The organism is Arsenophonus endosymbiont of Crataerina pallida, from assembly GCF_964020125.1.
In the GTDB taxonomy this organism is placed as follows: Bacteria; Pseudomonadota; Gammaproteobacteria; order Enterobacterales; family Enterobacteriaceae; genus Arsenophonus; species Arsenophonus nilaparvatae.
Map to the genome: position 1 here is coordinate 2,679,108 of NZ_OZ026540.1, position 461,373 is coordinate 3,140,480.

Below are 461,373 nucleotides of genomic sequence, written 5' to 3' on the forward strand. Positions count from 1 at the left end.
TCAACATTACCAACTCTTTATGGTGAAAAAATAGTTTTAAGGATATTAAATACTAAAAACCATTATTCTTTAGAACAACTAGGTATAAAAAATAATTTTCTTGTCATTTTAAAACAAAAACTTTCTCTGCCACAAGGAATGATTCTTGTCACTGGGCCAACTGGAAGTGGTAAAACAGTAACGCTTTATAGCTGTCTTGAATATCTTAATCACAATGAATTAAATATTTCAACGATTGAGGATCCAGTAGAGATACCAATAAAAGGGATTAATCAAATACCTGTAAGCGAAAAAATAGGATTAGATTTTTCAACCATCTTAAGAGCATTACTTCGCCAAGATCCTGATATTATTATGGTAGGCGAAATCCGCGATCAAAAAACAGCCGAAATTGCTATAAAAGCTGCCCAAACCGGCCATTTAGTATTATCAACCCTCCATACAAATTCAACGAAAAGTACACTAGAACGACTAGAAAATTTAAGCATATCACCACATTTGATAAATTCTTGTGTGAAATTAATTATTGCTCAGAGACTGGTTAGAAAACTATGTCCTAGCTGTAAACGTCATGAGGAAAATCCTGTTACTATTCAATATGATAATATTGAAACTGTAATTACAACCTGGCGGGCGGTTGGATGTGACCATTGTTTCGGTGGATATTTAGGTCGAACCGCAATTTATGAGTTTTTAGAGCTTAAGGAAGAAACTCTTGCTACGCAATTTTATCAGCTACCAATAAAAACAGAAAAAATACCTTTCGTTAGTTTATTTGCTTCTGGATTACTTCTAGTCAAAGCCGGCATAACAACACTAAAAGAATTGTATGAAGTAACAGGACAGGAGATAATTCAGTGAATTTTATCTATATATATCGAGCAATTAATACTCAGGGAATATTAATAGAAAATTATAAAATATCTCATTCTAAACAAGAGGTTTTTAAATATATTCTTAGAAGCAATTTAATACCTATTTCAATTAAAATCAGAGAAATTGCGCTATATACCACAAAAATTCTTAGCTATCGCTTGCATTTTATGTATCAACTTAGTGTATTACTTAAATCCAATATTTCTTTAATTCAAAGTCTAAATATTATTCAAAAAGAATGTAATATGTCCGTTTGGAAATGTATATTAACAGAAATCATTAAACGTATTAATCAAGGGGAAACATTCTCTTCGGCATTAAAACATTATCCTAAACTTTTTCCAGAAATAATTTATCGATTAGTAGAAATAGGAGAACAAACCAATAGCCTGGAAAAAAATTGCCAACTTATTTACCAACAACAAATATTAAAACAAAAAATAGCTAAAGCACTACAGTATCCATGCATTATTTTAATTATCGCTTCAGTCGTGGTTTCGCTAATGTTATTTTTCGTTTTACCTGAATTTAAAGCAATATACCAAACATTTGATGCTCAACTTCCAATAGCGACTAGGTTGCTTATTACCATTTCTGATAAAATTGCTGACAATGCTCTGTATATCGTTGTTACCTTAGCTTGCATTTGTTTAGGATATTTTACATATAGAAAACATACGCCAAATTTAATTAAACAAGAACAAAAGGTTATCTTACATTTGCCATTACTCAATAAGCTTATTGGTTGGCAACAACTTTACTATTTTTTTCAAACACTACATATTACCCAAAAATCAGGATTAACATTATTAGAAGGATTCGAATATGTATTAAAAACACTAAAACATCCCGTTTATCATGATGCCATCCATTCTATATATCAAAAAATTCAACGAGGTATTTCTTTTAGCGACAGTATAAAAAGAGAAAAACTATTCCCATATCTATGCTTGCAATTTATTACAGCCGGAGAATTATCTGGCAATTTAGTATTATTTTTAGAAAAACTAGCTAATTGGTATCAAGATAACCTAATAAACTATGTTAATAAAAAGATAAAATTAATTGAACCAATGCTAATACTATTACTCGCAGTTGTAATTACTGGATTATTATTCACTATGTATTTGCCGATTTTTAATTTAGGTAATATTATTTCTTAAGTAATCAATGTAACAATAAAATAAAAAATATTATTATGTTAAAAGCCGTTATAATAAACATAAAAAAATTATCAGACCTTTGCCTGGAATTTACCATTTAAATTTATTGAAAGAGAGGATGCATGAGCTATATTGTTGCTCTCACAGGCGGGATAGGAAGCGGCAAAAGTACCGTTTCAGATAAATTTGCATCCTTAGGAGTACCAATTGTTGATGCAGACATCATTTCAAGACAAATAGTTATGCCTAATACTTATGCTTTTAACATGATAAAACAACATTTTGGTTCAACTATTCTCAATAACGATGGCTCTTTAAATCGCGCCAAGTTAAGAAAAAAAATATTTAGCGATCCAAGAGAAAAAAACTGGTTAAATAATTTGCTTCATCCATTAATACATCAAGAAACACAACGCCAGCTAACTTTACTTAATTCCCCTTATGTAGTTTGGGTTGTCCCATTATTAATTGAAAATAATCTAGAGCACCTTGCCAACCGCGTGCTAGTCATTGACGTAACACCTGAAGAACAAATAGCTCGTATAATGAAACGTGATAGAATTAGCCAACAAGAAGCAAAAAATATTTTATCTAACCAAGTTAGCCGAACAAGGCGTTTAGAAAAAGCTGATGATATAATTAATAATCACGATAATAACTTAACACTTGATGAAACTTTAGCGAAATTACATCAGAAATATTTGCAATTAGCTATGAATGCTTCTCAGGAAACACACAATGAGTAATACTATTTCTACCATTATTTATGAACATCCATTAAATGAGAAAATGCGCTCTTGGCTGCGCATGGAATGTTTGCTTCAGCAACTCATTGACTTGAAAAACATCAACTCATTAGCTAGTGGATTAGCTTTTTTTCGTACCGTTTCTGAATTAATCGAAGTATTAGATCGCAGCGATATACGTGCAGACATTATTAAAGAATTAGATAAACAAAAAAACAAACTTAATCAATGGTGCAGTGATCCCCATGCAGATAAAACTCTGATTAAAAATCTTCTAAAAGAACTGCAAGAAAATCTCACTTCATTAAGAGAAGCACCACGCATTGGTCAACACTTACGGCAAGATAAAGTTATTAGTATTGCTCGCCAGCGGTTAAGTATACCCGGAGGTTGTTGTAGTTTTGATTTACCAGCCTTACATTTATGGTTAAATACGCCTAAAAAAGAGATAGAAACTAGAATTAACTTTTGGATTGACGGCATCCTTCCGTTACGTTCCGCTTTAAATATGCTATTAAATTTGATCCGCAAGTCCAATACATTCACCAGTCAAAAAAGTTATAATGGCTTCTATCAAGGTAGTGTAGAAAATGCGGATCTGATCCGAATAAAGTTACCGATAAATCTATCTCTATATCCTCAGATTTCTGGACATAAAACACGTTTTGCTATCCGATTCTTACATGAAGACAGTGAAAATGGTATTGTACCTGATGAATTACCATTTAAATTAGCCTGTTGTTAGGAGTCATTATGCCAGATAAGCTCACGGTAAAATGTCCGACTTGCCATAAAATTGTTATTTGGCAAGAGAGTAGCCCTTATCGCCCTTTTTGTAGCAAACGATGTCGATTAATCGATCTTGGTGAATGGGCTGGTGAGGAAAAAAGGATCTCAAGTCAACGAAATATTTCCGAAATAGATGATTGGAGTGAAATATCCGATGATCATGACATTAAAAAATAAGCTTAAAGTCAAAAATGCTATAAATTTCACCTGTACCATTATATAACCCTTAGGTAAGATAATTTCAAAACTTAGTCATATTAACTTATCTGTGGGATAGGCAACTCAAATCACGTTGTTGATTAGCATATCAACAATTACTCGGTTAGCAGGTGGAAATTCTTCAGCTACCAGTGATTTTTGCAAAAGCCAACGTGAAGATTGGCCTTCTTTTCCATAAGGCTGGCAATCCCACTGCTCTACCAGAAAAAAATGTAATGTTATTCTACGATCAGGAAATTCATGTTCAACAACCTGCAACAATTGACTGTTAATAACATCTATCCCAATTTCTTCTTTAAGTTCACGCAACAATGCTTCTACTGGTGTTTCGCCTATTTCTAATTTACCACCAGGAAATTCCCAAAAACCGCCCATATGTGAATTAGCTGCCCGTTGGGTAATAAAAATTTCTTGTTTCGTATTTCTAATAATACCAACAGCAATATGTAATTGTTTTTTTTCCATAAAAATAATTTAATTACTTTTGAAGTTTACAGTAAAAGAGCGGATATATTCTCCGCTCCTGTTTTTAATTGTTTTAGCAACTGAGCTTTAACCTAAGCTACCATGACAATGCTTATATTTTTTACCTGAGCCACATAGACAAGGTTCATTACGACCAATTTTATGGCCTTGGGCCGCCATTTGAGCTTCTGTTTTTGACATCAATGCTTCATTTTCAATTTCATGGCTCAGGTGCTGCTTTTTCATAAGACGTTCTGCCTCTTCACGTCTTTGCTGATCAAGTATAGCTACTTCCTCTGGTAATCGAACTTCTACTTTGCTTAATGTGCTAATTACTTCATATTTCAGAGTTTCTAGCATATTGGCAAACATACCAAATGACTCGCGCTTATATTCCTGTTTTGGATCTCTTTGTGCGTAGCCTCGTAAATGAATACCCTGGCGCAAATAATCCATTGCAGCCAAATGCTCTTTCCATAATGTATCAAGAGTTTGTAACATGATGCCCTTCTCAAAATTACGCATCATCTCACTACCTACAATTGTCTCTTTTTCCTTATAAGCTGCAACCGTTTTTTCTAGAATACGTGCACGCAAAGTTTCTTCATGTAATTCGGGTTCTTTATCCAACCACTCTTGAACAGGTAATTCTAAACTAAAATCGTTGCTTAATCGCTTTTGTAAACCATCAATATCCCACATTTCTTCCAAAGATTGGGGAGGGATATAAGCATCAATAGTTGCGGTTATAACATCTTCACGAATACTGTCAATTGTTTCACTAACATCACCACCATCTAATAAATCATTGCGCTGTGAATAGATAGCTCGACGCTGATCGTTAGCAACATCATCATATTCCAAAAGTTGTTTTCGAATATCAAAGTTACGGCTTTCAACCTTACGTTGTGCATTAGCAATTGCTTTCGTTACCCAAGGATGTTCAATCGCTTCACCAGGTTTCATACCCAATTTACGCATCATTCCTGCCACTCGATCAGAGGCAAAGATACGCATCAAAGAATCTTCCATTGAAAGATAAAAACGGGATGAACCGGGATCACCTTGGCGTCCAGAACGCCCACGTAATTGGTTATCAATACGACGGGATTCATGGCGTTCTGTACCAATGATATGTAAACCACCAGCAGCAATTACCGCTTCATGCCGCTCTTGCCATGCTGTCTTTATTTTATCAATTTGCTCCTGACTAGCGTCCTCTAGTTTATTGATTTCTGCTTGCCAGCTGCCTCCTAATACAATATCTGTACCTCGCCCCGCCATATTAGTTGCAATAGTCACTGAACCTGCCTGCCCTGCTTCAGCAATAATATCTGCTTCCATTGCATGGAACTTAGCATTTAAAACATTGTGCGCAATTTTAGCTTTAGTTAGTTCCTGAGAAATTAGCTCTGATTTTTCGATTGAAATAGTACCTACTAATACCGGTTGGCCTCGGCTAGTACATTCACGAATATCATCAATAATGGCAGCAAATTTGTCCGCTTCAGTCATATAAACTAAATCAGGTAAATCATTACGGATCATCGGACAATTAGTTGGAATAACAATTGTGTCCAATTTATAAATAGATCTAAATTCGAAAGCTTCTGTATCAGCAGTACCGGTCATACCGGCGAGTTTTTCGTATAGCCGAAAATAATTTTGGAAGGTAATTGATGCCAATGTTTGATTCTCATTTTGTATTTCAACACCTTCTTTTGCCTCAACGGCTTGATGCAATCCATCTGACCAACGGCGTCCTTCCATTGTCCGTCCAGTATGTTCATCAACAATAATAATCTGACCGTCTTTAACAATATAATCTACGTCCCGACTGAAAAGTGCATGAGCACGTAGGGCAGCCATGACATGGTGCATAAGCATAATATTAGCTGGAGAATATAATGACTCACCCTCTTCCATTAAATTCGCTTTCGCTAATAATTGCTCAATTAATTCTAATCCACGTTCTGTCAATGTAACTTGACGTGATTTTTCATCAACAGAAAAATGACCTTCTCCTTGAAAAGTGTCTGAATCTTCTTTTTCTTGCTGCTTAAGATTAGGGATTAGTTTATCCACTTTTTTGTATAGATCTGAACTATCTTCTGCCGGTCCTGAAATAATCAATGGGGTACGAGCTTCATCAATTAAAATAGAATCAACCTCATCGACTAATGCATAATGGAGTTTACGCTGCACACGCTCTTCCGGACTAAAGGCCATGTTGTCACGCAGATAATCAAAACCATATTCATTATTAGTCCCATAGGTAATATCTGCGGCATAGGCTTCACGCTTCAATGTAGCAGGCATACCGGGTAAATTAATACCGACTGTCATACCAAGAAATTCAAACAATAGCCGATTATTTTCTGCATCACGCTTAGCTAAATAGTCGTTTACAGTAACAATATGGACACCCTTACCCGTTAAAGCATTTAAATATGCAGGTAATGTAGATGTTAATGTCTTTCCTTCACCAGTACGCATCTCTGCAATACAGCGCTCATTGAGTACCATCCCCCCTAGCAACTGAACATCAAAATGCCGCATATTAAATACCCGTTTACTGGCTTCGCGAACGGTGGCAAACGCCTCTGGGATTAAATCATCTAATGTTGCACCTGATTTAAGGCGCTGGCGAAATTCATCAGTCTTGGCTTTAAGTTCTTGGTCGGAAAATTTTTCAAATTCAGGCTCTAACTGATTAATAATATCAACAAATTTACCTAAACGACGTAAAGTACGATCATTACGACTACCAAAAATTTTTGTTAGTAACTTAGTTAACATAAATATTTTTTCTCAATTAAGGCAGTGTTCTTGTTAGAATCCGCCTATATTATCTATTTTCAACCAATATAATTAATATATTCAGTTGAACAATGGTTGCTATAAGAATCAACGAAAAGTCTATGAAATTTGTGTTAAGGCCCAGCTCGAATACCCTGACCCCAAGCAACCCATAGCGCAGTTTGGTAGGTAATGTGGTAAGAAGATTGTGTTAATAAATAGCTAAAATTTTGCTCATTTGGATGAAAAACACTCAAATTAATCATAGAGTAAAGAGTGTCAAGCATATTATAAAGCGAAATTGGTTTGTTGTGCGCACTTAAGTTGGCATCCAGCTGCTTTTGTGTCTCTCGGGCTGAAAAAACAAAAGTCAGCTGACGGATCATATTACGTAAAGCATGCTGATGCCAATAATTTGCGCCACAATTATAAAAAATACGATATTTACTGGCAGCTATTAGATGATCTAATGCTAAATTTTGCTGATAATGCGGTAATAACTGGCTAGTATGTGACATATTTTCAGTCACTTTTGCCAAAGTTGTAGGTATACCAATACTAGCCGTTACAATACCTAATAACAGGTGCGGCCAAAAATATCGTTTACCAAAATGTCGACAAAGATCTAATATATTCATTAAATATCATATAATATAAGAGTTGGAGTAAAAAATGCGCGATAGTTATCCCCAATCTTTAAATATTTTGTTAAAAGAGAGCAACCTTGAGTCCAATACTTTACAAACCATTCAACAGCGCGCGCAGGCATTAATTAAACTCAATAATACTGTTATCAGCCTACTACCTATCGAGCTAAAGGCTTGGTGTCGAGTCGCTAATTATCGTCAACATATTCTTATTCTAGAAGTTACAAATGCTAGCCGAAAAGTACGACTAAACTATGAACTTCCTACGCTACTCTCAACATTACGTAACACTATTTTACCATCTTTATCTTCAATCAACATAATGATTAATCCATCATTATCATCTAAAAATTCAAAAAATTGCTTATCATTTCAGCAAATAGCTATAAAACCATCAAAACAGATAATAAGTCAGCTAAGCAAAGAAAGTGCAAAGACAATTCGTAACCTAGCAAAAAGAAGTCCAAAAAAACTAAAGGAAAAATTAGAGCGGCTAGCTGCATTGGCCAGAGAGAATACCAAAGCAACTAGCAATAAAGATTAGTGTTGAGTAAAAAGCATCAACGAAAGTAACGTAAGAGAGAGAATAATCCACTGATGTACCATAGTTAGAATATCCTGCTTAAAATAATATATCTCAGATTATTATTGTCGAAGGTGTTTTAAATGCGACTGGCATTTCAGATTCATCTTCGAACGTCACCATATCCCAAGCAGATTCCGTCGCTAAAACAGCCTGTAATAATTTGTTATTCAATGCATGGCCTGATTTATACGCGGTAAAAGCACCAATGATATTATGACCACACATAAATAAATCACCAATAGCATCTAGCGTTTTATGACGCACAAATTCATCTTCAAAACGCAAGCCATCTTCATTTAATACGCGATAATCATCAACAACAATCGCACAATCAAAGCTACCGCCCAAACATAACCCTTTAGATTGTAAATACTCAATATCACGCATGAAGCCAAACGTACGCGCACGGCTAATATATCTAACAAAAGATTTTGCCGAAAAATCTAGTTTATAACGTTGAGTACTACTATTAATAGCAGGATGATTGAAATCGATAGTGAAATCTAAGCTAAATCCGTTATAAGGTGCTAGCTCAGCCCATTTATCACCATCTGTAACTCGGACACTCTCTTTAATACGAAGAAATTTCTTGGCGCTGTTTAACTCTTCAATGCCTGCATCTAACAATAAAAATACAAAAGGCGCAGCACTTCCATCCATTATTGGAATTTCTGGTGCATCTACCTCAATGATAATATTGTCAATTCCTAGCCCTGCCAATGCAGCATTCAGATGTTCTACCGTTGAAATACGTACATCATCTTCATTGACCAAGCAGGTACATAGCATAGTATCACGTACCGATTTTGCCTCAGCCGGGAAATCAACCGGTGGATTTAAATCTGTACGGCGGTAGATGACCCCGGTATTGGCCGGTGCTGGACGCAATGCTAAAGTGACTTTCTTGCCAGTATGTAAACCGACGCCCGTCGCTTGAACAATACGTTTTAGTGTCCTTTGTTTGATCATCATTTTCTCTCACATCGTTAACAGTCTTGCTAATCCTCACTCCAGGATTAGCAAGATATTTTAGCACAAAAAGCAGAGAAACCAATCAATTGTTAACTAATCAGCCTGTTTTCTTAAAAAAGCTGGAATATCAAGATAGTCCGGCTCTTTATTTGATTGCATATTTTGCTCATTCACCACTTTAGCAGCAGATTTTTCCTCTGTTAACGGCGTCATAGCCGGCATTGAGCCTTGCATCTGCTGATAACGCTGTTCTAGCGATGATTTTTGGGCTGTTTTGTTAGTAACCAATGTGATTTCTGGCCGCTTATCCATACCAATTCCTGTAGCAACCACGGTCACCCGTAACTCATCATTCATTTCAGGATCCAGTGAAGTACCGATAACAACTGTTGCATTATCAGAGGCAAATGCACGAATGGTATTACCCACTGTTTCAAATTCATCAAGCCGTAAATCAAAACCTGCGGTAATATTAACTAATACACCACGAGCGCCCGATAAATCGATATCTTCCAACAAGGGGCTGGAAATTGCCATTTCTGCCGCTTCTTCAGCTCGATCTTCACCTCGTGCTACGCCTGATCCCATCATAGCATAACCCATTTCAGACATGACGGTACGAACATCTGCAAAATCGACATTCATTAAACCTGGACGAGTAATAAGCTCAGCAATGCCTTGAACCGCGCCTTTCAACACATCATTGGCGGCACCGAATGCATCTAGCAAAGAAATACCGCGTCCAAGCACTTTTAATAATTTATCATTCGGAATGGTAATCAAGGAATCAACATGCTTAGACAGTTCTGAGATCCCTGTTTCAGCAAATGCCATGCGTTTTTTACCTTCAAAGTTGAAAGGTTTAGTCACAACCGCTACCGTCAGTATACCAAGCTCTTTAGCAACTTCGGCTACAACAGGGGCTGCGCCGGTGCCCGTACCACCACCCATACCAGCAGCAATAAAGACCATATCTGCCCCATCAAACGCATTGCGCAAGGCTTCACGATCTTCTTCAGCGGCATTACGACCAACTTCAGGATTCGCTCCTGCTCCCAAGCCTTTAGTAATACCATTGCCGATCTGAATAGTTTGTCCTACTGCTGTTTTACGTAATACCTGAGCATCTGTATTAACAGCAAAGAATTCAACACCTTCGATGCGTTCACGCACCATGTGTTCAACGGCATTGCCACCGCCACCGCCAACGCCGATGACTTTAATCACCGCGTCATTGGTTAATTCCATTGGTTCAAACATAATCTCTCTCCGTTTTGTACCTTATATAGAAGCGAAGATTTGCTTCTTACAAAATTAAAATTCTTTTCTCAGCCAATTAGTGATTTTATGAAACCAACTACTCACTGATGTACGCTTATCCATTTCGGCTTCATTCCCAAGATGAGTCTGTTTGCCGTAATGCAGGAGCCCGACAGCTGTGGAGTAATAAGGCTCCTGTGCATAGTCCGTTAAACCAGTTATATTTAATGGCTTACCGATGCGTACCTGAGTATGGAATACTCTTTGGGCACATTTGACTAGACCATCAATTTGAGCACCGCCTCCTGTTAAGACAATACCCGCTGCCAGATGATGTTTAACACCTTGCTGACGTAATTGTTCTTGCAATTTCAAAATCTCGTCATTTACTAAGTTTAGCAACTCTGTGTAACGTGGCTCGATAACTTCAGCTAATGTTTGACGTTGTAAACTTCTTGGCGGCCGCCCACCTACACTTGGTACCTCAACATTTTCGTCTTTACTAACAATAGTACCTAATGCGCATCCATGGCGAACTTTTATTGTTTCTGCATCACTAGGGGGAGTACCAAATGCATAAGCAATATCACTTGTCACGACATTACCAGCATAGGGTATAACCTTGGTATGGCGCAGTGCACCGCCAGTATAAACGGCTATGTCCATAGTTCCTCCGCCAATATCGACGACACATACCCCCAATTCACGTTCATCTTCCGTTAAAACGGAATAACTTGACGCTAAACCGGCAAAAATTAATTGATCTACTTTTAAACCACAACGTTCAACTGCTTTGACAATATTTTTGGCCATATCATTATGGCAAGTAATTAGATGTACCTTAGCTTGCATACGTACACCTGAAAGTCCTACTGGATTTTTAATTCCTTCTTGATAATCAATCGCATATTCTTGTGGTATAACGTGTAAAATTCTATGCTCATCACTGACCCGGACAGATTTAGCAGTATGAACTACGCTATCTACGTCATCTTGAGTAACTTCATCCTCAGAAATAGGCACCATACCTATTTCATTTTGGCAACTAACGTGCTTGCCAGAAAGCGCCAGATAAACCGATGATATTTGGCAATCCGCCATCAATTCTGCTTGATCAATAGCTCGCTGCACACATTTAACGACTGATTCCAAATCATTAACACCGCCTTTATCCATCCCTCGAGATGGACAATTGCCGACACCAATAATATTTACCATCCCATCAGGCAGAATTTCACCAACCAGCGCAGAAACCTTGGAAGTTCCAATTTCAAGACCAACTACTAATTTTCTGTCCGTCGTTTTAATCATCGTTAATTTGCCTGTATCTGATCAATCAGCAGTCTCAAACTATTTCAATTCAGTGTGTAACAGGTTCGGCTAAAAGTGGTAACCAACCTACCGCAGCACCGCTACCATATCGCAAATCTATATATCCAATACGTTTATCTGTCACTTGTTTTAATAGTGGATAAAGCTCAACAAAACGGTTTAATCTTTCTTTAATATCCTGTTTACCGATATTTAATCGAATATCATTCGCTAAAACTAATTGCCACGCGCGTCGTGCAGTCATTGATACTGACTTAATGCTAAAATTATGTGGCGCTAGTTGCTGTTGCATAACACGATACATCGCTAATACTTCTTGCTGGCTGCCTTGTGGACCATATAGCATTAGGAAATTACCTTTAACATTTAGTAACGCTGGTAAGCTAAAAACAGAGCCTTCAGCATTAATAAAAAAGGTATCATTCCATTTGGCATAAGGCTTATATTCCACTAAATGAATTTTTAGTTCATCCGGCCATTGTTTACGTACCGTAACTTGCCTTATCCATGGCATAGTTTTTATTTGATTCTGGATCGCATTCACATCAATAGTCATAAATGTACCCGGCATACCTAGTGCCAATATTGCTTTTCTAACATTATCATCACGGGTGTAATGGCGTTCTCCAGTGATCACCAGCTTGGAAATAGGCAATCGATTAACGTCTTTCATCCAATTTAATACCATCCACCCACTCCATATAATAGTACCCAATACTATCAAGAAGAAGATAATGCCTGCCAAATAAGAACCATTACTTCGGCCGCCATCGTTGTGACGCTCTTTAGGCTCTTTATTATGAACGTTCAATGATGCCTGCGGCATATTACTTAGCCAATTCCAAAATCTTTTTAACTAACTGTGAAAAACTCATTCCTGCTTGTTTCGCAGCCATGGGTACTAAACTATGACCGGTCATTCCCGGTGAGGTATTAATTTCTAATAAATAAAAAATACCATTGTTATCCCTCATGACATCAACGCGTCCCCAACCAATACAACCAACCGCCTTATAAGCCGCTAACGCTAATTCATTCAATTGTTGTTCTTCTTCAGTTTTCAACCCACTAGGACAAAAATATTGTGTTTCATTAGAGAGATATTTGGCATCATAATCATAAAAAACGCCTACCGGTTGAATACGAATCGAAGGTAGTACCTGCTCCCCTACAATTGCCACGGTATATTCAGGCCCATTTAGCCATTTCTCAATCAGCACATCTTTGTCATAACGAAAAGCAAACTCGAGCGCTATTCTTAATTCAGGCAAAGTGGTTACTTTACTCATACCAACGCTTGAACCTTCAAGACTTGGCTTCACAATAAGCGGTAAGCCCAAATGATAAACAGACTCAAAAAGCATTTCATCTGACATCATTGCTAACTGTTGTTTCTCCAGTGCTATATAGGGTGCAATCGGTAAACCTATCCCCGTCCATAACTGTTTAGTACGTAGCTTGTCCATCGAAAGTGATGAAGCTAAAACACCACCACCGGTATAGGGTAAACCTAAAAATTCTAAAACCCCTTGCACCGCGCCATCTTCACCACCGCGTCCATGTAAAGCAATAAAAACTCTATTATAACCAGCTTCTTTTAATTTGATGACAGCAAAATCTTTAATATCAACTGGATAGGCATCTATTCCAGCATCACGCAAGCCATTTACTACCGCCTCACCAGATTGCAGTGACACCTCTCTTTCGGCTGAATTTCCGCCTAAAAGCACGGCAACTTTATCAGCCATGATCCTTTCCCTCATTTGTTAACATTGGCCGTAAATCTGTGTCAGCCAAATTACGTGCTATCTTGCCGATATTACCAGCTCCCTGTATAAGTATCAGGTCGTTATCTTCGATAATTTGTGCTAATGTTTCGCTAATTTGCTCATGTTCAGCGACAAAAATAGGATCCAATTTGCCTCGATTGCGAATTGTCCGACATAATGAGCGACTATCTGCACCAGGAATAGGCTCCTCTCCTGCCGGATAGACATCTAGCATTATCAATACATCAACCTGCTCTAAAATATTGGCAAAATCATCATATAAATCACGCGTGCGAGTATATCTGTGAGGTTGAAAAACCATCACGATACGTTTATCTGGCCATCCTTCTTTTGCTGCTTTAATAGTAGCATTAACTTCTGTTGGATGGTGACCATAATCATCCACCAGCATAACGCTACCTTTTTTGCCATTAACTTCAGCTAAAGGGAAATTACCTAAGAAATCAAAACGTCGACCCGTGCCTTGAAATTTTTCTAGCGCAGTTAAGATAGCACTATCATCAATTCCTTCTTCCGTCGCTACCGCAATAGCCGCAGTTGCATTTAATGCATTATGACGACCTGGTGCATTCAAGATAAACGCTAAATCAGTTCGGTTTTCTCGCGCTACAGTAAAGAAACCTTGATTGCCTCGTTGCTCATAGGATTTAATGCGCACATCTGCGTCATCACTAAAACCATAAGTGGTAATATAACGACCTATTTGCGGTAGCAGCGAACGCACCACAGGATCATCGATACATAATATTGCTCGACCATAAAATGGCAGATTATGTAAGAAACTAATGAAAGTCTGTTTTAATTTCTCAAAATCACCATCATAAGTCTCCATGTGATCTGCTTCTATATTTGTTATAACAGCAACTAATGGTTGTAAATGTAAGAAAGAAGCGTCACTCTCATCGGCTTCTGCAATTAAATAGCGGCTAGTCCCTAGACGTGCATGAACTCCTGCTGCTTTCACTAACCCGCCATTGATAAAAGTTGGATCTAACCCTGCTTGCGCATAGATGCTGGCAATCATTGCGGTAGTCGTTGTTTTGCCATGGGTTCCTGCGATAGCAATTCCATGACGAAAACGCATTAATTCAGCCAACATTTCAGCGCGTCGAATGACCGGAATACGAGCTTCGCGTGCTGCAATAATTTCTGGATTATCGGCAGCGATTGCCGTAGATACGACAACAACGCAAGCATTTGCAACATTCTCTGGTCGGTGATTAAAATAAATTTTTGCGCCAAGCTCTATTAATTGCTCAGTAACCGTATTAGGTAACAAATCAGAACCACTAATTTCATAACCTTCGTTAGCCAATACTTCAGCAATACCGCCCATGCCAGCACCGCCAATGCCAACAAAATGGATATGCCTAACCCGATGCATTTCAGGCACTGTTGCTCTTAATTTGGCTAATTGTTGTGTATTCACTTTACTCTCTTCACTATTTCTATCGCTGATTTCAACATTCTGCAATGTAAAATCGGTTTCATTTAGCAACTTCAATTAAGGTTGCCGCCACACGTTTAGTTGCGTCAGTAATCGATGTCGCTCGTGCTTTTTTTGCCATATCCAATAACTGCGGACGCGACCATTGATTTAATAGATTCACCAACGCATCCGTTGAAAATTGCGGCTGCTCAACAATTTTCGCTGCTCCAGCCTTCTCTAACGGTAACGCATTCCAGTACTGTTGCCGATCTTTATGCTGAAAAGGAACAAAAATTGCTGGTAAGCCGGCAGCAGCAACTTCACTTACCGTTAAAGCACCTGCTCGACAGATGATGATATCAGCCCAAGCATAAGCCTCAGCCATATCATCAATAAATTCAGTTACTTTATAATTATCTGATTTACCACATAACTTTTTATATAAAGTTTCCGTCATTTGCTGAGCACCTTTGCCCGCTTGATGCCAAATAGTCACTTTTCCATCTAGTTGAGCGGCTACTTCGGGTAATGTTTGGTTTAAAATTCTTGCCCCTTGACTACCCCCTATCACTAAAATTCGAATAGCGCCATCACGATCAATTAAACGTTCTTCAGGTTCAGGTAAGGCTAATACCGTCTCACGAACTGGGTTTCCGACTACCGTAGCATTAGGGAATGCACTTGGAAATGCTTGTAAAACACGTTTAGCAATTTTAGCTAACCACAGATTGGTTAAACCCGCTACCCCATTTTGCTCATGCAGTACAATTGGAATATTAGATAACCAGGCAGCAATACCGCCCGGGCCAGAAACATATCCTCCCATGCCTAATACGACATCAGGTTGATAACGCTGCATAATCACTTTTGCCTGCTTTATTGCTTTAATAATTTTAAACGGAGCTACCAGCAATGCTTTGATACCTTTACCACGTAAACCGGAAATGTTTATAAATTCAATCTCAATGCCATGCTTAGGAACTAAATCTGCCTCCATCCGGTCAGCAGTTCCTAACCAACGAACATCCCAACCTTGTAGCTTTAAATAATTAGCCACTGCCAGTCCGGGAAAAACATGTCCTCCAGTACCGCCTGCCATCACCAGGAGGCGTTTTGGTTGGCTCATTTCGTTCTCCTTACAAATGCTTGTGCTCTCTTAAGGCGTGTTTCAAAATCGATACGTAACAAGATAGCAATGGCAATAAACATAATTAATAAGCTAGAGCCACCATAGCTAATTAACGGTAGTGTCAACCCTTTAGTTGGTAACATTCCGGCTGCAGCGCCAACATTAACCAACGCTTGGAAAGTGAACCAGATACCGATTGAACAAGCTAGATAACCGGAAAAATGTTGCTTTGCATCTAATGCCCGTTTGCCAATCATCATGCTGCGAAAAGCAACGAAAAATAACATTAAAAGCATTAACACAACACCGATATAACCAAGTTCTTCCGCTAAAACTGAGAAAATAAAATCAGTATGTGCTTCAGGCAAATATTCTAATTTTTGGATAGAATTACCTAAACCTTGGCCCCATAATTCACCACGCCCAAACGCCATCAAAGATTGTGTTAATTGATAGCCACTGCCAAAAGGATCCGCCCATGGATTGAGAAAAGAGGTTATTCGACGCAAACGATAAGGCTCAAAATAGATCAAGCCAATAACACCTACCGCACAAATAACAATACCGATAATAAACGGCGCTAATCTAGCACCTGCAAGGAATAGCAGTGCTAAAGTTGTCACAACCAGCACAATTACTGTACCTAAATCAGGTTGTAATAGCAGTAAAATAGCCATTAATATTAAAATGCACATCGGTTTGATAAAGCCCAAAAACCGCGTTCGCACCTCATCGGTTTTTCTGACTAAATAACTGGATACATAGCAAAACAAGGCTAATTTTGCGATCTCAGCCGGCTGTATACGGACAATACCGGTATTAATCCAACGAGAAGCTCCATTAACTGAGCTTCCGGCAACCAATACCACTAATAACAATATTAGGGAGGTTATCAATAATAAAAAATTATATTTTTCCCACCACACCATTGGAATATTTAAGACTAATAAAGCTAAACCAAATGATAAAATAAGATAGATAACATCGCGTTTAGCAAAGAAAAAAGGATCTTGCGTTAAACGCTGCCCAACTGGCATCGATGCTGATGTCACCATAATAAAACCAATTATAGCCAGACCTAATGTAAGCCAAACCAAAGTACGATCATAAAGGATCGTATCCAGAACATCGTTATCCGGCTCACCATTAGCCCAATTTTTTAGTCGTTTGAAGTTAAATATCATTCTTAACCTAACTCCTTTGCTAATTGGCTAAACCTATCACCTCGATGTTCAAAGTTACGAAATTGGTCGAAGCTAGCACAAGCAGGTGAAAGAAGTACCATATCACCGGCTTTCAATTCTGGTGCGATGGCGCGCAGACATTGCTCCATTGTATCTAGTAACAAACTATTCGGTTTTAATTGTGCCAATTGATAACCATCACGGCCAAAACAGCACAATTTAATGTTTTTTGCTGAGATATAGGGTTTTAAAGGTGAAAAATCTGCTGACTTTCCCTCCCCACCCAATAATAAATAAAGCGTTCCAGCTACTTGTAAACCTTTTAAAGCTGCTTCTGTGCTGACAACATTCGTTGCTTTAGAATCATTAACCCATTGAATACCTTGATTCTGATGAACTAATTGGCAACGATGAGGCAAGCCTGCATATTGAGTTAATGCCGTTAAACTTGCTTTTCTTGGAATCTTCACCGCATCCGCTAAAGCCAGGGCAGCCGCGCCATTAAGATAGTTATGCTGCCCAACTAACCGTATTTCAGCGGTATCAATAATCGGTTGCCCTTTTATTTGTAGTTCTTGGCAACGTGTATTTAATTGATAATCCCCACTATTAATGCCAAAACTGATACAACGTGCATCACGGCCCAATAGTGGCCAAGTTTGTGGTTCTTGTTCATTAATAATACAAACTTTAGCGCCAGCATAAATTCGTAACTTAGCCGCGCGGTACTGTTCAACACCTGTCGGATACCGATCCATATGATCTTCTGTCACATTTAATATGGTTGCTACCGCAGCCTTTAAACTTGATGTTGTTTCAAGCTGAAAACTAGAAAGCTCTAATACATACAAATCATAATCTTTTGCTAATAATGTCAGCACCGGCGTTCTAATATTGCCACCAACTGCCACTTGCCAATTAGCTGCTTTTGCCATTTCACCAACTAATGCTGTAACCGTACTCTTACCATTAGAACCGGTGATAGCAACTATCGGTTTATCTATTTCACGACAAAAAAGTTCAATATCACCAATAATTTCAATACCTTTATCTGCGGCTTTTTTTAATTCTGGAGTAGCAAGCGAAATACCGGGGCTTGCAACGATCAAATCAGCCGCCATCAACCATTCACTATTCCAACTACCACAGTGGCAGGCGACTTCCGCCGGCAATTTATCCTTACCTGACGGTGTTATTCTGGTATCAATTACGCGTGGCACAACCTGGCGAGAGAGAAAAAAGTCGATACAAGATAGACCTGTCTGGCCTAACCCGATGATGACAACTTTTTTGCCCTGATAATTAGCCATTATTAACGTACCTTTAATGTTACCAATCCAATCAATACCAGCATTAATGAGATGATCCAAAAACGCACAATGACTCGAGGTTCAGGCCATCCTTTTAATTCGTAATGATGGTGGATCGGCGCCATCCGAAAAATGCGTTGACCACGCAGTTTAAATGATCCAACTTGTAAAATTACCGATAAGGTTTCAACAACAAACACACCACCCATAATCAGTAATAAAAATTCTTGCCGTAATAAAACCGCAATCGTTCCCAATGCACCGCCTAATGCCAATGAGCCAACATCGCCCATGAAAACTTGCGCAGGATAGGTGTTAAACCATAAAAATCCCAAACCGGCACCAACAATTGCCGTACAAACCACGACTAATTCACCTGCGTGGCTGATATAAGGAATTTTTAAATAGTTGGCAAAATTGAAATTACCCGTTGCCCAAGCCACTAATGCAAAACCTGCCGAAATAAAAACGGTTGGCATAATCGCTAAACCGTCTAGTCCATCAGTTAAATTAACTGCATTACTTGTGCCAACAATGACAAAATAAGTCAGTAAAATATAAAACAGACCAAGTTGTGGCATGACATCTTTAAAAAATGGTACAACCAATTGAGTGACTGCCGTATCTTTACCTGTGCTATATAGAGCAAATGCTACTCCCAAAGCCAATACGGATTGCCAGAAATATTTCCACCGAGCAATCAACCCTCTAGAGTTTTTACGTACCACTTTACGATAATCATCAATAAAGCCAATAACACCATATCCCAATAAAACGGCTAATACGCACCAAACATATGGATTATTTAACCGCGCCCATAGCATGACTGAAATCACAATAGAAGATAAAATCAACACACCGCCCATGGTAGGTGTGCCACGTTTGCAAAAATGCGATTCGGGACCTTCATCACGCACAATCTGACCTATTTGTAATTTTTGCAAATAGGAAATCAAATGGGGCCCCATCCATAGCGCAATCACCAAAGCCGTTAACAAACTGGTAATAGCCCGAAATGTCAAATAGGAGAAAAGATTAAAGCCAGAAAAATATTTAACTAAATATTCGGCTAACCAGACTAACATAAAAAGCACTCCTGTAAGGCGTGTACAACTTCTTCCATTGCTGTACTCCGCGAACCTTTAACTAAAACTGATACCGTTTCGTGTTCTTTTATTAATGGGAGCAGTTTTGCAATTAACTCTTTTTTAGAAGCAAAATGCTCACCGCAACCACTCTGTTGACTAATAAAGATACTTTGTTGACCAATACTTAATACTCGGTCAAGCTTCATTTGCTGAGTCGCCAAGCCGACTGCTTGATGCCATTTTTCGGTCTGATCGCCTAATTCACCCATATCACCGACCACCAAAATACGGTATCCAGGCATTTGAGATAAAACATCAGCAGCAGCAATCATAGAGCCGGTATTGGCATTGTAGGTGTCATCTAAAATAAGTTTACCGGGCGCTAAATGAATTGGGTATAAACGACCTGATACCGGCTGAACAGCTGCCAATCCAAGCCTTATTTGCTCAAGCGTCGCACCAACAGACATAACTAAAGCACTAGCAGCTAATGCATTAGCAACATTATGTTTACCGGCTAAGGGTAATAATATTGAGACAATACCGATTGGTGTATGCAACTCAAATTCGCTACCTATTGATTTCGTGGTAATATTTTCCGCATAAAAATCAGCCTGTTGCTGTTTCTCTATAGAAAAACGCCAAATGGTTCGTTGTTGTTTAAAATAAGATTGCCAATTTTTCCAATCATGGCTAGCCAAATTAATAACTGCCGTTCCTGTTTCCGCTAATCCCTGAAAAATCTCTCCCTTTGCCTTAGCAACACCCGCTAATGAACCAAAACCTTCAAGATGAGCAGCAAATAAATTATTAACCAATACACTATCCGGTCTAACCATATTAGTGGTATAGGCAATTTCACCGATATGATTGGCTCCCATTTCAATCACTGCATACTGGTGCTCTGCCGTCAATCGAAATAACGTTAACGGCACACCAATATCATTATTGAAATTACCTGCAGTAAAAAGTGTTGTACCACATTGTGATAGAATGGCGGCCACCATCTCTTTAACCGAAGTTTTGCCAGAAGAGCCCGTTAGCCCTATAACCTTAGCTTTGCTTTGTGATCGAACCCAAGCGGCTAACTTCCCCATAGCTAAACGCGTATCTTTAACAATAATTTGTGGACAGTGAATAGTTAACGGCCGCTCAACTAATAATGCCGTAGCACCAGCTGCAATAGCCTCTTTAGCAAAATGGTAACCATCAAAATGTTCACCCTTTAAAGCAATAAATAAACCATTAATGGGTTGCTGGCGGCTATTGGTTGTTACCGTATCCAGCCATAAACTCGCTGCCTGCTGATCATTTATTTGCTGTAAAGCACCTTGTGTTACAGTAGCCAATTGCTTCAATGAAATAGGGATCATGCCATCACCTCCAATAGCCGGGCTACCGTCAAGCGATCGGAATAATCGAGCCGACGATCACCAATAATTTGATAATCTTCATGACCTTTACCGGCAATTAATATGACATCATCAGTATCGGCCTGCATAATCGCACTAGTGACCGCTTCCACTCGCCCGACAATCGGTATTGCCCGACCAGCATCAAGAAAACCGCTTAAAATATCATCGATTATGGCTTTTGGCTCTTCACTACGTGGATTATCATCGGTTACTACCACAATATCAGCATACTGTTCAGCCACACTGCCCATTAATGCACGTTTACCCTTGTCTCTATCACCACCACAACCAAATACACACCAAAGTTTGCCACGACAATGGAGACGGAGCGCAATTAATGCTTTTTCGAGTGCATCCGGAGTATGAGCATAATCGACAACAACCGTTGGCCGGCCTGGTGAGGTGAAGACTTCCATTCGTCCACAGACCGGTTGTATGGCATGTGATGATTTTATCACCGTATCAAATGGGTAACCGATCATTAAAAGTGTCGCCATGGCTAACATGACATTATTAACATTAAAAGCCCCCATTAGTGGGCTTTCTAGCGAACTTTTTCCCCAAGTCGAATTAAAATGAATAGTCGCCCCACGATCATGATAATCAACTTGCTCCACTAGCACCCAAGCACCCTGCCAATCGGTAGGTATGCGATCCTCCATCGAAACTGCACATGCTTGTGGTAATCTTGCAAGCCACTGCAAACCGGTATCATCATCTACATTGATAATCTGTTTATCAGATTTATGGCTTGAAAATAATAACCATTTTGCCGCTGCATAATTTTGCATATCACCATGATAATCAAGGTGATCACGACTTAAATTAGTAAACACAGCAGCGGTAAAAGGAATAGCAGCAACCCGACCTTGCACTAAGCCATGGGAAGAAACTTCCATCGCCACTAAGGTTGCCTGCTCGTCAACCAACAACTGCAATTCAGCCTGAACATCAACCGCCGAGCCGGTGGTATTTTCACTAGGTACAATTTGTCCTAATATTCCGTTACCAACCGTGCCCATTATGGCACTGACTTCGCCCAGCCCTTTAGCCCACTGAGCAATTAGCTGAGTAGTGGTTGTTTTACCATTTGTTCCTGTTACACCAATTAATCGCAATTTTGCAGCTGGATGTTGATAAAATTCTCCCGCTAACAGTGATAATTGATTATTCAGATCATTAATATAAATGACAGGGACGCCATGCATATATCGAATCGTTCCAGCTTCTATCTCGCCTTGTGCTTCAGCAATAATTGCGGCGACACCTTGCGCTATCGCTTGAGAAATATATTGTCGTCCATCTGTTTGATGGCCCTTAATTGCTAAAAATAGGTCTCCTGCCGCTACCTTACGGCTATCAAGCGTCATTTCTCGTAACACCTTATCTGGCGCGTTAACACCCAGTGGTGCAAGTAAATCGCGTAGATTACGATCTGCCACCTGTATCCTCTTTTATCTTGTTAATTACTAATTCATTATCATCTGAGGTCAATGCATCAGGCTCTATATTCATTAAACGTAAAACGCCGCCCATAATGGCTCCAAATACGGGCGCAGAAACAGCACCACCGTAATATTTCCCCGCAGTAGGCTCATTGATAATCACAACCAGGGCATAACGAGGGTTACTTGCCGGTGCTACGCCAGCCGTATAAGCAATATATTGATTAATATAATGGCCATCATTACCAACTTTTTTTGCTGTACCTGTCTTAATTGCTATTCGATAACCCTTCACTGCGGCTCGAACACCACCGCCACCAGGCAATGCAACACTTTCCATCATGCGAACCACCGTCCGCATAATCGCCTCAGGGAAAATACGAGCTCCAGATACCGGCGGATCAACTTTTGTAATTGATAGCGGGCGATAAATACCAAAACTACCAATTGTTGCATAAACTCTCGCTAACTGTAATGGTGTTACCATTAGCCCATAACCAAAAGAAAAGGTGGCCCTTTCAAATTCAGACCACCGCATTTTTTTATTAGGAAAGATGCCACTACTTTCTCCAATTAATCCTAAATTTGTTGGTTTACCCAAACCGAAACGAGCATAAACGTCTACCAGTTCATCGGCAGGCATCTCTAACGCTAACTTTGAAACACCAACATTACTTGATTTTTGTAAAATACCTGTAATCGATAACTCACTATACCTTGCTACATCTTTAATTTCATGACCACTAATTATATAGGGTTGAGTATTTAACACACTATTGGCTTTGACAATTCCATTATTCAATGCACTAACGATTACCATCGGTTTAACTGTTGATCCAGGTTCAAATACATCGGTGATCGCGCGGTTACGCATCACTTGAGTTGGAGTACCAGCAAGATTATTCGGGTTATAGGAGGGGCTGTTAGCCATCGCCAATACTTCACCCGTATGAACATCGACTAAAATAGCAGTACCCGACTCGGCTTTATTCTCCATTACACTGCGTGTTAATTCACGATAAACCAATGACTGTATGCGTTCGTCAATACTTAATACCAAGTCGTGGGCAACCTGACTATCAATGGAAGAAACATCTTCGATAACTCGCCCATAACGATCTTTACGCACTATCCTTTCGCCTGTAGCCCCAGTTAATAGATAGTTAAAGCTTTTTTCAATTCCTTCAATTCCCTGTCCATCAATATCTGTTACCCCAATTAAATGCGCGGCTACTGGACCAGATGGATAATAGCGGCGAGACTCTTTACGCAAATAAATACCCGCTATTTTTAATTTGCTAATATATTCACCAACAGATGGATTCACTTGGCGCGCTAAATAGGCAAACCGACTGTTAGGGTTAAGACTAATTTTATGGTTCACTTGCTCGAGCGGGAGCCTTAGCTCATCCGCTAATGCTTGCCAACGTTCATCATTGGTTAATCCACCATTTTCGTAAATTATTTTCGGATCAGCCCAAATAGCATAAACCGGAACACTTACTGCTAGCTGACGCCCCTTACGATCACTTATCATGCCCCGTGCAGCCGTCACTTTCTGAACGCGAAGCGAACGCATATCACCTTCTTTAACAAGCTCTTCCGGGTTAATAACTTGTAGATAAGTAACACGAATAATGAGACCAATTAATGCCAATCCTAGGCCCGCACACAATAGCAAGAAACGCCAGCTAACATAGCTAACTTTTTCTTCGTACCGCCTTCTATACTTCACTGAGCGCGCAGGCTTCATGTTGTTTACCTATTGACTAAAACTATTTTGCAATCACAATATGTTCTTGTGTCGGATCTACATGGACCATTTGTAGCTTTTCAACCGAAAGGCGTTCAACTCGACTATGATTTCCTAATGAGTTTTCTTCCAAAATCAAATTGCGCCATTCTATATCTAAAGATTCTTTTTCTTCTGTCATCAAATCCTTTTGTGCTGTTAATAATCGTGTTTGATGACTGACTGTGACAATTGAAATCGCTGATATGATAATCACTATCAATAGAATCAACGGGACAGCTCCGTGCCGAAAAATATCGTAACCAATGATCCTAATTAAGCTATATTTTTCCGCAGTCATTATCATTCCAACATTTCAGCAAAACGTACAACTGAGCTTCTTGCTCGTGGATTTTCGATAACTTCTCTTGCTGTCGGTTTCATTTTGCCTAACACTTTCAATATCGGGCTACCAATTGCTTTTAATTGCACATCGGTTAATGGTAATCCGACCGGGACTTTTGGTCCTCTGCTATGCTCGCGGATAAAACGCTTAACCAATCTATCTTCCAATGAATGAAAACTAATAATCGACAACCGTCCCTGCGGTGCCAATACCTTCAATGAACCCTCTAATGCTTTTGCTATTTCTTCCAATTCACTATTGATATAAATACGAATTGCCTGGAACGATCGCGTTGCTGGATGCTTATGTTTCTCTTTAAACGGACTAACTTGTGCTATCAATTCTGCAAGTTGTTTTGTCCGTGTTAATGGCTCTTCCGCTGAATGATGGTTACGAGCCACAATCGCTTTTGCAATTCTTTTTGCAAATCGTTCTTCACCATAAGTTTTCAATACCCAGGCTATATCCGATTCTTCCGCCTTCATCAGCCATTCAGCGGCAGATTGACCTGTCGTCGGATCCATTCGCATATCTAATGGTCCATCACGCATAAAAGAAAAGCCTCGCTCTGGATCATCTAATTGCGGTGATGAAACACCTAAATCAAGCAGTACGCCATCAATCTTGCCAACTAATTCCTCTTCTGCAACAAATGTCTGTAACTGAGAAAAAGAACCATGTTTAATTAAAAATCTGTCATCAGTGATCATTTTTTCAGCGGCGGCCACTGCATGCGGATCTCTATCTATCGCGATCAGGCGCCCTTCACTGCCTAACAGGGAGAGAATTAATTGCGAGTGCCCTCCCCGGCCAAAAGTACCGTCAACATAAATGCCATTTGCTTTTATATTCAATCCATTGACTGCTTCATCAAGAAGCACACTGATGTGTTTAAACCGACTGTCTGCCATATTAAAGAGATAGATCCTGTAACCGCGTTGATAATGGTTCATTTGTGCTGTGTTGAGCCTCAATATCCGTTTGTACTTGCTGATACCAAGTCTGCTCATCCCACAACTCAAATTTATTAATTTGACCAACCAGCATAACTGCCTTTTTAAGCCCGGCATGTTGCCGCAAAGTATTGGCGAGCAAAAGACGACCTGCACTATCCATCTGACATTCACTGGCATGCCCAAGTAATAAACGCTGAACACGACGTTCAGCCGGATTCATAGTAGAAAGTTGTGATAGTTTTTTTTCAATAATTTCCCATTCAGGTAATGTATAAAGTAATAGGCATGGCTGATGAAGGTCGATAGTAAAAACCATCTGCCCTTCAGACTCCTCGTTCAGCATACCGCGATAACGCGTAGGCACGGTTAATCGCCCTTTGCTGTCGAGATTGACGAGTGTTGCGCCACGAAACATATCTCTTCAACCCTTATATTACAAAAATCACCACATTACACCACAATTTCCCACTTACTATAGAGTTTACGAAGGGTATGAAAATCTTGTCAAGCAACAGCACGGTGCTTTAGTTTTATTTACAGAATAATGTTGGAAGATGATTGGGTGGGTTTTCTGACGAGTAAAAAATTAAAAACAATTAACATTATGATAAAATTGAATAAATTAATTTTTATACTTATATTCACTGCCGAAACTTATTTATTTCGCAAAAAATGAAATAAAAACTAAAATACACAACCAATGCTTCATTTTAAATCAACCTTCAGATAACACTTTATCCATACAAATAACAATTAATCAAACTTCCCAAAAATTATTTGTAGTAAAATTTTAAAAATTATATTATTTATCAGTATATTGCACATACTGATAAATATATAGTAATTTTTTATATCGCTTATCGTACAAAGTCTATACTTTGAATAGAAAAATATTCTAATCAGTCCGTGACTATTTTATGTGTGAATCTTATTATTCGAAACAATTTTATTAGGAATTATCCGAATTATTACTATTTATTGTTATTAGTTTATTAATTTTTAAAAAATACGCCATTTTAATAGCGCATTTTTTAAATTTGATTAAATAATTTTTAACTTAAGTTAAATTTTACGGCTTAAGCTACCTCTTCTACATAGGTCACGCTGGATACGTGTTACACCAATGCTTGGCTTATTATTTTCACTTAAACTGGCTAATACCAGTTCTATTACTTTATCAGCAATAGCTTGGTGACGTTGAACAACCGATAATACTGGACAAGTAAAAAATCTAACAATTCATTATCACCAAAAGTTGCAATCACAATATCATTTGCTAATTGCCCATTACGCTTTAACATCACGTCCATTACTCCTTGTAACAGAGAAAATGATGTTGTAAAAAACGCTTCCGGCATTTCATTATAATTTAACCACTGCGCAAAAATTTCTTCAGCAGCATGACGTTCATAACTACTCGCATATAAATAAGTGACAGAATGTGAATTATTTTGCCAAGATTCTCTAAATCCCTGTCCACGTAATAAGCTAACAGAAAGCTCTGGCAGCGCACCTAAATAGAGAACTTTTTTAACCGAAAATTTGTGTAATTCAGTTGCTAACATTTTGGCATCTTGTAAATCATCACCAACAACACTAATAAAATGCTGTTGTTCTAATGCGCGATCTAAAGCAATAATAGGTAATGAACGGTTAGTCCAGCGCTGATAAAAGGGATGTTCCGGGGATAAAGCGGTAGAAACAATGATTGCATCCACCTGACGCTTTAGTAAGTGCTCAATACACCGAGTTTCGTTATCTGGTTGATCCTCAGAGCAGGCAATAAGTAACTGATACCCACATTGACGTGCCTTACGCTCAAGATAATTTGCAATCCGTGTATAACTGGTATTTTCTAAATCTGGGATCACCAAACCAATTGAATGGGTACGGTCAGCTCGAAGACCTGCAGCAACCGCATTTGGATAATAGTTATGTTCCTTAACAACAGACATCACTCTTTCAACAGTCTTATCACTGACTCGATACTGTTTAGCTTTACCATTGATAACATAACTGGCGGTTGTGCGAGAAACTCCGGCTAGACGGGCAATTTCATCCAATTTCACGTTGATGACCCCTTTTACAAACAGGAAAAGTCTCAAAAGCTTGAGACAATAAATGTTGCTCCATTTTAACTTGCTGAAGAGATATTTTCACCGCAAAATTTTCCATTTTTAGTTCACCATGAAAACCCTATTAGAATTTAGTCTTGGTACATGGATTCAATTTCACGCTGATATCGTTGTGCGATGATCATACGCCTTAATTTTAATGTGGGGGTTAATTCACCATTTTCCATAGAAAAACCAATAGGTAACAGAGTAAAACGTTTTACTTGATGAAAACTGGCAAAATTCTTTTGCATTTCTTTAAGGCGTGAATCAAATAGTTCAACAATACGACTATTACGTAGTAGCTCCAATCGACAGCAATATTTCAAATTAATTGAATGGGCATACTCTTCCAGTGAATCAAAACAAGGCACGATCAGTGCGGAAACAAATTTACGCGCATCAGCGATTACTGCAATATGTTCAATAAAACGATCTTGACCTAATGCCCTTTCAATCAATTGAGGAGCAATATATTTACCATTAGAGGTTTTCATTAAATCCTTTAACCGTTCGGTAATGAACAAGTTTCCGGCTGCATCAAGCTTACCGCTATCTCCTGTTTTGAACCAACCATCTTGGGTGAAGGCCTGTGCTGTTTCATAAAGTAGCCCCTCATTACAATAGGCCCTTTAACCTGGATCTCATTTTCCTGACCAATACGCACCTGAATATCAGATAGCGGTGTACCAATCGAACCTAAGCAATAATTATTCTCTTCCCAACAAGAAATTGTTGCGCAAGTTTCTGTCATACCATAACCATATTTGATATTGATACCGACAGCCAAAAAGAAACTAATAACTTTATCATCAAGATGAGCGCCAGCGGCAGGTAAAAAACGTAACCGACCACCTAAAATCATTTTTAATTTAGTTAATACCCATTTATCCGCATTACTATAAAAAAAACGGTGCAACCAATTGCCTTTTTTTCCTTGTTGAGCCAGTGCTACATGACGTTTACCTTGACTAAGCGCCCAATTGAAAAGCTGTCTACGAAGCCAAGACGCTTTGGCAACTTTCTGATTTATGGCAGCATAAACTTTTTCATAAAAACGGGGCACCGCGCACATCACCGTGGGTTTTACTGCAACCATAGCTTCTCTAACACTTTGAGCATCTGTTAAATGACATTTTGTGCGCCAATATGCATAACATAGAAACTCCAAGCTCGCTCAAAAACATGAGAAAGTGGTAAAAAACAGAGTGAAATATCTGACTCAGTTAATGTTAAGCGTTTATCATGTAAATAAAGTTGAGCCGCCATATTGGCATAATCAAGCATCACACCTTTCGGCTCACCGGTGGTACCTGAAGTATAAATTAATGTAAATAAATCACTTAATTGATGTTGTGCAATCCGCTGTTTCAATTCTGCCAAAAATAGGGTTGAAGATTTCGCTATTAATGCAGATAGAGGGTAAGCTTTTGGGCAATCAGAAATATCAATATCTTCATTAAAAACAATAATATCAGTCAATTTAGGGCAAAATTCAAATAGCGACTTAGCTATATCATATTGAACCTGATCACCGACAAATAGAATGCGAATATTAGCATCATTTAAGATATAAGTAGCCTGAGTGACACTACTGGTTGAATAGAGAGGCACTGTCACTGCCCGAAGTTGTAAAATGGCCAAATCAGTTAAAGACCAATTCATACCATTATCGGCAAAAATAGCGACATTTTCTTGTACGTTCACGCCTAATTCAAGTAATGCTAAAGAAATAGATTTTGTTTTTTGTCCAATTTCTTGCCATGTTAATTGTCTTTGATGAGCTGCTGACCATTCTCTAAAAGCAACTCTTTTAGCCAAAGTTGGCGAATTAATCTTTTGTTGAAACTGGTTAACTAAATGATAAGAATGCAAATTCTCAATAGTCAAAATATCTTCCCTTAATGAACTTTTATTTACCAAATATAATTATTTAATGACAACAGGTTATATATGCTAAAGTTATAAAAAATAATTTCAGCGTACAGCTGTTAGCTAATAGCGGCATTATACATAATTGCTGGATAAAAAAAGAGGCTTTAATGAAATTAAAAAACACGTTCACGCCAAATCCACACTAACGTATCAATGACTTGGCATAAAAGTGCTTTTATAAAAGAAAATATTTTATATATCAATTTGATAATTGTAATGGGATGATTTACAAACTATCTTTAATTCAAACATTATTATCTATTCCTGTCGACTTATTTGCAGAATATACGAAAAAATATTCTATTTATTAGTTACTCAGTTGTCCTAATTGCGTTTTCATCCACTTATGCCCTTTGTCACGAGTTGTGGATTCATGCCAGATCAAATAACAGGGACGCGCTGTTTTTTCCCAGGGTAATTCAACTGATCTTAAATTTAACTGATTTGAATAATATTCAACAAGCCATTTTGGTGCAATAGCAACAAAATGAGTTTGAGAAACAATATTTAATACGCTATTTAAATCTGTTCCTTGGTAAATAATAGAATGAAAAAGATCGCTATTATGATAATAGGGTTTACTAAAAGAGCCCATATTATCCATGGAGACAACAGCATGTTTTTCACGCTGTAATATATCATCAGAAATTGTATTTTTAATATTGGGGTGATTATTAGAGACAGCTAAAACTAATTCATCATTAAATAATGGATGGTGATGATATTCAGGTTTATCAAATTCGTTATAGCTAATAACAAATTCTGTTTCCTGATATTTTAATTGATGGGCAATATTATCATCAAGATAGGATTGAATAATTACGTCAATGTTTGGTGCATTCTCTTTAACTCGAGCAACAATACTAGCTGCCAAACGAATATCTAGCGGGCTACATATTGATAATTTAAATACTCTTTCACTCTGTTCTGGCTCGAATCCTGCACCTGGTAATTCATTATGCACGAGTTGTAATGCTTGTCTAACTGGACCAAATAGTTGCTTAGCACGTGAAGTTGGCTGAATACCTCGGCCATAACGAACAAAAAGCTCATCATTGAACATCACTTTCAGACGCGATACAGCATTACTGACAGCAGGCTGTGACATACCTAAAATTTGCGCTGCACGGGTCACATTCTGCATCTGGATAACTACATCAAAAACCGTTAATAAATTTAAATCAACATTTCGCAAATGAATATCGCTTGGCTCTTTTTTCGTTGCTGAAACTGTGTTGTAGTCAGTCATTATTTTACTCCACTTGATATATATGTATGTTCAATGAATAAAAATAAAAGATTAACCCAATTAATTATTAACTTAGGTATATTGTTTTATTATTAAATTCATTAAAATAAATTAAGCGAACCATTTAATTTTTTAAATGATTTTAGCTTCCATGTCTTAACATTAACTGATCAGTTTAAAAATCATTTCACCAAAACCCTAATTATAGAATTATTACTCTTCAACATTCACATAATCAATGAATAATAAAATTAAATATCCATCTATTAATCCTTCAATTAGATGATAAAACAAAGCATGGTAGAATTCATAATAAAATTATTCAATTCTTATTATTCATAACAAATTATCAGATTCATCACAGAATAAATTATTGCTTATTCAATATTTCCTTTACTCATTTTTATAACAAACACTTCCTAATATATTTTTATTAAACTAATTTTATACTTCACAATTAAGAAACATTAACAAAATAAATTAAAGATAACTGAATTAATTTTTAACGAAATTTTATCAGTTTTTTGAATTAAATGAATAGATAAAAATAGTATTAAAAATATAAAATTTAGCCATATATCCTAGTAAAAACATTTGCTATACTAACAAAATAAATTTTTATTTAATGTTGACATAATGATAAAGATCAGGTAATTATTAAGGTAATATTTTTGATATTAATAAGGTCAATGTTTTATGTATCTTTTTATTCACCTACTAAGCCTACTACTTCTCGCATTTTCTGTGCGCGGTATGCTTATGGGTGAACGAAGTTATTAATATCCACCCGCAATAAAAAAACCGCGCAGATGCGCGGTTTTTTTATGCCCACAATCTAACTAAATAGCACTTTCTATAAATTTACTAATAAAAGAACCGATAACAAGCAAGAACACAATAAAGGAACAAACAGTATGAGCAATAATATCATTATCTTTGATACAACATTACGTGATGGCGAACAAGCTTTACAAGCAAGTTTAAGCGCCAAAGAAAAATTACAAATTGCTTATGCTTTGGAACGTTTAGGCGTCGATATTATTGAAGCCGGCTTTCCAGTCTCCTCACAGGGAGATTTTAAATCTGTGCAAACCATCGCCAAAGAAATTAAAAATAGCCGTATATGTGGTTTGGCACGCTGTATTGATAGCGACATTGATATCGCCGCTGAAGCATTAAAAGTTGCCAATAGTTTCAGGTTACACCTTTTTTTAGCAACCTCGTCATTACACATCAAACATAAATTAAAACGTTCATTTAACGATATTTTAGCCCTCGCTAGCCACTCTATTAAGCATGCCAGACGTTATACTGATGACATAGAATTTTCCTGTGAAGATGCTGGGCGCACTGATCCCGATAATTTATGCCGGATCGTGGAAACAGCAATCAGTGCCGGTGCAACAACGATTAATATCCCTGATACTGTCGGTTACACTATCCCTTTTCAATTTGGCAATATTATTAAAGATCTTTTTAATCGGGTACCAAACATCGATAAAGCCATTATTTCGGTCCACTGTCATAATGATTTAGGTATGGCAGTAGCCAATTCTATTACTGCAATTCAAGCCGGTGCTCGACAAGTAGAAGGAACGATTAATGGTTTAGGAGAACGCGCTGGCAACTGTGCCTTAGAAGAAATTATTATGGCAATTAAAGTGCGCCAAAAAATGTTGGCCGTCACAACAAATATTAATCATCAAGAAATTTACCGTACCAGCCAATTAGTCAGCAAGTTATGTAATGCCCCTATCCCTGCTAATAAAGCGATCGTTGGCAGTAATGCTTTCTCACATTCTTCAGGTATCCATCAAGATGGTGTACTAAAGAATCGAGAAACTTATGAAATTATGACACCAGCATCCATTGGCTTAAGGGAAACTCAATTAAATCTGACTTCTCGTTCTGGCCGAGCGGCGGTAAGGCACCGAATGACAGAGATGGGATATCAAGATACAGATTACAATTTAGAACGTTTGTATGAAGCATTTTTGCACTTAGCTGATAAAAAAGGTCAGATCTTCGACTATGACCTGGAAGCTTTAGCTTTTATAAATCAACAACAACAAGAGCCTGAATTTTTCCGCTTAGCCTATTTCAGTATCCAATCTGGCTCAAATCTACTAGCCACAGCCACGATAAAAATAATATGTGGCGATAAGGAAAAATCTGATGCAGCAACAGGCAATGGTCCGGTGGATGCGATTTATCAGGCCATTAATAAAATAGCAAAATATCCAATTAAACTCATTTCCTACCAGTTATCCGCTAAAGGTCATGGCAATGAAGCTTTAGGTCAAGTTGATATCGTTGCAGAATGCTTTGGCCGACGTTTTCATGGTATCGGCCTGGAAACCGATATTGTCGAATCGTCTGCTATGGCAATGATCAATGTGTTAAATAACATTTGGCGCGCAGAATTAGTGAAAAAACAAAAAAATCACAGCAATACAGAGGTAGTTCAATAATATGGCTAGTAATTATAATATTGCTGTCTTACCAGGTGATGGTATTGGCCCTGAAATTATGGCACAAGCCTTAAAGGTGTTAGCTGCTATTGGCCAACAGTTTAATTTGACCATCGTAACGCATGAATATGATGTCGGCGGAATTGCTATTGATCTCCATGGTCAGCCATTACCAGCTGCAACACTTTCAGGTTGCCAACAAGCGGATGCGATACTCTTTGGTTCAGTTGGTGGCCCGCAATGGGAACACCTGCCGCCTGCTAGTCAGCCTGAGCGTGGCGCATTATTACCCTTACGCAAACATTTTCAGTTATTTAGTAACCTACGACCCGCTCGTCTATATCCTAGTTTAAATAACTTCTGTCCATTACGGGCGGATATTGCCGCAAAAGGTTTTGATATTCTTTGTGTGCGTGAATTAACCGGTGGGATCTATTTTGGTCAACCTAAAGGACGTGTTGGGTCTGGTATTGATGAAAAAGCCTTTGATACCGAGATTTATCATCGTTTTGAAATAGAACGCATTGCGCATATCGCTTTTCAGGCAGCACGTAAACGAAGCTATAAAGTAACATCAATAGACAAAGCTAATGTATTGCAAAGTTCGATTTTATGGCGAGAAGTTGTCAATGATATTGCCAAAATTTATCCCGATGTCGAAATCAATCATATGTATATCGATAATGCCACTATGCAGCTCATCAAAGATCCTGCTCAATTTGATGTTCTGCTCTGCTCTAATATTTTTGGCGATATTATTTCCGATGAATGTGCAATGATTACCGGTTCAATGGGGCTGTTACCTTCCTCCAGTTTAAATCAACAAAATTTTGGCTTATACGAACCGGCTGGCGGCTCAGCACCGGATATCGCTGGTAAAAATATTGCTAATCCAATTGCGCAAATCTTATCTGTAGCGCTATTGATGCGTTATAGCCTGCACCAACCACATATTGCTGATGCGATAGAAAATGCCGTCAATAAAACCTTATTGCAAGGTTATCGAACTCAGGATTTGGCATTAGATAAGCAATTTGTCAGTACCGATGAAATGGGCAGTATTATTGCCAGTCATATTATGCAAGAGGTTTAGATTATGGCGAGAACTTTATATCAAAAATTGTACGATACACACATTGTCCATGAAACGGAAAATGAAACACCATTAATTTATATCGATCGCCATTTACTGCATGAAGTCACTTCGCCTCAAGCATTTGATGGATTGAGAGCACATAACCGCTCGGTCAGACAACCCAATAAAACTTTTGCTACCATGGATCACAATGTCTCTACTCAGACTAAAGACATTAATGCTAGTGGTGAGATGGCTCGCATTCAAATGCAAACCTTGATAAAAAATTGTCAACAATTTGCTATTACTCTTTACGATTTAAAACACCCTTTCCAAGGTATTGTCCACGTCATGGGGCCAGAACAAGGCATAACTTTACCTGGCATGACTATCGTATGCGGTGATTCCCACACCGCAACCCATGGTGCATTTGGCGCATTAGCTTTTGGTATTGGCACATCCGAAGTTGAGCATGTCTTGGCCACGCAAACCTTAAAACAAGCTCGAGCTAAAACCATGAAAATTGAGGTCATTGGTAAACTAGCTAATGGCATCACAGCAAAAGATATGGTACTGGCGATGATTGGCAAAATCGGTAGTGCCGGTGGCACCAGTTATGTTATTGAATTTTGCGGCGAAGCAATTGAAAACTTAACTATGGAAGGCCGAATGACTGTCTGCAATATGGCAATTGAAATGGGTGCTAAGGCGGGTATTATTGCGCCTGATGAAACCACTTTTAATTATATTAAAGGCCGACAATTTGCACCAAGCACAGAACAGTGGCAACAAGCCGTTAGTTATTGGAAAACGCTGAAGACTGATCCCGGTGCTCATTATGATGCTATCAAAACTATCTATGCTGATGAAATCGCCCCTCAGGTTACCTGGGGAACTAACCCAGGGCAAGTAATTGCGATCGATAGCCCCATACCGTCACCAGATCAATTGCGCGATCCCACTGAATATGCTTCTACAGAGAAAGCATTAAATTATATGGACTTACAAGCTGGGAGCAAATTGACCGACATTAAGATTGATAAGGTATTTATCGGTTCTTGCACTAATTCGCGTATTGAAGATTTGCGTTCTGCTGCCGCTATCGCGAAAGGCAAAAAAGTGGCCCCTAATGTACAAGCAATTGTTGTTCCTGGTTCAGAGCCAGTAAAAGCACAAGCTGAGCACGAAGGTTTAGACAAAATATTTATCGATGCGGGTTTTGAATGGCGTTTACCGGGTTGCTCTATGTGCTTATCAATGAATAACGATCGCCTTGCTCCTGGCGAACGTTGTGCCTCCACCAGCAACCGTAATTTTGAAGGACGGCAAGGCCGTGGCGGTCGAACTCATTTAGTCAGCCCAGCAATGGCAGCCGCGGCGGCTATTTACGGCCATTTTGTCGATGTACGTAAGATCGATAATAATCAAATAAAACAGGAATTGGCAAAATGAAAAAGTTTATCCAACACACCGGCTTAGTGGCTGCTTTAGATGTTGCCAATATTGATACTGATGTGATTATTCCAAAACAATTTTTACAAAAAGTCACTCGAATCGGTTTTGGTCAACACCTTTTCCACGATTGGTGTTTCCTGGACGATAACGGGCAACAACCTAATCCGGATTTTGTCCTTAATAAACCACGTTACCAAGGTGCCACTATTTTATTAGTCCGTGAAAATTTCGGTTGTGGATCATCGCGCGAACATGCGCCGTGGGCATTAACAGATTATGGCTTTTGCGCCGTTATTGCGCCATGTTTTGCCGATATTTTCTATAACAATGCCTTTAACAACCAATTATTACCAATTAAATTAAATGAAGCAGAAATTAACCAGTTATTTAACTATGTTGAACAAGATGAGGGTTGTCAATTCACCATTGATTTGACGACCCAAACAGTCATTACTGGGGATAAAACTTATTTGTTTAGTATTGATTATTTTCATCGTTATTGCTTGATGAATGGATTAGATAATATTGGATTGACTTTACAATATGAAAAGTTCATTACCCGTTATGAAGAGCAGCAACCACTATTTTTGCGATAACAGTTCAAATAACAGGCACTGCCTCACTATGTAGGCAAAGCCTGATTATTTTTCTTTTTATTTAAATTAATTAAAATGTTAGAAAAGGTGATGACATTCTATTTAATTAGATGCCTAAATCTTATATTGCGTTTTATTTACTGAAAAATAATTTAATATATCTATTAATAATGAAAAATTATCCACATGTAGGGCTATATTTATTAATTTATTCACCTTTTCTGTGGATATCCATGTGAAAAAAGCTAGAGTAAACAGGGTATAATTTCATAAGTTTTTCAATCGATAGATTTCGAAATAAAAAATTAATAGTTTTTTTTCATAGAGATAAATCGATTTAATCAATTAAACATAACTCAAAGCAGAACAGATAGCTGACCATCAAAACAGGATGAACAAAGATCCAGCAATATCCATTTTATCCACAGGATACGCTGTTTTGTTAAACAAGCTAACAGCTCTTTTTAACATAAACCATCCTGTCAAGACTGTAAATTAAACCAGTAAAGGCTTTTTATTAGAGTTATCCAGTAAAATTGTGGATAACTATAGCTGAGATCCTGTTTATTACCGATTCGATTAAATTAATAACAGAAAAAAAATATATCGACCATGGATAAAATGATTTAATTATCAATGGATTGTTCTTATTTACTCGATCTATGTTAAAATTTTCACTGTGTGTACAAATTTCACTGGCTATTTTTTATACAGGCATGATTTATGCAATTTTCTCCCCTGCCCCCTGATGATGAACAAAGTTTACTGAGTAAAGCCAAAAGCCTAGCGGGTTATACCATGGCTGAACTGGCTTATCAGGCAGGTATCGCAGTCCCCCACGACCTTAGATTTGCTAAAGGTTGGGTAGGTCAGTTATTAGAATATTGTTTAGGCGCAAATGCTGGTAGCAAAGCAGAACAAGATTTTGCTCATCTTGGTATTGAACTTAAAACCATCCCTATTAACCGCTATGGTGAGCCATTAGAAACAACCTTCGTTTGTGTGGCAGCTTTAACCGGTAATAGTGGAGTAACCTGGCTTTCAAGTCATGTACGTCATAAGCTATCACGGGTTTTATGGATACCCATTGAAGGTGAGCGCCAAATCCCATTAGCTAAGCGAAGAGTTGCTTCACCCTTATTGTGGAGTCCCAATCCCATTGAAGAGCAGCTGCTTAAAACAGATTGGGAAGAGTTAATGGATATGATCGTATTAGGTCAGGTTGAAAACATCACCGCACGCCATGGCCAGGTACTACAAATCCGCCCTAAAGCTGCAAATAATAAGGCTTTGACAGAAGGGATAGGTAGACACGGCCAGCCAATAATGACGCTACCGCGTGGATTTTATCTGAAGAAAAATTTTACTGCTCCAATACTGGCCCGCCATTTTGATTTACCAACGCATAAATAACAACTTAACCCAGCTATCTGCCGAGTGTGGTCTTTATAATGACAATTTACGATAATAATGCTCAACTCGTTGACGAGCCTCTTCATAGGATGCGCGACGAATATTATGCGTTTCTTGCCAACGTACATTGAGCGGTACATGGTAACCTTCATTTTTAGCGGCTTGAATAAATTCAGCCAGTGCCTCCGCTGAATCCAGTACCGTTATTTTGGCATATTTTTCGATCGCTTTAGGCAAAAATAGTGTCACCGGAAAATTGTCTGCCAATTCCGATGACTCATTATTCACATTTGTACCATGATGAATAAGTTTATGCTGTTCATCGCGATCCAAAGCACGATGAATATCATCGGCTAATTTCAGCAAACGATGGTTTGCGGTACCTAATTTGGTATCATTACGTTCACTCGGTATCACAGTATCAAGTGTGCCATAATCACCAATATGAGGAGCTACCAATAATAAATCATAATCAGGCACAAATGGTTCGGGTATTTTCGGTTCACTCAACACATAAATCGGTTTCCCGGCTATTTCTATTCGATAGTGGTTATTACTATTAGATTGATAAAATAGCGTCAAATTGATATTCCTGCCCAGTTGACGAGCGCGCTAACAAAATCATACCATTACCACGTGAGCGAGATAATTCAAGACAGCCTAACTCGATCAATTCGTTGATCCTATCGCGAGTTATCGTCAAAGGCACACTAATCGCTTCGCCATTTTGTATATTTTTACTGATCAAGGCATTGTATTTTTGCACCTGTCCTGACTGTCCAACAAGCTTACTAAAATTTTGATCAACACAAATAAATCCGGCTTGTGGACCCCAATCGGCAGTTTTCCCTTTAATTATAAGCGGCTTAGTGGGATAACCGGCTTCAATTAAAGAGGTCGCAAATGGACTAATGGGGCGAATACCATAAATTAGATTTTTTTGAATCGCATAGTTAGAAAGGGTTTTTAAATGCGTTGCTGGAATACCACTTTTTGGTTGGTTTTTCTGACAACTAGTGGAAGGAGCAGGTTGTTCCGCCATTTGTCTAGGATAGGCAGCATTTAAGATTAAGTTATTAGATATACGATGCATTTATACTTTATTCCTGCCATTTAAAAAGTGATATTTTACCTATTTTGTTGCATAAAAAACAGTCAGATAACTTACTTTAATAAGTAAAAAATAAATTCAGATTGATTGCATGTCTTAACTAATATTCATTCAATTTGATGGATAATTAGTTGACTTAAGCGCAAATAAAAATGTGCCATAAATGGCACATTTTGGTTGCAAAATTATATAGATTAGTTAACGCTTTTTGCTAGCCTGAATATAAAGCATATCCAGTGCGATGGTAGCCGCCGCTAAGGCTGTAATTTGTGACTGATCATAAGCCGGAGCAACTTCCACAATATCCATGCCAACAATGTTCAATGGTTGTAAAGCTCGCAACAACTTTAAGGCACGATCACTGGTTAACCCTCCGACAACCGGCGTTCCTGTACCGGGCGCAAAGGCAGGATCCAGACAATCAATGTCAAAGGTCAAATAAACCGGTAATTCACCCACTGTCGACCTTATCTGAGCAATAATATCTTCCAGCGGTGCGTCATTCACATAAGCTGCATCCAACACTGTAAAGCCATTGTGCTTATCATATTCGGTCCGAATACCAATCTGAATTGAGTGTGTGGCATCAATTAATCCTTCATTTGGCGCATGGTAAAACATGGTACCATGATCAAATTGACTGCCATTACTATAAGTATCGGTATGAGCGTCAAAATGAACCAACGCCATGGGGCCAAAATGCTTTGCGTGTGCACGCAGTAAAGGTAACGTGACAAAGTGATCACCACCAAAGGTTAAACATCTTTTGCCGGATGCCAATAACTTTTCGATATGTGCCTGCAACTTATCGCTCATACCCTGTGCATCACCAAAAGCAAATACCAGATCTCCGCAATCAACTACTTTTAACTGATCGTTGAGATCAAACTGCCATGGCCAACGTTTACCCTCCCATGCCAGGTTTGCTGATACCTGTCGAATAGCAGCCGGCCCATGACGGCTGCCCGCCCGACCTGATGTCGCCATATCAAAGGGAACACCGGTGATCACCCATTGTGCATCACTATCATAAGGTGAAAAATGGAGTGGAAAACGCATGAAACCAAAGGCATTAGAAACCAAAGAGTTATCTTCTTGATTATTTAATGTATTATTGATCATATAATTTATCTCAAACTGTTTATTAGTGAATAACTTTCACTATTAAGGCTACTGCGCTTCTGCCTGGCATCCTCCCTGTCTTAAAGGACGAGATTGACGATGCACCGGTTAAGATTTATTCCCTTATCGCTCAATAACCTTGGCTAACTTATATTGACTCACCTTCTAAATAGGTATAACCATATAATCCTGTTTCAAATTCAGCCAGAAACTGCTCCTTTAAACTTTTCGTCAAATCTTTACTATTGACTTGATCACGAAAAAGCGTCAATAACATGTTAGGATCAAGCTTGACGTAATGGAGCATATCCGCCACCGAATCTCCCTCTTCACTTTGTAAATACCTGACTTCACCTGAATTATCAATATAGACGTCAATCGCTGCTGTATCGCCAAACAAATTATGCATATTGCCTAATATTTCTTGATAAGCACCGACCATAAAAAAGCCTATCATTGGCGGCTCTTCCGGATCATAATTAGGCATCGGCATAGTAGCAGCGATACCATCACCATCGATATAGTGATCAATAATACCATCCGAATCACAGGTAATATCTAATAAAACCGCCCGCCGTTCTAATGGCGCATTTAATCCTTGAATCGGTAATACTGGAAAAAGTTGGTCAATACCCCAGGCATCCGGCATAGATTGAAATAACGAAAAGTTAACATATAACTTATCAGCCATTCGCTCTTGTAACTCATCGATAATAGGACGATGAGCTCGATTACTGGGATCTAAATCCTGCTGAATACGACGACAAATATTAAGATAAAGCTCTTCAGCCCAAGCACGCTCTGTCAAATTTAACATGCCATGGGCATATTGGGTATGCACATCATATAACGAAAGTTGACTATCATGCAGCCATTCACGTAATGAACGGCTATTTCCCTGTTGCATTTCATTCCATGTCTCCCACAGGGAAATCAGCGATAATTCGGTATCTTTCGGTGGTGGCGTGATCTTAGTAAATTCATTACGTTCAACACCAATTATATTGGAAACTAATACGGTATGATGCGCGGTTAACGCTCGACCAGATTCAGTGATCACCGTTGGATGCTCTAACCCATGTTCATCACAAGCTTCACCTATCGCCCAGATAACATTATTGGCGTATTCATTTAAACCATAGTTGACAGAACAATCCGATTGCGACCGAGTCCCCTCATAATCAACCCCAAGACCACCACCAACATCAAAACACTCAATTTTGACACCTAATTTATGTAACTCAACATAAAAACGAGCTGCCTCTCTAGCGCCTGTGGCAATATCGCGAATATTAGATATCTGAGAACCTAAATGGAAATGTAATAATTGCAAACTTTTCAGACGCCCTTCACTTCTTAATGTATCAATCAACTGCAAAACCTGAGCCGCGGCCAAACCAAATTTTGATTTCTCACCACCACTCGCTTGCCATTTACCCGAACCTTGTGACGCCAAACGCGCTCGTACTCCCAAACGAGGAATAACATCTAACCTTTTAGCTTCATCCAAAACTAGGGCAATTTCAGTCATTTTTTCAATCACTAAGTAGACTTTATGGCCAAGCTTTTCGCCGATCAACGCTAAACGAATATATTCCCGATCTTTATAGCCATTACAAACAATCACTGATTTCGTCATACCTGCATGCGCTAATACAGCCATTAATTCTGCTTTGGAGCCGGCTTCTAAACCTAAAGGTTCTCCTGATCTCGCTAAAGTTTCAATCACTCGCCGCTGCTGATTTACCTTAATTGGGTAGACAAGAAAGTAATCACCTTGATAGCCATAATCACGACGCGCCCGTTCAAATGCAGCATTAATTGACCGCAGTCGATGTTGTAAAATTTGCGGAAAACAAAACAGGGCCGGCAAACGTAGATGTTGCTGTTCTTCCTGTACTTGTTCAACTAAGGCGGCTAAATCAATTTTCGCGTCTGGTTGGTCAAGATTAGGACACACAGTAATATTACCTTGTTCATTAACCTGGTAATAGCCGCCTCCCCAATATGTAATATTATAAGTTTGTTGCATTTTACGCGCGATATTGTTATTCATACTTATCTCCTGAAATGGAGTATGAGCTTCACTTTTTCCCCAACATATCCTATCTAATGAGATAATATTCTGTGCAAATTTTAAAATTTCAGGAAACAGCAATAACTCTTATTTTATTAAAAAAGGATTGATGGCAACTCAGCAATCATTCTGTTATTTAATAGTTGCAAAACAACTTATCAATGAATGATTTTAGTCTGTCTCGAGTACGACCTATAATTTCGACTAGAAGCCATAATATAGAGAAAGGAAATAGAAGCGGCTACACAGACATTAAGCTGTGATGATTGGTAATTTGCTATTTGCTGATAATGGAACATTACCCATTCACCTCAAAACATGGTTATAACATTCAGCCTCAGAACGTAACCATTTTAAATTGAGAAGTAGTATCAATACCGATACTACCGCATAACGCCTGATGAGAAAAAAGGTTCATCAGTTATCGCGCTGTTTATACCTTTATTATAAGAAAAATGCAAAATCAAATTGAATAAAACATCAACATATTTATCTATATCTAGCAAATCAGATTTTTGCCATCAACAAAGATAAAAAACAGCTAGCAATAGCGCAAAATTAACATTAGAATAGACGTCTGGATGGTAATACATCTGATTCAGTTTCTCCGAATTTTTAAGGTAATAAAACATCTATGACCACACTTCTTTTCACTTCTGAATCAGTGTCAGAAGGTCATCCTGATAAAATTGCAGATCAAATTTCAGACGCAGTTCTTGATGCAATTCTTGAGCAGGATCCAAAAGCACGCGTTGCATGTGAAACCTATGTAAAAACAGGTATGGTAATGGTTGGCGGTGAAATTACGACCAGCGCCTGGGTAGATATTGAAGAAATTACGCGGCGCACGATACACGAAATTGGCTATACCAGCTCCGATATGGGTTTTGATGCCAATTCCTGTGCTGTTATCAGTGCAATTGGCAAACAATCTCCTGATATTAATCAAGGAGTCGATCGTGCAAATCCTTTAGAACAAGGCGCAGGCGATCAAGGAATCATGTTTGGTTACGCTAATAACGAAACCGATGTTCTTATGCCAGCACCAATTACTTATGCTCACCGCTTAGTCGAACGCCAAGCCGAAGTGCGAAAAAATGGTACTTTGCCCTGGTTACGTCCAGATGCTAAAAGCCAAATCACTTTCCAATATGAAAATAATAAAATAGTGGGCATTGATACTATTGTCTTATCTACTCAGCATTCTGAAGAAATTAGCCAAGACACCTTATCAGAAGCGGTAATGGAAGAAATTATTAAGCCAGTATTACCGACAGAATGGTTACAGCAAAATACTAACTATTTTATTAATCCAACAGGTCGTTTTGTTATAGGCGGTCCAATGGGTGATTGTGGTTTAACTGGCCGTAAAATTATTGTCGATACTTACGGTGGCATGGCTCGCCATGGTGGCGGGGCTTTTTCTGGCAAAGATCCGTCTAAAGTCGATCGTTCTGCTGCCTATGCAGCGCGCTACGTAGCAAAGAATATTGTTGCCGCGGGACTTGCTGATCGCTGTGAAATTCAAATTTCTTATGCGATTGGTATCGCTGAACCGACATCCATCATGATCGAAACTTTCGGTACTGAAAAAATAGCCAATGAAACGCTGGTTCATTTAGTGCATGAAATCTTTGACTTACGTCCTTATGGTCTAGTCAAAATGCTCAATTTATTACAGCCTATTTACCGTCAAACTGCAGCGTATGGACATTTTGGCCGCTCTCAATTCCCATGGGAAAAAACAGATAAAGTTGCTGAACTTCGCGCAGCCGTCGGTTTTAACTAACTAATCGTCGATTTTATCTTGTTAAAACAGCAAAGGGACAGTTAGATAACTTTCCCTTTTGTTATTTTAGAACTATGCAAAAATAGCAATTAGTTATTAAACTTTTTTAACGATTATTTAAAAAATACTATAATAAATTAATTACTTTTGTTCTAAGCTCACGCTTAGCCCATTTAACTATATTAATAGTATGAAATCACATCGAGTACCTATCGCTTTACAACAGATTGTCATGCGAGTATTGCGCAACAAACTGGCTACAGCGAGTACCAAATTGGGAAAAACCTTTACAGAACCGTTGATTAATTACCGACAACGAGGAACCATCGCTGGTAGTGCTCACCTGGAGGCGTGGGAAATACGTCTTAACCCCATTTTACTGATTGAAAATGGTGAAATTTTTATCAATCAAGTTATTCCACATGAGTTAGCCCATTTATTGGTATATCACTGTTTTGGCAAAACAGCTCCTCATGGTAAAGAATGGAAATGGATGATGGCAATAATCCTTGATGCTCCACCACAGAGAACACATCAGTTTGCATTAACCTCAATTCATAAGCAGACTTTTCATTACCATTACCATTACCATTACCATTACCATTACCATTACCATTACCATTGCAAGTGCGACCTATCCCATCAATTAACCCTGCGGCGGCACAACAAAATCCAACTCGGGAAAAGGGAGTATATTTGCAAAAAATGTGGTCAATATCTTGTTTGGCAAAATCAATAGGAGAGCGAATCACTCTCCTTTGTTGATCAAGCTAAATCAGTCATAATCATCTTAGCAATTTCAAAGTAAATAATTAATCCTGTGCCATCAATAAAAGTTGCAATAAAGGGAGCAGAAACAATCGCAGGATCAATATTCAATCGTTTCAGTACCATTGGAATAATCGAAGAAACAATCGCACTCCACACAGTAATTGCCATCATAGTCAAACCGACAACCAGGGTAACTTGATAGCCTACGTCCAAGATCCAGGCACGAAATATGCCAACACAACCTATCGTTAGTGCCACTAAAAATGATGTAGATATCTCTTTTTTAAGCACAGCACCTAAATTACGTAAACTGACTTCCCCTAATGCCATTGCTCGCACTAAAGTAGAAGTTATCTGAGTACCACTATTACCGCCGGTGCCAATTAATAAAGGAATAAAGAAAGCTAATGAAATGGCAGATTCCAACTGATCAGAAAAAGCTTTCAATACTGTGCCTGTATAAGCTTCAGCCACAAATAGCATCAATAATCAAACAACACGTTTACGCCATAATGTTATTGGGCTGGTTGACATATAAGGCACTTCTAAAGGTAGCGTGGCGCCTTGTAGATGTGCATCTTGGGTATTCTCATCCTCAATTAATTCAGTGATGTCTTGAGCACGTAATACCCCTTTTAGTTTAGAAAACTCCACAACCGGAATAGAATCAACATCACAATGATTGAGAAGAGCAAACACTTCTTCTCGTGATTGATCTGGTGAAACAGAAAAAAAATCACATTGCATAATATCTGATACAAATAATTCATCTGATGAGGTTAATAATGTTTTCATTAATAACAAACCATTCAGATATTTATTTTTATCAATTACATAAAGATAAGTCGGGATTCGATCGCCGGTAATTATATTAGCCAGATTATTTTTAATAGCAGCAACAGAATCATTCATAGAAACTGCAATATAAGATTGGCTCATATATGCACTAACTTTCACTTCATCAAATTTATTATGATGTTGCTCATTGAAATTTTCTGTAGGACTATTGGCCGGACACACCACATTGGGAGCCGTTTTTTGTAGGGATGTTAACTTCATTTTCGAAACCCTATCACTGTTATAAACTGCAAACAGTTCTCAATATAAGGGCAAAACTAGATGCGAGAATATTAAGCTATCTCAACGTCTCAGTTTTAGCACTATACAACGTATCCTGAAAATAGCAGGAAGTTACATGGGGATACACCTTGACTCGATATATCCTGTCCTGATCTTGGGCGTCTCTCGACGTCGTCAGATCAGCAACCTATGTTTGTATAGGAGCCTCGCCTAACGAGATACTGCACCGTGCTTAATATTAAAAAATAATATTAACTCGGGCGGATTATAATGAAGATAAATAGCTTTTCCAATTATAGCATTACATATGGTTTAGCTTTTGTTTAAGTTGATAAATAATAAAATCAATCGGCAGAGTTAATAAACAAAAATAATATTTAAAATCGTAAGTTATTTAATTAAAAAAGCAAATTTTCATCAAATGCCAGACGATCTATTTTTATCGTTTTTGCTTCATTAATAACTTGCTCTGCTATTTTACCGTCTAACGTTCGGCAAATCCGTTTTTCCAATGCCCGAGCGGCAGCTATTTCACCAAGTTGACGATACTCATCAAAATTAATGCTATTAAACATAGTAATATCAATAGCTTCATCAAATTGTTGCTGTTTTTCAAAAGAGAGAGAATCTCGTACTTCGGCAATAGAAGAACGTAATAATTGTTTATTTTCGCCATTTAGTTTTAATTGTTGATCACAGCCCAATAACAAAAAATTGATGAAGAAAATTAATAGATTAAATCTCATATATAACGCCCTTCTCTCTGTTTTAATTATCAGCATAGCAAAATCAAAACCAATAAACTTAAATATGATGAAAATTTAAATAGAATAATTGTAAAAAAAATTTTCATACTGCTGGTAAAAAATTAACAGCCATACTTGATTGCTTATCAATTGTTACCGAATAAAATAAACTTTAATTATAATCAAGTGACTTTATTCATCAACTAGTCATAAATTAAAAATAATTTTCTTAATATAATGTTACTTTTCAACATAATTGAAAGAGCCAATATTGGCTCTTTCAGTATTACTTTTATTTTATGGTAATTTAACACCTTCAAGAGAAATAATAAGTTCAGCTTGTTGCGATTTTGGCCCAAGATCTTTTTTAAAGTTAAAATCTTTCAATTTAATTTTTCCCGTTGCCTCAAAGCCAACACGATAGCCACCCCATGGATCGTCACCTTTACCCATTAAGATAGCATTAAGGACTATAGGTTTTGTTACACCATTTAACGTCAGCTGCCCTTCGATATGATAAGCCCCCTTGACTTGACTGACCTTAGTTGAAATAAAAGTTGCCTCTGGATATTTTTTTACATTAAAAAAATCTGCACTGCGCAAATGCTTATCACGTTCAGCATGATTAGTATCAATACTTGCAGTATTAATTACCACCTTAACCTGATCATTTTGTGGATTCTTTTCATCAAACGTAAAATTACCGGCAAAATTCTTAAAACTACCATAAACCCAACTGTAACCTAAGTGTTGAATGCGAAACTGGACAAAAGCGTGTTGACCTTCATTATCAATTTTATAATTAGCAGCTATTGCTGAATTAACGCTCGATAGCAAAATTGTGGTTACTAAAGCCAAAAAAAATTTTTTCAACATAACTATCTCCAACAAGTTATTTTCTTGAATGAATTCCAAGCATGCGTTTTAAGGTCACATCACCATCAATAAGATGATGTTTTAATGCTGCAATCGCATGAAGAATAGAAAGAATAATAAGTGTCCAAGCCAAATAAAGATGTATAACACCTGCATTATCCGCCTGCATTATCCGCCTACATTCCCTCATCTGACCATATTGCCGGGATGTCAAAATAACCAAATATTGAAATAGGCTGACCATCGGCAGTAGAAATTAAATAACCACTAAATAATATGCCAAATAAAAGTAAATAAAGGGAAAATTGGACAAGAGTAGAATTTATTTTTACTAAATTGCTATAACTATCTAATGGCTTAGGTGGCGGTGAAATAAATCGCCATAGAACACGAAATACCATCAGCAAAAATAAAACAAAACCGATGCTCTTATGAATTTCTGGCGCTTTGTGATACCAAGCGTCATAATAATTTAAAGATACCATCCAAAGCCCCAACGCAAACATTCCATAAACAGTAAGCGCAACCAACCAGTGAATTAAAATTGATATATGCCCAAACTGGGTTGAGGTATTCTTCCAAAGCATATCAATATTCCTTTCGTTAAAGATTTAGAATAATAATAGTCAATTTTGATGCAATATTAATAATAAATGAATTTTTGTGTGATTAATTGCCAAACAAGAAGAAATAATTTGTTATAGATCATCAAAAAAAATTATTATGTTACTCTGTGAAATAATTTCATCATTGAGATCAAAACAAAAATAACATTTGAAAATAAATCTTTATAATATATTTTATTTTACTATTTTCTTTGCAAAAGAGATCTGTTTAATCGTGATTATTCGCATTTTATCAGAGTAAAATTTTATTGGTAAAATATAATTTAATAGTATTAACTACATTGTTACCAATAGTAACAGCATATAAATTACCGTAGTTGGTTAAAAATATTACATTATTGTTCAATATTAAAGTCAATAACCTTTAAAAAATTAACATTAGATTAACTTAGTTATCTAAAATAAGTAACTATGTTAGCTCGGGTAATAGTAATAAAAATGAATGATCTAAATTAGAAAATAGTATCCTCTATAATAGAGGATACTAAGAAACGAAGGGTAAATAATAGGCACACAAAACTAATTATTAATTTTTCTCTATGATAGCACTTGCTCTTACGTAATTTTGTCCTCCCGCAGAAGTTATTTTCACAATAGTGGAATCTTTCTCTTTTGCTTTATTCTCTAAATTTTCAATGGCCTCATTAAGACTAATTGCTGAGGCAGTAATAACTTCTTGAGCGAAAACACCAAATGAAACTACAGAAAGAAAAACCACTATTATGAGATTTTTCATTTTCATCATAAACTATCTCCTAAAATTAACATTTGAGACTAATTTAGAACCAAAATACAACAAAAATAAATACGATATATTTATAAAACATGCACTACGAAATTTTTTAAAATAATTATTTATCTGGTGGAATTAATTATTTATAAAAATCGATCAAATAAATAACCTATTAATTTTATCTAAAAAGAATATTAGAGATATAAAAAATAAAGTCAATTTTAAATTATAATTAAAGTTTCATTATTGATACTTTATAGCAAAATATTGTCCAACAAATAATGTAAAAAATAGAAATATATTTTATTGTAAAGAAAAGAAAACAAAATAAAAAAACATTGAAAAAATAACTTTCATATTTATCCTTTCGTCAATTTATACATAATAAACTTTATTTTAATTCCAAATAAAAAATTATTATAATCCAAACAGAGCATATAAAATAATTTATTAAAAATAGCAGGAAATATATATAAAATGGCAATATTATTTAATGGAAAAGATAATTTATCACCATATTAACAATTCATTTTTATTGTTTATTTACTTAACAAATTACACTAATTAGCTATAATTTTTGCGACTGATCATAAATATATATATTTTTATTGTCTTTATATGAAACAAAAACATAAAATATTTACAACAAATTAAATTACTTAAAATCAACAAAAACAAAACAAGAGAAGAGGATGAGTAGCATGAAAATAAGGCGTATTGCATTGTTAATGTTAGTATTTCCCGTAACTAATATTGCCAACGCAGCTGAAATATATAATCAAGATGGAAATAAGCTAGATCTTTACGGAAAAATTGATGTGAGAAATCATATTGGTAAAGGTAAAAGTGGCGGAGATGATTCAAGAGTTCGGGTTGGAATTAAAGGCAGCACCGAAATTTCCGATAACCTTACTGGATTTGGTCAATTTGAATGGGAAACAATGGTTAATAAAACAGAGGATAACCATATCGATAAAAATCGATTAGCCTACGTTGGAATTAATCATAAATATTTAGGTTCTATTGATTACGGCCATAATTATGGCGTGCTATATCATATTGACGGCTGGATTGATGTCCTGCCTATATTTTGGGATGATGGCATATCAATGCCGGATAATTATATGAACGGTAGAAATAGAAATTTACTTACCTATCGCAACAATAATTTATTTGGCTATATTGATGGATTAAACATTGCATTACAATATCAAGGAAAAAATACGGATAATAATAAATCAGGTGTAAGTACAGCCAAGCAAAATAACGGTGACGGCTACGGTCTATCAGTGATTTATAATACTGATTTTGGACTAAGTTTTGGCGGCAGTTATAGAAATTCACATAATGTCAATAATGACACGGTTAATTACTATGCCAATGGCAAACGCGCAGAAACTTGGAGTATTGGTGCAAAATATAATGCCAATAACGTCTATCTGGCATCAACTTATATTGAAACACGTAATACGACACCTTTTGGCTCGACAAATACCAACATTGCACCTAAAACAGAAACTTTTGAAATTGTCGTTCAATATACATTTGATTATGGATTGAAACCATCATTAGCTTATATTCAGGCTCAAGGGAAAGGTCTTGGAGAATATGGAAATAATTACTTAAATAAATTCATATCACTAGGCTCATTCTACTATTTTAATAAAAATTTTGCTGCACTGTTAGATTATAAAATTAATTTATTAAATAAGAATAAATTTACTGAAAATTACGGCATTAGCACTGATAACGTTTTAGGTATAGGCTTAGTCTATTATTTTTAATTATATTTAATATATGATCCCAGATAAAAAAATAACTAGCCCTAAGCTTATCTAGTAGCAGTTTGATTTTATAAAACAAAAAAGTTAATCAATTGTTATCAACACTAGTCACTATCAACAAAGACTCTTTAATTTATTAATATAACCAGATACAAAAATAGAGGCCGCTCTTATAGCCAGCCTCTATTTTAATTGATATCTATTATGACAAATTTAATTTACTTTAGGCATAATTTTGTTAGGTGCTTTTTTTGCTCCAGATTTAATATGAGCAGCTTTCTTCGCTTTTACTTTACCTGCATGAGATATTTGTTTGGTTTTGACTTGTTGCTGTCCAACATTGGTTTGACTAGTTGTATTCATTGGAGTAGAAGCAGCCATACTACCAAATGAAATTAATGCTATCGATAAAAGTGCATATTTTACAAATTTCATTATAACTACCTTCAAGTTGATTTAGATACGTTATCATTATAATAAATTAAAAATAAATTACTGTTATGAATATTTATTTTATCCATAAAATTTATTAGCAGTGTTAGTTAATATTTAGAAGATGTAGGCTTTGAAAAAAACTGTAAATATAAGAAAACATAGAAACCATTTTTAGGGGAAATCTAGTCAAAATTGATAATTATCATTATATAATAAAAATGCTTTTTTAATAACCAATCTACTAAATGACAACCTGGTATTAAGCAAATTGAATACAGCCAATCTATCTCTATTGATTATAAAAAAACCCCACTCAATGAATATTCAATTGTTAGGGGCTTAATTTATAAAATATAATTACGTTATATCAAACCGTTAATGATTGGTAACCATTAACGACTCTAACTCCTATATTTTTCAACCAATGCACGAGCAATAGCTTCTGTTTCAGCATCTGCATTACCACTTATATCAGCTGGTCGAAAGTGAAGCTGAAATGCACTAATGGTTCTGCGTGTTTCCTCATCAAGTTCACCTGATTGTGGAATTTTATCATAACCATATTTCTGCAAATATTTTTGAACAACTGACACACTAGCCGGCGCATAAGCTGATCGCCCTGCCAGATATTTCTTAACCGTCATTTCATCCGGCCAAGCTCCAATACCAAGCTCAGCTAAACGTTTCCACGGGAAAAGTTTACCTGGGTCATACTTTCTCAATGGAGCAATATCACTATGGGCTAAGACATTATCGGGAGTTATATTATATCGTTTTATGATATCTTTAGCTAAAACAATGATAGCGGAAATTTGCTGTTCATTAAAAGGATACCAAACCTTATCGCCAAGCATATCTTCAGTAAACCCTTTATTGACTATTTCGACGCCAATAGAGCTATCATTAAGATTAAGCCTCCCGTTCCAATTACTTAATCCTGCATGCCATGCTCTTTTATCCTCCGGAACAAAGTTATATATAACGGGTTTATCATTTTTTATTTTCGGAATTGACGGAATAAGATAATGGGCACTTACTTTAGCTTGAGTTAAAATTTGCAATGAGCGAGCATCATTTACTGCAGTATAATGAAATATTAAAAATTTCACTCGATCATCTTGGCTTATCGATGAAAAAGATTTATCGATATAATAATTGCCTCTATCAACGATAGGGGTTTTAGACGAACAACCCACTATCATTAGCACCAATAACATCATAAACAACTTTCGCATATCATCTCCATATAAGTGTTTGATACCTACCCTTACAAAAGTATTACTTGTCATACACTCTACTTCATGCACCTAAATAATTTAGGTCAAAACTTTTGGCTATACGCTTAGTTTTCATTACCAGCTAATTTGTATCTCCATTTTTATAATTTAAAAGAATAAACTATTTATAATGTCTCATCTCATTTACATAATTTATTTTTTTTATTATCACAATAAATAATAGCAATAATCTTAATCAACAAAGCGTTGCAACATCACAATTATATATAATCAATAATAAATTCACAATTGATTGTAATTGTTAATTTTTTTAATGGATTGTAGCTTTATTAATTCAATATTTTTGTGGTTAATCGATATTTTGACCGTAATTTTATAAAATTATTAATTAATAGTAGAACAGCAGCTTTCATCAATTATTTACAATTTTAAGTCAACCACATTATCAAATAGTAAGAGATAGCTCTTAAAAAACATTTTTGCAACAGTATCTATTGAAAAAGAATTTAGTATAAATTTTATACTTGATTATCATACCCATATCATTTCAAGTCATACAGTTTTTGATAAATAATAACTATCGCTATTTTATTAAAAAATCGTTCTAAAAAAGTAATAAAGAGGCTATTGAGTTAGTTTAATTAACATTTATATTCATTTTTATGCTTTGTTATATAACTGTCATTTTTTATACTCATCAGACCGATGCTGGCGTTCATGGCCTAATTAACAATAGTGGGAATTTTTTCTTTATAAAATTAGCTAGTTGGTAGGTTTAATATGTTGGTGTTAGCAATAAAAGTGAGCTCTAACTTAATTTTCTTTTAATAACCAATGATTATTTTCATTAAATAATCCATACTAACAAAAATAAAAAAAATATAACAAGATTAATAATATTTAATTATATTAAGCTATAAGCTTTATCAAAGACCGAATCATTATAGGGCTGTTGACCATTTTCATAAAATATTATAGCTTTTACTAAACTAATTAATGTTGCTTTATCTTTTATATTAACAACTGCCTTAGGTGATAAATTCATACTATTGAATACGCTTTTAATATATGAATTAGTGTTATTTTCATTGTTTGGTGCCCATCGACTAATTAAATCAGATATATTTTTTAAACCATACTTTTGTTGATATGTTTCAAGTAATAACATTATTGCACGAATACCATATTCAGGTGATTCAAATCGACAAAATCGTTTTTCAATTGCAGGATCATAAGGTACTGCCCCCTGCCATTTATTAATAGGATTATAGTCAATATTTCCTGGATTATTATTACGCAGACCACGTTGAATGGCCATAATTTATTTACTCCATATTTATTTTAAATAATATTAACATTGAGTTAAGAATATCTTTAAATTTATTCTCAAATAAACAACACTAAGAAACAAAACTAATAAATTAACAAATTTAAATTTTTTTAAAAAATATTATTTGTATATTAAGCATGCTCCATACGCTAGCTACTAAAAAATATATTTATAACTATTCACTGCTTATTTAATATAAGCTGTTAAAAAATCCCATGATGAGACCAACAAAAATTTCCATTCGATTATCATAAAATTTAATTCAATGATAAAAACAAAAAATAGAAAATTTTATAATTTATTTATAAAAATATAGATATTTTATATCTGATAATTATATTAATGAATAAGCACTAATTTGTTAAATTGTCATCCAATTTGAGCAAAACCTTACAAACTATTTGACTATTATATATCTGATATATTCACATCTATAACTTGATAAAAAGCTGACCCCGTATCAGCTATTGTCCATATACCTAAAATAATTTGATAACCACTTCGTTTCGGTACATCACATTCAATATTCATCTCATCAACAGTTAATTTCTTTCCATCATTAGATCGTAAACAAAATGGTTTTGATTCAAATGAATCACGCGTCAATGGTGCATCTGGATCCCAGTCCTGCTTGGTAATATAAAACTCCCAACTTACCGTATGATTTGGCTGAGTTAAAAACCATTCAAATATATTTTTACCTACTTTAATATTATTTTTATGCCAGCGATCGCTATTTTGCTGATCTAATTGACTAAACCAAAAATTATCACCGCTAGCTATTCTACCATCTTTAGCACCCTGCTTTGGAAAACCACTCGCGCCTTCAATCGACATTGGGTCGTTACTAGCACTACCACAATCATCATTCTGTTCTATCCAGCATAAAACCGACCGACTTTTAGGTGTATAAATAAATCCATGCATTGATTCACGATTAGAACTTACACTTGAAAATGCAGTTACAACAATTAATATAAATAGCATTAATAAGAAATTATTTTTCATCTTATAAATCCCTTAATTAATCATATGATTTAAACAAAGTATCTGTCAGAAAAATATTTCATTAACAAAATAAATATAAGTAATTAGAAGACAATTGGGATTATTAAATTAATAGCGACACTTAATCAAGTAAAATAAAATTATTTTTTTATTGAGACATTTTTTATTTTCATATAACAGATTAATTTATAACTAATTAATATTATACAAATTTTAATTTAAAAAATTTTCACTTAAAAACAATCAAATATCATTAAAAACGATCACTTTTAGATTAAAAATTAATTTCTTAATTGATTAAGGTTAATATTTTTTACTTATTGATATAATTTAAATAAAAAAGCTTCTTATATAAAAAACAATTTAATACAACAACAAGTGAACAAAATTTTATCCTGAAAATTCTAAATATTTAGGGAAATATATCATTCAGTATTGTTGCTTTAATAATTGAACAGTTAATATTATCGGTAAATATCATTAACTGTGCATTGAAATACTCTTTTCAATGCACAATAGATAAGAAAAATATTTATAATTTATTTAATTTTCTCTAGGTATACGAGGCTCCGGTAGTTCTGACCAATCAGGCTTTTCACCTGACATGATAGCCCTTCGTTGACTATCTGTTTTCACTACACCAACGCCCATTTGAGACTCTTCTCGCTTCTTTTTATAATACTGTTGTTTATAATCATCTGAGCTGACACAACCTGCCAATAAAAAAAAAGGAATTATTGCAAAAAAATAATTTTTCATTGTCATATTCTCCTTAGTACAAAAATAAAGTTTAATATAAAAGTTTTTCTCTGAATATCATTTATATCTGAACCATAAGAGAAATAATTAGAAAAATTATTTTTTGCTAAGTTAAATTAAACTTCATTTAACAGTTTGTTACGAGCAATCAGTGTGGCAAAATTCAATTTTATGCGATTACCAAATTTATCAGTTTTATGTAAATGTCCTGGATCTTCATTGTATTTAATGATTTCCCATTCTTTATAATAAGTTATTAATTCATTAGGTGCTAACAGACTATCAAAAGGTAAAATTTCATAAGGCGTATTATCTGTTTCGACTGCACAAACAATTAAATTGTAACCACCTACATTAGTATGATTTTGAATATCCTCAATAATCTTAGCGATTTTATTTCTCTGTAAAAACATTAATACTACAGTTGAAATAATCATATCGTAATTTTCTGTTAAAGCATGATCATTAATGTCATAGATTGCTGTTTTTATCTGCTTAATATCAGCTGATTTTTTTTACCATTTCAATGGCATTAATATGTTGAGGATTGATATCCATTGCTGTCACAGCATAACCTTGTAATGCCAAAAAAAAGCTATTACGGCCCCGGCCTGATCCCAAATCTAATACTTTACATGGTTTAGTAATTTGGGAAAGAGCACAAACTTCTGAATGCGGAAGTGTAAGACCATTTTTTTTATAAAAAAATGCATCTTCAGTGCAATAAAAAGAGAGTTGACACTCAATATCATCACTAGCAGATGCTATTTTATGCCACATTTGCGGCTGAATTTGAATTGGTTGATTGTTTACATCAAAATGATACTGCTGTTCATTACCATTATCACCAAATATCACAAACTGTAAGCTGCCCCGAAATATTGTCAATTGGGCCCATGTACCTTCTTTAGTATTATGACGTTCCATTAAAGCTAGAGGGATAGTACTTTTATGCCAAATAGCAAATTGCTTGTAACAGATAAGCTTATTCATAATCATCTCTTGATAAGTTGCATTTTAAATGCATTTTAATTTTTTTTCTGTGTTGGTAAATTATGCCGACTAATAAAATTGAAAAAATTTATTCTTAATTATTTTGCTAAGCAATCAGTTTGCTACCCTCTTTCTTATAGAAAAATGCCAAACAGGAAGCTAATTATTATCATAAAATCAATTTGTTAGTAGAATGCAAAAGAAACGGCTACCATTGGTAGCCGCTTTAGATGATATGACATTAATAGATAAACTTTACAACTAAGTAAGTTTAAATTTTAATCAAATGCAGGATTATGCCGTAACATAATGATGGATAAATTAAAAATCATAACTGACTGACACCTTCAAAGTACGGGGTGTGCCCTGAAAAATATAGCGGCCATAATCTTCAACACCAGCCCAATACTTTTCATTAGTTAAGTTATCAATTCCAACACGCCAAACCATTTCATTTTGATTATGATTAACGCGCATATTATAGCGCATGGCTAAATCCAAAGTGGTATAGCTATCAAGTTTTCTGCTATTTTCTAGGTTGACATATTGGGAACCAGAATGATTTACTCGCATTATGGCAGTTAAACCATCAACTGATTGAATATCATATTCAGCGCCGATGACCATGTAAAAACGTGGTACGCCAATCGCATCATTGCCATCATTGGCTCTATCTTTTGCCTTCGTTAACACTGGAGCTAACCAAGTTGCACTAGTATTCAATCGCAAGCCTAATACCGGTTCACCAAATACGTTTAATTCAATACCGCGATTACGCTGTTCACCTGTAAGGCTATAACGTTTTGTGACACTATCCATAAGTGCAGAAGGTTTTTTAATTTCAAATAATGCTAATGTACCGCCAATGCGACCAAAATCCGTTTTTATACCTACCTCATTTTGTTGGGAATGAGCAATACCAGTACTTTGACCATAGTTTGATGCGTCCTTTGGTGCTACACTTCCCGGTTGCAAGGCTTCAGTATGATTGGCATATAAAGCAATCTGCTGCCATGGTTTATAAACTACTCCATAAATAGTTGCTTAATAAATATTATATTTATGAATATCAATAAATTATAAAATTATAGCTCATTTAATATACATATTTACACGCGAAAACAAGCGATTTCACTCACTATAAATCAATTATTTACAGCTCATAGTGAATTCCAATTTTACCTAATTCTGACTGAAATCTCGGTTCAAATTCATCCTCTTTTTTAATTCCAAAATAACCTTAACCATTCGTTTCATTACGGAGAAATATTTTTATGTCTAAATTAGTCGTTATCGAAAATACCGTTGTCCGTCAAGATGCTTTCGGGCGCTATTGCCTGAATGATCTGCATAAAGCTGCTGGTGATCTTAAAAAAGACAGTCCTGCATATTGGCTTGCTAATAAACAAACTCAAGAATTAATTGAACAATTTTTGAACGAGGACGGAATTCCGGTATCAGTCATTCGAGGAGGCGTAGAGCAAGGAACATACGTTGCTAAAGAACTAGTTTACGCGTACGCCATGTGGATTAGTGCTGCTTTCCATCTCAAAGTTATTCGCACGTTCGATGAAGTTATTGCTACACCTACACAACCGCTAACCGATAAAGTTAAGGCTGGATTAGCAATGCTGGCATTCTACAAACAAGAATTGCGTATTGCCCCTTCTGGGCTACTTGGCGCAATGAAAAAACTGCAATCTTCCCTTGGGATGCCGGATATACTACCTGCTTACGCTGTTGATGCACCAGAAGGCAGCTTGACAATGTCAAGCGAAGTGACACATTCTTTTACGGAACTTTTACTACTGCATGGCAAGCCCTATAGCCCTCAATCTGGCTTCAAACGGTTACAACTTCTGGGGATTGTTGAACGTAAAGCACGTCCAAGTAGCAAACATCCTGACAAGGAAAAATTATTCTGGTCATTGACAGAGAAAGGATTGCAGTTTGGTAAAAATCTGACTGACCCAAATAACCCACGTCAAACGCAACCTCACTTCTACGATAACCAGTTTCCCAGATTGTTAGGTGTCATGATGAATGGAATTGCAGCAGCATAATAAAACATTGACGAAAGAAGAAATCATGCGCTATAGTTTATCTGCATCTGAAAAATCAGATGTCGAGATTGACCTCTCGCCAGATACAACCGCGACATGTACACGCCGCAAGCGTGTTTTTTAATGTCGTAATCTAGCCTTAATTCAATGGTGGGCTGGATGGGGGAGCTGAAAGGCTCGCCGATTGGTTGTATTCGGTAAGGTCAACCTCGTTCAGTTCACCACCCAAGATTGACCTCAACGGTGGTGATAAGCATAAATACAACCACTATTGGAGGTCTTATGACCAAATTAATAGTTAATCCTTTTGCATTCGAAAATCATCAAGTCCGTATAGTAATCAAAAATAATGAGCCGTGGTTTGTTGCTCAAGATATATGTAATGTACTGAAAATCGTTAACAGCCGAGACGCTTTAAGTAAGTTAGATAACGATGAAAAGGATGTAGGTTTAACCGACACCCTCGGCGGACAGCAAAGTATGAACATAATATCAGAATCAGGCATGTGTACTTTAGTACTACGTTGCCGTGATGCAGTCAAACAAGGAACGCTCCCTCATCGTTTTCGCAAATGGGTTACAAATGAAGTTCTCCCATCTATCCGTAAAACAGGCAAATATGAGCACCCTCAATACCAACCAGAAGCTCACGAAAAGTTCACCACTAAAGACACTCAGAATCTCGCCCGTATCATTGCCCTCATGACGCAAAATTTTCGTTTCAAAGATGCATGGAATAATGCTATCTGGTATGCATTAAGGGAAGTCACCGGCATTCCTTCACCTTATCCTATGGAAGTCCGGCTAGTCCCTTCTATCGCTACAGAATGTGAGCGTATCTGGCAGGTAACGGAAGCGCTTCAAGATAAAATAGCCGACGCAGAAAAAACAGCCATTAAACGAATTATTCGCAAACGTGAAAATGCAGATAAAGTTATTGCTGAGATAGAAACTTTGTTATTTCAAGCTGCACAGGATAACCAGCTAATGCTAAATGGTGCCCTTTCAAACTGGCATAAAGCGGAATTGACCCATTTTCTCCAACGCTGCTAATATGATGCCCCTATGATGGGGCTATTCTTTTGAGGCTTGTTGCTGATTCCAGATTGAATCAACTGGCATCTCTACCCTCACATCTAGCCATGTTGAGGGTGGAATATCAACTCGTTCACCGTCAGCATAATAAACTGGTTTGCCATCAATAATTTCTTTAATTCTAACGTTCTGAAAATCTTCTGGTAAATGCGAGTGCTGTCTGTGAAATGTCTGAATTTCAATGCTGCCTTCGGCTAAAACTTTATCTTTAACGTAAATAAGTTCTAATCCGTTAATATCTTTAGGTATTGATACGCCACCATTTATGCCCCATGCACCGTCTGCGTTATAGCCCAGGATGCCAGAAATTAAATATTTTCCTGTATCGAGTCGTTGAACCGTTGCGCCTTCTGACTCCTCATTCGTTTCAAAATTTCCATTAGCGTAAATTTTTATGATGGGCGATGCTTTTTTGAAAAAACCATTTGAATCTGCTCTCATTTTTGGAATGTCTGACAATAAAGCTATTGTCCCATTTTTTTGTGGAAGCAGTATCGTTGTTTTAGTTCCTACATCATGAATCTGAGTTCTTTTTGAGCTTCTGACGTAAGCAAACTCAGCTCCGCTAGAGCCATTTGTGCCGCCAAGATTGAAGATTGTATCTCCAGTAGCTGATTCAACGTTTAGTCTGCCAGATTTCAACGTTTCAGTTGAATCTTTTTTCGCAAAAGCATCTACCAATGCTTTCTGACTCATTACTTTGTCAGTAGCGCTACCGACTTCCTGAGCTACATTGTTTTTATCAAATTTATCTGCTACTGATTCACTTATCTCTTCAACAATATTCGCATCTGCTTTACCTCTAAGTGATTCTTTTACCTCTTCAACACTATTGGTATCTGCTTTGCCTTCGACTAATTCCTGTAATGCCTTAATCGACTCTAACTTAACAGTTTTACCACTGGGTAGCGTAAGCTCAACGACACCATTATCCCCCATCCAGGTATCCATGTTTTGCAAAAAATAGAGGATGTAAGTGTTAGCAGCGACAAGCGCTCTTGCCGCATCAGAATTATTATTGAGTTCAGTGAGATTAATGGTGTAAGTTGTGTCGGTAGCTGAGAATGTAGCTTCTTCAGAAAGTACTAATTCCGTGTCACTGTTAACGGCTTTAATCATGTAAGGATAATTTATATCCCCGTTTTTAACTAGCATTAACATGCCGGGTGATACTAATGGATTATTGCTATTCCATTTCGTGCCAGCGCCTTTGACAATAGTTGAACCTAACACGGTTGTAATTGTGCCTGTGTTGTATATCATAATTTTTCTCTAGAAATAAAGATCGAAGTCAATAACGTATGAGGGAGTGCTATAAGTGATATCATCAATGGCTGATGTATCCACAAATACCCACTCCAAATTTCTGCCAGGCTGAATTGTTATTTTATTTCCTTGAAAACGATAACCGCCCGCTTTGCAATATGTCCAATTTTGATAAATGCGATCTATCATTTCTGCACATTCATTTGCTTGTAACATCGGCCTGGCAAATGGGGCTGTTACACCCTGTTGAGTCAGGGTGATATTAGCACCTACCAGAAAAGGTAAATAATTAGCAACTGTCTTGAACGTTAAAATTATGGAGAAACGTGATGGTACGACTCATTCCATTCTTCGTTCTTTCTGAGCATCGCGTTCAGGATAGTCAGCAGCTTGCGCATACAGGCGACCAGCGCCACTTTTTTGGCTTTTCCCGCTGCAAGCAGACGCATGTAAAAGGCTTTTATCACCGGATTAAAGCGAGTTGCTACAAGCGCGGCCATATAAAGTGCTGTTCGGACTCCGTCCCTTCCGCCAAATATGGTTCGCCGACCACGCATGGTACCCGAGTCCCGGTTTATGGGGGCAACGCCTACAAGCGCGCTAATAGCTCGCCTCGAGAGGCTGCCCAGTTCGGGAAGCTCCGCCAACAACGCAGCAACTGTCATGGTACCAACCCCTTTAATGCTGCTCAGCCTAGCGGCCAGATCCTTAAAGTGGTTCCTTATGTGGTTGTTCATATCCTCATCGATTCTGGCAAGTTCATCTTCCAGCGCCTTGATGATGATGTTGATGCTTTTTCTATTCTGTGGATGTGCGGTATACAGCCTATTACGTTCTGCCACCAACATTGTAATCAACTGGCGTCTGCGTACGACCATCGCAGCAAGAACCTGACGTTCTGCATTTGGCAGAGTCCGGATAAAGAGCTCTCGCTCCGGATGTCGATTAATAACCTCTGCCATTTGTGCAAGCACTTTGGCATCAATACGGTCAGTTTTTGCCAGATAGCCCATAGCGCGGGCAAAGTCTCGGGATTGTCTGGGATTAATCACAGTGACGTCAAAGCCTTCAGCCTGGAGCGAGCAGGCCACAGTAGCTTCAAGCCCGCCAGTTGCCTCCATCAGAACCAACACCACCGAATGCTTTCTCAATTCGGCGATAATGGCATCAAAACCGTCAGAGTCATTACTGACCGTAAACTGTGCAATATCACAGCTGGCTGCTATGTCCAGCGTTGCTTTAGAAACATCAATACCCACACAAAGTGGATTTGGCTGACTCATGATTACCCATCCTTGCAAATGCGTTATGGAGTACGGACAACTGTTCGGGTTTCAGATGAGTGGCTCAGTGTATGCGCCGGTCGCTAATTAACGGGCTTAAAACCCTAGGAGGAATCGGGCTGCATGCACCTTGCCAAATCTAATCGTAACTATTTTAAACCGTTTTCAAGATACAAGGCAGCATAAGCTCAAGATGCATATCATTGGCCAGCATAGCATGTCCGCTTTCGCTATGCTGACTATCGACAACCCAGCCATTACTCCCGACATATGTATGCTCCGAAGGTAATAAGGGAGCGCGGTCACTGCTTTGTCCCCACCATACAGGTGGTGTGGCGTCCGGCGCGACAGGTGGTGCAGGTGGAGTACCGGTTAATGGGGTATCCCATTCGCTCGTATCTGGCATAAGAAACGCCAGTTGTTCTGTCTGGGTGTGTCTGGCAAACCAGCCACGCGCATAAAGACGCGGAGCCTGATTTTACTGAAGCGCGGATGACAACGCATACAAAACGAGTAAGGTATCTTCATCCCTCCAGTCAGCGGGAGTTGTCAGTAATGCAAGATATTCAAAATGGCGGCCCGCTAATGAAGCTAGCCCGGCGTTAACTCCCCGACTGTATTGAGTGAGAATTTTCTTTTCTGAGACAGGGAGTGTGGTCAGAGTGTCGCGTGCTTATGTGCGAAATTGCCATAGCCGGTTTTGCTGGTCCGTTTTTAGCGCAAGAACCCCTAACAATTCAGCCAGTTCACCTGCGGCCAGACGACGCATTAAATCCATTTGTGGAAATCGATCCTGTGCGTGAATAAAACCTAGAGCGTAGCTGACATCTTCCCGGGTTTTACCGGTAATACCTGGTATACCGAGCTCTGCATCCCGGGTGATAGTGACCTTACCGTTTAGCAGTGGTTGTTTCAGTATACCATCCAGATTGGGTAAACTAGGCTTACATAGTGCCTGTAGCCAGGCGGGCATATCTGATTTATTATCAGAAAGGAATTCAGCTCCTGAGATAAGACCACTCAGAATTTCGGTACTAATGAGTTCTTTAATCATGTGTTCAAAATACATTCCCGGACCAAGTCCTTATTCGTACCCCTAAATAACACCTTGTCCTTTCAGTATTTTCCTGTTGTTGATTAAGGTAATTTATCTTTCCGGTATATATATTTTCAGTTTGTTTATCTTCCTCTATATTGCTTATCAAAAATTACATTTTGAATTTTTATTAAATTACAGGGCATTAACCATATGTGCGAAAATGTAGGGAATAAGTTTGATATCATGGCAAAAAAGAGAAGAAACTAACACAGTCATCAGTAGTAAAATATCTGATATTGAGTTTAGCTATCTTTTACTTTTGGCAAATGAATAGCCTGATTTTGTTTTATTTAATGTGAAGATTGTTCGAACTAAATTAAATGAAACAAAATTTTTTGTGATAGAGGAGGTATATATCCTGGAGGGAAAAGAATGAAACTCTCAATTAATAAAGATATTGATATTTGCTTAAACATTCTGATGCTTTCATATATGAAACATGGTAATGATTTTTGGGTTATAAAAGATAAAGAATCAAGGTTTGTTTATGCTAATAAGGCTACCATTCATTATAGTAATTTCTCTAAAGGTCTTTATATATAAGCTCTTTTAATAGTCAATGCTCCGTATCTGATTAGAATTTGAAGCTGTTATACAAGTAAACGATAAAAACGTAATGCAAAATCAAAAAACAATTCAAGTTTTCCATATTATTTTTTTAGATTATTTATTTGTTTAAAATATTATAAAAGCCGATTAATCGCCTTTTTACTGATATAAAGATAAAAAACTTTTCATTTTTCATTGAAGAAATTTATTCAACAGTAAACAATTAGGCATATTGTCGCCCTTAAATTGGAAAAAATTTTTAACAGATATTACTTATTATTTTTCTAGATTGGCCTAACTCAATCGCTTTTTTCACTGCTAACTTATACACTACATGCAAAATAAATATTTTGTTTTAATTTTATGATATATAAATTATTTATTTAAAATAACTTAATTTTTATCTCTGATGAATAGATTCTAAATAGAATCAAATTGATCAGTTTGTTGCCGAAAAACGCACCGATGGTGAACCTAATTCCACCTCTAATCGTACTGTTATTGCCATGGAGATGTTAAAAATTGGTTGTCTTGTTATGCAGAAAAGAAGGGATAATAAAGACAATGTAGAGCCGAAAATTACATTAGACGATAAGTTAGCGCTTATTGCTAAATCGGTTTTAAAAATCGAGTTTATGGAAAATCTTTTGTTTTATGCAACCAAGAAGGATCAAGAAAAAGCGGCGCAATATATGTCAGATGAAAATTACCAAAAGTTCCTGAAAGAGATGGTATATAAACTTAGTTATTTTTTTGAAAAAAAATAAAACTACGGATTTTACTATATTAGGAAAAGTTGATAGGGATCGTAGAAACGCATAAATTGAATTCAGTATACTTGATAAATTCTATTCACAGTAGCCACCTTTTATCAAGCGATAGCATAAAGGAATATTGTTTGTTTTTATAGTGCAGGTTTTGAATGATAAATGCATATCTCCTTACAAAAAATAAGGTAAATAGCAAAGACTTTTTATCAACTTCAATTTAAAATCAACTCAGTTTATTTTGGAGTATGGTAAAATTATAAATCGCAGACGTAGTACCCAGGAAACCACTTCGGTTCTTGCCGTTTCCTATCTAAATTGCCCGGCAAAGACCTATAAAAACGACCATGGTCAACGTTGTTTAGGCCGTAGTGTTTTTGAGCATTGCCTGATTGTGGGTAAAGTGGCTCGTGCTTTAATCAACAGATTCCCTCCCGCTTTACAACAGAGTTTGTTCCCACCGGGTAGTGCGCTATTGGCGGCAGTTCATGATATAGGTAAAGTTAGCCCCACTTTTTTTTTAAAGTTATTACGCTCAATTGTAGATAACAATTCTACCTGGTTGTCTGATTTGGCTGAATTTGCTGGCCTTGATGAAAGGTGTTGGGGTGGTCATGCCGGAGTCAGTAAAATAGCGTTACAGGCTATCTGCAATAACCCTGTTATCGGCAAAATTGCCGGGCAGCATCATGGTATTAATCCTAATACTGACGGATATCAGGAGGATTCAGAGGTATTAGGTGGTAAGACATGGCAAGAGCAACGGCATCAATTAGTGTTGGCACTTCAGTCGGCGTTAAATGAAACGTTTCCGCAGATCCGCGATCATCAGCGGGTAGTACTGGCAGGGTTAACCACTGTAGCGGATTGGATCGGCTCTGGCAGTTTTTTTGAAAATCCTTCAGAGCCATGGCAGCCATGTATTGACAGAGCGTTAGACAATGCCGGGTTTATCACGCCTACATTACGTAATGGATTAGCTTTTGGTGATATTTTTCAAAACCATCAAGGCACACCTTATCAACCAAACCAGACCCAGCTTACCTTGTATCAAAATTGCTCAGGTAAAGGTATTTATATCCTGGAAGCACCGATGGGGTTAGGTAAGACAGAAGCGGCACTTTATGCCGCTTACCAGGTGCTAGAACGAGGAGAAGCATGCGGAATTTATTTTGCCTTACCCACGCAACTGGCCTCCAACAAAATTTATGACCGTTTTAGACACTTTTTAGAAACTATTCTCACTGAAGACAGTCCTCATCGTCAGTCACTGTTGTTACATGGTAATGCTTGGCTCAGTGATCAAGAGTTGGGTGAGGAGGGGCGACCTGGCCATAGTTGGTTTCACAGTAGTAAACGCGGTTTACTGGCGCCATTCGCAGTAGGCACACTTGATCAGGCGCTAATGGCGGCAATGAATGTGCGGCATGGTTTTGTGCGCGCCTTTGGTTTGGCTGGTAAGGTGGTGATCCTGGATGAAGTACATAGCTATGATGTCTATACCAGTACGATCCTTAATGCGTTGATTACCCAGCTACGAAGTCTAGATTGTACCGTGATCATTCTCAGTGCAACTCTGACTAGTTCCCGGCGTACAGAGTTAATTGGGCAATCTACTGCTACCGAGGCGTATCCTCTGATCACCGCTTGGCCGGGGAGCAGCACGCAACCATTGCAAGAATACCCCGTGGCGATCAGCCAACAGCAGCAAGTCAATATTGAGATTATGCCAATGGCGCATCAGTCAGTTCTGGAAGAGGTATTAGCGCGGGCTGAATTGGGTGAGCAGGTGCTATGGATTGAGAATACCGTTGCTGAAGCGCAAGAGCGTTATTTTGAATTTGCCGCGCGTACCCAGGAGTTAGGCATTGCCTGTGGTTTACTGCATTCGCGTTTCACCTACATGCATCGACAAAATAATGAACAACATTGGGTGCACCACTATGGAAAAAGTGGTTGGGATGAGCGAATTAAGCATGGCCGTATTCTGATCGGTACTCAAGTATTAGAACAGTCATTGGATATTGATGCTGACTTGTTGGTTATTCGTTTTGCCCCTAGCGATATGTTGCTCCAGCGATTATGGCGACATCAAGCGACACCGCGTCCAGCCGGAGCACGTTGGCAAGCCTGGATTCTCGCTCCAGAATGTCAAGCTGCAGAAGCAAACCCGCTATAGCGAACAGGAAACGGCACAACTGCTGTTACTTCGACAGTTTTCTTATAATCCCGAGAGCAAAACAACCTGTTTATGTTTTTTGGATGGTAGCATTATGCAATTGCCTTGCCAGCAACACCACTTATCAAAATCTCAATGGCGACAATTAGCCGCAAAAATGATGCAACATATCGTCACTTGCCCTCGTCGTCAGTTGCCTCGCACACCCTCGAGAGACTGGTGCCAAAAGATGGGATTAGGCAATGTTCTCTATCTTGGCAGTAAGGAGTGGGATGAGGTTGGAGTCGCTGTAGCGCTAGTTAGCCAAACTGATGAACTTAAAGCGGTCGATGGCGGAGCCCTCCTCAGTAGCCAATACAGCTATGTCTATCGGGACGACATTGGATTACGCATAAATAAAATCACGGAGTGAAGCCTTGGAAAATCGTTTTAACCTTATTGATGAAGCATGGCTGCCGGTTGCCGATGTTGGCAGGGTCAGTCTGCGCGATATTTTTACGCACCCGGAATATCGGGCATTGGGGGGGCAATCCTGTTCAGAAAATAGCTATTCTGAAGTTATTACAAGCAATTGCTCAGGCTGCGGCAACGCCAGAGGATGAAACGCAGTGGCAGCAGTTGGGCTGGCAAAAGATGGCTGCCCAGGTTTGTGATTATCTGGATCAATGGCATGACCGTTTTTATCTTTATGGCCCGAGTCCCTTTTTGCAGATGCCTACAATTGCTAAAGCAGCCCTTAAATCCTTTGGGGTGACGCTACCTGATGTCGCCACTGGCAACACCACTATTCTCACTCAATCACAGTCAGAAAAAATATTAGATGATGCCGATAAGGCATTGTTACTATTGGTGCAGATGGGTTTTGCGCTGGCTGGCAAAAAAACCGATAACAAGGTGGTATTAAGTGAGGGATATCGAGGAAAAACCAAAGAGAATGGCAAAGGTGTGAGTAGTAAACCTGGGCCCGCCGTTGCCCATATGGGATTACTTCACAATTTCTGTTTTGGTACTTCGTTACTCAAAACCATCAGGTTAAATCTATTTACTCAAGTTGAGATTGCAGGGTTAACTATTTACCCTAATGGCCTCGGTACGGCACCATGGCAGCAGATGCCACAAGGTGAAGATTGTGCCATTGCGAAACAATTGAAAGGCTCATTGATGGGGAGACTGATACCCCTTTGTCGCTTTTGTCTGCTTGTTGATGAAGGACTGCATTACTCGGATGGTATTGTTCACGCCAGTCATAAAGAAGGCATGTTTGATCCCTCTATTGCCATCGATTTCAGTGGTAAAGAGGTCAAAGTACGTTGGGCCAACCCTGAAAAGCGGCCTTGGCGTGAGCTGACGGGTTTGCTCAATTTTATTGGTCAGCAAGAGTCTCCTTTTGACTGTGTTCAATTACGGCTCACTATAAGTAAAGCCCTGCGCCAAAGGGAAGACGTTGCTATTTGGTCGGGAGGATTGCGAGTCAGTAGTAATGCTGGAGAACAGTATGTCTCTGGTTTTGATGATATGGTGGAATCCCTTTGTTGGCTTGATCCAGGTGTTTTAGGACAAATATGGTTTGAACAATTGAAAATAGAGATGAGTGAGTTGGATAAAGTGGCCAAAATGCTGTACGGCTGTGTAATGAGTTACTGCAAAGAATTGTCAATCGATGGCGGTAATTATGCGAAGAGAGCGACGCATCTCTTTTGGCAACTCTGTGAACGACAAGCTCAACAACTTCTTGATAACTGTGATAAGCCGGATATCCGTTATCAACTGCGGCGTCAATTTGCTAGCTATAGCGAACAGGTGTTTGACCAGATTTGCCCCCATCAGACTGCGCGCCAATTGGATGCCTGGGCAAAAGCGAAACCCTATTTAGCAATCTATTTAAAACAGGATAAGGCATGAAAACACAAAATCCTAATCGCAGTAGCGCCTTTGTTAATTACCTATTCCAGCATTGTCAACAGGATAAGGGCTTTGCCGCCCGTATGCGTAGGGGAGATAATCCCGCTACGGAATACCAGTGCTGGGAAACGCTCGCAGCCTTCGGTGTGAAGCTTGAATATGCTAACAATCGGCTACCTTTTGCCTTGATTGCTGCAGCAGTGGCGCGCAGTGAGCAAACAGTGAATGGAGAACTAAAGATCGGTCAAGCGATTGCTTGCGCCTTTAAAGAAGGTAATCAGAGTGAGCAAGCTAAGGCACGTCTGCGGCGCTTGCTGGCTTGTGAGGATACTGAAGAGACTTGTCGTATTTTGCGCCCTCTACTTAGTTTGATCCAAAGTCGTGTCAAGCAATCGTTAGATTATGCGGCACTGTTAGAAGATTTATGCTGGTTTCATGAGAATTCAAATAGTAAAAAAGCGCGTTGGGCACAGCAATTCTACCACAATCCTGACGAAAAAAATCAGGGGGAAGCATGACAAGCTATGTGAGTGTACTGCGCCTGGATAGAGCTGCAATTAAAGCATTGAAAATTACTGATCTCTACTCTTTACATCGGGTAGTATATGGGTTGTTTGAAGATGTTCGCAGCTCAGAAGCCAAACAAAGCAGCGTATCAAGTGGTATTCAATGGGTGGATAAAGGGGGCGATCATAAATATCGCCAATTATTGATATTATCGGATCGCTTACCGCAGAGCATCAATCATGCCATTATTGAAACCAAACTATACCACCGAATTTTCTATTACATCAACATTACCGTTTTACTATCACTGTGTCGCCTACTCGCCGTAGTAATCAGAGCAGAAAAATATTGCCAATTAAAGGACGAGAAGCTGTCGCTGCTTGGTTTATTGAGCGTGCGGCCAAAAATTGGGGTTTTAGCGTTGACCCGATTCATTTACAAGTCGCAGCTATTAATGTGCAGCAATTTCAGGATAAGGCTCAGCGTCTAATTACGCTGCAACAAGCCACTTTGAGCGGCAACCTGTCCGTTATCGATCAGGATTGTTTTCATGCCAGTTTTAGCAAAGAGTTGGGGCGAGGCCGCAGTTTCGGCTGTGGGCTATTGCAGATCGTTCCCGTTATCGACCCTCTATTATTTTAGCCAAAAGGAATCAGCACCATGCAATCATTGAAAAATATTCGTATTGAATACCACATTCTGCAATCTTTCCCGGTTCCTGTTTGAATCGCGATGATGTCGGTGCGCCAAAAACGGCGGTAGTCGGAGGGGTGACGCGCGCCAGGGTTAGTTCCCAATGTTGGAAGCGCCAGATTCGTTTAGCACTACAAGATTTTGGTATCAAACTGGGAATGCGAACCAAAAAAGTGGCAGAGCTATTAATGTCAGAATGTGTGGCAATCGGAGCCAGTGCCGAGCAGGCGGCGAGTTGTAGCGATAAAATAGCGAAAGTACTGGCAGATGATACTTTGCTGTTTATTAGTGCAACAGAAGCGTCCGCCTTTGCTGAGTATGCTAAAAATTTGCATTTTGATGCAGATAAAATCAATGAAAAAGAATTAGCTAAAGTCGCTAAAAAAACTCTCACTCCAGCAATCGATGCGTTAGATATTGCGCTGTTTGGCCGCATGGTTGCCAAAGCTGCTGATATGAATATTGAGGCTGCTGCCAGTTTTAGCCACGCCATTTCGACACATAAAGTGGCTAATGAAGTTGAGTTCTTCACAGCCCTTGATGATAGGCAAACTGAACCTGGCTCAGCGCATATGGGGAGCTTAGAATTCAATTCGGCCACTTATTATCGTTATATCAGTTTGGATTTGGGACAATTAGCACAAACTCTAGGTGGAGCGGATATGACAGCAGATAGCGAACAAATTAAGCAAGCAATTGATGCATTCACTAAAGCGTTATTTGTTGCGGTGCCCTCTGCTCGTCAAACCACCCAATCAGCTGCCAGCCCCTGGGAATTTGCCAAAGTATTGGTACGCCGAGGGCAACGTTTGCAGGTGCCTTTTGAAACGCCAGTTAAAGCTAACCACGCTGGTTTTTTGGCACCCAGTATTAATGAGTTAAAACGTTATTTGACCAACAAAGAAGCGCTTGCCGGTAGCTTGTTTGGTAAGTTGGGTGACTACGAATGGGGCGAAGACGAAACATTTAATATTGATGATTTGATCGTGAAATTACACAGCCATGTGGAGTAAGTTATGAGCCATCCTTATCTATTGCTTTGGCTTGAAGGGCCGTTGCAGAGTTGGGGGCATGATTCCCGTTTTGGCAGACGAGATAGTTTACCTTTTCCGACCAAATCAGGAGTAATGGGGATTATCTGTGCTGCCCTAGGCGCGGCTGGCCCTCAGGAGCCATTGCTGGATATGCAGGTGCTTGGTTTTTCCAGACAGGATAAAAATGGCACCGTCGCGTTGCGCGAACCTTTGTTGTGTGATTTTCATATGGTAGGTAGTGGCTATGATGATAAAGATCCTTGGCAGAGTTTGCTGATCCCAAAAAAGAGCGATGGTAAGAAAGCGGTAGGGGGCGGGACAAAAATTACCTACCGCTATTACTTGCAGGATCGCGCTTTTGCTGGCGGTGCCAGCAGATTTGTTAGCAACCTTAGTCGAAGCTTTACAATATCCAACGTGGGATCTGGCATTGGGGCGCAAAAACTGTGTGCCAACCGAATTTATCTTTCAAGGACAATTTTCCAATTTATTGGATGCTGAACAAGCGGCAGAGAAAATGGCCAGTGAAAAACAACGGCTACGTGATCTCAAGCTAGTATCAGGGGTAGCCGATGGTGGTGAAGTATTAACGCTTAATGATATCCCCGTAGCCTTCGGTGAGCAAAAGCGCTACCGCGATCGGCAAGTGACCCTCTTTAGTGAGGGCTAGCAAGTGGTTGCAAGTAAACGTTTATTTGTAAAAATAACCAGAGAGTCTTTACCCTATGTTAAGGATAAATATCCTTTTATCTACCTAGAACGGGGGCGTTTGGAGGTTGATGACAGTAGCTTAAAATGGTTGGATGCGGAAGGCAACATAGTACGTTTGCCCGTGGCAATGCTCAATACCATCCTGCTAGGGCCAGGTACAACGTTGACGCATGAAGCAGTTAAGACAGCGGCTGCAGCCAACTGTGGTATTTGCTGGGTTGGCGAAGATAGTTTGTTATTTTATGCCGCAGGCTTTCAACCCACGGCGAACAGCCGCAATATGCGTCAGCAAGCGATGATTTCGTGTAATAAAAAAGCCGCATTGGAAGTGGCTCGGCGCATGTTCGCTTACCGTTTTCCCGATGCTGATTTAAAAGGCAAATCGCTTAAAGAAATGATGGGGATGGAGGGTGCCAGAGTGAGGGCGCTTTATCAGCAAAAAGCGCAGCAATATGGTGTGGGCTGGAAAGGAAGGCAATTTGTCCCAGGAAAGATGGAGTTAAGCGACACCGTCAATCAAATACTAACCTCTACCAATGCAGCCTTATATGGTATTTTGTGCTCTGCCGTCCATGCGATAGGCTATTCTCCGCATTTGGGTTTTATCCATTCTGGTAGCCCCTTACCTTTTATCTATGATTTAGCCGATCTCTATAAGGAAACTCTTTGTATTGATTTGGCATTTGCACTGACTAGAGAGATGGAGGGGCGTTACAATAAAGAGTTGGTATCTACCAGATTTAGAGAACGGGTTATTGATATGGATCTGTTGGCTAAGATCGGCAAAGACATTCCGGTGTTATTGGGAGATATCAATGCTGATTGTACTAGCAAATGATTTACCGCCTGCGGTACGTGGTAGAATGAAACTCTGGTTTATCGAACCCAAACCGAATGTGTTTGTTTCAGGGCTGAAAGACTCCGTAGCCAATTTTGTCGTGGATTATCTCTATCAACATTGTTCTCCAGCTGCAGGGGTAGTAATTTTTAAGAGTATCAAACAGGCTCCTGGCTATGAGATCCGCACGATTGGCTCACCAACTAAAAATTTAATCGAGTTGTCTGGACTTCAATTAATTATTGAAAAAACACATTCTAGTGAATAGCCGTAACTACAACATATAGATTTAATGCCTTGTTCTTTTACAATATATTGGGTCTTCCCCACGTTCGTGGGGGTGCTTCCTATCAGAGATCTCTTCATCAAAAAGATTGCTGTCTTCCCCACGTTCGTGGGGGTGCTTCCAGCAAAGTAAACCACAAAGCGCCAATGAAATTGTCTTCCCCACGTTCGTGGGGGTGCTTCTCAGTCGGCGTTTGCTCTTGCATGCGGAACGACGTCTTCCCCACGCCAGTGGGCGTGTTTCCGACTCAAACGATTTGGATATAAAAGCGATATGGTCTTCCCTATGTTAGTGGGGGGTGTTTCTTTATCGACAGAAAATCTATTATGAAATTCACTGGATTAACAGAGCCTGAATTAAGAAACCTATTTAAAGATTAAAGATCTATCACAAAGGAATTATGGTGATATTTTTATCTAATATTGGGCGACTGATATTAATTAGATTGCTATGTAAAATGTTAAACAAATCTTATTAATAGAAATTCACAGGTTGAACAAAAATTGAATTGAATGCTTATTCAAAAGATAGGGCGCGAGAAATTAAGCCTACATGCGACAAAACACCCCTTGTTCATCGAAAAAGCTATTTTTGTAAATCAATTCCGATTAGTATGACAATAAATTACATTAACAGTGATGTGGTAGAAATGGTTTTTGGTAAACTTCTTTGCAAGAAATTTCCCCTTACCGTTAGTCAAGGGGAAAAATTCATTTTACCAAAAGCGATACTGAGCAGGGATTTTTAGCTAACAATGTCTATCAGTCTAAGTCAGAGATCTCAAAATCATTAAGGAATTTTAATAAAATAATATCATCATCACTTACAATAGGAAAAAATTTAATGCCTAAAACTTTTTTTTCGAATACAGAAAAAAATAATTACATCAAGCAGCATCTGGATAAACAATTAGCGAAATATGACAAGGTAAACTACGTCTACGCTGTGATGAATAAAAAAAACACAGATGACATGATGATGATTAGTGATTTATCTGATGATCTTGTTAATAACTATCTTAATAAAAAAACTCAAGACATTGATCCGGTCATTATTAAGGCATTAAATCAGGTTTCGCCTTTTTCTTGGGATGAAAATATTAAAATCAATTCGATATGGCCAGTTAAAAAAGTCTTTGAACCAATCAAAACACTTAATATTATCGGGCATGCTTTTGTTTTGCATGATCACCTAAATAACTTAGTGATACTATCTCTCTATATAGATAAATTTTTAATAAAGGATATTAATTTTTTTATTAATAGTAATAAAGATGAGCTTCAAGGACTTTTGATTCATACCCACGAAATGTTAATTTCACTATATAAGAATGAAAATACAACCGAAAAGATTATATTTTCACCCCGTGAATCAGAAGTACTATACTGGTGCAGTATTGGAAAAACCTATTCAGAAATAGGCACCATACTTAATATAAGTACTTATACTGTAAAATTTCATATTGGAAATGTTGTAAAAAAGCTTGGAGTTATTAATGCCAAACATGCCATCAGCTTAAGTGTAAAACTTAATCTTATTTCTCGTCCACCTGAGGATAACGCATAATCGGATATAATTTAGGGAAACCATCAATACTTATCGGCGAACCAGCATCAATATACCCCCATCGTCTAATTAAGGTTCGTGTACTAAACCTTGTGCATTCAGCGTAACAGGGTAAGTTTTCTTTATCGAGAATAGTATTCAATTCGCTGAATAAATCATCAACTAAGCTTTTACCTCTGAACGAAGGTTTTACCGCAAGAAGAGATATATAGTAATGACGAAAGGCATGTGGATGATATTGCTCAAGTCCGTCTATAAACGCTACGGCTTTCGAATAGTCTGCTCCACACACTTTGCGTAACTGGTTATCAATTTGAGTGAGTTCTTCTTTTGGCATTGGCATAGATTCAGGCCGGAAATAGACCAAAGCGCCAGCATCATTTTCTGTAAGAAGTATGCCGCCATATCTGCTTGCAAGGTTAACGTATATACGAAAAAAATTCCGTAATACATCAATAAGACTATCACGGTCACGACCTGGAAATATAAGCTTGTGTACCGGTTCTTCAGAAAAGGCCGTCGCTAGAATATCATTGACGTTTTCTAAATCAGTATTTTTTGCGTGTCTACATTTCATTATTGTTCCTCATCATTAAAATATAATAAAAAGCAATCTTATCTTATTATTTTTTAAATAATAATGAGATTAAAAAAGAACAATAATGAAAGTAAAAAAGGAAAAATTATTTTAAATAAAATAGAAATGTTAATATATCATAATAGATGATAAGATAATTCAGTTGAGTTAAATATATTTAACTTAAATCAATGTGCATATATCAATAAAAACTATTTTGGCGTTGGGGAATAATTTTTCTATTAATTTATTTTATGTTTAATTTTTTATTTTCTTTTTGATTAACATTTAAATTTATTTTTATAAATGGATTTAAAACACCGTCAAAAAAACGGTGTTAAATTCAATTTTTATTTTATTGTAGTGACGATAAATTTTTTGCGCATAGGGTAGAGATTTTTAATTGCGAACCCCCAGCGCTCAAAACGATTGGTACAGTTACAGCGTCTCATTTTGCCACCATTTGAGATCCCAGTGCGTTTAATCAACTTGTAAGTTGATATCTTAGTCATGTCAAATTCAAGTTTTCGATATTATTTTTTTAGATTATTTATTTGTTTGAAATATTATGAAATAGTTCATGCATTAACAATGTTTACCGATGATGAAAACAGCCAGAATATTAGAGGGCCTATTGTCGAGTATACCAATATTATTCTTAAAGAAATGGGGAGATAACAAACTGGCAAGGTTTAGCTATCAATGACTGATTTCTGCGGGAGAGCTTGTGTTTTTACCTTTTGTCATTTAACGCATTAATAATGAGATTATATTGCGTTATTAATGGGTCATGTTTAATTAAATTATATGAATAGAAAACTGTCAGTTTAAATTTTAGCTCTTATCTCACGTTAATAATGAAAAATTAATAAAAGGAAATTATTCTCATTAAAAAATAAATAATTAAAATTGCTGGATATATAAAAAATATATTTCCTTGGTTTATATAATTATAACTATTGATTCTATGTTATTGCTCTGCAAGCTCACATTCATGATCCTGAATCCGTTCAGCAGATACTCCTTTGGAGTTTGTTCCTATCCCTGCTAAAATAATGAAGGTGTCTGAATTTCTATTAATCAACCCAACTCCTGTATATTCTAATTTGCCTTGTTCTTTTTTAACTTTCTCTGCTACAGATTTAAATAGATTGCTATTCATTAATTCATTTAGACTTATTTTTCTGTAATAAAAAGAATAAGGTGGTATTGTTATCTGTTTTTTAGACCAGTTTGTATTTATTTCTCTTTCTGGTATTTTTGATATGATTTTATTTGCAGAATTAGATAAGCATGATATATGAATATGAAGCTGGTCCTGACTACGAGCATTTTTGGCGTTTAATGTTAATGAAATAAAACGTTCCTTAATCGGCTTACCAAGTCGCTCTGTCAAAAATGTTTTTGCCAGCCATGCGTTATAAAGGTAATTTGGTGAATTGTTTTTTTGTAATTTATCATCCTCAATACCCGTTACTTTGTCAGTTGGTAATAAAAGATATTGATATTGATATTTATCATTATCAACTTTGTATATCGCAATTTTTTCATTGATATCAACCAGGCTGCATGGTTGATAAGTGTCTTTATTAATGTATCCCGGTACACAATTTTCATTTATTTTATGCCATAAAAAATTTCTGTCAGCATGTGCTGTATTTTCAGTATGTATTAATACAACCAGTGAAAAGAATAAACATTTTGAATAATTCATTTTTTAAATAATCCTTTATTTAAAATAAAACTTATTTATAGTTATACCCGTATCTAAATTATATAACTTAAATAGTGGTGGGGAAACAATGGAAAAGTAAATTTTCTGTTACAATAATAGTGAGAAGTTAAGAATGGTGCTGAATATTAATCGCTAAAACATAAAAGGGGTTTAGCGGATTGATTTATTGTTCCTGTAGTGGAAACTGATGTTTATATAACATAAACAAGATTTTCATTTCTTATAATAAAATTTCCCTGTCTGGTAAATTTTAATTCCCAGAATTGCTTTATTTGATTCTAACTTAAATTAATTATCCGAAATAAGAATAGATCGGTTAGGTTCTATATTAATATCCCTTTGACACCCCCCTTGCCCTATAGGGCCGGAAGGATGTTAATCTATAAAGGTCACATAATAGATTTGTTGGGTTAAATATTGATAAAAGCAGTGATAATGCAAAATTAAGTGCATTATCATAATAAAGATAAAGTTGATTTTTATTAAGGCATAAAGCGGTAGCCAATTCCAGTTTCAGTCAGTAGGTGTACTGGTTGAGTTGGATCGTCTTCCAATTTTTGCCTTAAATGTCCCATATAAATACGTAAGTAATGATTATGTTCAACATAGTTAGGACCCCATATTTGTCGCAGCAGATGACGTTGAGTTAACACTTTGCCGCTATTAGCGATAAATTCACTGAGCAAACGAAACTCAATTGGAGTAAGGTGGAGTTCTTGCTGATTTTTCGTTACTCGTCGATTGATTAAATCAACACTAATATCACCAAATCGAAATATTGGGTCTAACTGATTTTTACGTGCATAGCGGCGTAGGGCAACTCTCACTCTGGCCAGTAGTTCACTGATGCCAAATGGCTTGGTTAAATAATCATCTGCACCGGCATCCAGCGCCATCACTTTATCTGTTTCATCTGCCCGTGCCGACAATACTAATACTGGAATATGGCTCCATTGGCGTAAGTCACGGATCAAATCAATACCGTCACCATCAGGTAAGCCAAGATCGAGGATCAACAAATCCGGCTTGCGGGTCGCTGACTCGATAAGTCCTCGCTGATAGGTTTCTGCTTCATATACACGAAAATTTTCACCTTCTAATGCCAGTTTGACAAATCGTCGTATCTCTTTTTCGTCTTCAATGATTAAAATATTGTGCTGGATCACTCTGTTTCAATTCCCTCTTCTATAGTAGGAACTTCTTTTAAAGGTAAAACAAAGTGGAAAGTTGCTCCACTTTTTTTGTTATTCTCCGCCCAAATTTCGCCATTGTGCAGCTCAATAATCGCTTGGCAAATGGCCAGGCCTAAACCCACACCAGGAATGGAAGATTCTTTTTTAGCCCGAGAAAATTTATCAAAAATAAATTCTTCCTGTCCTTCCGGTATGCCGATACCTTTATCCCAAATTTCAATATGGACATATTTACCTTGAGGATAGGCATCAATGCCAATAGGAGAGTTTTCAGCTGAGTATTTAATTGCGTTTTCCAGTAAATTAATGATCACACGTTCGAGTAAATTGGCATCGCAATAAAGTAATAGCTCAGCAGGAACATTAATTTTAGTTGGATGGCTTTTTAATGCATATTCGAGAGAACGTAATGCGCTACCGATAATTTCTTGTAATGATTCCCAGGCAAGAGTTGGTATAATGCCACCGGACTGGATCCGCGCCATATCTAGCAGATTATTGACTAATCTTGAGGTACTTAGGATTTGCTGACGTATTTGGTTAACCTTTTCGGTATGAGGTGAATGTTCAGCACTTAATTCCAACATCAATATTTCTGTTTGGCCAAATATTACCGTGAGTGGGGTCCGCAAATCATGAGAAAGTGCTGCCAATAAAGAGTTTCTCAGTTGTTCGCGTTCAGCATCCAGTTTGGCAGATTCTGCTTGTCTAGCAAGTTGTAATCGTTCAAATGCATTGGCAATCAAGCCAGTAAAAGTTTGTAGCAGTCGTTGCTGTTCCGGGATCAGTAATTGACGCAAATTTTGTGGTTCGATAGCTAATATGGCTAAAGTTTCTTTTGAAGTCGCAATCGGTTGTAATTGATAAGGCACGCTAGGTAATGTATCTGTTCCGGCACCCGCTGGTTGATTTTTATCAAAGCTCCATAATGCAATTGCTTGATCAATTTGTACTTGACCATAGTCAGCCAGTTTAAGCGGAACCAGTTGTTGATGATCATTGGGTAGCAACAGACTGACTTTTGCTTTAAAGGCATTGGAAAGGAAATGATAACCTGTTTTTGCAATATCAATTTCATTCAGAGCTCGGCTTAGCTCTTTGGTCATTTCATAAAGATGGCGAGTCCGTTGTTCACGATAACGAGCGACTTTAGCTTGATAGCGCATACCAGCAGCGAGATTACCTACTAAAAGACCAACAACCAGCATGACAATGAAGGTTATCAAATATTGCATATCAAAAACAACAAAGGAAAAATGGGGCTGGACAATAAACAGATCAAAACCGATAACATTAATAAATGCAGCAAAGATAGAAGGATTTCGGCCATACAGCAGAGCGATAATAACAACCGCTAATACATATACAGTGACAACATTAGCTTGATCGAAATTAAGCAAAAAGCGATTAGAAAATAGGGTGATGGTAATACATAACAGAGCGGCGAACAGATAACCCTGGATATTTCCTCGCCATTTGTCACTTAGCGGCCGGCGTTCAGTCTCCTTTTCCCATGAGGTACTTTCATCCAGTGCAATGATAATCAGATCTAAATCAGGCCCTAACTTGCCTAAGCGTTCAGCAAAATCAGGGCGAATTTTACAGTTTAGCAGTCTCCACGTTTTATTTTGCTTACGACCAATAATAATTTTACCTAAGTTATGCTCGCGAGCATAATCTAAAATAGCTTTTTCTTCATTTGCATCAGCTAGGGTTGAGGTTTCTGCGCCTAAATCTTGCGCCAATTTTAGTGCTTTGAGAATAGCGCGTCGTTTCTCCTCAGCTATGGCATGTAATTTAGGGGTTTCTACATACACGGCATGCCAACTACAACCCAGCTTAGCGGCTAGTCTGGCTGCCGATCTAACCAATTTTTCATTTCCTATGTTGTGACCAATGCAAACTAATAAATTATCGTGAGTATGCCAAACTTGAGAGTAACCTTGGGTATCGCGGTACTCACGCATTTGATTATCGACACGATCGACGGTACGTCTTAGTGATAACTCTCTTAGGGCAATTAAGTTGCCTTTACGAAAGAAATGTTCAATTGCTCGTTCGGCTTGCCCGGCAATATAGACTTTTCCTTCATTCAGCTGTTGGCGCAGGTCGTCAGGTGGTAAATCGACTAAAACAATTTCACTGGCTTGGTCAAAAATATGATCAGGTACCGTTTCACGCACGCGAATACCGGTAATACTGCCGACAATATCGTTTAAACTCTCTAAGTGTTGTACGTTGATGGTGGTTAAAACATCAATACCGGCATCTAATAACTCTTCAACGTCTTGCCAGCGTTTAGGATGACGACTGCCATGCGGGTTACTAAAAGCTAATTCATCCATTAAAATAATGGCCGGGTGACGTGCTAAAGCACCGTCAATATCAAAGGTATTAATTTTACGTCCGTGGTAGCGGATCCGTTTTACTGGCAGTTGTGGCAAACCTTCCAATAACGCAGCAGTTTCTGATCGATTGTGCGTTTCTACCACACCAATGACAACATCAAGCCCTTGAGAGCGAAGCCGTTGGGCTTCTTGTAGCATTGCATAGGTTTTTCCTACTCCAGCGTAGGCGCCGAAGAAGATCTTTAAGTTGCCGCGAATTTTTTCATTGGCAATACTCAATAAATCTTCAGGGGTAGGGCGTTTCGGTTCCTGGCTCTCCATCTATCAACCTTATTGTATTTTTGCATTCTCAGATCGTTCAAGCACATCAAGAGCTATATTAAGTTTAAGCACATTAACGACAGGTTCACCTAAGAAACTAAAGAAAGGTCGTTCGGTGTTATCGGCAATTAAGTGTCTAATTTTATGTAAAGCGAGTCGGCGTACTTTAGCAACTCTAGCTGCTTGATAATATGCTGCACTTGGTGAAATATGAGGATCTAATCCACTGGCTGAAGCCGTTATCAGATCGACAGGAACGGCCACGTTATTTTGATTATTGAAAATTTTAATTTGTTGAGCACGAACAGCAAACTGTTTTTGCAATTCGGGATTATTGACCGCCAAGTTACTGCCACTCGAGGCTAATCCATTATAAGGGCTATCAGGCGTTGCTGACGGCCGCCCATGAAAATATTTAACATCAGTAATCGATTGGCCAATCAGTGCCGAACCAATAGTACGGTTATTCTTTTCAATCAATGAGCCTTTAGCTTGATAATTAAAGAAAGCATTTGATAAACCAGTGATAAATAATGGATAAACAATTCCGGTTGTGATAGTTAGAAAAATGAATAACACAAATGAAGAACGTAACACATTCATATTCAATACCTTATTAGGACATAAACAGGCTAAGCAGTAGATCAATCAGCTTGATACCAATAAATGGTATAACTAAACCACTTAATCCATAAATTACGGCGTAGTAATGCTATTGCACTCATCGGATGGTAACTAACACCTTTTAGCGCTAATGGGATCAGGGCAACAATAATTAATGCATTAAAAATAACTGCTGACAGGATCGCTGAAGAAGGCGAGTGTAATTGCATGATATTTAATATATTAAGCTGAGGATAGGTCACTGAAAAAGCGGTAGGAATAATGGCAAAATATTTGGCAATATCATTAGCAATACTAAAGGTTGAAAGAGAGCCTCTGGTCATCAACATTTGCTTACCAACATGAACGACTTCGATAAGCTTAGTTGGATTTGAGTCAAGATCGACCATATTACCGGCTTCTTTTGCTGCTTGAGTGCCAGAATTCATGGCAACAGCAACGTCAGCTTGTGCCAGTGCTGGCGCATCATTAGTACCATCACCTGTCATAGCAACCAGGCTCCCATCTGCCTGATATTGGCGGATCAATGCCAGTTTAGCTTCAGGGGTTGCCTCGGCCAGAAAATCATCAACCCGGCCTCAGCGGCAATGGCTGCAGCCGTCAAATGGTTATCACCGGTGATCATCACGGTTTTAATTCCCATCCGGCGCATTTCAGCAAAACGTTCTTTGATGCCTCCTTTTATAATATCTTTTAAGGCGACAACACCAAGAATTTGTTGATTCTCAACAACAACTAATGGTGTTTCCCCTTTACGGGCAACTTCTTCGACTAATTTTTCTGTTTCAGCTGGGACTCTGGCATGACTGGTTTCCAAATAACGACGAATAGAATCGGCTGAGCCTTTTCTGATCACTCGATCACCCACATTTACGCCACTCATACGTGTCATGGCAGAAAAGGGAACAAAAGTGGCATTTAATGCCTGTAGATCACGTTCACGTAAATTAAACAATTGCTTAGCTAAGATAACAATGCTACGTCCCTCTGGTGTCTCATCAGCCAGTGACGATAGTTGGGCAGCATCAGCCAGTTGTTGCTCTGAAACACCTTTAATGGGTAAGAATTTAGACGCTTGGCGATTACCTAAGGTAATAGTACCTGTTTTATCGAGCAATAAGACATCGACATCACCGGCAGCTTCTACAGCGCGTCCACTGGTTGCGATCACATTGGCGGCTAACATTCGGCTCATACCGGCAACGCCAATTGAAGAGAGTAATCCGCCGATCGTAGTCGGGATCAAACAAACTAATAACGCAATCAGTACCACAATAGAAATTGGGCTACCGCTACCATTGATTTCAGCGCTAAATAAACTGAAAGGATAGAGGGTTGAACAGATTAATAGAAAAATAATCGTCAATGCAGTTAATAGTATGATTAAGGCGATTTCATTAGGTGTTTTGCGTCGTTGAGCACCTTCAACCATCGAGATCATGCGATCAAGAAAAGTTTCACCAGGATTGACCGTACATTGGATAATTAACCAATCAGATAGTACCCGCGTTCCTCCCGTTACTGAAGAAAAATCACCGCCAGACTCCCTAATAACAGGGGCTGATTCACCGGTAATGGCACTCTCATCAACGGAAGCACCGCCTTCAAGTACTTCACCATCGCAAGGAATAATTTCGCCCGCTTCAACCAGTACGATATCGCCTTTTCTTATTTGATCAGAGTTAATTTTCTCTTTTGCTGCCTGATAATTGGCACTGGCTAAACGAGTAGTAATGCTTTGTTTTTTGACACCTTTAAGGCTAGCTGCTTGCGCTTTACTACGCCCTTCAGCCAATGCTTCGGCAAAATTAGCAAATAGAACGGTGAACCATAACCAAACCGCAATTATGCCGGTAAATAGCGTACTGTTGTCAACTGAAGGTGTGAATAATTGATAAAACCAAATTAATGTCGTTAATATACTACCGATATAAACGATAAACATAACTGGATTGCGCCACTGAATTTGTGGCGCACATTTTTTTATAGCGTCAAATGATGCTTGGTGGATCAATTTACTATCAAACAATAAGCTGATATTTTTGTTCATTTATATTCCCTTATTGGACGGAATGCCAAAGTTGTAAATGTTCAGCAATTGGCCCAAGTGCCAGGGCAGGCACAAAAGTGAGTGCGCCAATAACGAAAACAGTTAGTATTAACAAGCCAATAAAGAGTGGGCCATGAGTGGGTAATGTGGCAAAGCTCTCAGGCTGGCGCTTTTTCCTTACCATAATACCCGCAATAGCCATTACTGCAGTAATTAAGCCAAAACGACCGACAAACATAACAATACTCAACGTAATATTATAAAATAGGTTATTGCTATTTAATCCTGCAAAAGCGCTACCATTATTATTCGCAGCTGAGGAAAACGCATAAAGAACTTCACTAAAGCCGTGAGCGCCAGGATTTAAAATAGCACTGCGTCCTGCTTCGGTAAAAAGTGCCAGTGTTGTTCCTAGCAATGTTAAAGCGGGGGTGATTAAAATAGCGATAGCGGTTAATTTCATTTCCTGAATTTCGATTTTTCCCCCCAGATATTCAGGCGCTCGACCTATCATTAAACCAGCCAGGAAAACGGCTAGCATAACAAATAGTAGCATGCCATATAACCCGGAACCTACGCCACCAAATACCACCTCACCAAGTTGGATAAGCCACATTGGTATCATCCCGCCCAATGCAGTAAAAGAATCATGCATGGCGTTTACTGCACCGCAGGAGGTTGCTGTTGTGATGACAGCATAGAGTGCCGAATTTAAAATCCCAAAGCGACTTTCTTTACCTTCCAGATTAATATTACTGTTAGCACCTGAAAGCATCAATTGTGGGTTACCTTGCATTTCTGCGTAAACAACGATAGCGATAGCAAGAGTGAAAATGATCCCCATTGTCCAAATTAATGTTGTACCTTGCCGACTATCACCGACCACGTGGCCAAATGCAAAACAGAGTGCAGTGGGAATTAAAAGAATGGCAATCATTTGGCTAAAATTGGTTAACGCGGTAGGATTTTCGAAAGGGTGTGCTGAATTGGTGGCAAAAAATCCACCGCCATTAGTACCTAATAATTTGATTGCTTCCTGCGAAGCGACGGGTCCCATTGGGATAATTTGGTTTTGGTTTTGTAATGTTTCTACCACTAGATACGGCGAAAAATTTTGTAACACACCTTGGCTGACAAAAAATAAGGCAAAAATAATCGCCAGTGGTAGTAAAAGATAGAGTGTAATACGAGCAATATCTATCCAGGCATTGCCCAGCGTTTTTACCCCTTGGCGGGCAAAGGCGCGGATCAGCGCAAAAGCTACTGCAATACCGGTAGCAGCAGATAAGAAATTCTGTACCGTTAATCCCGTCATTTGACTAAAATAACTTAAGGTGTGTTCTCCACTATAGGCTTGCCAATTAGTATTGGTGATAAAACTAATTGCGGTATTAAGTGCAAGATCCCAATTTAGATTGACAAACTTTTGTGGATTGAGCGGTAGATTGTATTGATTGATTAATAGCAGAAAGAGAAATACTCCACCAATAACGTTAAACAGCAGTAGTGCAGTAACGTATTGTCGCCAATTCATTTCATGTATTTCACCGCCGGGTTTGCGCAACCGACAGCAACTCCATAAGCCGGATTCTATTTTGAAAACCCAGATCGGTAAATCACTTTCAATCAATAAAGCGATATAATTTCCTACAAATTTAGCGATAACAAGCAGGAGAATTAAAAAACAGGCAATTAATAAAGCACTACTTACCATTTAAAAATCCTCCGCATGAATAAGCGCATAAATCAAATAGAGAAATAATATTCCAATTAGAATGATCCCTGTGATAGAAAAGATGGACACAGTTTGTCTCCTCATGATTTTAATGTACTGAGCTTAAGTCTTTCAATGCAAAGAATCTGATAAAAAGTCTACTCATAGTGTAAAAATAGTATAAAAATACCAATATAATAGTTTGTCTGTTATTACTGTTATCGCTATTTTTTATTACAATAAATAAACCACAGTTAATATAATGTTTATTTATTGTAATAATGGCTGCTTTTTTATTGTTTAATAAGCAAATAAATTACGATATAAAGAAAAGTGCTGATAAAAACAGCAAAAAAGTGGTCTGATGAGTAGTAATGCTGGTTTTTATCAGATAAAATTTTCATTCATTACATAATATATCTCAATTGTTTATATCAATTGATAACTTTATAAGCAACTGTCTTGAACGTTAAAATTATGGAGAAACGTGATGGTACGACTCATTCCATTCTTCGTTCTTTCTGAGCATCGCGTTCAGGATAGTCAGCAGCTTGCGCATACAGGCGACCAGCGCCACTTTTTTGGCTTTTCCCGCTGCAAGCAGACGCATGTAAAAGGCTTTTATCACCGGATTAAAGCGAGTTGCTACAAGCGCGGCCATATAAAGTGCTGTTCGGACTCCGTCCCTTCCGCCAAATATGGTTCGCCGACCACGCATGGTACCCGAGTCCCGGTTTATGGGGGCAACGCCTACAAGCGCGCTAATAGCTCGCCTCGAGAGGCTGCCCAGTTCGGGAAGCTTCGCCAACAACGCAGCAACTGTCATGGTACCAACCCCTTTAATGCTGCTCAGCCTAGCGGCCAGATCCTTAAAGTGGTTCCTTATGTGGTTGTTCATATCCTCATCGATTCTGGCAAGTTCATCTTCCAGCGCCTTGATGATGATGTTGATGCTTTTTCTATTCTGTGGATGTGCGGTATACAGCCTATTACGTTCTGCCACCAACATTGTAATCAACTGGCGTCTGCGTACGACCATCGCAGCAAGAACCTGACGTTCTGCATTTGGCAGAGTCCGGATAAAGCGCTCTCGCTCCGGATGTCGATTAATAACCTCTGCCATTTGTGCAAGCACTTTGGCATCAATACGGTCAGTTTTTGCCAGATAGCCCATAGCGCGGGCAAAGTCTCGGGATTGTCTGGGATTAATCACAGTGACGTCAAAGCCTTCAGCCTGGAGCGAGCAGGCCACAGTAGCTTCAAGCCCGCCAGTTGCCTCCATCAGAACCAACACCACCGAATGCTTTCTCAATTCGGCGATAATGGCATCAAAACCGTCAGAGTCATTACTGACCGTAAACTGTGCAATATCACAGCTGGCTGCTATGTCCAGCGTTGCTTTAGAAACATCAATACCCACACAAAGTGGATTTGGCTGACTCATGATTACCCATCCTTGCAAATGCGTTATGGAGTACGGACAACTGTTCGGGTTTCAGATGAGTGGCTCAGTGTATGCGCCGGTCGCTAATTAACGGGCTTAAAACCCTAGGAGGAATCGGGCTGCATGCACCTTGCCAAATCTAATCGTAACTATTTTAAACCGTTTTCAAGATACAAGGAGGATCTTTATGTCTGAGTATCGTCAATACCCTTGGCATCAAGTTCTCTTGCGTCGTGTTGGTGTTGTATTATTAGGCATTGTGGCTTTTCCTATCATGATTTTTCGACATGATCGTAGTCGCTTTTATAGTTACCTACACCGCATGTGGCTAAAGACTAGTGATAAACCCGTTTGGTTGGCCAGCGCTGAAGATACCGAATCGATGAAGTAATTAATTGATTAAAAAAATAAAACGTCCTATTACTGGTTGTGATAGGGCGTTTTTGTTTTAAGCCGTTGTGAAACATATTTTTAAGTTTAATATTTAATAAAATAAATCAGTTTTACAAATAGGATAGTAAGTAATGCATAATATTGAATTAGAACAACTAATCAATACGCACTTGAATATTTATGAATATCAAGACTATGCGCCCAATGGTCTTCAGGTGGAAGGGCGCTCAGAGGTAAAAAAAATCGTGACCGGTGTGACTGCATCGCAAGCGTTACTTGATGAAGCGGTAAAATTAGCTGCAGATGCGATTATTGTTCATCATGGTTATTTTTGGAAAAATGAAGCCGCCGTTATTCTTAATATGAAGCGTAATCGATTAAAAACATTGCTTTGCAATGATATTAACCTTTATGGTTATCATTTGCCCCTTGATGCCCATCCCATTTTGGGAAATAACGCGCAGTTGGGGAATATCATGGGGGTTCGGTTTGAAAAGCTTATTTCGCCTTTATTGCCAATGGGTAGTTTTGCTCAACCGATAACGGCTGATGATTTAATGTCGCGTTTAACCAATAAGTTAGCTCGTCAACCCTTGTATTGTGGTGATAATGGTCCAAAAGAGATCAGTACCATTGCCTGGTGTACAGGGGGTGGACAAAATTTTATTCAACAAGCAGCCGAGGCAGGTGTTGATGCTTTTGTGACAGGTGAAGTTTCTGAGCAAACGATCCATATTGCCAGAGAAATGGGGATCCATTTTTATGCCGCAGGTCATCATGCAACGGAGCGATTTGGCGTTAAAATGTTAGGTGAATGGCTGCAAAAAGATTATGGATTTGAGGTGACTTTTATCGATATAGCCAATCCTGCCTAATTTTTGTAAAGATAAACACCAAGCCAGCTAAAAAGTATTAAAACCAAGGGTTATCACTAAATTGTGTCTTGTATTCTATATGATGATTGTTTATGCAAAATAAAATAGTAAGACACAGTTTATTTATCAATAATAATTAACTATTTTTTGGTTAAATCGCTATGAAAATCTCTTTGTTTATAGCCGGTATATAATTGACGGGGACGTGCTATTTTTAATTCTTCATCATGCATTTCGTTCCAGTGAGCAATCCAACCAATTGTACGAGCAATAGCAAAAATAACCGTAAACATGGTTGTTGGGATCCCTATTGCTTTTAAAATGATGCCAGAATAGAAATCCACATTGGGATAAAGTTTTTTCTCAATAAAATAGGGGTCATTTAGGGCTATATGTTCTAACTGCTTGGCGACTTCTAATATATTATCATTTAATTTAAGTTCTTTAAGTACTTCATCGCAGGTCTGTTTCATCACAGTTGCGCGGGGATCATAATTTTTATAAACCCGATGGCCAAATCCCATTAAACGGAAGGGATCATCTTTGTCTTTTGCCCGTTTGATAAATTTAGGAATATTTTCGACAGTTTGAATCTCTTCTAGCATGCGTAAACAGGCTTCATTGGCACCACCGTGAGCCGGCCCCCAAAGAGAGGCGATTCCCGCAGCAATACAAGCAAATGGATTAGCGCCAGAAGAACCAGCAGTTCTTACTGTTGAAGTTGATGCATTTTGTTCATGATCAGCATGCAGAATAAAAATGCGATCCATGGCCCGTTCTATGATTGGATTAACCTGATATTTTTCACAAGGTGTAGCAAACATCATATGAAGGAAATTCGCAGAATAAGAGAGGGAATTTTGTGGGTAAATAAAAGGTTGACCAATAGAGTATTTATAACACATTGCTGCAACGGTAGGCATTTTTGATAGTAACCTAAATGCCGCTATTTCACGATGACGCGGATTATTAACATCCAATGAGTCGTGATAGAAAGCCGCTAGTGCGCCGGTTACACCACAAAGGATTGCCATTGGATGAGAATCACGACGGAAACCTTGCAAAAGCCGAGTAATTTGATCGTGGATCATTGTATGTTCGGTGACAATTTTTTTAAAGTTGTCATAGTCGTTTTGTGAAGGTTTTTCACCGTAAAGTAGTATATAACAAACTTCTAAATAAGTAGAATTGGTAGCCAATTGATCAATAGGATATCCGCGGTGCAAAAGAATACCTTTATCTCCATCTATATAGGTAATTTTAGACTCGCAGGATGCGGTTGAGGTAAAGCCAGGATCGTAGGTAAAATAACCTTTGGAGCCTAATCCTCGGACATCAATTACATCGATCCCAAGTGTAGGGTTTAGTACTTCAAGCTCAATTTTTTCTGCATCTTTATCGACTAATTCTATAGTCTTTTTTTCTTTGCCTGCCATTACGGGTCTCCTCAGCGCTAAAACGCAATTTCCGACAACCATGAAAGCATGATAAAACGCTTAGAAATTGCATGATATTTCATTTATTAAAAGGCTTGAATCATGTTTTTAACGAAGTTTTTATCTAATAAAATTTTTTATTAACAATTCATAATCTATTCTGTTCCTTATATATTTTAAATTATACCAACAATAACATTAGGTTTTTTATGGATAACAATCTAGCATGTTTATTTTACATAATTTCTTCTTTTGTGTGGCGATAATCACTAATTAATTCAACTTAATCATATGTAAGATAAATGTTTGTTTCTTGTCAAATTACATTATCAATTTAATGACCGATGTTTAAATCGTGATCACACTCACTGTTCAAGCTAAATCTCTCCAAACATAATGTGTTGTAATTGTAATGGGCATGTGAAGGTCATATACTGCAAATGAGGTCTCCGGATTACCTTGTGGTAGGAGTACCCAGCGTTAATGAGTAACAACTTTTGCTAATATGTTAGGGATTAATTTATAAGCTGAGTTGTGCTTTGTTATCACGATCGCTGTTTGATTTCTGCTCCAGGTCCGGAGGTAGGAAAACAATAAAGAGCTGTGTGGGCATAAATTGTGAAAAAACAAAGACCTATCAATCTTCAATTGCAGACAATTCATTTTCCGATTACTGCAATAGCTTCGATTTTACATCGTGTCTCTGGCGTTATTACCTTTATTGCAGTCGGTATTTTGTTATGGCTGCTGGGATTATCGCTTTCTTCACTGGAAGGTTTTCAATATGCTACTGAAATTATGGGTAGCTTTTTTATAAAATTCATTATTTGGGGTGTCTTGACTGCACTAATATATCATATTTGTGGCGGTATTCGTCATATGCTAATGGATTTTGATTTTATCGATGAGAGTTTGTCTGTGGGACGTATTTCAGCGATAGTTGCGTTTATTATCACCGCTATTTTGTCGATCTTAGCGGGGGTTTTTGTATGGTAGTTAATGCATCAACATTAGGCCGCACTGGCACACAAGATTGGCTACTACTTCGTGCGTCAGCCATTATTATTGCCCTTTATACGTTTTATATTGTTAGTTTTATAGTCACAACTGATTTAAATTATACTGTTTGGCGGACTTTTTTTGCTTTTCCAATAACAAAAATTTTTACTATTTTAACGCTCATTTCCATATTAATACATGCCCGGATAGGTTTATGGCAAGTATTAACCGATTATGTTAAGTCAATCGCCTTGCGATTATCATTACAACTATTTTTTATTGTTATATTAATGACTTATTTGATTTATGGAACAATAGTAGTGTGGGGAGCGTAAATGAAATTACCTGTAAGAGAGTTTGATGCCGTTGTTATTGGTGCTGGTGGCGCTGGGATGCGAGCTGCGTTGCAAATTTCTCAGTTAGGTTTGTCATGTGCATTAATTTCTAAAGTTTTCCCGACACGTTCACACACCGTATCTGCTCAGGGCGGGATCACCGTTGCGTTAGGTAATACGCATGAAGATGATTGGCAATGGCATATGTATGATACTGTCAAGGGCTCTGATTATATAGGTGATCAAAATGCCATCGAATACATGTGCAAAACCGGACCTGAGGCCATACTAGAACTTGAGCATATGGGGTTACCATTTTCACGTTTAGACGACGGTCGTATTTATCAACGTCCATTTGGTGGCCAGTCAAAAAATTTTGGTGGTGAGCAAGCCGCTCGCACCGCGGCAGCAGCAGATAGAACTGGCCATGCCCTTTTGCATACTCTTTATCAACAGAATTTAAAAAACCATACCACGATTTTCTCCGAATGGTATTCACTTGACTTAGTTAAAAATCAGAATGGTGACATAGTCGGTTGTACCGCATTATGTATGGAATCCGGTGAGGTCGTTTACTTTAAAGCTAAAGCTACTATTCTTGCGACAGGTGGAGCGGGAAGAATTTATCAATCAACAACTAATGCCCATATTAATACCGGTGACGGTGTTGGCATGGCCGTCAGGGCAGGTGTGCCATTGCAGGATATGGAAATGTGGCAATTTCATCCAACTGGAATTGCTGGTGCGGGTGTATTAGTGACAGAGGGATGTCGGGGAGAGGGCGGCTATTTACTTGATAAAGATGGCGAACGCTTTATGGAGCGTTATGCGCCTAATGCAAAAGATTTGGCTGGCCGCGATGTTGTTGCTCGCTCAATTATGATAGAGATCCGTGAAGGAAGGGGATGTGATGGCCCCTGGGGACCACATGTTAAATTAAAACTGGATCATTTAGGTAAAGAAGTGTTGGAATCACGATTACCCGGTATTCTCGAATTATCCAGGACTTTTGCTCATGTTGATCCGGTTAAAGAACCGATTCCTGTTATCCCTACTTGTCATTATATGATGGGTGGGATCCCAACTAAAGTAACCGGACAGGCATTGATGTTTAATGAAAAAGGTGAAGATGTTGTGATCCCGGGATTATTTGCTGTTGGTGAAATAGCTTGTGTTTCCGTTCATGGAGCAAACCGTTTGGGCGGAAATTCATTGCTTGATTTGGTGGTATTCGGACGTTCTGCCGGTTTACATCTGAAAGAATCTTTACTGGAACAAGGCTCAATGCGGGATGCCAGTGAATCTGATATTGATGCGGCCTTAACGCGTTTAAATCGCTGGGATAATACACAAAGCGGTGAAGATCCGGTAGAAATTCGCAAAGCATTACAAGCCTGTATGCAACATAATTTTTCCGTTTTTCGTGAAGGCGATGCGATGGCTAAGGGCTTAGAAGAATTAAAGGTAATTCGTGAACGTTTGAAAAATGCCCGTTTGGATGATACTTCACGCGAATTTAATACCCAACGCATTGAATGTTTAGAGCTGGATAATTTGGTAGAAACAGCGTTTGCAACGGCAGAAGCGGCAAATTTTCGTACTGAAAGTCGGGGAGCACATAGTCGTTTTGACCACCCTGATCGTGATGATACAAATTGGTTATGTCATACGCTATATTTACCACAGTCTGGAACTATGACTCGCCGAGCAGTCAATATGCAACCTGAGTTACGTGATCCCTTCCCACCTAAAATACGTACTTATTAATGCGTGGCGTTAATAGTGTTGCGGAGAAAGTAGATTATGAAAATTGAATTTTCCATTTATCGTTACAATCCAGACGTCGATAATATGCCACGTATGCAAGACTACAGTTTGGAGATCGCTAAAGGGCGTGACATGATGTTGCTGGATGCTTTAATCCAACTAAAAGAAAAAGATCCTACTTTAGCATTTCGTCGTTCTTGTCGTGAAGGCGTTTGTGGTTCTGATGGATTAAATATGAATGGTAAAAATGGCTTGGCCTGTATTACTCCACTGTCAGCTTTGTGTCGTGATAAAAAAAAGGTTGTTGTGCGCCCATTGCCAGGCTTACCGGTTGTTCGAGATTTAATTGTGGATATGGCTCAATTTTATACTCAATATGAAAAAATTCGGCCTTACCTTATCAATGATGGCAAGAATTCACCAGCTCGTGAGTATTTACAGACTCCTGTACAACGAGAAAAATTGGATGGCTTATATGAGTGTATTCTTTGTGCTTGCTGTTCAACCTCATGTCCATCTTTTTGGTGGAATCCGGATAAATTTATTGGTCCTGCCGGTTTATTAGCTGCTTATCGTTTTTTAATCGATAGTCGGGATACCGAAACCGATAACAGATTAGATAATTTAAATGACGCTTTTAGTGTATTTCGCTGTCATAGCATTATGAATTGTGTCAGTGTTTGTCCAAAAGGTTTAAATCCAACTAAAGCTATTGGGCACATTAAATCGATGTTATTAAAGCGTAGTGCATAGTTTTGGCAAAAATTCCCGTAATCGAAATGTTACGGGAAATAAAAAATGGAAAACTATTATTTAAAATTGATATTTATTTTATGTGGTAAATTACAGAAGGAACCTTTAAAAACCGGTTGCGGTTTTTAAAGGTTCTTATAAATAAGGGGAATTTAATTAAGCGCTCCTTTATTAATAATCGTGCATAGAACACGTTCAAAGAATCTTTATTGAAACCGTCTATATAAAAAGCGGTATTGTTAACTACGACGAAAACTAAAGCCTATAAGCTTAAGGGATCACAATGCACAACGGCGTAATGAAGGACTGGCTAGATTCAAGTTTTCTAGCTGGTGCAAATCAGTCTTATATCGAACAGCTTTATGAAGACTATTTAATTGACCCTAATTCCGTTAATGCAGACTGGCGAGACTTTTTTAATAAACTACCAGGTGCAAGCTCCAACGGTGAATACTCCCATTCTCAAACACGTGAATATTTTCGTTCATTGGCGAAAGATTCTACACGTTATCAAACTTCGGTTAGTGATCCGTCTTTGGATGCGAAGCAAGTTAAAGTCCTCCAATTAATAAACGCCTTTCGTTTTAGAGGACATCAAAATGCAAATCTTGATCCATTAGAGCTTTGGAAACAAGAAACTGTACCTGATTTAGATCCTGCATTTCATGGTTTAACCGATGCTGATTTTGAAAAAACGTTTAATGTTGGTTCTTTTGCTATTGGCCAGGAAGCAATGAAATTAAGTGAGCTGTATACTGCACTGAAGCGTATTTATTGCGCTTCAATTGGTGCCGAATACATGCATATTACTATTACTGAAGAAAAACGTTGGATCCAACAGCGCCTAGAACTGGCAACGCCGGTTAGTCAACAATTTAGCAAACAAGAAAAGATCCGCTTCTTATCAGAATTAACTTCAGCTGAAGGATTAGAGCGCTATCTTGGGGCAAAATTTCCTGGTGCAAAACGTTTTTCTCTTGAAGGGGGTGATTCGCTCATTCCCATGTTAAAAGATTTGATCCGTTATGCAGGTCAACAGGATACGCGTGAAGTCGTATTGGGAATGGCGCACCGTGGGCGATTAAATGTTTTAGTTAACATTTTAGGTAAGCAACCAAAAGAGCTGTTTGATGAGTTTGCAGGTAAGCATAAAGATCATTTAGGTACTGGTGATGTTAAATATCATCAGGGCTTTTCTTCTGATTTTAAAACAGAAGGTGCTTTGGTTCATTTAGCCTTGGCTTTTAATCCATCACATTTAGAAATAGTTAGTCCAGTAGTCATCGGTTCTGTCCGTGCTCGTCGTGATCGTTTAGATGAAGGTCGTAGTAATATGGTACTGCCCATTACTATCCATGGTGATGCAGCGGTAACAGGCCAGGGAGTTGTTCAGGAAATGCTGAACATGTCTCAGGCTCGTGGTTATGAGGTTGGCGGTACAGTGCGGATCGTGGTTAATAATCAGATAGGTTTTACCACATCCAATCCTAAAGATGCACGTTCAACACAATATTGCACTGATATCATGAAAATGGTGCAAGCACCTATTTTTCATGTTAATGCCGATGATCCAGAAGCGGTTGCTTTTGTTACTCGATTGGCACTAGATTTTCGCAATAAATTTAAACGCGATGTGGTCATTGATTTAGTTTGCTATCGTCGCCATGGTCATAATGAGGCGGATGAGCCGAGTGCTACCCAACCAATTATGTATCAAAAAATTAAAAAACATGCGACACCGCGTAAAATTTATGCGGATAAATTGATAGCGGAAAAGACAGTTACTAGCGACGAAGTAACAGAAATGGTTAATCTTTACCGTGATAAGTTAGATCACGGTGATTGTGTCGTTGATGAATGGCGTCCAATGGGAACTGACTATTCGGTCTGGAAACCCTATTTAAATCATGAATGGAATGATGCTTACCCTGCTAAAGTTAAAAAGAAACGACTACAAGACTTAGCTAAACGTTTAAGTACTATTCCGGCAGAGATTGTCATGCAGCCTCGGGTTGAAAAAATTTACAGTGATCGCCTGGCAATGGCGAACGGTAAAAAATTGCTCGATTGGGGAGCAGCAGAAACTTTGGCTTATGCAACATTAGTTGATGAAGGGATACAAGTTCGTTTATCAGGTGAAGATGCCGGCCGAGGTACTTTTTTTCATCGTCATGCTGTTATTCATAATCAAACTAATGGTTCAGTTTACGTCCCGCTGGCTAATATACGTGAAAATCAAGGAATATTTGACGTCTGGGATTCCGTTTTGTCTGAAGAAGCGGTACTTGCTTTTGAATATGGTTATGCATCAGCCGAGCCACGGGTTTTGACTATTTGGGAAGCTCAGTTTGGTGATTTTGCTAATGTGGCGCAAGTAGTTATCGATCAGTTTATTAGTTCTGGTGAACAGAAATGGGGGCGATTGTGTGGATTGGTGATGCTGTTACCCCATGGTTATGAAGGACAAGGTCCAGAGCACTCCTCAGCCCGTTTAGAGCGTTATTTACAATTATGTGCGGAACAAAATATGCAAGTCTGTGTTCCGTCTACTCCAGCTCAGGTCTACCATATGCTCCGTCGTCAGATATTTCGTAATATGCGACGTCCATTGATTGTTATGTCACCCAAATCATTACTGCGTCATCCTCTTGCGGTTTCTAGTTTGGAAGAGTTAGCAAATGGTGAATTCCAGCCGATAATTAATGAAATTGATCCCATAGATGCGAAAAAGGTCAAACGTGTCGTTTTATGTTCAGGTAAAGTTTATTATGATCTACTTGAACAACGTCGTGAAAACAAACAAAAAAATATCGCTATCGTTCGTATTGAACAATTATACCCATTTCCCCATAAAGATTTAGAAACTACGCTCAAGCCTTATGCGCATGTTCGCGATTTTGTCTGGTGTCAAGAGGAACCTCTCAATCAGGGGGCATGGTACTGTAGTCAGCATAATATTCGGGAAGCAATTCCAAAAGGTTCATTATTAAGTTATGCGGGACGCCCCGCATCTGCTTCACCAGCCGTAGGCTACGCGTCTGTTCATCAAGAACAGCAAAAAGCATTGGTTGATGATGCACTAAAAATAAATAAATTAAAGGATAGAAAATGAGTAACATAGAAATTCTTGTTCCTGATCTTCCTGAATCTGTTGCAGATGCTACAGTTGCAACTTGGCACAAGAAACCAGGTGATCGGGTAGAGCGTGATGAAGTGTTAGTGGAAATTGAAACGGATAAAGTTGTACTTGAAGTACCAGCAGCAGATTCAGGTATTCTGGAATCAATTTTAGAAGAAGAGGGAGCTACTGTTTTATCAAAACAGCTATTGGGTCGCATACATCTTAGTGATAGTACCGGGATTCCGGCTGAGGTAAAAGAGACTACTGAGTCAGCACCAGCGAAACGCCAGACTGCTAGCCTTGAGGAAGAGAGTCATAGTGCACTAACACCGGCTGTCCGTCGTTTAATTGCAGAACATGATTTAAACCCGAGCAATATCAAAGGTAGCGGCGTAGGTGGGCGTATAACGCGTGATGATGTTGAGAAATATATTAAAAACCAATCAACAGCAAGCGAAAATAGATCGATTAAGCAACAGAATGACGCATCTACAACGCCATCATCAACTTCTTCTCATCGAAGTGAAAAACGGGTACCAATGACGCGTTTGCGTAAGCGTATAGCAGAGCGTTTACTGGAGGCAAAAAATAATACTGCCATGTTGACTACCTTTAATGAAGTTAACATGAAGCCTGTTTTTGATTTGCGTAAACATTATGGTGAAAGCTTTGAAAAGCGGCATGGTGTGCGTTTGGGTTTTATGTCTTTCTATGTGAAAGCAGTTGTTGAAGCCTTAAAGCGTTATCCTGAAGTGAACGCATCGATTGATGGTTCAGATGTGCTTTATCATAGTTATTTTGATATTAGTATTGCTGTTTCCACACCTAGAGGTTTAGTTACACCAGTATTACGTGATGCAGATGCGCTTAGCATGGCAGAAATTGAAAAGCGTATTAAAGAGTTGGCAGTTAAGGGGCGTGACGGCAAATTAACGGTTGAAGAATTGACCGGTGGAAACTTCACTATTACTAACGGTGGTGTTTTTGGCTCTTTAATGTCAACTCCGATCATTAATCCGCCGCAAAGTGCAATTTTAGGTATGCACGCAATCAAAGATCGGCCGATGGTAGTTGATGGTAAAATCGAAATCTTGCCAATGATGTATTTAGCACTTTCTTATGATCACTGTTTAATTGATGGACGTGAGTCTGTTAGCTTCTTGGTGACAATAAAGGACATGTTGGAAGATCCGGCTCGTTTATTGTTAGACGTCTAGATAACCAATTTAGAGTGAAGTTATTTACTCAGTCTGGAGCAAAGCTTGGTTAATTTTTTATTGACCAATGTTTAAATAAAAATATATAGAGAATTGTTAACTCTCTGTCAGGCTAAATTATGGATAGTGCATCATGAACTTACACGAATATCAGGCAAAACAACTGCTTGCGCATTATGGTTTGCCAGTACCGACAGGTTATGCTTGTAAAACAGCAAAAGAGGCAGAAGAAGCAACAACAAAATTGGGTAATAGTCCTTGGGTTGTAAAGTGTCAGGTACATGCTGGTGGTCGAGGCAAAGCGGGTGGCGTAAAAGTTGTTAATAATCGCGACGAAATCCGGTTATTTGCTGAAAAGTGGTTAGGAAAACGATTAGTGACTTACCAAACCGATTCCCATGGACAGCCCGTTAATCAAATTTTGGTAGAAGAAGCAACGGATATTGATAAAGAGCTTTATTTAGGTGCGGTGATAGATCGCGCCTCTCGTCGAATTGTCTTTATGGCATCGACTGAAGGTGGGGTCGAAATTGAAAAAGTTGCAGCAGAGACACCAGAACTTATTCATAAGGCTATTATTGATCCATTAACCGGCCCTATGCCTTATCAAGGACGCGAGCTTGCTTTTAAGCTAGGTTTGAGCGGCAAACAAGTCCAGCAGTTTACCCAAATATTTATCGGATTAGCGACAATTTTTCTCGAGCGTGATCTGGCTTTAATCGAGATTAATCCTCTCGTGATAACTAAGCAAGGGGATTTAATCTGTCTGGATGGCAAGCTTAGTGTGGATAGCAATGCACTATATCGCCAAGTAGAATTAAAGGAGATGTGTGATATTTCTCAGGAAGATCCCCGTGAAGCCCATGCGTCGGAGTGGGAATTAAACTATGTTGCTTTAGATGGCAATATTGGTTGTATGGTTAATGGTGCCGGTTTAGCTATGGGAACCATGGACATTGTGAAGTTACATGGCGGTGCTCCAGCTAATTTTCTTGATGTGGGTGGTGGGGCAACTAAAGAACGTGTAGCAGAAGCATTTAAAATTATCTTATCTGATGAAAATGTTAAAGCTGTTTTGGTCAATATTTTTGGTGGTATTGTTCGCTGCGATTTGATTGCTGATGGTATTATTGGAGCAGTTAAAGAAATTGGGGTAACAGTCCCGGTCATTGTTCGTCTTGAAGGCAATAATGCTGAGCTTGGTGCGCAAAAGTTAGCGGATAGTGGCCTAAAAATTACTGCTGCAACCAGCTTGACCGATGCGGCAGAAAAAGCAGTAGCAGCAGCGGAGGCGAAATAAGTAATGTCTATTTTAATTGATAAAAATACTAAAGTTATCTGCCAGGGATTTACAGGTAGCCAAGGAACTTTTCATTCAGAGCAGGCAATTGCTTATGGGACAAAAATGGTCGGTGGTGTAACGCCAGGTAAAGGTGGAACAACACATTTAGGATTACCTGTTTTCAATACAGTCCGTGAAGCTGTACAAGCAACAGGTGCAACCGCATCGGTTATTTATGTTCCTGCTCCATTTTGTAAAGATTCGATTCTTGAAGCTATCAATAGTGGTATCAAACTGATTATTGCCATTACCGAAGGGATCCCCACGTTAGATATGCTAACGGTGAAAGCAAAGCTAGATGAAACTGGGGTAAAAATGATAGGACCGAACTGTCCAGGTATTATTACCCCGGGTGAATGTAAGATTGGTATCCAACCTGGACATATTCATAAATCGGGTAAAGTAGGTATTGTATCGCGCTCTGGTACATTAACTTATGAAGCCGTTAAGCAGACAACTGATGCAGGATTAGGACAATCTACTTGTGTTGGTATTGGTGGTGATCCTATTCCGGGTTCAAATTTTATTGATATATTGAAACTATTCCAGGCAGATCCCCAAACTGAAGCTATCGTTATGATTGGTGAAATTGGTGGTACAGCGGAGGAAGAAGCGGCCACTTATATTAAACAACATATAACAAAACCGGTCGTTGCTTATATTGCCGGCGTAACAGCACCAAAAGGTAAGCGTATGGGGCATGCTGGCGCCATCATTGCTGGTGGCAAAGGTACTGCGGATGAAAAGTTTGCTGCATTAGAAGCAGCAGGTGTAAAAACTGTCCGTAGCTTAGCTGAGATTGGTGAAGCTGTTAAGCAATTAGTGACTAGTAAATAACTTGATTTCGACTATGATTAGTAAAAGCCACTCATAGATAGTGGCTTTTTTTATGTTTAGGCCGTGAGTAATGCTGGTAAACTTGATTTTTTCGATATTAAAAGTGGCATTATGTGGATTAAAAATATCCTATTGATGGTTTTTTTAATAGCGTTTTGGCGAGTTTTCCCAAGTCAACAACAAGTACATGGTTAAAATGAATTATTGCCTATTTTCTTGGCATGAACAAAACAATAAACAGCTATTTAATATATTGATGACTTTAATAAAAATTGATTTAAATCAAACAATAAAATAGGTTTTATTTATTTTTTCGATGAAATTGATCGTTGATCAAATTTAGTCAGTATTTAAATGTAGCGGTATGTTGATTTAATCGCAAAATTTCAATCTTAATCGTATTAAATCTATTTATTATAAGTGTATATAAGCGTACTATTATTAAGATGTTTGTTGTATTTTGATAAATTTTTTATCGTTATTTTAAGATGTATAAAGCTGGTAGTTATGAGGCTTTCATCTTTTGCATTATGAAAGTCAGGTCGCCGCAAGTCGGTGTCTTCCTGCTAGGAGCAAGGAGTCAAGATGTTTGATATTGTCGAACTGTCCCGGTTACAGTTTGCCTTAACTGCAATGTATCATTTCCTGTTTGTACCATTAACACTTGGTATGTCGTTTTTACTAGCGATAATGGAAACGGTGTATGTCATTTCAGGTAAACAGATATATAAAGATATGACAAAATTCTGGGGTAAGTTATTTGCTATTAACTTTGCCTTAGGTGTTGCAACAGGTTTGACCATGGAATTCCAATTCGGGACTAACTGGTCATATTATTCACATTATGTTGGTGATATTTTTGGTGCGCCATTGGCAATTGAAGGATTAATGGCGTTCTTCCTGGAGTCAACATTTGTTGGTTTATTTCTTTTTGGCTGGGATCGTTTAAGTAAAACCCAACATTTAGCTAGCACATGGCTGGTTGCGTTAGGTTCTAATTTCTCTGCGCTGTGGATCTTAGTTGCTAATGGTTGGATGCAAAACCCGATTGCGTCTGATTTTAACTTTGAAAGCATGCGGATGGAAATGCTCAGTTTTTCAGAATTAGTTTTAAATCCCGTGGCACAAGTTAAATTTGTTCATACCGTTGCCGCTGGCTATTGTACAGGTGCCATGTTCGTCTTAGGCATCAGTGCTTATTACTTACTTAGAGGCCGTGATCGACCTTTTGCTAAACGCTCTTTCGCAATAGCGGCAAGCTTTGGTATTGCTTCAGTACTATCTGTTATTGTTTTGGGTGATGAATCTGGCTATGAAATGGGTGATGTTCAGAAGACCAAGTTAGCCGCCATTGAAGCTGAATGGGAAACCCAACCGCCGCCGGCTTCATTTAATCTTATTGCTGTGCCAAATAGCGAAAAAATGAAAAATGAATTCGCAGTAGAAATTCCATGGTTAATGGGAATTATCACTACCCGTTCTATTGATACCCCGGTTTTGGGTTTAAAAGATTTAATGACGCAACATGAAGTTCGTATCCGCAATGGTATGAATGCCTATGCTCTGTTAAAAAAATTACAAGCTGGTGATAATGATCCTGCTATACGAAAAGCATTTGATGCGAATAAAAAAGATCTTGGTTATGGATTGTTGTTAAAGCGCTATACACCTAATGTTATTGATGCCAGCGAAGAACATATTAAAGCGGCCGCTAAAGATAGTATTCCTAAAGTCGGGCCTCTATTCTGGGCATTTCGCATTATGGTGGCTTGCGGTTTCTTAATGTTACTTATTTTTGCTTTATCATTCTGGTCTGTTATTCGTAACCGCATTGGTGAGAAAAAATGGCTTTTACGTTTAGCCATGTTTGGTATTCCATTACCATGGATTGCCGTTGAAGCAGGTTGGTTTGTTGCTGAATATGGTCGTCAACCGTGGGCAATTGGTGAAATTTTACCGACAGCGGTTGCACATTCATCATTAAGTAGTGCAGATCTACTTTTCTCGATGGGGCTAATATGTGGTCTGTATACTTTGTTCTTGGTTATTGAATTGTTCCTAATGTTCAAATTTGCACGTAAAGGGCCGAGTAGTCTTAAAACAGGTCGTTATCATTATGAGCAACAAAATATTTCAGCCCAAGACGCTTAGTAAACAGGAGTCCATTCATGTTTGATTATGAAGTTCTAAGATTTATATGGTGGCTACTGATTGGTGTGTTGCTGATCGGTTTTGCCGTGACCGATGGTTTTGATATGGGTGTTGGTATCTTATTGCCATTTATGGGAAAAACTGATACTGAGCGTCGGATCATGATCAATTCAATCGCACCTCATTGGGATGGTAATCAGGTTTGGTTAGTAACTGCTGGTGGTGCACTATTTGCGGCTTGGCCGATGGTTTACGCTGCGGCATTCTCAGGTTTTTATGTTGCCATGATATTAGTCTTGGCTGCACTATTTTTCAGACCGGTAGGTTTTGATTATCGTTCTAAGCTTGAAAATTCCAAATGGCGCAATATGTGGGATCGTGGCATATTTATTGGTAGCTTTGTTCCTCCTTTGATCATTGGTGTTGCTTTTGGTAATTTACTACAGGGCGTTCCTTTTACAGTTAATGACCTATTGTATTTGAATTATACCGGGACTTTCTTTGGTTTACTCAATCCTTATGGCTTATTAGCAGGCATTATTTCTATTATGATGATAATCACCCAAGGCGCGACTTATCTCCAAATGCGCACGCTAGGTGAATTACATCTACGTTCACGTAATATCACTTATATCACCGCCTTTTTCACCTTAATTACTTTTGCTGGAGCTGGTTTTTGGTTGATATATGGAATTGATGGTTATGCGATTAAAAGTACAATCGATACCTACGCTGTTTCTAATCCGTTACATAAAGAAGTAGCAAAAGAAGCAGGGGCATGGTTGGTTAATTTTAATAATAATCCAGGACTATGGACATTACCGGCACTTGGCTTATTTTTTCCAATACTGACTATCCTATTTACCAAGCTTGATAAAGCAGGATGGGCATTTTTATTTTCATCACTGACAATTGCTTGTATTATTTTAACTTTCGGTATTAGTATGTTCCCATTCATTATGCCTTCAAATATACAGCCTAATGCCAGTTTGACGATTTGGGATGCCACGTCGAGCTTATTTACATTGCAAGTGATGACAGTTGTTGCCATCATTTTTGTGCCAATTATATTGGCGTATACTACCTGGTGTTATTACAAAATGTTTGGTCGAATTGACAAAACGCATATTGAAAATAACAAACATTCATTATATTAAGGAGCGAATGGCATGTGGTATTTTGCTTGGATTTTAGGAACGCTTCTTGCCTGTAGTTTCGCTGTCATTGCAGCTCTGGCTATCGAACAGGTTGAGGCTAATGCTGCTAACAAAGCTAAACATACTGGTGAATGATAATGGTAGATAAAATCTACTCATCAATGCATAAGGGTCCGTTTCGGATCCTTATTCTCTTTATGGCATTTGCCATGGCTTTTTGTGTGATCTGGGATCCAACCTTATTTGCCTCAAATACCAGTTCTCTTGCTATATGGCAGGGGTTATTGCTTATTTGGGCAACATGTAGTGGGATAATTTTTGGTATTGGGTTTTTACCTAAAAATGCGTTTTGGCGTTATCTTTTTCATCCTTTACCTGCTGTTTTGATCCTAGCTTGTGGACTATTTTATTTCTTTCGTATTAGTTTCATTTCATAAGATAAGTTTATATTTCACTATTTTTTTGTAACTTTATTTATAAATCATTCCAATAGATGATTCACTTAAGTATAGTGACGGGTAATTTATTGATAGCAAGGGGAGTAAAAATATGCTGTTTTGCTGGCCTATCCGTATTTATTATGAGGATACTGATGCGGGAGGTGTAGTTTATCATGCTCGTTATGCGCATTTTTTTGAACGTGCGAGAACGGAAATGTTGCGAGAAAAAGGATTTGAACAGCAGAAATTACGAAAAGAAAATTTAGCTTTTGTCGTACGTAAAATGACAATTGACTATTTACACCCCGCTAAATTGGATGATTTATTGACCGTTGAAACCGCAATTAGCTATGTTCAACTTACATCATTGGCTTTTTTTCAACGGTTAATTAATCAGCAAGGGAAAGAAATTTGCACAGCAGAAATAGTTATTGTTTCAATTGATACATTTAAAATGAAGCCAACTAGGCTTCCTGAGTCTATTGTCGCGGAGTTTAAGCAGTGACTGACATGAATATCTTAGATTTATTCTTAAAAGCGAGTTTTTTGGTTCAACTTATCATGTTGATTCTAATAGGATTCTCTATTGCTTCTTGGGCAATTATTATTCAACGAAGCAAAATTTTAAATGCCGCAACCCGAGAAACGGAAGCTTTTGAGGATCGTTTTTGGTCTGGTATTGAGCTATCGCGTCTCTATAAAGAATGTCAGGATCGGCGTGATGCATTAACGGGAGCAGAACAGATTTTCTATTCTGGATTTAAAGAGTTTGCTCGTTTACGTCAAGCCAATCTTCATACACCAGAAGCGGTGATGAATGGTGCTTCTAGAGCTATGCGAATATCGATGAATCGTGAGTTAGAATCATTAGAGACGCATATTCCCTTTTTAGGTACTGTAGGATCAATGAGCCCCTATATTGGATTATTTGGTACCGTTTGGGGAATTATGCATGCTTTCATTGCATTAGGCTCGGTTAAACAGGCAACATTACAAATGGTCGCCCCGGGTATTGCTGAAGCGTTAATTGCAACGGCAATCGGCTTGTTTGCGGCCATTCCAGCTGTGATGGCATATAACCGACTAAACCAGCGGGTCAATAAATTGGATCAAAGTTATGACAATTTTATGGAAGAATTTTTAGCCATCCTGCATCGTCAAGCTTTTGCTTCTGAAAAGCAATAAATGCGGAGAACAGAAAGATGGCACGGACTCGACATAGGCGTGAACTGAAATCTGAAATTAACATCGTTCCTTTATTGGATGTACTGTTAGTATTGTTATTGATTTTTATGGCAACGGCGCCGATTATCTCGCAAAGTGTGAAAGTGGAATTACCCGATGCGACTCAATCAAAAATTGTGTCAGGTAGTGATAATCCACCGATTATTCTTGAAGTCTCTGGAGTAGGGCAATACAGTGTCATTATTGATGGCCATCGAGAAGAGCTTTTACCGCCAGAACAGATTGCAGCAATAACAAAAGCCGCATTGGCAAAAAATCCGCAGGCCATTTTTTTAATTGGTGGCGCTAAAGATGTACTATACGAAGAAGTTATTAAAGCGCTGAATATACTTCATCAAGCTGGCATCAAATCGGTTGGTTTTATGACTCAGCCTATTTGATGTAATTGCATAATTACTTGTTTGGAAATCTGTTGTGAGAAAGACAAAAGAGCAAAAAAATAAATTGAGTCGCTCTGTGGTACTCTCTATTATATTCCACGTTTTGTTATTTGGTTTTATTATTTTGGGTTCATTGGATGAAATTATTAAGCTTGGTGGCGGTGGTCAAGGCGGTGAAGTGGTTGATGCGATCATGGTTGATCCCGGCGTAGTAATAGAACAGTATAACCAGCTGCAACGGCAGCAAAATAGTGCCAAACAAGCCGATGCTGAGCGAAAAAAACGTATTCAACAGCAAGAAGAAGAACTCCGAAAACAGCAGGAAGAAGAACAAAAACGCTTAAAAATGGTTGAAGAGGAGCGTATAAAAATAGCAAGAGAAGCCGAGCAGCAACGCAAGCAAGCAGAAGAAGCGGCGCAGAAAGCCAAGGAGCAACAGAAAATTGCTGAAGAAGCGGCGGCTAAAGCTAAAGCAGAACAAGAACGGCTAATAAAAGAGCAGGCAGAGGCGAAAGCTGAAGCTCAAGCTAAAAAAGAAGCTGAAATAGCTAGGGCTAAAGCACAAGCAGAGGCAAAAGAAAAAGCCGCTAAGGCGCTGGCAGCTAAGAAAAAAGCAGATGCGGCTAAACAGGCTGCTACGGTTGACTCTCTGCTTGGTGGATTAACTGCCCAACAACCAACTCAGCAAACGGGAGGTGCAGCAGCAGCGGGTCAAGGAGGAAATAGAAAAAGCGGGGCATCCAGTTCGGATGTGGCTAATTATGCAGGTAAGATCAAAGCCGCAATTGAAAGCAAATTTTATGATGCTGATATTTATCGCGGTAAAACATGCGAATTAAGCATAAAACTCGCTCCTGACGGCATGTTAATTAGTATTGCAGCTAAAAGTAATACAGCAAATGATCAACCACTCTGTGACGCAGCGATACGTGCAGCCAAAACAGCGACAATGCCTAAACCGCCTAGTCGTAGTATTTATGATGCATTTAATGAACAGGGAAGTACTTTAGTATTCAAGCCTTAGTTAATGAATGTTATGAATAGTATAAGGCTAGGAAAATTAACAAAAGTTTTTCAGTTATCTGGTTTTGTGCATTCACCTTTGTTAATATTCAAATTAATTATTACGGACGTGGATACGTGATAAGGGAGAAAAAATGAAGCAGGCATTTAAATTATTATTAGGTTTTCTAATATTATGGGCGGCATGTGCTCAGGCAGAAATTCGGATTGAAATTACCCAAGGTATCAATACTGCACAGCCTATTGCTATTGTGCCTTTTAAATGGACTGGAACTGGTACTTTACCCGATGATGTAGGACAAATTGTTGCTGCAGATTTACGCAATAGCGGTAAATTTAATCCTATTGATCCCAGTCATATGCCTCAACAACCAACTACCGCATCGGAAGTCACACCGAATGTTTGGACGGCATTAGGTATTAATGCAGTTGTTGTTGGTCAGGTACAACCGGCTGCTGATGGTCAGTACATTATTAGTTATCAACTGGTTGATGTGGTGAATTCTCCTGGCGCAGTATTGACGCAAAACCAATTAAAAGTGGCAGCCAAATGGCTACGCTATGCGGCACATACTATTAGTGATGAAGTCTTAGCTAAATTAACCGGTATTCGAGGTGCATTTCGTACACGTATCGCTTACGTGGTTAAAACTAATGGTGGAAAGTTTCCTTATGAATTAAGGGTCTCAGATTATGATGGTTATAATCAATTTACTGTCCACCGCTCGCCTGAACCGCTGATGTCGCCAGCTTGGTCGGCTGATGGTGAAAAATTAGCTTATGTAACCTTTGAAAGTGGTAGTTCAGCATTAGTTATGCAAACGTTAGCGACAGGCGAAGTCCGCCAGATTGCTGCTTTCCTGCGTCATAATGGTGCTCCTACCTTCTCCCCCGATGGAAGCAAGCTTGCTTTTGCCCTGTCAAAGAGCGGAAGTTTAAATCTTTATGTAATGGACTTGGCCAGTGGTCAAACTCGCCAAATAACAGATGGTCGTAGTAACAATACTGAACCTAGTTGGATGCCAGACAGCCAAACGCTGATTTATACTTCTGATCAAGCAGGGCGTCCACAAATATACAAACTAAATATTAATGGTGGTGTGCCAGAGCGTATTACTTGGGAAGGCAACCAAAACCAGGATCCAAGCGTCAGCCCTGATGGTAAATTTATGGTAATGGTCAACTCGAGTAATGGTAAACAGCACATTGCTAAACAGGATCTGGCAACGGGTAACGTTGAATATTTGACGGATACGTTTCTGGATGAAACGCCGAGTATCGCACCTAATGGTACTATGGTAATTTATAGTGCCTCACAAGGATTAGGTACTGTATTACACCTGGTGTCAACGGATGGGCGTTTCAAAGCGCGTCTACCGGCGACTGATGGAAAGGTTAAATTTCCTGCCTGGTCGCCGTATTTGTGATGCATAATAATAAGTATGGCAATAATAATTAAAGGATCGAACAAGATGCAATTGAATAAAGTGCTTAAAGGGCTAATGTTAGCGTTACCTATGATAGCCGTTGCAGCATGTAGCTCAAAAAAAGGCAATGACAAAACGGGTGCTGAAAACAATGTAGCAGATAGCAATGCTAGCTTGACAGCTGAGCAACTTGCTAGTCAGCAAATGCAAGAATTGCAAAGTAACAACATTGTTTACTTTGGTTTTGATAAGTATGATGTTACCCCAGAATATGCACAGCTGTTAGATCAACATGCAACTTTCCTACGCGGTAACCCTTCAGTTAAGATTACTGTGGAAGGGCATACTGATGAAAAGGGTACACCAGAGTATAATATTGCACTTGGTGAGCGCCGTGCTAATGCTGTGAAAATATATTTGCAGAGTAAAGGCGTAAACGGTGAGCAAATTGCTATCGTATCTTATGGTAAGGAAAAATCGGCTATACAAGGTAATGACGAATCGGCATATGCCAAAAATCGTCGTGCGATACTTGTGTATTAAGAGTATTATATGAACAGTAACTTCAGACATCTTTATTTGAGTCTGTCGTTATTGGTTGGCGTAGCGGCTCCAGTAGTCGCTACCGCCCAAGCGCCAATCATTAATGTCGGCTCAGGTTCTACAAGTGATCGTCTAATGCAAATTGAGACAGCGGTCAATTCTCAAGGGCAGTTATTATATAAAATTCAGCAGCAGTTATCGGATGCTCAGCGGGACATTGATACATTGCGTGGTCAAATTCAGGAAAACCAATATCAATTAAGTCAAGTTATTGAGCGGCAAAAAGATCTCTATACGCAGTTGGATTCATTGACGACTGGTGCAAATAAAGTCAAGGCAAGTATCGACAGTAGTAATAATGCTGTTGTCACGGCTAAACCAGCGAATGAAAAAGCTGAGTATGATGCAGCCGTTGCACTTGCAATAAAGAGCAAATCTAAACTGCAGATTGCGCAGGCAATTAGTTCTTTTCAGCATTTTATCAAAACTTACCCTAAATCTAATTATCAGCCTAATGCGAATTATTGGCTTGGACAATTAAATTATAATCAGGGAAACAAAGATGATGCGGCTTTTTATTTTGCTACCGTTGTTAAAAATTACCCTAATTCAGCCAAAGGGGCAGAATCTCTTTATAAAGTAGGGTTACTGATGCAAGAAAAAGGGCAAAATGATAAAGCACGTGTTGTTTATCAACAGGTGATTAAAGCATATCCTAGTAGCCCTAGTGCGAAATTGGCAGAAAAGAAATTAGCGTCACTCTAATGAATAACCCCGAAGTATTTATTGCTATCTATTTCGGGGATAATTGTATGATTAATAAACATTTAAATGCTTTCGGTAAAAAAAACATTGCACCCTTAGCAAAAATAAGTAATATACTCCGCCATCACCTCAGGTAACTTCAGATGGGTCGTTAGCTCAGTCGGTAGAGCAGTTGACTTTTAATCAATTGGTCACAGGTTCGAATCCTGTACGACCCACCATCTAACAATATCTTGTTACTTTCCAAAGAAACAGAAATAACACATAGCACTGTGAGTACAGGATGAGAAGCTGTGTAGGTTCGAGCCGAGCGAAGCGAGACAGCGTTGTGCGAAGTACAACGACCCGAAGGGCGAGGCCGTAGGCCGAGTTATCCTGTACGACCCACCATCTAATAATATCTTGTTACTTTCCAAAGAAACGGAAATAACACATAGCACTGTGAGTACAGGATGAGAAGCTGTGTAGGTTCGAGCCGAGCGAAGCGAGACAGCGTTGTGCGAAGCACAACGACCCGAAGGGCGAGGCCGTAGGCCGAGTTATCCTGTACGACCCACCATCGAAAGATATTCGGACTATTTCTGTCAAAAGCTAATTTCATGTTATCTGTTTTATTTTACTGTACATACAGAATATAGATGAAAAATAGTATTCATTTTTAATACAACCAAATGGATAAATAGGTTATTGAGAACAATTTGATAGTAAAAATTAAGCGACAAAATTTTAAATATTAATTATCTTGTTTAGTGTACGAAACAAAATTAGCAAATAAATAGTTTTTTGGCTAAAAACTATCGTTTAAAACATTAAATACTAAACATAAGAGTGCAAAATGCCTAATTTTATCGATTTCAATTTAGCTAGCTACCCATTTCCTGTTAAATCAGCGCCTTTGACGGATAATGAAAAAAAACATTGTAAACGGTCTATTAAGCTATTGTTGGAAAAAAGAAATGCGGTTATAGTCGCGCATTATTATACCGATCCTGATGTTCAAGCTCTGACCGAAGAAACTGGTGGGTGTGTAGCAGATTCACTGGAAATGGCACGTTTTGGCTCACGACATTCTGCATCGACTTTAATTGTCGCTGGCGTTAGATTTATGGGTGAAACGGCTAAGATCTTAAATCCTGAAAAGACAATATTAATGCCTACATTGAAAGCGGAGTGCTCATTAGACTTAGGTTGTCCTGCAAAGCCGTTTGCTGAATTTTGTGATCAACACCCAGAGCGAACGGTGGTTGTTTATGCTAATACTTCTGCGGCGGTTAAGGCTAGAGCTGACTGGGTTGTAACTTCCAGTATTGCAGTTGAATTAATTGACTATTTAGATAGTCAAGGGCAAAAAATTATCTGGGCGCCGGATCGTCATTTAGGTAATTATGTACAAAGAAAAACCGGGGCAGATATGCTTTGCTGGCAAGCTGCTTGTATTGTACATGATGAATTCAAAATTCAAGCCTTGCAGAAAATGAAAATGTTGTATCCTAATGCGGCAATATTAGCGCATCCAGAATCCCCTGCAGCGGTTGTTGATTTAGCGGATGCAGTTGGCTCAACCGGTCAATTGATTCAAGCTGCACAAAACTTGCCTAATCAGCAAATAATTGTGGCAACGGATAAAAGTATTTTTTATAAAATGCAGCAAGCATGTCCAGAGAAATCATTTTATATTGCACCAACGGCAGGTGAAGGTGCGTCCTGCCGGACTTGTGCACATTGTCCTTGGATGGCAATGAATAGCTTAAAAACTATAGAACAAGGACTAAAAAAAGAGGGTGAATTACATGAAATATCGATTAATGATGAATTAAGAGAGAGCATTGAAACCTTTGGAGCGGATGTTGTCGTTTGCTGCTAACATTAAGTAGCTGAATTATAAGTGTTAATAGGGTAATAGGAATGGAGTTTTTCAATACTAGTAATACTATGGTACATATTGCTCTTGGCAGCAATGGTTATAATTTATCTTATATTGAAGCCGTGGCAACAGTAGCTGGATTTTTATGTATTTGGCTTGCCAGTCAGGAAAAAATTATCAATTATCTTTTTGGTCTGATAAACGTTACATTATTTGCGGTTATCTTTTTTCAAATACAATTGTATGCAAGCCTGTTGTTACAAATTTTCTTTTTCGCAGCGAATACCTATGGTTGGTACGCTTGGAGTCGAGTAGATGCTTATCATGAAGCAAGTCTTAAGATCCGCTGGATGAGTTTTTCAAAAGTAGTGGTAACGCTATTTATCGCCATTATTTTAACGCTGCTATTAAGTTTTAACATTGATAAAGTGTTTATTTTTCTTGCCCACGTTACTTGGGACATTGCTCATTTATTAGGTTTTTATCTTGAACCTGTACAAATAGAACCCAATGCATTTCCTTTTTGGGATTCAACAATGATGGTATTATCAATTATTGCGATGATATTAATGACACGAAAGTATGCTGAAAGCTGGTTACTGTGGATCATTATCAATGTTATTAGTGTTGTTATTTTCTACTTACAAGGTATTTTAGCAATGTCATTTGAATATTTGATGCTACTTGGAATTTCAATCAATGGTTTTCGCCTTTGGAGTCGGTCAGCTAAAGAAAATGGTTCAATATTTTTAGCAGGTTAATAGTTATTTACATTGGCATAACAGTATGATTTTAAAAAAATTAACAATCTTTATATCATATTATATATTGCCATTAAATATTTATAATATAAGTATGAGTATATATTTACACTTTTATCACTAGAGGTTAAATTGAGTTCATCTTTTATTTTTAGAGAATATACTGGCTAAAGAGCTATACATTGAGTAGAAAAGATGACTTATAAGAATGATGACGTCAGAATTAAACAGATTAAAGAGTTATTACCTCCAGTTGCCTTATTAGAAAAGTTTCCGGCAACAGATAAAGCCGCTTTGACAGTTCAAACAGCTCGTGAATCAATACATCAAATTTTAACTGGTAAGGATGATAGACTTTTGGTCGTTATTGGCCCATGTTCAATTCATGACCCTAAAGCAGCCATTGAATATGCCCAAAAACTAAAAAAATTCATGATGAATTGAAGAATGAGTTAGAAATTGTTATGCGTGTTTATTTTGAAAAACCGCGTACTACTGTTGGCTGGAAAGGTTTAATTAATGATCCTTTTATGGATAACAGTTTTGATATTAATCAAGGATTGCGTATTGCACGTAATTTATTGGTAACTATTAATGATTTAGCTTTACCAACTGCCGGTGAATTTCTTGATATGATCACTCCGCAATATGTTGCAGATCTTACTAGTTGGGGAGCAATTGGTGCACGCACTACTGAATCTCAGGTACATCGTGAATTAGCATCTGGTCTTTCTTGCCCGGTAGGTTTTAAAAATGGTACCGACGGAACAATAAAAGTGGCTATTGATGCAATTAATGCTGCTAAAGCTGCTCACTGTTTTTTATCGGTTACCAAATGGGGGCATTCAGCAATTGTAAATACTACCGGTAATGACGATTGCCATATTATTTTGCGCGGCGGTAAAAAGCCTAACTATAGTGAATCAGATATACAAGACGTTAAAGAGAGTTTGCAAAAATCAGGCTTATCAGCCCAAATTATGATTGATTTTAGTCATGCAAATTGTTGTAAACAGTATAAAAAGCAGCTTGAAGTGGCTGAAAATGTTGCTAATCAAATACGTCAAGGTGAAAAAGCAATCATTGGGGTGATGGTTGAAAGTCATCTTTTAGAGGGAAATCAAGATATAACTACCGATAAACCGCTTGCGTATGGTAAAAGTGTGACAGACGCTTGTATTGGTTGGCAAGATAGTGAAAAATTATTATATCGTTTAGCAGACGCGGTTCGGATCCGTCGTGAAAAGAGTAACTAATTAATGCTTAATAAGGCCACAAAGTGGCCTTATACTTATAAAGTTTAATTTGATTATTTTGCTTTACCTTGATTAGCAACCGCGGCTGCTTTAGCGGCTATTTCAGCTTGATCACCAAGATAGTAATGCTTAATAGGTTGCATATTTTCATCAAATTCATAGACCAATGGAACGGCGGTTGGAATATTAAGTTCAAGGATCTCGTCTTCACTCATCTTGTCCAGATGTTTGACTAATGCTCGTAATGAGTTACCGTGAGCAGCAATAATGACTTTTTCACCTTTAGCAACTCTTGGTTTAATCACCTCTTCCCAATAGGGGACAACACGTTCAATTGTGGTAGCGAGACTTTCAGTGACAGGGAGCTCTGAGGGGTTCAAATTTGCATAACGAGGATCATTACCGGGGTAACGAGGGTCATCTTTGGTTAATTCTGGTGGTGTAATTTCAAAACCACGGCGCCATAGTTTAACTTGATCGTCACCATATTTTGCTGCAGTTTCTGCTTTATCTAAACCTTGCAGAGCACCATAATGACGTTCATTGAGCCGCCAATTTTTTTCGACGGTTAGCCACTGTTGATCTATTTGGTCTAGAATATTCCACAAGGTGTGAATAGCGCGTTTTAAAACGGATGTATAAGCATAATCAAAAACAAAACCTTCTTTTTTTAATAGCTGGCCTGCATTTGTTGCTTCTTCGCGGCCCTTATCGGAAAGTTCAACATCAGTCCAACCAGTGAATCGGTTTTCTTTATTCCATTCGCTTTCGCCGTGTCTTACTAGAACCAGCTTAGTTACTGCCATAGTTTAAACTCCTATTAGTACATTCATTAAAATCGATCTGAATTATTATATTATCCCTGCAACTGAATACCAATACAATTGATGGTAGTTTTTAAATTGCTGGGTAAGATCTATACTGATTTAACCTGTCTGTCATTAGATTAGCGGCTTAACACCGCAATTAAGTTATAATAATTATTATTTTTCGTTAAAATAAAATTTTTGGTAAAATAAGTAAAATATATGTTAATTATTTATATAATTAATTAATAAAAAAGATGAACGTAAATAAATCAATTATTTAATTTCGTGGTTTATATATAAATATAGATGTAAATAAATTATTAATAATAGATTCTAGGGATAATATATAACTATTTTTAAATTATGTGGGTATATTTATATTTGTAACAATAGATAAAAAAATGGAGCCATTTGGCTCCAATTTTCCTTTTATAAGAGAAACTTCTCCGTTAGTTTCAGGCACAAAATAGAATAAGCAATTAGTATAATAAAAAATACCAATTGATATGTTATATTTCCATATATTAAGTATGTTTCCAAATCAATTAAATCGAATATTCGTTTAACAATTATTAAAGTTTAGAGTGTAAATCTTTATATTCAATATCTGCTAGCTGTAGAGAATATTCAAAGTCAATTTGTTATTAAGTTGTTTTTATTTGGTTGTATTTATAATGAGTTATTTTGCAATATCATTTAATTTTATTTTCTATATTAGTTTTAAAGCAAATAATATGTAATTTTATAATCTCTGTATAGTTAAACTATAATTAAATATGTATCTAAATGTTTTCATTTTTTATATCTCATTGATTTTTATTAATTTAACTCATTGGAAAAAACGATCATAAGTTGATAATTGATAGCTAGCATCTATTAATATTTGATTTATGATCGATTAAAACGATTTGCCGTTTTAATATTTATATATATCATTTTACTCACTACAAGCTTAACTTATAGAATTTATTCTTTTTTTTGTTTTAGTTCATACTTTAATCTAATCATCTATATGATGAGAATACTTGTTGTTGGAACTTTTAAATAATTTGTATTTGAATATAATTTAACCACTGTCATATTATTTATAAATATAGTTTATCTATGGCTAATAGTTATTCGATATTTTACTTTATTAAAAGTGAGCATTTTTACTTAACTTTATTATTAATAAAATTTTAAGGATTCACTTTTATATGTCGAAACGATTATCTTTTTTTATTAAAAAACTAGTACTACTTTTTTCTGTCATTTTTATGATGTTGTGTAGTACTGAATTATTAGTTTGGATCACTCGAAATGGCTCCTTAATGGAGCTTGTTAATTAGCTACGTAATTGAATAAAGGCTTTGTTATGAATGTTAATTTCCAAAAGTGCGCTTTAGTATTTGGTGCTATGTTTTTATTAAATGCTTGTTCTGTACCTGTGTCAAAAAAGATGAATAAAAAAGTCAATGATAAAACAGCGAGTCAAACTAATAATAGTACCGCTATTGTCAATAACCAGAGTAGTATTCCTGTGCGAAATTATATAGAAAAGAAAGGAATGTTATTTGATGGTATTACTATTGCCTCGTCAAATAATGAATGTGTTGATCGCTTTAATTTTTTAAAAGAAGCGAATAGTGGTAAATACCAACAATATTCTAATGATTATAATAAAATCAGCAGAGATTATACGTTTTTAAATGTTAATAAAAATATTATGGATAAAGATTCAAAAGAATTATTATCTATGACGTTGAGCACTAAATTAGATACTTTATGCTCGAAAGTTCAATTCTCTGGTTTTCAAAGCGTAAAAGAAAAAGTTAAAGCATTATCAAGTATTTAAATATTATTCATATCTTACCACCTTTAATTGATTGAAGGTGGTTTTTTGCTATGTGTGTACATGTGAGAGTAAATTAATTATGACACCATTTTCATCCAAGGGAAGGAAAATAATCGCGTGGTGCCTGCTTTTAATACAACTATTTTCTTCCTTCTTTTTTTCTTCAATATCAATAGCTAGTGCAGTTGAAAATGCTGAGATGGCAGATACTATCTCAGGTATTCAATCCTTAATGAATGATGCAAACGCGAGTAATAATATCGTTACTGAAGATAATACTGCATCGTCATCTCAGGGGGAAACTTCTCTATTTCCTTCTGAACGTTTAAGTTCAGGGCATTATCCGTTAGAAATGCCACCAAGTCTTGAAACTAAAGGCAATAGTGCCAATACGATTAATACTATTTTACCTAATTTAGGTGGAACGGAAACACCACCTGAAGACAACACAGATCAAACTTTAGCTTCAATTGCCAGCCAGGTTGGTAATATTTTAGCAAATAGAAATGCAGTTGATGCTTCAATCGGTTATGCAAAAAATATTGGCGAAGGTTTGGTTAACCAGCGACTTAATGATTGGTTAAATCAGTACGGTACTGCCCGTATTTCTATCGGTACTGATAGAAAATTTTCGGGTGATTTTTTATTACCTGTTATTGATAGCATAAATAGTCTGCTTTTTACCCAATTGGGATTAAGAACCAATAAAGACAGAAATACTTTAAATTTAGGTTTAGGTTATCGCCAATATTGGGGCGATTGGATGTATGGCATTAATACCTTCTATGATTATGATTATAGCGGTGGCAATGCCCGATTAGGTCTTGGCGGCGAAGCTTGGACTGATTATTTAAAATTGGCCGCCAATGGTTATTTTGGCTTAACTGACTGGCACCAATCGAAAATAGCGGTAATGGATGATTATGATGAGCGTCCGGCAACGGGCTTTGATGTTCGCGCCGAAGCCTATTTACCGACTTACCCTAAACTGGGTGGTAGTATTAAATATGAAAAATATTTTGGCAAAGGTGTCCATCTTGGTACCGGTGTCGATCCAGATAAATTAAAAGACGATCCTTACGCCTTGACATTAGGCATAAATTACACGCCAATACCATTAATCACCTTGAAAGGAGAGCATGCGGCCGGTGATCGTAATGACACTATGGTTGGCATGGATATTATTTATCGCTTTGGCGTACCATTATCGCAACAGTTAGATCCTGATGCTGTTGATGTTATGCGTAGTTTGGTTGGCAATAAGTATGATTTTGTCGATCGAAATTATGATATTGTTATGCAATATCGGAAACAGGAATTAATTAATATTTCGTTACCAGTCGAAATGAGAGCGGAAGCAAAAGAAACGATTATTATTCCTGCCACTGTTAATAAAACCAAATATGGTTTGAAAAAATCAACTGGACAGTCTCGCCTAGTTTTATTGCCAATGGTGGCAGTTATCAGGTTATTTTACCGACTCAACTAGAAATTATCTTACCGGCTTATGTTTATAAAACACAAAAGAATACCGCGCAAGAATATCAAATCAGTGCGGTGGGGATAGATAATAATGACAATGAATCAAACAGAGCGACGACCACAATACGGGTAAAACCTTCCAGAAATGTGGTTAATGATTTGATTGTCGAGCCTAATTCCGTTTTACCGGCTAATGATCGCGATCATTTTACCACCACCGCGGTGATCACCAATGAACATGGACAGCCTTTGAGTCATCAAGTAATTACTTTCCACGTTGATGGCTTAAAACAACCGGATGGCAAATTGGGGGCAACATTGTCTAATGGTTCCCAGAGTGCTACCAATGGGGATGGGATAACAGCAACCACCGATAGCCAAGGAAAAGCGGTAATTTATATAACCAGTAAAGTAGCTGGAGAAGGCAAGATCACTGCAACGATGGAAAACGGCAATTATAAAAATGGGCGGCTCAAATTTAGCGCTGATCGAAATTCAGCTCAGATTGCCAAGTTAAATGTTACTAAGGATAAAGCATTAGCTGATGGTAAAGAGAAGAATATGCTATATGCATTGGTGACTGATCAAAATGGTAACGCGGTAGAGAATATAGCGGTTAATCTTACAGCAACCGATGGCGCAGTCATTGAAAATGGAACAACGGCAAATACTAACCAGCGCGGAGAACTGATCTTTGGTGTTACCAGTACCAAAGCGGGTAGCAGCTAAGTTACTGCCGAAATTAATGGTAGTCAAAAAACCCAGTCGGTTGCTTTTGTCACCGGTCACCCGAGCGCAGAAAAATCATTATTGACAGTACAACCTGCAACGATTGTTGCCAATGGTAAAACCGCCGCTAACTTGAAACATGAACTGAAAGATGCGCAAGGCAATCCTATTTCTGGTGATAAAGTGGACTTTACCACGAGTTTGACCAATAGTCAGATCAAAAATACTAAAGAGGTAGGCAATGGGGTTTATACCGCTGAACTGACAGGTATTACTGCCGGAGAAAGAGCACCGTTGGTGTTAAAATTAATGGTTCAGTACTGAAAAATAAAACTGCAAAAGTGGTATTAACTGCGGATAGTGACAACCCAAGCCCCACTAAATCTAAACTGGAAGCCAAACCGGATAAGATTATGGCTGATGGTAAAGCTGTTTCAACATTGAAACTGACGCTGCAAGATGTCAATGGTAATTTAATACCACGTTAGCTAACAGTAGTGCAACTCCAGTAACGGAAAGCGGACCTGGTATATATACTGCTCCACTAACCGGAACTAAAGCCGGTAAGACTGAAATTAGTGTTGAAGTCGCAGGTAAGCTACTGACAGTGAGTCCGGTAATAGTAATTTTAACCGCTGATAGTGGTAATGTGAGTGGTGAGAAATCTAAATTAACCGCTGCTCCTAGTACTGTTGTTGCTAATGGTGTCGAGACTTCCACTCTGACTTTGGTGCTAAAAGATATTAATGATAACTTACTTGGCGGTCAGCAAGTTAATTTTACTAGTAATTTAGCGAAAAGTCAGACAAGTGGAACAAAAGAGACCAGCGAAGGTGTTTATGCGCAACGCTGACGGGTACTCAGGCTGGAGAAGCAGTAATTGGTGTTGAGGTTAATGGTAATGTACTAAATATGACCGTGGTGACGAAAGTCACTTTGATCGCAGATAGTACTAAACCTGGAGCGGATAAATCTAAACTTGAAGCTACTCCTAACCGCATTGTGGCTAATGGAACGGAATCTTCGGTCATAAAACTTACCTTAAAGGATATTAATGGTAATGCGATTGTTGGCCATAAAGATCAGGTGAAATTTACTACTAGTCTGACAAATAGCAAAGTTGGTGACACCGTAGAGGAAAGTAATGGCGTTTATGCGGCTAAACTAACAGGGACGACGGCAGGTGAAAGTAAGATTGGTGTTGCAGTCAATGGTGCTGTATTAAGTGTCAGCCCAGTTCTGGTTACATTGACCGCTGATAGTAGCAAACCTGGCGCTGATAAATCCACACTGGAAGCTAATCCTACTCGTATTGTGGCCGATGGATCGGCATTCTCAACAGTAAAACTAATCTTACAGGATGTTAATGGTAATGCCATTTCTGGTCTGAAAGATAAAGTGAAATTTAGTACCACCCTGACAAATAGCAAAATTGGTGACACCGTAGAGGAAAATAATGGCGTTTACACCGCAAGACTGTCAGGAACAACGGCGGGAGAAACTACCCTTGGTGTTGAAGTTAACGGTCAACCATTAATTGTCAGTCAAGTGGTCAAAGTCACTTTGAGTGCCGATGATAGTAAACCGAGTGCCGATAAGTCTATATTAGCGGCCAACCCTAGCAGTATCGTTGCTGATGGTAAAATATCTTCAACAATAACGTTGGAATTGAAGGACGTTAACGGTAACCCACTTGCCGAGCAAGGTGTAGAGTTTATCCCTAGTCTACCGGGTAGCGAGATCGGCAAGGTGACTGAAAAGGATAATGGAATTTATGAAGCATCTTTAGTTGGAACTAAAGCCGGACAAGCTACGATTAGTGTTGGTGTTAATGGTAAACCACTGGTTGGTAAGACCGCTACCGTGACCTTAACCGCCGATAATAGCAAACCCAGTAAGGATAAATCTAAATTAGAAGCCGATCCGATAGAAATTGTTGCTGACGGTCAAGCTAGCTCGACGATAAAATTGACCTTGCTGGATGTCAATGATAACCCGCTGGCAGGCCAAAAAGTTAAGTTCAATGTAGCTTGAAAAATAGTCATGCAAGTGATCAGGTTAAGGATGAAGGTAACGGTATTTATACTGCTACATTAACCGGTACCACTGCTGGTGAAACGTCTATTGAAGTCATAGTTAATGGGGCAGTATTGCAGATTAAAAATAGTGCTAAAGTAACCTTAACTGCCGATAAAAAGCACCCCAGTAAGGATAAATCTAAATTAGAAGCCGATCCGACAACCATTGTTGCTGACGGTAATACTAGCTCAACAATAAAATTGACCTTGCTGGATGTGAATGATAATCCGCTGGCAGGCCAAAAAGTTAAGTTCAATAGTAGCTTGAAAAATAGTCATGTGAGTGATGAGGTTAAGGATGAGGGTAACGGTATTTATACTGCCACATTGACTGGTACCACCGCTGGTGAAACGTCTATTGAAGTTACAGTTAATGAAGTTGTGTTGCCAGTTAAAGATGCGGCTAAAGTAACCTTAACTGCCGATAGCAGTAATCCAAGTTTAGACAAATCCAAGCTAACTACCGAGCCTATTACTATTGTCGCAGATGGTAAAGATAGCGCGACCTTGAAGCTAACCTTAATCGATATTAAAGATAATCCAATTACCGGTTATCCGGATAAAGTCGTCTTTAGTACCGAACCAGCAGACAGTAAAATTAAGCTAGAAGCAGTCACCGAGCAGGATCCGGGGGTTTATAGCGCAAAACTGACTGGCACCCAAGCGGGAGACATCAGCATAACGGCTAAATTCAATGGATTGGAGTTAAAACTTGCGCCGGTAACAGTAACTTTAAAGGCAGATAGCAAAAATCCTAGCGTAGATAAATCCAAACTCGTCGCCGAGCCTACCACTATTGTTGCTGATGATAAACAGACTTCAACCTTAAAGTTAACATTGATGGATGCTAATGATAATCCGATTGAAGGCCAAGTAGTGAAATTTGAGCCCAGTCTGGCGAACAGTCAATTCGATGAAGTTAAAGAGAATGATAAAGGAGTTTATACTGCTAAATTGAAAGGAAAAACGGCCGGTGTCAATACCATTAAGGTGAAGGTTAATGACAAGGAATTCGCTATCAAAACTAATGTTACTTTAATCGCTGATAGTAACACCGTGGTATTAAAACAGGTGACATTGGATGGTGATAATACCAGTAAAGTGGCTAATGGTAACGATAACTTTACCTTTACCGCTGTGGTTAAGGATGCCAACGATAATCCGGTGCCGGAGATTACCTTAAAATGGCAGTACAATGCCGGTAATAAGGTTACCTTATCGGATAAAGGTGAGAGTAAAACTGACTCTGAAGGTAAAGCTAAAATCACCTTGACCAGTACTACAAATACCGTTACTGAGGTACAGGTTTCGGCTAAAACAGGCGATGATGAAGCGGTTGATGCAAATAAAAAAGTCAATTTTCTTCGTAAGTTTAACTTAAACGGCGTCGTTGCAGATGCGACAACCAATAAACCAATTGAAGGGGCAGAAGTTGGACTCTATACCTCCGATAGTGATTCAAAACCTAAATATAAGGTGACAAGCTGAACAGGTGGAAAATTTTCTATCTCTGATGTGCTTGACCAACGTTATACCCTGAAAAGCAAGGCGAATAAATATATTGATTATAAACTTGACATTACCAATCCAGAACAGCAGTTACAGAGAATTCTTCTGATACCTGAGTTGGGTAATGATTATGCGCGTATTGTTTTATCTTGGGGTGCGAAAACTGATGATTTGGACGCTCATTTATAGGGTGATACAGATAAAGGTAAACGATTCCATGTAAGTTATAGTAGTAAAAACGCACCTGATGGCAGTGCAATGCTAGATATTGATGTGAGAAATGGCTTTGGCCCTGAAACGATTACCATTAAACGGTTAAACCCAGGGCGTTATCGTTTTGCAGTTAAGAACTTTAGCACAAAGCCGGAAATTACTACGTCGAATGCTAAGGTGGTTGTTGCTCAAAAAGATAAAAGTGGTGGCACCAGAGTTAGCGAATATGATATACCAACATCAGGTACTGGTTTATGGTGGGAGGTATTTGAAATGGATGGTAATACGGAGATATCCGGCCGGTCAATACAATTTCTGACACTGAACCAAACTAACGGTAATTAAATAAACCAATTAACAAAAACTGAATGCATAGTGAATATGCATTCAGGATTGATAAATAATAGAGTGGAGAAAATAAAGTAAAAAAATTTAATCGTTAATGAGTAGCTTTAATTATTTTCAACTTGCTATATCAAGCGCTAAAAATAAAATTGTTACTCTAATTAGCAAACAAAATTAAACTTATTTCGACTTAAATAATAGTTATAGGACGTAGTTAACCTGCCAGGGATGGCAACCCATATTTTAAAGCTATGGTGATTAATATGAGAGGTAGATCGCTTTATTAATCGTTAGATAAAAAAGTTGTTTACTTCTTTTATCAGTTAATTTACCATTCGCAATTTCGTGTAGATCAAAAAAAATAATATTTTTAGGATTCAATGACATGACGTACAGTAAAAAAAATCTGTTTAGTGTATTATTGGCTATTATGATGTTGACAGGATGTGCGGGTTTCGCTAAAAAAAATAGCGATATCGATAGTCAGACAGCTGCAGTTGAATCTCCAGTCGACAAATCTGGAATATTATTTAATGGTATTATTATTTTCTCAACAAATAATCAATGTATTGATCATTTAAATCTACTTAAAAAAACTGAACCGGTTAAATATTAAAAATATATTAAAGATTACGTCATGATTATGGATGATATTAAATATTGGAATATCAATAAAAATATTATGGATAGTGATTCAAAAAATCTGTTAGCGATGGCGATCAATACCAAACTTGATTTATTATGTGCAAAGGTAAAATATAATAATTTTGTTAGCACTAAAAAGAAAATACAGAAGTTAGTTGATTCCTATCAAAAGTAGTAAATCTTCTATTATATGCATGATATCCATATTAATTTTTTATATTTTATCATATAAAAAGTTTAATTATTTACTAGTTTAATTAAGCTTTTTATATCTTAAAATAAATTTTATCAAATTAATCTGATGCTATGGTAGGTAATTATTGTAGTGTTGCGATGATAATCTGGCTAGCGGCAAAAATCGCTGTCACTTTACTGCCAATTTTTATCTTCTGTTCTGCTATTTCTTGATTTGACATGATTGAGCAAAGTAATAATCCATCCTCTAGTTTCACCTTAAGCTCACTATCTTTATCATCTTTTTCAATATCAGATACCGTGCCAATTATTATATTATCGGCTGCTGGAGTTGTTGTTTGTTGTGGCAGCAATTTTATTGCCGGCGCTTTGATCAAAATTAAAACTTCCTTGCCAGCAGTTAAGTGTAATCGTTTGCTACTTTGCTTGGTTAATGATGCATTGATAATGGTGTTACTATTAGTTAACTGAATTTTGCTGAATTGAGTGGTTATCATACTCAATTAAAGTACCAAAAAATTGATTACGCGCGCTGGTTTGTAATGAAAAACGTGAAATTGCCGCCAGTAAGCTATCGATCGGTAAATTTTCATCATTTAACACATGATAGGCTTGTTGCTGGATCTGTTTTAATAATCCATAGAGTTGCAATAACCGTTCGCCATAGGGTGTTAAAGTGGTACCACCGCCACCTTTGCCGCCAGTTGCACAGGCAAGTAGCGCTTTATCGGCTATTTGGTTCATTTCGTTTATTGCATGCCAGGCGCTTTTATAACTCATGCCCGCCAATTGTGCTGCTTGCTTGATCGAACCAGAAGATTTTATATATAGAAGTAAGTTGATCCGCCGTGCGTCAGCAAATAGCCGATCATGACGTTTTAAAGTTAAGAAAATATCCATAAAAACAACCTTATTAGCCTAAACACGGTTAATTAATTTATTGTGTTATTGCTCTTTGTTATATCAAATAGTGAGAATAGAATGAAGGCTTGTTGATTGTTTCTAAGAAATATCTGCTGATAGAGAATTAATATTGTTAAAATATAGTAATATCTGTCACTAACCGTATTATTGGTGTAAAAAATGAAAATATCTAGTGCTAGCCTTCAAAAGAGAAAATAAATAGAATAATCTAACTTATAAGGTTACTATTTAGTTATGTTCATATTTTACGTAATTGAATAGATCATTATTTTGCTGAGGCTCTCAATGCTAGAAATTTTAAAAAGTATGCTTTTTGCACTGTGTATGGTGCCTATCGTGATGGGCGGCATTATGTTATTAATTTATGGCATTGGCGAGCTTTTTAACATATTGTCGAAGGCACAGTTCCGTCATTCAAAGAAACAACATTAATTCGTTTATCTTCTCTTGATAGTTAGCCAACACTTTTTGGCATTGCCTGAAAAAGCGTTTTATGCTTTTTCAGGCGCTTTATTATTTATTTTTAATCTGAAATGACATATTTAATTTAGACATAACAAATGCCTCAATTATCTCACCGTTCTCTATTCTTTGCTGTTTATTATTTGATCGGCAATAAGCTTAATACTCTATTTAATGTCGTACAGATGCCAAAATATTAAATAAAATAATCCTTTTAAGTTTAAAAGTATAAATAAACTATAAAACTGTAAATTGACCAAGTGATTGATAAAGCGATTTTTATTGCTAACTGTGAAAAAATAGCTTGGTTGTCATTAGATATCACGATAAGTTTATTTGTTTTATTTTATTTAGCTTAAGGATAATTACTATGCCGCCATCAACTTTTTGCATTCCTACTATTAATAAAATTGGCCGGGGGTGTTTAGTCGATGTGGTAAATTTAATGAAGGATTATGGTTATCAGCAAGTGCTTATTGTGACTGATCCTTTTTTAATGAAAAGTGGTTTGGTTGAAAAAGTCACCAGAGTTTTTTTACATAATAAGATTAAAAGTCATCTTTTTACTGATGCTAAATTGGTGTCATCGTTAGAGATCGTAAAGCAGTCGATCGATTGTTATCAACATGAGCAGATTGATTGTATTGTTTCAATTGGTGAAGGGGCTGCCTATGATTATGCTAAGGCAATGATTTATTTACAATCTCATCACGCCATTTTTATTAGTGATAATATTAAAAAACCATGGCCTTTAATTACAGTCAATACAACTTCCGCCTCAAATATCGATAATTTTAATCCATTGCTTGATCAAACTAAAAATGAATTGATCAATTTGGCTATTGCCGGATCACGTATTACCCCATTACTTTCAGTGACTGAGCCAGAGTTAATGCTAGGTTTATCAAGTGAATTTATTGCTGCATTAGGTATGAACTCTTTAACCTATGCAATTGAGGCTTATGTTTCAACAGCAGCTAATCCTGTTACCGATGCATGTGCTCTAAGTGCGATAAAAATATTGAGTAATGCTTTACGTCGAGCGGTTAATTATTCATTAGATCTACAGGCGCACGAAAGTATTGCTTATGCGCAGTTTCTGGCCGGGATGGCTTTTAATAATGCTTCACAGGGATATGTACAAACCTTAGCCTGGCAAGTGAGCCATTTTTATCATCAACCGTTAACAATTTGCAATGCCGTTTTGTTGCCTCAAGTGCAAGCTTTTAATCTAAAGGTAGTAGCAAAAAAGTTAAAAAATATTGCTGGGGCAATGGGTATTCGGGTTGCTCATATGACCGATCAACGTGGTGCAGAAGCTTGTATTGCTGAAATAAGGCGGCTAAATTGTGATCTTGGTCTGCCTTCGGAACTGAGAAGATTGAATGTTCAGGATAGTGATTTAGCTAAATTAGCTCAAGCTGCATTAAAAAGTGCCACCGGTATCACTAACCCTGTTCAGGCTAATATGACTGATTTGATCACTATTTATCAATTAGCAATGTAGTCTTCATTTTATAACTAATTATTGTTAGAGAATTGTGATCTTTGAATTATATTAATAAGTAGGTAAGTATAATGTAACTACTGAGTTGATCGGAGGTGGTGAGATTTATGAAGAAGGTCGCTATCATTGGTTTAGGCTGGTTAGGATTACCCTTGGCACTTGAGTTAATGCGGTCAGGAATGGCAGTGGTTGGTAGTAAAACCACGTCAGATGGTGTAAATGCAGCAAGAATGTCAGGTATTGATTGTTACCAGCTTCGGTTTACGCCAGATATTGAATGTGAGGCCGAAGATCTTGAACAGTTAATGAATGCTACGGATGTGCTGGTTATTATGTTACCGGTCAATAAAACCGCAGAAGGTGGTATTGGTTATTTGAAAGCGGTACAACTTTTAGTTGATACTGCGCTTTCCTACGCTATACCACGTATTATTTTTACCAGTTCAACATCAGTATATGGTGCACAAAGTGGAACTTTAAATGAAGATGCTAAGCTATATCCTAATACCGAGGAAGGCAAAACGCTGGTTGAGGTAGAAAATTGGTTACACCAATTGCCAAATATATCGGTAGATATTCTTAGGTTAGCAGGTTTGGTGGGTGAGGCTCGACATGCAGGACGGTTTTTAGCTGGTAAAACAGCCTTAACTGGCGGAAATGAGCCGGTTAATCTTATTCATCAAGATGATATCATTACTGCGATAAAATTATTAATATTACGGCCAGAGGGTGGCAATATTTATAATTTATGCGCACCTGAACATCCGGTTAGATCATCTTATTATACTGCGGCGTCGCAACGGGTAGCTTTACAACCGCCAGAGTTTATTGCTGAATCAACGCCTATTATAGGCAAAATCATTGATGGTAGCCGTATTTGTAAGGAGCTTGGTTTTGAATATAATTACCCTGATCCTGGCAATATGCCAATGAGTTTATAATTAGTGAATTGATTGTAAGATATATTTGCAGCTAGGCCGTTTGTAAAATTGTCGGTTAGCGCCAAAAATTAGTCATTAAAGGCTTTTGGACTGATTTATTTGTGCCATCGGCGGACAACTATTGCCTGAAAATTATCGGCTTTTCTGCTTGTGGCGAATAATTATATTATCTTAATTCTATCAACTGAAACAGTTGACAATCTATTTTTTCTACCTCAATTTGTGTAGTAGATCAAAGATAGCGATATTCTTTATGTTTTTTAGCTAACTTTAATCATTATAAGCTCTTTATAGTAGCATACTTGATATATTTTAATCAGAAAGCGCGGGAGATCGATAATGAAAAAGAGCTTGATGAAAATAATTAATCGTTTGACAACTGGATTAGGTCTATTATTTATTTTTGTTTCCTCGATGAATGTTCATGCCGATGGATCGCAGGTTACACCGCAACTTGATGTAAAAGCTTATGTACTGATGGATTACCATTGTGGTAAAGTTTTAACAGCCAATAATCCAGATGAACGTTTAGATCCAGCTAGTTTAACAAAAATTATGACCAGTTATGTAGTGGGTCAAGCGATTAAAGCGGGTAAAATTAGCGTTAATGATCTTGTCACCGTAGGAGAAGATGCTTGGGCAACCGGTAATCCTGTTTTACGAGTCTCTTCTTTAATGTTTTTAAAACCCGGCGATAGGGTTTCAGTGCTGGATTTAAATCGTGGTATTGTCATTCAATCTGGTAATGATGCTTGTATTGCATTGGCGGATTATGTTGCGGGCTGTCAAACTGTTTTTGTTGATCTCATGAACCAGTATGTTACCTCATTAGGCTTAAAAAATACTCATTTTAAGACCGCACACGGCTTAGATTCAGAAGGCCAATTTAGTACTGCCCACGATATGGCGGCATTGACTAAAGCATTAATTAGAGATGTGCCGGATGAGTATTTATTACACAGCGAAAAAGTGTTTACCTACAATAAAATTAAGTAATACAATCGCAATCGTTTATTGTGGAGCAAAAGCTTGCAGGTGGATGGGGTCAAGACCGGACATACCAGTGGGGCGGGGTATAATCTTATCACTTCGCCAACGAATGGCCCAATGCGATTGATTGCTGTTGTGTTGGGGGCATCGAGTGATCGCATTCGTTTTACCGAAAGTGAAAAGCTGCTAAATTGGGGATTTCGTTTTTTTACAACCGTTGTTCCTATAACGGCAGATAAGCCATTTACTACTGAAAAGGTATGGTATGGTAACCAGTCTACGGTGTTATTGGGAACTGAAAAAGATGCAGTAATCACTATCCCGAAAGGAAGAGAACAAGACCTAAAAGCGACCTATAGTCTGAACTCAGATTATCTCAAAGCTCCATTAAGCAAAAATCAGGTGGTTGGGACAATTAATTTCTTTTTAAACGATCAATTGATTGATAAACGCCCACTCGTAGTGAAACAAGCAATAGAGCAGGGCGGTTTTTTCAGTCGATTATGGGACTATATTGTTGTCACTATTTCCAGTTGGTGGCATGCATTATTTGGTTAGTTAAACCGTTAGATTATAAAAAAAGACCTGTGGGTCTTTTTTTATATAATTAATTTTAATAAAAATAAATAGTTATTAAATTAAATTAGCTTTATATTTAATTAATATTTAAAAGTTATTTTAATATAATATTATTTATTCATTATAAATTTATTTTTTATTTACAGACAAACTTCATTGCGAGATTAAATTAATTAACTCATAATTGTTTTTGGTATAATAAAGTAATTAATAATTTAGTTATTTTAATTTTGCCAATTAATTATTTCGGATTATCTCAAAAATATTCCGCATTCCCTATTGTTAATTAAATAAAATCTTGTGATGGAGTTTGTGTAATGGATACTGGTAGATTCAAAGTCAGAAATTATAAATTAAAAGGAGAGATGAAAAATAAAATAAAGGAAAAAATAAAATTCGGTCCTTCTGTAACGGTAAATGATAATGGAGCTGTTGTAACAGTTAGAGCGATTAACAATATTAGTATAGTAGTAGCAGATGGTGGTAAATCACAGATTGGCAATATCACCTCGGGTAAAGAAAACCACATTACGGCAACAGCAAAACAGCATGGTAATGCAGAGATAGGCGAAGTCATTGCCAATGAAAAAAACACTATCAAACAAATAGCTAAAGAGGTTGGCACTTCATCAATCGGCGATGTTAAAGCGGGTAAAGAAAACCACATTACGGCAATAGCAAAACAGCATGGTAATGCAGAGATAGGCGATGTTACTGCCTGTGAAAAGAATACTATTAGACAAACGGCTAAAGAGAGCGGTCGCTCAATTATTAAGGATGTTACCGCGAATAAAGAGAATGATATTACGGTAACAGCAGTACAGTATGGTATTAGCGAGACAGGCGATGTTACTGCCAATGAAAAAAACACCATCAAACAAACGGCTAAAGAGAGTGGTCGCTCAATTATTAAGGATGTTACCGCGAATAAAGAGAATGATATTACGGTAACAGCAGTACAGTATGGTATTAGCGAGACAGGCGATGTTACTGCCAATGAAAAAAACACCATCAAACAAATGGCTAAAGAGAGTGGTCGTTCAATCATTAAGGATGTTACCGCGGGTAAAGAGAATGATATTACGGTAATAGCAGTACAGTATGGTAGTGTAGGGATCGGTGATGTTACAGCAGGTCACAATATTAATATAACGGGAGCGTTATCATGTGAAACACCGGCAGTGGAAAAACCGTGTGTGTATCCAGAGCAAGTGCTGACGGAGGAAAGCTCAACAAAGGATAGTCCAACAAAGAAAAGTCCAACAGAGGAAAGCCCAACAGAGGAAAGTCCAACAGAGGAAAGTTCAACAGAGGAAAGTCCAACAGAGGAAAGTCCAACAGAGGAAAGTTCAACAGAGGAAAGTTCAACAGAGGAAAGTTCAACAGAGGAAAGTTCAACAGAGGAAAGTTCAACAGAGGAAAGCCCGACTGTGAAAACGCCATCGGTGGAAGAACCGTGTGTATGTCCAGAGAAAACCAAGGAAAACCTAACAACGCAATCACAGATAGATCTAGCCCCAAGATTGGGAGTGCAAACTCGTAAATCTGCTACTGATAACAATCTGATTAATATAAATTATAATCAAATAAATATAATTAATATCGATAGTTATAGTAGCTTTTCTATTGAAGGAAATATATTTGATATTAATATGCGAGAGGAAAGATTGGGGCAAATAATGTCAGAATTTAAAAATAAAGAATCGACTGCTTATAATATCTGTGCTCCAGTGCCTATCAGCAATCAATGCCCAAGCATATATGTGCCGCAAGTTGTTTGACATGTATACTAATATAATAGTGAATAAAATAATTTATTAACATTGAATAAGCCAGTTGTTAAAATTGGCTTATTATTTAATTGTTGTAATAGTTTAATCGCAATAAGTAATTTTAATCGCTAACCCACCTTGTGAAGTTTCACGATATTTGGCATTCATATCTTTGCCGGTTTCATACATGGTTTCAATCACTTTATCCAGACAAACGCGCGGATCACTGACCCGACGTAAAGCCATCCGGGCAGCATTAACCGCCTGAACTGCTGCAATCGCATTACGCTCAATACAGGGAACCTGGACTTGACCGCCAACCGGATCACAAGTAAGCCCAAGATGATGTTCCATGCCGATTTCTGCTGCGATACAGACTTGGGCAGGGCTACTCCCATTAATTCGGTTAGCGCAGCTGCGGCCATAGAACATGCCACACCAACTTCACCTTGACAGCCAACTTCAGCACCAGAAATTGAAGCATTCATTTTATAAAGGGTGCCGATAACGCCAGCAACCAAAAAGAAGCGGGTATATGAATTTTCGTTAACACTCGTCCACCGGCTGCATTTTCTTCATTGACTGCCAAGGCGAACATATTGATCCAATCAACAACCGCCATCGGATCCGTCGTCGTATTATCGGAGGTGACTAGCATTCTTCTCAATGCTGCTGCACGGCGTGGTACCCGAAGTGGGCCTGGTAATAGACCTTCGGTATTAACACCGCGTTCGATAGCTTGCTGCATAACCTGCCAAACGGCATCGAAATGCGTTTGGATTTCTTCTTTGCTACGCAGCGCCAATTCATTTTGCATTACCAGTGCAGAAAGTGAAAGGCCGGTATCTTTACAGTGCCGTTGTAGATCAGCTGCTGACTGGTATGGATAAGGCACTTTAACCGGCGATCCACTTTCTTGACCAAGATGCTGTTCATTAACGATAAAACCACCGCCAATAGAATAATAGGTATTACTATACAGTTTATCTTCAGCTGCGAAAGCGGTAATTACCATACCATTTTCATGCAGTGGCAGATTGGTGGTATGAAAATTCATACCACCTTGTGTAGGAAAATCCACTACATGTTGTCCATTGGCAAGTGATAAGCGCTGAGTTTGTTCAACATTTTTAACAAAAGTGGAGATAGAATCGATAGCTACCGTATCGGGTAGATTACCGGCTAATCCCATAATAATGGCAATATCAGTGGCATGTCCTTTACCGGTTAAAGATAATAAACCATAAACATCAACGCTAATACGCTTTACAGAAGTCAGAATCTCTTTTTCAATTAGATCATCAACAAATTGTTTCCCGGCTTTCATTGGTCCGACAGTATGAGAACTGGATGGGCCAATGCCAATTTTAAAAATATCAAAGACACTACTCATATTTTATTCGCCTCCTTGTTAAAGGCGCTAATTTTTAGTAATAAGCTGGCCGAAGAGTTGAAGTTAATATTGCGGCCTTACGATATTTGGGAAAGCTAATTCATTTATTCCAATAAATGAAAGCCATCCCAAAATCATTAAACGTTAAAGAAATAATTTATATACTGCAGCTGAAATAGCGATAATACCGACAATGACTACAAAAATATTACTAATATGACCAGAATACTTACGCATAGCGGGTATTCTGCTAATTGCGTACATTGGCATCATGAATAATAAAATTGCAATAACAGGTCCACCTAAACTTTCGATAATGCTCAGAATACTTGGATTTAAAGTAGCAACTAACCAGGTAGTGACTAACATAAAAATCGCAGTTGCTTTATTTAGTTTTTGGATATTGATTGTTTTACCTTTTGCCCGATAAGCACGTTCAACCAAACCATTAAAACCTTCACGTGCACCGAGATAATGTCCCAGGAACGATTTTATAATTGCGACGAAGGCAATTAGTGAAGCGGCAAATTTAATAAAAGGTTTATCGAAATAGCCAGATAAATAGTCGAGGATACTGATGTTTGCCGCTTTTGCTTTTACCAAATTAGCAGGAGATAAAGTAAATACACAGCTAAAAACGAAAAACATTACGGTTATAACCATTAAAATATGTGCTGAAGCTAAAATTCGAGAAGCTTTTTGATCAGCATGCTCGCCATATTCTTTACGATTGGCAACGGCAAATGCAGAAATAATAGGTGAATGGTTAAATGCAAAGACCATAACAGGAATAGTTAACCAAATCGTAACCAACATACTCTGGTTATTTTCGGTACTATCCATATTAATATTGGAGAATGAAAGTGTTTCTAATGCAGCGCCATGCCAGTGAGGGATCATATAGAGTGAAAATATCACCAAAACCGCAATAAACGGAAATACTAGCATACTCATTATTTTGACTATATATTTCTCACCCAGGCTAACAATAGCCATGATACCACCGACAAGAATAAGTGCTAATAGCCAGCGTGGTGGAGCATTAAAACCGAGGAGTTCAACGATAAAATTCTCGACATTATTGGTAATTGATACGCCATATACCAATAAGATAGGATAAATAGCAAAAAAATAGAGTAGTGTGATCCAATTACCGGAAGAACGGCCAAAATGTTCTTCTACAACCTCAGTAATATCGCCATTAGGTTTTGAGCCGGATAATACAAAACGGGTTAAACCGCGATGGGAAAAAAAGGCCATTGGAAATGCGAGTAACGTCATTAGAATGACGGGTAATAGGCCACTCATACCTGCGTTAATGGGTAAAAAGAGTACACCAGCACCGATCGCGGTGCCGTATAAACCTAACATCCAAACTGTATCATTTTTACGCCAAACTTTTACGTCCTGGTGTGCATATGAGGAAGTGATGGAATCAACTCGAGTTGTATCCATGGTAATCTCCAAAATATAAAACGAGAAACAAAAAATAGTAAATTTTTAATGTATGAAAACCGGTCAATATAATTATGATTGCAGGTATATTTATACAATATTCTTTATCTACATTAACAAAATATATAGTTAAAATTTATGTAAATAAAGTAACTGATTATTCTAGTAAAGGTTAATTGCGATACTATACCACATTATGGTTTAGTGTCATTATCACAATACTGTTTAGAATCAATTTTATTTGTTTTTTTATATGTCAAAATTATATTTTAGTTTTTCAGACGCAAATCTTATTATTTATCGGTATAAAGTTCCGTGATCAGCATCCCAAAAGTATAATCATCCATGGTTTGTTGTTAATGAGCGTAAGTTTTTTTTGTTTATATTTTGTTAAATTTAGCTATTCTTAGTTAATATTTACTTAAAAGTTGTTTTAATAAATATGATTAATCATTCAGTTAATAAGCTCAATTTTTGATAAAAATATTTTTATTAATTTTCATAATGTATATAAATAAACGGGCAATTTACTGATAATATTTGCCGCTTTCACTTAGTTATAATCATTAATTAATTTATTGTTGGTTATTGGCTGTTTTCATTTTAAACATCATATTATTGTTTTTTTACTTTTGTACGAAAAATAGTTTATTTTTATTAACTTGCCGTTTAGATTTCATAGTGAAATGATTTCATTCTAAGATATAACCGTTATAAATTAATAGCCTAAATTTAAATGATAAATGGCATAAATATTAAATCTAGCAATGTTTAATTCTATTTTAGTAAAATCAGATAATGTTATTTTATTTAGGTAACGCTTATCATAAATAATTATCTGCTTATTTAACTTATTAAAAATGTTGAGTGATAAAATAGCCTCGTTAAAATTGGTAAATTATTGAATTAACAGAGGCTATTTATGTGTATATTTAAATTATCTTAGTATTCAACCTCTAATCCAACCTTTTTTAATTAAAGGCGAAAATAAGATTTGATAAGCTTTTATTATATATGGTAGTAATTTATCGCCACCAATTTTCCAGATTGTTTGACTAATTCCACAAGCTATAATCGCAACCAAAAATGCGCCTGCCATATCTAAAGGCCAATGTACACCGAGAAAAATTCTAGCCCACGCAATTGTGAACGCCGGTATAAATAATAACAGCCCAATCCAATTTCTTAACCAGAATAAAAAGCCAAAAGCGAAGGTAAAAGCAATAGTAGCATGATTACTGGGAAATGATGGTGTTGGGGCATGAGCAAGAAAATGTTGGCCTATCCCCAACATAAAAGGTCGTTCTTGTGGGAAAATTACGCCAATAAAACCGGAAATAGCTAAACCGATAATAACTGCGAGAGCGGTTTTACAGACAAACACTCTTTGGCGAACTAGATTTTTCGATGATCCCCAAAGCCAGCAGGCAATGGTAATTAAGGGAAATATAAGAATGAGTCGTTTAGCCAAAAAAATTGCCAGTGTTAATGTACCAATGGATGTAATTGGGGTGGCATTAATAAAACTAAACAAACTTAAGTTAATATCGTTTAGCAAGGTAGAGCCCTCATTGAATATGTATCCTGATTATTTATATTAGATAGCCAAGGGTAAAATGTCTTTTACATAGGGTAAAGTAAGTTTGGTAATATTTTTATAAAACTTATTCATTTATCAAAAGAATTCGATGCTCAGGGCGTGGGCGTCCGGTTTTTTGATGACGGGACAAGCAGCTGATGGTGAAATGGGAAAAATAGTCGGCACCACTCTCTGTACCGTGGCTCAGGTTTAACAACGGAGAATACTGGCGCGCACGAATCAAGATAGACAGGAGGGGAAGTTTAAAAGTATCGTTTTGGCCGCAGGCGTACCATCGATAGCAACATTGTGTTGGCCCTTCATCAGAAAGGCACTGGCCAACAGAAATTGCCCGTCAGCTCAATGTTGCCTGATCTACGGTTTATAAAATTGTGAAATACGAAAAGGCCGCTAAAGCGGCCCACATTTACATAATAACAATATGATAGTAAAAGATTTTATATATCATATAGCCCTTGCAAGTGATACCCTTTTTGTATGCGCTTAGTCGGAGATTAGCATTGCGAAGACCATTTTACGAATTTGGCATTATAGACAGATTCATCGTCGCTGACGAAGGTGGCTTCTCCCGCTTTTGGGCTGTCTTTCAATATTCCCAGTAGCTCAGCCTGCACCAGCCGCTCATCAAACTCTTTGCCTTTTTCATCGAACGCTTTGTAGCAGCCGACATCACCGGTTAATTCAATTGGCTGATCAATTACACTATATACAACAACATTAAACGTTTTTTCATACTTCGGCTGTCCTTCAACCACCACCGTACCTTCTGAGGAGGGAATAGCTTGGATGATCAGTTTATTATGTAAATCTTTTGCTGCTATGGAAGAAAATGAGAGTAGAACAAGTGAAGAAAGAAGGACCTTACATACCGTTTTCATTGACAACCTCCTTTATGAACATGAACAATTAGTCATTTATTCGGCAGCCAGATTACGGGGTAAATAAGAGTAAAACAAGCGAAGAAAGAAGAACTGTAGCTACGTTTTTCATTAACTTCCTTCTTCATGAACAACTAGTCATTTATTTGGTAATCAGATTTGAGGTAAAACTTAAATCCTGACTTAATGGATATTATTTAATGCTTACTGCGCGGTTATATTTTTTTTACCTAATTTGCGGCAATTTGTATCCATATTGGTAATCACGGTGGTGAACGTCAAATTATTGTAACCTTGCAAGGTCGATTAGATAGTATGAATAAAAAACCGATAGTTTAAATAGGACATACTTTAAACTATCGGATTCCTCAATAATTTGGGGACATTCAAAGAAAAGCAGTGGCATAAGTTAAGACTATTTATTATTCATAAAGTTCTTAAAGAAGAAAAAAAAGCATTTTTTGATCAAAAATGCTTTTGTGATTTGTGCCTGAAACTTAACATATAAAATTAAAATAGAAAATAATTTTAATAAAATCAGTTAACTAAGATAGTAGATGTTTTTTTGCATAGGCTTCAAAGTCTGTACAACCACCGATATGTTGCTCATCAATAAAAATTTGCGGAACAGTCTCAACAGGTTTACCCGCTTTTTTAGCTAAATCAGCTTTAGTGATCCCCTCCGCTTGTATGTCAACATAATTATAATCAAAATCATCACGTTCATGTTTTAATTTTTCTGCTAATTCTTTTGCGCGGACGCAATAGGGGCAACCAGAGCGACCAAAAATGACAGTAAACATCATATCTCCTTCAACTAAATTTTATTTATTATCTACAGTTCAATTACTATGCCTATAGTTAGCATCAAAAAAAAGCACAATTTATTTTTATTGCTATTTGAAATATTAACAATTACCTAATATAACAGAATAGTGTTTTTTAACAGGAAACATAGATTGTTATGAACAAAAAAAATTATCCGCTATGCGTTCTTTCGGTGATATGCCTAAATTTGTGATAATACTCGAAGTTATTGGTTTATTATTGTTATTGGTCTATTTAGTGATAAATAACTATATTGAATTAGCTGCTTTATTTATGAAAAAAGGTGTTTTGCTTGCTATGATTATGCTAGCAATTGGTTGTATGATACCGGCCATCGTTCATATCGTTTGGCGGGCACTGCCTAAGCTTAGTTTTTTCGGCATTGACCAACAAAAAAATAGTTCGGAACATCACCAACGCAAGCTAAGAGCTAAGCAGTGTAATCATCGCAAGATGGATTAAATTGTGAGTAGGAATGGCTCGTTAAATATGATTTAACATGATAAAATATGGTCTGTTTTTGGTTTAAGATGATAGATAGCGAATTTTCTTAGGTAGAATTGTTAGTATTTGTGTAAAATAAGGTTAATTAATGGATTCGATTTGTTTCCCTGACATAGCTAAATTGCGAGAGTGGCTTGTTCAACTCAAAACTTCATATTTTGAATGTGATAATTGCCAGGCATTGCATTTGCCACATATGCAAAATATTGATGGTATTTTCGATGCTAAAGTTGATATTGTTGAAAACATATTAGTTTTCTCTGTTTTGGCTGAACTCAAACCGACATCGATTATTACCCTATTAGCAAATTTAAGCCAAATTAATGCCAGCTCATTAACGGCGAAAGCATTTATGGAAATTAATGATGAAAATTTGCCTAAACTAGTGGTTAGTCAATCTTTTTCGTTATTGGCTGGCATGACTTGTAATCAATTCTCCAGTTTCCTTCAGCAAGCAGAAGAGCAGATGGCGGCTATTATTTTTGAAGTTTATAACAATGATCTACTGTATAGCGGTCAAGAAGATATTGACGATGAAGAGCTATCAGAGCGACCTTTACCTGCCCGCTTTCTGCTACATTAAGTTATAAAAATAGATGCAATTGGCATCTGCCATTCATGTGGATGGATAATGGATTATCTATTTTACATTTATGAAGATTAAAAGAATAACAATAAATCTCAGACTATTTATTACTTTAAAAGGTCTGGCTATTTTGCTAGATTCTTTTTATTCCTGTTAACCGCTTCGTTTGCACCTTATCTACCAAATAATATTCGAATAATAACCGCTTTCTAAAAGGAATTAGAATATGATCAGTTCATCGCAATCTGCTAGTGTCAATAATATTGAATCTTCCGTTGCTTCCAGTCCTGATTTTGATCCGATAAAAGTAGAAATCGATAAAAAAATCGACAATAAATTTGTAATGGTTTTTAGTGGATTTTCTGGCATGGGATATGAAAACACAGAAAAATTACAAGACTATATAACAAAAGAGATAAAACAAAATATTGATGAGCATGGGATTCATAATTTACTTATTGTTGCCGGCGCGACTCCTGAAGGTATTGGCTGTGTCTATGATATTGCTAAAAATTTAGGGGTAAGCACTTTCGGCATTGTTTCACAACAAGCTTCAACAAATAGCCTATCAAAAAATTGTGAGAGTGTTATGCAAATAAAGGATCCAGATAACAGCTGGAAAGTTTTGGATGATTCTGGTGATTCTTATATGGTATACGCTGCAAGTAAAAATGGATGTTTTTTAGCGTTTGGTGGTGGCAGTGTTACTCTAAGTGAATTAGAAGAAGCGGCTGGCAAAGGTATTGAAACAAAAATTTTTCCTGAGTTTTTACCAGATCCAATTAATTTAGATGGTAAATTAGCGCAAGGAAAAACAATGGCTGAAATATGTCCAATACAAACAAAATATACAAAAGAGATATAGTATAAAAATAATCTCTCCAGCTGATTTACATAAACGAATAAGGCAATATATTTAGACCGCCATTTATTCTTAATAGCTAGGGTAGTTTGCTATCTTACAAAATGGAGTGATTATTTTAATTGTAAAAACTCTCAGTCTCTTGATGGTTATATTGCATTAAACAAAAAAACGTTTATCAAGTGGTGTTCAGTGTTATTGATATCTTACATATTATAGATTTTAGACGTTAAAGATTAGCACACATTGAACACATCAAGTCTTTGCGTAATTAGTTAAAAAATTACCATAAATATAGTTTTCTTTATTAGAAGGCTAGATTTATTTGGTCAAATTTTTTCAAAAGATAAAGTGTATTGTTCAAGCCAACGCATTAATAAAGTTAAAATGCCATTCACGCATAAATAGATAATTCCCGCTGCAATAAAAACATCGACATTATAAGTTTGGCCAAAAATTTGTTGGCTGTATCCCATAATTTCTAATAGCGTTATGGTACTTGCTAGTGAAGTGCTTTTAAAGATAAGGATCACCTCATTAGAATAGGATGAAAATGCACGTTTAAGCGCGTAAGGCAAAATAATTCTTAGGGTTTGGTAATTTGACATACCTAACGCCTGACAAGATTGCCAGCTAGCTTTAGGAATTGCTTTTACTGCACCATGAAATAATAAGGTGGAATAGGCGGCGCTATTAAGCGCTAACGCTAACAGGGCACAAACCCATGGAGTAGAAATCAATGCCCATAATGCAGGGTACTCTTTTAGTGCGGGAAATTGACCGGGTCCATAGTAAATCAGAAAAAATTGAACCAGCAAAGGAGTGCCGGTAAATAGCGTAATATAGCCTTGAATAATAGCTGAAAAAATCGCTGTTTTTAACGATAAAATAATAGTCAAAAATAGTGCTAACAAAAAGGCAATCAGTAACGCGCATAATGTTAATGATAGACTGGTTGGTAAGCCTGGCAGCAATGACATGATTAAATCGATCATTTTGCGACTCCCCGTTCAAACTGAGTTGTGCGTAATTCAATGCGCCGTAAAATAAATTGACTTACCAGGGTGATAACCAGGTAGATTAATGCCACAATTAAGTACCAAGTAAAAGGTTCCTGAGTACGATTGACAATCGTTTTGGTTTGCAACATCAAGTCATTTACGCTAATCAGTGAAACCAATGCAGTATCTTTTAGCAATACCAGCCATTGATTGCCTAAGCCAGGTAATGCATGACGCCACATTTGGGGCATAATAAGCCGTAGGAAAGCAATATTTCGATTGAGACCCAATGCATGAGCTGATTCCCATTGGCCGGATGGTATCGCTTTAAGGGCGCCTCTTAAGGTTTGCGATGCATAGGCGGCATAGAGTAGAGCAAGAGCAACAACACCACAGAAAAAAGGGATAAAATCGAATTCACTATTTTGTGGGAAGAACCAGTCGGGATCGACTTGCCAGGTTGTTTGCCAGAAAATAAAATTAATATTAATGCCGTCACCTAACAACATAATAAATTGTAATGTGCCATAGTAAACGAACAGCACAACTAATAATTCAGGTAATCCGCGAATTAAAGTCACCCAGCAAGAACCGAGCAAGGCTACAGGCCGCCAGCGAGCAGATTCCCAAGCAGTAAATACCAGGGCTAATAATAGCCCTAGTATCAAAGCGATACCAGCAAGAGTAATCGTCAAACCGGCGGCATTTATTAGAAACAACAGATTATTCATCACGATAATCGACTATTTTTGCAACCATTTTTGATAGATAGCATCATAGGTGCCATCTTGTTTTAATTGTGCCATCGCTTTATTTAATTTATCTAGCAGCGCTTTGTTTCCTTTGCGTACCGCAATACCCAGACCCACACCAAAATAATTAGCATCTGTTATTTTTTCACCCACGGCGACAAGGTTTTCGTTACCTTTTGTTTTTAACCATTCCGTTGTAACAGCGGTATCTCCAAACACAGCATCTATACGGCCATTTTGTAAATCGAGGATAGCAGTTTGGTAATTATCATACGGGATAGCTTGCATCTCTTTATGCTGTTGGATGATATATTTTTGATGGGTGGTTCCATTTTGCACGCCAATTTTTTTACCTTTTAATAATGATATTTTATTAATTTTATTTTTTACTGCGATAAATGTTGCTGAGTTATTATAATAACTATCAGTAAAATCAACTTGTTTTTGCCGTTCTGGGGTAATATCAATTCCAGCCATCAAAGCATCAAATCGACGCATTTTCAAACTGGGGATTAAGCTATCAAAAGATTGATGAGTAAATGTACAGTTGGCATTGAGTTTTTTACATATGGCATTGGCCAGATCAATATCAAAACCGACAATGTTATTATTGGCATCAATTGATTCGAATGGGGCATATGTTGCTTCAGTTGCAAAGCGTATCGTCTCTTTTGGTGAGGCTAGTACTGATATGGATAGGCTGCATAAGATAATAGCTAACAGTGATTTTTTCATTACGTTATTCTCAATGAGATGAATGGGATAGATAATTTTCCAAGCCTTGAGTTTGTGGTCTAGTGAAACGATCAATATCGCCTTGCTCCACAATTACCCCTTTTTCCATATAAACTATCTTGCTCGCTGTTTTACGGGCAAAATCAATTTCATGAGTCACTATCAGTTGGGTGATGCCCGTTTTTGATAATTCCTGTATAATATTAACCACTTGGCTTGTAATTTCAGGATCGAGAGCGGCTGTTGGTTCATCAAATAACAGTATTTCAGGCTCCATCATTAATGCTCTGGCAATTGCCACTCGCTGTTGCTGACCTCCAGAAAGATGCAATGGGAAACGATTAGCACATTCGGTTAACCGTAAACGATGCAATAAATTTGCTGCTTTTTCTTTAGCTGCTGCCTTAGTTAAACCTAATACTAAACAAGGCGCTTCAATCAGATTTTCCATTACGGTCAAATGTGACCATAAGTTATATTGTTGAAATACCATCCCCACTTTTTGTCTTAACGCTCTGATTTCATTTTTTTTGGTTTGGCGTGAAAAATCAAAATGGTACCCAGCGATGTTCAGTTGGCCTGAACGGGGCATCTCTAGTAAATTGAAGACACGTAATAATGAGCTTTTGCCAGCACCGCTTGGGCCAAGTAATACCATCGTTTCACCCGTTTCACATGTCAAATTGATATTGTGTAGGGCTTGCTCTTCACCATAAAAGCAATTAATTTGTTTTAATTGAATACTCATGCTAAAAATCTGAATAAATAAACAAGTTAAACAATGATAATCTTAATGGAATAGTTATGCAATATGTAATTTCTTCAAATAGACTAATATTGATATTTTATAAGGCATTTTGGCTTTATTAAGATGATTTTTATTGTTCTTTATGCATTATTAATGCAATTTTATTGATTTTTTTAGCCATGCCCTTAAATATAAAACGATGAATTGGGCTCATGATTAGCCAATACATTAGTCCTGAAAAACCGGCAGCATGCCACCATGCTCTGACATCTAACGTTCGATATTTGCCATAATCCTTGATGGTAAAAGTTAAACGCCCTAGTCCCGGTGCTTTCATACCAAATAATAGAGTTAATTGATGTCCGGGTTTGATATTAATCACTTTCCAGCTATCGATCATGTCGCCTAAATATAATTCCTCACGTATGGGGCGGCCATATTTTACTTTGTTGAGCATTAAATCATAAATCAAGGCGCGTAATTGCCATAAAATATTGGCGTAGAAATATCCTCTTTTGCCACCAATTTGTTGCACGATTTGCCAAATAGTCCGGCTAGTAGCGCGGGTTGTTAGCGTAAAACCGGCATCTTTCAGATAATAACTATATTTGTCACACCATTTTGTTTTTAGGATTGGATCTGAGCCCCAATCCGCTTTATTAATGGCATTAGGCGAGTGAATAAACGCTTGTTTGATTGCTTCATCAACGCTAAGCAATTTTTGCGGAATAAGCTGTTTTAACGCTTGATCATTAGCTGGCAGATTGTGCTGTAGCCCTTGAATTAAACTTTTGGTAATAGAGGGAGAGACTGACGTTATTAGGCTAATGAATTGAATGGAAATTAATCTCATTGGGATAGGTAGAGGGATAAGCGGTCGATGCTTACCGCTTATCTGCATAAAGCGCTTGAAGAGTGTTTGATAATCAATATATTCCGGCCCACCAGCATCAAGTATACGATGCTCATTAGTTGGATGGGCTATCAATTGCGTCAGATAGTACAGCATGTTTTCTAAAGCAATAGGGCAAGATTTTGACCTTACCCAACGTGGGTGAGTGAGAATGAATAAGTTGTAAGTCATATCCCGAATTATTTCATAAGGCGCGGAGCCCGCACCAATAATAATTGGTGCCCGAATTTCTGTCAGCGGAATTTTACTTTCACGTAAAATTTCTCCGGTCAGTTTACGTGCCATCAGATGTTGTGAATGACAGCAATGGTTTTGTAGTGCGCTTAAATAGATAACTTGTTTTACTTGAGAGTGCTTGAGTACATTTTTAACATTAAGAGCAGCCAGGCATTCTTGTTCAATAAGATTATTATTAGCTGCCATACTGTGAACAAGAAAGTAAACGATATCAATATTTGTCATAATATCGTTTAAGGTTTTGGCTGCGAGTAGATCAACATAGCAACATTGAGTATTTGGCCAATTTTGTGCTCTAGCGCAATCAAGTTGACGTGTTGCTGCGGTGATCATATGTCCTTGTTTGATTAACGCTGGGATCAGATTTTGACCAATATAACCGTTAGCACCAAGTACTAAAATCCGTTTTTTACCCATATTTGGTTACCTATTTAGCACCAGCGTGGTTGGCAGAAAATTTAGTTGTCTATTAGGTGAAGAAGGCAATCAGTAATGGCGTCAATAGACTTAGTACAAAACCGTGGACAATGGCAGCAGGTACAATAGACACCCCTCCGCTACGTTGTAATATGGGTAGCGTAAAATCCATCGATGTTGAGCCACAAATCCCCAATGCAGTAGAACGAAATTGATTGATAATAATTGGAATAAGCATAATAGCCGCTAATTCACGCATTAGATCGTTAAAGAAAGCGGTACTACCAATGACTGGCCCGTAAGCGTCGGTAAGCAGTATACCGGTTAGCGAATACCAACCGTATCCGGCAGCAATCGCTAAACCTACTTTAGTAGGTAGCCCTAATAAAAATGCCGCCAAAATACCACCAAGTAGCGCGCTGGTGGTAACAATTACCGCAATCGCTGCGCCTCTGAAATTGATTAAAATTTGCCGAAGATACATCCCACTATTACGAAGATGGCAACCCACCAATAATAATAAACAGATAAGGGTAATTTCAGTACCATGTTTGGCATAGGATAAAAATGGCCACTTTGTTAATCCTAACAGGAAACCTAGTATTAACACGCCACACAGTGGTAGTGAACTTAAAATCATTTTTAATCGAGAGAGTGGTTTATTGGTTTCCCGTTTCGCAATTTTCCACGGAAAAAGTTTATCCAATAATAATAAAGCAATCAGGTTAGCGGCAAAGGTGCAGCAAAAGAAAACCATGGTATAGATAAAAATTGCAGTAAGATGAGTACTAATATTATCTAATAACGCCAAAGTGATGCCCATTAAAAATAAAATAATGTAAACCATCACACCTAATAGGCGATGAGTAAGCGCTAAAATCTTCTTATTCTTGAAGCGAAATAGATAACCTAGTGTTAACGGTAAAAGAATGATAAGTAGTCCTGAATACATAGTCCATCCTTATTACAATTAACGCTTTTATGGCGATGATTTTGTGGAAATAATGTGAAAAAGATAGGCAAAATATTGATAAATATTTTATAACAGACTCAAACTAGGCGCAATATCATAGAATAATATTTAAACGTAATTCATTTGCTCACAGGATAATCCAGTAACTATTGCTGATAGGCATAAAAAGAGGTTAACCATGTATTTGCAACAAGTGGAGATTTCTGGTTTTCGCGGCATCAATCGGCTTTCATTGACCTTAGATCATAATACTGTGTTAATTGGTGAAAATACCTGGGGTAAGTCAAGTTTGTTAGATGCGCTGACTATTTTATTATCACCTAAGCAGCCGTTATATCAATTTAGCCAACATGATTTCCATTACTTGGTAGATACAGATGAACAAGTCAATAATCTACAAATTATTTTAGTTTTTTGTGAAAACCAGTCAAATAGTCACAACGCTAGTCGATTTAAGTCCTTATCTGCATTATGGATTGAAGGAAATGATAAATATAAACGTATTTATTATCGTGTGAGTGCTGAACGACAAAATAATATTGTAGCTACCGAAAGATGTTTTTTAGATAAGGACGGCAATAAGCTGGCTTTAAATGATAATAGCAAATATATCCAGCAGATTATTCGACTATATCCCGTACTACGTCTAAGAGATGCCCGCTTTTTACGCCCTACAGCGGCTGAATCTTATGATGCTGACTATAAAAAACCCTCTGTTAAATTTGCCAGCCAATTACAACAATTGACCCAGGCATTAATAAAAGCATCACCAAAATTGTCTTATGAAGAGATTGAAGATGGCTTTGTGGCAATGCAACAGTTGCTCGGTTATTATTTTGCCGAACAAAATATGCGCTTATTTAATCGACCACATCAGTCAAATATTGCCTATCACTCACCTAATAGAAGAGGCTGGCGGGTGCTGGAGGATATCAATCGTATAGTCGGTAAACCGGAACAGCATTCTATTCGGTTAATTATTTGGCAACTTTTTTCATCATTTTTACAATTACAGGGCGATTTTCAACTAAATAGCGATGCTCGGCCTATTCTGATTATCGAAGATCCAGAAACTCGTTTACATCCTATTATGCTTTCGGTTGCTTGGCGACTATTAAATCTTTTTTCATTGCAGCGTATTAATTCAACTAATTCAGGCGAATTGCTTTCACAAGTTCCACTGGAAAATATATGCCGCTTAGTACGTAATTCAAATCGAGTGGTTGCTTATCGGTTAAAGGCGAACAGGTTATCACTGGAGGATATGCGTCGTCTTTCATTTCACATACGCATTAATCGCCCATCAGCACTATTTGCACGCTGCTGGTTATTGGTTAAAGGTGAGACCGAAATCTGGTTAATGAATGAATTAGCACGCCAATGTAATTATCATTTTGAGTCAGAAGGTGTTAAAGTGATTGAGTTTGCGCAATGCGGTCTTAAGCCATTATTAAAGTTTGCTAATAGTATGGAGATCGAGTGGCATACTTTGGTTGATGGCGATAATGCAGGGAAACAGTATGCTGATTCAGCAATTGCTTATGCTGAAAGAATCAATGATACTCCTCGAGATAGACTAACTATATTACCTGCGTCAGATATGGAGCATTTTCTTTACCGTGAAGGTTTCAGCGATATTTATCATCAGATTGCCGCTATTCCTGATAATGGTAAAATATCACCGCGTCGTGTCATTATTAAAGCAATTCATCGAACTTCTAAACCTGATTTAGCAATTGAAGTCGCCAATAGAGCGGCAGAAAAAGGCGTTAATTCAATTCCTTCTTTGCTGCGCCATATGTTTTCACGTGTTGCATGGCTAGCCAGAGGGCAATCTTAGTAAACAGGTAAGCAATAAAAATATTGTAGCATTTGTCTGCTGGTTTTAGTCGAGGCAGCAGTGGCTCTTATACGGTTTTTAACCTATTCCATATTAAAAAAAGGTATTTTTAGTATGAAATTTCTTCCCAATCAAAAAAAGCGTTTATTAATTTTTCTGATGTTGATATTAATTATTATCATCACCGCTGTGATGCTTTATATAATCAATTTACCCAAAAAAATAAATTATCAGACTGTACCCGTTATCAGAGGAAATATCGAAAAACTTGTACTTGCCACGGGTAAGCTGGACGCGTTGAGTAAGGTAGATGTTGGCGCCCAGGTTAGTGGCCAGTTACAGACCCTTTATGTAAAAGAGGGGGATATGGTAAAAAAAGGGGATTTGTTAGCGGTAATCGATTCGCAAAAGGTGCAAAATGTTGTTAAAGAATCAGAGGAGACGCTGCGTGAACATCAAGCTAATTTAGCCTTAGCGCGGGCTGAATTGAAGTTAGCAGAAATGACTTATCAGCGCTATGTCGATTTGGCAAAGCATCAGGCTATTTCGCGGCAGGAGTTTGATCGAGTTAAAACTGATGTTGAGGTTAAAAAAGCGCGGGTAAAAATTTATATTGCCCAAATTAATCGTAATCAAGCCTCGTTAAATACAGCTAAAACTAATTTGAAATATACCCATCTTACTGCGCCATTAAGTGGGATTGTCACTAACATTAAAACGTTGCAGGGACAAACGGTAATCGCTTCTCAAGAAGCGCCAACTATCATGACATTAGCCGATTTGGATACAATGTTAGTAAAAGCACAAGTTTCTGAAGCCGACATTATTAATCTTAAATCGGGGCAAAAAGCTTCTTTTACTATTCTTGGCGCACCGGATAAAACTTTTGCTGGAGTTTTGAAAGATATTTTACCTACGCCGGAAGAAGTTAATGATGCAATTTTTTATTATGCACGCTTTGAAGTACCCAATCCGCATCATATTTTAAAACTACAAATGACTGCACAAATTAAAATTCAACTTGCATTACATAAAAATGTATTGCTTTTACCACTATCTGCCTTGAGAGAAAATATTGCTAATAATCAATATATTGTTGTACTACTACAAAATGGGCAACAAGTGGAAAGGAGAGTCGAAGTTGCTACCCAAAATTATATTGATGCAGAAATTGTTTCCGGTCTTGCTGAAGGTGACTTAGTAATTACTAACTCTGAGATAGCAAAAGGATGAAGGAATGAGTGCATTACTTGAATTGAGTAATATCGGTCATAATTATCGAACAGGTGAACAACAGGTAAAGGTACTAGAAAATATTTCTTTGACCATAAACGCAGGGGAAATGGTAGCGATTGTTGGCGTTTCAGGCTCTGGCAAATCAACTTTAATGAATATTCTTGGTTGCTTAGATAAACCAAGTTATGGTGAATACTATCTGGCTGGGCAAAATATAGCTCAACTGGATGACGAGCAGCTTTCTGTTTTACGCCGCGAATATTTTGGCTTTATATTCCAACGTTATCATTTGTTACCTTATTTGACTGCCGAACAGAATGTTGAAATTCCGGCTATTTATGCCGGTACATGCCAGCAAGAGCGCCGTAAACGAGCAATTGGATTATTAGCGCGCCTTGGTTTGAGTGACCGAATTAAATATTATCCGACGCAATTATCTGGCGGCCAACAGCAGAGGGTCAGCATTGCTCGGGCATTGATCAATGGTGGGCAAATTATTTTAGCTGATGAGCCAACGGGGGCATTGGATAGCCATTCTGGTGATGAAGTTATTGCTATTCTTAAACAGCTATGCCAACAGGGATATACTGTTATTCTGGTTACCCATAATATGCAGATCGCAGCGCAGGCAGAGCGGATAATTGAAATTAAAAATGGCGAAATTATCCATCATTCCGTGCAACGCGAGCCAACAAAAATATTACCGCCGATTTTCTCTGCTAAAAAGCAGCAAATTTCAATAACGCAACGACTTAATCAGTTTAGAGAAGCGTTACTAATGGCATGGAGAGCAATATTAATTAACAAAATGCGCACATTACTCATTATGCTTGGCATTATTATTGATATTGCCTCGGTCGTTAGTATTCTTGTTATTGGTAATGCGGCCAAAAGGTCGGTATTAGCCGATATTCAGTCAATTGCGACAAATACTATCACAGTCTTTCCTGGTAAAGGATTTAGTGACGTCAGCCCAGAAGATAGACGGGCGCTGACCATAAGCGATGTGGATGCGCTACAAAAGCAGCCATATGTTTTTGCTATATCAGGTAAAATGAGTACTGATGTTCGCTTACGTTATGGCAATCGGAATTCAGCAGCCAGTGCATTTGGCGTTGGAGAGTCATATTTTGATGTTTATGCCATGTCAATGAGCGAAGGTATAATTTTGACTAGCGATATGGTTAAGCACCATGGACAGGTGATTGTTATTGATCAAAATACCAAGGATATGTTTTTTCCTAAGCAGAAACAGGTTGTTGGTGAAATAATATTAGTCGGTAATATGCCTGTTACTATTGTTGGGGTGGCAGCTGAGCAGAAGTCAGTTTATGGTAATAGCAATATGCTACAGATCTGGATGCCTTATACTACGATGAGTAGTCGTCTGATGAATCGCTCTTATTTTGATAATCTTTATATTAGGATCAAACAGGGGTATAGCTCGTTAGAAGCAGAACAACAATTGACGCGATTGTTAACGGTATTGCATGGTAAAAAGGATATTTTTACCTATAACTTCGATACATTGATTAAAACGATAGAAAAAACGACCAATACGCTACAGTTATTTTTAACATTAGTGGCGGTTATTTCCTTGCTAGTCGGTGGTATCGGTGTGATGAATATCATGCTGGTTTCAGTAACCGAACGGACGAAAGAAATTGGTATTCGCATAGCAATCGGTGCGCGAAATAGCGATATTATGCAACAATTTTTGATAGAAGCAATTTTTATTTGTTTGTTTGGTGGTTTTTTAGGGATCTTACTCTCTTATATCGTGGCGCTTATTGCGCGCTTACTATTACCGGATTGGCAGTTTGCTTTTAGCCTAATGCCACTGCTTGGCGCTTTAGTTTGCTCAACCATCATTGGCCTCATTTTTGGTTTTTTACCTGCCCGCAATGCGGCAAAGTTGAAACCGGTAGATGCTTTGGCAAGGGAATGAGTAATAAATATTTATATGCTCCCAAAAGAAGCTTGGGAGCAATAATTAAAATAGCAAATGATTAAAGGCAATGAAAACCAACCTATCCATTTTCTACAGGAATAATAAGGCTGGCATGGTTACCCTTAGGCCCTTTAGTTGAACTAAAATTGACCTTTTGTCCAGCTTTCAATGTACGGTACCCTTCCATCTGGATACTGGAATAGTGTGCGAAGATATCTTCGCCACCATTTTCGGGGCAGATGAAGCCAAAACCTTTAGCATTATTAAACCACTTAACTGTACCTGTCTCCATACATCATCCTTCATAATGGGGTTTTATCAAACAAGTGCCTGTGAACAGCTCATTTCATATTGCAGCTAACTAAAAATTGCTTGTTCATAAAATATACTGTATTAAAAAGATATATGGCGTCAAGTGTACTCTATTCGTAGAAACTGGTTCAGTTGCTAAAATTTGATTTAGATAACGCTATAGGTCACTGTTTTTTTTATTATTTACTTTTTTAAGGATGATTGGTCACAAATGGGATCAAAGTGATAAACTAAGAATAATTAAGAAAAATGTATAATTAAAATATTTAACTGGATTTTTACATAATGAGTGAGTGCCAATCAGATTATCAGACGGATGTCAGGCTCAAGGAACAAGTGGAACATGCTTTACAGCCACCTTCAATGTATAAGGTGATTTTGAATAATGATGATTTCACACCAATGGATTTTGTAATACAAGTGTTAAAAAAATACTTTTCTTTTGATGAAGAGCAAGCCACACAAATCATGTTGGATGTTCATTTTCACGGGAAAGGGATCTGTGGGGTTTATACTGCTGAGGTTGCAGAAACAAAGGCCGCGCAAGTTAATATTTATGCAAGAGAACATGAATATCCATTACTTTGCACGATAGAAGAAGTCTGATTAGACTAATTTATAGGGAGGTGATTATGCTTAACCAAGAACTTGAACTTAGTCTTAATGTAGCTTTTGCCAAGGCAAGAGATAGCAGGCATGAATTTATGACGGTTGAGCATCTATTGCTGGCGTTACTCAGTAATACATCGGCCAGGGAAGCCTTAGAAGCTTGCAAAGTTGGCCTTGTGGTATTGCGACAGGAATTGGAGCATTTTATTTCACAAACAACGCCATTATTGCCTGAGGATGATAGTCGGGATACTCAACCTACGTTAAGTTTTCAGCGAGTATTGCAGCGTGCAGTGTTTCATGTGCAGTCATCTGGGCGTAATGAAGTTACTGGTGCTAATGTGCTGGTTGCTATATTTAGCGAACAAGAGTCTCAAGCTGCCTATTTATTGCGTAAACACGATGTAAGTCGGCTTGATGTTGTTAATTTTATTTCTCATGGCATGGTCAAAGGTAGTGAGGCTGATAATAGCCATTCCGATTCTATTAATGCCGCTTATCAGAATGAAGAAGCTATTGGCGTTGAAGAACGGGTGGATAGCTTTACTACCAACCTTAACCAATTATCAAAAGCCGGCAAAGTTGACCCTTTAATTGGGCGTCAGCTGGAACTGGAGAGAACGATCCAGGTTCTTTGTCGGCGGCGAAAGAATAATCCGCTATTAGTGGGTGAATCTGGGGTAGGTAAAACAGCGATTGCGGAAGGGCTAGCATGGCGTATCATACAAAATGATATCCCGGAAGTAATGAAAGATTGCACTATTTATGCCCTGGATATCGGTTCACTACTGGCGGGTACTAAGTATCGTGGTGATTTCGAAAAGCGCTTTAAAGCATTATTAAATGTGTTAGAAAAAGATGAAAAAAGTATTCTCTTTATTGATGAAGTCCATACGATTATTGGTGCTGGTGCGGCATCTGGCGGACAAGTTGATGCGGCTAATCTGATTAAGCCATTACTATCGAGTGGCCGGATCCGGGTGATGGGTTCAACTACCTACCAAGAATTTAGTCATATATTTGAGAAAGATCGTGCGCTGGCAAGACGATTCCAAAAAATTGATATCGTCGAACCTTCTGCTGACGAAACGGTACAGATTATTAATGGATTACGAGCTAAGTATGAAGCTCACCATAATGTTCGTTATAGTCCCAAAGCGATTAAAGCAGCGGTTGATTTATCAGTAAAATATATTACAGATCGCCATTTACCGGATAAAGCAATCGATGTTATTGATGAAGCGGGTGCAAGAACGCGTTTGATGCCACAAAACCGACGTAAAAAAACAATTGGGGTACAGGAGATAGAATCAGTTGTTTCCCTCATTGCCCGGATTCCTGAAAAAACAGTTTCTTCTAGCGATAAAGAGCGATTGAAAAATTTAGATAATAGATTGAAATTGCTAGTATTTGGCCAAGAGCAAGCTATTCAAACCCTCAGCGAAGCGATTAAAATGAATCGAGCGGGGTTAGGTAGTAGCCACAGACCTATTGGTGCATTTTTATTTGCTGGGCCAACGGGTGTCGGTAAGACAGAAGTCACTGTGCAACTGGCAAAGGCATTAGATATTAAATTGTTGCGTTTTGACATGTCAGAATATATGGAACGTCATACAGTTAGTCGGCTAATTGGTGCCCCACCAGGATATGTAGGCTTTGATCAAGGTGGTTTATTGACAGATGCGGTTATAAAACATCCTTATTCGGTCGTTTTATTAGATGAAATAGAAAAGGCACATTCTGATATATTCAATCTTTTATTACAAGTAATGGATAATGGTACTTTAACCGATAATAATGGCCGTAAGGCTGATTTTCGTAATGTTGTCTTGGTGATGACCACTAATGCGGGTGTGCAAGAAACACAACGTAAATCGATTGGTTTTACTGAGCAGGATAATAGTACCGATGCATTATCAGAGATAAAACGAATTTTCGCGCCTGAGTTTCGTAATCGATTGGATGACATAATTTGGTTTAATGGTTTAACACCAGAAATTATTGCCCAAGTTGTTGATAAGTTTATTGTTGAGTTACAAGCGCAACTTGATGAAAAAGGTGTGTCAATTGAAATCAGTGATGCGGCACGTCAATGGCTTTGTGCTAAAGGCTATGATAAGGCGATGGGAGCCAGGCCGATGGCAAGAGTGATCCAGGATAATCTAAAGAAACCTTTAGCGAATGAACTTTTATTTGGGCAGTTGAGTCACGGTGGTGCTGTTAAGATCGATCTGAGTAAGAAGACGCAAAAATTAACTTATCATTTTGAAGGTATGCATAAAACTAAACCAGAGAATGCAATAATTTAATTACAGATGGTTTATAACCATAGACGATATTCCAATCGTCTATGGCAAGAGCCTGAGAGAAGAGGCGATCAACGGCTACGAAAGATGATTCTGCCTTTACTCAGATCATAAGGTGTTAACTCGACAGTCACTTTGTCGCCCGTCAGAATACGGATATAATTTTTACGCATTTTGCCAGAAATATGCGCAGTAACTACGCGTCCATTTTCTAGTTCAACACGGAACATGGTATTGGGCAGAGTATCTAGTACTGTACCTTGCATTTCAATATTGTCTTCTTTGGCCATCTAATCCTCTGAGTTAATCACCAAGTTTTTTACGGGCAAGATAATGCCGAAAAACCCTCCTTATGTAAAGGAGTGTCGAGTTTAAAGTCACTTTTTCTTTTTATCAAGATACGAAAATTACAGCATTAAAGCTTAATAGTACAAAAATATACAACAAGTATACGGTTTGAACAACGCGAACGATAAAAAAATAAAATGTAATAATATCATAGCAAACCATCTAACTTAGTTTGCAATAGGATGAATGATTCTGTCACTTATATCTTCAAATTGATGCTAAATCAGCTATCTATTGCCTTTGTTTAGGTAGAAAAATATTTTCCAGTTAATCATTCAAAATGATTAATTTCTGCTGCACTGGGTAAATTTATGGTTTGCTTTAGCCAACATGCTTTATCGATAGGTTGATCGCGATATTGATAGAGATAATTTAAAAACTATACTCGAGGGATCTCTTTCACACCTAAAGAGGCGGTATATGCATTAATTATTTGACAATCAAACAGTTTTCCACCGAAACGCAGGAAATGGTGATAAAAAGCAATAAGTGCATATTTAGAACCGTCACTAACACGGCTAAACATCGATTCACCACAAAAAATTTTACCAACATTAAAGCCATATAGTCCACCAATTAATTTTGTGTTGTACCAAACTTCAACGGAATCAGCAACGCCCAGTTGATGCAAAGCAGTATAGGCTTCTATTATTTGGTGGGTGATCCAGGTTCCTTCTTGCCGTTGTGCGCAGGCGGCAATAACCTGTTCAAAGTCATGATTTAGCGTAATGGCATAAGCGGTTTTTCTCATTCTTTTTTTAGTTGTTCGGCTAATGTGTATTTCTGCTGGCAAGAGAACTGCACGTGGATCTGGCGACCACCATAATGGAATTTCCGTTGGATTAAACCAAGGGAAAATCCCTTCATAATAGGCAGATTGTAATCTACCAACAGCCAGATCACCGCCGATGGCTAGTAAACCATTGGGTTCATGTAGAGCATATTCGGGTGCTGGAAAGATATAAGATCCATCATCAAGCTGAAACATATAACCGTCCTATTAACTAATTTTGTAATTATGTTAGTACTATTTGAGCTTGATAATATTGAAAATAGCGCCCTTTCAATTGTAATAATTCTGCATGGGTCGCTTGCTCAATAATTTTTCCATCATCCATCACATATATTTGATCCATTTTTTCCAGACCCTGTAAGCGATGTGTAATAACTAACAAGGTTTTGTCCTGGCAGTGCTGTTGCAACTGAATTAGTATCTGTTTTTCAGTTTTTACATCTAGTCCTTCAGTCGGCTCATCTAATAAAATTATTGGCGCATCATAAAGTAGTGCTCTTGCGATACCTAATCGCCGTTGTTCGCCACCTGAAAGTTGTCGGCCACCTTCACCGATCCAACTATCGAGCCCTTGATTTTTAATCAGGCTGTCTAAACCGACTTGTTTTATTACTTTTGTCAGTAAGGTATCACTTGCATCATCTTTCGCTATTAGCAGATTATTACGTAAAGTATCACTAAAAATATGTGTTCGCTGTGGAATTACCGCCATTAATTTACGTAATGTTTTCTCATTATAGTGATTAATTGGGTGGCCATTTATCAAGATCTGGCCTGAGCTGACATCCCATGCACGGGTTAATAATTGTAACAGCGTAGATTTACCACAACCTGTTTTACCTAGTAGCGCAACATGTTCACCTGCATTGAGTGTTAAAGAGATATTTTTTAATGTCGGTTGCGGTTGTTGGGGATAACTGAAGTGCACTTTTTGCAATTTAATGTCAACCTGATTATTCGTCGTTATATCTGAAGCGGGAAATGTCACAGCCGGCTTCTGATTAATTAACTCCATTAAGCGATTTGCTGAAGTAACCACTTGTCCTAAATATTGAAATGCAACCGCCACCGGCCCTAGAACTTCAAACGCAGCTAAGGTACAAAAGACGAACATAGCAATAAGCGCACCAGGTTTATGCTGTTCACCAACACCAGTTGCTGCCATCCACATTAATAGGGTTGCGGTAAGGCCGGAGATAAAAATCATAATAGATTGTGATAGCGCGGTTAAGTTAGATTGCTGTTGTTGGCGTTTTAGCCAGTTGGTTTCTAGATCGGTCAATACTTGCCGAAAACGAGGTAATGCCCCAAAAACAGTTAGTTCCGCTTGTGCCTGAATAATATTGATTAAACAAGCGCGATATTGGCTGCGAAATATAGTGAGATCGTGTCCAATAGATTTTCCCGCCTGATAAAAAAACCAGGGTAAGGTAATCAGCAAACACAGCATAATTGTGCCCAGAGTAAGGGCAAGAAATGAGTCTAATGTGCTTAATGCCAAAGTGAGTAAAATAGTAATAACCAAAGCAGCAAAAATGGGAGAAAGCACCCGTAGATATAAATGATCAAGGCTTTCGACATCAGCTACCAGACGATTAAGAATATCTCCTTGGCAATAGTGTGCGATACCGCCAGGTGAAAGCGGGAATAGTTTTTGAAATGTAAATATCCTTAAATGTGCTAAGACACGAAAAGTTGCATCATGGTTAACCAACCGTTCGGCGTAACGGCTGGCAGTACGGATAATTGCTGAGCCGCGAACGCCTGCTGCGGGTAGCATATAATTAAAGGTATACAGTCCGGCAGCGCCTGCAAGTGCCGTTCCGGCTAAAAACCAACCTGATAGAGTCAGTAGACTAATACTCGCCAGTACCGCAATAATGGTTAATATAATGCCAAGATTAAGTAGTAACCAATGACGACGATATAGCGCAAGAAAAGGGAGTAGTACACGCATATTATATCTCCTCTGCGCGATAAGTTAGCAGGCGGCTAAAAGCTCCTTTAGTCTGGCTTAGCTTGCTGTATGTGCCTTGTTCAATAATTAAACCATTTTCCATCACCCATATTTGATCATATGCGGCAGCTTCTGCTAATAAATGTGTAACCAGCAAGGTTGTTTGTTTAGTCGAGGCCGCATTAAGTGCTGTCATCACCCGTTGCTCACTTTGCATATCAAGACTTGCTGCTGGTTCATCCAATAAAAGCAAATGACAGGGGTTTAATAACGCGCGGGCGACAGCAATTCGTTGTGCTTGTCCAACGGATAAGCGAGCGCCATTTTCGCCAATTTGGGTATCAACCCCCGCGGGTAGATGCTTAATAAACTCGGTTACATAAGCATTTTCCATTGCAATATTGACTGCGGCTGCAGAAGCTTCGGCTGAATAGAGACGTATATTGTCAATGATGGTTTGTGCGGGTAAATGGGGATTTTGGCCAACCCAGCTAAGTTGTTTGCGCCAATCAGCCATATCGAGATCCCTAAGTTCGATTCCATTAACCGTTAGCGATCCACGATAGGGTAGAAAACCCAGTAATGCATTTAATAATGAGCTTTTGCCAGCTCCGCTTTGGCCGACTAACGCGATGCGTTGATTTGGCAATAGGGTGAAATTTAACGGGCCAGCCAGGCGTACATTGTCATGAGAAAAAATTTCTAGTTGCTGTGCTGTAATAGTTAATGGTTGAGCCGGTGTCATTAGCTGATTGTTCTGCGATAGTGGCGATGGTTGTTCTATGCTGGCTAATAATGTAAATAGAGATTCTGCTACGCCTACTGCTTGTGCTTTATCATGGTAATAAGTGCCTAAATCACGTAGTGGCTGAAAAAATTCCGGGGCTAGTATCAAAGCTAAAAAACCAGCAAAAAGGGTAACCGGTATGCCATAATTACCAAAATGCAATTCGCCTAAATAAGAGAAACCAAAATAAACCGCGACAATGGCGATGGAGATTGACGCGAAGAATTCTAACACTGCCGAAGAGAGAAATGCCATCCGTAAGACTTCCATGGTTCTTTTACGAAACTCTTCGGTTGCTTGTTCAATATCTTTTATTTCTTTGTTGGCACGGAAAAAAAGTCGTAAGGTATCCAGTCCACGTAAACGATCGAGAAATCTGCCGCTTAATCGGGCTAAAGCAACAAAATTTCGTCGATTAACATCAGCGGCTCCCATCCCAACTAATATCATAAATAAGGGGATTAAAGGTGCGGTGATAAATAAAATTAAGCCAGCGGCCCAGTTAAGCGGGAAAATTGCAATCAGAATGATAATCGGGATCATAGCGGCTAAATACATTTGAGGTAAATAGCGAGCGTAATAATCCTGTATGTCCTCAATTTGTTCTAAGATGATAGTAGCCCAACTACCTGTGGGTTTATTTTTAACCCAAATAGGTCCTAATTGGTTAAGTTTATTTAGTACCATGCTACGGATCTGCTGGCGAACAATTTTGCCACAAACAAATCCAACACTTTCTCGTATAAAATTAATTATTGCTCTTACAATAAATACACAAATGAGTAATGAAAATTGAACAAGTAGTTGTTCTCTCGGTACATTGTCTATAATTAATGTTTGTAAAATGGTGGCTAAAAGCCAGGCTTGGGTAACGAGAAGTAGGCCACTAATAATTCCCAGTAACATGGATAAGCGTAGCCAGTGTTTTGCTGGTGCTGATTGTTGTTTCAACCATTTGACCAGTTCAGTTTGTTTTTGTTTATCCATAGTGATGATTTTATATACCGGCGTTAAGTTAATTATTACAACGGGTTGATGTTAATTTTATCTAATATCAACTTTAGAGGTATGTTACAGCTAAAAAGGCGCTATTTCGACAGCGCCTGCTAAAGAACTTTATTAAATTATTATAATTTGTAACATTTATTTGCGGTATAACGCATCTAAATAACGTTCGGCGTCAAGGGCGGCCATACAACCAGTACCTGCTGAGATAATCGCTTGACGATAGATATGATCCATAACATCACCGGCAGCGAAAACACCTTCAACTGAGGTTTGGGTCGCATTGCCTTTAGTCCCAGATTGCACTTGAATATAGCCATTTTCTAACACTAACTGATCGGCAAAGATACTTGTATTGGGCGTATGGCCAATAGCGATAAATACGCCAGTCACGGAAAGCATTTCTATGTTGTCATTTTGGGTTGAACGTAAATTGATTCCAGTGACACCACTATTGTCACCTAATACTTCATCGAGAGTAAAATTGGTATGTAATACAATATTGCCAGTTTTTACTTTTTCCATCATCCGCTGAATAAGGATTTTTTCGGCTCGAAATGTTTCACGTCGATGAATAACATGGACTTCGGAAGCGATATTTGATAGGTAAAGAGCTTCTTCAATAGCGGTATTTCCGCCCCCCACAACGGCAACTTTTTGTTTGCGATAGAAAAAACCATCACAGGTGGCACAGGCTGAAACACCACGACCTTTAAAGGCTTCTTCAGAAGGTAAACCCAGATAGCGAGCTGAGGCGCCGGTAGCGATAATAAGTGCATCGCAGCTATATATTCCGTTATCGCCAGTCAGTTGGAACGGCCGTTGCTGCAGATCAACCTTATGAATGTGATCATTAATAATGTTTTCTTCTGCCGTAAATTTTTTAGTATGTTGCAGCATGCGTTCCATCAACACCGGCCCCATTAATTCGGAATGATCCCCAGGCCAATTTTCAACTTCAGTGGTTGTGGTTAATTGTCCGCCTGGTTGAACGCCGGTGATTAATACCGGACTTAAGTTTGCTCGGGCGGCATAAATTGCTGCTGTATAGCCAGCTGGGCCAGATCCTAGAATAACAACTTTACTATGATTGGTGGTGTTCATAGATGCTCCATTTTTTAAGAATATTTATTCAATGTGGCGATTGTAGGAGATTAGAAAAATTAAAAAAAGTAAATTGAATTAAAAGATGATAAGGAATAGTCATTTTTATTAGCTTGTCTTTAACATTTTATTAAGGCAGCAAGTCATGAAAAAAGATTATTTTTCGTGAAATAACGTTTTAAATTGAGAATTTTCCTTATGTCTTATTGACAATTAGTTAATAATACATTCGTTTCCATATGATGTTCTGATTTTTATTCATAATCTTTGACAATCGGTTGTGTATTTGAGAAAACATCTTGTAGGATTAATTACCTCATTTGATTAATTGAAATTGAACATCATTTAAACAAATAGATAAATATCCTACTTTTCATTATCAAATTGAAAACTAACCAGATGATTTATCTACAAGATGAATTATACTACTAAATACTAATGGTCAGGCGGAGTTTAACCTTATTGCATCTTTTCCAATTCAATCATAAGAAAAGAAAATAGGGAATGTAATGGGTATAAAAAAATAGATAAAAGAGAGATAACGAAATGATTGATAACAAAAAGCGTCCAAGAAAAGATCTTGATCGTATAGATAGGAACATACTGAATGAATTACAAAAGGATGGTCGTATTTCTAATGTAGAGCTTTCTAAGAGAGTAGGGTTATCACCAACACCTTGTTTGGAACGCGTGCGCCGGTTGGAACGTCAAGGTTTTATTTCAGGTTATACTGCTTTATTAAATCCACACTATCTCGATGCATCTTTGTTGGTTTTTGTTGAGATTACCTTGAACCGTGGTGCTGCGGATGTTTTTGAACAGTTTAATACCGTTGTGCAAAAACTGGAGGGAATTCAGGAATGTCATTTAGTCTCTGGGGATTTTGATTATTTACTTAAAACACGTGTTCCTGATATGTCTGCTTATCGTAAATTGTTAGGAGAGACTTTACTTCGTCTTCCAGGTGTCAATGACACCCGTACTTATGTAGTAATGGAAGAGGTAAAACAGAGTAATTGTTTGGTCATTAAGACACGCTAATCAAATAGATGCAAAACTGGAAAAAGTTAGGTACACTCCTGTTTATGCATACAGTTTCAACGCTGAGCATTACTCAGCGTTGTTCCTTTCAATCAACAGGAAAAACCTGGAGTGTTAGTTTTGGGCCAGGAATATACAGAAGACAAAAATATTAAGTTAAAAAAGATCAGTAATGGCAAGATACTGACAGAGATTATTTTACTTATAATTACTATCTGGGCGATTTTTTTAGTGGTGGCCCTGATAAGTTTTCATCCCTCCGATCCTAGCTGGTCGCAGACCACCTGGAATGAACCGATTAAAAATTTAGCTGGTGGTATTGGTGCTTGGTCAGCGGATATTCTTTTCTCTGTTTTTGGCATTTTAGCCTATGCTATACCATTAGTTATGTTGTTAGGATGTTGGAATGTATTTAAAGATATTGATAACCAGAATTGTCTGGATTTTTTTGTCCTTTCCTTACGCCTGATCGGTGGGTTGGCGCTAATAATTACATCGTGTGCTCTTGCATCACTTAATATTGATGATTTACCTAATTTTTCCTCTGGCGGAATTATTGGTAGTGTTTTTAGTAATGCCATCTTGCCTTGGTTTAATATTTTAGGAACAACCTTAGCGTTACTTTGTATATGGGCAGTTAGTTTCACCTTATTTACCGGTTGGTCATGGTTGACGATTGCGGAAAAGATTGGCGCACTAGTTTTAGCAACCATATCACTAATCACTAATCGTACTCGTAGAAATAACAAGCGTCAGACAACAGAAGCTTATGTTTCACCTCATCCGGCTAAATTGTACGATGGCACCAATGTAGATTATATCGATCCCGATGATGTACTTTTTTCAGCTTCGCCAATTAGTCAGCTAGCGAAAGAGGAATTGAGCAATAATAAAAACCATGAATTGCATGGTGAAAAGGCATTCACTCTGATGCCTGATGAAACTGAAGTTGGTTTTGATATTCAATCAGCAACACTGGACAAATATGATGAAGATATCTTTAGCAAACCTTCAGATATACCTATTCCAATGGATGATGATGTTAATCTAAATAAATCGATAGATGCTAATACCGTTACTCAAGTTAGCGAGCAAGATAAAACCGCAAATTTAAGTGAAACATTAATATCATCGGTAACAAAAATAGATGCCGAGGTTGACCCTAGTACTGTTTTCACGCCAGTAAAATCGCAAATTAAAAAGGGAATTGGCCCAGAATTTCCACGTCCTAATCCTGTTCGTTTACCAACGCGACGTGAACTTTACGGCAATCGTCTAACGACACAAAAAGAGCAGGAATTGGCTGCTGATCAAAACGCTTATCAAAATTCAGTAACGCAACCGGATGGTGCTGAGTTTAGTATTGATGATTGGAATGAAGATAAATTACGTGAACAGTTTTTGCAGCAGCAAAATAAACGTTATGACACTGATATAACTAACAATCTTAATCCGCCAACAGATAGAATCGATGACAAAGACAAACCGATTACATCAGATGAGGCAGAATTAAATACATCAGTTGAAAGCCAGCCGCATATAGAGCATAAATGGCCATTGGCAGAAGATAGAGAGGTATCGCAGGAGCAACTAGCAAAAGAGGTCAGCGAAATACCGCTATCTACTAAGGATAAAAAACAAAACGTCGAACAAACATTACCCGAGCAGGGAAGTCTTTTTCATCCTTTTCTGGTACGTAGTGATCAACCATTACCAAAACCCACGACACCGATGCCATCATTAGACCTACTTGCCAGTCCACCCACCCAAAATGAGCCGGTTGATATGTTTGCACTGGAGCAAACATCCCGTTTAATTGAAGCGCGTTTAAGCGATTATCGGGTAAAAGCGGAAGTCGTTGGTTTTTCTCCAGGGCCGGTTATTACCCGCTTTGAATTGGAGTTAGCTCCTGGCGTGAAGGCGGCACGTATTTCTAATTTATCAAGGGACTTAGCCCGTTCCTTATCAGCAACCGCGGTACGTATTGTTGAGGTGATACCGGGTAAACCTTATGTAGGATTAGAATTACCCAATAGAAAGCGTCAGACGGTTTATCTACGCGAAGTGCTTGATTGTGATAAATTTCGGCGCAACCCTTCACCATTAACCATTGTGTTAGGTAAAGATATTGAAGGTGAACCGGTTATCGCCGATTTAGAAAAAATGCCCCATTTGTTGGTTGCCGGTACCACTGGTTCGGGTAAATCGGTTGGGGTTAACGCCATGATCCTCAGTATTTTGTATAAAGCAAAGCCTGAGGATGTTCGTTTTATCATGATCGATCCTAAGATGTTGGAACTCTCCATTTATGAGGGCATTCCTCATTTGCTGACCGAAGTTGTCACCGACATGAAAGATGCAGCTAATGCACTGCGTTGGTGTGTTAATGAAATGGAACGTCGCTATAAGCTAATGTCTGCTTTAGGGGTAAGAAATTTAGTGGGCTATAACGATAAAATCAATGCTGCTGAACGTATGGGGCGCCCGATACCTGATCCATTTTGGAAGCCAGGTGATAGCATGGATAGTAGTCACCCGGTACTAAAAAAAGAGCCTTATATTGTTGTTATGGTTGATGAATTTGCCGATCTCATGATGACCGCGGGCAAGAAAGTTGAAGAGCTAATTGCGCGTTTGGCACAAAAAGCGCGGGCAGCCGGTATTCACCTTGTTTTGGCGACGCAAAGGCCATCGGTTGATATTATTACCGGTTTAATTAAGGCGAATATACCGACTCGGATTGCGTTTACTGTATCAAGCAAGATAGATTCTCGCACCATCCTTGATCAAGGTGGCGCTGAATCTTTATTAGGCATGGGCGATATGCTTTACTTACCGCCTAACTCCTCTATTCCAATTCGTGTCCATGGCGCGTTTGTTCGCGATCAGGAAGTGCATGATGTGGTTAAAGATTGGAAAGCTAGAGGTAAGCCCGAGTATATTGATAACATTACTAAGGCTAGCGATGAGGGTGAGAGTGGTAATGGTTATGATGGTGATGAAGAGCTTGATCCACTATTTGATCAAGCGGTTGAATTTGTGACGGAAAAGCAACGCGTCTCAATATCTGGCGTTCAACGACAATTCCGCATTGGTTATAATCGTGCCGCGAGGATTGTTGAACAGATGGAAGCGCAAGGGATCGTTAGTGAACCAGGCCACAATGGTAATCGCGAAGTCTTAACACCACCACCGACAGGACATTGATTTAACATATTATCTTAAAACCAATAAATATGTTGGATAGAAAGGTCATTACTTAATGAAAAAATTGATAATGCTAGGCTTGTTAGCGATAACTTTTCATATTAGCCAGGTATGGGCAGATGCCGCTTCTGAACTGCAAATTCGCCTAAATAAAATAAATAGTTTTCATGCCAATTTTACACAAAAGGTGACCAGTGCTGATGGTGATTTAATTCAGCAAGGTGAAGGCCAGCTATGGATCAAACGGCCAAATTTATTTAACTGGCATATGGTAGCACCAGATGAAAGTTGGTTAGTTTCTGATGGTACTAATCTTTGGTTTTATAATCCTTTTGTTGAGCAAGTTACGGTAACTTTATTGAGTCAGGCAACGACGGATACACCGTTTATGTTGATAACCCGTAATGATCCGCAGGATTGGAAACGTTATCAGATTAGTCAAAATGATAATGATTTTCTGCTAACAGCTACCCAAAATAAGGGAAATTTGAAACATTTTTCCATTACTGTTCAGCCTGATGGCACTATTCAACAATTTACGGCGGTAGAGCAAGATGGCCAGATGAGTTCATATCAGCTCAAAGGCCAGCAAAATAGCCATGTTGATGACAACAAATTTAAATTTGATCCACCACAAGGTGTAACTGTTGATGATCAAAGGTCAAGGAGGTGAGGTGACTAATTTGCCACTTGATTTTTCATCTAATGAATTTCAACCATTGGCCGCAAAAATGCGGCCAATCAACTTAAAGCAATATATTGGCCAGCTCCATTTATTAGCTAAGGACAAGCCACTCGCGCGTGCTATTGGTGCAGGCCAACTGCATTCCATGATTTTGTGGGGGCCGCCAGGTACCGGAAAAACGACCCTGGCTGAAATTATCGGTCACTATGCGGATGCCGCCATTGAAAAGATCTCAGCTGTAACCTCAGGTATCAAAGAGATCCGCGAGGCGATTGAAATTGCTCGCCAAAATCGGCAATTAGGGCGAAGAACGATTTTATTTGTTGATGAAGTTCATCGCTTCAATAAAAGTCAACAAGATGCCTTTTTACCTCATATAGAAGATGGTACGGTAACGTTTATTGGCGCCACAACAGAAAATCCTTCTTTTGAGCTCAACTCAGCCTTACTTTCACGCACGCGGGTTTATCTACTGAAACTGCTTTCTAATGAAGAAATTGTCATGGTTTTGCAGCAGGCAATGGAGGATAGAGAACGTGGTTATGGTGGCCAAAAAATTATTTTGCCCGATGACACCCGTGACATGATAGCCCAATTAGCCAATGGTGATGCCAGACGAGCATTAAATTTACTGGAAATGATGGTCGATATGGCTGAGAACAATGATAAAGATCAGCGAATATTAGCCGTAAATTTACTAAAAGAAGTTAGTGGTGAAAGAAGCGTTCGTTTTGATAATAAAGGCGATCGTTATTATGATCTCATTTCCGCACTACATAAATCTGTCCGTGGCTCTGCCCCCGATGCAGCGCTTTATTGGTATGCCCGAATTATCACTGCTGGCGGTGACCCCTTATATGTTGCTCGTCGCCTGCTGGCTATTGCCTCTGAAGATATAGGCAATGCTGATCCGAGAGCAATGCAAGTTGCGATAGCGGCGTGGGATTGTTTCACCCGTGTTGGCCCAGCGGAAGGAGAGCGAGCCATTGCCCAAGCAATTGTCTATTTAGCTTGTGCTGCTAAAAGTAATGCCGTTTATAAGGCTTTTCAGGCCGCCATAACAGACGCAAAGCAACAGCCAGATTATGATGTCCCCCCTCATTTACGTAATGCACCGACTAAGTTAATGAAAGATATGGGCTTAGGTCAAGAATATCGCTATGCTCACGATGAGCTCAATGCTTATGCTGCTGGTGAAAATTACTTTCCCGCCGAGATGCAAGAAACACGTTATTATTTTCCATCAAATCGTGGTTTAGAAGGAAAAATTGGCGAAAAATTATCCTGGCTGGCTGAATTGGATCAAAATAGCTTAACAAAACGCTATCGTTAAAAATCTCAATGGGGTAATGTAGCCAGATCAGGCTAAAAAAGTGTTAAGTGTCAGAGAAGACTGGCAGGTTGTTTTTATTTTTAAACCATAATAATTTTACAGGTTAAGCATGCTCGATCCAAATTTACTGCGTAATGAGCTAGACGTAGTTGCTGAAAAACTGGCTCGTAGGGGATTTATTCTCGATGTAGATATGTTGCGTAAACTAGAGCAAGAACGCAAAGATTTACAAATTAAAACAGAAAGCTTGCAGGCAGAACGAAATTCCCGCTCGAAGACCATCGGTGCAGCAAAAGCGCGCGGTGAAGATGTTGAAGCTTTACGTAAGCAAGTTAACCAGTTAGGTGAAGAGCTGGATAGTGCTAAAAGTAAACTAACGCAAATACAGGATGACATTCGTAATATTGCTTTAAGTTTACCCAACTTACCTGATGACAGTGTACCAGACGGCAACGATGAAACCGACAATGTCGAAATAAGTCGTTGGGGTGAGCCGCGTCAATATGATTTTACCATTAAGGATCATGTGGCATTAGGTGAATTAACTGATGGTTTGGATTTTTCGGCTGCGGTAAAAATTACTGGTTCCCGTTTTGTGGTCATGAAAGGCCAAATTGCGCGCTTGCATCGGGCATTGGCGCAATTCATGTTAGATTTACATACCGAACAACATGGTTATACGGAAACTTATGTTCCCTATTTAGTTAATCATGCCACCCTTTATGGCACCGGCCAGCTACCCAAATTCAGTGAAGATCTTTTTCATACCAAACCATTGGAAGAACAGGCATCAAATCAGCAATATGCGTTGATCCCAACCGCTGAAGTGCCGGTGACTAATCTAGTTCGGGATGAAATTTTAGCGGCAGAAAGTTTACCTCTCCGCCTGACAGCGCATACTCCCTGTTTTCGTTCTGAAGCAGGCTCTTATGGCCGCGATACGCGCGGCCTGATCCGTATGCACCAATTTGATAAAGTTGAATTAGTGCAGATAGTAGAGCCAGAAAAATCGATGGTAGCACTGGAAGAATTAACCGGCCATGCAGAAAAAGTATTGCAATTGTTAAAATTGCCTTACCGTAAAATTGTTTTATGTACTGGCGATATGGGTTTTGCAGCTTGTAAAACCTACGATCTGGAAGTCTGGCTACCGGCCCAAAATACCTACCGCGAAATCTCTTCTTGTTCAAATACCTGGGACTTCCAGGCACGTCGTATGCAAGCGCGTTTCCGTCATAAAGAGGATAAAAAACCACAGTTGGTGCATACCTTAAATGGCTCTGGTTTGGCTGTTGGTCGTACCTTGGTGGCGGTAATGGAAAATTATCAGCAAGCTGATGGACGGATTGAAGTGCCTGAAGTTTTACGTCCTTACATGAAGGGGTTAGAGTATATTGGCTAACGCAATGAGCGATGTTATTCAAATAACAACGCCTGTGATCAACAAATAAACTTGTCGGTAATATTCAGCGAATATCAGCCAAATGAAGTCAGACATAATATAAAGCTACTATTTAAAAGTAGCTTTATTTATTACTGCAGACCGGCCATGACAAAAGTGCTGAGTAGATATCATATTTTAATCTTGCTGGTGAATTTTCTATTTATTTCCTGTGCCAAAGAAGATAATTTTTTCTTGCTAATCGCTTAAATTAAGTTTATTGCTGTTTATGCTTTAGTTAATTAAAAAATATCAATTGAATATGTTTAAGAAATACGTTTCCCTTACTACTGAGTTAACCTAACACTCAAAAACCAAGGAGGCAGTATGGACACAGCATCATTTAAAAGTACCCCCCACCATCTTAGTACAAGATAATCGTGGGCTGGCCATCAGACAAATTCAATATAATCGTCATCCAGATACACCTGAGAATACCGAGACGTTAATCACACGATATCAAAATAATGCGCTGGGTTTTTTGGCTCGCAGCATAGATCCCCGTTTATATCAACAGCAGCAAACTGATAATACCGTTAAACCAAATTTCAGCTACATAACATCGCTTAGTGGTGAAGTATTGTCGGTAGAGAGTGTTGATGCAGGAATGACGGTGACAATGAAAGATATTGCTCAAAGACCCCATTTTGCGGTTAATGCCACCTCATACCGCTGTCACTGGCAGTATGAAGGTAATGACTCGCTTGGGCGATTGTTGTCGATCATCGAACAACAGCCAGGTAAAGAGTCTCAGATCAGCGAACGTTTTATCTGGGCTGGTAATAGCCAGGCAGAGAAAAGACTAAATTTAGTCGGTGCCTGTATTCGTCACTATGATACGGCGGGACTTGAACAAATCAATAGCATCGCCTTAAGCGGTGCCATGTTATCCACTGCACGTCGTTTACTACAAGATAACCTGGTTGCTAACTGGCAGGGACAGGATGAATCTGACTGGGATGCGCAGTTAACGGCAGCGATTTATACTAACCAGTATACCCGTGATGCGACTGGTGCGATATTGACGAGTACCGATGCGATCGGTAATCGCCAGCGGCAGGCCTATGATGTGGCTGGTATGTTAATGAGTAGCTGGCTGACACTAAAATCAGGCCATGAGCAGGTCATTGTCAAATCGTTAACCTATGCCGCCAATGGGCAAAAATTACGTGAAGAGCACGGCAATGGGATAGTGACTAGCTATGGTATGAGCCAGAAACGCAGCGGCTAGTTAATATCAAAACGGAACGACCGGTTGGCCATATGGCAGGCGCCAAGATACTGCAAGATCTGCGTTATGACTATGATCCGGTAGGTAATGTGTTACGTATTACCAATGATGCTGAGGCGACCCGTTTCTGGCGTAATCAGAAAATTGTGCCGGAAAATCACTATCGCTATGATAGTCTCTACCAGTTGGTGCAAGCTACCGGCCGAGAAATGGCCAATATTGGTCAACAAACTACGCAGTTACCGCCAGCATCTCCCATTGATAGTAATACCTTCGCCAATTATAGCCGAACCTACACTTACGATAGTGGTGGTAATTTATCGCAAGATGCAAAATTACCCATTCGTAAGTTATTGATGAAACTGGATGACAGCAAGCAAATTACTGCGATGCGTTTTTTCAATAAACGTGCAGGGGAAGAGCGTTATTTTACTGCTTCGGTCTCTTTCCAGCGCGTGCCCAATACGGCGATCAATGAAGTTGAAAACGTGGTAGCGCGTTTCTCACTTAAATCTGATATGCAAATCTATACAGCATAGTAAGGATGCAGTATGGCGAAATTTACCCTGATACCCAAGCCAACGTTTAAAGCCAATGTCCTCATTCCGGTGGCAGGCAAAAAAGAGCCAGAGGTAGTGACCTTCACCTTTAATCACAAAGCCATGAGTGAACTGGAAACCATGCGTGAAATGCCGATTGATGAATTCTACCAGCAGATTATTGCTGACTGGGCAATTGAAGAGCCTTATCACGCTGATAATTTAAAGCTGTTATTTGACAACTATCCCTCAGCTGCCAGCGCCATTAGTACAACGTATTATAGCGAACTATTAGGCCAACGCGAAAAAAACTCCTAGCGGTCGTTGAGGCCATGTATGACGGCATGACCGAGACCGATATCCGCAACTTTGAAGCCGCCTTTGGTTTTACGCCGGAAGACAGCGAGGTCGAAGTCTGGCCAGATGTCTGGGAGGCTTATCTTACTTTTAATGCGCTTCGTACTCAGTGGCGAATGGGGGTGAATGGGCCAACAGGGCTGGATTACAGCGTGTTATCCCACGTCATCGATTTTTTGGGTATTAACCAGGATAAAGCCGCTTTATTTAATGATATACGGGTGATGGAAGCTAAAGCCTTAGCGATGATGCACCAATAAGGTGGGTATTTTTTATCACAGGCTTAGAGTAGGAAAGATATCAATTTTTATTATCATACAATTTGATTAATGTATTGAATATCATTTTCTTAACTTCTTCAGCTTGAGAATCTGCTAGTTTTTCGATATCGGTTTTGTAATCTTGTACGGTAACTGATTTATCAAGGGCATCTATGACTATCTGCATCAATTCTGCATTATACGCCATAGTGCCCCGACCAGTAACAATAATTATACCGTCAATATTACCATATTACCGTATCTGATCGCACTAATCGGGCGGTATTAAGTAGCTTAACCGAAGATCCGACTATGGTAGACAGGCTATTTACCCCGGGTGGGCAGCAGCAACAATTATTATCGGGACAAGCGCTTACCTGGACGCCGCGTGGAGAGTTACTAACGGTAACATTAGCCGTCCATAATGACCAACCCGCGGATCTGGAATGGTATCGTTACGATGCCAATAGTCAACGACTGGTTAAAACCAGCGTCAGACAGCAGAGTAATACCGAGCAGACACAGCAAGTGATTTACTTGACAGGTGCTGAACTGCGTACCACAACCAATGGTAATGGCGTGCAAGAGCTGCTGGAGATAACAACCATGGGTGAGGCAGGGCGTGCGCAAGTACGGGCGCTGCACTGGACAACAGGTAAGCCAACGGAGATCAACAATGATCAGCTGCGCTACAGTTATGATGATCAGCTAGGCAGCAGTCGGCTAGAGGTGGATGAAAACGGGCTACTGATAAGTCAGGAGGAGTATTATCCCTATGGCGGCACCTCGGTATTACTGGCCGTCAGTCAGTTAGAAGTCAATTATAAAACTATCCGCTATTCAGGCAAAGAACTGGATGCCAGCGGGCTCTATTATTACGGTTATCGCTACTACCAGCCCTGGGTGGGGCGTTGGCTGAGTGCTGATCCGGCCGGCACGGTTGATGGGCTAAATCTCTATCGATTCTGTAGAAATAATCCAGTCACCTTAGTTGATGAAAAAGGAATGGCTCCATCTTTGAAAAAAGATGTGGCTAAGAGTGTCAGTAAGGCAATAAAAACCATAGATAAAACACAAAAAGTATTAAAGGAAAATAAAGAAGCGGTTGAACAGGTGATGACTACTTTCTTTGGTAATACTTCAAGTGAGCTTAAAGAGAGATGGAGTAAAGATTTAACAAGTATGCAGGATTTTATGAAAGCTTTTAATGTGGATAAAAATTTTGTTACCTTGTCCGATGGAGAAGGAGCACCGATAGCTTCAGTAGATCTTTTGAAACGTCAATCATATTGGAGATATTGGGGGGCGATAAAAAAAGTTCAGCGCGATGCCGAGTTTTTGGATAAAAAGCAAGTCAAGAAGTTACTTGCTGAGAAAGAAGTATCCTATAAGGACGAGAAGAAAACGCCATATTTGGAATCAAATGCTAAAATGTGGTACCAAACTCAGCAAAGAGTCGGTGATGATTTTATGACTCAGATAATAATCCACGAATTCTCCCACGCCGCACTTTATACCGAAGATTTTGTTTATGGAGCGAATTTCCCTGAAGTAAATCCGTTGCCACTATATAGCTTACCGGTGGGTAAGGTACCAGAGAAATATCAACTTCTGACATATAAAAGCCGAGGCGGAAATATGGGAGAGGCGGCTGATTTTCAAAGATTAGCTTATGCAAATGCAGATTCTTTTGCTTTTGCCACCACGCTTTTAGCCTATTCAGCGTCTAAAGACAGTAAACGGAGAGAGCAATTTGAACGCTTTGTTATCAATCGGCCGGCATTAGCAGATTAATCCTAACGCTATTTTTAATATTAGGGCTTTTTTCTGTACATACCACCGTGAAAAAAGCCCGATTTATTAAAACTGAAAAATTAAATCACAAAATTTTTTATCGCCCATCGAATAAATTAATAAACCACTTTATAGCCATAACCTTGCAAAATATGTTTTATTCGCTCCATGGTTTCCGTTGATGGTGGTCTGATATCGCTCAGCTGGTACTCTTCCCCCATCGCTAGCCATTTATGTTTGCCTAATTCATGGTAGGGTAACAGCTCTATTTTTTCGATATTGGGCATATCACGGGTAAATTGGCCTAGTAAGTGGGCGGATAGGTCATCATCTGACCAACTGGGTACCACTACATAACGGATCCAGGTTTTCTGTCCACGTTTCGCCAGATAGCGGGCAAATTCTAAGGTGCGATGATTGGAAACGCCAACTAGATTTTTATGAATGCTATCGTCCAGTTGTTTTAGATCTAACATCACTAAATCGGTGACATCCAGTAACTCATCGATCACTTTATCATAACGGCGGACAAAACCATTAGTATCAAGACAAGTATGAATGCCTTGTTGCTGACAAGCGCGAAACCAGTCTCGAACAAATTCAGCCTGCAAAATGGCTTCACCGCCGGAAGCGGTCACGCCGCCACCGGAAGCATTCATAAAATGGCGATAGCTAACCACTTCTTTCATCAATTCTTCGACGGTAATTTCTTTACCACCGTGGGTATCCCAGGTATCTCGGTTATGGCAGTACAGACAACGCATCAGGCATCCCTGAAAAAAAACGATAAATCGAATACCCGGGCCATCTACCGTACCACAAGATTCAAAAGAGTGAATACGCCCAACTAGCGACATAACATCTCCAAAATTGATGGGAGTTAAAAAGCCCCATTTTAAGCGGGGCTTTTATACACTACTATTTTAGTCCAACGGAAAATTGTTACATAGTTTCCGTAAATGTACGGGTAATAACATCTTGCTGCTGTTCTTTGGTCAAAGAATTGAAACGCACTGCATAACCTGAAACACGAATAGTTAGCTGAGGATATTTCTCTGGATTTTCCATCGCATCTAATAGCATTTCACGATTCATGACATTAACGTTTAGATGTTGGCCACCTTCAATATTGGCTTCATGGTGGAAATAACCATCCATCAGTCCGGCCAGATTGGTTTTACGTACCTCATCATCTTTACCTAATGCGTTAGGCACAATAGAAAAAGTATAAGAGATCCCGTCTTTGGCATAAGCAAAGGGTAATTTTGCCACCGAAGTCAGAGAGGCTACGGCTCCTTTCTGATCACGGCCATGCATTGGGTTAGCGCCTGGGCCAAAAGGTGCACCAGCACGGCGGCCATCAGGAATATTACCAGTTTTTTTACCATAGACCACATTGGAGGTAATGGTTAGAATTGATTGCGTTGGCACAGCATTGCGGTAAGTCCGTAATTGCTGGATCTTCTTCATGAAGCGTTCGACTAAATCGCAAGCAATATCGTCGACCCGATTATCATTATTACCAAATTGTGGATATTCACCGGTAATATTAAAATCAATCGCAACACCATCTTCATCACGGACAGGCGAAACTTTGGCATATTTAATCGCTGATAATGAGTCAGCGGCAACGGAAAGACCCGCAATACCACACGCCATGGTACGATAAACATCGCGATCATGTAGTGCCATCAAGGCTGCTTCGTAGCTATATTTATCATGCATATAGTGAATGACATTCAACGCAGTTACATATTGCGTGGCTAGCCAATCCATGAAGTGATCCATTCTGTCCATTACTACATCAAAATTGAGTACATCATCGGTAATGGCAGGCATTTTAGGCCCAACTTGCAATTTAGATTTTTCATCGATACCACCATTAATGGTATATAGCAATGTTTTGGCTAAGTTTGCGCGCGCGCCGAAAAATTGCATCTGTTTACCGACGATCATCGGACTGACATAGCAGGCAATCGCATAGTCATCATTGTCAAAGTCTGGTCGCATCAAATCATCGTTTTCATACTGAATTGATGAAGTATCAATAGACACTTTGGCGGCAAATTTTTTGAAATTCAGTGGCAGCTTTTCTGACCAAAGAATTGTCATATTGGGTTCCGGAGAAGGGCCCATCGTATATAGCGTATTGAGGAAACGATAAGTATTTTTCGACACTAAGGTACGTCCATCGACGCCCATACCAGCCAGTGACTCGGTTGCCCAAATAGGATCACCGGAGAATAGCTCGTCATATTCAGGGGTACGTAGAAAACGCACCATACGCAGTTTCATGACTAAGTGGTCGATAAGTTTCTGTGCTTGTTGCTCGGTTAAGAGACCAGCTTTTAGATCGCGTTCAATATAAATATCAAGGAAAGTAGAAACACGGCCGAAAGACATAGCGGCGCCATTTTGCGATTTAACCGCCGCCAGATAGGCAAAATAGGTCCATTGAACCGCTTCTTTCGCATTGGTTGCCGGGCCTGAAATATCATAGCCATATTTTGCTGCCATCTCTTTCATTTGACCTAACGCACGGTGTTGCTCGGCAATCTCTTCACGTAACTGAATGGTCATTTCCAGTTCTTCACCCTGCTCTAGCTTACTTTGCAGAGAGTTGAACTGAGCTAGTTTGTCATCACGTAAAAAATCAATACCGTAAAGTGCTACCCGACGATAGTCACCGATTATCCGGCCACGACCATAGGCATCTGGCAGTCCGGTCAAAATACCTGATTTACGGCATTTCATAATATCGGGTGTATAAACATCGAATACCCCTTGATTATGGGTCTTACGGTATTCGGTAAAGATTTTTTTCAACGCTGGATCCAGTTCACGATCGTAGGCTTTACATGAACCTTCGACCATTTTGATGCCACCAAAGGGGATCAATGCGCGCTTAAGTGGCGCGTCGGTTTGTAGACCTACAATCTGCTCTAACTCTTTTTCAATATAACCGGCATCATGGGAAGTAATAGTGGCAGCAATAGCAGTATTAAAATCGACAGGGGCATGAGTACGATTTTCGATCTTGATTCCTTGCATCACTTTTTCCCACAAGGTATCAGTCGCTTTGGTTGCACCGGCTAAAAATGATTCATCACCTTCATAAGGAGTATAATTGCTTTGGATGAAATCACGCACATCAACGTCTTTTTGCCAGTTCCCCTGATTAAATCCTTGCCATGCAGCAGAGAATTTTTCATTTAACTTGGACATCATATTTTTACCTTTATTTTTAAATAATAAAATGCTGACAACCGGTACGCGATCGATCAATGTTGACATCCATCACGTAAATATATTAACCAATATGTCATACCGACTAACAAAGCGCCGCCGATGATATTACCAATAGTGACAGGTATAAGATTTTCTGTAATAAAATTGGCCACAGTTAAATGAGAAAACTGGCTTTCATTTACTCCGGTCATCAGCCAAAAATCCGGTGATGCAAAATTTTTGATCACGATGCCTAACGGGATCATAAACATGTTGGCAATGCTATTTTCAAAACCACTGGCAACAAACATGCCTATTGGTAAAATTAATACAAAAATTTTATCTAGCAAGCTACGACCTGAATAACTCATCCAGACACCCAAGCAAACCATCAAGTTGGCTAAAATACCTAAACAAAGCGCTTCGAGAAAAGCGTGATCAAGTTTATGATTTGCAGTTTGTAAAACATTAAGTCCCCATTGGCCATTAGCCACCATGTACTGTCCGGCAAACCAGATTAATGCAACGAATAACAGCGCACCAACAAGATTACCAATGTAGACATGAAACCAATTAACAAACATCTGTTTCCAAGAGACTTTGCCGGTTGCTTTTGCCACAATGGTTAACACGGTAGAAGTAAAAAGATCAGCCCCACAGACAACCACCAGCATCAGTCCTAACGAAAAACATAGACCGCCAGCAAGTTTAGCCAGTCCGAAAGGAACAGTTGCAATACCCGTGGTGACAGTAATATAAAAAACGAAAGCAATGGAAATAAATATACCTGCGGTAATAGCAGATAAATAAGTAATTTGAGGATGCTTATTAACTTTATATACCCCGGTATTATCGGCAAGTTGCGCCATTGCAGCCGGTGATAATAAATTGGACAAGTTGTTAGCTTTCATAACCAACATGCTCTTATGAAGTTAAGGAATTATGGCGTCAGCAATATTAACAAAGGGGACATCAGATAAATTTGATATAGATCATTATTATTTGGTTAACAAATAGCAATAAAACCAAAAAATTAAGATAACTATTTGATTTATAATTGAAAGTTTTTTTAATTTTTATAAAAAAATTTTATAAAAACGATTGAGAAATAAATAATCAGGTTAAATTATCGTTGAAAGCGGTTTTTTGTCCAATAAAGATTAACCTGATATTTATTGTTAGATTTGACTAATCAGTTAAAGTAAGCCTGTTTAGCGGTTTGCAGTTTATGATAAACATTGAGTAACACTTGATGCGCCGGCAGGGTTTGTAACTCAGCATCAATTGACCATAAGCCATAAAAACAATTTTCACCGGCAATAGCCTTCGATGCGGCCGTAACAACATGTTGACCATACATTTTGTTGAAAGCTTCATCGTATTGAAAAGGCTGACGTTCAGCTTCTTGAGTTAATTGCAGTAATGTTTGTAGACAGCGATAATAATTGGCTCGTTCGGCAGTAAATAGCGAAGAGTTGAACTCTAGCGTCCATTCAACCCATAGTAGCACTTGAACAAAATCACCACCTGCCAGTGCTAGCATCAATTTTAATTCACCGATCCGTAAGTGGCTCCAGCCATTACCGCTACCAACGGCAATACCTAATAATTCACGGACACGAGTAAAATCATCAAAACCTTCATCATCCAGCCGCCCTAACAACCGCAGATAATCATCTTTTTGCCACTGACTATCAGGCAGTGACATAATGGTATCACGTAAATCTATCGCCATCGCGTTATTGGCAATCTGCAGATCGTCGACTGGATAAATATCTGATATTCCCGGAACAATAATACGGCAGACATAAACATCTAAATGCTGATAATCGGCAATATAAACTTCAGCATTCATATGATTGAAAATCGCCATCAAAGTAGCAAATTCTGAGTTTGTGGTGCCTTTAAAGTTCCAATCGACAAAGGAATAATCGGCATCACGTTTAAATAGATCCCAACTAATTAAACCGCTTGAATCTATAAAATGGGTTTCCAGATTAGTATGCTCTGCAACTTCATCATCATCAAATGTTGGCATATTAAATACATCCAAATCTTTTAAACTGCGGCCTTGCAGTAATTCGGTAACTGTACGTTCAAGTGCGATACCAAAATCAGGATGGGCACCAAAAGAAGCGAAACAAGTGCCATTACTCGGATTAAAAAGTACCACACAGATAACCGGGTATTTACCACCGAGAGAAGCATCAAAACAGAAAATAGGAAAACCTTCCTCTTCTAATTTAGCAACTGCCTGAACAACGCCAGGATAGCGCTCCATGACATGCTCAGGAATAACAGGCAAACTGATTCGCTCGGCAATAATACGGTTTTTAATATGACGCTCAAAGATCTCTGACAATGCCTGCACCCGCGCTTCATCTTGCGTATTACCGGCTGACATGCCATTTGACACATACAGATTACCAATAATATTCATTGGAATATAAACCGTTTGTTGATCGGATTGGCGGATAAAAGGTAACATACAAATCCCGCGGGCCTTATTACTTGATTGTAAATCAATCAGCATACTAGCGGACAGATTATTATCAGGATCGTAGAAAGCACGTAATTTTGCATCCAACATTCCTTCAGGTAAGTGATCGTCCGATGTTAGAGCAAACCACTTTTCATTGGGATAGTGGACAAAATTACCATTTGCAATTTTAGCGCCTAGATAAAAATCAGCGAAAAAGTAATTGGTTGCCAAACATTCAAAATATTCCCCCAGTGCAGAGGCCAAGGCGGCTTTTTTACTAGCGCCTTTACCGTTAGTAAAACACATAGGGCAGTCTCTATCACGGATATGGACTGACCAGACATTCGGCACTGGATTTAACCAAGAGGCCTCTTCAATATGAAAACCGAGTTTTTTAAGTTGTTGCTGAAACGTGGTAATAGAATCTTCTAATGCGGCATCTTTGCCAGGAATAAAGGTTTGGCTCATAAATTGGTTACTTATTCGTTTTTGATAACTAAAAGCAGATAATACGGCATTTTTGTTTGCTTCTCTATTCGATAGGCCACAGTAGCAAAATGCAATATTGAAATTAATAGCTATTTTTGCTGAAAATAACAGAAATATATTTTGAATTTTATATAATTTACCAAATTTTTAAAATGGTATTTTATTATGAAGAAGTTAAATATTTCTTTGTTAGTTGGTGCTATGTTGTTAACTAACAGTGCTGCTTCTGCCTTACCAACCATTACGGTACTAGCCACTGGAGGTACGATAGCTGGTTGCGATGATTCAGCGACTCAATCCCAATATACAGCCGGTAAAGTGAGTATTGATGCATTAATTAATGCGGTACCTGAAATAAAGAAAATTGCGCATCTTAATGGCGAACAAATTGTTAATATCGGTTCGCAAGATATGAATGATCAGGTATGGTTAACTTTAGCGAAGAAAATTAATGCCGATTGTGACAAAACAGCTGGTTTTATCATTACTCATGGTACTGACACGCTAGAGGAAACCGCTTATTTTTTAGATTTAACCACCCACTGTCATAAACCAATTGTAATGGTTGGTGCGATGAAGCCTGCCACAGCATTAGGTGCTGATGGGCCGTTAAATCTCTATAACGCCGTTATTGTTGCCACTGATAAAAGAGGCGGGCAAACGAGGTGTCTTATTAGCCATGGACGATAAAGTTATTAGTGGTCGTAATGTGGTTAAAATGAATACCAACTTTGTTGAAGCATTTGAAGCTGTTAATGCTGGCGCTGAAGGTTTTATCTACAATGGCAAAGTGCACTATTTAAACGCGGCTCAACCCAGAGCGCAGAGCGCAATTTTTGATATTAGTCAGTTAGATAAATTACCTAAAGTTGGCATTGTTTATAATTATTCAAATGCATCGGCACTACCAGCCAAATCATTGATCTATCATGGCTATCAAGGCATTGTTAGTGCTGGTGTGGGTAACGGTAATATGTATAACAAAATTTTTAATGTATTGGCCGATGCAGTAAAACAAGGCATAGGGGTTGTTCGCGCTAGTCGTGTGCCAACAGGTTTTACAACTCGCGATGCAGAAGTGGATGATAGTAAATATGGATTTGTTGCTGCAGAACGTTTGAATCCACAGAAGGCTAGGGTTTTACTACAGTTAGCCTTGACTCAAACCCATGATCCAATAAAAATTCAAGCGATGTTTGATAAGTATTAATTGGTTATCAGAAAAATGCTGTTTGCCGGCCAGTTGTTTTATTTATAGCTGTTCAGTGGTAATGTTAAAACCTAACCAGAGATTAAATAAAAGTAAAAGCTTAATTAGGTCAATAAGGGTGGGTGATGAGTCAGGTATATAATTTTAGCGCTGGTCCGGCCATGTTACCGGTAGAAGTTTTACATCGTGCACAACAAGAACTTTGTAATTGGAACGGTATGGGTGTTTCGGTGATGGAAATAAGCCATCGCAGTGAAGCTTTTATGGAGATAGTTAAAGAAGCGGAACAAAATCTACGTCAATTACTCAAAATACCCGATAATTATAAAATCCTTTTTTGTCACGGTGGTGCCAGAGGTCAATTTGCCGCCTTGCCACTAAATTTATTTCAACCTGATGAAACCGTTGACTATATTGTTGGTGGCTATTGGGCAAAGTCTGCTGCGCAAGAGGCAGCAAAATATTGTGCTGTCAATGAGATTGATATTCGGCTGGAAAAATCAGCTTATTTAAGCGTGCAACCGATGGATAAATGGTCATTAACGACCAGTGCCAAATACCTTCATTATTGCCCGAATGAAACGATTGATGGTATAGCTATCCACACACCACCTGATTTTTCGGCCGATAAAATTGTTATTGCTGATTACTCCTCAGCTATCTTATCACGGCCAATTGATGTCAGCCGTTTTGGTGTTATTTATGCTGGTGCGCAAAAAAATATTGGGCCAGCAGGTATCACATTGGTTATCATTCGGGAAGATTTGTTAGGTAGGGCGAGAAAGGCAACCCCTTCTATCCTTGATTACACCATATTGGCTAAAAATGACTCAATGTACAATACGCCACCAACTTTTGCCTGGTATCTATCGGGTATGGTGTTTAAATGGTTAAAACAGCAGGGTGGTTTGCAAGAAATAGAAAAACGCAATCAACAAAAAGCCCGCTTACTGTATGATGTTATTGATAATAGCCAGTTTTATATTAATCGAATCGATCCAGTTAATCGTTCGGTCATGAATATTCCATTCCAAATGGTAAAACCTAGCTTAGATGATGAATTTATCAAAGCGGCAGAGCGGCAAGGGCTACTGTTCCTGAAAGGGCATAAAGCAGCAGGTGGCATGCGTGCTTCAATTTATAATGCTATGCCGCTGGCTGGTGTACAGAAGCTAGTTGATTTTATGATTGATTTTGAACATCAGAATAAATAAATTAAATAATCCTTTATGGTTAGATTGGTAGTGATATCGTCTAACCCTATCAAATGAATATAAATGTGATTTAAATAATTTATCCAACTTCGTTATTGGAGAGTCTACTATTAATGCAAGCCCTGACAATACAACCCATTTCTTACGTTGAAGGTACTATCAATCTTCCTGGCTCGAAAAGTATTTCTAACCGGGTATTATTGTTAGCTGCATTAGCGCAAGGCCAAACCGTTTTAACTAATCTTCTTGCTAGTGATGATATTCGTCATATGCTTAATGCTTTGACAGCATTGGGTGTCGAATATCAATTATCCCAGGATCTCACCACGTGTATTGTAAAAGGTGGCGGGCATTATTTTAGCCATAAAAAAGGTTTAGAAATTTTTCTCGGTAATGCCGGCACGGCTATGCGCCCATTAACTGCGGTCTTAGCATTGGCGGACAATGATATTGTCTTAACCGGCGAGCCCAGAATGAAAGAGCGACCTATTGGCCATCTCATTGATGCGCTACAGCAAGGTGGGGCAAATATTGATTATCTTGAGCAACCTGGTTATCCGCCTATAAGGATAAAAGGTGGCTTTCGCGGTGGGAATATCACAGTAGATGGACGCGTATCTAGCCAATTTTTAACAGCTCTTTTAATGGCCACACCTTTAGCGCCTAATGATACGACTATTCAGATAAAAGGAGAGCTGGTTTCTAAACCCTATATTGACATTACTCTGGCACTGATGCGTGATTTTGGCGTTGAAGTAGACAATCAACACTATTGTCGATTTCATATTAAAGCCGGACAACATTATATTTCACCAGGGGATTATCTTGTTGAGGGCGATGCCTCTTCTGCCTCTTATTTTTTAGCTGCGGCAGCAATTAAAGGTGGTACCGTTAGGGTAACAGGTATTGGCAAAGATAGCTTGCAAGGCGATACCCAATTCGCTGCTGTACTAGAAAAAATGCGTGCCAAAATACGTTGGGGTAAAGGTTATATCGAATGTCAACGAGGTGAGTTAATTGGTATTGATATGGATATGAATGCGATCCCCGATGCGGCGATGACGGTTGCGACTCTGGCGCTCTTTGCTCGTGGTGAAACTATTATTCGTAATATCCATAACTGGCGGGTAAAAGAAACTGACAGATTAACGGCGATGGCGACTGAATTAACAAAAGTTGGCGCAAAAGTGGAAGAAGGTCGTGATTATATACGTATTTTACCGCCTAAATTATTACAGCATGCTGAAATAGCAACTTATAATGATCATCGTATGGCGATGTGCTTTTCACTTGTCGCGTTGTCAGATACGCCGGTTACCATTTTGGATCCAAATTGTACCGCTAAGACTTTTCCAGACTACTTTAATCAACTAGAAAAATTAAGTTATCGATACTAGTGTATACCTAAAAATTAGTACAATACTGAACGACGAGTATTATGCCTGTAACGCTAAATTTGCTCTAAATATCTCTTTGTTTTCCTAAATAGAATGAATTGAGTATAATAGGGTACTTATTAGCCTGATAGAAAGTAGTTGCTAAATTGCATTTCTATCACAAAGGAGGAGTATAATGGTGGTTTTACCCCCCGTTATCACAGTTGATGGTCCAAGTGGCGCAGGTAAAGGTACATTATGTCAGGCATTGGCAAATAAACTGGGCTGGCAGTTACTTGATTCCGGCGCCATTTACCGTGTTCTGGCTTTAGCAGCATTACATCATCATGTTGATATTAAGTCTGAAGAAGCATTAGTTCCATTAGCGGCTAATCTTGATGTCCGTTTTGAACCAAGAGAAAACGAATTAGCTGTTATGCTTGAGGGGGAGGATGTCAGTAATGCAATTCGTAGCGAAGTTGTTGGTAATACGGCATCTCTTAGCGCAACTTTTCCTCGCGTTAGAGAAGCATTATTGCGTCGGCAAAGAGCATTTCGCACTAAACCGGGTTTGATTGCTGACGGTCGTGACATGGGAACGGTGGTTTTCCCAGACGCACCGGTAAAGATTTTTCTTGATGCCACACCTGAAGAGCGCGCTCGTAGACGAATGCAACAGTTGCAGGAAAAGGGCTTTGATGTTAAATTAAGCGATCTTTTAACTGATATTAAAGAGCGTGATTATCGTGATCGTAATAGGTTAATTGCGCCATTGGTACCCGCAAAAGATGCGTTGATCCTGGATTCTACAAAGTTATCAATTGAAGGGGTCATCGAGCAAGTACTTGCTTATGTGAAAAAAAAGCAAATATTATCTATATAATATGCTCAATATTGACATATAATAAGTTAATACACCTATTTGGTGTAGCTGAATTTGTGTTCAGTTAAGTAAAGCTTTGTAACAAGGAGTGTTGCGAGGTATGTGAAATAACCCCATTTGGCAGGATGTTGAATGGCAGTTAAAATTTTTGAAGATCTTACTATGACAGAATCTTTTGCTCAACTCTTTGAAGAATCTTTACAGAGTATCGAAACCCGTCCAGGGGCTATTGTTCGTGGTGTTGTTGTTGCTATCGACAAAGATGTCGTGTTAGTTGATGCCGGTCTGAAATCAGAATCAGCGATTCCAGTAGAACAATTTAAAAATGTGCAAGGTGAGCTAGAAATTCAGGTTGGTGATGAAATCGATGTTGCTTTAGATGCAGTAGAAGATGGTTTCGGTGAAACTATCCTGTCTCGCGAAAAAGCGAAACGTCATGAAGCTTGGTTGATGCTAGAAAAAGCCTATGAAGATGCCGAAACAGTTATGGGCATCATCAATGGCAAAGTGAAAGGTGGTTTCACAGTAGAATTAAAAGGAATTCGTGCATTTTTACCCGGTTCATTGGTTGATGTTCGCCCAGTTCGTGACACAACTCACCTGGAAGGTAAAGAGCTTGAGTTCAAAGTTATCAAACTGGATCAGAAACGCAATAACGTTGTTGTTTCGCGTCGTGCTGTGATTGAGTCTGAAAGCAGTGCAGAACGTGATCAGTTACTGGAAAACTTGCAGGAAGGCATGGAAGTTAAGGGTATTGTTAAGAACTTAACTGACTATGGTACATTCGTTGATCTGGGCGGTGTTGATGGCTTATTACACATTACTGACATGGCTTGGAAACGTGTTAAACACCCAAGTGAAATTGTGAATGTTGGTGATGAAATCAATGTTAAAGTATTGAAGTTTGATCGTGATCGTACACGTGTTTCTTTAGGCCTGAAGCAGCTTGGAGAAGATCCATGGGTAGCTATTGCTAAGCGTTATCCAGAAGGCACTAAGTTGACAGGGCGAGTCACTAATCTTACTGATTATGGCTGCTTTGTTGAAATTGAGGAAGGTGTTGAAGGTTTAGTACACGTTTCCGAAATGGATTGGACTAATAAAAATATCCATCCATCTAAAGTTGTTAATGTGGGTGATGTTGTTGAAGTTATGGTTCTGGATATTGACGAAGAGCGTCGTCGTATCTCATTAGGTTTGAAACAGTGTAAACCAAATCCATGGCAGCAATTTGCAGAAACGCACAATAAGAATGATCGGGTAGAAGGTAAAATAAAATCTATTACTGATTTTGGTATCTTCATCGGTTTAGAAGGTGGTATTGATGGTTTAGTTCATCTGTCTGATATTTCTTGGAATGTTGCAGGTGAAGAAGCGGTTCGTGAATACAAAAAAGGCGATGAAATCGCTGCAGTTGTATTGCAAGTTGACGCTGAACGTGAACGTATTTCTTTGGGTATTAAACAGTTAGCGGAAGATCCATTTAATAACTATCTGTCTGCTCATAAGAAAGGTGTCATCGTTACCGGTAAAGTAGTGGCTGTTGATGCGAAAGGAGCAACGATTGAGTTGGCTGCTGGTGTTGAAGGTCACTTACGTGCATCTGAAGCTTCACGTGATCGCGTGGAAGATACTACTCAAGTATTAAACGTTGGCGATACAGTTGAAGCTAAATATACTGGTGTTGATCGCAAAAACCGTATCATTACCTTATCTGTTCGTGCAAAAGATGAAGCAGATGAAAAAGATGCCATTGCTTCTGTGAACAAACAGGAAGATACCAATTTTGCCAATAATGCGATGGCAGAAGCGTTCAAAGCAGCGAAAGGCGAATAATTAAGTTAAATACATAGGGCAACATTTTGTTGCCCCGTAACGGTAGTTTAGGGGAGGTACTATGACCAGGTCTGAATTAATTGAAAGACTTATTAACCAATTAGCTCATATACCAGCAAAACTTATTGAAGAAGCTGTGAAAGAAATGCTTGATCATATGGCAATAACACTTGCTAAGGGAGAGCGTATTGAGATTCGCGGATTCGGCAGTTTTTCTCTTCATTACCGTGCACCGCGCATCGGCCGTAATCCGAAAACGGGTGATAAAGTTGATTTGAAAGGAAAACATGTTCCTCACTTCAAGCCGGGTAAAGAATTACGTGATCGCGTTAATATTTATGCATAAATATTAACAAATTTAATTTATTTATTCTCTTAAAATGGTGTCTTAATTAAGGCGCCATTTTTTATTGCTGCGCTCAGGTCAATTTTTCCAATACAATTTTTTGAATTATTAAAATCTCTCTTTATTGTTATAAGACATTTAATTATTAAAAAATAATAATAAAATTTTATAATCAAAAATAAATTTTCTTAACTTAACATTAGTTGATAATAATCTCGCAAAAAAATGAAAATAGTAGAAAAGGGATAAATATTATTTTGACCTTTTATATAAAATCTCATTTATCCTTTTGAAAAAATTCAATATTAATACTAATTTTCGTAATATAGATCTGGCCAAGGAAGAGCTATATGAAAAAAATGTCAGCTCATATAAATAGGCTGCAGATAAATATTAATTCAGCGTCAGTGGCTGTAATATTGGGATTATTACCTTTACTTTTTTTATCTCAATTACCAAATAAATCATTACAATTATGGTTGTTTGTTATATTTTGTTTATTGTGGTTTATTCCATTTTATTTAACAAAATTTATTTCTGTTTTAGCTATAAGTTTTTTGTGGGGATGTTGGCAGGGATATTATTTATTAGAAAAAATGAAATTATTAAGTCAGCAAGAACAACGTCATGTAGCCATTATTGAAGATAGTTTAGTTAATAGGGATAATAATATTCGAATAAAAGTAAGGTTGTTAATCAATAATAAAGAATCATTTCCGATATTGTATGCTTATCTTCAGTTTAAGCCTAATGCTCTGACCAAAAATAATTTTTTTTGTGCCGGACAAAAACTCATTTTTTCTGGTCGGTTAAAGCCCGTTCATAGTTTATTAAATGAAGGCGGATTTGATTTACAACGTTATGCCATAAGTCAACGCTTGCTAGGTACGTTTAATGTTCAAAACTTTACTATATTGAATAAACACTGTTCTTTAAGGCAAAAGGTAATTGCAGCGTCGGTTAATGTTATCAGTAAATATCATAATCAGGCGGTGATTTATGCTTTAACGTTTGGGGAACGTGGATTATTAGAACCCGTATTAAGGCAACAATTGCAACGAACCGGTATTGCGCATTTGATGGCTATCTCAGGTTTACATATTGGCATGGCTTATTTTTTTGGTTTTTGGCTATATCGTTTGATTCAGTTTTTATTACCCATTTGTTTTATCGAGCTTCGTATACCGATGTTAGTGGGTTGGTGCTTTGCTTTAGGTTATGTTTGGTTATCTGGTTGGGCGATACCTGCACTGCGGGCTATATTTGCCTTATCGTTATGGCTTTATATTCGGCAACAAAATTTTGTTTGTTTTCCCTGGCAATGGGCATTATGGAGTATTACTTTAATTTTAGTGTTTGAACCTCTTGCGATACTTTCTGATAGCTTTTGGCTTTCGAGTTTTGCGGTTGCGGCATTAATATTTTGGTTTTCGTTTGTCAAATTGAGTGTACAGTTTCAACACAGTTGGCTTAATTGGATAGTTAAATTGGTTCATTTGCAATTAGGTATGCTGATTCTATTAATTCCTATTCAATTGATTTTATTTCAAGGAGTTAATATTACTAGTATTTTTGCTAATTTATGGGCTGTGCCAATTATTTCATTTATAACCATACCGTTAATTATGGTTTCATATATTTGTATTTTTTGGTACGCAGGACAAAATTTATTATTTGGTATAATCGATAAAAGCATTAGTTTAGCATTATGGCCCCTGACTCATATTGAGCGATACTGGCTTGATACTGGCCATCTTCCAATTATCATAACTGGGCTTAGTTGGCTTATTATTTTATGTTGGCAGTTTAGTTGGTTTGTGCAGTATAAGTTGCTGATAATATTGTTAATTTATTGGTCAATCACGACCATGAAACAAAGCGATTTGGTTCTTTGGCGATTGATTATGTTAGATGTGGGGCATGGATTAGCAATTATTATTGAGCGACAGGGAAAAGTGTTAATTTATGACACCGGTATTTCATGGAAGAAAAACAGTATTGCTAATAGTACAATTTTGCCTTATTTACGATATCATCGTTTAACACCTGAAGGCGTTATACTTAGTCATAATCATATCGATCACACTGGTGGGGTAGCGAGTTTATTATTAACCTATCCTGGATTAAAGATCAGAAGTCACTTTGATAAAAAAAATCATTTTCCATGCCATCGAGGTATTTATTGGCAATGGCAGAAATTACATTTTGAAGTATTATGGCCAATAGTTGATCAAAAAAGATCATATAATAATGAATCGTGTGTAATAAAAATTAGTGATGGCTATCATTCGGTTATTCTATCTGGCGATATTGAAAAAACAGCGGAGAAAGAACTCGTGCGTCTAGCAATAGCAAATTTGCCGGCTAATTTATTACAAGTTCCTCATCATGGTAGTAATACTTCGTCGACGATGGCGTTTATTCAAGCAATTAAACCGCAATATGCACTTACTTCTGTTGCACGTTATAGCCGTTTTTACCTTCTGATAAAGTACGCCAACGATATGAGAATATAGGGGCAAATTGGCTGAGTACAGCGGAATCAGGGCAAATTATAGCGCAGTTCTATTTTGATAAAATTGAAATAATGCGTTATAGACAGGAAGTTTATCCTCGCTGGTATCATCAGCAGTTTGGTATTTAGAGATTTCTCAAGTAAAATAAACGGCTTATTTTTATGGGTATTTAATAAGACAATGATAATGAATGATAAAGATCTTTCTACATGGCAAACATTTCGCCGACTATGGCCTATGATTTTGCCATTTAAACTGGGATTAAGTGTAGCTGCTGTTGCGTTAATTATTAACGCTGCCGGCGATGCATTCATGATCTCCTTATTAAAACCTTTGCTTGATGAAGGTTTCGGTAAAGCTGATAACAGCACATTAAAATGGTTACCCATTGCCATATTGGGGCTAATGCTGATAAGAGGGATATCGAGTTTTATCTCCAATTATTGTATTGCCTGGGTTTCTGGTAAAGTTGTAATGAATATGCGTAGGAGTTTGTTTGGCCATATGATGGGGATGCCGGTTTCTTTTTTTGATCAGCAGTCGACAGGAACTTTACTTTCTCGCATAACATATGATTCTGAGCAAGTCGCTTCATCTTCCTCTAGCGCTTTAATCACTATTGTTCGAGAAAGCGCTTACATTATCGGTCTGTTTGGGCTGATGTTTTATTACAGTTGGCATCTTTCACTAATATTAATTGTTATTGCTCCTATTGTTGCGTTAACCATTCGCTTGGTTTCTAAACACTTTAGGAATATTAGTAAAAGTATGCAAACTGGCATGGGACAAGTAACTGCTAGTGCGGAACAGATGTTAAAAGGCCATAAGGAAGTTTTGATTTTTGGTGGGCAAAAAGTTGAAACTGAGCGTTTTAGCAAAGTGAGTAATCATATGCGTCGGCAAACGATGAAAATGGTGACGGCATCTTCTATCTCTGATCCTATTATCCAACTGATAGCCTCTCTAGCATTAGCATTCACGCTTTATATCGCGAGTTTTCCTGAAGTTATGCAAACATTGACAGCAGGCACTATCGGTGTGGTTTTTTCATCCATGTTTGCATTAATGCGCCCATTAAAGTCATTAACAAATGTTAATGCACAATTTCAAAGAGGTATGGCCGCATGCCAGACATTGTTTACCATTTTAGATATGGAGCAGGAAAAAGACGAGGGTAAATTAACCTTAAAAAAAGCGAAAGGTGAAATAGAGTTTAAACATGTTACCTTTAAGTATGCAACAAAAGAGCATCCTGCATTACATGATATCTGTTTTAAAATACCGGCAGGAAAATCCATTGCCTTAGTCGGACGATCAGGTTCAGGAAAATCGACTATTGCGAATCTAATTACCCGCTTTTATGAGGTTAATGAAGGTCAAATACTGCTTGATGATCATGATTTACGTGAATACACTTTAAGCTCTCTACGCAGTCAAGTCGCACTCGTTTCTCAACATATCTATCTTTTTAACGATACTATTGCCAATAATATTGCTTACGCAACCGATGGTCGTTTCAGTCGAAAAGCGATCGAAAAAGCCGCTAAGATGGCTTATGCAATGGACTTTATTCAAAAACTGGATAATGGACTAGATACCGTTATTGGTGAAAATGGTGTAATGCTTTCTGGTGGGCAGCGGCAACGAATTGCGATTGCGCGTGCTTTATTACATAACTCATCTATATTAATTCTTGATGAAGCTACATCTGCACTTGATACTGAGTCAGAGAGAGCGATTCAGGCAGCATTGGACGAATTACAGAAAAATCGGACTTCGATTATTATTGCCCATCGTCTTTCGACAATAGAAAATGCAGATGAAATTTTAGTTATTCAGGATGGTAAAATTATTGAACGAGGTACCCATCAAACTCTTCTTAAGTGCGATGGGGCATATGCTCAACTTTATAGCATGCAATTTAAACAATGATTGATAAAATATGGTTAGGTGGTTCGTGGCTATATCTTTTGCTACTACCGTTGTCGATATTATATGGCATGATTATTGGATTAAGACGCCTTGGCTATCATTTGGCAATTTTCTCTAGTTGGAAAGCGCCGATACCTATTATCGTTGTAGGTAATTTGACTGTCGGCGGTAATGGTAAAACGCCGGTTGTTATTTGGTTAGTTGAGCAGCTTTTATCACGGGGTTATCGTGTTGGTGTTGTATCCCGTGGATATGGCGGTAAAGCAACTTCTTATCCGCTATTAGTTAATGAAAGTATATCAATAAAAGAAACCGGCGATGAACCTGCGTTAATTTATCGACGAACTGGTGTGCCAGTGGCAGTTGCCCCTAAACGAGTAGACGCAGTTAAGATGCTACTAAAGCAACAAAAACTGGATGTTATTATTGCTGATGATGGTCTTCAGCATTACGCACTACAAAGGGATTTTGAGATCGTTGTTATCGACGGTATCCGTCGTTTTGGCAATGGTTGGTTGCTGCCTGCTGGTCCATTACGAGAATGTCAATATCGTTTGAATACCGTTAATGCTGTTATTACTAATGGTGGTATCGCTAAGTATGGGGAGATTGCCATGCAGTTAACAGGCGATATTGCTATCAATATGTTGACCGGTGAAAAACGCTCAGTCTGTGAGTTGGAGCAAGTTGTTGCCATTGCAGGAATTGGGCACCCAGCACGTTTTTTTTCAAGTCTTGAACAAAAAGGAGTGCCATTAATTGCAACACACGCTTTCGCTGATCACCAGTGTTATGAGTTTTCTAAACTAACAACCTTAGTGACTGAACATCAAACATTATTAATGACTGAAAAGGACGCAGTGAAATGTTTTCATTTTGCTCAATTAAATTGGTGGTATCTGCCAGTAAATGCCCAACTTGCACAGCCTGGTGCAGGGAAAACCCTTTCCGCCATTAGTGAATTGGTCAAGTCTGGTAAAAATGCTTGAAATAATAACATTATCATGTTATCTATAAGTGGAATCTAGTTAGGAATGTAGTGACTTCATTTCAATTATACCACGCCAGCTATTATTTCATTAATAAAAAATCCTTTAATTTTATTTAGTATCAAATCTGATTGATAAACTCTAGTAATGAATAATTTGGCATGTGTTATGTTGTTTGATGTTTAAACAGATCCTAAATAGCAACAGACACTACTGAGTTGGTGTTTTTTTAATATAATAATACTACTCTGACATTAAGGGTATTTGGTGAAAGAAAAAATGGGGTTTCTATCGAAAGCTTAATAAAAGAGTAGGGAGCACTAGGAGAAAATGAAATTTTGTCACCTAGTGAACAAAAGGAGTTTTATTATGACATTACAATTACAAATGGGTCGCGTAAAATGGTTTGATGTAAAAGAAGGCTATGGATTTATCTCCCCAGTGAATGGTGGTCAAGATATCTATGTTAATCGTCAAGCTATTGCGAACACTAAAAATAAATGGCTTAAAGAAGGCCAGTGTGTTGAATTTTCAGTTACGCGTAACGCTTATGGCATTGCTGCCGCTGATGTTATCGCTTATGAATTTTAACCTAATGTTAGCTGCCAATTTGTCAGATTACTGACAAATACACATTAAAGCAGATATTAAAGTTAACGGTGATGCATGCTTATGCTATTCTGGTTTCATCTTAAATTACGTTTTTGATGAGGAATATATGGATCACCGTCTACTTGATATCATTGCTTGTCCTATTTGTCATGGCAAACTAGTCTATGATAAACAAAATTTAGAGCTTATCTGTAAATTTGATCATCTTGCTTATCCTGTGCGTAATAACATACCGGTATTATTAAAAGAAGAAGCTCGTGAGTTGCCTTTAGATGAAGAAAAGTAACATGTTTACAGTCATTATTCCGGCGCGTTTTGCTTCTAATCGCTTACCGGGCAAGCCGTTAGCTGATATTCATGGCAAACCTATGATTATTAGAGTAATGGAAAGAGCGCTAATGTCAGATGCGACGCGAGTTATTGTGGCGACTGATCATCAGGCCGTATTTGATGTGGTGCAAGCGGCCAATGGAGAGGTTTGCATGACCGACGTTGACCACCAATCAGGCACTGAAAGATTAGCAGAAGTTATTGAAAAATATAAATTCTCTGACGATGAAATTATTATCAATGTACAAGGTGACGAACCTTTAATCCCACCAGAAATAATTAATCAATTAGCTAGTAATCTGATGCTAAATAACGTCGGCATGGCAACATTAGCGGCACCGATAAACGATCCACAGGAAGTATTTGATCCGGCTATTGTAAAAGTTGTGACGGATAAACAGAGCAATGCCTTATATTTTTCCAGAGCGGCTATTCCCTGGGAACGTGATCGCTTTGCCGTTAGCAAAATGGAAATTGGCCAGCATTTTTTGCGTCATATCGGTATTTATGCTTATCGGGCCGGTTTTATTCGTCGTTATATCCAATGGTCGATAAGTCCGTTAGAGACGATAGAAATGCTTGAGCAGCTACGTGTACTGTGGTACGGCGAAAAAATTCATGTAGCCCTGGCAGTTAAAACACTAGGGCCTGGGGTTGATAATCAGCAGGATCTCGATGCTGTTCGGAAAGCATTTTTCCTTAGTTAAAATTATTCTGATGTCACCAATTATAAAAAGCTATCTATTCCACTACATTGGAACTGAGCATTAGAGGTTGGGTATTGTCAATTTTTATTGACTGCCATATTGAGCCAATAAATTCATACCAAGCGCGTTCTGAGTGGGAAAAAAAGTAAATCGATGGGAAAAATTTTTCCCAGGGTTGTAATGGTGAGGTAATGGCAAGTTGATTGGCGGGTGCTGTAATGGGATGCATATTTCTAGCTATAAAGAAACGTTCAGCGCGTGCCATATGGTTAGCTGAAGTCACCAATAGAAAAGGTTGCTGGCCAACGATTTTTTCTACTTCGAAGGCTTCTTCTTGGGTATCTCTGGGGGTGCTTAAGGTAATTATGGCTGTTTCTGGTACCCCTAACGATAGTGCGACTTTTGCTGCCACTTCAGCATTACTGATTAAATTGTTACCGCGCCCGCCAGTAAAAATTAATTTAGCCCTTGGATATTGAGAATAAAGGCGAATTCCTTCCGTCACTCTAGCCAGGCTATTATTAATAAGGTTAGCACTTGGCGGCCAATCAGGGTTGTAAGTAAATCCCCCTCCAAGTACAACGATATATTGGATGTTTTCTTCTTTAGGATGCAAAAGTTCATAGCGTTTGTTAAACACACCTTCTGACGATAGTAGTAATTTATCAGCGACAGGTTGTAGACTTAGTAACAAAATAGTTAACCAACTAAAAGAGACTAAACATTTGCCACTTTTTTGCCAATGAGTGAACCAAAGTAGTAATAATCCGATAAAGCTAATTAAAATAAGGAGAGGTAATGGCATTAAAAGCGCACTAATGTATTTTTTTAATGTAAACAGCATGTTTCAATCCTAGTTAATCAATTTATCGAGTATAGTATAATTTAATCATATAGATAATAGTTAATAAATTGTTAATATGAAAATCATTTTCAATGAAAATATTATTGTTTTTTATTAACAATATTTAGGTTGAATAGATATTTTTATCGTCAATGGCGATTAAGTTTTATAATAGTGGTTATCGGGGTATTTTTTCATGGTAGATCGCAATTTTGATGATATTGCAGATAAGTTTACACAAAATATTTATGGTACAACCAAGGGAAAAATACGCGAAGCTGTTATTTGGCAGGATCTTAACTCTTTGCTTGATTTATTACCCAATAAGCCGTTAAAAATATTAGACGCGGGTGGGGGAGAAGGTTTTTTTGCAAGCAAGCTAGCTGCGATGGGGCATCAAGTTATTGTTTGTGACATTTCGGCAACAATGCTTGAACGCGCCAAATTATTGGCTAAAGAAAAAAAAGTAATCCATAACATGCAATTCATTCACTCTTCCGTTCAAAATATTACGCAATATTTAACAGAAATGGGAGCAGTTGATTTAGTATTGTTTCATGCAGTTATTGAATGGATCATTGAACAAAAATCTGCAATAAAAACTCTAGCAGATATAATTAACCCGGGTGGCGCATTTTCTATCATGTTTTATAATGCGAATGGGTTGGTGATGAGAAATGCTGTATTAGGTAACTTCCATTTAGCGACACCTAATATTCAGCGACGCCGCAAACGTTCACTTACCCCTCTAAATCCGTTATTACCAGAAACAGTATATCAATGGCTGGCAGAATTTGATTTTAGAATAGTTGGTAAAACAGGTGTACGGGTTTTTCATGATTATCTACAAAGCCGTCAGTTACAAAATAAAGATTTTCCGGCGTTGCTTGCTTTGGAGCAGCGTTATTGTCGACAACAACCCTATATTGATCTGGGGCGCTATATTCATGTTATGGCATGCAAGTCTATGTGAAAGGATGAATTATGGGTGAATTTTCCCAGACTGTTCCGGAATTGGTATCCTGGTCGCGGAAAAATGATTTTTCAATCTCATTACCTGCTGAGCGTCTAGCCTTTTTATTGGCTGTTGCTGTTCTTAATAGTGAGCGGCTCGATGGCGAAATGAGTGAAGGTGAATTAATTGATGCTTTTCGTGAAGTCAGTAAAGGATTCGAGCAGACCGCAGAAACGGTTACTGCCAGAGCTAATAATGCCATTAATGATATGGTAAGGCAGAAATTATTTAATCGTTTTTCAAGTGAAATCATTGAAAACAATGCAATTTACCGTTTAACGCCACTTGGTATAGGCATCAGTGATTATTATATTCGCCAGCGGGAATTTTCTTCCCTACGTTTATCTATGCAACTTTCGATAGTAGCTGGTGAATTAAGTCGAGCAGCAAATGCCTCAGAAGAAGGGGGAGATGAATTTCATTGGCATCGCCATGTCTTTGCACCATTAAAATATTCGGTGGCAGAAATTTTTGACAGTATTGATATGTCACAGCGTGTGATGGATGAACAGCAAAATAGTGTAAAGGAAGACATCTCCGCATTACTCAGTCAGGATTGGCAGGCAGCGATTGCCAATTGTGAACAACTTTTAACGGAAACTTCCAGCACATTACGTGAATTACAAGATACGCTAGAAGCGGCTGGTGATAAATTACAGACTAATTTGTTACGTATCCAAGAGGCCAATATGAATGGAGGTGGTTCAGAATTGGTTGATAAGCTAGTATTTGATCTACAAAGTAAGCTTGATCGAATTATTAGCTGGGGGCAACAATCTATCGATCTCTGGATTGGCTATGATCGCCATGTGCACAAATTTATTCGTACTGCCATCGATATGGATAAAAATAGAATATTTTCGCAACGCCTGCGCCTCTCGGTGCAAAATTATTTTACCGATCCTTGGGCATTAACGGTAGCCAATGCCGAACGATTGTTTGATGTGCGTGATGAAGATCTGGTATTGAGTAATGAAGAAGTGACGGGTGAATTGCCAGCTGAACTGGAATATGAAGAATTTAATGAGATTAATGAACAACTGATTGAGATAATGGAGCAGGCATTGGCTGGTTATAAGAAAGATCAGCATCCATTGGATATTGGTTTAATATTACGTGATTACTTGACTAAATATCCACAGAAACGGCATTTTGATGTTGCGCGTATTATTGTCGATCAGGCAGTTAAGTTAGGTATAGCAGAAGCGGATTTCTCAGGTATCCATCCTGAATGGTTAGCGATTAATGATTACGGAGCCAAGGTACAGGCACATGTCATCGACAAATATTGAACAATTTATGCCAGTAAAATTGGCACAAGCTTTAGTCAGCTCCCTTTTCCCTGAATTGGATAGCCAGCTTCGAGCCGGGCGTCATATTGGCATTGATGATCTGGATAATCATGCCTTTTTGATGGATTTTGAACAGGAATTAACGGCTTTTTATGCTCGCTATAATGTTGAGCTGATCCGTGCGCCGGAAGGTTTTTTCTATTTACGGCCACGTTCGACCACATTAATTCCTCGCTCAGTTTTATCTGAATTAGATATGATGGTTGGCAAAATTCTTTGTTATCTTTATTTAAGCCCGGAAAGACTTTCGAATCAGGGTATTTTTACTGCGCAGGAACTGTTTGAAGAACTATTGTCACTAGCGGATGAAAGTAAGCTACTTAAGTTTGTTAATCAGCGCTCAACAGGGACGGATTTGGATAAACAAAAATTACAAGAAAAGCTACGCACTTCGCTTAATCGCCTACGCCGATTAGGCATGGTTCATTTTTTACAAAATGACAGTCACCGTTTTATGATCACCGAATCTGTCTTTCGTTTTGGTGCTGATGTGCGTAGTGGTGATGATCCACAGCAAGCCCAATTACGGATGATCCGTGATGGTGAAGCTATGTCGTTAAAAGATAACTTATTGTTAACAGATAACGAAAATAATGATAATGACAAAGATGAAGCGGAGGATGAATAGCTATGTTAGAACGAGGCAAGTTTCGCTCACTCACGCTCATCAACTGGAACGGCTTTTTTGCCAGAACCTTTGATTTGGATGAGTTAGTAACGACGTTATCTGGTGGCAATGGTGCCGGCAAATCGACCACCATGGCAGCATTTATTACTGCTATGATCCCTGATTTAACCTTGTTGCATTTTCGTAACACCACCGAAGCGGGTGCAACCTCGGCATCGCGCGATAAAGGGCTGCATGGAAAATTACGCCCAGGGGTTTGTTATTCGATTTTGGACGTCATTAATTCTCGCCATCAGCGTATTTTAGTGGGGGTTCGCTTACAACAAATTGCGGGACGTGATAAAAAAGTTGATATAAAACCTTTCATAATCGAAAGGTTACCAACGGCAATTTTACCGACTCATATTTTGACTGAGCAAGTAGAAGAACGTCAAGCGCGGGTAATTAGTTTAAATGATTTAAAAGATCAAATGGATGCGATTGAAGGTGTACAGTTTAAACAATTTAATTCAATCACTGATTACCACGCCCAGCTATTTGAGCTGGGTATTATTCCAAAACGATTGAGATCATCGAGTGACAGGAGCAAATTTTATCGCTTAATTGAAGCTTCTTTATATGGTGGAATTTCCAGCGCTATTACGCGTTCATTACGTGATTATCTGTTGCCGGAAAATAGTGGTGTTCGCAAAGCCTTTCAGGATATGGAAGCGGCTTTGCGTGAAAATAGGTTAACTCTTGAAGCGATCCGCGTCACTCAATCTGATCGTGACTTATTTAGACGTTTAATCAATGAAGCAACGGATTACGTTTCAGCTGATTATATGCGGCATGCTAATGAACGCCGGGTTCATCTAGATAGTGCACTTGCTGTTCGAGCGGAATTATTTGACGGCCGTAAACAACTGATAGCTGCCCAGACCCGTCATGTTGAAATGGTACGTGAACTGGATGAACAAAATGGTTCTTCATTAGATTTAGAAGCTGATTTTCAGGCAGCAAGTGACCATCTGGGGTTAGTGCAAGCCGCGGTACGTCAGCAGGAAAAAATTGATCGCTATCAGACCGACATTGAAGAGATAACTTATCGTCTAGAAGAGCAGAGTGAAGTTGTTGAGCAAGCATTAGAGCAACAAAGTGAGCTTGAAGCCAAAGTTGAGGCGGCTGAATTAGAAGTTGATGAGATAAAAAGTCAACTGGCTGATTATCAACAAGCGTTAGATGTTCAGCAAACGCGTGCAATTCAATATCAAAAAGCCCAGCAAGCGTTGGAAAGGGCAAAGAAAATTTGCCAATTACCTAAACTAACGCCAGATAATGTTGAGCAATTTTTAACTAGTTTTGAGCAAAAAGAGCAACAGAATACCGAAAAATTACTTGCTCTGGAGCAGAAAATCAGTGTTATTGATGCGGCGACTAACCAATTTGACCAAGCTTATAGCTTAGTTAACGATATCGGCGGTGAGGTAAAACGGGATAAGGCTTATCAAAAAGCACGTGAATTATTGCGCGACTGGGCTTCACAACAACATCTTGCCCAACGCATTAAGCCGCTACAGATGCAATTAGCTGAGCTGGAGCAAAAACTTAATAGTCAGCAAGATGCCCAACGCATTTTAGCCGAGTTTTGTCAATATTCTGAACAGCAATATCAGCCAGATGAGTTAACGACACTACTGGAAGAATTAGAAGCTCAGCAAGAGGAGCTGAGTATTTCTGTTAGTGAAAGTAGTGAGCATCGCATGTTAATGCGTCAAGAGCTTGAGCAGATCAAACAAAAAATTCAAACCCTAACCAAAAAAGCACCTACTTGGCTGGCAGCACAAGATGCCCTTAATCAATTAACTGTGCAGGCTAATGATAATTTTAGCCATAGTCATGAAATTACCGAGCATCTACAGCAATTGTTGGAACAAGAACGTGAAATCACCGTTGAACGTGATGAAGTCGCCAGTCAAAAGCGTGAATTGGAGCAACAAATAGCTCATCTTAGTCAACCGAGCGGCGCTGACGATAACCGCTTACTTGGCCTAGCTGAACGGCTTGGTGGTGTTTTGTTATCTGAAATTTATGATGACATTACTATTGATGATGCGCCTTATTTTTCAGCGCTCTATGGTCCAGCAAGACATGGTATTATTATTCCTGAGCTAGCAAAAATTCACTCACAGCTTGGTGAATTGATAGCCGAATGTCCTGATGATGTCTATTTTATTGAAGGCGATCCGCAATCTTTTGATGATAGCGTGTTTAATGCAGAAGAATTTGACCAGGCAGTATTAGTACGATCGTCAGAGCGTCAATGGCGTTTTTCTCGTTACCCTGAAGTCCCCCTATTTGGTCGGGCAGCGCGTGAAAATCAGCTGGAGATGTTGAGCCAAGAGAGAGATACCCTAGCTGAGCGTTATGCGACTCTCTCATTTGATATGCAAAAATTACAACGCGCTCATCATGCATTTAGTGGTTTTATTGGTAAACATCTGGCGGTGGTTTTTGACGCCGATCCAGAGGCTGAAATTCGTTCTTTAAATCAACGTAAAAAAGAGCTTGAGCGCCAATTAGCTCAATTTGAAGCACAAACACAACAACAAAAACAGCAATATACTGCGACCAAAGAACGTTTGTCGAGTTTAAACCGATTGTTGCCAAAAGTTAATTTGCTAATGGATGAAACGCTAGTCTCTCGGATTGAAGAAATCCGTGAAGCATTGGCAGAGGCAGAAGAAGCGGGGCACTTTTTGCATAAGCATGCAAAATCGTTAGCAAAATTAGAGCCAATAGCCAACGTCCTACAAAGTGATCCTGAGCAGCATGAGCAATTACGTCATGAATATGAACAGGTCAAACAGTTGCAACAACAATCTAAACAGCAATCTTTTGCTTTAATTGAAGTTGCTCAACGTCGTGCTCATTTTAGTTATCACGACTCGACGGAGATGCTGTCAGAAAATACCGATTTAAATAATAAACTCCGCAAGCGTCTGGAACAGGCTGAAAAAGAGCGTAGTCAGGCACGTGAACAGTTAAGGCAACAACAAACTAAAACGGCGCAATTTAACCAACTATTAGCTTCACTGCGTAGCTCTTATAAAACTAAGCAGGATATGCTAAGAGAATTAGAAGCTGAAATAAAAGCAATTGGCGTTCAAGCAGATAGCAATGCTGAAAAACGGGCACGCGAACGCCGAGACCAACTTTATGAAGCTGTAAATGCTAATCGCTCGCGCATTAACCAATTGGAAAAACAGATCGCATTTTGTGAAGCTGAAATGGACAATTGGCAGAAAAAATTACGTAAATTAGAGCGGGATTATTACCAACTTCGCGAGCAGGTGGTATCCGGTAAATCTGGTTGGTGTGCTGTAATGCATATGGTCAGAGAAAGCGGTGTCGAGCGTCGTTTACATCGGCGTGAATTAGCTTATATGGATGGCGATAGTTTACGTTCGATGTCAGATAAAGCGCTAGGTGCACTTAGACAAGCGGTAGCGGATAATGAACATTTACGCGATGTATTACGTGCCTCTGAAGATCTTAAACGACCAGAGCGCAAAGTAGCGTTCTTTATTGCGGTTTATCAACATTTACGTGAACGTATTCGACAAGACATTATTTGTACTGATGATCCGGTTGATGCCATTGAACAAATGGAAATTGAATTAGCGCGTTTGACAGAAGAATTGACGGCCCGTGAACAAAAATTGGCCATTAGTGCAAAGAGTGTGGCAAATATTATCCGTAAAACGATCCATCGTGAGCAAAATCGCATCCGCCTGCTTAACCAAGGGCTACAGTCCGTTGCTTTTGGACAGGTAAAAGGGGTTCGGCTTAATGTTAATATTCGACAAAGTCATGAATTACTGCTTGATGTGTTATCAGAAGAGCACGAACATCATCAGGATCTGTTTAAAAATAAAAGTCTGACATTCTCTGAAGCGATGGCAAAGCTTTATCAACGTTTAAACCCTCAGCTAGATATTGGCCAGCGCCTGCCCCAAACAATTGGTGAAGAATTGCTCGATTATCGTAATTATCTAGAACTGGATGTTGAAGTTAATCGTGGTTCGGATGGGTGGCTCAAAGCTGAAAGTGGCGCGCTGTCGACGGGAGAAGCAATTGGTACAGGCATGTCAATTTTGGTGATGGTGGTACAGAGTTGGGAAGAAGAGTCACAACGATTACGAGGTAAAGATATTTTACCTTGTAGGTTCTTATTCCTGGATGAAGCGGCTCGATTGGATGCTAAATCGATTGCAACATTATTTGAACTTTGTGAACGATTAAAAATGCAATTAATTATTGCTGCGCCTGAAAATATCAGTCCGGAAAAAGGGACGACTTATAAGCTGGTACGTAAGGTATTTGGCCAACAGGAGCATGTTCATGTCGTTGGTTTGAAAGGTTTTGGACAAGAAGATAAACAGTTAAAAATATCTTCTGCTGTCACTTAATTTCAAGTAGTAAAAATTTATTTTTATATTTTAACAACCGCTATTTCTTGATAGCGGTTTTTTTATTACAGCTATGTTTTAAAAGTAAATTAAGTATTGCAATTGAAAATAAAGTGATCGAAGATTATATTTTAAATAGTAGGTTAGTAATTTAATTTTTAATAAGTATTAAATCTAAAATTTATGGGATTTTATTTTAAATGAAAATTTATTTTATCAGTGCAGGTTATAAATTAATTTATAAATATGATTATTTTTAAATAAAAAATTATTTAAATTTGTATCAAATAAACCACAACAGATTAGTTAATTTTAACCTTCTAAAGATAAATTTTTTACTCTGGTATTAAAACAATAAAAATGAATTATAAAGGTGGTATTATGGCGAATAAACGAGTCAACACTCTGCGTGCTTCATTGATAGGCTGTGTAATATTGACAGTAACACCAGTGTGTGCACAGCTCGCGCAAATAAACACAACCACAAATATCCAAGTTCCTTTAACCAATTTGGTTTCTGAGCAGAAAAATGTAACTGCTGAAGAGATACAAAAAAGTCGTCAGCAGCTGCAAGGCTTCTTATCACCAGGTACTAATTTAGTATATACCGACAGATTAGCTAAGCTCTATGCTGAAAATAATATGCAACCATTGTGGGATGATGAAACAGCGGTATTAGAATTTAAGCAGCAGTTAGCAGAATTAGCGTTGGCCGGTTTTCAGCCTCAGTTTGGTAAATGGCTATCCCTATTAGTAAAAAATAAACAACTCAATCAGATGGAACGAGATATTATTTTGTCAGATGCTATGTTGGGTTATTTATATTTTATATGTAATGTAAAATTTAATGGTAAAGATTGGTTATATCAAAAAACGCCTTATCAACTTCGTGAGCCGACGGTTGGGGCCGTTTCTCAGTGGCAAACTGCGGTTAATTCTAAACAATTAGCCAGTTGGCTGAAAACATTAGCGCCACAACACGCCTCGTACCTACCGATGAGAACGAAGATGTTGGCTTATTTATCAGATCAACAAATATGGCCTAAAATAAATACGGCTAGTCTATTAAAGCCAGGCCAAGCAAGCAATGATCTGGTTTCCTTAAGTGAAATTTTGACTCGCAATGGATTGTTATCGCAGGATCCACTTACCGATCAAAATAGACGTCGTTATGATGGATTATTAGTTGATGCGGTTAAACAATTTCAGCGAATGTATGGACTAGAACCGGATGGTATTATTGGTAACGCAACATTAAAATGGTTAAATACTTCACCTACCGATCGGGCTGGTTTATTGGCGATTAATATCCAACGCTTAAGAATTATTCCCAATGAAAGCGGTTCTGGTATGTTAGTTAATATTCCGGCTTATACATTACATTTTTACTCAAATAATCAATTAATTATAGATTCTAAAGTGATTGTTGGGCGTCCTGATCGTAAAACCCCGATAATGAGTAGTGAACTTAATAGTGTTGTGATTAATCCACCCTGGAATGTTCCTGTTAGCATGGTGTGTAAAGATATCTTGCCTCAAGCCAGAAGAGATCCGGGTTATTTTGCTCGCCGAGGCTTTACGGTTTTATCCGGTTGGGAGCGTGATGCCTATCCTATTGATCCTTACTCAATTAACTGGAATGCCATCTCATCTTCATCCTTCCCCTATCGTGTACGCCAGGCACCAGGGCCATCCAATGCCCTTGGCCGTTATAAATTCAACATGCCAAGCTCTGATGCAATTTACTTACATGATACCCCTAACCATAGTTTGTTTAATCGGCAAAATCGTTCAATTAGCTCCGGTTGTGTGCGAGTAAATAAGGCATCAGTGTTAGCATCAATTTTACTGGCGCGAGCTAGTTGGGATCAACAGCGTATTGACGGTGCGCTTCAGCTAGGTGACACTCGTTATATTAATATTCCAGGCGGGATACCCATTTATCTTTATTACCAAACCGCCTGGGTTGATAACAAAAATGTTGCCAATTTTCGGGATGATATTTATGGCTATGACAATGTCATTTATGGGGCGATGAATTATTTAAATGAAATAAGAGCCACGCTTAACTAATGGATAAAAATGATATAAAAGGGGGCAAAAGCCTCTTTTATATTAAATTTCAATCATGTGTTATTTTCTAATTTATTTAGTATAGATGCATAAATATCGTTTTTAGCGATAAATTATGCTTTTTGCAAAATAACTGACTAAACTCAGGCGTTAACAAAATTTTGATTGATAATGGGGTTATTTTGTGCGTAATAAGTATAAATATTGAGCGATTTGATATAGTTATTGCAAAAATAGATTATAATAATGTTATATTTAATCATAATTAACATGTATTAAATGTGATATTATATAAAGTTACATTTATGTTTTTTACATAATTATACAAAAGTAGTAGAATAAATTCGGTATAATTATTGTACACGTTGGTTATTTTTTATTTTTATTTGAGTTAAGTGGCTATGGACAATATTGATCAAAATCGACGAAAATGGTTAGGTTATGGAGCGATAACATTGGGTTTTAGCTTATTACCTAGGCATGCCTTTGCGGCATTAACAACCCCGCGACCCAAAATTCTTCGCTTTGAAAATCTTCATACCGGTGAGTTTCTTAAGACTGAGTTTTTTGATGGTCGTCGTTATAATAACGCTGAATTGACCCGCTTGAATCACTTATTCCGTGATCATCGTAATAATAAAATTAAAATTATTGATCCGAAATTATTTGATCAGATTTATTTGTTGCAAGTACTAATGGGAACCAATAAACCTGTTCAACTAGTTTCTGGCTATCGCTCAGTCGAAACCAATAATGCACTTCGACGTAAAAGTAGTGGGGTTGCTAAAAACAGCTATCATACCCATGGCCGAGCAATGGATTTTCATATCCAAGGGGTCGAACTTAACCATATTCGCAAAGCAGCATTAAAAATGCGAGCAGGCGGAGTAGGCTATTATCCTAATAGTAATTTTGTCCATATTGATACAGGACCGGTCAGAAAATGGTGTCACCTAGCTGAAGCGCACCGTCAATACGCTGTTGATCCCAACTAGCTCGCGCCAGTAAAATTGATGCTAACACTGATGCCTTATTTACTCGCACACAACCGGAGCTAATTGAACGATTTTGCCGATTAAACAAACTATGGTTAGGGGTAGTAAGCTATTAGATTATTAAATAAATTTTTATTTAAATAATGGACTTACTACCATATGAAATTTGATATTATTCCTGTAACCGATTTTAAGCAGAATTGTACGCTAATTTGGGATGAAAAGAGCTTGGATGCCGTTATTGTTGATCCGGGTGGTGAAGTAGCAAAATTAATTGCAGAAATTACAAAGCGTTCATTAAATTTACAGTATATCTTATTAACCCATGGTCATTTTGATCATGTTGGTGGCTGTGCTGAGTTAGCAGCGCATTTCTCGGTGCCAATTTATGGTCCGCAAAAAGAAGATGAGTTTTTGATCAAGGGATTGGCAATTCAAAGCCAAATGTTTGGTGTTGCGCAATGTCCGGACTTTACGCCAGATCGCTACTTGCAAGAGGGTGATGAAATTACTTTTGCTGACATTAAACTGGCTGTTCTACATTGCCCAGGCCATACGCCTGGACATATTATCTTTGTTAATCATGCAGATAAGCTAATTTCTATGGGAGATGTACTTTTCCAGGGTGGTGTTGGCCGCACTGATTTCCCTAAAGGTGATCATGCAACATTAATCCACTCAATAAAAACAAAAATTTTGCCCCTTGGTGGTGATTATCAATTTATTCCTGGCCATGGGCCAATGTCTAATTTGGCGGCTGAACGGCAATTTAATCCCTTCTTACAAGGCTAGTTTTATTCAGTTACCACAATTTCGCCGTTAGGCTTTTAATAATGAAAACCGATTAGGGTATTGGCCTAATCGGTAACTATCTGAATTAACAGTCTGTTTCTTTATAATACGTCAATGATAGCTTTGCATAAAGGAACCATATTCTCTAACGTTAAGCCAGCGACGTTAATACGACCTGAACTAATTGCATAGATAGCATGTTTTTCACGTAGCTGAGTTACTTGTTCTTCATTAAGACCACTAAAAGAGAACATACCGTTTTGTTTACTAATAAAACTAAAATCTTGCTTAACGCCTTTTTCTTGTAATGTATTGACAAATAGCTGTCGCATACGTTGGATGCGCTGCCGCATGGTTGTCAGCTCTTCGATCCACTCTTTCTTTAATAATTCATCGGATAAAATCGTGGTAACAATGGCTGCACCGTGGGCTGGGGGATTAGAATAGTTTGCTCGGATAATCGATTTTATTTGACTAAACGCTCGCTCTGCTTGATCACTATTATTGGCAACAATTGTACAGGCACCAACTCGTTCATTATATAAGCCAAAATTTTTCGAGTAGGAACTGGCAATAATGATTTCAGGGTTTTTGTTGGTAAAAATACGTAAACCTTGCGCATCTTCGTCCAGGCCTTTAGCAAAACCTTGGTAGGCAAAATCAAAAACCGGTAATAAGTTTTTTTCAGCTGCCAGAGTAGACAAAATTTCCCATTGTTCTGGTGTTGGGTCGATACCGGTCGGGTTATGACAGCAACCATGTAGCAATAATACATCACCTGGTTTTGCATCTTCTAAGCTACTTAACATGCCAGCAAAATCCAGATTATGCTTTTCAGCATCATAGTAATTGTAATGACAACATGTCAGGCCAGCCGCTTTAAATACATTCTGGTGATTTGGCCAGGTTGGTTGGCTGATCCAGACGCGTTGGGCAGAGGTTTGTTTAGCAATAAATTCAGCAGCAATACGCAATGCACCGGTGCCGCCTGGCGCCTGTGAAGTGCGGGCACGATTTTCGGCGATTATTGGATGGTTGTTGCCAAACAGTAAGGTTTGAGTAACGGTGGCAAATTCGGCTATCCCGCTGATAGCAAGATAATTTTTAGTCACTTCGTTGTCTAACAGATATTTTTCTGCTTTTTTGACGGAAGAAAGAATGCGGGTTTTCCCTGACTCATCTTTGTAAACACCAATACCTAAATTGATTTTTTGTTTACGCGGATCAGCATTAAAACTCTCTGCTAAACCTAAAATAGGATCCGCAGGAGCAGCAATAATATTTTTCAACATATTTATAATTCCAATGACTCAATTGTGATTTGGTGATCGAGGGATCTCAGGTTAACGCGATGAAAATGATTTGCCAACACTCTGAGGTAAAAATAAGGCAAACTTGTGATATTAGATTCGGTTGATATTGTTTTGCCGGTAACAATATTTTACCAATTAACATAAATTGATAAAAAAACAGCGCTAAAGCGCTGTTTTTCGAATTTACGTTTTCACTTTTACTGTTAAATCACCGCTAAGCGATAATTAGAACTGGTAAACTAAACCTAAACCAACCAGGTTGTCTCTGCCAATACCATATTTATCAGCAAAGCCATTGTTGCCATTGATTAGGTTAATTTTGTAATCAACAACTGCTGTCAGATTTTTGTTGAAATAGTAGAAAGCACCTAGAGAAACGTATTTCACTAAATCTTGCTTCTGCGAGTAGGCAGGATCAGTTAAATCTTTACCTTTAGACTGTACATAAGCAATAGATGGTTTCAGACCGATTTCGTCAAACAGATACTGACCAACCAATTCAAAGTTTTCAGTTTTGTTAGCGACGCGCGTCATGTCGTTACCGTTTACTGTTCTACCAAAACGGGTCATATTACGGGTTTCGCCGTACATCGCTGCCAGATACAGGTTGTTGGCATCATATTTGATACCAGCGTTCCAGCCTTCCGCACTATTACCGCCAGCTTCACTAATGGGTTTCTGAGCGCCAGTCAGACCACGATTAGATTTAGCATAACCAGCACCCAGTGCAACGCCCCAGCCTATATCGTAGTTAGCCGCTAAACCGAAACCGTCACCATTATTCTTCAGGAATTTATCGTTACCTGATTTATTGCTGTCAGTATTTTTGCCTTGGTACTGTAGGGCGAAGTTCAAGCCATCGACCAGACCAAAGAAATCAGTACTACGGTAAGTTAACAGGTTACGGTTACGGCCAGTCAAGTAGCTGTCAGCCTGAGACATAGAGTCTGCACCATAAAGAGGCAAAACGTCAGTCCAAGCGTTGACATCATACAGAACGCCATAGTTGCGACCATAGTCGAATGAACCAAAGTCAGCAATTTTCAAACCGGCATAAGCTAGACAGTTTGTGTTTTCGTTCTCAGCTTCACTTCTGTTGGTTTTAGTTTCCCATTCGAAATGACCAAAACCAGTTAGCTGATCAGAGATTTGAGTATCACCTTTTATACCAAGACGAACACGCGAATCATCGCCTTCATCGCCACCACTACTTTTGCCAAAGAAGTGACGAACGTCAACTTTACCGTATAGATCCAGCTTGTTGCCGTCTTTGTTATAGATTTCAGCTGCGTTTGCTGTACCAGCTAACAACGCCGGGATAACTATTGCAAGAATATTGTGCTTCATCATTATTACCCTCATTGGTGTTATTCGGACACCTGCCACTGCCAAAAATAAATTCCCAACCATTGGGAACTATCTTTAAGAGTTTAGTGTCGTCTCGTTTCTGCGTCCAGTGTTCCATTGGTAAATATTTTTATCTACCCTGAAAATGATACAAAAATACAATATTTGTAACAAAAGGAAATGTGTGTTTCAAAATATAAATAAAAGGGAACTTTTTGCTATTTATCATAATTAAAAATAAAAAGGCCAGCGATATACTGGCCAGTTATCATTATAATATTTATTCGTTTTTTAAGATTAAATATTTAAAAGCTTGCGTTACGTGGAGTACGAGGAAATGGAATGGTTTCGCGAATATTTTGTACGCCAGTGACATAAGCGACCAGGCGTTCAAATCCGAGTCCAAATCCGGCGTGGGGCACGGTACCATAACGACGCAGATCGCGATACCAGCTGTAATCTTGTTGGTTAAGTCCCATTTCTTCCATCCGGGCATCCAATTTATCTAATCGCTCTTCACGCTGAGAGCCACCAATAATTTCGCCAATACCTGGCGCTAATACATCCATGGCAGCAACAGTTTTATTGTCATCATTCAGACGCATATAAAAAGCTTTGATATCTTTTGGATAATTTTTGACCACCACGGGTGCTTTGAAATGTTGCTCAGCTAAATAACGTTCATGCTCAGAAGAGAGATCAATACCCCAAGCCACTGGATTTTCGAAGGATTGACCCGACTGTTCTAACACTTTAATAGCATCGCTATAGTCAACTTGAGCAAAATCCGAAGCAACAAATTTTTCCAACCGGTTGATGACGTCTTTATCGATCCGTTCGGCAAAGAAGGTTAAGTCATCATTGCGTTCTTGCAAAACCGCTTTGAAGACATATTTTAATATTTTCTCGGCCAGGCTGGCGATATCGTCCAAGTTGGCAAAAGCGACTTCAGGCTCAACCATCCAGAATTCAGCCAAATGGCGGCTGGTGTTAGAGTTTTCTGCGCGAAACGTTGGGCCAAAGGTATAAATTTTGCTTAATGCACAGGCATAAGCTTCGCCATTTAGCTGACCGGATACGGTTAGAAATGCTTCCCGACCAAAAAAGTCTTTATCAAAATTAATATCCCCTTTTTCTGTACGCGGAATATTCTGTAAATCTAATGTTGAGACGCGGAACATTTCACCGGCACCTTCGGTATCGGAGGCGGTGATAATGGGGGTTGAGACCCAAAGATAGCCTTCTTCATGAAAGAAACGATGAATAGCTTGGGCTAGCGTATTGCGAACACGGGCAACGGCGCCGATAAGATTGGTGCGTGGACGCAGATGTGCCACTTCACGTAAATATTCGACACTATGACGCTTGGCAGCCATTGGATAACTATCAGGATTTTCCACCATACCGACAACAACAACCTGAGTGGCAGATAATTCAAAATTTTGCCCTTGACCTTCTGATGACTTCACGATCCCGGTTACTTCAACCGAGCAACCGGTGGTCAGATGTAAAACTTCGGTTTCATAATTATCTAGTTCATTATTTACAATAGCCTGTAATGGATTAAAGCAGGAACCGTCATAGACGGCGAGGAACGAGAAACCGGCTTTTGAATCTCTCCTTGTACGTACCCAGCCACGAACGGTTACTTCTTCGCCTACCGCTACACGGCCTTGTAGTACTTCGACTACAGGCGCTATGTTCATAAAATACTCTCTTTTGATATTTAGTTGTTTAAAGTTGGTCCCGATTGGGGAAGGCCTTATGTTACTTGTCCTCGCGTAAGAAACAAGTAAAAATAGCAAGTTTAAAATGGGAATAACCAGATGAAAAGGCCTTTGTAATAAGAATTTAATTTATCCTGCTGCAACAATCGATAAAATAACTTGCCATAATAGTCAGTTAGGTTTGTTATCAATCCGCTTCGTTGTACTTGGGATATCAAAAGCTTTCTTTAAGCGAACGATAAATTCATCGTCATCACAGATGGTTTTTCCTGGGCTATCAGACAATTTTGCGACGGGTTTACCATTACATTCAACCAATTTAATCACAATATTAAGCGGTTTAACCTGAGGGATATTGCAGGTTAAACGGGTTCCAATACCAAAAATAAGATTAATACGTTTATAAAAACGTTTATAAAGAATCAATGCTTTTTGTAAATCAAGGTTATCTGAAAAAACCAGCGTTTTACTCATCGGATCGATAACCAGCTTTTTATAATGACTAATTGCTTTTTCACCCCATTCTAACGGATCACCCGAGTCATGCCGTAATCCTTGATAACGATTGGCAAAGGTGATATCGAAGTCGCGCAGGAAAGCATCCATCGTAATACAGTCTGTTAGTGCAATGCCTAATTGATTGGGATACTCATCCAGCCAACTTTGCAGCGCCACGCGCTGGCTATTAGCGAGATCAGCACTAATTTGCTGGTGAGCTTGAAACCACTCATGGGCTTGGGTGCCAACAGGTTTAAGCTGGAGTTGTTGGGCCAGCTTATAATTACTTGTACCGGTAAAATAAGGGAAATGGTTTTTGAGTTCATTGACAATAGCGTATTGCACCGCATGAGAAAAACGTCGGCGAGTACCAAAATCCATTAATTTGAAATTAGCTAAATCAATATTTTGTGTTTTTGCGTCTTGATAAAAATGCTTAATCAATTTATGTAACTGTTCAATGGCATCTTCGGTTGTTACATTGGGCGAGCGATCGCGGTGAACCAGTTCGCTGATTAAGGCTAATAGAGGTACTTCCCAAAGAATAACCTCACGCCATGGACCACTGATTCTTAGCGCTAACTGATTTTCTTGTGTGGTATAAACATTAACCTGCGTGGGATTGAAGCGAAAATTCTTTAACCAATCGAGATAATCAGCTTTAAAAAAAGGCAGTCCACGCAGATAGCGGTATTCAGTTGGCGTTAATGCAATATTTGCCATTAAATCTATTTGTTGGCGTACAGCCTGAGCATAGTTACCAAGTCGTTCATCACTACGGCAACGAAATTCTGCTACAACCGATACTTGGTTATAGTGATGAAAGACGGCTTGTTGCATATGCAGTTTATAAGCATCAGTATCTAGCAGTGATGTAATGATAGGTGGTGCATCTAAATTCATAATGCGTTAGCTATCCTCGCGGAAGCATTACTCTCGACTTAAAGATAAAATATGCCAGAGTATACCTGTTGATGTTAGTAAGAGTGAAGGCCGTTCCATATATATTTCTGGCGTAGTTATAAAAAATTCTAATCATCTATTTGATATTATCAAATTATTTTTATATCGGCAGAGTTTTTGCAGCAATAAATAACATGTTAATAAAAGACCAAACGGATTGAATATTAATCATAGGTATGATTTATGATCAAAAGAAAGATGTTTTAAGATATCATTATTGCCAAATAATTGACCATATTGAAACATAACAATAATTGATACAGGTAAAAATTTACTATGACGCAACAGCGACAAGAGAAATATCGTCAGGATTACCAGGCGCCTGATTACACCATTACCGATATTGAATTGGATTTTGTACTTGATCCTGCAACCACCATTGTCACTGCCATTAGCCGAGTAAAACGATTAAATTCACAGGCTAATGTGTTGATACTCGATGGCGAAAACCTGATTTTGCACACTATTCATATTGATGATAAACCGTGGACAGCCTATCGTGAAGAGGCAGGAAAACTGATTATTGAATCAGTGCCTGATACTTTTGTTCTTAAGGTAGTTAATGAAATAAATCCGCTAAAAAATACTGCATTAGAAGGGCTTTATGTGTCAGCTGATGTTCTTTGCACTCAGTGTGAGGCAGAAGGTTTCCGTCATATTACCTATTATTTAGATAGGCCAGATGTATTAGCACGTTTTACAACTTGTATTACCGCCGATAAATCGCGCTATCCTTATTTGCTCTCCAATGGTAATCAGATTGACAAAGGAGAAACAAACGATGACCGTCATTGGGTAAAATGGCAAGATCCTTTCCCTAAGCCAAGTTATCTTTTCGCCCTGGTAGCAGGTGATTTTGATGTTCTTTATGATAATTATGTTAGCCAAAGTGGCCATAATGTTACGTTAGCACTTTTTGTCGATAAGGGTAACCTTGATCGGGCTGACTGGGCAATGGTCTCTTTGAAAAATGCCATGCGTTGGGATGAAACACGTTTTGGCTACGAATATGATTTAGATATCTATATGATAGTGGCCGTTGATTTCTTTAATATGGGAGCGATGGAAAATAAAGGACTCAATATTTTCAATGCCAAATATGTGTTGGCCAAAACAGAAACGGCAACGGATAAGGATTATCTGAATATTGAAGCGGTGATTGGTCATGAATATTTTCATAATTGGACGGGTAATCGTATTACTTGCCGAGATTGGTTTCAATTAAGCCTGAAGGAAGGGTTAACCGTTTTTCGCGATCAAGAATTTAGTTCTGATTTGGGTTCTCGTTCGGTAAATCGGATTGAAAATGTCAGGCTGATGCGCGCGCATCAATTTGCAGAAGATGCCAGTCCGATGGCGCATCCTATTCGTCCGGAAAAAGTAATAGAAATGAACAACTTCTACACTTTAACCGTTTATGAAAAAGGGGCGGAAGTTATTCGGATGTTGCACACGCTGTTAGGCGAAGAACAGTTTCAGGCGGGTATGAAACTCTATACCGCCCGCCATGATGGTAGTGCCGCAACCTGTGATGATTTCGTGCAAGCGATGCAAGACGCCTCTAATATTGATTTGACTCTCTTTCGTCGTTGGTATAGCCAATCGGGTACACCTTTAGTGACGGTCAGAGATGAATATTTAGCGGAAAAACAGCAATATTTATTGCATATTAGTCAAATCACAGCACCAACGGCAGATCAAGCAGAAAAATTACCATTACATATACCGCTAGATATTGAGCTGTATGATACGCAAGGTAATGTAATTCCATTACAGCATAGTGGTCGTGCTGTGCATTCCGTGCTTAATGTGGTTAAGGCTGAGCAAACTTTTGTTTTTGATCAGGTTAATTCGCCGCCAATACCTTCATTACTGCGTGAATTTTCCGCGCCGGTGAAATTGGATTATTCATACACTGATGAGCAATTAGCATTATTGATGCAATATGCCAGTAATGATTTTGCTCGTTGGGATGCTGCGCAATCACTACTATCAATTTATATTAAAGAGAATGTCGTACGCCAACAGCAGCGGGAAGATTTAATATTGCCGCAGCATATTATTGACGCATTCAAATCTGTTTTACTTGATGAAGCCTGTGATCCGGCTTTAAAAGCGCAGCTATTTACTTTACCTTCAGAAAATGAAGTCGCTGAGTGGTTTGCTATCATCGATCCGATAGCTATCCATAATGTTATTAACTTTATTATCCAAAAATTTGCCACTGAAATGGCGGCTGAATTTGTTGCCGTTTATCATGCCAATAAAATGACTGAGTATCGAATCGATCATGGGGATATTGCCAAACGTTCTTTGCGAAATAGATGCTTATTTTATCTGGCTTTTGGCCATGATAAGCAACAAGCGGATAAGTATGTCACCGAGCAATATTATCAGGCTAATAATATGACTGACACGATGGCTGCTTTGAGTGCTGCGGTGGCGGCCCAATTACCGAGTTGTCAACAGCTGATGGCAGAGTTTGAACAGCGTTGGCGTCATGATGGTTTGATAATGGATAAATGGTTTATGCTACAAGCCACCAGTCCAGCTAAAAATGTTTTGTCAACAGTACGTACTTTATTTACTCATCCGACATTTAGTATGGAGAATCCCAATCGAGTACGTGCCCTGATTGGAACTTTTGTTGTGCAGAATCCGACAGCGTTTCATGCTGAGGATGGTACTGGCTATCAGTTTTTAGTGGAAATGTTAATTATTTTAAATAGCAGCAATCCGCAGGTTGCTTCTCGTTTGATCGAGCCGTTGATTCGTCTAAGACGCTATGATGAAACACGTCAAAATCTGATGTATCAGGCGTTAACACAGTTAAAACAGTTAGATAATCTTTCCGCTGATCTATTTGAAAAAATTACTAAGGCGTTGAAAAACCAATAGCATTTTATTTTTCACTAGGTTACCAGCGTTTTCCTTCATAAAAACGATTACTTAAATAAGATATCCCTTTTTTTATAAGATTATATGGGGGGGATATCTATCAGTTTGCTTTTACCTATTATTTTTAAAAACATAAATGATAAAAAGCAGTGTCATATTAGGCATATTTAAATTATCATGATCATCTGTACATACCATTGAGATTTGCTGATAAATTTAGCAATAGACTGTTTTTCTAGAATAAAAAACGGCAAATGGTTTCTACGACTAAATAATTTACATTATCTATCAAAAAAAGGTACAGCTAATGTTTTATCCCCTTATCCGAAAGGCGCTATTTCGCTTAAATCCAGAGCAAGCTCATGAAATTACCTTCCGGCAGCTTAAATATATCATGCATTCGCCGCTTAAGTTTTTGATCCGGCAGTCGGTCAATTTTAAGCCAACGACTTGTATGGGATTGACATTTAAGAATCCATTGGGATTAGCGGCCGGTCTTGATAAAGATGGTGAATGTATTGATGCTTTTGGCGCGATGGGATTTGGTTTCGTAGAAATAGGGACGGTCACACCTCGCCCACAACCTGGTAATGAAAAACCTCGTCTGTTCCGCCTGGTTGAAGCTGAAGGGCTTATCAACCGCATGGGATTTAATAATCTAGGTGTTGATAATCTGGTTGAGAATGTTAAAAAAGCGAAGTACGACGGTATTATTGGGATTAACATTGGCAAAAATAAAGATACACCGATCGAACAGGGTAAAGACGATTATTTAATTTGCATGGAAAAAATTTATTCATATGCAGGTTATATTGCTGTCAATATTTCTTCACCTAATACTCCAGATTTAAGATTGTTACAATATGGTGAAGCATTGGATGATTTATTGCAGTCAATTAAAAATAAACAACACTTATTAGCACAACAATACCAAAAGTATGTTCCTGTGGTGGTAAAAATTGCGCCTGATTTAACCGAAAAAGAGATTATTCAAATTAGCGATAGCTTAATTCGCCACCAGATTGATGGCGTTGTGGCCACAAATACAACTTTAGATCGGAATTTAGTGAAAGGATTAAGGTATTCAGAAGAAGCTGGTGGATTGAGCGGCCGACCTGTGCAATTGAAAAGCACTGAAATTGTGCGGTTGCTAACCAAGGAGTTAAAAGGACAGTTGCCAATCATGGCTGCTGGTGGAATTGATTCTTTGGTTGCAGCAAGAGAAAAATTGGCAGCAGGGGCATCATTGTTACAAGTTTATTCTGGATTTATTTATCACGGTCCTAAATTAATTAAAAATATTGTTAATTATATTTAATCTTAATTTAGGATTATAAAAAATTGACTGCTTTTTTATATATTAATATTTATTTTGTAATCTGATAATTTATTAAATTCAGGATTTTCTTTGAATATCTTTACGTAAAAACTCGAAATTATTTCTATTATTTATTTTATAGAAGTACTTTTTATCTTAATTTTAATTAGTATGGATTTTAAGCTTGTAAATAGTGTGATCAGATTGAGGGGTGATAAATGAAAATAAAACCAATAATCAGTGGCGCTGGTATTACGATAATGAACATGAAAGGATGATGTTAGATTTGGCTAATGGAATGTTATTTCGTTCATGTTTTCCAGCAAAAATGTTGGTGGCATCTGCTTATGGAGAAATGACTTTTAATATTGATGATGCGGGGTTATATCATTGTATTGAAGAACAGCTGCAAAAATTATCACTTTCTGATGAGCATAGTGCGGAATTAATTTTAAATGCATTAGTTGCTTTTCGTTTTTTAAAGCCGCAGATGCCTAGAAGCTGGTATTTTTTGCCAGTAAATTGCCACGATGATTTGGTGTTGGGGGATGTTGTTCAGGTTCATATTGAAGATAGTGGACAGAAAGCATTGTTTTTAGTGGCAGAAGCAGGAAAATATGCCAGCTTATGTTTATTAATTGAGCCTAGATTAGTTTTGAAAGATCGGGTAATGAGATTTTGTGATCCGATTAAGATTATGAATAATCGCTTAATTATTTATCAACCACCAGCCAATAGTTTAATATATGAAAGAGCTGTTTCATAAAAAAATAACCTGAATTAATCAATATTCAAGGTTTATATAATAACTAATTTGTGCAGCATCTTTAAACCAACAGTAATATCCATCATTCATTGATGACGAATGATGGATAAGAATTAGCTTAATAGTAATTTAATATTTGTTTTGGGAATGCAACTACAACTCAGGATCACGCCATCTTCTTTGATTGCTGTTTTTGTCAATGGGATCACTTCACCTGCTATTAGTTTCATTTTACAACAACCACAAATGCCCGCTCGGCAAGAGTAGGGAATTTTTAAGCCATGCTTTTCTAATTGTTCCAAGATAACAATTTGGTTATTGGCTAAATATTCTGTGCCATTAACATCGATTAATAATGTGGTTTCTTTTTCTGCATTAATTATCTGCGGCTTAGTTGATTTTACCGTTTTATATTGTTTAGGTTGTTTTTTAGTTAAAATTTTCACCGTATCGCCAACGCGGATCAGACCGCTATTTTTGGCGATGGCATTTTGGCCAAAATCAATTTCTCCATGCTCATCAGTGCGGAAACTTTGTAGTGTTGTTAACGGTTCTCCAGTCGGGTGCTGTGAGCCATCATCAATATTTACTGTCGTCAAAATGCAGCGGCTACAAGGTTTGACAAGCTCGAAAACAACCTCACCGATTTGTATTGTATGCCAGCTATCTTCAGCAAAAGCCTCGGCACCAGTTATGATCAAATTGCCTCTAAATTGTTCTAACTTAATATCAGATGGGCATTGTTTTTGAAGCGCTTTAAATGAGGCTCGATTAATAACAAGATAAGGATGGCCATCAGCAAATGAGAGAGGGATAGCTGGAAATTTTTTTATTCGGCGGCTTGGTATTTTACCTAACCATCTTAATTGAACAGCAGAATTAAAATATTGCGACAGCCATTGATTAATCTTCGCTGGTGCGGCAAACGCGGTAAAATGATTGCCCCACACTTCAGTTGGTAAGGGATGGTTAATAAAGTCTTTATATAAAATAGTTACTGTTTGCTTATCAGGTGCCTGTATTTGAATGCCATTTTCAAGTATTATTGGCTTAAATAACAGCATTTGTGGATATTGCCGCGCAGTAATAAACCCACCTTGATCATTGGTAACCATAAAATAGCGATCGAAAACCAGGCCACTATTTTCTGCATAAGCTTGTGACAAACAAATGCCTTTCATTGATTTAACTGGATGGATATAAAGACGAGATAACCGGATCATTCTTAACTCCTGTTTAAGCGCGATAATTTTGCTAGTAACTTTATGATATGTGCGCAGGGTTAGCTATAATGTGCAGCAATTTTTTATTCAGGTGACAACGATATGAGAGCTCTGTTTGCTACTACGGCATTTGGACTGGAAGAATTACTTAAAAGTGAACTGGAAGCATTAGGAGCAAAATATTGTCATATTGCTCAGGGTGGCGTGCATTTTCAAGTTGACGAACGTGGCATGTATTTGAGTCTGTTATGGAGTCGTTTAGCATCGAGGATTTTATTACCCTTAGCTAGCTGCCAGGTTTTTAATGATATGGATCTCTACCTTGCAGCACAGACAATTGATTGGCCGGATTTGTTTACCGTTAATGATACTTTTGCCGTTTATTTTAATGGAACTAACCAAGTTATCCGCAATAGCCAATATGGAGCTTTACGGGTGAAAGACGCTATTGTGGATAGCTTTACGCGTAAAATGAATAAACGGCCCAACATTGCCAAACAGCAACCCGATATACGGGTTAATGTCCATTTATATAAAGATAACGCCACCATATCGTTGGATTTAAGCGGTGATCCGCTCCATATCCGTGGATATCGTAGTTTAGCAGGGCAAGCGCCTGTCAAAGAGAATTTAGCGGCTGCCATTGTTTTACGCTCAGGTTGGCAGCCTGGTTTGCCAATGGTCGATCCTATGTGTGGTTCCGGCACATTATTAATTGAAGCTGCAATGATGGCTTGTGATCGTGCACCTGGTTTAGCGCGTCAATTTTGGGGATTTCAATGCTGGTCGGGTTATAATCCAACGCTTTGGGCTGCTGTAATTGCTGAAGCGGAAAAACGGTTTCAGACGGGGATCGAGCAAGCGACTGCGCTTTTCTATGGCTTAGATATTGATCGCCACATTTTGGAAATAGCCAAGAAGAATGCTAAACAAGCCGGTGTTCACTCTTTAATAAATTTCCAACCTGGTGATGCGGCTAAATTGGAGAATCCATTTACATTTGCTCAACGGGGGTTTATCACTAGCAATCCACCCTATGGTGAGCGTTTGGAAAGTGAACCTGCTTTAATCGCGCTTTACAGTCTCTTAGGCCGAGTATTAAAAAATCAGTTTCCAGGCTGGCGTTTATCGCTATTTAGTGGTTCGCCAGAACTATTAGCTTGCTTAGGGCTGCGAGCCGAACGTGAGTTTAAAGCCAAAAATGGACCGTTAAATTGCATTCAGAAAAATTATCTGTTATCCGCTAAAACGGTTGGCAGCCATAGCATGGTTGGCGAAGATTTTGCTAACAGGCTGAAAAAAAATGAGAAAAAACTTAATAAATGGGCCAAACAACAGGGGATTGATTGTTATCGCATTTATGATGCTGACTTACCTGAATATAATGTTGCAGTTGATCGTTATGGCGAACATATTGTTATTCAAGAGTATGCACCGCCCAAGAGTATAGATAGCCATAAAGCTAAACAACGTCTGTTTGATGTGATCAGTGCAACCATGCAGGTATTGGCATTAACTTCCAGCCAATTGGTGTTAAAAACACGCCAGCGCCAAGCCGGTAAGCAACAATATGAGAAATTATCCCAGCAGGGTAAGTTTTTATTAGTACATGAGTATAATGCCCAATTATGGGTAAATTTGACCGATTATTTGGATACAGGATTGTTTTTAGATCATCGTTTGGTGCGTAAAATGTTAGCGAATATGAGTAAAGGAAAAGATTTCTTGAATCTGTTTGCTTACACGGCGTCGGCGTCGGTACATGCGGGTCTCGGTGGTGCTCGTTCAACCACTAGTGTTGATATGTCGCGTACCTATTTAGAATGGGCAGAAAAAAATTTACAGACCAATAAATTAACCGGTCAGCAGCATCGGCTTATTCAGGCTGATTGTTTAGCTTGGTTAGCGCAGACGACAGAAAAATTTGATTTGATTTTCATTGATCCCCCCACTTTCTCCAATTCAAAACGAATGAATGCCACCTTTGATGTGCAACGTGATCATATCAACTTGATGATGCAGATTAAGCGCTTGCTGCGTCCCGGCGCTACAGTGGTATTTTCTAATAATAAGCGTGGTTTTAAAATGGATATGTCAGGCATTACTCAATTAGGATTAACTGCCAAGGAAATCACTCAGCAAACCATTTCACTTGATTTTACACGTAATCGCCAGATCCATAACTGCTGGTTGATTGGTCATGCAGATAAGGAAAAGTAATTTATGTCATTAATTAATATGTCAGCTGCCTATCTGGCTTTTAGTGATGCGCCGTTATTAGATAATACAGAGTTGCATATTGAAGATAATGAAAGGGTTTGTTTGGTTGGCCGTAATGGTGCCGGCAAATCAACCCTAATGCGTGTATTGACCAAAGAACAACCGCTTGATGATGGTCAGGTCGTTTATCAGCAGGATCTGCAGGTTGCTCGTTTACAGCAAGATCCACCGCGTGATATCGGTGGTACTGTTTTTGATTTTGTCGCTGAAGGTGCTAAAGAGCAGGCAAATTATATTAAATCTTTTCATAAAATAGCAAAAATGGTCGAACAAGATCCCTGTGAAAAGAATCTTAATAAGTTAGCTGAATTGCAGGAGGTATTAGATCGCGATAATTTGTGGTTACTCGATACACAAATTAATGATGTGATTAAGCAATTGCAGCTGCCAGCTGACAGTCCGTTATCTGCATTGTCCGGCGGTTGGTTACGCAAGGCTGCATTGGCGCGTGCTTTAGTCTGTGGGCCACGGGTTCTTTTTCTTGATGAACCGACCAACCATTTAGATATTGATACCATCTTATGGTTAGAAAATTTTCTAAAAGATTTTCAGGGTAGTATCGTGTTTGTCTCTCATGATCGCTCTTTTATTCGCCATATGGCAAATCGCATCATTGATCTTGATCGGGGTAAATTAGCCTCCTGGCCGGGCGATTATGACGATTATCTGATCAATAAAGAAGAAGCATTACGGGTAGAAGAGCAGCAGAATGCTGGGTTTGATCGTAAATTGGCACAGGAAGAAGTTTGGATCCGCCAGGGAATAAAAGCCCGGCGTACTCGTAATGAAGGCAGAGTGAGAGCATTAAAATCCTTACGGCTAGCACGTTCTGAGCGACGCGAGGTAATGGGGACGGCGAAGATGCAGGTTTCCGATGCAAGTCGTTCAGGCAAGCTAGTGTTTGAGCTTGAAAATGTTAATTATCGCATTGGCAATAAAGTATTAATTGATAATTTTAGTGTCCAAGTGCAACGTGGCGATAAAATAGCCTTAATCGGGCCTAATGGCTGTGGCAAGACAACATTGCTCAAGTTGATGTTAGGACAACTTGAGGCGGATAGCGGTAATATTTACCGCGGTACCAAACTTGAGATTGCTTATTTTGATCAACATAGAATGACGCTAGATCCGGATAAAACGGTGATGGATAATTTAGCTGAAGGTAAACAGGAAGTAATGGTTAATGGACAGCCGCGTCATGTGCTTGGTTATTTACAAGATTTCTTGTTTCATCCTAAACGGGCCATGACACCGGTGCGAGCCCTTTCAGGTGGAGAGAAAAATCGATTATTATTGGCACGTTTGTTTTTAAAACCCAGTAATTTGTTGATCCTTGATGAACCGACTAATGATTTAGATATTGAAACACTTGAACTATTGGAAGAGCTCGTTGATAGTTATAAAGGGACAGTATTATTGCTTAGCCATGATCGTCAATTCGTTGATAATACCGTAACTGAGTGCTGGATGTTTGAAGATCATGGTAAAGTTGAGCGGTATGTGGGGGGTTTATATGACGCCTCTTCGCAGCGTATACAAAAAATTTCTTTATCGCATGCTACTGTTAGTAAAGCCAATATTGCGGCAGTGGAAACAGCTAAAGAGCAGCCAAAACGAAAAAGTAATAAAATTAGTTATCATTTATTAAGAGAACTAGAACAATTACCGCTGCAGTTAGAAGCGTTAGAAGCTGAAATTGCCATCTTGCAATCTCAAGTTAGTGCGCCGGAATTTTTTAATCAGCCCCATAGCGTTACTGAATCAGTATTAAAAGCATTAGCTGAGAAAGAAGCAGAAATGGAAATGACATTTGAGCGTTGGCAAGAATTAGAATCACTTAAAGATAGCCAATAATTTGGCATTATGACTGTATAGAGGAGAGAAAAGTTGTGCTCTCATAATCATCTTAATGAAAGTTGTCATAATAAGATACTCTGCCCGCAATGTGATTTATTGGTAGCATTACCGGTTTTAGAACAAGGCACTAAAGCCAGCTGTCCACGCTGTCATACTGTTTTATCTGCTAAGTGGAAGTATCCAGCTAATCAACCAACTGCAATAGCGATTAGCGCATTAGTGATGTTGCTTATTGCCTGTTTATTTCCTTACGTAAAAATGAGTGTCATGGGCATTGAAAGTCAAATTTCACTGTTTAATATTGCTCATCCCATGTTTGATGTAAATTATGCTAGTCTTGGCTGGTTTTTTCTCCTTTTTGTCGTGGTAATACCCGCTTTTTGTATGGTTGCCATTATTTTATTATGTCAACGAGTTAATCTCCCGCTTTGGTTAAAAATAAATCTTGCCAGGACGTTATTTCAAATGAAAACCTGGTGCATGGTAGAAATTTTTCTAGCTGGTGTGCTGGTTAGTTTTGTAAAACTAATGGCCTATGGTGAAATTACTTTGGGTATCAGTTTTGTTCCTTATTGTTTTTTTTGTTTGTTGCAGGTCAGGGCATTTCAATGTTTAGATAGACATTGGTTATGGCAGCAAATAGGTGAAGTGCCAAAGCTTGAGATCCCACTGCAAGAAGGCAAAAGTGGTATTAGTCAAAACGTCAGATCCTGTCATATTTGTATGGCCATTTTGCCAGCTGAACGTAAATACTGTCCTCGTTGCCATACCAAAGGCTATGTTAGGCGACCTAATAGTTTACAAAATACCATGGCATTATTGCTCTCCTCATTAGTCCTTTATATTCCAGCAAACGTTTTGCCTGTTATGATCACCAATACATTAGGTAGTAGACTAGACTCTACTATTATGTCCGGTGTTATTTTGTTATGGGGTGATGGTTCGTATCCGGTCGCCATTATTATTTTTATTGCTAGCATTATGGTACCTAGCTTAAAAATAGTGGCAGTAGGCTGGTTATGTTTTGATGCTAAAGGTTATGGCAATCGGGATCCGGCGAGGATGCATTTTATTTATGAACTTGTTGAATGGGTTGGACGTTGGTCAATGATTGATGTTTTTGTGATTGCAGTATTATCGTCATTGGTGCAAATGGGACGATTAATGAGCGTTTCACCGGCACTTGGGGTGATTTTATTTGCTGCTGTTGTGATTTTAACCATGTTTGCGGCAATGACTTTTGATCCGCGTTTAACTTGGGATCGTTGTAATGTTGTATCGCAGAGTAGAATTCGGTTAGAAAAGGGGTTGCAAGGTGGCTAATAAAAATAACACTGACGCGCAAGCAAAGATCAGTAAACTAAAAAGCTGGTCACCGATTTGGATCATTCCAATTATCACCATCTTTATTGGTGCCTGGATCCTAATTTACCATTTTAGCCATTTAGGTCCTGAAGTGACATTGATTACCTATAATGCCGAAGGTGTTGAAGCGGGAAAAACCAAACTTAAAAGTCGTAGTGTTGACATAGGCTTGGTGGAAAAAGTTTCTCTTGATAACAACTTTAAGCGTGTAATTATTAAAGCACGTTTAAATGATGGCATGAGGGATTTGTTAAAGAAAGATACCGCATTCTGGATCGTTAAACCGGCTATTGGCAAAGAGGGAATAACCGGTTTAGGCACGCTATTTTCTGGCGTATTTATTGAAGTACAACCTGGTAATAGTGAACAGCATGCTGAGAAATTTGATTTATTAGGTTCGCCGCCATTAGCTTCACCTGATGCTAAAGGTATTCGAGTGATTTTGACTAGTGATCAGGCTGGTAGATTAAATACTGGCGCCCCAGTGCTATTCCATGGTTATCGAGTCGGTTCGGTAGAAGCGAGTTCGTTTGATATTAAAAGCCGCAATATGCATTATCAACTCTTTATTAATGCCCCTTATGATGGGCTAGTAACGGAAAATGTTCGTTTTTGGCGGGATAGTGGTATTGCTTTTGATCTATCGGCACAAGGTGTTCGCTTAGAGATGGGCTCTTTAACCACACTATTTAGTGGTGGGGTTAGTTTTGATGTTGTAGAGGGTTGGCAACCAGGTAAGAGGGTGGAAGATAAAAGCCTATTTAGACTCTATGAAGATCAAAGAAGTATTCAGAACTCTTTATATACTGTACACAAAGATTTTATTTTGTTTTTCTCTGATTCAGTTCGCGGATTACAACCTGGCGCACCAGTTGAATTTAGAGGAATTCGCTTAGGAACCGTGATGGAGGTTCCGTTTGATTCTGAGAAATTACGGCAAAAATTGGATAATGAATTCCGTATTCCGGTTTTAATTCATATTGAGCCTGGTCGTGTTAGTACCGATATTGATCTAGAAAAAGAGTTTGCCGCAGCATTAAGACAAGGATTAAGAGCAGCTTTAAAATCGGCTAACCTAATTACCGGAGCATTGTATGTCGATTTGGATTTCTATCCAGAAAAAGGCCAATGGAAAGGGCCATTAAAAGTTGCTGATTACGATATTATTCCAACGGTTAGTGCTGGATTATCACAGATCCAACAAAAAGTGGTTGAGGCATTAGATAAAATCAATCGTCTGCCGATTGAGCCTATGATAAGTCAAGCCACAAATACGCTAGCAGAAAGTCAGAAAACCATTCGTGAAGCACAGCGTACTTTATCTGAGTTGAATAAACTGATGACTAGCAAAGACTTTCAAAAGATCCCTGCTGATCTGCAACAGACTTTGCTTGAATTGAATCGCGTTATGCAAGGTTTGCAACCAGGATCACCTGCCTATAATAGAATGATCGATAATATGCAGCGTCTTGATCAGGTGTTAAGAGATATTCAACCCGTTATTAAGACATTGAATAATAAGAGTAATGCACTTGTTTTTGAAGCAAAATCGATCAAGGATCCAGAACCGAAGAAGGTGACAAAATAATGAGATATTTGGCATGGATTTTGTGTTTTTTACTTATCGGTTGTAGTAGTGGTATTGAAAAATCTTATTATCAATTACCAACAACGCCGAGCTTAGTGACTAAAAAAACTGATTTACTAACGCAAAAACAGCTTTGGGTACAGACGGTGCAATTGTCTGGAATATTGGCAGCTAATGGTATTACTTACCAAACTAGCGATGTTAATTATGTTAATGCAAACAATCATCTATGGGCAAGCCCATTAGAACAGCAATTGATGCAAAATTTAGTCAATCAGTTATCTATAATGTTGCCTAATCGATTAGTATCGGCTCAACCGCTGGAAAACAGACCTGACAGCCTTAATGTCTTTTTGACCGCTTTTCATGGCCGTTATGATGGTAAAGTGATTATCCAGGGAAACTGGATTTATAAAAGTGATAAAGGCATTTTCAAGCGAGATTTTAGTCTGCTGCTTGATCAAGATGAAAATGGCTATTCGGCATTAGTTAGGACGTTAGCAAGAGGCTGGACTCAGGTTGGACAATCTATAGCGAGCCAATTATCTTGAATGTATAAAATATTACATATTAGCCCCTTCAGCTTGATAACAGAAGGGGTTTATGACAAAAAAATCTGGCTTTAAAAGCTGCTTGTATCTTGAAATAAACCGACTTTTAAATCTTTTGCTGTGTAAATACACTTATCATCAACCAAGACTTCACCATCAGCCACACCCATAATCAATTTTCGATTAATAACACGTTTTAAATGGATACGGTAGGTTACTTTTTTTGCGGTTGGCAAAACTTGTCCAGTAAATTTGACCTCACCTACGCCCAGTGCTCGGCCTTTACCTTTACCACCAAGCCATCCCAGGTAGAAACCAACGAGTTGCCACATTGCATCTAAACCTAGACAACCAGGCATAACGGGATCATTAGTGAAGTGGCAACTAAAAAACCATAAATCAGGTTTGATATCAAATTCTGCTTCGATAAACCCTTTATCATAATTGCCGCCAGTTTCGGTTATTTTTGTAATGCGATCCATCATCAACATATTACCGGAAGGTAATGGCGGCCCATTTTCACCAAAAAGTTCACCTCTGCCGGAAGCATCCAAATCTTCTTTTTTATAGGAGTTGCGTTTATCAACCATATTACTAAATAGCCTTATTATTAATAATAAGGCTAAAGAATAGCGTACACTTGTAAGCTGAGCAACTCCGATCAGCTATTTTTTTAATTTAATTCAGCCACTTTAGCAGCCCCATGAATTTGGGTCTTTCTTGGTTATTAGCCTGAGTAATTCGTTCTTGTATTAAAGCTAACAGATGTAAGTTATTTGTATCATATTGTTGCTTATAGTAAGCATGTTTGGTTAAAATTGAAATGGCTTCAGAAACGTGTTCAACCGGCCAAATGTGAAATACGCCAGATTTGACTGCTGCAATAAGATCGGTTTTTAAGCATAAATGACGAATATTAGCCGCAGGAATGATAACGCCTTGCTGACCGGTTAATTCACGTTGGAAACAGACGTTAAAAAAGCTTTCGATTTTTTGGTTAATACTACCAATCGGTTGTACATAACCGAATTGATCTACTGCACCGGTAACCGCAATTTGCTGATCGATAGGCTGAAGAGAAAGTGCACTAATTAATGCACAAAGTTCAGCTAATGATGCGCTATCACCATCAACTTCATTGTAAGACTGTTCAAATACGATTGAGGCAGAAAAGGGTTGTGGCTGTTCAAGCTTTAATTCGTAATTGAGATAGGCTTGCATAATCATCATGCCTTTAGCGTGAATATTACCGCCCAGTTCAACTTTACGTTCTACATCAGTAAACTCACCATCACCGAAGTGAGCAACACAAGTAATACGTGATGGTTCACCGATAAGTTCTGGATGCCCTGGGTACTGCATAACCGATAAGCCATTGATTTGGCCAATCATTTCACCTTCAGTTTTAATAAAAACTTGTTTTTGCAGAATATCATCTAGATTGCGTTTGGCTAGGTAACCATGTTGCCACTGGCGCTGTTGCATCGCTGTTTGGAACGATTTTGCAGTTAACTGATTATCTTGTTGAAATTGATTTGCCTCAGCTAAACAACGAATGAGCCACATTCTATCTAGCGGTAGGATGGATTTGTCTTCCGTATATCGAATTGCTTGAGTAATGAAGGTTGGCCACGCATCAGTAGTTAAAGCAGGAAATTGGCAATCGGTAATAATTTGTTTAATAAATTGCATCCATAGCGATAATTGACTACTATGTTCAAAATTCAATTCAAATTCATATTCGCCATAGGTAGCTTGAGAAAAAAGCTCAGGCTCTTTTGTTTCCAGTTCTTCAAGGCTAAAATGATCGCCGACCAAAATGAGCATAATATCAAGTGGCATTGAATCAATTGGATAGGGTAAAAATTGATTATCATTGGCTGGAAGCCATTCAAACCGTTTTTGCATCACCATCTGTTTTAAGCGCTGCCACATTAATGGCTGCGCTAATAATGTACCAACGGAAAGTAATAATATTCCGCCATTGATTTTATGTAATAGTCCTGGCTCTAAGTGAACACTATTTTGATGTTGATGAACACTGCCAAATAATTGAGGCATTTCTATCCAGTTACAGAAATAGACCGAATGACAGGGCGTAAATGATCCTTTAGTGCCTGCTTGCCAATGAAATCTTCCATTTGATTGTTGATAATCTCCAGTGATAGCTACTGAGGATGGATTAATATTTTTAATGCATTTTGCTAACTCAGATAAGTAGCTTTGGCATTCTAATGCTTTAATGACAGCAAAAGGAGAATAGGTTGGTGTTAATAAAAACCTTTCAAGACTATTATATAATCTAGGTTGAATGATGGCCAAAGTGGCATTATCTAGTTTATCAGCAGCAGCAAAAAGATTAAGATAAGGTTCATAATCAGGTGCTAAATTCTGCCATATTAATTCGTTACTAATCACGCTATTTTTCAACTTATAATTTAGATAAAAAGTTTATAAATTATCCTCAATATCCTGATTGTATGAAGTCAAGATAGAAGACATTTTAGAAATACGCTATTGTTTTTAGAGAAACAGGTACATTTTACTATGAAAACAAGATATCCGTTTCCAGCATTATAAAATTTTTAGGATGAAATCATTATATTAACGTTTGTTTAAATTTATGCCACTATTAATTTTGTATATTTTAAATATAATTTTATTCATAAACTGTAGTAATAAGTGCAATAAAAAATGTAAAAGTCTAGTCAATGTAAATAATTTGGGACTGAACATTAGTAACTAATGGTTAATATCCAAGTAGTAAGCTAATGACAAAAACCACTAATACAGTAGATAGAATGTATTATTTCAATTTAGAACATAGTAAAAGTTACTAGCTATAAATGTGAATAATCATATTCTATCGCACTAATTATGATTTTTTGTCGATTGACTTGTATAAATAGGAAAAATTATATTTTTTGCTAACATTTCAATATAGTGTGATTTCTTACTAAGATTTTATTAAGTTGGCTAAAAAACCAAACGTTTTTATTTTTAAATGTTGTTATAATTACATAAGTTACGTTGTCACAGAGATGATTATGAAATATCAACAGCTTGAAAATCTTGAATGTGGTTGGAAATGGGATTACTTGGTTAAAAAGTATCGCGATGGTGAGAATATCACTAAGTATATAGAAAAAAGCGCCATTCAGGATGCGATTGAGCAACTGTTGAAATTAGAAAATACCCCAACAAAAGTGATAAACTGGATAAAAAATCATATGTCGCCAGATTTATCCAATCGAATGAAGCAAACAATTAGAGCCCGCAGAAAGCGACATTTTAATGCCGAGCATCAGCACTCATGTAAAAAATCTATCGATTTAGATTTTCTTGTCTGGCAAAGACTATCTATTTTAGCAAGAAAACAAGGCTGCACGTTCTCTGAAGCTATTGTGCATCTTATGAAGATGCAGAGAGAAAAGACCAGTATGCAAACCAAATGTCGACATTTAAACAGGATTTGCAAAATATACTGGGTGACTAGCGTAAAAATAGGATCTTAAATCTGGATTTTTTAGCCATCTTAGCAATAAATTTTAAGCAAAAAAATAACCCTTTAAAAAAGGGTTATTTTATTTGTAAATAAATAATTTTTTAAACAGATACTACGGTTGCGGAGTTACTTCTGTAGTACCTTGGATCTCGATTTCAACTCGACGATCTGGTGCTAAGCAATTGATTAATGCAGCGCGAGGTTTTACGTTATTACAAGTACTACCTGTTACTGGATTTTCTTCTCCGCGACCTTGTGAACTAGTTGCGTTCGCTGGAATACCTTTAGAAATCAGGTAGCTCATAACTTCATGTGCGCGTTTCTGAGATAAAGGTTTGTTGTAGGATGGTGAACCAATACGGTCAGTATAGCCAAGAACCATCACACGACCTTGAGTTGGGTCAAGATTCGTTAGTTCGCTATACAATTTATCAAGTTCAGCTTTACCTGCTGGCTTCAAGGTATGTTTATTGAACTCAAATAAAACGTCAGAACGTAAAGTAAAACGTTTGTTTTCGATTGGTGCTGGTACAATCACAGGCGCTGCGTCTTGATTGAATCGATATGCAACACCAACGCTCAACATCCCATTATCTGGACGAACGGATAGTGAATCTTTATCACCAATATGACTCACCCATTGATAATCTAAACGAGTTGCCCATTCAGGGGTAATAGCATATTCAAGCCCTAGCGCATAAACTGGAGAAACACCAGTGTCATGCTCTTTAAAGGAATCTTGCCCGGATACGTTTGCTTTTGCATCAGTCCGCCATACCATACCACCGAGACGACCATAAACATCTAATTCGTCTGTCAGTGGATAGCTTAGACGAGCGGTTAATTGAACACCCATCGATTTCAGGCTACCGTTATTTGGCTGACCAGAATATCTCATTCTGCCAAACCAGTCATAACCTAATTCGAAACCGAGATATTGATTATGTTGGTAACCAACATAGGCACCTGCGCCTAGTTGATCGCGCTTAGTTTTACCACTGCCAACATTTTCATCGTAAGGATGAAAGCCGGTATCTTCAAAGTGTGACCAACCTAATTTAGCACCGGTATACCAGGTATTATCTTTGGGTGCGGCCTGAGCTGCAGTTGCGAAAGCTGCCACTGCTACTGCGATAGCTATCTTTTTCATTTTACGCCTCGTTATCATCCAATATAGGCATCAGCTTCTTGAGCTTTTTTATAAGCCGTATGGTTTAAAATGCTGGTTAAGTTATTACGCTCTACTATCTTCGTTTCTACTTTATCTGCCTAAGGAATTATTCAAATAAAAAGTAGAATCAAAGCACTACCTTAACGTTGTAAAGTCTACAACGAACTTCAAAAGTTACAAGTAGAGGAAACATTAATCTCATTAACTTTTTAATAGGCAATCGGTGAATTATAGATATAATTTATAACTATATTGCCATGGTTAAAGAATTAACCAAATGATTTATATTATTTTTTTTTGTTTTTGTCTATTGTCGTTTACAATTCTTCAAATAGATTAGGAATAATCCTAATCTAGGCTAGTGATAATAATTAGAATGAATTTTTAGCTGATTAGAATGTCCGCGGGCACAATTTATATTTTCAGGCCGCATAACAAAGCCAATACTGTTTCCTAGCTGTGCTGCATGCTCTAAATGTTGTAAACATGATGGTGATAAAGTCGGTAACCAGCCTAAGACAATACTACAATTGCCGCTAGATAATGCTTTTATCATAGCAATAACGCTCATTTCTGGGCTTAGTGAATTTATTTGTACTGTTTTATTTAATGGTAGCTCTGAATTAATCAACCAATTACGGCTTAATTTTCGGTTAGGATTTAGCCATAATAGCCAACGAGATTCATCGCGAAGCCGGTGTAATAATGATGTCAGAAGTACTTCAACTATAGGATTATTTTCATTATATACCCATTCATTAACTACGCCGTTTGAATATACTGGCGCATTTCTATAATTTGGTAATAGTAAATTTTGGACATTACTAGGTTGATTCTCTGTTTTTATTGGGTAATTCCATGTGTTGGTATTCATATTGACCTCAGTTTATTACTGTACGTATATACAGTAATTGTATATTCATATAATATCAAGCCGATTTTTACAAAGCGCTTCGCAAAAAATTAATTTTTCTGCTTAATTGAACATTTAATTGTTGCAGTTTGGATAGGATTGCGTATTTTTTATTCTGCCTGTTAAGTAGAGTATTTTTATTAACTATTAATGAGTTAAGTGGATATATGCGACAGTTTATTTATTATAAATATTGAATATAAAGGGTAACTATTAAGTTATGTTTTGTAATTGGTAAGATATTTATTTAGCTATATTTAATTTAATATTAAACGATGCTTAAGGTTTTATTCGTCGCCTTTTGTATACACGGTTTTGCAATAATCAAGGAGGTTTTTAAAGTGGATGAAATAACTTAATAAATTTTCTTACTATTTTAACTGATTAAAATATGGAGAAGTATAAAAATATTAGATTTGTGAGCGTTCACATGGAGAGTGGCAATTATGCTTTTATTTGATTCTCGTTTTTCTTGTTTGCAAAGCCTAATGGAAAATTATGGCCACATAAAGAAAAAACCGCATTTCGGGGGTTATTGTATTCTAGTCAATCATGTCATTATTGGGCAGGTATTGGATGGCGAGTTTTATTTGCGAGGTTGTTTATTTGCTGAACTTCAATTTGAAGTGTCAGGATTGCAAAAACTGATTTATACCAAGAAAGGCGTTCCTCTTATATTAAAGTATTTTTTTATCAATGAAATGCTTTGGAATGATAATTTACTTTTATGTTATTACATTGATCTCGCTTATAAAGCGGCCGTGGAAGAGTTATCTCAGAAACAGCATTCACATATCAGGATTAAAGACTTACCAAATATGAATATGTCGATAGAAAGGGCATTAGGTAAAGTAGGGATTAACGATGTAGACTATTTAAAAATGTTAGGTGCTAAAGTTTGTTATTTAAAACTAAGGCAGAAGAAAGTCAATCTGAGTATTAAATTACTATTTGAATTAGCTGGGGCTATTGAAGGCTATCATATTGCAGTACTTCCTGAGTCAATAAAAATTGAATTAATTACTTGGTACAATAGCCTAACGTAAAGAAATACATCAAGAAAATGATTTTATGGCCAGTTTTATATTTAATAAAATTTACTAATTATAACTATTTTAGTCTGGCTCTTGTTGGTTAATAAAAACAATCAGAGAGGTGATTTCTGGCAACAGGTTAATTAATAATAATAATTGCTCAACAATGAGTTGTTCTTTGTTATTTTCTCCTAATTGTATGGTTTGGAAGCGTTGAATCAATGGGTTGTCTAACTCTTTGACTGCTTGGTTATTTAATAAGGCAAAATTCAACGCCGACTCAATATAGGCGATTGTACTATCAAGAATAGATAAAATAGTTTGATTATTAAGTTGTTCGCGATGTGCTCCCAAGGCGGAAATATAACTCAACATACTGTGATTAAGGCGGAGTAATCTAAAAATTTTTTCTGGAGAGATATTATTAGTTTTTATTCTGGCTAGCATATCGGATAGAACGGAAACTAGCTCTGCGTCATTAATGTGGGCATCGCGACGGGTAATACGATAATCGACACTGTTATTTCTACCTTGATGATACTGAAATAAAATAGCGGCAAGATAACGGCAATTACTGTTTAATGTTTGTTGCAGGACTTTAGGTAGTTGTCGAAATTTCCAATCAGGCCAAATATAATTTACTGCAATCCAAGCAATGCTACAACCAATGATTGTATTAGTTACTCGGGGAAGCATAACGTTGAACCCTTCACCCAATAAGTTAAAACTCAGTAAAACCAGCAGAGTAATAAATAAGGTGGCTTGGGCATATTGACCATTGCGGAAGGTAAAGAAAAAAACGCCACTAATAATAATGAGTAAGAGTTGTCCTTCAATAGAGGGTACGAAATAGAGCAGAGGTAACCCAATTAGAATAGCGGCGATGGTTCCAATAATACGCAAGATTAAGCAATTCTTAGTTGCAATATAATTTGGTTGGCATACAAATAAACTTGTCAGTAATATCCAATAACCCTGTGGTAGATTAAAGCATTGAACAATAATATAACCAGTACACAATACTACTGACATTCTGATCGCATGGCGAAACAGTGTTGAATTAAGTGTTAAGTTACTGGTAAGTGTGAGCCAAAAGTCACTGATGTTAGACAATGAATTGTCAGAAAGTTGTGTTTCTGTCAATGATTGGCTATGTGGAGTTTCTATTTGCTCAACAGCAATACTATTAAGTTGAGTATCTATCTCTTTAAGATTAACTAATAGGTTATAAAGTGCGTTTATTTGTTTGTTGTTGGAATATTGTTGTGTAAGGTGTTGCAATGAATTTTCCAGATTAGCAAATGCATATTTAAATTTTGCATTATGCTGATACCTTGTATGAGATAAAATGGAGTGAGCAACCAATTGGCATGCTTCAGCTTGCATTGATAATAATTTCTGGAATCGGAAAAGAATATCACTATGCGGAAAATCCTGATTTAAATTTTGATATTTAATGTGCGATGAACTTGCTCGCTCATGGATATCTTGAACAATAAAATAGTAATGTAGGCTATTGCTAGTCCCTGATTGGTTTTTATTATTTTTCAAGCGACTAAGCAGTGTTACTTTCATTTGATTCATAGTATTGACCAGTTTGCTATTGGCCATTGCAAGATCAAAGATCGATTGTTGATAATTTTCTTCAATCTCGGGGTTAAATAAATTGGCTTTATTAGCTAGGTAGATAGAAAGTTGTTGGTAACATTGGGCTAATTTATTATGTAAGGGCTGGATAGGAAGAAAAATATGACTGATAAGTGTTGTATAGATTGCGACCAGAAGTGCGCCAAAGGCGATTGTTCCATAGGGTAACCCGAGAACACCAAGAAATGTAAAGCTAAAAGTTGATAACGCTAAGCCAATAAAAAATAGCCACGGGTAGGGAAATAGTAGCTCAACAGTGACCGAGGCAATCAGAAATGATAATAGGGTGATGGCGATATTACGAAGCTTACCAATAAATCGATCATCAAGATCAGTTAATGCAGCGGCAACGACACCCAGTGTTAAAGGGATAGTTATTTTAAGTTGTTCACCTAAAATCCAAGGGAGTAATGTTGTTCCTGAGAGCGCAATTAGTATTCGGATATAATAAAGGATGTTGCTATTATAAAATACATGGCGAAAGCTAGAGAACATGGTAAGCACAATAACCCCTAATTTGTCAGCATACTGATTAATAGTATAAAAGCATCCATAATAGCCTATAAGGTTTAGCAAAGAGAAAAAACTTTTTCTTGCCATCGCCTAACACATTTTAGCTAAGGTAGTGTGTAATGGAATTGAAATCGACACATGTAGGTCAGCGTTTCGCTCAACATCCTTATAATCGAGTTCGTCTATTGAATGCGGGTGTGGAAGTGAGTGGTGAAAAACATCAGTATCTCATTCCGTTTAATCAACTTGTTGATATACGTTGTAAACGAGGTATTGTTTGGGGAGAGCTTGAATTTGAATTACCAAGCAACCAGGTAGTTCGTTTACACGGTACCGAATGGAACGAAACACAACATTTTTTTCATTATCTTATTGATATATGGAAAAAATGGAGTCAAGAGATGAGTTCGATTTGCTCAGATGTTTTATCTGAACAAGTGCAAGAAATAGAGAAATACTTAATCCAGGATAGTTGGTTTACCCATGCGCAACTTATTCTGTTGCAAAATCAAATTAATAGCAGATTAAATGCCCTTCCAATGCCGCTTGTGCGTTTAAATGAATTCACAAGTTGCCGCCAAAATTATGCTGTTTGTCAGCATTGGCTCCATTTGAGCCATCAGGCACTATGTGACATTAATCAATATTGGGTCGCTCGCTTGCTTAAGCAGTACTCTGAATTTTTTCAGCAACTTACTATTGCTCCGTTAAACCAATCTCAAATCAATTGTGTGGTCAATGGCGAACAAAATATTTTAGTATTGGGCGGACCAGGTAGCGGTAAAACGTCTGTTTTAATAGCGAAAATGGGTTGGCTTTTACTCAGGCAACAGGCTATTGCTGAACAGATTTTATTACTTGCGTTTGATGAGAAAACAGCAAAAAAAATGAATGAATTGGTTCATACTGATTTAGGGCAGCCAGCATTTCAGGCAAAAACTTGTAATAGCTTAGTACTGCATATTATTCAAAGTTGCAGTAATAAAAATGTTGCTATTAGTGAATTAGAAATAAATGAACAAAAAAGACATAATTTTCTGATCAGTGAATGGCGAAAGCAGTGCCATGAGCGAAAAGCGCAGGCAAAAGGGTGGCGTGAGTATTTAACGCGAGAATTAGCTTGGAATATAGCTAGCGGTGAGTTTTGGCATGACAAGCAATTAGCAAAAAGATTAGTGGTTCGTTTAGATAATTGGCTTAATTTATTACGTATACATGGTGGCAGTCAGAAAACAATAAGTGAATTAGCAACGCCAGAAGAGAGCAAGCAACTGCAAATGGAGCTGCGATTAGTGGCACCCATTATTAAAAGATGGAAATCGATGCTAAAAGCCGAGGGGGCAGTTGATAGCTTAGGGCTGATACATCAGGCAATTAATTTATTACAGAAAGGAAAATTTATTAGCCCATGGAAATACATTCTGATTGATGAATTCCAAGATTTTTCGCCATTAGAAATGCAGTTACTGCAGTTATTACGAGAACAGAGTATACAAACTCACTTGTTTGTAGTTGGTGATGATGGGCAAGCAATTTATCGTTTTCCGCTAGCAAAATTAAATTTAATTGCTTCTTTTGAACATTATTTTGGTCAAGGAGTTTATTGTACACTTGATACTACTTATCGTTTTAATGATCACATAGCTAAAATTGCTAGCCAATTTATACAAATGGATCCTGAGCAGCAGATTAGACCATTAAAAAGTCTTGTTAAAGCAAATAAAAAATCAATAGTTTTATTACCAGAAGAGCAACTGGAAAATCTGCTTAATAAAATGAGTGGTTATGTTACTGAAAAAGAGACGATTCTCATTTTATCACGTTATTTTTATTTGCAACTGGCTGTGATTAAAAAAGCTAATACCCGTTGGCCTAAATTAAATATTAATTTTATACCTATCCAAGCTGCCAAAGGGTGTCAGGCCGATTATGTTATCATCCTTGGATTAGACCATGGAATAAATGGTTTTCCTATATGTGAACCTGAGTCTGCAATAGAAAAAGTATTATTACCAAAGTTTAATATTTTTCCCAACCTACAAGATAGACATTTATTATACGTTGCTTTGACTAGAGCTAAAAAGCAAGTTTATTTATTGTATGATAAATTAACACCGTCGATTTTTGTTGAGCAATTGAAAAAATTAGGTGTATCGCAACAAAAAAGAGCATGACTGTTATTTATTATAACTTTTTTATTATTTAACTGGATTATTGCTATTGTTGTTAAAAATATATTTTAGCAATTATAACTTAACGTTATTTGTCAATTCGGGTTTCAAGGTATTGTTGATAATTTGGGATCTCAATTTCAGTTTCATGATCAAAAGCCGGCGATGTGATAATGAAATCAGCACTAGCTATATTCGTGGCAACAGGAATGTTCCATACAGTAGCGAGTCGAAGTAGCGCTTTTACATCCGGATCATGTGGAACTGCATTTAATGGATCCCAAAAGAAGATCAAAATATCGATTTTTTGTTCGGCAATCATCGCGCCAAGTTGTTGATCTCCTCCCATTGGGCCACTGAGCATATTAATAATCTTTAATCCGGTATGTTGATGAATTAAGTTACCCGTTGTACCAGCGGCAAATAATTTGTGTGTTTTTAGCGCAGAAATATGTTTTTGCACTCATGTTAGTAGTGATAATTTACGGTGATCATGGGCAACCAAAGCAATATTTTTACTTTTTTCCAATCTGCGAATAACGGATTCCATAAATTTCCTTACATTGATAGATATTTACTAGTTTAGCAACTAACGCACTATGCCAATATTGATTGAGTTAACTCAACAAATTCGACAAGTGTAGTAGCACTTTATTGCGATTTATATCATAGTTTAGTAATTATTTTTTAAATTATGGAGTTGTTGTAAATGGATGATCCGAAACTGACAGATATTTTAACTAAAGTGAAATTTATAGCATTAGTTGGCGCTAGTGATAAAGTTGACCGCCCAAGTTATAAGGTGATGAAATACCTTATAAATCAAGGGTATAATGTAACCCCTGTCAGTCCAAAACTAGCTGGCAAAGAATTACTCGGTCAAAAAGTTTATGCCCATTTAGTTGATATTCCATATCCAATTGATATGGTTGATGTTTTTAGAAATTCAGCCGCTGCCTTTGAAGTTGCCGAACAGGCAATAGCAATTAATGCAAAAGTAATTTGGCTACAATTAGGTGTTATTAATCAAGAGGCTAAAAAGATGGCTGAGCGAGCAGGATTAGCGGTGGTGATGAACGCTTGCCCTAAAATAGAGATACCTCGCTTAGGCTTAGAGAAATAGATCAAGGAAGATGATAGACTAACCATCTCCATTGATTGTATTTAAAATTAGTTAATTACGTAATTGTGGGGCTCTAAGTTGAGTTTTAATTGATTCCGACAGCTCATCTAACGATGACTGTTCTGGGTGCTCATCAGAAGTTTCATAAGTAATCTGGGCTTCAGCCAGATAAGTGTGAATAGGTTCACCATTATCATCTTCCATAACGACATGGTACCAGGGAGCTGAGCGTAGAGCTGCATTAGCTGCAATATCGTCATCCTGTGGTTTATCCAGAGAGTATTCGGCGTCAACATCGACGATTACTCCAAGATAACCCAGCAGTTTGTGCCTTACTTGTTGCCCAATACTAAATTTACTGGTAGTCATCATAGCTACCTCCTAAAAGCCTTGCATATTCTATAGGTAATGATATGTGGGTAATAATATAAATTTCAAGCAGGTCACTCTGTTACGCTAGTTTCTTAATAACTCTAATCCATGTAGATTAAAAACTCTATACTATGAGAGTATCTGTTGTTTACACAAAAAACAATATGTTGAAGTTATTATTTATTATAAGAGAGCACTAAAATGCGAAAGATAGGTAGAAATTACTATATATATGGGCGAGTTCAGGGTGTAGGGTTTCGTTATCATACCTTGCATTGGGGCAAAGAACATGGACTATATGGTTATGTTTATAATCGTTATGATGGTAGTGTCAACATAAAAGCTTTCGGTACATTACAGCAAATTCAGCAGCTAGAGGATTGGCTAAAAGCTGGTGGGCCAGTGGGTGCTAAAATTGAATATTATAAAAGTGAAGAGTGCCATGTTGAAAAAGAGGTAGTAGATTTTCATATTCGACACTCGCTGTGATAACTCAAATACATTTTACTGGCTTAGGTAAACCTGCAAGTTTTGTTGCTTGTTTCGCTGGTCCTTTTGGAAAAAGGCGATAAAGATAGCGGCTATTACCAATATCCTCACCATATTTTTTAGCAATTGCCTTTACTAACATACGAATAGACGGCGAGGTATTGAATTCGAGATAAAATTCACGAATGAAGCGAATAATTTCCCAGTGTTGCTCCGTTAATGTAATATTCTCTTGTTTGGCTAGTAGATATACCATGGATTCACACCATTCTTGGCTATTTTTAAGGTAACCATCGGCATCAGTGTTAATTTCACGACCTTCAAATATAAACATATGATATTTCTAAGCTTAAAAAAATGGCTGGTTAATTTAACAAAATTGAACTCTTTACCCAAGTATATTAGTAAAATGCCGATAAATTAAGCGAATAATCACTTAATAGCATAAATATATAGCGATTAAATTATATAAGGCTTTACAACCATTCAAGCTGTGTTTATAGTTCTTGGCATTGTGGAGGGGTGGCCGAGCGGCTGAAGGCAGCGGTCTTGAAAACCGCCGATGGGAAACCATCCGAGAGTTCGAATCTCTCCTCCTCCGCCATTTTCGTTTTAGTCGCGTCTTTTAAACACAGACAAATCTTTATCAATCCAACAAATTAGTAAATTTCATTGTGTACAATGGGTTATTGCAATCTTGCTACAATTTATTATATCGAATTGTTCACTGTCATTTTTATCCCATCGATCTATAAAGCTATTTGATATGGTTAGTAAGCTCATTTAGTCAAATTAATATTTACAAAAACCAGAATTAAATAGATAACGCTAAACCAATAAGTCATTAATGAAGATTCAATGAGTCTCATTTTATGTAAAAGAATGTTTTATTATTCTTTTGAGGAAAAGTTTTGCATTAAATTTAACCTGACAGATATCATATAAATAATGGACAACTGTCAGTTTGTATAAATTTAGTTAATAATTTTAACTTGTTTATATCATAATTAAAATATTAACGATTTGACTTCGAGCAAAGAAAGCCAGTTGTAGGAATAAGATCAAGATTAAAATGAGAATCTTTTATTTCTGTTAATTTTAGAGCAATACCTTCTTCATTTTCTGGTTTAAATTCTAAAACCTTTAACTTTTTAGTGATATCATTGTACTTAATCTTTGCATAGCCTTTAGAGATTAAAATAGCATTATCATTACGTTGAATAATATAATCTAAAATTATTGTTCCTGCTGAATCATCAATTTCTATTGTCGCATATTTATCATCGGGATCAACAGGACTCACTGAATCAATTTTTATGGTTGCACCAGTAGAACTGGTAATCGTTACTCTAAATCTATTGTTTGTTTTAAAGATTTTATCAGTGAATCGAAAAAATACTAAAAAACCATCACCCATTGTATTTATACTCATAGTTAATTTCCTATAGTTGATCGTTAAAAATATTTGCTTTAATGACTATATTTTATTGTTCTTATTGATTGATAAGATCATTCTTAGTATTAGTTTTCGATAATTTAAATTTGCAGAAAACTAAAATATATAAAAATAATTTTATGATATTTAAAAATAAAAAATTAATATTGCTATTTACGTTTGATAAGATATTTGCATATTTGCATAATTTTTAATGGTTTTCTATTTAATTTAAAATAAAAATTATGAATTTCTTATCAATAAATTTGATTAATTATTTTTATAAAAAATAAAACTTTATATTAAAAATGCAATTAGTAAATATTTGTTGAAGTTATATAAAAATTATTTTATTTTTATGAAAAAATTAATCATATTATAAACATTATTCTAGATAAAATATTTCTTATAAAAATATAATTTATTCTTTATAAAGAAAAGTTGGTAATCAAATAAAAAATTTTTTCTAAATGAAAACAGCATAAATAAATGCATTATTTTTATTAAGCCAGTTCATTATCAAAATGTTTATCTCGTAATTGAAATGTAAAAAATAGTGTTTATCAAGTCATCTTATTAGATTATGTAAGGATAATAACCAGGAAAGTAATGGTAAATATTAAACCAGTTTATTCCTCTAACTAAAAATGATATTAGAATGTACTAAATTAAAATATAATTAATAGCAAAATGTTACTAGAAAGAATAAAAATGTTCTCTTTATTACTTCAAAGCTAATTTTTCCATTGTTATATAATTTGATCTGATAAATATTTTTATTTTTTTTGTATGAAAACTTATCATTCTTAATATAATGTAAGCGTTTTAAATAATATATACTATGGTGAAAATTTATTTAATTTTTAGTGAACAAATAAAAATTAAATAAATTTCATTAAAAAAATAATGGAATTATGACAAAAATGAAAATAAAAATAAAAATAAAAATAAATATAATTGTAAAATTACTCTTGATTAATGACATGCTATTAATTATATATATTATCATGTTAATTAAATAATTTCTTTATAATATTATAACCAGAGAAAAAACTAACTTGTTAACAGAAGTAATAAAAAGAAATAGAAGGTAGGCGTTTTTTTAATAGACGTGAATCGTGAGTAAATTATGGAAGAGGATTATAGATTTGAAATAAATTTTAATATCATTGCCAATAAATAGGTAAAAATTAACTTAGTTTGATTTATTAAACTCAGTATATAAAAAAATTTATTTTGCTGTTCGAGCATAAATAATGATTTTGATTTTATTTTATAAAATAAGAAAAAGACATAGCCAAACAATTTTATAAAATAAATGTAACTATATGTTCAAGGTGAATTATTTAAAATAACTTAAACAGAGTTATAAGAGTATTTATTGAGTAAGTTTTATAGCTAAAAGATCCAATATTAACCTCTATGAATACTTAATAAAATAATAAATATTTATTTAAAATAATGAAATGAAGATATTTAACTATGGTTATGAAGATCAATTTGAATAACAGTATCAATATGGAAAAATTTCATGAATAAAGATATTAATATAAATAAGAATAAGCCAGCCCCCGAAGTCGCAGGAGCTTTGGGTGATATGCTTGCTGATAGCACCAGTCAGATCACGGTGATTATTCCAGAGTCAGCAAACCTTAAAAATTATGATCTATTAACGATACACTGGGCAAGTCTTTCTGAAGAAAGCACAGATAAAAGCTATCCGTTACCTATTACTAAAGAAAAAGCAGGGAAAAGCTATTCATGTGTTATTTCTGAAGAGAAAATAAAAAAAATCAACAGTACCTCAGTCAAAATCTGGTATTCGGTTCAGCAGGCTGGCTCTATTCAGACTCAGATTTCCGATATTTTAACTTTGATAATTCCAAGTTCCCTTGCAATAGATAAAAGGATAGTTTACGCAAAAATTCATCCAGGCATTGGAGTAGGGCGAGTCGGAAACAGCGAAAATGAATTTTACATTGGACCTGAATATGCGAATGCAGCACAGCAAGAATTTGGTGCGACACGAGATAGGACTGGTGCCATTAAACGGCAAGCTGCTCGATTCAGAATTTACGGCTACAACAAACAAGGCGTAGCAGTTGCAGAGTTGACTCCAGATATGGCCGATATCGAATGGAAGGTTGAGCTTGCTAACAAAAAGTCATCTTGGTATGAATTTTATGCTGCCATGGCTCAACCAAAAACTAGGCCAGTTAAACGGCGAAATCCATTAATTACCGGTGAGCAACGCAAACAGTTGGAAATTAAACCCTCACCTAAAACAATAACTGGCAAGAACAGTAGTGGTGTGCAATTTGATGATGGCAAATTTAAAGAAGTAACTGTTAATCTTGGGGAATTACGTACTGATGATAAAGGACGTTTGCTGGTACTTGGTGGGCATGGCAAATCAGCATCATCGAGTGGCGCTCCACTATTAGTTATTGATGAAGACGGAAAAGAACAAAATTTCAATAATTCAGTTGACTGGTATGATGATATTTCTGATGGCCCTGTTTCGGCTAAGGTAAAAATTGAAGGTAAAGAAATTCTTGTTACCGAAGCTTGGGTTATTATGGGACCTCCAGACTATGCCCCAGGACTTATTCCGTTTCGTTCGATGTACGATATGATCAAGCACTCAGCTATGGATGCGGGCAAAATTCTACCTGAAGAAAAAACTTCTTATGCTAAAGATATTTTGCCGTTGCTACAACGTCTCTCCAATCTACAGTGGGCTAACCTAGGCTTTGCGCAAACATTTGGCCCGGGTGGCTCATTTCTACTAGATGCAGATCTCATTAATGAATTATCTAAGCCGGAAAATGATGCTAAACGTTTTAAAGTCTATGAGCGATTCCGTTCACCTGATGATGAAAGTGTTGAGAGTGGAGATAAGATGAAATAGCCTCAGCTTTATGGCGATGGATATGCTGCTGAATATCCTTCTGGTAAAGGTGATCTTCTAGCCGTGGATAAACAAAATTATAAGCATTTAGAAAACTTCGTATCAGCAAAATTTAATGATGATATGACGAGCAATAATTATGTAAATGGTACTTCTTTCCCCGATCCATGTTATGACAAGCCTGTAGATGAGTTACCGATTGCTGAACAGCCGGCCATTTTGGATAAGGGGCCATTATCTTACTGTCTTGCAGATGCATTTCATCCGGGTTGTGAACTGACTTGGCCTATGCGGCATACCACATTATATAGTGACAATGACTTTTTACGTATTAAACGCCGTGAAGACGGTGTTTTAGAACAGGATTATGGTGATGTACTAACACCCGAACAAGCTCTGGCGGCTGATGGACCCCTTCATGCTCAAGGTCCTGGTGATTTAACACGTTGGATGGCGATGCCATGGCAAGGCGATACCGCTCGCTGTCGCTCAGGTTATGACAAAGAATTCCATCCTTATATGCCATCTTATTGGCCGGCAAGAGTGCCGAATGAAATTTTTAGTGAGAAAAATTATAAAATATTTATTGATACTGAGCTGAGCGCCGAAGAGCGCGCCAATGCTTTTCAACAACGTGACAGTTGGCTACGGGCATTTCTATTAGAAGGTCATGATAATGAGACCGTAATGCAAGCAATTGTATCCCGTTTTGATGAATTGGGCATTGTACAACGTTTGCCTGCCCCAGAAGATTATTCATCGTGTATTGAAAGCGTATTTGTTGAACAATTGAAACCCGGTCAACCCCCTTTGCCTGAAGCGGCTTCTGCTTTTGGTGGACGTATTGATGGTAAGCCGATTGATAATCAAGTGGATTTATTAAAACAAGCAGGATGGACTGAAGAAAAATGGGACAAATTTCGTCGTACACGTTAACTCCTTTGACATGTGAAGTCCTGATTGTCGGTGCCGGCCCAGCCGGTGCTGTAGCGGCTCGTTTGCTGGCTCTGGCTGGAATAAAGGTCGTATTAGTGGATCGTGTCAATATTGAACAATAAAAAATAGATGAAAGCTTGCCGGGGGCAGCCCGGCCTATGCTTGAGAGGCTAGGACTAGTTTCTTGGGTTGAGAAAAGTTCTTCAATCATAAATAAGGGAAATTTATCTTGTTGGGGTGGGACACAGTTGGTAGCCACCGATTTCATTCGTGACCCATATGGTTGTGGCTGGCATCTCGATCGACAACAGTTCGACCAAAATCTTAGAGATGCTGCTGAAGATGCAGGTGTTTTAATGATCAAGGGTCGTATATCTTGTGTTGGTGAAATTAGTGATGGTATACAGGCAAAAGTTGGTGAACAGAGTATTACCGCGCAGTGGGTAATTGATGCAAGCGGTAATTCACGCGTTGTGGCTAGTATGTTTGGCGTTTCAAGACACAGAGATGTACCTTTGTTTGCGCTTTACGCTTGGTGCAAAAATAACACCGTTGATACACGTAGTGTTGTTGAAGCTGTTCCAACAGGATGGTGGTATACAGCAGGATTGCCTGATCAACAACGGGTGCTGGCATTTTTCTCCCTGCCAGAGCAAATCAAAATCCTGCGTGATAAGGATAATTTTATATCTGCATTAAAAGAGACAATACATATAGCTCACAGGTGTCCCACTGCAAGTATATCCACAAGTCTGTTACAAATTACTGAGGCAACAGGTAGCTATCTGGATGAGGTTTTTGGCTCACGTTGGTTAGCTGTTGGTAATGCGGCGCTGTCACTTGATCCGTTATCTTCCCAAGGAATTTATAATGCAATATATACCGGTTTACGCGGTGCTGAAGCGGTTAAAGCCGCTTTGATAGATAAGAATCGTTCTTTACTAATTTCAGTATGGTAAACGCATAAAATCTATTTACAGTATTGCAGTCAGTGGCTATTACCAGCAAGAACAGAGATGGGCAGAACAACCGTTCTGGATAGAACATCAAAATGAAAGGCTATAACAAGTTTTCGATATTTTGAGATCGGCAAATTTGTTTGATTTGAATTAAAAATTTTACGAGTTGACTTTATTTATATTCTATAAAAAAGTTAACGATCATGATCTTATGTTATGGAGGCGGGCAGTAATATGAGTAAAGATAATATGAAAAACTCTTCCGCAATGCATGTTCATCTGACACCAGAAAGTCAAGATATGGTAACGGCAATAGAAGGGATCCGCAGGATGTTTGTCGATAAGGTACAGCGCGATCACATCGTTAATAACAGACAGACACCCGCACGACGGGCAGCGTTTATTAAACAGCACGGTAGTGCTTACGGAATTTTTAAAGTAAATGATAATCTGCCAGCTGTATATCAAGTAGGCATATTTAAACCAGGAGCTCGTTATAAAGCCTGGCTGCGTTATTCAAGTGATACACCTCACATACTTCCAGATAAAAATACTACTGTCGGTATCGGTATTAAACTGTTCGGTGTACCAGGTAAAAAAGAGCTTGAAAATGATGTTAATGCTACGACCTTAGATTTTATTCTGCAAAATACGCAAGTATTTTTTGCCGCAGATGCTATTGAAATGTGTGAGTTTAAGGCAGCAGCATTGAATGGTACTTTAGACGAATGGCTTAAAACACATCCGGAGACCGCTCGTATTTTAGCTGAGATGGGTAGTCGTACTGTTGAGAGTGTTTTGACGGAGCCGCTCTGGAGTTGCGTGCCATTTAAATTTGGTGATTATAATTATTGTAAGTTCAAATTGGCTGTCCAGTCAGTTGCAGACCCTATTGAAATAGTAAATATAAATGCTCCAGGTTATTTAGGCAGAGATATGCAAGAACGGCTGATACAGCAGGCAGCCATCCTGGATTTCTATGTTCAACTCCGAAATAACCCTAGCAAGCAGTCTATTAGTAACGCTCGTAATCTATGGGATGAAGCAGAGGCTGTCCCGGTTAAGGTGGCAACATTGATTATTCCGCAGCAGAATATCATGGCACGCGGGCAGACTGATTATGGAGAGTCTTTATCCTATAATATTTGGCGAACATTGCCCGAGATGGCGCCGGTGGGCAGTATTGCTGAGGCGCGAAAAGTGGTTTACCGATCATCTGCTCAAGTCCGGTGAAATGTCAATGGTCAGGCAATTGGTGAGCCAACTGAACCTCGACCGCCAAGTGCGCCAGTTCCCCCATATAATCCTACCCTAGAAGTTCCATGGCCATCAGGAACAGTTGGTAATATCATAGAAGACTTTCAGGCCTTCAGGATAAAGGAAATTCCAGCTAATTATTATGCTACTATTGGCCCTCTAACCCTCAGTGCACGTGATATGCGGCAGAGTATTTGGATTACAAAAGCACAACATGAGGTTACTGGGGTTGTTGATGACGTGGTTGTTCAGGTCCGCAATGAAATAGAGGAAAAGGGGAGTCTGCGTATTTTATTAGAAAAAAGGGCGGCTGAAAGTATTAGATTTGGATTGAGTGTTAGATCTGCCGCAGCAATGCAAAGCTAAACATTTCAGCCTATAACGAGGATAAGCGTATAGCAGTTGCTGATGAGGTTATCGTTACGCAAGGAAATTCGATAATCTATATTGAAGCGGATAAAGGAGAAAAGATAGATCTCCTGACATTTGGATTCACAGAGGAAATCAAATTTTTGAATTGGATAATTTTGTCGTGACATATGCTTCTAAGTAGGTTACCAACTAACCCTTTGAGCAGTCCAATAAATTATACAGTCATAGTGATGGAGTAAGCTTGAAAAACAAAAACTGGCAACTGATTATGTCCAAAAACAAGGGATGGACAGTAGGTACTCTGGGTTCTTCAGGTTTTAGGTAAGCAATTTAATTAGCTAACAGTTGGATCAGATATAGTTATTGACGAATTTACTTTATTAGTTTTGGATCCTTAGATCTAAACCGTTGCCTGGTTGGTAAAAATTTAACTAATCAGTTACCAATGCAAGTAGCTGATTAGTATTATTTTTCACCGTTATTCCATTTGGATATTGCTTCTTATTTCTATCCTCGATACATCCTTTTTGTCATAACAGCTAGGATGAATTCAACAATTATCATAATTTTATCAGAACCTAGAGCAAATCTTTATTTTTTGTTCATTTTCAGTTGTAGAGCCTTGCGGTTGTGCGGGGCCAAACTGAGTGTCGCACATCTCATTTGTGGCTATTTTTTCATCTGATGAATTCTCTTTATTTGCAAAAGCCAGAAAACTAATACCTAAAACAGACGTAATAGCAAATATTTTAACTAGTCGTTTCATAACTTGTCCTCTTGGGTTGGTTGAAAACCATATTCGATAATAATTTTATTTTTTTTATTTTCAGTAATATTTTGTTGTGTGATTTTTGCGACAATTTTTTGTTGGAGTAGTTATTTTTTAGCAAAACCGGATAATAGCTGCGCCAGGGCAGCTAATGATAAGAGGATTTGATAGCTAATTATCTTCACAATTACTATGCGAAAGATTATATTGATCATCATGGCAAGGAGTTATGGCATTATTAAATTGCGAATAAAAAGAGGGATCTGGGCTACTAAGTCCTGCATGTTCGTGTTGTTCGCGGTGGTTATGTTCACCATGTCCAGTATTATGAGCAGGAGCATGGGCAGCAGGATGACCACCACCATGACCACCACCGCCAATATAACTGCTACGATAATTATTACTATTAGCTTCAGCTGAACTATTAAAAATAGTAAAAGAGAACAGTACAGTAACCAATAAAACTTTAGATAACGTTTTCATAATATATACCTTAGCTAAATTGTTTATGTGTTTTTTGTACGGCTAAATTAGCAGTAATAAAAGATAGTAAAAAATTAATTATATGTAAAATGCCGTGTATTTATATGTTAAATATATAGAAAATTAACGTTTAAAATATTTGCATTTTTTTGTGTTGTACTTTTTAATAATGCATGAAGAATTAGATGTTTTTAATATTTTAAATTAATGACTGTCAGTAGTTGTTTTATAATTTTTACTATTAATAATAAATTATTTATATTGCCGTTTGTTATTAACATTGCGATCCAACATTAAAAATCAGCAATACAAATACTATTAATACCTTCATTGGCAGTTGATCACGGTTAATATAAAAGCAAGTATTTTGCCACTTGGTGCTGCAAAAATGTTAGCCAGGATATTTTGACTATAATTATAATTAATTCTTTGAATTATAAGATGGGTAAAATGATAAATAAAAAACAGTTATGGTTTTTTCCTGTTGTTTTAATTAGTCATCTATTTATTTTTATTTCCTTTGCGATTTCCCATGAAAATAACGACATAAAATCGCGACAATTTATTGTCAACTTGGCTTATGGAAATGGTTGGGCTAGTCAAGGTGGCGAAATGAATTGGAGCAGTTATCAGGTAAGCTTTGGAGAAAAGATGGCCAATAATTTTTTCGCTTCAATAGCTTATTTAAATGAAGGACATCCAAATAATAATCACCGCGATGGTTTTGCCGTTATTGGCACTGGAGTAGTTGATTTCAATCAACGAATAAAGTTAGATTTGTCACTTGGCCCCTATTTTAGTATGAATACAACTCGCCGTAATAAACAAGTACATAATGATAAACGAGTTGGTATTTACGGTTCAGTTGCGCTTATTTATTACCTTATTCCTGATAGATTTTATCTGCAAGCCCAATATAATCATGTGCAAATGTTTAATTCATTTACAACAGATTCAGTCATGGTTGGTATTGGTAGCAACTTTCAAAATGAACTACGATCTTCGTTTGCTACTAAAAAAGATATGCAAATAAGTTATTGGTTAGGCACTTCGCAAACTAATCGAGCAAAATTACCATTAAAAATAGGTCAACAAGTAGAGTTTAAGCATTTTATCAATGATGCTGCCGCCTATTCAGTCAGTTATCTTTATGAAGGGGATAATGGTCTAGTTAATAGGCAAGGTGTTGTTGGACAGATTTGGTATGTCATGCCGATATCAACCTATTGGATGCTTAGTGCTGGAGCTGGGCCTTATTATACTTATGATAGGCATGAGATAAACAATAAGAATGATTTGGCCGGAGTCATTAGCTTACAAATAGATTATCAATTAGTTAGGCATTTAAGTACTAATTTTCGTTTTAATCGTGTTGTTTCGTTTAATGATAAAGACCAAGATATGTTTATGGCAGGAATTGCTTGGCGCTTCTAACATCTCAAATTAGTTATTTTTGCTGCTGATTGGCCATAAAGTATTATCAAGCATATCTCTTTCAGTGTTGTTTAAACAACTATACAGCCTATATTATTAAAATATAATTACCAAATGCGTTTTATATATATTATTCGTTTTATCAATTTATTTTATTTATTACCGTTAAAATACATTGGAAAAAGCATAAATAGAGGGTAAGGCTGAAAGAAAAGTTTTATGTTTTTATATTAATGTTATTATTTTCTACTTTTTGAATTAGCAGCGGAGTTGCTCAATGTCGAATAAAGAAAGTTTTCACATACACGGAAATGATTTATGTCTATCAACGTTAAATTATATTGATAGTATAGTATCGGAAAGACAATTGAATATTAATAGTTTTCGCATATTAGATAATAAAACAGTTATCTTTACGGCTGACGCTGTGGCCGGTTCATTTTTAATGCTGGCAACGCCGAGTGGGGTGGTGAAGATTTTAGCTGAAATTCCTAATAAAGATGTCAAAAAAAATATTGAAAATATCAGACAAGTTGATGTTTTTTTGATAAATAAAAATATTTATTTCTTATCCAGCGCTTGGGCCACATCGGCAGCAATACATAAAATAACTTGGAATAAGATAATTAATGCTGTTAATAATATACCTGTAACTATTGATGATATAGAGTTTATAACAAACGGTAATTCATTCTATGTTATTCAAAGTGGTAAATATCAGGGGTATATAATTGCTAATCAGCATAAGTATAGATCTGGTGGTGGTGCTTATGATATCTACATTCTGATTTCTTCCTTAGGCAAAGAAATAAAAGAAATTGGACTAGAAAAACAAAGGGTTAATAATTTTCTATCGTTATCAGGTAGTAGCGAAATATTATAGTAGAAGAATTAGTTAACATTGATATATTAATAATAAGTATTTATAAGCCAGATAAAAAAGTCTAAAGAGGGGCTTTTGGCTATTGATAAGATAACCGATTAGCGCAAAATTTTCGTAAAAAGATGAATGAAAATTATTAAATCGAGCGATGTTAGTCACTATTCTTTATTAAATTGATGACTGGCAATAACATTCAATTTCTCTTTATTGTTATTATCAAATACAACATTTTTAACAATATATTATTACAATCTGATTGATATATTTGAAGATAAATTGGTAATAATCTAATTACTCTATTTAACGTAAAGATATTAGTAATAGTATTACACCTAGGTTTGATTATTTCTTAAAAGATTTATTGTGGTTATTATATTTATCGGCTAGTACAAAGATAGTAGTAATTATCATATCACTGAGGTTAACTAAAGGAATAGGATGGTGATAATTTTAAGTTTCACTTAGCTATATCTGTATAAAATTTATTCTCACTATTGCATTATTAGTTAAAGGGAGGATAGCAATAATGACGGTAGTTACTGAGGTTAGTGCCAACCAATATATCGGCGATTGTGCTTCAACTGAATTTGATTATGAATTTAAAATATTTAGTGAGCATCATTTAGTTGTCATTATGACTGATGGCAATGGTGATCACGAGGAAAAATTGACATTAAATAAGGACTATACAGTAACTGGTGTTAATTGTGATAAAGGAGGCAAAATAATCTTGTCATCACCTTTATTCAATGGAAATCATTTATTGATAGAGAGATGTTTACCAGCAAAACAAGAAGTCTCATTTGAAAATTGCAAACAATATAACGCAAAACAACATGAAAACGCATTTGATTATGTCACGATGTTAGTTCAACAAGTGTTAGCAAACACTTCGCTAGTACTACAGCAACCCAATAGGTTTGCAAATTATTTTGATGCTAAGAATTATCGCATTTCCAACATTAGTCAGCCTAAAAATGATAATGATGCGGTTAACTTAGCTTTATTGCAATCTGTTATAAAAGATATGGATATTAGATCGATACGGGTTAATGACATTGATATGCCTGCATTACCTGATGCGGAAAGCCGTAAAAATAAGCAGCTTGGTTTTGATCAAGATGGTCAACCGGCCTTGTTTGAGCTTAATGAATTGGGGGTGCTTGACTATATTTTAGTCGATTCATTCGAAAAAGGATTTGAAATAACAAGCCGTTATCATGTATTGCATTATGAGAAAGAAAGTAGTTATTATCGATGGACAGGTAAATTACCAAAACAGGTCTCTGAAAATTCTACCCCTGAGTCGACAGGTGTGATAGAGGCTGGCGCTTGGATACAAACAATCGTTAATTCCTACACAAAAAGAGAAATTGATAATCAATTTGTTAAAGTCAAAGATAGCAGAGCTGTGCAATTTGCTACATTAGATTTAGTAAGAACGGATAATTATGCTGGCATGTCAATAAAAAATAATGTCCAACGTGTATCTTTATCTGTTTTTGGTAATAGTGCCTATACCCTGGAGGCTCGAAATAATAATAACGCCATTAAGTATTCAATAATATTTCCCACTTATTCAAGTACATTAGCTGCTACCAATACTTTAGATAAAATAACTGCTTATGGATTTAACGCTATTCATCCTACCAGCGACGCTGTTATCCGATTAGGAGCAGATAAAGGAGACTATGACTTAGTTTGTGCAAGGAATAACCATAAATTTTTTATCCGTAATAATAACACGCATCAAGTTATTTATTTGCCAGAAAAGCAAGGAACATTTGCTGTGCAAGAGGATAATAAACAGGAGATTGATGCTAAATTAGTTGGTACTCAATGGAGCGCTAAAAAAGCAGTAAATGGCTGGATGAAAGAGCCTTACACCGGCATAATTATTCAATGGGGACGTGTTGCTAGAAAAAACAGCGCAAGAAATTTCTTTCCTATCGCTTTCCCTAATACTTTGGCTAGCATGGGAGTTGCCAATTTCAATTCTAATTCAAAACTAACCGAATTGTATACGCCTAATATATTCGATGCCAACAATAGTGGATTCACAATGCGCCAAACTAAGGTGACTAATGGTAGTAATGCTTCTCCATTAGTTGATATGAGATGGATTGCAATAGGATGGTAAGGATGGAAAAAAATAATGTTTATTATTTTAGTGCAACAAAATTATGTTGGTTATCTGAATCATTGAAAGATAGTTATATCAGTGCGGGGACTTGGGATGATGAAGCGACTAAAATTCCGTTTAGTATATATAAAGAGTATGCACTTTGCGTGCCGCCGGAAGGAAAAATGTTAGGTGCAGATAAAAATGGTGCACCGATTTGGATTGATATTCCATCTAAAACTAACAATGAATTAATCGAAGAGGCAGAAAATACAAAAATTGAATTAATGCAAAATGCAGCAGGGATCATTGCGCCCTTACAGGATGCTATTGATTTAAATATAGCAACCGATGAAGAATATAAAAAATTAATGGAATGGAAAACCTATCGTGTACTATTAAGTCGTATAGATATATCAATTGCACCTAATATCGAATGGCCAAAATTGCCCAAATAAAAAAGTTATTTTATTTATGATATAAATAAAATGGAAGCTTCAATAACAGTCGTCAACAGCCACTGACAGTCGATAAATTAAAATTAATACTTTGTTTTATAATACTTTTATTTTTTATCTCAGTATAGAATGACTGTTTTCAGTCACTATTATATTCCTTGTGTCATGAAATTTATGTACATATTGGTGTACATGAAATATCATAAAAAGACTAGACGTAAGGAGAAATAAAGATGGCGGTAAGTGATTCATGGTTAAGAGCGGTAAATGGTAAACCACAAGCTAAAATGGTGACGAAATCAGACAGGGAAGGTTTATCAGTTCGGGTGACACCAAAAGGTAAAGTGATTTTTCAATATCGTTATCGTTGGCAGGGGAAAGGTGATCGGATAGACATTGGAACCTATCCGGCAATTAGTTTAAAAGATGCGCGTGATAGTGCGCTTTTTTACCGTGGTGAACTAGAGCAGCACAGAAACCCGAAAGTGGTCAAACGCACTCGTAAACAAAAATCAGTTGAAGCGCGAACGGTTGAATCCGTTATTCGTGACTGGTGGGAGAAATCGCTTAAAAATTCACAGGTTAAAGCCGGTGAGATATTACGGTCATTTGAAATTTATGTTTTCCCCAAGATCGGCAATTTACCCCACAACGAAACGCACTTGCATGTCTGGCTATCGCTAATTGAAGAGGTGGTGAAAGCGAAACCGGCGATAGGAGCACGGATTTTACGTTATACCAAAACTGCCCATCGGTGGGGAATTCGCAGGGGGATTATTTCTTTAAATCCACTTATCGATGTTACCTCACAGGATTTAGGGGTAAAAACGCAACAAGGCGAGAGAGTGTTGAGTAGCAACGAGCTCAGGGTATTATTTGCGTTAATTGATGCGCCAGACTATAACCCTAGAAATGCCCTGATAATCAACCTAGCGTTATTGTTTGGTTGCCGGATAGGTGAATTGCTAAAAGCAAAAATGGCTGATTTCGATTTTACTAAAGGAATATGGACAGTGCCACCAGAGAATCATAAAACAGGGTGTAAAAGCAAAAAGCCCATTATCCGGCCTATTATCCCCGCGGCAGAGGAATTGATCAGAACTGCTAAAAAATTGAATTATGGCAGTGATTATTTATTTACCGTCTCAGAAGGGAAACCTTTGTGTGTCAGTGGGCATATTAGTTTTATTAGCAATCTCAACAAAAAAATGGCTCGCAGATTTGAGAACTATACTCACTGGTCAATTCACGATTTGCGTAAAACCATGCGTACGGGGGTTGCGGAGTTAACTCAACCCCATGTTGCTGAAATCATGTTAGGTCATAAATTACCGGGGGTTTGGCAGGTATACGACAAGCATACCTACCTAGAGGAACAGCGAGAGGCTTATGATCGCTGGTGGAATAAAGTTAATCAAATCGTTTACCCATCTCCCAATCCAGAATATCCTGCCGGGCAAAATTAAGCTCATCAGATCTAAACCGAGGGCGTGGAAAACCTTCCCGCCGTTGGTATCCGTTACCCGCCCATAGTCTGATAGTGTGAGTTGACACTTTGTACCTTTTTGCCAGTTCACTGGTTTTGACAAAAGGGGATTCATTCATAGGATATTCTCCTTTATTACTGTTAAACGCTTACCTTTCGGTATGGGTAATTTGAGTGGGGTAAATTCAGGTGGGATAATGCTTATTCGCTCTATGCTATTTCTTCAATGTGTCGAGGAATACCCCTAAATAGACAAAGAGTGCTGGCACTATCATAATGCCGATAACCAGTAGCTCTTGCCCGCCTAAATGGATATTGCCTAATTCGCCACGTTTAAACCTGATTTGTGGGTCAATGACGGTATCGGCGTGCGCAAGATGTCCAACTATCAGTTCGAAGGAGAACGCTGCACTGATAAACAATAATGTCGTGATTAATAATTTGATGATGTTAAGTTTCATGGTTTGGCCTTTGTAAAATTAGCTTATTTCTTAACGCAAATCGCTTTGGCGTTGATATCCTTGAAAGTTTCAAACTCACGCTCAAACTGTTTAGCGGCGAATTGGCACATGTTCTCAGTGTCAAATTCCTGAGTATGAACACTTGCAAAGTTACTCGATGCATAAGGGCTGGCATACATGCCTAGGATTAAAATCCACATGGTGGGCTCTCCGTTGTTAATGAGAATGGTAATGTTAATGATAACTATTTGATATTAAAGTATAAATTTTTGTAAATTTAAGGTTAAGTCTGTTTATATATACAGTCTTGATATACTTTGGTATAGTTATTTGGTTGTGTGTTTGCTATTCACAATTTTTTTACCTGGTGTTGGCCAGCCTTGCGCTGGTCTTTTTTACTTTCTCTTCATCGCTTCCAGTAATAAATCCTGTATTGCCCGTTTTGAATTACGGCGCGCCATCACCACTTCATCGAGTGTATCTTTAGCGACGATATGATGAATAAAGACAGGGCGATTATGTCCGGCTTGCGCTTGACGCGTGGGGCCGATACGCTCGATAATTTGCTGGTACTGCTCCAAGTCCCACCAATGGGAGAAAAAGACCAGAATGTTACCGCCGTCCTGTAAATTTAAGCCGTGTCCACAGCTTGCGGGGTGGGCAAAAAGCAACGGGATTTTGCCACTATTCCAGTTGGTAAGGGTTTGTGGGTTAGCGTCTAACATTTTGCCTTTTGGAAACGCTTTTACTAATCTTTCAAGGTCATGTTTCCAATGGTAAGCGACCAGTACTGGCGTCCCTCCTGATTCATTAACAATACTCTCCAGTGCCTGGATTTTGACATCGTGTATCGCTGTCCAGTTGCGATTGTCATCGCTATAAATAGCACCACTGGCAATTTGCAAACATTTTATTGTTTTGGCCGCGGCATTTAACGCTTCAATCGCACTCTCGCCCAATTCAAGAAACAGTTCTTTTTCCATGGCCTGATAGTGTGCTCGCGCTTTCGCGGGTAGTTCAACGTTAATAACGTTGTGTACGGGTTCGTCGATATCAAACCAATCAGCGGCATTAAGGGATAGCGTGACATCGCTGAGTGCTAACTGAATTTGTAGATGCGCAAATCCTAAAGGCTCAAACCTGCTCCACTGTTGCCCGGGGAACTGGATACGGTTAAACCAGCGAGACGTAAACGCATTATGGGTTCTGCCTAGCCGTTCGCCCTGGTCAACAAACCAGGTTTGCCCCCATAAGTCCATCAGGCCATTCGGTGAAGGCGTACCGGTCAGATTTACCCATCGATGAACCGATTTATGGGCGATTTTGGCGAGTGCAGCGGTGCGTTTACCGCCTTTGCGTAGCCGGAATGATTTTAACCGGGTGCTCTCGTCAGCGATAATCGTGCCGAAAGGCCAGCTGTCACCTAGTGTTTCAACCAGCCAGACGAGATTGTCATAATTGACCGTAAATACGCTGGCATGGGTATTTTTGAGAGCTGTCATCCGCGTTTTTGCAGTGCCAATAATGGGCTGCACTTCAATATTACGCAGGTGGCCCCATTTAAGCGCTTCGTCAGGCCAAGTGGATTGGGCTACCCGTAAAGGGGCTAATACCAGTGTGGGTTTGGTTTCACTGCCTGATAAATAGAGATTTTCTAATGCCGTCAGGGTTGCTGCTGTTTTACCCATTCCCATCCCCGCCCAGACATTTGAGCGTTTAATATCGAGCAGGTGATTGATAATGAGATTTTGGTAAGGGCGAGGGGTGAAGGTTTTTGCGATTGTCTTTTGTTCAGGCGACAATCTGGATAGTTTTGTCATGGGTATGTAATCCGTTCCAGTTCTTTTTCATGGGGAGTTTGTCAGCCAAATACTGGTCATAAAGTCGCTGTGCGCCTTTTCTGAGCAAAACAGGGCGATAGCTAATAAAGCTATTTGCACCATGGGGGCTTATTTCGTTTTGTTTTTCGGTTAAATATTTATCCCGAGCGGTAGCGGCAACACGCCAGCGTAAATTGTTGCCGGACTTACTGTCGTTATAGAGCCACTTAATCTCAGCAAGATAATGATTTATCTGTTGACTATTCACGCCGTTAAGCATTTTGCTAAATTGGGTAGGGGTCATGCCTTCTTTGAATAGATTTTTAAGACAATCGTTTTCGGTTGATAGGTTTTTATTTTCCAGTAATAACTTTTCTTTCTCTTCCTCGGCACGAACAACCATGAGCGCCAGTTCTTTTGCCGTTGGTAGTAATGTTTGAGGTTGTAAAATTCGTCTCCCACATTCAATAAAGTACTGTCTGGCCTGTTTCCCTTTTTCATTGCGCTCAACCATTGATAGCTCTTTCGCCATGTCGAGGGAAATATGATATTCCTTTGCTGGACGGCCTCCATTTGGGGTTTTTGATAAATTTATCAAAAAGTCCTGATGTTCAATAAAACCATATTGTTGAATGCGATCTTTTATCCAATTAGCAAACTCCTGCTTACTTTCCAAAAACGCATGTAAATCACGAGCATTAACCGTTTGGATTAATCCGCCATTGATGTTTTTTGTTTCGATGTTGATTAAATTTGACATAAAGGTATTCCTCAATAATGAAATTGATGAAAGATTGCCCCTTAGCAAGGGGCGTTAAGATTAATTAATGACGTTCTAGGAAGTGGGTGAGTTCACCTTCGTACCAATGGTCAGTGCGCGCGGTGATTATCCCGATTTGTTGATGGTGGAAGTGTTCAAAAAGCTGTTTTATTTCCGCTAAAACGGTATCGATATTCTCACGCTTACGTAAAAGTCGTTTGATAACCTGTTTTTCAGCGTCATTGATAATTTGGCGTAATGATTCTGTGATGTAGTAAATCCGGCGACATTCGTCAGCCATTAAAGGTATATGCGCTACCTGAAAACGCTCCGGTGATGGCGTGCCCGTCACTTCGCGCAAAGCCAGCCACACCGCATTACTCCACGAACGCTCAAACCGAAAGCCATTTGTCATACACCAGACTAAATGTGTTAGATTGCGCGTATCTGAATGAGTGAAACGCTCTACGGCTTTCGGTTGGTATCTGGGGTGATTATAGTTAGGGGTTTGATTAACAGCTTGTTTATCGAGAATATCCAGCACCCATTTTCTGAATTCTTTTGCTACTGGCGTATTGGCGAACATAGCGATTAGGTGTGCACCTCTTAGAGAGAAAGTTCGTACTGCTTTTTCACGTAAGCTATTGTTTATTCCATTGAACGTCAAATTGACGGTCATTGACATGCCAGAGGTAAATTCGTCTTTATTGCGATCATAAATTCTTGTAACAGAGTCGATGCGTGAGTATTCCAATGCTTTAGCAAGCACGCTAGATGTAAACCAAATCTGCCCATTATGGGAAATTGTTTCAAGAACGGTGTTACGAAAAATTAAAGTATTCATAGTAATGATTACCTTTGTAGGATTAGGACAATCACCACCTTTGAGGTCAATCTTGGGTGGCGAACTGGACGAGGTTGACCTTACCGGCTACAAAGGATCCCGGCGAGCCTTACGGCTCCCCCATCCAGCCCACCATTGATTCTTGATATGGTAGACTGACGCATAAAAAAACACGCTTTCGGCGTGCTATGCGCCTTTGTAGTTACGACGAGAGGTCAATCCCGACATCTGATTTTGCAGATGCAAATAAACTATAGCGCATGATTTCTTCTTTCGTCAATAGTGATTTAAAATGTCAATGTTTTTATTATGCAGCTGCAATTCCGTTCATCATCACGCTTAGCAATCTGGGAAATTGGCTATCATAGAAATGAGGCTGAGTCTGACGGGGATGGTTTGGGTCAGTTAAGTTTTTTCCAAACTGTAATCCTCTTTCCGTCAGTGACCAGAATAGTTTTTCCTTGTCAGGATGTTTGCTACTTGGGCGTGATTTACGCTCAACAATACCTAATAATTGCAAACGTTTAAAGCCGGATGGCGGACTGTAAGGCTTACCATGCAGCAGTAAAAGCTCCGTAAAAGAGTGCGTCACTTCGCTTGATACTGTCATGCTTCCTTCAGGTGCATCAACGGCGTAAGCAGGTAGTACATCTGGCATCCCAAGGGAAGATTGCAGTTTTTTCATTGCGCCAAGTAGCCCAGAAGGGGCAATACGTAATTCTTGTTTGTAGAATGCCAGCATTGCTAATCCAGCCTTAACTTTATCGGTTAGCGGTTGTGTAGGTGTAGCGATAACTTCATCGAACGTGCGAATAACTTTGAGATGGAAAGCAGCACTAATCCACATGGCGTAGGCGTAAACTAGTTCTTTAGCAACGTAAGTTCCTTGCTCGACACCTCCTCGAATGACCGATACCGGAATTCCGCCCTCGCTCAAAAATTGTTCAATTAATTCTTGAGTTTGTTTATTAGCAAGCCAATATGCAGGACTGTCTTTTTTAAGATCACCAGCGGCTTTATGTAAATCATTTAGACAATAACGCCCGAAAGCGTCTTGACGAACAACGGTATTTTCAATAACAACTAATTTAGACATGGAAACACGCCTCCGTAGTTAAACAAAGAGAATCAATAAGATATAGTGACTTAAAGGGTTCTTAGTCCACAGTGGGTAAAATGCTGCTTAAATCCTGACTGTCCAGTACGATGACCTGATGGCCTAGGGCAAAAAGCCGTGCGTGTTCGCGTAATTGGTAGGGGGTGGGTTTTTCGCCCGGTGCTTTACATTCCACAAAAATAATCTTGCCATTGGGGAGTGCAACTAATCGGTCAGGTACGCCTCGTCGCCCGGGTGAAACAAATTTATAGGCAATGCCGCCGATTTTTCGCACCTCACGCACCAAATGTTTTTCAATGCTCTCTTCCCTGATTAACCGCATGGATACATCCTTTTAATATGTTCCCGTTTGATTTGCATCAGGCAAAAATCGCCGCGGTGTTCACTCCAGATACGATTATTGCGATTGCGCGCCAGTCGGTTTGCCTGTGACCATGCGCGCGCCGCTTCATGGTATTGGCCTGACTGTTCAAGGTGTACCGCATCCTGTGCTGCCTTGAAATAAAGTGGGCTGTCGTTTTTCATAAAGGCCATGATGTTTATTTTATCCTGTGTGTGTTATTTATTCCTTGCGATAACGATAAGTCTCAAACCCCGCTGCACTAAGCGGTAAATTAAAAGCCCAATCCGGATTAAGACTTAACAGCTTACTTAACCCCTCGGCGGAAAATTGAGGAGTATCCGGCGCTTCGCTGATAATTTCATCATGGACGGTTAAGACAATCGCATAACCCGCCTTTTCAATGCGTGGCATGCTATAGGCCAAGACATCGCGTGCGGCGGCCTGACAGATATTTTCAGTAATTTTACCGCCGTAGGTTTTTAACCGTTCCCATTTTCGGCTGTAGGGATTGGTGCCCATATAGCTAATTTGTCCATTCTCTATTCGCGCAGAAGGGTAGCAAAGACTACGACCTGATGGTAGACAAATTCTGAGCCAGCCTTTATCGCGACGAAGGCTAAGTTTACGGCACTTAAACACTATCCCCGGTGACTGAATGGCTTGTTTTACAGTGTCTTCAATGTCGTACCAGAATGATACGGTTTGTGGATGGGCATTGCGCCACATGCGCTTAAGGGAATCGCAGGTAACAAAGACTTTTTCGCTGAGGCCATAAGTCTTCTCCGTTTCAACGGATTTTTGATACCAGCGCATCGCCTCTCGCTTAACGTTAGGCGGTATGTTAGGTAATGCGGCTTCCGCCAGTTCATCTAAATCCAGACCGTAGGCGAGGGCAAATGTCAAAAATGCCGCAACCCCACCGCCATAGCCTAAGCCGAGTTCCATCACCTTACCGATTTGTCGTTGAGCTTTAGTGACGTTCTCAGGTAAAAGATTAAATGCGCGCGCATAGGCGAGTTTATAGAGGTCATCGCCTTTGCCGTTATCAAACTCGCTAAAAGCATTGACTTTCCAGTTTTCCCCTGCCAGCCATGCCAGCATGCGGCCTTCGATATTCGACAAATCCGAGATAACCAGTTTTTTACCGGGTGGCGCGATAATACACCCTCTAAGCGCAGAACTGGTCAGTTGCATAATGTCATCACAAATCAGCTCGGCGCAACCGGCTTTTAATGCGTCAATGCCGTTATCAATCGTCTTTTGGTCAAGCGTGGGTCTGGGGAGATTATCCGGCTGAAAAATACGTCCCGCCCATCGTCCGGTGCGTGAGGCACCACAAAATTGCTTGGTTCCTCGAAGTCGTCCATCTGCGCTTACCGATTTTAACAGCGCCTTATATTTACTGGTGCTGGTTGTACACGATTGCAAACGGACTGACAGCAGTTCGCGTAAAGCCGGTGGAATATCAGGGTCATTAACGCGGCGCTGTAGCGTGCTGGCTTGCATATCCGGTAACGTGATGCCAAATGCCGAAACGATATGCTGTAACAGTGCATCGCGTTGTGTTGCGTTTTGCACGGCATTATCTGTTAATTGCTGGGTGACGGTTGATAACCGTTTTTGCTCGTTTTCAACGGCAGTTAAGGCGCTTTTCGCCAGTTCAACATCCATGCACATCCCACGGCGATTAATCTTTTGGTCTAACTGCCATAATTGGGTTTCGTCCACACTCATATTCCAACCCGGTAAATGTTGATAAATCTCGCGCATGGCTAAAATATCAGAACCTGCGTATTGCTTAAAACGTTGCCATTCCTCTGCGTGAGTTAACGCCGTGGCGCGTTGTATTTTGCTATTTTTAGGACGCGGTTTGCAAAATAGCTGTATGAGCGCTTTACCTTCTTTATCTTTGGCGTTATCGCTATTGACGTTGAAGATATCGCAAAGCGAACCAAGTGCGCCAGGTAAGCCATGTGCCAGTGCTTGCACCAAGGTATCGTGAACGCGGGATAAGGGTAGGTCAATATTTAACACCTGTTTTAAAATTACCGTATCAAACATGCCGCCGTTGTGCCAGACGGTTAAAATCGCAGGGTCATCAAGATAAGCTTTTAAATCTGTGGGCATCGTTTTATCTTGCGTTACATCCCAGACCTTGACAGAGCCGTGATTGTACGCATACGCAAAAAGTAATATTTCTGCATTTTCAGCGTATCGATGCGTGCCACAATTAATCGGAATATCGCTATAGGTTTCTAAATCGCAAAATAGTAAATTTTGCATAATCCATCCTTATCAGGCGGTTACGGAAAAACGCCCCATTTTAGGGTGATACCACTGACTGCCGCGTTTCTCAGCCTCAAGCATCATGTTATCCAACGCGTTTTTAAATGCCGCTTCATCAACCACTGACATTTGGGTAATTTGGCCGCCAGGCGCAACATGGGGCACTTTTTTGCAAGGCACCTTCCACGCCATGACTAATTGCCGACATTTGGCATCGCTTAAGCCGTACTTTGTTTTAAGATAGCTATAGCCCTGGAAACCGGCTGGGATAGTGCCTTGTTTGATTTGTTCGATTTCTTCTGAGACTTGCTCTACCTGATGCTCGATACTCTTTAACCGACGCTCCTGTGCAACGTTAGCTAACGCCATTGCTGCGATAATTTCATTGGCGCTTTGTGGTCTACTTTGCTGCTCCAGTTTATCAATCAGTGAACGGCGAACGGCTTTCGATTCACGGGCGGCAACACGAAGCGCTTGCTTAAGCATCATTTCGATAATTTCAATATCAGCGCCGTTTTTTTGACCTACACTTTTTGTGTAGGTCTCTCCTTCAAGTTCATCTTTAACCTTTTCAATAAATTTGTTGTTTCTAATTGGTGGTTCGCCATGTTCTTTTCGTGTTTCGTTGACCATTAGCAGCAATTGTTGTGAATCGATGGTCTCGCTGTTGGAAAATGTGATATTTTGTGCGTTCATTAGATTTTGCATATAAAAATTCCTCAATAGTTAAATTGATGAAAAATTGCCCCTATAAAAAGGGGCGTTAAGATTAATTAGTGGCGTTCTAAGAAATGGGTCAATTCACCTTCATACCACTGATCGGTGCGTGCGGTGATTATCCCGATTTGTTGATGGTGGAATTGCTCAAAAAGCTGTTTTATTTCCGCTAAAACGGTATCGATATTCTCACGCTTACGTAAAAGTCGTTTGATAACCTGTTTTTCAGCGTCATTGATAATCTGGCGTAGTGACTCGGTGATATAGTAAATCCGTCTGCATTCGTCAGCCATTAACGGTATATGCTCTACCTGAAAACGCTCCGGTGATGGTGTGCCAGTGACTTCACGTAAAGCCAGCCACACCGCATTAGTCCATGAACGCTCAAACCGGAAGCCATTTGTCATACACCAAACTAAATGCGTTAGGTTACGTGTATCCGAATGAGTAAAACGCTCTACGGCTTTCGTTTGGGTTTGAGAATTGTTAACTTTTTCTGAATTAAAGTAACAATCTTCTAGTTGTTCGAATACATCCCATGCTTTATCTGTTTCAAGCATTTTTGCGTGACGAGCGGCTCCTCGTTCTGTCCAAAGTATGAGACTGCGAGTTTTGGCAGATATTTGTGACTCGCTAAAAGATAGTCGCAAATTATTTAAGCATTCACCTGTAATTTTAAAGAAATGTTTACCTTCAATAAATCTATTATTGTTACGGTTATAATTTTGCTGAATCCTAATTACTTCGGTACCATACAAATTAGCAAGGAGTTCAGTAGTGATAACAGGGATATTATCGTGAGTTAGAACTTTAAGGTTATCCAGAATGATGGTGTTCATTTTTCGTATCCTTTTCTAGAGGAAAACCTGAACGGCTCAGGCGGCCAAGTGCTAGAAACTTGTACGAATGCAAGCGGGCTTATTCCCATTACTGGTATTTTATTCACCCACACTCGGCCATATCTAAAATATGGACACAAAAAAAAACCGCTGAACTAACGGGCGCGGTTGCCGTTCGTAAGGTGTTTCTAGCACCTAAACGAACTATAGCGCATGATTTCTTCTTTCGTCAATGGTTATTGTTAGGTTATACTTACCTAAACACGGGAGGATAACGTTATGGGTCAGGTTGCATTTGATGCACTACAAGCATCGGAAGAACTAGAAAGTGCTGGCATTTCCAGAGAACAAGCCAGAGCCATTTCACTTGTCGTACGTAGATCGCATGAGGTTGCAGATGTAGCCACCAAAAGAGATTTAGAAGACGTACGTAAAGATATGGTTGCTCGCTTTGAAAAAAACGAAGCTCAAATAGCCGATATTCGTAAAGAGTTATCTGCTGAGATAGCTGATGTCCGTAAGGATATTGCTCAGATAGATAAGCGCCTTGATTTTTCAGAAAAACGGTTTGACAGACTGGAACAAAAATTTGACCGGCTGCAATGGTTCTTATTGGCGGGTATTCTCGGTTTACTGTTTAAAGAAATAATCCCTAAATTATGGGGCGGTTAATTTTATCAATATGCCAGTAATAAGTGTGTTGATTGCTTAAATGTTTCTTTTAAGGCAGTTAGCGTCTTGAGCAATGCTGTGTAATAAAACAGCGATTTTCTCTCTGATAATTACTGCAATCCTGATTTTTTCAATAAAAACACCTTGTATTTCTATATGTTTAGCTTTGATTGTTGCTAGTTTGTGTAAGCCATAAATTGCTGTTTTCAACTCCTCAATATTTTTTAATACTGAATCTATAGAGGTTTCTTTTCCGGTAAGATAATTCATCTTTTACTCCTTGATTGAATCTTTAACATCTGTACGGCCCCCCCAACTTACCGATGCATTTTTGCCAGTCGTTTATTCTCTTTTCTCAGGTATTGATTTTCTTCTGCCAGTAGTTGAATCATATTGATTAATGTCTTGGTTTCCTCATCGGCATAAACGGGTTGCGCTAAGTTAAGTAAATAACGGCCGTTGTTACTGGGGTTAGTGAGCGTAAGGACTTCAGTCATATTATCTAATTTCATTTTTAAGCCTCCTTGAGTTATTTACACTTTACATATCAAATTTCCCGTAAGCTAAATAGAGTAAAAACTACTCATATTTTTAATCGATGCCTGATTATTTAGCCACTTCAGGCCGCAGTGGTTTCTCTGGTGTTTTAAAAGGCGATATCGTCTTCTTCCTCAGCCATGCTCAGGTCGTCAAACTCGTCAACGGAGGCCACGCTTCCACCGCTAAAGGCATCGCCATCCCGGAAAAACTGAACCCCTCTTAAGGAGGCTGAAACCCCTTTACCATTATTGTCATAGGCATAAAATTCAATGGTGGCGTTAACGTAACAGCCAGAGTAGGGACGACCGTCCTGTGCGGTGAGTGGTGTACGATTTACGTCAATGACTAACGGACGATCTTTATTACTGGCGGTGATGTACATATTTCCGGCATAGCCATCGTATTCTTTATTGTCGCCATCGCGGAAGCAAAAACGGTTGTTGGAGTGGCAGATGCTGTTATAAATTTTTTCTACCTCTTTGGCTCCCCATTTTTCCTTAATGACCGCCTTAATCCCCGTTTTGATTTCTTCAATCAGGTCAGTACGGCTTTTGGCGATAAGGAAATTGGCACGGTATTTGAACGCTCCTTGACCACTGACTTGCGTAGGTTCAAATAATTCAGGAAAAGCCAGACGTACGTTGTTTAATTTAATTTTCATCACGTTACCTTTTAATTAGATGGATTTATCAGCGAGTGCCGCTTCGGTCACATCGTCAAAGTCGTTTAAGGGATTAATAACAAGGGCAGGGCGAGGGTCAGATTCCGGTGCGATAACGGGTTTCCCGTCTGCTCGCTCAATAAGTGCTTCCAGTTTTGCCCAGCGACTCGGTTTGTCTTTTTTAAGTAGTTTCTCAGCCTGTGGCGGACTAATAATTTTCTTGTGGTAGATTTGTTCCTGTTTAAGTTTGGCGGCTTTTAACAGCGTTTCGGCTTCACGTTCATCACACCAGGTGCGATTACCCTGTTTGCCGGTAACCAGTTTAAAGCCCGGTACCGATTACCCCGTATGTAATGCCTCAGCGACCCGATTTCGCAGGGCTTTACAAAAACTCTCTATCAAATCGATATGCGGGTAGAGTGTTGCCATTTGCCCAGGGGTTAGTAACGTAATACGTTTCGGCGCATCGCTTAATTGTGGTGCGAGCGGTTGGGTCAAATCGACAAAATCGCCTTTGACTTCATTATGGACAAATTGCGCCTGGGCAAAACACAATCCGCCTTTTGCTTTGCAGAACTGGCATTGCCTGATGCCCGGTGAAAAGGCACTATCCGGTAGCGCATCAAGCCCGTTGCGCTCGGCAAGGGTTACCATCTCCATGGCTTTTTGCGCCCTCAATCTGGCTAAGTCCCCAAAGTCTTTTAAGTCCTCAACCGATAGCGCCCATTCGGACAGATGGTTAAGTCTGGGCTGATGAATAAAAAGACGAACCGTGTTAAAATCATAAATAAGGTCAAACTGATGTAACGCCCCTAGCGCATAGAGCATAAGTTGCGCATTTTGCCTGGCATCGACTTTAACGCCTTTACCGTATTTCAGGTCATGGATTTGTAACTCATCCTCGCTGACAATAATCGCATCGGCGGTACCAAACGAATTCTCTACGTCAATGACGGCTGAAAAGTCAACTCGCTCCTCAACCTGTAAGATTTTCCCGTCCGCAAGCCTCCAGACGGTATCGATATAGGTCTGGACGTGCTCAATCATCTCCTCATCCACTTGTGGCGAGTTGGCTTTTAACAATGGATACGTGCCGATATAGTCTTTCGCATCAAATCCAGATGTTCGTCTACGCCCGTCACTAAACGGGTTTTGGCGCATTGTTAAGATACTTTCCGCTAACGCATGCGCCGCGCTTCCTTCTTCCGCAAACGGCGATGTTTTATCGGGTAAGGTGGCCTCGACTGCGAGACTAGCTGCGCATCTCATCCACCTATGCGCTGAGGAGGGAGAAAGTTTTGCATGTTCAGCCATCGCTACCCTCGGCATTATCATCGGCTAAAACGCGTTGGGCTTTCTCGATAAACTGAACCAGATTGTCATCGGTTACGTCACCCATCTTTTTAGCGTTGAATGAGGCGAGGATATCCAGCGCTTCATTGCGATATCCGCCTTTGACCAGTTGAGTAATGCAGGCCGAAGCCTCACTGCGAAGTGCCTTAAAATCAATCGATTTGACTTCTGCTGGGGTAGGCAATTCACGCAGTAATGACAAGGCAAATTCGCGACGATCGGTAATGCCAAAGAGATTATCCCAGTTAGCCAGTATTTTTAGGCATACGTCGAAGGTTTTGGCTTTAGGAAGAAATGTCACTTTAGGTAACCCGTTTAAGGCGCAATAAAGTGCATCAATTTGCCCGGTAACGCTATCTGCTTTTTCGGACGCAAAAGTCGCTTTGGCTTTAGCAACTTGCGTATTGTCAGGTTTAAGCGCTTTATCCCCAAACAAGACAGACAGGGCGACCACGTGACGCAAATCAAGTGATTCAATATCCACCGGTTCGGGCTTAGGCGCTACTTCAGGCGCTTCAATAATCGGCTCAATTGGTTTAACGGCTTTAGCAGGTTTCGTTTCGGTCTTTGGGGCTTGAACCTTTTTCTCGGCGACAACGGGGGCTGGTTTGTCTTCGGCTTTAGTGTGTGCTTTGACAACAGGCTCAGGTTCAATCGCTTCTTGAGGTTCAAAGGTAACCGATGGCGCAACAGGTTGTGGCTTAACATCCGGTGTGAAGGGTTTCGGCTTTTTCACCCCTGTCGGTTCATTTGGGTCACTGGGGTCATTTTCAGTATGTCCGACCAACTGACTGATTAACATTTTATGGGCTTCGGCCAGTTGATTGTGCGCCATGATCATTTGCGTGTGGTTTTCTGCCAGTCTTGCCAGCAGGGGGCTATTTGCGGTAAGCATTTTGCGTCGACCTCAACGATATACAGTGACAGGGAATTGGTGATTGCTATTACGTTTTAGCGCTTCTAATTTTTGTAAATAGCGTAAACGCCGGACGTTGTTGTTCATCGGAAATCGCTCCGATGACAGGATTTTTGCTTTTTGCATGGTGGTTTTTCCGATGGGATGGGTTAAATAGGGGATGCCTGATTATTTTGCCACTTCAGGCCGCAGTGGTTTCTCTTGTACCCCTACAGAGAGAAATTGGCTAAAATAATTTCACCCTTACAGAGTGAGATATTTTTATGTCAGAAGATAAAAACATTATTACTAAAATAACTGAGGTGTTAACAGACACGACTTCATCTGTTGGTCAGGCTTTTAGTGCTTGCCGGGCTATTCTCAGTATGAAAATCGATTATGAAGTCAAATCAAAAACGATAGATTTATTAAATAAATTAGGTGCGGTATCCCAACAACAAATACTATTTCAAGAACTTTTGATGATGGCAAATAATCGCATCATTGAGCTTGAAAAAGAGGTTAATAACAAAGAGCAATGGTTGATTGAAAAATCTAATTATGAACTTTATCCCTCTAAACCGGGTACGGTAGTCTACCGTAGCAAAATACCTGAAAGTGCTGAGCAAAAACCTCACTATCTTTGTATTCATTGCTATGAGTCTGGCGTGAAATCGATACTTCAATATGCTGTCATTAAACCAGGTGATACTTCTCTTCACGATGCGCTTTTCCATTGTCATAGATGCAATGCCTATTATGATTTCCCTTATGAGTATGTTAGGGATTACAAGTGATCAACTATTTTATTGAGTTGCCTGATATTTCTGGCGCGTCAGGCTCGCCCCCTTTGTGGTTTACGACAACACACAAAACAGGTATATCAATAATGAGTGACTAGCCTGGTTGACGATTGGGAAGCCTGGTTACCGTATACATCATGAATTGGCAAACCCAAAATTCTTATTGTTTTTACCAGGATCTTTACTAGCTCTTTTTTCTAGCTCTTCTGTTTCAAGTGCAATAAAACCGTCTCTGATAGCCGATGCAAGTGCTTTCGCCCTGACATTATCGATAGCGCGATTTGAATCCATTTCTGCCTGTAATGCATACAGTAGCGCTTCGCTGGCTTTCTCTTGAGATTTTTCACTCAATTCTTCAAATTTCATCATTTCTCCTTGTATCTTGAAAACGGTTTAAAATAGTTACGATTAGATTTGGCAAGGTGCATGCAGCCCGATTCCTCCTTGTATCTTGAAAACGGTTTAAAATAGTTACGATTAGATTTGGCAAGGTGCATGCAGCCCGATTCCTCCTAGGGTTTTAAGCCCGTTAATTAGCGACCGGCGCATACACTGAGCCACTCATCTGAAACCCGAACAGTTGTCCGTACTCCATAACGCATTTGCAAGGATGGGTAATCATGAGTCAGCCAAATCCACTTTGTGTGGGTATTGATGTTTTTAAAGCAACGCTGGACATAGCAGCCAGCTGTGATATTGCACAGTTTACGGTCAGTAATGACTCTGACGGTTTTGATGCCATTATCGCCGAATTGAGAAAGCATTCGGTGGTGTTGGTTCTGATGGAGGCAACTGGCGGGCTTGAAGCTACTGTGGCCTGCTCGCTCCAGGCTGAAGGCTTTGACGTCACTGTGATCAATCCCAGACAATCCCGAGACTTTGCCCGCGCTATGGGCTATCTGGCAAAAACTGACCGTATTGATGCCAAAGTGCTTGCACAAATGGCAGAGGTTATTAATCGACATCCGGAGCGAGAGCGCTTTATCCGGACTCTGCCAAATGCAGAACGTCAGGTTCTTGCTGCGATGGTCGTACGCAGACGCCAGTTGATTACAATGTTGGTGGCAGAACGTAATAGGCTGTATACCGCACATCCACAGAATAGAAAAAGCATCAACATCATCATCAAGGCGCTGGAAGATGAACTTGCCAGAATCGATGAGGATATGAACAACCACATAAGGAACCACTTTAAGGATCTGGCCGCTAGGCTGAGCAGCATTAAAGGGGTTGGTACCATGACAGTTGCTGCGTTGTTGGCGGAGCTTCCCGAACTGGGCAGCCTCTCGAGGCGCGCTATTAGCGCGCTTGTAGGCGTTGCCCCCATAAACCGGGACTCGGGTACCATGCGTGGTCGGCGAACCATATTTGGCGGAAGGGACGGAGTCCGAACAGCACTTTATATGGCCGCGCTTGTAGCAACTCGCTTTAATCCGGTGATAAAAGCCTTTTACATGCGTCTGCTTGCAGCGGGAAAAGCCAAAAAAGTGGCGCTGGTCGCCTGTATGCGCAAGCTGCTGACTATCCTGAACGCGATGCTCAGAAAGAACGAAGAATGGAATGAGTCGTACCATCACGTTTCTCCATAATTTTAACGTTCAAGACAGTTGCTAAATACCAATCGGTTTTGGCGGTGTGTGCCGGAGGTATCCGGATTATATCTACAGCCATATTGGTAGTGCCCTGGTGTTGGTTTTTAACTTAATGGCTGTATTTTGGTTATTCACACACCCCAAAACCGACTGTTTGGCGCATCATCTTTCTTGCTCTGACGCTACAGGGAAATATTTATCCAAGAATGTTTGTAGTAAAGCGAGGAGTTTTTCAGCCTTGGCTTCCCATCTACCAATAAAAAAACTCAAATCAGTATTTTGAACTACACCAAGATAAAAAACGATTGGGAGAGCAAGAATTATAAATAAAAACCTAATCGAAATATTGATATATCTGAGCATTTTGTTCACCGTAAAAAGGGCTAAAGCGCGGTGCTTGTTAACGTAATTTATTCATTGCCTGCTTTTAACCACGTCAGGCGAGGTGGTATCCTTATGGTTCGATTAACTTATAAGGAAAAAGTAATGTCCAATAAAAATGAAAAATTTGTATGCTATAAATACGATGCTCGCGCTTTAGCGGTCGAATACCTTAGACGTTGTGATAAAAAATTTACCCCTGAAGAATATCTTATTGAAGTTCTTAAACTAGAAGATGTTTATCAAAAAATTATTGAGGATGCTGGCAGCAAGAAGTCTTTAGCTATTTGGAAGAAGCTAGGCCAGAAAGATTAAAAACCATTCCAACTACTATCGCCTCGGCGGTAGTTTTTGCAGCATTAATAACGTCTTCTTTTTCTGCACCGTTTTTCACTAAATGTGTCACAACGTCTAAAACAGCTTGCTCCACCGTATCCATACAGTGATGAACAATTTCTTTATCAATTTCTTTCCCGTCAATAATCACGGTTTTCCTACTTAACTGTTCGTTATCCATGTTTGACCTCTTAATTTAATGTAATTTAGCGTTTAACTGTCGTCACCCACCATAGGCCACTTCGCAAAATGACCTATAATTAGTGTTTTTTGCGTTTGCATTTCTTTTTCTGTCAGTGTTGCCCTTTCACGACCATTTTTATCAAATGGGGCTAATCTTCTCGCCAACCGGATCGCGTTTGACGGTACATCGCATTTTATGCGCAGGGGTCTATACAGAAAAATCTGTGCGGTTCCGACTTTCTAAATTGTTAAAGAGCGGGTGATAGTTCTATCTGTTAGTATTTTAAATATACTATATAAATAGTATTTGTAAACATATAAAAGTGTATGTTTGTGTATGTGATTGTTATTTATTAAAAAGTTTTTGATTTTTTTACTTATTTGATAGTAATGCAGAAGGGGTTTAAGCTATCTAGAGGAATATTAAGGGAATAATAGTTAGTAGAGAGTTCAAATATGAACTCTCTATTGGTTGCAATGGTTAGCGTTTTCTACGATAAATACGGTGTTCAACCATTACACCGACTATATGCATGTTATGTTCGGATGCTCGCAATATTGGATAATCGGTATTTAAAGGCACTAACTCAAAATCATTGACTCCAACACCTAGTGGTCTAAATTTTTTGAATGTTCCTGCGTTATTACTATTTTTTGCGAAGACAAATTCACCTGGGGTAGGTTTAATTGCTGTGTCTATAACAACCAGATCTCCTTCTTCAAATTCAGGTTTCATACTGTCTCCTTCAATATGTAAAGCAAATGAATTGTCACTAACGCTGTCATTGACCAGAGTATATTCATAATTATTTGTTTCGTCGGTAGTCAAATCTTTCTCCTTGTAACACGCGGCTTGCATGTAGTTGAGTAAAGGAATACTTTTGGAGTTAGATGTGATTTCTGCTAACGGTATTATGTTTTTACCATTTAAGAGCCATTCGGGATTACATTGCAGAGCTTTAGCTAATTCTAAAATATTTCTGGGTTTATGTGTTCTGCCATTCTCTATTGACTCTATCGATTGTTGACTAATACCTATTGAATTCGCTAGCTCTAATTGAGTTAACCCTAAAGCTTTGCGTCTTTGTTTCATTCTTGATGCTATAGTCATAATTTTCCCCAAAGTATAATTTTTTATTTATTTACTATTTATTAATACTAATTTTGTTGTATTTGACAAACACATTTATTGGTGATTGAATACTAATTAAGTAGTTATTAAACACTGTTAATGAGGTATTAACGTGACTTTAGGAAATAGGGTGAAAAATAGACGTAAAGCTTTAGGGTTAACTCAAAGCGTTCTGGCAAAACATGTTGGTTTATCCCAACAAGCTATAAATAAAATAGAAGATGATATTATTTGTCGTCCTCGTTTCATTTTAGAATTAGCTCATGTTCTTGAGTGTGATCCTGAATGGCTGCTTAAAGGTTCAGCTTCAAACACTAAGGCCAAATAACCCATGCAAATCAATTATTCCGTCGGGCGTAGTGTTACTGATCAGCGCCCGAGTCCTGCTGTTGCTGGCTCTTTTGCTGAGTATCAGCAGGCGATAAAAAAATTAACCAAACATATTAATATTAGTCCCTCCGATCCAAAAGCGGTTTTCGACAAAAAGAAAAAAGCGCTTAATTATATCTGGGGTGCGATGAAAAATGTCAAGAAAGGGCGTAATGCGCTTAATGCGGGTAACCGCAGCGTGTTATGGCTTGACATGGATGGTTGTGCCTTAGACGCGTGGGAAATGCTTACAGGCATTCTCGGATTTTATCAATGTTTTGCCTATACCACTGCCAGTCATGAACATCCCGTTGTGCAGGGTGAGCAACGCTGGCGTATTGGTTTTTTGTTATCTCGTGAGGTGACTGCCTCCGAATATGCACAACTAGGACCACGGATTGAGCAGGAGTTGATGGATTGTTTCGAATTGCTCAGTGATCTGGCGATCAAGTGGGATCGCTCTGTCTATGAGCCTTCGCATATGGTTTTTGCTCCTCATGAAGGCGCTAAGTACCAAAGTTTTGAAGGTACCGTGGTTGATGTGGATACGCTTTTAGCCTCCGATAATACGCCTGTTATTGAGCATATCGATGTGCCTAAATCCGATAATGACGATCTAACCCGTCTAGTCGATTTGCAAAATATTAATGATCAGACGTTCGAAGATTTACGTTCCGCACTATGGTATCCGAAAATGATAAACCAGGCGGAGAATTACCCTTCATGGGTGGATATGGGCAATCGCCTCGCCTGGTTTAAAGACACACCCTTTGAGGAGGAAGCTAAAAAGATGTGGCTTGATTGGTCTTCGGCCGCCGATAAAGGAAACTTATCCGCCGCAGAAGCCAAATGGCCTGAACTACGCGCCGAAAGAACAGGCTATCAAGCAATATTCAGTTTAGCGCAAAAAGCAGGATGGGTAAATCCCGGGGCAGCGCGATTGAAAACGGGGGTTGCCAGTGAGATTGAATTACCTGTATCGCAACCGCATTTAGGCGGTTACGGAACCCCTGGAAAATTTATTGTTGAGGGGCTTATTCCTGTGGGTGTGACGGCGATTTATGGCGCTTCTTCTACCTTTAAATCCTATACCGCCTTGTCTATTAGCTTGCGCGTTGCCCTGATGAAACACCGTTGGGCGGGAAGGAACATAAAGGGCGGTTCTGTTCTCTATATTGCCGCAGAAGGTGGAAGCTCGATTTCGCCACGGGTAGGCGCATGGGCAGATAAATATAATAATGGTAACCCTATCAAAAACTTTTACACGTTACCGCGTGCGGTTGATTTAGCAGAGCCAAAGGTGGTTAATGGTGTATTGAAAGAAATTAAGCGTATAAAAGATGTAACCGGAGAGCCGGTACGTATGGTTGTGGTGGATACGTTATCGCAGTCGATGAACTCCGGTGATGAAAATAGTGCTGGGGATATGGCTAAATTTCTGGCGGGCGCAACCAGAGTTGCTTCAGAAATTGAAGCAGCGGTAGTTTTCATCCACCACACAGGGAAAGACAGTAATAAAGGGATGCGTGGCTCTTCTGCGGCTTTTGCAAACGTCGACTCGGTTATTAAGGTAGAGCGAGTGGGTGAGTCCGTTAACCTTATCAATGAGAAACAGCGTACTGGCCCCACCCAACCGACTAAAAGCTATCACGTCCCTACGGTACCACTACCCGATTACGTTATTGAGCAAAACGAAAGCGTTAATAACGACTATACCAGTACAGAAGGAGAGATCTACGAGCCGGTACGTTTAACAACCGAACGTGTGTTTGAAGATGTTCCTTTCGCTGAAATTATCACCACTTTTGATGATGAAAGCAAGCCCACAAAGCGTGATACACATGAAGCTTGGGTTTGGGAGCAATTAGACAGTGCAGGCGGACGTATTGAACGGGCAGTACTACGAGAAAGATGGAAAGATTTAGGTATGGAATCAAATATTCTGCGAACGGTTATCTCAAGAATGAAAAAGTCGCAAGGTGTTTCTGAGTCGTCTGATGGCATTATTTATGATTCGATACTAGCACTCGAACGTGAAAACGACCAAAAAGATGAGCGGAAAAATTTTCACAGTTTGCAAGAAAAACAAAAAAGCCAAAATCAACCAAGAGAAGAGATTATATAAATATGCAATTATTATACATAGATATGCAATTTTTAAGGTTAATTGGAAGTAAGGCGCAACATGAAGCGCAACAAAGCGCAACAAAAAATAATATCATTGATTTTAAAAGGTTTTTTAGCGCAACAAAGCGCAACATGACGGCTAGCGAGAAGGCGCAACACAAAACCCCTCACCCCCTATAGGGGGTGAGGGGTTTTGTTGCGCCCGAGCCGTTGCGGTTTTATTCAGTTCAAATGAATATGCAAAACCTGAAATGCCTGAATTGAAGTTTAAACGCGAGCGGCAAAAACATTCCCGTTCACAACAGGAGCGACAAAGATCATGAGCAGAGACATCGAGAAAATACTACTCCACTGGGGCGGTTGGTGTACGGGTGATCCGTACGCATCGGTGAGCTGGTTGCCGGTGGCATCGGGCTTTAACCGCTTCATGCCGTTTACCGGGGCAAATCGTTTATCATGCAGTGATGCAGATGGGTTAGTGATTGATGTGTGCGTCAGTCGCCTTAACACGGTGGGGATGGCGAGAGAGCTGAATTACATCGAGGATTATTATATCCGTGGGATATCCAAGCGTGCTATCGCGCGAAAGTTTGCGGTACGAGAGGATGAGGTGCGAAAAAGAATGCAAATTGCGGAAGGCTTTATTTTGGGATGCTTAGAAACCCTTGATATTCAATTAGATATCGATGTATTGTACAAATATCATACAAACAGTTATCAAACACTGGTGCGGCCGCAAAAGGTATGCTAAAGTGCCCATGATGAATTTTTGCGTCCAGCCGAAATGTACGCTGATAAATAAAACCTCAATTAAGTATTTTTTGCTCACCTCGCTTTTGCGAGGTTTTCTTTTTTGTGGGGTGGGGATGAACAAACTTCCAAGTGATTATTTCCTTGATGTGGATGATGACCTATTGGCATTTCTTGAAAAACAAGGTGAGGAGTGCGCTAAAGAAATTTACAAGTCGAATACGGTTAATATTGAAAACGCGTATAAATTGCTAAACATTTTGATAGTAGGCATTGGCTCCGCTTTCTTGCTCTTAACGCAAAAGCCAATTTTTGCGTATTTAACGATGGGTTTAGCTACCTTCCTGATGTGTTGGGTGCTCTGTGCAGGGTATCTGGTCTTGTTCTGCTTACGACCAAATATTAGAGGTGCTGTGTTTACTTCGCCAAACAGATTGTATACGCAACCTTACAAAGCCATTTGTGATACCGATTATAAAAATTTAGAAATCAAAGGGTTCAAAGCGCAAAGAAAACCCTTAACGCTCATACGGCGTTACCGGCTAATTGATTTATGTGCTACCGCGGATGAATTGATTGATATTAACATCAAAATTAGAAAACATTTAAATAGAGTGAGGATCGCAACAATCCTCACTCCAATATTATCAATGACAATATCTGCAATTACTTATTACTTTTTTTGATATTTTTCGCTGAATCCCCGACAACCATACGTTTTGTTGTGAAGTCTTTAGCACCTTGTTCTGGCGTGGTTTTTCCGGCGTTAGAAGATTGGGTGTTGTTTTCACTTGGTGATTGTTTTTGGTCAGACATAATTTTCCTTATTTTGACATTGGTTTATTTGACGATTTAACAATATCAAATACGGATATGTGCCGCCAGTCGCTTAACTGGCTTTATTTCGCTTTGGCATTTACGCCACCGCAATACTGACAAATCTAATAATCGAAACGAGTAAGGCGGTTGGCTCCCCTGTTTAATCCAAGCAATGGAACCCTCAACAAGGAGGGTATATGCGCATGCCTGAAAAATACTCAACCCCAACGGCCTATCTCTGGGGCATTATGACGACCATTTTAGGTTTTTTTACCCTTGAGCAGTGGGTGGCTATTGTCGGTATTGTCTGCACGATAGGGACATTTTTAATCAACGTGTACTACCGCAAAAAGGAGTACAAACTCAAGGAGCGTCAGTATGAAAATACCGAAAAAAATAGTGATGGCAACGGGCGGTAGTGCGTTGTTTTTGGCCTCAAGCATAATAACGCATTTTGAAGGGTTGAGACTTAAGCCCTATTTCGATGGGGGTGGTGTGCTTTCCGTCTGTTACGGGCACACAGGCAACGAGATTGAGCCTAACCGGACGTACACGCAAGAAGAGTGTGATAAGTGGCTTAATGACGATTTAAACGCGGTTAAGCGTTACGTTGACCCGTTGATTAAGGTCAGTATCAATACGCTCACTCAGGCAGCCCTTTACTCATTTGCCTACAACGTGGGCGTAGGAAATTTCGCTAAATCGACGTTACTCAAAAAGCTCAACGCTGATGACCGAAAGGGAGCATGTGATGAGATGAAACGATGGGTTTATGTGAAAGGCGAAGTCTGGAAAGGACTAATGACCCGTCGAGAAATAGAGAGCGTAATATGTTATGGCGACCTTACGCATTTGTCGTAGTGATTATTGCAGGATTAATCTTATGGGCATCTTGGTTGTTGACATCCTTAAACGAAGTCAGGGCATTAAATAAAAAACTCACTGTTGACCTCAATAAACAGGTAGCCATCACGACTAATGCTTTTCAGTCAATAAGGGTAATCAATGATATTGCACGAATTAATAGTGAAACCCGTCAGCGTAAAGCGGTTGACTCTGAAGCAACACAAGCAGCAATTAAAACGCATGTCGCCAATTGGGATTGTGCCAATCGCATTATCCCTAATGGTGCTGTTGTCGAGTTGCAGCAGCACACAAATCGAATACGTTCAGATTCCTCACATTCCGATACCCTCTCACCTACTCGCTGACTGCTTGCCGCCAGCGATTGCGGGTATGATGACATGGCGTGATAGCCTGATACTCAATGAGCAGTTACTGACAGTGATTGAACAGTGTAATCTTGACAAACAGGCAATAAAGCGAATTGAAGAGCAGAGAAATGATAGTTGAGAACGATAAGCAGACAGAATATTTACAGCAGTACATCAAAACACAGTGTCAATAAATCAGTAAACGTGTTTTCGATTGAAATTAACCAGAATAAATTATATTAACTTAGTAGGAGGGGTAACCAATGGCGGCATTATCTCCAGAGGTTAAGGCCTTCATCGTGCAGTCGTTAGCCTGTTTCGATAGCCCAACTCAGGTGCTCAAACAGGTGAAACTGGAATTTGGATTAACGCTCACCGTACAACAGGTCTCTTCCTATGACCCCACAAAAGCGATTGGAAAAAGCCTTGGTCAAAAATGGGTTGATCTCTTTCACTTCACGCGAGAGCGATTCAAAAAAGAGATTAGTGATATTCCTATTGCCAATAAAGCGTATCGACTGCGTGTGTTAAACCGTATGGCGATTCGAACAGAGTCGATGGATAATTTTTTACTCACGGCGCAAATGATAGAGCAAGCAGCTAAAGAATGTGGTGACGCGTATACCAATAAACAGAAAATAGAACATTCAGGAACTTCACATAATCAGGTTGAATTAATCACGCATGAGATGACCCCCGAACAGGCGGCAGAAGCCTATAAAAAATTGATGGGGTAAAGGGCTAAAAATCGCTTACTTATTTTTACTAGAAATAATATTTAGATAAATATTATGTATTAATATCAATATACTACGTTAATTAATTTCCTGTTTTTATTTTTTATGTACGCAGTTATGTGCGATATATTTTTTTGACTCGCTTTTTTCTGGACAAATCCCTATGCCATTACCGTTCCCTTTTGACTTTAAAAAGCCGGATTATGTCCAGGTGTTTAAGTGGCGCGCGGAGCGACTACAACGTCTTCGGGAGCAGCCGGAAAGTTTTGAACTATTAACCCGATTTTACAAGGATAATCCCGCGCAGTTTATTATCGACTGGGGCATGACAACAGATCCGCGCAATATTGATTATGGACTACCGGTGACTATTCCTTTTTTGCTGTTCCCGAAACAGGAAGCCTGGATTGACTGGATAATGACCCGCTGGCGTGGGCGTGAAAATGGCATTACCGAAAAAAGCCGCGAAATGGGCTTAAGCTGGACGTCAATTGCGTTAGCCTGTGCGTTATGTCTCTTCAACAAGGAAATGGTGATTGGCTTTGGCTCCCGCAAAGAAGAGTACGTTGACAGCACCGGTGATCCGAAAGCGCTATTTTGGAAAGCGCGCAAGTTTGTGGAATCGTTACCTCAAGAGTTTAGGGGCGGTTGGGAAGCGAAAAAACACGCCCCCTACATGCGGGTCAATTTCCCAAACACAGGTGCCATTATCAAGGGTGAAGCAGGGGACAATATCGGACGGGGTGACCGCACGACACTCTATTTCGTCGATGAGGCTGCCTTTTTATCTCGTCCATTATTGATTGATGCTGCCTTATCGCAAACCACCCGTTGCCGCATTGATTTGAGCTCGGTCAACGGCATGGCCAATCCGTTTGCCCAAAAACGCCATAGTGGCCGTATTCCAGTATTTACTTTTCATTGGCGCAGTGACCCGCGTAAAGACGAAGAATGGTACGAGAAAGAATGCCAGAAAATTGATAATCCGGTCATTGTGGCGCAAGAGCTGGATTTGAACTATCAGGCGTCGGTTGAAGGTGTCTTAATTCCGGCCGAATGGGTACAGGCAGCAATTGATGCCCACACGAAACTTGGCATTAACCCAACCGGTATCCGCCTGGGCGCCTTTGATGTGGCGGATGAGGGCAGAGACAAGAACGCCTTTTCTTGGCGTCACGGCTTTTTACTTGAAGGTATTGAGGAATGGTCGGGAAAAGGCAGTGATATTTTTGGCAGCGTTGAGACCGTTTTTCAGTTAGCCGATAAGTATCAGCTAGAGAGCTTTCGCTTTGATGAAGATGGATTAGGGGCAGGTGTGCGAGGGGACGCTAGAATTATCAATGACCAGCGTAGACAAAAAAGCGCCGTACGTATTGACGCCGTGCCGTTTCGCGGCAGTGGCGGGGTGTTTGACCCAGACAAAGAAGCGATCGCCGGATTTGACGGCCAGAATGCGCGATTAAACAAGGATTTTTTTGCCAATGCCAAAGCGCAAAGTTGGTGGCATTTACGCAAACGCTTCCAAAATGTTTACCGAGCGGTAGTCGAAAAACAACCCTTCAAACCGGATGAACTGATTGCCATTAATGGCGCAATGCGACTCAAAGACAAACTCATCGTTGAATTATCGCAGCCAACCTATTCCATTAACGCGGTGGGAAAAATCGTAATAGATAAACAACCCGATGGGACAAAGTCACCCAATCTAGCCGATTCAGTGATGATCAACTTTGCCCCAATGAACACGGCACTTGAAATCTGGACACTACTGGGTAGAAGCGCATGACAAAAAAGAAAAAATCACACTCTCAAAAAACGGCTGACGGGTATGAGAATTTTACCGCCCGTGTCGGGATGCAAACCCCCAATCAACATGCGGATTCAACTTATCGCCCTGACTGGACAAGTCGAAACCGGTTATTACTCGAATATGCTTATCGCTCATCGTGGATCATTGGTGCGGCGGTCGATACCGTCGCCGACGATATGACACGAAAAGGCGTGCGTATCACCTCACAAATGGAGTCGAGCGACAAAGGGGAAATCGAATCTTTATTTGATGAACTGGAAATCTGGGAGAGTCTCAATAACGCGATCAAGTGGTCACGGCTTTACGGCGGCGCATTAGGGCTTATTATGATAGAAGGGCAAGCGCCTTTTACACCATTACGTATCGAGACGATAGGACAAGGTAAATTCAAAGGTATTTTACCGCTTGACCGTTGGCAGGTTAACCCGGATTTGAATCGTCGTATCAAAACGTTAAGCAAGGACCTAGGTAGACCAGAATTCTACGACATTGTGACCGTTGAGAACGGCATTCCCGCCTGGAAAGTGCATCATAGTCGATTAATCCGTTTTGATGGGGTGACACTCCCTTACCAGCAAGCCATACGAATCGCTGATGAAGCACATGGACATGATACGTCAGTACCAGAGCAACGAAGGGATGACGCTCATGGATACGGACGATGACTTTGAAACGCATAGCTATTCGTTTTCAGGATTAGATAACGTGCTGGCGCGGTTTGCTGAACAGATTAGCGGAGCGACAGGTATTCCCTTAGTCCGGCTGTTTGGTCAATCCCCGTCAGGGTTCAATACTGGCGATGCCGATTTAGCCAATTACTACGACAATATCGCCACGCAACAATCAAGGCGATTAAAGCAACCGTTAAGGAAGCTATTTGAGATAGCGCATCAATCGGCATTAGGTAAACCCTTACCCGATGATTTTAGTTTTGCGTTTAATCCCCTTTGGCAAATGTCAGACATGGATAAGTCTACCGTCGCGGTTAACATGATTAATGCGCTCAATGCCGCGCAGGATGGCGGCATGCTGTCAATGAAAGCGGCCATGTCCTCGCTACGGGATTTGTCCGATGTTATCAGTATTGGCAGTACCATCACCGATGAGGATATCAATCATGCGGAAGACGAACCGCCGCCAAGGCTCAGTGCTGTCCACGCAGCGACGGTCAAAACGGGCGGAAACCCAATATCGAACGAGCCTGAGTAAGGTTGCCCGCGAAATTGGCGCTATTATCAACCAACGCTACGACGGTTCGAATGATTCAGTGCTGGACATTCAGCAAGCATTAGAGGATTACAGCGAACTTATCGAGAGTTGGGCAAGGCGGGTAGCGACAAAATTTGTCGACACGGTATCACAAGATAACGCGAAATTGTGGCAACAAAATAGCCATGAAATGAGCGGGGAACTCAAACAGTTAATTGCTCAAGCACCCGTGGGGCATGTCATGCAGTCTATTGTCCATGAGCAAATCAAGTACATTAAATCGCTGCCAATGGATGCCGCTGATAGAGTCTACGATATCCAAAACAGAGCGATTGAAGCGGTAGTGAACGGCGAAAGACCTGAACATTTTACCACAATGATAGCGCAATCCGGTCAGGTGGCGGCATCGCGGGCAAAGATGCTAGCCCGTACCGAACTAGGCCGAGCAACGCAAGCCTTAACTCAAGCGAGAGCATTGGCAATTGGCTCAACCGGCTATATTTGGCGTACCGCCCATGATGGTGATGTAAGGCCATCACACAAAAAACTGGAAGGTCAATTTATCGATTGGCACAACCCACCTACCCTGGATGGTATGACAGGGCACGCGGGCGCATTACCCAATTGCCGTTGCTACTGTGAAGTCTCTTTTTCTGACAGATAAAACCCATGAAATATTATTTTGAAACCCGTCTTGGTAACACCCGTTACCAGATGGCGGACGGCTCGCTATTGTGTAAAAACGTACCGATTGCCCGAACGGGCACGCAGGTTTATTCCGCCTTGGATTTGCCGAAGGTCAAACCGGATAGCCGCGGACAAATCCTGGTAGAAAGAGAGGAAAGTGACGTCTTTCGTCCCGAAACGCTGGCCTCGTTTGAAGGGATGAGTGTCACACTACTGCATCCCGAAGATGAAGAAGGCAATGTCATTTTTGTTGATATCGACAATTGGCGCGATTTGGCGCAGGGGCATGTACAAAATGTGAGGCGCGGAGAAGGTGAACAGGCGGATTTGATAATCGCGGATTTAATTATCAAAGATGCGCTCGCAATCGAGGAAATTAACAACGGCAACGACGAAGTCTCGTGTGGCTATGATGCGCAATACGAACAGATTGCGCCTGGCATCGCACGTCAGTATGAAATCGTTGGCAATCATGTCGCTCTGGTACCTAAAGGCAGAGCGGGAATACGATGTGCAATTGGAGACAGTATGTCAAACAAAACACAAACCTGGTTCAAACGGCTGCTAAGTGCCCATCGCACGAAAGACGCCGTGGCAATGGAATCAGTCCTAAATAATCCGCCTGAATCCCTCACCGGTGATGAAGGCACCGGCGAGTTACCGAAGGCGATTAATATTACTATCAGCCCTCAAACCCCGATGCCAGCCGAAAAACCCGAAGTCGAGACCCGTGATGAGGGGGTACCGGATTACATTCAGGCTATTTTGACCCGGTTAGATGCTCTTGAGGGTAAAACCGCTGATAGTGGCGATAAACCGGAGGATAAAACAGCCGGTACCGTTGATGACGAGGAAAAAAACGAAAAGGCAGAAACCATTACCGGCGATGCGGCATATAAAGCAGAGTTGATTATGCCAGGGGTAGCCCTTTCAACACCGGTAAAACCCACGGCCTTTAAACGTCAGGTGTTAGCCAATGCAGACCAAACTATTGTGCGCTCTATTGTGGGAGATGCAGAAATTAACCGATTACCTAAGCGCACGGTGGATATGGCGTTTAATGCGGTCGCAGAACTTTCGAAAAACCGCAATACCGCCAATACCCCCACTATCGATTCAATCCGAAAATCCGGCAATACTATCGCCGATTTAAACAAGGCAAATGCCGAATTTTGGGCAACACGAGGGAAATAAAAATGATGAAACCTTATCTTTATCGGATGCCAGTGGGTATCGCCGGTGCTATCTCACGCTATCGGGATTTGACCACTGAACCTGTCTTATTGAAATCTAAAGACGGTTTTCCCGCCTATGGATTAGCCGGGAAATATGACGGCGATTATTTTGTGCCGCTTGCCGAAGGTGATACCGCTGATGTTATCAAAGGCATCTATATTCGCCCTTATCCAACAACGCAAACGCAAGATTTTATTCAACAAGTCGGGAAAGATAAAAATTTCACCGGTGATGCGCTAAAGCGAGGCTATGTGATGGTGAATGTGGGTGTGGATAGCGAACAGGTTAAAAAAGGTGCCAAGGTCTATGTGCGAGTGGCAGGGGCAACGGATAAAAGCCCACTGGGTGCTATTTTAATTGCTGAAGAAAAAACGGGGTCAGGGGCGTCAGAAAACATAAATACCGTGATATTGGCTAATGCGGAATTCACCGGACACGGTGATGCTGACGGCAACGTTGAAATATCGTACAAAATTTAAGGAATAACCCATGTTAACATTTGACCAGCGTACGATTGACTCAACCGGCGCTTTTTTGATTGGTGAGCTTGAGCGTTTAGACCAGACGATTAATCTCCCTTTGGTGCAATATACCTATAGTCGTGATATTCAGTTACGAGAAGATGTTTCAATTGCGGATGATATTTCAAGTTTTACCCGTACCGGATTTGCCGCCGCAGGGACAGGCGCCAATCCAAACGGTAAAAACTGGATAGGGAAGGATTCTACCGCGATCGCCGGCGTGAATATCGATATTCAAAAAGAAGGGTTCCCACTGCAACTTTGGGGGATGGAGCTTGGCTGGACGGTCGTCGAACTTGAAGCCGCAAGACAAATTGGTCGTCCGGTAGATTCGCAAAAATATGACGGTATGCGTCTGAAATGGAATATGGACATTGACGAGCAAGTCTATATTGGTGACACCGCAATGAATGTAAAAGGGTTGCTCAATCTTGATAATATCAAGACCAATAACGCTGCCAAAAAGTGGAGCGAATCAACCGCCGATGAAATTCGCGACAGCATCAATAAAATATTAAGCGATGCGTGGGCAGCATCGGCGTACTCGATGGTTCCCACAGATTTACTTATTCCACCTGAACAATTTGCATTGTTATCCACTATTTTGGTGTCTAGTGCGGGTAACCAGTCCTTACTGACTTACCTGAAAACCAATACCATTGCGTATCATCAAAACGGTATCCCGCTGAATATCCGGGCGGTAAAATGGTTAAAAGGCCGTGGGGTAGGTAATAAAGATAGAATGGTGGCCTATACCAACGAAAAGCAATATGTACGCTTTCCGATGGTGCCACTACAAAGTATTCCCATTCAATACCGCGGATTGTATCAACTGACCACCTATTATGGTCGTCTAGGTGCCGTCGAGCCCGTTTATCGGGAAACGCTAGCTTACTGTGATGGCATTTAAGTCCCTATATGAGGCTTTCTTTTTGGAGTCTATTTATGCGGATTCAAGTACACACACCCTTTACTCTTACCCATGAATCCGGCGAGCGAACCCATTTATGATGTCGGTATTCACGACGTAAGCAAAAGCACGGCAGAACATTGGTTTACCGAGGCGCATAGCATTGTGCTTACTCCCGTTAAAGCGTTAACCAAAGAAAACGGGCATACCAAGAAAAAAGCGAAGGGAAAAAAGGAAACTGAAAATAAAGAGGATATCGATGCGTCAACGGAACAAAAACCTGCCAACGGTACAACAATTTCGCAATGATTTTTCCCCGTTTAACGATGAGGTTAAATTTCCAGATGCGCAAATTCAGTTTCGTTTAAATTTAGCCGACAAATTCCTCAGTGAAAATGTGTCCGGTAGTGATGTTTTTCCTTACTGGGTGGGGTTATTTGTCGCGCATTACCTCACGCTTTATGCCATGGATTCGCGTTATTTACAGGCGGGCGGTGTTGGCGGTTCAAGTTCAGGGGTGGCAACATCCAAGTCGGTTGATAAGGTCAGCGTCAGTTACGATAACAGCATGACGCTAAACCCCAATGCCGGATTTTGGAATAACACCCGTTTTGGTGCGGAGTTTTACCAATGGGTGCTTATGTTTGGGGCTGGAGGCCGGCAATTATGAAAAGTGGCGTCACCTTACGTATTGACAACACGGGTAAATTGTTTGATGCCCTCGTTCAACTTGGTAAAAAAGAGGTACTGGTCGGTATTCCGGCTGAAAAGGGTGAACGCGAGGATATTCCCTTTAGCAATGCAGCGATTGGTTATCTCAACGAGTTTGGCTCACCGGCTAAAAACATTCCGGCAAGGCCACATTTAATACCGGGTATTCGTTCAGTGGAAACTAAAACCACCGCTGAATTGAAATCTGCCGCTAAAGCCATTTTGGATGATCAGCCGGATAAAGCAGAGCAAGCGTTAAATCGAGCAGGTCAGATCGCCGTTCAAGGCGTGCAAGCCGTCATTACTCAAAGCAAATTTGTGCCACTGGCGGACAGTACATTAGCTGCCAGAGCACGACGAGGACGTAAAGGCGCAGCGAAAGAGCTTGAGAATCGAAAAACCGGTTTACCGCCGGATAATACTAACGCGAGACCGCTGATTGACACCGGTATCTATCGTCGTTCAATTACCTATGTTGTGAGAAAGAAAAATGCCAATGCTTGATGTAACCGATGTGCTTTTTGATCCGGATTTTTGCGATACCTCGCTCACTTACACACGACGGGAAATTTTGATTGATGATGAAGGTATTACTTCGACAAAAGAAAGTACGTATCCTATTTCAGGTGTAGTAACGGTGGATAGTTCAATTGAGGCACAAATAAGAACGTCTGGTCAACTGGTCAGTGGTCGAATATTGGTGGTGACCACCACCCGATTAATAGCCGGTGAAACCCATCATATTGGCGATATTGTCACCTATCAGGGGCGCAAATATCTGGTCAAATCCGTCGATCCTTACACCGCTTATGGTGCGGGATTTGTGCAGGCGCATTGTGAACTGATGCCGTTTGACGGAGGCATCGCTCATGAGCAATAACAGCAGTACGGAGGCTGGATGGCTAACGCCCTTTGATGATAATGCCCTGTATAATGAAGGCTTAAATCGTCTGTTAAGTCGTTGGGTTGGTGGCGTATCGGGGTTGCCCGCAAAACAGGTATTACCGCGTTGGCAGTCAAAGCCCGCGCCATTGCCATCCCCTGATACTAACTGGTGTGCCTTCGGTATCATTGATATTACCAGTGAGCCAAATCCCGCTTTGGTAAAACAAAGCGATGAATCGAGCGAACTTTGGCAGTACGAAACCTTAACCTGTATGGCTTCTTTCTACGGAAGAGAAGGTATGGTTTACGCCGCCCGATTTCGGGATGGCATTATGCTCAGTCAAAATAACGCCGAACTGAATAAGTCCAATCTTACCCTCGGTAGCCACAGCCAAATTACCGCGTTTCCTGAGCTTATCAACAATCAGTGGGTGAACCGGTTTGATATAACCGTTCATCTACGTCGCAAAGTGGTGCGTCGCTATCACATAAAATCAGTGACAGATGCCCACGTCACGTTTTTGGGAGACAAATAATGTCAACAGGTTTACCCGTTTCAAGGGTGGTTAAGGTCACGCTTGATATGTCACCGCGTGCCGCAAGTCGCCGTAATTTTGGTTCACTACTCATTTTAGGTGATTCACCCGTTATCGATCCGCTTGAGCGATTACGGGCGTATTCCAATATTGAGGAAGTCGCCAATGATTTTGGTACAACCGCACCCGAGTATCAGGCGGCTTCACTCTATTACCAGCAGTCACCAAAACCCGTCGATTTATACGTGGGACGCTGGGTAAAAGCAGCCTCACCCGCATTATTGCGCGGTGGCATTTTGTCCGAAGAAGAGACAAAAATTAACAATTTTAAGGCGATTACCGATGGCGCGATGAATATCAGTGTAAACGGAAGAACGGTTAAGTTAAGTGCCATTGATTTTTCGCAAGAAACCAATTTAAACGGTGTTGCCGCCCGAATTGGTGAAAAAATGAGCACGTCTACAATAACGTGGAATAATAACGATAGTCGATTTGTGATGACATCGAATACGGCAGGTAAAACAAGCGCAGTGGGTTTTGCTTCCGCACCGGAATCAGGTACCGATTTATCGGCGTTGTTGAAACTAACCCAAGAGAGTGGCGCAACCCCTGTTTTAGGTATGGACGGTGAAACTATCGTTGATGCGGTTTCAACATTGGCGGATTTTTCGAGCGGCTGGTATGGACTGGTGGTAACCGCTGCGCTTTCTACCGATGAAGTGAAAGGTATCGCCAACTTTATTGGCGCGGCCGGAAGTTCCCGCGTTTTTGGGTTTACCACCCAAGATACCGCCGTACTGGATAGTACGAAAGCGGATGATATCGCTTCTGTTTTGAAAAAAGCGAAATATCAACGGGTCTTTACACAATATTCTTCATCAACCCCCTATGCAGCAGCCTCTGCTTTTGGACGGGCGTTTTCAGTGAATTTCAACGGCAATAACACCACGATCACCCTCAAATTCAAACAGGAACCGGGTGTTAAAGCGGAGACGTTGACTACGTCACAGGCGAATACGCTGGCGGCCAAAAACTGCAACGTGTTTGTCAATTACGATAACGACACCGCCATTATACAAGAAGGCGTGATGGCCAATGGTGATTTTTTCGATGAACGCCATGGGCTGGACTGGTTGCAAAACTTTGTGCAAACCAATCTGTATAATCTTTTGTATACCAGCCCCACCAAAGTCCCTCAAACGGAGCAAGGCAGCACGCAGCTTCTGACCAATGTTGAGCAATCGTTAGCGCAGGTGGTCACTAATGGGCTACTGGCACCGGGGGTATGGAACGGTGGCAGTATAGGTCAATTAACAAGCGGGGATACGCTCACCAAAGGATATTACGTTTATATTCAACCGCTGGCAGAGCAGGCGCAATCTGAGCGCGAAAAACGCAAGGCGCCGCCGATTCAGGTTGCCTGTAAGTTAGCGGGTGCCGTGCATTTCGCGGATGTCTTAATCACCATTGTTCGATAAGGAGAGAAAATGGCCGCTTATAGTTTTGCTGATGTTTCCGCCACGCTAACCGGCCCCACGGGGGTGATAGATTTGGGCGCTGGCTCGGCGAACTCGGAAGAAGGAATAGTGGTGACAATGACCGAAGCCAAAAACACCATGACCATTGGTGCTGATGGTGAAGGGATGCATACCCGACATGGCGGAAAATCCGGCACCGTTACGGTCAGTCTGATTAAAGCCTCACCGGTTAACAAAAAACTGATGATCGCCTATAACGCGCAAAGCGTGTCATCTACCCTTTGGGGTAATAACGTGATTGTGATCCGTAATCCGGTATCTGGCGATATGATCACCGCGCGCAGTTGTGCGTTTCAAAAAATACCGGATTTGCAAAATGCAAAAGAGGCGAATGTTTTAGCATGGGTCTTTGACTGCATTAAGATCGACGCCTTATTAGGAGAATTTTAGTGGAAATTGAAATTAACGGTCATGAATATCGAAGTCAAAAACTCAATGTGTTTGACCAGCTTAAGGTGACGCGAAAGTTATTGCCGGTGTTATCCGGTTTAACGGGTGAACTGCAAAAATTACAGCAAGGGGAAATGCCAATGGCAGCGGTGTTACCCATTATGGCAAATTCCATTGCCCAAATGAGCGATGAAGACTGTAACGCGATTTTGCACCCTTGTTTAGCCGTGGTTTCACGCAAAAATGCCAAGGCATGGACGCCGATTTTTCGCCAGGGCGAATTGATGTTTGATGATATTGACTTAAAAACCCTGCTTGAGATTGTGGCGCAGGTGATTGGAGATTCCCTCGGTAATTTTTTTCACGCACCCCAAGGCGACGAGACAGCCAGCCTCCTGTCGCAGGATTAACCCTGGATTCAATGCCGGATGGTAAAGACTTTTTACGCCTTCCTGTTAAGTATGGGTACATAAAATTCGACAAATTAAAAGATGGCTCAATCGATTTGGCAGATTTAGCAGAAATGAATGAGTGGATAGATATCGAACAGGATAACGAAGCGCGAATTGCGCGTTGGAGAAATCGCCATGGCGAATGCTGAAACGTTGCAAGATTTTCTCATCAGCTTAGGTTTTAAGGTTGATGACAGTGGCCTGCGAAAATTTCAGTCCGTTGTTACGGGGGTGAGTGCCAATGTTATCAAACTAGGTGCGTCGGTTGAGGGGGCAGCGCTTGCCGTCGTGGGATTTACCACACAAATTGCCGCCGGTCTTGATAAGATGTACTGGGCGTCACAGCGTACAGGCGCTAGTGTTAACGGTATGAAAGCATTAGGGTATGCCGCCAGTCTCACCGGCAGTAGCGCAGAAGCGGCAAGAGGTTCACTTGAAAATCTGGCACGATTTTTGAGAAACAGTCCGGGTGCTGAGGGGTTTTTAAATCGTCTTGGGGTGCAGACCCGTGATGCCAATGGCAATTTGCAGGATATGAGCGCTATTTTTACCCGTGTGGGGAATAAACTGGCCTCAATGCCCTATTACCGCGCCAATCAATATGCCCAACTGTTAGGCATTGATGAAAATACGCTAATGGCCATGCGTAGAGGGTTGAACAAATTTTCTGCTGATTACCAGCGTATGCTTAAACAAACCGGATTTAACGCAGACGTTGCTGCCAAACAGTCCAACCAGTTTATGACCTCGATGAAAGGATTGACCGGGTTATTTGGTATTTTACGCGATAAAGTCGGATCAAACCTAGCAGGGGGGTTGACTAAAGAGATAGACAATCTGCGCAAAAGACTGCTGGATAATTTTCCTAAAATTGAGAGAGTATTAACCCGTCTCATTAGTGGCATTATTCGAGCCGGTGAAATGGTGGGGCGCGTTATCTGGCGAATGAGTCAGGCGATCGAGCAGATTTTTGACTGGTGGCGCAATTTAGACGGAAAATCTAAAAAACTCATCACTACCTTTAGCGGATTGGCAGTGGCTATCTGGGGGCTCAATCGGGCATTCTTTGCTTCGCCCATCGGGATTATCACCGGTCTTATCGCGGCCTTATTGTTACTTTGGGAAGACTACCAGACGTGGAAAGAAGGTGGAAAATCCTTTATCAACTGGTCTAAGTGGGAAGGTGAAATCAACCAGGCAAAAGCGGCATTTAAATGGTTAGGTGAAAAATTAACGGGATTGGTTGACCTGGTGGGTGGATGGAAAAATGCACTTGAAATCTTAGCAATTTTTATTGCGGGCGCGTGGGTAAGTAAGGTATTGGGCGCTTTTAGTAAAATAGCGAAGTTACCTATCCCACCTTGGCTGAAATTGTGGAGTCTCTATGCGGGGTATCTGATTTCAGATAAAGATAATATTAGTGATAGCGCAAGCGCATCATGGGATTACAACACCCGTCAAGTCAAACGTGCGATCGGTAACGGTTTGCGTTTTTTTGGTATTGATAATGACTGGGCAAACAAAAATCAAGGCAGCAATATACCGGATAATATCGCTGATGTGCCTACCGGCGATATTCCACGGGGTATTCGTAATAACAATCCGGGTAATTTGAATTTTGTTGGACAACGCGGTGCAGTACGTGAATCACCTAACGGAAGATTCGCCAAATTCAATACCGCATTTGAGGGCTTACAAGCACTTTCTTCACAGCTTAATCGCTACGCTGAAAGGGGATTAAATACCGTTGAAAAAATTATTAGCACCTGGGCTCCCGCCAGTGAAAATAATACTCGTGCCTACATTGATAAAATATCCGGTAAATTAGGGGTTTCCCCTGACACCGTGTTGAATCTGTCCAATCCGACGGTCATGACATCGCTCATGTCTGGCATCGTTGAGCACGAAAATGGCAGACAGCCGTATAGTCAGGCAATGCTCTATCATGCCGCAAATGCGGGTATGCGAAATAATATTGACCAGAATATCACGATCAATGTTGAAGGCGCATTAGACCCCCACGCTACCGCCAATGCGATTGCCGATAAACAAACGGGCGTTAACGCCAGACTGATTGGACAATTAACCCAGCGAGCCTACTGATGGATATCCTTTCTACGCTTTTTTCACAACGATCGCGCAAAATCGGTTTGCTGGTGCCGGATGTCATTATCTCAGAAAAACATCACGACACCCTTGAAATCACAGAACATCCGGTTGAACTGGGCGCGGAAATTGCCGATCACGCTTACAAACGTCCGGCGGAAGTGACCATGGAGGTGGGTTTTTCAAGTGGTGGATCTCTACTGGATTTTTGGGACACGGCAAAAGTGGCTATTCGCGCAGGGTTAAGCGCACCGGAAATCTACCAGCAAATTTTAGCGCTTCAAGCCAGCCGTCAACCGTTTGATGTCATAACAGGTAAGCGCAAGTATAAGAATATGCGCATTCGCGCTATCGAGGTGACCACGGATAAGCACACAGAAACCGTGTTGATGGCGATATTAACCTTGCGGGAGCTTAACATCACCCAAACTCAAACGGTTAATATCAAATCTACCGATGCAAAAAATATGCGGGAAGGGAATACAACAAGTGGCGTGAGTAATACCGGTATGAAAACGCCAAAACCCGTTGATAATCGCAGCCTATTACAGCGAGGAGCCGCATTTTTCAATGGAAATTAACGAAATACCGCTTACCCCCACCAACCAGCAATTTACGATTAAGCTATCTGATACTGTTTGGCAGTTTCGCCTTATCTGGCATGATAGTGCGGGCTGGGTGCTGGATATGCTCACGGTTGACAATCAACCGGTGATACAGGGTATTCCGCTGATCGTGGGTGAAAATCTACTGGCTCAATATAGTCACCTTATCAGTAAAGGAAATCTCGTTTTGCTATCAGATGAAGAAAGCGATATCAACGCGGATACGTTGGGCGCAACCGTAAAATTATACTGGATCACGGACTGATTGTTATGTCAAAAAACTGGATACGAAAATGCTCACTGATTGTTTCTGATAAAAACGGGGAAGGTATTGAGCTATCGGATTTTCGCGCCACGTTCAATATCACGTGGCCAGATACGCGTTACCCTCGTGCGGGGGTGTTTAAAGTCTGGAATCTGAGAAAAGAAACCGTCAGTCAAATTCAGGCGAAGGAGTTTGTTAACATTCAGCTCATGGCAGGCTATCAGGATAATACGGGTCTGATATTTACTGGAAAAATCCGCTACACGATTTCAGGTAGAGATAATCCTACTGACACGTTTGTTATTGTTCAGGCGATTGATTCTCATGAGGCCTATGACTACGCCACGCTAAATACTACCTTAAGCGCAGGGCATACTCAGGCAGAGCAACACAATACGTTACTGACAGGGCTTACCCCTTACGGGATTGTCAAAGGCGTGACGCCTGAGTTTGATAGTATCCGCTTTCCAAGGGGTAAAGTCCATTTTGGTATGGTTAGGGACGCCGCTGATAATCTGGCAGGGCAATGCCTTGCCTCGTGGCAATACATTAACGGCCAGCTCGTGATGGTGCCGGAGAAGAATTATATCCATGAAGCGATTGTCCTGAATAGCGCAACGGGCTTGATTGGCTTACCGCAACAAACGATTGAGGCGGGGGTGAATGTGCGTTGTTTGATTAACCCAAACATTCAAATCAATGGGCTTATTCGTCTTGACCAGGCGTTAATCTATCGCACGATGTTGCCCAACAGCGATATCGCTTTGGGGTACAGCAAGTTAAGCGAAAACGATGACGGCGGCTTACAGCAAACCCAAGGCGCTGTTTCACAACCGGCCAGTCTTTCCACCGATGGGGATTATATTGTGAAAAACATCACGTATTCCGGCGATACGCGCGGCAAGCCGTGGTATATGGATTTGGTGTGTATTGCCAAGGGATCAAATGACCGAATCGATATCAAGAAGGTGGGATGATGGCGATTTCCGTATCAGCGCGCACCGGCGACCAACAACAACTGCTTGAAGTCTTTCGCCATGCGATTTCGTCACAACTTCGCGTCGCGATGCCGGCTATTGTTCAATCCTTCGATGCCAGCAAAGTCACTTGTGTTGTACAACCAGCGATAAAGGGAGCCTTGACGGATACCAAAGGGAATAGCCAGTCGGTGAATTTGCCCCTGCTAGTTGATGTACCGGTTGTGTTCCCGCGCGGTGGCGGTGTCACAATGACCTTCCCCATTAAAAGCGGTGATGAGTGTCTGGTGGTGTTTGCAGATAGATGTATTGATTTTTGGTGGCAAAACGGCGGGATACAAGAAGCGATCGACCCCAGACAGCATGATTTATCAGATGCCTTCGCTTTCGTCGGTGTGCAATCACAAAAACAGAAGATAAGCCAAATTAGCACCGATGCAATGCAGTTAAGAAGTGACGATGGCGCAACCTATTTTGAAGTAAACCCGACAACGCAAAAAATGAAAATTGTCGCCCCTGGGGGGCTTGAAATTATCACACCGGAAGCTATTTTTTCGGAGAGAATTACCGTAAAAGGACTATTGAGTTGGCTAGGTGGCATGGTAGGTTCAACGGCCTCCGGTGTGGCTGCAAAAATCACCGGTGCGATTGAGTTTTTGGGCACATTGACCGCCAACGGCAAACGGATTGACGACACACATACCTACAAAGGTGTCAAAGCCGGTGGGGATAATTCAGGTGAGGTAAATTAAATGAAAGAAAGCGTTAATATTTTTTTCGGCGGTTCATATTTACACAAACTAAAAACCTCATGGCGACTTCTGGGCGTGATTTTTTTATTAATCATCAATGAAGAGCCATCCTTAAAGTTAGAAGACATCAAGGTAGTTGAAAAAAATAAAAAGCAACAGTAAAAGGACTCTATTGATGCGTTATCGACGAGAAACGACTAAAGGCGACTACAGCTTTGGTCAAGGGAATAACACGTTTTTAACCAACACCCCTGATGCCGTCGCCCTTGCAATTAAAACCCGCTTGTCCCTCTGGCAGGGGCAATGGTTTTTAGACCGTGAAGAAGGTACGCCTTGGTTGCAATCGGTATTGGGTAAGCCTTATCGGGAGGCTTACGGTATGACCCTCAAACAGCGCATACTGGACACGCAGGGTGTAACCACATTAACCGATTTCAATGTCAATCAAAATTCAACGACGCGAAAACTGACTATCAGCACAAAAGTACAAACCCAATACGGCGAAACTTCTTTTACCCACGAGGCATAATGTTAAATCTTGATACGTTAGCGTTGTCAGCGAAAGTGACTGACGATGGCATCAGTGCGCCGGATTATCAGACGATACTGATGCGATTAACCGATTTTTTTCATGAAATTTATGGGCAGGATGCGTATTTAACGCCGGATAGCAAAGACGGCCAGATGATAGCCATTTACGCACTCGCTATCCACGATGCCAATAATGCGCTTATCGCCACCTACAACAGTTTTAGCCCGAGTACCAGTACAGGGGCTGCACTTTCAAATAATGTCGCCATTAACGGCATTTCCCGTCATGCATCGGGGTACTCGAATGTGGATGTCGTATTAACGGGGCAAGTGGGTACGGTGATAAAAAATGGCCGTGTGCGCGATAAAAACGGCAATATCTGGCGGTTACCGAAAACGGTTACGCTCGATACGCACGGTGAAGCGACGGTGACAGCGGTTTGTCTGGTTGCCGGAAGTGTTACCGCATTGACCGGTGAAATTAACGAGATAGCCACACCCACGCGAGGCTGGCAAACGGTGAGCAATCCAAAATCCGCAACACAAGGCAGGCCGATTGAAACGGATAATCAGTTACGGGAACGGCAGCGAAAATCGGTCTCACTCCCTTCACGCACGGTACTGGAAGGTATACAGGGCGCGATTAGTCTCATATCAGGGGTGACGAGACAACGCGGTTTTGAAAATGACACCAGTAAAACGGATAAAACCGGTATTTCTCCGCATTCCATTGCGATGATAGTCGATGGTGGCGATGTCACCACGATTGCCAACGCAATCGCACAAAAGAAAACCCCAGGTGCAGGCACGTATGGTGATACCGCCGTGACAGTAAAAGACCGTTACGATATGCCAATTACGATTCGCTTTTCCCGGCCTAAAACGGTTGAGGTACACGTTGAAATTGACTTAACGGCGTTTTTAGGATTTACCACCTTAACCGGTGATAAAATCCGACGTAAAGTTGCAGACTATATTAACCAGCAACTCATTGGCGACAATCTGTATCTGACCCGTCTTTACTCCCCGGCAAATCTGCCCGCTGATGAAGAAGGGAAAACGTTTGATATTACGTCGTTAAAGATTGGTCGAACACCAGAAAGCGTGAAAGAAGAAAATTTAGTCGTTGCCTTCAACGAAGCAGTCAGTTGTCGTGAGAATAACATCAAACTGGTGGTGACCTCATGAGAGATTACACCGAGTACATTACCCCACAACATCGTCAAGCAGAAAAGTTTACGCAACATATTGAGTTAATGACGCGCGCGCTAAGTGATATTTCAGCTTTGGCCTCACAGCTTAATGCCTTTTTCAGTATTGATACGGCAACGGGTAAACAACTGGATGCCGTGGGTGAATGGATAGGCTTATCACGTTTTGTCAAAACGCCGATAAAAGGGGTCTATTTTTCACTGGATACCGAAAAGGTGGGCTTTGACCAAGGGAGCTGGAAACGGCGCTTTGATGCTGATAGTGGTTTTACTGAGCTTGATGACGAAACCTACCGCTTCATATTAAGAGCAAAAATCCGCGCAAATCACTGGGATGGCACAAGCGAGATGCTCTCAGAAATTTATCAGGGCGTAATCCCTGATGAAACAGTAAAAATCTTTTTTATCGACAATCAGAATATGTCGATGGATGTGTATCTAACCGGTGGCGTCATACCGGAAGTGACAAAAGCCGTTATCAAACAGGGATATCTCAATATCAAGCCAGAAGGCGTAAGACTTAACGCCTACACCGGTTCCGAAGGGGATAACGGTATTTTGGGGTTTGATGTCAATAATCGTTACATCGACGGCTTTGACGTCGGTAGCTGGTCAGTAAAATTATAGGAATAATCATGGCAAAAAATGAAATTTTACCGTTTGGTATAGCCGACGGGGCTAACGTGTTGCCGGCAGAGGAGTATCAGAAACTCACCGCGCGTAATAATGGTTTTAGTGCGGGGGTGGCACGTTCACAGGAACTCAATACTGTCTGGCGTCAGTCAGCAATGATTGCGCACGTGGTGGCGCAATTTATTGCAGAGACTAATAACAGTGATGTACTGGACGACGGCAACGTTGGCAAACTGAAAGCCGGACTCATCAGTGCCTTATCAAAAAACGTGAATAACACGGTGCCAACTGCCACAAAAACAGTAGCAGGGATAACGAAACTCAGTAGCGCCACTGACAGCAATGACGAAACGCTAGCAGCCACACCTAAAGCGGTTAAAATTGCTTATGACTTGGCGAAAACGGTGAGTATTGATGAAGTCAATAAAAAACTCGATAAAGCAAGCGTCTTGCAAACAACGGGGAATTCGACCGATAAAGTGCTGAGCCAAAAAGCCTGTGACGATAATTATGCTAAGAAAAGTTCAGAAGAAGCTCTCAAAGTTGGAAGACTGAACATTGAATCACCAACGGGTGATACGGTTTTCAATTTAGGTGGCACTAATGGTTCTAGCGGTGCTGAGTTTGCTTACGTCAGAAATTCAAAAAGAACCCAGGTTCACGATACAAACACAAAAACAACGGTTTTGTTTCCGCAAAAATCCGGTGAACTTGCTTTAACGTCTGATGTGGACGCGATTAACAATTATCCGGTCGGCGCGCCCATTCCCTGGCCCCAGGCGACACCCCCTAACGGTTATTTTGTCTGCGATGGCAATAACTTCGATAAAGCCAAGTATCCCCAATTAGCATTAGCTTACCCTTCTGGGAAATTGCCCATTTTGTACGGTGAATTTATTCGCGGGCTGGATTTAGGCATAGGAGTTGACCCAGGCAGAACAGTATTAAGTAATCAAGGTGATGCTATTCGAAATATCACCGGACGCATTGGGTATGCCAGACATGGCGGAACCGAACCACCGATTGCAGGGGGTGATGGCGCATTCCGAAAAGACAGCAATCACAACAGTAATATCGGTAATGGACGAAATGACGATTGGGGCAGCGTCATGTCTTTTAATGCTTCGCGGGTCGTTCCTACCGCAAACGAAAACCGACCGCGAAATGTCGCATTTTTATACATCGTGAGGGCTGCATAATGAAATACAGTGTAGACATAAAAACCACCGAAATCGGTGAAAACGGTTTCGCGAAAAACCGAGGCTGGATAAAAACGTTTATTTGCATGAAGGACGCACCCCATGAATATATCGGTGCAACAATGGAATTTTTGCATGATGGTCTCAGCGTGGGAGAATGTTCTTATACGGATGCGCCAGAAATACCGAACAATGACGAAATCGCCATTATCCGGAGTCTTGATGGTAAACAGTGGCTATATGTTCCTGACCACCGAGGCAAGACGGTATACGATACCAATAATCGTGCTTCCTATCCCGTTGATTATCTCGGCGTGATAAAAACCGGCTTCACCTTGTTAGCACCGGTAACGAAATTCGATAAATGGGATGGCAAAAAATGGGTAACGGATAATCAGGCGATGAAAGCAGACCAAATCAACACCGCAAATCAGACAAAATTACATTTAATCGACGAAGCGGAAACAAAAATTACCTTGCTTGAGCGTAAAGTGCGATTAGGGATGGCCACCAATAGCGAGAAAACCGCGCTACGGGCTTGGGAAATGTACAGCGTAAAACTCAATGATATTGATACCGCCACCGCACCCGAGATTGACTGGCCTAAGAAGCCCGAATAACAAATTAGCCCCATTTCAGGGGCATGATATTAGCAGCGTTGGAGGAAGTTGTTAACTATTAGTTGTTGGTTGAGTGTAAGTGGCTTTGTGAGAGATTGCGGTTTTGTTTTTGGTATTATGGCAAAGATAACACGGGGGTATGAAAAATAATTTGTACATGACTGTGTATATAAAAATAAATTAAGATACATATTTTTTAATTAACCTTTTGACTAATATAATTTATTTTATCTAACTTATTATTTTCAATATAAATAATATATTTTATAATAATATATTAAAGTGATATTTTTAATTATAAATTATAGTTGTTAACTAATTGTTGTCAAAAGTTGTTAATAAACTGCATTTATTAGCAAAAAGCAATCCAATACAAGATCATCTAGTGTTAAATTAAAATTCTATAGAGTTTTAAAACACAGAGGGTCAATGCAACTAATTTTATCAGGTTAACATTACCCTCAAATTTTCATTTTTTATAAAAATTATTAATATTTCATTAAGTTAAATTATGTAGTCGTTTTAATATTACCAAAACAGAGATATTTTAATTCTAAAAATTCATCGATACCATAATGGGAGCCTTCGCGCCCGAGTCCTGATTGTTTAATACCACCAAAAGGCGCCATTTCATTAGAGATGAGTCCTTCATTAATGCCAATCATACCTGTTTCCAATGCTTCAGCAACTCGATAGATACGGCTAATATCGCGTGAATAAAAATAGGCAGCTAAGCCAAATTCGGTTTCATTAGCTAACTGAATTGCTTCTGATTCGTCAGTAAATTTAAATAATGGTGCTAATGGGCCAAATGTCTCTTCTTTAGCGATTTTCATTTGGTTATTTACATCAGTCAATATCGTTGGTTCAAAGAATAATTTTCCTTGTGAGGCAACATTGCCGCCGGTTAACAGGTGTGCCCCATGCGCGATAGCATCCGTAATATGTTGTTTTACTTTGTCGATGGCTTGCTGATTAATTAACGGTCCTAGTTGAGCATCTTTTTGACTTGCTGGCCCGACGCGCAGAGTTTTTACAGCTGCACTAAGTCGTTTTGCGAATTCGTCATATATAGTTGCTTGAACCAAGATACGATTAGCACAAACGCAAGTCTGTCCACTATTGCGAAATTTTGCTGCTAATACACCTTGAACAGCAGCTTCTAAATCAGCATCATCGAAAACAATAAAAGGTGCATTGCCGCCTAACTCTAATGAGATCTTTTTGACTGTATTAGCACACTGCGCCATTAATAATTTCCCCACTTGCGTTGAGCCAGTGAAGGTTAATTTGCGGACTATCGGGCTTGCTGTCATAACCGAACCAACTGTTTTTGCATCGGTACTGGGTACAATATTTAAAACACCAGCAGGAATACCTGCTTTCTCAGCCAGTACTGCTAATGCTAAAGCTGATAGAGGTGTTTCAGCCGCGGGTTTTAGAATAACGGTACAGCCAGCAGCCAGGGCAGGGGCAACTTTTCTTGTGATCATGGCATTGGGAAAATTCCATGGCGTAATGGCAGCTACGACACCAACCGCTTGTTTGATAGTCATTATTCGGCAATCAGCGACAGGAGAAGGAATTGTTTCACCATAAGTTCTCTTTCCTTCTTCCGCAAACCATTGGATAAAACTAGCGCCATAAGTTATTTCACCCATTGCTTCGCTGTGGCATTTACCTTGCTCCAGGCTCAATATTTCTGCTAAGGCTGTCTGATTTTCCATAATCAGATAAAACCATTTATTTAAAATCTGACTGCGTTGTTTTGCGCTCATTGCACGCCATGCGGGTAATGCCTTGTCAGCGGCATCGATAGCTTTTTGTGTTTCGATTTTGCCTAAATCACTGACTTTAGCAATTACATCACCATTAGCAGGATTGATAACATTAAATGTTGAATGCTTATCAGCATCGACCCATTGACCGTTAATATAGGTTTGTTGACGGAAAAGGGGAGAATTAATGAGATTATTTTCCATTGATTTTTCTCCAGAATTTATGGATGGTATACCATTCGATATTTATCTTTAATTTGATTTTCAATTGCGGCTAACTGCTGCAAAAATAAAAAAAGAACAATTACTAGCTGATTTAAATCTGCGCAAATGCAAGTCATCACCATTATTAGGATAGATTTTGATTATAATTTAGAAAAATACAATAATAACTTCTGAACAAATAAAATAAATTTTATTGAAAAAAATGATGATAAAGTGGGGAATAATTTTGTATTGGCAGGCCAATTTTATCTGTTAGTCGCTTAAGAAACAGCAGCGTAACCTTTACTCGATTGCTGGTGTTAATGTAATAAAATAACAAAATTTAATTAGTTGCTGTAAAAAATAAACTCTAACATAACTTAATTTTATTCAGGCTTACCAAATAATAGTTTGCTAGAAAATTGATTATTTTTGTTGTTATTCATAAAAAATTTTTAATACCATTCAGTTTTAATACTTAATGAAGTAAATAATAATTCAATTCTAATAATTATTAGACATCTCTTAATATGTAATTAAAGGCACAATATACATTTAATAAATCGTTATTTGATTTGTTAAGGAGATTTTCTGCTATTGTCTATTGTTAAAAGTTTTTTTATGCTTTAGTTGCCAAAAATCATTCCATTCTAGCAAAAATAAATTTCTTATTATTAATGTGATAGAGCCAAAAGTTAGCAATAAAAATCTACCACCAAGACCAAAAAAATTGATATTATAAATGATATTGTTTATCAATATCATTTAAAACGATGTAAAGGACATTATATGCTTTCTATCTCCTCTACCTTTTTCTCTAATTCTATTAATCCTACTAATTGTTTAGAAAAAATATCAGAACCTAAAAAGGATATAAGTCAATCACCTTTTTCGTCTATGATAAGTAATGTTAGTAATTCTAATCAAAATATAAATAATGATTCGATACCATCTATTCTTGTGCAGTCAGGGGATTTAGATAAACAAAAAAATATATTAAGTAATACAAAAACTTTTTGTAATAAAATAGCAATGTCAGCATATAATTATTTGCGTTCTATTGATGGAATTGATGAATTTACCGGAGCGACAGGACAAATTTTACCACAATTTCATCAGTCATTATTATCGTTAAGTATATTACTACCAGCTATTCCTTTGGTTGGAATAGGTGCAAAAGGCGCTTTTGATGAATCAGTAGAAAGTTTTAAAGATATTTATCCTACATTTATGAATGATATTAAGGAAAAAAACAAGAGATATTAAAAATATTACAACAAAATTTTGCTGAAGATGATGTCAATAAGAAGCTTTTTGAAGAAAAAATTGAACCATTTTTTGATATTTGGATTAATTGGTTACAAGGTGGAAGTGAAAAAGAAAATATCGAAAATTTACAGCAACTATGTACTACTTGGAAGTATTTGCAAGAACAATCACAAGAACAAGGTAATTCTGCCGCCAAGACACTTTATATGGCTACCGAATATCAACGTATGCAACAAGAAGTGCCGGCAGTAAAAATTGACCGTAATTCTTCTCCATTACAAGCAGCGGCGATGAGTTTAATGACAGGTGGAATGGTTGGATTGTCTGCCAAATCAATCGCAGATCTAGTGATGTCCCAAGGGATCAGTGGAGCAGAAGCCGTCAGTGATTTAGCCGGAATGGTCAGTAATACTCTGCTTTTGCCAGCACAGATCATGATGACTGGGTATGGAATTTCGCAAACCATTTCTGGACACCAGCGGGATACGCTACTGCGAGCAGATCGTTCTTTATTAGTAAAGAACCAGCAACTAGATATTATTAAAGAAAATATTGCACAATTAAAAGAAATAGCTGACCGTAAAATACATTATAACTATAAGCAAAGAATAGAGTATGGTACTGTCACTGCTATTGGCCAGGCAGGGATGGCATTAAGTTCATTAAGTGCAATTACTGGAATTGGCAGCGCGGTAGGTTTTGTTCCTGCTTTAGTCGGGGCACCAGCTACTATTTATGGATCTTATATTCGTACAAGAACTAGGGTGCAAGAAGGAAAATATTTAGGTGCTAGAGATGCTCAAAATATAGCTGATAAAAGATTAAATTTCGATGAGTTGGCGAAACATACAACTGAAAAGTCTACTGGCACAAATCAAGCAACACAATCAACTGTAACAACGATTGATACTTTTAACACGGTTGTTAAAGCGGCAACCAATACAATGGTGCAGCAGCAAAAAGTTTTAGCAGAAGCAAAATTACTCTCATTAATTCAAAAGACGATCGATAAAGCAAATAAAAGTAATATTCAACTAACGGTAGAAAAATTGCATCAACAAGTTGATTCTAAAGTAAATAAATTACTTGATAGAATAATAAATAGCCAAAAACAATTTATAAAACAACCGGGTAAGTATTTTATACGACAACGTACCTCTTTACTATCAGATGATCTAAAAATAATAAAGGGGATGCTTGACGATGGTGAATATAGCATTGACCGTTTGGGAAATAAATTAGACAAGCAACAAGGAAGTTATAGTTTAATATCTAGATTGGAGTATGTAAAAGAAAGTTATAATATATCTCTATCAACCAAGACAAAAGAAAAAGTATTAGAATCTAGGGTGCAAGATCTTTTAAAATTAACAAGTGAAAATGAAACAATTAAACAAGCACTAAAACATCAAGATAGTATTTCTGATAAAACTTTTAATTGGAATGATTTGCAAAAACTCATCCAGCATGATGAACAAGCAAAAGCTATTTACACGCAACATCATAACCATTATTTTATTAAGCAAATGAAAAATGAAGGTAAATCTCTGAGAGATGATGCTTATTTATAATAATATCATAAATGGATTAGCGGCTAAATCAGCGACTGAACGAAATATAAATAAAGTAATATAATCAAACACATGTTTAGCTTTAATTATTTCTTGATATATATTATCAAATTTGAGGAATAATATTCTATATAGCAATATATTAAATAGTAATCTTAATTCTATTATATACCTCGATTTTATAGAAATTGAGCTAAACATGATTTTAGTTATAGGTTATAGGTTATAGGTTATAGGTTATAGGTTATAGGTTATAGGTTATAGGTTATAGGTTATAGGTTATAGGTTATAGATTGTACTTATATTAAATACATCCCAATTTGGGAAATTTTAGAAGAAAAAAATAGTAAAATGATTTTAACAATATGATTAAATTGATGAACAATGTATGTCGAGTATCTGCAAATTATTTTTCTCATTATTAGCCAGGCTAAACTTTTAAATAATGCGGATTAATTTGACAGTATTTATCACTAAAACAGTTTAAAAATGGAATTTATGAAAAATATTTTATGTGCCAAGGCAGGTATATGAAAAAGTGTTGTATTGCTATCTGATAAAAATTAGCAAAATATTTGGCAGAGAGGGTATATAAACGCAATTATTTTTTAATAAAAATAATTTTTTGTTAACATTTTAGCCATCGCTGGTAAGCTGCTTTCTTCTATTTGCGTTAAAGGTCGATTGGGTTTTATTGATATTGTATATATAAAGGTTTTGGTTTTAAACTAAGAATTTCTTTCTTAGATAGGAGTCGATGAGGAGGCGAGATTAAATCATTTTTATAAAATATTTTTATGCCTGAATATTTAATACTGTATTCTGAAGATATAACTTGGTTGTACTTAAGTTTTTTTAGCGAAGGAGAACCAAAACCATCCATATTTAAAACAACTTGGACGTTTTTCGAATTCTTCACTTTTTCAAAACCAATAGCCATTCTTTTGGTAAACCGATGAATAATTAAAACTTTAGGTGGTAAATTAAACTGTTCAACCAGGTTTGATAAATAATCAATAATATAATTGATATCAACATAAGATATTGATCCTATTACTTTACCTGGTATATTTCCATTGTGCATCATAAATTATGGATCTATACCTAAATGAACATTTGGCATTTTTAAATAAGGACTAAGTCTTATAACCTCATTCCTTAAATTACTCAATCCGGGTTGGATGTCTAAAAATAAAATAGTGTCTTTTTCCATACCTGCGATTGAAATCGCCTTTTCTATTTGGTATTTGTTCATTCTATTAATATATTCACCATCGTAGCCTGGATTATTGCTGGCAACGATGGCTATATAGTGCAAAGCCATTATCACTGGTGTTGTTGGGTCGGCTGCATTCCATTCTGCGGCTTCATTTTTTAATTTACTCCACATTACTAAAGGGGAATACTCGCCTAATACTCCCATTTTTCTTGAGTCAAAATTACCATAATAAGCAACGATTCTTCTATCTGGAAGTATGTATACATCTGAGGAATTAACATCTTTAATTAATTTATTTTTATGAAAAGGAACCTCATTAGTATTTTCTAAACCATAGCTTTTAGTGCTCGACTCACAATAGAACAGAGCGATAAATACAATAATATTGTATATGCATGCCCTGATCCCGATATTTTTTTCATCTTTTCAATAGTGCAAAGTATTCACTCCAATATTGCCGAATCGTTTGCTCTCTTTGTTGCTATCAGTCTCTTCCATTTACTGGTTATTTTCGACTGATAAACGCTTTACTTCGCTTGCATTGATTTTTTCATTCATGGCTAGATTAACTAGTTGTCTATATTCATCTTTGAGCACTGATGCCTTGATGTCAAGGTTTAACGCTTTTTTGATATCAATGGAAAGACTTTTTTCTATTGTTGAAATTAATTCGTTAAGCTTTTTTGCTTGATGATTAATTGCAGTCTCAATAACCTGACTAGGCTGGTTGTAGTGTATTTGGTAACTGATTAGTCTGAAGCGTTTTTGCTGTTTTTTGTTTTTCTATGGAATAATCTATTGGTTATCGTTTATTGCCCGATATAGTATTTTTTAAAATTGATAAAGGATTAGTTATCTTTTATTAAATCAATTAGTTTCAAAAGATGATCATTAGCAAAGATAAAGATAGTTTTACTGATTGCATACATAATTAAACTTGCAGCGACATGATTAATTAAAACGATAACTCAGACTTTATTTATCTAACTATTATCCAAATAATAGTTTGATTTCTTTATATCTGATAAGCATAGGATGCGTGGTTTTTTCTATAGATTTTTAAGTTAATTTTAATCTGGTTGTTATTTTATAAATGGTCTAATAATTTGATAATTGAATATTAAAATCCATTTTAATGCTATTAAAAGATATTTATCAAAATGTTTAAAATCCTTAGATGAAAGTTCCTAAATTATAGCCATTATTAGCGAATCGAATGATATTTAAAAATAGGCAACTATCTGGTGGTGAATTTGTAAAAATAAAAGAATGTAATAAAATTTTATAATTTGTTAAGAAAATTAACATTTGAAAGTCGGAGGGGGTATGGGGGAAAGTTATACACATATTAGAATAAATTATAATAATTCTAATCAGTCAGATACTCGACATACATTACCTACTTCAGCTCAGGCTCCAGCGGTTAATCCTTCTGCTAGTTCAACCGCATTACCGGCTAGCGAGCGCACAATGTCGATGTCGGCTTCGCATAGCACAACTATGTCGCCGACTTCACATACAACGATTAAGATGCCTGATGCAGGTGTAAATTTAAGCTATTACTTAACATATCCGGCACCGACATTATCGCATCCAACAACGACGACATCCACTGCGCATCCAACGACAACGACATCCACTGCGCATCCAACAACCACGTCGCCAATTTCACATGTAAAAATTAAGATACCAGGTTCAAATGTAGATTTAGACTATACGTTAATAATAGATAGAACTCCGACATCATCGCAGCCAGCAGTAACCCCACAGGAAGCATTATTTTTACCTCGTTCAGATGAGTCAAAACAAATTGTTGAGCTAATAAATGATTATGCAAGAGGGGGTTATAGTTATGGAGTCAATAATAAACCTTCTTATAATATTGCTAAAGCTGCAGAGCAAATATCGCGAGCAAATTCAACCTGGAATGGCAAAAATATTCTTGGTAAACATGCTGAAATAACTTACTCTTTTTATGACTGGGGTCAGGCGAATGAGCCTGGTTCAAATCAGATGGTAGGCCTTAGCGAACTGCAACAGCAGCAAATATTACTAGCATTACAATCTTGGGCCGATGTCGCTAATATTACTTTTACCTATAAATCAGAGCGAGATAGCCAAACAAATCTTGATTTTGGTAATTTTAACAAACCGAAAGGTCAAGCTTTCGCTTATTTACCTAATTCTGGAGTTCTTGCAGGACAATGCTGGTTTAATGTTCAGAATCATTCAGAAAATTTATATCCAGAGAATGGTAATTATGGACGGCATACTTTTACGCATGAGATTGGTCATTCCTTAGGTTTATATCATCCTGGTGAATATAATGCACAAGAAGGCGTCAGAATAACTTATCTGTTTGATGCGAGTTATAGGGAAGATTCTCGGCAATTTAGTGTAATGAGTTATTGGCCTGAAGGTGTCACCGGGGCTTATTTTCATGGGCTTTATGCAGCGGCTCCCATGATGGATGATATAAGTGCTATTCAACGGTTGTATGGGCCGAATATGAATACTCGGACTGGGGATACAATCTATTGTTTCAATTCTAATGCTGACAGAGATTACTATTCAACCAATGATGCCCGTATAGGTCTTGTTTGCTGTATATGGGATGCTGGAGGAAATGATACTTTAGATTTTTCAGGATATTATCAAAACCAACGAATAAATTTGAAGAGTGGAACATTTTCCGATGTTGGTGGCTTAAAAGCAAATTTTTCAATTGCTGCTGGAGTGGTGATTGAAAATGTTATCGGCGGTAAAGGCAATGATGTTATTGTTGGTAATGATGCAGATAATCATATTAAAGGCGGAGCTGGCTCTGATAATATTTATGGCGGACTTGGTGCTGATCGACTTTGGGGTGATGGCGTAAATCCGCAATCGATTCGGTTTACTCGGGCCATTGAAAGTATTGGAGTAAAGAAGCTTAATTTTTGCTCTTTAAGTTCACAAGAGCTGCAATCTATTGAGCGTGAGATAACTTTATTTGATCCAGTTAGTGCCGTTGGAATAATAGAGTCAGAAGCTGACCAATCTACCACTCAACAGCAGGCCGCACAACCGATTACGCAGCAAAGAGTTGATCGGCAAACCGTAGTTAACAATTATGAAATTATCGAAAAAGATTATTTTGTTTATCATTCTGCTAAAGAATCTACACCCTCAGCCTATGATTTGATTATAGGTTTTCAGGGTGGAATTGATAAAATAGATCTTGCCTCTATGAAAATTAGCAATAAGGCACAAAATAGAGATAGCACGTATGTTGTTGATCACTTTAGCAATACGGTTGGAAAAATCGAGGTAATGAATTATTCGGATAATATCCATCGTATTTTTATCAAAGGGGATAACTATTCAGAAGGGGATTTTATGCTAGACATTTTAGGTTCCTTTATACCAAAAACCGATATTGTTATATGGTAGTTATATTGGCGTCCTTAAATTAATAACGTTAGTATTATTAACAAGAACAAATGATTAGCTTGGCTTTTATTTTTGTAAATTGGTGATATTGCATGAAAATATTTTGCTGATGATATTAACTCATTTCTGGTTAAGCCTGATTAATTTAGTAAGATTGAATCAGTTTTATTTGCTTAGCTGTTACCAATATAAACAATAGTAAAATAAATACTCTAATAACTATTTGTTTTAAAAAGTATAAAAATGAATTTTTATTTTTCTGTTAATTCAATATTTATCTAATAGCTTATCATGACTAGTGAAAATATCATGTTATTTATGTCGCAGCTATTACCGCCAATTTGGGCTCTGGGTAAAGACATTGCGAATATACTATTTTGGTAAACCGTTTTTGGTGTAATAAATCTGGCAACTATTTTAATCAACATGTCAAAACATTAATTTCAAATTATTATAAATTTTATATGATCAATCTTGCCAGATTAAAAAAAGAGGCCAGAAATACTGGCCTTATCAGGTTAGAAGGAAGTGTAAAACAATATTATTCTTATTTCGATGGTTCTAACTACAATTAACTTTTTAACAATATTTTCTTTTAATTCATTAAACTAATTGAATTTTATTGTTTTTGTGGTTGAGAATTTTGTTGCATGGTTGCCGCTTTTTCTTTAGCGCTTTCACTTAAAGTGTTTGCCTTATTGGTTAGATCCTCTTTAGCCGCTGCTGCTTTATCAGATAATGTCTGGACTTCAGAATTAAACCCTTCTTTAACTTGGATTGCTTTTTCTTTGGCTTGATTTGTGGTTTCAGTGGCTTTATCTGAAATATTTTGTTGCAACTCTGATGTTTTTTGTTTGGTTGTTTCTTTTAATTGATCTGCTTTTGTTGATAGTTTATCAGCTTCTTCAGCAGCTTTATTTTTTATATCGGTTGCAGCTTCTTTCGCATCATCAACCACTTGTTTAGCTTTTTCTGCCCCAGCCTGTTTTATTTGTTCAGCGCTTTCCTTGGTCTGTTGGATGGCATCGTCTACTTTAGGTGATTCATCACAAGCAGTAACAGCAGTTATTATACCCGCCAAGATTAGCATACTTAGAATTTTTTTGTTCATTGATAGCTTCCTTTCTCTATATTCATGGACGATCATAAATAAGTGTATAATCAATAAAAAAGACTTTAACATTACAGATACATCTATTAGATAAAGACATAAGACTGGATATAAGATTTTAACAACATAACAACTTGATATGTATAACTCTGTAGCTTATGTCCGTTATCCATTAAGCATAGATGAGAATTAGAGGAATGAAAAAAAATTACCATCAGTAATTGTACTAAAAATGAAAATGGCTAATCCTTCTTAAGTTGAATTAATTAAATACTTAAAATCAATCAAGCATATTATATCTTAAGTAAATAAGCCGCGCCTACAGGCGCGTCTTGTTGTGCTATTTGGCTGGAATATTATCTATTATTAAGATTTCAAACTAATTTTATCAGTAAAAAGATTATCAGATTTTTCTTTCGGTGTGCCTCGGCAACCGTCGCCATAGTGTTCACCTTCCCAGCGACCAACCAGTGCTGATCCCATGGCATTACTCATGACATTCGTTGCTGAACGTCCCATATCTAAGAAAGGATCAATACCCATTAATAAAATTAAGCCGGCTTCTGGAATATTAAATTGGCTTAGTGTCGCTGCAATAACGACCAACGATGCCCGTGGTATACCAGCCATACCTTTAGATGTCAGCATCAAAATCAACAACATAGTGATTTGTTCACCCATACTTAAATGGATATTACATGCTTGACCGATAAAGATAACTGCAAATGAACAATAAGCCATTGAACCAACAAGGTTGAATGAGTAACCAATTGGTAAAACAAAGCTAGCAATCTTATTAGAAATACCAAACTGTTCCAGTTTTTCTAAAGTACCCGGAAAAGCCGCTTCAGAACTTGAGGTGGTGAAAGCGAGTAAAGCCGGTTCCATGATGTTTTTGACTAAGCGTAAAATGCATGGGCCAACGATTAACACCGATACCCCAATTAAGATCACCCAGAGTAACGCTAGAGTAAAGTAAAATTCTCCCATAAAAATGCTAGTACTGATCAGTACACTCAATCCGCGTTCAGCAATCATGGCTGAGATAGCAGCAAAAACAGTAATAGGGGCAAAAAGCATAACATAGCTTGTCAGCTTCAACATTACGTAAACCAGTGAATCTAGAATTTTAATAATCGGTTCACCTTTTTTACCTATGGCAGATATGCTGCATCCCATAAAAATTGAGAAAATTACAATCTGTAAAATCTCATTACGCGACATCGCATCAATGATACTAGTAGGTATAGCATGGGCAATAAAATTGTGGAAAGAAAAGGTGGTTGGTTCGATATTTGTCACCGTTGAATTGGTCTCTGCCACGAAATTGATACCTACTCCTGGTGTAAGAATATTAACAATAACCAGGCCAATGGTAATTGAAATGAAAGAAGCAACCATGAACAGTAACAATGTTTTTGAGAAAACACGTCCTAAGGTTTTGGCGTCACCCATTTTGGCGATCCCGACGATCAAGGTTGAAATAATTAATGGTGCAATAATCATTTTAATCAAACGCAAAAAAATATCTGTAATGATCGAAATATTTTTGGCGTAGCTGGCGGTTATTTCTGGATTGGTGAATGAATTTAATGCAAATCCAACTATTATCCCGGCGATCAGGCCTACAATAATCCAAGTGGTTAAACTTTTCGATTTCATAATGATTCCGTTTTAGTCAGGCCGGTATTAGATCTCATATTATTTAACAAGCCCTGAATTAGTATTTCAGTGTTATTGCCTAAGTTATCCTTTCCTTTAATTGTGTTAAATAAATGTATTTAAAATGAGAAATAATATCGATTTGTTTTTATCGAAATTGATACAATATCCTGGTATAGATACATGTTTAGTATCAAGTTAAATGAATGTTTATATTGATTATTTGTTATTTAATTAAGTGTTAAATTTCATGTCAAAAATGATTTACGTTATTTATTATTAGGCGCGTTAGTATTTTTATTTTGTCTGCAATACTACAGTGTAGAATGATAACCATAACAGTATTAAAGTGAACAAACCATATAATTTAATGAATAATTTTAAATTTTGTGACTTAACAAGCTGATATTATTAGTTTATTTAATTAATAAAATGTTCTAGTAATAGCGGCTATTCGACTTTTTTACCATTTTTAACTAATAATTTAGCTTTTTAGTTATTGATTAATTGATATCTTAAACAAAAGTACGTTACTAACGAATTGTTTGAAAACTGGCCAGTTTAAAACTGGTTATCAGATATGATTTGTATCTATAAATTTTATGATTAAGGGTGTAACTCTCCCCTAAGAATTAACCCGGGGAGAGGAATAAATGAAAGGACTATTTTTTTAGTTGATCATAGGTTTTTAGTGGTTGCTGTTTGTTATAAGGATCACCAATATAACGGGGAGAAGGTTGAAAATCTTTGTTAATGACACATTTACTGACATCCAATCCATCATAATCAAGCCCGGCTAAATCTGACCAAGTGTGGATCAAATGCATAATACTATAGGGCCTATTTACCATGGTATCTAAATGGCGTTGGTGAGTATTAATCCATTGGGTTGATTGCCAGATAATAAAAGGGATCTCATACATAGGGCGGGTTGGTGCTGCTTCATTACGACCTAAAATATGGTGTGGCGGTGTGTCAAAAACCTCTTCGCCATGATCAGAAAAATAGACCAAAAAACCGTTTTCGTTAGATGCAGCAAAATCTCTGATTAGTGTTGCCACTACCTTATCGTTGAAGTGTTGTGCACTATCATAGTCGTTATAATCGGCTTGATCACTTTTAGCCAAATTGGTGGGCATAGTATCTGTTTTATTATCAAATATTCCCTCATCTTTAGGGTAACGATAGGCATATTTCATATGGGTGCCAAGTAAATGGACAATGATGAATTTCTTTTCTGCTGGATCTTTTAATACTTCATTGAATGGTGCTAATACTGATGTGTCATATTGGCGTGAACTTTGCGCCATATCGTTGTTTAGATAATATTGTTTATCTGTCTGGCGCGAAAATGCGGTTAACATCGTATTACGCTGAGTTATGGTTTGCTGATTGGTGATCCAGAAAGTTTTATAACCTGCTTGCTTCATCATATTCATTAACGAAGGAGCTGTTTTATAAAGTTCTGGGTGTAATTGATCGGCAAAAGTTAATGCTTGTTGTAACACTTCGATAGTGTAAGGGCGTGAGGTAACTACATCGTTGAATACTTTGAAATTATTTGGGTATTGTGCTTTTAATGCGCTTAATTGTGGTGTTGTTTGGCGGCCATATCCATATAAACTCATACGGTTTCGACTTGTCGATTCACCAATGACTAACACTAATGTTCTTGGAGTAGCGCCATTATTATCAATCAAATTTTTTAAAGGGGGTATTTTAGCATTGTGGGTTAAAATAGCTTCCATATTAGTAAGCTGATTTTGATAAAGAAAATAACCGCTAATAAATTGCCAAGGAGCAGCATAAGCCATCCTGGCATTTAAATATGGCATTAGATCATCAAGATCACCGTTTGATTTGATGACTTTTTTGTAAAAAGGGGCACCAAAAAAAATACCGATAATAATTGTTGTCAATATAACTTTGGCCGAAACGGAAATATGAATAGGTTTTATGCGTGTCCATAAAAAAATAGCGATAAGTGTATAAACCAATAGGCTTGCGATAACTTTAATACTTAAATATTGGGTTAAGAATTCACTTGCTTCATGTGTGTTTGTTTCAAACATGATAAACATGACACTTTGTGAAAACTGTTGGCCATAAACAATATAATAGGCCAAGGCGATGGCAGAAGATAGCCAGAGAAAAATGCCTATAATGGCGGCAACCAATTTGATATGGCGAGAAAAAAACAGTGCAGGAATGAGCCAAAGAGTGCTGTATAAAAGGGAATCTCTTAGACCAATGGTATTACTTTGACCGGTTGTTACAACAATGATTTGAATAACTGTAGAAAAATAGAGAAAAAAGACAAGCAACCAGATAAAGGCTACTAAGTTATTTTTTTTATTTGGTGAAGAATTAAACATATAATTTATGCTCATCAATTTTGGTTTTTTTAACATAAGGTGTTATGTATTATTTTCATTATCAGCTATTTTGGCCGCTGATAATTTTTTGAACATTAAACGAAATAGAAATAATTGCAACAAAAATATTGTTACCTTTAAGCAATTGTTGGAAATATGTTGCCAGTTTTTTGGTTGGAAAGAAGTATTATTAAATTATATTTTAATTTGACTAACACCATAGTCAATTATTTTTGTTTTTTATAATAAATATAAAAAATACGGTAATAATAACAACAGTAAGTTTTTTTGTGACAAAATAAATAAAATCTAGTTTTGCTTTTTGCATCTTTTATCTGTTTTACTGAAAGTATTAACTAAAAGATAGCAAGCCCGATAGTCCGCAAATTAACCTTCACTGGCTCAACGCAAGTGGGGAAATTATTAATGGCGCAGTGTGCTAATACAGTCAAAAAGATCTCATTAGAGTTAGGCGGCAATGCACCTTTTATTGTTTTCGATGATGCTGATTTAGAAGCTGCTGTTCAAGGTGTATTAGCAGCAAAATTTCGCAATAGTGGACAGACTTGCGTTTGTGCTAATCGTATCTTGGTTCAAGCAACTATATATGACGAATTCGCAAAACGACTTAGTGCAGCTGTAAAAACTCTGCGCGTCGGGCCAGCAAGTCAAAAAGATGCTCAACTAGGACCGTTAATTAATCAGCAAGCCATATTGGGTTAATTTGGGGAATTAAATATATTGATAGCTTAAATTTAATATTTATAATTAGTGTTTAGAAAAATTTCTATTTAACTAGAGGGATTGTAATAAAAAATTAAACCGGCGAAATAGAATATTATTGAATAATAATTATTTGTGTAAAATAGATTTATTAATAAAAAACATTTTATTGTGAAATTTATAATAAAAAAATTTATTAAAGATTAATAATAATGTAAGTGAAAACAATAAAGTTACCGCCATTGGTAAGGAATTGAAGGCGCGAGCGTTAAACAAAGGTGCGGCCCGCTGCCGTTCCCTGGCATTAATTGTATCTATTGATATCTTTTATTCTTATGTAGACAGCAATTGCCGCATATCCTGCTCCACATTAGTGATTTTTCTTAAACCAAATTTTTTCTCGAAGATAGTGAGCAAATCTGGCGTCAAGAAAGCGGGTGTCGTTGGGCCAATTATGATATTAGTTATGCCAAGTGATAGCAAGGTGAGTAAAATAGCAATCGCTTTTTGCTCAAACCAGGAAAAAACCAGTGATAGCGGTAGATCATTCACGTTACACGATAATTTTTTCGCCAGCTTGATGGCAAGAATAATTGCACCATAAGCGTCATTACATTGACCAACATCGATTAAGCGTGGTAAGCCTGCTATTTCACCAAAATCCAATTTATTAAAACGATATTTACCACAAGCTAAAGTTAGAATTATGCAATCATTTGGCACATGAGTGGCAAAATTGGTGAAATAGCTACGCTTAGGGCGCGCTCCATCACAACCACCTACTAGAAAGATATGGCGTAATTTTTTACTGTTGATTAACTCAATTAGTGTATCTGTTGCATCCAGCAGAGTGCGGCGACCAAAACCAACTGTAACTTGATGTTCAATTTCACTATATGGGAATCCTGTCATCTGCTGTGCCATAGCAATCACGGGGCTAAAATCGTTACCTTCCAAATGGTTTATCTCTGGCCATCCAACAATACTGCGGCTCCAGATACGATCGGAATAGTTGCCAACAAATGGATCGATAATACAATTTGATGTCATAATAATGGGGCCGGGGAACTGGGCAAACTCGATTTGTTGATCCTGCCAGCCACCTCCATAGTTACCGGCCAGATGTTTGAACTTATGTATTGCTGGGTAGCCGTGTGCTGGTAACATTTCACCATGGGTGAAAATATTAATACCTGTACCTGCAGTCTGTTGCAATAAATTGTGTAGATCTTTCAGATCATGGCCAGAAACTAGAATACATTTACCTGCAATATACAACGCTATGTTACAAAAGGGTTCTTGCCCATTCCGGCAAAATGTCGCCAGCCGGAATGGGCAAGGTTCGTCTTTAACATAGAGTGCATTATGCGAACCTTAATGGCATTTTACCGAAGCTTATCTACAAATAATAATTTTATTGATTTTTTGTAAAATTAAACAACAAACAAAAGCAAATAAAAAATCAATCATCGCTAAACGATTCGCTTGTCTTCGACCCTCAAACTGCTGAGTCGCTTTATTTATCGTAAAAAGATGGCTTGGCAGGAACGCTAACGCGGGGGTTCCTTGCTACCCGATAAGTCCCCCCTGGCTTCGGCGGTTTTCCATTCGGTTATCTTTGTGATTGCAATCTGCCGCCTTACATGTCCTGACGGACATTTTAAAGCATAAAAAAACCCGCCATAAAGTAGCGGGTTTCCCTGATATCTGGTGTGATGCGACTCAAAATCAGAAGTGGCGGTATTTACGATTAATTTTAGAAGTTATGACCTAATACCAAATCGATATTATCTCATCGAATAAAATACCCTAGGTGCGTTTAACGCACCTAGACTAATCCGCTTTTTTATGTCTTACAAATGCGTTGCTGGCAATCATACAAAGCAAATAACACTAAACGAACATGAAATACCGTTAATAATCCAGTTAATGACGCTGGCTCAAATTTCATTCTCGCTTCTGTTATCGTCTGTCTCACCACTTTATAAGCCACTGAACGCAGTACGGAGATTTCTTTTTGCGGAATGCCAAAAGCAAACAACAATGCCGTTTCAAACTGCACTGGCGTTAATTCAGGAAAAAGATTGCGTAACTCTGGATATTGAGTAGGATCGAACACAGTCATATAGACCGCCAACGTAGGTTTATGTGATAGCTGTATAGTCAGATCGGAAGTCTGACTATACAGCGCTAAAAAACAACTTAACGCTTAACAAACAACATGTAACAACTGACTCCAACCATACCCCATCAGGCTGCGCCTGCTAGGGTATGGCCTTCCGTCAGTTAAACAACATTCAGTACCCGTGCTCTAATCAGAATATACATCACCGTATTATCCTTCGTATCTGACCGAGCATCGAACAACCAACCTATCAACGGAATGGCAGAAATAAAAGGAACCGAAGAGGTGGAGTTGACCGCATTATGCTGGATTAATCCCCCAATCAACAACGTATCGCCATTTTTCAACTGAACCGTCGTATCAATTGAGCGTTGATTAAAAACAATATCCGTTGCATTAGAAATATTTGAAACACTGTCCGCTTTGGATTTCACCGTTAACATGACACTGTCACCATTCAACACTACCGGTGTTACATCAAGCGAAATCCCTACATCACGTCGCTCAATGGTCTGAAAAGGATTTTTAACATCAACACCCTGACCAATAATTTTACCCGTCACAATCGGCACATTCTGACCGGATGAAATCAATCCGCGTTTACCGGATAAAGTCAAAATACGCGGCACAGATAATAACTTACTGTGCTTATCACCCTGAACCGCCGTTAATGCCAAACCTAAAACATTGCCTGAAAAAATGCCAAATGACCCACCGCTACTGGACAAAATATCGCCCAGCGTAGCCGTATTTACGCCCCCTGCCACCGTTGACCCTGATTTTTTCCCTACGCCAAAAGAAAAATCAAAATTACTGCCGTCAGTGGTTTCAAACATGATACTCTCAATTAACACTTGCGTTCGTTGTATATCAATAGATGGCAAAAAAGATTGTATCTGCTTATGATTCTCTGGCGTTGTCGTCACAACCAAACTATTATTGCCCTCATCAATCGCCACCTGTCCGCCTGAATAAGGTGAGGATTTCAGAAAGATATCAATAACAGAAAAAATATCTTTAACCAGAACATGATGAAACGAATAGATTTGCGTTTTTTGCGTGAAAAAATGACCCCGTTGTGGCGTAGGATAATCTGGCAAATAATTCAGACTTGACCCTTCCGGAAATGGATTCTCTAACGCCTTATCCAAAGGTGAAATGCCATAATTGCCTTGATGACTTTTGGCAATAATCACCGGATTACCGGGACTGACCTCATAACCTCTAGACGCCATCACCGACACAAAGAAAGCGGGTAAATTTTCAGGTGAAATATCGGAATTATAAACGGTAATTTTTTCATTAAAATCATTAGGCACAATCACCCCTTTACCCGTTTTTCTGGAATACCAATCCACAAATTCAAATATTGGCACATTGGTCATGGCAATTTTTTCAGCAAACGTATTTAATGAAAATAGCAGGATAAAACTAACAAGACACCAGCGCATTTTTTCCCCTCCCGTATATTCTCATTTTACAGGCACTCATCACTTCAATATTGTAACCTTGTTGAATAAGTTCACCGGATTCAATCATTTCATTATCCATTAAAAATAAAATCCGCGTTTCATCACCTAATAATTTAAATGATTTTATTTTTAATTTATTTATTTCTAATTGGTTAACGACCTGTGTTTCTAATATTTCTTTTTGAGGATAATGAATAAAAAAATAACCTATAGAAATACCCAATAAACACCCTGAAATTAATAATCTTAATTTTGAAAAACGTTTTAAATAAATACGTGTTAATCGCATAATTTTACTTAACGTTAAGGGTTGTTGATAACGCCCATAAATAGAATAAGGCGATAAAAGACAATAAACGCCCTTATTATAAAAAGAAGAAAACTGTTGTTTAGTATCATAAGCATCATATAAATCCGTACCACGATATATCCAACGTTCAACAACAGGCGATTGAATATTATCGCCATATTTAACTATCCCTAAATGAATTTTTGGCGCGGATATTTTGGCACCAAAAATAATACTCAATAATGACCCAATCAATGGAATGGCAAAGCGGTCAAGCCGTCGGCAATAAACCACATGCTCGGCTAACGCTTCTCTGGCCTGTTTATCGACTAATGAAATATTTTGCACTAAAAAAATAATATCCCAGCCTAATTTACGGGCATGTAAAAACCAGTCTAAAACAGACTGACGGCTTTTATCATTCCAGCTGCGGGTATTTAACCAAGTGCCACATTCATCAAGCACTAATAACCCATTTAATTTTTCATCATACGTTTTATTACCACGACCAATGGCATTTAAATCAAATAACGTCGGTTTATCGGGTAAACGATAAATCATTATTTTCTTCGCCATTTTACCCACAGCGGGCATATTATGCGGTTTTAAATCGATATTTGTCGCCACCGGACAACCCTTTATTAATTTATCCTGAATCTTTGCCACGGAAATTAATGATTTTCCAGAGCCTAATGCCCCTGTGACAAAATAAACCGCCATTTATAAAATCCTGTGGGCATAATTTAAAAGCCTTTCTTTTAAATCAAATAAAAAAAACACAATTCGGGTTGACATAATCGCAATAATATAAGCATGAAAATTATCGGGTAAAATCGATGTCATTAAATGGGAAAAATCAGTCGGTAAATACGTCACTGCAATTTCAATAAAATAACCATACGCGGTTATCATTGTGGTCATAATAAGCGAAACTAAAGCCGTAACAATTAATCCCGTTCTCGTGATTAATTTAGTAAATAACACCGCGATATAACTTAATACCAAAGGAACAAAACCCGTTAAATAACGTAATACCGCTGCAAGTCCTAATAATACGGGCATTAATCACCTCCCTTGCGTAACAACGAAGTTAACGAAGTGAAAACATACCAAAACGTCAATGCTGCCATTGCCCACGAAAGCAATGATTTTATTGCGGTTAACTTATCGCACCCAATTCTGATTTCATAAACGTCGTCTGCAAAAAGAATAAAATCAGAACACCCCTGACCATTAGGAAAAATAGACACATGACTAAAAATTGAACGCCAAAAAGATCCCTCTTTAACCTCTAACGGACTGGCAATCTTAACCGCTGTATCAAATACCGATTCTCCTTGACCATATAAAGTCGTATCAGGATCAGCAAAATTACCTGCCCCTCTTAATAAATTATCAAACGACCCAGAAATACTTTTTAATGATTCATCGGTTTTTTTAGTCGCCTCTGAAGTATCCTTACCACTATCATATTCTTCAATTAACGATTTTTTTAACGCCGTTTCTACCGCAGAAGCAATATCATCCTCGTCATCTAAACCATTCCCACCCAAACCACCGCCGATACTACCGCTTCCTTCATTCCCGCCGGAACCGCCACCTGGACTACTGCCGCCCTCATGCCCACCAGAACCCTCACCCGGATTACCTCCATGACTGCCAAAGCCATTACCCGCACCTTCTTCAACAACTTTACCTGTCGGTTTCCAATCCGCTGCAACCGTATCACCAATTGGTACAATCGTGCCGGTTGCAATATACTGACAACCCTCAATATTGACATAATAATCACGACCGATTTTATAAGTATTAGAATAAGTCTTTGCTTCTATCGGTTTTGCTAAACAATCCTTTTCATCATTCTTACCCCAATAAACCGTAATACCCCATTTAACATACACAAGCTCTTTACTCGCAGAAGGCACTTTACAACTCTTATCTAACTCATATTTAGTTTGATACCCTTGATTTACAAAAGAATCTTTAACAATCTCATAAAAATCTAAAGCCGCATCTTTCGCTTCCGCACATGGCCTGACAGCACTTTCTTTTTCAGGATCCCAAATAACTTCTAACTCATGATAAGATGTTTCCCACTCAGCATGAGCAAAAAAGGAAATTGAAAATAATAAAAAAATATAAAGCCAGTTATTCATAAATAACCCCTAAAAGTGGGGGCATTACCCCCATCAGGTTATCAAACCGCTTTTGAAGAAAATTTCTTAAATAAACGAATTGCCAGCCCTGCGCCAACAACCGCAACCACAACAGGCCAAACTTTACCAATTAAGGTATTCGCTTGAGTAAGCAATGAATCCATCGCCTGACCCGCATAATCAGGCACTGTACCTGTAGCGCCATCCGCTAAGGCCATTCCTGAAAAAAGGAAAAGTGATACCGCTAAATATTTATTTAAAATAAATTCCTTTACGTTAGATAAAAATTTCATACTGAAACCTCCGCTAATTTTTTAAAGACCAAAATGGAGTAAGAGAACCCCCAACCAATAGCAAAAGCCGAGAATAAATAAACGATTTCCATTACCTCTGTCTTCCTGCTATAAATCCAAGACCGAAACATAAGACAATTCCAATCTCGAAAATCAGGTTATATACTTCCGGTAACCCTACTGTTGCCATAGCGATTACCTATTCTGCTAAATCAAGGAACATTTCAACGTTATACCCAAGTGTCATTTGCCCTGTTTTTTTATCAGGATATCTAAAGGAACGCTCATAACCTGAAATACGACAAACCAGTTCATTGATTTCTGAGTCAATCACACCCACACGTCGTTTAGAACGAATTTTGACTATAGGCGGTTTAGAATAAGGGTCAGGCGCAGGTAAAATAACAGTGGTATAAACGTGTCCATCATCAGAAGTACTGACACGGGTCACTTTTCCACTAATCACCGTTTGATATAAGGGCAATGCAGCCATAATGGTTCACCTTTCTTGATTTAAGCATTTGCAACTTGTTTAAATGGATAAATAGTATTTTGACGTTCAAAAACACTCACTGGCTCGACATACCAGTCAGGACGTTGTTGAGAAAAATCGATATGGATAACTTTATAAAAAGGAATGACGTTAGATTTATCGCCCGTGAGATTTTGTAATTGTGATTTACTGATACCAACATCAGTTAATAAAGTTAAGTAACGCCAAAACGTCACTCGACTCATGGAATTAAGGACATTGTAAAATCCTTCATTGACTAAACGGCGATAAAAACCGAATATCCGTTGGGCTTTGGCATAGGAAATGTTGCCTTTTGGCGTGGTAGAATAATAATGAGATTTTAATCGTTCAAAAATATGTTCATCATCATAAATATTCATTTCCATTCCCCTCAATGCCGTCAGCAAATCATCAAAACTTTTCATCCACAGATCGTAAATTAAATTAGCCCCACCACGTTCATATTGTTGTTGATAAAGACAAAGCGCCGAAAAATTAACCGGAATCGAGTTATCTTTTAAAAAACGTTTTTTTAATCGCCCTTCTAATCTCAACAGGTTATTGGCAAAATCAATCAGGCGTTTATCATTTAAAATGGCATACTGATTAAGCAACACGTCATCATTAGGATTAGCCCGCAATTTTCTTTGTATTTCACCCAAACGTTTTGCCAGTTCAAGCGCTTTATAATAAATGCACAGTTCCCTGAGTTTAGAACCACGATTAAAATAAACGGTTGATTCATGATCATTGGATTTTGTCGCTTTGGTTTGTCCATGACTGATATTTTTGAAATAAGCGATCACCTGTTTATAAATACTTTCCGTCGGTAATCTCACTGATAACGTTGTATGAAGCTCAGAAACTTCGGTATTCGTTACATCTAACAAATTAAAAAGATGTGGCATGGAAGCCGCTAAATTAGTGATTAACTCCAAACCACATAATGCAATATTGGTTGAACCAAATACGTTATGCCCCTGTAAGAGCTTGGCAGGTGAAGCCTTAAGATTGACTCGCGGGAAAATCAAATGAGTTCCCTGATAAATCTTCATGCCCAAACTGGCAAAATGCGTTGGTAACGATTCAAAAGGATGCGCTAATCCCTGAACAGATAAATCCCCTTTTATTTCAAATTCCACATCACGAGCAGACAAGCGAATACCACTTAATTTAGCAATCTGTATAAAATCGATAGATCCTCCTCCATGCTCCCTATCACGAGATGTTCTAGTTACATACTCGTCTTTGAATGGAATTTGGAGTTCAAGAAGATCAATCACAAATAAAATCCTATTCTATTTTCTATTTAATCTTGTATTTTTGAATACAAAAATCCATGAATTCTTTTTTATATTAAAAATAGCTGAAAAAATTCATGTATGCAAGAATTCTTATAAAGAATAAGAAAAAGATACTAGGATGCAATGCATACAACGCATACAACGCATACAACGCATACAAGAAACAAGGAATACAACTATGAAAGAAAAAGAAGACACTACTTCTGCAAGAATAAAAATATCCAGAAAAATGAAATTAGAACAAATAGCAATAGAAGTTGGCTATATCACAAAAAAACCCTATAAATGGACGGACATACTAAGTCATTTAATAGATCACTATGCAAATGATGCAAAACAAGACATAGTTCATCATGTGATAAACAAAGAAGAAAAAAAACAATCGAAATAACCATTACTGTCGACATCAAAACTAAACAAAAAAATGAAAAAACCTGCCAAAATTCAGAAATCAAAAATGTTTAATAATAGTTAAATTAAAGTAAAAATGCTTCAATTTGAAACAAGAGTACATAATTTTAATTAACAAATGGCTGATGTGAATGAAAAAGAAAAAGCTAAAAAAACAAGTAAAAGAAATGGAAATTGCATTTACAGAAAATAACCCTGACGTCATCGGTTATACTCTGTTCAATACAATTAATCGTCGCTTTGTGACAATGAAAGAAAATAAGTTTGGGATGCCTATCTACACAGATAATCTTGAAGTAGCTTATTTTGCAGATACACCCTTTGAAGCAGCCATAGATGCGAAACTATTACCTGAGCCTGACATATTCGATATTGTAGTTGTTCCGTTAATCGAAAACCCCTTATTTGGGCTTAGCGTCAAGTCAGGTTATCTAAATTGACATAACCGCAGGTTCGCACAATGGCGTTATGTGTAAATGGCCGCCGTCTGCGAGGAGCTATTTTCGCAGACGGCTATTCAACATAACGGCGTTGTATATTATGCGAACCTTAATGGCATTTTACCGAAGCTTATCTACAAATAATAATTTTATTGATTTTTTGTAAAATTAAACAACAAACAAAAGCAAATAAAAAATCAATCATCGCTAAACGATTCGCTTGTCTTCGACCCTCAAACTGCTGAGTCGCTTTATTTATCGTAAAAAGATGGCTTGGCAGGAACGCTAACGCGGGGGTTCCTTGCTACCCGATAAGTCCCCCCTGGCTTCGGCGGTTTTCCATTCGGTTATCTTTGTGATTGCAATCTGCCGCCTTACATGTCCTGACGGACATTTTAAAGCATAAAAAAACCCGCCATAAAGTAGCGGGTTTCCCTGATATCTGGTGTGATGCGACTCAAAATCAGAAGTGGCGGTATTTACGATTAATTTTAGAAGTTATGACCTAATACCAAATCGATATTATCTCATCGAATAAAATACCCTAGGTGCGTTTAACGCACCTAGACTAATCCGCTTTTTTATGTCTTACAAATGCGTTGCTGGCAATCATACAAAGCAAATAACACTAAACGAACATGAAATACCGTTAATAATCCAGTTAATGACGCTGGCTCAAATTTCATTCTCGCTTCTGTTATCGTCTGTCTCACCACTTTATAAGCCACTGAACGCAGTACGGAGATTTCTTTTTGCGGAATGCCAAAAGCAAACAACAATGCCGTTTCAAACTGCACTGGCGTTAATTCAGGAAAAAGATTGCGTAACTCTGGATATTGAGTAGGATCGAACACAGTCATATAGACCGCCAACGTAGGTTTATGTGATAGCTGTATAGTCAGATCGGAAGTCTGACTATACAGCGCTAAAAAACAACTTAACGCTTAACAAACAACATGTAACAACTGACTCCAACCATACCCCATCAGGCTGCGCCTGCTAGGGTATGGCCTTCCGTCAGTTAAACAACATTCAGTACCCGTGCTCTAATCAGAATATACATCACCGTATTATCCTTCGTATCTGACCGAGCATCGAACAACCAACCTATCAACGGAATGGCAGAAATAAAAGGAACCGAAGAGGTGGAGTTGACCGCATTATGCTGGATTAATCCCCCAATCAACAACGTATCGCCATTTTTCAACTGAACCGTCGTATCAATTGAGCGTTGATTAAAAACAATATCCGTTGCATTAGAAATATTTGAAACACTGTCCGCTTTGGATTTCACCGTTAACATGACACTGTCACCATTCAACACTACCGGTGTTACATCAAGCGAAATCCCTACATCACGTCGCTCAATGGTCTGAAAAGGATTTTTAACATCAACACCCTGACCAATAATTTTACCCGTCACAATCGGCACATTCTGACCGGATGAAATCAATCCGCGTTTACCGGATAAAGTCAAAATACGCGGCACAGATAATAACTTACTGTGCTTATCACCCTGAACCGCCGTTAATGCCAAACCTAAAACATTGCCTGAAAAAATGCCAAATGACCCACCGCTACTGGACAAAATATCGCCCAGCGTAGCCGTATTTACTCCCCCTGCCACCGTTGACCCTGATTTTTTCCCTACGCCAAAAGAAAAATCAAAATTACTGCCGTCAGTGGTTTCAAACATGATACTCTCAATTAACACTTGCGTTCGTTGTATATCAATAGATGGCAAAAAAGATTGTATCTGCTTATGATTCTCTGGCGTTGTCGTCACAACCAAACTATTATTGCCCTCATCAATCGCCACCTGTCCGCCTGAATAAGGTGAGGATTTCAGAAAGATATCAATAACAGAAAAAATATCTTTAACCAGAACATGATGAAACGAATAGATTTGCGTTTTTTGCGTGAAAAAATGACCCCGTTGTGGCGTAGGATAATCTGGCAAATAATTCAGACTTGACCCTTCCGGAAATGGATTCTCTAACGCCTTATCCAAAGGTGAAATGCCATAATTGCCTTGATGACTTTTGGCAATAATCACCGGATTACCGGGACTGACCTCATAACCTCTAGACGCCATCACCGACACAAAGAAAGCGGGTAAATTTTCAGGTGAAATATCGGAATTATAAACGGTAATTTTTTCATTAAAATCATTAGGCACAATCACCCCTTTCCCCGTTTTTCTGGAATACCAATCCACAAATTCAAATATTGGCACATTGGTCATGGCAATTTTTTCAGCAAACGTATTTAATGAAAATAGCAGGATAAAACTAACAAGACACCAGCGCATTTTTTCCCCTCCCGTATATTCTCATTTTACAGGCACTCATCACTTCAATATTGTAACCTTGTTGAATAAGTTCACCGGATTCAATCATTTCATTATCCATTAAAAATAAAATCCGCGTTTCATCACCTAATAATTTAAATGATTTTATTTTTAATTTATTTATTTCTAATTGGTTAACGACCTGTGTTTCTAATATTTCTTTTTGAGGATAATGAATAAAAAAATAACCTATAGAAATACCCAATAAACACCCTGAAATTAATAATCTTAATTTTGAAAAACGTTTTAAATAAATACGTGTTAATCGCATAATTTTACTTAACGTTAAGGGTTGTTGATAACGCCCATAAATAGAATAAGGCGATAAAAGACAATAAACGCCCTTATTATAAAAAGAAGAAAACTGTTGTTTAGTATCATAAGCATCATATAAATCCGTACCACGATATATCCAACGTTCAACAACAGGCGATTGAATATTATCGCCATATTTAACTATCCCTAAATGAATTTTTGGCGCGGATATTTTGGCACCAAAAATAATACTCAATAATGACCCAATCAATGGAATGGCAAAGCGGTCAAGCCGTCGGCAATAAACCACATGCTCGGCTAACGCTTCTCTGGCCTGTTTATCGACTAATGAAATATTTTGCACTAAAAAAATAATATCCCAGCCTATTTTACGGGCATGTAAAAACCAGTCTAAAACAGACTGACGGCTTTTATCATTCCAGCTGCGGGTATTTAACCAAGTGCCACATTCATCAAGCACTAATAACCCATTTAATTTTTCATCATACGTTTTATTACCACGACCAATGGCATTTAAATCAAATAACGTCGGTTTATCGGGTAAACGATAAATCATTATTTTCTTCGCCATTTTACCCACAGCGGGCATATTATGCGGTTTTAAATCGATATTTGTCGCCACCGGACAACCCTTTATTAATTTATCCTGAATCTTCGCCACGGAAATTAATGATTTTCCAGAGCCTAATGCCCCTGTGACAAAATAAACCGCCATTTATAAAATCCTGTGGGCATAATTTAAAAGCCTTTCTTTTAAATCAAATAAAAAAAACACAATTCGGGTTGACATAATCGCAATAATATAAGCATGAAAATTATCGGGTAAAATCGATGTCATTAAATGGGAAAAATCAGTCGGTAAATACGTCACTGCAATTTCAATAAAATAACCATACGCGGTTATCATTGTGGTCATAATAAGCGAAACTAAAGCCGTAACAATTAATCCCGTTCTCGTGATTAATTTAGTAAATAACACCGCGATATAACTTAATACCAAAGGAACAAAACCCGTTAAATAACGTAATACCGCTGCAAGTCCTAATAATACGGGCATTAATCACCTCCCTTGCGTAACAACGAAGTTAACGAAGTGAAAACATACCAAAACGTCAATGCTGCCATTGCCCACGAAAGCAATGATTTTATTGCGGTTAACTTATCGCACCCAATTCTGATTTCATAAACGTCGTCTGCAAAAAGAATAAAATCAGAACACCCCTGACCATTAGGAAAAATAGACACATGACTAAAAATTGAACGCCAAAAAGATCCCTCTTTAACCTCTAACGGACTGGCAATCTTAACCGCTGTATCAAATACCGATTCTCCTTGACCATATAAAGTCGTATCAGGATCAGCAAAATTACCTGCCCCTCTTAATAAATTATCAAACGACCCAGAAATACTTTTTAATGATTCATCGGTTTTTTTAGTCGCCTCTGAAGTATCCTTACCACTATCATATTCTTCAATTAACGATTTTTTTAACGCCGTTTCTACCGCAGAAGCAATATCATCCTCGTCATCTAAACCATTCCCACCCAAACCACCGCCGATACTACCGCTTCCTTCATTCCCGCCGGAACCGCCACCTGGACTACTGCCGCCCTCATGCCCACCAGAACCCTCACCCGGATTACCTCCATGACTGCCAAAGCCATTACCCGCACCTTCTTCAACAACTTTACCTGTCGGTTTCCAATCCGCTGCAACCGTATCACCAATTGGTACAATCGTGCCGGTTGCAATATACTGACAACCCTCAATATTGACATAATAATCACGACCGATTTTATAAGTATTAGAATAAGTCTTTGCTTCTATCGGTTTTGCTAAACAATCCTTTTCATCATTCTTACCCCAATAAACCGTAATACCCCATTTAACATACACAAGCTCTTTACTCGCAGAAGGCACTTTACAACTCTTATCTAACTCATATTTAGTTTGATACCCTTGATTTACAAAAGAATCTTTAACAATCTCATAAAAATCTAAAGCCGCATCTTTCGCTTCCGCACATGGCCTGACAGCACTTTCTTTTTCAGGATCCCAAATAACTTCTAACTCATGATAAGATGTTTCCCACTCAGCATGAGCAAAAAAGGAAATTGAAAATAATAAAAAAATATAAAGCCAGTTATTCATAAATAACCCCTAAAAGTGGGGGCATTACCCCCATCAGGTTATCAAACCGCTTTTGAAGAAAATTTCTTAAATAAACGAATTGCCAGCCCTGCGCCAACAACCGCAACCACAACAGGCCAAACTTTACCAATTAAGGTATTCGCTTGAGTAAGCAATGAATCCATCGCCTGACCCGCATAATCAGGCACTGTACCTGTAGCGCCATCCGCTAAGGCCATTCCTGAAAAAAGGAAAAGTGATACCGCTAAATATTTATTTAAAATAAATTCCTTTACGTTAGATAAAAATTTCATACTGAAACCTCCGCTAATTTTTTAAAGACCAAAATGGAGTAAGAGAACCCCCAACCAATAGCAAAAGCCGAGAATAAATAAACGATTTCCATTACCTCTGTCTTCCTGCTATAAATCCAAGACCGAAACATAAGACAATTCCAATCTCGAAAATCAGGTTATATACTTCCGGTAACCCTACTGTTGCCATAGCGATTACCTATTCTGCTAAATCAAGGAACATTTCAACGTTATACCCAAGTGTCATTTGCCCTGTTTTTTTATCAGGATATCTAAAGGAACGCTCATAACCTGAAATACGACAAACCAGTTCATTGATTTCTGAGTCAATCACACCCACACGTCGTTTAGAACGAATTTTGACTATAGGCGGTTTAGAATAAGGGTCAGGCGCAGGTAAAATAACAGTGGTATAAACGTGTCCATCATCAGAAGTACTGACACGGGTCACTTTTCCACTAATCACCGTTTGATATAAGGGCAATGCAGCCATAATGGTTCACCTTTCTTGATTTAAGCATTTGCAACTTGTTTAAATGGATAAATAGTATTTTGACGTTCAAAAACACTCACTGGCTCGACATACCAGTCAGGACGTTGTTGAGAAAAATCGATATGGATAACTTTATAAAAAGGAATGACGTTAGATTTATCGCCCGTGAGATTTTGTAATTGTGATTTACTGATACCAACATCAGTTAATAAAGTTAAGTAACGCCAAAACGTCACTCGACTCATGGAATTAAGGACATTGTAAAATCCTTCATTGACTAAACGGCGATAAAAACCGAATATCCGTTGGGCTTTGGCATAGGAAATGTTGCCTTTTGGCGTGGTAGAATAATAATGAGATTTTAATCGTTCAAAAATATGTTCATCATCATAAATATTCATTTCCATTCCCCTCAATGCCGTCAGCAAATCATCAAAACTTTTCATCCACAGATCGTAAATTAAATTAGCCCCACCACGTTCATATTGTTGTTGATAAAGACAAAGCGCCGAAAAATTAACCGGAATCGAGTTATCTTTTAAAAAACGTTTTTTTAATCGCCCTTCTAATCTCAACAGGTTATTGGCAAAATCAATCAGGCGTTTATCATTTAAAATGGCATACTGATTAAGCAACACGTCATCATTAGGATTAGCCCGCAATTTTCTTTGTATTTCACCCAAACGTTTTGCCAGTTCAAGCGCTTTATAATAAATGCACAGTTCCCTGAGTTTAGAACCACGATTAAAATAAACGGTTGATTCATGATCATTGGATTTTGTCGCTTTGGTTTGTCCATGACTGATATTTTTGAAATAAGCGATCACCTGTTTATAAATACTTTCCGTCGGTAATCTCACTGATAACGTTGTATGAAGCTCAGAAACTTCGGTATTCGTTACATCTAACAAATTAAAAAGATGTGGCATGGAAGCCGCTAAATTAGTGATTAACTCCAAACCACATAATGCAATATTGGTTGAACCAAATACGTTATGCCCCTGTAAGAGCTTGGCAGGTGAAGCCTTAAGATTGACTCGCGGGAAAATCAAATGAGTTCCCTGATAAATCTTCATGCCCAAACTGGCAAAATGCGTTGGTAACGATTCAAAAGGATGCGCTAATCCCTGAACAGATAAATCCCCTTTTATTTCAAATTCCACATCACGAGCAGACAAGCGAATACCACTTAATTTAGCAATCTGTATAAAATCGATAGATCCTCCTCCATGCTCCCTATCACGAGATGTTCTAGTTACATACTCGTCTTTGAATGGAATTTGGAGTTCAAGAAGATCAATCACAAATAAAATCCTATTCTATTTTCTATTTAATCTTGTATTTTTGAATACAAAAATCCATGAATTCTTTTTTATATTAAAAATAGCTGAAAAAATTCATGTATGCAAGAATTCTTATAAAGAATAAGAAAAAGATACTAGGATGCAATGCATACAACGCATACAACGCATACAACGCATACAAGAAACAAGGAATACAACTATGAAAGAAAAAGAAGACACTACTTCTGCAAGAATAAAAATATCCAGAAAAATGAAATTAGAACAAATAGCAATAGAAGTTGGCTATATCACAAAAAAACCCTATAAATGGACGGACATACTAAGTCATTTAATAGATCACTATGCAAATGATGCAAAACAAGACATAGTTCATCATGTGATAAACAAAGAAGAAAAAAAACAATCGAAATAACCATTACTGTCGACATCAAAACTAAACAAAAAAATGAAAAAACCTGCCAAAATTCAGAAATCAAAAATGTTTAATAATAGTTAAATTAAAGTAAAAATGCTTCAATTTGAAACAAGAGTACATAATTTTAATTAACAAATGGCTGATGTGAATGAAAAAGAAAAAGCTAAAAAAACAAGTAAAAGAAATGGAAATTGCATTTACAGAAAATAACCCTGACGTCATCGGTTATACTCTGTTCAATACAATTAATCGTCGCTTTGTGACAATGAAAGAAAATAAGTTTGGGATGCCTATCTACACAGATAATCTTGAAGTAGCTTATTTTGCAGATACACCCTTTGAAGCAGCCATAGATGCGAAACTATTACCTGAGCCTGACATATTCGATATTGTAGTTGTTCCGTTAATCGAAAACCCCTTATTTGGGCTTAGCGTCAAGTCAGGTTATCTAAATTGACATAACCGCAGGTTCGCACAATGGCGTTATGTGTAAATGGCCGCCGTCTGCGAGGAGCTATTTTCGCAGACGGCTATTCAACATAACGGCGTTGTATATTATGCGAACCTTAATGGCATTTTACCGAAGCTTATCTACAAATAATAATTTTATTGATTTTTTGTAAAATTAAACAACAAACAAAAGCAAATAAAAAATCAATCATCGCTAAACGATTCGCTTGTCTTCGACCCTCAAACTGCTGAGTCGCTTTATTTATCGTAAAAAGATGGCTTGGCAGGAACGCTAACGCGGGGGTTCCTTGCTACCCGATAAGTCCCCCCTGGCTTCGGCGGTTTTCCATTCGGTTATCTTTGTGATTGCAATCTGCCGCCTTACATGTCCTGACGGACATTTTAAAGCATAAAAAAACCCGCCATAAAGTAGCGGGTTTCCCTGATATCTGGTGTGATGCGACTCAAAATCAGAAGTGGCGGTATTTACGATTAATTTTAGAAGTTATGACCTAATACCAAATCGATATTATCTCATCGAATAAAATACCCTAGGTGCGTTTAACGCACCTAGACTAATCCGCTTTTTTATGTCTTACAAATGCGTTGCTGGCAATCATACAAAGCAAATAACACTAAACGAACATGAAATACCGTTAATAATCCAGTTAATGACGCTGGCTCAAATTTCATTCTCGCTTCTGTTATCGTCTGTCTCACCACTTTATAAGCCACTGAACGCAGTACGGAGATTTCTTTTTGCGGAATGCCAAAAGCAAACAACAATGCCGTTTCAAACTGCACTGGCGTTAATTCAGGAAAAAGATTGCGTAACTCTGGATATTGAGTAGGATCGAACACAGTCATATAGACCGCCAACGTAGGTTTATGTGATAGCTGTATAGTCAGATCGGAAGTCTGACTATACAGCGCTAAAAAACAACTTAACGCTTAACAAACAACATGTAACAACTGACTCCAACCATACCCCATCAGGCTGCGCCTGCTAGGGTATGGCCTTCCGTCAGTTAAACAACATTCAGTACCCGTGCTCTAATCAGAATATACATCACCGTATTATCCTTCGTATCTGACCGAGCATCGAACAACCAACCTATCAACGGAATGGCAGAAATAAAAGGAACCGAAGAGGTGGAGTTGACCGCATTATGCTGGATTAATCCCCCAATCAACAACGTATCGCCATTTTTCAACTGAACCGTCGTATCAATTGAGCGTTGATTAAAAACAATATCCGTTGCATTAGAAATATTTGAAACACTGTCCGCTTTGGATTTCACCGTTAACATGACACTGTCACCATTCAACACTACCGGTGTTACATCAAGCGAAATCCCTACATCACGTCGCTCAATGGTCTGAAAAGGATTTTTAACATCAACACCCTGACCAATAATTTTACCCGTCACAATCGGCACATTCTGACCGGATGAAATCAATCCGCGTTTACCGGATAAAGTCAAAATACGCGGCACAGATAATAACTTACTGTGCTTATCACCCTGAACCGCCGTTAATGCCAAACCTAAAACATTGCCTGAAAAAATGCCAAATGACCCACCGCTACTGGACAAAATATCGCCCAGCGTAGCCGTATTTACTCCCCCTGCCACCGTTGACCCTGATTTTTTCCCTACGCCAAAAGAAAAATCAAAATTACTGCCGTCAGTGGTTTCAAACATGATACTCTCAATTAACACTTGCGTTCGTTGTATATCAATAGATGGCAAAAAAGATTGTATCTGCTTATGATTCTCTGGCGTTGTCGTCACAACCAAACTATTATTGCCCTCATCAATCGCCACCTGTCCGCCTGAATAAGGTGAGGATTTCAGAAAGATATCAATAACAGAAAAAATATCTTTAACCAGAACATGATGAAACGAATAGATTTGCGTTTTTTGCGTGAAAAAATGACCCCGTTGTGGCGTAGGATAATCTGGCAAATAATTCAGACTTGACCCTTCCGGAAATGGATTCTCTAACGCCTTATCCAAAGGTGAAATGCCATAATTGCCTTGATGACTTTTGGCAATAATCACCGGATTACCGGGACTGACCTCATAACCTCTAGACGCCATCACCGACACAAAGAAAGCGGGTAAATTTTCAGGTGAAATATCGGAATTATAAACGGTAATTTTTTCATTAAAATCATTAGGCACAATCACCCCTTTCCCCGTTTTTCTGGAATACCAATCCACAAATTCAAATATTGGCACATTGGTCATGGCAATTTTTTCAGCAAACGTATTTAATGAAAATAGCAGGATAAAACTAACAAGACACCAGCGCATTTTTTCCCCTCCCGTATATTCTCATTTTACAGGCACTCATCACTTCAATATTGTAACCTTGTTGAATAAGTTCACCGGATTCAATCATTTCATTATCCATTAAAAATAAAATCCGCGTTTCATCACCTAATAATTTAAATGATTTTATTTTTAATTTATTTATTTCTAATTGGTTAACGACCTGTGTTTCTAATATTTCTTTTTGAGGATAATGAATAAAAAAATAACCTATAGAAATACCCAATAAACACCCTGAAATTAATAATCTTAATTTTGAAAAACGTTTTAAATAAATACGTGTTAATCGCATAATTTTACTTAACGTTAAGGGTTGTTGATAACGCCCATAAATAGAATAAGGCGATAAAAGACAATAAACGCCCTTATTATAAAAAGAAGAAAACTGTTGTTTAGTATCATAAGCATCATATAAATCCGTACCACGATATATCCAACGTTCAACAACAGGCGATTGAATATTATCGCCATATTTAACTATCCCTAAATGAATTTTTGGCGCGGATATTTTGGCACCAAAAATAATACTCAATAATGACCCAATCAATGGAATGGCAAAGCGGTCAAGCCGTCGGCAATAAACCACATGCTCGGCTAACGCTTCTCTGGCCTGTTTATCGACTAATGAAATATTTTGCACTAAAAAAATAATATCCCAGCCTATTTTACGGGCATGTAAAAACCAGTCTAAAACAGACTGACGGCTTTTATCATTCCAGCTGCGGGTATTTAACCAAGTGCCACATTCATCAAGCACTAATAACCCATTTAATTTTTCATCATACGTTTTATTACCACGACCAATGGCATTTAAATCAAATAACGTCGGTTTATCGGGTAAACGATAAATCATTATTTTCTTCGCCATTTTACCCACAGCGGGCATATTATGCGGTTTTAAATCGATATTTGTCGCCACCGGACAACCCTTTATTAATTTATCCTGAATCTTCGCCACGGAAATTAATGATTTTCCAGAGCCTAATGCCCCTGTGACAAAATAAACCGCCATTTATAAAATCCTGTGGGCATAATTTAAAAGCCTTTCTTTTAAATCAAATAAAAAAAACACAATTCGGGTTGACATAATCGCAATAATATAAGCATGAAAATTATCGGGTAAAATCGATGTCATTAAATGGGAAAAATCAGTCGGTAAATACGTCACTGCAATTTCAATAAAATAACCATACGCGGTTATCATTGTGGTCATAATAAGCGAAACTAAAGCCGTAACAATTAATCCCGTTCTCGTGATTAATTTAGTAAATAACACCGCGATATAACTTAATACCAAAGGAACAAAACCCGTTAAATAACGTAATACCGCTGCAAGTCCTAATAATACGGGCATTAATCACCTCCCTTGCGTAACAACGAAGTTAACGAAGTGAAAACATACCAAAACGTCAATGCTGCCATTGCCCACGAAAGCAATGATTTTATTGCGGTTAACTTATCGCACCCAATTCTGATTTCATAAACGTCGTCTGCAAAAAGAATAAAATCAGAACACCCCTGACCATTAGGAAAAATAGACACATGACTAAAAATTGAACGCCAAAAAGATCCCTCTTTAACCTCTAACGGACTGGCAATCTTAACCGCTGTATCAAATACCGATTCTCCTTGACCATATAAAGTCGTATCAGGATCAGCAAAATTACCTGCCCCTCTTAATAAATTATCAAACGACCCAGAAATACTTTTTAATGATTCATCGGTTTTTTTAGTCGCCTCTGAAGTATCCTTACCACTATCATATTCTTCAATTAACGATTTTTTTAACGCCGTTTCTACCGCAGAAGCAATATCATCCTCGTCATCTAAACCATTCCCACCCAAACCACCGCCGATACTACCGCTTCCTTCATTCCCGCCGGAACCGCCACCTGGACTACTGCCGCCCTCATGCCCACCAGAACCCTCACCCGGATTACCTCCATGACTGCCAAAGCCATTACCCGCACCTTCTTCAACAACTTTACCTGTCGGTTTCCAATCCGCTGCAACCGTATCACCAATTGGTACAATCGTGCCGGTTGCAATATACTGACAACCCTCAATATTGACATAATAATCACGACCGATTTTATAAGTATTAGAATAAGTCTTTGCTTCTATCGGTTTTGCTAAACAATCCTTTTCATCATTCTTACCCCAATAAACCGTAATACCCCATTTAACATACACAAGCTCTTTACTCGCAGAAGGCACTTTACAACTCTTATCTAACTCATATTTAGTTTGATACCCTTGATTTACAAAAGAATCTTTAACAATCTCATAAAAATCTAAAGCCGCATCTTTCGCTTCCGCACATGGCCTGACAGCACTTTCTTTTTCAGGATCCCAAATAACTTCTAACTCATGATAAGATGTTTCCCACTCAGCATGAGCAAAAAAGGAAATTGAAAATAATAAAAAAATATAAAGCCAGTTATTCATAAATAACCCCTAAAAGTGGGGGCATTACCCCCATCAGGTTATCAAACCGCTTTTGAAGAAAATTTCTTAAATAAACGAATTGCCAGCCCTGCGCCAACAACCGCAACCACAACAGGCCAAACTTTACCAATTAAGGTATTCGCTTGAGTAAGCAATGAATCCATCGCCTGACCCGCATAATCAGGCACTGTACCTGTAGCGCCATCCGCTAAGGCCATTCCTGAAAAAAGGAAAAGTGATACCGCTAAATATTTATTTAAAATAAATTCCTTTACGTTAGATAAAAATTTCATACTGAAACCTCCGCTAATTTTTTAAAGACCAAAATGGAGTAAGAGAACCCCCAACCAATAGCAAAAGCCGAGAATAAATAAACGATTTCCATTACCTCTGTCTTCCTGCTATAAATCCAAGACCGAAACATAAGACAATTCCAATCTCGAAAATCAGGTTATATACTTCCGGTAACCCTACTGTTGCCATAGCGATTACCTATTCTGCTAAATCAAGGAACATTTCAACGTTATACCCAAGTGTCATTTGCCCTGTTTTTTTATCAGGATATCTAAAGGAACGCTCATAACCTGAAATACGACAAACCAGTTCATTGATTTCTGAGTCAATCACACCCACACGTCGTTTAGAACGAATTTTGACTATAGGCGGTTTAGAATAAGGGTCAGGCGCAGGTAAAATAACAGTGGTATAAACGTGTCCATCATCAGAAGTACTGACACGGGTCACTTTTCCACTAATCACCGTTTGATATAAGGGCAATGCAGCCATAATGGTTCACCTTTCTTGATTTAAGCATTTGCAACTTGTTTAAATGGATAAATAGTATTTTGACGTTCAAAAACACTCACTGGCTCGACATACCAGTCAGGACGTTGTTGAGAAAAATCGATATGGATAACTTTATAAAAAGGAATGACGTTAGATTTATCGCCCGTGAGATTTTGTAATTGTGATTTACTGATACCAACATCAGTTAATAAAGTTAAGTAACGCCAAAACGTCACTCGACTCATGGAATTAAGGACATTGTAAAATCCTTCATTGACTAAACGGCGATAAAAACCGAATATCCGTTGGGCTTTGGCATAGGAAATGTTGCCTTTTGGCGTGGTAGAATAATAATGAGATTTTAATCGTTCAAAAATATGTTCATCATCATAAATATTCATTTCCATTCCCCTCAATGCCGTCAGCAAATCATCAAAACTTTTCATCCACAGATCGTAAATTAAATTAGCCCCACCACGTTCATATTGTTGTTGATAAAGACAAAGCGCCGAAAAATTAACCGGAATCGAGTTATCTTTTAAAAAACGTTTTTTTAATCGCCCTTCTAATCTCAACAGGTTATTGGCAAAATCAATCAGGCGTTTATCATTTAAAATGGCATACTGATTAAGCAACACGTCATCATTAGGATTAGCCCGCAATTTTCTTTGTATTTCACCCAAACGTTTTGCCAGTTCAAGCGCTTTATAATAAATGCACAGTTCCCTGAGTTTAGAACCACGATTAAAATAAACGGTTGATTCATGATCATTGGATTTTGTCGCTTTGGTTTGTCCATGACTGATATTTTTGAAATAAGCGATCACCTGTTTATAAATACTTTCCGTCGGTAATCTCACTGATAACGTTGTATGAAGCTCAGAAACTTCGGTATTCGTTACATCTAACAAATTAAAAAGATGTGGCATGGAAGCCGCTAAATTAGTGATTAACTCCAAACCACATAATGCAATATTGGTTGAACCAAATACGTTATGCCCCTGTAAGAGCTTGGCAGGTGAAGCCTTAAGATTGACTCGCGGGAAAATCAAATGAGTTCCCTGATAAATCTTCATGCCCAAACTGGCAAAATGCGTTGGTAACGATTCAAAAGGATGCGCTAATCCCTGAACAGATAAATCCCCTTTTATTTCAAATTCCACATCACGAGCAGACAAGCGAATACCACTTAATTTAGCAATCTGTATAAAATCGATAGATCCTCCTCCATGCTCCCTATCACGAGATGTTCTAGTTACATACTCGTCTTTGAATGGAATTTGGAGTTCAAGAAGATCAATCACAAATAAAATCCTATTCTATTTTCTATTTAATCTTGTATTTTTGAATACAAAAATCCATGAATTCTTTTTTATATTAAAAATAGCTGAAAAAATTCATGTATGCAAGAATTCTTATAAAGAATAAGAAAAAGATACTAGGATGCAATGCATACAACGCATACAACGCATACAAGAAACAAGGAATACAACTATGAAAGAAAAAGAAGACACTACTTCTGCAAGAATAAAAATATCCAGAAAAATGAAATTAGAACAAATAGCAATAGAAGTTGGCTATATCACAAAAAAACCCTATAAATGGACGGACATACTAAGTCATTTAATAGATCACTATGCAAATGATGCAAAACAAGACATAGTTCATCATGTGATAAACAAAGAAGAAAAAAAACAATCGAAATAACCATTACTGTCGACATCAAAACTAAACAAAAAAATGAAAAAACCTGCCAAAATTCAGAAATCAAAAATGTTTAATAATAGTTAAATTAAAGTTAAATTAAAGTAAAAATGCTTCAATTTGAAACAAGAGTACATAATTCATTAATTTATCCCAGTGTTTATTGTAAGTCGTATGATTTATTAATTCACTCAATGAAGAAAATAGAAAATAAATTTGGAAATGAAAGTCAGGAATATAAATATTTAAAGATGTTATATGAATATTTGGTATTAGAAGGCATAGTCAGATTTGAATTGAAATTACATGGCAAATATTTACAGCGATATAAATTATGTTATTGGGGTTATTCAGAATTTGATGAATTAAAAACGTTATTAAATGAATTTATCGCATTACCAGAGAAATTATCGGTGACGAACATGGATATAAAAACGGTAGCAAATGAATTAATTGAAAAAGGCATTGTTGATAGTACCCGAGCAGCCAATACAACCGCTTTTTATGCGTATTTATGGACGTTAGGTGAACGTTTTGATTTAAATAAAAAACAAGTACAAGTTCATCGGGCACGTTTACGTAAAATCGGTATTGATATTGCGGATGAATATAACGTGTCGTTATTTCCTGGTGTGGTGGTGCGTAATGTGCGTGAAATTAAACCTTATATTGTTGAAAAACCAAACTGGTATAGAGAAAGAAATCATTTAATGCTGGTCGCTTAATAAAGAGAGAATTAAATATGGCAATGATAACGGTAGATTCAAGATATTTATTAATGGTGGAAATTGAAGAAACTGACGTTCAAGTTTTAGAGAAGGAATTTTTTAAAAAAGATGAAAATGGTAATAAAAAAGATGAGGCGATAAAACGTTATTATCAAATTGGATTATTACATAAAGGTCGACAGAATATTGAAATTGCTTATGATCAAATATTTGTGCCCATTTCAGAAGCTAAATCAAAATAATTTGATATTTATTAAAATAGGTAATCGTTATGGCTGCTCCGGAAAATAATATTGTCGGTGAGATTTTAGATATCACGATAAATCAAGAAAGGTGAACCATTATGGCTGCATTGCCCTCATATCAAACGGTGATTAGTGGAAAAGTGACCCGTGTCAGTACTTCTAATGATGGACATGTTTATACCACCGTTATTTTACCCGACCCTGACCCTTATTCTAAACCGCCTGTTGTAAAAATTCGTTCTAAACGGCGTGTGGGTGCGATTGATTCAGAAATTAATGAACTGGTTTGCCGTATTTCGGGTTTTGAACGTTCATTTAGATATCATGATAAGCAGACAGGGCAACCCTTAACGGGTCATAACGTTGAAATGTTTCTCGATTTAGTGGAATAGGTGATCGCTATGGCTACTCAGGAAAATAATATTGTCGGTGAGATTTGTTCAAAAGTCACCAATAACTGCCAGACAATGGCATTGACGATAAAAGAGTTGCCATATCAGGAACTCCTTAATATTGATTATTCAGTCGCGGCACAATTTTGGGGGATTCCTTTTACCTCGGTAATCAGACTTTGGTTATTTTCCAAAGGTCTTGGTGCAGTAATTAATATGTTTAAAGGTGTTTAATTATGTTGATTAAATTAGGTTTAAATAAGTTTTTTAACAAACTTAATCTCCGCACTTTATATTTAAGTATAGGTATTGGTTTATTCGGTGCTTTTAGTTCTGGATGGGTGCTTGCTAATCCACCTGCAGGTGGTGCAACTGTTGACTACAGTACGTTAACTAATTCGCTTAACTTTAACTCTGTCATGACCGGTATTTTAGCCGTTGCAGGCGGTCTTATTGCCGTTTATGCAGGTATGGCAGGCGTTAAGTGGGTTTTACGTATGGTTCGCGGTGCGTAACAAGGAGAGGGGCAAATTAATGCCCCTTTATATCGATGCTGACAATCGGATTTTATTTCCTGTGTTTTTTGTGGGGGCTGTTATGCGCCTGGGCAGTCATACAAGGGTTGGATTGATATTGTTGTTTTTAACGTCTTATTCTTATGCTGAAACGTGGAAAACTGAGTATAAAAATACGTTTGATCATTCTGTTATTTCTAAATCAAAGGATGTTAAGGGAGAAGACGGAACATTTAAACGCGTTGAATATATTAATTCCACTATGCAGCAGGAAGCTTGTAGTAAAGCTAAACAATCTGCTCAGGATCTTTTTGACCATATGCAATCTACTTTTCAACAGATGTGGCCTAGTTCGCAGTTTAAACTTGAGGTTAGCGAGTGTTCTTATGATGGTTCGCCAACTGAGAAAATTGTTGATTCTTACGGTGATAGTTTTTGGTTAAAAGCCCGTGTTGTTGGTGAGATTAAAAGAACTGTTTCTGGTACTGAAAATAATAATAAGGATTTACAAACGCCGGAAGAAGTTTGTATGAATAAAAGTTCGCTATCGGGTTCGTTTCATACAAAAAAAGTGGGTAGTAATTATTATGCTAATGTTGATGGTTGTGAATATATTGCTGATGATGATTTATTGCTTTGTAGTGAAAAGGAGGGCACTTGTCATGCTAAATGGAATCCAACAGGAAAAACGGTAGAAGATGGAAATGGAGGAGATGATGAAAAAGAAAAAAGTGATAATAAAATTTTGGGGCAATTGCCAAATGTCAATAAAGTTTTAGAATCACCTTCTAATTTTCCGTCTACACAGCAAGTTTATAATCCGGTTTCTGGTCAATCTGATTTTATTTCACCAAGCGAAAAAGAATGTGCTGACATTGTCTATCCAACGTATGAAAATGTGACGAGTTATGACGATTCGGGCAATTCTGTTATTCGTAAAGAGCCTCATAAATTTTATAATACCTTTAATTTTATGGGGAATAATTATCTCCAAAAATATGGTTGTTTATATGTACGTACATCAGTAGGGTATAAGCCGAGTACATCTCGTGCAGTTTATGAGGCTTTTGATACGGGTAAGTTAAATGATTGTATTTGGAAGAGTGGTTTTACGGAGGTTCATAACTGTTCTTATCGTGGTGAGCGTCCTAAAACACATACAGATTCAACTAAATTATAACGCAGTAAAATACCATAACCGCCTGGGCCTGGATTGCCTAAGCAAGAACCATCGGTGAAAATTTCTACCTGTTTCGTCATTTCTGATAAACTCATTTTATTCGTGATTTATAACCCTAAGTCTGACATAAAAAGGCACTATGAGCACTGTGATTACACGACAAATTGTTCTTGATACGGAAACTACTGGTATGCATAAGCTAGGGATCCATTATGAAGGACATAATATTATTGAAATTGGCGCGGTAGAAGTGATCAATCGCCGCTTAACTGGTCGTCATTTCCATGTTTATATAAAACCAGCACGATTAGTTGATCCTGAAGCTTTCGAAGTTCATGGGATTAGTGATGAGTTTTTACAAGATAAACCAACTTTTGCTGAAATAGCCGATGAATTTTTAGATTTTATTCGCGGCGCTGAGTTAATCATCCACAATGCCCCTTTTGATATTGGGTTTATGGATTATGAGTTTTCCAAGTTAAATAGAGATATTCCACCGACAGCAAACTTTTGTCAGATCACTGATAGCTTGGTATTGGCCAGAAAGCTGTTTCCGGGAAAACGGAATAATCTTGATGCTTTATGTGATCGCTATCATATCGATAATTCAAAGCGTACACTCCATGGCGCCTTGCTCGATGCAGAGATCTTGGCCGAAGTCTATATGGCAATGACCGGAGGACAAACCTCGTTAGCTTTTTCAGTTGATTCAGAGCCAGGTAGTGAAACCTATACCGATGATATTAAACGAATAGAACGCTCAGCAATGGGATTAACCGTGATTTATGCTAATCAAGAAGAAATTACTGGCCATGAAGCAAAACTGGATCTGATTGAAAAGAAAAGTGGAAAGATTTCACTTTGGCGTTCCGATGATTGCGAAAAGGATCAGGTTAAACATTAATCATTGTTACACTTTTATCTGAAAAAATGCGCAAATAGTGATTTTTTTTCTAAAAAATATTGACGTATAGATTGCTGATTCGTAATATCATGGCCGTTCTTAAATCGATTATACCGTGGTGCGGTAGTTCAGTTGGTTAGAATACCGGCCTGTCACGCCGGGGGTCGCGGGTTCAAGTCCCGTCCGCACCGCCAATATTATAAAACCCTGAGTATAAGCCTCGGGGTTTTCTGTATTTTAAGATAATAAACATTCTTTTTGCCAGAAAATCATATCCAATCTCACAGCCTTTTTGCTTAGAAAAAATTATGATATTCGTGTTTTGATTTTCGCTATAGTACAAACAGTGATTGTTATTATTGTTTCATTCACTTATTTTTAATTCTTTTGCTATTGATTAAAATTTTGTTACCGCTGATTATTTAGGGCAGATACCTAGATTAGATTTTAACTGTTAAGATGGCAAAACGACCTTGAGAAAATCAGTATCAAATTTGCTATTTATTCGATTTGGAGTAAACAATGATCACTCGTAAAATCCTTGCTAATGCTATCTGTTTCCTCAGTATGGATGCGGTACAGAAAGCAAAGTCAGGGCATCCAGGTGCGCCAATGGGAATGGCGGATATTGCTGAAGTACTCTGGCGTGACTATCTGGATCATAATCCTGCTGATCCTGACTGGGTAGATCGTGACCGTTTTGTATTATCTAATGGCCATGGTTCTATGCTACTTTATAGCTTGCTGCATCTTACCGGTTATGATTTACCGATCAAAGAATTAAAAAATTTTCGCCAACTTCATTCCAAAACACCAGGACATCCCGAATATGGTTATACGCCAGGTGTTGAAACCACGACTGGCCCGCTGGGACAAGGAATTGCAAATGCTGTAGGTTTTGCTATTGCCGAACGAACGTTAGCTGCTCAATTTAATCGTCCAGACCATACTATTGTTGATCATTATACCTATGTATTTATGGGTGATGGTTGCATGATGGAAGGCATTTCGCATGAAGCTTGTTCACTGGCTGGAACATTGAAATTAGGTAAATTGATTGCTTTTTATGATGATAATGGCATTTCAATCGATGGTGAGGTGGAAGGTTGGTTTACAGATAATACTGCTGAACGTTTTGCCGCTTATCATTGGCATGTTATCAAAGGTATTGATGGACATGATCCTGAACAAATCAAGTCAGCAATAGAACAAGCCCGTAAGGTTACCGATAAGCCCTCTCTATTAATCTGCAAAACGATAATTGGTTATGGCTCGCCACATAAGGCTGGTTCCGAAGAAGCGCATGGTTCACCATTAGGTGAAACTGAGATCGCTGAAACCCGGGCAGCACTAGATTGGTCATATCCACCTTTTGAAATACCAGCAGATATTTATCAAGCCTGGGATGCCCGCGAAATTGGTCAGCAAAAAGAAGCTACCTGGCGTGAAAAATTTGCTGAGTATCAACGGGCTTTCCCGCAACTTGCCGAAGAGTTTATCCGTCGGACCAAAGGTGAATTACCGACTAATTGGCAAGCTGTTGCAAATAATTTGGTTGTGGAATTACAACGCAATCCTGCTAATATTGCCAGCCGTAAAGCCTCACAAAATACGTTGGAGGTTTTCGGTAAGGTATTGCCAGAACTTTTAGGCGGCTCCGCTGATTTAGCTCCCAGTAATTTAACTATGTGGTCAGCGTCTAAGTCAATAAAAGATTCTCCAGCAGGTAATTATATTCACTATGGTGTACGTGAATTTGGTATGTCGGCTATTATGAATGGTATTGCCATGCATGGTGGTTTTATACCCTATGGTGCAACCTTTTTAATGTTTGTAGAGTATGCACGTAATGCAGTACGCATGGCTGCGTTAATGAAAATTCGCAGTATTTTTGTCTATACTCATGATTCTATTGGTCTGGGTGAGGATGGTCCAACCCATCAACCTGTTGAGCAATTAGCCAGTTTGCGCCTGACGCCTAATATAAGTACTTGGCGTCCTTGTGATCAGGTTGAATCGGCCATTGCCTGGCAGTATGCGATTGAGCGTAATGAGGGGCCAAGTGCGTTGATTTTTTCCCGTCAAAATCTTGAACAGCAACCACGTGATACTAAACAGTTAGCCAACATTATTAAAGGGGCTTATGTGCTCAAAGATAGCGAAAAAACACCCGCGCTTATTTTGATTGCAACTGGCTCTGAGGTTGGATTAGCGGTTAACGCTTATGAAAAATTGACTGCCGAAGGCTATCAAGTACGAGTGGTTTCTATGCCATCAACGGATACTTTTGATAAACAGGACGCCGCTTATCGTGAGTCTGTATTACCCTCTTCAGTTACTGCACGATTGGCTGTTGAGGCGGGTATTGCCGATTATTGGTACAAATATGTTGGCACAACCGGTGGGGTTGTTGGTATGCATACTTTTGGTGAGTCAGCACCGGCAGAGGTTTTATTTAAAGAGTTTGGTTTTAGTGTGGAAAATGTGATAGAGAAGGCTAAAGCTTTATTGCCGTAATTGATGAAAATGATATGAGCGTATTGATCAGCTTTATATGATTAGATACGCTCTTTTTATTTCAGCAGATAATCATGCGCTATTGCGATCTTTTTTTATGTTGTAGTGCATTTAAATTAAGCTGAAACGTTTCATTTTGGCAAAATTGCTAGATTTATTGATCAAAAGCACACTTTTTATGATTGACGACAAAAATCCTCAGTACAAAAGCTGTAATTATCGGTATTCTTAGCCATTAACAAATCAGTTGTTATATTGAAGGAAGAGTATGGTAGTTAGAGTGGCAATTAATGGTTTTGGGCGAATAGGGCGTAGCATATTAAGAGCGCTTTATGAATCAGATCACCGAGCTCAAATTGCTGTTGTTGCAATTAATGAAATTGCTACTTCGGAAGGAATAGCGCATTTATTAAAGTATGATTCTAGTCATGGCCGATTTGCTTATGATGTGCGCCTGAATAACGATTTGTTAGTTGTAGGTAATGACAGTATTCATCTTTTTCATCAATCTGAGATTGAAAAACTACCATGGCGAGCATTGGATATTGATGTAGTACTCGATTGTACCGGTGTTTATGGCTCAAAGGCCAATGGCTCTGCGCATTTATCAAGTGGCGCAAAAAAGGTGCTATTTTCTCATCCGGGAAGTACTGATCTTGATGCAACTATTGTTTATGGGGTTAATGAAACCAGTTTGAAAAATAGCGATCAACTGGTATCAAACGCATCTTGTACCACAAATTGTATTATTCCTGTGATTAAAATATTAGATGATGCTTTGGATATTGAGTCTGGTACAGTGACAACGATTCACGCTGCAATGAATGATCAGCCGGTTATTGATGCTTATCATCAAGATCTACGTCGTACACGCGCCGCTAGCCAATCTATTATTCCTGTTGATACCAAATTGGCTGCTGGGATCACACGAATATTGCCAAAATTCAAAGATCATTTTGAAGCGATATCGGTTCGCGTACCAACTATCAATGTAACGGCGATCGACCTCAGTGTGACGGTAAGATCTAAAGTAACGGTAGCTAAAGTCAATCAGCTGTTGCAACAAGCAGCAGAAGGTTCATTTCGTGGTATAGTTGATTATACTGAATTGCCGTTAGTATCAACAGATTTTAATCATGACCCACATAGTGCTATTGTAGATGGTACGCAAACACGAGTTAGTGGGCAACACCTAATTAAGATTTTAGTTTGGTGCGATAATGAGTGGGGTTTTGCCAATCGTATGCTTGATACGACATTAGCAATGGCTGCTACTGGTTTCAACAAATCTATCTGTTGACAGACAGTATGGGGAATATTGCTCTCCATACACAGCAGAAGATTAATAATTTAGAGAATCAACGAGAGGATTCACCATGTCTGTAATTAAGATGACCGATTTAGATCTAGCGGGTAAAAAAGTATTCATCCGGGCTGACCTAAACGTTCCTGTCAAAGATGGCAAAGTTACCTCTGATGCACGGATCCGTGCTTCTTTACCGACGATTGAAACCGCTTTAAAGCAAGGCGCAAAGGTAATGGTAACGTCTCATTTAGGTCGCCCGATTGAAGGTGAGTATAATGAGGAATTTTCATTGAAACCCGTTGTAGACTATTTAGCAGATAAGCTCGACTATCCTGTTCGTTTAATAAAAGATTATTTAAATGGAGTTGAAGTTGCTAATGGCGAGCTGGTGGTTCTTGAGAATGTACGCTTCAACCGGGGTGAAAAAAAGGATGATGAAAACTTATCTAAGCAATATGCTGCACTTTGTGACATCTATGTAATGGATGCATTTGGTACGGCGCACCGTGCTCAGGCATCAACCCATGGTGTGGCAAAATTTGCTCCTATAGCATGCGCAGGGCCGCTGTTATTTGCTGAGTTGGACGCATTAGGTAAAGCATTGAAAGAGCCTGCTCGGCCAATGGTTGCAATCGTTGGTGGTTCAAAAGTTTCGACTAAATTAACTGTCTTGGATTCTTTAGCAAAAATTGCCGACCAAATTATTGTGGGAGGCGGTATTGCCAATACCTTTATCGCAGCTGAAGGTCATAAAGTCGGCCGTTCTTTATATGAAGATGACTTGATCCCAGAAGCAGAAAAATTATTATCTACTTGCGATATTCCTGTACCTACTGATGTTCGTGTAGCGACTGAATTTTCTGAAACAGCCGAGGCGGTAATGAAATCTGTCAATGATGTTAAAGATGATGAGCAGATTTTGGACTTAGGCGATGAAACGGCTGAACGTTTGGCGGGTATTCTTAAAAAAGCAAAAACGATTTTATGGAATGGTCCGGTTGGGGTTTTCGAGTTCCCTAATTTTCGCCACGGCACCGCAGCGATTGCAGAAAGTGAAGCTTTTTCTATTGCAGGTGGTGGTGATACATTAGCGGCGATTGATCTGTTTGGTATTGCGGATAAAATTTCTTATATTTCTACTGGCGGTGGCGCTTTTCTTGAATTTGTGGAAGGTAAAAAATTACCTGCAGTTGTTGTGTTAGAAGAACGAGCAAAACAGTAATTATATCTGAAGAAAATGACAGGTAGCACTGTTCACCTGTCCAATAATAGGATTTTATCTCATGTCTAAGATTTTTGATTTTGTAAAACCAGGTGTTATTACCGGCGATGATGTGCAAAAAGTTTTTGCCGTTGCAAAAGAACATAAATTTGCGTTGCCGGCAGTCAATTGTGTCGGTACAGATTCGATTAATGCTGTTTTGGAAACCGCTGCTAAAGTTCGTTCTCCGGTAATTGTCCAATTTTTTAACGGTGGTGCTGCGTTTATCGCCGGTAAATTTTTAAGGTACTTAAATTCACCTTATATTGCTTACTGATCCCTATTAATCCACCGGCCTTTGCGATCCCTTCCTCACCTAATGATGCTATTGTTTTTAATAGCCTAGGGGTTATTTTATTGGATTTGTTGCCTAAAAAACTTTTTCCCCTTACAGTGAATGTGCCGTTTTTATCAACGTAATTATTTAAGGTCGCCAAATTTACGTTATATTGTTCACTGATCCCTCTCAATCCACCGGCTATTACAAACCCTTCAGCACCTAAGGACGCTATTTTTTGTAATAGCTCAGGGGTTATTTTGTTCGATTTACCACTTAAGAAAATTTTCCCCCTAACTTTAAGCATGCCATTTTTGTCAAGGTAATTATTTAGCGTAGTTAAATTGACGTTATATTGTTCACTGAGCCCTGTTAGTCCACCGGCCTTTGTAAACTCTTCGGCATCTAATGACGCTATTGTTTCTAATAGCTCTGGGGTTAATTTACTGGATTTGTCGCCTAAAAAATTTTTTCCATTAACCGTAAGCGTGCCCTTTTTATTAAGATAACTATTTAAGGTATGCAAATTCACGTTATATTGTTGACTAAGCCTTCTCAATCCACCGGCCTTTGCGATCCCTTCAGCACCTAATGACGCCATCTCTTTTAATAGTTCAGGGGTTAATTTATTGGATTTACCACCTAAAAAAACTTTCCCTCTAACCGTCAGTGTGCCATCCGCATGGAGGTAATTATTTAAAGTACTCAAATTCACATTATATTTTTCACTGAGCCTTGTTAGTCCACCGGCTTTTGCGATCCCTTTTGCACCTAATAACACTATCTCTTTTAATATCTCAGGGGTTACTGATCTTATTTTTTCTCCATTTACCATCGTGTGAGCTAGATGAGTATTTTCAGTGAGTGAATTATGAGGAATGTTATTGGACTCGACTTTTCTTTCTAAATTACCATTAGTTATCTGCTGTTGTGTAAGTTCATTGCCTATAAAATATGAAGATAAAGCCTCATATTGGGGATAGAGACTGAACCAGATATCAAAAGTACTGTGGTTAGAGGAATTCATATATTTATTTACTACTTGTTGATAAGTTCGTGAAAGATTTTCAGCCACTTCTAGTTGTAAAGTATTAATATTACTGTAGGGTGCATGCAATAAAACCACCCGTTCTGGATCTACCGGGCCTAAGATATGTGTTTCATCAAAACTTATTGCTCTTTCTAAACTCCCTGTTACAGAAAATAGCAACGCTATAGCACTAGTGTCAGGATCATCAAAATTCTGTTTCAATGAAACCGCTGGTAATCCAAGCGCGGCAATAGCAAAAACCGCATAGGCTTGATTGCGGGATACATATCGTACAATTTCATCATAATTTCCGGCAACAATGGTTGTTTCTCCTTGTTTTCCAATCATTGGGTATAAGGAATTAAAGTCATGTGAAGGTTGAAATCCATTTATTTCAGGCTGTTCATTTACCGGATCGAGGACAACCTGAAATAGTAACGGAAAATTATCGCGAGCAGTTAGTCCGTTAGGAAGCAAGCGAGTTTCCCCTTGAATATGAGCAGAAGATGATATTAATTGCTGCAACAGCATGTTGGTTGGATCATTTTTATTGGGCAAAGCAACATGAGCAACCGTTGATAAATTATTTATTGGAAACACGTCACGAACTCCATAAAAAATAGAATATAAATAAAGAATCAAGCATAGAAGAAAAATAATTATTGTAGTAATCCAAATTTGATCGGATAGTCAGCCACTTTATTGACGCAGGATCCTATATTGCCGTTGTTATTATCAACAAGACTTAAGTGGGTATCATCCAGATTAATGGAGTGACGATAGGTAAATTCTATAGAGGCTGCTGCGGTATGTTTAGCCAATGTGTTTTTTGCCTAATTTGCCGTTGCTAACAAAACAAGACTTTTAATTTAGAATAACCCATGGTAGCGATACTAATGAGGAAATCGCCTATTTGCTAAACTTGACGGTAAAGGGTGAGAAAGCTGTTGTGCTGGTGGGTGTGATGTGTCCGGTGACTGCATTTATTTCTGACGCGCCGGCAAACTTGCACGACGTAATCGTGACGGTAGCGTCACCAGACAACGTCAGGCAGGGTGTGATACTTATGATGAATAAATACATCCTTGACGCGCTGGACATGACGCAGATAGGGCTTTGTTAGCGTGAGCATAGGCAATAGCAAACCGCATTAAATATCTGTTTAATCGATTTAAACACAACGAATATTTTTTAAAACGATTTAATAGACATTTTAGGGCAGACATTTTCAACTGTCTAAAATTTATACTATAACTGCGAATTTTCAATTGATAATAAATTAGATTTTTAATTTAATAATTTATAAAATGTTTGGTTATCAACACATTGTGTCAGCCCACACTCCAATATTGTGGATATAAGGTTAGCGAGTATTAAAAATACAAATAGATAAATCGCTATTTCTCTGGCAGGGGATTTTGCTACTTGTATTTCAGCGCTATTGAATAACATTAATACACAAACGAACAGAATGATGGCTAAGGAGAAAATTAGCGACCAAGTATAAAGATGCAAACCGAAGACTGTAGAATAATATCCAGGATCACCTGGCAGAATATGAATTAATACTTGGCGGGTTGCAGTGATACATATGGTGATAGAACTAAGAATAATTATACTATAATGACGCTGATTAATACCAAAGATAAGATTAAATAGAAAACCGATACCTATCATTATAATACCCACTCGTTGTAATAAGCATAGTGGGCAGGGTATTTCATGTAATATAATTTGATAATAGAATGCAATGATTAATGTTACAGATATTCCTAATAGTCCTAGAATATTCAGATTAGAAATAACTTTTGTTGAAGATAGTGTTTTCATCATAATTCTCTAACTAAAACGATAGGTTGATATTATCGCTTGCATGATATTTAAATAATAAGATAGTTATAATAAACAGCATTAATAAAAGGATATAACTTAGTTTTCTCTGTTTGAGAATAAGTGAGATAGTGACCAGAAAAGCGATGAAAAAAGGTAAAAACATCATAAGATCCTATTAGCATAACATTAACTATTCGATTTTATATGCACAATAATATTATCAATATAAATAATATATTTTATAATAATATATTAAAGTGATATTTTTAATTATAAATTATAGTTGTTAACTAATTGTTGTCAAAAGTTGTTAATAAACTGCATTTATTAGCAAAAAGCAATCCAATACAAGATCATCTAGTGTTAAATTAAAATTCTATAGAGTTTTAAAACACAGAGGGTCAATGCAACTAATTTTATCAGGTTAACATTACCCTCAAATTTTCATTTTTTATAAAAATTATTAATATTTCATTAAGTTAAATTATGTAGTCGTTTTAATATTACCAAAACAGAGATATTTTAATTCTAAAAATTCATCGATACCATAATGGGAGCCTTCGCGCCCGAGTCCTGATTGTTTAATACCACCAAAAGGCGCCATTTCATTAGAGATGAGTCCTTCATTAATGCCAATCATACCTGTTTCCAATGCTTCAGCAACTCGATAGATACGGCTAATATCGCGTGAATAAAAATAGGCCGCTAAGCCAAATTCGGTTTCATTAGCTAACTGAATTGCTTCTGATTCGTCAGTAAATTTAAATAATGGTGCTAATGGGCCAAATGTCTCTTCTTTAGCGATTTTCATTTGGTTATTTACATCAGTCAATATCGTTGGTTCAAAGAATAATTTTCCTTGTGAGGCAACATTGCCGCCGGTTAACAGGTGTGCCCCATGCGCGATAGCATCCGTAATATGTTGTTTTACTTTGTCGATGGCTTGCTGATTAATTAACGGTCCTAGTTGAGCATCTTTTTGACTTGCTGGCCCGACGCGCAGAGTTTTTACAGCTGCACTAAGTCGTTTTGCGAATTCGTCATATATAGTTGCTTGAACCAAGATACGATTAGCACAAACGCAAGTCTGTCCACTATTGCGAAATTTTGCTGCTAATACACCTTGAACAGCAGCTTCTAAATCAGCATCATCGAAAACAATAAAAGGTGCATTGCCGCCTAACTCTAATGAGATCTTTTTGACTGTATTAGCACACTGCGCCATTAATAATTTCCCCACTTGCGTTGAGCCAGTGAAGGTTAATTTGCGGACTATCGGGCTTGCTGTCATAACCGAACCAACTGTTTTTGCATCGGTACTGGGTACAATATTTAAAACACCAGCAGGAATACCTGCTTTCTCAGCCAGTACTGCTAATGCTAAAGCTGATAGAGGTGTTTCAGCCGCGGGTTTTAGAATAACGGTACAGCCAGCAGCCAGGGCAGGGGCAACTTTTCTTGTGATCATGGCATTGGGAAAATTCCATGGCGTAATGGCAGCTACGACACCAACCGCTTGTTTGATAGTCATTATTCGGCAATCAGCGACAGGAGAAGGAATTGTTTCACCATAAGTTCTCTTTCCTTCTTCCGCAAACCATTGGATAAAACTAGCGCCATAAGTTATTTCACCCATTGCTTCGCTGTGGCATTTACCTTGCTCCAGGCTCAATATTTCTGCTAAGGCTGTCTGATTTTCCATAATCAGATAAAACCATTTATTTAAAATCTGACTGCGTTGTTTTGCGCTCATTGCACGCCATGCGGGTAATGCCTTGTCAGCGGCATCGATAGCTTTTTGTGTTTCGATTTTGCCTAAATCACTGACTTTAGCAATTACATCACCATTAGCAGGATTGATAACATTAAATGTTGAATGCTTATCAGCATCGACCCATTGACCGTTAATATAGGCTTGTTGACGGAAAAGGGGAGAATTAATGAGATTATTTTCCATTGATTTTTCTCCAGAATTTATGGATGGTATACCATTCGATATTTATCTTTAATTTGATTTTCAATTGCGGCTAACTGCTGCAAAAATAAAAAAAGAACAATTACTAGCTGATTTAAATCTGCGCAAATGCAAGTCATCACCATTATTAGGATAGATTTTGATTATAATTTAGAAAAATACAATAATAACTTCTGAACAAATAAAATAAATTTTATTGAAAAAAATGATGATAAAGTGGGGAATAATTTTGTATTGGCAGGCCAATTTTATCTGTTAGTCGCTTAAGAAACAGCAGCGTAACCTTTACTCGATTGCTGGTGTTAATGTAATAAAATAACAAAATTTAATTAGTTGCTGTAAAAAATAAACTCTAACATAACTTAATTTTATTCAGGCTTACCAAATAATAGTTTGCTAGAAAATTGATTATTTTTGTTGTTATTCATAAAAAATTTTTAATACCATTCAGTTTTAATACTTAATGAAGTAAATAATAATTCAATTCTAATAATTATTAGACATCTCTTAATATGTAATTAAAGGCACAATATACATTTAATAAATCGTTATTTGATTTGTTAAGGAGATTTTCTGCTATTGTCTATTGTTAAAAGTTTTTTTATGCTTTAGTTGCCAAAAATCATTCCATTCTAGCAAAAATAAATTTCTTATTATTAATGTGATAGAGCCAAAAGTTAGCAATAAAAATCTACCACCAAGACCAAAAAAATTGATATTATAAATGATATTGTTTATCAATATCATTTAAAACGATGTAAAGGACATTATATGCTTTCTATCTCCTCTACCTTTTTCTCTAATTCTATTAATCCTACTAATTGTTTGGAAAAAATATCAGAACCTAAAAAGGATATAAGTCAATCACCTTTTTCGTCTATGATAAGTAATGTTAGTAATTCTAATCAAAATATAAATAATGATTCGATACCATCTATTCTTGTGCAGTCAGGGGATTTAGATAAACAAAAAAATATATTAAGTAATACAAAAACTTTTTGTAATAAAATAGCAATGTCAGCATATAATTATTTGCGTTCTATTGATGGAATTGATGAATTTACCGGAGCGACAGGACAAATTTTACCACAATTTCATCAGTCATTATTATCGTTAAGTATATTACTACCAGCTATTCCTTTGGTTGGAATAGGTGCAAAAGGCGCTTTTGATGAATCAGTAGAAAGTTTTAAAGATATTTATCCTACATTTATGAATGATATTAAGGAAAAAAAACAAAAGATATTAAAAATATTACAACAAAATTTTGCTGAAGATGATGTCAATAAGAAGCTTTTTGAAGAAAAAATTGAACCATTTTTTGATATTTGGATTAATTGGTTACAAGGTGGAAGTGAAAAAGAAAATATCGAAAATTTACAGCAACTATGTACTACTTGGAAGTATTTGCAAGAACAATCACAAGAACAAGGTAATTCTGCCGCCAAGACACTTTATATGGCTACCGAATATCAACGTATGCAACAAGAAGTGCCGGCAGTAAAAATTGACCGTAATTCTTCTCCATTACAAGCAGCGGCGATGAGTTTAATGACAGGTGGAATGGTTGGATTGTCTGCCAAATCAATCGCAGATCTAGTGATGTCCCAAGGGATCAGTGGAGCAGAAGCCGTCAGTGATTTAGCCGGAATGGTCAGTAATACTCTGCTTTTGCCAGCACAGATCATGATGACTGGGTATGGAATTTCGCAAACCATTTCTGGACACCAGCGGGATACGCTACTGCGAGCAGATCGTTCTTTATTAGTAAAGAACCAGCAACTAGATATTATTAAAGAAAATATTGCACAATTAAAAGAAATAGCTGACCGTAAAATACATTATAACTATAAGCAAAGAATAGAGTATGGTACTGTCACTGCTATTGGCCAGGCAGGGATGGCATTAAGTTCATTAAGTGCAATTACTGGAATTGGCAGCGCGGTAGGTTTTGTTCCTGCTTTAGTCGGGGCACCAGCTACTATTTATGGATCTTATATTCGTACAAGAACTAGGGTGCAAGAAGGAAAATATTTAGGTGCTAGAGATGCTCAAAATATAGCTGATAAAAGATTAAATTTCGATGAGTTGGCGAAACATACAACTGAAAAGTCTACTGGCACAAATCAAGCAACACAATCAACTGTAACAACGATTGATACTTTTAACACGGTTGTTAAAGCGGCAACCAATACAATGGTGCAGCAGCAAAAAGTTTTAGCAGAAGCAAAATTACTCTCATTAATTCAAAAGACGATCGATAAAGCAAATAAAAGTAATATTCAACTAACGGTAGAAAAATTGCATCAACAAGTTGATTCTAAAGTAAATAAATTACTTGATAGAATAATAAATAGCCAAAAACAATTTATAAAACAACCGGGTAAGTATTTTATACGACAACGTACCTCTTTACTATCAGATGATCTAAAAATAATAAAGGGGATGCTTGACGATGGTGAATATAGCATTGACCGTTTGGGAAATAAATTAGACAAGCAACAAGGAAGTTATAGTTTAATATCTAGATTGGAGTATGTAAAAGAAAGTTATAATATATCTCTATCAACCAAGACAAAAGAAAAAGTATTAGAATCTAGGGTGCAAGATCTTTTAAAATTAGCAAGTGAAAATGAAACAATTAAACAAGCACTAAAACATCAAGATAGTATTTCTGATAAAACTTTTAATTGGAATGATTTGCAAAAACTCATCCAGCATGATGAACAAGCAAAAGCTATTTACACGCAACATCATAACCATTATTTTATTAAGCAAATGAAAAATGAAGGTAAATCTCTGAGAGATGATGCTTATAATAATATCATAAATGGATTAGCGGCTAAATCAGCGACTGAACGAAATATAAATAAAGTAATATAATCAAACACATGTTTAGCTTTAATTATTTCTTGATATATATTATCAAATTTGAGGAATAATATTCTATATAGCAATATATTAAATAGTAATCTTAATTCTATTATATACCTCGATTTTATAGAAATTGAGCTAAACATGATTTTAGTTATAGGTTATAGATTGTACTTATATTAAATACATCCCAATTTGGGAAATTTTAGAAGAAAAAAATAGTAAAATGATTTTAACAATATGATTAAATTGATGAACAATGTATGTTGAGTATCTGCAAATTATTTTTCTCATTATTAGCCAGGCTAAACTTTTAAATAATGCGGATTAATTTGACAGTATTTATCACTAAAACAGTTTAAAAATGGAATTTATGAAAAATATTTTATTTGCCAAGGCAGGTATATGAAAAAGTGTTGTATTGCTATCTGATAAAAATTAGCAAAATATTTGGCAGAGAGGGTATATAAACGCAATTATTTTTTAATAAAAATAATTTTTTGTTAACATTTTAGCCATCGCTGGTAAGCTGCTTTCTTCTATTTGTGTTAAAGGTCGATTGGGTTTTATTGATATTGTATATATAAAGGTTTTGGTTTTAAACTAAGAATTTCTTTCTTAGATAGGAGTCGATGAGGAGGCGAGATTAAATCATTTTTATAAAATATTTTTATGCCTGAATATTTAATACTGTATTCTGAAGATATAACTTGGTTGTACTTAAGTTTTTTTAGCGAAGGAGAACCAAAACCATCCATATTTAAAACAACTTATTATTAACGTATAGTCTAAATCTACATTTGAACCTGGTATCTTTTCAATTGCTGCTGGAGTGGTGATTGAAAATGTTATCGGCGGTAAAGGCAATGATGTTATTATTGGTAATGATGCAGATAATCATATTAAAGGCGGAGCTGGCTCTGATAATATTTATGGCGGACTTGGTGCTGATCGACTTTGGGGTGATGGCGTAAATCCGCAATCGATTCGGTTTACTCGGGCCATTGAAAGTATTGGAGTAAAGAAGCTTAATTTTGGCTCTTTAAGTTCACAAGAGCTGCAATCTATTGAGCGTGAGATAACTTTATTTGATCCAGTTAGTGCCGTTGGAATAATAGAGTCAGAAGCTGACCAATCTACCACTCAACAGCAGGCCGCACAACCGATTACGCAGCAAAGAGTTGATCGGCAAACCGTAGTTAACAATTATGAAATTATCGAAAAAGATTATTTTGTTTATCATTCTGCTAAAGAATCTACACCCTCAGCCTATGATTTGATTATAGGTTTTCAGGGTGGAATTGATAAAATAGATCTTGCCTCTATGAAAATTAGCAATAAGGCACAAAATAGAGATAGCACGTATGTTGTTGATCACTTTAGCAATACGGTTGGAAAAATCGAGGTAATGAATTATTCGGATAATATCCATCGTATTTTTATCAAAGGGGATAACTATTCAGAAGGGGATTTTATGCTAGACATTTTAGGTTCCTTTATACCAAAAACCGATATTGTTATATGGTAGTTATATTGGCGTCCTTAAATTAATAACGTTAGTATTATTAACAAGAACAAATGATTAGCTTGGCTTTTATTTTTGTAAGTTGGTGATATTGCATGAAAATATTTTGCTGATGATATTAACTCATTTCTGGTTAAGCCTGATTAATTTAGTAAAATTGAATCAGTTTTATTTGCTTAGCTGTTACCAATATAAACAATAGTAAAATAAATACTCTAATAACTATTTGTTTTAAAAAGTATAAAAATGAATTTTTATTTTTCTGTTAATTCAATATTTATCTAATAGCTTATCATGACTAGTGAAAATATCATGTTATTTATGTCGCAGCTATTACCGCCAATTTGGGCTCTGGGTAAAGACATTGTGAATATACTATTTTGGTAAACCGTTTTTGGTGTAATAAATCTGGCAACTATTTTAATCAACATGTCACAACATTAATTTCAAATTATTATAAATTTTATATGATCAATCTTGCCAGATTAAAAAAAGAGGCCAGAAATACTGGCCTTATCAGGTTAGAAGGAAGTGTAAAACAATATTATTCTTATTTCGATGGTTCTAACTACAATTAACTTTTTAACAATATTTTCTTTTAATTCATTAAACTAATTGAATTTTATTGTTTTTGTGGTTGAGAATTTTGTTGCATGGTTGCCGCTTTTTCTTTAGCGCTTTCACTTAAAGTGTTTGCCTTATTGGTTAGATCCTCTTTAGCCGCTGCTGCTTTATCAGATAATGTCTGGACTTCAGAATTAAACCCTTCTTTAACTTGGGTTGCTTTTTCTTTGGCTTGATTTGTGGTTTCAGTGGCTTTATCTGAAATATTTTGTTGCAACTCTGATGTTTTTTGTTTGGTTGTTTCTTTTAATTGATCTGCTTTTGTTGATAGTTTATCAGCTTCTTCAGCAGCTTTATTTTTTATATCGGTTGCAGCTTCTTTCGCATCATCAACCACTTGTTTAGCTTTTTCTGCCCCAGCCTGTTTTATTTGTTCAGCGCTTTCCTTGGTCTGTTGGATGGCATCGTCTACTTTAGGTGATTCATCACAAGCAGTAACAGCAGTTATTATACCCGCCAAGATTAGCATACTTAGAATTTTTTTGTTCATTGATAGCTTCCTTTCTCTATATTCATGGACGATCATAAATAAGTGTATAATCAATAAAAAAGACTTTAACATTACAGATACATCTATTAGATAAAGACATAAGACTGGATATAAGATTTTAACAACATAACAACTTGATATGTATAACTCTGTAGCTTATGTCCGTTATCCATTAAGCATAGATGAGAATTAGAGGAATGAAAAAAAATTACCATCAGTAATTGTACTAAAAATGAAAATGGCTAATCCTTCTTAAGTTGAATTAATTAAATACTTAAAATCAATCAAGCATATTATATCTTAAGTAAATAAGCCGCGCCTACAGGCGCGTCTTGTTGTGCTATTTGGCTGGAATATTATCTATTATTAAGATTTCAAACTAATTTTATCAGTAAAAAGATTATCAGATTTTTCTTTCGGTGTGCCTCGGCAACCGTCGCCATAGTGTTCACCTTCCCAGCGACCAACCAGTGCTGATTCCATGGCATTACTCATGACATTCGTTGCTGAACGTCCCATATCTAAGAAAGGATCAATACCCATTAATAAAATTAAGCCGGCTTCTGGAATATTAAATTGGCTTAGTGTCGCTGCAATAACGACCAATGATGCCCGTGGTATACCAGCCATACCTTTAGATGTCAGCATCAAAATCAACAACATAGTGATTTGTTCACCCATACTTAAATGGATATTACATGCTTGACCGATAAAGATAACTGCAAATGAACAATAAGCCATTGAACCAACAAGGTTGAATGAGTAACCAATTGGTAAAACAAAGCTAGCAATCTTATTAGAAATACCAAACTGTTCCAGTTTTTCTAAAGTACCCGGAAAAGCCGCTTCAGAACTTGAGGTGGTGAAGGCGAGTAAAGCCGGTTCCATGATGTTTTTGACTAAGCGTAAAATGCATGGGCCAACGATTAACACCGATACCCCAATTAAGATCACCCAGAGTAACGCTAGAGTAAAGTAAAATTCTCCCATAAAAATGCTAGTACTGATCAGTACACTCAATCCGCGTTCAGCAATCATGGCTGAGATAGCAGCAAAAACAGTAATAGGGGCAAAAAGCATAACATAGCTTGTCAGCTTCAACATTACGTAAACCAGTGAATCTAGAATTTTAATAATCGGTTCACCTTTTTTACCTATGGCAGATATGCTGCATCCCATAAAAATTGAGAAAATTACAATCTGTAAAATCTCATTACGCGACATCACATCAATGATACTAGTAGGTATAGCATGGGCAATAAAATTGTGGAAAGAAAAGGTGGTTGGTTCGATATTTGTCACCGTTGAATTGGTCTCTGCCACGAAATTGATACCTACTCCTGGTGTAAGAATATTAACAATAACCAGGCGAATGGTAATTGAAATGAAAGAAGCAACCATGAACAGTAACAATGTTTTTGAGAAAACACGTCCTAAGGTTTTGGCGTCACCCATTTTGGCGATCCCGACGATCAAGGTTGAAATAATTAATGGTGCAATAATCATTTTAATCAAACGCAAAAAAATATCTGTAATGATCGAAATATTTTTGGCGTAGCTGGCGGTTATTTCTGGATTGGTGAATGAATTTAATGCAAATCCAACTATTATCCCGGCGATCAGGCCTACAATAATCCAAGTGGTTAAACTTTTCGATTTCATAATGATTCCGTTTTAGTCAGGCCGGTATTTTTTTAGTTGATCATAGGTTTTTAGTGGTTGCTGTTTGTTATAAGGATCACCAATATAACGGGGAGAAGGTTGAAAATCTTTGTTAATGACACTTTTACTGACATCCAATCCATCATAATCAAGCCCGGCTAAATCTGACCAAGTGTGGATCAAATGCATAATACTATAGGGCCTATTTACCATGGTATCTAAATGGCGTTGGTGAGTATTAATCCATTGGGTTGATTGCCAGATAATAAAAGGGATCTCATACATAGGGCGGGTTGGTGCTGCTTCATTACGACCTAAAATATGGTGTGGCGGTGTGTCAAAAACCTCTTCGCCATGATCAGAAAAATAGACCAAAAAACCGTTTTCGTTAGATGCAGCAAAATCTCTGATTAGTGTTGCCACTACCTTATCGTTGAAGTGTTGTGCACTATCATAGTCGTTATAATCGGCTTGATCACTTTTAGCCAAATTGGTGGGCATAGTATCTGTTTTATTATCAAATATTCCCTCATCTTTAGGGTAACGATAGGCATATTTCATATGGGTGCCAAGTAAATGGACAATGATGAATTTCTTTTCTGCTGGATCTTTTAATACTTCATTGAATGGTGCTAATACTGATGTGTCATATTGGCGTGAACTTTGCGCCATATCGTTGTTTAGATAATATTGTTTAGATAATATTGTTTAGATAATATTGTTTATCTGTCTGGCGCGAAAATGCGGTTAACATCGTATTACGCTGAGTTATGGTTTGCTGATTGGTGATCCAGAAAGTTTTATAACCTGCTTGCTTCATCATATTCATTAACGAAGGAGCTGTTTTATAAAGTTCTGGGTGTAATTGATCGGCAAAAGTTAATGCTTGTTGTAACACTTCGATAGTGTAAGGGCGTGAGGTAACTACATCGTTGAATACTTTGAAATTATTTGGGTATTGTGCTTTTAATGCGCTTAATTGTGGTGTTGTTTGGCGGCCATATCCATATAAACTCATACGGTTTCGACTTGTCGATTCACCAATGACTAACACTAATGTTCTTGGAGTAGCGCCATTATTATCAATCAAATTTTTTAAAGGGGGTATTTTAGCATTGTGGGTTAAAATAGCTTCCATATTAGTAAGCTGATTTTGATAAAGAAAATAACCGCTAATAAATTGCCAAGGAGCAGCATAAGCCATCCTGGCATTTAAATATGGCATTAGATCATCAAGATCACCGTTTGATTTGATGACTTTTTTGTAAAAAGGGGCACCAAAAAAAATACCGATAATAATTGTTGTCAATATAACTTTGGCCGAAACGGAAATATGAATAGGTTTTATGCGTGTCCATAAAAAAATAGCGATAAGTGTATAAACCAATAGGCTTGCGATAACTTTAATACTTAAATATTGGGTTAAGAATTCACTTGCTTCATGTGTGTTTGTTTCAAACATGATAAACATGACACTTTGTGAAAACTGTTGGCCATAAACAATATAATAGGCCAAGGCGATGGCAGAAGATAGCCAGAGAAAAATGCCTATAATGGCGGCAACCAATTTGATATGGCGAGAAAAAAACAGTGCAGGAATGAGCCAAAGAGTGCTGTATAAAAGGGAATCTCTTAGACCAATGGTATTACTTTGACCGGTTGTTACAACAATGATTTGAATAACTGTAGAAAAATAGAGAAAAAAGACAAGCAACCAGATAAAGGCTACTAAGTTATTTTTTTTATTTGGTGAAGAATTAAACATATAATTTATGCTCATCAATTTTGGTTTTTTTAACATAAGGTGTTATGTATTATTTTCATTATCAGCTATTTTGGCCGCTGATAATTTTTTGAACATTAAACGAAATAGAAATAATTGCAACAAAAATATTGTTACCTTTAAGCAATTGTTGGAAATATGTTGCCAGTTTTTTGGTTGGAAAGAAGTATTATTAAATTATATTTTAATTTGACTAACACCATAGTCAATTATTTTTGTTTTTTATAATAAATATAAAAAATACGGTAATAATAACAACAGTAAGTTTTTTTGTGACAAAATAAATAAAATCTAGTTTTGCTTTTTGCATCTTTTATCTGTTTTACTGAAAGTATTAACTAAAAGATATATTGGGTTAATTTGGGGAATTAAATATATTGATAGCTTAAATTTAATATTTATAATTAGTGTTTAGAAAAATTTCTATTTAACTAGAGGGATTGTAATAAAAAATTAAACCGGCGAAATAGAATATTATTGAATAATAATTATTTGTGTAAAATAGATTTATTAATAAAAAACATTTTATTGTGAAATTTATAATAAAAAAATTTATTAAAGATTAATAATAATGTAAGTGAAAACAATAAAGTTACCGCCATTGGTAAGGAATTGAAGGCGCGAGCGTTAAACAAAGGTGCGGCCCGCTGCCGTTCCCTGGCATTAATTGTATCTATTGATATCTTTTATTCTTATGTAGACAGCAATTGCCGCATATCCTGCTCCACATTAGTGATTTTTCTTAAACCAAATTTTTTCTCGAAGATAGTGAGCAAATCTGGCGTCAAGAAAGCGGGTGTCGTTGGGCCAATTATGATATTAGTTATGCCAAGTGATAGCAAGGTGAGTAAAATAGCAATCGCTTTTTGCTCAAACCAGGAAAAAACCAGTGATAGCGGTAGATCATTCACGTTACACGATAATTTTTTCGCCAGCTTGATGGCAAGAATAATTGCACCATAAGCGTCATTACATTGACCAACATCGATTAAGCGTGGTAAGCCTGCTATTTCACCAAAATCCAATTTATTAAAACGATATTTACCACAAGCTAAAGTTAGAATTATGCAATCATTTGGCACATGAGTGGCAAAATTGGTGAAATAGCTACGCTTAGGGCGCGCTCCATCACAACCACCTACTAGAAAGATATGGCGTAATTTTTTACTGTTGATTAACTCAATTAGTGTATCTGTTGCATCCAGCAGAGTGCGGCGACCAAAACCAACTGTAACCTGATGTTCAATTTCACTATATGGGAATCCTGTCATCTGCTGTGCCATAGCAATCACGGGGCTAAAATCGTTACCTTCCAAATGGTTTATCTCTGGCCATCCAACAATACTGCGGCTCCAGATACGATCGGAATAGTTGCCAACAAATGGATCGATAATACAATTTGATGTCATAATAATGGGGCCGGGGAACTGGGCAAACTCGATTTGTTGATCCTGCCAGCCACCTCCATAGTTACCGGCCAGATGTTTGAACTTATGTATTGCTGGGTAGCCGTGTGCTGGTAACATTTCACCATGGGTGAAAATATTAATACCTGTACCTGCAGTCTGTTGCAATAAATTGTGTAGATCTTTCAGATCATGGCCAGAAACTAGAATACATTTACCTGCAATATACAACGCTATGTTACAAAAGGGTTCTTGCCCATTCCGGCAAAATGTCGCCAGCCGGAATGGGCAAGGTTCGTCTTTAACATAGAGTGCATTATGCGAACCTTAATGGCATTTTACCGAAGCTTATCTACAAATAATAATTTTATTGATTTTTTGTAAAATTAAACAACAAACAAAAGCAAATAAAAAATCAATCATCGCTAAACGATTCGCTTGTCTTCGACCCTCAAACTGCTGAGTCGCTTTATTTATCGTAAAAAGATGGCTTGGCAGGAACGCTAACGCGGGGGTTCCTTGCTACCCGATAAGTCCCCCCTGGCTTCGGCGGTTTTCCATTCGGTTATCTTTGTGATTGCAATCTGCCGCCTTACATGTCCTGACGGACATTTTAAAGCATAAAAAAACCCGCCATAAAGTAGCGGGTTTCCCTGATATCTGGTGTGATGCGACTCAAAATCAGAAGTGGCGGTATTTACGATTAATTTTAGAAGTTATGACCTAATACCAAATCGATATTATCTCATCGAATAAAATACCCTAGGTGCGTTTAACGCACCTAGACTAATCCGCTTTTTTATGTCTTACAAATGCGTTGCTGGCAATCATACAAAGCAAATAACACTAAACGAACATGAAATACCGTTAATAATCCAGTTAATGACGCTGGCTCAAATTTCATTCTCGCTTCTGTTATCGTCTGTCTCACCACTTTATAAGCCACTGAACGCAGTACGGAGATTTCTTTTTGCGGAATGCCAAAAGCAAACAACAATGCCGTTTCAAACTGCACTGGCGTTAATTCAGGAAAAAGATTGCGTAACTCTGGATATTGAGTAGGATCGAACACAGTCATATAGACCTCCAACGTAGGTTTATGTGATAGCTGTATAGTCAGATCGGAAGTCTGACTATACAGCGCTAAAAAACAACTTAACGCTTAACAAACAACATGTAACAACTGACTCCAACCATACCCCATCAGGCTGCGCCTGCTAGGGTATGGCCTTCCGTCAGTTAAACAACATTCAGTACCCGTGCTCTAATCAGAATATACATCACCGTATTATCCTTCGTATCTGACCGAGCATCGAACAACCAACCTATCAACGGAATGGCAGAAATAAAAGGAACCGAAGAGGTGGAGTTGACCGCATTATGCTGGATTAATCCCCCAATCAACAACGTATCGCCATTTTTCAACTGAACCGTCGTATCAATTGAGCGTTGATTAAAAACAATATCCGTTGCATTAGAAATATTTGAAACACTGTCCGCTTTGGATTTCACCGTTAACATGACACTGTCACCATTCAACACTACCGGTGTTACATCAAGCGAAATCCCTACATCACGTCGCTCAATGGTCTGAAAAGGATTTTTAACATCAACACCCTGACCAATAATTTTACCCGTCACAATCGGCACATTCTGACCGGATGAAATCAATCCGCGTTTACCGGATAAAGTCAAAATACGCGGCACAGATAATAACTTACTGTGCTTATCACCCTGAACCGCCGTTAATGCCAAACCTAAAACATTGCCTGAAAAAATGCCAAATGACCCACCGCTACTTACCAAAGGAACAAAACCCGTTAAATAACGTAATACCGCTGCAAGTCCTAATAATACGGGCATTAATCACCTCCCTTGCGTAACAACGAAGTTAACGAAGTGAAAACATACCAAAACGTCAATGCTGCCATTGCCCACGAAAGCAATGATTTTATTGCGGTTAACTTATCGCACCCAATTCTGATTTCATAAACGTCGTCTGCAAAAAGAATAAAATCAGAACACCCCTGACCATTAGGAAAAATAGACACATGACTAAAAATTGAACGCCAAAAAGATCCCTCTTTAACCTCTAACGGACTGGCAATCTTAACCACTGTATCAAATACCGATTCTCCTTGACCATATAAAGTCGTATCAGGATCAGCAAAATTACCTGCCCCTCTTAATAAATTATCAAACGACCCAGAAATACTTTTTAATGATTCATCGGTTTTTTTAGTCGCCTCTGAAGTATCCTTACCACTATCATATTCTTCAATTAACGATTTTTTTAACGCCGTTTCTACCGCAGAAGCAATATCATCCTCGTCATCTAAACCATTCCCACCCAAACCACCGCCGATACTACCGCTTCCTTCATTCCCGCCGGAACCGCCACCTGGACTACTGCCGCCCTCATGCCCACCAGAACCCTCACCCGGATTACCTCCATGACTGCCAAAGCCATTACCCGCACCTTCTTCAACAACTTTACCTGTCGGTTTCCAATCCGCTGCAACCGTATCACCAATTGGTACAATCGTGCCGGTTGCAATATACTGACAACCCTCAATATTGACATAATAATCACGACCGATTTTATAAGTATTAGAATAAGTCTTTGCTTCTATCGGTTTTGCTAAACAATCCTTTTCATCATTCTTACCCCAATAAACCGTAATACCCCATTTAACATACACAAGCTCTTTACTCGCAGAAGGCACTTTACAACTCTTATCTAACTCATATTTAGTTTGATACCCTTGATTTACAAAAGAATCTTTAACAATCTCATAAAAATCTAAAGCCGCATCTTTCGCTTCCGCACATGGCCTGACAGCACTTTCTTTTTCAGGATCCCAAATAACTTCTAACTCATGATAAGATGTTTCCCACTCAGCATGAGCAAAAAAGGAAATTGAAAATAATAAAAAAATATAAAGCCAGTTGTTCATAAATAACCCCTAAAAGTGGGGGCATTACCCCCATCAGGTTATCAAACCGCTTTTGAAGAAAATTTCTTAAATAAACGAATTGCCAGCCCTGCGCCAACAACCGCAACCACAACAGGCCAAACTTTACCAATTAAGGTATTCGCTTGAGTAAGCAATGAATCCATCGCCTGACCCGCATAATCAGGCACTGTACCTGTAGCGCCATCCGCTAAGGCCATTCCTGAAAAAAGGAAAAGTGATACCGCTAAATATTTATTTAAAATAAATTCCTTTACGTTAGATAAAAATTTCATACTGAAACCTCCGCTAATTTTTTAAAGACCAAAATGGAGTAAGAGAACCCCCAACCAATAGCAAAAGCCGAGAATAAATAAACGATTTCCATTACCTCTGTCCTCCTGCTATAAATCCAAGACCGAAACATAAGACAATTCCAATCTCGAAAATCAGGTTATATACTTCCGGTAACCCTACTGTTGCCATAGCGATTACCTATTCTGCTAAATCAAGGAACATTTCAACGTTATACCCAAGTGTCATTTGCCCTGTTTTTTTATCAGGATATCTAAAGGAACGCTCATAACCTGAAATACGACAAACCAGTTCATTGATTTCTGAGTCAATCACACCCACACGTCGTTTAGAACGAATTTTGACTATAGGCGGTTTAGAATAAGGGTCAGGCGCAGGTAAAATAACAGTGGTATAAACGTGTCCATCATCAGAAGTACTGACACGGGTCACTTTTCCACTAATCACCGTTTGATATAAGGGCAATGCAGCCATAATGGTTCACCTTTCTTGATTTAAGCATTTGCAACTTGTTTAAATGGATAAATAGTATTTTGACGTTCAAAAACACTCACTGGCTCGACATACCAGTCAGGACGTTGTTGAGAAAAATCGATATGGATAACTTTATAAAAAGGAATGACGTTAGATTTATCGCCCGTGAGATTTTGTAATTGTGATTTACTGATACCAACATCAGTTAATAAAGTTAAGTAACGCCAAAACGTCACTCGACTCATGGAATTAAGGACATTGTAAAATCCTTCATTGACTAAACGGCGATAAAAACCGAATATCCGTTGGGCTTTGGCATAGGAAATGTTGCCTTTTGGCGTGGTAGAATAATAATGAGATTTTAATCGTTCAAAAATATGTTCATCATCATAAATATTCATTTCCATTCCCCTCAATGCCGTCAGCAAATCATCAAAACTTTTCATCCACAGATCGTAAATTAAATTAGCCCCACCACGTTCATATTGTTGTTGATAAAGACAAAGCGCCGAAAAATTAACCGGAATCGAGTTATCTTTTAAAAAACGTTTTTTTAATCGCCCTTCTAATCTCAACAGGTTATTGGCAAAATCAATCAGGCGTTTATCATTTAAAATGGCATACTGATTAAGCAACACGTCATCATTAGGATTAGCCCGCAATTTTCTTTGTATTTCACCCAAACGTTTTGCCAGTTCAAGCGCTTTATTATAAATGCACAGTTCCCTGAGTTTAGAACCACGATTAAAATAAACGGTTGATTCATGATCATTGGATTTTGTCGCTTTGGTTTGTCCATGACTGATATTTTTGAAATAAGCGATCACCTGTTTACAAATACTTTCCGTCGGTAATCTCACTGATAACGTTGTATGAAGCTCAGAAACTTCGGTATTCGTTACATCTAACAAATTAAAAAGATGTGGCATGGAAGCCGCTAAATTAGTGATTAACTCCAAACCACATAATGCAATATTGGTTGAACCAAATACGTTATGCCCCTGTAAGAGCTTGGCAGGTGAAGCCTTAAGATTGACTCGCGGGAAAATCAAATGAGTTCCCTGATAAATCTTCATGCCCAAACTGGCAAAATGCGTTGGTAACGATTCAAAAGGATGCGCTAATCCCTGAACAGATAAATCCCCTTTTATTTCAAATTCCACATCACGAGCAGACAAGCGAATACCACTTAATTTAGCAATCTGTATAAAATCGATAGATCCTCCTCCATGCTCCCTATCACGAGATGTTCTAGTTACATACTCGTCTTTGAATGGAATTTGGAGTTCAAGAAGATCAATCACAAATAAAATCCTATTCTATTTTCTATTTAATCTTGTATTTTTGAATACAAAAATCCATGAATTCTTTTTCATATTAAAAATAGCTGAAAAAATTCATGTATGCAAGAATTCTTATAAAGAATAAGAAAAAGATACTAGGATGCAATGCATACAACGCATACAAGAAACAAGGAATACAACTATGAAAGAAAAAGAAGACACTACTTCTGCAAGAATAAAAATATCCAGAAAAATGAAATTAGAACAAATAGCAATAGAAGTTGGCTATATCACAAAAAAACCCTATAAATGGACGGACATACTAAGTCATTTAATAGATCACTATGCAAATGATGCAAAACAAGACATATATCGGTTTTATTATTTTCTGTCGAAGCACCCGTGAACCAGCCCTTCGGCAAAAATGAAAATCCGGTATCGGCTTCTGTTACTTTATTTTCAGCCAAACCACCTTGTATCTTGAAAACGGTTTAAAATAGTTACAATTAGATTTGGCAAGGTGCATGCAGCCCGATTCCTCCTTGTATCTTGAAAACGGTTTAAAATAGTTACAATTAGATTTGGCAAGGTGCATGCAGCCCGATTCCTCCTAGGGTTTTAAGCCCGTTAATTAGCGACCGGCGCATACACTGAGCCACTCATCTGAAACCCGAACAGTTGTCCGTACTCCATAACGCATTTGCAAGGATGGGTAATCATGAGTCAGCCAAATCCACTTTGTGTGGGTATTGATGTTTCTAAAGCAACGCTGGACATAGCAGCCAGCTGTGATATTGCACAGTTTACGGTCAGTAATGACTCTGACGGTTTTGATGCCATTATCGCCGAATTGAGAAAGCATTCGGTGGTGTTGGTTCTGATGGAGGCAACTGGCGGGCTTGAAGCTACTGTGGCCTGCTCGCTCCAGGCTGAAGGCTTTGACGTCACTGTGATCAATCCCAGACAATCCCGAGACTTTGCCCGCGCTATGGGCTATCTGGCAAAAACTGACCGTATTGATGCCAAAGTGCTTGCACAAATGGCAGAGGTTATTAATCGACATCCGGAGCGAGAGCGCTTTATCCGGACTCTGCCAAATGCAGAACGTCAGGTTCTTGCTGCGATGGTCGTACGCAGACGCCAGTTGATTACAATGTTGGTGGCAGAACGTAATAGGCTGTATACCGCACATCCACAGAATAGAAAAAGCATCATCATCATCATCAAGGCGCTGGAAGATGAACTTGCCAGAATCGATGAGGATATGAACAACCACATAAGGAACCACTTTAAGGATCTGGCCGCTAGGCTGAGCAGCATTAAAGGGGTTGGTACCATGACAGTTGCTGCGTTGTTGGCGGAGCTTCCCGAACTGGGCAGCCTCTCGAGGCGAGCTATTAGCGCGCTTGTAGGCGTTGCCCCCATAAACCGGGACTCGGGTACCATGCGTGGTCGGCGAACCATATTTGGCGGAAGGGACGGAGTCCGAACAGCACTTTATATGGCCGCGCTTGTAGCAACTCGCTTTAATCCGGTGATAAAAGCCTTTTACATGCGTCTGCTTGCAGCGGGAAAAGCCAAAAAAGTGGCGCTGGTCGCCTGTATGCGCAAGCTGCTGACTATCCTGAACGCGATGCTCAGAAAGAACGAAGAATGGAATGAGTCGTACCATCACGTTTCTCCATAATTTTAACGTTCAAGACAGTTGCTAATAAGATAATATCGCCATCAGCAACGCTCACTTGCGTATTGACCTGACGTTTAATCAACGTTGGACTGTTATTCACGCCCGTCTCTGTTTTAGCAAAATTTGACAATTGCTGGTCAATGGTTAAATCAACACCGTTTTGTCGAATTTGCGGACGTACATTCAGAATAACACCACTAGAACGATATTCTATCGACTGAACAGGCTTATTATCAGCATAACTCACCTTACCTAACACAGGCACATCTGAGCCGACAGAAAATGATGCTTGCGCCCCATTTTTTACCCGTAGTCTGGGCGAGCTCACCACATGAAAACGGCTATCAGTACGGAACAATTCATATAACGCATCTAATGAACCTAAATTAAAGCGAACAAAATTGTCAAATCCTGCCTCTTTACCGATACCAACATTAAATTTACCGGAAACCAATTTGGCAGCCAATGCCAAGCCTGACCCATTACGCTCAGCGGTTTGTACCTCAAAGACATAGGCAGAAACCACCACTTCATCCGTTACAGTATCGATTTTAGGTAACAATACTTTTAATCGCGCAATATCGGCTTTAGTACCATAATAAACCAGTACATTTGCCAGCAATACGCCATTGAGCTGATAAATTTTGTTGCGACGGATTTTGATGTAATTTTTCCATAGTGACTGAATTAATAGCCGATTCATGGCCAGGAGGACTTTTGTGCGTTATCCGGTTACCGCCAAAAAATTGATAAAGAAAATAGACTGAAGCAATGACCAGCAACAACAATCCTGATGTTAATAACCAGAATTTAGATTGACTAAAAAGACTCTGTCGCTTATCCACTACCTGTTCTTGACCATGCCCCCCTTCATAAGCGTGATAAAGCGGAAAGATAGCCTTGTCATAACTGCACTGATAGGATGAAGTACGGTTATTTTTAAACAGTTTAATCCCTGAATAAACATCGACCCGATAGCGATTTCGTAACCCTAACGCCACCAGTTTGGTCATTCTGTAAGTAGTCTCAATCCTATCTTTGATAAACCGCGGTAAATTGACCACCGACTGATTTAATACCACCAAATCACAGGTGATACCTTTTGCATTTACAAAATGGCCATGTTCGGCAATAAATGAGCGGTGTTGTTGCGGAATTTTATCGTTTTCCCAAATGCGCCAGGCTTCATCAACGCAAATCAAATCGCCAGCCTGACAAAAAGTCTCTTCTGCGATACCCGTTTCTGTTTTAAATGGAAAAAAATTGGCCTCTTTAACCTGTTCATTATCAACGCAGATAATCTTGCCTAATTGATGCACATCCGCTTTTTTCTTCTCTAAACAATAAGTGGTAATTTTCGCTACCGAAATGCCATAGATATTCGTTACAATTCGGCGACCTTTCATAAAAGCCGGAATAATCACGTTACAAACCACTTCGTAGGATTTACCGCTTCTTGGAATCCCCACATAGGCTGAAATCGCCATATATCACCCTATCACCGGAATCCGTCGCACAATAAAACGGGTCAGATAAGCCGAAATCACAATCTTAATCCCCGTTATCACAGCAAACAGATTCATGAAATACCAGACACTATCAGGAAGTTGACCAATCAACTCCGGCAAATTCGTTGACGTGGGTAGTAAAGCTAATAAAACAGGGACAAATTCGGTGACCACTAAAAACAGCGCCGAAAACACAATAAATTTAATTGCCAGCGTTCTAAAAACGAACCCTAATAAAAAATTAAATGCGGACACAATCAAGGCATACATCACTTAATCCCCTTAAGAAGACAATACAATCCGTAACCCCATAAATGACCAGATAATCATTGAAAACAGGGTCAACAAATCACGAATGCTTTCAAACAAGGTGCAATAAGCATCAATGACAAAACGCTGCTCAAACACTTCAAAAGTCGCTACCGGACATGACGCTGCCCGTTCTGGTAAATTAAAATTTTTCAAAAAAGGAAAGAGATGCTGTAATGGCGATAATACCGATTCTGCCGTCGGTGAATCTAAATCCGGCTCATTATTATCAGGATGCGATAAATCGGTTCCCTGACCATTACCTTTTGAACCAGAAGATTGCCCAAAATTTGAAGAAGCACCCGAAGATGAACTGACACCCGATTGACTTGTTCCTGATGAGGCAAAATTTTATTTTTAGACATCCAACCCGGATTGAGTAATTTAAGGAATGAGGTTATAAGACTTAGTCCTTATTTAAAAATGCCAAATGTTCATTTAGGTATAGATCCAGAATTTATGATGCACAATGGAAATATACCAGGTAAAGTAATAGGATCAATATCTTATGTTGATATCAATTATATTATTGATTATTTATCAAACCTGGTTGAACAGTTTAATTTACCACCTAAAGTTTTAATTATTCATCGGTTTACCAAAAGAATGGCTATTGGTTTTGAAAAAGTGAAGAATTCGAAAAACGTCCAAGTTGTTTTAAATATGGATGGTTTTGGTTCTCCTTCGCTAAAAAAACTTAAGTACAACCAAGTTATATCTTCAGAATACAGTATTAAATATTCAGGCATAAAAATATTTTATAAAAATGATTTAATCTCGCCTCCTCATCGACTCCTATCTAAGAAAGAAATTCTTAGTTTAAAACCAAAACCTTTATATATACAATATCAATAAAACCCAATCGACCTTTAACGCAAATAGAAGAAAGCAGCTTACCAGCGATGGCTAAAATGTTAACAAAAAATTATTTTTATTAAAAAATAATTGCGTTTATATACCCTCTCTGCCAAATATTTTGCTAATTTTTATCAGATAGCAATACAACACTTTTTCATATACCTGCCTTGGCACATAAAATATTTTTCATAAATTCCATTTTTAAACTGTTTTAGTGATAAATACTGTCAAATTAATCCGCATTATTTAAAAGTTTAGCCTGGCTAATAATGAGAAAAATAATTTGCAGATACTCGACATACATTGTTCATCAATTTAATCATATTGTTAAAATCATTTTACTATTTTTTTCTTCTAAAATTTCCCAAATTGGGATGTATTTAATATAAGTACAATCTATAACCTATAACCTATAACCTATAACCTATAACCTATAACCTATAACTAAAATCATGTTTAGCTCAATTTCTATAAAATCGAGGTATATAATAGAATTAAGATTACTATTTAATATATTGCTATATAGAATATTATTCCTCAAATTTGATAATATATATCAAGAAATAATTAAAGCTAAACATGTGTTTGATTATATTACTTTATTTATATTTCGTTCAGTCGCTGATTTAGCCGCTAATCCATTTATGATATTATTATAAGCATCATCTCTCAGAGATTTACCTTCATTTTTCATTTGCTTAATAAAATAATGGTTATGATGTTGCGTGTAAATAGCTTTTGCTTGTTCATCATGTTGGATGAGTTTTTGCAAATCATTCCAATTAAAAGTTTTATCAGAAATACTATCTTGATGTTTTAGTGCTTGTTTAATTGTTTCATTTTCACTTGCTAATTTTAAAAGATCTTGCACCCTAGATTCTAATACTTTTTCTTTTGTCTTGGTTGATAGAGATATATTATAACTTTCTTTTACATACTCCAATCTAGATATTAAACTATAACTTCCTTGTTGCTTGTCTAATTTATTTCCCAAACGGTCAATGCTATATTCACCATCGTCAAGCATCCCCTTTATTATTTTTAGATCATCTGATAGTAAAGAGGTACGTTGTCGTATAAAATACTTACCCGGTTGTTTTATAAATTGTTTTTGGCTATTTATTATTCTATCAAGTAATTTATTTACTTTAGAATCAACTTGTTGATGCAATTTTTCTACCGTTAGTTGAATATTACTTTTATTTGCTTTATCGATCGTCTTTTGAATTAATGAGAGTAATTTTGCTTCCGCTAAAACTTTTTGCTGCTGCACCATTGTATTGGTTGCCGCTTTAACAACCGTGTTAAAAGTATCAATCGTTGTTACAGTTGATTGTGTTGCTTGATTTGTGCCAGTAGACTTTTCAGTTGTATGTTTCGCCAACTCATCGAAATTTAATCTTTTATCAGCTATATTTTGAGCATCTCTAGCACCTAAATATTTTCCTTCTTGCACCCTAGTTCTTGTACGAATATAAGATCCATAAATAGTAGCTGGTGCCCCGACTAAAGCAGGAACAAAACCTACCGCGCTGCCAATTCCAGTAATTGCACTTAATGAACTTAATGCCATCCCTGCCTGGCCAATAGCAGTGACAGTACCATACTCTATTCTTTGCTTATAGTTATAATGTATTTTACGGTCAGCTATTTCTTTTAATTGTGCAATATTTTCTTTAATAATATCTAGTTGCTGGTTCTTTACTAATAAAGAACGATCTGCTCGCAGTAGCGTATCCCGCTGGTGTCCAGAAATGGTTTGCGAAATTCCATACCCAGTCATCATGATCTGTGCTGGCAAAAGCAGAGTATTACTGACCATTCCGGCTAAATCACTGACGGCTTCTGCTCCACTGATCCCTTGGGACATCACTAGATCTGCGATTGATTTGGCAGACAGTCCAACCATTCCACCTGTCATTAAACTCATCGCCGCTGCTTGTAATGGAGAAGAATTACGGTCAATTTTTACTGCCGGCACTTCTTGTTGCATACGTTGATATTCGGTAGCCATATAAAGTGTCTTGGCGGCAGAATTACCTTGTTCTTGTGATTGTTCTTGCAAATACTTCCAAGTAGTTCATAGTTGCTGTAAATTTTCGATATTTTCTTTTTCACTTCCACCTTGTAACCAATTAATCCAAATATCAAAAAATGGTTCAATTTTTTCTTCAAAAAGCTTCTTATTGACATCATCTTCAGCAAAATTTTGTTGTAATATTTTTAATATCTCTTGTTTTTTTTCCTTAATATCATTCATAAATGTAGGATAAATATCTTTAAAACTTTCTACTGATTCATCAAAAGCGCCTTTTGCACCTATTCCAACCAAAGGAATAGCTGGTAGTAATATACTTAACGATAATAATGACTGATGAAATTGTGGTAAAATTTGTCCTGTCGCTCCGGTAAATTCATCAATTCCATCAATAGAACGCAAATAATTATATGCTGACATTGCTATTTTATTACAAAAAGTTTTTGTATTACTTAATATATTTTTTTGTTTATCTAAATCCCCTGACTGCACAAGAATAGATGGTATCGAATCATTATTTATATTTTGATTAGAATTACTAACATTACTTATCATAGACGAAAAAGGTGATTGACTTATATCCTTTTTAGGTTCTGATATTTTTTCCAAACAATTAGTAGGATTAATAGAATTAGAGAAAAAGGTAGAGGAGATAGAAAGCATATAATGTCCTTTACATCGTTTTAAATGATATTGATAAACAATATCATTTATAATATCAATTTTTTTGGTCTTGGTGGTAGATTTTTATTGCTAACTTTTGGCTCTATCACATTAATAATAAGAAATTTATTTTTGCTAGAATGGAATGATTTTTGGCAACTAAAGCATAAAAAAACTTTTAACAATAGACAATAGCAGAAAATCTCCTTAACAAATCAAATAACGATTTATTAAATGTATATTGTGCCTTTAATTACATATTAAGAGATGTCTAATAATTATTAGAATTGAATTATTATTTACTTCATTAAGTATTAAAACTGAATGGTATTAAAAATTTTTTATGAATAACAACAAAAATAATCAATTTTCTAGCAAACTATTATTTGGTAAGCCTGAATAAAATTAAGTTATGTTAGAGTTTATTTTTTACAGCAACTAATTAAATTTTGTTATTTTATTACATTAACACCAGCAATCGAGTAAAGGTTACGCTGCTGTTTCTTAAGCGACTAACAGATAAAATTGGCCTGCCAATACAAAATTATTCCCCACTTTATCATCATTTTTTTCAATAAAATTTATTTTATTTGTTCAGAAGTTATTATTGTATTTTTCTAAATTATAATCAAAATCTATCCTAATAATGGTGATGACTTGCATTTGCGCAGATTTAAATCAGCTAGTAATTGTTCTTTTTTTATTTTTGCAGCAGTTAGCCGCAATTGAAAATCAAATTAAAGATAAATATCGAATGGTATACCATCCATAAATTCTGGAGAAAAATCAATGGAAAATAATCTCATTAATTCTCCCCTTTTCCGTCAACAAGCCTATATTAACGGTCAATGGGTCGATGCTGATAAGCATTCAACATTTAATGTTATCAATCCTGCTAATGGTGATGTAATTGCTAAAGTCAGTGATTTAGGCAAAATCGAAACACAAAAAGCTATCGATGCCGCTGACAAGGCATTACCCGCATGGCGTGCAATGAGCGCAAAACAACGCAGTCAGATTTTAAATAAATGGTTTTATCTGATTATGGAAAATCAGACAGCCTTAGCAGAAATATTGAGCCTGGAGCAAGGTAAATGCCACAGCGAAGCAATGGGTGAAATAACTTATGGCGCTAGTTTTATCCAATGGTTTGCGGAAGAAGGAAAGAGAACTTATGGTGAAACAATTCCTTCTCCTGTCGCTGATTGCCGAATAATGACTATCAAACAAGCGGTTGGTGTCGTAGCTGCCATTACGCCATGGAATTTTCCCAATGCCATGATCACAAGAAAAGTTGCCCCTGCCCTGGCTGCTGGCTGTACCGTTATTCTAAAACCCGCGGCTGAAACACCTCTATCAGCTTTAGCATTAGCAGTACTGGCTGAGAAAGCAGGTATTCCTGCTGGTGTTTTAAATATTGTACCCAGTACCGATGCAAAAACAGTTGGTTCGGTTATGACAGCAAGCTCGATAGTCCGCAAATTAACCTTCACTGGCTCAACGCAAGTGGGGAAATTATTAATGGCGCAGTGTGCTAATACAGTCAAAAAGATCTCATTAGAGTTAGGCGGCAATGCACCTTTTATTGTTTTCGATGATGCTGATTTAGAAGCTGCTGTTCAAGGTGTATTAGCAGCAAAATTTCGCAATAGTGGACAGACTTGCGTTTGTGCTAATCGTATCTTGGTTCAAGCAACTATATATGACGAATTCGCAAAACGACTTAGTGCAGCTGTAAAAACTCTGCGCGTCGGGCCAGCAAGTCAAAAAGATGCTCAACTAGGACCGTTAATTAATCAGCAAGCCATCGACAAAGTAAAACAACATATTACGGATGCTATCGCGCATGGGGCACACCTGTTAACCGGCGGCAATGTTGCCTCACAAGGAAAATTATTCTTTGAACCAACGATATTGACTGATGTAAATAACCAAATGAAAATCGCTAAAGAAGAGACATTTGGCCCATTAGCACCATTATTTAAATTTACTGACGAATCAGAAGCAATTCAGTTAGCTAATGAAACCGAATTTGGCTTAGCGGCCTATTTTTATTCACGCGATATTAGCCGTATCTATCGAGTTGCTGAAGCATTGGAAACAGGTATGATTGGCATTAATGAAGGACTCATCTCTAATGAAATGGCGCCTTTTGGTGGTATTAAACAATCAGGACTCGGGCGCGAAGGCTCCCATTATGGTATCGATGAATTTTTAGAATTAAAATATCTCTGTTTTGGTAATATTAAAACGACTACATAATTTAACTTAATGAAATATTAATAATTTTTATAAAAAATGAAAATTTGAGGGTAATGTTAACCTGATAAAATTAGTTGCATTGACCCTCTGTGTTTTAAAACTCTATAGAATTTTAATTTAACACTAGATGATCTTGTATTGGATTGCTTTTTGCTAATAAATGCAGTTTATTAACAACTTTTGACAACAATTAGTTAACAACTATAATTTATAATTAAAAATATCACTTTAATATATTATTATAAAATATATTATTTATATTGATAATATTATTGTGCATATAAAATCGAATAGTTAATGTTATGCTAATAGGATCTTATGATGTTTTTACCTTTTTTCATCGCTTTTCTGGTCACTATCTCACTTATTCTCAAACAGAGAAAACTAAGTTATATCCTTTTATTAATGCTGTTTATTATAACTATCTTATTATTTAAATATCATGCAAGCGACAATATCAACCTATCGTTTTAGTTAGAGAATTATGATGAAAACACTATCTTCAACAAAAGTTATTTCTAATCTGAATATTCTAGGACTATTAGGAATATCTGTAACATTAATCATTGCATTCTATTATCAAATTATATTACATGAAATACCCTGCCCACTATGCTTATTACAACGAGTGGGTATTATAATGATAGGTATCGGTTTTCTATTTAATCTTATCTTTGGTATTAATCAGCGTCATTATAGTATAATTATTCTTAGTTCTATCACCATATGTATCACTGCAACCCGCCAAGTATTAATTCATATTCTGCCAGGTGATCCTGGATATTATTCTACAGTCTTCGGTTTGCATCTTTATACTTGGTCGCTAATTTTCTCCTTAGCCATCATTCTGTTCGTTTGTGTATTAATGTTATTCAATAGCGCTGAAATACAAGTAGCAAAATCCCCTGCCAGAGAAATAGCGATTTATCTATTTGTATTTTTAATACTCGCTAACCTTATATCCACAATATTGGAGTGTGGGCTGACACAATGTGTTGATAACCAAACATTTTATAAATTATTAAATTAAAAATCTAATTTATTATCAATTGAAAATTCGCAGTTATAGTATAAATTTTAGACAGTTGAAAATGTCTGCCCTAAAATGTCTATTAAATCGTTTTAAAAAATATTCGTTGTGTTTAAATCGATTAAACAGATATTTAATGCGGTTTGCTATTGCCTATGCTCACGCTAACAAAGCCCTATCTGCGTCATGTCCAGCGCGTCAAGGATGTATTTATTCATCATAAGTATCACACCCTGCCTGACGTTGTCTGGTGACGCTACCGTCACGATTACGTCGTGCAAGTTTGCCGGCGCGTCAGAAATAAATGCAGTCACCGGACACATCACACCCACCAGCACAACAGCTTTCTCACCCTTTACCGTCAAGTTTAGCAAATAGGCGATTTCCTCATTAGTATCGCTACCATGGGTTATTCTAAATTAAAAGTCTTGTTTTGTTAGCAACGGCAAATTAGGCAAAAAACACATTGGCTAAACATACCGCAGGCAGCCTCTATAGAATTTACCTATCGTCACTCCATTAATCTGGATGATACCCACTTAAGTCTTGTTGATAATAACAACGGCAATATAGGATCCTGCGTCAATAAAGTGGCTGACTATCCGATCAAATTTGGATTACTACAATAATTATTTTTCTTCTATGCTTGATTCTTTATTTATATTCTATTTTTTATGGAGTTCGTGACGTGTTTCCAATAAATAATTTATCAACGGTTGCTCATGTTGCTTTGCCCAATAAAAATGATCCAACCAACATGCTGTTGCAGCAATTAATATCATCTTCTGCTCATATTCAAGGGGAAACTCGCTTGCTTCCTAACGGACTAACTGCTCGCGATAATTTTCCGTTACTATTTCAGGTTGTCCTCGATCCGGTAAATGAACAGCCTGAAATAAATGGATTTCAACCTTCACATGACTTTAATTCCTTATACCCAATGATTGGAAAACAAGGAGAAACAACCATTGTTGCCGGAAATTATGATGAAATTGTACGATATGTATCCTGCAATCAAGCCTATGCGGTTTTTGCTATTGCCGCGCTTGGATTACCAGCGGTTTCATTGAAACAGAATTTTGATGATCCTGACACTAGTGCTATAGCGTTGCTATTTTCTGTAACAGGGAGTTTAGAAAGAGCAATAAGTTTTGATGAAACACATATCTTAGGCCCGGTAGATCCAGAACGGGTGGTTTTATTGCATGCACCCTACAGTAATATTAATACTTTACAACTAGAAGTGGCTGAAAATCTTTCACGAACTTATCAACAAGTAGTAAATAAATATATGAATTCCTCTAACCACAGTACTTTTGATATCTGGTTCAGTCTCTATCCCCAATATGAGGCTTTATCTTCATATTTTATAGGCAATGAACTTACACAACAGCAGATAACTAATGGTAATTTAGAAAGAAAAGTCGAGTCCAATAACATTCCTCATAATTCACTCACTGAAAATACTCATCTAGCTCACACGATGGTAAATGGAGAAAAAATAAGATCAGTAACCCCTGAGATATTAAAAGAGATAGTGTTATTAGGTGCAAAAGGGATCGCAAAAGCCGGTGGACTAACAAGGCTCAGTGAAAAATATAATGTGAATTTGAGTACTTTAAATAATTACCTCCATGCGGATGGCACACTGACGGTTAGAGGGAAAGTTTTTTTAGGTGGTAAATCCAATAAATTAACCCCTGAACTATTAAAAGAGATGGCGTCATTAGGTGCTGAAGGGATCGCAAAGGCCGGTGGATTGAGAAGGCTTAGTCAACAATATAACGTGAATTTGCATACCTTAAATAGTTATCTTAATAAAAAGGGCACGCTTACGGTTAATGGAAAAAATTTTTTAGGCGACAAATCCAGTAAATTAACCCCAGAGCTATTAGAAACAATAGCGTCATTAGATGCCGAAGAGTTTACAAAGGCCGGTGGACTAACAGGGCTCAGTGAACAATATAACGTCAATTTAACTACGCTAAATAATTACCTTGACAAAAATGGCATGCTTAAAGTTAGGGGGAAAATTTTCTTAAGTGGTAAATCGAACAAAATAACCCCTGAGCTATTACAAAAAATAGCGTCCTTAGGTGCTGAAGGGTTTGTAATAGCCGGTGGATTGAGAGGGATCAGTGAACAATATAACGTAAATTTGGCGACCTTAAATAATTACGTTGATAAAAACGGCACATTCACTGTAAGGGGAAAAAGTTTTTTAGGCAACAAATCCAATAAAATAACCCCTAGGCTATTAAAAACAATAGCATCATTAGGTGAGGAAGGGATCGCAAAGGCCGGTGGACTAATAGGGATCAGTAAGCAATATAAGGTGAATTTAAGTACCTTAAAAAGTTACCTTGATAAAAATGGCATGCTCACAATGAGGGGGAGGCGTTTTTTGGAAACCCGCTAGCATTTCAGTAAAAGTTGCTCTGTTATTTTTAGCTGGCTAACAGATAAAATCGGTTGGCCAGCAACAAGTCATCCCTTTTCGGATGTTGAAGCTGCTGCTTGTTTAACATATGTATCAATTCGATATCTGTAAACAAAGTTTGGGTACACTGCAATGATTTGAATACCAGCATAGCTGGTATTCGTCGCTTAATATGTCGATGTTCCGTTTTTACCCGAATGGTTAATTATTTATTCTATCCAACAGTAATATCTTTAACCGTAAAATATTCTATTAGTTTTGTTAAAATTGATATCTCACTTATACCTAAAACATCTTTTTTATCAAAACTTACGTCGGATAATAAAAAACCCTATGGTGAACCACAGGGTTGAGAACTAGGAAAATAAAATAGCGTTTAATACAGCACATTGATACAGTTTAACTCTTTATATGCAAGTTCTAAACGCTCAATCATGGAAGTCTGACCCGCACGCAGCCAAACACGAGGGTCATAATATTTTTTATTAGGTTTATCTTCACCTTCTGGATTACCCAGTTGGCTTTGTAGATAACCTTCATTTTTCTTATAATAATTCAAAATGCCTTCCCAGGTCGCCCACTGGGTGTCAGTATCAATATTCATTTTTACCACACCATAACTGACCGCTTCTTTAATTTCTTCAGCAGTAGAGCCTGAACCTCCATGGAAAACAAAATTCAGATTATTTTCCGCTGGCAAATTAAATTTCTGCGCAACGTACTGTTGTGAGTTGTGTAGAATTTTTGGTGTTAATTGAACGTTGCCTGGCTTATAAACACCATGCACATTACCGAAAGATGCCGCAATAGTAAATCGATGACTAATTTTACTCAATTGCTCATAAGCATAAGCGACATCTTCAGGCTGTGTATAAAGCGATGAGCTATCTAAGCCAGTGTTATCGACACCATCTTCCTCACCACCAGTGCAACCTAACTCAATTTCTAGTGTCATGCCCATTTTGCTCATCCGTTGCAAATATTGAGAGCAAATTTCAATATTTTCCGCCAATGACTCTTCAGACAAATCGATCATATGCGATGAAAACAGTGGTTTACCGGTGGTTTTATAATATTCCTCGCCAGCATCTAGCAAGCCATCAATCCATGGCAGTAGTTTACGTGCACAATGATCAGTGTGTAAGATAACAGCGATACCATAATGTTTTGCCATTTGATGCACATGATGAGCACCTGATATTGCGCCTAAAATCGCAGCTTGCTGACCTTCTGCTTTTAGACCTTTACCGGCGATAAACGCAGCACCACCGTTAGAAAATTGGACAATTACCGGAGAACGAACTTTAGCAGCGGTTTCCAAAACAGCATTAATCGAATCTGTACCGACACAATTGACTGCCGGCAACGCAAATTTATGTTCTTTTGCAACGGCAAAAACTTTTTGCACATCATCGCCGGTAATAACACCTGGTTTTACAAAATCAAAAATCTTAGACATGAGATAAAATCCTATTATTGGACAGGTGAACAGTGCTACCTGTCATTTTCTTCAGATATAATTACTGTTTTGCTCGTTCTTCTAACACAACAACTGCAGGTAATTTTTTACCTTCCACAAATTCAAGAAAAGCGCCACCGCCAGTAGAAATATAAGAAATTTTATCCGCAATACCAAACAGATCAATCGCCGCTAATGTATCACCACCACCTGCAATAGAAAAAGCTTCACTTTCTGCAATCGCTTGGGCAATCGCTGCGGTGCCGTGGCGAAAATTAGGGAACTCGAAAACCCCAACCGGACCATTCCATAAAATCGTTTTTGCTTTTTTAAGAATACCCGCCAAACGTTCAGCCGTTTCATCGCCTAAGTCCAAAATCTGCTCATCATCTTTAACATCATTGACAGATTTCATTACCGCCTCGGCTGTTTCAGAAAATTCAGTCGCTACACGAACATCAGTAGGTACAGGAATATCGCAAGTAGATAATAATTTTTCTGCTTCTGGGATCAAGTCATCTTCATATAAAGAACGGCCGACTTTATGACCTTCAGCTGCGATAAAGGTATTGGCAATACCGCCTCCCACAATAATTTGGTCGGCAATTTTTGCTAAAGAATCCAAGACAGTTAATTTAGTCGAAACTTTTGAACCACCAACGATTGCAACCATTGGCCGAGCAGGCTCTTTCAATGCTTTACCTAATGCGTCCAACTCAGCAAATAACAGCGGCCCTGCGCATGCTATAGGAGCAAATTTTGCCACACCATGGGTTGATGCCTGAGCACGGTGCGCCGTACCAAATGCATCCATTACATAGATGTCACAAAGTGCAGCATATTGCTTAGATAAGTTTTCATCATCCTTTTTTTCACCCCGGTTGAAGCGTACATTCTCAAGAACCACCAGCTCGCCATTAGCAACTTCAACTCCATTTAAATAATCTTTTACTAAACGAACAGGATAGTCGAGCTTATCTGCTAAATAGTCTACAACGGGTTTCAATGAAAATTCCTCATTATACTCACCTTCAATCGGGCGACCTAAATGAGACGTTACCATTACCTTTGCGCCTTGCTTTAAAGCGGTTTCAATCGTCGGTAAAGAAGCACGGATCCGTGCATCAGAGGTAACTTTGCCATCTTTGACAGGAACGTTTAGGTCAGCCCGGATGAATACTTTTTTACCCGCTAGATCTAAATCGGTCATCTTAATTACAGACATGGTGAATCCTCTCGTTGATTCTCTAAATTATTAATCTTCTGCTGTGTATGGAGAGCAATATTCCCCATACTGTCTGTCAACAGATAGATTTGTTGAAACCAGTAGCAGCCATTGCTAATGTCGTATCAAGCATACGATTGGCAAAACCCCACTCATTATCGCACCAAACTAAAATCTTAATTAGGTGTTGCCCACTAACTCGTGTTTGCGTACCATCTACAATAGCACTATGTGGGTCATGATTAAAATCTGTTGATACTAACGACAATTCAGTATAATCAACTATACCACGAAATGAACCTTCTGCTGCTTGTTGCAACAGCTGATTGACTTTAGCTACCGTTACTTTAGATCTTACCGTCACACTGAGGTCGATCGCCGTTACATTGATAGTTGGTACGCGAACCGATATCGCTTCAAAATGATCTTTGAATTTTGGCAATATTCGTGTGATCCCAGCAGCCAATTTGGTATCAACAGGAATAATAGATTGGCTAGCGGCGCGTGTACGACGTAGATCTTGATGATAAGCATCAATAACCGGCTGATCATTCATTGCAGCGTGAATCGTTGTCACTGTACCAGACTCAATATCCAAAGCATCATCTAATATTTTAATCACAGGAATAATACAATTTGTGGTACAAGATGCGTTTGATACCAGTTGATCGCTATTTTTCAAACTGGTTTCATTAACCCCATAAACAATAGTTGCATCAAGATCAGTACTTCCCGGATGAGAAAATAGCACCTTTTTTGCGCCACTTGATAAATGCGCAGAGCCATCGGCCTTTGAGCCATAAACACCGGTACAATCGAGTACTACATCAATATCCAATGCTCGCCATGGTAGTTTTTCAATCTCAGATTGATGAAAAAGATGAATACTGTCATTACCTACAACTAACAAATCGTTATTCAGGCGCACATCATAAGCAAATCGGCCATGACTAGAATCATACTTTAATAAATGCGCTATTCCTTCCGAAGTAGCAATTTCATTAATTGCAACAACAGCAATTTGAGCTCGGTGATCTGATTCATAAAGCGCTCTTAATATGCTACGCCCTATTCGCCCAAAACCATTAATTGCCACTCTAACTACCATACTCTTCCTTCAATATAACAACTGATTTGTTAATGGCTAAGAATACCGATAATTACAGCTTTTGTACTGAGGATTTTTGTCGTCAATCATAAAAAGTGTGCTTTTGATCAATAAATCTAGCAATTTTGCCAAAATGAAACGTTTCAGCTTAATTTAAATGCACTACAACATAAAAAAAGATCGCAATAGCGCATGATTATCTGCTGAAATAAAAAGAGCGTATCTAATCATATAAAGCTGATCAATACGCTCATATCATTTTCATCAATTACGGCAATAAAGCTTTAGCCTTCTCTATCACATTTTCCACACTAAAACCAAACTCTTTAAATAAAACCTCTGCCGGTGCTGACTCACCAAAAGTATGCATACCAACAACCCCACCGGTTGTGCCAACATATTTGTACCAATAATCGGCAATACCCGCCTCAACAGCCAATCGTGCAGTAACTGAAGAGGGTAATACAGACTCACGATAAGCGGCGTCCTGTTTATCAAAAGTATCCGTTGATGGCATAGAAACCACTCGTACTTGATAGCCTTCGGCAGTCAATTTTTCATAAGCGTTAACCGCTAATCCAACCTCAGAGCCAGTTGCAATCAAAATAAGCGCGGGTGTTTTTTCGCTATCTTTGAGCACATAAGCCCCTTTAATAATGTTGGCTAACTGTTTAGTATCACGTGGTTGCTGTTCAAGATTTTGACGGGAAAAAATCAACGCACTTGGCCCCTCATTACGCTCAATCGCATACTGCCAGGCAATGGCCGATTCAACCTGATCACAAGGACGCCAAGTACTTATATTAGGCGTCAGGCGCAAACTGGCTAATTGCTCAACAGGTTGATGGGTTGGACCATCCTCACCCAGACCAATAGAATCATGAGTATAGACAAAAATACTGCGAATTTTCATTAACGCAGCCATGCGTACTGCATTACGTGCATACTCTACAAACATTAAAAAGGTTGCACCATAGGGTATAAAACCACCATGCATGGCAATACCATTCATAATAGCCGACATACCAAATTCACGTACACCATAGTGAATATAATTACCTGCTGGAGAATCTTTTATTGACTTAGACGCTGACCACATAGTTAAATTACTGGGAGCTAAATCAGCGGAGCCGCCTAAAAGTTCTGGCAATACCTTACCGAAAACCTCCAACGTATTTTGTGAGGCTTTACGGCTGGCAATATTAGCAGGATTGCGTTGTAATTCCACAACCAAATTATTTGCAACAGCTTGCCAATTAGTCGGTAATTCACCTTTGGTCCGACGGATAAACTCTTCGGCAAGTTGCGGGAAAGCCCGTTGATACTCAGCAAATTTTTCACGCCAGGTAGCTTCTTTTTGCTGACCAATTTCGCGGGCATCCCAGGCTTGATAAATATCTGCTGGTATTTCAAAAGGTGGATATGACCAATCTAGTGCTGCCCGGGTTTCAGCGATCTCAGTTTCACCTAATGGTGAACCATGCGCTTCTTCGGAACCAGCCTTATGTGGCGAGCCATAACCAATTATCGTTTTGCAGATTAATAGAGAGGGCTTATCGGTAACCTTACGGGCTTGTTCTATTGCTGACTTGATTTGTTCAGGATCATGTCCATCAATACCTTTGATAACATGCCAATGATAAGCGGCAAAACGTTCAGCAGTATTATCTGTAAACCAACCTTCCACCTCACCATCGATTGAAATGCCATTATCATCATAAAAAGCAATCAATTTACCTAATTTCAATGTTCCAGCCAGTGAACAAGCTTCATGCGAAATGCCTTCCATCACGCAACCATCACCCATAAATACATAGGTATAATGATCAACAATAGTATGGTCTGGACGATTAAATTGAGCAGCTAACGTTCGTTCGGCAATAGCAAAACCTACAGCATTTGCAATTCCTTGTCCCAGCGGGCCAGTCGTGGTTTCAACACCTGGCGTATAACCATATTCGGGATGTCCTGGTGTTTTGGAATGAAGTTGGCGAAAATTTTTTAATTCTTTGATCGGTAAATCATAACCGGTAAGATGCAGCAAGCTATAAAGTAGCATAGAACCATGGCCATTAGATAATACAAAACGGTCACGATCTACCCAGTCAGGATCAGCAGGATTATGATCCAGATAGTCACGCCAGAGTACTTCAGCAATATCCGCCATTCCCATTGGCGCACCTGGATGCCCTGACTTTGCTTTCTGTACCGCATCCATACTGAGGAAACGGATAGCATTAGCAAGGATTTTACGAGTGATCATTGTTTACTCCAAATCGAATAAATAGCAAATTTGATACTGATTTTCTCAAGGTCGTTTTGCCATCTTAACAGTTAAAATCTAATCTAGGTATCTGCCCTAAATAATCAGCGGTAACAAAATTTTAATCAATAGCAAAAGAATTAAAAATAAGTGAATGAAACAATAATAACAATCACTGTTTGTACTATAGCGAAAATCAAAACACGAATATCATAATTTTTTCTAAGCAAAAAGGCTGTGAGATTGGATATGATTTTCTGGCAAAAAGAATGTTTATTATCTTAAAATACAGAAAACCCCGAGGCTTATACTCAGGGTTTTATAATATTGGCGGTGCGGACGGGACTTGAACCCGCGACCCCCGGCGTGACAGGCCGGTATTCTAACCAACTGAACTACCGCACCACGGTATAATCGATTTAAGAACGGCCATGATATTACGAATCAGCAATCTATACGTCAATATTTTTTAGAAAAAAAATCACTATTTGCGCATTTTTTCAGATAAAAGTGTAACAATGATTAATGTTTAACCTGATCCTTTTCGCAATCATCGGAACGCCAAAGTGAAATCTTTCCACTTTTCTTTTCAATCAGATCCAGTTTTGCTTCATGGCCAGTAATTTCTTCTTGATTAGCATAAATCACGGTTAATCCCATTGCTGAGCGTTCTATTCGTTTAATATCATCGGTATAGGTTTCACTACCTGGCTCTGAATCAACTGAAAAAGCTAACGAGGTTTGTCCTCCGGTCATTGCCATATAGACTTCGGCCAAGATCTCTGCATCGAGCAAGGCGCCATGGAGTGTACGCTTTGAATTATCGATATGATAGCGATCACATAAAGCATCAAGATTATTCCGTTTTCCCGGAAACAGCTTTCTGGCCAATACCAAGCTATCAGTGATCTGACAAAAGTTTGCTGTCGGTGGAATATCTCTATTTAACTTGGAAAACTCATAATCCATAAACCCAATATCAAAAGGGGCATTGTGGATGATTAACTCAGCGCCGCGAATAAAATCTAAAAATTCATCGGCTATTTCAGCAAAAGTTGGTTTATCTTGTAAAAACTCATCACTAATCCCATGAACTTCGAAAGCTTCAGGATCAACTAATCGTGCTGGTTTTATATAAACATGGAAATGACGACCAGTTAAGCGGCGATTGATTACTTCTACCGCGCCAATTTCAATAATATTATGTCCTTCATAATGGATCCCTAGCTTATTCATACCAGTAGTTTCCGTATCAAGAACAATTTGTCGTGTAATCACAGTGCTCATAGTGCCTTTTTATGTCAGACTTAGGGTTATAAATCACGAATAAAATGAGTTTATCAGAAATGACGAAACAGGTAGAAATTTTCACCGATGGTTCTTGCTTAGGCAATCCAGGCCCAGGCGGTTATGGTATTTTACTGCGTTATAATAAACATGAAAAAACATTAAGCAAAGGGTATTTTCGTACCACCAATAATCGTATGGAATTAATGGCTGCCATTATTGGTTTGGAAACGCTTAAACAACCCTGCCAGGTTATTCTAACGACTGATAGTCAATATGTCCGTCAGGGTATCACCCAATGGATCCACAACTGGAAAAATCGCCAATGGCGACGCGCAGATAAATCACCTGTTTTGAATGTTGATTTATGGCAACGATTAGACGCAGCAATTTCTCGACACCAAATAGAATGGCACTGGGTCAAAGGCCATGCTGGACATGCAGAAAATGAGCGATGCGATGAATTAGCAAGAAATGCGGCAAATTCACCAACAGAAGAGGATAGCGGCTACCAAACGGAACAAAATTAATGACGTTTGCGCCAACACTTAACAACCCCCATTGTGTTACCTATTTTCATGCGGGTTCGCATAAATTTTATGGGTGTTGGCGTCAACGGTAACGTTCTTTTACGGGCAATGATAAGATTGATACAACCGGCAAATTGCAAATTTCTATTGATAAAATGATCAGGATTTATCCAGGGTATAATTTGAAAACTTTGTCGCTGCAGTACTTCGTAATTCAATAAGCTCAACCAATCAAGTTGACGCCAGGTCGAAAACATATGACTACGATAGGGTTGCCGCTTACGCAAAAGAGGAATACATTTCCCTAACCCTAGCAAACTAAAAGGATTAAAATTAGATAAAATTAGCCAACCATCATCAACCAAAACCCTATCAGCTTCACGCAATAACCAATGTGGGTTAGTACCGTAAGATAATTGTTGTATCAAAAGACAGGCATCGATCGATTTGTCCTCGAAAGGCATTTCATTAGGATCACCTAATAATTGACAGTTACTTCCAGCTATATTCATGCTAAATTGATGGGTAATCAGCGATGCTTGGGTATCAATCTGTAAACTCAATTGGCCAATTTTTAATAAATGGAAACCAAATATTTTTGGCCACCATGGTTGTAGCTGCTGGTTCAATGCAATACGATAATATTCTCCCCATGGAATGTCTTCCCAGGAGTCAGGCATTTTAGATCGTTGAGCAATACGAGCTGACTTCATTGTAATATCCTTCTAACCCTTTAGCTATGAGGCATTATTATATTATGGAGCTTATCAGAATTCCTTCCTTAGTTGATAATTATATATGGCTATTAATCTATCAAGGTAACTGTATTATTGTCGATCCTGGTACTGCTAAGCCAGTGCAGCAATTTTTGCAACAAAATGCTATAAAACCGGTCGCTATTTTACTTACTCACCACCATCATGATCACGTCGATGGCGTCAAAGAATTACAAAAATATTATCCCGAATTAGTCGTCTATGGTCCAATGGAAACCAGTAGCAAAGGAGCAACATGTATCATAAAAGGTGGAGAGCAGCTAAATTTTGCCAGCTTTTCATGGCAAATTTTTGCCGTACCTGGACATACTTTAGGACATGTTGCTTACTATCAAAAACCATATCTATTTTGCGGTGATACCCTATTTTCTGGTGGTTGTGGCCGTATTTTTGAAGGAACAGCTGAACAAATGTATCATTCGCTTGAAACGCTTAAAGCTTTACCTGATGAGACGTTAGTCTGTTGCGCACATGAATATACCGCTGCGAATATGGTATTTGCCAGTTATTTGCTACCCCACGATGAAGCAATAAAAGCTTATACTTTAGCCGTGAATCAAAAACGAGCCCAAAAACAATCCACACTGCCATCACAACTTAAAGTAGAAAAAAAGATCAATATCTTCTTAAGATATGACGATCCTTACTTACAAAAAGTATTGGGGTTTTCTCCTGCTACTTGTTCAAATTGTGATGTATTTGCCAAAATTCGCAAACTAAAAGATCGCTTTTAAATTGATGGTTGTCATTAGCTAACGAGATCAGTATCATTCCCTCTTTATTAAACAATTGAATAAATAACAACCTAGGATAGGTTACATTAATGAAGACAAAAGCGATACTATTCGCCTCTGTTCTGCTTGTTGGTTGTCAAATGACACCCAATGAGCAAACACCAGATCCGTCTTCAGCCAATCAAGATATTGAAACTACCACTTGGGAATCAACCTATTTAATAGAAAATGATTTGTGGGGTTATATTAGTAATGAGCTGAAAATGGATATTCCTGATAATGCCAGGATCAGAAATCAAATCAAATCTTATTTGGCCAAAGAAAGCTATTTGCGGAATGTGACATTACGCGCAGAGCCTTACATGTACTGGATTGTTGAAAAAATTGATCAACGCCACCTGCCAATGGAGCTTGCCCTGGTTCCTATCGTTGAAAGTGCTTTTAATCCCCATGCGACCTCACAGGCTCAGGCTACAGGTTTATGGCAGATTATTCCATTGACTGGTCAGTCATATGGATTAAAACAAAATAAATGGGTTGATGAACGCAGAGATGTCGCTGCCTCGACTAGTGCAGCACTAAATTTACTTGAACGATTAAATAACCTATTCGACGGCGATTGGCCTCTAACACTTGCTGCTTATAATTGTGGCGAAGGTTGTGTGCTTAATGCCATCAAGAAAAATGAAGAGCTGGGATTACCTACTAATTATTGGTCGTTATCACTCCCCAAAGAAACAATGAATTATGTACCAAAAATTTTGGCTCTCAGTAATATATTACGCAATAGCGAACAATATGCATTGCAATTACCAACAACCAATAAAAATAATGCACTTACCCAGGTTAATATAGGCGAACAAATTACCTTACCTCAAGCAGCTAGACTTTCTGGACTGCCATTAACCGCTCTTAAAGCCTATAATCCAAATTTAAAACATAATATAACACCTCCAGCCGGTCCCTATACTATTATGCTACCAACAGACAAAGCTGATCTGCTTAAGGATGCGCTTTCTGATCAAGACGTATTAAATAGTATTCGCCTTGCTGTTGCCAACAATAATAAACAGATATTAGCTAGACAGCGTGCTATCACTAATTACAAAGTTAAACGCGGTGACTCCTTATCGATTATTGCCAAACGTTTTAATACCACAACCGATAAGCTTAAGTCACTCAATGGCATGAAAACAGCCAACTTGCGGATCGGGCAAACATTAAAAATTAGCGGTAAAAATAGTTATCGTGCACCAACTATGATTGCTAAAAATAGCACTTCATCAGGCAAGAAAGGTAAAGTAAATATCAAGACCTACAAAGTCCGTCAAGGTGATTCCTATTACAGTATTGCTAAACGCCACGGCATCGATCTTAAAGATCTGATGAATTGGAACTCTAGCGTTAGAATAGCAGATTTAAAACCGGGCATAACGCTGACTATTCACCTCTAATAATATTATGCCAAAATAGCCCTTCGCGCGAAGGGTTATTTTTGCGCATTAATAAAAATTGACGATTATTTCTTTTTATCATTAGGTATTGAGATAATAATTTATCCCACTTGAACTTGTCCGTAGTCTGGACTGGTAAAATAAAAAATAGCAAATACTGAAAAAAATAAAAAATAGAGAATAATAAAAATCAAACTAATAATAAATGCAGCCAATCCAGCTCTATTCCAGGTATCTTGTACAAGTTTAAAGGTTTTTACATCACTATAATTACCATTACGCCATGCCCACTCATTCCCTTTAATACCACATACAAACATCCAAATAAAATTAAATAATGGAATAATACACAGCAACGGCCAGTAAGTTCGATTGCCAAATCCCCAAAAAATACTAAACATAAAAGCGCCCCAATTCCACTGCTTAACACCTTCCGGTATTGTTTTTGTTTGGACCTGATTTTCCATAATTTTCTCCTAAAAATAACAAGTAAAAAGCAACTGAAATATAGTCTATTTTATTATCAAATCAAATTTTCTTTTTTATTGCATTTAATATTTTATTATAAATAAAAAATAAATAATTATTTAATTAACTTAAAAAGAATAAAAATACCAATTTATAAAATAATATTTATAATTAAAAATAATTTAATATTCATTATCTAAAGCAACTTTAAATAAGATTATTGGTGAAATAAAAATCTACTATTTAATATATAATGAATCCGACATAAATTTTTCATCATAAATTATATTAATACTAAAAGGAACAATAATGGACTATTGCTCAATTTTATTCAAATTAGGTTTAAAAATTCTATTGTTTACTTTAATTACTGCTAATAAATTTATTTATGCCAATACTTCTACTGTTGATATTGCAAAACCACTAGAAAATGGCATTTCATACAATACATTTTCTGAACTTCCTTTCACTCAAAGTGGCATTAGCTTTAATAATGATATCCAATCAAATCCAATACTAGACAATACAGCGGCTAAGATTATTATCGCAGAAATTACTAGCGATAAGCACTCTAATCTACAAGGCACCATCGGCATTAAAGGAACTATTGCAGATTTGATTATTGCCAATCCTAATGGGATCAGTTGGAAAAATGGTAAAACAGATAATGTCAAAAGTCTGTCGCTTATCGCAGGTAAACTGGAAATCCCAGCGAAAAAAACGTTACAACAGCTGAAAAGTCTAAAATTCATTACCACAATAGGTAGCAGCATTAATTTAACTGATGATAGAGAAAATTCCTTGTCCATCAACAATCTGGCGAATATTGAGGCTAAAATTAATATTGCTAAAGTTAATCTTTTTGCCGATAACATTATCATCAACAATAATATAACCCTGGAAGCTGCACAACAACACTACCTTGCCGCAACTGGCGCAATATCTTATAGCCTGCGCCAAGCTAACATTAAACTTAAGCACCTAATCAAACCGGATACTAATCTAACTTATTTACACTATAGTCAGCTTAAACTTAGCCAGCAGACTACTGTCAAAGGGCAAAATATTATTTTGGAAAGCCACCCTTATCAATGTAGTAATAGTTATTCATGCAAAAATAATAATATCCAATTAAACGGCTCGCTGATCGCACAAAATTTTTCCCTACGCGGTGATAGTCTATTTGAAAATTCAGGATCGCTAATTCTTGGCCGGCAACCATGATCGATAAATTGATAATATTAATAAACAGTTGCCTTATTAAGCCACAATAAAAGCATAAAAGAAATCCAAGGACTATTAATAAAAAAGGCGAGATAACAATAAGTCTCTCGCCTTTAATATATGATTAATCAATAACAGTAAATTTAAGCCTGGCCTTTAACTTCTTTTAGACCATTAAAAGGCGCTTTTTCACCTAACACTTCTTCAATACGGATTAATTGATTATATTTAGCAACTCGATCAGAACGGCTCATTGAACCTGTTTTGATCTGGCCCGCTGCTGTTCCTACTGCCAAATCTGCAATTGTAGCGTCTTCAGTTTCACCTGAACGATGTGAGATAACCGCAGTGTAGCCGGCATCTTTTGCCATCTTAATTGCTGCTAAAGTTTCGGTTAAGCTACCAATCTGATTGAATTTAATTAAAATAGAATTAGCAATTCCTTTTTCAATGCCTTCTTGCAAAATCTTGGTATTAGTAACGAATAAATCATCACCAACTAACTGAATTTTGTCTCCTAACACTTTAGTCTGGTAAGCGAAACCATCCCAATCTGACTCATTAAGACCATCTTCAATTGAAACGATAGGATATTGTTTGGTTAATTCTTCTAGATAGTGGGTAAATTCTTGTGAAGTAAAAGTTTTACCTTCACCTTTCAGCTCATAATTACCCGTTTCCTGGTTGTAAAATTCTGAGGCGGCACAATCCATTGCTAAAGTAATATCTTTACCTAACTCATAGCCTGCTGCTTCAACGGCGTCTTTAATTGCGGCTAAAGCTGCGGCATTAGATTCTAAATTTGGTGCATAGCCACCTTCATCGCCGACCGCTGTATTCATCCCTTTGGCTTTTAACACTTTTGCCAAGTGGTGAAAAACCTCTGATCCCATCCGAACTGCTTCTTTCAAGCTTTTTGTGCCCACTGGCTGGATCATAAACTCTTGAATATCAACATTGTTATCCGCATGTTCGCCACCATTGATAATATTCATCATTGGTAAAGGCATAGAGAATTTACCCGGCGTGCCATTCAATTCAGCAATATGCTCATATAAAGGCATACCTTTCGCTGCCGCAGCCGCTTTTGCATTAGCCAGTGAAACAGCCAAAATCGCATTAGCACCGAATTTAGATTTATTTTCTGTACCGTCTAATTCGATCATGATTTTATCGATATTAGCCTGATTTTTGGCATCTTGGTCGATCAATGCATCAGCAATTGGGCCATTTACTGCTGCAACTGCCTTCAAAACACCTTTACCTAAAAAGCGATCTTTATCACCATCACGTAGCTCTAATGCTTCTCGTGAACCAGTCGATGCACCAGATGGTGCCGCTGCTAAACCAACAAATCCGCCTTCTAAATGAACCTCTGCTTCAACAGTCGGATTACCACGGGAGTCGATGATTTCACGCCCGATGACTTTAACGATTTTGGACATTAAATTTTCCTCAGTACAAGTTAAATTTCAGCCAATGGTAACAAATTAATACCATTAGCCCATATCTCTTTTCAGCTGGCCTTGCTGATATTCCTTTGCGGCTTTAATAAAACCAGCAAATAACGGATGGCCATCCCTTGGTGTCGAAGTAAATTCAGGATGAAACTGACAAGCGACAAACCAAGGATGGTTAGGATCCTCGATAATTTCCACCAGCTTATTGTCCGCTGAGCGTCCTGAAATACGTAAACCCGCTTCTTCAATACGCGCCAAAAGCTTAAATTATGTACTCTTGTTTCAAATTGAAGCATTTTTACTTTAATTTAACTATTATTAAACATTTTTGATTTCTGAATTTTGGCAGGTTTTTTCATTTTTTTGTTTAGTTTTGATGTCGACAGTAATGGTTATTTCGATTGTTTTTTTTCTTCTTTGTTTATCACATGATGAACTATGTCTTGTTTTGCATCATTTGCATAGTGATCTATTAAATGACTTAGTATGTCCGTCCATTTATAGGGTTTTTTTGTGATATAGCCAACTTCTATTGCTATTTGTTCTAATTTCATTTTTCTGGATATTTTTATTCTTGCAGAAGTAGTGTCTTCTTTTTCTTTCATAGTTGTATTCCTTGTTTCTTGTATGCGTTGTATGCATTGCATCCTAGTATCTTTTTCTTATTCTTTATAAGAATTCTTGCATACATGAATTTTTTCAGCTATTTTTAATATGAAAAAGAATTCATGGATTTTTGTATTCAAAAATACAAGATTAAATAGAAAATAGAATAGGATTTTATTTGTGATTGATCTTCTTGAACTCCAAATTCCATTCAAAGACGAGTATGTAACTAGAACATCTCGTGATAGGGAGCATGGAGGAGGATCTATCGATTTTATACAGATTGCTAAATTAAGTGGTATTCGCTTGTCTGCTCGTGATGTGGAATTTGAAATAAAAGGGGATTTATCTGTTCAGGGATTAGCGCATCCTTTTGAATCGTTACCAACGCATTTTGCCAGTTTGGGCATGAAGATTTATCAGGGAACTCATTTGATTTTCCCGCGAGTCAATCTTAAGGCTTCACCTGCCAAGCGCTTACAGGGGCATAACGTATTTGGTTCAACCAATATTGCATTATGTGGTTTGGAGTTAATCACTAATTTAGCGGCTTCCATGCCACATCTTTTTAATTTGTTAGATGTAACGAATACCGAAGTTTCTGAGCTTCATACAACGTTATCAGTGAGATTACCGACGGAAAGTATTTGTAAACAGGTGATCGCTTATTTCAAAAATATCAGTCATGGACAAACCAAAGCGACAAAATCCAATGATCATGAATCAACCGTTTATTTTAATCGTGGTTCTAAACTCAGGGAACTGTGCATTTATTATAAAGCGCTTGAACTGGCAAAACGTTTGGGTGAAATACAAAGAAAATTGCGGGCTAATCCTAATGATGACGTGTTGCTTAATCAGTATGCCATTTTAAATGATAAACGCCTGATTGATTTTGCCAATAACCTGTTGAGATTAGAAGGGCGATTAAAAAAACGTTTTTTAAAAGATAACTCGATTCCGGTTAATTTTTCGGCGCTTTGTCTTTATCAACAACAATATGAACGTGGTGGGGCTAATTTAATTTACGATCTGTGGATGAAAAGTTTTGATGATTTGCTGACGGCATTGAGGGGAATGGAAATGAATATTTATGATGATGAACATATTTTTGAACGATTAAAATCTCATTATTATTCTACCACGCCAAAAGGCAACATTTCCTATGCCAAAGCCCAACGGATATTCGGTTTTTATCGCCGTTTAGTCAATGAAGGATTTTACAATGTCCTTAATTCCATGAGTCGAGTGACGTTTTGGCGTTACTTAACTTTATTAACTGATGTTGGTATCAGTAAATCACAATTACAAAATCTCACGGGCGATAAATCTAACGTCATTCCTTTTTATAAAGTTATCCATATCGATTTTTTTCAACAACGTCCTGACTGGTATGTCGAGCCAGTGAGTGTTTTTGAACGTCAAAATACTATTTATCCATTTAAACAAGTTGCAAATGCTTAAATCAAGAAAGGTGAACCATTATGGCTGCATTGCCCTTATATCAAACGGTGATTAGTGGAAAAGTGACCCGTGTCAGTACTTCTGATGATGGACACGTTTACACTGTTATTTTACCTGCGCCTGACCCTTATTCTAAACCGCCTATAGTCAAAATTCGTTCTAAACGACGTGTGGGTGTGATTGACTCAGAAATCAATGAACTGGTTTGTCGTATTTCAGGTTATGAGCGTTCCTTTAGATATCCTTATAAAAAAACAGGGCAAATGACACTTGGGTATAACGTTGAAATGTTCCTTGATTTAGCAGAATAGGTAATCGCTATGGCAACAGTAGGGTTACCGGAAGTATATAACCTGATTTTCGAGATTGGAATTGTCTTATGTTTCGGTCTTGGATTTATAGCAGGAGGACAGAGGTAATGGAAATCGTTTATTTATTCTCGGCTTTTGCTATTGGTTGGGGGTTCTCTTACTCCATTTTGGTCTTTAAAAAATTAGCGGAGGTTTCAGTATGAAATTTTTATCTAACGTAAAGGAATTTATTTTAAATAAATATTTAGCGGTATCACTTTTCCTTTTTTCAGGAATGGCCTTAGCGGATGGCGCTACAGGTACAGTGCCTGATTATGCGGGTCAGGCGATGGATTCATTGCTTACTCAAGCGAATACCTTAATTGGTAAAGTTTGGCCTGTTGTGGTTGCGGTTGTTGGCGCAGGGCTGGCAATTCGTTTATTTAAGAAATTTTCTTCAAAAGCGGTTTGATAACCTGATGGGGGTAATGCCCCCACTTTTAGGGGTTATTTATGAACAACTGGCTTTATATTTTTTTATTATTTTCAATTTCCTTTTTTGCTCATGCTGAGTGGGAAACATCTTATCATGAGTTAGAAGTTATTTGGGATCCTGAAAAAGAAAGTGCTGTCAGGCCATGTGCGGAAGCGAAAGATGCGGCTTTAGATTTTTATGAGATTGTTAAAGATTCTTTTGTAAATCAAGGGTATCAAACTAAATATGAGTTAGATAAGAGTTGTAAAGTGCCTTCTGCGAGTAAAGAGCTTGTGTATGTTAAATGGGGTATTACGGTTTATTGGGGTAAGAATGATGAAAAGGATTGTTTAGCAAAACCGATAGAAGCAAAGACTTATTCTAATACTTATAAAATCGGTCGTGATTATTATGTCAATATTGAGGGTTGTCAGTATATTGCAACCGGCACGATTGTACCAATTGGTGATACGGTTGCAGCGGATTGGAAACCGACAGGTAAAGTTGTTGAAGAAGATGCGGGTAATGGCTTTGGCAGTCATGGAGGTAATCCGGGTGAGGGTTCTGGTGGGCATGAAGGCGGTAGTAGTCCAGGTGGCGGTTCCGGCGGGAATGAAGGAAGCGGTAGTATCGGCGGTGGTTTGGGTGGGAATGGTTTAGATGACGAGGATGATATTGCTTCTGCGGTAGAAACGGCGTTAAAAAAATCGTTAATTGAAGAATATGATAGTGGTAAGGATACTTCAGAGGCGACTAAAAAAACCGATGAATCATTAAAAAGTATTTCTGGGTCGTTTGATAATTTATTAAGAGGGGCAGGTAATTTTGCTGATCCTGATACGACTTTATATGGTCAAGGAGAATCGGTATTTGATACAGTGGTTAAGATTGCCAGTCCGTTAGAGGTTAAAGAGGGATCTTTTTGGCGTTCAATTTTTAGTCATGTGTCTATTTTTCCTAATGGTCAGGGGTGTTCTGATTTTATTCTTTTTGCAGACGACGTTTATGAAATCAGAATTGGGTGCGATAAGTTAACCGCAATAAAATCATTGCTTTCGTGGGCAATGGCAGCATTGACGTTTTGGTATGTTTTCACTTCGTTAACTTCGTTGTTACGCAAGGGAGGTGATTAATGCCCGTATTATTAGGACTTGCAGCGGTATTACGTTATTTAACGGGTTTTGTTCCTTTGGTATTAAGTTATATCACGGTGTTATTTACTAAATTAATCACGAGAACGGGATTAATTGTTACGGCTTTAGTTTCGCTTATTATGACCACAATGATAACCGCGTATGGTTATTTTATTGAAATTGCAGTGACGTATTTACCGACTGATTTTTCCCATTTAATGACATCGATTTTACCCGATAATTTTCATGCTTATATTATTGCGATTATGTCAACCCGAATTGTGGTTTTTTTATTTGATTTAAAAGAAAGGCTTTTAAATTATGCCCACAGGATTTTATAAATGGCGGTTTATTTTGTCACAGGGGCATTAGGCTCTGGAAAATCATTAATTTCCGTGGCGAAGATTCAGGATAAATTAATAAAGGGTTGTCCGGTGGCGACAAATATCGATTTAAAACCGCATAATATGCCCGCTGTGGGTAAAATGGCGAAGAAAATAATGATTTATCGTTTACCCGATAAACCGACGTTATTTGATTTAAATGCCATTGGTCGTGGTAATAAAACGTATGATGAAAAATTAAATGGGTTATTAGTGCTTGATGAATGTGGCACTTGGTTAAATACCCGCAGCTGGAATGATAAAAGCCGTCAGCCTGTTTTAGACTGGTTTTTACATGCCCGTAAATTAGGCTGGGATATTATTTTTTTAGTGCAAAATATTTCATTAGTCGATAAACAGGCCAGAGAAGCGTTAGCCGAGCATGTGGTTTATTGCCGACGGCTTGACCGCTTTGCCATTCCATTGATTGGGTCATTATTGAGTATTATTTTTGGTGCCAAAATATCCGCGCCAAAAATTCATTTAGGGATAGTTAAATATGGCGATAATATTCAATCGCCTGTTGTTGAACGTTGGATATATCGTGGTACGGATTTATATGATGCTTATGATACTAAACAACAGTTTTCTTCTTTTTATAATAAGGGCGTTTATTGTCTTTTATCGCCTTATTCTATTTATGGGCGTTATCAACAACCCTTAACGTTAAGTAAAATTATGCGATTAACACGTATTTATTTAAAACGTTTTTCAAAATTAAGATTATTAATTTCAGGGTGTTTATTGGGTATTTCTATAGGTTATTTTTTTATTCATTATCCTCAAAAAGAAATATTAGAAACACAGGTCGTTAACCAATTAGAAATAAATAAATTAAAAATAAAATCATTTAAATTATTAGGTGATGAAACGCGGATTTTATTTTTAATGGATAATGAAATGATTGAATCCGGTGAACTTATTCAACAAGGTTACAATATTGAAGTGATGAGTGCCTGTAAAATGAGAATATACGGGAGGGGAAAAAATGCGCTGGTGTCTTATTAGTTTTATCCTGCTATTTTCATTAAATACGTTTGCTGAAAAAATTGCCATGACCAATGTGCCAATATTTGAATTTGTGGATTGGTATTCCAGAAAAACGGGTAAAGGGGTGATTGTGCCTAATGATTTTAATGAAAAAATTACCGTTTATAATTCCGATATTTCACCTGAAAATTTACCCGCTTTCTTTGTGTCGGTGATGGCGTCTAGAGGTTATGAGGTCAGTCCCGGTAATCCGGTGATTATTGCCAAAAGTCATCAAGGCAATTATGGCATTTCACCTTTGGATAAGGCGTTAGAGAATCCATTTCCGGAAGGGTCAAGTCTGAATTATTTGCCAGATTATCCTACGCCACAACGGGGTCATTTTTTCACGCAAAAAACGCAAATCTATTCGTTTCATCATGTTCTGGTTAAAGATATTTTTTCTGTTATTGATATCTTTCTGAAATCCTCACCTTATTCAGGCGGACAGGTGGCGATTGATGAGGGCAATAATAGTTTGGTTGTGACGACAACGCCAGAGAATCATAAGCAGATACAATCTTTTTTGCCATCTATTGATATACAACGAACGCAAGTGTTAATTGAGAGTATCATGTTTGAAACCACTGACGGCAGTAATTTTGATTTTTCTTTTGGCGTAGGGAAAAAATCAGGGTCAACGGTGGCAGGGGGCGTAAATACGGCTACGCTGGGCGATATTTTGTCCAGTAGCGGTGGGTCATTTGGCATTTTTTCAGGCAATGTTTTAGGTTTGGCATTAACGGCGGTTCAGGGTGATAAGCACAGTAAGTTATTATCTGTGCCGCGTATTTTGACTTTATCCGGTAAACGCGGATTGATTTCATCCGGTCAGAATGTGCCGATTGTGACGGGTAAAATTATTGGTCAGGGTGTTGATGTTAAAAATCCTTTTCAGACCATTGAGCGACGTGATGTAGGGATTTCGCTTGATGTAACACCGGTAGTGTTGAATGGTGACAGTGTCATGTTAACGGTGAAATCCAAAGCGGACAGTGTTTCAAATATTTCTAATGCAACGGATATTGTTTTTAATCAACGCTCAATTGATACGACGGTTCAGTTGAAAAATGGCGATACGTTGTTGATTGGGGGATTAATCCAGCATAATGCGGTCAACTCCACCTCTTCGGTTCCTTTTATTTCTGCCATTCCGTTGATAGGTTGGTTGTTCGATGCTCGGTCAGATACGAAGGATAATACGGTGATGTATATTCTGATTAGAGCACGGGTACTGAATGTTGTTTAACTGACGGAAGGCCATACCCTAGCAGGCGCAGCCTGATGGGGTATGGTTGGAGTCAGTTGTTACATGTTGTTTGTTAAGCGTTAAGTTGTTTTTTAGCGCTGTATAGTCAGACTTCCGATCTGACTATACAGCTATCACATAAACCTACGTTGGAGGTCTATATGACTGTGTTCGATCCTACTCAATATCCAGAGTTACGCAATCTTTTTCCTGAATTAACGCCAGTGCAGTTTGAAACGGCATTGTTGTTTGCTTTTGGCATTCCGCAAAAAGAAATCTCCGTACTGCGTTCAGTGGCTTATAAAGTGGTGAGACAGACGATAACAGAAGCGAGAATGAAATTTGAGCCAGCGTCATTAACTGGATTATTAACGGTATTTCATGTTCGTTTAGTGTTATTTGCTTTGTATGATTGCCAGCAACGCATTTGTAAGACATAAAAAAGCGGATTAGTCTAGGTGCGTTAAACGCACCTAGGGTATTTTATTCGATGAGATAATATCGATTTGGTATTAGGTCATAACTTCTAAAATTAATCGTAAATACCGCCACTTCTGATTTTGAGTCGCATCACACCAGATATCAGGGAAACCCGCTACTTTATGGCGGGTTTTTTTATGCTTTAAAATGTCCGTCAGGACATGTAAGGCGGCAGATTGCAATCACAAAGATAACCGAATGGAAAACCGCCGAAGCCAGGGGGGACTTATCGGGTAGCAAGGAACCCCCGCGTTAGCGTTCCTGCCAAGCCATCTTTTTACGATAAATAAAGCGACTCAGCAGTTTGAGGGTCGAAGACAAGCGAATCGTTTAGCGATGATTGATTTTTTATTTGCTTTTGTTTGTTGTTTAATTTTACAAAAAATCAATAAAATTATTATTTGTAGATAAGCTTCGGTAAAATGCCATTAAGGTTCGCATAATGGGTTTTACGTTAATTTGAGTGGGTATTGGGTGGCCATAAGTGTCAGTTGCACTGTCATCTAAAATGCCCATTACCTTAAAATTCATCTGACCAATTTCCATTGCACATTGCAATAAGGCATCCATATCAGATGGCAGGCTACCTAACCATGCCATAATTTTATGTTATTGGTAGTAAATATCGTTATTGTATTGACCGAGAACTCTGGCATGCTCCATATAAGCCGCTGCACCTTTCGAACCGTACAGACAAAGCAGACGTAAACCAAGAATATTTTCACCAATCACCGCTTTATCTTTATTTAGCGCGTACTCTGCTGCTTGATACTGTAACTCGCTAGGATCGTCACTGAATAACTGCAGTTCGGCCATTGGATGATTTATAATAATCGTTGGATCTTTAGCTAAGCATTGGATTTTCAGTGCCTCACGTTTGGCTATTGCTTCACGTGTATAGGCAATCATACGCGAAGAGTCAAAATTTACATTAGTTAAAGTAGAAAAAAGGATACGCGGTGAAAAGTGGTTGACTTGATGATCAATGATACCGTTTTGATAAGCTTTAACTGTCCATGCCGATAGACCCTGTAGCGCAGCGATCAATAGATCTTGTAAATCAGATGTTTCAGCTGTTTTACCACATACACCACGAGTATAAATACAGCCATTGCCAGCTGGACTACATATTGTTTGCTCACATTGCACCCAAAACATGTTAACTCCATTAAATTTGCATTTTATATACATGTTTATACTATACTTGAGCTTAAGCAGTTGAAAATATATTTTTAAAACAACTTGATAGGAAATTGATTTAGTACAGTTTTGGCGTTAAAGGGAATGCATCTAACAGTAATAATGGTATAAACAACCAACAATTTTGCTTTTTATTATCATTGAACATCACGCTTCTAATATTAGTTAAGTTAGCGACAGCGTTAATATCTAGGGTAGTGACGGCTAGGCATCTATCATTACACCACTATTAAGTAAAATATCTATCTGTTTATCACTATACTTTCATTTTCATCGATGGGTATTAATGCAACCATAATGGTATTTTTACGCTTTAATTAATGCCTCTACTTTTAATCATTAAGTTTTATGCTTAAGCGCTAATTGACCACTGTTGCCAACGGGAAACGCAAAAGTTATGGTGGCAAATGAAAAGAGAAAACGATATTGAGGTATACACTTTAAGTCATTTTAACTTATCATGATTAATGCGATCAAAGACGTGAATTTTGGCGGTAGGGTGGCATAATTTCCAGCTACTGGGAATGCTAACAAATTATTATTGTATTATTTACTATTAATTATTTGTTATATCAAGGCGATTGCTACTATAGAAAAAATGGCACAAAATATTGCTGATGATGTGTTCTATTGGATGAAATAATTTATGATTAAAATCTTTTTGGCGATCTCAATAGGCTCTGCGCTTGGTGGTATCTCACGTTGGCTTTTGTCAACCAAATTAAATCCATTAATTGCACTTTTACCATTAGGAACTTATCTGTCAAATGTTATTGCTAGTTTTATATTAGGTCTTGCTTTTGCTTATTTTGCTAACCATTATACCCTATCACCTGAGTGGCGATTGATGGTAATGACCGGTTTTTGTGGTGGTTTATCAACTTTTTCTACCTTTTCATTGGAAGTTATGCTCTCCTTTCAGCAACAGCGCTACTATCATGGATTTTTGGAAATCTTAATTCATGTGGTTAGTACCTTATTGGTAACTTACCTTGGTATAGTGATTTATCAATTAATTCAGAATCGCTAGCATCTGACAATTTTTGTCAACCTAAATTACTTAAAGACACTCTTTTTCTGCTAAATCTAACGCAAAATAGCTCAAAATCAGATTAGCACCGGCACGTTTGATGGCACCTAATGTTTCTAGCGCAACATCGATTTCATTAATCGCGCCTGCTTGAGCAGCAAATTTAATTTGGGCATATTCACCGCTGACCTGGTAAGCTGCTAATGGCAGTTCAGTTCGCTCACGAATATCACGAATAATATCGAGATAAGCACCAGCAGGTTTTATCATTAAAACGTCAGCGCCTTCTTGCTCATCTATCAATGATTCTCTAATTGCTTCATGACGATTCATTGGATCCATTTGATAACTTTTGCGATCACCAATTAAGCAAGAGCCTGCCGCTTCGCGAAAAGGGCCATAAAGGTTAGATGCAAATTTGGTTGAATAGGACATAATACCGGTGTTAGTAAAACCTGCTTTATCCAGCGCCTCACGAATTGCCCTGACTTGCCCGTCCATTGCGGCAGAGGGCGCAATAAAATCAGCACCAGCATTTGCCGCAGTGACTGCTTGTCGGCCGAGGTTGAGTAATGTTGCGTCATTATCAACGCCATTGCTACCTAAAACACCACAGTGGCCGTGAGAGGTGTATTCACAAAAACAAGTATCTGACATGACTAGCATATCGGGTACGCTATCCTTGCAGGCTTTTGACATACGGGCAACTAAACCATTCTCTTGCCAGCTATCGCTACCTGTTTCGTCAAGATGATGGGAAATACCAAATAACATCACTGACTTGAGCCCGGCTTTAGCGATCCGTTCGATTTCATAAGGTAATTTGTGTTCCGGGATACGAAAAACCCCAGGCATAGTTGCAATAGGCTGATAATCTTTAATTTCTTCTTCCACGAAAATGGGCAATATAAGATCATTTAGCGTTAAAATTGTTTCTTTAAATAAAGCGCGAACTGTTTCTGTTTGACGTAATCGCCTTAAACGACGAATAGGCTGTTGATATTGCACACCTTCTCCTTGCTATTGCTACATAAATTATAATTAATAGTATAATTTTTTTCATAATAATATTTGCAGCGTATTATAAATGCTATTAATTCATCTTACATCTTTATTGATAGCGCTGTTTCTCTATGCATGCCATTTTGTCTTATTGGCTGAATCCTAAATAGAGATAAATAATCAATACGATTATTGCGGTAACAATAGCATAAGGCATCTGGGTTCTGATATGTTCACAATCAGTCGCCATTGAAGCAACGATGGCGTCGCTAGAAATTGGCGAAGTCATATCACCAAAAATCGAGCCGGTAATTGCTGCTCCGATCATTAATTCGGTAGGCATATTAACGGAAAGCGCTAATTGCACGCCAATTGGGATCATAATAGCAAAAGTTCCCCATGAAGTGCCGGTTGCTAATGACATGATAGCGCTGATTAAGAAAATGAAAGCTATCGAAAACCCTGCCGGCAACACGCCTGAAGAAATTTGTGCAATATAAGCACCAGTATTAAGATCGGCAGAAACATTGCCCATTAAAAAAGCTAAAATCATCACTGAGCTAATTTTGATCATGCTGGCGTAACCGATATAAATTTCCTTAAAGAAACTTTCGATCGTCAAAATGCGGTGGGCTAAAAACCAGATAAACGAGACTAAAGTACCAAACATAACTGCCCAGTAAACTGAGATTGAGCCACTGCCTTTAGTGAACTCGCCATTACCGGTGATATATAGAGCGATAGGTACCATTAAAACCGTTGCCAGAATAGGAATAAAAAAGTTCAATACAGTGTTGGTTGCTGGATGATCAATGACTTCCTCATCAGTAATGGAAGATGGAAGATGGCTGATGAGATCGATGTTGATTGGCAATCGCTTTTTGTTCAGCTATTTTCATCGGCCCCCATGAATAATCGGTGAGGATATAAAATAGTACTGAAGCTAGTGATAACCAAGCCATAATATTATATGGCATAGCGGTAGCAAGAATTTCGAATGGTTCGCCAGAAATAAAACCTTTAGAGATTTGTACGCCAATAACCCCCATCATGGCTGCTCCCCAACCATTGATCATGACAGAAGAACATACAGAGACACCAGAGGTTTGAATAATATAGGCCATTTTTTCTGCGGAAACACCATAATATCTAGCAATATTTTTAGTGGAAGCACCAGCGACTAATTGATTAATAGAACTCTCAATAAAAATGATTATTGAAATAAACATGGCTAGCAGTTGAATTGCTTTTTTATTTTTTATTAAACGCGTTTTATTAGTTAGTAAATATACTAAACTTCTAACACCGCCGGTGACGCTAATTAACCGCATAATTCCGCCAATTAACAAAATAAAAATAATAGTTTGTGTATTGCCGGGGGAGGCAAAAGTAGCAATAATTCCTGTTAGTGTTGCTTGAATGCCTAACAAAATATTGTGATCGTTAATAACGGTATAACCAACTAAAATACCTATCAATAATGATAAGTATCACTTGGCGTGTTATTATCGCGAGTATAATAGTGATAAGCGGCGTAATTACTGTCCAAATTCCGTAGTCATTCATTGCGATACCCTGTCTCTAGCTGAGTATTAAAAATTAAGTGCTTGCTTTAAATCGTTAAGTAGATCGTCAATATCTTCTATCCCTACGGATAGACGTAATGTTGTATCGTAAATGCCCATTTTTACTCTTTCATCTTCAGTCATAGCGGCATGGGACATGGTTGCTGAATGATTTACCATGCTTTCAACACCACCTAATGACTCGGCCAGAACAAAATATTGCAATTTGCTGATAATATTTTTTACGTTATCTCGATTGCCATTAATGTTAATGGTAACAACAGCGCCACCAGTTTTCATTTGTGTCTGACAAATATGATACTGGGGATTATCTGATAGCCCTGGATAGTATACTTTTGTGATATTACGATGATTATTTAAAAACTTGGCAATTGTCAGTGCATTAGCGCATTGTCTTGTCATGCGAAGATCTAAAGTTTTTAATCCCCTTAATGCAAGATAAGCATCAAAAGGTGAAGCAATAGCACCGATGGTTGTTTTAATAACATCAATTTTATCGGCTATTGTAGATTGATTAGTGATAACGGCGCCACCGATTAAGTCTGAGTGTCCGCCTATGTATTTACTGGTAGACAACATGACAATATCAGCGCCTAATTCAAGGGGTTTTTGATTCCAGGCAGTAGCAAAAGTATTATCGACACAGGTTATGATGTTATTTTCTTTTGCCAACTGACAAATTTTACTGATATCAACAAGTTCTAATAGCGGATTAGTAGGGCTTTCTATCCAAATCAGACGGGTATTATTGCGTAAATGCTGTTTGACTAGTTGGAGATTATTGAGATCAATATAATCAACTTGATGACCACTTGTTTCTTTGATTAACTTTTCAAATATACGGTAAGTACCGCCATAGACCCCTTGCATGGCAATAATATGAGAGTTTTGTGGTAGTAAATTTAATACTAGTAATGTTGCAGCGACACCCGATGCGGTTGCGGTAGCATAAGTACCCTTTTCAATATCGGCAAGTAACGTTTCGTATGCATAGCGAATTGGATTTTTAATTCTTGAGTAGCTAAATTCACCATTTACATCAATATTTTGTTGAATAAAACTACTTGCTGTGGTGATAGTGGGGAAAAGCGCATTATTAGCTTTATCAAGCTGGTTTCCACCATGAATTAAAATAGTTGAAAATTTTGCCATTATAATCCTTATATTTTTTTCTAATCAGTGTTAATTCATTATATGACAATAAGTATAGTTGTATAAATGGATAGAATTACAATAGATTCGTGTTAACCGAAGGGTCTATTTGATATATTTGTACTATTATATTTATCCTACACCAATATGCTAAGGAGTAATAGCGTATTTTATAAAATAACAAATATTTTATTTATTTCTCGTTAATATAATATATATTTTGTTTTTATAATATTAAATTACTAAAAATGTGGTATTTATAATAGCAGATTGGTAAATAAGAAATATTACAATTTAAAAGAAAATATAGACTTCATAATATTCTTATGAATTATTTTTAAAAATAATCTATTCTTTTATTTTCATTACGTCTTGATATTAATGTTTTTATATAAAAATCAACTAAGCATTTCCAAACAAAAATAAAATATTGTTATATTTTTGTTTACATAATCATAATGTAAGTTAAATTTTATTGTATAAAATTTTTATTCACAATATAAAATAAATTTCCATTTATCATGTAAGATGGAAGAGTCATATTTTGATTTTATTTTAGTGTTAAAATCTATCAATGATAGCTTATAAAGATAATTACTATCATTAATTAGTGCTTATAGAAAATTAAAAAATAGCTTAAAAATAAAATTATCACTTACAATAAGAGGAAAGTGGCTATTTAGTAGCTAGTTGAAGCGGTAAAGAATAGCTAACTTTTATAGAGTGAACGAAATATTAGTTATTAAAATTTAAGTTTATTTTTATACAGCAAAAAAATGAATAATAAGAAAAATTGGAGTATTAAAAGATGATGAATTAATTAGTTGTAAACAAAAGCCTGCAGTACATATCATATATATTTATTGGTATAATTTTGTATTGAAAGGGGAAAAAGTATCTTATATCTACTTTTGTTTAAAAAACAAACATAAATAGATTGGGATATCATTAAAAATATTTAATAAACTATTTTATTAGTCAATAAATTAATGTTGAGTGTAAGTAATAATAAATTTATAACAGTAGATTTTATTTGATAAAATATTTAGAAATAACAAAATAAATTTATTATCAAATAAAATATCAAAAAAGAATGTTTTATTGTGAAAGTTTAAAAAATATTTATTATTAGATAATAAAATGTTTCATTTTAGACAATTTTAAGCATTAAATGTTATTGTTAAATTAAAAACACATTGTCTATGTTTATTTTTTGATAGTTTTAGGCTATCAATAATGCGTAAACGGATCGATAAAAACAAATTGCATAATTGAGGTAATATGACTTTAATCTTTTCTTGTAATAGATAACTATTATAATATATTATTATACTTCCTATATATTTTATTATTTAAAAATCATACTGATGCTTGTTTTCATTAGCGGAGTTAAGTAATGGAATTAAAAAATTTAAATTTATTCATATTAGTGGTAAGAGTTGTTTAACCTTCAATCATTTTATTTAATGTAAATAATAAAAAATTTGTAGAATAACGGATAGTGTAGAGCAATTTTATTATGGATACCCTTTTCAAGGATGGCTATTAATTAGACTATTAAATAAAGTTGTAGAAGAGGATGCTTATTATGAAACATCAAGATTTAGTTTTTCAATTTTTAGATTATCGATTGCATTGCAATGAAATGCTGATGAAAAATGGAGAAATTATTGCAGTACCACCTAAAGAATTAAGGGCATTAAGTTGTCTAGTGGCTAATAGTAAAAAGATTATAAAGAAAGATGATATCGTTGCTTATGTTTGGCAAGGTGGCGAAGTAAAAGATGAATCAGTTGTTCGTTGCATATATTCATTGAGAAAATTGTTTAAACAGGAAAATTTGATTATAACCATTTATGGTAGAGGATATTGTTTTAATAGTGATGTAAAACTTATTGATTTAAATGCAAAGAATGATTATTTATACGAAATTCCTAACCATGATAAGCGGCAAAGTGGGCTTTATATGCAAAGTATTGGCAGAATATTACCTGTATTCAAAGAGGGTATTTGTTCTTCAAATACAATAAAGGATAGTTTTCAGCGTTTAACATTGAACATTAAATGTAAATAGTCATGATTTCGTCATAATTTGGTTGTGATCTTTGGGTTATTTTAAGGTTTAATGGGAACGTGTTTTTTGCTAGAAGCTGGTTTCATGTTAAGGAGCAAGTTTTGCGGCAGAGTGAATCTATGTGGATAAAATATGACGAAATTTTATTAGAAAATCCAGTTCTTTATTATGTTACGGCAGTAAGTAAAACAGAACTTCGTATTAGTTCAAAAGGAAATCAAGAAATTTGCTGTTTCGATATTGGAGAGAGTGGGATCATGATGATTTTACCTTCTAAAATAGATGTTCTATCGGGTGAAATCAGGTTAAAAAAAGAAAATATCTTACATTTAGCTAAAATGCAGGCTTTTATTGATAAAGCAAATAATCAAATCCATAATTTTAAGAATAATTACCTTTCTGCTTTTATTAATTTTAATTTTGATACTTATAAAAAACAAAAAAATCTTGAATATTGGTTTTTGAGTCAACAAATTAATAAAGAAAAAAAAGCAGAAAGGTTTTCTTCTTTATTACGCCAAAATGAAGAATATCGTATTGTCAGTTTTCTGCTTGAAGAATCGATGTTAGAAGGAAACCAAAAATTACAGAAAATGAGTGTAAAATATGGATTATCTGTTTCTTACTTTAGAAAATTAGCAGGAAATGCATTAGGTAATTCTCCTAAAACTGAGTTAAAAAAATGGCGATTAGTTAATGCGTTATTAGATTTAAACGATAAAAATCATAATATTACACAAATAGCTTTTAAATATGGTTATTCCAATTTGTCTCATTTTTCTGATGAAGTGAAGAGTTTTTTGGGGATAAGTCCGAGCCGGTTAAAAAGATACTATCAAAGGAAAGGATCTAGTGTCACCGATGAAGAAATTACTGATTAAGAAAAGATAGCAGTATATTAATTTTTTTAGTGGTTTTAAATTTTATATTATTGTCCAGTTCTAAAGCTGTATCAGAGCAAAATATCGAATCAGGTTATATTGCTAAAAATGAAACTATACGTGGTGTTTTTGATGCCTTATCTTCGGTTATTAATAAACCAATCGTAGTTAGTCAGCTTGCTGTAAAAAAGAAAATAACTGGCGATACTTTTTTAGCAATATTTTCTGCACTCAAACCTAAAGGATTAGTAATCTCTTTAGGTTGAATAAGAAATACTCTCACCAAACTATCCTTTTTTTCAGTAGTATAGCGAAATATATTACCTAAATAAGGAATATCTCCCAGTAATGGTATTTTTTCTGGTTCTGTCGCATTAATGTTGAAAGTTTAATTTGTGGTAGTTAGAAGAATTGTTAGGCGACTAAGGTGTAAAAAGCATCGACTGGACAGAGAATTAGGCCATTGATCGGGATTTGTTGTTTATGGCGCATATGCAATATTTCTATTCCTTCCAGTAAAACTTTTGCCGTTCGGTACGTCTTAAAACCAAGCATAGCTCGATAGCGTTTTTTAATGAAACGGTGATCTTGCTCTACCATGTTATTTTTATAACGGCACTGTCTTATTTTTATCCCCAGTTCACACTGATTAAGTGACATCAATGCCGCCAGATTAGCACCACTTTTATCAATATTCACCCCCATAGGGTAGGTATTTTGATGGATAGCTTTCCTCAAAAAGCGTAATGCAGATTTTTTATTTCGCTTTTGACTGAGAACAAAATCTATCGTTTCATCGCTAGCCTCAACGGCACGATAAAGATAATGCCATTTCCCTTTTATCCTGATATAGGTTTCATCCAGATACCAGGTGCCGCCATAGATTTTTCGTTTCTTTCTGGCAACCCTGGCGAGTTTTGGCGTTAGTCGTAAAACCCAGCGATGAATGGTGGAGTGATCAACAAAAATACCTCTTTCCTGCATCATCTCCTCAAGGTTGCGCAAGCTTAAGGAATACGCCAGATACCAACGTAGACACACTAAAATGACATCGACGGGATAATGGAGACGTTTAAAGCTTTGTTTAACAATACACATGGAAGCTACTCATATCTGAAAACAATATTCAAATATTCATTTTATCAGGCTGACATTTTTAATGCGACAGAACCCTTTTTTTTCTATATCAATAATCCATACCGATAGTTCTATATTTGATCTTAAATATCCACTGTATACTTTAAAAGACATTACTCAGCAACTTAATTTGATGTGGTACGATAATAGTCAAGTAATATATATTTGTGATGCAATTGAAATGCGTGATACTGTTATTACTTTACACAATACGACAGTTTCTGAGATAAAAAATTTTTTAAAAGATTCAGGTCTGTATGATGAACGTTACCCATTGCGCTCAGGTAGTAACAATCGTTTATTTTATATATCTGGGCCGCCACTCTATATTGAGATGATAATAAATACTGCTCAGTTTTTAGATGAAGTGACTACAAGCTTTGATGGCTAAGAAAAAATAGCAATTGTGCCATTATATAATACATTTGTAGAGGATCGTCATTATCAATATAGGCTTAATGATATTATTATTCCAGGAATGGCATCAATAATAAATAAATTGATGGATGCTTCAAGTAATAATATTGCAAAATTAAAAACGCATACGCTAAAAAAAAATCAAGATGATTTAGCTAATCAGAATAATAATTCATCACTAACAGAAGATTTATCGTTAAATAAAGGTGCGGTTTCTATTATATCTAATCCTGGTAATAATAGCTTATTAATAAAAGGTAATAAAAACAAGTAAATTATTTACGAAAGATTGTAGAACAGTTAGATATCACTAAAAGGCATATAGAACTATCGGTATGGATTATTGATATAGAAAAAAAAGGGTTCTGTCGCATTAAAAATGTCAGCCTGATAAAATGAATATTTGAATATTGTTTTCAGATATGAGTAGCTTCCATGTGTATTGTTAAACAAAGCTTTAAACGTCTCCATTATCCCGTCGATGTCATTTTAGTGTGTCTACGTTGGTATCTGGCGTATTCCTTAAGCTTGCGCAACCTTGAGGAGATGATGCAGGAAAGAGGTATTTTTGTTGATCACTCCACCATTCATCGCTGGGTTTTACGACTAACGCCAAAACTCGCCAGGGTTGCCAGAAAGAAACGAAAAATCTATGGCGGCACCTGGTATCTGGATGAAACCTATATCAGGATAAAAGGGAAATGGCATTATCTTTATCGTGCCGTTGAGGCTAGCGATGAAACGATAGATTTTGTTCTCAGTCAAAAGCGAAATAAAAAATCTGCATTACGCTTTTTGAGGAAAGCTATCCATCAAAATACCTACCCTATGGGGGTGAATATTGATAAAAGTGGTGCTAATCTGGCGGCATTGATGTCACTTAATCAGTGTGAACTGGGGATAAAAATAAGACAGTGCCGTTATAAAAATAACATGGTAGAGCAAGATCACCGTTTCATTAAAAAACGCTATCGAGCTATGCTTGGTTTTAAGACGTACCGAACGGCAAAAGTTTTACTGGAAGGAATAGAAATATTGCATATGCGCCATAAACAACAAATCCCGATCAATGGCCTAATTCTCTGTCCAGTCGATGCTTTTTACACCTTAGTCGCCTAACAATTCTTCTAACTACCACAAATTAAACTTTCAACATTAATGCGACAGAACCTTTTTTGGTAATCGATTACTACAGCATGTAATCGTCATTTAATTTTTTAGACTATTTTATGATTAACTAATGAACAACATAGGAATTTTACCTTGGAGCAGGTCTCAACAAGTACTTTAATCATCATACTTATTGTCATGGTTATCTTATCAGCCTATTTTTCTGCCTCAGAAACAGGAATGATGACCCTTAATCGATATCGATTACGCCATATTTAGCCAAACATGGCCATCAAGCTGCTCGTCGCGTTGAATAACTATTAAAACAACCAGATCGCCTAATCAGTCTTATTTTGATTGGTAATAATCTGATTAATATATTGGCCTCATCGTTAGCAACTATTGTTGGTATGAGGCTTTATGGTGATGTTGGTGTTGCCATCGCTACTGGTATCTTAACTTTTGTGATCCTAGTTTTTGCTGAAGTGCTACCAAAGACAATGGCGGCACTCTATCCAGAAAAAGTGGCTTTTCCTAGCAGTCTTCTGCTTAAACCGCTACAGAAATTGATGTTACCCATTGTTTGGTTATTTAACACCATCACCCTTATGTTCATGCGTTTCTTTGGTATTAAATCACCCATTATTAGTAGCGATGCGATTAGCAAAGATGAATTGCGTACGATTGTTAATGAATCCAAAAGTAAACTTTCTCGTCGTAATCAGGATATGTTGATCTCAATCTTAGATTTAGAAAAAGTCACTGTAGGCGACATTATGGTTCCTCGCAATGAAATCGTTGGGATTGACGTTAATACTGAATGGAAATCGATTATCCGCCAACTAACTCATTCACCACACGGTCGAATTGTTCTTTACCGAGATACCCTTGATGATATTATCGGCATGCTACGTGTTCGTGAAGCCTATCGACTAATGGTCGAAAAGAAAGAATTTAACAAGCAAAATCTAATCAGAGCTGCGGATAAAATTTATTTTATTCCAGAGAGTACGCCATTAAATACACAGCTAATAAAATTTCAACGTAATAATGAAAAAGTAGGTATTATTGTTGATGAATATGGTGATATTCAAGGGCTGGTAACAGTAGAAGATATTCTTGAAGAGATTGTTGGAGATTTTACTACCTCAATGTCTCCCAGTTTAGCCGAGGAAGCTTTACCACAAACCGATGGTTCTGTATTAATTGATGGTACTGCTAATATACGAGAAATCAATAAAGCTTTTGATTGGCACTTACCGGTTGACGGCGCCAGGACTATCAATGGTCTGTTATTAGAAGAGCTAGGTGACATTCCAATGCTAAATACTGAAATCTTAATAGGTAAGTACCGTTTTATAGTATTAGCTATCAATGGCAACGTGATTAAACAAGTTAGAGCAATGCCGATTGACCTGCCCCTTTACGATAGAACAAAAACCATCCTAGCTATCATTTTAGCCGCTTTTTATAGGCTATTTTATGATGATAATTGCGTTAACTTTTCTTTCGATAACATTAGTTCGTTATTTTTATTAACCACAATGCCACTTTCAATCACATTGCGAGCAATTTGCTGAGCTTCAACTAAAGAGTGCATTTCATAAGTACCACACTGATATTTATTTAACTCAGGTATTTGATTCTGAGCCGTCACTTTAAGTACATCTTGCATAGCCATTTTCCAGGCATCAGCAACAGATTGTTCATTAGGCTGGCCGATTAGACTCATATAAAATCCTGTACGACAGCCCATCGGTGAAATATCAATAATCTCTACATCGCTACTATTGAGGTGATCACGCATAAAACAGGCAAATAAATGTTCTAATGTATGGATGCCTTTCTCCGTTAATAGCTGTTTGTTTGGCACACAAAAACGAAGATCAAATACCGTGATCGCATCACCATGAGGAGTCTTCATCGTTTTAGCAATACGCACAGCAGGTGCTTTCATCTGGGTATGATCAACCATAAAGCTATCAAGTAATGGCATTACTGTGATCTCCAAAAAATTAATTTTTTACAAAATAAATGGAACTTCCTTTCATATCGCAAGTCTTACTTAAGCAAGGCGAGACGCGAAAATTGTTATCATCCTATTCTCTAAGAGATTTTATTTTGGCCACTTCAAAGTGGCCATTTCTTTATTCTTACCCGATATGGGCCTTTAAGTAACGCTCAAAACTTATTTTATCCGCTTGTTCAATTGCAAACTGTTTGCTAATCGAGGTGTGACGAACATTAGTAAACTCAGTTTCAGTAATCACTTCATAAGGTTCATTGCTTAATTGTTGATGATAGGTCTTAGCCAATTGCAAACCATATTGACTAATACTTTGTTCAATCATCGGGGATAATATTTGGCCAGAATAAGTAAGATCTGGATTTTCAAACATTGCTATCAATTGAGAACAAATTTCACGATATCGTGTATTGCCACTAACATCTAACACATCAGCAACTCTAATTAAATCATCAAATAATATCTGCCCTACCTCTTTTAAAGGTCTCATTGATTCACCACAACCCACACCGATTATTTGTCCAGGTTTACGACCTTCAAGGATCACTCGATTCCAATTCGTGCGACAACAATTTAATTCTCTTTCATCCATCACGGGCGCATCCGCTAATACACACCAGATTAAAAAGAGATCAAGAAAATGGATCTGCGCTTCATCAATACCAATGGCAGTAAATGGGTTAATATCCAAAGCTCTAACTTCAATATATTCGATTCCTCTGTTTAACAGTGCATCGGATGGCGACTCATCACCAATAAGCACTCGTTTGGGTCGAATCGGCGCATATAACTCATTTTCAATTTGTAAAATATTGGTATTCAGCTGCAAATGTTTACCATCTTTATTGTATATACCTAATTTTGTAAACTCGGGAGAAGGCTGTTTTATTGCTTGCTTAAGACCAGTAACATAAGTCGTTAGATCATTAAAGGTGATTTTCAGATCACTTTGGGATTTGTTGGTATATCCCAAATCACTCATTCGTAGCGATGTGGCATAAGGGAGATAATAGGTTCCTTTAGCTGTCTTCTCAAAAGGAAGATGCCTGGCATTTCCATGCAAAAAAGAACCACAAATTGCAGGCGAGGCGCCAAATAAATAGGGGATAACCCAACCAAAGCGATAATAATTACGAATGAGTCGAAAATAACCAGCAGAAATTTCATCCTTACCACTTTTGGCATCCTTAACACCAACCAACGCTTGCCAAAATTCAATCGGTAAAGAAAAATTATAATGGATCCCTGCAATTGTTTGCATTAACGCCCCATAACGATTCTTTAATCCTTCCCGATATAAAGTTTTAAAACGACCAATATTAGAAACACCATATTGAGCCAGTTTAATGTTATCTTGGCTCTCTATAAAACAAGGCATACTTAATGGCCACATCAATTCATGATCAAGATGACGTGCTGTATAACGATGTAAATCTCTTAAAAATGCTAGAACGTGCCCAATATTATTATCAACTGGGGTGATGAATTCCAACAAAGCTTCAGCAAAGTCAGTCGTGATCCATGGATGAGTTAACGCTTTCCCTAAACTATCAGGGTGAGGAGACTTAGCCAGTCCGCCTGTTGGTGTAATTCTCAGTGTTTCACGTTCAATACCTCGACGAAGACCATGTAAAATATTAGGACGTGTCTCTAACCATGATAGCGCTTTTGATACATTCGGGATCAAATTGACCTCCCGTTATCCGTTCGTTATTTTTACTTTTAGAAAAGTTACTTTAGAGTAAATAATTAAAATTGTCGCCGTCTAGATTATCTAGAGCAAATCACTAAAGTAATCGTATATTTTATTAACAAACACATTTTAATTATAAAACAAAAAACCCTGCCGTTAATTGACAGGGTTTTATGATATGGCGCATCCAGAAGGATTCGAACCTCCGACCGCTCGGTTCGTAGCCGAGTACTCTATCCAGCTGAGCTATGGATGCACTATCAAAATGGCGGTGAGGGAGGGATTCGAACCCTCGATGCAGCTATTAACCGCATACTCCCTTAGCAGGGGAGCGCCTTCAGCCTCTCGGCCACCTCACCATCGAATAAGCAACGAGACAATTTCAAACCATCTCTATGTTGCGTGGCGCTCATATTACTTTCCCAGACTTAGAAGTCAAACAATTTTTCCGATCTTTTTACGTTCTTTAGTTCGTTTGCACATTTCACAATCAAGATGAGTAGTTTAACAACGAAATAAAATAATATGGCATTCTATATTCACCAATAAAAAATCGTCAAAACAGGAAGATTAACAGAAAAAAACAGATCAAAAGTAGGTTTTTATCCTTTAATAAAGAAAACTATTCCAGAGTAAAATAGTTAACCTAAATATTTTCTTTTTATAAATTATGTCAGCTAATAATCTATTGATTTATTTGTAAGTATTTTAAAAAATGCGTTGGTATCTAACAATTAAAATCCGGCATTTGATTCATAATGTAAAAAAATACTAAAAAAAAGACATTTTTTACAATCTATCTAATTGGTTTTATAGGATACTAAGCTTGAAAAAATACAGACATAAAATAGATGGCAATAAGAAACAGCGCTCATTCTATAAATATAATTAACATATACCTAAGAATGAACGCTTTACTAAAAATTACTGATTATTGGGCTGGCTTTTTTCAGCTTGGATCCGTTGATAAATTTCTTCACGGTGAACAGAAACCTCTTTGGGTGCATTAACCGCTATACGTACCTGGTTGCCTTTTACACCCAGCACCGTTACTGTTACCTCATCGCCTATCATGAGCGTTTCACCAACTCGACGAGTCAGAATAAGCATTCTTTGCTCCTTGAAAATTAAAAAGAGTCGGGTCTCTAGGTTTCCCCGCTATTATCCATCACACACCGTGAAAACGTAAAGCAATGATATTCACCTAAAGTATTTAACCTAAAGCAATCATCATACTAATATTGTAGCTAAAAATATAATTTTGTACTTAGGTCATTTAAAAACAATCCGTTAAAGGTTGCATAATTAAGTTATGCAACCCTCATGGTTAATTCATGTCAAGCGCGAATTAACCCACTCTTCAACTGATGCTAATGCAGCAGGAAGTGCTGTTGTATTAGAGCCGCCCGCCTGAGCCATGTCAGGGCGACCACCCCCTTTTCCGCCTACTTGCTGCGCAACAAATGAAATTAAATCACCAGCCTTTATTTTAGCAGTCAAATCATTGGTTACACCAACAATTAGACTGACTCTATCATTACTTATAGTAGAAAGCACAATAATTGCTGATTTTAATTGATTTTTTAAGTCATCAACAATGATACGTAGCTGTTTAGACTCAGTGTTATTTAGCTGAGTAACTAATAGGTTAACTCCGTTTATTTTTTTAACTTGTTGACTTAAAGAAACGCTTTCTTGGGCAGCTTGTTGCCCTTTTAATTGATCTAACGACCTTTCTAATAACTTAACTTTATTTAATGTCGTTTTAATTTTTTCCATTAGATTATTAGCATCACCTTTCATTAATTGGCCAATTTCAGCCAATAAATTGGATTGCTGGTGAAGATCATCTATAGCAACTTGTCCGGTTATAGCTTCTATCCGCCGAATTCCTGCTGCCGTACCTGATTCGCTGCTAATACGAAATAATCCTATATCGCCAGTCCGATTGGCATGAGTGCCGCCGCATAACTCAATAGAAAAATCGCCGATACTAAGAACGCGTATCTGTGCATCATATTTTTCACCAAAAAGCGCCATCGCACCTTTTTCTTTTGCCGCCTCTAAATCCATTAATGTCGTTATAATAGGGTCATTTTTACGAATTTGATAATTTACGATATCTTCTATTTGGCGTATTTGCATCGGCGTCATTGCAGCAAAATGAGAAAAATCAAAACGCAAATATTTCTCATTCACTAAAGATCCTTTTTGGCTTACATGATTTCCCAATACATCACGCAAAGCGGCATGCAACAAATGGGTAGCTGAGTGATTGAGACGAATAGCGTTACGACGTTCAATGTCAATTCCTGCGTCGACCGAATTATTTACCGCTATTGAGCCAGTCATTACCTTACCAATATGTCCAATTGCTTGAGCATATTTTTGTGCGTCAGACACAGCAAATTGACAATGGCTATTGCTAAGTATACCGCTATCACCAACCTGACCACCTGACTCAGCATAAAAAGAGGTTTTATCAAGAATAATAATCCCTTCTTCACCTTGGTTTAATACATTGACAGGCTTACCATGATGAAAAATAGCCGTTACTGTAGCTTGTTGGTTGTTATTTTCATAGCCTGAGAAATCACTATGACTATCTACTTTAATGGCATCATTATAATCGGTCGCAAATCCACTCGACTCTCGAGCTCGATCTCTTTGCTGCTCCATCGCAGCGTTAAAACCTAACTCGTCGACTTTAATATCGCGTTCACGGCAAACATCAGCGGTTAAATCAAATGGGAAACCATAAGTATCATAGAACCGAAATGCGATTTCACCAGCTAAAGTGTCGCCTTGTAATTGTGCTAATTCGTCATCCAGTAGTTGCAATCCACGCGCTAAAGTACGAGCAAACTGTTCCTCTTCATTCTTCAATGTTTTTTCAATCGTTGCTTGTTGAGATTTTAGCTCGTCAGCTGCATTACCCATTACCTGAATTAATGGTGCAACTAATTTATAGAAAAATGTCTCTTTCGCTCCTAGCATATATCCATGACGAACCGCTCGACGAATAATACGACGCAATACATATCCACGTCCTTCATTAGCAGGAAATACACCATCACCAATAAGAAAAGCGCTTGATCGAATATGATCAGCGATGACGCGTAATGATTTATTATTCAGATCCGATAAAGCAATCACTTTAGCAATAGCAGCAATTAATTGACGAAATAAATCAATCCCATAATTTGAGTTAACATGTTGTAATACTGCGGCAATACGTTCAAGGCCCATGCCTGTATCAACAGAAGGTGTTGGAAGTGCATTTAAACTGCCATCAGACTGGCGGTTAAATTGCATGAAAACAATATTCCAGATTTCAATATAGCGATCACCATCCTCTTCAGGTGACCCTGGCGGCCCTCCCCAAATATGTTCACCATGATCATAAAAAATTTCTGTACAAGGGCCACAAGGACCAATATCCCCCATTTGCCAGAAATTGTCAGAAGCATAAGGGGCACCCTTATTATCACCTATCCGAATAATACGCTCAGCAGGAATACCAATTTCTTGCTGCCAAATTTTATAAGCTTCCTCATCAGTGTGATAAACGGTGATCCAAAGTCGCTCTTTGGGTAAATTAAACCACTGCTCACTTGTCAGTAGTTCCCAGGCATATTTGATTGCATCCTGTTTAAAATAGTCACCAAAGCTGAAGTTACCTAACATTTCAAAAAAAGTATGATGGCGAGCGGTATAACCAACATTCTGTAAATCATTATGTTTGCCTCCAGCTCGAACACAACGCTGTGCAGTTGTTGCTCGAGAATAAGCTCTTTTATCCAATCCCAAAAATACATCTTTAAATTGGTTCATGCCTGCATTAGTAAACAATAATGTTGGGTCATTATTTGGTACTAACGAACTACTAGGTACAACTTCATGCCCTTTAGTATGAAAAAAGTCGAGAAACGCTTGACGGATCTCAGCGGTGCTTTTACTACTCATAATTATCCTGAAATCAAGCTGGAAAAATAGATCTATGACTTGATGTGATAAACACATTTTTATCATCAATCAAGTTACCGACGGCATTTTTACCTGGCAAACCTGAGAAATCCTTAAATTGTTTTATGACTAAATCGGTGACAAGGATCTACTAACTGACGAGTATTAATACATCGCTCAAATGCTCAGGCTTTATAGGTACATCTTTCCCTAAATATATCGTTTTCTAACTAATACAACAACGACTAGTCTGATTAGTTTAACATAAAACGATTTAACTATTATGCAGGGAAACTAACACTACATTAACACTATTTCATTATATTTATTTTCCTATTATCGGGACAAAGCGGTTAAATTTTGTCTCCATCTACATTTAGAAAGATAATTGCCAATAGATAACTCCAGTGGCTAATTTCACTTAGTTTAAATTACGTATAAGCTATAGTTATCAGCTAAATAGAAGATTAAGGAAAGCAATAGCGTAAGTCTAACACAAATTAATCAAAAACTGCGCCTGAATATATTAAGCCAATAATAACAATTTGCTATATATATAACAAAACAAAGCACTTTTTGTAAAAAATGAACTAATCATATCCATTAATTGTTAATAATATTGTAAATTCCAAGACTATTTTACTAAAGTGTGTTTCAAATCATAATTCAATCTAACTTGTATTAATAACTAATTTATAATAAGCAAAAGGCCATATCCAGATCGAATATAGCCCATAGATTTAATCAATTTTATTTATTAAGTTAAAATTCTTCTGGTAATGAAGTTTCCTCTACCGCTTCTGTCACAAAATCAGAAGCGGCACTACTAAATTCACCAGCGTGATTAAGCAACATAGCCCGTAATTTTTTATCTAATTCAGTGTAAATTTGCGGGCGTTCTTTCAAATAAACTGTCGCATTTGCTTTGCCTTGACCTATTTTCTCGCCATTATAACTGTACCAGGCACCCGCTTTTTCAATCAATTTATACTTCACCCCTAGATCAATAAGCTCACTATAGATATTAATCCCTTCTCCGTACAAGATTTGAAACTCTGCTTGTTTAAAAGGAGCCGCAACCTTATTTTTTACTACTTTAACGCGATTCCGCCGGTGGTTGTTTCAGGATTGCCAAACATAACGCCAATTTTCATTCGGATCTGATTAATAAAAATTAATAGTGTATTAGAATTTTTTAAATTTCCGGCTAACTTACGCATCGCTTGACTCATCATACGAGCAGCTAGCCCCATATGTGAATCACCAATTTCACCTTCAATTTCAGCTTTTGGTGTTAAAGCTGCTACAGAATCGACAATAATAACATCTACTGCCCCAGACCGTGTTAAAGCGTCACAAATCTCTAGTGCTTGTTCACCCGTATCCGGCTGTGAACAAAGTAAATTATCAATATCAACACCAAGTTTTTTGGCATAAATAGGATCTAAAGCGTGTTCTGCGTCAATAAAAGCACAAGTCTTACCTTCACGTTGAGCTGCCGCAATAACCTGTAATGTTAACGTGGTTTTACCGGAAGATTCTGGGCCATAAATTTCAACAATACGACCTAATGGCAAGCCTCCTGCACCTAAGGCGACATCAAGAGATAATGAACCGGTAGAGACAGTTTCTACATCCATAGAACGATCTTCACCTAAGCGCATAATTGATCCTTTACCAAATTGCTTTTCAATTTGACCTAATGCGGCAGCGAGTGCTTTCTGTTTGTTTTCATCAATAGCCATTGTTTAACTCCCCCGAGCAATGAAGTGAAGATAATACTTCACTGCAGATAAGACGATTTGATATCGGTTGTTGATAATTATACTGTATAACCATCCAGTATCAAGTTAATTTTTGATTATTTCTTTCAATAGTGTTGTTAATGAAAATATCACGGCTTGGCGTCGGATCTGAATACAATCGCCTTTAAACAAGCAACAACGAGTTACTATCCTTGCAACAGAAAGAGATTTGCTAGCAAAACCAAACTGTACCAACCGGTTTTTCATCAGTACCACCATCAGGGCCAGCAATACCGCTAACTGAAACCGCAAAATCAGCATTAGCGCTAGCTAACGCTCTTTCTGCCATCTCTATGACAACTTGTTCACTAACAGCACCATATTTATGCAACGTATTTTTACTCACACCTAGCATATCATGCTTAGCTTCATTACTATAAGTAACAAAACCTCGCTGAAAATAGGCAGAACTACCTGAAATATCAGTAATGACTTTAGCAATCCATCCTCCTGTACATGACTCTGCACAAGTTATTGTTTTACCCTGTTCCTTTAGGCTATTAGCAAGATTATTACTTAATTCATAGAGCAGCTGCTCACTATTCATTTTAGCCATTTTCCTTTTTCATACATCTTGCGATATAGATACCAAATCCAGAGGATGCCGATTGCTGCTGCAAAGGTTATACCAAACACTATTCCTATCGTAATAATAGAAATACCTGTTTTGAGCGCTAATGAATAAAAGCCCAAGATAATTAGCATAGTGGTATTTTCACTTAAATTCTGAATAGCGACAGCATTACCTGCACCAATCGTCTGTTTGCCTTTTTCTTGTAGCAAAGCATTAAGCGGAACAATAAATAAACCACCTAAAACACCTAATATAATAAGGATCAAATAAGTAGAAAAAAGATGTTGTTGCATTGATAAAATAATAATTATCACACCAATAAAGATCCCTACCGGCATACAACGACTAACTTTATTGAGTGTAATGATATGTGCCGCAAATCCGGCACCAATGATGATACCTATTGCCACCACCCCATTCAACAATGTAGGTGTAGTATTATCGGTAATATTAAGTGCTATTGGCACCCAGAGCACTAATAAAAAACGCAGTGTTACACCGGCGCCCCAAAAAAGACTGGTACCAATTAAAGAAAATCGCCCGCCATGATCACGCCAAAGTGTTTTAAATAGACCAATAAAATTCAAAATTAGCTGGCGAAAAACCCATTTTTGTTTATTTTTAGCCGGCGCTAATCGAGGAATATATAAATTAATCACCACCGCAATTACATAAAACAGGACACACATAGCTAAAGCAAATAACAGATCGATATCGGCAAAAAAACCACCCGCAACAGAACCAAACAAAATTGCCGCTATTGTCGAAGCTTCGATAAAACCATTTGCTTTAACTAAATTATTGCCAGTGGTGAGCTCAGCTAAGATGCCATATTTTGCTGGCGAGTAAGCTGCAGCACCAATGCCAACTAAACCATAGCAGAGAAAAGGATCCAGTCCTAACAGAATGCCTACCGCTCCGATCAACTTACTAATATTAGCTAATAACATGACCCGACCTTTAGCAAAACAATCTGCTATTTGTCCCACAAAAGGCGCTAATATAATATAAGTAAAAACAAACACCACTTGTAAGATAGGTTGGCTCCAGTCGGGATAAAACGCGGCTTTGAGTTGCGCTAAAATGACAAATAATAGGGCATTATCAGCAAAAGCAGAAAAAAATTGAGATAAAAGTAGCGCTTTTATACCTCTAGTTAATAGCGGCGGCGATACTATTAAATCTTTCATCAAGACTCCTCATCCGCGATTTTTTTTAACGCCACAAAATCCGGTTTTCCACTGCCAAGTACAGGAAATGTTTTTAGGTAGCGAATATCTCTTGGTACCGCTAATTCAGGTAAGCCTTTTTCTTTTGCTGCCGCTAATAATCGACGACGATCTAATGTGTTATCGGTGGTATATAAGATCAGGCTTTCACCTTTATTATTGGTAGTTTTGATAACCACGCCATGCTGAGCGTGGGGTGATAAACTGCCAGCAAGATGCTCGACTGTTTCTAGTGAAACCATTTCACCTGCTAGTTTTGCAAAACGTTTTGCTCTACCACGGATAATACAATAATCATCATTATCAAGTTCAACAATATCACCGGTATCATACCATCCCTCCTCATTCTCTCCTTGGCTGTTTTTGGCATGAGGCGATTCTAAATGATTAGGATCCTCGACTCGTAAATAGCCTTTCATGACATTTGGGCCACGTAACTGTAAACGGCCGGCTTTCTCAATACCTGACACCGGCAGTAGTCTGGTTTCAATACCAGGTAAAATTTGACCAACAGTATCAACTTTAGCCGCCATAGGAACGTTGATTGATACAATGGGGGCGCATTCGGTCACGCCATAGCCTTCAAGTATTCGGATACCGAATTTGTCGAACCAAATTTTTTTTGTGCTTTCAATAAGTTTTTCAGCCCCTGCAACAACATAACGCACGCGCGCAAAATCATAAGGGTGAGCAAAACGGGCATAATGTGCCAGAAAAGTAGGAGTAGCAAAAAGTACTGTGCAATTTTTGTCATAAACCAACTCTGGGATCACCCGATAATGGAGTGGACTAGGATAAAGGAGGACATGACTACCTGAAAAAATAGGAACAAATAAACCTACCGTCAGCCCAAAAGCATGGAAAAGCGGTAATGCGGACATAAATCGATCTTTAGGGGTAAAATCAGCCACTGTTTTAACTTGCTCTACATTAGCCAATAAACTGGTATGGCTATGAACTACCCCTTTAGGCGTTCCCTCCGATCCTGAGGTAAAAAGAATCAATGCCGCATCATCTGGTTTTGCTGGTATAAGCGCCTTTTTTGGCAATAGTAAGTGATATAGGATCCACTTTTTATCTTGCCAAGTCAGGGTATTTTGCAGATCTTCTAAAAAAATCCAATTGACTTCAGTAACCTGTTCAGGCAAATGTGATAACTTACCTTTTTCAATAAACTGACGAGAACTAAAAATTGTTTTAATGGATGCCGCTTTGATGGCATTTTTTAAGCCATTGCTACCAGCAGTATAATTCATCATGGCAGGGATCCGGCCACGTAATATTGCGCCAAAAATAGTAGCCGCCGTCATTGTTGCATTAGGTAAAAGTAAACCGATATGCTCATGTTGTTTGGTATAACGTTCAATAATAAGCCCAGCCGCTAAGGTTTTCTTGAGAAAACTTTGATAGCTGTCTTCTTTAAAACTAATATCTTCGATACAACCCGTGAAACGGCCAAAACGTTTCATCGCAGCAAAATAAGCTTCCATTAATGTTTGCTGGCAACGGCTATGCAATCGAGCCTCTTTCATAATCTTATAAAGTTGTGCTCCCGCCAGCCGACGACGGTCTGCCGCTCGTTTCGCCTCAGGCATGGCAATTTTTGTTGCTGGTAAAATCGTTAATGTTATTTTAGGAAAATATTTAAGCTTAAAAATGCCGTTCAACCGACTGAAATAACTTAATTCAGGTCCATCAATTCTAATCGGAATAACTTTAGCAGCTGTTTTTGCCGCCACAAAAGCAGCACCATCATAAATTTTCATCAGTGAACCATGAACACTAATTCTTCCTTCAGGAAAAATGACGATCGGACGCCCTTTTTCTATTTCTCTAACTAAAGTTCGAATAGCCATTGGGTTGGCAGGATCAAGCGGAACAACATCGGCATAGGGTTTTAATAATTTAATAAAGCGTGGTGTGCCGATAGATGAATAAACAGCAAAAAGCGGGCGAATAGGTAAAAAAAGAGCGAGTAGGATCCCGTCTAAAAAAGAGACATGATTAGGTGTTATTAAACATCGCTCATATTCTTTAAGTTTTATTTCACCAACCACAGTCACGCGAAAAAAAACTGGAATATTGCGCGCAATAATTTTATCAGCATATCTCTTTCCTTACTCCTTAATGTTATTGATCATTTTAGAGTACATCTTTCACCGAAGATGACTAACATGGCAAAATTGAGATCATACAAAGTATTTTTTATCGTTTTGCAAAAAATGGTCTATTTGGTAAACAATTTTTGTCGTCGGTAAGTCGGCATCAATAATGTAATCAGCGGTATCTAAATAGTAACCTTCTCTTTCATTCATTACTTCAGCTATCTCTTCTGCTAAGGGCTTACCTGTTAATGTTGGTCGTTGTGAAATTTCAGGATCAGCAGACAGACGCCTAATCAATACATCAGATGGAGCTTGTAAATAAATAATACAGCCATTTTTTTTCATAAAATCACGATTTTCTTTCAGTAAAATAATCCCTCCTCCCGTTGAGATCACTGAATTTGGCTGTTGTATTGATCGCAACACGCTGGACTCCAAATCACGAAAGCAATCCCAACCATCTCGTTCAACTAACTCGGCAATACTTATTTTAGCATTTTGTTTAACTAACAAATCGGTATCAAAAAAATGACACATCCTAGATTCAGCTAACGTTCTTCCTACTGTTGTCTTCCCTGCACCTCTTGGTCCAATAAGATAAAGCATATCAAGTCGTCCTAATCGATAATTTATTTAATTAGTTAGAATATATATGTCAGCTTACAAGCGAGATTTAAAATTTACAAAAGTAAAAATTCTAAATTTCCACGATTAAAATAAAGCCACACAACAACAGTGTGGCTCAAAAAATCGTGAAGTAATGACTCAAGAACGTGTTAAATTATCTCCATAACCAATCCATTTATAGGTTGTTAATGCATCTAATCCCATCGGACCTCTTGCATGCAGTTTTTGTGTGCTTACCGCAACCTCTGCACCTAAACCAAATTGTCCGCCATCTGTAAATCGCGTACTGGCATTAACATAAACCGCCGCAGAATCAACGCGCTGAACAAAATAATCAGCTTGTTGAATTGATTGGGTCAAAATAGCATCAGAATGGGCCGTTCCATAATCCCGAATGTGATTAATCGCAGCATCGATATCGTTGACGACTGTAACGTTAACATCAAGCGACAACCATTCATCACGGTAATTCTGCTCCAACACTTCAACAACGCTTGCCGGGCTTGACTTTAAATAGGACATTGCATGCCGACTGGCATGTAGCGTCACATTTTGCTCAGCCATTTTCTCAGCCAAAAACGGTAGAAATGTAGCTGCAATACTTTTATGAACTAATAACGTTTCCAATGAATTACATGCACTTGGACGCTGCACTTTAGCATTCACGATCAGTGGTAGTGCTTTGTTAAAATCAATATGCTGATCGACATAAATATGACAGACACCAATACCACCAGTGATCACTGGGATGGTTGATTGTTCACGGCATAGCTTATGTAAACCTGCACCACCACGCGGGATCAACATATCTACATAGCGATCCATTTTCAGCAATTGGGTTACTAATTTTCTGTCTGGATCATCAATAGATTGAACCGCTGCCTGTGGAATATCATTTTGTTGCAACGCTTGCTGAATAACTTTAACGATTGCTTGATTAGTCTGTGAGGTCTCTTTACCACCACGTAAAATTACCGCATTACCGGTTTTCAAACATAACGAGGCAACATCGATCGTTACATTCGGACACGCTTCATAAATAACACCAATCACGCCCAGTGGAACACATCGACGTTGTATATTTAAGCCATTATCTAATAAGCCGCCATCGAGTATACGTCCAACCGGATCAACTAATTGAGATACCTTTCTTACATCATTCGCAATAGCATCTAATCGCTCAACAGTTAGCAATAGTCTGTCTTGCATAGCTGCATTCATATGGCCAGCTTTTGCGGCTTCCATATCCTTAGCATTAGCAGCTAAAATTGCATCACTCTGTTGTTGCAGGCAATCAGCTATATCCATTAAGACATTATTTTTCTGTTTTGTATTTAACCCTGCCAGGTACCATGAAGCTTGTTTAGCCGCTTTGCCTATTTTTTCCAACATCATTTACTCACTATCATATCGTCACGGTGAACAGCACCAGCACCATACTCATAACCCAAAATTCGATTAATTTCTTGCGAATGATATCCTGCGATTAGGCGTAAAGCATCGCTATTATAATGAGTCACCCCATGCGCTAAATCTTTACCTAATAAATTAAGAATACGCACAACGTCGCCGCGCGAAAAATTACCACTAATTTTCTTTATCCCTTTTGGTAATAATGAGCTGCCTTTTTGCTGGATAGCCAGAGCAGCACCCTCATCGACAACAATTTCGGTTCTGTCGCATTAATGTTGAAAGTTTAATTTGTGGTAGTTAGAAGAATTGTTAGGCGACTAAGGTGTAAAAAGCATCGACTGGACAGAGAATTAGGCCATTGATCGGGATTTGTTGTTTATGGCGCATATGCAATATTTCTATTCCTTCCAGTAAAACTTTTGCCGTTCGGTACGTCTTAAAACCAAGCATAGCTCGATAGCGTTTTTTAATGAAACGGTGATCTTGCTCTACCATGTTATTTTTATAACGGCACTGTCTTATTTTCATCCCCAGTTCACACTGATTAAGTGACATCAATGCCGCCAGATTAGCACCACTTTTATCAATATTCATCCCCATAGGGTAGGTATTTTGATGGATAGCTTTCCTCAAAAAGCGTAATGCAGATTTTTTATTTCGCTTTTGACTGAGAACAAAATCTATCGTTTCACCGCTAGCCTCAACGGCACGATAAAGATAATGCCATTTCCCTTTTATCCTGATATAGGTTTCATCCAGATACCAGGTGCCGCCATAGATTTTTCGTTTCTTTCTGGCAACCCTGGCGAGTTTTGGCGTTAGTCGTAAAACCCAGCGATGAATGGTGGAGTGATCAACAAAAATACCTCTTTCCTGCATCATCTCCTCAAGGTTGCGCAAGCTTAAGGAATACGCCAGATACCAACGTAGACACACTAAAATGACATCGACGGGATAATGGAGACGTTTAAAGCTTTGTTTAACAATACACATGGAAGCTACTCATATCTGAAAACAATATTCAAATATTCATTTTATCAGGCTGACATTTTTAATGCGACAGAACCCCAAAAAAAGCCAATGTTAAAATAAATGCGCCAATCAGATTAAAAACAATCACCCTTCTACCGCGCCATCCGTGATGAAAGTGACCCCATAACAAAATAATGTAAATAACCCAAGCACAAATAGATAAAATAGCTTTATGGATGTTTTCTTTATTAAAAACATTATCCATAAACATCATTCCTGTCCCGATGGTGAGTGTCAGTAAAATGACCCCAACTTGTATAATGTGGAACATTTTACGTTCAATAACCATTAATGGTGGCATATCAGGTGTAAATATTAATTTTTTATTTTTTAATTGATAGTCTAATAAAGCTAACTGTAGGGCATATAAAGCGGCAATTATCAGGGTTGCATAGCCCAATAATGCTAGCCCGATATGAATAAAAGTCGCCACACTTGCTTCTAAGTGGGTAATAAACTCACCGGGCATAATGGTTGCTAATAGTAAGTTGATAATAGACAAACTATAAACGATTGGTAGCAGGAACCAGGCGCGGCCGTTAAAGGCAACAATGGTCATAATGATACTGATTAACAAACTGACGATAGAGCCTAAGTTTAATAAAGTTAAATTCTGACCTCCGCTAACAAAGATCAATGTTTTTAATGCGATACCATGACTCACCAGAGCAATAACCGCTAATATGAGTGTCAGCCTGGCATAAAGTTTTTGTTTACCAGCTAAAGCTGGCATGATGAGTATCACGCTCAAAAAATAGGTACTAATGGCGATAATAGCGAATACTGGCATAATATTTTATTTGTTAGCTAATTTATTAAATGTGAGTTAGTTAGTATAGCGTTTGCCAGCATTGCCTCCAACAGTTGTTCACTATTCTTATGAAACTCGATGCAGAGATTGAATTATCATCGTGTTATAATAAAAATTAACTGACAGCAGATCCCTTTAACAGAATTGAGTTAAGCACATGTTTGATAATTTAACTGACAGACTTTCGCGTACATTGCGCAATATTAGTGGCCGTGGAAGATTGACTGATGACAATATTAAAGAAACATTACGTGAAATTCGCATGGCGTTATTAGAAGCTGATGTTGCTTTGCCAGTCGTACGCGAATTTATTCAATCGGTAAAAGACAGTGCAGTAGGTCAAGATGTCAATAAAAGCCTAACACCGGGCCAAGAATTCGTTAAAATTGTGCAAAATGAGCTCATTAAAGCGATGGGCGAGGAGAACAGTGCTTTAAATTTAGCCGTACAACCTCCCGCTGTTATTCTTATGGCCGGCTTGCAAGGTGCGGGTAAAACCACCACTGTGGCTAAATTAGGCAAATTATTAAAAGAAAAACAGAAGAAAAAAGTTTTAGTGGTTTCTGCTGATATTTATCGTCCTGCGGCTATTAAGCAATTAGAAACACTCACTCAAACAGTCGGGATTGATTTTTTTCCATCAACTGCCAGCGAAAAACCCGTTGAGATTGCGACTAATGCGCTACAACATGCAAAATTAAAATTTTATGATGTGCTAATCATCGATACTGCTGGTCGTCTGCATGTTGATGAAGCCATGATGGAAGAAATTCAGGCAATCCATCGCACTATTAATCCAATTGAAACCCTATTTATCGTTGATGCGATGACCGGGCAAGATGCCGCTAACACTGCTAAGTCTTTTAATGAAACGTTGCCATTAACCGGTATTATATTAACGAAAATTGATGGTGATGCTCGTGGTGGTGCCGCATTATCAATCCGCCATATTACAGGTAAACCGATTAAATTTTTGGGTATAGGCGAGAAAATTGATGGCTTAGAGCCTTTTTATCCTGACAGGATTGCCTCTCGTATCCTTGGTATGGGAGATGTCTTATCACTGATTGAAGAGATAGAAAGCAAAGTTGACCGTGAAAAGGCGGAGAAGCTTGCTCATAAACTTAAAAAAGGGAATAGTTTTGATTTAAATGATTTTCTTGAGCAGCTTAAACAGATGCGAAATATGGGTGGTATGGCGAGTATGTTAAGTAAAATGCCAGGCATATCCCAAGTTCCTGATGCGGTTAAGTCACAAATGGATGATAAAGTGTTGGTTAGAATGGAAGCGATTATTAGCTCGATGACCACTAAAGAACGACAAAAACCAGAGATTATTAAGGGATCACGCAAGCGGCGTATTGCAGCTGGTTCTGGCACACAGGTACAGGATGTTAACCGATTACTTAAACAGTTTGATGATATGCAGCGCATGATGAAGAAAATGAAAAAAGGCGGGTTAGCTAAGATGATGCGTGGGATGAAAGGTATGATGCCACCGGGTTTCCCTGGCGGTTAACAACCAGGCATTAAATAAACAATTCGTACTTTTGATTGCTTTTTATCTTAAAAAGAGTAGAATCTTGGGGCTTTTTATATACAACCAGACTCTATTCCTCGATAGGGTCTGGTTGTTTTGTTAACTAATGAGGATGTTATGGTAACAATTCGTTTAGCTCGTGGTGGCGCAAAGAAGCGTCCGTTTTATCAAATCGTTGTCACAGATAGCCGTAATGCACGTGATGGTCGCTTTATTGAGCGTATAGGCTTTTTTAACCCTATCGCATCAGGTAATGCAGAAGAGTTGCGTCTAGATTTAGATCGTGTTGAACATTGGGTTGGTTTGGGTGCATCAGTTTCTGATCGTGTTTCGACACTGATCAAACAAGCAAAAAAAGCAGCTTAATTTACTACGGTGGTGGTGGTGAGCAAAGAGGTTTGCCTTAAGATCCCTGTTAATCCTATTGTGTTAGGAAAATTAGGCTCTGCGCATGGCATTCGTGGTTGGCTCAGAGTTTTTTCATCCACCGAATATACCGAAGATATTTTTGAGTATCAGCCTTGGTTTATTCAACGTTCAGGTCAGTGGCAACAACTGGAATTAGAAGGTTGGAAACATCATAACCAAGATATTATCATCAAAATAAAGCATATTGATGATAGAAGTGCTGCTAATTCAATGGCTAATTGCGAAATTATCGTCGATTCAGCACAACTACCTATACTTGAAGGTAATGAGTATTATTGGAAGGATCTAATTGGTTGCCAGGTCATAACTACTAAAGGTTATAGTTTGGGCTATGTTCAGGATTTAATGGAAACAGGCTCAAATGATGTACTGGTAATCAAGGCAAATCTGAAAGATGCATTCGGTATTAAAGAACGGCTAATACCGTTTCTTGATGAACAGGTGATCAAAAACGTTGATCTTACTACTAAGACAATTGAAGTAGATTGGGATCCTGGATTTTAAACGCCGATTGAAGGTTTTATGAGTGGAACCCAAGATGTGGATTGGGATTATTAGCCTGTTTCCAGAAATGTTTCGCGCAATAACCGAGTATGGAGTGATAGGTCGTGCAGTAAAAAATGGCCTATTGAATATACAGTGTTGGGATCCGCGAGATTATACTCACGACAGGCACCGTACTGTAGATGATCGCCCTTATGGCGGTGGTCCAGGTATGCTGGTGATGGTACAACCTCTTAGAGATGCCATTCATGCAGCAAAATCTGAGATCGGTGAAGATGCTAAAGTAATTTATCTTTCACCACAGGGACGCAAACTTAATCAGCAAGGTGTTTGCCAATTGACGGCAAATAAAAAGCTTATTTTGGTTTGTGGTCGATATGAAGGTATTGATGAACGGATCATTGAAACTGAAATTGATGAAGAATGGTCAATTGGTGATTATGTTCTTAGCGGAGGAGAATTACCAGCAATGGTAATGATCGATTCAATTTCCCGGTTTATTCCTGGTGTATTAGGGCATCATGCATCAGCGGAAGAAGATTCTTTCATAACTGGGTTACTTGATTGTCCTCACTATACCCGTCCTGAGGTGTTAGAAGGTATGGAAGTTCCGAGTATCTTATTGTCGGGCAACCATGCTGAAATAGAGCGTTGGAGAACAAAACAGTCACTAGGCCGAACTTGGCTTAGAAGACCTGAACTTCTAACAAGCCTAGCTCTGACTGACGAGCAGAGAATGTTGTTGGCAGAATTCCAACAGGAATATGAAGAACAGCAACGTATTAATTGAGACATTGTATCACACTGTCTTGTATATATCAGTTTACCTAGGGTAAGAGAGTAATTATGAGCAACATTATTAAACAGCTTGAAGAAGAGCAAATGAAGCAAAATATCCCTTCATTCCGTCCAGGAGATACCGTAGAAGTTAAGGTATGGGTGGTTGAAGGTTCAAAAAGACGTTTGCAGGCATTCGAGGGCGTGGTTATCGCTATTCGTAACCGCGGTTTGCATTCAGCATTTACTGTTCGTAAAATTTCTAATGGTGAGGGTGTTGAGCGTGTATTCCAGACACATTCACCAGTTATCGACAGTATCACAGTTAAACGTTGTGGTGCTGTTCGCAGAGCTAAATTGTACTACCTGCGAGAGCGTTCTGGTAAAGCAGCTCGTATTAAAGAGCGCTTGAACACTAAATAATTCGCTTTTCGCTTCATCCTAAAAATCTTAAAGGCTCGCGATTTTTGCGAGCTTTTTTATTAGCTATTTTCAGCTTATTGCATTATTCGTTGTTATTTTTATTAAATCTTTTGTGTAATTTTTTATAAGCGGGAAAATATTTTTCTTTATTTGATGCGTAAATTTTTTTGGTTATTTTCATTAGATTATGTGTTTTTTGTTCTGCTTTTATTTTATTAGTAAAGTAAATGTTACTATGTGTCGTCGCCATTGGATTTTATTATTTACAGTTCGTGTTATGGGCTAGCCTCAACGGCACGATAAAGATAATGCCATTTCCCTTTTATCCTGATATAGGTTTCATCCAGATACCAGGTGCCGCCATAGATTTTTCGTTTCTTTCTGGCAACCCTGGCGAGTTTTGGCGTTAGTCGTAAAACCCAGCGATGAATGGTGGAGTGATCAACAAAAATACCTCTTTCCTGCATCATCTCCTCAAGGTTGCGCAAGATTAAGGAATACGCCAGATACCAACGTAGACACACTAAAATGACATCGACGGGATAATGGAGACGTTTAAAGCTTTGTTTAACAATACACATGGAAGCTACTCATATCTGAAAACAATATTCAAATATTCATTTTATCAGGCTGACATTTTTAATGCGACAGAACCTTTTACTTTGGCCATCCACTGGGCGAAATGTGTCTGGTGAGTCGAGTCTTTGAAATGTAAGACCTTCACCAACAAATTAAAGCTGCCGCATCACGATCTTTGCAACAGTGCCGTTTTTCCAGCCATGTTTTGGGGCATGTATAATGTCGGTGCACAAGCGATCCCAGCTCTTTATCAATTACATAGTGAAGCTGAGTTGCAAAAGATCCTTGTTTCTGATTGGCACTATAGAGTCGCTCAATTTTTGGGCGCTTCATTAACACCAGAGGCAGGCTGGGTAAGTAAAATATTGCTTGGGTCGGTATATTTTTTACCTATCTATATGGTTGTTTTTTTGGTTGGTGGTTTTTGGGAAGTATTATTTTCGCTGCTCCGTGGTCATGAAATCAACGAAGGCTTTTTTGTCTCTTCTATTCTGTTTGCCCTTATTGTGCCGCCTACTATACCGCTTTGGCAGGCGGCATTAGGTATTACGTTTGGTATTGTTGTGGCGAAAGAAATTTTTGGTGGTACTGGGCGTAATTTTTTAAATCCAGCATTAGCTGGGCGTGCATTTCTATTTTTTGCTTATCCTGCGCAAATTTCAGGTAATTTAGTTTGGACTGCGACAGATGGTTATTCTGGCGCTACGCCATTATCACAATGGGCTAGGGGCGGAGATCATGCACTAATAAATAATTTGACACATCAGCCTGTTACCTGGATGGATGCTTTTTTGGGCAATATTCCAGGCTCAATTGGTGAAGTTTCAACATTAATGATCTTAATCGGTGGAGCGTTGATTATTTTTTGCCGAATAGCTTCATGGCGTATCGTTGTCGGTGTAATGATAGGCATGATGGTAATGTCTTATCTATTTAATGTTATTGGATCAACGACTAATCCTTTATTTGCGATGCCTTGGTACTGGCATTTGGTACTAGGCGGTTTTGCTTTTGGCATGATGTTTATGGCGACTGATCCTGTTTCGGCTTCTTTTACTAACAAAGGTAAATGGGCATACGGAATATTGATCGGTGTAATGTGTGTTCTCATCAGAGTCATTAATCCTGCTTATCCGGAAGGGATGATGTTGGCAATTTTGTTTGCTAACTTATTTGCGCCTCTGTTTGATTATCTGGTAGTTCAGGCAAATATTAAACGGAGAAAAGCCCGTAGCTAACAATAAAATAAAAAATCCAAAAGATAGCATCGGCAGAACATTTCTTGTGGTATTTATTCTGTGTTTAGTGTGTTCAGTAGTTGTATCTGGTGCAGCGGTAGGTTTGAAATCTAAACAGCAAGCGCAAATATTATTAGATAAGCAACGTAATATTCTTGATGTTGCTGGTTTACTCAAACCAAAAATGTCAGCTGAAGAGATACAATCTTTTTATAATACTCGTATTAGCGCTAAGATTTTGGATTTCAACACAACTGAAATATCAAATAGTAATGGCAACTTCGATCTTAATAGTCAGCTACGTAATGATGAAACCCGAATTGCATTATCTCCTGAACAGGATGTTGCTAAGATCCGTTATAGAGCCAACTCGGCAGAAATTTATTTAGTCAACGATGATAATGGAAAAACCATCGCACTGGTATTACCGGTTTATGGTTCTGGTTTATGGTCGGTAATGTATGCTTTTATCGCTGTTGATATAGATGGAACGACATCACGAGGTATAACTTATTATTCTCATGGTGAAACGCCAGGTCTAGGTGGAGAGGTAGATAATTTACAATGGCGCGCCCAATGGATTGGTAAAAAACTTTATAATCAACAAGGGAAACCGGCGATAAAAATTGTGCGTGGTGGAGCATTAGATGGTCCCTCTAGTATCGATGGCCTATCAGGGGCAACACTGACATCAAACGGTATCCAGAATATGTTTGATTTCTGGTTGGGTAATAATGGTTTTGGCCCATTCCTGAATAAAGTACGCAAAGGAGAGTTAAATCATGGCTGATAGTAAAGAGATTAAACGCGTGCTAATTGGACCTTTATTGGATAACAATCCTATTGCATTGCAAGTTCTAGGTGTTTGTTCGGCTTTGGCGGTAACGACTAAATTAGAAACCGCCCTTGTGATGGCCATTGCTGTGACTTTAGTCACTGGTTTTTCTAGTTTTTTTATCTCATTGATCCGTCATTATATTCCTAATAGTGTGCGAATTATTGCTCAAATGACAATCATAGCTTCTTTAGTTATCGTTGTAGATCAAATCCTGCGCGCTTACGCTTATGAAGTTTCTAAGCAACTTTCAGTATTTGTCGGTTTAATTATTACTAATTGTATCGTCATGGGACGTGCTGAAGCTTATGCAATGAAATCACCACCAATTGAAAGTTTTATGGATGGTATTGGTAATGGTTTGGGATATGGTGCTATTTTAATTTTAGTTGGTTTTCTAAGAGAACTATTTGGTTCAGGTAAACTATTCGGTATTACTATTCTGCAATCGGTTCAGAATGGTGGTTGGTATCAGCCAAATGGCTTGTTCCTGCTTGCACCAAGCGCGTTTTTCATCATAGGTATGTTGATTTGGGGACTGCGCACATTGAAACCTTCACAGGTTGAAAAGGAGTAACTGACGCAATGGAACATTATATCAGCTTGTTTGTTCGAGCTGTGTTTATTGAAAACATGGCTCTTGCCTTTTTTCTGGGGATGTGTACATTTTTGGCGGTTTCTAAAAATGTCAAAACAGCCTTTGGATTAGGAATTGCAGTTACTGTTGTTCTGGGTATTTCAGTACCTGCGAATAATTTAGTTTATAATTTCATTCTACGTGATGGTGCCCTGATAGAAGGCGTTGATTTAAGTTTTTTAAACTTCATTACTTTTATCGGTGTAATTGCCGCATTAGTACAAATTCTAGAAATGATTTTGGATCGTTATTTTCCCGCCCTTTATAACGCATTAGGTATTTTTCTACCACTAATAACCGTTAATTGTGCGATTTTTGGTGGTGTCTCGTTTATGGCCCAGAGCGAATATAATTTTAGTGAATCTATTGTTTATGGATTTGGTTCAGGATTGGGATGGATGCTGGCCATTGTTTTATTGGCATCTATTCGTGAGAAAATGAAATATGCAGATATCCCATCGGGTTTAAAAGGTTTAGGGATCACCTTTGTCACTACTGGTTTGATGTCATTGGGTTTTATGTCTTTTTCCGGTGTACAGTTATAAGGGTGAAAATAATTCATGGATATTATTATTCTTGGTGTAGTAATGTTTACCCTAATTGTGTTAATTCTAACGGCAATGATTTTATTTGCCAAATCTAAGTTAGTAAACAAAGGGGATGTAAAAATTGAAGTTAATGGTGACCCTGAAAAGAGTTTTGCTGAGCCAGCAGGTGACAAGCTATTAAATATGTTGTCCAATCAGGGAATTTTTGTTTCATCTGCCTGTGGTGGTGGCGGTTCTTGTGGCCAATGTCGGGTGACAATCAAGCATGGTGGCGGTGATATCCTGCCGACTGAACTTGCCCATATTAATAAGCGTGAAGCTAGAGCTGGATGTCGTTTGGCTTGCCAGGTTAATGTAAAACAGGATCTGGAAATCGAATTACCTGAGGAAATTTTTGGTGTAAAAAAATGGGAATGTGAAGTTATTTCGAATGAAAATAAAGCGACTTTCATTAAAGAATTAAAATTGAAAATTCCAGCAGGAGAAGTTGTCCCATTTCGGGCAGGTGGCTTTATTCAGATCGAATGTCCTCCACATAAAGTTTCTTATGCTGATTTTGATGTACCTGATGAGTATCGTGAAGATTGGGATAAATTCAATTTATTTCGCTATTTCTCTGAAGTAAAACAGCAGACAGTAAGAGCTTATTCGATGGCAAATTATCCAGAAGAGCATGGGATAATCATGTTAAATGTCAGGATAGCAACATCTCCGCCGAAAGCTGCCGATTTACCTCCGGGTATTATGTTTTCATACATTTGGTCATTAAAACCAGGCAACAAAGTCACTATTTCTGGGCCATTTGGTGAATTTTTTGCTAAAGAAACCAATGCGGAAATGATTTTTATTGGTGGTGGTGCGGGTATGGCACCAATGCGGTCACATATTTTTGATCAATTAAAGCGTTTAAAATCTAAACGAAAAATCAGTTTTTGGTATGGGGCTCGTTCAAAACGTGAATTATTTTATGTTGAAGATTTTGATCAATTAGCTGCTGATAATGAAAATTTTACCTGGCATGTTGCGCTATCAGATGCAATACCTGAAGATAACTGGTAAGGGTATACTGGTTTTATTCATAACGTTTTATATGAAAATTATTTGAAAGATCACCCAGCGCCAGAGGATTGTGAGTTTTATATGTGTGGTCCTCCTGTGATGAACGCCGCAGTTATTAAGATACTTAAAGATTTAGGTGTTGAAGATGAAAATATTTTATTAGATGATTTTGGTGGTTGATTGTTTCCGGTATTTTAACTTTTTGTGTCATCATTGAGTTAATATGCTTAAAAAAATTTTATGCTAAAAAATAAATTATTCAATTGGATTATTACCTTATCTACTATTTTCATGCTTTGTGGTTGTTTTGAGACAGAGCAAAAGAGTATTCAAGGGCAAACGATGGGAACTTACTATGTTGTTAAGTATGTTAGTGAATCATCTCATCCTTTTTGGGAAACATTGCGTGACGATATTGATAGCCGTTTAGAAGAAGTTAACAATCAAATGTCAACTTACCGCCCTAAATCTGAATTAAGCCAATTTAATCAATTTCAACATGTAAATACGCCATTTCCTGTTTCGTTAGCCATGATGACAGTGATTAAAGAAGCGATTCATATTAATAAATTAACCAATGGTGCGCTCGATATTACTATCGGACCATTAGTTAATTTATGGGGGTTTGGCCCGGAAGGAAGGATAACCAAAGCACCACCGGAAGAGACGCTGCAGTTGCGCCGGCAATGGATTGGTATTGATAAACTTGCGATTAGAGGTAATAGCCTGATAAAAAAAATACCTCAGCTCTATATAGATCTGTCAGCTATCGCTAAGGGTTACGGCGTTGATGTTATAGCAGAATATTTAGAGTCACAAAATATTGATAATTATATGGTCGACATTGGTGGTGAAGTCCGCACCAAAGGCCATAACGGTAAAGGTGTAGCGTGGCGTATTGCGATTGAAAAACCTTCGGATAAAGGGCTAGAACAGTCGGTACAAGAAATTATTGAGCCTGGAAATATGTCAGTTGCTACCTCTGGTGACTATCGTAATTATTTTGAACAAGATGGAGTTTATTATTCACATACTATTGATCCGAAGACCGGTAGACCGATTATTCATAATTTGATTTCTATTACTGTTATCGCCCCGACTTGCATGATGGCAGATGGTTTATCTACTGGCCTAAATGTGTTGGGGGCTGAAAAAGGAATGGAGTTAGCTGAACGTTTAAATTTACCGGTTTTCATGGTCGTTACGACTAATAAAGGTTTCGAAGAACGTTATAGTTCAGCATTCAAACCTTATTTAGTAAAAAAAATGTAGCGGAGTCATTATGTTAAAAATATTTATCGCTACTTTGGTTTTTTTCCTGCTTGCTTTTATTGCTATGTCACTTGGCTATATTATTAAACGCAAGCAACTTCAAGGAAGTTGTGGTGGATTAAGTAATATAGGCATTGAAAAAGTTTGTGATTGCCCGCAGCCATGTGAGCTTCGCAAGAAACGTATAGCAATGGAAAAGCGTCAAAAGCATCAGCAGATTACAACCGTATTATTTAATAAAAAATCTCGTTATTAATAGTAATAACGAGATTATTAATATTTTGATTTTTTTATTATCTTATATCTTTAAAATATTTAGGTGAATCGACCATAACTTCATCTGCACCTAGCTCTTTAGCCAGTTTATAATCAGCTTCATCTTTTATGCCAAATAAAACGATATGTGCACCGCCGCTGGCGCGGAAACATTTCATTGCTTCATGATCCCAAACTAAATCTGAGGATGAGCGAGCTTCACCAAGAGTATATTTTTCCACAACTTCTACTTTACGTCGCAGTTCCAGTCCATACCAGCGCTGAGTATTAACTTTTTTATCAATCAAACAATGATGATTCATGGTAATATTTGCCAGAATATCACGCGTTTCATCACGACTTTCAAAACGTTGTACATGATCAGATAAAGCATTCAAGAAAGCTTGGTTGGTGGAATAAAAGCGAGTACGTCGAAACGCTTTTTCTTCTTTTAACACTTTTTCAATTGCTTTTGCTTGTTCGTAAGGATCGGCATCGGGAGATTTTAGATCGATATAGAAATCGGTCGCTGGAAACTGTTGCAATACTTGCTTCAAGGTCGGAATGACTATTCCTTTATTACAATAAAGATGGTTATGACGGGAACCGAAACGGTAGCCGGCATCAGCCTTTATAAGCTGCTGCGCAGAGTAAGAGGAAACCGGGCCACTTCTATTGGTTAATGTATTTAAATCAGATGGACGATATAATACGGGGACTTTATCACTGGAAAGTTGTAAGGTGATCCATATTTTATCGGCGCCGTTTTTTAATGCCTGATCAATGGCATAAATGGTATTTTCTGGCGCATCGGCAGTTCCTCCACGATGTGCAACGATTTTCGGTGAATTTGCTAAGGCTGTAACTGAACAGAGCAAAAGCAGTACAGCTGTCATACTTTTATGCATTATTTTCTCCATAAGTTGTGTGTATGAAAAATATTATAAATTAATTTTATTATTAAAGTAGAAGATTAAATATTAATTAATATAGCAGATTTTTATTATTTTTTATCGTAAATTTAATGATATAACTTTACGTTATATTAGTTATAAAACTATTTATTTCTTAATTATAATTAAAGCTTAAATAATATTTGCTTGTCAGATAATTTTTATATTCTTAAATGAAAATAACATATTGTTTAAAAGTATTTTTATGCTTCTAATAATAAATTTCTAGAATAAATTTTTTATTCCATCAGATGAAATTTAAATACTATATATTATTTAAAAAATAGTAAAGATAGACTGTCCAATCTTTATTTTACAATTAGATTATATTAATATATCTTAACTTTTAATATAATTTTTATATATTATTGTATTAAAAGGTTTTTATTATTTCCATTTGTGAACTTATTAAAGTTTATCATGATAAATTATTCCTTAATATAATAGAGGAAATAATTAAAATAAATATATTTTATCATCTGTTATTTTTAATTTAAAATGCTTTAATTTTATTAATAATGATAATGTCTATAGCTTAATATAAAATAGGATATTAAAATTATAGTGTTTTAGATGGACTTATTGGGTTGCATATTATAGTAAAATAGTATTGTTGAATTAGTTAAATTAAATAAATAATAGTAAATATTATTATTTATTTTGTATTATTAATTAAATAAGGCTGTTAATTATGAAAATTTATACCTTTAATAATGCAGAAAAGGATCCTTTTTGTCGTGGGAAACAGATTGGGGAATGTTGGGCAACACAAATAAAACAGATTGTAATGCTATATTTAGATTTTTTTTCTCGTATTGGCATAACTGGCGATCAGGTGAGAAAAATTGGCGAGAATAGCTTATCTGCCTTGGAGTATTGGTGTCCGGATTTGGCAAGTGAAATTGAAGCAACGGCTCTTGGCGCAGATCCTCCCGTTTGGTATTTGGCAAGTCTCAATGCACGAACTGAAATTTTATCAACCAAAGCAACATCATATTTAGGTGAATGCTCTACCGCAATTTATGCAGCTCCTGATATTAATATGCCACAAACTATACAAACTTGGGATTGGCATGACGTTTTAGCACCTTGCGGATTAATGACTGAATTGCAGAATAAAAAAGGAATGCGATTTAAGCTTTTTACCGAATTTGGCATGTTAGGTAAAATTGGTGTTAATAGCGCTGGATTAGGATTACATTTTAATATCTTACATCATATAAGCGACAATGATTCTGGTGGAGTGCCTGTACATGCAGTAGCTCGCCGAATATTAGAAGAAGCAACAACCATAGAAGAGGCTATCGCTTTAGCATTTTCTGCGCAAGTGAATGCATCGTTAGTATTAAGTATATTTTCCCATCGTGCTGAAAGATGCAGAGCGGTAAGTATTGAGTTAAGCCCATTTCGGACAGCGATCATTTATCCGCAACAAAATGATTGGTTACTACATACTAATCATTTTCTGGCATCTGAATTAGTTTCGGGGGAACGCACTACTGATGATACTACTTATAAACGTTATGAGCATCTTAAAATAGTCGCTAGTGATATGAAAAATAAAGACATTATAGAGTCTGCTGCGGCAATGTGTGGTCCCGAAGGTGAGCAGTCACCAATTTGTTTTTTACCTGATAGTTCGCAACCTGATACCGAGCGTTGGGAAACTTTATTGACAATTAGTATTAATACTAAAAATTGTATATTAAAATATGCCGCAGGCAATCCTTATCAATTATCTCAAACAGGTTACCGCTCTTTTTAGCAACAAAATTTATTTAGTATATTAAAAAAGTAATACATTATTTTAATAAAATATTTTATGGCCATAATCCTATTATTGAGTTGTTATTTTCTTTAAAGTTTTTTATTTACGATTAATAAAATCATCACTATACTGTTTATTTAAACAGTGTTATTGGGAGAAGGTTGTGTGCAAAATTATCCATATTGATATGGATTGCTTTTATGCAGCTATAGAAATGCGTGACAATCCTTCTTTGCGCAATATTCCGCTAGCGATTGGCGGTAGAGCGGATCGGCGTGGGGTAATTTGTACAGCTAATTATATGGCTCGACGTTATGGTGTGCATAGTGCAATGTCTACAGCTTTAGCACTTAAACATTGCCCACAATTGAGAATTATCCCTGGCCGCATGTCTTTATATAAAGAAATATCATGGCAGATACGGCAAATTCTGCTCGATTTTACGCAATTGGTTGAGCCTATTTCTTTAGATGAAGCTTATCTTGATGTGACAAATAGTCCCCATTATCACGGTTCCGCAACCTTGATAGCTAATGCGATTAGACAGCGCATTTTTAATCAATTATCGCTTACGGCATCAGCGGGTATCGCACCGGTCAAATTTCTCGCTAAAATTACTTCCGATATGAATAAACCTAATGGGCAATATGTTATTACGCCTGATCAAGTGGCCAATTTTATTTATCCATTACCATTAAGAAAAATTCCTGGTGTCGGTAAGGTTACGGCACAGCGGTTGCAAAAAATGGGATTGGAGACCTGTGGCGATATTCAACAATTTGATTTGATTACATTAGTGAAAGAATTAGGTAAGTTTGGTCAAATTTTATGGGATCTTAGTCATGGCGTAGATCCACGTAGCATTAATAGTAAGCGTTTACCTAAATCAGTTGGGGTAGAGCGTACTGTTGCTAAGGATATTTATCAATGGGATGACTGTATGAAAATTATTGAACGACTTTATCCAGAACTTGAGACTCGATTAGCAAAAATTAAACCGGAGCTTAGCATTGCAAGTCAAGACGTTAAGATGAAATTTACCGATTTTCAGTTAACGACTCAAGAGCATAGTTATCCGATTTTAAGTAAAGGTGATCTTATCCAAATAGCGCAGCAAATTTGGCATCAGAGGCGAGCAGATCGCGGTGTTAGATTAGTAGGTCTACATATCACTTTACAAAATCCACAGATAGAAAAGCAGTTAATACTGAACTGGTGAAAAGCAGGCTAGTTTAGCCTGCTACAATTATTAATCTTTTTCAGGTATTGATTTAAGTACTGATGTTAACAGTTGCCAGTATTTCTCGACACTTTTAATGTTAGCTCGCTCGTCGGGTGAGTGGGCGCCATATATCGTTGGCCCAATGGAAACCATATCCATTTGAGGATAAGGTTTTTTAAATAGCCCACATTCTAAACCAGCATGGATCACCATGATCTTAGGTGTTTTGCCAAATAGTTGCTGATAGATATCGCTAGCAAGTGCCATGACTGGCGATTTCGGATCTGGTTTCCAGCCAGGATAACTGCCTTTATGTTCACATTCCGCACCGGCAAGCATCGATAATGATGTCAACATGTTAACAACATAATCTTTGCCCGTTTCAATTAATGAGCGAATTAAAAAAGTAATTTCGGCCTTTTTTTCATCCATATTAACAACGCCGGTATTGAGTGAAGTTTCAACAACCTCTTTTATGTCGTCACTCATCCGAATAACACCGTTAGGCGCAGCATTGAGAAAATGTAATAAGCGAGATTAACAATCTGCGGTTAGCGCAAATAATTCTGTTGTTGTCTCATCAAGCGTAATGACTAAGTTTTTTTCAAGCGCGGCAAATTCAGATCTTAGCATCGCTAGATAGTGATTTTTACTGGTTTCTAAATTAGCTGCTACTGATATGGGCACTGCAAAAATTGCTTCACTCTCACGAGGGATCGCATTACGTAAGCTACCCCCTTGAATATGAATGAGCTTTAATTGTAATTCACTGGCATGACCTGCTAGAAAACGCGCCAATAGTTTATTCGCATTAGCTAATCCTAAATGAATATCACCACCCGAGTGACCACCTGTTAACCCTTTAAGTGTTATTTTGAAGATTATATGATTAGCTGGAATGGCTTCTCTTGCCAATTTAAAGGTGGTGGTAAAATCAACGCCGCCGGCACAACCCATGTAGATTTCGCCTTCTTCTTCGGAATCGGTATTGATCAGAATATCTGCTTGTAGCCAATTTGGCTGTATGCCAAAAGCACCAACCATGCCGGTTTCTTCCGTCATGGTGAGTAAAACCTCTATTGGTCCATGTTTAACATGCTCATCATCCAGTACAGCTAAAGCAGAGGCCATACCGATGCCATTATCTGCACCTAATGTGGTACCTTGCGCTTTCACCCATTCATTATCTACGTAAGGACGGATAGGATCCTGAGTAAAATCGTGCTGAGTATCACTGTTTTTTTGTGGCACCATATCCAAATGGGCTTGAAGCACGACAGGTCGAAGATTCTCCAAGCCGGCGGTTGCCGGTTTGCGAATAAGAATATTACCGACTTTATCGCGTTCAACGCTAAATTTTTTGCTCTCCGCCCATTGAATAATATAGGAAGCAAGTGCTTCTTCATGTCCAGATGGATGAGGAATTGCACAAATTTGTGCAAAAATATCCCAAAGCGGCTGTGGTGAAAGCTGTGAAAGTTCAGACACGTTTTATCTCCTATTACTACCCTTATTATTAAGATTGCTAATTAATTCCGCAGTCTTGGTAAATATTATTTATTTTATTAATTCAGAATATCACCTTCTAACATCTATTCCTTTAGTTAATTGTGATAATATTAATTAATTTCTGGTTTTTGTTATTACAAATCACTATAATCTCGCGCAATATTTTCTCCACTAATATGCTTTTCTAAAATTGTCTCTAGTCGTTGGGATCAGAATTTTATAAGTGAAAAATACATCGTAACATGGGATATGTTGCAAATGCATGCCCGTACTTTGGCACAACGCTTACTACCAGCCAAGCAATGGAAAGGCATTATTGCGGTTAGCCGCGGTGGACTTGTTCCAAGTGCTATTGTTGCTCGTGAATTGGGTCTACGCCATATTGATACGGTCTGTATTTCAAGTTACGACCATAATAGCCAGAGGGAACTTAAGGTTATTAAGCGAGTGGAAGGTGATGGTGAAGGTTATATTGTGGTCGACGATTTGGTCGATACTGGCGGGACAGCGCAAGCTATCAGGGATATGTATCCCAAAGGCTATTTTGTGACTATTTTTGCTAAACCCGCTGGGCGTCCATTAATTGATAATTATGTTATTGATATACCGCAAAATACCTGGATAGAACAACCTTGGGATATGGAAAAAGAGGTTTTTATTAAGCCGCTTTGTGAACAATAATAATTATTTTATTTATTTCGCTTTGATTCGTGAAATAAAGTATATGATATAGGGATGCTAATCGCATCCCTTTTTCATTGCTAAAGTTTTTAACTGAATAAAGTCAATATGAGTGAAAAAAATCTGTCAGAAAAGCTGTTTAAGCCTAAATCAAAACTGAAACAAACTGAGCCCTCTGTTCTGGTGACTTATAGCGTGCCTAAAACGCATTTATTGAAGCATAGCTCAACATTCGAAGGGACGAGTTATGTTAGTTGGTATCGTATGCTTAACCGGCTAATATGGATTTGGCGTGGCAACGATGGGCTGGAGATTGAAGCAGTATTAAGTCGTATTGCGGCAAATAATCGTATTCGAAGTTTTGATAATTTACTCGATACCATAATTGGTTACCAGCCAGGAAATTGGGCTTATGAGTGGTCACAACAAGCGATGGGCTGGCAGAAAAAAGCACTTGAATTGCCAACAAAAATAGCAGCAAGCCAAGCTTGGTTACGGGCAGCTAATTTATATAGTATTGCCGCATATCCTCATCTTAAAGGTGATAGTCTTGCCGAACAAGCGGTGTTATTAGCTAATAAAGCTTATGAAAATGCAGCGCAATTGACCAATTTTCGACTGAAAAAAATTTCTTTCAAAATAGCGGATGGTAAAAAAGAGGTGATTGGTTTTTTACATTTACCGGATACCAGCCAAGGCCCGTGTCCCACGATTTTAGTTTGTGGCACATTAGATAGTTTACAACTAGATTATTACCGCCTTTTCAACAACTATCTGGCCCCGCAAGGTTTTGCTATGTTAACCCTGGATATGCCATCAATTGGCTATTCTATTAAATATAAACTTTCTCAGGATACTAGCGCGCTGCATCAACAGGTACTTAATCAATTGGCTAATATTCCATGGATCGATCATATTCGAATAGGTGTAATTGGTTTGCGTTTTGGTGCCAATATTGCACTTCGCTTAGCTTATTTAGAACCCAAACGCTTAAAAGGCGTTGCAGTTTTAGGGCCCATCGTCCACAGCTTGCTTACTGAACAAAAATATCAGGATCAAATACCGGTAATGAATATTGACCTCTTTGCCAGTCAATTAGGTTTCTATCAGGTAGATGAAGCTGTTTTACGTTCAGAACTAAGTTGTTATTCGCTAAAAAAACAGGGATTATTAGGGCGTCGCTGTCCTGTACCGTTTATGGCTGTCAACTGGCAAAATGATATTTTTAGTCCTAAAGAAGACGCACTACTTGTCGTACGTTCGTCCATTGACGGTAAGTTATTGACTTTACCAACCAAGCCGTTGTATCAAAATTTTCATCAGTCACTTTCTACAGTAGTGAGTTGGCTGAAAAGCAAAATTGAATAATCGTTGTGATTACTTGATTATTTTTCCTTATTTGCTAAAAAGGTAGCTTAACAACAAGGAGATCCTTATTATGGCTTTAACTTCAAATTATTCTAAAAGTAAATTATTGAAGCATTTTACCAGGTTAGGACCTTATCTCCGCGAATCTCAATGTCAGGATGATCTCTTTTTTTTCGACTGCCTTGCTATTTGTGTTAATGCAAAGACTGCTCCAGAAAAGCGTGAATTTTGGGGATGGTGGTTGGAATTAAGACGAGAACTTGACGGATTTGTATATCATTATAAATTAGGTATGTTTGATAAAGTGGGTAATTGGCAGCATATCGAAATTAATAAATCAAATATTATCAAGTCGCTTGAAGAGACATTGCAAGAATTCCACAAACGTTTAGGTGATTCACTTAATACATTGGAATTAACATTAACCCCTTGCCCTAAAATGGTTGCAATTAATATATAGCTTATATTGTTGGCAACTATTGTAAAATTAACTTTTCAATAAAATTGCGTTATGTCAGTTGGCATAACGCTTCTTACTTGGTAAAACTGATGACTAAATATTTATTGTTATAGAGAGTTAATGGCAGAAGCATGATGAACAATAGCCAAACTTTGGTGATAAAATTAGGAACAAGTGTATTAACGGGTGGATCGCGTTGTTTGGATCAGGCTCGTATTGTTGAATTAGTGCGACAATGCGCACAGCAGCATGAAAAAGGTCACCACATTATCATTGTCACTTCGGGTGCAATTACTGCTGGTCGAGCGCATTTAGGTTATCCAACATTACCTGAAACAATTGCTTCGAAACAATTACTCGCGGCGGTTGGGCAAAGCCATCTGATCCAACTTTGGGAACGGTTGTTTTCCATTTATGGTATTCATATTGGTCAGATGTTATTGACCCGAGCTGATATTGAAGATCGCGAACGTTTTTTGAATGCACGCGACACATTACAAGCGTTATTGGATAACCGTATTATTCCTGTTATCAATGAAAATGATGCCGTTGCGACAGCCGAAATTAAAGTTGGTGATAATGATAATTTATCGGCATTGGTTGCAATTTTAGCTGATGCGGATAAGGGTTCTGTCGCATTAAAAATGTCAGCCTGATAAAATGAATATTTGAATATTGTTTTCAGATATGAGTAGCTTTCATGTGTATTGTTAAACAAAGCTTTAAACGTCTCCATTATCCCGTCGATGTCATTTTAGTGTGTCTACGTTGGTATCTGGCGTATTCCTTAAGCTTGCGCAACCTTGAGGAGATGATGCAGGAAAGAGGTATTTTTGTTGATCACTCCACCATTCATCGCTGGGTTTTACGACTAACGCCAAAACTCGCCAGGGTTGCCAGAAAGAAACGAAAAATCTATGGCGGCACCTGGTATCTGGATGAAACCTATATCAGGATAAAAGGGAAATGGCATTATCTTTATCGTGCCGTTGAGGCTAGCGGTGAAACGATAGATTTTGTTCTCAGTCAAAAGCGAAATAAAAAATCTGCATTACGCTTTTTGAGGAAAGCTATCCATCAAAATACCTACCCTATGGGGGTGAATATTGATAAAAGTGGTGTTAATCTGGCGGCATTGATGTCACTTAATCAGCGTGAACTGGGGATGAAAATAAGACAGTGCCGTTATAAAAATAACATGGTAGAGCAAGATCACCGTTTCATTAAAAAACGCTATCGTGCTATGCTTGGTTTTAAGACGTACCGAACGGCAAAAGTTTTACTGGAAGGAATAGAAATATTGCATATGCGCCATAAACAACAAATCCCGATCAATGGCCTAATTCTCTGTCCAGTCGATGCTTTTTACACCTTAGTCGCCTAACAATTCTTCTAACTACCACAAATTAAACTTTCAACATTAATGCGACAGAACCCATCAATTTTAATTGATCAGCCAGTTTGGCAATAAACCGATATACAGTTAACCAGTTTGTCGGTTTTTTAGGGTATTTTTCTGCCAATTGATATAAAATCCAACAAAATACCCACTCACTATCCGTCTTTCCAATTGGCCGATAGTGTCCTACTGGTAATTTTTTATAACCCTCAAGTTGGCCGTTGTGTGCATAAGTCCAATTTCTGCCCCACAGTTCCCTGGTAAAAGGATGGGTATTTTCTAATAATACATCGCCCCGATTCGCCTGGCGAATATGCGCAATAACTGCCTCTGATTTAATCGGGTACTCTTGCACAAAGCGTGCAATAGGCGATTGATAACATGGCTTGGGTTCTTTAAACGTTCGGCAACCTCGACCTTCATAAAAAGTGATCCCCCAACCATCTTTGTGTGGCCCAGTCTGACCTCCTCGCGGGATAAGACCACTTAAACTAAAATTAATATCTGTCGGGACACTAGCACTCATACCAAGCAATTCACACATAATGCCTCCTTTATGTATGCCAGAATGAAATTTCCAAATCTAAGCATAATCACGCTAACTGATCACATTTCTACCCGACAATATTGCCTAGCAATGTTATTTCACCATTTCTTTTTCTATTAGCTGAATTAAGATATGGATCACTTTAATATGAATTTCTTGGATCCGATCGGCATAACCAAAATGAGGTACTCTGATCTCAATATCAGCGGTTCCTGCCATTTTTCCGCCCTCTTTACCTGTCAATGTGATCACTTGCATCTTTTTAGCACGTGCAGCCGCGATTGCCTTGATGATATTGCCAGAATTACCTGATGTTGAGAGTGCAAATAATATATCCCCTTCTTTACCGACAGCCTCTATATAACGGGAAAAAACATAGTCATAACCAAAATCATTACCAACGCAAGAGAGATGACTAACATCAGAAATCGCAATGGCTGGATAACCTGGACGATTTTCACGATAACGTCCGGTTAATTCTTCTGCAAAATGCATAGCATCACAGTGCGAGCCACCATTACCACAAGATAATACTTTTCCTCCCGCTTTAAAGGCGTTCGACAACATAATCGCGGCTTGTTCAATCACTTCGATATTTTCTCTGTTATTAAGAAAATTGTTCAATGTCACCGCCGCTTCTTTTAATTCAGCACAAATAAGCTCCTGATACATCATTTTTACTCCTTGTATCTTGAAAACGGTTTAAAATAGTTACGATTAGATTTGGCAAGGTGCATGCAGCCTGATTCCTCCTAGGGTTTTAAGCCCGTTAATTAGCGACCGGCGCATACACTGAGCCACTCATCTGAAACCCGAACAGTTGTCCGTACTCCATAACGCATTTGCAAGGATGGGTAATCATGAGTCAGCCAAATCCACTTTGTGTGGGTATTGATGTTTCTAAAGCAACGCTGGACATAGCAGCCAGCTGTGATATTGCACAGTTTACGGTCAGTAATGACTCTGACGGTTTTGATGCCATTATCGCCGAATTGAGAAAGCATTCGGTGGTGTTGGTTCTGATGGAGGCAACTGGCGGGCTTGAAGCTACTGTGGCCTGCTCGCTCCAGGCTGAAGGCTTTGACGTCACTGTGATCAATCCCAGACAATCCCGAGACTTTGCCCGCGCTATGGGCTATCTGGCAAAAACTGACCGTATTGATGCCAAAGTGCTTGCACAAATGGCAGAGGTTATTAATCGACATCCGGAGCGAGAGCGCTTTATCCGGACTCTGCCAAATGCAGAACGTCAGGTTCTTGCTGCGATGGTCGTACGCAGACGCCAGTTGATTACAATGTTGGTGGCAGAACGTAATAGGCTGTATACCGCACATCCACAGAATAGAAAAAGCATCAACATCATCATCAAGGCGCTGGAAGATGAACTTGCCAGAATCGATGAGGATATGAACAACCACATAAGGAACCACTTTAAGGATCTGGCCGCTAGGCTGAGCAGCATTAAAGGGGTTGGTACCATGACAGTTGCTGCGTTGTTGGCGGAGCTTCCCGAACTGGGCAGCCTCTCGAGGCGAGCTATTAGCGCGCTTGTAGGCGTTGCCCCCATAAACCGGGACTCGGGTACCATGCGTGGTCGGCGAACCATATTTGGCGGAAGGGACGGAGTCCGAACAGCACTTTATATGGCCGCGCTTGTAGCAACTCGCTTTAATCCGGTGATAAAAGCCTTTTACATGCGTCTGCTTGCAGCGGGAAAAGCCAAAAAAGTGGCGCTGGTCGCCTGTATGCGCAAGCTGCTGACTATCCTGAACACGATGCTCAGAAAGAACGAAGAATGGAATGAGTCGTACCATCACGTTTCTCCATAATTTTAACGTTCAAGACAGTTGCTAATAAAATATTATTTTTTCAACAATCCCAGTGTAACGGATTAAACTTTATGAAAGAAGTATCAATACGACTTATCACAACCAAGTTAAGCTCAATAAATAATTTGTGAACTTCATTGTAATTAATATGTAAAAATATTGATAAATAAAATTACATAGATTAAAGATAAGAAAAACACAGATATGACCTCCGATGACTTAGCTTAATCATAATCAGGAGTACCATTATGGCTCTACTCACTATTTTTCTATTTATTGGTTTAATCGGAATTCTTTGCTATCACAAAGCAAATCTACTATTTAGTAGCTTACTTATACTTGCTTATTGTTTAATTATGGCTAGTGCTGATTTATGGTATTTTTGGACGTTATTGCTCGTAGCGGCGGTATTATTTCCATTAGTCTATCTCCCAGTACGTCGCTCATTCATTTCTAGCAAAGTCTTACAAATTTTTCAGAAAATTATCCCTTCCATGTCAAAAACCGAGAAAGAAGCCATCGAAGCGGGCACAACCTGGTGGGAAGGTGATCTGTTTCAAGGTATGCCTGATTGGGATAAATTACATAATTATCCAAAACCGCAATTAACAACTGAAGAACAAGCTTTTCTCAATGGCCCAGTTGTAGAAGCATGCCGTATGGCTAATGACTTTCAAATTAGCCATGAACTAGCCGATCTACCTACTGAATTATGGCAACATTTAAAACAACACCGTTTTTTCGCTATGATCATCAAAAAAGAGTATGGTGGCCTCGAATTTTCTGCCTATGCTCAAGCGCTAGTGTTACAAAAATTGGCCGGAGTTTCCGGCATATTAGCCATTACTGTAGGTGTGCCTAACTCATTAGGCCCAGGAGAACTTTTACAACATTATGGCACCGATGAACAAAAACAGCATTATCTTCCTAGACTTGCTAGCGGTGAAGAGATCCCCTGTTTTGCTTTAACAAGCCCTGAAGCCGGTTCTGATGCAGGAGCTATCCCTGACACTGGTGTTGTCTGTATGGGCGAATGGGAAAACCAACAGATATTAGGTATGCGTTTAAATTGGAATAAACGTTATATTACATTAGCGCCGATTGCTACGGTATTAGGGCTAGCATTTAAACTTTATGATCCAGACCATTTACTTGGCGATATAACCGATCTCGGCATTACCTGCGCACTAATCCCAACCAATGTTGCAGGAGTAGAAATTGGCCATCGCCATTTTCCTTTGAATATCCCTTTCCAAAATGGCCCTACGCGCGGTAAAGATATTTTTGTGCCGATTGATTATATTATTGGTGGTACCAAAATGGCCGGCCAAGGCTGGCGTATGTTAATGGAATGTCTTTCTATTGGTCGTGGCATCACGCTTCCATCTAACGCCACGGGTGGCTTAAAAAGTGTCGCGCTGGCAATCGGTGCATACGCCTATATTCGCCGTCAATTCAAAGTACCTATTGGAAAAATGGAAGGTATTGAAGAACCTTTAGCACGGATCGCTGCTAATGCTTATTTAATGGATGCCGCTTCAACCTTAATTACGACGGCAATTATATCTGGCGAAAAACCAGCAGTCCTCTCTGCGATTGTCAAATATCACTGTACCCATCGAGGCCAAAGAGCCATTATTGATGCGATGGATATTGCTGGTGGTAAAGGAATTTGTCTAGGTCCCTCAAATTTTCTTGCTCGCTTTTATCAAGGAGCTCCTATTGCTATCACCGTTGAAGGTGCCAATATTTTAACACGCAGTATGATGATTTTTGGCCAAGGGGCTATTCGCTGTCATCCTTATATTTTGCATGAAATAGCCGCAACACAAAATAACGATATTATTGCCTTTGATAAATTACTCTTTAGCCATTTAAGTCATACAATAAGTAACCTATTGCACAGTTTCTACTTGGGTATAACAAACGGCAGAACAAGCAAAGCACCAACAAAAGATAATACTCGCCGCTTCTATCAGCAATTAAATCGCCAAAGTGCTAATCTTGCCTTACTTGCTGATATTTCTATGGCCGTATTAGGTGGCGGGTTAAAACGTCGTGAGCGGATTTCTGCCCGTTTAGGCGATATTTTAAGCCACCTCTATTTAGCATCCGCCACACTAAAACGTTTTGAAGATGATGGCCGCCCAGCAATGGATTTACCTATTGTTGAATGGGTAATAAAAGATTGTCTATTTCAATCAGAAAAAGCCATGCAAGCACTGCTACGAAACTTTCCCAATCGTCTGGTTGCTATGTTAAGCCGTATTATCATTTTTCCATTGGGTTATCGTTATGCGCCACCTAACGATCAACTTGATCATAAATTAGCAAAAATTATGATGACACCATCAGAAACACGCGAGCGTATTGGTCGCGGTCAATATATGACACCAAGTGAGCATAACCCTCATGGCATAATTAATGCCGCATTATCAGATATTATTGCCGCCGAGCCAATTTTTGAACGTTTGACCAGTCAAGCTAGCCATAAACCACACTTTATCAATTTAGATAAACTTGCCGAACAAGCACTCGCCGATGGTAAAATTAGCCAACAAGAAGCTGACATTTTACGTAAAGCAGAAGCCAGCCGTTTAAGATCGATCAATGTTGATGAATTTGAATATGATGCACTGGCGGTAGCGAGTAAAAAATCTGACAAACAGAAAAATAGTTCCCCATTAGATAAAGAACAAGCGGCATAATTGTAGAACTTGCAGGGGGCTTTAAGCTCCCTAATCACTACTTATCAAACACGTTTCTGATGCCAACAATTCTGCCAATGTTTGACGCCGACGAATTAATTTTGCCTCACCATTTAAATACATTACCTCAGCGATTAACGGTCGACTATTATAATTAGAAGACATTGAAGCACCATAAGCACCATAAGCACCATAAGCACCATAAGCACCAGTATCATGAAAGACTAAATAATCTCCCACATAAATTTCAGGTAATAAACGAGGCACAACAGCGCCGGTATTTGTCTGGGTAAAAACATCACCAGACTCACATAAAGGACCAGCTACTAGTGTTTCACGTAAATTTCCGTCAGTAAGATCTCGATTATCCGCTGGCAAGACAGAAATATGATGATAACAACCATACATAGCAGGACGCATTAGATCATTAAAACCACTATCAACTAATACATAATGATTTTTGCCCATTCTTTTTATTGCTCTTACTTCAGCTAAAAGCACTCCAGATTCTGCTACCAAGTAACGACCAGGCTCAATTTCTAATGTTATATGATGCCCCAAATGAGCTGAAATACGTTCACGAGCATCATGCCACAAGGCAAAATAATGGTTAATATCAATTCGCTCTTCAGCTAAATTATAAGGGATCGACAATCCTCCACCAGCTGAAATTGCTTGTATATCACAGCCACTTAAGATGACCTGCTCTACCATTGCCTCACAGACTTTAGCCAAGTGGCAATAATCAACCCCAGAACCAATATGCATATGTATACCGACCAGCGTTAACTGATATTGATTAATTTTTTCAATCGCTAATGGCAAATCACTAAACCAGATACCATGCTTACTATTTTCTCCACCGGTGTTGGTTTTTTGGCTATGACCATGGCCAAATCCTGGATTAATACGTAACCAAATAGGATGATGTCGTTTGGCTTTTCCCAATTGAACGAGCATGTCAATAGAGCCGACATTAACAGGAATATCTAACTCTATTACACGCTCAATAGTTTGCTTTTCAATGACATCTGCGGTGAATACAATTTCAGCTTGTTCTCTACCTGGGCGAAAACCTGCAACTAACGCCCTTTCGATTTCGCCTAATGATACAGCATCAACTTTCACGCCTTGTTGACGCATCAAACGTAAAATATGAATATTGGAGCACGCTTTTTGTGCAAAACGGATCACATCGAACGCAGCTAACTGCTTAATCGCCTATGTAATGACTTCACTATCATAGATCCAAATAGGAGTCCCGAATTGAGCGGGCAGTTTAATTAATTGTTCTGTCGTCAAATATCGACTTATGGTGGTTGCAAACGTTGTCATTGATAACCTTAATTTATTTTTTCATTTTTTTTATTATTAATAGAGAAAATAAGGATTAAAAATATCTATTTAGCTATAGTCTATTCATATAGGATATAGATAACAGCAGCGAGTTATGTAAATGAAAACTTTTTCCTGGCGTCATATAGAAATTTTTCGCGCGGTCATGACCACCAAAAACTTAACTGATGCAGCACAATTAGTTAGAACATCTCAGCCTACCGTCAGCCGTGAAATTAGTCGTCTAGAAAGTCTGTTACGATTTAAGTTATTTGATAGGATCAAAGGACGGCTAATGCCAACGGCTCAGGGATTAAGGTTATTCGCAGAAGTCGAACGTTCTTATTATGGATTAGAAAGGATCTATAATATGGCGGAAATTATCAGACAATTTAGAGACACGCAACTTTCAGTTGCCTGTTTACCGGTATTTAGTCAGTCGTTATTACCTAAAGCCTGTAAGCGGTTTCTACTCGATTACCCTGAAGTTAATTTTACCATTACCTCCCAAGAGTCACCTATATTAGAGGAATGGCTTTCGGCACAACATTATGATATCGGTTTGACAGAACATCGGCAGATACCCACCGGCACTTATGGTGATATTTTAACTAGCCTAAATGAAGTCGTTGTGTTACCTCGTATGCACCCACTGAGTAAAAAAAATATTTAACCGCTAAAGACTTTAATAATGTTGCTTTTATTAGTCTTTCAATAACGGATAGTTATCGACAAGCGATTGATACATTTTTTGCAGAACAACATATTAGCCGACGAATGATAATGGAAGTCCATAATGCTTCCTCTGTTTGTGCTATGGTAAGGGAAGGATTAGGTATATCAATCGTCAACCCATTTACCGTTATCGATTTTTTACAAGATGATCCTGATAGCCTTTGCATCAGACCTTTTATTAAACCCATTCCTTTCACTGTCAATTTAATTAAACCAATGCATCGGCCTTCCTCTGAACTTACCGAACGATTTATTCAATGCCTAAAAATTACGATTAAAGAATTTGAAACTCAGTTACTTACTGCCTTTAATTATTGATTATTTTTAATCTGATCCATTAACCAACTTAAGTTTATAGAATTCAATAATAATCTTAATATTACTAACTTATTTTTAATTAACACAATGATAATTAAAAATAATTAGATTATTTTTTGATTATTTAATAATCTGTCACGCAAGCCCTTGAAAGTATCAAACAACTTAAGCCAAAAGTCGTTATTCCCGGTCATTACCTTGAACCATCAGCAAAAGATATTACTACCGTTACTTTTACACAAAACTATTTGAAAAAACTAGAAAAAGCTTTAGCAAAAAGCAAAAATTCAACTGAAGTTATTGACATGATGCAACAAGCTTACCCAAATTTAAAGGAGCCTGCTAGTCTTGAATTAAGCGCCAAAGTATTGAAGGGCGAAATGAAATGGCCACAATAATTTCGCGAGGAAAAAATGTCACCAATAACCTTACACTATATCTTTGATCCTTTCTGTGGTTGGTGTTATGGCGCGTCTCCATTGATAGAAATTGCAGCTGGTCAGCCGAATATTAAACTACAACTTCATGGTGGTGGTATGCTGACAGGCCACAACCGAGTAAAAATAGACGATCAATGGCGTCAATTTTTGTTGGATACTAATAAGCAGATAGCCGGTATAACGGGGCAAACATTTGGAGATAATTATCACCAAATGTTACAACAAAATGATGTAATACTTGATTCATTACCACCGATAACAGCAATTATTACCGCTGATAAATTAGCAAATAAAGGTTTAGCAATGTTAAACGCCATCCAAACAGCGCACTATATTGATGGCCTTCGGGTTAGTGACGAAAACATTTTATTGCAATTAGCCCAGCAGATTGGACTAGACAAACAGTTATTTCAACAAACTTTTGCCATAAATAAAGATGAACCAACAAACAAGCATATCCAATCAAGTCGTACCTTATTACATCAAGTTGCTCGTTCCGGTTTTCCGACCCTAATTGCTCAGCATAATGAAAACCTGATGGTAATAAATTTAGATAAATATTTCACTCAACCACAACTATGGCAAAATTATCTGGAAAATTTATCGGCGGCTTCCTTGTCATAAAAATTATTTATGTTTTTCCATGGATGGAAAGAGGTTAACTGTTGTTTATTTAGCATAATAAATTTAAAACAATTAAAATGGAGCCTTTAGTAATTTAACGCAGCTTATTATTGTAAAGTTAAGCTGCGTTTAGTGATTATTTATTTACATTTATCAGTTAATTTAACCACTGCTGCTTTAGTAATATCCCGATTAATAGATGCAAATACTATCAAGCCTTTTGCACTTTCGTTATTTTTTAGCACTTTATTATGTAAATTCTCATTAATAGTATCTACCTTAAATTCTCTTGAACCTAAAAAAGCTTTAAAACAATATTTAGATAGATCAATATCTTTTTCAGACGCATTTACCACCGTAACATCAAATGTTTTTGTGTAATAGGATTTTTTTGCCGAAGAGATACTACCGTCTTCTTTTTGGCTGGCAAATACCGTAATACCATCTGGCACAGATGCCATAATTGAAAATGAACAACAGAGAAGAAAAGATAATAACAAACTTGCTTTTTTCATTTTAACTTTCCTCATATTTCATCTAACGAGTTAAAAGCACATAAAAATTAATAAAGTCTCTTTTCAATAAAAAATACTAGTCTAAGTTTAACAAAGTTACCCATAGCCCCAAATATCGACATGCTAACTTGTTAGAGAATAATTTTTATGAGCCAATCTTCTTTAAAATATTTAATCAACATTAAACTAATACCTGCACTAGCTAATGCAGGGCCAAAAGCAATTTTATCTGGTTTATAGCGTATCTTAATCCATAAAAGAATATAATTAAGTAAGCCAAGACAAGCAGATAATAGCATTAAATAAGGTAAAATATATACCCCTAACCAAGCCCCATAAGCCGCCACAAGTTTAATATCTCCTTGTGCTAATCCTCTACGCTTAATAGCTAATTTAAAAAAACCATAAATAAACCATAAATAAACCAAAATATTAAATAGCTAACCAAGGCACCATAAATAGCCAATAACAACTGTTCATTAGATTGCATGGCATGAAAAAGCAACGCTAACACAAGTAATGGATAGACTAATAAATCTGGCAAATAACCTGTCTGATGATCAATAAACCCAAGTAATACGCTAAACCAAACGAAAAAAAGTAAAATCACTATATGGCTAAGATCTGTGATCAGCAAAAATATGATAGTGAAAGGAATAAAAAGAGTAATAAAAAGGAGATATCTACTAGGTGAGTCATGCGATCTATAATTAAATAGATAAAGGGGTAAATAACTAACTAATAAATGGCTTAATGGTAATAAAATAATTGTTATAACAAATGCTTGAATCAACAGCCAATACGAAAAAGTGGTGAGCCATGTTGCCATCTTCAAATTCCTTTTTGAAAAAACCGCATTATTCACTCAGCATTCTTTTCCAATATCCATAAATAAAAAAACAATGCTTTATAACAGTTCTACAATAAATATTAACAATAATCCGGTTGTAAGCGAATTTTTGCGAATTTGTACACAAAATAAAAAAGGAAAATCAATAGCTAGCGAGACAGCTTGCTAGTTTATTTTCCCATCTTTATTATAGGCACAATATTTTGCTAGCATCGAGTTTATAAGGAAGCATGGCTATGCGCGTTCCTCGGATCTATCATCCTGAACTATTAGAATCAGGCGCAATAATACGATTAAGCGATAATGCCACTAACCACGTTAGTCGAGTTCTACGTATGAGTGTAGGACAAAATATTGAGTTATTTGATGGCAGTAATTCTATTTTCATAGGGCAAATACTTGAGATTAATAAAAAGTCAGTTAAAGTCCAGCTCGGGATGGCGACAATTGCAAACAGAGAATCCCCTTTAGATCTCCATCTTGGACAAGTTATTTCTCGTGGGGAAAAAATGGAATTCACTATTCAAAAATCAGTAGAACTGGGCGTCAATATCATTACTCCACTTATTTCTGAACGCTGTAATGTTAAATTAGAGCCTGGGCGACTCAGTAAAAAGCTACAACAATGGCAGAATATTGCCATTTCTGCTTGCGAACAATGTGGACGTAACAAAATCCCCTTAATTCGTCCAGTTATGCCTCTTGAAGCTTGGTGCACAGAAAAAGATGATGCATTAAAAATTAATCTCCATCCTAAAGCCCAATCAAGTATTAATACACTGCCCTCAGCGGTAAATAAAATTAGGTTACTCATTGGCCCAGAAGGTGGGCTTTCGCCAGATGAAATCATAATGACAACTAACTACCAATTTACTAATATCCTACTTGGGCCTCGGATATTAAGAACAGAAACCACTGCGTTAACTGCAATCACAGCATTACAAGTTCGCTTCGGCGATCTTGGTTAAGGAGACAAAATGTTCAAATTAGGTATTGTGATGGATCCCATCTCAACCATAAAAATTAAAAAAGATAGTAGTTTCGCTATGCTATTAGAAGCACAACGCCGTGGATATGAAATTCACTATATGGAAATGGACGATCTCTATTTATTACAAGGTGAAGCTTACGGACATACCAGACAACTGATCAACATCAAACAAGATACTGCACAATGGTATCAATTTGGTACTGAACAAGATATTGCTTTGAAAAATTTTGATGTTATTTTAATGCGTAAAGATCCTCCCTTTGATACTGAATATATTTATGCCACTTATATTCTTGAAAGGGCAGAACATGCGGGTACTCTAATTGTCAATAAACCTCAAAGCCTGCGGGATTGTAACGAAAAATTATTTACCGCCTGGTTTCCTCAATTAACACCTGATACGTTAGTAACCCGAAATAATAAAAAACTGCGAGAATTTCATCAAAAACATGATGATGTCATCTTTAAACCTCTAGATGGAATGGGTGGCGCATCGATTTTCCGTTTAAAGAAAGATGATCCTAATGCCAGTGTCATTATTGAAACATTAACTCAACATGGCCAGCGCTTCTGTATGGCTCAGGATTACTTACCTGCTATCAAGCAAGGTGATAAACGGGTGTTGGTTGTCGATGGTGAACCAGTTCCTTATTGCTTAGCTCGTATTCCTGCTCAAGGTGAAACGCGCGGAAATTTAGCGGCAGGAGGATATGGTGAAGCAAGACCATTGACAGAAAGTGATTGGAAAATTGCCAGAACGGTCGCACCTATATTAAAGGAAAAAGGATTAATTTTCGTTGGCTTAGATATTATTGGTGATCGCTTAACCGAAATTAATGTTACCAGTCCTACCTGTATACGTGAAATTGAAGCAGCATTTTCGGCTATATCAATTACAGGTATGTTATTTGATGCAATAGAAAAACGACTGGCTGCAAAAACAGTAAATTAACCACAGCTAACACTACAGTTAACTGAATAATAAGATAGGATACTATAAATGTTTTCTATTGTTATAAAATATTAATATCTTACAGTCAGCCGAAAATAAAATTTAAACAATCGCGAATGTGTTTCATTAATTATTTTTTAACTTTTAATTCAGGTATATTTTATTGATAATTCAGGAAAATAAGTTTAATAATATGAATTTACAAAACCACTTTCTCATTGCCATGCCAACGTTATTAGATCCGTATTTTCAAAAGTCGGTGGTTTATATCTGTGAACATAATGAAAAAGGTGCTATGGGTCTCGTTATCAATAGACAAATCGAACAAATTTCAATCAATAGCATATTAAAAAATTTAAACATTAAAACGACAGAATACGATCATATAACTGAATTAAGTCAACCGGTTTTTTCTGGTGGCCCGATCGCAGAAGCTCATGGTTTTATTCTACATTCGCCACAAAATAGTTTTAGTTCTACCTTAAAGCTTTCTGATGAAATTATGATCACAACGTCAAAAGACATTCTCGAAACTTTAGGCACTACCAAACAACCAGAAAAAACACTTATTGCCTTGGGATATTCAAGCTGGGAACAAGGGCAACTGGAAAAGGAGATAATGGAAAATAGTTGGCTAACCGCCAAAGCAAATAGCAATATCATTTTTCATACCCCCATTTCTGAACGTTGGCGTGAAGCCGCTGCTTTAATTGGGATTGATATCTTTAATATTTCAAATCAAGCGGGTCATGCATAATGGCAAACAGAACAATTATTGCTTTTGATTTCGGTACACTGAGTATAGGTATCGCCATTGGGCAGGAAATTACAGCAACTGCACGCCCTTTAACTGCAATAAAAGCAAAAGATGGTAAGCCCAACTGGTTAGACATTGAAAAAATAATACAAGAGTGGCAACCTGAACTGGCTATCGTTGGACTTCCTCTCAATATGGACGGAACAGAGCAGCCAATAAGTAATCAAGCCCGTAAATTTGCTAACCGTCTGCATGGGCGCTTTGGTATCCAAGTTACATTACACGATGAACGCTTAACAACAATAGAAGCGCGAGCACAACTATTTAATCAGGGTGGCTATCGGGCGTTAAATAAAAGTAAGATTGATTCCATTTCTGCTGTCATTATTTTAGAAAGTTGGTTTGAACAACATGCTTAATCAGCATAATTACAATAAACTGTCACGCACAGCCGTGACAATGAGATTATATTTTTATCCTATTTCATTTTCATTTAGCATCCAAATTTTATGAATACAATCCAACAAAATCTGGTTAATGTCAAAAATCGCATTATACAAGCGGCCAAAAAATATCATCGAGAGCCCGAAGGTATTACTCTGCTGGCCGTCAGTAAAACTAAATCTTGTGATGCAATTCAAGAGGCTATCGATGCGGGACAATACCAGTTTGGCGAAAATTATCTGCAAGAAGGGATAGAAAAAATCGCCTATTTTAGTAACAAACAGGATTTAATATGGCATTTTATCGGCGCGCTACAATCCAATAAAAGTCGATTAGTAGCAGAGCATTTTGATTGGTGTCATACTATTGATAGATTAAAAATAGCACAACGATTAAATAATCAGCGTCCGATAAATAAAGCGCCACTAAACGTGCTAATCCAAATTAATATCAGTAATGAAATAAGTAAATCAGGTATCACACCAGCAGAGTTAGATAAATTAGCGGCTGAAATTGTATTATTACCAAACCTAAAATTACGTGGTTTAATGGCAATTCCAGCGCCAAATAATGAGCTTAGCCAACAGATGTCAATTTTTCGTAGCATGGAAAATTTATTCAATCGGTTAAAAAAACAATATCCAGATATTGATACACTTTCAATGGGCATGACCGCAGATCTTGATATTGCAATTGCTTGTGGTTCAACATTAGTCAGAATTGGCACAGCTATTTTTGGTTCCCGATAATGAATCAATTTGAAAATCAAGGCAATCAATAAAAGGAGCAATATAATGCAACAGCGAAAAATTACCTTTATCGGCGCTGGGAATATGGCTCACGCGATTATTGCCGGATTAATTTCAGCTGGCTATCCGGCAAATAACATCACAGTCTGCTCCCCCACCAGCAAAAATCGCGATCAACTGGTAAAAAAATATGGTATACACGGAAAAAGCGATAACAGTGATGCAAGCAAACATGCAGATGTTATTATGCTTGCTGTTAAGCCCCAGATTATGGAAACTGTTTGTCAACCACTAAAAGAACAGGTTAATTTTGCCAATAAACTGGTTTTGACAATTGCCGCTGGAATTCCGGTGAAACGTTATCAACAATATCTCGCGCCTAACATAAGTCTGGTGCGTGTTATGCCTAACACGCCATCTCTAATAGGCCAAGGTGTTAGTGGTTTGTATGCCATGGATTCAGTATCAGAGAATGATAAAACTTTTGCCACAGAACTAATGGCAAGTGTTGGCAAAGTTTTCTGGCTGACTAACGAAGCCGCAATTAATGATATTATTGCCGTTACTGGTAGTGCACCTGCTTACTTTTTCCTATTTATGGAATTAATGCAACAGGAGGCTGAACGACTTGGTTTTGATAGTAAAACAGCAAGAGAGCTGGTTTTATATACCGCCCAAGGTTCTGCTGCTCTGGCGGCAAGCAAATCAGATCTCTCTTTTGCGACACTAAGAGAACAAGTGACTTCGAAAAGCGGCACTACGGCTAAAGCCTTAGAGCAGTTTTATCAAGCTAATTTATCTCAAATTGTCACCAACGCAATGCGTGCTGCAATCCGCCGCGCTGAAGAAATGGAAAAACAATATTGATTTATCAGGATAATTAAATGCAATTTTTAACTTTTATCGTACCAACCATTATTCAACTATACATTATTATTTTATTGCTACGAGTTTGGATGCAATGGGTCAGAGCGGATTTCTATAATCCATTTTCCCAATTTGTGGTCAAAACAACTCAACCAATTGTAGGGCCCTTACGGCGCTTTATTCCTGCCATTGGAGCTATTGATACCGCAACTTTATTGGTCGCTTATATTCTTACCATAGCCAATATTCTTTTTGTCATGTGGGCAACGAACACGCTCGCTTTAATCAGCATAGCGCTATTACCTATTAGCTTTATTCAATTATTAACTTATGCCGGCAAGTTAGTTTTTTGGCTGATCTTAATTCGAGCTATTCTTAGTTGGATAAGCCAAGGTCGTAATCCTATTGATTATATGCTTATGCAATTAACTGAACCTTTAATGTCACCTATTCGTCGTATTATCCCTGCTATGGGCGGGTTAGATTTCTCAGCCATGATTGTAATGCTGATTTTGATTGCTTTAAATTATCTGCGCCTGGATATTCTGCTATTCATTGATCCGACTATTACCAGCATACTCTATTCAGTTGGCTATTTAATGTAAAGGTGAGCAAATTTCATGCATAAAGTGGTATTAGCAACGGGTAATGCCGGCAAGGTAAGTGAATTCGCTGAACTGTTAAAAGAGTGTAACTTAAATATTATTGCCCAAACTGAGTTAGCTATTAGTGCAATTGAAGAAACTGGGCTAACTTTTGTTGAAAATGCGATATTAAAAGCACGCCATGCGGCAAAAGCCTCTGGTTTCGCGGCCATTGCCGATGATTCAGGCCTTTCGGTTAATGCGTTAAAAGGTGCACCGGGGATCTATTCAGCTCGCTTTGCCGGTGAAAATGCATCTGACGAAGAAAATTTGCACAAACTATTATCCATCATGAAAGATATTCCGGACAACCAACGCCAAGCTCAATTCCATTGTATACTCGTTTATCTGCGCCATTTTGCCGACCCAACACCGATTATATGTCACGGTATATGGCAAGGTGTGCTAACCCATGAACCTAAAGGTAGCAACGGTTTTGGTTATGATCCGATTTTTTATGACAGCAAACTAAAACTTACCGCAGCTCAATTAACCAAAGTGCAAAAAAATGCAGTATCGCATCGTGGGCAAGCATTAAAAATGTTATTAGGATCTTAAACTAATGCTTAAATTACCGCCATTGAGTCTATATGTGCATATTCCCTGGTGCGTGCAAAAATGCCCTTATTGTGATTTTAATTCACATGCACTAAAAGGTGAGTTGCCCCAACAAGAATATGTCACACATCTACTAACCGATCTTCAAGCTGACCTTGCACTGATAAATGGTCGTCAAGTTAAGAGTATTTTTATTGGTGGCGGTACACCCAGTCTTCTCGACGCTAAGGCAATGCAATCTTTGCTTGATGGTATACGTCAAAGATTATCGCTGGCAGCTGATGCCGAAATCACCATGGAGGCAAATCCTGGTACCGTTGAGGCTGAACGTTTTAGCCAATATCAACAGGCTGGCATTAATCGGATTTCTATTGGAGTGCAAAGTTTTGCTGCCGATAAACTCACAAGATTAGGCAGAATACATGGCCCCGAAGAAGCTATCCAAGCCGCTTGTCTGGCTTCAGCATTAAATTTACGTAGTTTTAATCTTGATCTAATGCATGGTTTACCTGATCAGTCACTTGAACAGGCACTTTCTGATCTGCAACAAGCAATTGATTTATCTCCGCCCCACATTTCTTGGTATCAATTAACGATTGAACCGAATACCCATTTTGGCTCCTGCCCGCCAGTATTACCTAATGATGATGCGCTGTGGGAGATTTTTTCAGAAGGACATCAGCTACTTAATAAAGCCGGATATCAACAATATGAAATATCTGGTTATGCCAAGCCTGGCTATCAGTGTCAGCACAATTTAAATTGTTGGCGTTTTGGCGATTATCTAGGAATTGGCTGTGGCGCACACGGAAAAATCTCTTTTGCCGATGGTCGTATTTTGCGAACAATGAAAACGAAACATCCCCGTGGCTATCTATCGGGGAACTATCTCTATCAGCAAAAGGAAGTAAACCAACCAGATAGGC

General features: G+C 38.1%; 421 protein-coding genes, 6 tRNA genes, 2 other RNA genes, 49 pseudogenes and 1 riboswitch (2 of these 479 running past the window's edge). Of the genes and pseudogenes, 261 read left to right on the forward strand and 217 right to left on the reverse strand.

The features are described 5' to 3' along the window. The 5 genes from AACL31_RS14410 to yacG form a co-directional block, all read left to right on the forward strand. Window positions 1-861, forward strand: partial view of an ATPase, T2SS/T4P/T4SS family gene (locus tag AACL31_RS14410; protein ID WP_310511604.1) — the 3' portion only. It extends 579 nt beyond the left edge of the window; the window shows 861 of its 1,440 coding nt (coding positions 580-1,440); its start codon lies beyond the left edge, outside the window; its stop codon occupies window positions 859-861. Beyond that, window positions 858-2,039 (forward strand): type II secretion system F family protein, encoded by a 1,182-nt coding sequence (locus AACL31_RS14415; RefSeq protein ID WP_310511603.1) that lies wholly within the window; start codon window positions 858-860, stop codon window positions 2,037-2,039. The genes AACL31_RS14410 and AACL31_RS14415 overlap by 4 nt, the downstream gene beginning before the upstream one ends. A 122-nt stretch (window positions 2,040-2,161) precedes the next feature. Then, complete coding sequence (gene coaE, locus AACL31_RS14420; RefSeq protein WP_310511602.1) at window positions 2,162-2,785, forward strand: dephospho-CoA kinase; 624 nt, start codon at window positions 2,162-2,164, stop codon at window positions 2,783-2,785. Next, on the forward strand, window positions 2,778-3,530 hold the full coding sequence (gene zapD / locus AACL31_RS14425; protein ID WP_310511601.1) for a cell division protein ZapD: 753 nt from the start codon (window positions 2,778-2,780) through the stop codon (window positions 3,528-3,530). Before coaE ends, zapD begins: the two co-directional genes overlap by 8 nt. 8 nt (window positions 3,531-3,538) lie before the next feature. Beyond that, complete coding sequence (gene yacG / locus AACL31_RS14430) at window positions 3,539-3,751, forward strand: DNA gyrase inhibitor YacG (RefSeq protein ID WP_310511600.1); 213 nt, start codon at window positions 3,539-3,541, stop codon at window positions 3,749-3,751. A gap of 105 nt (window positions 3,752-3,856) precedes the next feature. Here yacG and mutT read toward each other — a convergent pair whose 3' ends face one another. The 3 genes from mutT to secM all read right to left on the reverse strand — a co-directional run bounded on the left by mutT (window position 3,857) and on the right by secM (window position 7,695). Continuing rightward, on the reverse strand, window positions 3,857-4,258 hold the full coding sequence (gene mutT / locus AACL31_RS14435) for an 8-oxo-dGTP diphosphatase MutT (RefSeq protein ID WP_310510529.1): 402 nt from the start codon (window positions 4,256-4,258) through the stop codon (window positions 3,857-3,859). An 87-nt stretch (window positions 4,259-4,345) separates the two neighbouring features. Beyond that, on the reverse strand, window positions 4,346-7,057 hold the full coding sequence (gene secA, locus AACL31_RS14440) for a preprotein translocase subunit SecA (protein ID WP_310511599.1): 2,712 nt from the start codon (window positions 7,055-7,057) through the stop codon (window positions 4,346-4,348). Between the two features lie 134 nt (window positions 7,058-7,191). Next, the gene (secM, locus tag AACL31_RS14445) at window positions 7,192-7,695 is read right to left on the reverse strand and encodes a secA translation cis-regulator SecM (RefSeq protein WP_310511598.1); all 504 of its coding nucleotides are present in this window, start codon (window positions 7,693-7,695) and stop codon (window positions 7,192-7,194) included. Window positions 7,696-7,729: 34 nt separating this feature from the next. Between secM and AACL31_RS14450 the strand changes: the two genes are divergently transcribed. Beyond that, window positions 7,730-8,248, forward strand: a complete 519-nt coding sequence (locus AACL31_RS14450; RefSeq protein ID WP_310511597.1) for a DUF721 domain-containing protein — start codon at window positions 7,730-7,732, stop codon at window positions 8,246-8,248. Window positions 8,249-8,341: 93 nt separating this feature from the next. Here AACL31_RS14450 and lpxC read toward each other — a convergent pair whose 3' ends face one another. The 19 genes and pseudogenes from lpxC to leuO all read right to left on the reverse strand — a co-directional run bounded on the left by lpxC (window position 8,342) and on the right by leuO (window position 31,036). Next, on the reverse strand, window positions 8,342-9,259 hold the full coding sequence (gene lpxC / locus AACL31_RS14455) for a UDP-3-O-acyl-N-acetylglucosamine deacetylase (protein WP_310511631.1): 918 nt from the start codon (window positions 9,257-9,259) through the stop codon (window positions 8,342-8,344). A gap of 96 nt (window positions 9,260-9,355) precedes the next feature. After that, window positions 9,356-10,522, reverse strand: coding sequence for a cell division protein FtsZ (gene ftsZ, locus AACL31_RS14460; protein WP_310511596.1), 1,167 nt, complete (start codon window positions 10,520-10,522; stop codon window positions 9,356-9,358). A gap of 54 nt (window positions 10,523-10,576) precedes the next feature. Then, window positions 10,577-11,833: a cell division protein FtsA gene (ftsA, locus tag AACL31_RS14465; RefSeq protein ID WP_310511595.1), complete on the reverse strand. Its 1,257-nt coding sequence runs from the start codon at window positions 11,831-11,833 to the stop codon at window positions 10,577-10,579. Window positions 11,834-11,882: 49 nt separating this feature from the next. Continuing rightward, on the reverse strand, window positions 11,883-12,680 hold the full coding sequence (gene ftsQ / locus AACL31_RS14470; RefSeq protein ID WP_310511594.1) for a cell division protein FtsQ: 798 nt from the start codon (window positions 12,678-12,680) through the stop codon (window positions 11,883-11,885). Between the two features lies 1 nt (window position 12,681). Next, window positions 12,682-13,602 carry a D-alanine--D-alanine ligase gene (locus AACL31_RS14475; protein ID WP_310511593.1) on the reverse strand — a complete coding sequence of 307 codons (921 nt, stop codon included), beginning with the start codon at window positions 13,600-13,602 and terminating at the stop codon, window positions 12,682-12,684. Continuing rightward, entirely contained in the window at window positions 13,595-15,028 is a 1,434-nt protein-coding gene (gene murC / locus AACL31_RS14480) for a UDP-N-acetylmuramate--L-alanine ligase (RefSeq protein ID WP_406850721.1), read from the reverse strand. The genes AACL31_RS14475 and murC overlap by 8 nt, the downstream gene beginning before the upstream one ends. A gap of 103 nt (window positions 15,029-15,131) precedes the next feature. Further along, window positions 15,132-16,199, reverse strand: a complete 1,068-nt coding sequence (gene murG / locus AACL31_RS14485; protein WP_310511592.1) for an undecaprenyldiphospho-muramoylpentapeptide beta-N-acetylglucosaminyltransferase — start codon at window positions 16,197-16,199, stop codon at window positions 15,132-15,134. After that, the gene (gene ftsW / locus AACL31_RS14490; protein WP_310511591.1) at window positions 16,196-17,386 is read right to left on the reverse strand and encodes a cell division protein FtsW; all 1,191 of its coding nucleotides are present in this window, start codon (window positions 17,384-17,386) and stop codon (window positions 16,196-16,198) included. The genes murG and ftsW overlap by 4 nt, the downstream gene beginning before the upstream one ends. A 2-nt stretch (window positions 17,387-17,388) precedes the next feature. Continuing rightward, the gene (gene murD / locus AACL31_RS14495) at window positions 17,389-18,696 is read right to left on the reverse strand and encodes a UDP-N-acetylmuramoyl-L-alanine--D-glutamate ligase (RefSeq protein WP_310511590.1); all 1,308 of its coding nucleotides are present in this window, start codon (window positions 18,694-18,696) and stop codon (window positions 17,389-17,391) included. A gap of 2 nt (window positions 18,697-18,698) precedes the next feature. Then, window positions 18,699-19,781, reverse strand: a complete 1,083-nt coding sequence (gene mraY, locus AACL31_RS14500; RefSeq protein ID WP_310510518.1) for a phospho-N-acetylmuramoyl-pentapeptide-transferase — start codon at window positions 19,779-19,781, stop codon at window positions 18,699-18,701. Then, window positions 19,775-21,157: a UDP-N-acetylmuramoyl-tripeptide--D-alanyl-D-alanine ligase gene (murF, locus tag AACL31_RS14505; protein WP_310511589.1), complete on the reverse strand. Its 1,383-nt coding sequence runs from the start codon at window positions 21,155-21,157 to the stop codon at window positions 19,775-19,777. The genes mraY and murF overlap by 7 nt, the downstream gene beginning before the upstream one ends. Continuing rightward, window positions 21,154-22,641, reverse strand: coding sequence for a UDP-N-acetylmuramoyl-L-alanyl-D-glutamate--2,6-diaminopimelate ligase (gene murE, locus AACL31_RS14510; protein ID WP_310511588.1), 1,488 nt, complete (start codon window positions 22,639-22,641; stop codon window positions 21,154-21,156). The genes murF and murE overlap by 4 nt, the downstream gene beginning before the upstream one ends. Next, window positions 22,628-24,397, reverse strand: coding sequence for a peptidoglycan glycosyltransferase FtsI (ftsI, locus tag AACL31_RS14515; protein ID WP_310511587.1), 1,770 nt, complete (start codon window positions 24,395-24,397; stop codon window positions 22,628-22,630). The genes murE and ftsI overlap by 14 nt, the downstream gene beginning before the upstream one ends. Window positions 24,398-24,419: 22 nt before the next feature. Then, window positions 24,420-24,737, reverse strand: a complete 318-nt coding sequence (gene ftsL / locus AACL31_RS14520) for a cell division protein FtsL (RefSeq protein ID WP_081932879.1) — start codon at window positions 24,735-24,737, stop codon at window positions 24,420-24,422. A 2-nt stretch (window positions 24,738-24,739) separates the two neighbouring features. Then, the gene (gene rsmH, locus AACL31_RS14525; protein WP_310511586.1) at window positions 24,740-25,693 is read right to left on the reverse strand and encodes a 16S rRNA (cytosine(1402)-N(4))-methyltransferase RsmH; all 954 of its coding nucleotides are present in this window, start codon (window positions 25,691-25,693) and stop codon (window positions 24,740-24,742) included. A 1-nt stretch (window position 25,694) separates the two neighbouring features. Further along, complete coding sequence (gene mraZ, locus AACL31_RS14530; RefSeq protein ID WP_032115232.1) at window positions 25,695-26,153, reverse strand: division/cell wall cluster transcriptional repressor MraZ; 459 nt, start codon at window positions 26,151-26,153, stop codon at window positions 25,695-25,697. Between the two features lie 647 nt (window positions 26,154-26,800). Then, window positions 26,801-27,807 (reverse strand): annotated as a pseudogene (gene cra, locus AACL31_RS14535) (catabolite repressor/activator). Between the two features lie 137 nt (window positions 27,808-27,944). Then, window positions 27,945-29,742: pseudogene (locus AACL31_RS14540) on the reverse strand (AMP-dependent synthetase/ligase). A 352-nt stretch (window positions 29,743-30,094) separates the two neighbouring features. Beyond that, the gene (gene leuO / locus AACL31_RS14545) at window positions 30,095-31,036 is read right to left on the reverse strand and encodes a transcriptional regulator LeuO (RefSeq protein WP_310511585.1); all 942 of its coding nucleotides are present in this window, start codon (window positions 31,034-31,036) and stop codon (window positions 30,095-30,097) included. A gap of 914 nt (window positions 31,037-31,950) precedes the next feature. On the opposite strand from leuO, the gene leuA reads away from it, so the two are divergent. The 5 genes from leuA (at window position 31,951) to mutH (ending at window position 38,046) form a co-directional block, all read left to right on the forward strand. Beyond that, on the forward strand, window positions 31,951-33,507 hold the full coding sequence (leuA, locus tag AACL31_RS14550) for a 2-isopropylmalate synthase (RefSeq protein WP_310511584.1): 1,557 nt from the start codon (window positions 31,951-31,953) through the stop codon (window positions 33,505-33,507). Window position 33,508: 1 nt separating this feature from the next. After that, on the forward strand, window positions 33,509-34,600 hold the full coding sequence (gene leuB / locus AACL31_RS14555) for a 3-isopropylmalate dehydrogenase (protein WP_310511583.1): 1,092 nt from the start codon (window positions 33,509-33,511) through the stop codon (window positions 34,598-34,600). A 3-nt stretch (window positions 34,601-34,603) separates the two neighbouring features. Next, window positions 34,604-36,034: a 3-isopropylmalate dehydratase large subunit gene (gene leuC, locus AACL31_RS14560; protein WP_310511582.1), complete on the forward strand. Its 1,431-nt coding sequence runs from the start codon at window positions 34,604-34,606 to the stop codon at window positions 36,032-36,034. After that, window positions 36,031-36,633, forward strand: coding sequence for a 3-isopropylmalate dehydratase small subunit (gene leuD / locus AACL31_RS14565; RefSeq protein WP_310511581.1), 603 nt, complete (start codon window positions 36,031-36,033; stop codon window positions 36,631-36,633). The genes leuC and leuD overlap by 4 nt, the downstream gene beginning before the upstream one ends. Before the next feature lie 723 nt (window positions 36,634-37,356). Further along, entirely contained in the window at window positions 37,357-38,046 is a 690-nt protein-coding gene (mutH, locus tag AACL31_RS14570) for a DNA mismatch repair endonuclease MutH (RefSeq protein WP_310511580.1), read from the forward strand. A gap of 33 nt (window positions 38,047-38,079) precedes the next feature. On the opposite strand, the gene AACL31_RS14575 is transcribed toward mutH, so the two are convergent. From AACL31_RS14575 to speA, 4 genes are all read right to left on the reverse strand, one after another. Beyond that, window positions 38,080-38,628: a hypothetical protein gene (locus AACL31_RS14575; RefSeq protein WP_310511579.1), complete on the reverse strand. Its 549-nt coding sequence runs from the start codon at window positions 38,626-38,628 to the stop codon at window positions 38,080-38,082. Then, window positions 38,606-39,139 (reverse strand): anthrax toxin-like adenylyl cyclase domain-containing protein, encoded by a 534-nt coding sequence (locus AACL31_RS14580; RefSeq protein ID WP_310511578.1) that lies wholly within the window; start codon window positions 39,137-39,139, stop codon window positions 38,606-38,608. The genes AACL31_RS14575 and AACL31_RS14580 overlap by 23 nt, the downstream gene beginning before the upstream one ends. 216 nt (window positions 39,140-39,355) lie before the next feature. After that, entirely contained in the window at window positions 39,356-40,279 is a 924-nt protein-coding gene (speB, locus tag AACL31_RS14585) for an agmatinase (protein ID WP_310511577.1), read from the reverse strand. A gap of 148 nt (window positions 40,280-40,427) precedes the next feature. Further along, window positions 40,428-42,335, reverse strand: a complete 1,908-nt coding sequence (gene speA / locus AACL31_RS14590; protein WP_310511576.1) for a biosynthetic arginine decarboxylase — start codon at window positions 42,333-42,335, stop codon at window positions 40,428-40,430. A 655-nt stretch (window positions 42,336-42,990) separates the two neighbouring features. On the opposite strand from speA, the gene metK reads away from it, so the two are divergent. Both metK and AACL31_RS14600 read left to right on the forward strand, forming a co-directional pair. Further along, window positions 42,991-44,145 (forward strand): methionine adenosyltransferase, encoded by a 1,155-nt coding sequence (metK, locus tag AACL31_RS14595; protein WP_310511575.1) that lies wholly within the window; start codon window positions 42,991-42,993, stop codon window positions 44,143-44,145. A gap of 190 nt (window positions 44,146-44,335) precedes the next feature. Continuing rightward, complete coding sequence (locus tag AACL31_RS14600) at window positions 44,336-44,884, forward strand: SprT family zinc-dependent metalloprotease (RefSeq protein ID WP_339053304.1); 549 nt, start codon at window positions 44,336-44,338, stop codon at window positions 44,882-44,884. A 26-nt stretch (window positions 44,885-44,910) separates the two neighbouring features. Here AACL31_RS14600 and AACL31_RS14605 read toward each other — a convergent pair. From AACL31_RS14605 to AACL31_RS14625, 5 genes and pseudogenes are all read right to left on the reverse strand, one after another. Further along, window positions 44,911-45,975, reverse strand: a pseudogene (locus AACL31_RS14605) (magnesium transporter). Window positions 45,976-46,048: 73 nt separating this feature from the next. Next, window positions 46,049-46,221: riboswitch (M-box (ykoK) riboswitch) on the reverse strand. Between the two features lie 173 nt (window positions 46,222-46,394). Then, complete coding sequence (locus AACL31_RS14610; RefSeq protein WP_310511574.1) at window positions 46,395-46,742, reverse strand: DUF6694 family lipoprotein; 348 nt, start codon at window positions 46,740-46,742, stop codon at window positions 46,395-46,397. 297 nt (window positions 46,743-47,039) lie between these two features. Continuing rightward, window positions 47,040-47,618, reverse strand: coding sequence for a YceI family protein (locus AACL31_RS14615; RefSeq protein WP_310511573.1), 579 nt, complete (start codon window positions 47,616-47,618; stop codon window positions 47,040-47,042). Between the two features lie 16 nt (window positions 47,619-47,634). After that, a pseudogene (locus AACL31_RS14620) lies at window positions 47,635-48,205 on the reverse strand (cytochrome b). 565 nt (window positions 48,206-48,770) lie between these two features. After that, on the reverse strand, window positions 48,771-48,989 hold the full coding sequence (locus AACL31_RS14625; RefSeq protein ID WP_310511572.1) for a hypothetical protein: 219 nt from the start codon (window positions 48,987-48,989) through the stop codon (window positions 48,771-48,773). Between the two features lie 689 nt (window positions 48,990-49,678). Between AACL31_RS14625 and AACL31_RS14630 the strand changes: the two genes are divergently transcribed. Next, window positions 49,679-50,761 carry a porin gene (locus AACL31_RS14630; RefSeq protein WP_310513270.1) on the forward strand — a complete coding sequence of 361 codons (1,083 nt, stop codon included), beginning with the start codon at window positions 49,679-49,681 and terminating at the stop codon, window positions 50,759-50,761. A gap of 213 nt (window positions 50,762-50,974) precedes the next feature. On the opposite strand, the gene AACL31_RS14635 is transcribed toward AACL31_RS14630, so the two are convergent. The 7 genes and pseudogenes from AACL31_RS14635 to AACL31_RS14665 form a co-directional block, all read right to left on the reverse strand. Continuing rightward, window positions 50,975-51,196, reverse strand: a complete 222-nt coding sequence (locus AACL31_RS14635) for a hypothetical protein (RefSeq protein WP_310510497.1) — start codon at window positions 51,194-51,196, stop codon at window positions 50,975-50,977. Window positions 51,197-51,597: 401 nt separating this feature from the next. Further along, window positions 51,598-52,431: an N-acetylmuramoyl-L-alanine amidase gene (locus tag AACL31_RS14640; RefSeq protein ID WP_310511571.1), complete on the reverse strand. Its 834-nt coding sequence runs from the start codon at window positions 52,429-52,431 to the stop codon at window positions 51,598-51,600. A gap of 907 nt (window positions 52,432-53,338) precedes the next feature. Then, window positions 53,339-53,752, reverse strand: a complete 414-nt coding sequence (locus tag AACL31_RS14645; RefSeq protein WP_339053305.1) for a structural protein — start codon at window positions 53,750-53,752, stop codon at window positions 53,339-53,341. Between the two features lie 420 nt (window positions 53,753-54,172). Then, on the reverse strand, window positions 54,173-54,772 hold the full coding sequence (locus AACL31_RS14650; RefSeq protein ID WP_310511569.1) for a lytic polysaccharide monooxygenase: 600 nt from the start codon (window positions 54,770-54,772) through the stop codon (window positions 54,173-54,175). Between the two features lie 543 nt (window positions 54,773-55,315). After that, the gene (locus tag AACL31_RS14655; protein WP_310513269.1) at window positions 55,316-55,531 is read right to left on the reverse strand and encodes a hypothetical protein; all 216 of its coding nucleotides are present in this window, start codon (window positions 55,529-55,531) and stop codon (window positions 55,316-55,318) included. A gap of 116 nt (window positions 55,532-55,647) precedes the next feature. After that, a pseudogene (gene tehB, locus AACL31_RS14660) lies at window positions 55,648-56,524 on the reverse strand (SAM-dependent methyltransferase TehB). A 321-nt stretch (window positions 56,525-56,845) separates the two neighbouring features. Further along, window positions 56,846-57,559 (reverse strand): annotated as a pseudogene (locus tag AACL31_RS14665) (TonB-dependent receptor); the annotation flags it as partial. 239 nt (window positions 57,560-57,798) lie between these two features. Here AACL31_RS14665 and AACL31_RS14670 point away from each other — a divergent pair. The 3 genes from AACL31_RS14670 to AACL31_RS14680 all read left to right on the forward strand — a co-directional run bounded on the left by AACL31_RS14670 (window position 57,799) and on the right by AACL31_RS14680 (window position 59,640). Next, entirely contained in the window at window positions 57,799-58,587 is a 789-nt protein-coding gene (locus AACL31_RS14670) for a KilA-N domain-containing protein (RefSeq protein ID WP_339053224.1), read from the forward strand. Further along, window positions 58,568-58,711, forward strand: coding sequence for a hypothetical protein (locus AACL31_RS14675; RefSeq protein WP_310513139.1), 144 nt, complete (start codon window positions 58,568-58,570; stop codon window positions 58,709-58,711). The genes AACL31_RS14670 and AACL31_RS14675 overlap by 20 nt, the downstream gene beginning before the upstream one ends. 158 nt (window positions 58,712-58,869) lie before the next feature. Then, window positions 58,870-59,640 carry a BRO-N domain-containing protein gene (locus tag AACL31_RS14680; RefSeq protein WP_310513140.1) on the forward strand — a complete coding sequence of 257 codons (771 nt, stop codon included), beginning with the start codon at window positions 58,870-58,872 and terminating at the stop codon, window positions 59,638-59,640. A 21-nt stretch (window positions 59,641-59,661) separates the two neighbouring features. Here the strand turns inward: AACL31_RS14680 and AACL31_RS14685 are convergent, their stop codons facing one another. From AACL31_RS14685 to AACL31_RS14700, 4 genes and pseudogenes are all read right to left on the reverse strand, one after another. Continuing rightward, the gene (locus tag AACL31_RS14685; protein ID WP_339053306.1) at window positions 59,662-60,945 is read right to left on the reverse strand and encodes a hypothetical protein; all 1,284 of its coding nucleotides are present in this window, start codon (window positions 60,943-60,945) and stop codon (window positions 59,662-59,664) included. A 9-nt stretch (window positions 60,946-60,954) separates the two neighbouring features. Then, window positions 60,955-61,164 (reverse strand): hypothetical protein, encoded by a 210-nt coding sequence (locus tag AACL31_RS14690; RefSeq protein ID WP_310513142.1) that lies wholly within the window; start codon window positions 61,162-61,164, stop codon window positions 60,955-60,957. 98 nt (window positions 61,165-61,262) lie between these two features. Beyond that, window positions 61,263-62,231: an IS110 family transposase gene (locus AACL31_RS14695; protein WP_339053307.1), complete on the reverse strand. Its 969-nt coding sequence runs from the start codon at window positions 62,229-62,231 to the stop codon at window positions 61,263-61,265. Window positions 62,232-62,385: 154 nt separating this feature from the next. Next, window positions 62,386-63,300, reverse strand: a pseudogene (locus AACL31_RS14700) (penicillin acylase family protein). Between the two features lie 402 nt (window positions 63,301-63,702). Between AACL31_RS14700 and AACL31_RS14705 the strand changes: the two are divergent. The 11 genes and pseudogenes from AACL31_RS14705 (at window position 63,703) to cas2e (ending at window position 72,778) form a co-directional block, all read left to right on the forward strand. Then, window positions 63,703-63,873 (forward strand): hypothetical protein, encoded by a 171-nt coding sequence (locus AACL31_RS14705; RefSeq protein WP_310513379.1) that lies wholly within the window; start codon window positions 63,703-63,705, stop codon window positions 63,871-63,873. Window positions 63,874-64,391: 518 nt separating this feature from the next. Beyond that, a complete protein-coding gene (locus AACL31_RS14710; protein WP_310512517.1) occupies window positions 64,392-64,646 on the forward strand; it encodes a hypothetical protein in 255 nt (84 codons plus the stop codon). Between the two features lie 241 nt (window positions 64,647-64,887). Next, window positions 64,888-66,825 carry a CRISPR-associated helicase Cas3' gene (gene cas3, locus AACL31_RS14715; protein WP_310512518.1) on the forward strand — a complete coding sequence of 646 codons (1,938 nt, stop codon included), beginning with the start codon at window positions 64,888-64,890 and terminating at the stop codon, window positions 66,823-66,825. 94 nt (window positions 66,826-66,919) lie between these two features. Then, a complete protein-coding gene (locus tag AACL31_RS14720; RefSeq protein WP_310512519.1) occupies window positions 66,920-67,237 on the forward strand; it encodes a hypothetical protein in 318 nt (105 codons plus the stop codon). Then, the gene (gene casA, locus AACL31_RS14725; RefSeq protein ID WP_310512520.1) at window positions 67,234-68,727 is read left to right on the forward strand and encodes a type I-E CRISPR-associated protein Cse1/CasA; all 1,494 of its coding nucleotides are present in this window, start codon (window positions 67,234-67,236) and stop codon (window positions 68,725-68,727) included. Before AACL31_RS14720 ends, casA begins: the two co-directional genes overlap by 4 nt. Further along, window positions 68,724-69,245, forward strand: a complete 522-nt coding sequence (casB, locus tag AACL31_RS14730; protein WP_310512521.1) for a type I-E CRISPR-associated protein Cse2/CasB — start codon at window positions 68,724-68,726, stop codon at window positions 69,243-69,245. Before casA ends, casB begins: the two co-directional genes overlap by 4 nt. Next, window positions 69,242-69,876, forward strand: a pseudogene (gene cas6e / locus AACL31_RS14735) (type I-E CRISPR-associated protein Cas6/Cse3/CasE). Before casB ends, cas6e begins: the two are co-directional and overlap by 4 nt. An 80-nt stretch (window positions 69,877-69,956) precedes the next feature. Next, the gene (gene cas7e, locus AACL31_RS14740) at window positions 69,957-70,940 is read left to right on the forward strand and encodes a type I-E CRISPR-associated protein Cas7/Cse4/CasC (protein ID WP_310512522.1); all 984 of its coding nucleotides are present in this window, start codon (window positions 69,957-69,959) and stop codon (window positions 70,938-70,940) included. A 3-nt stretch (window positions 70,941-70,943) separates the two neighbouring features. Beyond that, a pseudogene (gene cas5e / locus AACL31_RS14745) lies at window positions 70,944-71,631 on the forward strand (type I-E CRISPR-associated protein Cas5/CasD). A 3-nt stretch (window positions 71,632-71,634) separates the two neighbouring features. Beyond that, window positions 71,635-72,510, forward strand: coding sequence for a type I-E CRISPR-associated endonuclease Cas1e (gene cas1e / locus AACL31_RS14750; protein WP_310512523.1), 876 nt, complete (start codon window positions 71,635-71,637; stop codon window positions 72,508-72,510). Further along, a complete protein-coding gene (gene cas2e / locus AACL31_RS14755; protein WP_310512524.1) occupies window positions 72,488-72,778 on the forward strand; it encodes a type I-E CRISPR-associated endoribonuclease Cas2e in 291 nt (96 codons plus the stop codon). Before cas1e ends, cas2e begins: the two co-directional genes overlap by 23 nt. A gap of 21 nt (window positions 72,779-72,799) precedes the next feature. Here cas2e and AACL31_RS21100 read toward each other — a convergent pair whose 3' ends face one another. Further along, the gene (locus AACL31_RS21100; protein ID WP_422389255.1) at window positions 72,800-72,961 is read right to left on the reverse strand and encodes a hypothetical protein; all 162 of its coding nucleotides are present in this window, start codon (window positions 72,959-72,961) and stop codon (window positions 72,800-72,802) included. Window positions 72,962-73,639: 678 nt separating this feature from the next. Between AACL31_RS21100 and AACL31_RS14760 the strand changes: the two genes are divergently transcribed. After that, a complete protein-coding gene (locus AACL31_RS14760; protein ID WP_310512525.1) occupies window positions 73,640-74,362 on the forward strand; it encodes a helix-turn-helix transcriptional regulator in 723 nt (240 codons plus the stop codon). On the opposite strand, the gene AACL31_RS14765 is transcribed toward AACL31_RS14760, so the two are convergent. After that, window positions 74,331-74,939 carry a hypothetical protein gene (locus tag AACL31_RS14765; protein ID WP_310512526.1) on the reverse strand — a complete coding sequence of 203 codons (609 nt, stop codon included), beginning with the start codon at window positions 74,937-74,939 and terminating at the stop codon, window positions 74,331-74,333. The two genes, AACL31_RS14760 and AACL31_RS14765, sit on opposite strands and share 32 nt — an antisense overlap. A 567-nt stretch (window positions 74,940-75,506) precedes the next feature. Here AACL31_RS14765 and AACL31_RS14770 point away from each other — a divergent pair. Continuing rightward, window positions 75,507-75,617, forward strand: a pseudogene (locus AACL31_RS14770) (PipA/GogA/GtgA family type III secretion system effector); the annotation flags it as partial. Between the two features lie 292 nt (window positions 75,618-75,909). Here the strand turns inward: AACL31_RS14770 and AACL31_RS14775 are convergent. From AACL31_RS14775 to AACL31_RS14805, 8 genes and pseudogenes are all read right to left on the reverse strand, one after another. Further along, complete coding sequence (locus tag AACL31_RS14775; RefSeq protein ID WP_310512527.1) at window positions 75,910-76,653, reverse strand: CDP-diacylglycerol diphosphatase; 744 nt, start codon at window positions 76,651-76,653, stop codon at window positions 75,910-75,912. Between the two features lie 503 nt (window positions 76,654-77,156). Further along, window positions 77,157-77,840, reverse strand: a complete 684-nt coding sequence (gene kdpE / locus AACL31_RS14780; RefSeq protein ID WP_310509842.1) for a two-component system response regulator KdpE — start codon at window positions 77,838-77,840, stop codon at window positions 77,157-77,159. Beyond that, window positions 77,837-80,536, reverse strand: a complete 2,700-nt coding sequence (gene kdpD, locus AACL31_RS14785; RefSeq protein ID WP_310512528.1) for a two-component system sensor histidine kinase KdpD — start codon at window positions 80,534-80,536, stop codon at window positions 77,837-77,839. The genes kdpE and kdpD overlap by 4 nt, the downstream gene beginning before the upstream one ends. A gap of 9 nt (window positions 80,537-80,545) precedes the next feature. Then, a complete protein-coding gene (gene kdpC / locus AACL31_RS14790) occupies window positions 80,546-81,139 on the reverse strand; it encodes a potassium-transporting ATPase subunit KdpC (RefSeq protein ID WP_310512529.1) in 594 nt (197 codons plus the stop codon). Window positions 81,140-81,152: 13 nt separating this feature from the next. Further along, a pseudogene (gene kdpB / locus AACL31_RS14795) lies at window positions 81,153-83,210 on the reverse strand (potassium-transporting ATPase subunit KdpB). Between the two features lie 10 nt (window positions 83,211-83,220). After that, window positions 83,221-84,924, reverse strand: a complete 1,704-nt coding sequence (gene kdpA / locus AACL31_RS14800) for a potassium-transporting ATPase subunit KdpA (protein ID WP_310512530.1) — start codon at window positions 84,922-84,924, stop codon at window positions 83,221-83,223. Beyond that, the gene (gene kdpF, locus AACL31_RS21105) at window positions 84,925-85,029 is read right to left on the reverse strand and encodes a K(+)-transporting ATPase subunit F (protein ID WP_409013939.1); all 105 of its coding nucleotides are present in this window, start codon (window positions 85,027-85,029) and stop codon (window positions 84,925-84,927) included. 370 nt (window positions 85,030-85,399) lie between these two features. Further along, the gene (locus AACL31_RS14805; RefSeq protein ID WP_339053309.1) at window positions 85,400-86,368 is read right to left on the reverse strand and encodes an IS110 family transposase; all 969 of its coding nucleotides are present in this window, start codon (window positions 86,366-86,368) and stop codon (window positions 85,400-85,402) included. A gap of 187 nt (window positions 86,369-86,555) precedes the next feature. Between AACL31_RS14805 and AACL31_RS14810 the strand changes: the two genes are divergently transcribed. Next, the gene (locus tag AACL31_RS14810; RefSeq protein WP_032116259.1) at window positions 86,556-86,759 is read left to right on the forward strand and encodes a YbfA family protein; all 204 of its coding nucleotides are present in this window, start codon (window positions 86,556-86,558) and stop codon (window positions 86,757-86,759) included. A 133-nt stretch (window positions 86,760-86,892) separates the two neighbouring features. Further along, window positions 86,893-87,636, forward strand: coding sequence for a type 2 GTP cyclohydrolase I (locus AACL31_RS14815; protein ID WP_310513324.1), 744 nt, complete (start codon window positions 86,893-86,895; stop codon window positions 87,634-87,636). Between the two features lie 140 nt (window positions 87,637-87,776). On the opposite strand, the gene AACL31_RS14820 is transcribed toward AACL31_RS14815, so the two are convergent. Then, entirely contained in the window at window positions 87,777-89,072 is a 1,296-nt protein-coding gene (locus AACL31_RS14820; RefSeq protein ID WP_290605807.1) for a citrate synthase, read from the reverse strand. Between the two features lie 615 nt (window positions 89,073-89,687). Here AACL31_RS14820 and sdhC point away from each other — a divergent pair. The 25 genes and pseudogenes from sdhC (at window position 89,688) to aroG (ending at window position 112,455) form a co-directional block, all read left to right on the forward strand. Beyond that, window positions 89,688-90,068 (forward strand): succinate dehydrogenase cytochrome b556 subunit, encoded by a 381-nt coding sequence (gene sdhC / locus AACL31_RS14825; protein ID WP_339054023.1) that lies wholly within the window; start codon window positions 89,688-89,690, stop codon window positions 90,066-90,068. Beyond that, entirely contained in the window at window positions 90,062-90,406 is a 345-nt protein-coding gene (gene sdhD, locus AACL31_RS14830; protein ID WP_310513323.1) for a succinate dehydrogenase, hydrophobic membrane anchor protein, read from the forward strand. The genes sdhC and sdhD overlap by 7 nt, the downstream gene beginning before the upstream one ends. Next, window positions 90,407-92,173, forward strand: coding sequence for a succinate dehydrogenase flavoprotein subunit (gene sdhA / locus AACL31_RS14835; RefSeq protein ID WP_310513322.1), 1,767 nt, complete (start codon window positions 90,407-90,409; stop codon window positions 92,171-92,173). Between the two features lie 36 nt (window positions 92,174-92,209). Further along, window positions 92,210-92,926, forward strand: coding sequence for a succinate dehydrogenase iron-sulfur subunit (locus tag AACL31_RS14840; RefSeq protein ID WP_310513321.1), 717 nt, complete (start codon window positions 92,210-92,212; stop codon window positions 92,924-92,926). A gap of 283 nt (window positions 92,927-93,209) precedes the next feature. Further along, on the forward strand, window positions 93,210-96,038 hold the full coding sequence (gene sucA, locus AACL31_RS14845; protein WP_310513320.1) for a 2-oxoglutarate dehydrogenase E1 component: 2,829 nt from the start codon (window positions 93,210-93,212) through the stop codon (window positions 96,036-96,038). Further along, window positions 96,035-97,264, forward strand: a complete 1,230-nt coding sequence (gene odhB, locus AACL31_RS14850) for a 2-oxoglutarate dehydrogenase complex dihydrolipoyllysine-residue succinyltransferase (protein ID WP_310513319.1) — start codon at window positions 96,035-96,037, stop codon at window positions 97,262-97,264. Before sucA ends, odhB begins: the two co-directional genes overlap by 4 nt. Window positions 97,265-97,397: 133 nt before the next feature. Further along, a complete protein-coding gene (gene sucC / locus AACL31_RS14855) occupies window positions 97,398-98,564 on the forward strand; it encodes an ADP-forming succinate--CoA ligase subunit beta (protein WP_310513318.1) in 1,167 nt (388 codons plus the stop codon). A 3-nt stretch (window positions 98,565-98,567) separates the two neighbouring features. Further along, on the forward strand, window positions 98,568-99,443 hold the full coding sequence (gene sucD, locus AACL31_RS14860) for a succinate--CoA ligase subunit alpha (protein ID WP_310513317.1): 876 nt from the start codon (window positions 98,568-98,570) through the stop codon (window positions 99,441-99,443). Window positions 99,444-100,028: 585 nt separating this feature from the next. After that, window positions 100,029-101,594 (forward strand): cytochrome ubiquinol oxidase subunit I, encoded by a 1,566-nt coding sequence (gene cydA / locus AACL31_RS14865; RefSeq protein ID WP_310513316.1) that lies wholly within the window; start codon window positions 100,029-100,031, stop codon window positions 101,592-101,594. A gap of 17 nt (window positions 101,595-101,611) precedes the next feature. Continuing rightward, window positions 101,612-102,751 carry a cytochrome d ubiquinol oxidase subunit II gene (cydB, locus tag AACL31_RS14870; protein ID WP_310513315.1) on the forward strand — a complete coding sequence of 380 codons (1,140 nt, stop codon included), beginning with the start codon at window positions 101,612-101,614 and terminating at the stop codon, window positions 102,749-102,751. Between the two features lie 12 nt (window positions 102,752-102,763). Beyond that, window positions 102,764-102,886, forward strand: a complete 123-nt coding sequence (cydX, locus tag AACL31_RS14875) for a cytochrome bd-I oxidase subunit CydX (RefSeq protein ID WP_063657031.1) — start codon at window positions 102,764-102,766, stop codon at window positions 102,884-102,886. Between the two features lie 2 nt (window positions 102,887-102,888). Beyond that, complete coding sequence (ybgE, locus tag AACL31_RS14880) at window positions 102,889-103,188, forward strand: cyd operon protein YbgE (protein WP_310509854.1); 300 nt, start codon at window positions 102,889-102,891, stop codon at window positions 103,186-103,188. 112 nt (window positions 103,189-103,300) lie between these two features. Further along, window positions 103,301-103,696 carry a tol-pal system-associated acyl-CoA thioesterase gene (gene ybgC, locus AACL31_RS14885; protein WP_310513314.1) on the forward strand — a complete coding sequence of 132 codons (396 nt, stop codon included), beginning with the start codon at window positions 103,301-103,303 and terminating at the stop codon, window positions 103,694-103,696. Beyond that, a complete protein-coding gene (gene tolQ, locus AACL31_RS14890; protein WP_310513313.1) occupies window positions 103,693-104,376 on the forward strand; it encodes a Tol-Pal system protein TolQ in 684 nt (227 codons plus the stop codon). Before ybgC ends, tolQ begins: the two co-directional genes overlap by 4 nt. A gap of 17 nt (window positions 104,377-104,393) precedes the next feature. Next, on the forward strand, window positions 104,394-104,816 hold the full coding sequence (gene tolR, locus AACL31_RS14895; RefSeq protein ID WP_310513312.1) for a colicin uptake protein TolR: 423 nt from the start codon (window positions 104,394-104,396) through the stop codon (window positions 104,814-104,816). Window positions 104,817-104,850: 34 nt separating this feature from the next. Further along, window positions 104,851-105,840 carry a cell envelope integrity protein TolA gene (gene tolA / locus AACL31_RS14900; RefSeq protein WP_339053311.1) on the forward strand — a complete coding sequence of 330 codons (990 nt, stop codon included), beginning with the start codon at window positions 104,851-104,853 and terminating at the stop codon, window positions 105,838-105,840. 133 nt (window positions 105,841-105,973) lie between these two features. Further along, window positions 105,974-107,266 (forward strand): Tol-Pal system beta propeller repeat protein TolB, encoded by a 1,293-nt coding sequence (gene tolB, locus AACL31_RS14905; protein ID WP_310513310.1) that lies wholly within the window; start codon window positions 105,974-105,976, stop codon window positions 107,264-107,266. A gap of 45 nt (window positions 107,267-107,311) precedes the next feature. Beyond that, window positions 107,312-107,809: a peptidoglycan-associated lipoprotein Pal gene (pal, locus tag AACL31_RS14910; RefSeq protein WP_310513309.1), complete on the forward strand. Its 498-nt coding sequence runs from the start codon at window positions 107,312-107,314 to the stop codon at window positions 107,807-107,809. 9 nt (window positions 107,810-107,818) lie between these two features. Next, entirely contained in the window at window positions 107,819-108,574 is a 756-nt protein-coding gene (gene ybgF / locus AACL31_RS14915; RefSeq protein ID WP_310513308.1) for a tol-pal system protein YbgF, read from the forward strand. Between the two features lie 145 nt (window positions 108,575-108,719). Then, window positions 108,720-108,795: transfer RNA gene (locus AACL31_RS14920), tRNA-Lys, on the forward strand. A gap of 41 nt (window positions 108,796-108,836) precedes the next feature. Continuing rightward, a non-coding RNA gene (locus AACL31_RS14925) (RtT sRNA) lies at window positions 108,837-108,964 on the forward strand. A gap of 41 nt (window positions 108,965-109,005) precedes the next feature. Continuing rightward, a non-coding RNA gene (locus AACL31_RS14930) (RtT sRNA) lies at window positions 109,006-109,133 on the forward strand. A 276-nt stretch (window positions 109,134-109,409) separates the two neighbouring features. Continuing rightward, a pseudogene (nadA, locus tag AACL31_RS14935) lies at window positions 109,410-110,448 on the forward strand (quinolinate synthase NadA). A 31-nt stretch (window positions 110,449-110,479) separates the two neighbouring features. After that, the gene (gene pnuC, locus AACL31_RS14940; RefSeq protein ID WP_310513307.1) at window positions 110,480-111,199 is read left to right on the forward strand and encodes a nicotinamide riboside transporter PnuC; all 720 of its coding nucleotides are present in this window, start codon (window positions 110,480-110,482) and stop codon (window positions 111,197-111,199) included. Window positions 111,200-111,394: 195 nt separating this feature from the next. Next, window positions 111,395-112,455 (forward strand): annotated as a pseudogene (gene aroG / locus AACL31_RS14945) (3-deoxy-7-phosphoheptulonate synthase AroG). A 53-nt stretch (window positions 112,456-112,508) separates the two neighbouring features. Here the strand turns inward: aroG and gpmA are convergent. Beyond that, window positions 112,509-113,261 carry a 2,3-diphosphoglycerate-dependent phosphoglycerate mutase gene (gpmA, locus tag AACL31_RS14950; protein WP_310513306.1) on the reverse strand — a complete coding sequence of 251 codons (753 nt, stop codon included), beginning with the start codon at window positions 113,259-113,261 and terminating at the stop codon, window positions 112,509-112,511. Window positions 113,262-114,618: 1,357 nt separating this feature from the next. Between gpmA and AACL31_RS14955 the strand changes: the two genes are divergently transcribed. The 10 genes from AACL31_RS14955 to AACL31_RS15000 all read left to right on the forward strand — a co-directional run bounded on the left by AACL31_RS14955 (window position 114,619) and on the right by AACL31_RS15000 (window position 122,070). Further along, complete coding sequence (locus AACL31_RS14955) at window positions 114,619-115,098, forward strand: hypothetical protein (protein WP_310513305.1); 480 nt, start codon at window positions 114,619-114,621, stop codon at window positions 115,096-115,098. A 199-nt stretch (window positions 115,099-115,297) separates the two neighbouring features. Then, the gene (locus AACL31_RS14960; RefSeq protein ID WP_310513304.1) at window positions 115,298-116,587 is read left to right on the forward strand and encodes an inverse autotransporter beta domain-containing protein; all 1,290 of its coding nucleotides are present in this window, start codon (window positions 115,298-115,300) and stop codon (window positions 116,585-116,587) included. Between the two features lie 68 nt (window positions 116,588-116,655). Next, window positions 116,656-117,309: an Ig-like domain-containing protein gene (locus AACL31_RS14965; RefSeq protein ID WP_310513303.1), complete on the forward strand. Its 654-nt coding sequence runs from the start codon at window positions 116,656-116,658 to the stop codon at window positions 117,307-117,309. Between the two features lie 81 nt (window positions 117,310-117,390). Beyond that, window positions 117,391-117,633 carry an Ig-like domain-containing protein gene (locus AACL31_RS14970; RefSeq protein ID WP_339053312.1) on the forward strand — a complete coding sequence of 81 codons (243 nt, stop codon included), beginning with the start codon at window positions 117,391-117,393 and terminating at the stop codon, window positions 117,631-117,633. 17 nt (window positions 117,634-117,650) lie between these two features. Further along, window positions 117,651-117,797 carry an Ig-like domain-containing protein gene (locus AACL31_RS14975; protein WP_310513302.1) on the forward strand — a complete coding sequence of 49 codons (147 nt, stop codon included), beginning with the start codon at window positions 117,651-117,653 and terminating at the stop codon, window positions 117,795-117,797. A gap of 119 nt (window positions 117,798-117,916) precedes the next feature. After that, window positions 117,917-118,162, forward strand: a complete 246-nt coding sequence (locus AACL31_RS14980; protein ID WP_310513301.1) for an Ig-like domain-containing protein — start codon at window positions 117,917-117,919, stop codon at window positions 118,160-118,162. Window positions 118,163-118,221: 59 nt separating this feature from the next. Continuing rightward, a complete protein-coding gene (locus tag AACL31_RS14985; RefSeq protein WP_339053313.1) occupies window positions 118,222-119,343 on the forward strand; it encodes an invasin domain 3-containing protein in 1,122 nt (373 codons plus the stop codon). Further along, entirely contained in the window at window positions 119,340-120,875 is a 1,536-nt protein-coding gene (locus AACL31_RS14990) for an invasin domain 3-containing protein (protein ID WP_339053314.1), read from the forward strand. Before AACL31_RS14985 ends, AACL31_RS14990 begins: the two co-directional genes overlap by 4 nt. A gap of 279 nt (window positions 120,876-121,154) precedes the next feature. After that, on the forward strand, window positions 121,155-121,454 hold the full coding sequence (locus AACL31_RS14995) for a hypothetical protein (RefSeq protein WP_310511200.1): 300 nt from the start codon (window positions 121,155-121,157) through the stop codon (window positions 121,452-121,454). A 385-nt stretch (window positions 121,455-121,839) separates the two neighbouring features. Continuing rightward, a complete protein-coding gene (locus tag AACL31_RS15000) occupies window positions 121,840-122,070 on the forward strand; it encodes a hypothetical protein (protein ID WP_310511201.1) in 231 nt (76 codons plus the stop codon). A gap of 346 nt (window positions 122,071-122,416) precedes the next feature. On the opposite strand, the pseudogene AACL31_RS15005 reads toward AACL31_RS15000, so the two are convergent. Beyond that, window positions 122,417-123,194: pseudogene (locus AACL31_RS15005) on the reverse strand (TOBE domain-containing protein). A 363-nt stretch (window positions 123,195-123,557) separates the two neighbouring features. On the opposite strand from AACL31_RS15005, the gene AACL31_RS21110 reads away from it, so the two are divergent. The 5 genes and pseudogenes from AACL31_RS21110 to AACL31_RS15030 all read left to right on the forward strand — a co-directional run bounded on the left by AACL31_RS21110 (window position 123,558) and on the right by AACL31_RS15030 (window position 129,478). Further along, the gene (locus tag AACL31_RS21110; protein WP_422389288.1) at window positions 123,558-123,650 is read left to right on the forward strand and encodes an AcrZ family multidrug efflux pump-associated protein; all 93 of its coding nucleotides are present in this window, start codon (window positions 123,558-123,560) and stop codon (window positions 123,648-123,650) included. A gap of 400 nt (window positions 123,651-124,050) precedes the next feature. Beyond that, the gene (locus tag AACL31_RS15015) at window positions 124,051-125,187 is read left to right on the forward strand and encodes an iron-containing alcohol dehydrogenase (RefSeq protein WP_310511199.1); all 1,137 of its coding nucleotides are present in this window, start codon (window positions 124,051-124,053) and stop codon (window positions 125,185-125,187) included. A gap of 107 nt (window positions 125,188-125,294) precedes the next feature. Continuing rightward, the gene (locus AACL31_RS15020) at window positions 125,295-126,128 is read left to right on the forward strand and encodes an SDR family oxidoreductase (RefSeq protein WP_032116288.1); all 834 of its coding nucleotides are present in this window, start codon (window positions 125,295-125,297) and stop codon (window positions 126,126-126,128) included. A 339-nt stretch (window positions 126,129-126,467) separates the two neighbouring features. Continuing rightward, window positions 126,468-127,676: pseudogene (locus tag AACL31_RS15025) on the forward strand (serine hydrolase). Between the two features lie 338 nt (window positions 127,677-128,014). Next, window positions 128,015-129,478, forward strand: a complete 1,464-nt coding sequence (locus AACL31_RS15030) for a hypothetical protein (RefSeq protein ID WP_339053315.1) — start codon at window positions 128,015-128,017, stop codon at window positions 129,476-129,478. Between the two features lie 177 nt (window positions 129,479-129,655). On the opposite strand, the pseudogene AACL31_RS15035 reads toward AACL31_RS15030, so the two are convergent. The 3 genes and pseudogenes from AACL31_RS15035 to ybjG all read right to left on the reverse strand — a co-directional run. Next, a pseudogene (locus AACL31_RS15035) lies at window positions 129,656-130,862 on the reverse strand (L-serine ammonia-lyase); the annotation flags it as partial. A gap of 144 nt (window positions 130,863-131,006) precedes the next feature. Then, on the reverse strand, window positions 131,007-132,317 hold the full coding sequence (locus AACL31_RS15040) for a serine/threonine transporter (RefSeq protein ID WP_310511196.1): 1,311 nt from the start codon (window positions 132,315-132,317) through the stop codon (window positions 131,007-131,009). Between the two features lie 949 nt (window positions 132,318-133,266). Next, the gene (ybjG, locus tag AACL31_RS15045) at window positions 133,267-133,875 is read right to left on the reverse strand and encodes an undecaprenyl-diphosphate phosphatase (RefSeq protein WP_310511195.1); all 609 of its coding nucleotides are present in this window, start codon (window positions 133,873-133,875) and stop codon (window positions 133,267-133,269) included. Between the two features lie 105 nt (window positions 133,876-133,980). Here ybjG and AACL31_RS15050 point away from each other — a divergent pair. After that, window positions 133,981-134,270: pseudogene (locus AACL31_RS15050) on the forward strand (recombinase family protein); the annotation flags it as partial. A 141-nt stretch (window positions 134,271-134,411) separates the two neighbouring features. On the opposite strand, the gene AACL31_RS15055 reads toward AACL31_RS15050, so the two are convergent. Together AACL31_RS15055 and AACL31_RS15060 are read right to left on the reverse strand one after the other, a co-directional pair. After that, complete coding sequence (locus AACL31_RS15055; protein WP_310511194.1) at window positions 134,412-134,795, reverse strand: DUF4354 family protein; 384 nt, start codon at window positions 134,793-134,795, stop codon at window positions 134,412-134,414. A 545-nt stretch (window positions 134,796-135,340) separates the two neighbouring features. Next, window positions 135,341-135,598, reverse strand: a complete 258-nt coding sequence (locus AACL31_RS15060) for a GrxA family glutaredoxin (protein ID WP_310511214.1) — start codon at window positions 135,596-135,598, stop codon at window positions 135,341-135,343. 202 nt (window positions 135,599-135,800) lie between these two features. On the opposite strand from AACL31_RS15060, the gene AACL31_RS15065 reads away from it, so the two are divergent. From AACL31_RS15065 to AACL31_RS15075, 3 genes are all read left to right on the forward strand, one after another. Continuing rightward, window positions 135,801-136,085 (forward strand): DUF1418 family protein, encoded by a 285-nt coding sequence (locus tag AACL31_RS15065; RefSeq protein ID WP_339053316.1) that lies wholly within the window; start codon window positions 135,801-135,803, stop codon window positions 136,083-136,085. Between the two features lie 130 nt (window positions 136,086-136,215). Further along, window positions 136,216-136,710, forward strand: a complete 495-nt coding sequence (locus tag AACL31_RS15070) for a YbjN domain-containing protein (protein ID WP_032116305.1) — start codon at window positions 136,216-136,218, stop codon at window positions 136,708-136,710. Window positions 136,711-136,939: 229 nt separating this feature from the next. Then, window positions 136,940-137,578: a hypothetical protein gene (locus AACL31_RS15075; RefSeq protein WP_310508962.1), complete on the forward strand. Its 639-nt coding sequence runs from the start codon at window positions 136,940-136,942 to the stop codon at window positions 137,576-137,578. Between the two features lie 326 nt (window positions 137,579-137,904). Here the strand turns inward: AACL31_RS15075 and artM are convergent, their stop codons facing one another. The 6 genes from artM to AACL31_RS15105 form a co-directional block, all read right to left on the reverse strand. Continuing rightward, the gene (gene artM, locus AACL31_RS15080) at window positions 137,905-138,570 is read right to left on the reverse strand and encodes an arginine ABC transporter permease ArtM (RefSeq protein WP_310511192.1); all 666 of its coding nucleotides are present in this window, start codon (window positions 138,568-138,570) and stop codon (window positions 137,905-137,907) included. Continuing rightward, window positions 138,567-139,307, reverse strand: coding sequence for an arginine ABC transporter permease ArtQ (gene artQ, locus AACL31_RS15085; protein ID WP_310511213.1), 741 nt, complete (start codon window positions 139,305-139,307; stop codon window positions 138,567-138,569). Before artQ ends, artM begins: the two co-directional genes overlap by 4 nt. Before the next feature lie 12 nt (window positions 139,308-139,319). Beyond that, on the reverse strand, window positions 139,320-140,063 hold the full coding sequence (gene artJ, locus AACL31_RS15090; protein WP_339053317.1) for an arginine ABC transporter substrate-binding protein: 744 nt from the start codon (window positions 140,061-140,063) through the stop codon (window positions 139,320-139,322). Between the two features lie 10 nt (window positions 140,064-140,073). Next, a complete protein-coding gene (gene artP, locus AACL31_RS15095) occupies window positions 140,074-140,811 on the reverse strand; it encodes an arginine ABC transporter ATP-binding protein ArtP (RefSeq protein WP_310511190.1) in 738 nt (245 codons plus the stop codon). 130 nt (window positions 140,812-140,941) lie between these two features. After that, a complete protein-coding gene (locus AACL31_RS15100) occupies window positions 140,942-142,378 on the reverse strand; it encodes a DUF2867 domain-containing protein (RefSeq protein WP_310511189.1) in 1,437 nt (478 codons plus the stop codon). Window positions 142,379-142,430: 52 nt separating this feature from the next. After that, window positions 142,431-143,330 (reverse strand): lysine exporter LysO family protein, encoded by a 900-nt coding sequence (locus AACL31_RS15105; RefSeq protein ID WP_310511188.1) that lies wholly within the window; start codon window positions 143,328-143,330, stop codon window positions 142,431-142,433. A 199-nt stretch (window positions 143,331-143,529) separates the two neighbouring features. Here AACL31_RS15105 and AACL31_RS15110 point away from each other — a divergent pair, with 199 nt between their 5' ends. From AACL31_RS15110 to macB, 3 genes are all read left to right on the forward strand, one after another. Beyond that, window positions 143,530-145,191: a DUF2813 domain-containing protein gene (locus tag AACL31_RS15110; protein ID WP_310511187.1), complete on the forward strand. Its 1,662-nt coding sequence runs from the start codon at window positions 143,530-143,532 to the stop codon at window positions 145,189-145,191. Window positions 145,192-145,305: 114 nt separating this feature from the next. After that, entirely contained in the window at window positions 145,306-146,424 is a 1,119-nt protein-coding gene (gene macA / locus AACL31_RS15115; RefSeq protein ID WP_310511186.1) for a macrolide transporter subunit MacA, read from the forward strand. Window positions 146,425-146,428: 4 nt separating this feature from the next. Further along, window positions 146,429-148,375: a macrolide ABC transporter ATP-binding protein/permease MacB gene (gene macB, locus AACL31_RS15120; protein WP_310511185.1), complete on the forward strand. Its 1,947-nt coding sequence runs from the start codon at window positions 146,429-146,431 to the stop codon at window positions 148,373-148,375. Between the two features lie 82 nt (window positions 148,376-148,457). On the opposite strand, the gene cspD is transcribed toward macB, so the two are convergent. Continuing rightward, entirely contained in the window at window positions 148,458-148,670 is a 213-nt protein-coding gene (gene cspD / locus AACL31_RS15125) for a cold shock domain-containing protein CspD (RefSeq protein ID WP_032116314.1), read from the reverse strand. Window positions 148,671-148,975: 305 nt separating this feature from the next. Here cspD and clpS point away from each other — a divergent pair, with 305 nt between their 5' ends. Next, window positions 148,976-149,296, forward strand: a complete 321-nt coding sequence (gene clpS, locus AACL31_RS15130; protein ID WP_032116315.1) for an ATP-dependent Clp protease adapter ClpS — start codon at window positions 148,976-148,978, stop codon at window positions 149,294-149,296. 26 nt (window positions 149,297-149,322) lie between these two features. Beyond that, complete coding sequence (gene clpA / locus AACL31_RS15135; RefSeq protein WP_339053318.1) at window positions 149,323-151,608, forward strand: ATP-dependent Clp protease ATP-binding subunit ClpA; 2,286 nt, start codon at window positions 149,323-149,325, stop codon at window positions 151,606-151,608. Window positions 151,609-151,676: 68 nt separating this feature from the next. On the opposite strand, the gene infA is transcribed toward clpA, so the two are convergent. The 5 genes and pseudogenes from infA to trxB form a co-directional block, all read right to left on the reverse strand. After that, window positions 151,677-151,895, reverse strand: coding sequence for a translation initiation factor IF-1 (infA, locus tag AACL31_RS15140; protein ID WP_310511183.1), 219 nt, complete (start codon window positions 151,893-151,895; stop codon window positions 151,677-151,679). Window positions 151,896-152,224: 329 nt separating this feature from the next. Next, window positions 152,225-152,941: pseudogene (gene aat, locus AACL31_RS15150) on the reverse strand (leucyl/phenylalanyl-tRNA--protein transferase). A gap of 28 nt (window positions 152,942-152,969) precedes the next feature. After that, entirely contained in the window at window positions 152,970-154,703 is a 1,734-nt protein-coding gene (cydC, locus tag AACL31_RS15155; RefSeq protein WP_310511181.1) for a heme ABC transporter ATP-binding protein/permease CydC, read from the reverse strand. A 1-nt stretch (window position 154,704) separates the two neighbouring features. Beyond that, the gene (gene cydD, locus AACL31_RS15160) at window positions 154,705-156,477 is read right to left on the reverse strand and encodes a heme ABC transporter permease/ATP-binding protein CydD (RefSeq protein ID WP_339053319.1); all 1,773 of its coding nucleotides are present in this window, start codon (window positions 156,475-156,477) and stop codon (window positions 154,705-154,707) included. A 156-nt stretch (window positions 156,478-156,633) separates the two neighbouring features. Continuing rightward, the gene (gene trxB / locus AACL31_RS15165) at window positions 156,634-157,599 is read right to left on the reverse strand and encodes a thioredoxin-disulfide reductase (protein WP_310511179.1); all 966 of its coding nucleotides are present in this window, start codon (window positions 157,597-157,599) and stop codon (window positions 156,634-156,636) included. A 546-nt stretch (window positions 157,600-158,145) separates the two neighbouring features. Between trxB and lrp the strand changes: the two genes are divergently transcribed. The 9 genes and pseudogenes from lrp to AACL31_RS15210 all read left to right on the forward strand — a co-directional run bounded on the left by lrp (window position 158,146) and on the right by AACL31_RS15210 (window position 167,693). Beyond that, window positions 158,146-158,640 (forward strand): leucine-responsive transcriptional regulator Lrp, encoded by a 495-nt coding sequence (gene lrp, locus AACL31_RS15170; protein WP_339053320.1) that lies wholly within the window; start codon window positions 158,146-158,148, stop codon window positions 158,638-158,640. A gap of 120 nt (window positions 158,641-158,760) precedes the next feature. Then, the gene (locus AACL31_RS15175; protein WP_310511212.1) at window positions 158,761-161,847 is read left to right on the forward strand and encodes a DNA translocase FtsK 4TM domain-containing protein; all 3,087 of its coding nucleotides are present in this window, start codon (window positions 158,761-158,763) and stop codon (window positions 161,845-161,847) included. A gap of 55 nt (window positions 161,848-161,902) precedes the next feature. Next, complete coding sequence (gene lolA, locus AACL31_RS15180) at window positions 161,903-162,520, forward strand: outer membrane lipoprotein chaperone LolA (protein WP_310511177.1); 618 nt, start codon at window positions 161,903-161,905, stop codon at window positions 162,518-162,520. 1 nt (window position 162,521) lies between these two features. Next, window positions 162,522-163,865 carry a replication-associated recombination protein A gene (locus tag AACL31_RS15185; RefSeq protein ID WP_310511211.1) on the forward strand — a complete coding sequence of 448 codons (1,344 nt, stop codon included), beginning with the start codon at window positions 162,522-162,524 and terminating at the stop codon, window positions 163,863-163,865. A 109-nt stretch (window positions 163,866-163,974) separates the two neighbouring features. Then, window positions 163,975-165,267 (forward strand): serine--tRNA ligase, encoded by a 1,293-nt coding sequence (gene serS / locus AACL31_RS15190; protein WP_310511176.1) that lies wholly within the window; start codon window positions 163,975-163,977, stop codon window positions 165,265-165,267. Between the two features lie 658 nt (window positions 165,268-165,925). Beyond that, a pseudogene (locus AACL31_RS15195) lies at window positions 165,926-166,863 on the forward strand (RHS repeat protein); the annotation flags it as partial. 30 nt (window positions 166,864-166,893) lie between these two features. Next, window positions 166,894-167,076, forward strand: coding sequence for a phage tail tube protein (locus AACL31_RS15200; protein ID WP_310511210.1), 183 nt, complete (start codon window positions 166,894-166,896; stop codon window positions 167,074-167,076). 12 nt (window positions 167,077-167,088) lie between these two features. Continuing rightward, on the forward strand, window positions 167,089-167,394 hold the full coding sequence (locus AACL31_RS15205; protein ID WP_026823578.1) for a phage tail assembly chaperone: 306 nt from the start codon (window positions 167,089-167,091) through the stop codon (window positions 167,392-167,394). 26 nt (window positions 167,395-167,420) lie between these two features. Beyond that, window positions 167,421-167,693 carry a DUF1799 domain-containing protein gene (locus tag AACL31_RS15210; protein WP_310511175.1) on the forward strand — a complete coding sequence of 91 codons (273 nt, stop codon included), beginning with the start codon at window positions 167,421-167,423 and terminating at the stop codon, window positions 167,691-167,693. Between the two features lie 40 nt (window positions 167,694-167,733). Here the strand turns inward: AACL31_RS15210 and AACL31_RS15215 are convergent, their stop codons facing one another. Then, complete coding sequence (locus AACL31_RS15215; protein ID WP_339053321.1) at window positions 167,734-167,901, reverse strand: hypothetical protein; 168 nt, start codon at window positions 167,899-167,901, stop codon at window positions 167,734-167,736. Between AACL31_RS15215 and AACL31_RS15220 the strand changes: the two are divergent. Continuing rightward, window positions 167,866-168,713 (forward strand): annotated as a pseudogene (locus tag AACL31_RS15220) (RHS repeat-associated core domain-containing protein); the annotation flags it as partial. The gene AACL31_RS15215 and the pseudogene AACL31_RS15220 overlap by 36 nt on opposite strands. An 890-nt stretch (window positions 168,714-169,603) precedes the next feature. On the opposite strand, the gene pflA reads toward AACL31_RS15220, so the two are convergent. From pflA to ycaO, 4 genes are all read right to left on the reverse strand, one after another. Then, window positions 169,604-170,344: a pyruvate formate lyase 1-activating protein gene (gene pflA / locus AACL31_RS15225; RefSeq protein WP_310511173.1), complete on the reverse strand. Its 741-nt coding sequence runs from the start codon at window positions 170,342-170,344 to the stop codon at window positions 169,604-169,606. A gap of 85 nt (window positions 170,345-170,429) precedes the next feature. After that, on the reverse strand, window positions 170,430-172,712 hold the full coding sequence (gene pflB / locus AACL31_RS15230) for a formate C-acetyltransferase (RefSeq protein WP_310511209.1): 2,283 nt from the start codon (window positions 172,710-172,712) through the stop codon (window positions 170,430-170,432). 56 nt (window positions 172,713-172,768) lie between these two features. Continuing rightward, window positions 172,769-173,626, reverse strand: coding sequence for a formate transporter FocA (gene focA / locus AACL31_RS15235; RefSeq protein WP_339053322.1), 858 nt, complete (start codon window positions 173,624-173,626; stop codon window positions 172,769-172,771). 281 nt (window positions 173,627-173,907) lie between these two features. Continuing rightward, window positions 173,908-175,665 (reverse strand): 30S ribosomal protein S12 methylthiotransferase accessory factor YcaO, encoded by a 1,758-nt coding sequence (gene ycaO / locus AACL31_RS15240; protein ID WP_310511171.1) that lies wholly within the window; start codon window positions 175,663-175,665, stop codon window positions 173,908-173,910. 186 nt (window positions 175,666-175,851) lie between these two features. Here ycaO and ansB point away from each other — a divergent pair. The 12 genes and pseudogenes from ansB to kdsB all read left to right on the forward strand — a co-directional run bounded on the left by ansB (window position 175,852) and on the right by kdsB (window position 189,637). After that, window positions 175,852-176,896 (forward strand): annotated as a pseudogene (ansB, locus tag AACL31_RS15245) (L-asparaginase 2). 125 nt (window positions 176,897-177,021) lie between these two features. Next, window positions 177,022-178,110 (forward strand): 3-phosphoserine/phosphohydroxythreonine transaminase, encoded by a 1,089-nt coding sequence (gene serC / locus AACL31_RS15250; RefSeq protein WP_310511170.1) that lies wholly within the window; start codon window positions 177,022-177,024, stop codon window positions 178,108-178,110. Between the two features lie 113 nt (window positions 178,111-178,223). Beyond that, the gene (gene aroA / locus AACL31_RS15255; RefSeq protein ID WP_310511169.1) at window positions 178,224-179,507 is read left to right on the forward strand and encodes a 3-phosphoshikimate 1-carboxyvinyltransferase; all 1,284 of its coding nucleotides are present in this window, start codon (window positions 178,224-178,226) and stop codon (window positions 179,505-179,507) included. 175 nt (window positions 179,508-179,682) lie between these two features. Beyond that, window positions 179,683-180,369 (forward strand): (d)CMP kinase, encoded by a 687-nt coding sequence (gene cmk, locus AACL31_RS15260; RefSeq protein WP_310508988.1) that lies wholly within the window; start codon window positions 179,683-179,685, stop codon window positions 180,367-180,369. A 162-nt stretch (window positions 180,370-180,531) separates the two neighbouring features. Further along, the gene (gene rpsA / locus AACL31_RS15265) at window positions 180,532-182,205 is read left to right on the forward strand and encodes a 30S ribosomal protein S1 (RefSeq protein WP_310511208.1); all 1,674 of its coding nucleotides are present in this window, start codon (window positions 180,532-180,534) and stop codon (window positions 182,203-182,205) included. A 61-nt stretch (window positions 182,206-182,266) separates the two neighbouring features. Next, on the forward strand, window positions 182,267-182,551 hold the full coding sequence (gene ihfB, locus AACL31_RS15270; protein ID WP_026822377.1) for an integration host factor subunit beta: 285 nt from the start codon (window positions 182,267-182,269) through the stop codon (window positions 182,549-182,551). 350 nt (window positions 182,552-182,901) lie between these two features. Beyond that, entirely contained in the window at window positions 182,902-185,067 is a 2,166-nt protein-coding gene (locus tag AACL31_RS15275) for a DNA internalization-related competence protein ComEC/Rec2 (RefSeq protein ID WP_339053323.1), read from the forward strand. Window positions 185,068-185,250: 183 nt separating this feature from the next. Beyond that, window positions 185,251-186,999 (forward strand): lipid A ABC transporter ATP-binding protein/permease MsbA, encoded by a 1,749-nt coding sequence (msbA, locus tag AACL31_RS15280; RefSeq protein ID WP_310511207.1) that lies wholly within the window; start codon window positions 185,251-185,253, stop codon window positions 186,997-186,999. After that, on the forward strand, window positions 186,996-187,988 hold the full coding sequence (gene lpxK / locus AACL31_RS15285) for a tetraacyldisaccharide 4'-kinase (protein WP_310511167.1): 993 nt from the start codon (window positions 186,996-186,998) through the stop codon (window positions 187,986-187,988). The genes msbA and lpxK overlap by 4 nt, the downstream gene beginning before the upstream one ends. Before the next feature lie 369 nt (window positions 187,989-188,357). Continuing rightward, entirely contained in the window at window positions 188,358-188,579 is a 222-nt protein-coding gene (locus AACL31_RS15290) for a cold shock domain-containing protein (protein WP_310511166.1), read from the forward strand. A gap of 127 nt (window positions 188,580-188,706) precedes the next feature. Next, window positions 188,707-188,886, forward strand: coding sequence for a Trm112 family protein (locus AACL31_RS15295; RefSeq protein ID WP_032116333.1), 180 nt, complete (start codon window positions 188,707-188,709; stop codon window positions 188,884-188,886). A gap of 1 nt (window position 188,887) precedes the next feature. After that, the gene (gene kdsB, locus AACL31_RS15300) at window positions 188,888-189,637 is read left to right on the forward strand and encodes a 3-deoxy-manno-octulosonate cytidylyltransferase (RefSeq protein WP_310511165.1); all 750 of its coding nucleotides are present in this window, start codon (window positions 188,888-188,890) and stop codon (window positions 189,635-189,637) included. A 34-nt stretch (window positions 189,638-189,671) separates the two neighbouring features. Here the strand turns inward: kdsB and elyC are convergent, their stop codons facing one another. After that, window positions 189,672-190,481: an envelope biogenesis factor ElyC gene (elyC, locus tag AACL31_RS15305; protein WP_310511164.1), complete on the reverse strand. Its 810-nt coding sequence runs from the start codon at window positions 190,479-190,481 to the stop codon at window positions 189,672-189,674. 196 nt (window positions 190,482-190,677) lie between these two features. Between elyC and cmoM the strand changes: the two genes are divergently transcribed. From cmoM to AACL31_RS15335, 6 genes are all read left to right on the forward strand, one after another. Further along, window positions 190,678-191,454 carry a tRNA uridine 5-oxyacetic acid(34) methyltransferase CmoM gene (gene cmoM / locus AACL31_RS15310; RefSeq protein ID WP_310511163.1) on the forward strand — a complete coding sequence of 259 codons (777 nt, stop codon included), beginning with the start codon at window positions 190,678-190,680 and terminating at the stop codon, window positions 191,452-191,454. Between the two features lie 11 nt (window positions 191,455-191,465). After that, window positions 191,466-192,788, forward strand: a complete 1,323-nt coding sequence (gene mukF, locus AACL31_RS15315; RefSeq protein ID WP_310511162.1) for a chromosome partition protein MukF — start codon at window positions 191,466-191,468, stop codon at window positions 192,786-192,788. Further along, window positions 192,769-193,476, forward strand: a complete 708-nt coding sequence (mukE, locus tag AACL31_RS15320) for a chromosome partition protein MukE (protein ID WP_310511161.1) — start codon at window positions 192,769-192,771, stop codon at window positions 193,474-193,476. The genes mukF and mukE overlap by 20 nt, the downstream gene beginning before the upstream one ends. Window positions 193,477-193,478: 2 nt before the next feature. After that, window positions 193,479-197,927, forward strand: a complete 4,449-nt coding sequence (gene mukB, locus AACL31_RS15325) for a chromosome partition protein MukB (protein WP_339053324.1) — start codon at window positions 193,479-193,481, stop codon at window positions 197,925-197,927. A gap of 381 nt (window positions 197,928-198,308) precedes the next feature. Then, on the forward strand, window positions 198,309-200,000 hold the full coding sequence (gene ldtD, locus AACL31_RS15330) for a L,D-transpeptidase (protein WP_339053325.1): 1,692 nt from the start codon (window positions 198,309-198,311) through the stop codon (window positions 199,998-200,000). Between the two features lie 401 nt (window positions 200,001-200,401). Then, a complete protein-coding gene (locus AACL31_RS15335) occupies window positions 200,402-200,995 on the forward strand; it encodes a YcbK family protein (RefSeq protein ID WP_310511158.1) in 594 nt (197 codons plus the stop codon). Here the strand turns inward: AACL31_RS15335 and AACL31_RS15340 are convergent. Continuing rightward, a pseudogene (locus AACL31_RS15340) lies at window positions 200,946-201,098 on the reverse strand (hypothetical protein); the annotation flags it as partial. The gene AACL31_RS15335 and the pseudogene AACL31_RS15340 overlap by 50 nt on opposite strands. Window positions 201,099-201,154: 56 nt before the next feature. Between AACL31_RS15340 and AACL31_RS15345 the strand changes: the two are divergent. Then, window positions 201,155-201,787, forward strand: a complete 633-nt coding sequence (locus AACL31_RS15345; RefSeq protein WP_339053326.1) for an MBL fold metallo-hydrolase — start codon at window positions 201,155-201,157, stop codon at window positions 201,785-201,787. A gap of 101 nt (window positions 201,788-201,888) precedes the next feature. Here the strand turns inward: AACL31_RS15345 and AACL31_RS15350 are convergent, their stop codons facing one another. The 4 genes from AACL31_RS15350 to pncB form a co-directional block, all read right to left on the reverse strand. Further along, window positions 201,889-203,079 (reverse strand): amino acid aminotransferase, encoded by a 1,191-nt coding sequence (locus AACL31_RS15350; protein ID WP_310511156.1) that lies wholly within the window; start codon window positions 203,077-203,079, stop codon window positions 201,889-201,891. Window positions 203,080-203,325: 246 nt separating this feature from the next. After that, window positions 203,326-204,450, reverse strand: coding sequence for a porin (locus tag AACL31_RS15355; protein WP_339053327.1), 1,125 nt, complete (start codon window positions 204,448-204,450; stop codon window positions 203,326-203,328). A gap of 302 nt (window positions 204,451-204,752) precedes the next feature. Then, entirely contained in the window at window positions 204,753-206,153 is a 1,401-nt protein-coding gene (asnS, locus tag AACL31_RS15360; protein ID WP_310511155.1) for an asparagine--tRNA ligase, read from the reverse strand. Window positions 206,154-206,345: 192 nt separating this feature from the next. Continuing rightward, the gene (pncB, locus tag AACL31_RS15365; RefSeq protein WP_310511154.1) at window positions 206,346-207,575 is read right to left on the reverse strand and encodes a nicotinate phosphoribosyltransferase; all 1,230 of its coding nucleotides are present in this window, start codon (window positions 207,573-207,575) and stop codon (window positions 206,346-206,348) included. A gap of 336 nt (window positions 207,576-207,911) precedes the next feature. On the opposite strand from pncB, the gene pepN reads away from it, so the two are divergent. The 3 genes from pepN to AACL31_RS15380 all read left to right on the forward strand — a co-directional run bounded on the left by pepN (window position 207,912) and on the right by AACL31_RS15380 (window position 212,617). Continuing rightward, complete coding sequence (gene pepN, locus AACL31_RS15370; RefSeq protein ID WP_310511153.1) at window positions 207,912-210,533, forward strand: aminopeptidase N; 2,622 nt, start codon at window positions 207,912-207,914, stop codon at window positions 210,531-210,533. 307 nt (window positions 210,534-210,840) lie between these two features. Next, window positions 210,841-211,851: a quinone-dependent dihydroorotate dehydrogenase gene (pyrD, locus tag AACL31_RS15375; protein WP_032116345.1), complete on the forward strand. Its 1,011-nt coding sequence runs from the start codon at window positions 210,841-210,843 to the stop codon at window positions 211,849-211,851. Between the two features lie 211 nt (window positions 211,852-212,062). Continuing rightward, entirely contained in the window at window positions 212,063-212,617 is a 555-nt protein-coding gene (locus AACL31_RS15380; RefSeq protein WP_339053328.1) for a cell division protein ZapC, read from the forward strand. A 113-nt stretch (window positions 212,618-212,730) separates the two neighbouring features. On the opposite strand, the gene AACL31_RS15385 is transcribed toward AACL31_RS15380, so the two are convergent. Then, window positions 212,731-213,840 carry a YcbX family protein gene (locus AACL31_RS15385; protein WP_310511151.1) on the reverse strand — a complete coding sequence of 370 codons (1,110 nt, stop codon included), beginning with the start codon at window positions 213,838-213,840 and terminating at the stop codon, window positions 212,731-212,733. Window positions 213,841-213,942: 102 nt separating this feature from the next. On the opposite strand from AACL31_RS15385, the gene rlmKL reads away from it, so the two are divergent. From rlmKL to pqiC, 5 genes are read left to right on the forward strand one after another with little or no spacing between them, the layout of a single operon-like run. Further along, window positions 213,943-216,060, forward strand: a complete 2,118-nt coding sequence (gene rlmKL / locus AACL31_RS15390) for a bifunctional 23S rRNA (guanine(2069)-N(7))-methyltransferase RlmK/23S rRNA (guanine(2445)-N(2))-methyltransferase RlmL (RefSeq protein WP_310511150.1) — start codon at window positions 213,943-213,945, stop codon at window positions 216,058-216,060. A gap of 3 nt (window positions 216,061-216,063) precedes the next feature. Next, entirely contained in the window at window positions 216,064-217,974 is a 1,911-nt protein-coding gene (locus AACL31_RS15395) for an ABC transporter ATP-binding protein (protein ID WP_310511149.1), read from the forward strand. A gap of 33 nt (window positions 217,975-218,007) precedes the next feature. Continuing rightward, window positions 218,008-219,300: a membrane integrity-associated transporter subunit PqiA gene (gene pqiA / locus AACL31_RS15400; protein ID WP_310511148.1), complete on the forward strand. Its 1,293-nt coding sequence runs from the start codon at window positions 218,008-218,010 to the stop codon at window positions 219,298-219,300. Continuing rightward, window positions 219,293-220,930 carry an intermembrane transport protein PqiB gene (gene pqiB, locus AACL31_RS15405; RefSeq protein ID WP_310511147.1) on the forward strand — a complete coding sequence of 546 codons (1,638 nt, stop codon included), beginning with the start codon at window positions 219,293-219,295 and terminating at the stop codon, window positions 220,928-220,930. The genes pqiA and pqiB overlap by 8 nt, the downstream gene beginning before the upstream one ends. Then, window positions 220,927-221,481, forward strand: a complete 555-nt coding sequence (gene pqiC / locus AACL31_RS15410) for a membrane integrity-associated transporter subunit PqiC (protein WP_310511205.1) — start codon at window positions 220,927-220,929, stop codon at window positions 221,479-221,481. Before pqiB ends, pqiC begins: the two co-directional genes overlap by 4 nt. 71 nt (window positions 221,482-221,552) lie before the next feature. On the opposite strand, the gene fabA is transcribed toward pqiC, so the two are convergent. Both fabA and AACL31_RS15420 read right to left on the reverse strand, forming a co-directional pair. Continuing rightward, a complete protein-coding gene (fabA, locus tag AACL31_RS15415; protein WP_310511146.1) occupies window positions 221,553-222,071 on the reverse strand; it encodes a bifunctional 3-hydroxydecanoyl-ACP dehydratase/trans-2-decenoyl-ACP isomerase in 519 nt (172 codons plus the stop codon). Window positions 222,072-222,159: 88 nt separating this feature from the next. Continuing rightward, window positions 222,160-223,899: a Lon protease family protein gene (locus tag AACL31_RS15420; protein ID WP_310511145.1), complete on the reverse strand. Its 1,740-nt coding sequence runs from the start codon at window positions 223,897-223,899 to the stop codon at window positions 222,160-222,162. Window positions 223,900-224,528: 629 nt separating this feature from the next. On the opposite strand from AACL31_RS15420, the pseudogene matP reads away from it, so the two are divergent. Beyond that, window positions 224,529-224,977 (forward strand): annotated as a pseudogene (gene matP, locus AACL31_RS15425) (macrodomain Ter protein MatP). A gap of 121 nt (window positions 224,978-225,098) precedes the next feature. Here matP and ompA read toward each other — a convergent pair. Together ompA and sulA are read right to left on the reverse strand one after the other, a co-directional pair. After that, window positions 225,099-226,136 (reverse strand): porin OmpA, encoded by a 1,038-nt coding sequence (gene ompA / locus AACL31_RS15430; RefSeq protein ID WP_339053329.1) that lies wholly within the window; start codon window positions 226,134-226,136, stop codon window positions 225,099-225,101. Between the two features lie 379 nt (window positions 226,137-226,515). After that, window positions 226,516-227,031, reverse strand: coding sequence for an SOS-induced cell division inhibitor SulA (sulA, locus tag AACL31_RS15435; protein ID WP_310511143.1), 516 nt, complete (start codon window positions 227,029-227,031; stop codon window positions 226,516-226,518). Between the two features lie 485 nt (window positions 227,032-227,516). Here sulA and AACL31_RS15440 point away from each other — a divergent pair, with 485 nt between their 5' ends. Further along, window positions 227,517-228,116, forward strand: coding sequence for a TfoX/Sxy family DNA transformation protein (locus AACL31_RS15440; RefSeq protein ID WP_310511142.1), 600 nt, complete (start codon window positions 227,517-227,519; stop codon window positions 228,114-228,116). A 69-nt stretch (window positions 228,117-228,185) separates the two neighbouring features. On the opposite strand, the gene yccS is transcribed toward AACL31_RS15440, so the two are convergent. Continuing rightward, the gene (gene yccS, locus AACL31_RS15445; protein WP_409013889.1) at window positions 228,186-230,255 is read right to left on the reverse strand and encodes a YccS family putative transporter; all 2,070 of its coding nucleotides are present in this window, start codon (window positions 230,253-230,255) and stop codon (window positions 228,186-228,188) included. Window positions 230,256-230,383: 128 nt separating this feature from the next. Between yccS and helD the strand changes: the two genes are divergently transcribed. Next, window positions 230,384-232,438, forward strand: a complete 2,055-nt coding sequence (gene helD, locus AACL31_RS15450; protein WP_339053330.1) for a DNA helicase IV — start codon at window positions 230,384-230,386, stop codon at window positions 232,436-232,438. 85 nt (window positions 232,439-232,523) lie between these two features. Here helD and AACL31_RS15455 read toward each other — a convergent pair. After that, window positions 232,524-232,985: pseudogene (locus tag AACL31_RS15455) on the reverse strand (methylglyoxal synthase). A gap of 159 nt (window positions 232,986-233,144) precedes the next feature. Here AACL31_RS15455 and AACL31_RS15460 point away from each other — a divergent pair. Continuing rightward, window positions 233,145-233,558 carry a CoA-binding protein gene (locus AACL31_RS15460; protein WP_310509016.1) on the forward strand — a complete coding sequence of 138 codons (414 nt, stop codon included), beginning with the start codon at window positions 233,145-233,147 and terminating at the stop codon, window positions 233,556-233,558. Window positions 233,559-233,609: 51 nt separating this feature from the next. Here the strand turns inward: AACL31_RS15460 and hspQ are convergent, their stop codons facing one another. Next, window positions 233,610-233,930 carry a heat shock protein HspQ gene (gene hspQ / locus AACL31_RS15465; RefSeq protein WP_180560911.1) on the reverse strand — a complete coding sequence of 107 codons (321 nt, stop codon included), beginning with the start codon at window positions 233,928-233,930 and terminating at the stop codon, window positions 233,610-233,612. A 201-nt stretch (window positions 233,931-234,131) separates the two neighbouring features. Between hspQ and yccX the strand changes: the two genes are divergently transcribed. Next, window positions 234,132-234,419, forward strand: coding sequence for an acylphosphatase (gene yccX, locus AACL31_RS15470; RefSeq protein ID WP_032116695.1), 288 nt, complete (start codon window positions 234,132-234,134; stop codon window positions 234,417-234,419). 4 nt (window positions 234,420-234,423) lie between these two features. Here the strand turns inward: yccX and tusE are convergent, their stop codons facing one another. Beyond that, window positions 234,424-234,753: a sulfurtransferase TusE gene (gene tusE / locus AACL31_RS15475; RefSeq protein ID WP_032116696.1), complete on the reverse strand. Its 330-nt coding sequence runs from the start codon at window positions 234,751-234,753 to the stop codon at window positions 234,424-234,426. Window positions 234,754-234,935: 182 nt separating this feature from the next. Between tusE and AACL31_RS15480 the strand changes: the two genes are divergently transcribed. Continuing rightward, a tRNA-Ser gene (locus AACL31_RS15480) sits at window positions 234,936-235,023 on the forward strand. A 411-nt stretch (window positions 235,024-235,434) separates the two neighbouring features. Here the strand turns inward: AACL31_RS15480 and AACL31_RS15485 are convergent. Then, on the reverse strand, window positions 235,435-235,851 hold the full coding sequence (locus AACL31_RS15485; protein ID WP_310511139.1) for a hypothetical protein: 417 nt from the start codon (window positions 235,849-235,851) through the stop codon (window positions 235,435-235,437). A 1,534-nt stretch (window positions 235,852-237,385) separates the two neighbouring features. On the opposite strand from AACL31_RS15485, the gene AACL31_RS15490 reads away from it, so the two are divergent. From AACL31_RS15490 to AACL31_RS15515, 6 genes are all read left to right on the forward strand, one after another. Continuing rightward, complete coding sequence (locus tag AACL31_RS15490; RefSeq protein ID WP_339053331.1) at window positions 237,386-238,765, forward strand: LodA/GoxA family CTQ-dependent oxidase; 1,380 nt, start codon at window positions 237,386-237,388, stop codon at window positions 238,763-238,765. A gap of 63 nt (window positions 238,766-238,828) precedes the next feature. After that, window positions 238,829-239,701 (forward strand): LodA/GoxA family CTQ-dependent oxidase, encoded by an 873-nt coding sequence (locus tag AACL31_RS15495; protein WP_310511137.1) that lies wholly within the window; start codon window positions 238,829-238,831, stop codon window positions 239,699-239,701. A 5-nt stretch (window positions 239,702-239,706) separates the two neighbouring features. Beyond that, window positions 239,707-239,823 (forward strand): FAD-dependent monooxygenase, encoded by a 117-nt coding sequence (locus AACL31_RS15500; protein ID WP_310511136.1) that lies wholly within the window; start codon window positions 239,707-239,709, stop codon window positions 239,821-239,823. A 36-nt stretch (window positions 239,824-239,859) separates the two neighbouring features. After that, window positions 239,860-240,660 (forward strand): NAD(P)/FAD-dependent oxidoreductase, encoded by an 801-nt coding sequence (locus AACL31_RS15505; protein ID WP_310511135.1) that lies wholly within the window; start codon window positions 239,860-239,862, stop codon window positions 240,658-240,660. A gap of 234 nt (window positions 240,661-240,894) precedes the next feature. Next, window positions 240,895-241,893, forward strand: a complete 999-nt coding sequence (locus AACL31_RS15510) for a hypothetical protein (RefSeq protein ID WP_310511134.1) — start codon at window positions 240,895-240,897, stop codon at window positions 241,891-241,893. A 204-nt stretch (window positions 241,894-242,097) separates the two neighbouring features. Next, window positions 242,098-242,283, forward strand: coding sequence for a hypothetical protein (locus AACL31_RS15515; RefSeq protein WP_310511133.1), 186 nt, complete (start codon window positions 242,098-242,100; stop codon window positions 242,281-242,283). A gap of 577 nt (window positions 242,284-242,860) precedes the next feature. Here AACL31_RS15515 and AACL31_RS15520 read toward each other — a convergent pair. Both AACL31_RS15520 and AACL31_RS15525 read right to left on the reverse strand, forming a co-directional pair. Continuing rightward, window positions 242,861-243,055 (reverse strand): hypothetical protein, encoded by a 195-nt coding sequence (locus AACL31_RS15520; protein WP_310511132.1) that lies wholly within the window; start codon window positions 243,053-243,055, stop codon window positions 242,861-242,863. 174 nt (window positions 243,056-243,229) lie between these two features. Then, entirely contained in the window at window positions 243,230-243,541 is a 312-nt protein-coding gene (locus AACL31_RS15525; RefSeq protein ID WP_310511131.1) for a hypothetical protein, read from the reverse strand. A gap of 450 nt (window positions 243,542-243,991) precedes the next feature. On the opposite strand from AACL31_RS15525, the gene AACL31_RS15530 reads away from it, so the two are divergent. The 5 genes from AACL31_RS15530 (at window position 243,992) to AACL31_RS15550 (ending at window position 249,904) form a co-directional block, all read left to right on the forward strand. Next, window positions 243,992-244,975, forward strand: a complete 984-nt coding sequence (locus AACL31_RS15530; protein WP_310511130.1) for a hypothetical protein — start codon at window positions 243,992-243,994, stop codon at window positions 244,973-244,975. A 277-nt stretch (window positions 244,976-245,252) separates the two neighbouring features. After that, entirely contained in the window at window positions 245,253-245,858 is a 606-nt protein-coding gene (locus AACL31_RS15535) for a hypothetical protein (protein ID WP_310511129.1), read from the forward strand. Between the two features lie 526 nt (window positions 245,859-246,384). After that, a complete protein-coding gene (locus tag AACL31_RS15540) occupies window positions 246,385-247,998 on the forward strand; it encodes a gp53-like domain-containing protein (protein WP_310511128.1) in 1,614 nt (537 codons plus the stop codon). 2 nt (window positions 247,999-248,000) lie between these two features. Next, window positions 248,001-248,438 (forward strand): tail fiber assembly protein, encoded by a 438-nt coding sequence (locus AACL31_RS15545; RefSeq protein ID WP_310511127.1) that lies wholly within the window; start codon window positions 248,001-248,003, stop codon window positions 248,436-248,438. Window positions 248,439-248,671: 233 nt separating this feature from the next. Further along, window positions 248,672-249,904, forward strand: coding sequence for a site-specific integrase (locus AACL31_RS15550; RefSeq protein WP_339053332.1), 1,233 nt, complete (start codon window positions 248,672-248,674; stop codon window positions 249,902-249,904). Window positions 249,905-250,139: 235 nt separating this feature from the next. Here AACL31_RS15550 and AACL31_RS15555 read toward each other — a convergent pair whose 3' ends face one another. From AACL31_RS15555 to AACL31_RS15605, 11 genes are all read right to left on the reverse strand, one after another. Next, on the reverse strand, window positions 250,140-250,385 hold the full coding sequence (locus AACL31_RS15555; RefSeq protein WP_310513666.1) for a hypothetical protein: 246 nt from the start codon (window positions 250,383-250,385) through the stop codon (window positions 250,140-250,142). 23 nt (window positions 250,386-250,408) lie between these two features. After that, entirely contained in the window at window positions 250,409-250,585 is a 177-nt protein-coding gene (locus AACL31_RS15560; RefSeq protein WP_310513667.1) for a hypothetical protein, read from the reverse strand. Window positions 250,586-250,780: 195 nt separating this feature from the next. Continuing rightward, entirely contained in the window at window positions 250,781-252,205 is a 1,425-nt protein-coding gene (locus tag AACL31_RS15565; protein ID WP_422389256.1) for an SNF2-related protein, read from the reverse strand. Next, on the reverse strand, window positions 252,177-252,965 hold the full coding sequence (locus AACL31_RS15570; RefSeq protein WP_339053333.1) for an antA/AntB antirepressor family protein: 789 nt from the start codon (window positions 252,963-252,965) through the stop codon (window positions 252,177-252,179). Before AACL31_RS15570 ends, AACL31_RS15565 begins: the two co-directional genes overlap by 29 nt. A gap of 64 nt (window positions 252,966-253,029) precedes the next feature. Beyond that, complete coding sequence (locus AACL31_RS15575; protein WP_339053334.1) at window positions 253,030-253,809, reverse strand: BRO-N domain-containing protein; 780 nt, start codon at window positions 253,807-253,809, stop codon at window positions 253,030-253,032. A 307-nt stretch (window positions 253,810-254,116) separates the two neighbouring features. Continuing rightward, complete coding sequence (locus tag AACL31_RS15580; protein WP_339053335.1) at window positions 254,117-254,905, reverse strand: KilA-N domain-containing protein; 789 nt, start codon at window positions 254,903-254,905, stop codon at window positions 254,117-254,119. A gap of 61 nt (window positions 254,906-254,966) precedes the next feature. Further along, on the reverse strand, window positions 254,967-255,248 hold the full coding sequence (locus tag AACL31_RS15585; RefSeq protein ID WP_310513199.1) for a VRR-NUC domain-containing protein: 282 nt from the start codon (window positions 255,246-255,248) through the stop codon (window positions 254,967-254,969). Further along, the gene (locus AACL31_RS15590; RefSeq protein WP_310513200.1) at window positions 255,239-255,460 is read right to left on the reverse strand and encodes an ANR family transcriptional regulator; all 222 of its coding nucleotides are present in this window, start codon (window positions 255,458-255,460) and stop codon (window positions 255,239-255,241) included. The genes AACL31_RS15585 and AACL31_RS15590 overlap by 10 nt, the downstream gene beginning before the upstream one ends. Window positions 255,461-255,488: 28 nt before the next feature. Next, a complete protein-coding gene (locus AACL31_RS15595; RefSeq protein ID WP_339053336.1) occupies window positions 255,489-257,552 on the reverse strand; it encodes a DNA polymerase in 2,064 nt (687 codons plus the stop codon). 12 nt (window positions 257,553-257,564) lie between these two features. Continuing rightward, window positions 257,565-258,263, reverse strand: coding sequence for a hypothetical protein (locus AACL31_RS15600; protein WP_339053337.1), 699 nt, complete (start codon window positions 258,261-258,263; stop codon window positions 257,565-257,567). 65 nt (window positions 258,264-258,328) lie between these two features. Further along, complete coding sequence (locus AACL31_RS15605; protein ID WP_339053338.1) at window positions 258,329-259,111, reverse strand: ORF6N domain-containing protein; 783 nt, start codon at window positions 259,109-259,111, stop codon at window positions 258,329-258,331. Window positions 259,112-259,390: 279 nt separating this feature from the next. Here AACL31_RS15605 and AACL31_RS15610 point away from each other — a divergent pair, with 279 nt between their 5' ends. Next, window positions 259,391-259,783 (forward strand): hypothetical protein, encoded by a 393-nt coding sequence (locus AACL31_RS15610; RefSeq protein ID WP_339053339.1) that lies wholly within the window; start codon window positions 259,391-259,393, stop codon window positions 259,781-259,783. A gap of 36 nt (window positions 259,784-259,819) precedes the next feature. Here the strand turns inward: AACL31_RS15610 and AACL31_RS15615 are convergent, their stop codons facing one another. From AACL31_RS15615 to AACL31_RS15640, 6 genes and pseudogenes are all read right to left on the reverse strand, one after another. After that, window positions 259,820-260,053, reverse strand: a complete 234-nt coding sequence (locus AACL31_RS15615) for a hypothetical protein (RefSeq protein ID WP_310513681.1) — start codon at window positions 260,051-260,053, stop codon at window positions 259,820-259,822. Between the two features lie 47 nt (window positions 260,054-260,100). Beyond that, window positions 260,101-260,295 (reverse strand): hypothetical protein, encoded by a 195-nt coding sequence (locus AACL31_RS15620; RefSeq protein WP_310513699.1) that lies wholly within the window; start codon window positions 260,293-260,295, stop codon window positions 260,101-260,103. Window positions 260,296-260,429: 134 nt separating this feature from the next. After that, window positions 260,430-260,984 carry a DUF2815 family protein gene (locus tag AACL31_RS15625; protein ID WP_310513679.1) on the reverse strand — a complete coding sequence of 185 codons (555 nt, stop codon included), beginning with the start codon at window positions 260,982-260,984 and terminating at the stop codon, window positions 260,430-260,432. 15 nt (window positions 260,985-260,999) lie between these two features. Then, window positions 261,000-262,319, reverse strand: a pseudogene (locus AACL31_RS15630) (DUF2800 domain-containing protein). Continuing rightward, window positions 262,291-263,232, reverse strand: coding sequence for a hypothetical protein (locus AACL31_RS15635; protein WP_339053340.1), 942 nt, complete (start codon window positions 263,230-263,232; stop codon window positions 262,291-262,293). The pseudogene AACL31_RS15630 and the gene AACL31_RS15635 overlap by 29 nt, the downstream one beginning before the upstream one ends. Before the next feature lie 12 nt (window positions 263,233-263,244). Beyond that, window positions 263,245-263,379, reverse strand: a complete 135-nt coding sequence (locus tag AACL31_RS15640) for a hypothetical protein (protein ID WP_339053341.1) — start codon at window positions 263,377-263,379, stop codon at window positions 263,245-263,247. A 137-nt stretch (window positions 263,380-263,516) separates the two neighbouring features. Here AACL31_RS15640 and AACL31_RS15645 point away from each other — a divergent pair, with 137 nt between their 5' ends. Further along, on the forward strand, window positions 263,517-264,029 hold the full coding sequence (locus AACL31_RS15645; RefSeq protein WP_339053342.1) for a hypothetical protein: 513 nt from the start codon (window positions 263,517-263,519) through the stop codon (window positions 264,027-264,029). A 141-nt stretch (window positions 264,030-264,170) separates the two neighbouring features. On the opposite strand, the gene AACL31_RS15650 is transcribed toward AACL31_RS15645, so the two are convergent. Then, window positions 264,171-264,404, reverse strand: a complete 234-nt coding sequence (locus AACL31_RS15650) for a hypothetical protein (protein WP_310513607.1) — start codon at window positions 264,402-264,404, stop codon at window positions 264,171-264,173. Continuing rightward, on the reverse strand, window positions 264,401-264,532 hold the full coding sequence (locus tag AACL31_RS15655; RefSeq protein ID WP_339053343.1) for a hypothetical protein: 132 nt from the start codon (window positions 264,530-264,532) through the stop codon (window positions 264,401-264,403). The genes AACL31_RS15650 and AACL31_RS15655 overlap by 4 nt, the downstream gene beginning before the upstream one ends. A 123-nt stretch (window positions 264,533-264,655) precedes the next feature. Here AACL31_RS15655 and AACL31_RS15660 point away from each other — a divergent pair, with 123 nt between their 5' ends. Together AACL31_RS15660 and AACL31_RS15665 are read left to right on the forward strand one after the other, a co-directional pair. Then, complete coding sequence (locus AACL31_RS15660; protein WP_339053344.1) at window positions 264,656-265,624, forward strand: IS110 family transposase; 969 nt, start codon at window positions 264,656-264,658, stop codon at window positions 265,622-265,624. Between the two features lie 459 nt (window positions 265,625-266,083). After that, entirely contained in the window at window positions 266,084-266,323 is a 240-nt protein-coding gene (locus AACL31_RS15665; RefSeq protein ID WP_310513645.1) for a hypothetical protein, read from the forward strand. On the opposite strand, the gene AACL31_RS15670 is transcribed toward AACL31_RS15665, so the two are convergent. The 3 genes from AACL31_RS15670 to AACL31_RS15680 form a co-directional block, all read right to left on the reverse strand. Further along, window positions 266,292-266,525, reverse strand: a complete 234-nt coding sequence (locus AACL31_RS15670; protein ID WP_310513069.1) for a hypothetical protein — start codon at window positions 266,523-266,525, stop codon at window positions 266,292-266,294. The genes AACL31_RS15665 and AACL31_RS15670 overlap by 32 nt on opposite strands. 32 nt (window positions 266,526-266,557) lie before the next feature. After that, window positions 266,558-266,692 carry a hypothetical protein gene (locus AACL31_RS15675; protein WP_339053345.1) on the reverse strand — a complete coding sequence of 45 codons (135 nt, stop codon included), beginning with the start codon at window positions 266,690-266,692 and terminating at the stop codon, window positions 266,558-266,560. A gap of 316 nt (window positions 266,693-267,008) precedes the next feature. After that, entirely contained in the window at window positions 267,009-267,638 is a 630-nt protein-coding gene (locus tag AACL31_RS15680; protein WP_339053346.1) for a LexA family protein, read from the reverse strand. Window positions 267,639-267,789: 151 nt separating this feature from the next. Here AACL31_RS15680 and AACL31_RS15685 point away from each other — a divergent pair, with 151 nt between their 5' ends. The 4 genes from AACL31_RS15685 (at window position 267,790) to AACL31_RS15700 (ending at window position 271,591) form a co-directional block, all read left to right on the forward strand. After that, the gene (locus AACL31_RS15685; RefSeq protein ID WP_339053347.1) at window positions 267,790-267,987 is read left to right on the forward strand and encodes a helix-turn-helix transcriptional regulator; all 198 of its coding nucleotides are present in this window, start codon (window positions 267,790-267,792) and stop codon (window positions 267,985-267,987) included. 3 nt (window positions 267,988-267,990) lie between these two features. Continuing rightward, entirely contained in the window at window positions 267,991-270,153 is a 2,163-nt protein-coding gene (locus tag AACL31_RS15690) for an AAA family ATPase (RefSeq protein ID WP_339053348.1), read from the forward strand. A 321-nt stretch (window positions 270,154-270,474) separates the two neighbouring features. Continuing rightward, a complete protein-coding gene (locus AACL31_RS15695; RefSeq protein WP_339053349.1) occupies window positions 270,475-270,906 on the forward strand; it encodes an antiterminator Q family protein in 432 nt (143 codons plus the stop codon). 115 nt (window positions 270,907-271,021) lie between these two features. Further along, complete coding sequence (locus AACL31_RS15700; protein ID WP_339053350.1) at window positions 271,022-271,591, forward strand: hypothetical protein; 570 nt, start codon at window positions 271,022-271,024, stop codon at window positions 271,589-271,591. Here AACL31_RS15700 and AACL31_RS15705 read toward each other — a convergent pair. Beyond that, complete coding sequence (locus tag AACL31_RS15705) at window positions 271,572-271,721, reverse strand: hypothetical protein (protein WP_339053351.1); 150 nt, start codon at window positions 271,719-271,721, stop codon at window positions 271,572-271,574. The two genes, AACL31_RS15700 and AACL31_RS15705, sit on opposite strands and share 20 nt — an antisense overlap. Before the next feature lie 200 nt (window positions 271,722-271,921). On the opposite strand from AACL31_RS15705, the gene AACL31_RS15710 reads away from it, so the two are divergent. From AACL31_RS15710 to AACL31_RS15855, 32 genes and pseudogenes are all read left to right on the forward strand, one after another. Beyond that, window positions 271,922-272,143 (forward strand): phage holin family protein, encoded by a 222-nt coding sequence (locus AACL31_RS15710; protein WP_339053352.1) that lies wholly within the window; start codon window positions 271,922-271,924, stop codon window positions 272,141-272,143. After that, complete coding sequence (locus AACL31_RS15715; protein ID WP_339053353.1) at window positions 272,103-272,585, forward strand: lysozyme; 483 nt, start codon at window positions 272,103-272,105, stop codon at window positions 272,583-272,585. Before AACL31_RS15710 ends, AACL31_RS15715 begins: the two co-directional genes overlap by 41 nt. Next, a complete protein-coding gene (locus tag AACL31_RS15720) occupies window positions 272,555-272,935 on the forward strand; it encodes a hypothetical protein (protein WP_339053354.1) in 381 nt (126 codons plus the stop codon). The genes AACL31_RS15715 and AACL31_RS15720 overlap by 31 nt, the downstream gene beginning before the upstream one ends. Further along, the gene (gene lysC, locus AACL31_RS21115) at window positions 272,850-273,077 is read left to right on the forward strand and encodes an Rz1-like lysis system protein LysC (RefSeq protein ID WP_422389257.1); all 228 of its coding nucleotides are present in this window, start codon (window positions 272,850-272,852) and stop codon (window positions 273,075-273,077) included. The genes AACL31_RS15720 and lysC overlap by 86 nt, the downstream gene beginning before the upstream one ends. Beyond that, the gene (locus tag AACL31_RS21120; protein ID WP_422389280.1) at window positions 273,067-273,132 is read left to right on the forward strand and encodes a hypothetical protein; all 66 of its coding nucleotides are present in this window, start codon (window positions 273,067-273,069) and stop codon (window positions 273,130-273,132) included. The genes lysC and AACL31_RS21120 overlap by 11 nt, the downstream gene beginning before the upstream one ends. A 69-nt stretch (window positions 273,133-273,201) precedes the next feature. After that, entirely contained in the window at window positions 273,202-273,675 is a 474-nt protein-coding gene (locus tag AACL31_RS15725) for a DUF2280 domain-containing protein (RefSeq protein WP_310513533.1), read from the forward strand. 163 nt (window positions 273,676-273,838) lie between these two features. Then, window positions 273,839-275,461 (forward strand): TerL protein, encoded by a 1,623-nt coding sequence (locus AACL31_RS15730; RefSeq protein ID WP_339053355.1) that lies wholly within the window; start codon window positions 273,839-273,841, stop codon window positions 275,459-275,461. Then, window positions 275,458-276,694: pseudogene (locus AACL31_RS15735) on the forward strand (DUF1073 domain-containing protein). The gene AACL31_RS15730 and the pseudogene AACL31_RS15735 overlap by 4 nt, the downstream one beginning before the upstream one ends. After that, window positions 276,603-277,358, forward strand: coding sequence for a phage minor head protein (locus AACL31_RS15740; protein ID WP_310513535.1), 756 nt, complete (start codon window positions 276,603-276,605; stop codon window positions 277,356-277,358). Before AACL31_RS15735 ends, AACL31_RS15740 begins: the two are co-directional and overlap by 92 nt. 5 nt (window positions 277,359-277,363) lie before the next feature. After that, window positions 277,364-278,575 carry a DUF2213 domain-containing protein gene (locus AACL31_RS15745; protein ID WP_339053356.1) on the forward strand — a complete coding sequence of 404 codons (1,212 nt, stop codon included), beginning with the start codon at window positions 277,364-277,366 and terminating at the stop codon, window positions 278,573-278,575. Window positions 278,576-278,577: 2 nt separating this feature from the next. Next, complete coding sequence (locus AACL31_RS15750; RefSeq protein WP_422389258.1) at window positions 278,578-279,096, forward strand: structural cement protein Gp24; 519 nt, start codon at window positions 278,578-278,580, stop codon at window positions 279,094-279,096. 10 nt (window positions 279,097-279,106) lie between these two features. After that, window positions 279,107-280,048 (forward strand): DUF2184 domain-containing protein, encoded by a 942-nt coding sequence (locus tag AACL31_RS15755; protein WP_339053357.1) that lies wholly within the window; start codon window positions 279,107-279,109, stop codon window positions 280,046-280,048. A gap of 72 nt (window positions 280,049-280,120) precedes the next feature. Next, entirely contained in the window at window positions 280,121-280,357 is a 237-nt protein-coding gene (locus AACL31_RS15760; RefSeq protein WP_339053358.1) for a hypothetical protein, read from the forward strand. Beyond that, window positions 280,308-280,718, forward strand: coding sequence for a DUF4054 domain-containing protein (locus AACL31_RS15765; RefSeq protein WP_339053359.1), 411 nt, complete (start codon window positions 280,308-280,310; stop codon window positions 280,716-280,718). Before AACL31_RS15760 ends, AACL31_RS15765 begins: the two co-directional genes overlap by 50 nt. Further along, window positions 280,715-281,263, forward strand: a complete 549-nt coding sequence (locus AACL31_RS15770; RefSeq protein ID WP_339053360.1) for a hypothetical protein — start codon at window positions 280,715-280,717, stop codon at window positions 281,261-281,263. The genes AACL31_RS15765 and AACL31_RS15770 overlap by 4 nt, the downstream gene beginning before the upstream one ends. Then, window positions 281,250-281,639: a head-tail adaptor gene (locus AACL31_RS15775; protein WP_339053361.1), complete on the forward strand. Its 390-nt coding sequence runs from the start codon at window positions 281,250-281,252 to the stop codon at window positions 281,637-281,639. The genes AACL31_RS15770 and AACL31_RS15775 overlap by 14 nt, the downstream gene beginning before the upstream one ends. After that, the gene (locus AACL31_RS15780) at window positions 281,629-282,180 is read left to right on the forward strand and encodes a phage neck terminator protein (protein WP_339053362.1); all 552 of its coding nucleotides are present in this window, start codon (window positions 281,629-281,631) and stop codon (window positions 282,178-282,180) included. Before AACL31_RS15775 ends, AACL31_RS15780 begins: the two co-directional genes overlap by 11 nt. Beyond that, the gene (locus AACL31_RS15785; RefSeq protein ID WP_339053363.1) at window positions 282,180-283,658 is read left to right on the forward strand and encodes a DUF3383 domain-containing protein; all 1,479 of its coding nucleotides are present in this window, start codon (window positions 282,180-282,182) and stop codon (window positions 283,656-283,658) included. The genes AACL31_RS15780 and AACL31_RS15785 overlap by 1 nt, the downstream gene beginning before the upstream one ends. Window positions 283,659-283,667: 9 nt before the next feature. After that, window positions 283,668-284,108: a phage structural protein gene (locus AACL31_RS15790; protein ID WP_339053364.1), complete on the forward strand. Its 441-nt coding sequence runs from the start codon at window positions 283,668-283,670 to the stop codon at window positions 284,106-284,108. Further along, a complete protein-coding gene (locus tag AACL31_RS15795) occupies window positions 284,108-284,518 on the forward strand; it encodes a phage tail assembly chaperone (RefSeq protein WP_339053115.1) in 411 nt (136 codons plus the stop codon). The genes AACL31_RS15790 and AACL31_RS15795 overlap by 1 nt, the downstream gene beginning before the upstream one ends. An 11-nt stretch (window positions 284,519-284,529) precedes the next feature. Next, on the forward strand, window positions 284,530-284,709 hold the full coding sequence (locus AACL31_RS15800) for a DUF6889 family protein (protein ID WP_310509987.1): 180 nt from the start codon (window positions 284,530-284,532) through the stop codon (window positions 284,707-284,709). After that, entirely contained in the window at window positions 284,696-286,663 is a 1,968-nt protein-coding gene (locus tag AACL31_RS15805) for a lytic transglycosylase catalytic (protein ID WP_339053365.1), read from the forward strand. Before AACL31_RS15800 ends, AACL31_RS15805 begins: the two co-directional genes overlap by 14 nt. Further along, on the forward strand, window positions 286,663-287,247 hold the full coding sequence (locus AACL31_RS15810; RefSeq protein ID WP_339053366.1) for a phage baseplate protein: 585 nt from the start codon (window positions 286,663-286,665) through the stop codon (window positions 287,245-287,247). Before AACL31_RS15805 ends, AACL31_RS15810 begins: the two co-directional genes overlap by 1 nt. Next, window positions 287,237-287,536: a phage baseplate plug family protein gene (locus AACL31_RS15815; protein ID WP_339053367.1), complete on the forward strand. Its 300-nt coding sequence runs from the start codon at window positions 287,237-287,239 to the stop codon at window positions 287,534-287,536. Before AACL31_RS15810 ends, AACL31_RS15815 begins: the two co-directional genes overlap by 11 nt. A gap of 5 nt (window positions 287,537-287,541) precedes the next feature. Then, window positions 287,542-288,513 carry a phage protein gene (locus AACL31_RS15820; protein WP_339053368.1) on the forward strand — a complete coding sequence of 324 codons (972 nt, stop codon included), beginning with the start codon at window positions 287,542-287,544 and terminating at the stop codon, window positions 288,511-288,513. Continuing rightward, entirely contained in the window at window positions 288,513-289,265 is a 753-nt protein-coding gene (locus tag AACL31_RS15825; RefSeq protein ID WP_339054000.1) for a Gp138 family membrane-puncturing spike protein, read from the forward strand. The genes AACL31_RS15820 and AACL31_RS15825 overlap by 1 nt, the downstream gene beginning before the upstream one ends. After that, window positions 289,266-289,427 carry a hypothetical protein gene (locus AACL31_RS15830; RefSeq protein WP_339053369.1) on the forward strand — a complete coding sequence of 54 codons (162 nt, stop codon included), beginning with the start codon at window positions 289,266-289,268 and terminating at the stop codon, window positions 289,425-289,427. It begins immediately after the preceding gene. A gap of 13 nt (window positions 289,428-289,440) precedes the next feature. Then, complete coding sequence (locus AACL31_RS15835) at window positions 289,441-289,794, forward strand: hypothetical protein (protein WP_339053370.1); 354 nt, start codon at window positions 289,441-289,443, stop codon at window positions 289,792-289,794. Further along, a complete protein-coding gene (locus AACL31_RS15840; protein ID WP_339053371.1) occupies window positions 289,794-290,984 on the forward strand; it encodes a baseplate J/gp47 family protein in 1,191 nt (396 codons plus the stop codon). The genes AACL31_RS15835 and AACL31_RS15840 overlap by 1 nt, the downstream gene beginning before the upstream one ends. Beyond that, window positions 290,981-291,634, forward strand: coding sequence for a DUF2612 domain-containing protein (locus AACL31_RS15845; protein ID WP_339053372.1), 654 nt, complete (start codon window positions 290,981-290,983; stop codon window positions 291,632-291,634). Before AACL31_RS15840 ends, AACL31_RS15845 begins: the two co-directional genes overlap by 4 nt. An 8-nt stretch (window positions 291,635-291,642) precedes the next feature. Continuing rightward, on the forward strand, window positions 291,643-292,839 hold the full coding sequence (locus AACL31_RS15850; protein ID WP_339053373.1) for a phage tail protein: 1,197 nt from the start codon (window positions 291,643-291,645) through the stop codon (window positions 292,837-292,839). Further along, entirely contained in the window at window positions 292,839-293,459 is a 621-nt protein-coding gene (locus AACL31_RS15855; protein ID WP_339053374.1) for a tail fiber assembly protein, read from the forward strand. Before AACL31_RS15850 ends, AACL31_RS15855 begins: the two co-directional genes overlap by 1 nt. 509 nt (window positions 293,460-293,968) lie before the next feature. Here the strand turns inward: AACL31_RS15855 and AACL31_RS15860 are convergent. Continuing rightward, the gene (locus AACL31_RS15860; RefSeq protein WP_339053375.1) at window positions 293,969-295,441 is read right to left on the reverse strand and encodes an NAD-dependent succinate-semialdehyde dehydrogenase; all 1,473 of its coding nucleotides are present in this window, start codon (window positions 295,439-295,441) and stop codon (window positions 293,969-293,971) included. A gap of 789 nt (window positions 295,442-296,230) precedes the next feature. Here AACL31_RS15860 and AACL31_RS15865 point away from each other — a divergent pair. Together AACL31_RS15865 and AACL31_RS15870 are read left to right on the forward strand one after the other, a co-directional pair. Then, window positions 296,231-296,707 carry a hypothetical protein gene (locus AACL31_RS15865; RefSeq protein ID WP_339053376.1) on the forward strand — a complete coding sequence of 159 codons (477 nt, stop codon included), beginning with the start codon at window positions 296,231-296,233 and terminating at the stop codon, window positions 296,705-296,707. A gap of 158 nt (window positions 296,708-296,865) precedes the next feature. Beyond that, entirely contained in the window at window positions 296,866-298,281 is a 1,416-nt protein-coding gene (locus AACL31_RS15870; RefSeq protein ID WP_339053377.1) for a hypothetical protein, read from the forward strand. Between the two features lie 691 nt (window positions 298,282-298,972). On the opposite strand, the gene AACL31_RS15875 is transcribed toward AACL31_RS15870, so the two are convergent. Then, window positions 298,973-299,368 (reverse strand): hypothetical protein, encoded by a 396-nt coding sequence (locus tag AACL31_RS15875; protein ID WP_339053378.1) that lies wholly within the window; start codon window positions 299,366-299,368, stop codon window positions 298,973-298,975. 3 nt (window positions 299,369-299,371) lie between these two features. After that, complete coding sequence (locus AACL31_RS15880) at window positions 299,372-299,704, reverse strand: hypothetical protein (protein ID WP_310513114.1); 333 nt, start codon at window positions 299,702-299,704, stop codon at window positions 299,372-299,374. A gap of 1,122 nt (window positions 299,705-300,826) precedes the next feature. Between AACL31_RS15880 and AACL31_RS15885 the strand changes: the two genes are divergently transcribed. Next, window positions 300,827-302,932, forward strand: a complete 2,106-nt coding sequence (locus tag AACL31_RS15885) for a M10 family metallopeptidase C-terminal domain-containing protein (protein ID WP_339053379.1) — start codon at window positions 300,827-300,829, stop codon at window positions 302,930-302,932. Window positions 302,933-303,551: 619 nt separating this feature from the next. Here AACL31_RS15885 and AACL31_RS15890 read toward each other — a convergent pair. The 3 genes from AACL31_RS15890 to cptA (AACL31_RS15900) form a co-directional block, all read right to left on the reverse strand. Then, a complete protein-coding gene (locus AACL31_RS15890) occupies window positions 303,552-304,043 on the reverse strand; it encodes a hypothetical protein (RefSeq protein WP_310513029.1) in 492 nt (163 codons plus the stop codon). Between the two features lie 366 nt (window positions 304,044-304,409). Then, a complete protein-coding gene (locus AACL31_RS15895; protein WP_310513028.1) occupies window positions 304,410-305,705 on the reverse strand; it encodes a dicarboxylate/amino acid:cation symporter in 1,296 nt (431 codons plus the stop codon). Between the two features lie 662 nt (window positions 305,706-306,367). After that, complete coding sequence (cptA, locus tag AACL31_RS15900; protein WP_339053380.1) at window positions 306,368-308,080, reverse strand: phosphoethanolamine transferase CptA; 1,713 nt, start codon at window positions 308,078-308,080, stop codon at window positions 306,368-306,370. A 366-nt stretch (window positions 308,081-308,446) separates the two neighbouring features. Here cptA (AACL31_RS15900) and AACL31_RS15905 point away from each other — a divergent pair. Next, window positions 308,447-308,794: pseudogene (locus tag AACL31_RS15905) on the forward strand (aldehyde dehydrogenase family protein); the annotation flags it as partial. Between the two features lie 342 nt (window positions 308,795-309,136). Here the strand turns inward: AACL31_RS15905 and hcp (AACL31_RS15910) are convergent. From hcp (AACL31_RS15910) to AACL31_RS15950, 10 genes and pseudogenes are all read right to left on the reverse strand, one after another. Further along, window positions 309,137-310,072: pseudogene (gene hcp / locus AACL31_RS15910) on the reverse strand (hydroxylamine reductase); the annotation flags it as partial. A gap of 577 nt (window positions 310,073-310,649) precedes the next feature. Then, window positions 310,650-310,928: a transcriptional regulator gene (locus AACL31_RS15915; RefSeq protein ID WP_339053381.1), complete on the reverse strand. Its 279-nt coding sequence runs from the start codon at window positions 310,926-310,928 to the stop codon at window positions 310,650-310,652. Between the two features lie 161 nt (window positions 310,929-311,089). Further along, entirely contained in the window at window positions 311,090-312,379 is a 1,290-nt protein-coding gene (locus AACL31_RS15920; RefSeq protein WP_339053382.1) for a secretin N-terminal domain-containing protein, read from the reverse strand. Continuing rightward, a complete protein-coding gene (locus AACL31_RS15925; RefSeq protein WP_310513165.1) occupies window positions 312,360-313,409 on the reverse strand; it encodes a zonular occludens toxin domain-containing protein in 1,050 nt (349 codons plus the stop codon). The genes AACL31_RS15920 and AACL31_RS15925 overlap by 20 nt, the downstream gene beginning before the upstream one ends. Further along, the gene (locus AACL31_RS15930) at window positions 313,410-313,751 is read right to left on the reverse strand and encodes a Head virion protein G6P (protein WP_310513164.1); all 342 of its coding nucleotides are present in this window, start codon (window positions 313,749-313,751) and stop codon (window positions 313,410-313,412) included. Next, the gene (locus AACL31_RS15935; protein ID WP_339053383.1) at window positions 313,751-314,845 is read right to left on the reverse strand and encodes an attachment protein; all 1,095 of its coding nucleotides are present in this window, start codon (window positions 314,843-314,845) and stop codon (window positions 313,751-313,753) included. Before AACL31_RS15935 ends, AACL31_RS15930 begins: the two co-directional genes overlap by 1 nt. Before the next feature lie 41 nt (window positions 314,846-314,886). Beyond that, window positions 314,887-315,138, reverse strand: coding sequence for a major coat protein (locus tag AACL31_RS15940; RefSeq protein WP_310513228.1), 252 nt, complete (start codon window positions 315,136-315,138; stop codon window positions 314,887-314,889). Window positions 315,139-315,229: 91 nt separating this feature from the next. Next, window positions 315,230-315,328, reverse strand: coding sequence for a tail virion protein G7P-2 (locus tag AACL31_RS21125; RefSeq protein WP_422389259.1), 99 nt, complete (start codon window positions 315,326-315,328; stop codon window positions 315,230-315,232). Window positions 315,329-315,337: 9 nt separating this feature from the next. After that, a complete protein-coding gene (locus AACL31_RS15945) occupies window positions 315,338-315,631 on the reverse strand; it encodes a DNA-binding protein G5P (protein WP_310513614.1) in 294 nt (97 codons plus the stop codon). A gap of 20 nt (window positions 315,632-315,651) precedes the next feature. Next, window positions 315,652-316,935 carry a phage/plasmid replication protein, II/X family gene (locus AACL31_RS15950; protein ID WP_339053384.1) on the reverse strand — a complete coding sequence of 428 codons (1,284 nt, stop codon included), beginning with the start codon at window positions 316,933-316,935 and terminating at the stop codon, window positions 315,652-315,654. 199 nt (window positions 316,936-317,134) lie between these two features. Here AACL31_RS15950 and AACL31_RS15955 point away from each other — a divergent pair, with 199 nt between their 5' ends. After that, entirely contained in the window at window positions 317,135-317,347 is a 213-nt protein-coding gene (locus AACL31_RS15955; RefSeq protein ID WP_310512965.1) for a hypothetical protein, read from the forward strand. Window positions 317,348-317,498: 151 nt separating this feature from the next. After that, window positions 317,499-317,807 (forward strand): hypothetical protein, encoded by a 309-nt coding sequence (locus tag AACL31_RS15960; RefSeq protein ID WP_310513659.1) that lies wholly within the window; start codon window positions 317,499-317,501, stop codon window positions 317,805-317,807. A 581-nt stretch (window positions 317,808-318,388) separates the two neighbouring features. On the opposite strand, the gene AACL31_RS15965 is transcribed toward AACL31_RS15960, so the two are convergent. The 9 genes from AACL31_RS15965 to AACL31_RS16000 all read right to left on the reverse strand — a co-directional run bounded on the left by AACL31_RS15965 (window position 318,389) and on the right by AACL31_RS16000 (window position 324,674). Continuing rightward, the gene (locus AACL31_RS15965; RefSeq protein WP_339053381.1) at window positions 318,389-318,667 is read right to left on the reverse strand and encodes a transcriptional regulator; all 279 of its coding nucleotides are present in this window, start codon (window positions 318,665-318,667) and stop codon (window positions 318,389-318,391) included. A gap of 161 nt (window positions 318,668-318,828) precedes the next feature. After that, entirely contained in the window at window positions 318,829-320,118 is a 1,290-nt protein-coding gene (locus tag AACL31_RS15970) for a secretin N-terminal domain-containing protein (protein ID WP_339053382.1), read from the reverse strand. Further along, window positions 320,099-321,148 (reverse strand): zonular occludens toxin domain-containing protein, encoded by a 1,050-nt coding sequence (locus tag AACL31_RS15975; protein ID WP_339053385.1) that lies wholly within the window; start codon window positions 321,146-321,148, stop codon window positions 320,099-320,101. The genes AACL31_RS15970 and AACL31_RS15975 overlap by 20 nt, the downstream gene beginning before the upstream one ends. Further along, the gene (locus AACL31_RS15980; protein WP_310513164.1) at window positions 321,149-321,490 is read right to left on the reverse strand and encodes a Head virion protein G6P; all 342 of its coding nucleotides are present in this window, start codon (window positions 321,488-321,490) and stop codon (window positions 321,149-321,151) included. Then, a complete protein-coding gene (locus AACL31_RS15985) occupies window positions 321,490-322,584 on the reverse strand; it encodes an attachment protein (RefSeq protein ID WP_339053383.1) in 1,095 nt (364 codons plus the stop codon). The genes AACL31_RS15980 and AACL31_RS15985 overlap by 1 nt, the downstream gene beginning before the upstream one ends. Window positions 322,585-322,625: 41 nt before the next feature. Further along, window positions 322,626-322,877 carry a major coat protein gene (locus AACL31_RS15990; protein WP_310513228.1) on the reverse strand — a complete coding sequence of 84 codons (252 nt, stop codon included), beginning with the start codon at window positions 322,875-322,877 and terminating at the stop codon, window positions 322,626-322,628. A gap of 91 nt (window positions 322,878-322,968) precedes the next feature. Continuing rightward, window positions 322,969-323,067, reverse strand: a complete 99-nt coding sequence (locus tag AACL31_RS21130; protein ID WP_422389259.1) for a tail virion protein G7P-2 — start codon at window positions 323,065-323,067, stop codon at window positions 322,969-322,971. Between the two features lie 9 nt (window positions 323,068-323,076). Beyond that, window positions 323,077-323,370: a DNA-binding protein G5P gene (locus tag AACL31_RS15995; RefSeq protein ID WP_310513614.1), complete on the reverse strand. Its 294-nt coding sequence runs from the start codon at window positions 323,368-323,370 to the stop codon at window positions 323,077-323,079. A gap of 20 nt (window positions 323,371-323,390) precedes the next feature. Then, on the reverse strand, window positions 323,391-324,674 hold the full coding sequence (locus tag AACL31_RS16000; protein ID WP_339053384.1) for a phage/plasmid replication protein, II/X family: 1,284 nt from the start codon (window positions 324,672-324,674) through the stop codon (window positions 323,391-323,393). A 199-nt stretch (window positions 324,675-324,873) separates the two neighbouring features. Here AACL31_RS16000 and AACL31_RS16005 point away from each other — a divergent pair, with 199 nt between their 5' ends. After that, window positions 324,874-325,086, forward strand: coding sequence for a hypothetical protein (locus AACL31_RS16005; RefSeq protein ID WP_310512965.1), 213 nt, complete (start codon window positions 324,874-324,876; stop codon window positions 325,084-325,086). 151 nt (window positions 325,087-325,237) lie between these two features. Beyond that, entirely contained in the window at window positions 325,238-325,546 is a 309-nt protein-coding gene (locus AACL31_RS16010; RefSeq protein WP_310513659.1) for a hypothetical protein, read from the forward strand. 581 nt (window positions 325,547-326,127) lie between these two features. Here the strand turns inward: AACL31_RS16010 and AACL31_RS16015 are convergent. From AACL31_RS16015 to AACL31_RS16050, 9 genes are all read right to left on the reverse strand, one after another. Then, a complete protein-coding gene (locus AACL31_RS16015; protein WP_339053381.1) occupies window positions 326,128-326,406 on the reverse strand; it encodes a transcriptional regulator in 279 nt (92 codons plus the stop codon). Window positions 326,407-326,567: 161 nt separating this feature from the next. Continuing rightward, complete coding sequence (locus AACL31_RS16020) at window positions 326,568-327,857, reverse strand: secretin N-terminal domain-containing protein (RefSeq protein ID WP_339053382.1); 1,290 nt, start codon at window positions 327,855-327,857, stop codon at window positions 326,568-326,570. After that, entirely contained in the window at window positions 327,838-328,887 is a 1,050-nt protein-coding gene (locus AACL31_RS16025; RefSeq protein ID WP_339053385.1) for a zonular occludens toxin domain-containing protein, read from the reverse strand. The genes AACL31_RS16020 and AACL31_RS16025 overlap by 20 nt, the downstream gene beginning before the upstream one ends. Continuing rightward, a complete protein-coding gene (locus AACL31_RS16030; RefSeq protein ID WP_310513164.1) occupies window positions 328,888-329,229 on the reverse strand; it encodes a Head virion protein G6P in 342 nt (113 codons plus the stop codon). It abuts the gene before it with no gap. Further along, window positions 329,229-330,323 (reverse strand): attachment protein, encoded by a 1,095-nt coding sequence (locus AACL31_RS16035; RefSeq protein ID WP_339053383.1) that lies wholly within the window; start codon window positions 330,321-330,323, stop codon window positions 329,229-329,231. Before AACL31_RS16035 ends, AACL31_RS16030 begins: the two co-directional genes overlap by 1 nt. A gap of 41 nt (window positions 330,324-330,364) precedes the next feature. Then, complete coding sequence (locus AACL31_RS16040; RefSeq protein ID WP_310513228.1) at window positions 330,365-330,616, reverse strand: major coat protein; 252 nt, start codon at window positions 330,614-330,616, stop codon at window positions 330,365-330,367. A gap of 91 nt (window positions 330,617-330,707) precedes the next feature. Further along, window positions 330,708-330,806, reverse strand: a complete 99-nt coding sequence (locus tag AACL31_RS21135) for a tail virion protein G7P-2 (protein ID WP_422389259.1) — start codon at window positions 330,804-330,806, stop codon at window positions 330,708-330,710. Between the two features lie 9 nt (window positions 330,807-330,815). After that, window positions 330,816-331,109, reverse strand: coding sequence for a DNA-binding protein G5P (locus AACL31_RS16045; protein WP_310513614.1), 294 nt, complete (start codon window positions 331,107-331,109; stop codon window positions 330,816-330,818). A 20-nt stretch (window positions 331,110-331,129) separates the two neighbouring features. Next, window positions 331,130-332,413, reverse strand: a complete 1,284-nt coding sequence (locus tag AACL31_RS16050) for a phage/plasmid replication protein, II/X family (RefSeq protein ID WP_339053384.1) — start codon at window positions 332,411-332,413, stop codon at window positions 331,130-331,132. Between the two features lie 190 nt (window positions 332,414-332,603). Here AACL31_RS16050 and AACL31_RS16055 point away from each other — a divergent pair, with 190 nt between their 5' ends. The 7 genes from AACL31_RS16055 to AACL31_RS16085 all read left to right on the forward strand — a co-directional run bounded on the left by AACL31_RS16055 (window position 332,604) and on the right by AACL31_RS16085 (window position 335,873). Further along, on the forward strand, window positions 332,604-332,816 hold the full coding sequence (locus tag AACL31_RS16055) for a hypothetical protein (protein ID WP_310512965.1): 213 nt from the start codon (window positions 332,604-332,606) through the stop codon (window positions 332,814-332,816). 248 nt (window positions 332,817-333,064) lie between these two features. Further along, a complete protein-coding gene (locus tag AACL31_RS16060) occupies window positions 333,065-333,538 on the forward strand; it encodes a phage/plasmid replication domain-containing protein (protein WP_310513616.1) in 474 nt (157 codons plus the stop codon). Between the two features lie 17 nt (window positions 333,539-333,555). Further along, window positions 333,556-333,783 carry a hypothetical protein gene (locus AACL31_RS16065; protein WP_310512967.1) on the forward strand — a complete coding sequence of 76 codons (228 nt, stop codon included), beginning with the start codon at window positions 333,556-333,558 and terminating at the stop codon, window positions 333,781-333,783. 101 nt (window positions 333,784-333,884) lie between these two features. Then, entirely contained in the window at window positions 333,885-334,178 is a 294-nt protein-coding gene (locus tag AACL31_RS16070) for a DNA-binding protein G5P (RefSeq protein ID WP_310512968.1), read from the forward strand. 9 nt (window positions 334,179-334,187) lie between these two features. Continuing rightward, window positions 334,188-334,412: a hypothetical protein gene (locus AACL31_RS16075; protein ID WP_310512969.1), complete on the forward strand. Its 225-nt coding sequence runs from the start codon at window positions 334,188-334,190 to the stop codon at window positions 334,410-334,412. A 2-nt stretch (window positions 334,413-334,414) separates the two neighbouring features. Then, complete coding sequence (locus tag AACL31_RS16080) at window positions 334,415-334,693, forward strand: major capsid protein (protein WP_310512970.1); 279 nt, start codon at window positions 334,415-334,417, stop codon at window positions 334,691-334,693. Window positions 334,694-334,775: 82 nt separating this feature from the next. Then, complete coding sequence (locus tag AACL31_RS16085; protein WP_339054025.1) at window positions 334,776-335,873, forward strand: hypothetical protein; 1,098 nt, start codon at window positions 334,776-334,778, stop codon at window positions 335,871-335,873. On the opposite strand, the pseudogene AACL31_RS16090 reads toward AACL31_RS16085, so the two are convergent. After that, window positions 335,870-336,020: pseudogene (locus AACL31_RS16090) on the reverse strand (RNase H family protein); the annotation flags it as partial. The gene AACL31_RS16085 and the pseudogene AACL31_RS16090 sit on opposite strands and share 4 nt — an antisense overlap. Between AACL31_RS16090 and dnaQ (AACL31_RS16095) the strand changes: the two are divergent. The 6 genes and pseudogenes from dnaQ (AACL31_RS16095) to AACL31_RS16120 all read left to right on the forward strand — a co-directional run. Next, window positions 336,013-336,777, forward strand: coding sequence for a DNA polymerase III subunit epsilon (gene dnaQ / locus AACL31_RS16095; RefSeq protein WP_339053386.1), 765 nt, complete (start codon window positions 336,013-336,015; stop codon window positions 336,775-336,777). The pseudogene AACL31_RS16090 and the gene dnaQ (AACL31_RS16095) sit on opposite strands and share 8 nt — an antisense overlap. A 117-nt stretch (window positions 336,778-336,894) precedes the next feature. Further along, window positions 336,895-336,971, forward strand: a tRNA-Asp gene (locus AACL31_RS16100). A gap of 328 nt (window positions 336,972-337,299) precedes the next feature. Continuing rightward, window positions 337,300-339,294 (forward strand): transketolase, encoded by a 1,995-nt coding sequence (tkt, locus tag AACL31_RS16105; protein ID WP_339053387.1) that lies wholly within the window; start codon window positions 337,300-337,302, stop codon window positions 339,292-339,294. Window positions 339,295-339,562: 268 nt separating this feature from the next. Beyond that, window positions 339,563-340,594 carry an erythrose-4-phosphate dehydrogenase gene (gene epd, locus AACL31_RS16110; RefSeq protein ID WP_339053388.1) on the forward strand — a complete coding sequence of 344 codons (1,032 nt, stop codon included), beginning with the start codon at window positions 339,563-339,565 and terminating at the stop codon, window positions 340,592-340,594. A 76-nt stretch (window positions 340,595-340,670) separates the two neighbouring features. Next, window positions 340,671-341,822, forward strand: coding sequence for a phosphoglycerate kinase (pgk, locus tag AACL31_RS16115; RefSeq protein WP_339053389.1), 1,152 nt, complete (start codon window positions 340,671-340,673; stop codon window positions 341,820-341,822). Window positions 341,823-341,883: 61 nt separating this feature from the next. Then, a pseudogene (locus AACL31_RS16120) lies at window positions 341,884-342,099 on the forward strand (class II fructose-bisphosphate aldolase); the annotation flags it as partial. Here the strand turns inward: AACL31_RS16120 and AACL31_RS16125 are convergent. Both AACL31_RS16125 and AACL31_RS16130 read right to left on the reverse strand, forming a co-directional pair. Further along, complete coding sequence (locus AACL31_RS16125) at window positions 342,086-343,768, reverse strand: hypothetical protein (RefSeq protein ID WP_339053390.1); 1,683 nt, start codon at window positions 343,766-343,768, stop codon at window positions 342,086-342,088. The pseudogene AACL31_RS16120 and the gene AACL31_RS16125 overlap by 14 nt on opposite strands. A gap of 59 nt (window positions 343,769-343,827) precedes the next feature. Further along, window positions 343,828-343,989: a hypothetical protein gene (locus tag AACL31_RS16130; protein ID WP_339053391.1), complete on the reverse strand. Its 162-nt coding sequence runs from the start codon at window positions 343,987-343,989 to the stop codon at window positions 343,828-343,830. Between the two features lie 101 nt (window positions 343,990-344,090). Here AACL31_RS16130 and AACL31_RS16135 point away from each other — a divergent pair, with 101 nt between their 5' ends. Further along, on the forward strand, window positions 344,091-344,291 hold the full coding sequence (locus AACL31_RS16135) for an asparaginase domain-containing protein (RefSeq protein ID WP_339054026.1): 201 nt from the start codon (window positions 344,091-344,093) through the stop codon (window positions 344,289-344,291). Window positions 344,292-344,455: 164 nt separating this feature from the next. Here the strand turns inward: AACL31_RS16135 and AACL31_RS16140 are convergent, their stop codons facing one another. The 3 genes from AACL31_RS16140 to AACL31_RS16150 form a co-directional block, all read right to left on the reverse strand. Further along, window positions 344,456-344,998 carry a disulfide bond formation protein B gene (locus AACL31_RS16140; protein WP_422389260.1) on the reverse strand — a complete coding sequence of 181 codons (543 nt, stop codon included), beginning with the start codon at window positions 344,996-344,998 and terminating at the stop codon, window positions 344,456-344,458. A 13-nt stretch (window positions 344,999-345,011) separates the two neighbouring features. Next, a complete protein-coding gene (locus AACL31_RS16145; protein ID WP_339053392.1) occupies window positions 345,012-345,167 on the reverse strand; it encodes a DUF5993 family protein in 156 nt (51 codons plus the stop codon). Window positions 345,168-345,485: 318 nt separating this feature from the next. Beyond that, complete coding sequence (locus tag AACL31_RS16150; protein ID WP_310513026.1) at window positions 345,486-346,958, reverse strand: NAD-dependent succinate-semialdehyde dehydrogenase; 1,473 nt, start codon at window positions 346,956-346,958, stop codon at window positions 345,486-345,488. A 789-nt stretch (window positions 346,959-347,747) separates the two neighbouring features. On the opposite strand from AACL31_RS16150, the gene AACL31_RS16155 reads away from it, so the two are divergent. Continuing rightward, window positions 347,748-349,859 carry a hypothetical protein gene (locus AACL31_RS16155; RefSeq protein ID WP_339053393.1) on the forward strand — a complete coding sequence of 704 codons (2,112 nt, stop codon included), beginning with the start codon at window positions 347,748-347,750 and terminating at the stop codon, window positions 349,857-349,859. Between the two features lie 826 nt (window positions 349,860-350,685). Next, a complete protein-coding gene (locus tag AACL31_RS16160) occupies window positions 350,686-351,378 on the forward strand; it encodes a M10 family metallopeptidase C-terminal domain-containing protein (RefSeq protein ID WP_422389261.1) in 693 nt (230 codons plus the stop codon). Between the two features lie 619 nt (window positions 351,379-351,997). Here the strand turns inward: AACL31_RS16160 and AACL31_RS16165 are convergent. From AACL31_RS16165 to AACL31_RS16215, 11 genes and pseudogenes are all read right to left on the reverse strand, one after another. Then, window positions 351,998-352,489, reverse strand: a complete 492-nt coding sequence (locus tag AACL31_RS16165) for a hypothetical protein (protein WP_339053394.1) — start codon at window positions 352,487-352,489, stop codon at window positions 351,998-352,000. Window positions 352,490-352,855: 366 nt separating this feature from the next. Then, window positions 352,856-354,151 (reverse strand): dicarboxylate/amino acid:cation symporter, encoded by a 1,296-nt coding sequence (locus AACL31_RS16170; RefSeq protein WP_339053395.1) that lies wholly within the window; start codon window positions 354,149-354,151, stop codon window positions 352,856-352,858. A 12-nt stretch (window positions 354,152-354,163) separates the two neighbouring features. Beyond that, a pseudogene (gene cptA, locus AACL31_RS21140) lies at window positions 354,164-355,916 on the reverse strand (phosphoethanolamine transferase CptA). Window positions 355,917-356,626: 710 nt separating this feature from the next. Beyond that, a pseudogene (gene hcp / locus AACL31_RS16185) lies at window positions 356,627-357,562 on the reverse strand (hydroxylamine reductase); the annotation flags it as partial. A gap of 577 nt (window positions 357,563-358,139) precedes the next feature. Continuing rightward, on the reverse strand, window positions 358,140-358,418 hold the full coding sequence (locus AACL31_RS16190; protein WP_339053381.1) for a transcriptional regulator: 279 nt from the start codon (window positions 358,416-358,418) through the stop codon (window positions 358,140-358,142). A 161-nt stretch (window positions 358,419-358,579) separates the two neighbouring features. Next, window positions 358,580-359,203 (reverse strand): hypothetical protein, encoded by a 624-nt coding sequence (locus AACL31_RS16195; protein WP_339053398.1) that lies wholly within the window; start codon window positions 359,201-359,203, stop codon window positions 358,580-358,582. Then, a complete protein-coding gene (locus AACL31_RS16200) occupies window positions 359,203-360,297 on the reverse strand; it encodes a hypothetical protein (protein ID WP_339053399.1) in 1,095 nt (364 codons plus the stop codon). Before AACL31_RS16200 ends, AACL31_RS16195 begins: the two co-directional genes overlap by 1 nt. A gap of 41 nt (window positions 360,298-360,338) precedes the next feature. Next, on the reverse strand, window positions 360,339-360,590 hold the full coding sequence (locus tag AACL31_RS16205; RefSeq protein ID WP_310513228.1) for a major coat protein: 252 nt from the start codon (window positions 360,588-360,590) through the stop codon (window positions 360,339-360,341). Window positions 360,591-360,681: 91 nt separating this feature from the next. Beyond that, window positions 360,682-360,780, reverse strand: a complete 99-nt coding sequence (locus tag AACL31_RS21145) for a tail virion protein G7P-2 (RefSeq protein ID WP_310513615.1) — start codon at window positions 360,778-360,780, stop codon at window positions 360,682-360,684. Between the two features lie 9 nt (window positions 360,781-360,789). Then, window positions 360,790-361,083, reverse strand: coding sequence for a DNA-binding protein G5P (locus AACL31_RS16210; protein ID WP_310513614.1), 294 nt, complete (start codon window positions 361,081-361,083; stop codon window positions 360,790-360,792). 20 nt (window positions 361,084-361,103) lie between these two features. After that, entirely contained in the window at window positions 361,104-362,387 is a 1,284-nt protein-coding gene (locus tag AACL31_RS16215) for a phage/plasmid replication protein, II/X family (protein WP_339053400.1), read from the reverse strand. A 181-nt stretch (window positions 362,388-362,568) separates the two neighbouring features. On the opposite strand from AACL31_RS16215, the gene AACL31_RS16220 reads away from it, so the two are divergent. Beyond that, complete coding sequence (locus AACL31_RS16220) at window positions 362,569-362,772, forward strand: hypothetical protein (RefSeq protein WP_339053401.1); 204 nt, start codon at window positions 362,569-362,571, stop codon at window positions 362,770-362,772. A gap of 42 nt (window positions 362,773-362,814) precedes the next feature. On the opposite strand, the gene AACL31_RS16225 is transcribed toward AACL31_RS16220, so the two are convergent. Further along, window positions 362,815-362,961: a hypothetical protein gene (locus AACL31_RS16225; protein WP_339053402.1), complete on the reverse strand. Its 147-nt coding sequence runs from the start codon at window positions 362,959-362,961 to the stop codon at window positions 362,815-362,817. Between the two features lie 123 nt (window positions 362,962-363,084). Between AACL31_RS16225 and AACL31_RS16230 the strand changes: the two genes are divergently transcribed. After that, a complete protein-coding gene (locus AACL31_RS16230; RefSeq protein WP_339053403.1) occupies window positions 363,085-364,053 on the forward strand; it encodes an IS110 family transposase in 969 nt (322 codons plus the stop codon). Here AACL31_RS16230 and AACL31_RS16235 read toward each other — a convergent pair. The 3 genes and pseudogenes from AACL31_RS16235 to AACL31_RS16245 all read right to left on the reverse strand — a co-directional run. Continuing rightward, a pseudogene (locus tag AACL31_RS16235) lies at window positions 364,034-364,666 on the reverse strand (type II secretion system protein GspD); the annotation flags it as partial. The gene AACL31_RS16230 and the pseudogene AACL31_RS16235 sit on opposite strands and share 20 nt — an antisense overlap. Next, on the reverse strand, window positions 364,641-365,540 hold the full coding sequence (locus AACL31_RS16240; protein WP_310513601.1) for a zonular occludens toxin family protein: 900 nt from the start codon (window positions 365,538-365,540) through the stop codon (window positions 364,641-364,643). The pseudogene AACL31_RS16235 and the gene AACL31_RS16240, both read right to left, overlap by 26 nt. A gap of 3 nt (window positions 365,541-365,543) precedes the next feature. Continuing rightward, a complete protein-coding gene (locus AACL31_RS16245) occupies window positions 365,544-365,831 on the reverse strand; it encodes a DUF2523 family protein (protein WP_310513600.1) in 288 nt (95 codons plus the stop codon). A 115-nt stretch (window positions 365,832-365,946) separates the two neighbouring features. On the opposite strand from AACL31_RS16245, the gene AACL31_RS16250 reads away from it, so the two are divergent. Beyond that, window positions 365,947-366,126 carry a hypothetical protein gene (locus AACL31_RS16250; protein WP_339053404.1) on the forward strand — a complete coding sequence of 60 codons (180 nt, stop codon included), beginning with the start codon at window positions 365,947-365,949 and terminating at the stop codon, window positions 366,124-366,126. Between the two features lie 119 nt (window positions 366,127-366,245). Beyond that, a complete protein-coding gene (locus AACL31_RS16255; RefSeq protein WP_339053405.1) occupies window positions 366,246-366,725 on the forward strand; it encodes a hypothetical protein in 480 nt (159 codons plus the stop codon). Between the two features lie 592 nt (window positions 366,726-367,317). Here AACL31_RS16255 and AACL31_RS16260 read toward each other — a convergent pair. Together AACL31_RS16260 and AACL31_RS16265 are read right to left on the reverse strand one after the other, a co-directional pair. Further along, on the reverse strand, window positions 367,318-368,793 hold the full coding sequence (locus tag AACL31_RS16260) for a hypothetical protein (protein ID WP_339053406.1): 1,476 nt from the start codon (window positions 368,791-368,793) through the stop codon (window positions 367,318-367,320). 15 nt (window positions 368,794-368,808) lie between these two features. Beyond that, entirely contained in the window at window positions 368,809-369,429 is a 621-nt protein-coding gene (locus AACL31_RS16265; RefSeq protein ID WP_339053407.1) for a hypothetical protein, read from the reverse strand. Window positions 369,430-370,218: 789 nt separating this feature from the next. Here AACL31_RS16265 and AACL31_RS16270 point away from each other — a divergent pair. The 3 genes from AACL31_RS16270 (at window position 370,219) to AACL31_RS16280 (ending at window position 372,721) form a co-directional block, all read left to right on the forward strand. After that, complete coding sequence (locus AACL31_RS16270) at window positions 370,219-371,691, forward strand: NAD-dependent succinate-semialdehyde dehydrogenase (protein WP_339053408.1); 1,473 nt, start codon at window positions 370,219-370,221, stop codon at window positions 371,689-371,691. 321 nt (window positions 371,692-372,012) lie between these two features. Beyond that, window positions 372,013-372,165: a DUF5993 family protein gene (locus AACL31_RS16275; RefSeq protein WP_238565722.1), complete on the forward strand. Its 153-nt coding sequence runs from the start codon at window positions 372,013-372,015 to the stop codon at window positions 372,163-372,165. A 13-nt stretch (window positions 372,166-372,178) separates the two neighbouring features. Next, window positions 372,179-372,721 carry a disulfide bond formation protein B gene (locus tag AACL31_RS16280; protein ID WP_422389260.1) on the forward strand — a complete coding sequence of 181 codons (543 nt, stop codon included), beginning with the start codon at window positions 372,179-372,181 and terminating at the stop codon, window positions 372,719-372,721. Between the two features lie 164 nt (window positions 372,722-372,885). On the opposite strand, the gene AACL31_RS16285 is transcribed toward AACL31_RS16280, so the two are convergent. Beyond that, complete coding sequence (locus AACL31_RS16285) at window positions 372,886-373,095, reverse strand: asparaginase domain-containing protein (RefSeq protein WP_339053409.1); 210 nt, start codon at window positions 373,093-373,095, stop codon at window positions 372,886-372,888. 314 nt (window positions 373,096-373,409) lie between these two features. Here AACL31_RS16285 and AACL31_RS16290 point away from each other — a divergent pair, with 314 nt between their 5' ends. Then, the gene (locus AACL31_RS16290; protein ID WP_339053410.1) at window positions 373,410-375,140 is read left to right on the forward strand and encodes a hypothetical protein; all 1,731 of its coding nucleotides are present in this window, start codon (window positions 373,410-373,412) and stop codon (window positions 375,138-375,140) included. A 397-nt stretch (window positions 375,141-375,537) separates the two neighbouring features. Here AACL31_RS16290 and fbaA read toward each other — a convergent pair whose 3' ends face one another. The 6 genes from fbaA to dnaQ (AACL31_RS16320) form a co-directional block, all read right to left on the reverse strand. Continuing rightward, complete coding sequence (gene fbaA, locus AACL31_RS16295; RefSeq protein WP_339053411.1) at window positions 375,538-376,620, reverse strand: class II fructose-bisphosphate aldolase; 1,083 nt, start codon at window positions 376,618-376,620, stop codon at window positions 375,538-375,540. A 61-nt stretch (window positions 376,621-376,681) separates the two neighbouring features. Continuing rightward, window positions 376,682-377,845 (reverse strand): phosphoglycerate kinase, encoded by a 1,164-nt coding sequence (gene pgk, locus AACL31_RS16300; protein WP_339053412.1) that lies wholly within the window; start codon window positions 377,843-377,845, stop codon window positions 376,682-376,684. A gap of 76 nt (window positions 377,846-377,921) precedes the next feature. Then, window positions 377,922-378,953: an erythrose-4-phosphate dehydrogenase gene (gene epd, locus AACL31_RS16305; RefSeq protein WP_339053413.1), complete on the reverse strand. Its 1,032-nt coding sequence runs from the start codon at window positions 378,951-378,953 to the stop codon at window positions 377,922-377,924. A 268-nt stretch (window positions 378,954-379,221) separates the two neighbouring features. Beyond that, entirely contained in the window at window positions 379,222-381,216 is a 1,995-nt protein-coding gene (gene tkt, locus AACL31_RS16310) for a transketolase (RefSeq protein ID WP_339053414.1), read from the reverse strand. Between the two features lie 328 nt (window positions 381,217-381,544). Further along, window positions 381,545-381,621: transfer RNA gene (locus tag AACL31_RS16315), tRNA-Asp, on the reverse strand. A 117-nt stretch (window positions 381,622-381,738) separates the two neighbouring features. Beyond that, window positions 381,739-382,503, reverse strand: coding sequence for a DNA polymerase III subunit epsilon (dnaQ, locus tag AACL31_RS16320; protein ID WP_032116641.1), 765 nt, complete (start codon window positions 382,501-382,503; stop codon window positions 381,739-381,741). Between the two features lie 59 nt (window positions 382,504-382,562). On the opposite strand from dnaQ (AACL31_RS16320), the gene rnhA reads away from it, so the two are divergent. Continuing rightward, window positions 382,563-383,033 carry a ribonuclease HI gene (rnhA, locus tag AACL31_RS16325; protein ID WP_310510948.1) on the forward strand — a complete coding sequence of 157 codons (471 nt, stop codon included), beginning with the start codon at window positions 382,563-382,565 and terminating at the stop codon, window positions 383,031-383,033. Here rnhA and AACL31_RS16330 read toward each other — a convergent pair. Then, window positions 383,030-383,746 (reverse strand): class I SAM-dependent methyltransferase, encoded by a 717-nt coding sequence (locus AACL31_RS16330; RefSeq protein WP_310513172.1) that lies wholly within the window; start codon window positions 383,744-383,746, stop codon window positions 383,030-383,032. The two genes, rnhA and AACL31_RS16330, sit on opposite strands and share 4 nt — an antisense overlap. Window positions 383,747-383,790: 44 nt before the next feature. On the opposite strand from AACL31_RS16330, the gene gloB reads away from it, so the two are divergent. After that, the gene (gene gloB, locus AACL31_RS16335) at window positions 383,791-384,543 is read left to right on the forward strand and encodes a hydroxyacylglutathione hydrolase (RefSeq protein WP_310513171.1); all 753 of its coding nucleotides are present in this window, start codon (window positions 383,791-383,793) and stop codon (window positions 384,541-384,543) included. Window positions 384,544-384,632: 89 nt separating this feature from the next. Next, window positions 384,633-385,997 (forward strand): murein transglycosylase D, encoded by a 1,365-nt coding sequence (gene mltD / locus AACL31_RS16340; protein WP_310513050.1) that lies wholly within the window; start codon window positions 384,633-384,635, stop codon window positions 385,995-385,997. 101 nt (window positions 385,998-386,098) lie between these two features. Here mltD and AACL31_RS16345 read toward each other — a convergent pair whose 3' ends face one another. Then, window positions 386,099-386,464, reverse strand: a complete 366-nt coding sequence (locus AACL31_RS16345) for a ribonuclease G (protein ID WP_290607810.1) — start codon at window positions 386,462-386,464, stop codon at window positions 386,099-386,101. Window positions 386,465-386,774: 310 nt separating this feature from the next. Here AACL31_RS16345 and AACL31_RS16350 point away from each other — a divergent pair, with 310 nt between their 5' ends. Continuing rightward, window positions 386,775-387,689 carry a filamentous hemagglutinin N-terminal domain-containing protein gene (locus AACL31_RS16350; RefSeq protein ID WP_310513049.1) on the forward strand — a complete coding sequence of 305 codons (915 nt, stop codon included), beginning with the start codon at window positions 386,775-386,777 and terminating at the stop codon, window positions 387,687-387,689. Between the two features lie 143 nt (window positions 387,690-387,832). Here the strand turns inward: AACL31_RS16350 and eno are convergent, their stop codons facing one another. The 3 genes and pseudogenes from eno to AACL31_RS16365 form a co-directional block, all read right to left on the reverse strand. Then, window positions 387,833-389,134, reverse strand: coding sequence for a phosphopyruvate hydratase (eno, locus tag AACL31_RS16355; protein ID WP_310513048.1), 1,302 nt, complete (start codon window positions 389,132-389,134; stop codon window positions 387,833-387,835). 54 nt (window positions 389,135-389,188) lie between these two features. Beyond that, window positions 389,189-389,410 (reverse strand): annotated as a pseudogene (locus tag AACL31_RS16360) (glutamine amidotransferase-related protein); the annotation flags it as partial. Between the two features lie 131 nt (window positions 389,411-389,541). Beyond that, window positions 389,542-389,754 carry a hypothetical protein gene (locus AACL31_RS16365; protein ID WP_310512965.1) on the reverse strand — a complete coding sequence of 71 codons (213 nt, stop codon included), beginning with the start codon at window positions 389,752-389,754 and terminating at the stop codon, window positions 389,542-389,544. Between the two features lie 181 nt (window positions 389,755-389,935). On the opposite strand from AACL31_RS16365, the gene AACL31_RS16370 reads away from it, so the two are divergent. The 9 genes from AACL31_RS16370 (at window position 389,936) to AACL31_RS16410 (ending at window position 396,218) form a co-directional block, all read left to right on the forward strand. After that, window positions 389,936-391,219: a phage/plasmid replication protein, II/X family gene (locus AACL31_RS16370; protein WP_339053415.1), complete on the forward strand. Its 1,284-nt coding sequence runs from the start codon at window positions 389,936-389,938 to the stop codon at window positions 391,217-391,219. A gap of 20 nt (window positions 391,220-391,239) precedes the next feature. Beyond that, window positions 391,240-391,530: a DNA-binding protein G5P gene (locus AACL31_RS16375; RefSeq protein WP_339053416.1), complete on the forward strand. Its 291-nt coding sequence runs from the start codon at window positions 391,240-391,242 to the stop codon at window positions 391,528-391,530. Between the two features lie 9 nt (window positions 391,531-391,539). Beyond that, the gene (locus AACL31_RS16380; RefSeq protein WP_310513615.1) at window positions 391,540-391,638 is read left to right on the forward strand and encodes a tail virion protein G7P-2; all 99 of its coding nucleotides are present in this window, start codon (window positions 391,540-391,542) and stop codon (window positions 391,636-391,638) included. A 91-nt stretch (window positions 391,639-391,729) separates the two neighbouring features. Continuing rightward, window positions 391,730-391,981 carry a major coat protein gene (locus AACL31_RS16385; RefSeq protein WP_310513228.1) on the forward strand — a complete coding sequence of 84 codons (252 nt, stop codon included), beginning with the start codon at window positions 391,730-391,732 and terminating at the stop codon, window positions 391,979-391,981. 41 nt (window positions 391,982-392,022) lie between these two features. Continuing rightward, window positions 392,023-393,117: a hypothetical protein gene (locus AACL31_RS16390; RefSeq protein WP_339053417.1), complete on the forward strand. Its 1,095-nt coding sequence runs from the start codon at window positions 392,023-392,025 to the stop codon at window positions 393,115-393,117. Continuing rightward, a complete protein-coding gene (locus tag AACL31_RS16395) occupies window positions 393,117-393,458 on the forward strand; it encodes a DUF5455 family protein (RefSeq protein WP_339053418.1) in 342 nt (113 codons plus the stop codon). The genes AACL31_RS16390 and AACL31_RS16395 overlap by 1 nt, the downstream gene beginning before the upstream one ends. Further along, window positions 393,459-394,508, forward strand: coding sequence for a zonular occludens toxin domain-containing protein (locus AACL31_RS16400; protein ID WP_339053419.1), 1,050 nt, complete (start codon window positions 393,459-393,461; stop codon window positions 394,506-394,508). Next, window positions 394,489-395,778 carry a secretin N-terminal domain-containing protein gene (locus AACL31_RS16405; RefSeq protein WP_339053420.1) on the forward strand — a complete coding sequence of 430 codons (1,290 nt, stop codon included), beginning with the start codon at window positions 394,489-394,491 and terminating at the stop codon, window positions 395,776-395,778. The genes AACL31_RS16400 and AACL31_RS16405 overlap by 20 nt, the downstream gene beginning before the upstream one ends. 161 nt (window positions 395,779-395,939) lie before the next feature. Further along, window positions 395,940-396,218: a transcriptional regulator gene (locus tag AACL31_RS16410; RefSeq protein WP_339053381.1), complete on the forward strand. Its 279-nt coding sequence runs from the start codon at window positions 395,940-395,942 to the stop codon at window positions 396,216-396,218. A 487-nt stretch (window positions 396,219-396,705) separates the two neighbouring features. On the opposite strand, the pseudogene AACL31_RS16415 reads toward AACL31_RS16410, so the two are convergent. Further along, window positions 396,706-397,416: pseudogene (locus tag AACL31_RS16415) on the reverse strand (hydroxylamine reductase); the annotation flags it as partial. A 688-nt stretch (window positions 397,417-398,104) separates the two neighbouring features. On the opposite strand from AACL31_RS16415, the gene crcB reads away from it, so the two are divergent. Beyond that, window positions 398,105-398,488 carry a fluoride efflux transporter CrcB gene (gene crcB, locus AACL31_RS16420; RefSeq protein ID WP_032115444.1) on the forward strand — a complete coding sequence of 128 codons (384 nt, stop codon included), beginning with the start codon at window positions 398,105-398,107 and terminating at the stop codon, window positions 398,486-398,488. A gap of 30 nt (window positions 398,489-398,518) precedes the next feature. Here the strand turns inward: crcB and hemB are convergent, their stop codons facing one another. The 3 genes and pseudogenes from hemB to AACL31_RS16440 form a co-directional block, all read right to left on the reverse strand. Next, window positions 398,519-399,496, reverse strand: coding sequence for a porphobilinogen synthase (hemB, locus tag AACL31_RS16425; protein WP_310510475.1), 978 nt, complete (start codon window positions 399,494-399,496; stop codon window positions 398,519-398,521). Window positions 399,497-399,638: 142 nt separating this feature from the next. Next, window positions 399,639-401,056: pseudogene (locus tag AACL31_RS21150) on the reverse strand (Na+/H+ antiporter NhaC family protein). 26 nt (window positions 401,057-401,082) lie between these two features. Then, window positions 401,083-402,228 (reverse strand): PLP-dependent aspartate aminotransferase family protein, encoded by a 1,146-nt coding sequence (locus AACL31_RS16440; RefSeq protein WP_310512915.1) that lies wholly within the window; start codon window positions 402,226-402,228, stop codon window positions 401,083-401,085. Between the two features lie 1,588 nt (window positions 402,229-403,816). Between AACL31_RS16440 and AACL31_RS16445 the strand changes: the two genes are divergently transcribed. From AACL31_RS16445 to AACL31_RS16455, 3 genes are all read left to right on the forward strand, one after another. Further along, entirely contained in the window at window positions 403,817-404,302 is a 486-nt protein-coding gene (locus tag AACL31_RS16445; RefSeq protein ID WP_052044885.1) for a winged helix-turn-helix domain-containing protein, read from the forward strand. Between the two features lie 101 nt (window positions 404,303-404,403). Further along, window positions 404,404-405,183: a helix-turn-helix domain-containing protein gene (locus tag AACL31_RS16450; protein WP_310512916.1), complete on the forward strand. Its 780-nt coding sequence runs from the start codon at window positions 404,404-404,406 to the stop codon at window positions 405,181-405,183. 50 nt (window positions 405,184-405,233) lie between these two features. Continuing rightward, on the forward strand, window positions 405,234-405,449 hold the full coding sequence (locus AACL31_RS16455; protein WP_310513496.1) for a hypothetical protein: 216 nt from the start codon (window positions 405,234-405,236) through the stop codon (window positions 405,447-405,449). Here AACL31_RS16455 and AACL31_RS21155 read toward each other — a convergent pair. Next, window positions 405,356-405,562 (reverse strand): hypothetical protein, encoded by a 207-nt coding sequence (locus tag AACL31_RS21155; RefSeq protein WP_409013955.1) that lies wholly within the window; start codon window positions 405,560-405,562, stop codon window positions 405,356-405,358. The genes AACL31_RS16455 and AACL31_RS21155 overlap by 94 nt on opposite strands. Before the next feature lie 35 nt (window positions 405,563-405,597). Further along, window positions 405,598-406,281, reverse strand: a complete 684-nt coding sequence (locus AACL31_RS16460; protein WP_339053422.1) for an IS6 family transposase — start codon at window positions 406,279-406,281, stop codon at window positions 405,598-405,600. 61 nt (window positions 406,282-406,342) lie between these two features. Here AACL31_RS16460 and AACL31_RS16465 point away from each other — a divergent pair, with 61 nt between their 5' ends. The 4 genes and pseudogenes from AACL31_RS16465 to AACL31_RS16480 all read left to right on the forward strand — a co-directional run. Further along, window positions 406,343-406,711 carry a hypothetical protein gene (locus tag AACL31_RS16465; RefSeq protein ID WP_339053423.1) on the forward strand — a complete coding sequence of 123 codons (369 nt, stop codon included), beginning with the start codon at window positions 406,343-406,345 and terminating at the stop codon, window positions 406,709-406,711. Window positions 406,712-406,726: 15 nt separating this feature from the next. Beyond that, a complete protein-coding gene (locus tag AACL31_RS16470) occupies window positions 406,727-407,011 on the forward strand; it encodes a hypothetical protein (protein WP_310513668.1) in 285 nt (94 codons plus the stop codon). Window positions 407,012-407,172: 161 nt separating this feature from the next. Continuing rightward, entirely contained in the window at window positions 407,173-407,856 is a 684-nt protein-coding gene (locus tag AACL31_RS16475; RefSeq protein ID WP_339053422.1) for an IS6 family transposase, read from the forward strand. Window positions 407,857-408,000: 144 nt separating this feature from the next. After that, window positions 408,001-409,259, forward strand: a pseudogene (locus tag AACL31_RS16480) (CNNM domain-containing protein); the annotation flags it as partial. 68 nt (window positions 409,260-409,327) lie between these two features. Here the strand turns inward: AACL31_RS16480 and luxS are convergent. From luxS to AACL31_RS16555, 15 genes and pseudogenes are all read right to left on the reverse strand, one after another. After that, entirely contained in the window at window positions 409,328-409,843 is a 516-nt protein-coding gene (luxS, locus tag AACL31_RS16485) for an S-ribosylhomocysteine lyase (RefSeq protein WP_310512798.1), read from the reverse strand. Window positions 409,844-410,000: 157 nt separating this feature from the next. Beyond that, the gene (gene gshA / locus AACL31_RS16490) at window positions 410,001-411,560 is read right to left on the reverse strand and encodes a glutamate--cysteine ligase (protein WP_310512799.1); all 1,560 of its coding nucleotides are present in this window, start codon (window positions 411,558-411,560) and stop codon (window positions 410,001-410,003) included. Window positions 411,561-411,745: 185 nt separating this feature from the next. After that, window positions 411,746-411,822 (reverse strand) — tRNA-Arg (locus AACL31_RS16495). A 10-nt stretch (window positions 411,823-411,832) separates the two neighbouring features. Next, window positions 411,833-411,925: transfer RNA gene (locus tag AACL31_RS16500), tRNA-Ser, on the reverse strand. 565 nt (window positions 411,926-412,490) lie between these two features. Continuing rightward, a complete protein-coding gene (csrA, locus tag AACL31_RS16505; protein WP_310512800.1) occupies window positions 412,491-412,676 on the reverse strand; it encodes a carbon storage regulator CsrA in 186 nt (61 codons plus the stop codon). Window positions 412,677-412,898: 222 nt separating this feature from the next. Beyond that, window positions 412,899-415,532, reverse strand: a complete 2,634-nt coding sequence (gene alaS, locus AACL31_RS16510; protein WP_310512801.1) for an alanine--tRNA ligase — start codon at window positions 415,530-415,532, stop codon at window positions 412,899-412,901. A gap of 762 nt (window positions 415,533-416,294) precedes the next feature. Then, a pseudogene (gene recA, locus AACL31_RS16515) lies at window positions 416,295-417,277 on the reverse strand (recombinase RecA). Window positions 417,278-417,382: 105 nt separating this feature from the next. After that, a pseudogene (gene pncC, locus AACL31_RS16520) lies at window positions 417,383-417,884 on the reverse strand (nicotinamide-nucleotide amidase). Beyond that, on the reverse strand, window positions 417,881-419,101 hold the full coding sequence (gene lplT, locus AACL31_RS16525; protein WP_310512802.1) for a lysophospholipid transporter LplT: 1,221 nt from the start codon (window positions 419,099-419,101) through the stop codon (window positions 417,881-417,883). The pseudogene pncC and the gene lplT overlap by 4 nt, the downstream one beginning before the upstream one ends. After that, window positions 419,101-421,247 (reverse strand): annotated as a pseudogene (gene aas, locus AACL31_RS16530) (bifunctional acyl-ACP--phospholipid O-acyltransferase/long-chain-fatty-acid--ACP ligase). Before aas ends, lplT begins: the two are co-directional and overlap by 1 nt. An 82-nt stretch (window positions 421,248-421,329) precedes the next feature. Continuing rightward, entirely contained in the window at window positions 421,330-421,851 is a 522-nt protein-coding gene (aroL, locus tag AACL31_RS16535; RefSeq protein ID WP_310512803.1) for a shikimate kinase AroL, read from the reverse strand. A gap of 159 nt (window positions 421,852-422,010) precedes the next feature. Then, window positions 422,011-423,264: a glutamate-5-semialdehyde dehydrogenase gene (proA, locus tag AACL31_RS16540; protein WP_339053424.1), complete on the reverse strand. Its 1,254-nt coding sequence runs from the start codon at window positions 423,262-423,264 to the stop codon at window positions 422,011-422,013. Beyond that, a pseudogene (locus AACL31_RS16545) lies at window positions 423,264-423,539 on the reverse strand (PUA domain-containing protein); the annotation flags it as partial. The gene proA and the pseudogene AACL31_RS16545, both read right to left, overlap by 1 nt. A gap of 55 nt (window positions 423,540-423,594) precedes the next feature. Beyond that, window positions 423,595-424,278 (reverse strand): IS6 family transposase, encoded by a 684-nt coding sequence (locus tag AACL31_RS16550; RefSeq protein ID WP_339053425.1) that lies wholly within the window; start codon window positions 424,276-424,278, stop codon window positions 423,595-423,597. Window positions 424,279-424,336: 58 nt separating this feature from the next. Then, on the reverse strand, window positions 424,337-425,107 hold the full coding sequence (locus AACL31_RS16555) for an inner membrane protein YpjD (RefSeq protein WP_310512563.1): 771 nt from the start codon (window positions 425,105-425,107) through the stop codon (window positions 424,337-424,339). Window positions 425,108-425,285: 178 nt separating this feature from the next. Here AACL31_RS16555 and ffh point away from each other — a divergent pair, with 178 nt between their 5' ends. From ffh to rplS, 5 genes are all read left to right on the forward strand, one after another. Further along, complete coding sequence (gene ffh, locus AACL31_RS16560) at window positions 425,286-426,647, forward strand: signal recognition particle protein (RefSeq protein WP_310512564.1); 1,362 nt, start codon at window positions 425,286-425,288, stop codon at window positions 426,645-426,647. 138 nt (window positions 426,648-426,785) lie between these two features. Next, the gene (gene rpsP, locus AACL31_RS16565; protein ID WP_032115483.1) at window positions 426,786-427,034 is read left to right on the forward strand and encodes a 30S ribosomal protein S16; all 249 of its coding nucleotides are present in this window, start codon (window positions 426,786-426,788) and stop codon (window positions 427,032-427,034) included. Between the two features lie 18 nt (window positions 427,035-427,052). Then, window positions 427,053-427,601, forward strand: a complete 549-nt coding sequence (gene rimM / locus AACL31_RS16570; RefSeq protein WP_310512565.1) for a ribosome maturation factor RimM — start codon at window positions 427,053-427,055, stop codon at window positions 427,599-427,601. Between the two features lie 34 nt (window positions 427,602-427,635). Further along, window positions 427,636-428,391, forward strand: a complete 756-nt coding sequence (trmD, locus tag AACL31_RS16575) for a tRNA (guanosine(37)-N1)-methyltransferase TrmD (protein ID WP_310512566.1) — start codon at window positions 427,636-427,638, stop codon at window positions 428,389-428,391. A gap of 56 nt (window positions 428,392-428,447) precedes the next feature. Then, on the forward strand, window positions 428,448-428,801 hold the full coding sequence (rplS, locus tag AACL31_RS16580; protein ID WP_032115480.1) for a 50S ribosomal protein L19: 354 nt from the start codon (window positions 428,448-428,450) through the stop codon (window positions 428,799-428,801). 281 nt (window positions 428,802-429,082) lie between these two features. On the opposite strand, the pseudogene AACL31_RS16585 reads toward rplS, so the two are convergent. Then, window positions 429,083-429,382: pseudogene (locus tag AACL31_RS16585) on the reverse strand (IS6 family transposase); the annotation flags it as partial. 183 nt (window positions 429,383-429,565) lie between these two features. Here AACL31_RS16585 and AACL31_RS16590 point away from each other — a divergent pair. From AACL31_RS16590 to nqrM, 7 genes and pseudogenes are all read left to right on the forward strand, one after another. After that, a pseudogene (locus AACL31_RS16590) lies at window positions 429,566-430,618 on the forward strand (NADH:ubiquinone reductase (Na(+)-transporting) subunit B); the annotation flags it as partial. Further along, window positions 430,590-431,408 carry a Na(+)-translocating NADH-quinone reductase subunit C gene (locus AACL31_RS16595; protein WP_310512577.1) on the forward strand — a complete coding sequence of 273 codons (819 nt, stop codon included), beginning with the start codon at window positions 430,590-430,592 and terminating at the stop codon, window positions 431,406-431,408. The pseudogene AACL31_RS16590 and the gene AACL31_RS16595, both read left to right, overlap by 29 nt. Further along, window positions 431,401-432,030 (forward strand): NADH:ubiquinone reductase (Na(+)-transporting) subunit D, encoded by a 630-nt coding sequence (locus tag AACL31_RS16600; RefSeq protein ID WP_032115504.1) that lies wholly within the window; start codon window positions 431,401-431,403, stop codon window positions 432,028-432,030. The genes AACL31_RS16595 and AACL31_RS16600 overlap by 8 nt, the downstream gene beginning before the upstream one ends. 8 nt (window positions 432,031-432,038) lie before the next feature. Then, the gene (nqrE, locus tag AACL31_RS16605; protein ID WP_310512568.1) at window positions 432,039-432,635 is read left to right on the forward strand and encodes an NADH:ubiquinone reductase (Na(+)-transporting) subunit E; all 597 of its coding nucleotides are present in this window, start codon (window positions 432,039-432,041) and stop codon (window positions 432,633-432,635) included. Window positions 432,636-432,650: 15 nt separating this feature from the next. Beyond that, window positions 432,651-433,877: pseudogene (gene nqrF, locus AACL31_RS16610) on the forward strand (NADH:ubiquinone reductase (Na(+)-transporting) subunit F). 60 nt (window positions 433,878-433,937) lie between these two features. Then, window positions 433,938-434,969, forward strand: a complete 1,032-nt coding sequence (locus AACL31_RS16615) for an FAD:protein FMN transferase (protein WP_310510410.1) — start codon at window positions 433,938-433,940, stop codon at window positions 434,967-434,969. Between the two features lie 10 nt (window positions 434,970-434,979). Continuing rightward, entirely contained in the window at window positions 434,980-435,225 is a 246-nt protein-coding gene (nqrM, locus tag AACL31_RS16620; RefSeq protein WP_310512569.1) for a (Na+)-NQR maturation NqrM, read from the forward strand. Window positions 435,226-435,262: 37 nt separating this feature from the next. Here nqrM and AACL31_RS16625 read toward each other — a convergent pair whose 3' ends face one another. Continuing rightward, a complete protein-coding gene (locus tag AACL31_RS16625; RefSeq protein ID WP_310512570.1) occupies window positions 435,263-436,132 on the reverse strand; it encodes a glycerophosphodiester phosphodiesterase family protein in 870 nt (289 codons plus the stop codon). Between the two features lie 736 nt (window positions 436,133-436,868). On the opposite strand from AACL31_RS16625, the gene AACL31_RS16630 reads away from it, so the two are divergent. Together AACL31_RS16630 and dinB are read left to right on the forward strand one after the other, a co-directional pair. Then, a complete protein-coding gene (locus AACL31_RS16630) occupies window positions 436,869-437,942 on the forward strand; it encodes a C45 family peptidase (protein WP_339053426.1) in 1,074 nt (357 codons plus the stop codon). Between the two features lie 166 nt (window positions 437,943-438,108). Beyond that, a complete protein-coding gene (gene dinB, locus AACL31_RS16635; RefSeq protein WP_310512572.1) occupies window positions 438,109-439,164 on the forward strand; it encodes a DNA polymerase IV in 1,056 nt (351 codons plus the stop codon). 30 nt (window positions 439,165-439,194) lie between these two features. On the opposite strand, the pseudogene AACL31_RS16640 reads toward dinB, so the two are convergent. Then, a pseudogene (locus AACL31_RS16640) lies at window positions 439,195-440,655 on the reverse strand (aminoacyl-histidine dipeptidase). Between the two features lie 240 nt (window positions 440,656-440,895). Between AACL31_RS16640 and gpt the strand changes: the two are divergent. The 5 genes and pseudogenes from gpt to AACL31_RS16665 all read left to right on the forward strand — a co-directional run bounded on the left by gpt (window position 440,896) and on the right by AACL31_RS16665 (window position 444,569). Continuing rightward, window positions 440,896-441,357: a xanthine phosphoribosyltransferase gene (gene gpt / locus AACL31_RS16645; RefSeq protein ID WP_310512578.1), complete on the forward strand. Its 462-nt coding sequence runs from the start codon at window positions 440,896-440,898 to the stop codon at window positions 441,355-441,357. 108 nt (window positions 441,358-441,465) lie between these two features. Further along, window positions 441,466-442,725, forward strand: a complete 1,260-nt coding sequence (gene frsA, locus AACL31_RS16650; RefSeq protein WP_310512573.1) for an esterase FrsA — start codon at window positions 441,466-441,468, stop codon at window positions 442,723-442,725. 70 nt (window positions 442,726-442,795) lie between these two features. Further along, entirely contained in the window at window positions 442,796-443,185 is a 390-nt protein-coding gene (crl, locus tag AACL31_RS16655; RefSeq protein ID WP_310512574.1) for a sigma factor-binding protein Crl, read from the forward strand. Window positions 443,186-443,316: 131 nt separating this feature from the next. Then, window positions 443,317-443,811 (forward strand): annotated as a pseudogene (proB, locus tag AACL31_RS16660) (glutamate 5-kinase); the annotation flags it as partial. A 74-nt stretch (window positions 443,812-443,885) separates the two neighbouring features. After that, window positions 443,886-444,569 (forward strand): IS6 family transposase, encoded by a 684-nt coding sequence (locus AACL31_RS16665; RefSeq protein ID WP_339053427.1) that lies wholly within the window; start codon window positions 443,886-443,888, stop codon window positions 444,567-444,569. A 31-nt stretch (window positions 444,570-444,600) separates the two neighbouring features. Here AACL31_RS16665 and AACL31_RS16670 read toward each other — a convergent pair. Together AACL31_RS16670 and lpcA are read right to left on the reverse strand one after the other, a co-directional pair. Continuing rightward, window positions 444,601-445,128, reverse strand: a pseudogene (locus AACL31_RS16670) (class II glutamine amidotransferase); the annotation flags it as partial. A gap of 96 nt (window positions 445,129-445,224) precedes the next feature. Continuing rightward, window positions 445,225-445,803 carry a D-sedoheptulose 7-phosphate isomerase gene (gene lpcA / locus AACL31_RS16675; protein WP_310512579.1) on the reverse strand — a complete coding sequence of 193 codons (579 nt, stop codon included), beginning with the start codon at window positions 445,801-445,803 and terminating at the stop codon, window positions 445,225-445,227. A gap of 188 nt (window positions 445,804-445,991) precedes the next feature. Between lpcA and AACL31_RS16680 the strand changes: the two genes are divergently transcribed. Both AACL31_RS16680 and fadE read left to right on the forward strand, forming a co-directional pair. Next, window positions 445,992-446,960: an IS110 family transposase gene (locus AACL31_RS16680; protein WP_339053428.1), complete on the forward strand. Its 969-nt coding sequence runs from the start codon at window positions 445,992-445,994 to the stop codon at window positions 446,958-446,960. Between the two features lie 248 nt (window positions 446,961-447,208). Continuing rightward, window positions 447,209-449,668: an acyl-CoA dehydrogenase FadE gene (gene fadE / locus AACL31_RS16685; protein ID WP_310511683.1), complete on the forward strand. Its 2,460-nt coding sequence runs from the start codon at window positions 447,209-447,211 to the stop codon at window positions 449,666-449,668. Window positions 449,669-449,698: 30 nt separating this feature from the next. Here the strand turns inward: fadE and lysA are convergent. Continuing rightward, a pseudogene (gene lysA / locus AACL31_RS16690) lies at window positions 449,699-451,003 on the reverse strand (diaminopimelate decarboxylase). Window positions 451,004-451,124: 121 nt separating this feature from the next. Here lysA and AACL31_RS16695 point away from each other — a divergent pair. From AACL31_RS16695 to AACL31_RS16705, 3 genes and pseudogenes are all read left to right on the forward strand, one after another. Beyond that, window positions 451,125-452,056 (forward strand): annotated as a pseudogene (locus tag AACL31_RS16695) (LysR family transcriptional regulator). A 248-nt stretch (window positions 452,057-452,304) separates the two neighbouring features. After that, window positions 452,305-452,454, forward strand: coding sequence for a hypothetical protein (locus tag AACL31_RS16700; RefSeq protein ID WP_310511682.1), 150 nt, complete (start codon window positions 452,305-452,307; stop codon window positions 452,452-452,454). A gap of 15 nt (window positions 452,455-452,469) precedes the next feature. Continuing rightward, the gene (locus tag AACL31_RS16705; RefSeq protein ID WP_310511681.1) at window positions 452,470-453,120 is read left to right on the forward strand and encodes a DsbA family protein; all 651 of its coding nucleotides are present in this window, start codon (window positions 452,470-452,472) and stop codon (window positions 453,118-453,120) included. Between the two features lie 140 nt (window positions 453,121-453,260). Here the strand turns inward: AACL31_RS16705 and AACL31_RS16710 are convergent, their stop codons facing one another. The 3 genes from AACL31_RS16710 to AACL31_RS16720 all read right to left on the reverse strand — a co-directional run bounded on the left by AACL31_RS16710 (window position 453,261) and on the right by AACL31_RS16720 (window position 454,464). Next, window positions 453,261-453,635, reverse strand: coding sequence for a DUF4354 family protein (locus AACL31_RS16710; RefSeq protein ID WP_310511680.1), 375 nt, complete (start codon window positions 453,633-453,635; stop codon window positions 453,261-453,263). A gap of 131 nt (window positions 453,636-453,766) precedes the next feature. Further along, window positions 453,767-453,982 carry a hypothetical protein gene (locus AACL31_RS16715; RefSeq protein ID WP_422389262.1) on the reverse strand — a complete coding sequence of 72 codons (216 nt, stop codon included), beginning with the start codon at window positions 453,980-453,982 and terminating at the stop codon, window positions 453,767-453,769. A 41-nt stretch (window positions 453,983-454,023) separates the two neighbouring features. Next, window positions 454,024-454,464 (reverse strand): prepilin peptidase, encoded by a 441-nt coding sequence (locus AACL31_RS16720; protein WP_339053429.1) that lies wholly within the window; start codon window positions 454,462-454,464, stop codon window positions 454,024-454,026. Window positions 454,465-454,721: 257 nt separating this feature from the next. Here AACL31_RS16720 and rsmE point away from each other — a divergent pair, with 257 nt between their 5' ends. The 9 genes from rsmE to hemW all read left to right on the forward strand — a co-directional run. Further along, a complete protein-coding gene (gene rsmE, locus AACL31_RS16725) occupies window positions 454,722-455,453 on the forward strand; it encodes a 16S rRNA (uracil(1498)-N(3))-methyltransferase (RefSeq protein ID WP_310511678.1) in 732 nt (243 codons plus the stop codon). 9 nt (window positions 455,454-455,462) lie between these two features. Beyond that, window positions 455,463-456,428 carry a glutathione synthase gene (gene gshB / locus AACL31_RS16730; protein ID WP_310511677.1) on the forward strand — a complete coding sequence of 322 codons (966 nt, stop codon included), beginning with the start codon at window positions 455,463-455,465 and terminating at the stop codon, window positions 456,426-456,428. Between the two features lie 193 nt (window positions 456,429-456,621). Beyond that, window positions 456,622-457,185 carry a YqgE/AlgH family protein gene (locus AACL31_RS16735; RefSeq protein ID WP_032115519.1) on the forward strand — a complete coding sequence of 188 codons (564 nt, stop codon included), beginning with the start codon at window positions 456,622-456,624 and terminating at the stop codon, window positions 457,183-457,185. After that, window positions 457,185-457,604 (forward strand): Holliday junction resolvase RuvX, encoded by a 420-nt coding sequence (ruvX, locus tag AACL31_RS16740; RefSeq protein ID WP_032115520.1) that lies wholly within the window; start codon window positions 457,185-457,187, stop codon window positions 457,602-457,604. Before AACL31_RS16735 ends, ruvX begins: the two co-directional genes overlap by 1 nt. Before the next feature lie 90 nt (window positions 457,605-457,694). Then, window positions 457,695-458,378: a YggS family pyridoxal phosphate-dependent enzyme gene (locus AACL31_RS16745; RefSeq protein ID WP_310511676.1), complete on the forward strand. Its 684-nt coding sequence runs from the start codon at window positions 457,695-457,697 to the stop codon at window positions 458,376-458,378. Window positions 458,379-458,423: 45 nt separating this feature from the next. Next, window positions 458,424-459,245 (forward strand): pyrroline-5-carboxylate reductase, encoded by an 822-nt coding sequence (gene proC / locus AACL31_RS16750; RefSeq protein WP_310511675.1) that lies wholly within the window; start codon window positions 458,424-458,426, stop codon window positions 459,243-459,245. Window positions 459,246-459,262: 17 nt separating this feature from the next. Further along, the gene (locus AACL31_RS16755; RefSeq protein ID WP_310510426.1) at window positions 459,263-459,850 is read left to right on the forward strand and encodes a YggT family protein; all 588 of its coding nucleotides are present in this window, start codon (window positions 459,263-459,265) and stop codon (window positions 459,848-459,850) included. Window positions 459,851-459,865: 15 nt separating this feature from the next. Continuing rightward, complete coding sequence (gene rdgB / locus AACL31_RS16760; RefSeq protein ID WP_310511674.1) at window positions 459,866-460,447, forward strand: RdgB/HAM1 family non-canonical purine NTP pyrophosphatase; 582 nt, start codon at window positions 459,866-459,868, stop codon at window positions 460,445-460,447. Window positions 460,448-460,451: 4 nt separating this feature from the next. After that, window positions 460,452-461,373, forward strand: the 5' portion of a protein-coding gene (gene hemW / locus AACL31_RS16765; protein ID WP_310511673.1) for a radical SAM family heme chaperone HemW. 209 nt of this gene lie beyond the right edge of the window; the window shows 922 of its 1,131 coding nt (coding positions 1-922); the start codon lies at window positions 460,452-460,454; its stop codon lies beyond the right edge, outside the window.

Bases quoted from the DNA above. Each gene is read 5' to 3' on its own strand.
- coaE (WP_310511602.1), top strand. From the start codon at position 2,162: ATGAGCTATATTGTTGCTCTCACAGGCGGGATAGGAAGCGGCAAAAGT.
- zapD (WP_310511601.1), top strand. From the start codon at position 2,778: ATGAGTAATACTATTTCTACCATTATTTATGAACATCCATTAAATGAG.
- yacG (WP_310511600.1), top strand. From the start codon at position 3,539: ATGCCAGATAAGCTCACGGTAAAATGTCCGACTTGCCATAAAATTGTT.
- mutT (WP_310510529.1), bottom strand. From the start codon at position 4,258: ATGGAAAAAAAACAATTACATATTGCTGTTGGTATTATTAGAAATACG.
- secA (WP_310511599.1), bottom strand. From the start codon at position 7,057: ATGTTAACTAAGTTACTAACAAAAATTTTTGGTAGTCGTAATGATCGT.
- secM (WP_310511598.1), bottom strand. From the start codon at position 7,695: ATGAATATATTAGATCTTTGTCGACATTTTGGTAAACGATATTTTTGG.
- AACL31_RS14450 (WP_310511597.1), top strand. From the start codon at position 7,730: ATGCGCGATAGTTATCCCCAATCTTTAAATATTTTGTTAAAAGAGAGC.
- lpxC (WP_310511631.1), bottom strand. From the start codon at position 9,259: ATGATCAAACAAAGGACACTAAAACGTATTGTTCAAGCGACGGGCGTC.
- ftsZ (WP_310511596.1), bottom strand. From the start codon at position 10,522: ATGTTTGAACCAATGGAATTAACCAATGACGCGGTGATTAAAGTCATC.
- ftsA (WP_310511595.1), bottom strand. From the start codon at position 11,833: ATGATTAAAACGACGGACAGAAAATTAGTAGTTGGTCTTGAAATTGGA.
- ftsQ (WP_310511594.1), bottom strand. From the start codon at position 12,680: ATGCCGCAGGCATCATTGAACGTTCATAATAAAGAGCCTAAAGAGCGT.
- AACL31_RS14475 (WP_310511593.1), bottom strand. From the start codon at position 13,602: ATGGCTGATAAAGTTGCCGTGCTTTTAGGCGGAAATTCAGCCGAAAGA.
- murC (WP_406850721.1), bottom strand. From the start codon at position 15,028: ATGCATCGGGTTAGGCATATCCATTTTGTTGGCATTGGCGGTGCTGGC.
- murG (WP_310511592.1), bottom strand. From the start codon at position 16,199: ATGAGCCAACCAAAACGCCTCCTGGTGATGGCAGGCGGTACTGGAGGA.
- ftsW (WP_310511591.1), bottom strand. From the start codon at position 17,386: ATGATATTTAACTTCAAACGACTAAAAAATTGGGCTAATGGTGAGCCG.
- murD (WP_310511590.1), bottom strand. From the start codon at position 18,696: ATGGCTAATTATCAGGGCAAAAAAGTTGTCATCATCGGGTTAGGCCAG.
- mraY (WP_310510518.1), bottom strand. From the start codon at position 19,781: ATGTTAGTCTGGTTAGCCGAATATTTAGTTAAATATTTTTCTGGCTTT.
- murF (WP_310511589.1), bottom strand. From the start codon at position 21,157: ATGATCCCTATTTCATTGAAGCAATTGGCTACTGTAACACAAGGTGCT.
- ftsI (WP_310511587.1), bottom strand. From the start codon at position 24,397: ATGAAGCCTGCGCGCTCAGTGAAGTATAGAAGGCGGTACGAAGAAAAA.
- ftsL (WP_081932879.1), bottom strand. From the start codon at position 24,737: ATGACTGCGGAAAAATATAGCTTAATTAGGATCATTGGTTACGATATT.
- rsmH (WP_310511586.1), bottom strand. From the start codon at position 25,693: ATGGCAGACAGTCGGTTTAAACACATCAGTGTGCTTCTTGATGAAGCA.
- mraZ (WP_032115232.1), bottom strand. From the start codon at position 26,153: ATGTTTCGTGGCGCAACACTCGTCAATCTCGACAGCAAAGGGCGATTA.
- leuO (WP_310511585.1), bottom strand. From the start codon at position 31,036: ATGACTGACTACAACACAGTTTCAGCAACGAAAAAAGAGCCAAGCGAT.
- leuA (WP_310511584.1), top strand. From the start codon at position 31,951: ATGAGCAATAATATCATTATCTTTGATACAACATTACGTGATGGCGAA.
- leuB (WP_310511583.1), top strand. From the start codon at position 33,509: ATGGCTAGTAATTATAATATTGCTGTCTTACCAGGTGATGGTATTGGC.
- leuC (WP_310511582.1), top strand. From the start codon at position 34,604: ATGGCGAGAACTTTATATCAAAAATTGTACGATACACACATTGTCCAT.
- leuD (WP_310511581.1), top strand. From the start codon at position 36,031: ATGAAAAAGTTTATCCAACACACCGGCTTAGTGGCTGCTTTAGATGTT.
- mutH (WP_310511580.1), top strand. From the start codon at position 37,357: ATGCAATTTTCTCCCCTGCCCCCTGATGATGAACAAAGTTTACTGAGT.
- AACL31_RS14580 (WP_310511578.1), bottom strand. From the start codon at position 39,139: ATGCATCGTATATCTAATAACTTAATCTTAAATGCTGCCTATCCTAGA.
- speB (WP_310511577.1), bottom strand. From the start codon at position 40,279: ATGATCAATAATACATTAAATAATCAAGAAGATAACTCTTTGGTTTCT.
- speA (WP_310511576.1), bottom strand. From the start codon at position 42,335: ATGAATAACAATATCGCGCGTAAAATGCAACAAACTTATAATATTACA.
- metK (WP_310511575.1), top strand. From the start codon at position 42,991: ATGACCACACTTCTTTTCACTTCTGAATCAGTGTCAGAAGGTCATCCT.
- AACL31_RS14600 (WP_339053304.1), top strand. From the start codon at position 44,336: ATGAAATCACATCGAGTACCTATCGCTTTACAACAGATTGTCATGCGA.
- AACL31_RS14610 (WP_310511574.1), bottom strand. From the start codon at position 46,742: ATGAGATTTAATCTATTAATTTTCTTCATCAATTTTTTGTTATTGGGC.
- AACL31_RS14615 (WP_310511573.1), bottom strand. From the start codon at position 47,618: ATGTTGAAAAAATTTTTTTTGGCTTTAGTAACCACAATTTTGCTATCG.
- AACL31_RS14625 (WP_310511572.1), bottom strand. From the start codon at position 48,989: ATGATGAAAATGAAAAATCTCATAATAGTGGTTTTTCTTTCTGTAGTT.
- AACL31_RS14630 (WP_310513270.1), top strand. From the start codon at position 49,679: ATGAAAATAAGGCGTATTGCATTGTTAATGTTAGTATTTCCCGTAACT.
- AACL31_RS14635 (WP_310510497.1), bottom strand. From the start codon at position 51,196: ATGAAATTTGTAAAATATGCACTTTTATCGATAGCATTAATTTCATTT.
- AACL31_RS14640 (WP_310511571.1), bottom strand. From the start codon at position 52,431: ATGCGAAAGTTGTTTATGATGTTATTGGTGCTAATGATAGTGGGTTGT.
- AACL31_RS14645 (WP_339053305.1), bottom strand. From the start codon at position 53,752: ATGGCCATTCAACGTGGTCTGCGTAATAATAATCCAGGAAATATTGAC.
- AACL31_RS14650 (WP_310511569.1), bottom strand. From the start codon at position 54,772: ATGAAAAATAATTTCTTATTAATGCTATTTATATTAATTGTTGTAACT.
- AACL31_RS14655 (WP_310513269.1), bottom strand. From the start codon at position 55,531: ATGAAAAATTATTTTTTTGCAATAATTCCTTTTTTTTTATTGGCAGGT.
- AACL31_RS14670 (WP_339053224.1), top strand. From the start codon at position 57,799: ATGTCTAAATTAGTCGTTATCGAAAATACCGTTGTCCGTCAAGATGCT.
- AACL31_RS14675 (WP_310513139.1), top strand. From the start codon at position 58,568: ATGGAATTGCAGCAGCATAATAAAACATTGACGAAAGAAGAAATCATG.
- AACL31_RS14680 (WP_310513140.1), top strand. From the start codon at position 58,870: ATGACCAAATTAATAGTTAATCCTTTTGCATTCGAAAATCATCAAGTC.
- AACL31_RS14685 (WP_339053306.1), bottom strand. From the start codon at position 60,945: ATGATATACAACACAGGCACAATTACAACCGTGTTAGGTTCAACTATT.
- AACL31_RS14690 (WP_310513142.1), bottom strand. From the start codon at position 61,164: ATGTTACAAGCAAATGAATGTGCAGAAATGATAGATCGCATTTATCAA.
- AACL31_RS14695 (WP_339053307.1), bottom strand. From the start codon at position 62,231: ATGAGTCAGCCAAATCCACTTTGTGTGGGTATTGATGTTTCTAAAGCA.
- AACL31_RS14705 (WP_310513379.1), top strand. From the start codon at position 63,703: ATGAAACTCTCAATTAATAAAGATATTGATATTTGCTTAAACATTCTG.
- AACL31_RS14710 (WP_310512517.1), top strand. From the start codon at position 64,392: ATGTTAAAAATTGGTTGTCTTGTTATGCAGAAAAGAAGGGATAATAAA.
- AACL31_RS14720 (WP_310512519.1), top strand. From the start codon at position 66,920: ATGCAATTGCCTTGCCAGCAACACCACTTATCAAAATCTCAATGGCGA.
- casB (WP_310512521.1), top strand. From the start codon at position 68,724: ATGAAAACACAAAATCCTAATCGCAGTAGCGCCTTTGTTAATTACCTA.
- cas2e (WP_310512524.1), top strand. From the start codon at position 72,488: ATGCTGATTGTACTAGCAAATGATTTACCGCCTGCGGTACGTGGTAGA.
- AACL31_RS14760 (WP_310512525.1), top strand. From the start codon at position 73,640: ATGCCTAAAACTTTTTTTTCGAATACAGAAAAAAATAATTACATCAAG.
- AACL31_RS14765 (WP_310512526.1), bottom strand. From the start codon at position 74,939: ATGAAATGTAGACACGCAAAAAATACTGATTTAGAAAACGTCAATGAT.
- AACL31_RS14775 (WP_310512527.1), bottom strand. From the start codon at position 76,653: ATGAATTATTCAAAATGTTTATTCTTTTCACTGGTTGTATTAATACAT.
- kdpD (WP_310512528.1), bottom strand. From the start codon at position 80,536: ATGGAGAGCCAGGAACCGAAACGCCCTACCCCTGAAGATTTATTGAGT.
- kdpC (WP_310512529.1), bottom strand. From the start codon at position 81,139: ATGAATGTGTTACGTTCTTCATTTGTGTTATTCATTTTTCTAACTATC.
- kdpA (WP_310512530.1), bottom strand. From the start codon at position 84,924: ATGGTAAGTAGTGCTTTATTAATTGCCTGTTTTTTAATTCTCCTGCTT.
- kdpF (WP_409013939.1), bottom strand. From the start codon at position 85,029: ATGAGGAGACAAACTGTGTCCATCTTTTCTATCACAGGGATCATTCTA.
- AACL31_RS14805 (WP_339053309.1), bottom strand. From the start codon at position 86,368: ATGAGTCAGCCAAATCCACTTTGTGTGGGTATTGATGTTTCTAAAGCA.
- AACL31_RS14810 (WP_032116259.1), top strand. From the start codon at position 86,556: ATGTCTGAGTATCGTCAATACCCTTGGCATCAAGTTCTCTTGCGTCGT.
- AACL31_RS14815 (WP_310513324.1), top strand. From the start codon at position 86,893: ATGCATAATATTGAATTAGAACAACTAATCAATACGCACTTGAATATT.
- AACL31_RS14820 (WP_290605807.1), bottom strand. From the start codon at position 89,072: ATGGCAGGCAAAGAAAAAAAGACTATAGAATTAGTCGATAAAGATGCA.
- sdhD (WP_310513323.1), top strand. From the start codon at position 90,062: ATGGTAGTTAATGCATCAACATTAGGCCGCACTGGCACACAAGATTGG.
- sdhA (WP_310513322.1), top strand. From the start codon at position 90,407: ATGAAATTACCTGTAAGAGAGTTTGATGCCGTTGTTATTGGTGCTGGT.
- AACL31_RS14840 (WP_310513321.1), top strand. From the start codon at position 92,210: ATGAAAATTGAATTTTCCATTTATCGTTACAATCCAGACGTCGATAAT.
- sucA (WP_310513320.1), top strand. From the start codon at position 93,210: ATGCACAACGGCGTAATGAAGGACTGGCTAGATTCAAGTTTTCTAGCT.
- odhB (WP_310513319.1), top strand. From the start codon at position 96,035: ATGAGTAACATAGAAATTCTTGTTCCTGATCTTCCTGAATCTGTTGCA.
- sucC (WP_310513318.1), top strand. From the start codon at position 97,398: ATGAACTTACACGAATATCAGGCAAAACAACTGCTTGCGCATTATGGT.
- sucD (WP_310513317.1), top strand. From the start codon at position 98,568: ATGTCTATTTTAATTGATAAAAATACTAAAGTTATCTGCCAGGGATTT.
- cydA (WP_310513316.1), top strand. From the start codon at position 100,029: ATGTTTGATATTGTCGAACTGTCCCGGTTACAGTTTGCCTTAACTGCA.
- cydB (WP_310513315.1), top strand. From the start codon at position 101,612: ATGTTTGATTATGAAGTTCTAAGATTTATATGGTGGCTACTGATTGGT.
- cydX (WP_063657031.1), top strand. From the start codon at position 102,764: ATGTGGTATTTTGCTTGGATTTTAGGAACGCTTCTTGCCTGTAGTTTC.
- ybgE (WP_310509854.1), top strand. From the start codon at position 102,889: ATGGTAGATAAAATCTACTCATCAATGCATAAGGGTCCGTTTCGGATC.
- ybgC (WP_310513314.1), top strand. From the start codon at position 103,301: ATGCTGTTTTGCTGGCCTATCCGTATTTATTATGAGGATACTGATGCG.
- tolR (WP_310513312.1), top strand. From the start codon at position 104,394: ATGGCACGGACTCGACATAGGCGTGAACTGAAATCTGAAATTAACATC.
- tolB (WP_310513310.1), top strand. From the start codon at position 105,974: ATGAAGCAGGCATTTAAATTATTATTAGGTTTTCTAATATTATGGGCG.
- pal (WP_310513309.1), top strand. From the start codon at position 107,312: ATGCAATTGAATAAAGTGCTTAAAGGGCTAATGTTAGCGTTACCTATG.
- ybgF (WP_310513308.1), top strand. From the start codon at position 107,819: ATGAACAGTAACTTCAGACATCTTTATTTGAGTCTGTCGTTATTGGTT.
- pnuC (WP_310513307.1), top strand. From the start codon at position 110,480: ATGGAGTTTTTCAATACTAGTAATACTATGGTACATATTGCTCTTGGC.
- gpmA (WP_310513306.1), bottom strand. From the start codon at position 113,261: ATGGCAGTAACTAAGCTGGTTCTAGTAAGACACGGCGAAAGCGAATGG.
- AACL31_RS14955 (WP_310513305.1), top strand. From the start codon at position 114,619: ATGAATGTTAATTTCCAAAAGTGCGCTTTAGTATTTGGTGCTATGTTT.
- AACL31_RS14960 (WP_310513304.1), top strand. From the start codon at position 115,298: ATGGCAGATACTATCTCAGGTATTCAATCCTTAATGAATGATGCAAAC.
- AACL31_RS14985 (WP_339053313.1), top strand. From the start codon at position 118,222: ATGACCGTGGTGACGAAAGTCACTTTGATCGCAGATAGTACTAAACCT.
- AACL31_RS14995 (WP_310511200.1), top strand. From the start codon at position 121,155: ATGCTAGATATTGATGTGAGAAATGGCTTTGGCCCTGAAACGATTACC.
- AACL31_RS15000 (WP_310511201.1), top strand. From the start codon at position 121,840: ATGACGTACAGTAAAAAAAATCTGTTTAGTGTATTATTGGCTATTATG.
- AACL31_RS21110 (WP_422389288.1), top strand. From the start codon at position 123,558: ATGGGCGGCATTATGTTATTAATTTATGGCATTGGCGAGCTTTTTAAC.
- AACL31_RS15015 (WP_310511199.1), top strand. From the start codon at position 124,051: ATGCCGCCATCAACTTTTTGCATTCCTACTATTAATAAAATTGGCCGG.
- AACL31_RS15020 (WP_032116288.1), top strand. From the start codon at position 125,295: ATGAAGAAGGTCGCTATCATTGGTTTAGGCTGGTTAGGATTACCCTTG.
- AACL31_RS15030 (WP_339053315.1), top strand. From the start codon at position 128,015: ATGGATACTGGTAGATTCAAAGTCAGAAATTATAAATTAAAAGGAGAG.
- AACL31_RS15040 (WP_310511196.1), bottom strand. From the start codon at position 132,317: ATGGATACAACTCGAGTTGATTCCATCACTTCCTCATATGCACACCAG.
- AACL31_RS15055 (WP_310511194.1), bottom strand. From the start codon at position 134,795: ATGAAAACGGTATGTAAGGTCCTTCTTTCTTCACTTGTTCTACTCTCA.
- AACL31_RS15060 (WP_310511214.1), bottom strand. From the start codon at position 135,598: ATGTTTACTGTCATTTTTGGTCGCTCTGGTTGCCCCTATTGCGTCCGC.
- AACL31_RS15065 (WP_339053316.1), top strand. From the start codon at position 135,801: ATGCCTAAATTTGTGATAATACTCGAAGTTATTGGTTTATTATTGTTA.
- AACL31_RS15070 (WP_032116305.1), top strand. From the start codon at position 136,216: ATGGATTCGATTTGTTTCCCTGACATAGCTAAATTGCGAGAGTGGCTT.
- AACL31_RS15075 (WP_310508962.1), top strand. From the start codon at position 136,940: ATGATCAGTTCATCGCAATCTGCTAGTGTCAATAATATTGAATCTTCC.
- artM (WP_310511192.1), bottom strand. From the start codon at position 138,570: ATGATCGATTTAATCATGTCATTGCTGCCAGGCTTACCAACCAGTCTA.
- artQ (WP_310511213.1), bottom strand. From the start codon at position 139,307: ATGAATAATCTGTTGTTTCTAATAAATGCCGCCGGTTTGACGATTACT.
- artJ (WP_339053317.1), bottom strand. From the start codon at position 140,063: ATGAAAAAATCACTGTTAGCTATTATCTTATGCAGCCTATCCATATCA.
- artP (WP_310511190.1), bottom strand. From the start codon at position 140,811: ATGAGTATTCAATTAAAACAAATTAATTGCTTTTATGGTGAAGAGCAA.
- AACL31_RS15100 (WP_310511189.1), bottom strand. From the start codon at position 142,378: ATGGGTAAAAAACGGATTTTAGTACTTGGTGCTAACGGTTATATTGGT.
- AACL31_RS15105 (WP_310511188.1), bottom strand. From the start codon at position 143,330: ATGTATTCAGGACTACTTATCATTCTTTTACCGTTAACACTAGGTTAT.
- AACL31_RS15110 (WP_310511187.1), top strand. From the start codon at position 143,530: ATGTATTTGCAACAAGTGGAGATTTCTGGTTTTCGCGGCATCAATCGG.
- macA (WP_310511186.1), top strand. From the start codon at position 145,306: ATGAAATTTCTTCCCAATCAAAAAAAGCGTTTATTAATTTTTCTGATG.
- macB (WP_310511185.1), top strand. From the start codon at position 146,429: ATGAGTGCATTACTTGAATTGAGTAATATCGGTCATAATTATCGAACA.
- cspD (WP_032116314.1), bottom strand. From the start codon at position 148,670: ATGGAGACAGGTACAGTTAAGTGGTTTAATAATGCTAAAGGTTTTGGC.
- clpS (WP_032116315.1), top strand. From the start codon at position 148,976: ATGAGTGAGTGCCAATCAGATTATCAGACGGATGTCAGGCTCAAGGAA.
- clpA (WP_339053318.1), top strand. From the start codon at position 149,323: ATGCTTAACCAAGAACTTGAACTTAGTCTTAATGTAGCTTTTGCCAAG.
- infA (WP_310511183.1), bottom strand. From the start codon at position 151,895: ATGGCCAAAGAAGACAATATTGAAATGCAAGGTACAGTACTAGATACT.
- cydC (WP_310511181.1), bottom strand. From the start codon at position 154,703: ATGCGTGTACTACTCCCTTTTCTTGCGCTATATCGTCGTCATTGGTTA.
- cydD (WP_339053319.1), bottom strand. From the start codon at position 156,477: ATGGATAAACAAAAACAAACTGAACTGGTCAAATGGTTGAAACAACAA.
- trxB (WP_310511179.1), bottom strand. From the start codon at position 157,599: ATGAACACCACCAATCATAGTAAAGTTGTTATTCTAGGATCTGGCCCA.
- lrp (WP_339053320.1), top strand. From the start codon at position 158,146: ATGATTGATAACAAAAAGCGTCCAAGAAAAGATCTTGATCGTATAGAT.
- lolA (WP_310511177.1), top strand. From the start codon at position 161,903: ATGAAAAAATTGATAATGCTAGGCTTGTTAGCGATAACTTTTCATATT.
- serS (WP_310511176.1), top strand. From the start codon at position 163,975: ATGCTCGATCCAAATTTACTGCGTAATGAGCTAGACGTAGTTGCTGAA.
- AACL31_RS15200 (WP_310511210.1), top strand. From the start codon at position 166,894: ATGAAACTGGATGACAGCAAGCAAATTACTGCGATGCGTTTTTTCAAT.
- AACL31_RS15205 (WP_026823578.1), top strand. From the start codon at position 167,089: ATGGCGAAATTTACCCTGATACCCAAGCCAACGTTTAAAGCCAATGTC.
- AACL31_RS15210 (WP_310511175.1), top strand. From the start codon at position 167,421: ATGACCGAGACCGATATCCGCAACTTTGAAGCCGCCTTTGGTTTTACG.
- AACL31_RS15215 (WP_339053321.1), bottom strand. From the start codon at position 167,901: ATGGCGTATAATGCAGAATTGATGCAGATAGTCATAGATGCCCTTGAT.
- pflA (WP_310511173.1), bottom strand. From the start codon at position 170,344: ATGTCGCTAGTTGGGCGTATTCACTCTTTTGAATCTTGTGGTACGGTA.
- pflB (WP_310511209.1), bottom strand. From the start codon at position 172,712: ATGTCCAAGTTAAATGAAAAATTCTCTGCTGCATGGCAAGGATTTAAT.
- focA (WP_339053322.1), bottom strand. From the start codon at position 173,626: ATGAAAGCTAACAACTTGTCCAATTTATTATCACCGGCTGCAATGGCG.
- ycaO (WP_310511171.1), bottom strand. From the start codon at position 175,665: ATGAGCCAAACCTTTATTCCTGGCAAAGATGCCGCATTAGAAGATTCT.
- serC (WP_310511170.1), top strand. From the start codon at position 177,022: ATGAGTCAGGTATATAATTTTAGCGCTGGTCCGGCCATGTTACCGGTA.
- aroA (WP_310511169.1), top strand. From the start codon at position 178,224: ATGCAAGCCCTGACAATACAACCCATTTCTTACGTTGAAGGTACTATC.
- cmk (WP_310508988.1), top strand. From the start codon at position 179,683: ATGGTGGTTTTACCCCCCGTTATCACAGTTGATGGTCCAAGTGGCGCA.
- rpsA (WP_310511208.1), top strand. From the start codon at position 180,532: ATGACAGAATCTTTTGCTCAACTCTTTGAAGAATCTTTACAGAGTATC.
- ihfB (WP_026822377.1), top strand. From the start codon at position 182,267: ATGACCAGGTCTGAATTAATTGAAAGACTTATTAACCAATTAGCTCAT.
- AACL31_RS15275 (WP_339053323.1), top strand. From the start codon at position 182,902: ATGAAAAAAATGTCAGCTCATATAAATAGGCTGCAGATAAATATTAAT.
- lpxK (WP_310511167.1), top strand. From the start codon at position 186,996: ATGATTGATAAAATATGGTTAGGTGGTTCGTGGCTATATCTTTTGCTA.
- AACL31_RS15290 (WP_310511166.1), top strand. From the start codon at position 188,358: ATGACATTACAATTACAAATGGGTCGCGTAAAATGGTTTGATGTAAAA.
- AACL31_RS15295 (WP_032116333.1), top strand. From the start codon at position 188,707: ATGGATCACCGTCTACTTGATATCATTGCTTGTCCTATTTGTCATGGC.
- kdsB (WP_310511165.1), top strand. From the start codon at position 188,888: ATGTTTACAGTCATTATTCCGGCGCGTTTTGCTTCTAATCGCTTACCG.
- elyC (WP_310511164.1), bottom strand. From the start codon at position 190,481: ATGCTGTTTACATTAAAAAAATACATTAGTGCGCTTTTAATGCCATTA.
- cmoM (WP_310511163.1), top strand. From the start codon at position 190,678: ATGGTAGATCGCAATTTTGATGATATTGCAGATAAGTTTACACAAAAT.
- mukF (WP_310511162.1), top strand. From the start codon at position 191,466: ATGGGTGAATTTTCCCAGACTGTTCCGGAATTGGTATCCTGGTCGCGG.
- mukE (WP_310511161.1), top strand. From the start codon at position 192,769: ATGTCATCGACAAATATTGAACAATTTATGCCAGTAAAATTGGCACAA.
- mukB (WP_339053324.1), top strand. From the start codon at position 193,479: ATGTTAGAACGAGGCAAGTTTCGCTCACTCACGCTCATCAACTGGAAC.
- ldtD (WP_339053325.1), top strand. From the start codon at position 198,309: ATGGCGAATAAACGAGTCAACACTCTGCGTGCTTCATTGATAGGCTGT.
- AACL31_RS15335 (WP_310511158.1), top strand. From the start codon at position 200,402: ATGGACAATATTGATCAAAATCGACGAAAATGGTTAGGTTATGGAGCG.
- AACL31_RS15345 (WP_339053326.1), top strand. From the start codon at position 201,155: ATGAAATTTGATATTATTCCTGTAACCGATTTTAAGCAGAATTGTACG.
- AACL31_RS15350 (WP_310511156.1), bottom strand. From the start codon at position 203,079: ATGTTGAAAAATATTATTGCTGCTCCTGCGGATCCTATTTTAGGTTTA.
- AACL31_RS15355 (WP_339053327.1), bottom strand. From the start codon at position 204,450: ATGATGAAGCACAATATTCTTGCAATAGTTATCCCGGCGTTGTTAGCT.
- asnS (WP_310511155.1), bottom strand. From the start codon at position 206,153: ATGAACATAGCGCCTGTAGTCGAAGTACTACAAGGCCGTGTAGCGGTA.
- pncB (WP_310511154.1), bottom strand. From the start codon at position 207,575: ATGAATTTAGATGCACCACCTATCATTACATCACTGCTAGATACTGAT.
- pepN (WP_310511153.1), top strand. From the start codon at position 207,912: ATGACGCAACAGCGACAAGAGAAATATCGTCAGGATTACCAGGCGCCT.
- pyrD (WP_032116345.1), top strand. From the start codon at position 210,841: ATGTTTTATCCCCTTATCCGAAAGGCGCTATTTCGCTTAAATCCAGAG.
- AACL31_RS15385 (WP_310511151.1), bottom strand. From the start codon at position 213,840: ATGATCCGGTTATCTCGTCTTTATATCCATCCAGTTAAATCAATGAAA.
- rlmKL (WP_310511150.1), top strand. From the start codon at position 213,943: ATGAGAGCTCTGTTTGCTACTACGGCATTTGGACTGGAAGAATTACTT.
- AACL31_RS15395 (WP_310511149.1), top strand. From the start codon at position 216,064: ATGTCATTAATTAATATGTCAGCTGCCTATCTGGCTTTTAGTGATGCG.
- fabA (WP_310511146.1), bottom strand. From the start codon at position 222,071: ATGGTTGATAAACGCAACTCCTATAAAAAAGAAGATTTGGATGCTTCC.
- ompA (WP_339053329.1), bottom strand. From the start codon at position 226,136: ATGAAAAAGATAGCTATCGCAGTAGCAGTGGCAGCTTTCGCAACTGCA.
- sulA (WP_310511143.1), bottom strand. From the start codon at position 227,031: ATGAATACCAACACATGGAATTACCCAATAAAAACAGAGAATCAACCT.
- AACL31_RS15440 (WP_310511142.1), top strand. From the start codon at position 227,517: ATGCTTTTATTTGATTCTCGTTTTTCTTGTTTGCAAAGCCTAATGGAA.
- helD (WP_339053330.1), top strand. From the start codon at position 230,384: ATGGAATTGAAATCGACACATGTAGGTCAGCGTTTCGCTCAACATCCT.
- AACL31_RS15460 (WP_310509016.1), top strand. From the start codon at position 233,145: ATGGATGATCCGAAACTGACAGATATTTTAACTAAAGTGAAATTTATA.
- hspQ (WP_180560911.1), bottom strand. From the start codon at position 233,930: ATGATGACTACCAGTAAATTTAGTATTGGGCAACAAGTAAGGCACAAA.
- yccX (WP_032116695.1), top strand. From the start codon at position 234,132: ATGCGAAAGATAGGTAGAAATTACTATATATATGGGCGAGTTCAGGGT.
- tusE (WP_032116696.1), bottom strand. From the start codon at position 234,753: ATGTTTATATTTGAAGGTCGTGAAATTAACACTGATGCCGATGGTTAC.
- AACL31_RS15485 (WP_310511139.1), bottom strand. From the start codon at position 235,851: ATGAGTATAAATACAATGGGTGATGGTTTTTTAGTATTTTTTCGATTC.
- AACL31_RS15490 (WP_339053331.1), top strand. From the start codon at position 237,386: ATGAATAAAGATATTAATATAAATAAGAATAAGCCAGCCCCCGAAGTC.
- AACL31_RS15505 (WP_310511135.1), top strand. From the start codon at position 239,860: ATGCTTGAGAGGCTAGGACTAGTTTCTTGGGTTGAGAAAAGTTCTTCA.
- AACL31_RS15510 (WP_310511134.1), top strand. From the start codon at position 240,895: ATGAGTAAAGATAATATGAAAAACTCTTCCGCAATGCATGTTCATCTG.
- AACL31_RS15515 (WP_310511133.1), top strand. From the start codon at position 242,098: ATGCGGCAGAGTATTTGGATTACAAAAGCACAACATGAGGTTACTGGG.
- AACL31_RS15520 (WP_310511132.1), bottom strand. From the start codon at position 243,055: ATGAAACGACTAGTTAAAATATTTGCTATTACGTCTGTTTTAGGTATT.
- AACL31_RS15525 (WP_310511131.1), bottom strand. From the start codon at position 243,541: ATGAAAACGTTATCTAAAGTTTTATTGGTTACTGTACTGTTCTCTTTT.
- AACL31_RS15530 (WP_310511130.1), top strand. From the start codon at position 243,992: ATGATAAATAAAAAACAGTTATGGTTTTTTCCTGTTGTTTTAATTAGT.
- AACL31_RS15535 (WP_310511129.1), top strand. From the start codon at position 245,253: ATGTCGAATAAAGAAAGTTTTCACATACACGGAAATGATTTATGTCTA.
- AACL31_RS15540 (WP_310511128.1), top strand. From the start codon at position 246,385: ATGACGGTAGTTACTGAGGTTAGTGCCAACCAATATATCGGCGATTGT.
- AACL31_RS15545 (WP_310511127.1), top strand. From the start codon at position 248,001: ATGGAAAAAAATAATGTTTATTATTTTAGTGCAACAAAATTATGTTGG.
- AACL31_RS15550 (WP_339053332.1), top strand. From the start codon at position 248,672: ATGGCGGTAAGTGATTCATGGTTAAGAGCGGTAAATGGTAAACCACAA.
- AACL31_RS15555 (WP_310513666.1), bottom strand. From the start codon at position 250,385: ATGAAACTTAACATCATCAAATTATTAATCACGACATTATTGTTTATC.
- AACL31_RS15560 (WP_310513667.1), bottom strand. From the start codon at position 250,585: ATGTGGATTTTAATCCTAGGCATGTATGCCAGCCCTTATGCATCGAGT.
- AACL31_RS15565 (WP_422389256.1), bottom strand. From the start codon at position 252,205: ATGACAAAACTATCCAGATTGTCGCCTGAACAAAAGACAATCGCAAAA.
- AACL31_RS15570 (WP_339053333.1), bottom strand. From the start codon at position 252,965: ATGTCAAATTTAATCAACATCGAAACAAAAAACATCAATGGCGGATTA.
- AACL31_RS15575 (WP_339053334.1), bottom strand. From the start codon at position 253,809: ATGAATACTTTAATTTTTCGTAACACCGTTCTTGAAACAATTTCCCAT.
- AACL31_RS15580 (WP_339053335.1), bottom strand. From the start codon at position 254,905: ATGTCTAAATTAGTTGTTATTGAAAATACCGTTGTTCGTCAAGACGCT.
- AACL31_RS15585 (WP_310513199.1), bottom strand. From the start codon at position 255,248: ATGCGGTTAATCAGGGAAGAGAGCATTGAAAAACATTTGGTGCGTGAG.
- AACL31_RS15590 (WP_310513200.1), bottom strand. From the start codon at position 255,460: ATGGCCTTTATGAAAAACGACAGCCCACTTTATTTCAAGGCAGCACAG.
- AACL31_RS15595 (WP_339053336.1), bottom strand. From the start codon at position 257,552: ATGCAAAATTTACTATTTTGCGATTTAGAAACCTATAGCGATATTCCG.
- AACL31_RS15600 (WP_339053337.1), bottom strand. From the start codon at position 258,263: ATGCAAAATCTAATGAACGCACAAAATATCACATTTTCCAACAGCGAG.
- AACL31_RS15605 (WP_339053338.1), bottom strand. From the start codon at position 259,111: ATGAACACCATCATTCTGGATAACCTTAAAGTTCTAACTCACGATAAT.
- AACL31_RS15610 (WP_339053339.1), top strand. From the start codon at position 259,391: ATGGGTCAGGTTGCATTTGATGCACTACAAGCATCGGAAGAACTAGAA.
- AACL31_RS15615 (WP_310513681.1), bottom strand. From the start codon at position 260,053: ATGAATTATCTTACCGGAAAAGAAACCTCTATAGATTCAGTATTAAAA.
- AACL31_RS15620 (WP_310513699.1), bottom strand. From the start codon at position 260,295: ATGAAATTAGATAATATGACTGAAGTCCTTACGCTCACTAACCCCAGT.
- AACL31_RS15625 (WP_310513679.1), bottom strand. From the start codon at position 260,984: ATGAAAATTAAATTAAACAACGTACGTCTGGCTTTTCCTGAATTATTT.
- AACL31_RS15635 (WP_339053340.1), bottom strand. From the start codon at position 263,232: ATGCTTACCGCAAATAGCCCCCTGCTGGCAAGACTGGCAGAAAACCAC.
- AACL31_RS15640 (WP_339053341.1), bottom strand. From the start codon at position 263,379: ATGCAAAAAGCAAAAATCCTGTCATCGGAGCGATTTCCGATGAACAAC.
- AACL31_RS15645 (WP_339053342.1), top strand. From the start codon at position 263,517: ATGTCAGAAGATAAAAACATTATTACTAAAATAACTGAGGTGTTAACA.
- AACL31_RS15650 (WP_310513607.1), bottom strand. From the start codon at position 264,404: ATGATGAAATTTGAAGAATTGAGTGAAAAATCTCAAGAGAAAGCCAGC.
- AACL31_RS15655 (WP_339053343.1), bottom strand. From the start codon at position 264,532: ATGCACCTTGCCAAATCTAATCGTAACTATTTTAAACCGTTTTCAAGA.
- AACL31_RS15660 (WP_339053344.1), top strand. From the start codon at position 264,656: ATGAGTCAGCCAAATCCACTTTGTGTGGGTATTGATGTTTTTAAAGCA.
- AACL31_RS15665 (WP_310513645.1), top strand. From the start codon at position 266,084: ATGGTTCGATTAACTTATAAGGAAAAAGTAATGTCCAATAAAAATGAA.
- AACL31_RS15670 (WP_310513069.1), bottom strand. From the start codon at position 266,525: ATGGATAACGAACAGTTAAGTAGGAAAACCGTGATTATTGACGGGAAA.
- AACL31_RS15680 (WP_339053346.1), bottom strand. From the start codon at position 267,638: ATGACTATAGCATCAAGAATGAAACAAAGACGCAAAGCTTTAGGGTTA.
- AACL31_RS15690 (WP_339053348.1), top strand. From the start codon at position 267,991: ATGCAAATCAATTATTCCGTCGGGCGTAGTGTTACTGATCAGCGCCCG.
- AACL31_RS15695 (WP_339053349.1), top strand. From the start codon at position 270,475: ATGAGCAGAGACATCGAGAAAATACTACTCCACTGGGGCGGTTGGTGT.
- AACL31_RS15700 (WP_339053350.1), top strand. From the start codon at position 271,022: ATGAACAAACTTCCAAGTGATTATTTCCTTGATGTGGATGATGACCTA.
- AACL31_RS15705 (WP_339053351.1), bottom strand. From the start codon at position 271,721: ATGTCTGACCAAAAACAATCACCAAGTGAAAACAACACCCAATCTTCT.
- AACL31_RS15710 (WP_339053352.1), top strand. From the start codon at position 271,922: ATGCGCATGCCTGAAAAATACTCAACCCCAACGGCCTATCTCTGGGGC.
- AACL31_RS15715 (WP_339053353.1), top strand. From the start codon at position 272,103: ATGAAAATACCGAAAAAAATAGTGATGGCAACGGGCGGTAGTGCGTTG.
- AACL31_RS15720 (WP_339053354.1), top strand. From the start codon at position 272,555: ATGTTATGGCGACCTTACGCATTTGTCGTAGTGATTATTGCAGGATTA.
- lysC (WP_422389257.1), top strand. From the start codon at position 272,850: ATGGTGCTGTTGTCGAGTTGCAGCAGCACACAAATCGAATACGTTCAG.
- AACL31_RS15725 (WP_310513533.1), top strand. From the start codon at position 273,202: ATGGCGGCATTATCTCCAGAGGTTAAGGCCTTCATCGTGCAGTCGTTA.
- AACL31_RS15730 (WP_339053355.1), top strand. From the start codon at position 273,839: ATGCCATTACCGTTCCCTTTTGACTTTAAAAAGCCGGATTATGTCCAG.
- AACL31_RS15740 (WP_310513535.1), top strand. From the start codon at position 276,603: ATGCGGAAGACGAACCGCCGCCAAGGCTCAGTGCTGTCCACGCAGCGA.
- AACL31_RS15745 (WP_339053356.1), top strand. From the start codon at position 277,364: ATGAAATATTATTTTGAAACCCGTCTTGGTAACACCCGTTACCAGATG.
- AACL31_RS15750 (WP_422389258.1), top strand. From the start codon at position 278,578: ATGATGAAACCTTATCTTTATCGGATGCCAGTGGGTATCGCCGGTGCT.
- AACL31_RS15755 (WP_339053357.1), top strand. From the start codon at position 279,107: ATGTTAACATTTGACCAGCGTACGATTGACTCAACCGGCGCTTTTTTG.
- AACL31_RS15760 (WP_339053358.1), top strand. From the start codon at position 280,121: ATGAATCCGGCGAGCGAACCCATTTATGATGTCGGTATTCACGACGTA.
- AACL31_RS15765 (WP_339053359.1), top strand. From the start codon at position 280,308: ATGCGTCAACGGAACAAAAACCTGCCAACGGTACAACAATTTCGCAAT.
- AACL31_RS15770 (WP_339053360.1), top strand. From the start codon at position 280,715: ATGAAAAGTGGCGTCACCTTACGTATTGACAACACGGGTAAATTGTTT.
- AACL31_RS15775 (WP_339053361.1), top strand. From the start codon at position 281,250: ATGCCAATGCTTGATGTAACCGATGTGCTTTTTGATCCGGATTTTTGC.
- AACL31_RS15780 (WP_339053362.1), top strand. From the start codon at position 281,629: ATGAGCAATAACAGCAGTACGGAGGCTGGATGGCTAACGCCCTTTGAT.
- AACL31_RS15785 (WP_339053363.1), top strand. From the start codon at position 282,180: ATGTCAACAGGTTTACCCGTTTCAAGGGTGGTTAAGGTCACGCTTGAT.
- AACL31_RS15790 (WP_339053364.1), top strand. From the start codon at position 283,668: ATGGCCGCTTATAGTTTTGCTGATGTTTCCGCCACGCTAACCGGCCCC.
- AACL31_RS15800 (WP_310509987.1), top strand. From the start codon at position 284,530: ATGCCGGATGGTAAAGACTTTTTACGCCTTCCTGTTAAGTATGGGTAC.
- AACL31_RS15805 (WP_339053365.1), top strand. From the start codon at position 284,696: ATGGCGAATGCTGAAACGTTGCAAGATTTTCTCATCAGCTTAGGTTTT.
- AACL31_RS15810 (WP_339053366.1), top strand. From the start codon at position 286,663: ATGGATATCCTTTCTACGCTTTTTTCACAACGATCGCGCAAAATCGGT.
- AACL31_RS15815 (WP_339053367.1), top strand. From the start codon at position 287,237: ATGGAAATTAACGAAATACCGCTTACCCCCACCAACCAGCAATTTACG.
- AACL31_RS15820 (WP_339053368.1), top strand. From the start codon at position 287,542: ATGTCAAAAAACTGGATACGAAAATGCTCACTGATTGTTTCTGATAAA.
- AACL31_RS15825 (WP_339054000.1), top strand. From the start codon at position 288,513: ATGGCGATTTCCGTATCAGCGCGCACCGGCGACCAACAACAACTGCTT.
- AACL31_RS15830 (WP_339053369.1), top strand. From the start codon at position 289,266: ATGAAAGAAAGCGTTAATATTTTTTTCGGCGGTTCATATTTACACAAA.
- AACL31_RS15835 (WP_339053370.1), top strand. From the start codon at position 289,441: ATGCGTTATCGACGAGAAACGACTAAAGGCGACTACAGCTTTGGTCAA.
- AACL31_RS15840 (WP_339053371.1), top strand. From the start codon at position 289,794: ATGTTAAATCTTGATACGTTAGCGTTGTCAGCGAAAGTGACTGACGAT.
- AACL31_RS15845 (WP_339053372.1), top strand. From the start codon at position 290,981: ATGAGAGATTACACCGAGTACATTACCCCACAACATCGTCAAGCAGAA.
- AACL31_RS15850 (WP_339053373.1), top strand. From the start codon at position 291,643: ATGGCAAAAAATGAAATTTTACCGTTTGGTATAGCCGACGGGGCTAAC.
- AACL31_RS15855 (WP_339053374.1), top strand. From the start codon at position 292,839: ATGAAATACAGTGTAGACATAAAAACCACCGAAATCGGTGAAAACGGT.
- AACL31_RS15860 (WP_339053375.1), bottom strand. From the start codon at position 295,441: ATGGAAAATAATCTCATTAATTCTCCCCTTTTCCGTCAACAAACCTAT.
- AACL31_RS15865 (WP_339053376.1), top strand. From the start codon at position 296,231: ATGCTTTCTATCTCCTCTACCTTTTTCTCTAATTCTATTAATCCTACT.
- AACL31_RS15875 (WP_339053378.1), bottom strand. From the start codon at position 299,368: ATGATGCACAATGGAAATATACCAGGTAAAGTAATAGGATCAATATCT.
- AACL31_RS15880 (WP_310513114.1), bottom strand. From the start codon at position 299,704: ATGGGAGTATTAGGCGAGTATTCCCCTTTAGTAATGTGGAGTAAATTA.
- AACL31_RS15885 (WP_339053379.1), top strand. From the start codon at position 300,827: ATGGGGGAAAGTTATACACATATTAGAATAAATTATAATAATTCTAAT.
- AACL31_RS15890 (WP_310513029.1), bottom strand. From the start codon at position 304,043: ATGAACAAAAAAATTCTAAGTATGCTAATCTTGGCGGGTATAATAACT.
- AACL31_RS15895 (WP_310513028.1), bottom strand. From the start codon at position 305,705: ATGAAATCGAAAAGTTTAACCACTTGGATTATTGTAGGCCTGATCGCC.
- cptA (WP_339053380.1), bottom strand. From the start codon at position 308,080: ATGTTTAATTCTTCACCAAATAAAAAAAATAACTTAGTAGCCTTTATC.
- AACL31_RS15915 (WP_339053381.1), bottom strand. From the start codon at position 310,928: ATGACTGTGTTCGATCCTACTCAATATCCAGAGTTACGCAATCTTTTT.
- AACL31_RS15920 (WP_339053382.1), bottom strand. From the start codon at position 312,379: ATGCGCTGGTGTCTTGTTAGTTTTATCCTGCTATTTTCATTAAATACG.
- AACL31_RS15925 (WP_310513165.1), bottom strand. From the start codon at position 313,409: ATGGCGGTTTATTTTGTCACAGGGGCATTAGGCTCTGGAAAATCATTA.
- AACL31_RS15930 (WP_310513164.1), bottom strand. From the start codon at position 313,751: ATGCCCGTATTATTAGGACTTGCAGCGGTATTACGTTATTTAACGGGT.
- AACL31_RS15935 (WP_339053383.1), bottom strand. From the start codon at position 314,845: ATGAATAACTGGCTTTATATTTTTTTATTATTTTCAATTTCCTTTTTT.
- AACL31_RS15940 (WP_310513228.1), bottom strand. From the start codon at position 315,138: ATGAAATTTTTATCTAACGTAAAGGAATTTATTTTAAATAAATATTTA.
- AACL31_RS21125 (WP_422389259.1), bottom strand. From the start codon at position 315,328: ATGGCAACAGTAGGGTTACCGGAAGTATATAACCTGATTTTCGAGATT.
- AACL31_RS15945 (WP_310513614.1), bottom strand. From the start codon at position 315,631: ATGGCTGCATTGCCCTTATATCAAACGGTGATTAGTGGAAAAGTGACC.
- AACL31_RS15955 (WP_310512965.1), top strand. From the start codon at position 317,135: ATGAAAGAAAAAGAAGACACTACTTCTGCAAGAATAAAAATATCCAGA.
- AACL31_RS15960 (WP_310513659.1), top strand. From the start codon at position 317,499: ATGAAAAAGAAAAAGCTAAAAAAACAAGTAAAAGAAATGGAAATTGCA.
- AACL31_RS15965 (WP_339053381.1), bottom strand. From the start codon at position 318,667: ATGACTGTGTTCGATCCTACTCAATATCCAGAGTTACGCAATCTTTTT.
- AACL31_RS15970 (WP_339053382.1), bottom strand. From the start codon at position 320,118: ATGCGCTGGTGTCTTGTTAGTTTTATCCTGCTATTTTCATTAAATACG.
- AACL31_RS15975 (WP_339053385.1), bottom strand. From the start codon at position 321,148: ATGGCGGTTTATTTTGTCACAGGGGCATTAGGCTCTGGAAAATCATTA.
- AACL31_RS15980 (WP_310513164.1), bottom strand. From the start codon at position 321,490: ATGCCCGTATTATTAGGACTTGCAGCGGTATTACGTTATTTAACGGGT.
- AACL31_RS15985 (WP_339053383.1), bottom strand. From the start codon at position 322,584: ATGAATAACTGGCTTTATATTTTTTTATTATTTTCAATTTCCTTTTTT.
- AACL31_RS15990 (WP_310513228.1), bottom strand. From the start codon at position 322,877: ATGAAATTTTTATCTAACGTAAAGGAATTTATTTTAAATAAATATTTA.
- AACL31_RS21130 (WP_422389259.1), bottom strand. From the start codon at position 323,067: ATGGCAACAGTAGGGTTACCGGAAGTATATAACCTGATTTTCGAGATT.
- AACL31_RS15995 (WP_310513614.1), bottom strand. From the start codon at position 323,370: ATGGCTGCATTGCCCTTATATCAAACGGTGATTAGTGGAAAAGTGACC.
- AACL31_RS16005 (WP_310512965.1), top strand. From the start codon at position 324,874: ATGAAAGAAAAAGAAGACACTACTTCTGCAAGAATAAAAATATCCAGA.
- AACL31_RS16010 (WP_310513659.1), top strand. From the start codon at position 325,238: ATGAAAAAGAAAAAGCTAAAAAAACAAGTAAAAGAAATGGAAATTGCA.
- AACL31_RS16015 (WP_339053381.1), bottom strand. From the start codon at position 326,406: ATGACTGTGTTCGATCCTACTCAATATCCAGAGTTACGCAATCTTTTT.
- AACL31_RS16020 (WP_339053382.1), bottom strand. From the start codon at position 327,857: ATGCGCTGGTGTCTTGTTAGTTTTATCCTGCTATTTTCATTAAATACG.
- AACL31_RS16025 (WP_339053385.1), bottom strand. From the start codon at position 328,887: ATGGCGGTTTATTTTGTCACAGGGGCATTAGGCTCTGGAAAATCATTA.
- AACL31_RS16030 (WP_310513164.1), bottom strand. From the start codon at position 329,229: ATGCCCGTATTATTAGGACTTGCAGCGGTATTACGTTATTTAACGGGT.
- AACL31_RS16035 (WP_339053383.1), bottom strand. From the start codon at position 330,323: ATGAATAACTGGCTTTATATTTTTTTATTATTTTCAATTTCCTTTTTT.
- AACL31_RS16040 (WP_310513228.1), bottom strand. From the start codon at position 330,616: ATGAAATTTTTATCTAACGTAAAGGAATTTATTTTAAATAAATATTTA.
- AACL31_RS21135 (WP_422389259.1), bottom strand. From the start codon at position 330,806: ATGGCAACAGTAGGGTTACCGGAAGTATATAACCTGATTTTCGAGATT.
- AACL31_RS16045 (WP_310513614.1), bottom strand. From the start codon at position 331,109: ATGGCTGCATTGCCCTTATATCAAACGGTGATTAGTGGAAAAGTGACC.
- AACL31_RS16055 (WP_310512965.1), top strand. From the start codon at position 332,604: ATGAAAGAAAAAGAAGACACTACTTCTGCAAGAATAAAAATATCCAGA.
- AACL31_RS16060 (WP_310513616.1), top strand. From the start codon at position 333,065: ATGTTATATGAATATTTGGTATTAGAAGGCATAGTCAGATTTGAATTG.
- AACL31_RS16065 (WP_310512967.1), top strand. From the start codon at position 333,556: ATGGCAATGATAACGGTAGATTCAAGATATTTATTAATGGTGGAAATT.
- AACL31_RS16070 (WP_310512968.1), top strand. From the start codon at position 333,885: ATGGCTGCATTGCCCTCATATCAAACGGTGATTAGTGGAAAAGTGACC.
- AACL31_RS16075 (WP_310512969.1), top strand. From the start codon at position 334,188: ATGGCTACTCAGGAAAATAATATTGTCGGTGAGATTTGTTCAAAAGTC.
- AACL31_RS16080 (WP_310512970.1), top strand. From the start codon at position 334,415: ATGTTGATTAAATTAGGTTTAAATAAGTTTTTTAACAAACTTAATCTC.
- AACL31_RS16085 (WP_339054025.1), top strand. From the start codon at position 334,776: ATGCGCCTGGGCAGTCATACAAGGGTTGGATTGATATTGTTGTTTTTA.
- dnaQ (WP_339053386.1), top strand. From the start codon at position 336,013: ATGAGCACTGTGATTACACGACAAATTGTTCTTGATACGGAAACTACT.
- tkt (WP_339053387.1), top strand. From the start codon at position 337,300: ATGATCACTCGTAAAATCCTTGCTAATGCTATCTGTTTCCTCAGTATG.
- epd (WP_339053388.1), top strand. From the start codon at position 339,563: ATGGTAGTTAGAGTGGCAATTAATGGTTTTGGGCGAATAGGGCGTAGC.
- pgk (WP_339053389.1), top strand. From the start codon at position 340,671: ATGTCTGTAATTAAGATGACCGATTTAGATCTAGCGGGTAAAAAAGTA.
- AACL31_RS16140 (WP_422389260.1), bottom strand. From the start codon at position 344,998: ATGAAAACACTATCTTCAACAAAAGTTATTTCTAATCTGAATATTCTA.
- AACL31_RS16145 (WP_339053392.1), bottom strand. From the start codon at position 345,167: ATGATGTTTTTACCTTTTTTCATCGCTTTTCTGGTCACTATCTCACTT.
- AACL31_RS16150 (WP_310513026.1), bottom strand. From the start codon at position 346,958: ATGGAAAATAATCTCATTAATTCTCCCCTTTTCCGTCAACAAGCCTAT.
- AACL31_RS16155 (WP_339053393.1), top strand. From the start codon at position 347,748: ATGCTTTCTATCTCCTCTACCTTTTTCTCTAATTCTATTAATCCTACT.
- AACL31_RS16165 (WP_339053394.1), bottom strand. From the start codon at position 352,489: ATGAACAAAAAAATTCTAAGTATGCTAATCTTGGCGGGTATAATAACT.
- AACL31_RS16170 (WP_339053395.1), bottom strand. From the start codon at position 354,151: ATGAAATCGAAAAGTTTAACCACTTGGATTATTGTAGGCCTGATCGCC.
- AACL31_RS16190 (WP_339053381.1), bottom strand. From the start codon at position 358,418: ATGACTGTGTTCGATCCTACTCAATATCCAGAGTTACGCAATCTTTTT.
- AACL31_RS16195 (WP_339053398.1), bottom strand. From the start codon at position 359,203: ATGCCCGTATTATTAGGACTTGCAGCGGTATTACGTTATTTAACGGGT.
- AACL31_RS16200 (WP_339053399.1), bottom strand. From the start codon at position 360,297: ATGAACAACTGGCTTTATATTTTTTTATTATTTTCAATTTCCTTTTTT.
- AACL31_RS16205 (WP_310513228.1), bottom strand. From the start codon at position 360,590: ATGAAATTTTTATCTAACGTAAAGGAATTTATTTTAAATAAATATTTA.
- AACL31_RS21145 (WP_310513615.1), bottom strand. From the start codon at position 360,780: ATGGCAACAGTAGGGTTACCGGAAGTATATAACCTGATTTTCGAGATT.
- AACL31_RS16210 (WP_310513614.1), bottom strand. From the start codon at position 361,083: ATGGCTGCATTGCCCTTATATCAAACGGTGATTAGTGGAAAAGTGACC.
- AACL31_RS16220 (WP_339053401.1), top strand. From the start codon at position 362,569: ATGAAAGAAAAAGAAGACACTACTTCTGCAAGAATAAAAATATCCAGA.
- AACL31_RS16225 (WP_339053402.1), bottom strand. From the start codon at position 362,961: ATGCACCTTGCCAAATCTAATTGTAACTATTTTAAACCGTTTTCAAGA.
- AACL31_RS16230 (WP_339053403.1), top strand. From the start codon at position 363,085: ATGAGTCAGCCAAATCCACTTTGTGTGGGTATTGATGTTTCTAAAGCA.
- AACL31_RS16240 (WP_310513601.1), bottom strand. From the start codon at position 365,540: ATGGCGATTTCAGCCTATGTGGGGATTCCAAGAAGCGGTAAATCCTAC.
- AACL31_RS16245 (WP_310513600.1), bottom strand. From the start codon at position 365,831: ATGTATGCCTTGATTGTGTCCGCATTTAATTTTTTATTAGGGTTCGTT.
- AACL31_RS16250 (WP_339053404.1), top strand. From the start codon at position 365,947: ATGACAAAACGCTGCTCAAACACTTCAAAAGTCGCTACCGGACATGAC.
- AACL31_RS16265 (WP_339053407.1), bottom strand. From the start codon at position 369,429: ATGCTTTCTATCTCCTCTACCTTTTTCTCTAATTCTATTAATCCTACT.
- AACL31_RS16270 (WP_339053408.1), top strand. From the start codon at position 370,219: ATGGAAAATAATCTCATTAATTCTCCCCTTTTCCGTCAACAAGCCTAT.
- AACL31_RS16275 (WP_238565722.1), top strand. From the start codon at position 372,013: ATGTTTTTACCTTTTTTCATCGCTTTTCTGGTCACTATCTCACTTATT.
- AACL31_RS16280 (WP_422389260.1), top strand. From the start codon at position 372,179: ATGAAAACACTATCTTCAACAAAAGTTATTTCTAATCTGAATATTCTA.
- fbaA (WP_339053411.1), bottom strand. From the start codon at position 376,620: ATGTCTAAGATTTTTGATTTTGTAAAACCAGGTGTTATTACCGGCGAT.
- pgk (WP_339053412.1), bottom strand. From the start codon at position 377,845: ATGTCTGTAATTAAGATGACCGATTTAGATCTAGCGGGTAAAAAAGTA.
- epd (WP_339053413.1), bottom strand. From the start codon at position 378,953: ATGGTAGTTAGAGTGGCAATTAATGGTTTTGGGCGAATAGGGCGTAGC.
- tkt (WP_339053414.1), bottom strand. From the start codon at position 381,216: ATGATCACTCGTAAAATCCTTGCTAATGCTATCCGTTTCCTCAGTATG.
- dnaQ (WP_032116641.1), bottom strand. From the start codon at position 382,503: ATGAGCACTGTGATTACACGACAAATTGTTCTTGATACGGAAACTACT.
- rnhA (WP_310510948.1), top strand. From the start codon at position 382,563: ATGACGAAACAGGTAGAAATTTTCACCGATGGTTCTTGCTTAGGCAAT.
- AACL31_RS16330 (WP_310513172.1), bottom strand. From the start codon at position 383,746: ATGAAGTCAGCTCGTATTGCTCAACGATCTAAAATGCCTGACTCCTGG.
- gloB (WP_310513171.1), top strand. From the start codon at position 383,791: ATGGAGCTTATCAGAATTCCTTCCTTAGTTGATAATTATATATGGCTA.
- mltD (WP_310513050.1), top strand. From the start codon at position 384,633: ATGAAGACAAAAGCGATACTATTCGCCTCTGTTCTGCTTGTTGGTTGT.
- AACL31_RS16345 (WP_290607810.1), bottom strand. From the start codon at position 386,464: ATGGAAAATCAGGTCCAAACAAAAACAATACCGGAAGGTGTTAAGCAG.
- AACL31_RS16350 (WP_310513049.1), top strand. From the start codon at position 386,775: ATGGACTATTGCTCAATTTTATTCAAATTAGGTTTAAAAATTCTATTG.
- eno (WP_310513048.1), bottom strand. From the start codon at position 389,134: ATGTCCAAAATCGTTAAAGTCATCGGGCGTGAAATCATCGACTCCCGT.
- AACL31_RS16365 (WP_310512965.1), bottom strand. From the start codon at position 389,754: ATGAAAGAAAAAGAAGACACTACTTCTGCAAGAATAAAAATATCCAGA.
- AACL31_RS16375 (WP_339053416.1), top strand. From the start codon at position 391,240: ATGGCTGCATTGCCCTTATATCAAACGGTGATTAGTGGAAAAGTGACC.
- AACL31_RS16380 (WP_310513615.1), top strand. From the start codon at position 391,540: ATGGCAACAGTAGGGTTACCGGAAGTATATAACCTGATTTTCGAGATT.
- AACL31_RS16385 (WP_310513228.1), top strand. From the start codon at position 391,730: ATGAAATTTTTATCTAACGTAAAGGAATTTATTTTAAATAAATATTTA.
- AACL31_RS16390 (WP_339053417.1), top strand. From the start codon at position 392,023: ATGAACAACTGGCTTTATATTTTTTTATTATTTTCAATTTCCTTTTTT.
- AACL31_RS16395 (WP_339053418.1), top strand. From the start codon at position 393,117: ATGCCCGTATTATTAGGACTTGCAGCGGTATTACGTTATTTAACGGGT.
- AACL31_RS16400 (WP_339053419.1), top strand. From the start codon at position 393,459: ATGGCGGTTTATTTTGTCACAGGGGCATTAGGCTCTGGAAAATCATTA.
- AACL31_RS16405 (WP_339053420.1), top strand. From the start codon at position 394,489: ATGCGCTGGTGTCTTATTAGTTTTATCCTGCTATTTTCATTAAATACG.
- AACL31_RS16410 (WP_339053381.1), top strand. From the start codon at position 395,940: ATGACTGTGTTCGATCCTACTCAATATCCAGAGTTACGCAATCTTTTT.
- crcB (WP_032115444.1), top strand. From the start codon at position 398,105: ATGATTAAAATCTTTTTGGCGATCTCAATAGGCTCTGCGCTTGGTGGT.
- AACL31_RS16440 (WP_310512915.1), bottom strand. From the start codon at position 402,228: ATGGCAAAATTTTCAACTATTTTAATTCATGGTGGAAACCAGCTTGAT.
- AACL31_RS16445 (WP_052044885.1), top strand. From the start codon at position 403,817: ATGAAACATCAAGATTTAGTTTTTCAATTTTTAGATTATCGATTGCAT.
- AACL31_RS16460 (WP_339053422.1), bottom strand. From the start codon at position 406,281: ATGTGTATTGTTAAACAAAGCTTTAAACGTCTCCATTATCCCGTCGAT.
- AACL31_RS16465 (WP_339053423.1), top strand. From the start codon at position 406,343: ATGCGACAGAACCCTTTTTTTTCTATATCAATAATCCATACCGATAGT.
- AACL31_RS16475 (WP_339053422.1), top strand. From the start codon at position 407,173: ATGTGTATTGTTAAACAAAGCTTTAAACGTCTCCATTATCCCGTCGAT.
- luxS (WP_310512798.1), bottom strand. From the start codon at position 409,843: ATGCCATTACTTGATAGCTTTATGGTTGATCATACCCAGATGAAAGCA.
- csrA (WP_310512800.1), bottom strand. From the start codon at position 412,676: ATGCTTATTCTGACTCGTCGAGTTGGTGAAACGCTCATGATAGGCGAT.
- alaS (WP_310512801.1), bottom strand. From the start codon at position 415,532: ATGAGTAGTAAAAGCACCGCTGAGATCCGTCAAGCGTTTCTCGACTTT.
- lplT (WP_310512802.1), bottom strand. From the start codon at position 419,101: ATGAAAGATTTAATAGTATCGCCGCCGCTATTAACTAGAGGTATAAAA.
- aroL (WP_310512803.1), bottom strand. From the start codon at position 421,851: ATGCTTTATCTTATTGGACCAAGAGGTGCAGGGAAGACAACAGTAGGA.
- proA (WP_339053424.1), bottom strand. From the start codon at position 423,264: ATGTTGGAAAAAATAGGCAAAGCGGCTAAACAAGCTTCATGGTACCTG.
- AACL31_RS16550 (WP_339053425.1), bottom strand. From the start codon at position 424,278: ATGTGTATTGTTAAACAAAGCTTTAAACGTCTCCATTATCCCGTCGAT.
- AACL31_RS16555 (WP_310512563.1), bottom strand. From the start codon at position 425,107: ATGCCAGTATTCGCTATTATCGCCATTAGTACCTATTTTTTGAGCGTG.
- ffh (WP_310512564.1), top strand. From the start codon at position 425,286: ATGTTTGATAATTTAACTGACAGACTTTCGCGTACATTGCGCAATATT.
- rpsP (WP_032115483.1), top strand. From the start codon at position 426,786: ATGGTAACAATTCGTTTAGCTCGTGGTGGCGCAAAGAAGCGTCCGTTT.
- trmD (WP_310512566.1), top strand. From the start codon at position 427,636: ATGTGGATTGGGATTATTAGCCTGTTTCCAGAAATGTTTCGCGCAATA.
- rplS (WP_032115480.1), top strand. From the start codon at position 428,448: ATGAGCAACATTATTAAACAGCTTGAAGAAGAGCAAATGAAGCAAAAT.
- AACL31_RS16600 (WP_032115504.1), top strand. From the start codon at position 431,401: ATGGCTGATAGTAAAGAGATTAAACGCGTGCTAATTGGACCTTTATTG.
- nqrE (WP_310512568.1), top strand. From the start codon at position 432,039: ATGGAACATTATATCAGCTTGTTTGTTCGAGCTGTGTTTATTGAAAAC.
- AACL31_RS16615 (WP_310510410.1), top strand. From the start codon at position 433,938: ATGCTAAAAAATAAATTATTCAATTGGATTATTACCTTATCTACTATT.
- nqrM (WP_310512569.1), top strand. From the start codon at position 434,980: ATGTTAAAAATATTTATCGCTACTTTGGTTTTTTTCCTGCTTGCTTTT.
- AACL31_RS16625 (WP_310512570.1), bottom strand. From the start codon at position 436,132: ATGCATAAAAGTATGACAGCTGTACTGCTTTTGCTCTGTTCAGTTACA.
- AACL31_RS16630 (WP_339053426.1), top strand. From the start codon at position 436,869: ATGAAAATTTATACCTTTAATAATGCAGAAAAGGATCCTTTTTGTCGT.
- frsA (WP_310512573.1), top strand. From the start codon at position 441,466: ATGAGTGAAAAAAATCTGTCAGAAAAGCTGTTTAAGCCTAAATCAAAA.
- crl (WP_310512574.1), top strand. From the start codon at position 442,796: ATGGCTTTAACTTCAAATTATTCTAAAAGTAAATTATTGAAGCATTTT.
- AACL31_RS16665 (WP_339053427.1), top strand. From the start codon at position 443,886: ATGTGTATTGTTAAACAAAGCTTTAAACGTCTCCATTATCCCGTCGAT.
- lpcA (WP_310512579.1), bottom strand. From the start codon at position 445,803: ATGTATCAGGAGCTTATTTGTGCTGAATTAAAAGAAGCGGCGGTGACA.
- AACL31_RS16680 (WP_339053428.1), top strand. From the start codon at position 445,992: ATGAGTCAGCCAAATCCACTTTGTGTGGGTATTGATGTTTCTAAAGCA.
- fadE (WP_310511683.1), top strand. From the start codon at position 447,209: ATGGCTCTACTCACTATTTTTCTATTTATTGGTTTAATCGGAATTCTT.
- AACL31_RS16705 (WP_310511681.1), top strand. From the start codon at position 452,470: ATGTCACCAATAACCTTACACTATATCTTTGATCCTTTCTGTGGTTGG.
- AACL31_RS16710 (WP_310511680.1), bottom strand. From the start codon at position 453,635: ATGAAAAAAGCAAGTTTGTTATTATCTTTTCTTCTCTGTTGTTCATTT.
- AACL31_RS16720 (WP_339053429.1), bottom strand. From the start codon at position 454,464: ATGGCAACATGGCTCACCACTTTTTCGTATTGGCTGTTGATTCAAGCA.
- rsmE (WP_310511678.1), top strand. From the start codon at position 454,722: ATGCGCGTTCCTCGGATCTATCATCCTGAACTATTAGAATCAGGCGCA.
- gshB (WP_310511677.1), top strand. From the start codon at position 455,463: ATGTTCAAATTAGGTATTGTGATGGATCCCATCTCAACCATAAAAATT.
- AACL31_RS16735 (WP_032115519.1), top strand. From the start codon at position 456,622: ATGAATTTACAAAACCACTTTCTCATTGCCATGCCAACGTTATTAGAT.
- ruvX (WP_032115520.1), top strand. From the start codon at position 457,185: ATGGCAAACAGAACAATTATTGCTTTTGATTTCGGTACACTGAGTATA.
- AACL31_RS16745 (WP_310511676.1), top strand. From the start codon at position 457,695: ATGAATACAATCCAACAAAATCTGGTTAATGTCAAAAATCGCATTATA.
- proC (WP_310511675.1), top strand. From the start codon at position 458,424: ATGCAACAGCGAAAAATTACCTTTATCGGCGCTGGGAATATGGCTCAC.
- AACL31_RS16755 (WP_310510426.1), top strand. From the start codon at position 459,263: ATGCAATTTTTAACTTTTATCGTACCAACCATTATTCAACTATACATT.
- rdgB (WP_310511674.1), top strand. From the start codon at position 459,866: ATGCATAAAGTGGTATTAGCAACGGGTAATGCCGGCAAGGTAAGTGAA.